General features: G+C 33.1%; 416 protein-coding genes, 7 tRNA genes, 5 rRNA genes, 2 other RNA genes and 15 pseudogenes (2 of these 445 cut by a window edge). 247 read left to right on the forward strand and 198 right to left on the reverse strand.

All coding sequences use genetic code 11. From position 1 onward, the window contains the following. The 3 genes from K5I29_RS00915 to K5I29_RS00925 all read left to right on the forward strand — a co-directional run. Positions 1–2,536: ribosomal RNA gene (locus tag K5I29_RS00915) — 23S ribosomal RNA — on the forward strand; it begins 347 nt to the left of the window's first position. Positions 2,537–2,656: 120 nt separating this feature from the next. Continuing rightward, positions 2,657–2,766 (forward strand): 5S ribosomal RNA (gene rrf, locus K5I29_RS00920). Positions 2,767–2,813: 47 nt separating this feature from the next. Beyond that, positions 2,814–2,888, forward strand: a tRNA-Val gene (locus K5I29_RS00925). A 158-nt stretch (positions 2,889–3,046) separates the two neighbouring features. On the opposite strand, the gene K5I29_RS00930 is transcribed toward K5I29_RS00925, so the two are convergent. From K5I29_RS00930 to K5I29_RS00945, 4 genes are all read right to left on the reverse strand, one after another. Then, a complete protein-coding gene (locus tag K5I29_RS00930) occupies positions 3,047–3,286 on the reverse strand; it encodes a hypothetical protein (protein WP_264434004.1) in 240 nt (79 codons plus the stop codon). Between the two features lie 747 nt (positions 3,287–4,033). Then, positions 4,034–4,546, reverse strand: coding sequence for an ankyrin repeat domain-containing protein (locus tag K5I29_RS00935; protein ID WP_264434005.1), 513 nt, complete (start codon positions 4,544–4,546; stop codon positions 4,034–4,036). 37 nt (positions 4,547–4,583) lie between these two features. After that, positions 4,584–6,116: a catalase gene (locus K5I29_RS00940; RefSeq protein WP_317134287.1), complete on the reverse strand. Its 1,533-nt coding sequence runs from the start codon at positions 6,114–6,116 to the stop codon at positions 4,584–4,586. A gap of 163 nt (positions 6,117–6,279) precedes the next feature. Next, on the reverse strand, positions 6,280–7,458 hold the full coding sequence (locus tag K5I29_RS00945; RefSeq protein WP_264434006.1) for an AIR synthase related protein: 1,179 nt from the start codon (positions 7,456–7,458) through the stop codon (positions 6,280–6,282). Positions 7,459–7,673: 215 nt separating this feature from the next. Between K5I29_RS00945 and K5I29_RS00950 the strand changes: the two genes are divergently transcribed. The 5 genes from K5I29_RS00950 (at position 7,674) to K5I29_RS00970 (ending at position 18,703) form a co-directional block, all read left to right on the forward strand. After that, positions 7,674–8,933, forward strand: coding sequence for a replication-associated recombination protein A (locus K5I29_RS00950; RefSeq protein WP_264434007.1), 1,260 nt, complete (start codon positions 7,674–7,676; stop codon positions 8,931–8,933). Positions 8,934–9,168: 235 nt separating this feature from the next. Then, positions 9,169–12,300 carry a SusC/RagA family TonB-linked outer membrane protein gene (locus K5I29_RS00955; RefSeq protein ID WP_264434008.1) on the forward strand — a complete coding sequence of 1,044 codons (3,132 nt, stop codon included), beginning with the start codon at positions 9,169–9,171 and terminating at the stop codon, positions 12,298–12,300. An 11-nt stretch (positions 12,301–12,311) separates the two neighbouring features. Continuing rightward, entirely contained in the window at positions 12,312–13,826 is a 1,515-nt protein-coding gene (locus K5I29_RS00960) for a RagB/SusD family nutrient uptake outer membrane protein (RefSeq protein WP_264434009.1), read from the forward strand. Between the two features lie 213 nt (positions 13,827–14,039). Further along, positions 14,040–17,126 carry a SusC/RagA family TonB-linked outer membrane protein gene (locus K5I29_RS00965; protein ID WP_264434010.1) on the forward strand — a complete coding sequence of 1,029 codons (3,087 nt, stop codon included), beginning with the start codon at positions 14,040–14,042 and terminating at the stop codon, positions 17,124–17,126. Between the two features lie 11 nt (positions 17,127–17,137). Then, on the forward strand, positions 17,138–18,703 hold the full coding sequence (locus K5I29_RS00970; RefSeq protein ID WP_264434011.1) for a RagB/SusD family nutrient uptake outer membrane protein: 1,566 nt from the start codon (positions 17,138–17,140) through the stop codon (positions 18,701–18,703). Between the two features lie 45 nt (positions 18,704–18,748). Here K5I29_RS00970 and K5I29_RS00975 read toward each other — a convergent pair whose 3' ends face one another. The 6 genes from K5I29_RS00975 to radC are packed head-to-tail and all read right to left on the reverse strand — an operon-like array spanning position 18,749 to position 23,301. Continuing rightward, positions 18,749–19,468: a hypothetical protein gene (locus K5I29_RS00975; protein WP_264434012.1), complete on the reverse strand. Its 720-nt coding sequence runs from the start codon at positions 19,466–19,468 to the stop codon at positions 18,749–18,751. After that, positions 19,468–20,157: a YjjG family noncanonical pyrimidine nucleotidase gene (locus K5I29_RS00980; RefSeq protein ID WP_264434013.1), complete on the reverse strand. Its 690-nt coding sequence runs from the start codon at positions 20,155–20,157 to the stop codon at positions 19,468–19,470. Before K5I29_RS00980 ends, K5I29_RS00975 begins: the two co-directional genes overlap by 1 nt. Beyond that, entirely contained in the window at positions 20,157–20,669 is a 513-nt protein-coding gene (locus tag K5I29_RS00985; protein WP_264434014.1) for a hypothetical protein, read from the reverse strand. Before K5I29_RS00985 ends, K5I29_RS00980 begins: the two co-directional genes overlap by 1 nt. Next, positions 20,662–21,921, reverse strand: a complete 1,260-nt coding sequence (locus K5I29_RS00990) for an ABC transporter permease (RefSeq protein WP_264434015.1) — start codon at positions 21,919–21,921, stop codon at positions 20,662–20,664. The genes K5I29_RS00985 and K5I29_RS00990 overlap by 8 nt, the downstream gene beginning before the upstream one ends. Then, on the reverse strand, positions 21,918–22,547 hold the full coding sequence (locus K5I29_RS00995) for an ABC transporter ATP-binding protein (RefSeq protein WP_264434016.1): 630 nt from the start codon (positions 22,545–22,547) through the stop codon (positions 21,918–21,920). The genes K5I29_RS00990 and K5I29_RS00995 overlap by 4 nt, the downstream gene beginning before the upstream one ends. 58 nt (positions 22,548–22,605) lie before the next feature. Continuing rightward, on the reverse strand, positions 22,606–23,301 hold the full coding sequence (radC, locus tag K5I29_RS01000; RefSeq protein ID WP_264434017.1) for a RadC family protein: 696 nt from the start codon (positions 23,299–23,301) through the stop codon (positions 22,606–22,608). A 147-nt stretch (positions 23,302–23,448) separates the two neighbouring features. On the opposite strand from radC, the gene K5I29_RS01005 reads away from it, so the two are divergent. Together K5I29_RS01005 and K5I29_RS01010 are read left to right on the forward strand one after the other, a co-directional pair. Then, a complete protein-coding gene (locus K5I29_RS01005; protein ID WP_264434018.1) occupies positions 23,449–24,639 on the forward strand; it encodes a PorT family protein in 1,191 nt (396 codons plus the stop codon). A gap of 86 nt (positions 24,640–24,725) precedes the next feature. After that, the gene (locus K5I29_RS01010; protein WP_264434019.1) at positions 24,726–25,751 is read left to right on the forward strand and encodes a glycosyltransferase; all 1,026 of its coding nucleotides are present in this window, start codon (positions 24,726–24,728) and stop codon (positions 25,749–25,751) included. Between the two features lie 36 nt (positions 25,752–25,787). Here K5I29_RS01010 and K5I29_RS01015 read toward each other — a convergent pair whose 3' ends face one another. From K5I29_RS01015 to epsC, 4 genes and pseudogenes are all read right to left on the reverse strand, one after another. Beyond that, the gene (locus K5I29_RS01015; RefSeq protein WP_264434020.1) at positions 25,788–27,143 is read right to left on the reverse strand and encodes a UDP-N-acetylmuramate--L-alanine ligase; all 1,356 of its coding nucleotides are present in this window, start codon (positions 27,141–27,143) and stop codon (positions 25,788–25,790) included. An 8-nt stretch (positions 27,144–27,151) separates the two neighbouring features. Beyond that, positions 27,152–27,844, reverse strand: coding sequence for a tetratricopeptide repeat protein (locus tag K5I29_RS01020; protein ID WP_264434021.1), 693 nt, complete (start codon positions 27,842–27,844; stop codon positions 27,152–27,154). A gap of 132 nt (positions 27,845–27,976) precedes the next feature. Further along, positions 27,977–28,883 (reverse strand): annotated as a pseudogene (gene cysK / locus K5I29_RS01025) (cysteine synthase A). A 13-nt stretch (positions 28,884–28,896) separates the two neighbouring features. Next, positions 28,897–29,691, reverse strand: a complete 795-nt coding sequence (gene epsC, locus K5I29_RS01030; protein WP_264434022.1) for a serine O-acetyltransferase EpsC — start codon at positions 29,689–29,691, stop codon at positions 28,897–28,899. 635 nt (positions 29,692–30,326) lie between these two features. Here epsC and K5I29_RS01035 point away from each other — a divergent pair. The 6 genes from K5I29_RS01035 to K5I29_RS01060 all read left to right on the forward strand — a co-directional run bounded on the left by K5I29_RS01035 (position 30,327) and on the right by K5I29_RS01060 (position 36,021). Further along, a 16S ribosomal RNA gene (locus tag K5I29_RS01035) occupies positions 30,327–31,842 on the forward strand. A 79-nt stretch (positions 31,843–31,921) separates the two neighbouring features. Next, positions 31,922–31,995: transfer RNA gene (locus tag K5I29_RS01040), tRNA-Ile, on the forward strand. An 87-nt stretch (positions 31,996–32,082) separates the two neighbouring features. Continuing rightward, positions 32,083–32,156, forward strand: a tRNA-Ala gene (locus K5I29_RS01045). Positions 32,157–32,281: 125 nt separating this feature from the next. Beyond that, positions 32,282–35,163, forward strand: a 23S ribosomal RNA gene (locus K5I29_RS01050). A gap of 120 nt (positions 35,164–35,283) precedes the next feature. Further along, a 5S ribosomal RNA gene (gene rrf, locus K5I29_RS01055) occupies positions 35,284–35,393 on the forward strand. Together the 16S, 23S and 5S rRNA genes with 2 tRNA genes alongside form the textbook arrangement of a ribosomal RNA operon. A 61-nt stretch (positions 35,394–35,454) precedes the next feature. Then, positions 35,455–36,021, forward strand: a complete 567-nt coding sequence (locus tag K5I29_RS01060) for a pseudouridine synthase (protein WP_264434023.1) — start codon at positions 35,455–35,457, stop codon at positions 36,019–36,021. Between the two features lie 137 nt (positions 36,022–36,158). On the opposite strand, the gene purE is transcribed toward K5I29_RS01060, so the two are convergent. The 3 genes from purE to K5I29_RS01075 are packed head-to-tail and all read right to left on the reverse strand — an operon-like array spanning position 36,159 to position 38,405. Next, positions 36,159–36,641, reverse strand: coding sequence for a 5-(carboxyamino)imidazole ribonucleotide mutase (gene purE, locus K5I29_RS01065; protein ID WP_264434024.1), 483 nt, complete (start codon positions 36,639–36,641; stop codon positions 36,159–36,161). 17 nt (positions 36,642–36,658) lie between these two features. Beyond that, entirely contained in the window at positions 36,659–37,813 is a 1,155-nt protein-coding gene (locus tag K5I29_RS01070; protein WP_264434025.1) for a 5-(carboxyamino)imidazole ribonucleotide synthase, read from the reverse strand. A gap of 43 nt (positions 37,814–37,856) precedes the next feature. Further along, positions 37,857–38,405: a hypothetical protein gene (locus K5I29_RS01075; RefSeq protein ID WP_264434026.1), complete on the reverse strand. Its 549-nt coding sequence runs from the start codon at positions 38,403–38,405 to the stop codon at positions 37,857–37,859. A gap of 174 nt (positions 38,406–38,579) precedes the next feature. On the opposite strand from K5I29_RS01075, the gene hpt reads away from it, so the two are divergent. The 3 genes from hpt to obgE all read left to right on the forward strand — a co-directional run bounded on the left by hpt (position 38,580) and on the right by obgE (position 40,876). After that, entirely contained in the window at positions 38,580–39,110 is a 531-nt protein-coding gene (gene hpt, locus K5I29_RS01080; RefSeq protein ID WP_264434027.1) for a hypoxanthine phosphoribosyltransferase, read from the forward strand. Between the two features lie 27 nt (positions 39,111–39,137). Further along, positions 39,138–39,710 (forward strand): adenylate kinase, encoded by a 573-nt coding sequence (locus tag K5I29_RS01085; protein WP_264434028.1) that lies wholly within the window; start codon positions 39,138–39,140, stop codon positions 39,708–39,710. 164 nt (positions 39,711–39,874) lie between these two features. After that, the gene (gene obgE / locus K5I29_RS01090; protein ID WP_264434029.1) at positions 39,875–40,876 is read left to right on the forward strand and encodes a GTPase ObgE; all 1,002 of its coding nucleotides are present in this window, start codon (positions 39,875–39,877) and stop codon (positions 40,874–40,876) included. 26 nt (positions 40,877–40,902) lie between these two features. Here the strand turns inward: obgE and K5I29_RS13375 are convergent, their stop codons facing one another. Both K5I29_RS13375 and K5I29_RS01095 read right to left on the reverse strand, forming a co-directional pair. Next, positions 40,903–41,034: an LpxL/LpxP family acyltransferase gene (locus K5I29_RS13375; RefSeq protein WP_317134308.1), complete on the reverse strand. Its 132-nt coding sequence runs from the start codon at positions 41,032–41,034 to the stop codon at positions 40,903–40,905. Continuing rightward, a complete protein-coding gene (locus tag K5I29_RS01095) occupies positions 41,027–41,770 on the reverse strand; it encodes a lysophospholipid acyltransferase family protein (RefSeq protein ID WP_317134288.1) in 744 nt (247 codons plus the stop codon). Before K5I29_RS01095 ends, K5I29_RS13375 begins: the two co-directional genes overlap by 8 nt. 81 nt (positions 41,771–41,851) lie before the next feature. Here K5I29_RS01095 and K5I29_RS01100 point away from each other — a divergent pair, with 81 nt between their 5' ends. Then, positions 41,852–42,505, forward strand: a complete 654-nt coding sequence (locus K5I29_RS01100; RefSeq protein WP_264434030.1) for a rhomboid family intramembrane serine protease — start codon at positions 41,852–41,854, stop codon at positions 42,503–42,505. Positions 42,506–42,539: 34 nt separating this feature from the next. Here K5I29_RS01100 and K5I29_RS01105 read toward each other — a convergent pair whose 3' ends face one another. The 5 genes from K5I29_RS01105 to K5I29_RS01125 all read right to left on the reverse strand — a co-directional run bounded on the left by K5I29_RS01105 (position 42,540) and on the right by K5I29_RS01125 (position 47,275). Beyond that, the gene (locus K5I29_RS01105) at positions 42,540–44,567 is read right to left on the reverse strand and encodes a M3 family metallopeptidase (protein WP_264434031.1); all 2,028 of its coding nucleotides are present in this window, start codon (positions 44,565–44,567) and stop codon (positions 42,540–42,542) included. Between the two features lie 340 nt (positions 44,568–44,907). Beyond that, positions 44,908–46,473, reverse strand: a complete 1,566-nt coding sequence (gene rny / locus K5I29_RS01110; RefSeq protein ID WP_264434032.1) for a ribonuclease Y — start codon at positions 46,471–46,473, stop codon at positions 44,908–44,910. 47 nt (positions 46,474–46,520) lie between these two features. Next, positions 46,521–46,624: non-coding RNA, 6S RNA (ssrS, locus tag K5I29_RS01115), on the reverse strand. 66 nt (positions 46,625–46,690) lie between these two features. Further along, entirely contained in the window at positions 46,691–46,981 is a 291-nt protein-coding gene (locus tag K5I29_RS01120) for a cell division protein ZapA (protein WP_264434033.1), read from the reverse strand. A 3-nt stretch (positions 46,982–46,984) separates the two neighbouring features. Continuing rightward, complete coding sequence (locus tag K5I29_RS01125) at positions 46,985–47,275, reverse strand: hypothetical protein (RefSeq protein ID WP_264434034.1); 291 nt, start codon at positions 47,273–47,275, stop codon at positions 46,985–46,987. 234 nt (positions 47,276–47,509) lie between these two features. Here K5I29_RS01125 and K5I29_RS13380 point away from each other — a divergent pair, with 234 nt between their 5' ends. The 3 genes from K5I29_RS13380 to K5I29_RS01140 are packed head-to-tail and all read left to right on the forward strand — an operon-like array spanning position 47,510 to position 52,545. Beyond that, entirely contained in the window at positions 47,510–49,225 is a 1,716-nt protein-coding gene (locus K5I29_RS13380; protein ID WP_317134289.1) for a M23 family metallopeptidase, read from the forward strand. 2 nt (positions 49,226–49,227) lie between these two features. After that, the gene (locus tag K5I29_RS01135) at positions 49,228–51,705 is read left to right on the forward strand and encodes a TonB-dependent receptor (RefSeq protein ID WP_264434035.1); all 2,478 of its coding nucleotides are present in this window, start codon (positions 49,228–49,230) and stop codon (positions 51,703–51,705) included. Positions 51,706–51,738: 33 nt separating this feature from the next. Next, positions 51,739–52,545 (forward strand): hypothetical protein, encoded by an 807-nt coding sequence (locus tag K5I29_RS01140; RefSeq protein WP_264434036.1) that lies wholly within the window; start codon positions 51,739–51,741, stop codon positions 52,543–52,545. 27 nt (positions 52,546–52,572) lie between these two features. Here the strand turns inward: K5I29_RS01140 and K5I29_RS01145 are convergent, their stop codons facing one another. The 8 genes from K5I29_RS01145 to K5I29_RS01180 form a co-directional block, all read right to left on the reverse strand. Beyond that, positions 52,573–53,268: a hypothetical protein gene (locus K5I29_RS01145; protein WP_264434037.1), complete on the reverse strand. Its 696-nt coding sequence runs from the start codon at positions 53,266–53,268 to the stop codon at positions 52,573–52,575. Positions 53,269–53,277: 9 nt separating this feature from the next. Further along, positions 53,278–54,468, reverse strand: a complete 1,191-nt coding sequence (pncB, locus tag K5I29_RS01150) for a nicotinate phosphoribosyltransferase (protein ID WP_264434038.1) — start codon at positions 54,466–54,468, stop codon at positions 53,278–53,280. Positions 54,469–54,549: 81 nt separating this feature from the next. After that, the gene (locus tag K5I29_RS01155; RefSeq protein ID WP_264434039.1) at positions 54,550–54,756 is read right to left on the reverse strand and encodes a helix-turn-helix domain-containing protein; all 207 of its coding nucleotides are present in this window, start codon (positions 54,754–54,756) and stop codon (positions 54,550–54,552) included. A gap of 5 nt (positions 54,757–54,761) precedes the next feature. Further along, entirely contained in the window at positions 54,762–55,310 is a 549-nt protein-coding gene (locus K5I29_RS01160; protein WP_264434040.1) for a DUF2975 domain-containing protein, read from the reverse strand. A gap of 106 nt (positions 55,311–55,416) precedes the next feature. Continuing rightward, positions 55,417–57,252: an ABC transporter ATP-binding protein gene (locus K5I29_RS01165; protein ID WP_264434041.1), complete on the reverse strand. Its 1,836-nt coding sequence runs from the start codon at positions 57,250–57,252 to the stop codon at positions 55,417–55,419. Further along, on the reverse strand, positions 57,252–58,982 hold the full coding sequence (locus K5I29_RS01170; RefSeq protein WP_264434042.1) for a phospho-sugar mutase: 1,731 nt from the start codon (positions 58,980–58,982) through the stop codon (positions 57,252–57,254). Before K5I29_RS01170 ends, K5I29_RS01165 begins: the two co-directional genes overlap by 1 nt. 10 nt (positions 58,983–58,992) lie before the next feature. Then, entirely contained in the window at positions 58,993–59,949 is a 957-nt protein-coding gene (locus K5I29_RS01175) for a glycosyltransferase family 2 protein (protein ID WP_264434043.1), read from the reverse strand. A gap of 8 nt (positions 59,950–59,957) precedes the next feature. Beyond that, the gene (locus tag K5I29_RS01180; RefSeq protein WP_264434044.1) at positions 59,958–60,527 is read right to left on the reverse strand and encodes a DUF4199 family protein; all 570 of its coding nucleotides are present in this window, start codon (positions 60,525–60,527) and stop codon (positions 59,958–59,960) included. A 226-nt stretch (positions 60,528–60,753) separates the two neighbouring features. On the opposite strand from K5I29_RS01180, the gene K5I29_RS01185 reads away from it, so the two are divergent. The 3 genes from K5I29_RS01185 (at position 60,754) to K5I29_RS01195 (ending at position 64,203) form a co-directional block, all read left to right on the forward strand. After that, a complete protein-coding gene (locus K5I29_RS01185; RefSeq protein WP_264434045.1) occupies positions 60,754–61,005 on the forward strand; it encodes a type B 50S ribosomal protein L31 in 252 nt (83 codons plus the stop codon). Between the two features lie 131 nt (positions 61,006–61,136). Next, on the forward strand, positions 61,137–62,309 hold the full coding sequence (locus K5I29_RS01190) for a GlmU family protein (RefSeq protein ID WP_264434046.1): 1,173 nt from the start codon (positions 61,137–61,139) through the stop codon (positions 62,307–62,309). Between the two features lie 58 nt (positions 62,310–62,367). Further along, a complete protein-coding gene (locus K5I29_RS01195; protein ID WP_264434047.1) occupies positions 62,368–64,203 on the forward strand; it encodes an acyltransferase family protein in 1,836 nt (611 codons plus the stop codon). A gap of 17 nt (positions 64,204–64,220) precedes the next feature. Here the strand turns inward: K5I29_RS01195 and K5I29_RS01200 are convergent, their stop codons facing one another. The 3 genes from K5I29_RS01200 to K5I29_RS01210 form a co-directional block, all read right to left on the reverse strand. After that, positions 64,221–66,260, reverse strand: coding sequence for a TonB-dependent receptor (locus K5I29_RS01200; RefSeq protein WP_264434048.1), 2,040 nt, complete (start codon positions 66,258–66,260; stop codon positions 64,221–64,223). 52 nt (positions 66,261–66,312) lie between these two features. Further along, positions 66,313–67,506, reverse strand: a complete 1,194-nt coding sequence (locus tag K5I29_RS01205; protein ID WP_264434049.1) for a PQQ-dependent sugar dehydrogenase — start codon at positions 67,504–67,506, stop codon at positions 66,313–66,315. Positions 67,507–67,823: 317 nt separating this feature from the next. Further along, the gene (locus K5I29_RS01210; RefSeq protein ID WP_264434050.1) at positions 67,824–69,458 is read right to left on the reverse strand and encodes an ABC transporter substrate-binding protein; all 1,635 of its coding nucleotides are present in this window, start codon (positions 69,456–69,458) and stop codon (positions 67,824–67,826) included. 281 nt (positions 69,459–69,739) lie between these two features. On the opposite strand from K5I29_RS01210, the gene mtaB reads away from it, so the two are divergent. Further along, a complete protein-coding gene (gene mtaB / locus K5I29_RS01215) occupies positions 69,740–71,068 on the forward strand; it encodes a tRNA (N(6)-L-threonylcarbamoyladenosine(37)-C(2))-methylthiotransferase MtaB (RefSeq protein WP_264434051.1) in 1,329 nt (442 codons plus the stop codon). A gap of 29 nt (positions 71,069–71,097) precedes the next feature. On the opposite strand, the gene K5I29_RS01220 is transcribed toward mtaB, so the two are convergent. Both K5I29_RS01220 and K5I29_RS01225 read right to left on the reverse strand, forming a co-directional pair. Then, positions 71,098–71,433 (reverse strand): hypothetical protein, encoded by a 336-nt coding sequence (locus tag K5I29_RS01220; protein WP_264434052.1) that lies wholly within the window; start codon positions 71,431–71,433, stop codon positions 71,098–71,100. Between the two features lie 7 nt (positions 71,434–71,440). After that, positions 71,441–71,721 (reverse strand): annotated as a pseudogene (locus K5I29_RS01225) (N-acetyltransferase). Positions 71,722–71,853: 132 nt separating this feature from the next. On the opposite strand from K5I29_RS01225, the gene K5I29_RS13385 reads away from it, so the two are divergent. From K5I29_RS13385 to K5I29_RS01235, 3 genes are read left to right on the forward strand one after another with little or no spacing between them, the layout of a single operon-like run. After that, positions 71,854–71,997 (forward strand): hypothetical protein, encoded by a 144-nt coding sequence (locus K5I29_RS13385; protein WP_317134291.1) that lies wholly within the window; start codon positions 71,854–71,856, stop codon positions 71,995–71,997. Next, entirely contained in the window at positions 71,967–72,539 is a 573-nt protein-coding gene (locus K5I29_RS01230) for an alpha/beta hydrolase (RefSeq protein ID WP_317134292.1), read from the forward strand. The genes K5I29_RS13385 and K5I29_RS01230 overlap by 31 nt, the downstream gene beginning before the upstream one ends. Further along, entirely contained in the window at positions 72,536–73,423 is an 888-nt protein-coding gene (locus K5I29_RS01235; protein ID WP_264434053.1) for a lytic transglycosylase domain-containing protein, read from the forward strand. The genes K5I29_RS01230 and K5I29_RS01235 overlap by 4 nt, the downstream gene beginning before the upstream one ends. A gap of 30 nt (positions 73,424–73,453) precedes the next feature. On the opposite strand, the gene K5I29_RS01240 is transcribed toward K5I29_RS01235, so the two are convergent. Continuing rightward, positions 73,454–73,969 (reverse strand): tetratricopeptide repeat protein, encoded by a 516-nt coding sequence (locus K5I29_RS01240; protein WP_264434054.1) that lies wholly within the window; start codon positions 73,967–73,969, stop codon positions 73,454–73,456. Between the two features lie 255 nt (positions 73,970–74,224). Here K5I29_RS01240 and rpmH point away from each other — a divergent pair, with 255 nt between their 5' ends. The 10 genes from rpmH to K5I29_RS01290 all read left to right on the forward strand — a co-directional run bounded on the left by rpmH (position 74,225) and on the right by K5I29_RS01290 (position 80,201). Beyond that, on the forward strand, positions 74,225–74,386 hold the full coding sequence (rpmH, locus tag K5I29_RS01245) for a 50S ribosomal protein L34 (RefSeq protein WP_035665819.1): 162 nt from the start codon (positions 74,225–74,227) through the stop codon (positions 74,384–74,386). Between the two features lie 105 nt (positions 74,387–74,491). Beyond that, a complete protein-coding gene (carB, locus tag K5I29_RS01250) occupies positions 74,492–77,344 on the forward strand; it encodes a carbamoyl-phosphate synthase large subunit (RefSeq protein ID WP_264434055.1) in 2,853 nt (950 codons plus the stop codon). 127 nt (positions 77,345–77,471) lie between these two features. Beyond that, entirely contained in the window at positions 77,472–77,999 is a 528-nt protein-coding gene (gene idi, locus K5I29_RS01255; protein ID WP_264434056.1) for an isopentenyl-diphosphate Delta-isomerase, read from the forward strand. Position 78,000: 1 nt separating this feature from the next. After that, positions 78,001–78,411, forward strand: a complete 411-nt coding sequence (locus K5I29_RS01260) for a 6-pyruvoyl trahydropterin synthase family protein (protein ID WP_264434057.1) — start codon at positions 78,001–78,003, stop codon at positions 78,409–78,411. 9 nt (positions 78,412–78,420) lie between these two features. After that, the gene (locus K5I29_RS01265; RefSeq protein ID WP_264434058.1) at positions 78,421–79,407 is read left to right on the forward strand and encodes a type I phosphomannose isomerase catalytic subunit; all 987 of its coding nucleotides are present in this window, start codon (positions 78,421–78,423) and stop codon (positions 79,405–79,407) included. 17 nt (positions 79,408–79,424) lie between these two features. Continuing rightward, positions 79,425–79,676, forward strand: a complete 252-nt coding sequence (locus tag K5I29_RS01270) for a hypothetical protein (protein ID WP_264434059.1) — start codon at positions 79,425–79,427, stop codon at positions 79,674–79,676. Positions 79,677–79,759: 83 nt separating this feature from the next. Then, a tRNA-Thr gene (locus K5I29_RS01275) sits at positions 79,760–79,833 on the forward strand. Positions 79,834–79,900: 67 nt separating this feature from the next. After that, positions 79,901–79,974, forward strand: a tRNA-Thr gene (locus tag K5I29_RS01280). A 41-nt stretch (positions 79,975–80,015) separates the two neighbouring features. Next, positions 80,016–80,089: transfer RNA gene (locus K5I29_RS01285), tRNA-Thr, on the forward strand. Between the two features lie 35 nt (positions 80,090–80,124). Continuing rightward, a tRNA-Thr gene (locus tag K5I29_RS01290) sits at positions 80,125–80,201 on the forward strand. A gap of 94 nt (positions 80,202–80,295) precedes the next feature. On the opposite strand, the gene K5I29_RS01295 is transcribed toward K5I29_RS01290, so the two are convergent. The 5 genes and pseudogenes from K5I29_RS01295 to htpG form a co-directional block, all read right to left on the reverse strand. After that, positions 80,296–81,012, reverse strand: a complete 717-nt coding sequence (locus K5I29_RS01295) for a DUF4369 domain-containing protein (RefSeq protein ID WP_264434060.1) — start codon at positions 81,010–81,012, stop codon at positions 80,296–80,298. 79 nt (positions 81,013–81,091) lie between these two features. After that, entirely contained in the window at positions 81,092–82,936 is a 1,845-nt protein-coding gene (locus K5I29_RS01300; RefSeq protein WP_264434061.1) for a M61 family metallopeptidase, read from the reverse strand. A 154-nt stretch (positions 82,937–83,090) separates the two neighbouring features. Further along, entirely contained in the window at positions 83,091–83,372 is a 282-nt protein-coding gene (locus K5I29_RS01305) for a TIGR03643 family protein (protein WP_264434062.1), read from the reverse strand. 248 nt (positions 83,373–83,620) lie between these two features. Beyond that, positions 83,621–84,550, reverse strand: coding sequence for an EamA family transporter (locus tag K5I29_RS01310; protein WP_264434063.1), 930 nt, complete (start codon positions 84,548–84,550; stop codon positions 83,621–83,623). A 73-nt stretch (positions 84,551–84,623) separates the two neighbouring features. Then, a pseudogene (gene htpG / locus K5I29_RS01315) lies at positions 84,624–86,499 on the reverse strand (molecular chaperone HtpG). 132 nt (positions 86,500–86,631) lie between these two features. Between htpG and K5I29_RS01320 the strand changes: the two are divergent. The 4 genes from K5I29_RS01320 to K5I29_RS01335 all read left to right on the forward strand — a co-directional run bounded on the left by K5I29_RS01320 (position 86,632) and on the right by K5I29_RS01335 (position 89,267). Further along, positions 86,632–87,090: a lipocalin family protein gene (locus tag K5I29_RS01320; protein WP_264434064.1), complete on the forward strand. Its 459-nt coding sequence runs from the start codon at positions 86,632–86,634 to the stop codon at positions 87,088–87,090. Positions 87,091–87,098: 8 nt separating this feature from the next. Further along, on the forward strand, positions 87,099–87,794 hold the full coding sequence (locus K5I29_RS01325; protein ID WP_264434065.1) for an OmpA family protein: 696 nt from the start codon (positions 87,099–87,101) through the stop codon (positions 87,792–87,794). A gap of 103 nt (positions 87,795–87,897) precedes the next feature. Beyond that, the gene (locus tag K5I29_RS01330) at positions 87,898–88,851 is read left to right on the forward strand and encodes an ABC transporter ATP-binding protein (RefSeq protein WP_264434066.1); all 954 of its coding nucleotides are present in this window, start codon (positions 87,898–87,900) and stop codon (positions 88,849–88,851) included. Continuing rightward, positions 88,851–89,267: a hypothetical protein gene (locus K5I29_RS01335; protein WP_264434067.1), complete on the forward strand. Its 417-nt coding sequence runs from the start codon at positions 88,851–88,853 to the stop codon at positions 89,265–89,267. The genes K5I29_RS01330 and K5I29_RS01335 overlap by 1 nt, the downstream gene beginning before the upstream one ends. Positions 89,268–89,300: 33 nt before the next feature. Here the strand turns inward: K5I29_RS01335 and K5I29_RS01340 are convergent, their stop codons facing one another. Continuing rightward, complete coding sequence (locus tag K5I29_RS01340) at positions 89,301–91,739, reverse strand: alpha/beta hydrolase family protein (RefSeq protein WP_264434068.1); 2,439 nt, start codon at positions 91,737–91,739, stop codon at positions 89,301–89,303. A 160-nt stretch (positions 91,740–91,899) separates the two neighbouring features. On the opposite strand from K5I29_RS01340, the gene K5I29_RS01345 reads away from it, so the two are divergent. Continuing rightward, a complete protein-coding gene (locus tag K5I29_RS01345) occupies positions 91,900–92,907 on the forward strand; it encodes a 3-oxoacyl-ACP synthase III family protein (protein WP_264434069.1) in 1,008 nt (335 codons plus the stop codon). Positions 92,908–92,985: 78 nt separating this feature from the next. Continuing rightward, positions 92,986–93,651, forward strand: coding sequence for a sterol desaturase family protein (locus tag K5I29_RS01350; RefSeq protein ID WP_264434070.1), 666 nt, complete (start codon positions 92,986–92,988; stop codon positions 93,649–93,651). A 35-nt stretch (positions 93,652–93,686) separates the two neighbouring features. On the opposite strand, the gene K5I29_RS01355 is transcribed toward K5I29_RS01350, so the two are convergent. The 10 genes from K5I29_RS01355 to K5I29_RS01400 all read right to left on the reverse strand — a co-directional run bounded on the left by K5I29_RS01355 (position 93,687) and on the right by K5I29_RS01400 (position 102,823). Beyond that, a complete protein-coding gene (locus K5I29_RS01355; RefSeq protein ID WP_264434071.1) occupies positions 93,687–94,961 on the reverse strand; it encodes an alkaline phosphatase family protein in 1,275 nt (424 codons plus the stop codon). A gap of 75 nt (positions 94,962–95,036) precedes the next feature. Further along, positions 95,037–95,804, reverse strand: coding sequence for a tryptophan synthase subunit alpha (gene trpA, locus K5I29_RS01360; RefSeq protein WP_264434072.1), 768 nt, complete (start codon positions 95,802–95,804; stop codon positions 95,037–95,039). Between the two features lie 10 nt (positions 95,805–95,814). Then, on the reverse strand, positions 95,815–97,002 hold the full coding sequence (trpB, locus tag K5I29_RS01365) for a tryptophan synthase subunit beta (protein ID WP_264434073.1): 1,188 nt from the start codon (positions 97,000–97,002) through the stop codon (positions 95,815–95,817). After that, positions 96,986–97,600, reverse strand: a complete 615-nt coding sequence (locus K5I29_RS01370; protein WP_264434074.1) for a phosphoribosylanthranilate isomerase — start codon at positions 97,598–97,600, stop codon at positions 96,986–96,988. Before K5I29_RS01370 ends, trpB begins: the two co-directional genes overlap by 17 nt. After that, on the reverse strand, positions 97,597–98,391 hold the full coding sequence (gene trpC / locus K5I29_RS01375) for an indole-3-glycerol phosphate synthase TrpC (protein ID WP_264434075.1): 795 nt from the start codon (positions 98,389–98,391) through the stop codon (positions 97,597–97,599). Before trpC ends, K5I29_RS01370 begins: the two co-directional genes overlap by 4 nt. Beyond that, positions 98,382–99,377 carry an anthranilate phosphoribosyltransferase gene (trpD, locus tag K5I29_RS01380; RefSeq protein ID WP_264434076.1) on the reverse strand — a complete coding sequence of 332 codons (996 nt, stop codon included), beginning with the start codon at positions 99,375–99,377 and terminating at the stop codon, positions 98,382–98,384. Before trpD ends, trpC begins: the two co-directional genes overlap by 10 nt. A 2-nt stretch (positions 99,378–99,379) precedes the next feature. Beyond that, complete coding sequence (locus K5I29_RS01385) at positions 99,380–99,952, reverse strand: anthranilate synthase component II (RefSeq protein WP_264434077.1); 573 nt, start codon at positions 99,950–99,952, stop codon at positions 99,380–99,382. Positions 99,953–99,954: 2 nt separating this feature from the next. Beyond that, the gene (locus tag K5I29_RS01390; protein ID WP_264434078.1) at positions 99,955–101,370 is read right to left on the reverse strand and encodes an anthranilate synthase component I family protein; all 1,416 of its coding nucleotides are present in this window, start codon (positions 101,368–101,370) and stop codon (positions 99,955–99,957) included. A 237-nt stretch (positions 101,371–101,607) separates the two neighbouring features. Further along, on the reverse strand, positions 101,608–102,180 hold the full coding sequence (locus K5I29_RS01395) for a YceI family protein (protein ID WP_264434079.1): 573 nt from the start codon (positions 102,178–102,180) through the stop codon (positions 101,608–101,610). Positions 102,181–102,190: 10 nt separating this feature from the next. Next, positions 102,191–102,823 (reverse strand): NAD(P)H-dependent oxidoreductase, encoded by a 633-nt coding sequence (locus K5I29_RS01400; RefSeq protein ID WP_264434080.1) that lies wholly within the window; start codon positions 102,821–102,823, stop codon positions 102,191–102,193. Between the two features lie 159 nt (positions 102,824–102,982). On the opposite strand from K5I29_RS01400, the gene K5I29_RS01405 reads away from it, so the two are divergent. Next, positions 102,983–103,288: a rhodanese-like domain-containing protein gene (locus tag K5I29_RS01405; protein ID WP_264434081.1), complete on the forward strand. Its 306-nt coding sequence runs from the start codon at positions 102,983–102,985 to the stop codon at positions 103,286–103,288. Positions 103,289–103,334: 46 nt separating this feature from the next. Beyond that, a complete protein-coding gene (locus tag K5I29_RS01410) occupies positions 103,335–103,712 on the forward strand; it encodes a group III truncated hemoglobin (RefSeq protein ID WP_264434082.1) in 378 nt (125 codons plus the stop codon). A gap of 140 nt (positions 103,713–103,852) precedes the next feature. Here the strand turns inward: K5I29_RS01410 and K5I29_RS01415 are convergent, their stop codons facing one another. Genes K5I29_RS01415 through K5I29_RS01435 form a run of 5 tightly spaced genes read right to left on the reverse strand, consistent with a single transcriptional unit; the run spans position 103,853 to position 110,688 of the window. Then, entirely contained in the window at positions 103,853–105,007 is a 1,155-nt protein-coding gene (locus tag K5I29_RS01415) for a cytochrome-c peroxidase (RefSeq protein WP_264434083.1), read from the reverse strand. An 11-nt stretch (positions 105,008–105,018) separates the two neighbouring features. After that, the gene (locus tag K5I29_RS01420) at positions 105,019–106,587 is read right to left on the reverse strand and encodes a DUF6850 family outer membrane beta-barrel protein (RefSeq protein ID WP_264434084.1); all 1,569 of its coding nucleotides are present in this window, start codon (positions 106,585–106,587) and stop codon (positions 105,019–105,021) included. Between the two features lie 7 nt (positions 106,588–106,594). Then, positions 106,595–107,950: a DUF4876 domain-containing protein gene (locus tag K5I29_RS01425; RefSeq protein WP_264434085.1), complete on the reverse strand. Its 1,356-nt coding sequence runs from the start codon at positions 107,948–107,950 to the stop codon at positions 106,595–106,597. A gap of 10 nt (positions 107,951–107,960) precedes the next feature. Next, on the reverse strand, positions 107,961–109,706 hold the full coding sequence (locus K5I29_RS01430) for a TonB-dependent receptor (RefSeq protein WP_264434086.1): 1,746 nt from the start codon (positions 109,704–109,706) through the stop codon (positions 107,961–107,963). After that, positions 109,687–110,688 carry a TonB-dependent receptor gene (locus tag K5I29_RS01435; protein ID WP_264434087.1) on the reverse strand — a complete coding sequence of 334 codons (1,002 nt, stop codon included), beginning with the start codon at positions 110,686–110,688 and terminating at the stop codon, positions 109,687–109,689. Before K5I29_RS01435 ends, K5I29_RS01430 begins: the two co-directional genes overlap by 20 nt. A 260-nt stretch (positions 110,689–110,948) precedes the next feature. Here K5I29_RS01435 and ygiD point away from each other — a divergent pair, with 260 nt between their 5' ends. Continuing rightward, positions 110,949–111,782, forward strand: a complete 834-nt coding sequence (ygiD, locus tag K5I29_RS01440) for a 4,5-DOPA-extradiol-dioxygenase (protein WP_264435147.1) — start codon at positions 110,949–110,951, stop codon at positions 111,780–111,782. A gap of 56 nt (positions 111,783–111,838) precedes the next feature. Here ygiD and K5I29_RS01445 read toward each other — a convergent pair whose 3' ends face one another. After that, positions 111,839–113,011, reverse strand: coding sequence for a serine hydrolase domain-containing protein (locus K5I29_RS01445; RefSeq protein ID WP_264434088.1), 1,173 nt, complete (start codon positions 113,009–113,011; stop codon positions 111,839–111,841). Between the two features lie 139 nt (positions 113,012–113,150). On the opposite strand from K5I29_RS01445, the gene K5I29_RS01450 reads away from it, so the two are divergent. The 7 genes from K5I29_RS01450 to K5I29_RS01480 all read left to right on the forward strand — a co-directional run bounded on the left by K5I29_RS01450 (position 113,151) and on the right by K5I29_RS01480 (position 120,635). Next, positions 113,151–113,990, forward strand: coding sequence for a 1,4-dihydroxy-2-naphthoyl-CoA synthase (locus K5I29_RS01450; RefSeq protein ID WP_264434089.1), 840 nt, complete (start codon positions 113,151–113,153; stop codon positions 113,988–113,990). A 60-nt stretch (positions 113,991–114,050) separates the two neighbouring features. Further along, a complete protein-coding gene (locus K5I29_RS01455) occupies positions 114,051–114,572 on the forward strand; it encodes a PH domain-containing protein (protein ID WP_264434090.1) in 522 nt (173 codons plus the stop codon). Continuing rightward, positions 114,565–116,088, forward strand: coding sequence for a PH domain-containing protein (locus K5I29_RS01460; protein ID WP_264434091.1), 1,524 nt, complete (start codon positions 114,565–114,567; stop codon positions 116,086–116,088). Before K5I29_RS01455 ends, K5I29_RS01460 begins: the two co-directional genes overlap by 8 nt. Positions 116,089–116,142: 54 nt before the next feature. Then, complete coding sequence (gene menA / locus K5I29_RS01465) at positions 116,143–117,054, forward strand: 1,4-dihydroxy-2-naphthoate octaprenyltransferase (protein WP_264434092.1); 912 nt, start codon at positions 116,143–116,145, stop codon at positions 117,052–117,054. Positions 117,055–117,067: 13 nt separating this feature from the next. Continuing rightward, complete coding sequence (locus tag K5I29_RS01470) at positions 117,068–117,742, forward strand: metal-dependent hydrolase (RefSeq protein WP_264434093.1); 675 nt, start codon at positions 117,068–117,070, stop codon at positions 117,740–117,742. Positions 117,743–117,781: 39 nt separating this feature from the next. Next, positions 117,782–118,831 carry an o-succinylbenzoate synthase gene (locus tag K5I29_RS01475; RefSeq protein WP_264434094.1) on the forward strand — a complete coding sequence of 350 codons (1,050 nt, stop codon included), beginning with the start codon at positions 117,782–117,784 and terminating at the stop codon, positions 118,829–118,831. A 205-nt stretch (positions 118,832–119,036) separates the two neighbouring features. After that, entirely contained in the window at positions 119,037–120,635 is a 1,599-nt protein-coding gene (locus K5I29_RS01480) for a class I SAM-dependent methyltransferase (protein WP_264434095.1), read from the forward strand. Between the two features lie 12 nt (positions 120,636–120,647). Here K5I29_RS01480 and K5I29_RS01485 read toward each other — a convergent pair whose 3' ends face one another. Further along, positions 120,648–121,373: a DNA alkylation repair protein gene (locus tag K5I29_RS01485; protein WP_264434096.1), complete on the reverse strand. Its 726-nt coding sequence runs from the start codon at positions 121,371–121,373 to the stop codon at positions 120,648–120,650. Continuing rightward, positions 121,345–121,962: an acyl carrier protein phosphodiesterase gene (locus tag K5I29_RS01490; protein WP_264434097.1), complete on the reverse strand. Its 618-nt coding sequence runs from the start codon at positions 121,960–121,962 to the stop codon at positions 121,345–121,347. Before K5I29_RS01490 ends, K5I29_RS01485 begins: the two co-directional genes overlap by 29 nt. Positions 121,963–122,062: 100 nt before the next feature. Between K5I29_RS01490 and glmM the strand changes: the two genes are divergently transcribed. The 6 genes from glmM to K5I29_RS01520 all read left to right on the forward strand — a co-directional run bounded on the left by glmM (position 122,063) and on the right by K5I29_RS01520 (position 126,671). Continuing rightward, entirely contained in the window at positions 122,063–123,451 is a 1,389-nt protein-coding gene (gene glmM, locus K5I29_RS01495; protein ID WP_264434098.1) for a phosphoglucosamine mutase, read from the forward strand. A 103-nt stretch (positions 123,452–123,554) separates the two neighbouring features. Beyond that, on the forward strand, positions 123,555–125,045 hold the full coding sequence (locus K5I29_RS01500; protein ID WP_264434099.1) for an aminotransferase class V-fold PLP-dependent enzyme: 1,491 nt from the start codon (positions 123,555–123,557) through the stop codon (positions 125,043–125,045). A 63-nt stretch (positions 125,046–125,108) separates the two neighbouring features. Next, entirely contained in the window at positions 125,109–125,657 is a 549-nt protein-coding gene (locus K5I29_RS01505) for a hypothetical protein (RefSeq protein ID WP_264434100.1), read from the forward strand. A 92-nt stretch (positions 125,658–125,749) separates the two neighbouring features. Beyond that, positions 125,750–126,166 (forward strand): hypothetical protein, encoded by a 417-nt coding sequence (locus K5I29_RS01510; RefSeq protein ID WP_264434101.1) that lies wholly within the window; start codon positions 125,750–125,752, stop codon positions 126,164–126,166. Then, positions 126,147–126,446 (forward strand): hypothetical protein, encoded by a 300-nt coding sequence (locus tag K5I29_RS01515; protein WP_264434102.1) that lies wholly within the window; start codon positions 126,147–126,149, stop codon positions 126,444–126,446. Before K5I29_RS01510 ends, K5I29_RS01515 begins: the two co-directional genes overlap by 20 nt. 51 nt (positions 126,447–126,497) lie before the next feature. Continuing rightward, positions 126,498–126,671 (forward strand): hypothetical protein, encoded by a 174-nt coding sequence (locus K5I29_RS01520; RefSeq protein ID WP_264434103.1) that lies wholly within the window; start codon positions 126,498–126,500, stop codon positions 126,669–126,671. A 45-nt stretch (positions 126,672–126,716) separates the two neighbouring features. Here the strand turns inward: K5I29_RS01520 and gcvP are convergent, their stop codons facing one another. Beyond that, positions 126,717–129,566, reverse strand: a complete 2,850-nt coding sequence (gcvP, locus tag K5I29_RS01525; RefSeq protein ID WP_264434104.1) for an aminomethyl-transferring glycine dehydrogenase — start codon at positions 129,564–129,566, stop codon at positions 126,717–126,719. A 219-nt stretch (positions 129,567–129,785) separates the two neighbouring features. Between gcvP and K5I29_RS01530 the strand changes: the two genes are divergently transcribed. From K5I29_RS01530 to K5I29_RS01570, 9 genes are all read left to right on the forward strand, one after another. Beyond that, positions 129,786–132,239: a TonB-dependent receptor gene (locus tag K5I29_RS01530; protein WP_264434105.1), complete on the forward strand. Its 2,454-nt coding sequence runs from the start codon at positions 129,786–129,788 to the stop codon at positions 132,237–132,239. Between the two features lie 19 nt (positions 132,240–132,258). Next, the gene (locus K5I29_RS01535) at positions 132,259–133,605 is read left to right on the forward strand and encodes a hypothetical protein (protein WP_264434106.1); all 1,347 of its coding nucleotides are present in this window, start codon (positions 132,259–132,261) and stop codon (positions 133,603–133,605) included. Between the two features lie 68 nt (positions 133,606–133,673). After that, a complete protein-coding gene (locus K5I29_RS01540; protein WP_264434107.1) occupies positions 133,674–134,489 on the forward strand; it encodes a UbiA prenyltransferase family protein in 816 nt (271 codons plus the stop codon). A gap of 6 nt (positions 134,490–134,495) precedes the next feature. After that, positions 134,496–135,095, forward strand: coding sequence for a hypothetical protein (locus K5I29_RS01545; protein WP_264434108.1), 600 nt, complete (start codon positions 134,496–134,498; stop codon positions 135,093–135,095). Between the two features lie 117 nt (positions 135,096–135,212). After that, positions 135,213–135,620 carry a DoxX family protein gene (locus K5I29_RS01550; protein ID WP_264434109.1) on the forward strand — a complete coding sequence of 136 codons (408 nt, stop codon included), beginning with the start codon at positions 135,213–135,215 and terminating at the stop codon, positions 135,618–135,620. Between the two features lie 303 nt (positions 135,621–135,923). Next, positions 135,924–136,751 (forward strand): aldo/keto reductase, encoded by an 828-nt coding sequence (locus tag K5I29_RS01555; RefSeq protein WP_264434110.1) that lies wholly within the window; start codon positions 135,924–135,926, stop codon positions 136,749–136,751. 1 nt (position 136,752) lies between these two features. Next, on the forward strand, positions 136,753–137,385 hold the full coding sequence (locus tag K5I29_RS01560; protein ID WP_264434111.1) for an alpha-ketoglutarate-dependent dioxygenase AlkB family protein: 633 nt from the start codon (positions 136,753–136,755) through the stop codon (positions 137,383–137,385). A 56-nt stretch (positions 137,386–137,441) separates the two neighbouring features. After that, positions 137,442–138,833: a leucyl aminopeptidase family protein gene (locus tag K5I29_RS01565; protein ID WP_264434112.1), complete on the forward strand. Its 1,392-nt coding sequence runs from the start codon at positions 137,442–137,444 to the stop codon at positions 138,831–138,833. 206 nt (positions 138,834–139,039) lie between these two features. Further along, positions 139,040–139,615 carry a YceI family protein gene (locus K5I29_RS01570; RefSeq protein WP_264434113.1) on the forward strand — a complete coding sequence of 192 codons (576 nt, stop codon included), beginning with the start codon at positions 139,040–139,042 and terminating at the stop codon, positions 139,613–139,615. 47 nt (positions 139,616–139,662) lie between these two features. Here the strand turns inward: K5I29_RS01570 and rluF are convergent, their stop codons facing one another. Both rluF and K5I29_RS01580 read right to left on the reverse strand, forming a co-directional pair. Beyond that, positions 139,663–140,583 carry a 23S rRNA pseudouridine(2604) synthase RluF gene (gene rluF, locus K5I29_RS01575; RefSeq protein WP_264434114.1) on the reverse strand — a complete coding sequence of 307 codons (921 nt, stop codon included), beginning with the start codon at positions 140,581–140,583 and terminating at the stop codon, positions 139,663–139,665. Then, on the reverse strand, positions 140,555–141,460 hold the full coding sequence (locus K5I29_RS01580) for an alpha/beta fold hydrolase (RefSeq protein ID WP_264434115.1): 906 nt from the start codon (positions 141,458–141,460) through the stop codon (positions 140,555–140,557). Before K5I29_RS01580 ends, rluF begins: the two co-directional genes overlap by 29 nt. Before the next feature lie 156 nt (positions 141,461–141,616). On the opposite strand from K5I29_RS01580, the gene def reads away from it, so the two are divergent. The 4 genes from def to K5I29_RS01600 all read left to right on the forward strand — a co-directional run bounded on the left by def (position 141,617) and on the right by K5I29_RS01600 (position 144,036). Continuing rightward, positions 141,617–142,204: a peptide deformylase gene (def, locus tag K5I29_RS01585; RefSeq protein ID WP_264434116.1), complete on the forward strand. Its 588-nt coding sequence runs from the start codon at positions 141,617–141,619 to the stop codon at positions 142,202–142,204. Positions 142,205–142,262: 58 nt separating this feature from the next. Further along, on the forward strand, positions 142,263–142,691 hold the full coding sequence (locus K5I29_RS01590) for a DUF5606 family protein (RefSeq protein ID WP_264434117.1): 429 nt from the start codon (positions 142,263–142,265) through the stop codon (positions 142,689–142,691). Positions 142,692–142,756: 65 nt separating this feature from the next. Continuing rightward, positions 142,757–143,536: a nucleoside triphosphate pyrophosphohydrolase gene (gene mazG, locus K5I29_RS01595; protein ID WP_264434118.1), complete on the forward strand. Its 780-nt coding sequence runs from the start codon at positions 142,757–142,759 to the stop codon at positions 143,534–143,536. Further along, on the forward strand, positions 143,536–144,036 hold the full coding sequence (locus K5I29_RS01600; protein WP_264434119.1) for a DUF4265 domain-containing protein: 501 nt from the start codon (positions 143,536–143,538) through the stop codon (positions 144,034–144,036). Before mazG ends, K5I29_RS01600 begins: the two co-directional genes overlap by 1 nt. A gap of 67 nt (positions 144,037–144,103) precedes the next feature. Here the strand turns inward: K5I29_RS01600 and K5I29_RS01605 are convergent, their stop codons facing one another. From K5I29_RS01605 to K5I29_RS01620, 4 genes are all read right to left on the reverse strand, one after another. Continuing rightward, complete coding sequence (locus K5I29_RS01605) at positions 144,104–146,479, reverse strand: hypothetical protein (RefSeq protein WP_264434120.1); 2,376 nt, start codon at positions 146,477–146,479, stop codon at positions 144,104–144,106. A 533-nt stretch (positions 146,480–147,012) separates the two neighbouring features. Continuing rightward, positions 147,013–149,388 (reverse strand): hypothetical protein, encoded by a 2,376-nt coding sequence (locus K5I29_RS01610; protein WP_264434121.1) that lies wholly within the window; start codon positions 149,386–149,388, stop codon positions 147,013–147,015. A gap of 490 nt (positions 149,389–149,878) precedes the next feature. Then, positions 149,879–150,658 (reverse strand): zinc ribbon domain-containing protein, encoded by a 780-nt coding sequence (locus K5I29_RS01615; RefSeq protein WP_264434122.1) that lies wholly within the window; start codon positions 150,656–150,658, stop codon positions 149,879–149,881. 3 nt (positions 150,659–150,661) lie between these two features. Beyond that, positions 150,662–151,756 (reverse strand): Nif3-like dinuclear metal center hexameric protein, encoded by a 1,095-nt coding sequence (locus K5I29_RS01620; RefSeq protein ID WP_264434123.1) that lies wholly within the window; start codon positions 151,754–151,756, stop codon positions 150,662–150,664. A gap of 45 nt (positions 151,757–151,801) precedes the next feature. On the opposite strand from K5I29_RS01620, the gene lpxK reads away from it, so the two are divergent. Beyond that, positions 151,802–152,824, forward strand: coding sequence for a tetraacyldisaccharide 4'-kinase (gene lpxK / locus K5I29_RS01625; protein WP_264434124.1), 1,023 nt, complete (start codon positions 151,802–151,804; stop codon positions 152,822–152,824). Here the strand turns inward: lpxK and K5I29_RS01630 are convergent. From K5I29_RS01630 to lipA, 3 genes are all read right to left on the reverse strand, one after another. After that, a complete protein-coding gene (locus K5I29_RS01630; RefSeq protein ID WP_264434125.1) occupies positions 152,808–154,985 on the reverse strand; it encodes a tetratricopeptide repeat-containing hybrid sensor histidine kinase/response regulator in 2,178 nt (725 codons plus the stop codon). The genes lpxK and K5I29_RS01630 overlap by 17 nt on opposite strands. Positions 154,986–155,090: 105 nt before the next feature. Next, on the reverse strand, positions 155,091–156,095 hold the full coding sequence (gene gap, locus K5I29_RS01635) for a type I glyceraldehyde-3-phosphate dehydrogenase (RefSeq protein ID WP_264434126.1): 1,005 nt from the start codon (positions 156,093–156,095) through the stop codon (positions 155,091–155,093). A 21-nt stretch (positions 156,096–156,116) separates the two neighbouring features. Continuing rightward, complete coding sequence (lipA, locus tag K5I29_RS01640; RefSeq protein WP_264434127.1) at positions 156,117–156,989, reverse strand: lipoyl synthase; 873 nt, start codon at positions 156,987–156,989, stop codon at positions 156,117–156,119. Between the two features lie 134 nt (positions 156,990–157,123). On the opposite strand from lipA, the gene nhaA reads away from it, so the two are divergent. Then, positions 157,124–158,458 carry a Na+/H+ antiporter NhaA gene (gene nhaA / locus K5I29_RS01645; protein WP_264434128.1) on the forward strand — a complete coding sequence of 445 codons (1,335 nt, stop codon included), beginning with the start codon at positions 157,124–157,126 and terminating at the stop codon, positions 158,456–158,458. A gap of 39 nt (positions 158,459–158,497) precedes the next feature. On the opposite strand, the gene K5I29_RS01650 is transcribed toward nhaA, so the two are convergent. From K5I29_RS01650 to recF, 5 genes are all read right to left on the reverse strand, one after another. Continuing rightward, positions 158,498–159,022 carry an RNA polymerase sigma factor gene (locus tag K5I29_RS01650; protein ID WP_394358595.1) on the reverse strand — a complete coding sequence of 175 codons (525 nt, stop codon included), beginning with the start codon at positions 159,020–159,022 and terminating at the stop codon, positions 158,498–158,500. 35 nt (positions 159,023–159,057) lie between these two features. Continuing rightward, positions 159,058–160,167 carry a glycosyltransferase gene (locus tag K5I29_RS01655; protein WP_264434129.1) on the reverse strand — a complete coding sequence of 370 codons (1,110 nt, stop codon included), beginning with the start codon at positions 160,165–160,167 and terminating at the stop codon, positions 159,058–159,060. A 72-nt stretch (positions 160,168–160,239) separates the two neighbouring features. Next, positions 160,240–161,250 carry a UDP-N-acetylmuramate dehydrogenase gene (murB, locus tag K5I29_RS01660; RefSeq protein WP_264434130.1) on the reverse strand — a complete coding sequence of 337 codons (1,011 nt, stop codon included), beginning with the start codon at positions 161,248–161,250 and terminating at the stop codon, positions 160,240–160,242. Between the two features lie 134 nt (positions 161,251–161,384). Further along, positions 161,385–162,092, reverse strand: a complete 708-nt coding sequence (locus K5I29_RS01665) for a thioredoxin domain-containing protein (protein WP_264434131.1) — start codon at positions 162,090–162,092, stop codon at positions 161,385–161,387. Positions 162,093–162,095: 3 nt separating this feature from the next. Continuing rightward, on the reverse strand, positions 162,096–163,175 hold the full coding sequence (recF, locus tag K5I29_RS01670; protein WP_264434132.1) for a DNA replication/repair protein RecF: 1,080 nt from the start codon (positions 163,173–163,175) through the stop codon (positions 162,096–162,098). A 123-nt stretch (positions 163,176–163,298) separates the two neighbouring features. On the opposite strand from recF, the gene K5I29_RS01675 reads away from it, so the two are divergent. Further along, a complete protein-coding gene (locus tag K5I29_RS01675) occupies positions 163,299–164,081 on the forward strand; it encodes a tetratricopeptide repeat protein (protein ID WP_264434133.1) in 783 nt (260 codons plus the stop codon). A 7-nt stretch (positions 164,082–164,088) separates the two neighbouring features. Further along, positions 164,089–164,574 carry a 6,7-dimethyl-8-ribityllumazine synthase gene (gene ribH / locus K5I29_RS01680; protein ID WP_264434134.1) on the forward strand — a complete coding sequence of 162 codons (486 nt, stop codon included), beginning with the start codon at positions 164,089–164,091 and terminating at the stop codon, positions 164,572–164,574. Between the two features lie 104 nt (positions 164,575–164,678). Here the strand turns inward: ribH and K5I29_RS01685 are convergent, their stop codons facing one another. Next, entirely contained in the window at positions 164,679–166,187 is a 1,509-nt protein-coding gene (locus K5I29_RS01685) for a M20/M25/M40 family metallo-hydrolase (RefSeq protein ID WP_264434135.1), read from the reverse strand. 180 nt (positions 166,188–166,367) lie between these two features. On the opposite strand from K5I29_RS01685, the gene K5I29_RS01690 reads away from it, so the two are divergent. Next, a complete protein-coding gene (locus K5I29_RS01690) occupies positions 166,368–168,128 on the forward strand; it encodes an AMP-dependent synthetase/ligase (RefSeq protein ID WP_264434136.1) in 1,761 nt (586 codons plus the stop codon). Positions 168,129–168,164: 36 nt separating this feature from the next. Here K5I29_RS01690 and lgt read toward each other — a convergent pair whose 3' ends face one another. Genes lgt through folE form a run of 4 tightly spaced genes read right to left on the reverse strand, consistent with a single transcriptional unit; the run spans position 168,165 to position 171,549 of the window. After that, complete coding sequence (lgt, locus tag K5I29_RS01695; protein ID WP_264434137.1) at positions 168,165–169,094, reverse strand: prolipoprotein diacylglyceryl transferase; 930 nt, start codon at positions 169,092–169,094, stop codon at positions 168,165–168,167. Between the two features lie 14 nt (positions 169,095–169,108). Beyond that, positions 169,109–169,333 carry a membrane protein insertion efficiency factor YidD gene (yidD, locus tag K5I29_RS01700; RefSeq protein WP_264434138.1) on the reverse strand — a complete coding sequence of 75 codons (225 nt, stop codon included), beginning with the start codon at positions 169,331–169,333 and terminating at the stop codon, positions 169,109–169,111. A gap of 47 nt (positions 169,334–169,380) precedes the next feature. Further along, complete coding sequence (cysS, locus tag K5I29_RS01705) at positions 169,381–170,868, reverse strand: cysteine--tRNA ligase (RefSeq protein WP_264434139.1); 1,488 nt, start codon at positions 170,866–170,868, stop codon at positions 169,381–169,383. A gap of 9 nt (positions 170,869–170,877) precedes the next feature. After that, positions 170,878–171,549: a GTP cyclohydrolase I FolE gene (folE, locus tag K5I29_RS01710; RefSeq protein ID WP_264434140.1), complete on the reverse strand. Its 672-nt coding sequence runs from the start codon at positions 171,547–171,549 to the stop codon at positions 170,878–170,880. Positions 171,550–171,855: 306 nt separating this feature from the next. Here folE and K5I29_RS01715 point away from each other — a divergent pair, with 306 nt between their 5' ends. Next, positions 171,856–172,233 (forward strand): hypothetical protein, encoded by a 378-nt coding sequence (locus K5I29_RS01715; protein WP_264434141.1) that lies wholly within the window; start codon positions 171,856–171,858, stop codon positions 172,231–172,233. Beyond that, on the forward strand, positions 172,230–175,355 hold the full coding sequence (locus tag K5I29_RS01720) for an Ig-like domain-containing protein (RefSeq protein ID WP_264434142.1): 3,126 nt from the start codon (positions 172,230–172,232) through the stop codon (positions 175,353–175,355). The genes K5I29_RS01715 and K5I29_RS01720 overlap by 4 nt, the downstream gene beginning before the upstream one ends. A 66-nt stretch (positions 175,356–175,421) precedes the next feature. Here the strand turns inward: K5I29_RS01720 and K5I29_RS01725 are convergent, their stop codons facing one another. Genes K5I29_RS01725 through K5I29_RS01735 form a run of 3 tightly spaced genes read right to left on the reverse strand, consistent with a single transcriptional unit; the run spans position 175,422 to position 177,419 of the window. Beyond that, complete coding sequence (locus K5I29_RS01725) at positions 175,422–176,279, reverse strand: TraB/GumN family protein (protein ID WP_264434143.1); 858 nt, start codon at positions 176,277–176,279, stop codon at positions 175,422–175,424. Continuing rightward, a complete protein-coding gene (locus tag K5I29_RS01730; RefSeq protein WP_264434144.1) occupies positions 176,276–176,908 on the reverse strand; it encodes a hypothetical protein in 633 nt (210 codons plus the stop codon). The genes K5I29_RS01725 and K5I29_RS01730 overlap by 4 nt, the downstream gene beginning before the upstream one ends. 13 nt (positions 176,909–176,921) lie before the next feature. After that, positions 176,922–177,419 (reverse strand): RNA polymerase sigma factor, encoded by a 498-nt coding sequence (locus K5I29_RS01735; RefSeq protein ID WP_264434145.1) that lies wholly within the window; start codon positions 177,417–177,419, stop codon positions 176,922–176,924. 187 nt (positions 177,420–177,606) lie between these two features. Between K5I29_RS01735 and K5I29_RS01740 the strand changes: the two genes are divergently transcribed. Beyond that, positions 177,607–178,884 (forward strand): NAD(P)/FAD-dependent oxidoreductase, encoded by a 1,278-nt coding sequence (locus K5I29_RS01740; RefSeq protein ID WP_264434146.1) that lies wholly within the window; start codon positions 177,607–177,609, stop codon positions 178,882–178,884. A 17-nt stretch (positions 178,885–178,901) separates the two neighbouring features. Here K5I29_RS01740 and K5I29_RS01745 read toward each other — a convergent pair whose 3' ends face one another. Beyond that, entirely contained in the window at positions 178,902–179,840 is a 939-nt protein-coding gene (locus tag K5I29_RS01745) for a DUF3810 domain-containing protein (RefSeq protein ID WP_264435150.1), read from the reverse strand. A 230-nt stretch (positions 179,841–180,070) separates the two neighbouring features. Here K5I29_RS01745 and K5I29_RS01750 point away from each other — a divergent pair, with 230 nt between their 5' ends. The 3 genes and pseudogenes from K5I29_RS01750 to K5I29_RS01760 all read left to right on the forward strand — a co-directional run bounded on the left by K5I29_RS01750 (position 180,071) and on the right by K5I29_RS01760 (position 184,884). Then, a complete protein-coding gene (locus tag K5I29_RS01750; protein WP_264434147.1) occupies positions 180,071–180,355 on the forward strand; it encodes a (2Fe-2S) ferredoxin domain-containing protein in 285 nt (94 codons plus the stop codon). Between the two features lie 107 nt (positions 180,356–180,462). Continuing rightward, positions 180,463–181,926, forward strand: coding sequence for an aminoacyl-histidine dipeptidase (locus K5I29_RS01755; RefSeq protein WP_264434148.1), 1,464 nt, complete (start codon positions 180,463–180,465; stop codon positions 181,924–181,926). A 397-nt stretch (positions 181,927–182,323) separates the two neighbouring features. Beyond that, a pseudogene (locus K5I29_RS01760) lies at positions 182,324–184,884 on the forward strand (adenosylcobalamin-dependent ribonucleoside-diphosphate reductase). 88 nt (positions 184,885–184,972) lie between these two features. Here K5I29_RS01760 and K5I29_RS01765 read toward each other — a convergent pair. The 9 genes from K5I29_RS01765 to K5I29_RS01805 form a co-directional block, all read right to left on the reverse strand. Next, a complete protein-coding gene (locus K5I29_RS01765; protein ID WP_264434149.1) occupies positions 184,973–185,227 on the reverse strand; it encodes a GlsB/YeaQ/YmgE family stress response membrane protein in 255 nt (84 codons plus the stop codon). Positions 185,228–185,367: 140 nt separating this feature from the next. Further along, positions 185,368–187,026, reverse strand: coding sequence for a BamA/TamA family outer membrane protein (locus tag K5I29_RS01770; protein WP_264434150.1), 1,659 nt, complete (start codon positions 187,024–187,026; stop codon positions 185,368–185,370). Positions 187,027–187,290: 264 nt separating this feature from the next. Continuing rightward, positions 187,291–187,662, reverse strand: a complete 372-nt coding sequence (locus K5I29_RS01775) for a DNA topoisomerase IV (RefSeq protein ID WP_264434151.1) — start codon at positions 187,660–187,662, stop codon at positions 187,291–187,293. A gap of 22 nt (positions 187,663–187,684) precedes the next feature. After that, positions 187,685–188,149: a hypothetical protein gene (locus tag K5I29_RS01780; RefSeq protein WP_264434152.1), complete on the reverse strand. Its 465-nt coding sequence runs from the start codon at positions 188,147–188,149 to the stop codon at positions 187,685–187,687. A gap of 6 nt (positions 188,150–188,155) precedes the next feature. After that, positions 188,156–188,386, reverse strand: a complete 231-nt coding sequence (locus tag K5I29_RS01785) for a DUF6095 family protein (protein WP_264434153.1) — start codon at positions 188,384–188,386, stop codon at positions 188,156–188,158. A gap of 2 nt (positions 188,387–188,388) precedes the next feature. After that, a complete protein-coding gene (locus K5I29_RS01790) occupies positions 188,389–188,859 on the reverse strand; it encodes a hypothetical protein (protein ID WP_264434154.1) in 471 nt (156 codons plus the stop codon). Between the two features lie 12 nt (positions 188,860–188,871). Then, complete coding sequence (gene murQ, locus K5I29_RS01795) at positions 188,872–189,690, reverse strand: N-acetylmuramic acid 6-phosphate etherase (protein WP_264434155.1); 819 nt, start codon at positions 189,688–189,690, stop codon at positions 188,872–188,874. 55 nt (positions 189,691–189,745) lie between these two features. Beyond that, entirely contained in the window at positions 189,746–190,468 is a 723-nt protein-coding gene (locus K5I29_RS01800) for a ZIP family metal transporter (protein ID WP_264434156.1), read from the reverse strand. A gap of 4 nt (positions 190,469–190,472) precedes the next feature. Continuing rightward, complete coding sequence (locus K5I29_RS01805) at positions 190,473–191,204, reverse strand: class I SAM-dependent methyltransferase (protein ID WP_264434157.1); 732 nt, start codon at positions 191,202–191,204, stop codon at positions 190,473–190,475. A 115-nt stretch (positions 191,205–191,319) separates the two neighbouring features. Between K5I29_RS01805 and K5I29_RS01810 the strand changes: the two genes are divergently transcribed. The 4 genes from K5I29_RS01810 to K5I29_RS01825 all read left to right on the forward strand — a co-directional run bounded on the left by K5I29_RS01810 (position 191,320) and on the right by K5I29_RS01825 (position 195,018). Beyond that, positions 191,320–192,474 (forward strand): THUMP domain-containing class I SAM-dependent RNA methyltransferase, encoded by a 1,155-nt coding sequence (locus K5I29_RS01810; RefSeq protein WP_264434158.1) that lies wholly within the window; start codon positions 191,320–191,322, stop codon positions 192,472–192,474. 17 nt (positions 192,475–192,491) lie between these two features. After that, positions 192,492–192,725: a hypothetical protein gene (locus tag K5I29_RS01815; protein ID WP_264434159.1), complete on the forward strand. Its 234-nt coding sequence runs from the start codon at positions 192,492–192,494 to the stop codon at positions 192,723–192,725. Between the two features lie 406 nt (positions 192,726–193,131). Then, the gene (locus K5I29_RS01820; protein ID WP_264434160.1) at positions 193,132–193,701 is read left to right on the forward strand and encodes a porin family protein; all 570 of its coding nucleotides are present in this window, start codon (positions 193,132–193,134) and stop codon (positions 193,699–193,701) included. A 12-nt stretch (positions 193,702–193,713) separates the two neighbouring features. Further along, positions 193,714–195,018 (forward strand): hypothetical protein, encoded by a 1,305-nt coding sequence (locus K5I29_RS01825; RefSeq protein WP_264434161.1) that lies wholly within the window; start codon positions 193,714–193,716, stop codon positions 195,016–195,018. Positions 195,019–195,065: 47 nt separating this feature from the next. On the opposite strand, the gene K5I29_RS01830 is transcribed toward K5I29_RS01825, so the two are convergent. The 3 genes from K5I29_RS01830 to rlmD form a co-directional block, all read right to left on the reverse strand. Further along, positions 195,066–195,767, reverse strand: coding sequence for a DUF6048 family protein (locus K5I29_RS01830; RefSeq protein ID WP_264434162.1), 702 nt, complete (start codon positions 195,765–195,767; stop codon positions 195,066–195,068). Beyond that, the gene (locus K5I29_RS01835) at positions 195,739–196,230 is read right to left on the reverse strand and encodes a DUF6452 family protein (protein WP_264434163.1); all 492 of its coding nucleotides are present in this window, start codon (positions 196,228–196,230) and stop codon (positions 195,739–195,741) included. Before K5I29_RS01835 ends, K5I29_RS01830 begins: the two co-directional genes overlap by 29 nt. Positions 196,231–196,377: 147 nt before the next feature. Then, on the reverse strand, positions 196,378–197,787 hold the full coding sequence (rlmD, locus tag K5I29_RS01840; RefSeq protein ID WP_264434164.1) for a 23S rRNA (uracil(1939)-C(5))-methyltransferase RlmD: 1,410 nt from the start codon (positions 197,785–197,787) through the stop codon (positions 196,378–196,380). Positions 197,788–197,971: 184 nt separating this feature from the next. Between rlmD and rocD the strand changes: the two genes are divergently transcribed. Then, positions 197,972–199,210: an ornithine--oxo-acid transaminase gene (rocD, locus tag K5I29_RS01845; protein ID WP_264434165.1), complete on the forward strand. Its 1,239-nt coding sequence runs from the start codon at positions 197,972–197,974 to the stop codon at positions 199,208–199,210. Positions 199,211–199,247: 37 nt separating this feature from the next. Here rocD and K5I29_RS01850 read toward each other — a convergent pair whose 3' ends face one another. The 4 genes and pseudogenes from K5I29_RS01850 to K5I29_RS01865 form a co-directional block, all read right to left on the reverse strand. After that, complete coding sequence (locus tag K5I29_RS01850) at positions 199,248–200,399, reverse strand: DEAD/DEAH box helicase (protein ID WP_264434166.1); 1,152 nt, start codon at positions 200,397–200,399, stop codon at positions 199,248–199,250. Between the two features lie 125 nt (positions 200,400–200,524). After that, positions 200,525–202,765 (reverse strand): cation:proton antiporter, encoded by a 2,241-nt coding sequence (locus K5I29_RS01855; protein ID WP_264434167.1) that lies wholly within the window; start codon positions 202,763–202,765, stop codon positions 200,525–200,527. Positions 202,766–202,780: 15 nt separating this feature from the next. Continuing rightward, complete coding sequence (gene purB / locus K5I29_RS01860; RefSeq protein WP_264434168.1) at positions 202,781–204,130, reverse strand: adenylosuccinate lyase; 1,350 nt, start codon at positions 204,128–204,130, stop codon at positions 202,781–202,783. Positions 204,131–204,206: 76 nt separating this feature from the next. Beyond that, positions 204,207–204,900: pseudogene (locus K5I29_RS01865) on the reverse strand (SIR2 family NAD-dependent protein deacylase). Between the two features lie 47 nt (positions 204,901–204,947). On the opposite strand from K5I29_RS01865, the gene K5I29_RS01870 reads away from it, so the two are divergent. Beyond that, positions 204,948–205,628 (forward strand): TrmH family RNA methyltransferase, encoded by a 681-nt coding sequence (locus tag K5I29_RS01870; protein ID WP_264434169.1) that lies wholly within the window; start codon positions 204,948–204,950, stop codon positions 205,626–205,628. Here K5I29_RS01870 and K5I29_RS01875 read toward each other — a convergent pair. From K5I29_RS01875 to K5I29_RS01890, 4 genes are all read right to left on the reverse strand, one after another. Next, positions 205,625–206,155, reverse strand: a complete 531-nt coding sequence (locus K5I29_RS01875) for a DUF4269 domain-containing protein (protein WP_264434170.1) — start codon at positions 206,153–206,155, stop codon at positions 205,625–205,627. The genes K5I29_RS01870 and K5I29_RS01875 overlap by 4 nt on opposite strands. Positions 206,156–206,214: 59 nt before the next feature. Further along, entirely contained in the window at positions 206,215–209,304 is a 3,090-nt protein-coding gene (gene secA / locus K5I29_RS01880; RefSeq protein ID WP_264434171.1) for a preprotein translocase subunit SecA, read from the reverse strand. Between the two features lie 81 nt (positions 209,305–209,385). Then, entirely contained in the window at positions 209,386–209,607 is a 222-nt protein-coding gene (locus K5I29_RS01885) for a DUF2795 domain-containing protein (protein WP_002986941.1), read from the reverse strand. Positions 209,608–209,733: 126 nt separating this feature from the next. Further along, entirely contained in the window at positions 209,734–210,303 is a 570-nt protein-coding gene (locus tag K5I29_RS01890; RefSeq protein ID WP_264434172.1) for a cob(I)yrinic acid a,c-diamide adenosyltransferase, read from the reverse strand. Between the two features lie 123 nt (positions 210,304–210,426). Here K5I29_RS01890 and K5I29_RS01895 point away from each other — a divergent pair, with 123 nt between their 5' ends. The 3 genes from K5I29_RS01895 to K5I29_RS01905 all read left to right on the forward strand — a co-directional run bounded on the left by K5I29_RS01895 (position 210,427) and on the right by K5I29_RS01905 (position 214,334). After that, positions 210,427–211,635: a Bcr/CflA family efflux MFS transporter gene (locus K5I29_RS01895; protein WP_264434173.1), complete on the forward strand. Its 1,209-nt coding sequence runs from the start codon at positions 210,427–210,429 to the stop codon at positions 211,633–211,635. 66 nt (positions 211,636–211,701) lie between these two features. Then, on the forward strand, positions 211,702–213,561 hold the full coding sequence (locus K5I29_RS01900; RefSeq protein ID WP_264434174.1) for an ABC-F family ATP-binding cassette domain-containing protein: 1,860 nt from the start codon (positions 211,702–211,704) through the stop codon (positions 213,559–213,561). After that, on the forward strand, positions 213,561–214,334 hold the full coding sequence (locus tag K5I29_RS01905) for an O-methyltransferase (RefSeq protein ID WP_264434175.1): 774 nt from the start codon (positions 213,561–213,563) through the stop codon (positions 214,332–214,334). Before K5I29_RS01900 ends, K5I29_RS01905 begins: the two co-directional genes overlap by 1 nt. A gap of 30 nt (positions 214,335–214,364) precedes the next feature. On the opposite strand, the gene K5I29_RS01910 is transcribed toward K5I29_RS01905, so the two are convergent. Next, complete coding sequence (locus K5I29_RS01910; protein WP_264434176.1) at positions 214,365–215,690, reverse strand: hypothetical protein; 1,326 nt, start codon at positions 215,688–215,690, stop codon at positions 214,365–214,367. A 221-nt stretch (positions 215,691–215,911) separates the two neighbouring features. Here K5I29_RS01910 and K5I29_RS01915 point away from each other — a divergent pair, with 221 nt between their 5' ends. Genes K5I29_RS01915 through K5I29_RS01930 form a run of 4 tightly spaced genes read left to right on the forward strand, consistent with a single transcriptional unit; the run spans position 215,912 to position 222,673 of the window. Further along, positions 215,912–216,967, forward strand: a complete 1,056-nt coding sequence (locus K5I29_RS01915; protein ID WP_264434177.1) for an efflux RND transporter periplasmic adaptor subunit — start codon at positions 215,912–215,914, stop codon at positions 216,965–216,967. A 3-nt stretch (positions 216,968–216,970) separates the two neighbouring features. Continuing rightward, complete coding sequence (locus K5I29_RS01920; RefSeq protein ID WP_264434178.1) at positions 216,971–220,042, forward strand: efflux RND transporter permease subunit; 3,072 nt, start codon at positions 216,971–216,973, stop codon at positions 220,040–220,042. 6 nt (positions 220,043–220,048) lie between these two features. Then, positions 220,049–221,353 carry a TolC family protein gene (locus tag K5I29_RS01925; protein ID WP_264434179.1) on the forward strand — a complete coding sequence of 435 codons (1,305 nt, stop codon included), beginning with the start codon at positions 220,049–220,051 and terminating at the stop codon, positions 221,351–221,353. A gap of 48 nt (positions 221,354–221,401) precedes the next feature. Further along, complete coding sequence (locus tag K5I29_RS01930; protein WP_264434180.1) at positions 221,402–222,673, forward strand: DUF3748 domain-containing protein; 1,272 nt, start codon at positions 221,402–221,404, stop codon at positions 222,671–222,673. Positions 222,674–222,707: 34 nt separating this feature from the next. Here the strand turns inward: K5I29_RS01930 and K5I29_RS01935 are convergent, their stop codons facing one another. Beyond that, positions 222,708–223,691, reverse strand: coding sequence for a Na/Pi cotransporter family protein (locus tag K5I29_RS01935; RefSeq protein WP_264434181.1), 984 nt, complete (start codon positions 223,689–223,691; stop codon positions 222,708–222,710). Between the two features lie 122 nt (positions 223,692–223,813). Here K5I29_RS01935 and K5I29_RS01940 point away from each other — a divergent pair, with 122 nt between their 5' ends. Further along, complete coding sequence (locus tag K5I29_RS01940; protein WP_264434182.1) at positions 223,814–224,911, forward strand: DUF2891 domain-containing protein; 1,098 nt, start codon at positions 223,814–223,816, stop codon at positions 224,909–224,911. A 31-nt stretch (positions 224,912–224,942) separates the two neighbouring features. On the opposite strand, the gene K5I29_RS01945 is transcribed toward K5I29_RS01940, so the two are convergent. Beyond that, a complete protein-coding gene (locus tag K5I29_RS01945; protein WP_264434183.1) occupies positions 224,943–226,808 on the reverse strand; it encodes a TonB-dependent receptor plug domain-containing protein in 1,866 nt (621 codons plus the stop codon). Between the two features lie 68 nt (positions 226,809–226,876). Here K5I29_RS01945 and K5I29_RS01950 point away from each other — a divergent pair, with 68 nt between their 5' ends. Then, positions 226,877–228,367 (forward strand): aminotransferase-like domain-containing protein, encoded by a 1,491-nt coding sequence (locus tag K5I29_RS01950; protein ID WP_264434184.1) that lies wholly within the window; start codon positions 226,877–226,879, stop codon positions 228,365–228,367. Here the strand turns inward: K5I29_RS01950 and K5I29_RS01955 are convergent. Continuing rightward, positions 228,364–228,921: a DUF6642 family protein gene (locus K5I29_RS01955; protein WP_264434185.1), complete on the reverse strand. Its 558-nt coding sequence runs from the start codon at positions 228,919–228,921 to the stop codon at positions 228,364–228,366. The genes K5I29_RS01950 and K5I29_RS01955 overlap by 4 nt on opposite strands. Positions 228,922–229,191: 270 nt before the next feature. Between K5I29_RS01955 and K5I29_RS01960 the strand changes: the two genes are divergently transcribed. Both K5I29_RS01960 and K5I29_RS01965 read left to right on the forward strand, forming a co-directional pair. Further along, a complete protein-coding gene (locus tag K5I29_RS01960; protein WP_264434186.1) occupies positions 229,192–229,932 on the forward strand; it encodes a metallophosphoesterase family protein in 741 nt (246 codons plus the stop codon). A gap of 72 nt (positions 229,933–230,004) precedes the next feature. Then, positions 230,005–230,415, forward strand: coding sequence for a putative periplasmic lipoprotein (locus tag K5I29_RS01965; protein WP_264434187.1), 411 nt, complete (start codon positions 230,005–230,007; stop codon positions 230,413–230,415). 179 nt (positions 230,416–230,594) lie between these two features. On the opposite strand, the gene K5I29_RS01970 is transcribed toward K5I29_RS01965, so the two are convergent. Together K5I29_RS01970 and K5I29_RS01975 are read right to left on the reverse strand one after the other, a co-directional pair. Then, positions 230,595–232,553: a heavy metal translocating P-type ATPase gene (locus K5I29_RS01970; RefSeq protein ID WP_264434188.1), complete on the reverse strand. Its 1,959-nt coding sequence runs from the start codon at positions 232,551–232,553 to the stop codon at positions 230,595–230,597. A 50-nt stretch (positions 232,554–232,603) separates the two neighbouring features. Continuing rightward, positions 232,604–233,011, reverse strand: a complete 408-nt coding sequence (locus K5I29_RS01975) for a Fur family transcriptional regulator (RefSeq protein ID WP_394358575.1) — start codon at positions 233,009–233,011, stop codon at positions 232,604–232,606. A gap of 246 nt (positions 233,012–233,257) precedes the next feature. Here K5I29_RS01975 and K5I29_RS01980 point away from each other — a divergent pair, with 246 nt between their 5' ends. The 7 genes from K5I29_RS01980 to K5I29_RS02010 all read left to right on the forward strand — a co-directional run bounded on the left by K5I29_RS01980 (position 233,258) and on the right by K5I29_RS02010 (position 241,082). Next, positions 233,258–233,962 (forward strand): LytR/AlgR family response regulator transcription factor, encoded by a 705-nt coding sequence (locus K5I29_RS01980; RefSeq protein WP_264434189.1) that lies wholly within the window; start codon positions 233,258–233,260, stop codon positions 233,960–233,962. Continuing rightward, positions 233,962–236,931 (forward strand): sensor histidine kinase, encoded by a 2,970-nt coding sequence (locus K5I29_RS01985; protein ID WP_264434190.1) that lies wholly within the window; start codon positions 233,962–233,964, stop codon positions 236,929–236,931. The genes K5I29_RS01980 and K5I29_RS01985 overlap by 1 nt, the downstream gene beginning before the upstream one ends. Before the next feature lie 117 nt (positions 236,932–237,048). Further along, positions 237,049–238,767, forward strand: a complete 1,719-nt coding sequence (locus tag K5I29_RS01990; protein ID WP_264434191.1) for a nuclease-related domain-containing DEAD/DEAH box helicase — start codon at positions 237,049–237,051, stop codon at positions 238,765–238,767. 60 nt (positions 238,768–238,827) lie between these two features. Beyond that, entirely contained in the window at positions 238,828–239,187 is a 360-nt protein-coding gene (locus tag K5I29_RS13500; protein ID WP_394358576.1) for a YkvA family protein, read from the forward strand. Positions 239,188–239,277: 90 nt separating this feature from the next. Then, positions 239,278–239,520, forward strand: a complete 243-nt coding sequence (locus K5I29_RS02000) for a hypothetical protein (RefSeq protein WP_264434192.1) — start codon at positions 239,278–239,280, stop codon at positions 239,518–239,520. Positions 239,521–239,709: 189 nt separating this feature from the next. Next, positions 239,710–240,336, forward strand: a complete 627-nt coding sequence (locus tag K5I29_RS02005) for a carbonic anhydrase (protein ID WP_264434193.1) — start codon at positions 239,710–239,712, stop codon at positions 240,334–240,336. Between the two features lie 44 nt (positions 240,337–240,380). Beyond that, entirely contained in the window at positions 240,381–241,082 is a 702-nt protein-coding gene (locus tag K5I29_RS02010) for an ABC transporter ATP-binding protein (protein WP_264434194.1), read from the forward strand. Positions 241,083–241,111: 29 nt separating this feature from the next. Here K5I29_RS02010 and K5I29_RS02015 read toward each other — a convergent pair whose 3' ends face one another. The 3 genes from K5I29_RS02015 to K5I29_RS02020 are packed head-to-tail and all read right to left on the reverse strand — an operon-like array spanning position 241,112 to position 242,281. Beyond that, complete coding sequence (locus K5I29_RS02015) at positions 241,112–241,396, reverse strand: hypothetical protein (protein ID WP_264434195.1); 285 nt, start codon at positions 241,394–241,396, stop codon at positions 241,112–241,114. Positions 241,397–241,448: 52 nt separating this feature from the next. Further along, a complete protein-coding gene (locus tag K5I29_RS13505) occupies positions 241,449–241,598 on the reverse strand; it encodes a methylated-DNA--[protein]-cysteine S-methyltransferase (RefSeq protein ID WP_394358596.1) in 150 nt (49 codons plus the stop codon). Between the two features lie 8 nt (positions 241,599–241,606). After that, entirely contained in the window at positions 241,607–242,281 is a 675-nt protein-coding gene (locus K5I29_RS02020; RefSeq protein WP_264434196.1) for a hypothetical protein, read from the reverse strand. Positions 242,282–242,402: 121 nt separating this feature from the next. Between K5I29_RS02020 and K5I29_RS02025 the strand changes: the two genes are divergently transcribed. The 3 genes from K5I29_RS02025 to guaB all read left to right on the forward strand — a co-directional run bounded on the left by K5I29_RS02025 (position 242,403) and on the right by guaB (position 245,881). Continuing rightward, positions 242,403–243,416: a quinone-dependent dihydroorotate dehydrogenase gene (locus K5I29_RS02025; protein WP_264434197.1), complete on the forward strand. Its 1,014-nt coding sequence runs from the start codon at positions 242,403–242,405 to the stop codon at positions 243,414–243,416. 40 nt (positions 243,417–243,456) lie between these two features. Further along, entirely contained in the window at positions 243,457–244,335 is an 879-nt protein-coding gene (locus tag K5I29_RS02030; RefSeq protein ID WP_264434198.1) for a beta/alpha barrel domain-containing protein, read from the forward strand. A 73-nt stretch (positions 244,336–244,408) separates the two neighbouring features. After that, complete coding sequence (gene guaB / locus K5I29_RS02035; protein WP_264434199.1) at positions 244,409–245,881, forward strand: IMP dehydrogenase; 1,473 nt, start codon at positions 244,409–244,411, stop codon at positions 245,879–245,881. A 74-nt stretch (positions 245,882–245,955) separates the two neighbouring features. Here the strand turns inward: guaB and K5I29_RS02040 are convergent, their stop codons facing one another. Continuing rightward, positions 245,956–246,807, reverse strand: coding sequence for a hypothetical protein (locus K5I29_RS02040; protein WP_264434200.1), 852 nt, complete (start codon positions 246,805–246,807; stop codon positions 245,956–245,958). A 241-nt stretch (positions 246,808–247,048) separates the two neighbouring features. Further along, positions 247,049–247,954, reverse strand: coding sequence for an EamA family transporter (locus K5I29_RS02045; protein ID WP_264434201.1), 906 nt, complete (start codon positions 247,952–247,954; stop codon positions 247,049–247,051). A 153-nt stretch (positions 247,955–248,107) separates the two neighbouring features. On the opposite strand from K5I29_RS02045, the gene K5I29_RS02050 reads away from it, so the two are divergent. After that, positions 248,108–248,284 (forward strand): hypothetical protein, encoded by a 177-nt coding sequence (locus tag K5I29_RS02050; RefSeq protein WP_264434202.1) that lies wholly within the window; start codon positions 248,108–248,110, stop codon positions 248,282–248,284. Further along, positions 248,274–248,816, forward strand: a complete 543-nt coding sequence (locus tag K5I29_RS02055; protein WP_264434203.1) for a Smr/MutS family protein — start codon at positions 248,274–248,276, stop codon at positions 248,814–248,816. Before K5I29_RS02050 ends, K5I29_RS02055 begins: the two co-directional genes overlap by 11 nt. 66 nt (positions 248,817–248,882) lie before the next feature. On the opposite strand, the gene K5I29_RS02060 is transcribed toward K5I29_RS02055, so the two are convergent. Both K5I29_RS02060 and K5I29_RS02065 read right to left on the reverse strand, forming a co-directional pair. Further along, positions 248,883–250,577 (reverse strand): hypothetical protein, encoded by a 1,695-nt coding sequence (locus K5I29_RS02060; RefSeq protein ID WP_264434204.1) that lies wholly within the window; start codon positions 250,575–250,577, stop codon positions 248,883–248,885. 289 nt (positions 250,578–250,866) lie between these two features. Then, complete coding sequence (locus tag K5I29_RS02065; protein WP_264434205.1) at positions 250,867–251,397, reverse strand: hypothetical protein; 531 nt, start codon at positions 251,395–251,397, stop codon at positions 250,867–250,869. A 108-nt stretch (positions 251,398–251,505) separates the two neighbouring features. Here K5I29_RS02065 and K5I29_RS02070 point away from each other — a divergent pair, with 108 nt between their 5' ends. The 3 genes from K5I29_RS02070 to K5I29_RS02080 all read left to right on the forward strand — a co-directional run bounded on the left by K5I29_RS02070 (position 251,506) and on the right by K5I29_RS02080 (position 255,381). Next, complete coding sequence (locus K5I29_RS02070) at positions 251,506–253,278, forward strand: MFS transporter (protein ID WP_264434206.1); 1,773 nt, start codon at positions 251,506–251,508, stop codon at positions 253,276–253,278. 214 nt (positions 253,279–253,492) lie between these two features. Then, on the forward strand, positions 253,493–254,248 hold the full coding sequence (locus K5I29_RS02075) for an EamA family transporter (protein ID WP_264435152.1): 756 nt from the start codon (positions 253,493–253,495) through the stop codon (positions 254,246–254,248). 2 nt (positions 254,249–254,250) lie between these two features. Next, entirely contained in the window at positions 254,251–255,381 is a 1,131-nt protein-coding gene (locus K5I29_RS02080) for a cysteine desulfurase family protein (protein WP_264434207.1), read from the forward strand. On the opposite strand, the gene K5I29_RS02085 is transcribed toward K5I29_RS02080, so the two are convergent. The 5 genes and pseudogenes from K5I29_RS02085 to truA all read right to left on the reverse strand — a co-directional run bounded on the left by K5I29_RS02085 (position 255,355) and on the right by truA (position 261,218). After that, entirely contained in the window at positions 255,355–257,172 is a 1,818-nt protein-coding gene (locus K5I29_RS02085) for a mechanosensitive ion channel family protein (protein WP_264434208.1), read from the reverse strand. The two genes, K5I29_RS02080 and K5I29_RS02085, sit on opposite strands and share 27 nt — an antisense overlap. A gap of 111 nt (positions 257,173–257,283) precedes the next feature. Beyond that, positions 257,284–258,675 (reverse strand): dihydrolipoyl dehydrogenase, encoded by a 1,392-nt coding sequence (lpdA, locus tag K5I29_RS02090; RefSeq protein WP_264434209.1) that lies wholly within the window; start codon positions 258,673–258,675, stop codon positions 257,284–257,286. A gap of 59 nt (positions 258,676–258,734) precedes the next feature. Continuing rightward, positions 258,735–259,562, reverse strand: a complete 828-nt coding sequence (locus K5I29_RS13510; protein WP_394358597.1) for an ABC transporter ATP-binding protein — start codon at positions 259,560–259,562, stop codon at positions 258,735–258,737. 93 nt (positions 259,563–259,655) lie between these two features. Continuing rightward, positions 259,656–260,482, reverse strand: a pseudogene (locus K5I29_RS13515) (ABC transporter transmembrane domain-containing protein); the annotation flags it as partial. Continuing rightward, positions 260,469–261,218, reverse strand: coding sequence for a tRNA pseudouridine(38-40) synthase TruA (gene truA, locus K5I29_RS02100; RefSeq protein WP_264434210.1), 750 nt, complete (start codon positions 261,216–261,218; stop codon positions 260,469–260,471). The gene truA and the pseudogene K5I29_RS13515, both read right to left, overlap by 14 nt. A 114-nt stretch (positions 261,219–261,332) precedes the next feature. Between truA and K5I29_RS02105 the strand changes: the two genes are divergently transcribed. Both K5I29_RS02105 and K5I29_RS02110 read left to right on the forward strand, forming a co-directional pair. Next, entirely contained in the window at positions 261,333–262,610 is a 1,278-nt protein-coding gene (locus tag K5I29_RS02105; RefSeq protein WP_264434211.1) for an IgA Peptidase M64, read from the forward strand. A 5-nt stretch (positions 262,611–262,615) separates the two neighbouring features. Further along, entirely contained in the window at positions 262,616–263,110 is a 495-nt protein-coding gene (locus K5I29_RS02110; RefSeq protein ID WP_264434212.1) for a metallophosphoesterase family protein, read from the forward strand. A 69-nt stretch (positions 263,111–263,179) separates the two neighbouring features. Here K5I29_RS02110 and K5I29_RS02115 read toward each other — a convergent pair whose 3' ends face one another. Next, entirely contained in the window at positions 263,180–263,590 is a 411-nt protein-coding gene (locus K5I29_RS02115) for a DUF4293 domain-containing protein (RefSeq protein ID WP_264434213.1), read from the reverse strand. Positions 263,591–263,780: 190 nt separating this feature from the next. Between K5I29_RS02115 and rho the strand changes: the two genes are divergently transcribed. Continuing rightward, positions 263,781–265,508: a transcription termination factor Rho gene (rho, locus tag K5I29_RS02120; protein ID WP_264434214.1), complete on the forward strand. Its 1,728-nt coding sequence runs from the start codon at positions 263,781–263,783 to the stop codon at positions 265,506–265,508. A gap of 41 nt (positions 265,509–265,549) precedes the next feature. On the opposite strand, the gene K5I29_RS02125 is transcribed toward rho, so the two are convergent. The 6 genes from K5I29_RS02125 to K5I29_RS02150 form a co-directional block, all read right to left on the reverse strand. Beyond that, the gene (locus K5I29_RS02125) at positions 265,550–265,987 is read right to left on the reverse strand and encodes a DUF1810 domain-containing protein (RefSeq protein ID WP_264434215.1); all 438 of its coding nucleotides are present in this window, start codon (positions 265,985–265,987) and stop codon (positions 265,550–265,552) included. 181 nt (positions 265,988–266,168) lie between these two features. Continuing rightward, positions 266,169–267,629: a TolC family protein gene (locus tag K5I29_RS02130; protein ID WP_264434216.1), complete on the reverse strand. Its 1,461-nt coding sequence runs from the start codon at positions 267,627–267,629 to the stop codon at positions 266,169–266,171. Positions 267,630–267,631: 2 nt separating this feature from the next. Next, complete coding sequence (locus K5I29_RS02135; protein ID WP_264434217.1) at positions 267,632–270,769, reverse strand: efflux RND transporter permease subunit; 3,138 nt, start codon at positions 270,767–270,769, stop codon at positions 267,632–267,634. A 37-nt stretch (positions 270,770–270,806) separates the two neighbouring features. After that, on the reverse strand, positions 270,807–271,955 hold the full coding sequence (locus K5I29_RS02140) for an efflux RND transporter periplasmic adaptor subunit (RefSeq protein ID WP_264434218.1): 1,149 nt from the start codon (positions 271,953–271,955) through the stop codon (positions 270,807–270,809). A 197-nt stretch (positions 271,956–272,152) separates the two neighbouring features. Then, complete coding sequence (locus K5I29_RS02145) at positions 272,153–272,320, reverse strand: hypothetical protein (protein WP_264434219.1); 168 nt, start codon at positions 272,318–272,320, stop codon at positions 272,153–272,155. After that, a complete protein-coding gene (locus tag K5I29_RS02150; RefSeq protein ID WP_264434220.1) occupies positions 272,311–272,616 on the reverse strand; it encodes a hypothetical protein in 306 nt (101 codons plus the stop codon). The genes K5I29_RS02145 and K5I29_RS02150 overlap by 10 nt, the downstream gene beginning before the upstream one ends. A 250-nt stretch (positions 272,617–272,866) precedes the next feature. Between K5I29_RS02150 and K5I29_RS02155 the strand changes: the two genes are divergently transcribed. Continuing rightward, positions 272,867–273,562 (forward strand): hypothetical protein, encoded by a 696-nt coding sequence (locus K5I29_RS02155; RefSeq protein WP_264434221.1) that lies wholly within the window; start codon positions 272,867–272,869, stop codon positions 273,560–273,562. 73 nt (positions 273,563–273,635) lie between these two features. Then, a complete protein-coding gene (locus K5I29_RS02160) occupies positions 273,636–274,196 on the forward strand; it encodes an HdeD family acid-resistance protein (protein ID WP_264434222.1) in 561 nt (186 codons plus the stop codon). Positions 274,197–274,243: 47 nt separating this feature from the next. Here K5I29_RS02160 and K5I29_RS02165 read toward each other — a convergent pair. From K5I29_RS02165 to K5I29_RS02190, 6 genes and pseudogenes are all read right to left on the reverse strand, one after another. Continuing rightward, positions 274,244–275,437, reverse strand: a pseudogene (locus tag K5I29_RS02165) (pyridoxal phosphate-dependent aminotransferase). Between the two features lie 110 nt (positions 275,438–275,547). Beyond that, positions 275,548–276,912 carry an oxygen-independent coproporphyrinogen III oxidase gene (gene hemN, locus K5I29_RS02170; RefSeq protein ID WP_264434223.1) on the reverse strand — a complete coding sequence of 455 codons (1,365 nt, stop codon included), beginning with the start codon at positions 276,910–276,912 and terminating at the stop codon, positions 275,548–275,550. Positions 276,913–277,136: 224 nt separating this feature from the next. Further along, positions 277,137–277,895, reverse strand: coding sequence for a BspA family leucine-rich repeat surface protein (locus K5I29_RS02175; RefSeq protein WP_264434224.1), 759 nt, complete (start codon positions 277,893–277,895; stop codon positions 277,137–277,139). Between the two features lie 157 nt (positions 277,896–278,052). Beyond that, positions 278,053–279,363 carry a BCCT family transporter gene (locus K5I29_RS02180; protein WP_264434225.1) on the reverse strand — a complete coding sequence of 437 codons (1,311 nt, stop codon included), beginning with the start codon at positions 279,361–279,363 and terminating at the stop codon, positions 278,053–278,055. Then, a complete protein-coding gene (locus tag K5I29_RS02185; protein WP_264434226.1) occupies positions 279,308–280,069 on the reverse strand; it encodes a BCCT family transporter in 762 nt (253 codons plus the stop codon). Before K5I29_RS02185 ends, K5I29_RS02180 begins: the two co-directional genes overlap by 56 nt. Before the next feature lie 231 nt (positions 280,070–280,300). Continuing rightward, on the reverse strand, positions 280,301–280,609 hold the full coding sequence (locus K5I29_RS02190) for a hypothetical protein (RefSeq protein ID WP_264434227.1): 309 nt from the start codon (positions 280,607–280,609) through the stop codon (positions 280,301–280,303). A 581-nt stretch (positions 280,610–281,190) separates the two neighbouring features. On the opposite strand from K5I29_RS02190, the gene K5I29_RS02195 reads away from it, so the two are divergent. The 3 genes from K5I29_RS02195 to K5I29_RS02205 all read left to right on the forward strand — a co-directional run bounded on the left by K5I29_RS02195 (position 281,191) and on the right by K5I29_RS02205 (position 283,278). Beyond that, positions 281,191–281,643, forward strand: coding sequence for a hypothetical protein (locus K5I29_RS02195; protein WP_264434228.1), 453 nt, complete (start codon positions 281,191–281,193; stop codon positions 281,641–281,643). A gap of 313 nt (positions 281,644–281,956) precedes the next feature. Beyond that, entirely contained in the window at positions 281,957–282,493 is a 537-nt protein-coding gene (locus K5I29_RS02200) for a hypothetical protein (protein ID WP_264434229.1), read from the forward strand. A 131-nt stretch (positions 282,494–282,624) separates the two neighbouring features. Continuing rightward, complete coding sequence (locus K5I29_RS02205; RefSeq protein ID WP_264434230.1) at positions 282,625–283,278, forward strand: tyrosine-type recombinase/integrase; 654 nt, start codon at positions 282,625–282,627, stop codon at positions 283,276–283,278. A gap of 144 nt (positions 283,279–283,422) precedes the next feature. Here K5I29_RS02205 and K5I29_RS02210 read toward each other — a convergent pair whose 3' ends face one another. The 5 genes from K5I29_RS02210 to K5I29_RS02230 form a co-directional block, all read right to left on the reverse strand. Further along, positions 283,423–283,983 carry a hypothetical protein gene (locus K5I29_RS02210; protein ID WP_264434231.1) on the reverse strand — a complete coding sequence of 187 codons (561 nt, stop codon included), beginning with the start codon at positions 283,981–283,983 and terminating at the stop codon, positions 283,423–283,425. A gap of 541 nt (positions 283,984–284,524) precedes the next feature. After that, the gene (locus K5I29_RS02215) at positions 284,525–284,740 is read right to left on the reverse strand and encodes a hypothetical protein (protein WP_264434232.1); all 216 of its coding nucleotides are present in this window, start codon (positions 284,738–284,740) and stop codon (positions 284,525–284,527) included. Positions 284,741–284,785: 45 nt separating this feature from the next. Next, positions 284,786–286,288 carry a WG repeat-containing protein gene (locus tag K5I29_RS02220; protein ID WP_264434233.1) on the reverse strand — a complete coding sequence of 501 codons (1,503 nt, stop codon included), beginning with the start codon at positions 286,286–286,288 and terminating at the stop codon, positions 284,786–284,788. Between the two features lie 72 nt (positions 286,289–286,360). Next, positions 286,361–287,344, reverse strand: a complete 984-nt coding sequence (locus K5I29_RS02225; RefSeq protein WP_264434234.1) for a hypothetical protein — start codon at positions 287,342–287,344, stop codon at positions 286,361–286,363. Between the two features lie 20 nt (positions 287,345–287,364). Further along, positions 287,365–288,000 carry a S24 family peptidase gene (locus K5I29_RS02230; protein ID WP_264434235.1) on the reverse strand — a complete coding sequence of 212 codons (636 nt, stop codon included), beginning with the start codon at positions 287,998–288,000 and terminating at the stop codon, positions 287,365–287,367. Between the two features lie 721 nt (positions 288,001–288,721). On the opposite strand from K5I29_RS02230, the gene K5I29_RS02235 reads away from it, so the two are divergent. The 19 genes from K5I29_RS02235 (at position 288,722) to K5I29_RS02325 (ending at position 304,633) form a co-directional block, all read left to right on the forward strand. Further along, positions 288,722–288,919: a hypothetical protein gene (locus K5I29_RS02235; protein ID WP_264434236.1), complete on the forward strand. Its 198-nt coding sequence runs from the start codon at positions 288,722–288,724 to the stop codon at positions 288,917–288,919. 5 nt (positions 288,920–288,924) lie between these two features. Next, positions 288,925–289,068 carry a hypothetical protein gene (locus K5I29_RS02240; protein WP_264434237.1) on the forward strand — a complete coding sequence of 48 codons (144 nt, stop codon included), beginning with the start codon at positions 288,925–288,927 and terminating at the stop codon, positions 289,066–289,068. Beyond that, the gene (locus tag K5I29_RS02245) at positions 289,061–289,372 is read left to right on the forward strand and encodes a hypothetical protein (protein ID WP_264434238.1); all 312 of its coding nucleotides are present in this window, start codon (positions 289,061–289,063) and stop codon (positions 289,370–289,372) included. The genes K5I29_RS02240 and K5I29_RS02245 overlap by 8 nt, the downstream gene beginning before the upstream one ends. Before the next feature lie 2 nt (positions 289,373–289,374). Continuing rightward, positions 289,375–290,301, forward strand: a complete 927-nt coding sequence (locus K5I29_RS02250; RefSeq protein WP_264434239.1) for a recombinase RecT — start codon at positions 289,375–289,377, stop codon at positions 290,299–290,301. Continuing rightward, positions 290,301–291,191 (forward strand): hypothetical protein, encoded by an 891-nt coding sequence (locus tag K5I29_RS02255; protein WP_264434240.1) that lies wholly within the window; start codon positions 290,301–290,303, stop codon positions 291,189–291,191. Before K5I29_RS02250 ends, K5I29_RS02255 begins: the two co-directional genes overlap by 1 nt. A gap of 6 nt (positions 291,192–291,197) precedes the next feature. Next, on the forward strand, positions 291,198–291,482 hold the full coding sequence (locus K5I29_RS02260; RefSeq protein ID WP_264434241.1) for a helix-turn-helix domain-containing protein: 285 nt from the start codon (positions 291,198–291,200) through the stop codon (positions 291,480–291,482). 1 nt (position 291,483) lies between these two features. After that, the gene (locus tag K5I29_RS02265; RefSeq protein WP_264434242.1) at positions 291,484–291,762 is read left to right on the forward strand and encodes a helix-turn-helix domain-containing protein; all 279 of its coding nucleotides are present in this window, start codon (positions 291,484–291,486) and stop codon (positions 291,760–291,762) included. Between the two features lie 22 nt (positions 291,763–291,784). Beyond that, positions 291,785–292,579 carry a DUF6291 domain-containing protein gene (locus K5I29_RS02270; RefSeq protein ID WP_264434243.1) on the forward strand — a complete coding sequence of 265 codons (795 nt, stop codon included), beginning with the start codon at positions 291,785–291,787 and terminating at the stop codon, positions 292,577–292,579. 4 nt (positions 292,580–292,583) lie between these two features. Next, positions 292,584–293,450 carry a hypothetical protein gene (locus tag K5I29_RS02275; protein ID WP_264434244.1) on the forward strand — a complete coding sequence of 289 codons (867 nt, stop codon included), beginning with the start codon at positions 292,584–292,586 and terminating at the stop codon, positions 293,448–293,450. Further along, the gene (locus K5I29_RS02280; RefSeq protein WP_264434245.1) at positions 293,450–293,614 is read left to right on the forward strand and encodes a hypothetical protein; all 165 of its coding nucleotides are present in this window, start codon (positions 293,450–293,452) and stop codon (positions 293,612–293,614) included. The genes K5I29_RS02275 and K5I29_RS02280 overlap by 1 nt, the downstream gene beginning before the upstream one ends. A gap of 17 nt (positions 293,615–293,631) precedes the next feature. Further along, entirely contained in the window at positions 293,632–293,805 is a 174-nt protein-coding gene (locus K5I29_RS02285) for a hypothetical protein (RefSeq protein ID WP_264434246.1), read from the forward strand. A 23-nt stretch (positions 293,806–293,828) separates the two neighbouring features. Then, positions 293,829–294,269 (forward strand): hypothetical protein, encoded by a 441-nt coding sequence (locus tag K5I29_RS02290; RefSeq protein ID WP_264434247.1) that lies wholly within the window; start codon positions 293,829–293,831, stop codon positions 294,267–294,269. Between the two features lie 31 nt (positions 294,270–294,300). Further along, positions 294,301–294,702 (forward strand): PcfK-like family protein, encoded by a 402-nt coding sequence (locus K5I29_RS02295; protein WP_264434248.1) that lies wholly within the window; start codon positions 294,301–294,303, stop codon positions 294,700–294,702. Next, the gene (locus tag K5I29_RS02300) at positions 294,699–295,982 is read left to right on the forward strand and encodes a PcfJ domain-containing protein (protein WP_264434249.1); all 1,284 of its coding nucleotides are present in this window, start codon (positions 294,699–294,701) and stop codon (positions 295,980–295,982) included. The genes K5I29_RS02295 and K5I29_RS02300 overlap by 4 nt, the downstream gene beginning before the upstream one ends. Before the next feature lie 558 nt (positions 295,983–296,540). Further along, complete coding sequence (locus K5I29_RS02305; RefSeq protein ID WP_264434250.1) at positions 296,541–298,088, forward strand: type I restriction-modification system subunit M; 1,548 nt, start codon at positions 296,541–296,543, stop codon at positions 298,086–298,088. Further along, the gene (locus tag K5I29_RS02310; protein ID WP_264434251.1) at positions 298,085–299,317 is read left to right on the forward strand and encodes a restriction endonuclease subunit S; all 1,233 of its coding nucleotides are present in this window, start codon (positions 298,085–298,087) and stop codon (positions 299,315–299,317) included. The genes K5I29_RS02305 and K5I29_RS02310 overlap by 4 nt, the downstream gene beginning before the upstream one ends. Before the next feature lie 22 nt (positions 299,318–299,339). Then, positions 299,340–302,450: a type I restriction endonuclease subunit R gene (locus K5I29_RS02315; RefSeq protein ID WP_264434252.1), complete on the forward strand. Its 3,111-nt coding sequence runs from the start codon at positions 299,340–299,342 to the stop codon at positions 302,448–302,450. 441 nt (positions 302,451–302,891) lie between these two features. Continuing rightward, complete coding sequence (locus tag K5I29_RS02320; RefSeq protein ID WP_264434253.1) at positions 302,892–304,073, forward strand: ImmA/IrrE family metallo-endopeptidase; 1,182 nt, start codon at positions 302,892–302,894, stop codon at positions 304,071–304,073. 11 nt (positions 304,074–304,084) lie between these two features. Further along, positions 304,085–304,633 carry a hypothetical protein gene (locus tag K5I29_RS02325; RefSeq protein ID WP_264434254.1) on the forward strand — a complete coding sequence of 183 codons (549 nt, stop codon included), beginning with the start codon at positions 304,085–304,087 and terminating at the stop codon, positions 304,631–304,633. A 210-nt stretch (positions 304,634–304,843) separates the two neighbouring features. Here K5I29_RS02325 and K5I29_RS02330 read toward each other — a convergent pair whose 3' ends face one another. Continuing rightward, positions 304,844–306,511, reverse strand: coding sequence for a reverse transcriptase family protein (locus K5I29_RS02330; RefSeq protein WP_264434255.1), 1,668 nt, complete (start codon positions 306,509–306,511; stop codon positions 304,844–304,846). 468 nt (positions 306,512–306,979) lie between these two features. On the opposite strand from K5I29_RS02330, the gene K5I29_RS02335 reads away from it, so the two are divergent. The 3 genes from K5I29_RS02335 to K5I29_RS02345 all read left to right on the forward strand — a co-directional run bounded on the left by K5I29_RS02335 (position 306,980) and on the right by K5I29_RS02345 (position 309,368). Then, entirely contained in the window at positions 306,980–308,464 is a 1,485-nt protein-coding gene (locus K5I29_RS02335; protein WP_264434256.1) for a class I SAM-dependent methyltransferase, read from the forward strand. Between the two features lie 219 nt (positions 308,465–308,683). Beyond that, a complete protein-coding gene (locus K5I29_RS02340; protein WP_264434257.1) occupies positions 308,684–308,920 on the forward strand; it encodes a hypothetical protein in 237 nt (78 codons plus the stop codon). A 4-nt stretch (positions 308,921–308,924) separates the two neighbouring features. Then, entirely contained in the window at positions 308,925–309,368 is a 444-nt protein-coding gene (locus K5I29_RS02345; protein ID WP_264434258.1) for a hypothetical protein, read from the forward strand. A 258-nt stretch (positions 309,369–309,626) separates the two neighbouring features. Here K5I29_RS02345 and K5I29_RS02350 read toward each other — a convergent pair whose 3' ends face one another. Continuing rightward, positions 309,627–309,791, reverse strand: a complete 165-nt coding sequence (locus K5I29_RS02350; protein WP_264434259.1) for a hypothetical protein — start codon at positions 309,789–309,791, stop codon at positions 309,627–309,629. 69 nt (positions 309,792–309,860) lie between these two features. Between K5I29_RS02350 and K5I29_RS02355 the strand changes: the two genes are divergently transcribed. From K5I29_RS02355 to K5I29_RS02425, 15 genes are all read left to right on the forward strand, one after another. After that, positions 309,861–310,094: a hypothetical protein gene (locus K5I29_RS02355; RefSeq protein ID WP_264434260.1), complete on the forward strand. Its 234-nt coding sequence runs from the start codon at positions 309,861–309,863 to the stop codon at positions 310,092–310,094. A gap of 1 nt (position 310,095) precedes the next feature. Then, positions 310,096–311,610: a phage terminase large subunit gene (gene terL / locus K5I29_RS02360; protein ID WP_264434261.1), complete on the forward strand. Its 1,515-nt coding sequence runs from the start codon at positions 310,096–310,098 to the stop codon at positions 311,608–311,610. 500 nt (positions 311,611–312,110) lie between these two features. Next, positions 312,111–313,145 carry a phage portal protein gene (locus K5I29_RS02365; protein WP_264435153.1) on the forward strand — a complete coding sequence of 345 codons (1,035 nt, stop codon included), beginning with the start codon at positions 312,111–312,113 and terminating at the stop codon, positions 313,143–313,145. Positions 313,146–313,271: 126 nt separating this feature from the next. After that, positions 313,272–314,129: a hypothetical protein gene (locus K5I29_RS02370; protein WP_264434262.1), complete on the forward strand. Its 858-nt coding sequence runs from the start codon at positions 313,272–313,274 to the stop codon at positions 314,127–314,129. 2 nt (positions 314,130–314,131) lie between these two features. Further along, positions 314,132–315,451: a hypothetical protein gene (locus K5I29_RS02375; RefSeq protein ID WP_264434263.1), complete on the forward strand. Its 1,320-nt coding sequence runs from the start codon at positions 314,132–314,134 to the stop codon at positions 315,449–315,451. 66 nt (positions 315,452–315,517) lie between these two features. Then, on the forward strand, positions 315,518–315,784 hold the full coding sequence (locus K5I29_RS02380; RefSeq protein WP_264434264.1) for a hypothetical protein: 267 nt from the start codon (positions 315,518–315,520) through the stop codon (positions 315,782–315,784). A gap of 54 nt (positions 315,785–315,838) precedes the next feature. Beyond that, the gene (locus tag K5I29_RS02385; RefSeq protein WP_264434265.1) at positions 315,839–316,375 is read left to right on the forward strand and encodes a hypothetical protein; all 537 of its coding nucleotides are present in this window, start codon (positions 315,839–315,841) and stop codon (positions 316,373–316,375) included. 34 nt (positions 316,376–316,409) lie between these two features. Then, positions 316,410–316,883, forward strand: coding sequence for a hypothetical protein (locus K5I29_RS02390; RefSeq protein WP_264434266.1), 474 nt, complete (start codon positions 316,410–316,412; stop codon positions 316,881–316,883). Between the two features lie 17 nt (positions 316,884–316,900). After that, positions 316,901–317,770: a hypothetical protein gene (locus K5I29_RS02395; protein ID WP_264434267.1), complete on the forward strand. Its 870-nt coding sequence runs from the start codon at positions 316,901–316,903 to the stop codon at positions 317,768–317,770. Then, on the forward strand, positions 317,770–318,042 hold the full coding sequence (locus tag K5I29_RS02400; protein ID WP_264434268.1) for a hypothetical protein: 273 nt from the start codon (positions 317,770–317,772) through the stop codon (positions 318,040–318,042). Before K5I29_RS02395 ends, K5I29_RS02400 begins: the two co-directional genes overlap by 1 nt. After that, entirely contained in the window at positions 318,005–318,373 is a 369-nt protein-coding gene (locus K5I29_RS02405; protein WP_264434269.1) for a hypothetical protein, read from the forward strand. The genes K5I29_RS02400 and K5I29_RS02405 overlap by 38 nt, the downstream gene beginning before the upstream one ends. Further along, a complete protein-coding gene (locus K5I29_RS02410; RefSeq protein ID WP_264434270.1) occupies positions 318,370–318,966 on the forward strand; it encodes a hypothetical protein in 597 nt (198 codons plus the stop codon). The genes K5I29_RS02405 and K5I29_RS02410 overlap by 4 nt, the downstream gene beginning before the upstream one ends. Continuing rightward, the gene (locus K5I29_RS02415; RefSeq protein WP_264434271.1) at positions 318,956–322,723 is read left to right on the forward strand and encodes a phage tail tape measure protein; all 3,768 of its coding nucleotides are present in this window, start codon (positions 318,956–318,958) and stop codon (positions 322,721–322,723) included. Before K5I29_RS02410 ends, K5I29_RS02415 begins: the two co-directional genes overlap by 11 nt. A gap of 2 nt (positions 322,724–322,725) precedes the next feature. Beyond that, on the forward strand, positions 322,726–324,981 hold the full coding sequence (locus K5I29_RS02420; protein ID WP_264434272.1) for a hypothetical protein: 2,256 nt from the start codon (positions 322,726–322,728) through the stop codon (positions 324,979–324,981). Next, entirely contained in the window at positions 324,981–327,023 is a 2,043-nt protein-coding gene (locus K5I29_RS02425; RefSeq protein ID WP_264434273.1) for a hypothetical protein, read from the forward strand. The genes K5I29_RS02420 and K5I29_RS02425 overlap by 1 nt, the downstream gene beginning before the upstream one ends. Before the next feature lie 144 nt (positions 327,024–327,167). Here the strand turns inward: K5I29_RS02425 and K5I29_RS02430 are convergent, their stop codons facing one another. The 5 genes from K5I29_RS02430 to K5I29_RS02450 all read right to left on the reverse strand — a co-directional run bounded on the left by K5I29_RS02430 (position 327,168) and on the right by K5I29_RS02450 (position 330,528). Next, positions 327,168–327,782, reverse strand: a complete 615-nt coding sequence (locus K5I29_RS02430; RefSeq protein ID WP_264434274.1) for a hypothetical protein — start codon at positions 327,780–327,782, stop codon at positions 327,168–327,170. Positions 327,783–327,928: 146 nt separating this feature from the next. Beyond that, complete coding sequence (locus K5I29_RS02435) at positions 327,929–328,240, reverse strand: hypothetical protein (protein WP_264434275.1); 312 nt, start codon at positions 328,238–328,240, stop codon at positions 327,929–327,931. A 494-nt stretch (positions 328,241–328,734) separates the two neighbouring features. Continuing rightward, positions 328,735–329,118 (reverse strand): hypothetical protein, encoded by a 384-nt coding sequence (locus K5I29_RS02440; RefSeq protein WP_264434276.1) that lies wholly within the window; start codon positions 329,116–329,118, stop codon positions 328,735–328,737. A gap of 147 nt (positions 329,119–329,265) precedes the next feature. Next, positions 329,266–329,802 carry an STM3941 family protein gene (locus K5I29_RS02445; protein WP_264434277.1) on the reverse strand — a complete coding sequence of 179 codons (537 nt, stop codon included), beginning with the start codon at positions 329,800–329,802 and terminating at the stop codon, positions 329,266–329,268. A gap of 294 nt (positions 329,803–330,096) precedes the next feature. Further along, positions 330,097–330,528: a hypothetical protein gene (locus tag K5I29_RS02450; protein ID WP_264434278.1), complete on the reverse strand. Its 432-nt coding sequence runs from the start codon at positions 330,526–330,528 to the stop codon at positions 330,097–330,099. Positions 330,529–330,919: 391 nt separating this feature from the next. Here K5I29_RS02450 and K5I29_RS02455 point away from each other — a divergent pair, with 391 nt between their 5' ends. Further along, entirely contained in the window at positions 330,920–331,780 is an 861-nt protein-coding gene (locus K5I29_RS02455; RefSeq protein ID WP_258204743.1) for a tyrosine-type recombinase/integrase, read from the forward strand. After that, positions 331,759–332,856, forward strand: a complete 1,098-nt coding sequence (locus K5I29_RS02460) for an IS91 family transposase (protein WP_264434279.1) — start codon at positions 331,759–331,761, stop codon at positions 332,854–332,856. The genes K5I29_RS02455 and K5I29_RS02460 overlap by 22 nt, the downstream gene beginning before the upstream one ends. Positions 332,857–333,090: 234 nt before the next feature. Here the strand turns inward: K5I29_RS02460 and lnu(H) are convergent, their stop codons facing one another. Next, entirely contained in the window at positions 333,091–333,861 is a 771-nt protein-coding gene (gene lnu(H), locus K5I29_RS02465; RefSeq protein WP_018110123.1) for a lincosamide nucleotidyltransferase Lnu(H), read from the reverse strand. A gap of 428 nt (positions 333,862–334,289) precedes the next feature. After that, positions 334,290–334,568, reverse strand: coding sequence for a hypothetical protein (locus K5I29_RS02470; protein ID WP_264434280.1), 279 nt, complete (start codon positions 334,566–334,568; stop codon positions 334,290–334,292). A gap of 96 nt (positions 334,569–334,664) precedes the next feature. On the opposite strand from K5I29_RS02470, the gene K5I29_RS02475 reads away from it, so the two are divergent. Genes K5I29_RS02475 through K5I29_RS02500 form a run of 6 tightly spaced genes read left to right on the forward strand, consistent with a single transcriptional unit; the run spans position 334,665 to position 338,615 of the window. After that, positions 334,665–336,332 carry a hypothetical protein gene (locus K5I29_RS02475; protein WP_264434281.1) on the forward strand — a complete coding sequence of 556 codons (1,668 nt, stop codon included), beginning with the start codon at positions 334,665–334,667 and terminating at the stop codon, positions 336,330–336,332. A 3-nt stretch (positions 336,333–336,335) separates the two neighbouring features. Continuing rightward, complete coding sequence (locus K5I29_RS02480; protein WP_264434282.1) at positions 336,336–336,665, forward strand: hypothetical protein; 330 nt, start codon at positions 336,336–336,338, stop codon at positions 336,663–336,665. A gap of 14 nt (positions 336,666–336,679) precedes the next feature. Further along, positions 336,680–337,063, forward strand: a complete 384-nt coding sequence (locus tag K5I29_RS02485; RefSeq protein WP_264434283.1) for a hypothetical protein — start codon at positions 336,680–336,682, stop codon at positions 337,061–337,063. A 58-nt stretch (positions 337,064–337,121) separates the two neighbouring features. After that, positions 337,122–337,661: a phage holin family protein gene (locus K5I29_RS02490; protein ID WP_264434284.1), complete on the forward strand. Its 540-nt coding sequence runs from the start codon at positions 337,122–337,124 to the stop codon at positions 337,659–337,661. Then, positions 337,654–338,184, forward strand: a complete 531-nt coding sequence (locus tag K5I29_RS02495; RefSeq protein ID WP_264434285.1) for a TIGR02594 family protein — start codon at positions 337,654–337,656, stop codon at positions 338,182–338,184. The genes K5I29_RS02490 and K5I29_RS02495 overlap by 8 nt, the downstream gene beginning before the upstream one ends. After that, a complete protein-coding gene (locus tag K5I29_RS02500) occupies positions 338,181–338,615 on the forward strand; it encodes a hypothetical protein (RefSeq protein ID WP_264434286.1) in 435 nt (144 codons plus the stop codon). Before K5I29_RS02495 ends, K5I29_RS02500 begins: the two co-directional genes overlap by 4 nt. Before the next feature lie 194 nt (positions 338,616–338,809). Here the strand turns inward: K5I29_RS02500 and ssrA are convergent. Then, positions 338,810–339,209, reverse strand: a transfer-messenger RNA (tmRNA) gene (gene ssrA / locus K5I29_RS02505). A 156-nt stretch (positions 339,210–339,365) separates the two neighbouring features. On the opposite strand from ssrA, the gene K5I29_RS02510 reads away from it, so the two are divergent. Next, positions 339,366–340,568 (forward strand): NAD(P)-dependent oxidoreductase, encoded by a 1,203-nt coding sequence (locus tag K5I29_RS02510; RefSeq protein ID WP_264434287.1) that lies wholly within the window; start codon positions 339,366–339,368, stop codon positions 340,566–340,568. Between the two features lie 95 nt (positions 340,569–340,663). Continuing rightward, positions 340,664–341,344 carry a DUF3667 domain-containing protein gene (locus tag K5I29_RS02515; RefSeq protein ID WP_264434288.1) on the forward strand — a complete coding sequence of 227 codons (681 nt, stop codon included), beginning with the start codon at positions 340,664–340,666 and terminating at the stop codon, positions 341,342–341,344. Positions 341,345–341,382: 38 nt separating this feature from the next. Here the strand turns inward: K5I29_RS02515 and K5I29_RS02520 are convergent. The 8 genes and pseudogenes from K5I29_RS02520 to K5I29_RS02555 form a co-directional block, all read right to left on the reverse strand. After that, positions 341,383–342,740 (reverse strand): annotated as a pseudogene (locus tag K5I29_RS02520) (IS3 family transposase). A 48-nt stretch (positions 342,741–342,788) separates the two neighbouring features. Further along, positions 342,789–343,457 (reverse strand): hypothetical protein, encoded by a 669-nt coding sequence (locus K5I29_RS02525; protein WP_264434289.1) that lies wholly within the window; start codon positions 343,455–343,457, stop codon positions 342,789–342,791. After that, on the reverse strand, positions 343,454–344,806 hold the full coding sequence (locus K5I29_RS02530) for a PKD domain-containing protein (protein WP_264434290.1): 1,353 nt from the start codon (positions 344,804–344,806) through the stop codon (positions 343,454–343,456). The genes K5I29_RS02525 and K5I29_RS02530 overlap by 4 nt, the downstream gene beginning before the upstream one ends. A gap of 422 nt (positions 344,807–345,228) precedes the next feature. Further along, the gene (locus K5I29_RS02535; protein ID WP_264434291.1) at positions 345,229–345,900 is read right to left on the reverse strand and encodes a hypothetical protein; all 672 of its coding nucleotides are present in this window, start codon (positions 345,898–345,900) and stop codon (positions 345,229–345,231) included. A 1-nt stretch (position 345,901) separates the two neighbouring features. Then, complete coding sequence (locus K5I29_RS02540; RefSeq protein ID WP_264434292.1) at positions 345,902–346,873, reverse strand: hypothetical protein; 972 nt, start codon at positions 346,871–346,873, stop codon at positions 345,902–345,904. After that, positions 346,864–352,113, reverse strand: a complete 5,250-nt coding sequence (locus K5I29_RS02545) for a fibronectin type III domain-containing protein (protein WP_264434293.1) — start codon at positions 352,111–352,113, stop codon at positions 346,864–346,866. The genes K5I29_RS02540 and K5I29_RS02545 overlap by 10 nt, the downstream gene beginning before the upstream one ends. Positions 352,114–352,123: 10 nt before the next feature. Beyond that, on the reverse strand, positions 352,124–355,456 hold the full coding sequence (locus K5I29_RS02550; protein WP_264434294.1) for a T9SS type A sorting domain-containing protein: 3,333 nt from the start codon (positions 355,454–355,456) through the stop codon (positions 352,124–352,126). A gap of 2 nt (positions 355,457–355,458) precedes the next feature. Then, entirely contained in the window at positions 355,459–355,893 is a 435-nt protein-coding gene (locus K5I29_RS02555; RefSeq protein WP_264434295.1) for a hypothetical protein, read from the reverse strand. Between the two features lie 406 nt (positions 355,894–356,299). Between K5I29_RS02555 and K5I29_RS02560 the strand changes: the two are divergent. Next, a pseudogene (locus K5I29_RS02560) lies at positions 356,300–357,657 on the forward strand (IS3 family transposase). Between the two features lie 38 nt (positions 357,658–357,695). On the opposite strand, the gene K5I29_RS02565 reads toward K5I29_RS02560, so the two are convergent. After that, on the reverse strand, positions 357,696–359,021 hold the full coding sequence (locus K5I29_RS02565; protein WP_264434296.1) for a fibronectin type III domain-containing protein: 1,326 nt from the start codon (positions 359,019–359,021) through the stop codon (positions 357,696–357,698). Positions 359,022–359,093: 72 nt separating this feature from the next. Next, positions 359,094–359,369 carry a lipocalin family protein gene (locus tag K5I29_RS02570; RefSeq protein WP_264434297.1) on the reverse strand — a complete coding sequence of 92 codons (276 nt, stop codon included), beginning with the start codon at positions 359,367–359,369 and terminating at the stop codon, positions 359,094–359,096. A 63-nt stretch (positions 359,370–359,432) separates the two neighbouring features. Between K5I29_RS02570 and K5I29_RS02575 the strand changes: the two are divergent. Continuing rightward, a pseudogene (locus K5I29_RS02575) lies at positions 359,433–360,790 on the forward strand (IS3 family transposase). 163 nt (positions 360,791–360,953) lie between these two features. On the opposite strand, the gene K5I29_RS02580 reads toward K5I29_RS02575, so the two are convergent. From K5I29_RS02580 to K5I29_RS02595, 5 genes and pseudogenes are all read right to left on the reverse strand, one after another. Beyond that, positions 360,954–361,244 (reverse strand): helix-turn-helix transcriptional regulator, encoded by a 291-nt coding sequence (locus K5I29_RS02580; RefSeq protein ID WP_264434298.1) that lies wholly within the window; start codon positions 361,242–361,244, stop codon positions 360,954–360,956. A 107-nt stretch (positions 361,245–361,351) separates the two neighbouring features. Beyond that, the gene (locus K5I29_RS13390) at positions 361,352–361,633 is read right to left on the reverse strand and encodes a tyrosine-type recombinase/integrase (protein ID WP_317134294.1); all 282 of its coding nucleotides are present in this window, start codon (positions 361,631–361,633) and stop codon (positions 361,352–361,354) included. Between the two features lie 11 nt (positions 361,634–361,644). Further along, entirely contained in the window at positions 361,645–362,487 is an 843-nt protein-coding gene (locus tag K5I29_RS02585; RefSeq protein WP_317134295.1) for a site-specific integrase, read from the reverse strand. Between the two features lie 178 nt (positions 362,488–362,665). Continuing rightward, positions 362,666–364,052 (reverse strand): annotated as a pseudogene (mnmE, locus tag K5I29_RS02590) (tRNA uridine-5-carboxymethylaminomethyl(34) synthesis GTPase MnmE). 90 nt (positions 364,053–364,142) lie between these two features. Next, complete coding sequence (locus K5I29_RS02595; protein ID WP_264434299.1) at positions 364,143–364,766, reverse strand: NUDIX hydrolase; 624 nt, start codon at positions 364,764–364,766, stop codon at positions 364,143–364,145. Positions 364,767–364,773: 7 nt separating this feature from the next. On the opposite strand from K5I29_RS02595, the gene pyrE reads away from it, so the two are divergent. Next, the gene (pyrE, locus tag K5I29_RS02600; protein WP_264434300.1) at positions 364,774–365,415 is read left to right on the forward strand and encodes an orotate phosphoribosyltransferase; all 642 of its coding nucleotides are present in this window, start codon (positions 364,774–364,776) and stop codon (positions 365,413–365,415) included. Between the two features lie 28 nt (positions 365,416–365,443). Next, positions 365,444–365,836, forward strand: a complete 393-nt coding sequence (locus K5I29_RS02605; RefSeq protein WP_264434301.1) for an SRPBCC family protein — start codon at positions 365,444–365,446, stop codon at positions 365,834–365,836. A gap of 80 nt (positions 365,837–365,916) precedes the next feature. On the opposite strand, the gene K5I29_RS02610 is transcribed toward K5I29_RS02605, so the two are convergent. After that, entirely contained in the window at positions 365,917–366,315 is a 399-nt protein-coding gene (locus tag K5I29_RS02610; protein ID WP_264434302.1) for a biotin--[acetyl-CoA-carboxylase] ligase, read from the reverse strand. Between the two features lie 16 nt (positions 366,316–366,331). Then, a complete protein-coding gene (locus tag K5I29_RS02615; protein WP_264434303.1) occupies positions 366,332–366,652 on the reverse strand; it encodes a hypothetical protein in 321 nt (106 codons plus the stop codon). 98 nt (positions 366,653–366,750) lie between these two features. On the opposite strand from K5I29_RS02615, the gene rsfS reads away from it, so the two are divergent. The 7 genes from rsfS (at position 366,751) to K5I29_RS02650 (ending at position 372,307) form a co-directional block, all read left to right on the forward strand. Then, positions 366,751–367,125 carry a ribosome silencing factor gene (gene rsfS, locus K5I29_RS02620; protein WP_264434304.1) on the forward strand — a complete coding sequence of 125 codons (375 nt, stop codon included), beginning with the start codon at positions 366,751–366,753 and terminating at the stop codon, positions 367,123–367,125. A 14-nt stretch (positions 367,126–367,139) separates the two neighbouring features. Continuing rightward, positions 367,140–369,077: an ATP-dependent zinc metalloprotease FtsH gene (ftsH, locus tag K5I29_RS02625; RefSeq protein WP_264434305.1), complete on the forward strand. Its 1,938-nt coding sequence runs from the start codon at positions 367,140–367,142 to the stop codon at positions 369,075–369,077. Positions 369,078–369,189: 112 nt separating this feature from the next. Then, positions 369,190–369,798, forward strand: coding sequence for a lactate utilization protein (locus tag K5I29_RS02630; RefSeq protein WP_264434306.1), 609 nt, complete (start codon positions 369,190–369,192; stop codon positions 369,796–369,798). 1 nt (position 369,799) lies between these two features. Next, positions 369,800–370,606 (forward strand): phosphatidate cytidylyltransferase, encoded by an 807-nt coding sequence (locus K5I29_RS02635; protein ID WP_264434307.1) that lies wholly within the window; start codon positions 369,800–369,802, stop codon positions 370,604–370,606. A 3-nt stretch (positions 370,607–370,609) separates the two neighbouring features. Then, positions 370,610–371,266, forward strand: coding sequence for a phosphatidylserine decarboxylase family protein (locus K5I29_RS02640; protein WP_264434308.1), 657 nt, complete (start codon positions 370,610–370,612; stop codon positions 371,264–371,266). Continuing rightward, a complete protein-coding gene (locus K5I29_RS02645) occupies positions 371,266–371,541 on the forward strand; it encodes an acyl-CoA-binding protein (RefSeq protein ID WP_264434309.1) in 276 nt (91 codons plus the stop codon). Before K5I29_RS02640 ends, K5I29_RS02645 begins: the two co-directional genes overlap by 1 nt. 1 nt (position 371,542) lies before the next feature. Then, on the forward strand, positions 371,543–372,307 hold the full coding sequence (locus tag K5I29_RS02650; RefSeq protein ID WP_264434310.1) for a superoxide dismutase: 765 nt from the start codon (positions 371,543–371,545) through the stop codon (positions 372,305–372,307). Between the two features lie 37 nt (positions 372,308–372,344). Here K5I29_RS02650 and coaD read toward each other — a convergent pair whose 3' ends face one another. Both coaD and K5I29_RS02660 read right to left on the reverse strand, forming a co-directional pair. Continuing rightward, positions 372,345–372,803 carry a pantetheine-phosphate adenylyltransferase gene (gene coaD, locus K5I29_RS02655; RefSeq protein WP_264434311.1) on the reverse strand — a complete coding sequence of 153 codons (459 nt, stop codon included), beginning with the start codon at positions 372,801–372,803 and terminating at the stop codon, positions 372,345–372,347. Between the two features lies 1 nt (position 372,804). After that, positions 372,805–373,770: a D-alanine--D-alanine ligase gene (locus K5I29_RS02660; RefSeq protein WP_264434312.1), complete on the reverse strand. Its 966-nt coding sequence runs from the start codon at positions 373,768–373,770 to the stop codon at positions 372,805–372,807. Positions 373,771–373,876: 106 nt separating this feature from the next. Here K5I29_RS02660 and K5I29_RS02665 point away from each other — a divergent pair, with 106 nt between their 5' ends. The 8 genes from K5I29_RS02665 to K5I29_RS02700 all read left to right on the forward strand — a co-directional run bounded on the left by K5I29_RS02665 (position 373,877) and on the right by K5I29_RS02700 (position 380,670). After that, positions 373,877–374,521, forward strand: a complete 645-nt coding sequence (locus tag K5I29_RS02665) for a PASTA domain-containing protein (protein WP_264434313.1) — start codon at positions 373,877–373,879, stop codon at positions 374,519–374,521. 5 nt (positions 374,522–374,526) lie between these two features. After that, positions 374,527–375,564: an RluA family pseudouridine synthase gene (locus tag K5I29_RS02670; protein ID WP_264434314.1), complete on the forward strand. Its 1,038-nt coding sequence runs from the start codon at positions 374,527–374,529 to the stop codon at positions 375,562–375,564. A 131-nt stretch (positions 375,565–375,695) separates the two neighbouring features. Then, a complete protein-coding gene (locus K5I29_RS02675; RefSeq protein ID WP_264434315.1) occupies positions 375,696–377,312 on the forward strand; it encodes an ABC-F family ATP-binding cassette domain-containing protein in 1,617 nt (538 codons plus the stop codon). 132 nt (positions 377,313–377,444) lie between these two features. Beyond that, positions 377,445–377,990, forward strand: a complete 546-nt coding sequence (gene pyrR / locus K5I29_RS02680) for a bifunctional pyr operon transcriptional regulator/uracil phosphoribosyltransferase PyrR (RefSeq protein WP_264434316.1) — start codon at positions 377,445–377,447, stop codon at positions 377,988–377,990. 25 nt (positions 377,991–378,015) lie between these two features. After that, complete coding sequence (locus tag K5I29_RS02685) at positions 378,016–378,942, forward strand: aspartate carbamoyltransferase catalytic subunit (RefSeq protein ID WP_264434317.1); 927 nt, start codon at positions 378,016–378,018, stop codon at positions 378,940–378,942. A gap of 7 nt (positions 378,943–378,949) precedes the next feature. After that, the gene (locus tag K5I29_RS02690) at positions 378,950–379,372 is read left to right on the forward strand and encodes a hypothetical protein (protein ID WP_264434318.1); all 423 of its coding nucleotides are present in this window, start codon (positions 378,950–378,952) and stop codon (positions 379,370–379,372) included. A gap of 36 nt (positions 379,373–379,408) precedes the next feature. Further along, positions 379,409–379,738, forward strand: coding sequence for a ribonuclease Z (locus K5I29_RS02695; protein ID WP_264434319.1), 330 nt, complete (start codon positions 379,409–379,411; stop codon positions 379,736–379,738). A gap of 29 nt (positions 379,739–379,767) precedes the next feature. Continuing rightward, positions 379,768–380,670, forward strand: a complete 903-nt coding sequence (locus tag K5I29_RS02700) for a ribonuclease Z (protein ID WP_264434320.1) — start codon at positions 379,768–379,770, stop codon at positions 380,668–380,670. Positions 380,671–380,826: 156 nt separating this feature from the next. On the opposite strand, the gene K5I29_RS02705 is transcribed toward K5I29_RS02700, so the two are convergent. The 4 genes and pseudogenes from K5I29_RS02705 to K5I29_RS02720 all read right to left on the reverse strand — a co-directional run bounded on the left by K5I29_RS02705 (position 380,827) and on the right by K5I29_RS02720 (position 383,758). Continuing rightward, complete coding sequence (locus K5I29_RS02705) at positions 380,827–381,552, reverse strand: class I SAM-dependent methyltransferase (RefSeq protein WP_264434321.1); 726 nt, start codon at positions 381,550–381,552, stop codon at positions 380,827–380,829. A 28-nt stretch (positions 381,553–381,580) separates the two neighbouring features. Continuing rightward, positions 381,581–382,006, reverse strand: a complete 426-nt coding sequence (locus K5I29_RS02710; protein ID WP_264434322.1) for an NUDIX domain-containing protein — start codon at positions 382,004–382,006, stop codon at positions 381,581–381,583. Positions 382,007–382,149: 143 nt separating this feature from the next. Next, a pseudogene (gene hutI / locus K5I29_RS02715) lies at positions 382,150–383,395 on the reverse strand (imidazolonepropionase). 150 nt (positions 383,396–383,545) lie between these two features. Then, positions 383,546–383,758, reverse strand: coding sequence for a DUF2007 domain-containing protein (locus tag K5I29_RS02720; RefSeq protein WP_264434323.1), 213 nt, complete (start codon positions 383,756–383,758; stop codon positions 383,546–383,548). Positions 383,759–383,910: 152 nt separating this feature from the next. Here K5I29_RS02720 and K5I29_RS02725 point away from each other — a divergent pair, with 152 nt between their 5' ends. Then, on the forward strand, positions 383,911–384,069 hold the full coding sequence (locus K5I29_RS02725; RefSeq protein ID WP_264434324.1) for a hypothetical protein: 159 nt from the start codon (positions 383,911–383,913) through the stop codon (positions 384,067–384,069). 51 nt (positions 384,070–384,120) lie between these two features. Here the strand turns inward: K5I29_RS02725 and K5I29_RS02730 are convergent, their stop codons facing one another. Next, on the reverse strand, positions 384,121–384,444 hold the full coding sequence (locus K5I29_RS02730; RefSeq protein ID WP_264434325.1) for a YbaB/EbfC family nucleoid-associated protein: 324 nt from the start codon (positions 384,442–384,444) through the stop codon (positions 384,121–384,123). A 127-nt stretch (positions 384,445–384,571) separates the two neighbouring features. Between K5I29_RS02730 and K5I29_RS02735 the strand changes: the two genes are divergently transcribed. The 6 genes from K5I29_RS02735 to K5I29_RS02760 all read left to right on the forward strand — a co-directional run bounded on the left by K5I29_RS02735 (position 384,572) and on the right by K5I29_RS02760 (position 391,770). Further along, positions 384,572–386,629 carry a S9 family peptidase gene (locus K5I29_RS02735; protein ID WP_264434326.1) on the forward strand — a complete coding sequence of 686 codons (2,058 nt, stop codon included), beginning with the start codon at positions 384,572–384,574 and terminating at the stop codon, positions 386,627–386,629. A gap of 72 nt (positions 386,630–386,701) precedes the next feature. Further along, positions 386,702–387,742 (forward strand): PLP-dependent cysteine synthase family protein, encoded by a 1,041-nt coding sequence (locus K5I29_RS02740; RefSeq protein ID WP_264434327.1) that lies wholly within the window; start codon positions 386,702–386,704, stop codon positions 387,740–387,742. A 67-nt stretch (positions 387,743–387,809) separates the two neighbouring features. Next, positions 387,810–388,805 (forward strand): glycosyltransferase, encoded by a 996-nt coding sequence (locus K5I29_RS02745; protein WP_264434328.1) that lies wholly within the window; start codon positions 387,810–387,812, stop codon positions 388,803–388,805. Between the two features lie 5 nt (positions 388,806–388,810). Further along, positions 388,811–389,392, forward strand: a complete 582-nt coding sequence (gene coaE / locus K5I29_RS02750; protein ID WP_264434329.1) for a dephospho-CoA kinase — start codon at positions 388,811–388,813, stop codon at positions 389,390–389,392. Between the two features lie 63 nt (positions 389,393–389,455). Beyond that, a complete protein-coding gene (locus K5I29_RS02755) occupies positions 389,456–391,042 on the forward strand; it encodes a sensor histidine kinase (RefSeq protein ID WP_264434330.1) in 1,587 nt (528 codons plus the stop codon). Between the two features lie 11 nt (positions 391,043–391,053). Further along, a complete protein-coding gene (locus K5I29_RS02760; RefSeq protein ID WP_264434331.1) occupies positions 391,054–391,770 on the forward strand; it encodes a response regulator transcription factor in 717 nt (238 codons plus the stop codon). Positions 391,771–391,807: 37 nt separating this feature from the next. On the opposite strand, the gene K5I29_RS02765 is transcribed toward K5I29_RS02760, so the two are convergent. The 8 genes from K5I29_RS02765 to K5I29_RS02800 all read right to left on the reverse strand — a co-directional run bounded on the left by K5I29_RS02765 (position 391,808) and on the right by K5I29_RS02800 (position 399,753). Further along, the gene (locus K5I29_RS02765) at positions 391,808–392,551 is read right to left on the reverse strand and encodes an acyl-[acyl-carrier-protein] thioesterase (protein ID WP_264434332.1); all 744 of its coding nucleotides are present in this window, start codon (positions 392,549–392,551) and stop codon (positions 391,808–391,810) included. Beyond that, on the reverse strand, positions 392,552–393,484 hold the full coding sequence (gene miaA / locus K5I29_RS02770) for a tRNA (adenosine(37)-N6)-dimethylallyltransferase MiaA (protein ID WP_264434333.1): 933 nt from the start codon (positions 393,482–393,484) through the stop codon (positions 392,552–392,554). Positions 393,485–393,486: 2 nt separating this feature from the next. Further along, a complete protein-coding gene (locus tag K5I29_RS02775) occupies positions 393,487–394,323 on the reverse strand; it encodes an ion transporter (RefSeq protein WP_264434334.1) in 837 nt (278 codons plus the stop codon). Between the two features lie 6 nt (positions 394,324–394,329). Next, a complete protein-coding gene (locus K5I29_RS02780; protein ID WP_264434335.1) occupies positions 394,330–395,688 on the reverse strand; it encodes an exonuclease domain-containing protein in 1,359 nt (452 codons plus the stop codon). 11 nt (positions 395,689–395,699) lie between these two features. Then, complete coding sequence (locus tag K5I29_RS02785) at positions 395,700–396,359, reverse strand: YggS family pyridoxal phosphate-dependent enzyme (protein ID WP_264435155.1); 660 nt, start codon at positions 396,357–396,359, stop codon at positions 395,700–395,702. A 98-nt stretch (positions 396,360–396,457) separates the two neighbouring features. Beyond that, positions 396,458–397,678, reverse strand: a complete 1,221-nt coding sequence (locus K5I29_RS02790; RefSeq protein WP_264434336.1) for a DUF1015 domain-containing protein — start codon at positions 397,676–397,678, stop codon at positions 396,458–396,460. Between the two features lie 172 nt (positions 397,679–397,850). Further along, on the reverse strand, positions 397,851–398,741 hold the full coding sequence (locus K5I29_RS02795; RefSeq protein WP_264434337.1) for a 3-hydroxybutyryl-CoA dehydrogenase: 891 nt from the start codon (positions 398,739–398,741) through the stop codon (positions 397,851–397,853). A gap of 46 nt (positions 398,742–398,787) precedes the next feature. Continuing rightward, positions 398,788–399,753 carry a Gfo/Idh/MocA family protein gene (locus K5I29_RS02800; RefSeq protein WP_264434338.1) on the reverse strand — a complete coding sequence of 322 codons (966 nt, stop codon included), beginning with the start codon at positions 399,751–399,753 and terminating at the stop codon, positions 398,788–398,790. A 155-nt stretch (positions 399,754–399,908) separates the two neighbouring features. Between K5I29_RS02800 and K5I29_RS02805 the strand changes: the two genes are divergently transcribed. The 9 genes from K5I29_RS02805 (at position 399,909) to K5I29_RS02845 (ending at position 408,061) form a co-directional block, all read left to right on the forward strand. Beyond that, positions 399,909–400,550: a protein-L-isoaspartate(D-aspartate) O-methyltransferase gene (locus K5I29_RS02805; RefSeq protein ID WP_264434339.1), complete on the forward strand. Its 642-nt coding sequence runs from the start codon at positions 399,909–399,911 to the stop codon at positions 400,548–400,550. A gap of 196 nt (positions 400,551–400,746) precedes the next feature. Continuing rightward, a complete protein-coding gene (lpdA, locus tag K5I29_RS02810) occupies positions 400,747–402,150 on the forward strand; it encodes a dihydrolipoyl dehydrogenase (protein ID WP_264434340.1) in 1,404 nt (467 codons plus the stop codon). A 143-nt stretch (positions 402,151–402,293) separates the two neighbouring features. Continuing rightward, positions 402,294–403,130 carry a DMP19 family protein gene (locus tag K5I29_RS02815; RefSeq protein ID WP_264434341.1) on the forward strand — a complete coding sequence of 279 codons (837 nt, stop codon included), beginning with the start codon at positions 402,294–402,296 and terminating at the stop codon, positions 403,128–403,130. A 206-nt stretch (positions 403,131–403,336) separates the two neighbouring features. Beyond that, on the forward strand, positions 403,337–403,702 hold the full coding sequence (locus tag K5I29_RS02820; protein ID WP_264434342.1) for a hypothetical protein: 366 nt from the start codon (positions 403,337–403,339) through the stop codon (positions 403,700–403,702). Positions 403,703–403,744: 42 nt separating this feature from the next. Beyond that, positions 403,745–404,113 (forward strand): MmcQ/YjbR family DNA-binding protein, encoded by a 369-nt coding sequence (locus tag K5I29_RS02825; protein WP_264434343.1) that lies wholly within the window; start codon positions 403,745–403,747, stop codon positions 404,111–404,113. 1 nt (position 404,114) lies between these two features. After that, the gene (locus tag K5I29_RS02830) at positions 404,115–405,119 is read left to right on the forward strand and encodes a metal-dependent hydrolase (protein WP_264434344.1); all 1,005 of its coding nucleotides are present in this window, start codon (positions 404,115–404,117) and stop codon (positions 405,117–405,119) included. A gap of 47 nt (positions 405,120–405,166) precedes the next feature. Beyond that, a complete protein-coding gene (locus K5I29_RS02835) occupies positions 405,167–406,468 on the forward strand; it encodes a hypothetical protein (protein ID WP_264434345.1) in 1,302 nt (433 codons plus the stop codon). Between the two features lie 39 nt (positions 406,469–406,507). Continuing rightward, the gene (locus K5I29_RS02840; protein ID WP_264434346.1) at positions 406,508–407,038 is read left to right on the forward strand and encodes a hypothetical protein; all 531 of its coding nucleotides are present in this window, start codon (positions 406,508–406,510) and stop codon (positions 407,036–407,038) included. A 66-nt stretch (positions 407,039–407,104) separates the two neighbouring features. Next, a complete protein-coding gene (locus tag K5I29_RS02845; protein ID WP_264434347.1) occupies positions 407,105–408,061 on the forward strand; it encodes a phosphoribosylaminoimidazolesuccinocarboxamide synthase in 957 nt (318 codons plus the stop codon). A 36-nt stretch (positions 408,062–408,097) separates the two neighbouring features. Here K5I29_RS02845 and K5I29_RS02850 read toward each other — a convergent pair whose 3' ends face one another. Continuing rightward, a complete protein-coding gene (locus K5I29_RS02850; protein WP_264434348.1) occupies positions 408,098–408,619 on the reverse strand; it encodes a DUF7935 family protein in 522 nt (173 codons plus the stop codon). A 115-nt stretch (positions 408,620–408,734) separates the two neighbouring features. Here K5I29_RS02850 and K5I29_RS02855 point away from each other — a divergent pair, with 115 nt between their 5' ends. The 4 genes and pseudogenes from K5I29_RS02855 to K5I29_RS02870 all read left to right on the forward strand — a co-directional run bounded on the left by K5I29_RS02855 (position 408,735) and on the right by K5I29_RS02870 (position 413,600). Then, complete coding sequence (locus K5I29_RS02855) at positions 408,735–409,913, forward strand: hypothetical protein (RefSeq protein WP_264434349.1); 1,179 nt, start codon at positions 408,735–408,737, stop codon at positions 409,911–409,913. A gap of 60 nt (positions 409,914–409,973) precedes the next feature. Beyond that, positions 409,974–412,319: pseudogene (locus K5I29_RS02860) on the forward strand (ATP-dependent helicase). 7 nt (positions 412,320–412,326) lie between these two features. Then, positions 412,327–413,028 carry an L-threonylcarbamoyladenylate synthase gene (locus tag K5I29_RS02865; RefSeq protein WP_264434350.1) on the forward strand — a complete coding sequence of 234 codons (702 nt, stop codon included), beginning with the start codon at positions 412,327–412,329 and terminating at the stop codon, positions 413,026–413,028. A 26-nt stretch (positions 413,029–413,054) separates the two neighbouring features. Next, a complete protein-coding gene (locus K5I29_RS02870) occupies positions 413,055–413,600 on the forward strand; it encodes a HutD family protein (protein ID WP_264434351.1) in 546 nt (181 codons plus the stop codon). Here K5I29_RS02870 and K5I29_RS02875 read toward each other — a convergent pair. Further along, positions 413,597–414,295, reverse strand: a complete 699-nt coding sequence (locus K5I29_RS02875; protein ID WP_264434352.1) for a Dph6-related ATP pyrophosphatase — start codon at positions 414,293–414,295, stop codon at positions 413,597–413,599. The two genes, K5I29_RS02870 and K5I29_RS02875, sit on opposite strands and share 4 nt — an antisense overlap. Before the next feature lie 117 nt (positions 414,296–414,412). Beyond that, positions 414,413–414,922 (reverse strand): hypothetical protein, encoded by a 510-nt coding sequence (locus K5I29_RS02880; protein WP_264434353.1) that lies wholly within the window; start codon positions 414,920–414,922, stop codon positions 414,413–414,415. A 335-nt stretch (positions 414,923–415,257) separates the two neighbouring features. On the opposite strand from K5I29_RS02880, the gene K5I29_RS02885 reads away from it, so the two are divergent. From K5I29_RS02885 to K5I29_RS02895, 3 genes and pseudogenes are all read left to right on the forward strand, one after another. Next, complete coding sequence (locus K5I29_RS02885; RefSeq protein WP_264434354.1) at positions 415,258–415,641, forward strand: hypothetical protein; 384 nt, start codon at positions 415,258–415,260, stop codon at positions 415,639–415,641. A 74-nt stretch (positions 415,642–415,715) separates the two neighbouring features. Further along, a pseudogene (locus K5I29_RS02890) lies at positions 415,716–420,063 on the forward strand (CusA/CzcA family heavy metal efflux RND transporter). A gap of 1 nt (position 420,064) precedes the next feature. Continuing rightward, positions 420,065–421,195: an efflux RND transporter periplasmic adaptor subunit gene (locus tag K5I29_RS02895; protein ID WP_264434355.1), complete on the forward strand. Its 1,131-nt coding sequence runs from the start codon at positions 420,065–420,067 to the stop codon at positions 421,193–421,195. A 35-nt stretch (positions 421,196–421,230) separates the two neighbouring features. On the opposite strand, the pseudogene recG reads toward K5I29_RS02895, so the two are convergent. Beyond that, a pseudogene (recG, locus tag K5I29_RS02900) lies at positions 421,231–423,338 on the reverse strand (ATP-dependent DNA helicase RecG). Positions 423,339–423,403: 65 nt separating this feature from the next. Here recG and K5I29_RS02905 point away from each other — a divergent pair. Continuing rightward, positions 423,404–425,503, forward strand: a complete 2,100-nt coding sequence (locus tag K5I29_RS02905; protein WP_264434356.1) for a M1 family metallopeptidase — start codon at positions 423,404–423,406, stop codon at positions 425,501–425,503. Between the two features lie 286 nt (positions 425,504–425,789). Continuing rightward, the gene (gene ychF / locus K5I29_RS02910) at positions 425,790–426,884 is read left to right on the forward strand and encodes a redox-regulated ATPase YchF (RefSeq protein WP_264434357.1); all 1,095 of its coding nucleotides are present in this window, start codon (positions 425,790–425,792) and stop codon (positions 426,882–426,884) included. Between the two features lie 59 nt (positions 426,885–426,943). On the opposite strand, the gene K5I29_RS02915 is transcribed toward ychF, so the two are convergent. The 3 genes from K5I29_RS02915 to K5I29_RS02925 all read right to left on the reverse strand — a co-directional run bounded on the left by K5I29_RS02915 (position 426,944) and on the right by K5I29_RS02925 (position 431,404). Continuing rightward, the gene (locus K5I29_RS02915) at positions 426,944–428,902 is read right to left on the reverse strand and encodes an oleate hydratase (protein ID WP_264434358.1); all 1,959 of its coding nucleotides are present in this window, start codon (positions 428,900–428,902) and stop codon (positions 426,944–426,946) included. A 26-nt stretch (positions 428,903–428,928) separates the two neighbouring features. Continuing rightward, the gene (locus K5I29_RS02920; RefSeq protein ID WP_264434359.1) at positions 428,929–430,410 is read right to left on the reverse strand and encodes an APC family permease; all 1,482 of its coding nucleotides are present in this window, start codon (positions 430,408–430,410) and stop codon (positions 428,929–428,931) included. 142 nt (positions 430,411–430,552) lie between these two features. Continuing rightward, a complete protein-coding gene (locus tag K5I29_RS02925) occupies positions 430,553–431,404 on the reverse strand; it encodes a DUF808 domain-containing protein (protein ID WP_264434360.1) in 852 nt (283 codons plus the stop codon). Between the two features lie 84 nt (positions 431,405–431,488). Here K5I29_RS02925 and K5I29_RS02930 point away from each other — a divergent pair, with 84 nt between their 5' ends. Then, positions 431,489–432,799 (forward strand): DEAD/DEAH box helicase, encoded by a 1,311-nt coding sequence (locus K5I29_RS02930; protein WP_264434361.1) that lies wholly within the window; start codon positions 431,489–431,491, stop codon positions 432,797–432,799. Positions 432,800–432,831: 32 nt separating this feature from the next. Here the strand turns inward: K5I29_RS02930 and K5I29_RS02935 are convergent, their stop codons facing one another. From K5I29_RS02935 to purL, 4 genes are all read right to left on the reverse strand, one after another. Further along, positions 432,832–433,050 carry a (4Fe-4S)-binding protein gene (locus tag K5I29_RS02935; protein WP_264434362.1) on the reverse strand — a complete coding sequence of 73 codons (219 nt, stop codon included), beginning with the start codon at positions 433,048–433,050 and terminating at the stop codon, positions 432,832–432,834. A gap of 110 nt (positions 433,051–433,160) precedes the next feature. After that, the gene (locus K5I29_RS02940) at positions 433,161–433,610 is read right to left on the reverse strand and encodes a TlpA family protein disulfide reductase (RefSeq protein ID WP_264435156.1); all 450 of its coding nucleotides are present in this window, start codon (positions 433,608–433,610) and stop codon (positions 433,161–433,163) included. After that, positions 433,598–433,924, reverse strand: a complete 327-nt coding sequence (locus K5I29_RS02945; protein WP_264434363.1) for a hypothetical protein — start codon at positions 433,922–433,924, stop codon at positions 433,598–433,600. Before K5I29_RS02945 ends, K5I29_RS02940 begins: the two co-directional genes overlap by 13 nt. 89 nt (positions 433,925–434,013) lie before the next feature. Continuing rightward, positions 434,014–437,679 carry a phosphoribosylformylglycinamidine synthase gene (purL, locus tag K5I29_RS02950; protein WP_264434364.1) on the reverse strand — a complete coding sequence of 1,222 codons (3,666 nt, stop codon included), beginning with the start codon at positions 437,677–437,679 and terminating at the stop codon, positions 434,014–434,016. A 337-nt stretch (positions 437,680–438,016) separates the two neighbouring features. Between purL and K5I29_RS02955 the strand changes: the two genes are divergently transcribed. Next, positions 438,017–438,619, forward strand: a complete 603-nt coding sequence (locus K5I29_RS02955) for an FMN-binding negative transcriptional regulator (RefSeq protein WP_264434365.1) — start codon at positions 438,017–438,019, stop codon at positions 438,617–438,619. Between the two features lie 644 nt (positions 438,620–439,263). Here the strand turns inward: K5I29_RS02955 and K5I29_RS02960 are convergent. Then, the gene (locus K5I29_RS02960; protein WP_264434366.1) at positions 439,264–439,416 is read right to left on the reverse strand and encodes a hypothetical protein; all 153 of its coding nucleotides are present in this window, start codon (positions 439,414–439,416) and stop codon (positions 439,264–439,266) included. A 275-nt stretch (positions 439,417–439,691) separates the two neighbouring features. On the opposite strand from K5I29_RS02960, the gene K5I29_RS02965 reads away from it, so the two are divergent. The 23 genes from K5I29_RS02965 (at position 439,692) to K5I29_RS03070 (ending at position 456,666) form a co-directional block, all read left to right on the forward strand. Beyond that, positions 439,692–440,240 (forward strand): DUF5343 domain-containing protein, encoded by a 549-nt coding sequence (locus K5I29_RS02965; protein ID WP_264434367.1) that lies wholly within the window; start codon positions 439,692–439,694, stop codon positions 440,238–440,240. Positions 440,241–440,282: 42 nt separating this feature from the next. Beyond that, complete coding sequence (locus K5I29_RS02970) at positions 440,283–440,990, forward strand: DUF3307 domain-containing protein (protein WP_264434368.1); 708 nt, start codon at positions 440,283–440,285, stop codon at positions 440,988–440,990. Between the two features lie 202 nt (positions 440,991–441,192). After that, positions 441,193–441,414, forward strand: a complete 222-nt coding sequence (locus tag K5I29_RS02975) for a hypothetical protein (RefSeq protein ID WP_264434369.1) — start codon at positions 441,193–441,195, stop codon at positions 441,412–441,414. Between the two features lie 47 nt (positions 441,415–441,461). Beyond that, positions 441,462–442,819 (forward strand): IS3 family transposase gene (locus K5I29_RS02980; protein WP_394358579.1). Its coding sequence is split into 2 segments (ribosomal slippage): positions 441,462–441,777 and positions 441,777–442,819, totalling 1,359 coding nucleotides; the frame shifts between segments, so codons are not numbered across the junction. 143 nt (positions 442,820–442,962) lie between these two features. Next, positions 442,963–443,448 carry a DUF6985 domain-containing protein gene (locus tag K5I29_RS02985; protein WP_264434370.1) on the forward strand — a complete coding sequence of 162 codons (486 nt, stop codon included), beginning with the start codon at positions 442,963–442,965 and terminating at the stop codon, positions 443,446–443,448. 481 nt (positions 443,449–443,929) lie between these two features. After that, positions 443,930–444,079 (forward strand): CPBP family glutamic-type intramembrane protease, encoded by a 150-nt coding sequence (locus K5I29_RS13520; protein WP_394358580.1) that lies wholly within the window; start codon positions 443,930–443,932, stop codon positions 444,077–444,079. A gap of 353 nt (positions 444,080–444,432) precedes the next feature. Then, a complete protein-coding gene (locus K5I29_RS02990) occupies positions 444,433–444,876 on the forward strand; it encodes a GNAT family N-acetyltransferase (RefSeq protein WP_264434371.1) in 444 nt (147 codons plus the stop codon). 48 nt (positions 444,877–444,924) lie between these two features. Then, on the forward strand, positions 444,925–446,094 hold the full coding sequence (locus K5I29_RS02995) for a hypothetical protein (RefSeq protein ID WP_264434372.1): 1,170 nt from the start codon (positions 444,925–444,927) through the stop codon (positions 446,092–446,094). 273 nt (positions 446,095–446,367) lie between these two features. Next, positions 446,368–446,805 carry a DUF6265 family protein gene (locus tag K5I29_RS03000; protein WP_264434373.1) on the forward strand — a complete coding sequence of 146 codons (438 nt, stop codon included), beginning with the start codon at positions 446,368–446,370 and terminating at the stop codon, positions 446,803–446,805. Between the two features lie 22 nt (positions 446,806–446,827). Continuing rightward, on the forward strand, positions 446,828–447,298 hold the full coding sequence (locus K5I29_RS03005; RefSeq protein WP_264434374.1) for an OsmC family protein: 471 nt from the start codon (positions 446,828–446,830) through the stop codon (positions 447,296–447,298). A gap of 23 nt (positions 447,299–447,321) precedes the next feature. Beyond that, positions 447,322–448,320 (forward strand): alpha/beta fold hydrolase, encoded by a 999-nt coding sequence (locus K5I29_RS03010; protein WP_264434375.1) that lies wholly within the window; start codon positions 447,322–447,324, stop codon positions 448,318–448,320. Position 448,321: 1 nt separating this feature from the next. Beyond that, positions 448,322–448,687, forward strand: a complete 366-nt coding sequence (locus K5I29_RS03015; protein WP_264434376.1) for a DUF3703 domain-containing protein — start codon at positions 448,322–448,324, stop codon at positions 448,685–448,687. 138 nt (positions 448,688–448,825) lie between these two features. Beyond that, the gene (locus K5I29_RS03020) at positions 448,826–449,392 is read left to right on the forward strand and encodes a cysteine hydrolase family protein (RefSeq protein ID WP_264434377.1); all 567 of its coding nucleotides are present in this window, start codon (positions 448,826–448,828) and stop codon (positions 449,390–449,392) included. 265 nt (positions 449,393–449,657) lie between these two features. Then, on the forward strand, positions 449,658–450,695 hold the full coding sequence (locus tag K5I29_RS03025; RefSeq protein WP_264434378.1) for an FUSC family protein: 1,038 nt from the start codon (positions 449,658–449,660) through the stop codon (positions 450,693–450,695). A gap of 75 nt (positions 450,696–450,770) precedes the next feature. Then, positions 450,771–450,986 carry a hypothetical protein gene (locus tag K5I29_RS03030; RefSeq protein WP_264434379.1) on the forward strand — a complete coding sequence of 72 codons (216 nt, stop codon included), beginning with the start codon at positions 450,771–450,773 and terminating at the stop codon, positions 450,984–450,986. An 8-nt stretch (positions 450,987–450,994) separates the two neighbouring features. Next, entirely contained in the window at positions 450,995–451,285 is a 291-nt protein-coding gene (locus K5I29_RS03035) for a GNAT family N-acetyltransferase (protein WP_264434380.1), read from the forward strand. Between the two features lie 11 nt (positions 451,286–451,296). After that, positions 451,297–451,971 (forward strand): hypothetical protein, encoded by a 675-nt coding sequence (locus K5I29_RS03040; RefSeq protein ID WP_264434381.1) that lies wholly within the window; start codon positions 451,297–451,299, stop codon positions 451,969–451,971. A gap of 17 nt (positions 451,972–451,988) precedes the next feature. After that, positions 451,989–452,723: a phytanoyl-CoA dioxygenase family protein gene (locus K5I29_RS03045; RefSeq protein ID WP_264434382.1), complete on the forward strand. Its 735-nt coding sequence runs from the start codon at positions 451,989–451,991 to the stop codon at positions 452,721–452,723. 420 nt (positions 452,724–453,143) lie between these two features. Further along, a complete protein-coding gene (locus tag K5I29_RS03050; protein ID WP_264434383.1) occupies positions 453,144–454,154 on the forward strand; it encodes a TQO small subunit DoxD in 1,011 nt (336 codons plus the stop codon). A 64-nt stretch (positions 454,155–454,218) separates the two neighbouring features. After that, positions 454,219–454,656, forward strand: coding sequence for a GNAT family N-acetyltransferase (locus K5I29_RS03055; protein ID WP_264434384.1), 438 nt, complete (start codon positions 454,219–454,221; stop codon positions 454,654–454,656). A 141-nt stretch (positions 454,657–454,797) separates the two neighbouring features. Further along, complete coding sequence (locus K5I29_RS03060; protein ID WP_264434385.1) at positions 454,798–455,391, forward strand: hypothetical protein; 594 nt, start codon at positions 454,798–454,800, stop codon at positions 455,389–455,391. A gap of 64 nt (positions 455,392–455,455) precedes the next feature. After that, positions 455,456–456,127 carry a DUF4919 domain-containing protein gene (locus tag K5I29_RS03065; protein ID WP_264434386.1) on the forward strand — a complete coding sequence of 224 codons (672 nt, stop codon included), beginning with the start codon at positions 455,456–455,458 and terminating at the stop codon, positions 456,125–456,127. 5 nt (positions 456,128–456,132) lie between these two features. Beyond that, positions 456,133–456,666 (forward strand): GNAT family N-acetyltransferase, encoded by a 534-nt coding sequence (locus K5I29_RS03070; RefSeq protein WP_264434387.1) that lies wholly within the window; start codon positions 456,133–456,135, stop codon positions 456,664–456,666. Positions 456,667–456,689: 23 nt separating this feature from the next. On the opposite strand, the gene K5I29_RS03075 is transcribed toward K5I29_RS03070, so the two are convergent. Continuing rightward, positions 456,690–457,592, reverse strand: coding sequence for a LysR family transcriptional regulator (locus K5I29_RS03075; protein ID WP_264434388.1), 903 nt, complete (start codon positions 457,590–457,592; stop codon positions 456,690–456,692). A gap of 95 nt (positions 457,593–457,687) precedes the next feature. Between K5I29_RS03075 and K5I29_RS03080 the strand changes: the two genes are divergently transcribed. Then, positions 457,688–458,290: an NAD(P)H-dependent oxidoreductase gene (locus K5I29_RS03080; RefSeq protein ID WP_264434389.1), complete on the forward strand. Its 603-nt coding sequence runs from the start codon at positions 457,688–457,690 to the stop codon at positions 458,288–458,290. Positions 458,291–458,329: 39 nt separating this feature from the next. On the opposite strand, the gene K5I29_RS03085 is transcribed toward K5I29_RS03080, so the two are convergent. After that, positions 458,330–458,692, reverse strand: coding sequence for a winged helix-turn-helix transcriptional regulator (locus tag K5I29_RS03085; RefSeq protein WP_264434390.1), 363 nt, complete (start codon positions 458,690–458,692; stop codon positions 458,330–458,332). A gap of 164 nt (positions 458,693–458,856) precedes the next feature. On the opposite strand from K5I29_RS03085, the gene K5I29_RS03090 reads away from it, so the two are divergent. The 4 genes from K5I29_RS03090 to K5I29_RS03105 form a co-directional block, all read left to right on the forward strand. Next, positions 458,857–459,534 carry a YceI family protein gene (locus K5I29_RS03090; RefSeq protein ID WP_264434391.1) on the forward strand — a complete coding sequence of 226 codons (678 nt, stop codon included), beginning with the start codon at positions 458,857–458,859 and terminating at the stop codon, positions 459,532–459,534. Between the two features lie 72 nt (positions 459,535–459,606). Next, positions 459,607–460,314, forward strand: a complete 708-nt coding sequence (locus K5I29_RS03095) for a DsbA family oxidoreductase (protein WP_264434392.1) — start codon at positions 459,607–459,609, stop codon at positions 460,312–460,314. A 79-nt stretch (positions 460,315–460,393) separates the two neighbouring features. Then, positions 460,394–460,939 (forward strand): DUF4199 domain-containing protein, encoded by a 546-nt coding sequence (locus tag K5I29_RS03100; protein ID WP_264434393.1) that lies wholly within the window; start codon positions 460,394–460,396, stop codon positions 460,937–460,939. A gap of 26 nt (positions 460,940–460,965) precedes the next feature. Continuing rightward, positions 460,966–461,373: the 5' portion of a VOC family protein gene (locus K5I29_RS03105; protein ID WP_264434394.1), read on the forward strand. It continues 15 nt past the right edge of the window; 408 of the gene's 423 nt are visible here — the first part of the coding sequence; its start codon is at positions 460,966–460,968; its stop codon lies beyond the right edge, outside the window.

Raw genomic sequence — 461,373 nt, forward strand, 5'->3', positions numbered from 1 at the left:
GGTGATAGTCTCGTATAAGTAAGCGATGTAATAGATAGTGGTATCCTGAGTAGGTCGGGGCACGTGAAACCCTGATTGAATTTGCCGGGACCATCCGGTAAGGCTAAATACTCCTGAGAGACCGATAGTGAACCAGTACCGTGAGGGAAAGGTGAAAAGAACCGTGAATAACGGAGTGAAATAGATCCTGAAACCATACGCTTACAAGCGGTCGGAGCCCTTTTATGGGGTGACGGCGTGCCTTTTGCATAATGAGCCTACGAGTTACCGTTGCTGGCAAGGATAAGCACTTTAGGTGTGGATCCGTAGCGAAAGCGAGTCTTAATAGGGCGCTTTAGTCAGTAGTGGTAGACGCGAAACCGTGTGATCTACCCATGGACAGGTTGAAGTTTAGGTAACACTAAATGGAGGACCGAACCCGTTGACGTTGAAAAGTCTTGGGATGATCTGTGGGTAGGGGTGAAAGGCCAATCAAACTCGGAAATAGCTCGTACTCCCCGAAATGCATTTAGGTGCAGCGCTGTTTTAGTTTATTAGAGGTAGAGCTACTGATTGGATGCGGGGGCTTCACCGCCTACCAATTCCTGACAAACTCCGAATGCTAATAAATGTTTTACAGCAGTGAGGGCATGGGTGCTAAGGTCCATGTCCGAGAGGGAAAGAACCCAGACCATCAGCTAAGGTCCCCAAATGTATACTAAGTTGAAAAAACGCGGTTTGTTTGCTTAGACAGCTAGGATGTTGGCTTGGAAGCAGCCATTCATTTAAAGAGTGCGTAACAGCTCACTAGTCGAGCGAACGAGCATGGATAATAATCGGGCATAAGTATACTACCGAAGCTATGGATTTGCGCTAAGCGCAAGTGGTAGGGGAGCATTCTAAACTGGGTTGAAGGTGTACTGTGAGGTATGCTGGACTGTTTAGAAAAGCAAATGTAGGCATAAGTAACGATAAGGAGGGCGAGAAACCCTCCCGCCGTAAGACTAAGGTTTCCTGAGCTATGCTAATCAGCTTAGGGTTAGTCGGGACCTAAGGCACACCCGAAGGGGGGACGTCGATGGCCAACGGGTTAATATTCCCGTACTTCTAATAATTGTGATGGGGTGACGGAGTGATGAAAGCACCGCGGACTGACGGAATAGTTCGTTAAAGTACGTAACTATAGGACTTGTAGTAAAATGCGCAGGTCTTGGTGAAATACGATAGTACACAAAATCTTCGGATGGCGTGATAGTGTGCCTAAGGGCTTCCAAGAAAAACCTCTAAACATAGATTATTAGAACCCGTACCGTAAACCGACACAGGTAGTCGAGGAGAGTATCCTCAGGCGCTCGAGAGATTCATGGCTAAGGAATTAGGCAAAATAGACCTGTAACTTCGGGAGAAAGGTCGCCAGCAGCAATGCTGGCCGCAGTGAAAAGGTCCAGGCGACTGTTTATCAAAAACACAAGGCTTTGCAAAATCGTAAGATGACGTATAAGGTCTGACACCTGCCCGGTGCTGGAAGGTTAAGAGGAGATGTTATTCGCAAGAAGAAGCATTGAATTGAAGCCCCAGTAAACGGCGGCCGTAACTATAACGGTCCTAAGGTAGCGAAATTCCTTGTCGGGTAAGTTCCGACCTGCACGAATGGTGTAACGATCTGGACACTGTCTCAGCCATGAGCTCGGTGAAATTGTAGTAACGGTGAAGATGCCGTTTACCCGCAGTGGGACGAAAAGACCCTGTGCACCTTTACTATAGCTTAGTATTGTTCTTGGATAAGTGATGTGTAGGATAGGTGGGAGACTATGAAGTGGCGTCGCTAGGCGTTGTGGAGTCATTGTTGAAATACCACCCTTTGCTTATCTGAGGTCTAACTCTGCGTTGCAGAGGACATTGCTTGGTGGGTAGTTTGACTGGGGTGGTCGCCTCCAAAAGAGTAACGGAGGCTTCTAAAGGTTCCCTCAGTACGCTTGGTAACCGTGCGTAGAGTGCAATGGCATAAGGGAGCTTGACTGAGAGACATACAGGTCGATCAGGTACGAAAGTAGAGCATAGTGATCCGGTGGTTCCGCATGGAAGGGCCATCGCTCAAAGGATAAAAGGTACGCCGGGGATAACAGGCTGATCTCCCCCAAGAGCTCATATCGACGGGGGGGTTTGGCACCTCGATGTCGGCTCGTCACATCCTGGGGCTGGAGAAGGTCCCAAGGGTTGGGCTGTTCGCCCATTAAAGTGGCACGCGAGCTGGGTTCAGAACGTCGTGAGACAGTTCGGTCTCTATCTACTGTGGGCGTTAGAAATTTGCGTGGATCTGATTCTAGTACGAGAGGACCGAATTGGACTAACCTCTGGTGTATCAGTTGTGCCGCCAGGTGCATCGCTGAGTAGCTACGTTGGGCAGGGATAAGCGCTGAAAGCATATAAGCGCGAAACCCACCACAAGATTAGATTTCTTTAAAGGGTCGTTGTAGATGACAACGTTGATAGGCTATAGATGTAAAGGCAGTAATGTCATAGTCGAGTAGTACTAATAACCCGTAAGCTTATGTATTTGTCTCCTGCTGAAATTAAGTAGGCAGGAGGACTTCTTTCTAATAAAAGTAGAAGAGTTTGTATAGAACAACTATTGTAATAGGGTCAACCATATATTGCTAGATATAGCAAACCGATTTAAGGTGGTTATTGCAACGAGGCTCACCTCTTCCCATCCCGAACAGAGAAGTTAAGCTCGTTAGCGCAGATGGTACTGCATTTATGTGGGAGAGTATGTCGCTGCCTTTTTTTAAAAACCTTAATGTATTTAAAAATAGATTAAGGTTTTTTGTATCGGGCGATTAGCTCAGCTGGTTCAGAGCACCTCGTTTACACCGAGGGGGTCAGGGGTTCGAATCCCTTATCGCCCACCGAGAGAAGAACTCCTCATCAGAAATGATGAGGAGTTCTTGGTTTTTAATAATTGTGAATCTGAGATTATTTAGTGAATGTATTTTGTATATAAATTTATTTTACACATTTCACTTTTAATCTATTATGACTCTAATTGTGGATTGGTTAATGTAAATTATATCTTTTGATATGGATGCTTAAAATCTCTAAAAGAAACTCCATTAATTAAAGGATTACCGCACTGCCATTCCATAGTATAAATAGTGTCTTTTTTTCGTATTTCTACAACAGGAGAATCTTTCTTCTTAACAAGCGTATCTCCTTTTTCACAAAAACTTTCGATAATATCATACCATCTATAATTATATGCTTTAATCAGAGTATCTTTTTGTGTATTTAAATTCTTTCCTACCAAATTATAATACCATGTTCCATGTTCCGTCACCAGCTAAATTCTCAGGTTTTTTACACAAGAGAAGATTATAATCTTCCTCTGAAGTTATTTTAGTCATTTTATCACAATTTTCCTTCTCTAAAAAACAAGAAGATAACAAAATACTAACTAATAAGCTTAAATATATTCGATTCATTAATTATGGTTTGATTGATTTGCATAATTTTAAAGCTGTCTGTTTCTAAAAGGTTTGTTTCGTTATAAATATATTCAATATTTTTTGTTTTTTAATTCTAGGCTGGTATTTATAATCGAGAAGTTTCCTTTCGGTCAACTAGTAGTCTCTCGTGCTGTAATTAGAAGCTTCTCGTTTCGTTTTAATCTGTTTTAATTTATGCTTAGTTATAAGAGATTGAACTCTTGCCTAAGAGTTGTCGAAGTCTTGCTTAAGAGTTGTTGAACTCTTGCCTAAGAGTTGTTGAAGTCTTGCCTAAGAGTTGTTGAAGTCTTGCTTAAGAGTTGATGAACTCTTGCTTAAGAGTTGTCGAACTCTTGCTTAAGAGTTGTTGAAGTCTTGCTTAAGAGTTGATGAACTCTTGCTTAAAAGTTTACTAAAACCAGCGTAGCTTTTGCATTAGGGATTGCAGTGATATCCTTTTATGTAACGGAGTGAAATAATAGATAAAGCGGATAGCCCGACCCGAGCTATCCGCTTTTATGTGTTTGTTGTTTATGTATGGCTAGGGAACTACAAGCGTTTTGTTGGATTTATTTTAGGCTTTTAATTATTTCTTTGTTTTCTTGTAGTATTGCATGATCTAAAGCCGTTTTGCCTCGATTGTCTTTTATTGTTTTATCTGCTCCTGCAGCTAATAAAGTTGTTATTATTTGTTGGTTTCCGAATGTAGCTGCAAATATTAAGGCAGATGCTCCATTAGAATTTACCTGATTTATGTCTGCTCTATTGTCTATTAAAAGATTAATCATCTCTAGGTTGTTTTTAAACACTGCGCCCATTAATGCTGTGTTTCCTGAAGCGTCTTGTGCATCTGGATTTGCTTTGTTTTTTAACAATAGCTTAGCTGCTTCTGAACCGTTGTTGTAAACTGCTAAAATTAAGGGTGTGAAGCCACGTTGGTCTGTTTGATTTAAATCAGTACCATTTTTTATTAAAGTTTCTAATTCTGCTATATTATTGCTTCGTGCTGCATTAAATACGTCTTGTGCTTGTACATTTATTGTTATTATAAATGCAAGTAGTAAGTAAAAAGTTTTATTCATAATATGATTTATAATTTAAAAGGAGCTTGCGCTCCTTTTAATAATTATTTTTTTCAAAGTATTCTTCTATGTCGCTTAACTTCGTGTTTGTAGCTTTTAATAAACGATTACCATATTCTTTGTCTGCTTGATAAAAATGTGCAATCATTTTATTAACAATTACTTTATTTTTAACAGTGTTTAATGCTCCAGATAAATTTTTAATTAAGTTGTCTTTATCTTGTTTAGAGAACGATCTATATAATTCACCAGCTTGTTTAAAGTTGTTTTCTTTGTCAATAACTTGCTGCGTGGTTATTGTTTCAGCCGGAAATACTGATGTAGAATATCTGTACTTGTTATCTTCTTTTACTTCTGGCTTGTTTGTAGATGGTTGATAATTTACATCACCTTCTTGCACTCGCATTGACATATATCCGTCTGAATTGTACGTTGTAACTTTGTTTTTAGGCTGATTGATTGGTAATTGTTGAAAGTTACCAGTTAAACGGTGGCGTTGTGTATCTGCGTACGAAAACAAACGTCCTTGTAACAATTTATCTTCTGATGGCTCTATTCCTGGAATTAAAGTACCTGGTGAGAATGCAGCTTGTTCTACCTGTTGAAAGTAATTTGTTGGGTTTTGATTTAATGTCATTGTACCCACTTTTACTGATTCTACTTGGTTTGCTGGCCAAATTTTAGTTACATCTACAGGATTGAAATCAAATTTATCAAAATCAGATTTTTTAATCATTTGAACATATAAGTCCCATTTTGGATAATTTTTGTTTTCTATTGCATCATATAAATCTACTGTTGCATGCTCTATAGAGGTAGATTGTATTTTATCAGCTTCTGCTTGTGTTAAGTTTTTAACTTCTTGTTGTGGCACCCATTTGTATTTTACATACGTTACTTCTCCTTTATCATTAACCCATTTATAAGCATGAACTCCGTTACCTTCCATTTGTCTATAATTTGCAGGCGTTCCGTAGTCAGAAAATAACCAAGTTAACATGTGTGTAGATTCTGGTAAATTTGAAAAGAAATCGAATACGCGATTTGGATCAGATGCACGGTTAGTAATAGGTGATGGTCTAAATGCATGTACCATGTCTGGGAATTTTATCGCATCACGAATAAAGAATACAGGTAAGTTATTTCCAACTAAATCATAGTTTCCTTGCTCCGTATAAAACTTCACTGCAAATCCACGTGGATCTCGGTATGTTTCTGGCGAACCTTGTTGGTGTGTTACAGTAGAAAAACGCACAAAAACCGGAGTTGTTTTACCTGCTTGAGATAAAAAGTTAGCCATGGTAACTTCAGAAAAATCGGCATCAGCCACAAATTCTCCAAAAGCTCCTGCTCCACGTGCATGCACTACACGTTCTGGGATTCTTTCACGGTCAAAGGCAGCAAGTTTTTCTATTAGATGAATATCTTCTAATAGTACTTGTCCGTTGTTGCCAATTGTTTTCGAATTTTGGTTGTCGCCCACTGGTGCGCCCGTGTTGGTTGTTAATGTTTGTGCAAAGGTTAGCGAAGTTGCTAGGGCCAAAGCCAAGGTTATCCCTTTTTTCATCATAAATCAGTATTTAATGTTTAATATATTTCTTTGATACAAATATATTTTACAATAAATACTTTTTATAAAGATTGCTACTGATTGAATTTATAGCCGTATCAATAAAACTGATTGAAGTTGTTTGTATAAAAAAAACCTATTACATGGTAATAGGTTTTGTATTTTAATATTCGAAGGTTCCGTAAGGAGATTGAATAGTTAATTTTTTTGCTGTTGCACTTTCTACACGACCAACAATTTGTGCATCTACGTTGAAAGATTTAGAAATTGAAATAATATCGTCGGCAATTTCTTGCGGTACATAAATTTCCATTCGATGCCCAGAATTAAAAACTTGGTACATTTCTTTCCAATCTGTTCCTGATTGTTCTTGAATTAATTGAAACAAGGGTGGAACCGGAAACAAGTTGTCTTTAATAACATGCAAGTTTTCAATAAAATGTAAAATTTTAGTTTGTGCACCGCCCGAGCAATGTACCATACCATGAATTTGTTGCGCTGTATATTTGTTTAAAATAGCTTTAATAATTGGCGCGTACGTACGCGTTGGTGATAAAACCAATTTACCAGCATTAACCGGTGCGTTAGCAACTGCATCTGTTAATTTTACGTTGCCCGAATAAATTAATTCTTGTGGTACTGCAGCATCAAAACTTTCAGGATATTTTTCTGCTAAATATTTTGCAAAAACGTCGTGGCGTGCTGATGTTAATCCGTTGCTACCCATACCGCCGTTGTATTCTTTTTCGTAAGATGCTTGACCAAAAGATGCTAAGCCAACAATTACATCGCCCGCTTTAATGTTAGCGTTATCAATTACGTTTTCGCGTTTTATACGAGCGGTAACGGTAGAATCTACAATAATAGTTCGAACCAAATCACCTACATCGGCTGTTTCGCCACCGGTAGAATGAATTTCAACACCAAATTGTTTTAATTCATCAATCAATTCTTCGGTTCCGTTAATAATTGCAGAAATTACTTCGGCAGGAATTACATTTTTATTTCGACCAATAGTTGATGATAACATGATGTTTGAAGTTGCTCCAACACAAAGTAAATCGTCAATATTCATAATTAACGCATCTTGCGCAATGCCTTTCCAAACAGATAAATCACCGGTTTCTTTCCAGTATGTATAAGCTAAAGATGATTTTGTTCCGGCTCCATCAGCATGCATAATTAAGCAATATTCCGGATCGTTAGTTAAATAATCGGGAACAATTTTACAGAAAGCTTTTGGACATAAACCTTTATCAATGTTTTTTATAGCTTTATGTACGTCTTCTTTCTCGGCAGAAACTCCGCGAAGCGCATATCGTTTACTTGTATCAGAACTCATATTTTAGATTGTGTTGTTGTGCTGCAAAGATATCTATTTTGACTGAATACCAAAAATAACGTGTTGCATTTTAAAAGATATTATTCTTGGAGCATGTTGTTTTCGCATCCTTAATATATATAGGTATAAAAAATGAGGTTTAATTTCTACTTTTTATAGATCGGCAATTACAAATTAATGGCTTATTTTTGATATAATATATAAAATGCAATACCATGAATTTTGATGCGCCACTTGCCGAACGTGTTCGACCAAAAAGTTTAGATGCTTATATTAGTCAAGAACATTTAGTTGGTCCGAACGGATCGTTAACTCAACAAATTAAATCCGGATTTATTCCGTCAATAATTTTTTGGGGACCACCGGGAACGGGTAAAACAACTTTGGCCGAAATTATTGCACAAACTTCTGGACGTCCGTTTTATCAATTAAGCGCTATTCATGCAGGAGTGAAAGATGTGCGTGAAATTATTGAAAAGGCCAAGCAAAGCGGTGGTTTGTTTTCTACCAAAAATCCAATTCTATTTATTGATGAGATTCACCGTTTTAATAAATCACAACAAGATTCGTTATTAGCAGCGGTAGAAAAAGGTTGGGTAACCTTAATTGGTGCAACAACTGAAAACCCAAGTTTTGAGGTTGTGCCCGCTTTGCTTTCGCGTTGTCAGGTTTATACCTTGCAAGCCTTTACTAAATCTGATTTAGAAAAAATTTTGCAACGTGCGATGCAAGAAGATGAGTTTATGAAAAGTAAGCAAATTACTATTCTTGAATCTGAAGCGTTGTTGCGTTTATCTGGCGGCGACGCACGCAAACTTTTAAATACGTTTGAGTTGGTTGTAAATGCTATTGGTGGTGATGCAATTGAAATTACTAATGATAAGGTAATGCAGTTGGCGCAAAAAAATACGGTTTTGTATGATAAAACGGGCGAACAACATTATGATATAATTTCTGCTTTTATTAAATCGATTCGTGGTAGTGATCCTGATGGCGCCGTTTATTGGTTAGCCCGTATGATTGAGGGCGGGGAAGATTTAAAGTTTATTGCGCGCCGCTTAATTATTTCGGCTTCTGAAGATATTGGCTTAGCCAACCCAACCGCTTTAATTATGGCGAATAATACGTTTCAGGCCGTTTCGGTAATTGGTTATCCTGAAAGTAGAATTTTATTGAGCCAATGTGCTATTTACCTGGCAACTTCTGCCAAAAGTAATTCCAGCTATTTGGCAATTGGTAAAGCACAACAGGTGGTGAAACAAACAGGCGATTTATCCATTCCGATTCATTTACGCAACGCACCAACTAAATTAATGAAAGAATTAGGTTATGGTGAAGATTATAAATATCCGCACGATTATCCGGGGCATTATGTCGCTCAACAATATTTACCAGATGAATTGCTTGGAACTCATTTTTACGAACCTGCTGTTAACACAAGAGAAAACGAGATTAAGAGCAAATTAAGACGTTAAATAGGAAATTTAACACAATTTATCTGATGTTTTATTCATTTGTAAAATTGATGTATTCTTTATTTTAACAAATATTTTTTATTTATAATTCCTGTTTTTGGTAAATGTCATAATTGAATGCGTTTATTTTAACATATTATTGTAATTTGTTTAATTCGTTTTTTTTTTTTGGTTTTGTTAAATAATGGTTAACTTTCGGGTCTGAATTTAACTATATTAATTAATGAGACAAACTATGAATTTATTGCTAACAACTTTTATGTTGTTGTTAGTACAGGTTGGGTTTGCTCAGCAAAAGCAAATCACAGGGACTGTACAAGAAGCTGATGGTTTTCCTTTGCCTGGAGCAAGTGTTGTAATTAAGGGTACAACAGAAGGAACCAGCACTGATATGGATGGTAATTTCCATTTATCAGCAAAAGCTGGTGATGTTTTAACAATTTCATTTTTAGGGTTCGAAACACAATCGATAACGGTTGGTGCTGCATCAAACTACAAAGTTGTAATGCGCGAAGCTTCTAACCAAATGGATGAAATTATTGTAACAACATATGGTACACAGAAAAAAGAAACTTCATTAGGTTCTAACTCTGTGATTAAAGCTGAAGCTTTAGAGCAACGTCCAATTATTAACGTTGAGAAAGCTTTAGATGGTGCTAGCCCAGGTGTTTTAGTTTCTACAGGTTCTGGACAACCAGGAAGTGGATTAAACGTACAAATTCGTGGAGCATCTTCTGCTAATCTTTCTAATAGCCCATTATATATTGTAGATGGTGCTATTTACACAGGAAGTTTATCTGATATTAACTCAGATGACGTTGAAACAATTAACATTTTAAAAGATGCTGCTTCAACTTCATTATACGGTTCTGCTGCTGCAAACGGTGTTGTTTTAATTACAACTAAAAAAGGTAAAGCTGGACAAAAAGGAAGATTTAACTTCTCTACTTCTACGGGTATTGTTTCTAAAGGAATTCCTGAGTACAACAGAGTGGGTGCTCAAGATTATTATGAAATGAACTGGAACGCATTAAAAAATTATGCTCAATACTATGGTGGTTATACAGTAGCTGATGCAAATGCATATGCTACAAGAAACTTATATGGTGAAGTTGCAAATAACATATACAATGTACCTAACAATCAGATTGTTATTGACGGACAGTTAAATCCTGATGCAGAAATGCTATATAACGATTTTAACTGGGAAAAATATTTACAACGTAAAGGTATTTCTAGAACATATAATTTAAATTATAGTGGTGGAACAGATAAGTCTAATTTCTACGCATCTTTTGGTTACAATAACGAACAAGGTTATGTAATTAAATCTGACTTTGAAAGATATACTGGACGTGTAAGTGCTGATAGCCAAGTAACTGATTGGTTAAAATTAGGTACTAATATGTCTGCATCTTTAACTAACAGTAATCAAGCTGAAGATGGTGGTGGTTCATCTTATGTAAACCCATTCTACTCGGCTCGTTTTATGGGACCAATTTACTCTCCATTTGTTTATAATGCACAAGGTGTTTTACAATATGATGCATTAGGAAATGTAATGTATGAAAATGGTTCTGTAAGAGATCGTGGTACTAGTGCTGGTAGAGGACGTAACGTTTTACAAGAAACCTTATTAAACAACAGAAAAAGAGAAACTAATTCTGTTAATACTAGATATTTTGTAGAAGTTAAACTTTTAGAAGGTTTAAAATTCACATCTAACGTTTCTTACGACGTTCAAAACTACGGTTTTACAAGCTACGGAAACAAAATTATTGGTGATGCACAAGGTACTGGTGCTTTAGCAGTTACGAACCAAAAAACGTCTGCAAATACTTTCAACCAGATTTTAGATTACACGTTTGCATTCGATAAAAATCACTTTAACGTAATTGCTGGTCACGAATCTTTCGAAAGAAACATTGATTACGCTTACACAAGAAAAACAAATGAAGTTGTTGCTGATAACTACATTTTATCAAACTTTATTGTAACTACATCTAATACAGGTTACAAAATTGGATTAAGAAAAGAGTCATACTTCGGACGTGTGAACTACGATTATGATAATAAATATTTAGTTTCTGCATCGATCAGAAGAGATCAATCTTCTCGTTTTGCATCAGATAAAAATAAAGGAACTTTCTGGTCTGCTGCTGCAGGATGGAATATGCACTTAGAAGATTTCTTGGCTGATTCTAACGTAATTAACCAATTAAAATTAAGAGCATCTTATGGTCAAGTTGGTAACGACGGTGGTATTACATCGGCGCCAGGTTACTTTGCTGATTTAACTACATATAACTTAGGTGGTTTTTATAACGGAGCTGAAGCAGGTATTTTCTTAGATTACATTGGTAATCCTGATTTAACTTGGGAGTCAAACAATCAGTTTGACGTAGCAGCTGAGTTTTCATTATTTAACCATAGATTAACTGGTTCGGTAGAATATTTTAACCGTAAAACAGTTGATATGATTTTTGCTTCACCGTTACCTGGTTCGTCTGGTTTTACATCGGTTTACAGAAACGTTGGAGATATGAGCAACCGTGGATTTGAATTAGGTGCAACTGTTGGTATTATCCGTAACGATAACTTCAAATGGGATTTTACTTTAAATGCAACTACATTTAAAAACGAAATGGTTAGAATGCCAGAAGGTCAAGAAGAAATTATTAATGGTACTAAAAAATTATCAAAAGGTCATTCTATTTATGACTATTGGTTAAGAAGATGGTACGGTGTTGATCCATCAGATGGTAAACCTTTATATTACCAAGATCCTGAAACGGCTGATGCATCTACTACAAGATATATTAACGGTGAACGTGTTACAACAAACCAAAGTTTAGCTGAATATGGTTACGAAGGAACTGCTAACCCAGATGTTTACGGTAGTTTTGTTAATAACTTTGAATACAAAGGTTTCTACTTAAATGTATTGGTTACTTACCAATTAGGTGGTAAAACTTACGATTCTAACTACGCAGGTTTAATGTCGCCAAGACCTCAAGGTAACGCATTACATTCAGATATGAAAAATGCTTGGAAACAACCAGGTGATATTACCGATGTTCCTTTAATGACTTTAGATAATACTGCTGCTATTACTGCTGCATCTTCTAGATGGTTAGTTAGTTCAGATTACATTTCTTTACGAAATGCAACTTTTGGATATAACTTCAGTAAAGAATTTGTTAGCAAGTTTAAAGCTAACGGATTACGTGTTTATGCAAGTGCAGAGAACATCTACTCTTGGACAAAAAGAGCAGGTTTAGAGCCAGCACAATCATTTAATGGTACTACAAGTTATAGATATACACCATCTAGAATTGTTAGTTTCGGATTAAATGTTTCATTCTAAAAAAATAAAAGATGAGATTAAAGAATTTATTTTATATAGGTAGTTTATCGGCAGCAATGCTTTTAACAACTACAGCATGTAGTGATGATTATTTAGATATTAGTCCTACTGATGCAATTGCAGAAGAAACGGTTTTTACTTCGCCAGCAAACTTAATGGCTGCTATTAATGGTATGCACCGTAATATGTATGTTAGACAGAATGAAAGCCAAGGAAATAACGGGTACACTGCACAAATGATTATTTATGATGTAATGGGTGAAGATTTAATTTTCCCTACTCAAGGTAACGGATGGTTTGTATCTGAGTTACGTTGGTTACATACAAATAATGAAAACTCGACAGCAACTAGCTACATTTGGAACTTTTGGTACCGCATGATAAAAAATGCTAACAATTTAATTGTTAAAGGTTCTCAAGTTGCAACTGCAAATACTGAAGAGGAAAATATGAAGAAAAGTGCTATTGCACAAGCTTATGCGTATAGAGCATTTGGTTTATTCCAATTGGTTCAAACCTACGGTAAGACATATAATCCTGCTACTTCAAGTACAGATTTAGGAGTTGTTATTCGTTTAGATCCAGACGATAATTCTGCTAAAGCGCGTGCTACTGTACAAGAAGTTTATGACCAAATTAATGCAGATTTAGCTGAGGCACAAACTATTATGTCAGGTGTTAAAGTTGCTAATAAATCTCACATTTCTGAAAATGCAATTAAAGGTATTCAGGCACGTGTTGCTTTAGTTCAAAAAAATTACCCACTTGCTGCTCAAAAAGCAAATGAAGCACGTCAAGGTTTGACTTTAATGAATAATGAAGAATATGTTGCTGGGTTTAACAACTATAATAATCCAGAATGGATGTGGGGTATTCATATAGTTGCTGACCAAACAGATTACTTTGGTAACTTTATGGCTTACTTTTCACGTAACTACAGTTCATCTCAAATTCGTTCTTGTCCTAAAGTAATGAACGTTAATTTATATAATGCTTTACCTGCCGGTGACGTTAGAAAAGTGGTTGTTGATCCAACAGGAAAACATACAGATTTAGGTTTAGGTTCTACTTTTACAAAGGTTGAATATTCATCTCAAAAGTTCTTGGCTGAATCTCAATCGGTTTCATTAGGTGATGTACCTTTTATGCGTGCAGCTGAAATGTATTTAATTGAAGCAGAAGCTTTATATCATTCTGACGAAGCTGCTTCTAAAGCTGTTTTACAAGAATTAGTTTCTAACAGAACAAATAATACCTATACAATCGCTTCTACAGGAGCTGATTATTATAATGAAATTTTGTTACAAAGACGTGCTGAGTTATGGGGTGAAGGATTTAGATTTTTAGACTTAAAACGTTTAAATCAAACTTTAGATCGTTCTACAACTAATGTTCCTAACATCGTACCAACTGTTCTAAGTGGTGGTGTTACTACAGCAGCTCCTTCTGATGCAAGATGGCAATGGTTAATTCCTATTCAGGAAATGAATTCAAACCCATTAATGGTTCAAAATGAATTTAACTAATATTTAGTTCAGTTATATTTCTTTTAAAATCCCGCTTTAAGCGGGATTTTTTTATTTCAAAACAGTGTCTTTAATGAATAGATATTTATGTTTCTATTTTATTTAACTTTTTATTTGTTAAATTTTGCTTTTTTTTAAGATTTTATTTTGTTTGTGTTAAATAATAGTTAACTTTCGAATCGAATTTAACTATATTAATTAATGAGACAAACTATGAATTTATTACTAACATCAGCTTTGCTGTTAGTAGTGCAAATTGGTTTTGCTCAGCAAAAGCAAATCACAGGTGTTGTTAATGAAGCTGATGGTTTTCCTTTGCCTGGAGCAAGTGTTGTAATTAAAGGTACAACGTATGGCACAAGTACCGATATGGAAGGTGGTTTCCAAATTTCGGCAAGTGTTGGAGAAGTTTTAACAATTTCTTTTTTGGGTTATACGCCTAAAGAAGTTACAGTTGGAGCAGCTAACAGTTACAGGGTAACTTTAGAGCCTGCACAAAATCAACTAGACGAATTAGTGGTTGTAGGTTATGGAGTTCAAAAAAAACAAGATGTAACCGGAGCTATTTCTCAAATTAAAGGAGATGCTATTGAAAATTTAGTAACTCCATCTTTTGAACAACAATTAGCAGGTCGTGCATCTGGGGTTCAAGTAACTACAAATGGTGGAGTACTAGGGGAAGCTCCAAGAATTAGAATTAGAGGAATTAACTCTATTAATACTTCAAATTCTCCTCTTATTGTATTAGATGGAGTACCAATGTTAGGAGCAGGATATGAAGCTAACATTTCTACTAACCCATTGTCTGATATCAACCCGAATGATATTGAATCTTTCGAGATTTTAAAAGACGGTTCTGCAACTGCGATTTATGGTTCAAGAGCTGCTAATGGTGTAATTTTAATTACAACTAAAAAAGGTAAGAAAAACTCTTTCAATGTTGACTTTTCAGTTATTACTGGTTTAGGTTCACCAATGAAATACTATGATGTATTGAACGGTGATCAATTTACTATGATTAATCAAGAAAAAACATTAAATGCTGGTGCAGCTGCGGATGCTTGGGCTGTTTATTCAGGAGTTAATACTGATTGGCAAAAACAAGTTTTTAGAAATGCGGCTTCTCAAGCTGACTATAAGTTAGGAGTTTCTGGGGGTACTGATAAAGGTAGATATTATTTGTCTTTAGGTTATTCTGAGCAAGAAGGTGCTGCAATAACGAATAAGCTAAATAAATACAATATTAGAGCTAGCGTTGAGCAAGATTTAAACAAATGGTTAACTGTTGGTGCAGCATTATCTTATAACAGAAATGATTTGTCAGCAATGAACAAAAGTCAAACAGGACTTGGTGGTATTGTAGTAAACTCTGTTAGTCAGTTACCAAACGTACCTGTTTATGATAAAAACAACCCTTCAGGATATAATACTTTTATTAATTCAAATGGGGTGCCTCAAAACTACATTGGCTATGCACCTAATAATGCACCGCAAGTTAATAATGCATACAATTTAGTTTATGCATTAGATATTAATAAATACAATTCTCAAGTTAATAGAACTATTGTTAATACGTTTGCTAACGTGAAACTTTTTAAAGGATTAACATATAGATTCCAATTCGGATATGATAAAAATATAAATACTGAATTTTTATTTTGGAGCCCTAAACACGGTGACGGTTACGGATATAATGGTTTAGCTTCTCAGTATAGCTTACAAGCTGAGTTATATAACGTACAAAATATTTTGAACTATAATGTAACCTTAGCAGAAAAGCATAATATTGGTGCTACTGCAGTTTACGAAGTGCAAAAAAATACATTTAATTATTTTAATGCTTCAGGTAGAGATATGACTTCGGATTACTTCGACAAAAATATTATCTCTAATGCGTTTGCAACTCAATTAATTTCTGGTGGAATGCAGGAAGATGGTATTAAATCATACGTTGGTCGTGTAACATATAACTACAATAGCAAATATTTTTTACAAGGATCTATTCGTCGTGATGGTATTTCTAAATTATCTAAAGACACACGTTGGGAAAACTTGATTGGATACTCTGCAGGTTGGCAAGTTGCTAACGAAGAGTTTTGGGATAATATGCGTGATGTAGTAAATGAATTCAAGATTCGTGGTTCGTATGCCGAAACAGGTAACACAGGTTTTGGTGCCTATGCGTATCAAGGTTTATACAGCTTACAAAATTATGGTAATTTTAACGGTATTGGATATTCTCAATTCGGTAACGACCGTTTAAGATGGGAAACATCTAAAAAATATGACTTAGGAGTAGATTTAGGATTTTTAAGTAACAGAGTTAGATTTACTGTTGACTATTTCCAAAATACATCTAATAATATGATTATGGATAAAATTTTACCATCAAGTTTAGGTATTCCGTTTAACTTAATGACTATTAATGCTGGTAAAATGGTTAACAAAGGGGTTGAGTTTGATTTAACTGCAAACGTAATTAACACTCCTAACTTTAACTGGGATATTAACGCGAACTTAACGTTGCAAAAAAATAGAGTGGATAACTTACCTGACGGTCAGGAGATTGTTTATGCAAATAATATTGTTAGAGAAGGAGAAAGCTTAAATGCTTTATACGGATTAGAGTATTATGGTGTTAATAATACTAATGGTTATCCAGTTTATGTAAAAGGAAACGGAACTTTAGTACAAAAAAATGTACGTACAGGAGCAGTAACTGTTTATGATCCTGCTAATCCTACCGTAACAGGTGCCCCTTCTACTTTGTCTCAAAGTACTGACAGAAAAGTTTTAGGACATGCTACTCCTACATATTACGGAGGTATTACTAACACATTTAAATACAAAAATTTTGATTTAAATTTCTTATTCCGTTTTAGTGGAGGTAATAAAATTTATAACCAAACAAGACAAGAAATGTTAAGTTATCAATTTAAAAACAACTCAACTGAAATTTTAGGAAGATGGCAATCTGTAGATAATCCTGGAGATGGAAAAACTCCTATCCTTATTGCTAACCAACAAGCTAGAGCAAACGAAGCGACTTTAACTTCTAGATTTTTAGAGAAAGGTGATTTCATTTTGCTTGATAACTTACAAATTGGATATTCTTTCGATAAAAATTTATTAGAAAGAATTAATTTACAAAAAGCAAGAGTATTCGTTACAGGACAAAACTTGTGGATGATTACGGACTATAAAGGCATTGATCCAGAAATGATTTCAGCAGGTGGAATTGATTATTATGGAGTTCCAAGAAACAGAATTATCACATTAGGAGTTAATGTAGGATTTTAATAATTAAGTATATGAGAACATTAAAAAAATATATAATTGGTACAGCTTTACTTTCTTTGTCACTTACAGGGTGTTCAGATGATCAAGTATTAGATTTAAACCCAATTTCAAGTATTCCAGAATCTGTAGCTTTTACTACACCAGAGTATGTATTAGCATCAGTTAATGGAATGTACCAAGCGGCCCAAATTGGTTATTACAATGGGGCAGGTGCTCGTGGTTACATATGGGGTGCAGCTTACATTCAGCAAAATGATTTTCGCGGTGAAGATGTTGTAAATACACAAGGCTTTTATGCTATTACGTATGAAAATAACCAAGATCCTAATGCTGCAGCAAACACTATTTATTATTGGGTTGACGGCTATCGTTTAATCAACCGTTGTAACATTGTAATTGAAGGTGTGCAACAAGCTGCTGATAATGGTGTGATTACACAAGCTCAGGCTGATGATTATGCTGGACAAGCTAAGTTTTTACGTGCTATTACACATTTCGAATTGTTAATGTTTTTTGCTAATCCTTATGGAGCAACTAATGGAGAAACTCCAGGAATTCCATACAGAGATTTTGCAATCAATACAGCATCAACTATTGAGCAAGGAATGGCAGAGAATCGTTCTACAGTTAAAGAGAACTACATCAAAATCTTAGCAGATTTAGATGCTGCTGAAGCTACAATTTCTGAAAACTCACTTGTAAAAGCTTCTAAAAATGCTGCAATTGGCTACAAGGCAAAAGTTAAATTACACATGAGAGACTGGGCTGGAGCTTTAACAGAGGTAGCTAAAATTGAAAATGCATACACGCTAACACCAGAACCATGGGGAGTATTTGATAATAATGGATCTAATACTGAATCTATTTTTTCAATTTTAAATACTGCAGCTGTAAATCCTGGAGTTAATGGAGCTATAGCTTCTCAGTACAAGCGCCGTCAATTGGGAGCAATTTCTCCTATTTTATGGAATGATTCAGATTGGAAGGCTGATGATAAGCGTAGAATTTCTACAACTGATGCTAATGACAACGAGAATAATCTTGTTTATGAATTACCAGGAGAATTATACGTTACAAACAAATATCGTGATGGTGTAACGTACACGGATTATACACCAATTTTACGTTTTGCAGATATCATGTTAATTAAAGCAGAAGCTGAAGCACGTAATAGCAATGCTGTTACTACAGCTGCATTAGAAGCTTTAAATGCTGTGCGTGATAGAGCTTTGGTTACATCACCATCTTATACTGCTGCTGACTTTGCATCTGTTGGAGATTTTGTTTCTAAGGTTATAAAAGAGCGCAGAATTGAGTTTGTGATGGAGGGTAAACGTTGGGCTGATATTCATCGTTTACAGCAAGATCCACTTGCAGAAGTTGCAATGGATGGAATCCCTGCCAAATTTAAATCAGGAAGTAATCCGAAAATGTCTAGCTATACTATTGGCACGCCGCCAGCAGCTGTTAACTTGACAATTCAGGCTATTCCTTATTCAGATTACAGATTCTTATGGCCATTACCGTCGTTAGAAACGGTATATAATCCAAATGTGCCACAAAACCCTGGTTACTAGTTTAGTAATTAGTTTATAAAATAAAACACGCCATTGGCGGTTTTTTTATTTAATCTCTTCAATTATTTTTTCTCCGTTTTTGGTAAATTCAAAATACCATTTGTTGTTTTTAGAGTAAATAATACCGTCAACATACGGGTTAGATGCCATGTATAAATTATCAACCGATGTTTTGGTTATTTTATACAAAACCTTTTGGTTTGCATCTTTTAATTCGCCTTGTAAAGCACCGTTTTTAAAATCAAAAACTAAAGCATTGTTAGTAGTTTTGTTTGCTGTTGGTTGTACATTTTCTACCACGGTTTGTTTTACAGGTGCTGGTTTGCTTACAATTAGTTCTGTATCTGTAAATACTATTCTGTTTTTGTTTTGTTGAAAGTTTTTAGCTACGTTTCTAAAAACTTCTCGGTATGCTACGCGGTAATCTTTTTCGCGCGTTTTTCCAAATTCAGATTCGTAAATCAATTTGCCCGTGCAATCTTTAATTGTCATTTTTAAAGCTGTAGTAAATAACGTGCTATCATCTTCATAATTTACATAATACGCATTACAGCGGTTATTTGCCAATTCAGACGGAACATCTTTTTCATCAAAAACTACAAAGCCTTCTTTTTCTAAAAACGATTTGGTGTATTCGTTTAAATTGTATTTGTTGTACGTTTTTAAATCGGCCAAAGTATTTTCTACAACTAAGGTTTTTGTATCGGTTTGCGCGGTAACCCATTGTGCTAAGCCCAATAAAGCTACTAAAGCTATTTTTTTCATTATAAATATTTTTTTAATTCTACTAAGTTATTAATTCTACCTATTTCTAGTTCGGTAAATGCGTTAAATTCGTCAAATAAAATAGCTTGCAAACCTGCTTTTTTAGCACCGTTAAAATCTGCATCAATGCAATCGCCAATCATAACGGCATGTTGCGGTTCGCATTGGGCTTGTTGTAAGGCATAATTGTAAATGGTTGCGCTTGGTTTTTTTGCACCGGTACTTTCTGAATCGGTTATGGTTTTAAAATAATCGGTTAGTTTTGCACTTGTTATTTTACTACGCTGTACCTCGTGCAAACCATTGGTAATAATATGCAAGTTGTATTTAGGTTGTAAATAATCTAAAATAGCTAATGTTCCCTCTATCAAATGATTGCTTTGTGGTAATTCTGTAATATAATCGGTAGCTAGTTGTTCAATTTTATCATCGTTAATTGATACATTAATTGCATCAAAGCTGTCTTTTAATCTGGCGTAACGTAATTGATTGTGTGTAATTTTATTGTTGCGGTACAATTCCCAATATTTGTAATTAATTGCAGGGTATGCCATTAAAAAATCATCAAGTGCATAAAGCAATTGATGATTAGTAAATATGGTTTGAAATGCTACATTCGAATTTTTCTCGAAATCCCATAATGTATGGTCTAAATCAAAAAAAACATCAGTAATATTCTCTAACTTCATTATTTTGCTCCTTTTATAATAACTGCGTTTTCAATGTGGTAAATCCAATCGTCAACATCAGTTTCATTGTATCTAAATGTACCTTCTAACGTTACATATTGGTCGGTTTTAAGTTTTGGTGTTTCGCCTTTAAAAACAATACCCATAATGGTTTCTGGCCCAGCTTGCCCACAAAAAAAGCAAGAAGCAAAAACGTTTTTACTTAATGCATAGCTTTTGTTATCAATCGGTACAATAAACCCGGTCATGGTAATTTTTTTACCTTGTAAAACTTTTAGTTTTGCATTTACAACCGGAAAAGATATTTCGCCATAGCGTGGGTCTTTACGGTTTACATATTTTATATCGCCTAAAATATTCCAGTTTAATTCGGTTGGATTATTTTGTACTATTTCTGTTGTAATAAATCCAGCTTTCTGAACAGGTAAAGCTGATTCTGATTGAGGTAAAAAACAATTCGCTCCAATAATTGCAGCCAATCCTAATCCTAAAATAATTCTTCTTTTAAGCATTTGCTAAAGTTTTTGATATGTTAAGTTTATAAGCTTTTATAGCGGGAATTAAAGCCGAAATAAAACCTACAAACAAAGTTACTACAAATAAAACAATTTCGTTTTGCCAAACAATTTCGAACGGATTAAACGCAATGTTAAATTCGTTTTGAGAAGATAATGAAATGGCGTATAAAGCTAAACGTCCAAAAATTGTTCCAAAAATAAATCCGGTTAAGCATAGTAATACGCTTTCTATAACTACAAGTTTAAGCAACTGAAAGGGTTTTGCCCCCGAAATGCGCAGCAAAGCAAATTCGTATTTTCTTTCTTTTAATCGGTTATATAACGCAATAAAAATACTGATTCCAGATAAAAACATGATCCCGAATGCTAAATATTTTAAGCCATCAATCCCAATGCCAAACATGCTAATTAATCGGTTTACTTCTAATGCAGGTAAAACAGCTTGCATTTTGGTATTTTCAGCAATTAATCGCGGCCACGAAAACAAAGCCATTTTATTTTTAAATGATAACAGAACGGCTGTAATTTGTTTATCTTCTTCGTGTTTGTGTGCATGTTCCTCATGGTCGTGATCATGTTCATGATCTTCGTGTACAACAACATCGGTAGTAACTTCGTCATGATGTTCGTGTTCATGATCGTGTACTTCCCAAACGGTTTCTATATTAGATAGAATAAGATTGTCTAAAATACTTCCGTTTTTTTCTAAAATACCAACTACTGTGTACGGATGTTCATCATGAACATCACCATGTTCGCTAGATCCGTGCGAACCTGCAAACGTATCGCCTAACTTTAGGTTTAAGTTTCTGGCAATTTCTCCTCCAACAACAACTTGTAAAACTTCGGTATAAAGTTCGCCTTGCTCTAATTTACCTTCGTATTTGGTAATATAATCGGGTGTTGTACCCAAAATTTTATAACCTAAATAATTATCTCCAAACGAAAGCGGAATGGCTTGCGCCACAAACGGATTATTCATCCATTTTTGTGCTTCGTTAAAATCTATATTTCCAGTTGGCGCATCAATATGATATACAGAGGATAAAATAACTTGTAATGGCGATCCAGGAGCTCCTAAAACCATATCAATGCCATCTATCGTGCTGTTAAATTTTTTATCAAATTGATTTTGTAGTAAAATCAATAATGTAATAATGGCAACAGAAGCTGTAAGTAAAACCACACTTAAAAAAGTATTTAAGGGTTTAAACCATAAATTTTTCCAAGCTAATTTTCTAATCATTTTAATTCGATTTGGTGGTTAAACTTTTGTTTTAAGCGGGCATCGTGCGTAACAATAACCAAAGCAGTATTGTATTTTTTTGCTAAAGATTGTAATAGGTTCGAAACAATTTCGGTATGATGATCATCTAAGCTTGATGTGGGTTCGTCGGCTAAAATTACTTGAGGTTGCCCCATTAATGCGCGAGCAATAGATACGCGCTGTTGCTGACCAATGCTTAATTGTGTGGTATATTTATTTTCGTGTCCGGCTAAACCTAAAGTTGCTAATAGCTCGGTAGCTAATTGCGTGTTTTTTTTACCAGTTGCTAACCACGATGTCATTTCAAGGTTTTCTAAAACGCTTAAAGCTTCTATAAAATGGGAGTTTTGTAAAATTAAGCCGATGTTTTTACCTCTAAACGAATCTAACTTTGATCCTTTAAGTTGGGTAATATCGGTATCACCAATTTGTATTTTACCCGATTTAGGTTGTTGGATGCCGGCTAATAAATGCAATAAGGTGGTTTTACCTGTTCCAGAATTGCCCGTGATTAATAAAGTTTCCGCAGCATTGCATTCAAAGTTTGGAAAACTAAATAGGGCATTTGTTTGGTAAGAAAAAGTAAGGTCCTTCGTTCGAATCATAATAAACAATTTGCAATTTTATAGTTGCAAGGTAGTAAAAAATGTAGGAGATTACTATTTAAATTAACCCTTCATTAGCAAATGAAAGATAACCGTTGTCGGTATATATTACATGATCTAGTATTGAAATATCTAAGGTTTTGCCAGCTTCAACAATTTTTTGGGTTATTGCTTTATCTGCTTGACTGGCTGTTAATACGCCCGATGGATGGTTGTGAATTAAAATCAGAGCGGTTGCATTATGTTCTAAAGCCAATTTAAATAGAATACGAATGTCAACCAAGCTGGTTGTTATACCGCCTTTAGATAACATAGCTTGATGCAAAATGGTATGTGCATTGTTTAAAAACAAGCACCAAAACTCTTCATGCAACAAATCACTTAAATAAGGTTGCATAAAAAGAACCACATCCTTAGCCGATTTTATTTTAATAATTTTTTCAGAATCTAATTCTCTGCGGCGTTTACCTAGCTCTAATGCAGCAACAATGCTAATGGCTTTTGCTTCGCCAATGCCCTTAAATTGGGTTAGTTGTTTTACGCTTTGTTTACTAACCAAAGCCAAGTTGTTATTAAAATGTTGTAAAATCCGTTTAGCCAGTTCAACAGCAGTTTCTTCTTTCGTTCCGCTCCCAATTAAAATAGCAATTAATTCGGCATCGCTTAAAGTACCTCTTCCTTTTAAAAGTAATTTTTCACGCGGCCTATCATCTTCAGCCCAATTTTTTATCGAAATTTTATTTGGCTTATCCATTTGTTACGTGTTTTTTTGTTATAAGTACTTAATAAATAATATGTTACTTACTAAAAAAAATGAATCTGTACTAATTTATAAACGCAATAATTTTTTTTATAATCTATTTTAAATGTTAAAAATTATGTTAATATTTGTGAAAAAAAGATGAAAAATATACTTACAATATTGTTTTTAAACTTTATTAGTTTTGTTTTTGCTCAAACAAATTTTGAAAGCGGATATTTTATTACGAATAACGGTAATACCGTAGCATGTTTAATAAAGAATGTGGATTGGCTACATTCGCCTGAATCTTTTGAATATAGATTATCTGAGGTAGAAGAAGTAAAAACAGCTTCGATTAATGATGTTCAGCTTTTTGATATTTTAGGTAAAAGTAAATATATCCGAGCACGCGTTGATTTAGACATTTCATCAGACGATATCTCTAATTTAACTTCGAGTAGAAACCCGATTTTTGAACAAAAACAGGTGTTTTTAAAACAGCTTGTTGCTGGGGATGCTAATTTATATAGTTATAGAAATGGTCAAAAAACGTATTTTTTTTATAATCTTTCCGATCAAGAAATTAAACCTTTAGTTTATAAACGATATTTAATAGATGGTTATAAAATTGCATTTAACGTTGATTACAAACAAGAACTTTTAAATAGTTTAAATTGTAATGCAATTACAGAAAATATGATTGTTAAAACTGATTATGACGAAAAAGATTTAATCCGGTTATTTAATAAATATAATTTTTGTAAAAACCCTAATTTTAAACCTAATGAAACAGTCGGTGTTTCTAAAGGAAAATTTAATTTAACAATAAGACCGCGCGTAAATTTTTCAAAATTCAGTTTTACTCGTCAGTCAGTAACGTATGATTTTGAGAATTCAACAAATTTTGGAGCTGGTTTAAATTTTGAATACATTTTGCCATTTAATAACAATAAATGGTCTGTTTTTATAGATCCTAACTATATTGATGTAAGCCAATCAATAAAAATTACTACAACAGATGTAAAGCTGAAATATAATGTAATTGAGATGCCAATTGGAATTAAATATGGAATGTTTTTAAACGAAAACTCAAAAATTTATCTTAGTGCTGCTTATGTAATTGATTTTAATTTAAGTTCTAGCTTTAAAACATTTAGAGGCGATACAGAATATATTAATGTTAATTTAAAATCGCAGCCAAACTATGCGTTTGCTGTTGGATATAGTTATAAAAATAAATATAGCGTTGAGGTAAGAACCACCACGAAAAAAAATGTTACCCAAAATTTAATTTATTGGGACAGTAGTTTATCTAATACATCAATTATATTAGGTTATACAATTTTTTAAAATAAAAAAGGCGATATTTAATATCGCTTTTTTTTATTCATTATTTTTTCGCATTTTACATACATTTGTGACATATAAATACAAATATGGTTCCAATTTATTTTATAACTCCAGACGAGTCAAGACCAACCGGAGGCGTGAAGCAAATTTATAAACAGGTTGAGATTTTAAATGCGAATGGGTTTGATGCTTATGTGGTGCATCAAAATAAAAAATTTAAGATAAATTGGTTTCAACATAATGTACCAACAAAGTACTTTCCGAAAATTTATTTAGACATTGAAAAATATAGAAAGAAAGGAATTTATTATCAAATAAAGTTTTTTTTTAAAAAACTATTTACTTCGTCTAAATTGCCTGATGAAAAGAGTGTTTTAGTTTTGCCAGAAGTTTTGGCCAAAAATTTAAAACCGGATTTGTATCCTAATCAACGGGTAATTTTTAATCAAAATTGCTATTATACCTTTTTAGAAAAAAGAGAAAACAATACGTTTTATGAAATCTATGAAGATGCCTTAACTTTGGCAACTATAGTTGTTTCTGAAAACTCAAAGCAGTATTTACAATTTGCATTTCCGGATATTGATGTGCAGCGTATTCGAATTGGGATTGATAAACCTTTTACATATCATGCCAACAAGCACAAACAAATTGCCTACATGCCAAGAAAGTTAGGAGATGACTTGTTTCAACTCATTCAAATTTTAAAAAATAAACCGGCATTTAAGGAATGGGAATTTGTTGCCATAAACAACAAAACAGAAATAGAAGTAGCACAAATATTACAAAACAGTGCAATTTATTTAAGTACCAATTGGCAAGAAGGGTTTGGTTTGCCTCCTGCAGAAGCCATGCGTTGTGGTTGTTATGTAATTGGATACACAGGAAATGCTGGAACAGAATACTTTAATGATGTTTATAGTATAACGATAGAAAACGGCGCAATTTTAGATTTTGCACAAGCTGTAGAACAAGCCGTAGTTACTTTTAATTCAAATCCTGACTTTATTATTGAAAAAGGAAAAAAAGCTTCTGATTTTATTACTGAAACGTATACAAAAACGCTTGAAGCAAATGATATTATTACATTCTGGACAAAGCTTTTAAAATAAAAAAACTCCTTAATTAATTAAGGAGTTTTTTTATTACTATTTCATCAAAACTTTTATCTCGTCAAAATTCAAACCTCCGTAATTGCCTGAGCTCATTAGCAACAACGTACTGTTTTCTAAATTCAAATTAAAAACATACGATTTAAAATCTTCCGGATTAGTATATATTTTTAAATCTTTTATGTTAAAAGCATTTTCAATTTGTTCGTAGCTTACCTCGTTTAAACGTTTAATTTTAACAGCTTCGGGCGAATAAAAAACAACTGCTTCGTCAGCCGCATTAAGCGCACCTTCGTATTGTTTTAAAAACTCCGCATTTAAGCTGCTGTAGGTGTGCAATTCTAAACAAGCAATTAATTTTCTGTTTGGATATTGATTTTTTACGGCTTGTGTGGTTGCGCTAACTTTACTTGGCGAATGTGCAAAATCTTTATATGCGATTGAAGTTGCTCCTTCGTGAATTTTTTCTAAACGTTTGGATGCTCCTTTAAACGATGCAATGGCTTCGTAAAATTCAGCTTCATCAACGCCCATGTTTTGACAAACCCATTTTGCTCCTGCCAAGTTATTTAGGTTATGAGCCCCAAAAACTTCAATCGGCATGGCGCCTTCTGGCGTTTCTAAATAGGTTATTCCGTTATCAACACTGTATTCTGGCGTTTGGTAAGCAATTTTACGAATCGGATTCGTGCTTTCTTCTGCTACACGTTTTACGTTCGCATCTTCTTCATTATAAATTAAAATACCACCGTTGGTAATTTTATCTACAAAAATTTCAAATTGTTCTACATAATTTTCGAACGTTGGAAATACATTAATATGATCCCAAGCGATGCCCGAAATTAAAGCAATATTTGGTTGATATAAATGAAACTTTGGACGTAAATCGGTTGGTGATGACAAATACTCATCGCCTTCTAAAACAATAAATTCATTATCGTTGGTTAAACGCACCATGGTATCAAAACCTTCTAATTGTGCGCCAACCATATAATCAACATCAATGTCATGATAATGCATTACGTGCAATACCATTGATGTGATGGTTGTTTTGCCATGAGAACCACCAATTACAACACGTGTTTTGCTTTTGGCTTGTTCGTATAAAAATTCAGGATACGAATATACTTTTAATCCCAATTCTTGTGCACGTAAAAGTTCAGGATTATCTGCTTTGGCATGCATGCCTAATATAACAGCATCTAAATCGGAAGTTATTTTTTCAGAAAACCAACCTAATGCATCGGGTAATAAACCCGAATTTTTTAATCGAGATAACGACGGTTCAAAAATTGCATCGTCGCTACCGGTAACTTGATATCCTTTTTTATGTAAAGCTAAAGCTAAGTTGTGCATGGCGCTTCCGCCAATGGCAATAAAATGAGCCTTCATGTATTTTATTATTTGCTGTTAAATTCTACTTGTAATTGTTCTGCTTTTTGTGTGTTTTTAAGCTTGTTCAAATATAAGTCATATAATTTTTTATATGTAGTTTTTGAGTTGCCAATTTTATGTGCTTTTACAAAATGCTTTTCGGCCTCAATATAATTTTTTTCGTATTCATAAATGTAGCCGTAAGCCAAATGCCCATCTACCGGAGAAATAGTAACTAAATTTTTAGCATAACTTTTTGCTTTGTTTAAGCTACCGCCAACAATTCCGGGTAATTCGGTATAATAAGTAACAAAAGCCCAATGCGCATCAATATGTTTTGGGTTTAAAACTAAACTTTCAGAAAACGCGTGTTCTATTGCGTTTAATTTGGTTAAAGCTTTTAGTTTACTCCCGTTTTTTGCTTGCATGGCTAAAGCTGCCCCGTAATAATAATGTAAATCAGCCTGATCGGGTTGCTTGTTTAATAAGTTTTTAAAAGTTTGAGCAGCTAAATCCCATTGGTTTAATTGGCCGTAAACTTTACCTAATAAAATGTTGGCTTGTGAATCGTTGGGTTGTTTTTCTAAATATAGGTTTAGTTGTGTTTTTGCTTTTTCAAATTCTTTATTTGCATAAAGTTGTTCGGCCCATTGTGTGTTGTTTTGAGCAAACAGATGGATCGAGGTACTAAACCAAATCAAAAAATAAATAAATTTCATGTTGTAAAAATAAACAATCAAACAGTTTAGTATATAACTTGAGTTTTTTGATTTAATTTTATATTGGCGTAAATTAAAAAAAGGAAGTTACAAAACCTCCTTTTTTTACTAAACATAACAAATAACAAAACACTAATACAGTCCTTCAATAGATAAGTAACGTTCTCCGGTATCGTAATTTACCGTTAAAACTATTTGGTCTGAAGGAATATTTTTAATTGCTTTTGAAACAGCTGCTAAAGATGCACCGGTAGAAATACCAACAAACAAACCTTCTACGGGCAACTTTTTTAGCAAAATCAAAAGCTTCTTCGTTTTCAATCTGAATTACTTCGTCAATCACTTTTGTATCTAAATTTTTCGGAATAAACCCAGCGCCAATTCCTTGAATGCTGTGAGAACCCGATTCACCACCTGAAATTACAGGTGATTTTGATGGCTCAACTGCATAAACCTGCGTTTTAGGATTTACTTCTTTAAGCGCTTTCCCAATTCCAGATAAATGTCCACCTGTTCCAACACCGGTAATTAAATATGCAACGCCTTTCGGAAAGTCAGCTAAAATTTCTTGAGCTGTTTTTTGGTAATGCACCTCTGGATTTGCCCCATTTTCAAATTGCTGAGGTACCCATGCGTTCGGAATAGTTGATGCTAATTCTTTTGCTTTTGCAATAGCACCCTTCATTCCTAGTTCTTTTGGAGTTAATACAAATTCAGCTCCGTAAGCACCCATTATTTTTCTGCGTTCAATCGACATCGATTCGGGCATGGTAATAATAATTTTATATCCTTTTACAGCGGCAACAAATGCCAAACCAATTCCGGTATTGCCCGATGTAGGTTCAATAATAACTCCGCCCGGTTTTAAAGTGCCGTTTTTCTCAGCTTCTTCAATCATGGCTAAAGCAATTCGATCTTTAATAGATCCGCCCGGATTTTGTTTTTCTAACTTAATATAAACCTGATGATCCGGAAATAAACGTGATAAGCGTACCACCGGCGTATTACCAATGGCTTCTAAAATGGTATTTAAAATCATAATATTTATTTTTTTAGATGACAAAGTCATCGGGATAATTATTTGTTTTTTGTTTTACAATCGGATCTGCGTTTTGGTAAACCACCGAATTTGGAGCAATGCTTTGGGTAATCCATACATTTCCTCCAATAACCGAATTGGCACCAATAACCGTTGTTCCGCCTAAAATTGTTGCGCCTGCGTAAATGGTAACATTGTCTTCAATGGTTGGATGCCTTTTTTGGTCAGCCAAGTTTTTTGCAACATAAAATGCACCTAAAGTTACGCCCTGATATATTTTAACATTATCGCCAATTTTAGTGGTTTCGCCAATTACAATGCCCGTTCCGTGATCAATGTAAAAGTTTTTACCAATGGTAGCACCGGGGTGAATGTCAATTCCTGTTTGTTTGTGTGCAAATTCCGAAAAAAAACGTGGTAATATCGGAGTTTGTAACCTATACAAAACATGAGCTAACCTATGAACGGCAATCGCATAAAACCCAGGATATGAAAATACAATCTCAATTTCCGATTTTGATGCTGGATCTTGTTTATAAAACGTATAAATTAAATCTTCTAATTCATCTTTAATTGCTGGTAATGCTGCAAAAAATAAATTTTGAATTTCTTTTGCCTTATCCTCAAGTACAATTTTGTACAAAAACGTTTCAAATTGTGTTTGTAACGCTTTTAAATCAAATTGTTTGTTGGGTTGATCAAAAATTAAATCATATATCAAATGTTCAACAAATAGTTCAACTGCTTGTTTATTAAAAGGTAAGCTGTATTTACTAACTAATTTCATAGCAACTTCTATAAAGTCCATAAAGTTAGTAGATAATTATTAAAAACAAAAATAAAAAAATAATTATTTATGGCGTGTCCCTTGTATCCTCGGGCCGAGCTTTCCGCTTTATCTTTTCGGGGCAATTTCAAAAAGTATCGCTTTTTATTACCATAAGCTAGCTTCAAAACACAAATTGTTCCCCCATTTTTTACCCCTCAAAGGATGCCGCTTCAATCCCTAGCGCGCGCTGCCAACCAAAAAAGTATTTTTTTTGAGGGCTAACCCTTCACAAAATGAACGTTTTAAAAAATAGTTTTTAAAAAGATGCATTTTTATTTGTTTGCGATAAAAAAAAGGTACTATCTTTGCCATCGCAAACAAGGATATATGCCTTGTTTTTTTATCTCAAGTTCATAAACCTATTGTAATCTTCAAAACGCTTTTAAAATCGGCTAAAACCGGTTAAAAAAGAAAAAAAAATATTTTTCTAAAAAAGTTTTGTAAGATTAAAAATAAGTTTTACTTTTGCACTCGCAACTGTGAAAAACACGGGATGCGTTAAAAAAGAAGTAACGATTACGTTCATTGATATATTGAATTGACAGCAAAAAAGTAAGAGAGTAATCTCGTATTAAAGAAAAAAAGACCTAGCAATCGTACAATAATAAAAATATACGATGAAGAGTTTGATCCTGGCTCAGGATGAACGCTAGCGGCAGGCCTAACACATGCAAGTCGAGGGGTAGAAGCAGCTTGCTGCTTTGAGACCGGCGCACGGGTGCGTAACGCGTATGCAACCTACCTTATACTAAGGAATAGCCCAGAGAAATTTGGATTAACGCCTTATGGTGTTTTAGATTGGCATCAATATAAGACTAAAGATTACGGTATAAGATGGGCATGCGTCCCATTAGTTAGTTGGTAAGGTAACGGCTTACCAAGACGATGATGGGTAGGGGTCCTGAGAGGGAGATCCCCCACACTGGTACTGAGACACGGACCAGACTCCTACGGGAGGCAGCAGTGAGGAATATTGGTCAATGGAGGCAACTCTGAACCAGCCATGCCGCGTGCAGGAATAAGGTCCTATGGATTGTAAACTGCTTTTGTATAGGAAGAAACCATCCCTTGCGAGGGGTCTTGACGGTACTATACGAATAAGGATCGGCTAACTCCGTGCCAGCAGCCGCGGTAATACGGAGGATTCGAGCGTTATCCGGAATCATTGGGTTTAAAGGGTCCGTAGGCGGCCTAGTAAGTCAGTGGTGAAAGTTTGCAGCTTAACTGTAAAATTGCCATTGAAACTGCTGGGCTTGAATTTTTGTGAAGTAACTAGAATATGTAGTGTAGCGGTGAAATGCATAGATATTACATGGAATACCAATTGCGAAGGCAGGTTACTAACAAAGTATTGACGCTGATGGACGAAAGCGTGGGTAGCGAACAGGATTAGATACCCTGGTAGTCCACGCCGTAAACGATGGATACTAGTTGTTCGGTTTTCGGACTGAGTGACTAAGCGAAAGTGATAAGTATCCCACCTGGGGAGTACGAACGCAAGTTTGAAACTCAAAGGAATTGACGGGGGCCCGCACAAGCGGTGGAGCATGTGGTTTAATTCGATGATACGCGAGGAACCTTACCAGGGCTTAAATGTAGATTGACGTATTTGGAAACAGATATTTCTTCGGACAATTTACAAGGTGCTGCATGGTTGTCGTCAGCTCGTGCCGTGAGGTGTCAGGTTAAGTCCTATAACGAGCGCAACCCCTGTCGTTAGTTGCCATCGAGTGATGTCGGGAACTCTAACGAGACTGCCAGTGTAAACTGCGAGGAAGGTGGGGATGACGTCAAATCATCACGGCCCTTACGTCCTGGGCCACACACGTGCTACAATGGCCGGTACAGTGAGCAGCCACTACGCGAGTAGGAGCGAATCTACAAAACCGGTCACAGTTCGGATCGGAGTCTGCAACTCGACTCCGTGAAGCTGGAATCGCTAGTAATCGGATATCAGCCATGATCCGGTGAATACGTTCCCGGGCCTTGTACACACCGCCCGTCAAGCCATGGAAGCTGGGGGTACCTGAAGTCGGTGACCGCAAGGAGCTGCCTAGGGTAAAACTAGTGACTGGGGCTAAGTCGTAACAAGGTAGCCGTACCGGAAGGTGCGGCTGGAACACCTCCTTTCTAGAGAAGTATTGATAGGTTCAACTTTATATTGAAATTACTCTCGCTGTTAGTTCAAAAATTTATAAGTAAAATACAGAGTCTCGTAGCTCAGCTGGTTAGAGTACTACACTGATAATGTAGGGGTCCCCAGTTCGAGTCTGGGCGGGACTACTATTTTGTTTATAGATAAAAAAAGGAAATTCTAGGGTTGGGTGTTGAGATACTATCAACAAGGATTCAACATTCACATAGAAGAATGGGGGATTAGCTCAGCTGGCTAGAGCGCCTGCCTTGCACGCAGGAGGCCATCGGTTCGACTCCGATATTCTCCACGATTTTAGATAAATATCTAAATAACCGTTCATTGACATATTGCAATAGAAAATACAAACAAAAAGTAGAAAGAAAAAAAATAATTTTTTTACAGTAGAACGCAAGTTCTGTGTAGAAAACTCATACATAAGCAAATTAAGGGCGTATGGGGGATGCCTAGGCTCTCAGAGGCGATGAAGGACGTGATAAGCTGCGAAAAGCTACGGGGATTGGCACACACGAATAGATCCGTAGATATCCGAATGGGGCAACCTGTCTAGTTGAAGACTAGTCACATCGAAAGATGAGCAAACCCGCTGAACTGAAACATCTAAGTAGGCGGAGGAGAAGAAAACAAGAGTGATTCCGTAAGTAGTGGCGAGCGAACGCGGAACAGCCCAAACCAATATTGTTACGGCAATATTGGGGTTGTAGGACCACGATATTTTATGCAAAGCGAATTAGAATAACCTGGAAAGGTTAACCGAAGAGGGTGATAGTCTCGTATAAGTAAGCGATGTAATAGATAGTGGTATCCTGAGTAGGTCGGGGCACGTGAAACCCTGATTGAATTTGCCGGGACCATCCGGTAAGGCTAAATACTCCTGAGAGACCGATAGTGAACCAGTACCGTGAGGGAAAGGTGAAAAGAACCGTGAATAACGGAGTGAAATAGATCCTGAAACCATACGCTTACAAGCGGTCGGAGCCCTTTTATGGGGTGACGGCGTGCCTTTTGCATAATGAGCCTACGAGTTACCGTTGCTGGCAAGGATAAGCACTTTAGGTGTGGATCCGTAGCGAAAGCGAGTCTTAATAGGGCGCTTTAGTCAGTAGTGGTAGACGCGAAACCGTGTGATCTACCCATGGACAGGTTGAAGTTTAGGTAACACTAAATGGAGGACCGAACCCGTTGACGTTGAAAAGTCTTGGGATGATCTGTGGGTAGGGGTGAAAGGCCAATCAAACTCGGAAATAGCTCGTACTCCCCGAAATGCATTTAGGTGCAGCGCTGTTTTAGTTTATTAGAGGTAGAGCTACTGATTGGATGCGGGGGCTTCACCGCCTACCAATTCCTGACAAACTCCGAATGCTAATAAATGTTTTACAGCAGTGAGGGCATGGGTGCTAAGGTCCATGTCCGAGAGGGAAAGAACCCAGACCATCAGCTAAGGTCCCCAAATGTATACTAAGTTGAAAAAACGCGGTTTGTTTGCTTAGACAGCTAGGATGTTGGCTTGGAAGCAGCCATTCATTTAAAGAGTGCGTAACAGCTCACTAGTCGAGCGAACGAGCATGGATAATAATCGGGCATAAGTATACTACCGAAGCTATGGATTTGCGCTAAGCGCAAGTGGTAGGGGAGCATTCTAAACTGGGTTGAAGGTGTACTGTGAGGTATGCTGGACTGTTTAGAAAAGCAAATGTAGGCATAAGTAACGATAAGGAGGGCGAGAAACCCTCCCGCCGTAAGACTAAGGTTTCCTGAGCTATGCTAATCAGCTTAGGGTTAGTCGGGACCTAAGGCACACCCGAAGGGGGACGTCGATGGCCAACGGGTTAATATTCCCGTACTTCTAATAATTGTGATGGGGTGACGGAGTGATGAAAGCACCGCGGACTGACGGAATAGTTCGTTAAAGTACGTAACTATAGGACTTGTAGTAAAATGCGCAGGTCTTGGTGAAATACGATAGTACACAAAATCTTCGGATGGCGTGATAGTGTGCCTAAGGGCTTCCAAGAAAAACCTCTAAACATAGATTATTAGAACCCGTACCGTAAACCGACACAGGTAGTCGAGGAGAGTATCCTCAGGCGCTCGAGAGATTCATGGCTAAGGAATTAGGCAAAATAGACCTGTAACTTCGGGAGAAAGGTCGCCAGCAGCAATGCTGGCCGCAGTGAAAAGGTCCAGGCGACTGTTTATCAAAAACACAAGGCTTTGCAAAATCGTAAGATGACGTATAAGGTCTGACACCTGCCCGGTGCTGGAAGGTTAAGAGGAGATGTTATTCGCAAGAAGAAGCATTGAATTGAAGCCCCAGTAAACGGCGGCCGTAACTATAACGGTCCTAAGGTAGCGAAATTCCTTGTCGGGTAAGTTCCGACCTGCACGAATGGTGTAACGATCTGGACACTGTCTCAGCCATGAGCTCGGTGAAATTGTAGTAACGGTGAAGATGCCGTTTACCCGCAGTGGGACGAAAAGACCCTGTGCACCTTTACTATAGCTTAGTATTGTTCTTGGATAAGTGATGTGTAGGATAGGTGGGAGACTATGAAGTGGCGTCGCTAGGCGTTGTGGAGTCATTGTTGAAATACCACCCTTTGCTTATCTGAGGTCTAACTCTGCGTTGCAGAGGACATTGCTTGGTGGGTAGTTTGACTGGGGTGGTCGCCTCCAAAAGAGTAACGGAGGCTTCTAAAGGTTCCCTCAGTACGCTTGGTAACCGTGCGTAGAGTGCAATGGCATAAGGGAGCTTGACTGAGAGACATACAGGTCGATCAGGTACGAAAGTAGAGCATAGTGATCCGGTGGTTCCGCATGGAAGGGCCATCGCTCAAAGGATAAAAGGTACGCCGGGGATAACAGGCTGATCTCCCCCAAGAGCTCATATCGACGGGGGGGTTTGGCACCTCGATGTCGGCTCGTCACATCCTGGGGCTGGAGAAGGTCCCAAGGGTTGGGCTGTTCGCCCATTAAAGTGGCACGCGAGCTGGGTTCAGAACGTCGTGAGACAGTTCGGTCTCTATCTACTGTGGGCGTTAGAAATTTGCGTGGATCTGATTCTAGTACGAGAGGACCGAATTGGACTAACCTCTGGTGTATCAGTTGTGCCGCCAGGTGCATCGCTGAGTAGCTACGTTGGGCAGGGATAAGCGCTGAAAGCATATAAGCGCGAAACCCACCACAAGATTAGATTTCTTTAAAGGGTCGTTGTAGATGACAACGTTGATAGGCTATAGATGTAAAGGCAGTAATGTCATAGTCGAGTAGTACTAATAACCCGTAAGCTTATGTATTTGTCTCCTGCTGAAATTAAGTAGGCAGGAGGACTTCTTTCTAATAAAAGTAGAAGAGTTTGTATAGAACAACTATTGTAATAGGGTCAACCATATATTGCTAGATATAGCAAACCGATTTAAGGTGGTTATTGCAACGAGGCTCACCTCTTCCCATCCCGAACAGAGAAGTTAAGCTCGTTAGCGCAGATGGTACTGCATTTATGTGGGAGAGTATGTCGCTGCCTTTTTTATAAGTCCGAATCAGAAATGGTTCGGACTTTTTTGTTTTATAATTTATTTTATCTGATTATGGATTATCATTTTAAGTTATATAAGCCGAATAATTATTTAAGTCAGTTTATTTACGAAAAAAAGCGACATAAAAACTTGTTAGGAAGTTTGTACAATTTTCCTGGAGGAACAATGGCTATTGGTAGGTTGGATGAAGATACCGAAGGTTTACTTTTTTTGACAACTGATGGGATTGTTAGTGAAATTATAAGGAGTAAAAAAGTTGAGAAAGAATATTTTGTTCAGGTTGATGGAATTATTACCGCATCAGCAATTGCTGAATTAAAATTAGGTGTTGAAATAGGTGTTAAAGGTACTAAATATATCACGAAACCATGTGAAGCAGATTTTTTACCTATTTTACCTGATTGTGTTGGTGCTGGGCATAGAATTAGAGATGGACGTCATGGTCCTACAAGTTGGTTGCGTATTATCATTACTGAGGGTAAGTTTAGACAAGTACGTAAAATGACAGCTAAGGTTGGTTTTCCTACTCTACGATTAATTCGTTATCGGATAGGAAATGAAACGCTTGATGGTTTAAAAATTGGAGATGTTATTGCTGTTACTAGTTTTGATATTTGATAGTTTGCTTTTGCGTTAGGGATAGGAGCGATATCCTTTTATGTAAAGCAATGGAATAAAAGATAAAGCGGATAGCTCGGGTCGGGCTATCCGCTTATTTTATTTTGTTATTTGCTATTTTAGCGAGGGTAACGCCCTTATTTATTTAAATTTTCTGCAGCCTTTAAAACAACTTCTTTCAAGTTCTGCTTGTAATCGATCATTTTATTTAAAAGGGCAGTATTTTGACTTGCTAAAATTTGTACGGCTAATAATCCAGCGTTTTTGGCACCGTTTAGAGCCACGGTTGCTACAGGCACTCCGCCTGGCATTTGTAAGATTGATAATACAGAATCCCAACCATCGATTGAATTTGATGATTTTACCGGAACACCGATTATCGGTAATGGGCTCATAGATGCCACCATTCCTGGTAAATGTGCTGCACCACCTGCACCGGCAATAATAACATTAATTCCGTTTTTATGTGCGTTCGAAGAAAAATCTACTAATTTTTCTGGCGTGCGATGCGCAGATACAATATCAACGTGCGTTTCTACACCAAATTCTTTTAAAATATCTATGGCTTGTTGCATAACGGGCATATCAGAAATGCTGCCCATAACTACGGCTACTTTCATTGTTTTTTTTTTGTGCTTTATTTAGCAATTACTCGAATGGTTTCTTTTACTTGTTGCGCAACTTTACGCGCTTCGTACATGTTTTGGTTTACAATGGTTACGTGGCCCATTTTACGGAAAGGACGGGTTTCTCGTTTACCGTAAATATGCGGTGTAACTCCATCAATAGCCATAATTTGCTCAATGTTTTCGTAAACTACTTGGCCTGTATAACCTTCTTCACCTACTAAATTAACCATAATACCAGCAACTTTACTTTCGGTATTACCTAGCGGTAAATTTAAAATAGCACGAATGTGTTGTTCAAATTGTGAGGTATAACTTGCCTCAATTGAATAATGGCCCGAATTATGCGGACGTGGGGCAACCTCGTTTACCAAAATTTCATCGTTTTGCGTTTGAAACATTTCTACCGCCAATAAACCTACATGGTTGTATGCTTCTGAAACTTGTAAAGCAATTTCGCGTGCTTTGTTTGCAACTGCCTCATCAATACGTGCCGGACAAATTACATATTCTACTTGATTGGCTTCTGGATGAAACTCCATTTCTACCACCGGATATGTTTTAATTTCGCCAGATGCAGAACGTGCAACAATAACTGCTAATTCGTTTTTAAACGGAATCATGTTTTCTGCAATACATTCGGTTTCTGGTAACGCATCTAAATCTTCAATTTTGCGTACAACTTTTACTCCGTTGCCATCATATCCACCTTCGGTTGCTTTCCAAACAAATGGCATTGCAATGCTACCGTTTACAACTTCTGCTTTTAAAGCAAAAAGTGTTAAAAACCGTTGGTACGGCGCTGTTGGAATATTATGTTGGGTATAAAAATCTTTTTGATTGCCTTTGTTTGATATTAGGCGTAAGGTTTTTGGTGAAGGAAAAACTTTTTTACCTTCTTTTTCTAGCGTTTCTAACGCTTCAAGATTTACATTTTCGATTTCGATTGTTAAAACATCTACCTGATTTCCTAAATCTAAAACGGTTTGATAATCGTTTAACGAACCCTGAAAAAATTTTGTAGCTCCGTATTGCGAAGGTGCTTCTGCGCTTGGATCTAAAACATAGGTTTGAATATCGAATTTACGGGTTTCGGTTAGCATCATTTTACCTAATTGTCCGCCACCTAAAATTCCTAATTTAAAATCTGATGAAAAATAGTTCATGTTGTTGTGTTGTGTTTGTGCAAAGATAAAGTTTTAAATGAACTTATTGCTTGGCTTGTTTACGAATTTTATGCAGTATTTTTTTAGATCGGCTAATAAAAGATGGTTCTTGTAAGCTTACTTGTTGCTCTATAATGGCAACTAAATCAGTCGTAATCCAATCGGCTTGATCCCGTAATTCGTATAAAACAGTAATGCAGTTTACCCGTGTTGCAACTAATGAATTGGTAAGCAACCAATCAAAATGCATGGTTACCAATTGTTTTTTTTGTTGCTGGGTAAAAAAATCAGGATGTGTTGCAAGTAAATTTGCAAAAATACGGCTGTTGCATCGCTTACAAGTTTCTATTTTTAGTTGGGTTGCTAAGGTAATAAAAGCATTTAGCTCATCTTTTAAATAACTTGGATTTACATCTACCATATCATCTAAAATACAGGTAAATAAAACCTGATTTCGCGGGGTTGTTTGCGCTATGTAATTTATTAAAATTGAAGCGGTAATGTTTTGTTTTTTAATTATTTGTAATGCTTTTTGCCTACTTTTAATGCTTAGGTTAATTGATAAACTATTTAAGAATTGATGAACCTGCATGATGCTATTATTATAGTATTAAAATAAGTTATTCATTTTTAAAATAAAGAAAAAAATCGTAAATTTAACCTCTTTAAAAGAGAAATGTTTTTTACTTAAATAAATAATTCTTTATTAAAATTGTAAATTTCTACCTATGCAATTGTTATCTTTGTGTTTTAAAGATACTGGCAAATGGAAATTACAATACACGACAAAACTTTTGTGCCGTTTATAGATAGATATCAACTTGATAAAGCGGTGGCTAATATGGTAGCACAAATACAGCGTGATTATGTTGGGAGAACGCCATTATTTATAGGAGTTTTAAATGGTTCTATATTAGTGATGGCTGATATTTTAAAAAAATATCAAGGAAATTGCGAAGTAAGTTTCGTAAAATTATCCTCTTACCAAGGCACGCAATCTACAGAAACTGTAAAAAAATTAATAGGTTTACAAACCGAAATTTATAACCGAGATGTAATTGTTGTAGAAGATATTGTGGATACTGGAAATACTGTTGAAACAATTGAACAGCTTTTAAAAACGCATCAACCCAAATCGGTTAAATATGCAACGTTGTTTTTAAAACCCGAAGCATATCATGGTGCAATTCCTATAGATTATGTAGGTATTGAAATAGAAAACAAATTTATAGTTGGTTATGGTTTAGATTATGACGAATTAGGTCGTAACTTACCCGACGTGTATCAACTGAAGTAAAATTATACTAAACAACAACAGACAAAAATGATTAATATTGTATTATTTGGTAAGCCTGGAGCTGGTAAAGGTACTCAAGCTGAATTTTTAAGAGAAAAGTTTAATTTGGTACACATATCTACAGGTGATATTTTTAGATTTAATATTAAAAATGAAACTGAATTAGGTAAGCAAGCGCAGGTATATATCCACAAAGGAGATTTAGTACCAGATAGTTTAACAATACAAATGTTAGAAAGTGAAGTAAATAAAAATGCTGACGCAAGTGGTTTTTTATTTGACGGGTTTCCGCGTACCGAAGCACAAGCCGTTGCGTTAGATAACTTTTTAGCAACAAAAAACTGGCAAATTACAGCAACAATTGCTTTAGATGCAGACGATAATGTGTTAATTGAACGTATTTTAGAGCGCGGTAAAACATCGGGCAGAGCTGATGATCAGGACGAATCTAAAATTAGAAATCGTTATGAAGAATATAATGAAAAAACTGCTCCTTTAATTGATTTTTATAAGCAACAAAACAAGTTTTATTCTGTAAACGGAATAGGTACTATTGCCGAAGTTACTGAACGTTTAAGCGCAGTGATAGAAAAACTTTAGTTGATTTATTTTACATAATACTAAGGAACCTTATAATTTACACAATTATTCGGTTCCTTTTTTAGTTTATATTATTTCATGCAAAAAACAGTAGTTTTTTTGTAAATTTGTAGCTAAATTACGTTATAGCCGTGAAATGGAAACGGTTATTAAAAAATACAATTATGACAGAAGGAAATTTCGTAGATTACGTAAAAATATATGCTTCATCAGGTAAAGGTGGTAAAGGATCATCTCACTTACACCGTGAAAAATTTATTGATAAAGGTGGACCCGATGGGGGAGATGGTGGCCGTGGTGGACACGTAATTTTACGTGGTAACAAAAACCTTTGGACGCTTTTTCATTTAAAATTTACCAAACACGTTAAAGCTGGTCACGGTGGTGATGGGGGATCTGCACGTTCTACCGGAGCTGATGGCGAAGATAAATACTTAGAAGTTCCTTTAGGAACGGTTGTTAAAGATAAAGAAACTGAAGAGGTTTTGTTTGAAATAACAGAAGACGGTGAAGAAGTTGTTTTAGCGCGCGGAGGTAAAGGTGGATTAGGAAACTGGCATTTTAGAACCGCAACCAACCAAACACCGCGTTATGCACAACCGGGCTTATATGGTGAAGAATTTGATGTTATTTTAGAACTTAAAGTTTTAGCAGATGTTGGTTTAGTTGGTTTTCCAAACGCAGGTAAATCTACCTTATTATCTGTTTTAACATCAGCCAAACCAAAAATTGGCGATTATCCGTTTACAACCTTAAAACCAAACTTAGGAATTGTTGCGTATCGTGATTTTCAGTCGTTTGTAATTGCTGATATTCCTGGAATTATTGAAGGTGCTGCCGAAGGTAAAGGTTTAGGGCATTATTTTTTACGCCACATAGAACGAAATTCAACTTTATTATTCTTGATTCCTGCTGATGCAGAAGATATTATAAAAGAATATGAAATTTTGTTGGATGAATTACGTCGATACAATCCGGAAATGTTAGATAAAGACCGTTTGGTTGTTATTTCTAAATCGGATATGTTAGATGAAGAATTAATAGCTGAAATGAAGCCAGAATTGGATGCCGGTTTGCAAGGCGTTGATTATATGTTTATATCATCTGTTGCTGAACAAGGGCTTACAGAATTAAAAGATAAACTTTGGCAAATGCTTACCAAATAAAAAAATCTCCTTTTAGGAGATTTTTTTTATCGTCTGTGTTTCCAACGTTTATGTGTCCAAAAATAATAGCGCGGATCGGCTTTAATTTGTTCTTCAACAATGGCTAAAAATTTATTGGTAATATAATATTTAGGTACGTTTTGTGCATCATCAGTAATCTCTAAAAATTCGGCTTCGTAATACGCGTTTTACTTTACTAACTTTAGCATACAAAACGTTCATGTTTAATTCTACTGCTAGTTTTTCTGCCCCCATATGAATAGGTGTTTCAACACCTAAAAAGCTATGCCAGTAATTGTTTTTGTTAAGCTTTGGCGTTTGATCGCTAATAAACAAATAGGTTGCATGTATGCCTTTGTCTTGATTTTTTTTAATGGTGCCAGCTGTTTGCTTGGTATCAATTAAATGGGCATTAAATTTAGATCTTATTTTTCGGACTAACTTATCAAAATACGGATTGGCAATTTTTTTATAAATACCATATGCTTCGGTATCTAAATACAATCCTAAAACGCTCATCCATTCCCAGCTTGCGTAATGCGAGCACATTAAAACAATAGATTTTCCTTTCTTTTCATATTCCTTTACCAACTCAATGTTTTTAAACTGAAAACGATTTTCGATTTCTTGTTTAGATATGGTTAAGGTTTTAATCATTTCTAAAAACATATCACACATGTAATGGTAAAATGCTTTTTCTATTTGTAAAACTTGTTTGTCAGTATAAGTCGGGAAAGCTAATTTTATATTGCTGCGAACTGTTTTTTTACGATATCCAATAATTCTATAAACAAGTATATAGATAAAATCAGATAATAAATACAATAATGAAAAAGGTAATATGGAAATACACCATAAAAAGGCGTAAGTTATAATATATAGAAGGTATTTCATGCTTTGCTTAAATTTATACAAATATACTTGATTTGTTTTTTGTTACCGAAAAGCTTTAGTAAATTCGGAAAAAAATATTTTATGGAACAAACCATCCCTGTACTTTTGGTTTTAATTATTGTTACTTGTTTATTTAGTTGGAAAGGTTTTAACGATCCTAGCTTTTTTAATAAATACATGTTTCAGGTTGCTCGCGTAAAAGCAGGTGAACAATACCGCATGTTTACATCGGCTTTATTGCACGGAGATTTGATGCATTTGGCTTTTAATATGTACACCTTATATATGTTTGCACCTATTTTGGTTTATTACTTTGGTTCGATACAATTTTTAATCATTTACATATTTAGCGTAGCATCAGGTTCATTATTGGCTTATGCTATTAATAAAGATAATAATTATTACTCAGCTATTGGTGCTTCTGGTGGGGTAATGGGCATTATTTATAGTGCTATTTTAATTAACCCAGATATGGGCTTGTATTTCTTTTTTATTCCGATTCGAATTCCTGCTTTTGTTTTCGCAATTGGTTATCTGGCTTATTCGGTTTTTGGAGTTAAAAAAGCGATTGGAAATATTGGTCACGAAGCACATATTGGCGGTGCTTTAGGTGGAATTATTATTACAGGAGTTTTAAACTTTGGTTTAATTTTAAACAACCTTTTGCTTTTAGCTTTATTGCTATTACCTATTGTTATTTTGTTTGTGATGCACAAAAATGGAAAATTAAGATAATAAAAAAGCCGAAAACATTGTTTTCGGCTTTTTATTATAACAATCCTGCTCTTTTTAATAAAGCTTCTGGTTTAGGTTCTTGCCCTCTAAACTTTTTATACAATTCCATCGGATGTTCAGTTCCGCCTTTGCTTAAAATATTTTCTTTAAACTTGTTTGCAATTTCTTTATTAAAGATGCCATTTTGTTCAAAATAGTCAAATGCATCGGCATCTAAAACTTCTGCCCATTTGTACGAGTAATATCCTGATGAATATCCGCCGTTGAAAATGTGTGAAAAAGCTGTTGACATGGCATTTTCTGCTACATCCGGATAAAGTTTAGTACTTTCAAATTGTTCGTTTTCAAAAGTTTTTAAATCTGATATGTTTTCTGGATTTTGTCCGTGCCATCCCATATCTAATAAACCAAAGCTTAACTGACGTACGGTTGCCATGCCTTCTAAAAACGAAGCGCTTTCTTTTATTTTAGCTACCAATTCCATCGGAATTACTTCGCCGGTTTCGTAATGTTTGGCAAACAATTCTAAAGCTTCTTTTTCGTAACACCAATTTTCCATAATCTGACTTGGTAATTCTACAAAATCCCAAAAAACAGAAGTTCCAGAAAGGTTAGGATAAATTGTATTGGCTAACATACCGTGTAAAGCATGACCAAATTCATGAAACAAAGTTGTTACTTCATTAAAAGTAAGTAATGAAGGTTTAGTTGCTGTGGGTTTGGTAAAGTTACAAACAATAGAAACGTGCGGACGGTGGTTTTCTCCTTCTTTGATATATTGAGGTTTAAACGAGGTCATCCAAGCGCCGTTTCGTTTTCCTTTTCTCGGAAAGAAATCCGAATAAAAAATGGCTACTAAATTATTTTGTTCGTCTAAAACCTCGAACGTTTGCACATCTTCATGGTATTTTTCAATGGTATTAACTTCTTTAAAAGTTAAACTAAAAAGTTTTTTTGCCACATCAAAAGCACCTTGTTGTACACTTTCTAATTTAAAATACGGTTTTAAAACCTCGTCATCTAAATTAAATTTTTCTTGTTTTAATTTTTCAGAATAATACGGACCATCCCATTTTTCTAACGCGGTAATTCCGTCTAATTTTTGAGCATAAGCACTTAATTCTGCAAATTCTTTGTCGGCAGCAGGTTTTGCTTTTTGTAACAAATCATGTAAAAAAGTTTTTACTTGTTCTGGCGTTTGCGCCATGCGCTCTTCTAAAACAAAATTAGCATGGGTTTTGTAACCTAATAATTGCGCACGTTGATGTCTTAATTTTGCAATTTTTAAAACATTTTCGGTGTTGTTGTATTCGTTATCCTGAAATGCTTTTTTACCTGCAGCAACGGTAATTTCTTTTCTAAGTTCACGATTTTCAGCATACGTAACAAAAGGTAAATAGCTCGGATAATCTAAAGTAAAAATCCATCCCGTTTTGTTTTCTGCTTCAGCAATTTGTTTGGCAGCTTCAATAGCTCCTTCTGGTAAACCTTTTAAATCTTTTTCATCGGTTATATGCAATTGGTAAGCATGCGTTTCTGCCAAAACATTTTCTCCAAACTTTAAGGCTAAAACGGCCAATTCTGTATCTATAGCTCTTAAAGTTTCTTTTTGTTCGTTGTTTAAAAGTGCTCCGTTACGTGCAAAAATTTTGTATGTTTTTTCTAATAATGTTTTTTGTTCGGTTGTTAATTCCAAATTTGAAGCTTGGTCGTAAACCGTTTTTACACGATTAAAAAGTTCTGTGTTTAACGTAATATCGTTTGCAAGCTCAATTAATTTTGGCGCAATTTCTTGTGCATTTTTTTGCATTTCATCATTCGTTTCGGCCGAATGTAAATTGAAAAAGATGTTAGCAATACGATCTAGTTTCATTCCTGAAAATGCCATAGCTTCAATCGTATTCTTAAAGCTTGGGGTTTCTGAATTAGTTACTATCTGATTAATTTCTGCTTTTGCTTCTGCAATTGCCTGTGTAAAACTCGGAATGTAATCGGTAACCTGAATTTGAGCAAATGGAGCCGTATTATATGGAGTTTTAAAAGTTGTATCTAATATTGACATTTTAGTAAAGTTATTTTAATTGTAAATGATTTTTTTTGGCTATTATTTTATTTGATTCTGAACATTAGCAATTATTCTTGTTAAAATATGTTATTTAAAACCAAATAAATAATAAAGTATTAAATTTTAACATTTCATCATATTGATTTTGTCGGTTATTTATGTGCTTTTATCGAGTAATTATTTCCTAATAATTCGTTTTCCCTTTTATCCCCTTTAATTAATCATTACGATTAATTACCAAAAAGAACAAAAGCTCTATTTTTAATAGAGCTTTTTTCGTTTTATAGCAACGAACGTCTAAAAAAAACACCGATAACTAGTTATCGGTGTTTTTATATTATTTAGCTATGTTAACAGCTCTTGTTTCTCTAATAACCGTAATTTTTACTTGACCTGGGTATGTCATTTCGGTTTGAATTTTTTGCGAAATATCGAAAGATAAAGTTGCTACCATTTCGTCAGAAACTTTTTCACTTTCAACAATTACGCGTAATTCTCTACCTGCTTGAATCGCGTAAGCATTTTTAACACCATTAAAGCCGTAAGCAATGTTTTCTAGGTCATTTAAACGTTGAATGTACGAATCTAGTACCTGACGTCTTGCTCCCGGTCTTGCTCCTGAAATAGCATCACAAACCTGAATAATTGGTGAAATTAAAGATGTCATTTCAATTTCGTCGTGGTGCGCTCCAATTGCATTACAAACTTCTGCTTTTTCACCATATTTTTCTGCCCATTGCATACCTAAAATAGCGTGTGGTAAATCAGATTCTGTTTCTGGTACTTTACCTATATCGTGAAGTAAACCTGCACGTTTTGCCATTTTAACGTTTAAGCCAAGTTCTGCAGCCATAATACCACATAATTTAGCAACTTCGCGCGAGTGTTGTAATAAGTTTTGGCCGTATGATGAACGGTATTTCATTCTACCTACCGTTTTAATTAATTCTGGGTGTAAACCATGAATTCCTAATTCTATAACAGTACGCTTACCAACTTCAACAATTTCTTCTTCAATTTGTTTGGTTGTTTTAGAAACAACTTCTTCAATTCTTGCTGGGTGAATACGTCCGTCTGTTACTAATTTATGTAAAGCCAAACGCGCAATTTCACGACGAACCGGATCAAAACATGAAAGAATAATTGCCTCTGGTGTATCATCAACAATAATTTCAACCCCAGTTGCAGCTTCTAAAGCACGAATGTTACGACCTTCACGACCAATAATACGCCCTTTAACATCGTCAGATTCGATATTAAAAACAGAAACACAGTTTTCTACCGCTTCTTCTGTTCCAACTCGCTGAATGGTGTTAATAACAACTTTTTTAGCTTCTTGTTGCGCTGTTAATTTTGCCTCTTCAATCGTATCTTGAATGTACGACATAGCAGAAAGTTTAGCGTCAGCTTTTAAGTTTTCAATTAATTGTTCTTTAGCTTCATCTTGTGATAAGCCCGAAATAGCTTCAAGTTGTTCTACTTGGTGTTTGTGTAACTTTTCTATTTCTTTTTCTTTTTTGTCAATGTGCTCTAAACGATTTTCGTAATCTTCCATTTTTTTAGAAAGTTCATCGTTTAGTTTTTTTGACTTAGCCAACTCGTTAGAAACTTGAGCTTCTTTATCTCTAGTTCTTTTTTCGGCTTCAGCCATTTTTTTATCTTTTGCTAAAATCTCTTTTTCGTGTTCTGATTTTAGTTCTAAAAATTTTTCTTTTGCTTGAAACAATTTTTCTTTTCTAATAGATTCAGCTTCTGCTTTTGCATCTTTAAGAATTGAATTTGCCTCTGAATTTGCGTTTTTCAATAAAGAAGTTGCGGTATTTTTTTCTAAAAACTTTGCAAATCCGAAGCCAATTAGTAAGCAGATTACGGAACAGAAAATTATGATTAAAGTTGTACTCATGTTAATTGTTATATTAATGAAAAAAGCCCACATTAGTTGAATTGCATAAACTCGTGAAAGACAAGTTTTAGGCTAACTCGATGTTCTGGGATCCCGTGAGGGCATGCCATAGTACCGAAGATTCACCCATTTTAATTTGTTAGTGTTGAGTTTATCAAATTGAGAACTAATGCAGGCAGTATTTTTAGTCTTTTTTTGTAAGAACGTTTGGTGCAGATTATAATATCTGATCTAAATCTGAATTCATTTTTTTTAATAAGTTCAGTGTATTATTATAATCTTCGAAATTGGTTTGTACAGATTGTAAATCGCGTGTGGCAAGTTCTAAGGCGCACATAGCTAATAAATCTTGTTTGTCACGAACAGCAAAATTAGCTTCTAATTCTTTAAGCATTCCCTCAATTTTTTTTGCTGCTTTACGTACAGCTTCCTCCTGATCATAAGTAATTGTAAGCGGATAAATACGATCGGCAATTGAGATTTTTATTTTTAAAGTTTCAGGATTCATATGCTATTCAGACAGGTGTTCTATACAATAATCAATTTCTTTAATAATTGAATTTATTTTGAGCTTTGTTTCTCTTTTAAAATCGGCACTGCCTAAAAGACTATTAGCAATACGTAAAGATTCGTTTTGTTTTTGTAAGTTTTCTATTACTTCAATTTGTCTTAAAACTTCATCTTCACTTTGTTGAATTTCAGCAAGCAAACTTTCGTTTATTTCCTCTAAAGCTTTCATTTTACGTAAAAGCAAATTCAGCTTATATTGTACGGCAACGGTTACTTCTGATAATTCTGACATCTTACTAATTACCTTTACTATTACTACAAAGTTAATATTCCATTTTATATCTTACAATAGCTTTTGATAAAATTTATTAATATTTAGCCTTTTTTTTTAACATTTAAGCTTTATTTTTAGTTGTCAATTTTTTGTTTATACTATTTTGATAGAAAACTTGTTTTACTTTGATGCACTTACTTGCTGATTTTGAAGCGAAATTGATTAGTTTTAAAATATGATTAAATTTTGAATATGAAAAAATCCTTCTGTTTTATTATATCTGGCTTTTGTTTGGTTGGATTTGCTCAATCTAAACCCGTATATCCGCAAGATTATTTTTTAAGTCCTTTAAAAATTAGTACCGAAGCTTCAGGCACATTTGGCGAATTGCGTGGCAATCATTTTCATTCAGGATTTGATTTTAAAACCCAACAAAAAGAAGGGCAGGAGGTTGTTGCCGTTGCCGACGGATTTATTTCAAGAATTAAATACAGTGCTTTTGGTTATGGTAAAGCCATTTATGTTACGCATCCTAACGGATTTACAACCGTTTATGGCCATTTGCAAAAAGCCAATCCGGAAATAGAAAAATACGTAGCTGCGTATCAATATAAAAAACAAGCTTTTGAGGTTGAGTTATTTCCTAAAAAGGGAGAATTACCCGTAACTAAAGGCCAATTGTTAGCTTATTCTGGTAATACCGGCGGTTCTGGCGGGCCGCATTTGCATTTTGAATATCGTGATTCTGCCACCGAAGAAATTATTAATCCGTTGCATTTTGGCTTAGCTCAAACTTTAAAAGATACGCAAGCCCCGGTTTTAAAAAGTTTATGGGTTTATCCAATTGCCGATTCTAGCGTGGTTAATCAATCCAACCAAAAAGTAAATTTAGTTTTTAATAAACTAGCACCAAATAGTTTTATTTCTAATAAAGTTTTAGCTAACGGTGCAATTGGTTTTGCAATTAATAGCTACGATTTAATGAACGGGCATTTAAACCACAACGGCCTTTATAGAATAGAAATGTGGATAAACGGCAGTTTGCAATATCAGATAAGTTTTGACCGTTTTAATTTTGCCGAAACGCGTTATATAAATAGTTATATTGATTACGAACATAAAATGAAACGCAAAGAAACTTTACAAAAATTGTTTCGTGGCAATTCTTTTCCGTTATCGTTGTTAGCTGCTAATACGTTTTCTGGTGTTTTAAACGTGCAACCTAATGATAACTACAATGTAATTATAAAACTATTCGATTTTCATGATAATAAAACCGAAGTAACCATTCCGGTAGCATACAGCAATCAACCTGCAGTACATATTAAACCACAGGTAAAAACCGATTATTTGATTAAAGCCGATCGACAAAATATTTATCAACAAGAAAATGTTACCGTTACTGTTCCTAAAAATACATTTGTTGATGATTTTTATATGAATTTTGAAGTGAAAAATGGCGTGTTAAAACTGCACGAAGATGTGGTGCCGGGCTACCAAAACATGACCTTTGAATTTGATATTGAAAATACGCCGTTTGCTGCCGTTCCTGTTAAAAAACTTTTTATTGCAGAAACCAGCGGTAAAACGCCTAATTATTTGTCAACCAATGTAAAAGGCAATAAGCTTTATACACGAAATCGAAACTTAGGTACCTATCAGGTTGCTATTGATACCGTTGCACCAAAAATTTATGGATTAAATTTTAAAGATGGCGATAATTTAGATACAAAATCAATCATAAAAGTTAATATTGCTGATGAGCAATCGGGCATTCAATCGTACAACGGTTATTTAAATAATCAATGGATTTTGATGGAATACGATTACAAAACCAAATCGCTCGTTCATAATTTAAATGATAACGTTTATGTCAACGGTGAAAATGTTTTTAAAATTGAAGTTACCGATAAAGCAGCTAATAAAACGGTCTTAGAAGCCAAGTTTAACAAATCAAAAAACAATTAAATGTGAAAAAAGCAACTTTATTTCTGCTGTTGGTATTGGTTTTTTTTACCTGCGCTGTTTATGGACAAACGGCACAAGTAAAAGGCGTTTTGTTAGATCAGGATCATTTTCCGGTTACTGATGTACAAATTACTGCGTTAACAGATGCAAACCCTATAACTACAACGTCAGATAATTCGGGGTTTTACCTCATAAAAATTCCGGCAAACCAATCGGTTACCTTGTTGTTTTCGCACATTAGCTATAAAAAAGTTTCGGTAAAATTAAACTTAACAGCCAACGAAGATTATGAGTTGAATTTAGAATTGAATGATGTTTACGAGCAATTGGGAGAATTGGTTATTTCTAAAAACGGACTTAAACAATTAAAGGGCATTGCTGTTATTCCGCCACAAATTATTCGAAACATACCGGGGGCAAATGCAGGGGTAGAAAATATTTTAAAAACATTGCCTGGGGTTTATTCTAACAACGAACTTAGTACCTCGTATTCGGTTCGTGGTGGTAATTACGACGAAAATTTGGTTTATGTAAACGAAGTTGAAGTTTATCGCCCGTTTTTAATTCGTTCAGGCCAACAAGAAGGATTAAGCTTTACCAATACCGATATGGTGCAAACGGTAGATTTTTCTGCCGGTGGTTACCAAGCCAAATACGGCGATAAACTATCGTCGGTTTTAGATATTACGTACCGCCGGCCAACTAAATTTCAGGCTATTGTAAATGCTAATTTTTTAGGCGCATCTGCATCGGTAGATTACGCATCAAAAAATCAGAAATGGAGCGGTATTTCGTCCGTTCGATATCGCAACAATTCGCTATTGGTTAATAGCCAAGAAACCGATGCCAATTACAAACCGTTATTTTTAGATATACAGCAAGTTTTAAATTTTGATTATAATGCGCAATGGCAATTTTCGTTTTTAGGTAATATTTCTTCCAATCGCTACCATTACAAACCGCTGCATCGCCAAACTAATTTCGGAACGTTAAACGATCCGATTGCATTGTTAGTGAATTACCAAGGAGAAGAAAAAGATTCTTACTTAACTTATTTTGGTGCATTAAAAGCCACACAAAAAGTAACCGAGAATACCAAGTTAAAATACATTGCTTCTGTTTATCATACCCAAGAACAAGAAAATTTTGATATAGAAGCTCGCTATCGTTTGGGTGAGGTTGATACGAATATCGGATCGAATAATTTTGGCAACGTAATTTATAGCCGTGGAGCCGGATCTCAACTTTCACACGGGCGTAATCATTTAGATGCGTTAATTGCTAATTTTGAGGTAAAAGGTTTTCATGATTTAACCAATGATAATCAGGTAGAATGGGGAGCAAAATATACGTATGAAGATATTCGTGATCGTTTGGTAGAGTGGGAACAAATAGATTCTGCCGGATATAATATTCCCGCTTTAGATTTAGATATCAAAAACAACCAACCTTATCAACCGTATTATGGGCCTTTGGCACCATTTCATTATGTTCGCGCAACTAATTTTGTAAAAATAAATCGCATTTCGGGTTATGCACAATGGAGCAAACGTGGCAATTTAACCCATGCCGATTATTGGATAAATGCAGGGGTTCGCGCACATTACTGGCAAGTTAATGCTCAAGGTTACGAAAGTAAAGGACAAGCAACAATTAGCCCACGCGCACAATTTTCTATAAAACCGTATTGGGTGGCTGATATGGTATTCCGAATCTCGGGCGGTTTATATCATCAACCTCCATTTTATCGCGAATTACGAAAAATGGATGGTACTTTAAATCCAAACTTAAAAGCCCAACAAGCTGTGCATGTGGTTTTAGGTAACGATTATACATTTCAAATGGGTGATCGCCCGTTTACTTTAACCACCGAATTGTATTATAAAAATTTAACCAATGTAAATGTTTATACGTTAGATAACGTGCGCATTCGCTATTTTGGAGATAACGATGCAAAAGCTTTTGTTTACGGAGCCGATGTTAGAATTGCTGGTGAATTTGTACCGGGTGCAGAATCGTGGTTTAGTGTTGGATATTTAAAAACCCAAGAAAACTACCAAAACAAAGGATGGATTGCTCGACCTACCGATCAGCGTTTAAAATTTGCATTACTGTTTCAAGATTATATGCCTGTATTACCACGTTTTAAAATATATTTAAATTTAATTTACAATACCGGTTTACCTGGTGGTTCACCTTCTTACGGTGATCCGTATGCTTACCAAAACCGTTTACGCGATTACCGCCGTGTAGATGCTGGTTTTTCGTATGTGTTTAAAGATGCTAAGCTAAATTCAGACAAAAAATGGCTAGAACCTTTTAAAGAACTTACCGTTGGGATAGAATTGTTTAATATGTTTAATAATCAGAATTCTATTACAAATACATGGGTGCGAGATGTTTATACCAAATATCAATATGCCGTTCCTAATTATATGACTACTCGAGTTTTTAGTTTGAAGTTGAGTGCTCGACTGTAATATTTTTATATATTTGAGTAAATTTATGTTGCGATGAAAAAACTATTTTTATATAGCCTTCCGTTTGCATTACTTGCTGCAGTTAGCAGTTGTGTTAATAATGAAGAGCCTAAACCTAAAGTTGTTTATAAAGAAAAAGAAGTTGTAACAACCGAAGTAAAACGTGATACAACTATTTTAAAAGTTTCGGACTTGCCCGTGCATATGGACGGAAGTAAATATTTAATTTTTCCGATTGGTGATATTCGTATTTACGACGATAGTAAATACGCAAGCTACGGTAGATCTAAAATAAACCCAGCAATTAGCTATGCTATTTCTAACTACAATCGTTATGAAATAACAGGTTTTTTTGAAAATTTAAAATTTCAACACATAGATTCTACTTCGTTTAGAACCTTAACCGATAAAGTTTTACAAATTCAAACAGCAACCTATTTAAACACCATTGCAGCCAAATCAAATAAAAAAATATTGATTTATACCATTACGGACGCAGATACCAATGGTGACCAAAAAGTGAATGCCAACGATATTAAATCGTTATATATTTCGGCGGCTGACGGAACCAAGTTTAAAAAATTATCGCACGATTATCAGGAGTTGATTGATTGGAATATTGTTGAAGCTGCCAACCGTTTGTACTTTAGATCGATTGAAGATATTAATAAAAATGGCGTTTTTGACAGCTTAGATAAATTGCATTATTATTACGTAAATTTATTAGATACTGCTTGGCAAGTACACGAATACGATGCCGTTCAGAACTTATCTGCTGCAGATTTTATGGAACTAAATAAACCTAAAGCTGAAACAGAATCAGCCGAAGAGCAAGAATAAAAAAGCAAACCTTAAGGTTTGCTTTTTTTATAACAATATATCGCTTTCTAAATCTGATTTTGCAATTTCAAACGAGTAACCTAAGCGTAAAACAATGGTTTGTACTAAGTTTTTGTACCAATTTAAAGAGCGTGGGTGAATGTACAAACGTTCTATTAAATGATTCGGATCAATATCAATTTTTAAGCCATCGTTAACCGATTTGTTTAATTGCGTCGCATCACCAATTAAGCGCACTTCGTTTTCGTACTGAAAGCTTTTGCGTTTGTACAAATACGGAAAATATTTGTCGGTAAACGGAATGTATTCTTTTTTATAATCAATATAATTTACCTCTCCAATTTGTAAATCAATAGCTCGGTCTTGGTACTCAACGCTATTTTGAAGTTTTCCGATGGTTGACTGAATAGCTAAACCTTCGTTATTTTTTGTGAAAATTTGCCACATGGCAAAACTTTCGTGTGCATTGGCATGCCAACTGCTAATAACAATATTTTTACGTTGCGCTTTATAATTGCTTAAATAATCGGGTTTGTTTTTTAAAAGCTCTTTAATTTCTTCAAAAGTTGGCTCACTAAAAGTACCTTCGTACTGATCTTCAAACTTATCAGAACGAGATAAAAACATTTTTCTGGAAATAAGTAAATCTAAAAACTTAGATAAATCAAGATATTTCCAGATTATGGTTTCGTTATTTAATGTTTTAATTAAGCGCTGATCCATGGTAAGCAATTAAGCAAAAGGAATTTCTAATAAACGTTTTGATAATTCAATATCGTTAGGTTTACCGGTGTGTTTTTTAGGTTCGTCAGAAAGTTTAACAACGCCCGTCCAATCACCACCTTCAGGTAAAGCTTCGGTCATTTTTAAAACAATGTTCATGCGTTCTAATCCCACATCGTTTGTAAAATCGGTACCAATGCCAAAGCTCATTCCAATTTTTCCACGGCAATAATTCACAATTCGATCTACTTTTTCGTAATCTAATCCGTCAGAAAAAATGATGGTTTTGGTAGTTGGGTTGATGCCCATTTTTTTATAATGTGCAATGGTTTTGTCGGCAAATTCTAACGTATCACCGCTGTCGTGGCGCACGCCATCAAATAATTTGGCAAATTTTTTATCAAATTGTTGAAAGAAAACCTCGGTGGTATACGTATCGGTTAAGGCAATGCCTAAATCGCCGCGGTACGCATCAACCCAATGTTCTAACCCCATATAATTAGCCATTTTAAAACCATATTTTGCTGCATGAAACATAAACCATTCGTGCGCGTGGGTACCAATAGGTTTGGTGTTGTATTTCATGGCTAAATGTACGTTGCTTGTACCAATAAAACATTTTTCACCATAATCTTTCAACGCTTTTACCACTAAATCGTGCACATGAATAGAATGACGGCGACGGGTACCAAATTCGGCTACATTAATGCCCAATTGGTTGTATTTTTCTATTTTATCTTTTGTTCTTTTTATAACCATTTCATCGGCTTCACGAGTAAGACCGGTAGTTATGTAATACAATTCACAAATTAAGGCCATAATAGCAACTTCCCATAAAATGGTTCGGTACCAATAACCTTCTATTTTTACGCTTAATTCAGATCCGTTTTGTTCTACCACAACTTCGTTTGGATCGTAACGATAACCTTGTAAAAAATCTAAATAGGTAGGATCTAGATACGGGCAATTTATGCTTAAAAATACTTTTTCGGCATCCGTTAATTTTAAGTTTGCCATTGCATCAATTGCTTTACGTAAATGATTGGCAAAACCTTCTGGAAATTGGTGTTTGCCACGATTTATAAATTCGTAACGAGCTTTTGCGTAAGGAAAAAGCTTTATTACGGCATGTTGCATTGTGAATTTATAAAAATCGTTATCTAAAAGAGACGGAAGAATATTGTAATTAATTGCGCTCATATATGGTAATTTTGAAACATTAAATTTACTGAATATTTAGCTTGTATTTTAAACTTAATGCTAATTTATGTTTATGTGTTTTTAATCGGGATGATATGCTAAAATATCTGCAGGTTGGCAATCTAAAACTTTGCAAATAGCTTCTAAAGTTGAAAAACGAATGGCTTTTGCTTTTCCTGTTTTTAAAATAGAAAGATTGGTTGTAGTAATTCCAATTTTATCTGCTAATTCTTGCGATTGCATTTTGCGTTTGGCTAACATTACATCAAGATTTATAATTATTGCCATTTTAATTAAATTGTTAATTCGTTTTCTTGTTTCAAGTTTATATTTTCTTGTTTTTGGTAGAAAGCAATTTTAAATACCTTTCCGATAACCAAAAATAAAATTCCTATAATTAAGCCATTAAATGGATTTAATATAAAATCTTCAAATTGAAATGAAAATTTATTAATAGTAGAACTTAAGTCAATAGCCATAAAAATTGTAAATAATTTTACTACTAGAAAGTTACCAATAAATAACCAACCCGATTTTATAAAATAAGATGCATTTTGTAGTGAAAATAGATCCAGCTTTATAAAATTAGTAACGCATTTTCTAATTAAAATAAATCCGTAAATGTTAACTACATAACTAACGATGCAAATTGCAAAATAAATACAAATTAAAAGAAAGTTGTCTTTTACAAGATTTGCTTCGTTAATAAATTTAAAAGCTTGCATATCATTTTTCTCAAATTTTAAAATTGAACTGAATGCAAACATCAACATTGGAATGATTAAAACAAGTTGAATAATGTATAAGGTTAGTAGGGCGTTTAAAATACGTAATGCTTTCATAATAAATTATTTTGTTATTGATAAAGATATAAAAATTATCGAATAACAATAATTAAATTAGAATAAAAAAATCACTTTTAAAGAAAGTGATTTTTTTATTTAGGAATTAAGCTTCTAACGATTGTAAAGAAACTAATTTGCTGTAAGTGCCATTTAAAGCTAAAAGCTGTTCGTGCGTGCCTTGTTCTATAATTTTACCTTTTTGCAAAACTAAAATTAAATCGGCTTTTTGAATGGTTGATAAACGATGGGCAATAACAATTGATGTTCTATTTTGCATCATTTTTTCTAGTGCATCCTGAACCAAACGTTCGCTTTCGGTATCAAGCGCTGAGGTTGCCTCGTCTAAAATCATGATTGGAGGATTTTTTAAAACCGCACGCGCAATAGAAATACGTTGTTTTTGGCCACCCGATATTTTGTTTCCTGCATCACCAATGTTGGTATGCAAACCTTCGGGTAAATCTTGCACAAATTCGTATGCATTAGCAATTTTAAGTGCTTTAATTACTTCTTCATCGGTTGCATCCAATTTACCTAGTTTTACGTTATCGGCAATTGATCCGTTAAACATAACCGAATCTTGCGTTACCAATCCCATTTGATTGCGTAACGAATGCATGGTTACGTTTTTAATATTTTCGCCATCCATTAATATTTCACCTTCGTTCACATCGTAAAAACGCGTTAAAAGGTTTGCAATGGTACTTTTACCAGATCCGGATTGACCAACCAAGGCAACGGTTTTTCCTTTAGGAATGTTTACCGAGAAATTGGTTAAAACCGGTTCGTCATTGTTGTAACCAAATGTTACGTTTTTAATTTCGATGCCTTTTTCAAACCCGGTAATTTGTTTAGCGTTTGGTGCATCTTCAATCGGGTTTTCAACTTCTAAAACTTCAAAAACACGTTCGGCAGCTGCTAAACCATTTTTTACTTGGTACGATGCTTTAGAAATTGCTTTTGCTGGCGTTAATATGTTGTAAGCTAAACCAATGTAAGCAATAAATTGTGCGCCGTTTAACGATTTATCTACTAAAACTAAGTTACCTCCGTAAACCAATAAAATACCAATTACAACAATACCCATAAATTCGCTCATAGGTTGTGCTAAGTTATTTTTCTTGGCAATGGCGTTTGTTAATTTGTATAAACGGTTGATTGAGTTGTAAAATAAATCTGAAAAAAACTTTTCGGCATTGTAACCTTTTACCACTTTTAAGCCCGAAAGCGTTTCTTCGGTAATCGAGATTAAATAACCATTTTCTTGCTGTGCGCGTGTTGATTTGCTTTTAAGGGATTTACCTATTTTGGTGATAATTAACCCAGAAATAGGGATGAAAATAAAAACAAATAAGGTTAGTTTCCAGCTGATAGAAAACATGGCGATTAATGAAAAAGCAATGGTTAACGGTTCTTTTACAATCAATTCTAATATTAAAAAGAATGAGTTTTGAACTTCGTTTACATCGCCTAACATGCGCGCCATTACATCGCCTTTTCGTTTTTCAGAATAGTACGATACCGGTAACGAAACAATTTTTTTAAACATGTTTTCGCGTAAATCGCGTAAAACACCGTTACGTAATTTGGTAATGTTTTGTAAGGCAAAATAGTTACTTAAGTTTTTAAGTAAAAAGGTTACAATTACTAAACCTACGGTTATCATTAATCCGTAATACGCGCCGTATTTTTCTGAATAAATGTTTACGTAATAAAATAAATATTGTTGCCAGTTGGATACCGCATCAACAAAACCGGTATATGCGGGTAATTGTTTTACTTTTTCGCCGTCGCCAAATAAAACTTGCAAAACGGGGAATATAAATACCATTCCGATTGTACTAAAAAGCGCATAAAGAATATTAAAGAAAATGTTTAGCACAACATTTCTTTTATATTTTTTAGCATACGGAACAATTTTTTTTAAATTTTCGTCCATTAATTTAATTGTAAATCGGTAATAATGTTGTTTATTTTTTCAGTTAAATACGCATCGGCTTGTTCAATTTCGTTCACATTCTCGATTGGTAAGTTTACGCTGAAATAGAATTTTATTTTTGGTTCGGTTCCGCTTGGGCGTGCACAAATTTTAGATCCGTCTGCTAAATAGTAAATTAATACGTTAGATTGCGGAATGTGCAACGCTTCAACTTCGCCCGTTAACATGTTTTTTGCGGTAGAATTTTGATAGTCTTCTATAAAAACTACGGTTTCGTTGTTTAGTTCGGTAAACGGATTTTCGCGTAGTTTGGTCATCATCGCTTTAATTTCGTTTGCACCTTCAATTCCTTTTTTGGTGATTGAAATTAAATGTTCTTTGTAATATCCATGATCCACAAATAAGTTTTGTAATTCTTGATATACCGAGCTTCCTGCAGCTTTTGCTAAGGCAGCAATTTCGCAAATTAATAGGGTAGAAGCTACAGCATCTTTATCGCGAACGGCATCGCCCACCATAAAACCAAAGCTTTCTTCGCCACCGCCAATAAATTTTTGTTCAGGGAAATCTTTAATGAATTTTGCAATCCATTTAAAACCGGTTAATCCAACTTTAATATCAACTTCATAAGCTTCGGCTAAAGCCAGCATCATTGGTGTTGAAACGATGGTTGAGCCGATAAAATGTTTTTTACCTTCTAGTTTGTTGGCACGTTTCCATTGTTCTAACAAAAACGCGGTCATTAAAACCATGGTTTGGTTTCCGTTTAATAAAACCATTTCGCCACTATTATCACGAACGGCAACACCTAAACGATCGGAATCCGGATCGGTACCCACCACAATATCTGCATTAATTTTATTGGCTAATGCTAATGCCATGGTTAACGCTTCTGGTTCTTCCGGATTTGGTGATTTTACCGTTGGAAAATCGCCGTTAGGTTCGGCTTGTTCTACCACAATATTCACATCGGTATAACCTGCTTTAGATAAAACGTTTGGAATGGCTTTAATTGAGGTTCCGTGTAACGAGGTAAAAACAATTTTTAAGTTTTCTTTTGCCGCAGCTGGCGTGTTAAACGATGCATTTTCGATGGCTGAAAGTGCAAAAGCTTCGTCAATTTCTGCCCCGATATATGTAATTAATTCTGGATTTGCTTTGAAGTTGATATCAGCATATTGTAGGTTTTCAATCACCTCAATAATTTCTTTATCTTGTGGTGGAACCAATTGGCCGCCATCTTGCCAATAAACTTTGTAACCGTTGTATTCTGGCGGATTATGTGATGCTGTTAATACAATTCCGGCATGGCAGTTTAAGTATTTTACTGCAAAAGATAATTCGGGCGTAGGACGTAATTCTTCAAACAAATAAACCTGAATGCCATTTGCTGAAAAAACATTGGCAACAATTTGTGCTAATGAATCGCTGTTATGACGGCAATCGTATGCAATAGCAACTTTAATTTGCTCGCCAGCGAAGGTTTGTTTTAAATATTGAGATAAACCTTGGGTGTTTTTACCTAACGTATATTTATTAATACGATTAGTACCTACTCCCATTACGCCGCGCATACCGCCGGTTCCGAATTCTAAGTTTTTGTAAAAAGCATCTTGCAATTCTGCCGGATCGCTGGTTAGCATTTCTGTAACGCGTTCTTGGGTTTCGGTATCAAAAGTAGGGGTTAACCATTGGTTAACTTTATCTAGAATTTCTTTTTCGATGTGCATAAAAAATGTATTATACGTGTAACAGTTGCGCAATTTTGTAACGCGCTTCGTTATTTTTTGTTCTTAAAATAATTTCGCCTAAAAAGCCGGCTAAAAATAATTGCGTACCAATAACCATGGTAGTTAATGCAATGTAAAACCACGGATTGTTGGTTACCAGCACTGCAGGTTCGCCAACAGAAAGTTTATATAATTTATAAACTCCAATATAAGCTGCCGCCAAAAGACCGATAGCAAACATTAGCGCGCCTAAAGCACCAAAAAAATGCATAGGGCGTTTGCCAAATTTTGACAGAAACCAAATGGTGATTAAATCTAAAAAGCCATTTATAAATCGTTCCATACCAAATTTAGAACTGCCATACTTACGTGCTTGGTGTTGTACTACTTTTTCGTTAATTTTAGTGAAGCCTGCATTTTTAGCTAATACAGGAATATAGCGGTGCATTTCGCCATATACCTCAATGTTTTTAACTACTTCATTGCTGTATGCTTTTAATCCGCAGTTAAAATCGTGTAAATAAACGCCTGATGTTTTACGTGCTGCCCAATTAAAAAGCTTAGAAGGCATGTTTTTCATTAAAACATTATCGTAACGTTTTTTCTTCCAACCCGAAATTAAATCAAAACCATCGTTTTTAATTAGGTTATAAAGTTCTGGAATTTCGTCGGGGCTGTCTTGCAAATCGGCATCCATGGTAATAACCACATCGCCTTGCGCTTTTTCAAAACCGGCATGTAAGGCTTGCGATTTGCCGTAGTTTTTTAAAAACTTGATACCTTTTACTGCTGGATTTTCTTTCGCTATTGCTTCGATACAATTCCACGAATTGTCGGTGCTGCCGTCATCAATAAAAATAACTTCATACAAATAGTTGTTTTTATCCATCACGGTTTTTATCCAACGATGTAATTCGGGCAAAGATTCAGCTTCGTTTAATAGCGGAATTATAACAGATATATCCATGTATTTCGTTAAATAGTTTGACGGTTTCTAAATATTAAACCTAAAAACGCTCCGTACATAGCATGACCAATAAGTTTTACAGCTAAACCGCTAATATATTCACCAACGGTATATGGGTTTGCACTTCGGGCCTCTATAATCATTGCATCAATTTGTTCTTGTGTTAAATTTAGGCTGTTTGCCATTTTTAAGCTGTATTCTAACGACATTTCTTTTAGCGGGCCTTGAATTTCTGGAGCAACTACGTTAAAAATTATAATGTAAAAAATAACGCTAATTGTACTACCAATGGCACCTGCAATAAAATAAGTAGTAAAGGCATCTTTAAAAATAATAGCATTGCCTAATTTTTGGCGTGTAGTCCAAACTACCATAATACCCAAAATAGCATATATAGCAAGTTCTACAATACCTATATATGGGTTTAAAAATAAACGATAATCAATTAAATAAATACCTAAACAAATTAGTACGCTTATACCACCCATAATAAGGCCGTAAAAAACACCATTTTTTTGCACAATTTGCTTAACTTTAACAGGGTCGTAAATTTCTTGATTATCCATAACAGATTTCATATAATAGTATTAAATTTATATAGCCTACAAATATACTAAAAAACATAGTTTATGAAGTGCTAAAAAAAATAAGATAACTATTTGAAATATCAAATAAAGTAGTAAATTTGCATTCTGAATAAAAAACATTTTTAACAAAAAAGTCCTAACGGGTTTACACCTTTGCCTTAAAAATAAGTAAAGCCTCGAAATTCGTTACGATTAAAAATTTTAAATACAAATAACAATGAAAAAAGGTATTCACCCAGAAAATTACAGATTAGTAGCGTTTAAAGATATGTCTAATGAGGACGTATTCATCACAAAATCAACAGTTGAAACTAAAGAAACTATTGAGGTTGATGGTGTTGAGTATCCAGTATTTAAAATGGAGATTTCTCGTACTTCTCACCCATTCTATACAGGTAAACACAAACTTATCGATACAGCTGGTCGTATTGATAAATTCAAAACTAAATACGCTAAATTCAACAAATAATATTTGTTTTATTTACAATCGAATAAAGCCCTTTCAGATATGGAAGGGCTTTTTTTATGTTTATTCTTATTGGTTTCGTTTACTACCAAGGCATATTTTTTTATCTTTGACTTATAAATCTGAATTTACTTATGAACTATATTTTGTTTGATGGCGCTGTGCGTAATGCCTTATTACCCTTTACATTTACACGACCGGTTGCTGATATTCGTATCGGAATTTTAACCATTCGAGAAAAATGGGAAAATTATTTGGGTACTACAACGACCACCATTACTGAAGAATATTTAGCGGATAAATATCCGATGGTTGAGTTAGAGCAAAACGTAATGATTAATGCAGCGTATTGCCCAAACCCAGAATTGGTTGCCTTAGTACGTGAGCTACAACCTATGCAAGCTGTGGTTCAAGGAGATGATATTATTGCTTTTTATAGTGAAATATCACAAGATGAGGTTGATTTTGAAGCATACGATTTAATTGAATACGAAGGAAACGCTATTACGGTTGAGCATACGTGGGATATTTTTCAGAAAAACGAGCAAGCCATCCGTGAAGATTTCGAATTGTTAACTACCGATCGTGAATCAGAACCCATTCCGAGCACTGTAAATGCAATTGCTCCCGAAAATATTTTTATTGAAGAAGGCGCTAAAATGGCATTTGTAACTTTAAACGCAGCTACCGGACCTATATATATTGGCAAAGATGCCGAAATTATGGAAGGTTCTGTAATTCGTGGGCCGTTTGCTTTAGGCGATCATGCACAAGTAAAACTAGCTACAAAAATATACGGTGCAACAACCGTTGGTCCACATTGCCGTGTTGGGGGCGAAGTGAATAATTCGGTTATGTTTGCATATTCAAACAAAGGGCACGACGGATTTTTAGGTAATTCTGTTTTAGGAGAATGGTGTAATATAGGGGCAGATAGCAACAATTCTAATCTTAAAAACAATTACGAAAATGTAAAGCTTTGGGATTATGAAACCGAACGTTTTGTAAACACGGGTTTACAATTTTGTGGATTGATGATGGCCGATCATGCCAAATGTGGAATTAATACCATGTTTAACACCGGAACCGTTGTTGGCGTATCTGCTAATATTTTTGGAGCAGGATTTCCGCGCAATTACATTCCTAACTTTACCTGGGGCGGAGCACAAGGAACTCAGGTTTACTTAACCAAAAAAGCTTTTGAAACTGCAAAAATAGTTATGGCTCGCCGTGATATTGAATTTACAGAACAAGATGCCGCAATTTTGCAACACGTTTTTAATGAAACTAAAGAATGGCAAAAATAATAACCCAAAAGCAATGATAATATCATTGCTTTTTTAGTTTTATTTAATAATTTTGAATATGCAATTTAGAAATGACATTCAAGGCTTACGTGCTTTAGCTTTTTTATCAGTATTTATTTTCCACTTAAATTTAAACTGGCTCCCAGGTGGATTTTTAGGAGTAGATTTATTTTTTGTTTTATCTGGATATTTAATGACATCAATTACAATATCAGACATTGATAAAGATAGATTTACTTTCGTCAATTTTTACCGTAAACGTATGAAGAGAATATTACCTGCCTATTATATTATGTTATTGGTGGTGTGTTTTTTCGGTATAACTTCACTATTATATATTGATTTAAATGCCTTTTTTAGATCATTAAAATATTCAATGTTATTTGTCTCTAACTTAATATTTTCGGAAGGAAATTCATATTTTGGAGCAAAATTAAGCGAGAATCCATTTCTTCATACTTGGTCTTTGTCTTTAGAAATGCAATTTTATTTTATTTTACCTTTAATTATTTATTTTTTTAAAAGGCAATTAAAAATAATTTTTGTTATTCTAATCTTACTATTTACACTATATAGTTCATATAATATCTATATTTTAGATAATAAATCCCTAATGTACTTTTCATTAGGTGCTAGAATTCCAGAGTTTTTGATAGGTTCATTATATGCAATATTATTTACCAAAAAGCTAGATTTAGGTACCTATAAAAATAATCTTTTTGCTATTTTAAGTTTGCTTATTTTTTTAATATGTATCTTTTTAATGAATGAAGATAGTAACTTTCCTGGAGTACTAGTTTTAATTCCATGCATTGCTATTTCCAATTTATTAGTTTTAAAAGAAAATATTATTTCTAAATTTCTATCTAATAAAGTTCTTGTAGTAGTTGGAACATATTCGTATTCATTATATCTATGGCATTGGCCAATAATGGCATTTATAAGGTATAAAAATAATAGTTATGACTTAAGTGGATTAGAAATTTTTCTGACAGTTTTTCTGACGTTAACTTTATCATGGCTCTCATATAAATTTATAGAAAGTTATGCTAAATCATTTTCAGATTTAAAAACTATATTATGCTTTGGAACATTATTTGTTGGAATTTTTATCATATCGTTTAAATTTAAGGATATCAAAAGTATAAATGTAATTGATAAATTATATTGCGAACCTTATTTTGGAGAAAAATCACATTATAATGGTTTTGTTGAAAAGTTTGGAAATAGTAAGTTAAATGATAAAATTGTTTTATTAGGTGATAGTCATGCTTTAATGTTAAAGCCTTTTTTCGACACCTTAGGTAAACGTAATGGGTTTTCTCTAAAATCTTTAACCAATGATTCTTTTTTAGCATTTCCAAATGTTAAAAAAGAAGACATAATTGATAAAAGTTTATATGGACTTTATGATAAGTCTAGAGCCAATGTTTCCAAGATAGAAACCTTGGTTCAGGATAATGAATTAATAATAATAAATGTAATTGATTTTAAAAGATATCCATCTTATAAAAAGGCAATAGATAGTTTAGCAAATACTATTAGACCTAATCAAAAAATATTATTAATTAACACATTCCCGTTGATTGATAAAAATCCAATCAGAGAAAATAGAGGAATTATAAATAAAGGATTATCTAAAATTAAAAAAATAGAGAATCAAGAAAACTTTGATTTTATTAAAAAGTTAGACGATACACATGATAACTTATATTTTTATGATTTATCAAAAAGTAGTATTTTCATTACTCCTGGCTATATTAATGATACAGTCGCTTATTATGATGATAAACATATAAATACTTACGGATCTTACAAATTAGCTGAAGATTTAGAAACTGATTTTATGCTTTTTTTTAATAAAATCCGAAATAAAGAACCAAAAAAGCAATGATAATATCATTGCTTTTTTTAGTTTATACTGAATTTAGTGCCTATATGAAAGTTAAATATAGCTGCCGGGTTGTAAAACCGATTGCCAAAAGCATTTAAATCATAACCTGCGCTGTATTTGGTATTGTAAATGTTATTTAAGCTTAAATAAACCTGCAACTTGTGTTTATCTATTTTAAATGAACGGTTTGCTTGTAAATTTCCCACCACATAACCTTTTGCTTTTTCGGTATTAGCATCGTTTAAAAACAAAGAAGAATGGTAATAATTGGCATAATTTATTGTAAAATGCGAATTAAACCTAAAGCTTAACAAGCTTTGTACTGACCATTTCGAAATTCCTGGTAAAACCTTACCCGAATAATCCGCCTGATTTATTTGATAATCATCATAACTAAAATCGTAATAATGCCCTGCGAAATAAAATTTAAATTGATTTTGTGCCGATTGGTTCCATGTAAAATAATCCGATTCAATTAAAAATTCAATACCGCGTTGCTTGGTTCCGCCCGAATTAATAAAATAATCATTTCCTTCTGCATCTTGCCTTTTTACAATAGCATCTTTTAACAAATAATCAAAATACGTTGTTTCTAGAAAAAGTGCACCTAATTTTTTTCGAAGTCCAATTTCTTTATTCCAGCCGTATTCAGCCATTAAATTTGTTGCGATTTGTTGGTTGGAAGATCGAACTTCTTCTGAGGTTGGAGCTGAAGTTCCTTTTGCAATTTTAGCACGAATAAACCAAGTTGGATTCAATTTATACGTAGCGCCTAAACTGGGTAAAACCTGATTTTTAAAATGTATTTTACCAGTTTCTTGTTCAGGAAAAGTAGTTTTCCAATCGTATTGCATTGTATTTAAACTAATTCCGGCATCAACAAATAATTGATTTGCAAAAACAACGCGTTGGGTAAAAAAATAATAAGCTGCATGAGTATTTATGGCATCAAACTTTTGTGCATTACCTTTATTTCCGGCTAAATTGTCGTAATTTTTAATGGTTGATGCATTGGTTCCGGCTTCTAAGCCCAAACGCGATTCTAACATTACGTTTTGCAGTTGTTTTTGATATTGAAGGAACAAACGCCCTTGTAAATTTTTTTCGTTCCGAACTTCGTAATTGGATATAAACGGATTTTTAAAATCGGTAAAACTTGATTGTACCAAAGTAAATTGCGACCAATTTTCGTTTATTTTCCATAAATGCGCTAATCCGCCTAAAACGGTTTTATTGTAAATGCTTGCTTTTTGTGTTTCAGCGCTAGGCAATGTTGGCGTTGCTAATCGAGCTTGCCTTCTGTTGGTTTGCATTTGTTGCCAAGTTAATCCGCCGGGCGTTTCGTAAAACAAATCGGTATATAACAAAGTAAGGTTTAGCGTATTTTTGTGGTTGTATTTCCAATCATCTTTAATAAAAAAAGATTTTTTATTTACGGCAGCTTGTTCTCGGTACGAATCGGTATCGTAATACGATTGGGCAATTTGTACAAAATGTTTACCAAGTTGTTTAGAAAGGTTAAAGCGCTGCGCAAACATGTTATAGCTACCGCCAAGTAATTCTAAATTTAGTGCTTCTTTTTTGGTGGTTTGCAGCAACAAAGCTCCACCGCTTTCAGAACCAATTTCTCCGCCTTGTGGTCCTTTTAAAACAGCAATTTCTGCAATTAAATTCGGATCAATTAAATTTAAATAAGAGTTTCCAGAAACGTCGGTTAAAATAAAATCGTCTAAATATATTTTTACATTACGAACTCCAAACGGTGAACGAATGGTACTGCCGCGCATAGAAACGCGGTAACTGCCCGGTGAACGTTCTTCTAACATAACGCCCGGAACCATGTTTACAGCATCTAACAAACGCTCGGGATGATTTAGTTGTAAAATATCAGACGAAATGCGAGCTGCCGAACTTGTACTTTCTAAATACGGAATGTTGCGCTTAAACGAAGTAATAATAACCTGATTTAACGGCTGAATAGAATCGGTAACTTGTGCTACGATCTGATTAAATCCGAATACAGAAATTGCTATTACAGCTATTTTTTTTAAATACATTTTAGATTAAAAAGTAAAAGTGATGCTTTTAGGTCATCACTTTTAAGTTATTTTATTTTTTAGAAATGCGGTATAATTTACCTTGATCACCTACCACATATAAATTACCATCGGCACCGGTAACCATATCACGAATACGATCGTTTTGATCTTTTAACAAATGTTCTTCGCCCACAACTTTATTGTCTTTTATAATTAAACGGCCTAAAAGCTGAGTTTTTAAACCACCAACAAATAAGTTGCCTTGCCATTCTTCAATATTACCGTTATAAAATTCAGCGCCGCTTGGTGCAATAACAGGATCCCAATAATATACAGGTTGTTCTAAACCTTCTTGTTGAGTTATAGCATCACCAATTATTTCGTCAGAATATTCAACGCCATAAGTAATAATAGGCCAACCGTAGTTTGTACCTGGTTTAATAAGATTTAGTTCATCTCCACCTTGTGGTCCATGTTCAATTTCCCAAAGTTGCCCTTTTGCATCGAAAGCTAAACTTTGTGGGTTACGATGTCCTAAAGAATAAATTTCTGGTAATGCGTTTGGTGTATTAGCAAATGGATTACCAGGTGCAGCTTTTCCATCTTTCGTTAAACGTAAAACTTTACCTAAAGGCGAACTTAAATCTTGCGAAAATTTACGCATATCTGCATTAGATCGTTCACCGAAAGAAACGAATAAATAACCATCTTTATCAAAAGCTAAGCGATTGCCATAATGAAGCCCGCTATTGCTAACAGGGAAGGTGCGGTAAATAACTTCAACATTTTCAACCTGAGATTCATCTACTGCTAATTTACCTTTGGCAACTGCTGTACGATCGTTATTTTCCTCGTCATGTAATGGTTCGGCATAGGTCCAATAAATAATTCGGTTATTTTCAAAATCAGGATCTGCAATAACATCTAACATACCGCCTTGCGTGGTAAGGTTAATTTCTGGAAAACCTGTTACTTTTTTTGGGTTATCTGGGTTTGCTAAATCTACTACAAACATTTCTGCTTTTTCTTTATTGGTAATTAGCAGTTTGTTGTTAGGTAGATTAGTAACCGCCCACGCTAAACCAAGATTTTTTGTAATTATATCAACCGCATATGGTGTTTGTGTAGTAACTATTTCGGCACGTGTTTGCCCAGGAAATGCAGGTTGATAGTGAGTGTTTTCTATTACTTTTTGTTCTGTACTTTCATTCTTGCATGAGATTAGAAAAACTAGTGCACTAGCTAATAATATTGTTTTTTTCATGTTGAATCATTTTTTTAAAGATATAAAGTTTTTTTATAAATAAATCTAAATATTTATTTTGATAACTTTCAACGTCCTATCTTGGCTTTGTCAACAGCTATATTTGAGTATTATTTTACATTTAGATGATGCCCAAATGAAGCGTTGTAAAGAAATTCTAGCTCATAATGGACAATTAGATTTAGAGCACAAAACTTTTAGAAGTACTGATTTTGAGTTCAGCATACCGCAATGGGAGAATTTTTACAGGTAAAAGGTTATGTAAATGAATGGTTAGGAGATATTTGTGTTGAATATCAGGATGATCATGGTAAACCTTATAAATTATCGTAATTGTTAGGAATTTTTTTTACATGCTTAAGCGTTAACAAGTTTAAGGGATTCATACCTAATCCCTCAACATTTTTACCTGTAAATCGAACAACCTTATCATAAAATAACGGAATAACAGGTGCATCTTGCATCATTATTTCGTCCATTTGTTGGTAAAGCTTATATCTTTTTTCGGCATCTTGTTCTAAAAAAGATGCCTGATAAAGTGCATCAAACCTTTTGTTTTTATAATGTGTATAATTCGGACCATTTGGTGCAAAATTTGTACTCGAAAATAAAGATAAATAATTTTCTGCATCCGGATAATCAGCAATCCAACTTGCTCTAAAAAACGAAACCTTGCCCGTTGCAATAGCTTGACGTAAGGTAGAAGGAGGCGTAACATCAACTTCACACGTTATACCAATTTTTTGCCACTCGCGTTGCAAATATTCGGCAATATCAACGTACGATGCATTGGTTGAAAGCGAAACTTTAACAGCTTGTTCTCCTTTTTCTTTTTTATAATCAGCAACCAAACTTTTAGCTTTCTCTAAATCATAATTGTATCCCATATTAGGTAAATAACCTGGCAAACCTTCGGGAATAATTCCGCTGTTAGCCGGTGTTCCCATGCCGTTACGTAAATAGGTAATCATTTTTTTACGGTCAAAACCATAATTTAAAGCTTGGCGAATGCGAATGTCGGCTATTGCATTTTCTGTGCTTTCTAGGTTAAAACCTAAATATTCGGTATTTAAATACGGACCCGTAAGCATAGTAACTTTATCTTCGTACTTAGGTTGTAAAGCTCCTGTTTGTGTTAAAATATCATCTTTGTACGATGGGTCTAAACCCGAAACAAAATCTAATTTTCCTTGAATAAACTGTAAAAAGCCCGCTTGTTTGTCGGGTAAAAAAGTTATTGCAATGGCTTCTAAATGTGGTAATTGTTCACCTTGTGCATTAGTTTCGTAATAGGCATTGTTTTTGCGTAAAACTAACTTTACGTTTTCTTCCCAGATTTTAAACTGAAAGGGACCGGTTCCGATTGGATTTGAACGGAAGTTAATATTTGGGTTTTCTACAATTTCTTGCGGAACAATCGATGCATATTTCATGGTTAATAAACCTAAAAAAGCCGGAAAAGGTTTCTGTAAGTTTATTTCTAAAATGCTGTCATTTTTAGCCGTTATATTTGCTACATTTTGTAAAATCCAACCGCCGGGTGATGCAACTTTATCATCTTGCAAGCGGTTTAAGCTATATGCCGCATCGTAAGCGGTAACCTTTCTGGTGCTATCGGGCCCAAAACCGATATGTTTATGAAAATAAACATCGTTACGTAATGTAAATGCATAAGTAAGCCCGTTGGACGAAATATGCCAATTTTTAGCTAAATCTGGAGCAATGGTTAAGCTATCTGTTAATTGTACTAGCCCATTAAAAATTTGATTACAAGCCCAAATATTAGCTTGGTTTTTTGCAAAAGCAGGATCGAGAGAACTGATGTTTGCACTTTCGTTATATCTAAACACCAAATGATCGGCGTTTTGTTTGTTTTTTTGCGAGCAGCTTGTTGCTAAAACGGCAATAAAAACAACAAATACATATTTTATGTTTGGCATGGCTATTTTCATGATTCCAACAAAGCTAACATTTTTTTTAACGCATAAAAGCTGTTTTATGATTCAACTTTTTATTGCTGTATAAATTGAATGGTTTTCAGAAAAAAATAGGTTTTAATTCTAATTATTTGGTTGTAACTTTGCAAACTTGTTAATCCGTAACGGATATTGCGTGAGGGATAGTAGCGATATCCTTTTAAAAACAATAGCGATTAGCTAATTTGTTTTTAAAAGATAAAGCAAATAGCCCGACCTGCCTGATAAGTGCAGGGCACGCCCTAAACATTTTTAGTATGGAAAATAGAAAAAAAGTTGCTTTTTATACCTTAGGTTGTAAACTGAATTTTTCAGAAACATCTACTATTGCACGCAGCTTTCAGAATGAAGGTTTTGATCGTGTTGATTTTGAAGATGAAGCAGATATTTATGTAATTAACACCTGTTCGGTTACCGAAAATGCAGATAAGCAATTTAAACAGATTGTAAAAAAGGCGCTTAAACATAACGATAAAGCTTTTGTGGCTGCTGTTGGATGCTACGCGCAACTAAAACCTGAAGAATTAGCCGCTGTTGATGGCGTTGATTTGGTTTTAGGTGCTACAGAAAAGTTTAAAATTACCGATTATTTAAACGATTTGTCTAAGAACGAAATGGGTGAGGTGCATTCGTGCGAAATCGAAGAAGCTGATTTTTATGTTGGTAGTTATTCGATTGGCGATCGTACACGCGCATTTTTAAAAGTTCAAGACGGTTGTGATTATAAATGTACGTATTGTACCATTCCTTTAGCTCGAGGTATTTCGCGTTCGGATACGATGGAGAATGTATTAAAAAATGCTAAAGAAATTTCGGCGCAAAACATTAAAGAAATTGTTTTAACCGGTGTAAATATTGGCGATTACGGAAAAGGTGAATTTGGTAACAAAAAACACGAACATACGTTTTTAGAATTGGTTCAGAATTTAGATGCGGTTGAAGGCATTGAGCGTTTGCGCATTTCATCAATCGAGCCCAATTTATTAAAAAACGAAACTATTGAATTTGTAGCGCAATCGCGTACGTTTGTTCCACATTTTCATATTCCGTTGCAGTCGGGTTCTAACACCATTTTAAAATTAATGAAACGCCGTTATATGCGTGAATTATACACCGAACGTGTGGCAAAAATTAGAGAAGTTATGCCGCATGCTTGTATTGGTGTTGATGTGATTGTTGGGTTTCCGGGGGAAACTGATGAATTGTTTTTAGAAACGTACAACTTTTTAAATGCTTTAGATATTTCGTACCTACACGTATTTACTTACTCAGAACGTGATAATACCGAAGCAGTTGCTTTTGATGGCGTTGTACCTGCAAACGTTAGAGCAAAACGCAGTAAAATGCTACGCGGTTTATCGGTAAAAAAACGTAGAGCGTTTTACGAAAGTCAAATTGCAACGGTACGTACCGTGCTTTTTGAAGGTGAAAATAAAGAAGGATATATTTACGGCTTTACCGAAAATTACGTAAAAGTTAAAGCACCGTGGAACCCTGAATTGGTTAATACCTTGCACGATGTTGTTTTAACCAAGATTGATGATGATGGCAGTGTGCGCTTTGATTTTGTTCACGCTTTAGCATAAAAAAAATCCCGGAAGTTTTTCCGGGATTTTTATTTTATGGTAAATTTAATTTTTGTTATTCGAAAGGCTACATCGCCGTAAGCTTCAATTATTTCGTAGCTGTGCAAATCAGGCTGTTTAAAGTCAATAATATTTGCTGCCGAAAATTCGTAATACATTTTCTTACCTTCAATAATCAATCGGTCGCCATTTTGCCGAAACGCTGCACGAACAAATGTAAATTCAGATAAATTCCATGTTGTGTTTTTTGCATCAAAACTTGCTGTAAGGGCATATAATCCAGAAGTTATTTCGGTTTTACAACCTTTGTATTGCTGTATGGTATGAAAAAAAGCGAGTAGTTTTTCTTTAACAGAATCGGTCATGTACAGGTTAGATTCTGATACCAGGTGCTAAAAATTCTTTGTACCCCGGATTTTTTTAAAAAACAGAGAAATGTCTGGTTTTGTAGGTACCACGCGCCAGCGTTTTTCTTCTACCACCCTCATAATATCCTTCAGTAAATACTCCACCAAATCTTTGTTATCTTCATTGATGCAGTTAATGCGCGTTAAAAATAACTTTTTCTCTTGGAATGAATACTCAACAGATATTTTTTCTGTTTCTGTTTTTAACTCAAATTGTCTCGAAATTTCATTGTTTTTAATCTCCATAAGCCTAAAAAGTCATTAATTAATTTATTGGTTCGTATAACAATGTTTTTAAAATTATTATAAATTTATAAAAATTAAAGTTAAAACCAAACCTTAAAGCCTTTAACGGCTATTTATTGGTTAAATTGTGTTATGATGCCTAACAATAAAATTCCGGTTTATTTTATGCCTGGTTTAGCGGCCAGTAGTAAAATTTTTGAACATATTCGGTTTGATGCCGAAGTTTATGATTTTTTTTATTTAGAATGGAAGGTACCGCAAAAAACGAATCGTTAACCAGTTATGTAAAACGATTGCTTGTTGATGTGGTTCACGAAAATCCGATTTTGGTAGGCGTTTCGTTTGGTGGAATCATAATTCAGGAAATGAGTAAGTTTATACAGGTGCGTAAATTGGTTGTTGTTTCTAGCGTTTTAAGCGAAAAAGAATTTCCTAAACGCATGGTTTTGGCTCAAAAACTAAAGCTGTATCGTTTGTTTCCGACCGCCTTGTTTTCAAACTTTGATGCCTTGCAGTATTTTATGGTAAGTAAAAATTTACGTAAACGTTTAGAATTATATAAAACCTATTTGTTTATGAATGATAAAAAATACTTAGATTGGGCTATTGCAACCATTTTAAACTGGAAAACTGATTTGCATTTAAATAACACTCAGGTTATTCGAATTCATGGAGAAAACGACGAAGTTTTTCCTTTAAAATATATTAATACCAACCACTGTTACGTTATACCCAAAGCAACACATGCAATGATTGTGTATAAGTACAAATGGTTCAATAAAAATTTACCCTTAATTTTAAACCCAACGAAGCTATGAAACGTGTATTATTTTATTCTTTTTGTGCCAGTATGCTAATAAGCCCAATGCATGCGCACGAATCAGATTCTTTGTATGTTAATTTAATACCATACAAAAACAGCACCAGCATGCCTGTGCCTGCTAAAATGAATTTTAGTGGTGAAAATGTACCACTGCATCTTTTAGATGTTCGCGAGCGTTTAGATCGCGAAATTATTATTAACCGCAACCTGCATAGCAGCACCGAACTTATTTTAAAACGTGCCAATCGTGCTTTTCCGATTATTGAGCCTATTTTAAAAGAATATGGTGTTCCAGATGATTTTAAGTATTTAGCTGTGATTGAGAGTGGTTTAACTAACGCAACATCATCTGCCGGAGCAAAAGGCGTTTGGCAATTTATGCCAGCTACAGCTAAAGAATTTGGTATGGAAGTTAGCGATACGGTTGATGAACGTTATGATATAGAATTATCTACCAGAAATGCTTGTAAATATTTATTAAAAGCGAAAGAAAAGTTTGGTTCTTGGACCTTAGCAGCCGCAGCTTACAATCGCGGTTCGGGCGGTGTTGGTCGTAGTTTAGAACAACAATATGTAACCGATTATTACGATTTGTTGTTGACTGAAGAAACATCACGTTACGTATTTCGTATTTTGGCTTTAAAAGATATTATGGAACGTCCCGAACAATATGGATTTGTGATTCCTGAAAGTGAAAAATATCCTATTATTAAAACAAAAAAAGTTGAGGTAAATGCCAATATTGATGATTTAGCTAAATTTGCTAAAGATAACGGCACCAATTACAAAACATTAAAAATATTAAACCCATGGTTGCGCGATACCAAATTGGTGGTTAAACCCGGAAAAACGTATTATATTGAATTGTTAGAAGAATAAAAAAACGCTCGAAATCTCGAGCGTTTTTTGTTATATTTTTTTCATTTGTGTTTTCATCATTTTTACCTGATCGCGTAACATGCCTTGTTTGTCAAGTTTTTCAGCTTCAGATAAATATTTTTGCGCTTCAATTTTACGACGTTTCGTCATAGAAATTCCTGCTAATTGTAGTTTAGCAAGTGCTAAATCTTGATTCATATTTAAACCTAATTCAATAGCTTTTTTAAAATACTTTTCAGCCAAGTTTAAATTGGTTTGAGAAACCATTATTCCATTTAAATAGTTATAATAACCTTGCTGTTTGCGTACCAAAGCAGTATCTGGGTTCTTAATTTTATCTAAATAACGTTTCGCTCCATCAAAATCTTGTTTACGTAATTTTAAAAACGCAAGTAAAATATACTCGTTTCTAAAATAAAGTAAAATCGGAAACGCACTTAATAGAATTAAGAAGATACCATTACCAATATTTCGGTCAAAAATTTGCCAAACACCTAGTAAAATAAGTGCTGCTGCAATAATTAATTTAATATTTCTATGAAACATGATTTTTTTGTTTATTTTTGCAAATGTAGTAAAATGTATTGAGCTTTTAAACAGGTTTTTTTAAAACCCATAAAAATCAAATTTAATACAATTCTAAATGCTTCATTATCAGTTTAGAGTTTTATTTTAATTAATTTTTTTTAAAAAGCTTTTGCATAGTTTGTATAACTTTGTATATTTGCACTCGGTTTTGAAACGATGGATTTTCAAAGCTGAAGCCAAATTTAAAACAAAAGATTTAAAGATAACAAAGCAATGAGTAAGAGAACGTTTCAACCATCGAAAAGAAAAAGAAGAAACAAACATGGTTTCATGGATAGAATGTCAACTCCTAACGGAAGAAAAGTTTTAGCTAGAAGAAGAGCTAAAGGAAGACATAAATTAACTGTTTCTTGCGAACCAAGACATAAAAAATAATGATTGTACTTTTATGATCATATCAGCGTTACTTTTGAATGGTAACGCTTTTTTTATATATTTTTTTTAACATTTTAGTATTTCACAACAACAACTTACACACTAATGCCTAAAGACAATTCTATTAAATCGGTTTTGATCATTGGTTCAGGACCAATTGTTATCGGTCAGGCTTGTGAATTTGATTACTCAGGTTCTCAGTCGGCTCGCTCTCTACGCGAAGAAGGAATTGAGGTTATTTTAATTAACTCAAATCCAGCGACAATCATGACAGATCCATCTATGGCGGATCATGTTTACTTAAAACCTTTAACAACCAAATCTATTATCGAAATCCTTAAGGCTCATCCGCAAATTGATGCGGTTTTACCAACCATGGGAGGACAAACAGCTTTAAACTTATGTTTAGAAGCTGACGAAAAAGGGATTTGGCAGGATTTTGGTGTGCGGTTAATTGGGGTAGATGTTAATGCTATAAATGTAACAGAAGACCGTGAGCAGTTTAAACAATTGTTACAAACAATTGATATTCCTGCAGCACCTGCTAAAACAGCAACTTCGTTTTTAAAAGGAAAAGAAATTGCGCAAGAATTTGGCTTTCCGCTTGTAATTCGTCCGTCATTTACTTTAGGAGGTACAGGAGCAGCATTTGTTCATACTGCTGAAGAATTTGATGAACTTTTAACCCGTGGTTTAGAAGCATCTCCAATTCATGAAGTTTTAATTGATAAAGCTTTATTGGGCTGGAAAGAATATGAATTGGAGTTATTACGCGATAAAAACGACAACGTAGTTATTATTTGTACTATTGAAAATATGGATCCGATGGGAATTCATACCGGAGATAGTATTACAGTAGCTCCTGCTATGACGCTTTCTGACAGAACTTTTCAGAAAATGCGTGATATGGCTATAAAAATGATGCGTAGCATTGGTAATTTTGCTGGTGGTTGTAACGTGCAGTTTGCAGTTTCGCCAGATGAGAAAGAAGATATTGTGGCAATTGAAATTAACCCACGTGTTTCTCGTTCATCTGCTTTAGCATCAAAAGCAACAGGATATCCTATTGCAAAAATTGCTAGTAAATTAGCTTTAGGTTATACGCTTGATGAATTACAAAATCAAATTACAAAATCTACATCTGCTTTATTCGAGCCAACTTTAGATTATGTAATTGTGAAAATACCACGTTGGAACTTTGATAAGTTTGAAGGAGCTGACCGTACTTTAGGTTTACAAATGAAATCGGTAGGTGAGGTTATGGGTATTGGACGTTCGTTTCAAGAAGCTTTACAAAAAGCAACTCAATCATTAGAAATTAAACGTAACGGAATTGGTGCAGACGGAAAAGGTTATACCAATTACGAACAAATTATAGAAAAATTAAAGTACGCATCTTGGGACCGTGTTTTTGTAATTTATGATGCTATTGCTATGGGAATTACCTTAGAGCGCATTCATGAAATTACAGCAATAGACATGTGGTTCTTAAAGCAATATGAAGAAATGTATGCTTTAGAAAAAGAAATTTCTAAACATGAACTGGCAACCGTTCCGAGAGAATTGCTTTTAGATGCAAAACAAAAAGGTTTTTCAGACCGTCAAATCGCACACATGTTAAAATGTTTAGAAAGCGAAGTTTACAACAAACGTACCGAATTAAACATTAAACGTGTATTTAAATTGGTAGATACGTGTGCGGCTGAATTTGTTGCACAAACGCCGTATTTTTACTCAACGTTTGAACAAAGTATTCAAAAAGCTGACGGAACTGTTTATACAGAAACAGAAAGTAAAGTTTCTGACCGTAAAAAAGTAGTAGTTTTAGGTTCTGGGCCAAACCGAATTGGACAAGGAATTGAATTTGACTATTCTTGTGTTCATGGTGTTTTAGCAGCGTCAGAATGTGGGTACGAAACCATTATGATTAACTGTAATCCAGAAACGGTTTCTACAGATTTTGATACAGCAGATAAATTGTATTTTGAACCTGTAAACTGGGAACATATTTACGATATTATTTTACATGAAAAGCCAGAAGGCGTAATTGTTCAGTTAGGTGGACAAACAGCACTTAAATTGGCAGAAAAATTATCTAAATACGGTATTAAAATTATCGGAACAAGCTTTGAAGCTTTAGATTTGGCTGAAGATCGTGGTCGTTTTTCTGAATTGTTAACAGAGCTTGGTATTCCATTCCCTAGATTTGGAGTTGCAGAAACTGCATCAGAAGCTTCTGCGTTAGCAGATCAATTAGATTTCCCATTATTAGTTCGTCCATCGTACGTACTGGGTGGGCAAGGAATGAAAATTGTAATCAACAAACGTGAGCTTGAAGAGCACGTAATTGAATTAACAAAACAAATTCCAGGGAATAAATTACTTTTAGACCACTATTTAGACGGAGCAATTGAAGCGGAAGCTGATGCGATTTGTGACGGAGAAAATGTGTACATTATTGGTATTATGGAGCATATTGAACCTTGTGGGGTGCACTCAGGAGATTCTAACGCAACATTACCTCCGTTCAACTTAGGTGAATTTGTAATGCAACAAATTAAAGACCATACCAAAAAAATTGCTTTAGCACTTAAAACGGTTGGTTTAATTAACATTCAATTCGCTATTAAAGACGATACGGTGTATATTATCGAAGCAAATCCACGTGCATCTAGAACCGTTCCTTTCATTGCAAAAGCTTATGGTGAACCGTATGTAAATTACGCAACAAAAGTAATGTTAGGGGCTAATAAGGTTACCGATTTTACATTTAACCCACAATTAGAAGGTTATGCCATTAAACAACCGGTTTTCTCATTCTCTAAATTCCATAATGTAAACAAAGCATTAGGTCCAGAAATGAAATCAACCGGAGAAAGCATCTTATTTATTAAAGATTTAAAAGATGATGATTTCTACGAATTATATTCTCGCAGAAAAATGTATTTAAGTAAATAAGCAATACATATTCCATATTAAAAACGCTCAGTACAATCTGAGCGTTTTTTTATTTCTTAAACCAACCTTAAAAAATAGGGATATCTATATAAATTTTATATTTTTGTTGATTAGAATATTTTAAGCTATGATAGAAGAGAAAGTAATTTTGGTAAACGAAAAAGACGAACCAATTGGTTTAATGCCAAAGTTAGAAGCGCACGAAAAAGCTGTATTGCACCGTGCATTTTCTGTTTTTGTTTTGAATGATAAAAACGAGCTAATGTTACAGCAACGTGCAGCCGACAAATATCATTCTCCTTTATTGTGGACTAATACGTGTTGTAGCCACCAACGTGATGGCGAAAGCAACATTCAAGCTGGTAAACGCAGGTTGTTAGAAGAAATGGGTTTTGAAGTTGAGCTGAAAGAGCTTTTCTCGTTTATCTACAAAGCTCCATTTGATAACGGCTTAACCGAACACGAATTAGATCACGTAATGATTGGGTATAGCAACCAAGAACCTAATATAAATTTAGAAGAAGTTGCAAGTTGGAAATGGATGAAAATGGATGCTGTTCAAGCAGATATCAAAGCCAACCCACAAAATTATACGGAATGGTTTAAAATTATTTTCGAAAAATTTTATCATTATTTAGAAGTTAAAACTATTTAATATGCTTGTTACTGTATCTCGAAAAGCACATTTTAATGCGGCACATCGTTTGTACCGTTCAGATTGGGATGATCAAAAAAACAATCAAGTTTTTGGAAAATGCAGTAACCCCAACTTTCATGGGCATAATTACGAGTTAATTGTTTCAGTTACTGGTCCTGTAGATAAAGAAACGGGCTATGTTATAGATATGAAAATATTAGCCGATATTATAGAAGCTCAAGTAGAAGCACATTTAGACCATAAAAATTTAAATTTAGATGTTGACGATTTTAAAGATTTAATTCCAACGGCAGAACATATTGCATTTGTAATCTACAATCGTATTAAACCGCATTTAGCATCAGAACTTAATTTAGAAATTACTCTGTACGAAACCCCTCGAAATTTTGTTACGTACAAAGGGCAGTAAAAATTATTTATGTCGAACAACAATATATTATACCCCTTGCTTTTTAAGCCCATATATAAAGAGCGTATTTGGGGTGGTTGTAAATTAAAAACATATTTAGGTAAAGATATCCCATCAGATTCTATTGGAGAAAGTTGGGAAATTGCAGATTTACCTAACGACACAAACCTTATAGCAAACGGGAACTTAAAGGGAACTTGCTTTAAAACAGCTATAAACCAATATAAAGATGCTATTTTAGGAGGCAAAGTAGTAGAGAAATTTGGATTAAACTTTCCGTTGTTATTTAAGTTTCTTGATGCGAAAGACGATTTATCGATTCAGCTTCATCCCAACGATGAGCTAGCTAAAAAACGACACAATTCGTTTGGTAAAACAGAAATGTGGTACGTAATGCAAGCGGATGAAGATGCCGAAATAATTATTGGATTTAAAGAGAATTGTTCTTCTTCTCAATATCTAAAGCATTTAGAAAATAAAACGTTACCTCAAATCTTAAAACGCATTAAAGTTAAGGCGGGTGATGTTTATTTTTTAGAAACAGGTACAATTCATGCCATTGGTAAAGGAATTGTTATTGCTGAGGTACAACAAACAAGTGATATTACCTATCGCGTTTACGATTGGGATCGAGTTGACGCAAAAGGTAAATCTAGAGAATTGTGTAGAATTGCAGTAGAATTGGCTTTAGATGCTATTAATTACAATTATGTAGATGCCAAACGCGTTTATACCTCGCGTCCAAATCAAAACAACCCTATTGTTTCTAGTAATTATTTTACTACTAATTTTATTCCTTTAACAGCTGAATTAAGTATTGTTAAAAATTCAGATTGTTTTAGGGTATATATTGTAACGCAAGGTTTGGTAAACATTCAGATTGAAAACGAAATTTTTTCATTTCAATTAGGTGATACTATTTTGATACCTGCCAGCATTACAAACTATGTGTTAAAAGGTCAAGCAGATTTGCTTGAAATATATATAGAATATTAATTTAAAAAAAGAATAAAATGGCAAGCGTAAGAAACTTAAAAAAGAATGTTAATTATGTTTTAGGTGACATTATTAGCGAAGTAATTTGGATTGGAAACAACTCAGAAGAAGGTGAAAAAATTGTTCAAGAAGCATTTGTTGCTTACGACGATTTAATTGCTAGAATCAATGCAAAACAAGTTGAAAATAAAAAAGCACATTTTTCTAAAATTAACGAAGATTTTAAAAAGATTGCTAATCAATTAGTTGACAAAGTAAACGCGCTATAGTGCGAAAAATCTCAAAAAAATGTTTCTCAAATCGTTTGTAGATTAGAAAAAACTTATATCTTTGCACCCGAATTGAGAACAACGCCGGTGTAGCTCAGTTGGCTAGAGCAGCTGATTTGTAATCAGCAGGTCGTGGGTTCGAGTCCCTCCATCGGCTCAATTTAAAACACGTTCTTTTATATAGATTGTTAAGTTTCTAAAACTAGAAAAAAAAAAAATATTTTGCCGGTGTAGCTCAGTTGGCTAGAGCAGCTGATTTGTAATCAGCAGGTCGTGGGTTCGAGTCCCTCCATCGGCTCTAAGTTTAGAAACTTTTTTTGATATTTTAAATTATATTTTGCCGGTGTAGCTCAGTTGGCTAGAGCAGCTGATTTGTAATCAGCAGGTCGTGGGTTCGAGTCCCTCCATCGGCTCAAACAATCTATAATAAATAGAGTTATTACACCTTGCCGGTGTAGCTCAGTTGGCTAGAGCAGCTGATTTGTAATCAGCAGGTCGTGGGTTCGAGTCCCTCCATCGGCTCCAAAAAAAGGTCCATCTTTATAGATGGACCTTTTCTATTTTATAAAAGCACAAATGCTTTGTATAAATAAAAAAAGCAGTCCCAAAGGACCGCTTTTTATTCTGTTTCACGAACTTTTAATAAGTTCTGCAACTCTTTGCCATATTTAGAATTATAAACTTCTGTAGGGATGTTTTTTGTAATGCTATCTAATATTGGTTTAGATATGTTTGGGATTTCGTCTACAATTAAAAGAGCAGCAATTTCTTTATCTTGGTTGTTTTTTACAAAATTAGCAACGGCTAAATAACGCTGAACGATTAGTTTGTCTGAAGCTTTCTGAATGCTGTCAATACGCGCGTAATTTTTTTCTTTCTTTGCTAAAATATCTAAGCCAATTAAACGGGTACTTTCGTTTCTGTATCTAGAAACCATGTTACGGTATTGTTCGTACAATTCATGGTTTTTAGAACCTGTAATTTTTGCGTTGTAGTAAAACTGTTGTAAGGTAGTTTCAATATTCATTTCACCCGGTTCAGCAAAAAATACTAAAGAATTATCTATATTGTTTGAGTTGTTACGTTCTATGTTTAAAAACATCAATTCTGGTGAATCAATTTTAAATTTTTTAGTAAATTTAGAATCGCCATCTACAATAACGCTATCAATTGTTACTAAAGCGCTATCAATTTCTTTCTGAAAGTACAACTTACCTTGTTTAAAACCATCTATATTGCCGGTAATGGTTAAATTGTAATCGTTATTTTCTTCTTGTTTATTCGAGCAAGATGCAATTAGGGTAAGCGTAGCAAGCGCAAAAAAAATTTTTTTCATGTTAGTTAAATTTGCCTGCAAAATAAGTAAATATTTTAAAATAAAAAGCGCTTTCTTAGAATAAGAAAGCGCTTTTTTTCTAACCTTTTAACCAAGCATCTTTTAATGCTTTTTTAGCCGAATCTTTAAACATAAAAGCTTCAACTTGTTCTTCTTGTAGTTTTACTTTTCCGTTTATTGTTTGTTCTTTACCGTCTCTAACAATTACTACAGATATGGCATCTCCATTTTTCCACTTTGCTGCATCCGCAATAAAATCATAAATGTTATCTAATCCATATTCTTTTTGATTGATGGATTTGATTACATCTTTAGATTGAATTCCTAAAGTTGTAAAAAAATCAGTAAGCTCAACATTTTCTGGAATAAATATGGTGTTATCTTCCTGATTGATATCAATTATAGGTTGATTTTTTGATAAAAAAGGATGCGATGTAATGGTATCCATTCCGGTACCAACGCCCATTTTATTAAAATACTTTTCGTAATCAATCGGTTCTGTACCTTGAATATGATTATCTATAAAAGCTTTTACATTCGGCCCGGTTAAGCTGCTAATTTTAGCAAATAACTCATCGTCTTTAAAAGGTTTATTACTCCCGTATTCTTTAGAAAGTTGTTTCATTAAATCTAAAATACCTTGTTTACCATTGCTAGCTTCACGCAATTCAATATCCAAGCACATAGCAATTAACGCACCCTTTTGATATACGTTAATGTAGTTGTCTTTATATTCGCCTTCTAAAACGTTTTTAGATAATTTAGTAAACGGCATTGTATCGTCATAACTTTGTGATTCATAAATTTTACGATTCATTCTGTTAAAAAACTCAGCTTCATCTATTAATCCTTGATTTACCTGAAACAAATTGGCAAAATACTCAGTAACGCCTTCGTACAACCATAAATGTTGTGACATTTTTGGATTGTTATAATCAAAATTGTGAATTTCTTCTGAATGAATGCTTAGTGGCGTAACGATATGAAAAAATTCGTGCGAAACAACATCTTTTAGCTGTTCTTCCAACATTTCCTGATTCATAAATTCAGGCATTACAACCGTAGTTGATGTTTGATGTTCTAAAGCACCATATCCGCCAGCATCATCAAACTTACCGTTAGAAAGATAAAGTAATATAACATATTTTTCTGTGCTATTAAAATCGCCTAAAAAGCTTTTTTGCGCTTGCATGGTTGTTTTCATGGCATCTTTTATTGCAGCAGCGCTGTGCATATTATTTGGAGAATAAACACTGATTAAAATATCCATACCATCAACTTTAAAAGATGTTGTATCGGGCACCGTGTACATAATTGGGTTGTCTACCACATCATGATAACGATTGGCCTTAAATACATCGGTAGTATTGGTATTACTTAAGTTTTTTAATGCAGTTGCACCGTACATGTTTTGTGGCTTTTTAATTGTTATTTCGTACGGGCTGTTTTTGTATCCATCAAAATAACCCACAAAGCCATGCATGTTTAGCATAAAATTATCTGTTGCAATGTTTGTACCTGCTGGCGAAAATATTTTTTCTTCGTTTAAATATTCAGTATCATACGTATCGTTTACCCAATATGTAATTTTAGCTAACTTTTTTGCATCGCTAATGGTCCAAGAATTTACATCGTATTTAGCAACAGGTAACTTGTTGCCTTTGGCATCATAAGCATAAAATCGTTCCACGTATTTACCATAATCATCTTCAGAATAGGTTCCTGGGATAATTTTAGGAATGTGATAGGTAATTTCGTCGCTTTTTATTTTTGGAGCTTTAACCGAAACTTCGACCTGATCGTTTTGCACATTTACCAAGTTGATGTTTACTTGATTAACCGCCTGATTTTTTGATGTTATTTTTGTTGTATTACAGCTAATAATAAAGGATGCTGTAATAATGGTAAATAATATTTTTTTCATTAGTAAATATTGTATGTAACAGATTATCTTATAAAGTTAACGAAATATCGTGGTTTTGTTGCGTAGCTTTCTGTTTATTTTAACAGATTAGATGTTTATTTGGTAGTGCTAAAAATGATGAGCAATAAAAAAAGCTCCTTTTAGGAGCTTTTAATTAATCAAATTTATTTTTAAAATAGTATTTACTATCTAAATCGTCATCTTCTAAATCATTAAACTTAAGCGGTTTTAGCTTTTGTTTGGCAGCGGCTGTGCGCTTTTTCCAAGCCTCAAAATCTTCCGAGTTAAGCTTCATTTTCATTAAGCTGGTAACTTCACTTTCGTGCAGACCATAATCTCTTTTTAAAACATCAAATGGTTTTTTATGTTTGTTTGCAATTTCTGCAATAGTTGCTAAAGTTTTAGCATCAAAATCTGAAATTTTTGCTTTTTCCATTAGTTAAAATGAATCAAATAGGATTTTTATTTTTTTTTAGTTAAACATTTATACACCAATATTAATGAAAAAAACAATAGAAAATTGTGTTGTTTGGCTTTTTTTAATTTTTTTTAATAAAAATATTTATAAAAGCTATTTTTTATAAAGAATTATCTGTTTTTTAAAAATATTTGTAATCATTTAAATTAAAATTGAAAAAGTTGTATTTTGTATCAAATAAAAAAAAGTGAGGATAACCTCACTTTTTATTTTTTAAATTGAATATTCATTAGCACTATGGCAAGCAATATGAATAAAATACCAAGCCATTGTGTTCCAATTACAACTTCTGATAACATAAAATACGCAAAAGTTACCGAAACAGGTAATTCTAAGGCTGATACAATACTACCTAATCCAACACCGGTTAACGGGAATCCTTTGTTTAAAAAGATAGGAGGAAGTACCGTACCAAATAAAGAAAGAATAATACCATAGGTAATAAAAATATTAAAATCTATTGGTTTTACCGTTGCAATATCTGAGCTACCTAAAATATTAAAATTTAAATACGTTGGCCCAACTTGGGTAATAAATGCAAAAATTAAAACCATAATTCCACCTCCTAAAAGCATAAACAAGCTGCGTTTAAACGGATGTAAATGCGTTGCAATGCTATTAGATGAATAAATAGTAGTAGAAAACGAACAAGCAGCTAAAACACCAAATAACAAACCAAGAGCGTTAAAACTAACGTTTTCTGCTAATATGTTGGTTGCAAGCGCTGTTCCTATTAAAATAATGATAACCGCTATTATTTTTTGGAATGAAGGGAATCTTTTGGTTTGAACCATTTCTACAACAACACCAATCCAAACCGATTGCATTAATAAAACCACAGCAACCGATGCGTTAATGTATTTTACACATAAATAGTACAAAATACTGGTTAACCCCATGGTTGTACCTGCAAGCATTAAATTTTTCTTGTCTTTTGCTGTAGCAATTGTTGCAGCAGTTTTTTTAGTAAAGTTTACTAATAACGCTACAAAAATAATACCTAAAGCAAATTGAGATAAAGTTACCTCGGCGGTTGTATAGCCGCTTTTATAAGCAAGTTTTACAAAAGATGCTAGCATACCAAAGCTAGATGCACCTAATGCTACGTAAATAATTCCTTTTGTTAATTGATTCATTTTTAAAATATTTAGCAAAAAAAAAGCCGGACTTTTCGAATCCGACTTTTAGGTATGCAAATAACTATATTAATTATATTTTTTCAAAATTTCTTTTCACAAAGTTTGTTAATTCTTCTCCTTTTAATAATCCTTGCGACAATTTTGCTAAATCTAAAGCTTGGTCAATCAATGCTTTTTTATCGGCTGCATCAGCAGTAGCTAAAATTTGATTGGCTAATTTAGAATTGGTATTTACTACTAGATTGTAAGTTTCTGGGAAATTACCCATACCAAACATGCCACCGCCACCGTTTTGGCTCATTTCTTTCATACGGCGCATAAATTCAGGCTGCGTAATAATAAACGGCATTGCATCAGAATCTAAAGCTTCTAACTGCACGGTATATGTTTTTGCTGCAATTGCTGTTTCTAAATTTTCTTTTAAAGTAGTTTGTTCTTCTTCTGTTAATTTAGAAATGGCTGCATCTTCTTTTTTAATTAAGTTATTAATATGATCTGCATCCACACGTACAAATTGTAAATCTTGGTTGTCAGATTCTAACTTTTGAATTAAATGCGAAGCTAACGGAGAATCTAAAACAATAACTTGGTATCCTTTTGCATTTGCAGCCGCAATGTAGGTGTGTTGTTCGTTTTTGTTTGAGGTGTAAAGCACAACAATTTTTCCGTCTTTATCGGTTTGTTGGTCTTTAATTTGCTCTTTTAGCTCCTCAATGGTGTAATATTTACCTTCGGTTGTTGGGTATAATACAAACGAACTTGCTTTTTCATAAAACTTTTCTTCGGTTAACATCCCGTATTCAAAAACGATTTTCATATCGTTCCATTTCGCCTCAAAATCTTCACGGTTTTGATTAAATAACGATTTTAATTTATCGGCAACTTTACGGGTAATGTAATTCGAAATTTTCTTTACATTTCCGTCTGCTTGTAAGTACGAGCGTGAAACGTTTAACGGAATATCTGGCGAATCAATAACCGCGTAACATGGTTAAAAATTCCGGAACAATGCCTTCTACATTATCAGTTACAAAAACTTGGTTTTGGTACAGCTGAATTTTGTCTTTTTGAATTTGTAAATCTTGACTTAATTTAGGGAAAAATAAGATTCCGGTTAAGTTAAATGGATGATCTACATTTAAGTGAATGTGAAATAACGGTTCGTCAAATTGCATTGGGTACAATTCGCGGTAAAAGTTTTTATAATCTTCGTCTGTTAATTCACTTGGTTGTTTGGTCCACGCTGGGGTTGGGTTGTTAATAATATTATCTACAACAACCGTTTCATCTTTTGCATCTTCACCTTCGCCAACTTTAATTGTTTCTGTACGTGTACCAAATTTTATTGGCACCGGCATAAACTTGTTGTATTTGGTTAAAAGCTCGCTAATTTTAGCATCTTCTAAAAATTCTAGCGAATCCTCAGCAACGTGTAAAACAATTTCTGTTCCGCGTGTGGTTTTATCAGCAGTAGTTAATGTAAATTCTGGTGAACCATCGCATGTCCAATGTGCAGCTGGTGCATCTTTATACGATTTTGTAATAATTTCTACTTTATTCGCCACCATAAATGCCGAATAAAAACCTAACCCAAAATGCCCGATAATTCCGGTATCTTTAGCAGAATCTTTGTATTTTTCCAAAAATTCTTCGGCACCAGAAAAGGCAACTTGGTTAATATATTTTTCAACTTCCTCAGCCGTCATTCCAATTCCTTGGTCAATAATGCTTAAGGTTTTGTTTTCTTTATCAATTTTAATTTCGATAACGGGATTTCCGTATTCAACATTTGTTTCTCCAATGCTTGTTAAATGTTTTAGTTTTAATGTTGCATCTGTTGCGTTAGAAACAAGTTCTCTTAAAAAAATTTCGTGATCACTGTACAAAAACTTTTTAATTAAGGGGAAAATGTTTTCTACCGATACGTTAATTTTACCTGTATTCATATTTTTTTTAAAATTTTTATAAAGTTAATACGTTATTGTTGATATAATTTATTTCAAAAGCGATACCAAAGTTGCACAGAATGACATTTTGGCATAATTTTGGAATATTAATATACTACAAAAATAATAACTATGAAAAAATTGGCTTTTATAGCTTTTGGTTCCTTATTGTTAGCGAGCTGTGCTGCTAAGGTTGATACCAAAGCTCAGGTAGGAATTAAAGGAAATTGGCAAGTAAGCAGTGTAAATTATGCGGGCTCAAACATGTTTCCTTTAAAATCATTTCAAATTGCAGATTCTAAATGTTTTGTAGGTAGTACATGGCATTTTGTATCAAACAACAACACCGGAACTATGTCGTTAAATCAGTCAGGTTGCCCTGCGGTTGATGGCGATTTTAAATGGACGGTAACACCGAATCAAGATTTTACTTTAAAATTTGTTGGTGAAGGAGAAAAGGCAAAAAACGTTACAGCAGGTTTCTTTTTAAAGGTGCGTAACCAATCAGCTAATCAATTTCAATTGGTAGATCAAACCAACATTGGTGGCCGCCCAACCGAAGTAGTTTATACATTTAATAGAATTAATTAGAAATACAAATGAAAAAAATTAGCTTATTTGTTTTATCAGGAGCTTTTGTAATGAGCGGACTTTTTACAAGTTGTGACTCAGTTAAAAATGCAAATAACACACAAAAAGGAGCCGGAATTGGTGTTGCTGCAGGTGCTGTTATTGGTGGTATTTTAGGTAATAACTTAGGTAAAGGCGGTAATGGTGCTTTAGGTGCAGTTATTGGCGGTGTTGTTGGTGGTGCTACTGGTGCTGTTATTGGTAAAAAAATGGATAACCAAGCCAATGAAATTAAAGAAGCCGTTCCTGGAGTTGAGGTAGAACGCGTGGGAGAAGGTATTAAACTTGTTTTAGGCGAAAATGCAATTCAATTTGAATTCAATAAATCTACCCTTACAGCAAAAGCCAAACAAAATTTAGATAAATTAACAGAAGTTTTTAAAGAATACCCAGATACAGATATTACCATTTACGGTTATACTGATAATAAAGGTAGCGATGAGGTAAACTTACGTATTTCTAAACAACGTGCAACTGCTGTTAAAGATTATTTAGTAGCACAAGGATTAAAAGCTTCACGTTTTGCAGTAGAAGGTTTAGGAAAAGCAGATCCGATTGCTACAAACGATACTGATGCTGGACGTGCTTTAAACCGCCGTGTAGAATTTTCTATCGTTGCAAACGAGAAAATGCAAGCTGATGCTGAAAGAGAAGCAAACCGATAATTTGCTATAAAACTATAGTACTGAAAACCAATTCTAAACCGATTTAGAATTGGTTTTTTTTATTATTCAAATCTTCCTAAATTGTAAAAAAATAATTTCCCTTATGTTAACGGTTTCAAATCTTAACTTTTCTTATAAAAATAAAGAAGTATTACATCAAATTTCCTTTCAAGTTCCTGCCGGTCATCATTTAGCAATTTTAGGCGAAAGCGGTTGCGGAAAATCAACTTTAATAAAGCTTTTGTACGGATTATTTGATGCCGATTCGGGTAACTTATTTTGGAATGATACGGAAATAACCGGTCCAAAATTTAATTTGGTTCCAGGTATGAAGTTCATGAAATATTTGGCTCAAGATTTTGATTTGATGCCTTATGCAACCGTTTTTGAAAATGTGGGCAAATTTTTATCTAACGTGTACCCGGAGCTTAAAAAAGAACGCGTAAGTCAGTTATTGCAAATTGTAGAAATGACCGAATATAGCAACACCCGTGTACAATATTTAAGCGGTGGCCAAATGCAACGCGTAGCTTTAGCTAAAGCTTTGGCATTGGAGCCAGAAGTTATGTTGCTAGATGAGCCGTTTAGCCATATTGATAATTTTAGAAAAAATAGTTTACGCCGAAACTTATTTGAATATTTAAAAAAGAAAAACATTACTTGTATTGTTGCTACACACGATTGCGTGGATGCACTTTCTTTTGCAGATGAATTATTAATTTTAAAAGATGGTGAAGTTGTTTCGCAAGGCAATCCGTTAGAAGTTTATTACAATCCGCAACAAAAATATGTAGCGAGCTTGTTTGGTGATGTAAATGAAATTGCTTTACAAGATATTGTAGCAGCAGATTTACCGATTTACGATGTAGTTTACAAATATCCAAATCAGCTAATTATTACTGATTCTGGTAAATTAATGGCTGTGGTTACCAATAGCTATTTTGATGGTGGACGTTATATTATAGAAACTATTAACCCGAATAACAACCAATTAATATACGTAGAACATCCAACAGAAATTGCAGTAAATAGCACGGTGTTTATAACATTAAAATAATGAATTTACCAAAAACCTGTATTGTTGTAAAAAATATTCCGGCACAAAACCTAGAACCGCTTTTAAAAAAGCACATTGGTCAGCAAAACTTTTTACAAAACGACCAAGAAATTCAACTTAAAATAAAAAACACACGCACCTTTGTTGTGTTTTTTGCGTTTGATGTAAGCGAAGCTGATTTTAATGAAATTTTAAATGTTTTAAAAACATACCAAAACAATTTGGTTTCTTTGCCAGAGCTTGTGGCTGTTTATAACAATAATGTACTTCCGACAAACACCGCTTTACAATACCAACTTACAACAACCGATGATGTTGTTGCTAAATATAAATTAAACCAAGGAACATTGTTAGATTTGGTTGCCTTTACAAAAAATACAAGTAAACCAAAAAAATGGTTTGAAATATGGAAATAAAAAAACTCGAAGCTTAGCTTCGAGTTTTTTGTTTTATTTTTTATCTGCTTTTAAATGTTTTTCTAAAAACTGATCTTGTTCCCATAATAGGTGTAAAATATTTTCTTTAGCAACGTAGCTGTGGCTTTCTTTAGGTAAAATTACCATTCTTGCTGGTGCACCTAAACCTTTTAAAGCTTGGAAATAACGCTCTGTTTGTAAAGTAAATGTTCCTGGGTTATTATCAGCTTCACCATGAACCAATAACATTGGTGTTTTCATTTTTTCAGCATTCATAAACGGTGACATATCTGTGTAAACATCTTTTGCTTCCCAGTAATTACGTTGTTCACGCTGAAAACCAAATGGCGTTAAAGTACGGTTGTAAGCTCCAGAACGTGCAATACCACAAGCAAATAAATCAGAATGTGTTAATAAGTTTGCTGTCATAAATGCTCCGTACGAATGCCCACCAACTGCAACGCGTTCTCTGTCAATATATCCTAAAGCATCAACCGCATCAATTGCAGCTTCTGCGTTAGCAACTAATTGTTCAACAAATGTATCGTTAGGTTCTGTTTCACCTTCACCAATAATTGGGAAAGCTGCATCGTCTAAAACTGCATAACCTTTAGTTACCCAATAAACAAAAGATCCGTAGTACGGGAATGTAAATTCGTTTGGATTGTGTGAGGTTTGTCCTGCTGAATTTTTGTCTTTATATTCTGCTGGATAAGCCCAAATTAATAAAGGTAATTTTTCGCCTTTTTTCTTTCTGTCGTAACCTGCTGGTAAATATAATGTTCCAGAAAGTTCAACTCCGTCTTTACGTTTGTATTTAATTACTTCTTTATGAACGTTTTTAATGCTTTCAAACGGATTTTCGAAAGTTGTAATTGGCGTTAATCCTTTTTTAGATTTAATGTTGCGGAAATAATAATTCGGGAATTCGTTTTTAGATTGAATTTGAACTAAAACTTCACCTTTTTTCGCATCTTCTAAACTTAAAATACTTTCTTTTTTATCTTTTAAGTTAGATGTGTACATTCTTTTGGTTTTTAAAGTACCAAAATCAAATTCATCAATAAACGGAAACTGGCCATCTTTTGTATATCCTTCGCCAATTAAATAACCTTTGTTGTTATCAATATTTAAAACGTAACGGCCGTATTCGTTCTTTTTCGTTTCAAAGTTTCCTGGATCAGAATAAATATCTTGAGAATTACGATCCCAAATAACTTCTAAACCTTTTTCTGGTTGCGATGGATTGAATAAATATGTTTTTTCGTTACGTGTGTCGTACCAATAATCAGATGCAATAGCAATATCATCGTTACCCCAAATAATACCACGGTAACGTTGTGGCGTTTTTAATAAAGGTTTAGGAGCTTGTGTAAACGGAGCCTTCCATGTAAAAACTTCATCACGAAAATCTACTTTATTTGCCGGATCTCCACCGTCTAAAGCTTCAACAAAAACTAAAGTTGCTGGATCATTTGCTTTCCAGCTCATGTTGCGTTTTCCGGTACGAACAGCCATAAAACCTTTAGCCATAATCTCACTTAAAGGTACTTCGTTAACTTCTTTTACTAAGTCACCCGCAGCATTGTAAACATTTGTTACTTGTGGAAAACGGTTTAATGGAACGATGTACGAAAAAGGTTTTTCTAATGTAGTAACCATTAAATATTCACCATTTGGCGAAAAACTTTCACCTGCGTACATAGCTGGTCCTTTATATAACGTTTGATTTCCGTTTAAATCAACTTTATAAAGTTCAGATGTAACTAAGTTTTCAAAGTTTTGTTCGTCAATCGGATTTTTTAATAAATCTTGATACGTACGATTTTGAGAAACCTGACCTTCGGCATTAGAAATAATTGGGCCAGCAGGTAATGCTTTTTCAGTATTAATTAACGCTGCACGGTTTGCAGGTAATTGTTTTACTAATAAAGATTTGCTATCTCTAAACCAATTTACTGGGTTACCTAAATTTGCGTTTAAGTTATCTGCAGTTAATTTTTTAGCTTCGGCTTTAGCAATTTCTAAAACCCAAAGTTCAACACCTTTGTTGGTTGTGTTGGTAAAAGCAATAAATTTTTCGTCTGGCGAAAAAGATATGTTGGTAATTTTTGGATTTTGTGGTAAACCTTTTACCTGAATTTCTTTTTTATCTTTTACTTTTCTAACCTTTAGGTTGTTAATATAGGTAGCAGTGCTAGATATATTGGTAACTGGGTTAATACGCAATCCGCCAAGGCGCATTTCATCTTGATTTAAATCATCAAGGGTTTTGTACGTGTTTCTGTAAGACAAAAGCATCCATTCTTTGTTAGAATCCATCGAAACCGATGGTGCTCTTTCGTATTCAACCAAATCTAAAATTTCTTGAGATGGTTTTTGATAGCTTAAATTTTCTTGGGCTAACATACTGTTTGAGAAAATTGAAGTAGTTAAAAATAATACTAAGAGTGAATTTCGAATTATTTTCATGAGTTAATAAATGAGTTAGTTAAATAATTATTCGTAGTAAGGTAAAAATATAAGATTATAATGACAAATACTATATAAATGCTAAAAAATAATTAACATGAAGGTATTATTTTAAAGATATAGTATATTTGTTATTCCTTTAATTATAAATCTAAAATTTATGTATCATTCAAAAATTACAGGTTTAGGTTATTATGTACCTAATAATGTGGTAACTAATGATGATTTATCAAAAGTTATGGAAACCACTGATGAGTGGATTCAAGAAAGAACTGGAATTCAGGAAAGACGACATGTTGTAGAAGGAGAAGATACAACAACATCAATGGGAGTAAAAGCTGCACGCGTTGCTATAGAACGTGCCGGATTAGCTCCAGAAGAAATTGATTTTGTTGTGTTTGCTACATTATCACCCGATTACTATTTTCCAGGACCTGGAGTTTTAGTACAAAAAGAATTAGGTTTACGTACCGTTGGTGCTTTAGATGTTAGAAACCAATGTTCAGGTTTTTTATACGCTTTATCGGTAGCCGATCAGTTTATAAAAACCGGCATGTATAAAAATATTTTAGTAATTGGCTCTGAAGTACATTCGCGCGGATTAGATATGAGCACACGCGGTCGTGGTGTTTCGGTTATTTTTGGTGATGGAGCAGGAGCAGCGGTATTATCACGCACTGAAGATTTAACTAAAGGAATTTTATCAACGCATTTGCATGCCGAAGGAGAACATGCTGAAGAATTAGCCTTAATTGCTCCTGGAATGGGCCAACGTTGGGTTACTGATATTTTAAAAGATAACGATCCGAACGATATTTCATACTTTCCTTACATGAATGGGCAATATGTTTTTAAACATGCCGTTTCTCGTTTTGCAGAAGTAATTAATGAAGGCTTGCAAGCAAACAACTTAACGGTTAATGATATTAACTTGTTAGTTCCGCATCAAGCTAATTTGCGTATTTCTCAATTCATTCAACAAAAATTTAAATTAACAGATAACCAGGTTTTTAATAACATTCAAAAATACGGAAATACTACAGCTGCCTCAGTACCAATTGCTTTAACAGAAGCTTGGGAACAAGGAAAAATAAAAGAAGGCGATATTGTGGTATTAGCAGCGTTTGGATCTGGTTTTACTTGGGCGAGTGCCGTTATTAAATGGTAATTATATCGTTTTAAGTCTAAAATATTTCTTATTTTAGTGTTAAATTTAGCATTTAAAAAATACGTTTAAACTTAAATAATGAAAAAGAAAGTAAGAGTAAAAAACACGGGACAAGCCCAGTTGTTTAAAAACCCTTTTTTAGAATCTTTAACTAAAGGACATCCAGCGCTAAGTTGGGGTATTCACGTACCAATTTTTGTATATTGTTTTTATTACGGATATAAAACATATGATATGTCTTTATCATTAATGTTTGGAATTAGCTTTTTTGCTCTGTTTTTCTGGACTTTTTTTGAGTATTTAGCACATCGTTATATTTTTCATTGGATTAGTGATAATGCTAAAATTCAAAAAGTAGCTTATATTTTTCATGGTAATCATCACGAATATCCAAGAGATAAACAGCGTTTATTTATGCCGCCGGTACCAAGTTTATTAATTGCCGGAGCATTATTTGGTATTCAGTATTTAATTTTAGGTAAATATGTATTTGCTTTTTATCCTGGTTTTATTTTAGGATGGTTATCGTATGCATCGATGCATTATTTAATTCACGCTATCGATCCGCCGTTTAAGTTTTTACAACCAGTATGGCGTAACCACCAAATGCATCATTACAGAAATGAACATTTAGGTTTTGGAGTAAGCAATACGTTTTGGGACAAAGTTTTTAAAACAGAGTTTGATTTACTAAAACATAAAGAAGATGCTGATAAAGCTAAAGAATTAAAATTTGATCAATAAATAATAAAAAAGCCCTAATTTAATTAGGGCTTTTTTTATTGTAATATGTTTTCTAAAACTTCTATTTTACCATCTATAGGTTGTTGTACTTCTAAATCTAAAATTTCAGCAATTAACGGATAAACGTTTACATTCTCAAAAGCATCAATTTCAATAGCTGCTTTAAATTCTGGTCCGTTAGCATAAAATATAGCTTTCATTTCTGGTACAGCATATGGGTTATATCCGTGTTTACCCGTAGTTGTTTTTTTAAAGTTTTCTAAAAAAATGTGCGGAGCATCTGGAACTAAAAATATATCACCAATGCGATTAAATACATCATCTTTAGTACTAAAATGTAAATTTTTAGGAAATTTTTTTGCCAAATAAACCTGATAATCTTTTGTTTTATTCTTCTTTAAAGCTTTATAAGTAGCTTTTATATCCTTTTTATCTTTAACATGCACGCGTAATAAAGATTGTGAGTTAATGTATTCGTATTTGTCTTTGTTTAGTAACATGGCAGGAATACGAATAGGTTCATCTTTATTTACTTTTTTCATGCCGTGGTCAGAAACAATCACAAAATTTACATTCGGTAAATGTAAAGCATTTACATTGGTTATTAATTTTCCAATCGCTTGGTCAATTAATTGAACCGCTTGTTCGGTTTGCTCGGAATCAGGACCAAAATGATGCCCAGCCGAATCTACCTCAGGAAAATACAAGCTAATAAAATGTGGACGTTGATCGGCTGGTAGTTTTAACCAATCAACAACTTTATCTACTTTTTGTTCGGGCGTAAATTTTTCATGATATCGGTAATAATATGTTGGGCGATTTCCCCCTGCATCACTCGCCGAACCAACCCATTGTAAAGATGCCGAAACAACGCCTTGCCCTTCTGCTAACGACCATAACGGATTACCACCGTACCAAGTTCCGTCTTCTGCATTATCTGCATTACTCATTTGATACGATTCTTTTCTATCTTCATCAATAAAAAAATTATCTACAATACCGTGATGTGCGGGGTACAAGCCAGTAATAATGCTCCAATGATTTGGAAAAGTTATTGTTGGGTACGACGGAATCATAGCTTTGGCTTTAACTCCTGAATCAGCCATTTGCTTGATGTTTTTAGCCGAATATTTATCGGTATAATCGTAACGATATCCATCAATAGAAATTAAAATAACATACGGTTTTTCTAATGTTTTTTCTGCATTGATGCGATTCGGAATAACAATTTGCGCTGTATCTATTTGCTGTTTTTGCGCAAAAACAGCCGTTGTTACAAGGCAACTAAGTAATAAAATAGTTTTTTTCATGATAAAAGTAAAATACAAAACTACATTTTTTTTGATAGGATTAAAACTTAGCTTGTTTTATGCTTGTATTAAATTTTATTTGCGATTGAATTTAACCACATATTTTTCTAAAGCATCAATTCCGTTTTTCGTAATGTACTTAATAAAATCAGTTCCAATTATGGCGCCTTTTTGATGCTGCGTAGCTTTCTGAAAAGATGCCTGATCGTGAATACCAAATCCTACAATTTGTGGATTAGAAAGCTTGTAATTTGCAATACGTTTAAAATAAGCTTCGGATTGATCAGAAACCGAATGAGTTGATCCGGTAGTGCTGTTGCTGCTTACCATATAAATAAAACCTTTGCTTATGGCATCAATGTATTTAATTCGTTGTTCTGAAGTTTGTGGCGTGATTAAAAAAATGTTGTACAAGCCGTATTTTTCAAATAACGCTTTGTATTCTGTTTCATAAATTTCAACAGGTAAATCCGGAATAATTAAGCCATCAATTCCAATTGCTTGGCATTGCGCACAAAATTTTTCGACTCCGTATTGCAACATTGGGTTAAAATACCCCATAATTAATAACGGAATAGTAACTTTTTCTCGTATGTTTTTTAGTTGAGTAAATAAAACATCAGTGGACATGCCGTTTGCTAAAGCTTGCGTTCCGCTTGCTTGAATTACAGGACCGTCTGCTAACGGATCAGAAAAAGGCAAGCCAATCTCAATCATATCAACCCCGGCATTTTTTAATCCAACAATAATTTTTTCGGTATCGTTTAAATTTGGATATCCGGCAGTAAAATATATAGATAAAAGATTACTTTTATTTTGTAACGCGCTGTCAATTCGATTCATAATCAATTTATTAAAAATTAAAATAATTCATATACGTAGCCAAATCTTTATCGCCACGCCCAGAAAGGTTTACCACAACAATATCGGTTGGATTAAACTTTTTAGTTTCTAAAACGGCTAATGTATGCGCACTTTCTATGGCCGGAATAATACCTTCTAGTTTACAAAGTTGTAAACCAGCTTGCATGGCTTGATCGTCAGTAATAGCAACAAAATTGGCACGTTGGGTGTCAAATAAATGGGCGTGTAAAGGTCCGATTCCTGGATAATCTAAACCAGCAGAAATAGAATATGGCTCAATAATTTGTCCGTCTGGCGTTTGCATTAAAATCGTTTTACTACCATGAATTACGCCTGGGCTTCCGGCTACTGTTGTTGCAGCGGTTTTATTCGTTTCTGCTCCTAAACCAGCAGCTTCTGCAGCAATTAATTGCACGTTGGGTTCATCTAAAAAATGATAAAAAGCACCTGCTGCATTACTACCGCCTCCCACGCAAGCAATAACATAATTTGGGATTGATGTATTTTCTAATTCCTGTAATTGTTGTTTGATTTCTTCAGAAATAATGCTTTGAAATTCAGCTACCATTTCGGGATATGGTGCTGGACCAACCACCGATCCAATAATGTAAAACGTATCTACCGGATTCGAAATCCAATCGCGAATAGCTTCGTTGGTTGCATCTTTTAAAGTTTTAGAACCCGATGTTGCTGGTTTTACTGTTGCACCTAACATTTTCATGCGTGCCACGTTTGGTGCTTGGCGTGTCATATCTATTTCGCCCATGTAAACAATACATTCTAAACCCATTAATGCGCAAACGGTTGCTGTTGCTACGCCGTGTTGTCCGGCACCGGTTTCGGCAATTATTCGGGTTTTGTTTAATTTTTTTGCTAATAGAATTTGACCAATGGTATTGTTTATTTTGTGCGCTCCGGTATGACACAAATCTTCACGTTTTAAATAAATTTTAGTGTTGTATTTTTCTGACAAGCGTTTTGCAAAATACAACGGAGTTGGTCGGCCAACATATTGTTTTAAAAGATCTTTAAATTCAGCTTTAAAGCTTTCGGTTGCTGTTATGGTTTTGTACTGTTCTTTTAATTCTTCAACATTGTTGTATAACATTTCGGGTACAAAAGCACCACCAAATTTGCCGTAAAAGCCTTGCTTATTGGGTTTAAATTGATTGGACATATGTAATAAGTTGTTTGGTTTTGTTGTTGTTTTTTATGCCAATTGCATCTTCGAGCTTGCTGTTTGCATCAATAACAAAAGGTTTGTTTTGTAAATTGTTTATTTGGCTTAATGCCGCTACATCTATTCCGCCAGCTAAAAAATAAGGTTTGTTGCAAGTAATTTGATTTAACATTTCCCAATTAAATACAATGCCATTGCCACCAAAATCTTTTCCTTTAGTATCAAATAAAAAATAATCAACTGCATTTTCGTAATCTTCTATCGCGTCAAAGTCAGCAAGTTGAGCGATTGAAAAAGCTTTAATTATTTTTAGCAGAGGAATTTGTTGTTTTAATGCTAAACAAAAAGCGACCGATTCGGATCCGTGAAGTTGAGCGCCATATAACGAGCAATTTGTTGCAATGTTTACAATTTCTGCAATCGATTGATTTACAAAAACGCCAATTTTTTGCGGATGATTAATTTGCTTTGCTTGTTCAAGAGTTATAAAACGTTTTGATGCCGAGCTAAAAATGCAACCTATAAAATCGGGGTTAAGTTGTGCAATTTCGTTCGCGTTGGTTACGTGCGCTAAACCACAAATTTTCACTTTCATTTTTTTACTGCATTAAAAAATTGAGTGATTTGATCAGAATCAAAATCCATACGCATCAACAATTCACCAATTAAAAAGCCTGAAAAACCTTTTTCGCGAAGTACTAAAATATTTTGTGCTGAGGTAATTCCGCTTTCGGCAATTTTAATTGAATCTTGTGGTAATTGCTGGCTAAGTTTGATTGAATTATGAAAATCTACCGCAAAACTTTTTAAGTTTCGGTTGTTAATGCCATATAAAATATGTGCATCAAATGGAATTTTAGTTAATTCATCTGCATCGTGAATTTCTACCAAAACTTCTAAGTTTAATTGCTTTGCCAACGCACTAAATTGCTGCATTTCTGATTTGCTTAAGCAAGCCGCAATAAGCAAAATTGCATGTGCACCGTAAGCTTTTGCCTGATAAACTTGATATTCGTTTACAATAAAATCTTTACGTAAAATAGGATTGTGATAAACGGTTTGTGCCTGAGCTAAATCGGTTAAACTACCACCAAAAAAGGGCGTGTCGGTTAAAACGGACATTCCGGCGCTTTTGTTTTGTTGATAAACAGCAGCAACTTTTAAAATAGAATCTTGGTAGTTGATTTCTTTTTTGGATGGTGATCTACGCTTAAATTCAGATATAATGCCGTTGTCAGAATTTGTAATGCTCTGAATTAACGATTTGTTTTGATTAATTTTTTGCGCTATTTGCTGTTCTAGCAAAGCAATTGGAAGTACGTTTTGTAAGGCTTGTACTTCTAATTTTTTATGTTGAACAATTTGGTTTAATATATTTACTGACATAGGTTTTGTAATTTTTTTAAACGTACTAATGCATCTAAGTTTTGTAATTTTTCTTTCGCTAACGCAAACGCATCTTCTAACGAACATTTTTTTACCAATCTAATAGCAACAGCGGCATTCATGGCCACAACATTGTTTTCGGCTTCGCTGCCTTTGCCCGAAATAATATCTACAAACAATTGCGCAGCTTCATCTTTGGTGTTTCCGCCATAAATTTGAAAAGGTTCAATTTTTTGAACGCCTTTAAAATCGGTCGGATCAACAACAAATTCGCTATCTCTAGAAATTACTTTGGCTTTGGTGGTTAACGAAACTTCGTCGTACCCATCAATGCTATGTACAATGCTAAAATCGGTTTTGGTTTGTTGCAACAAATAGGTATACATGCGAGCAACTTCAAGATTATAAACCCCAATAACTTGGTAGGTTGGATGGCTCGGATTAATAAGCGGACCTAAAATATTAAAAAACGTTTTTACGCCTAAATCTTTTCTGATTCGCCCAACCGTTTTCATGGCTGGATGGAATAATGGCGCGTGTAAAATGGTAATTCCTGCCTGATCTAAACATTTTTTTATAACTGCCTCGTCAGCACTAAATCGAATCCCTATTTTCTCTAAAACATTACTTGAACCTGAAATAGAAGATAAGCCGTAATTGCCGTGTTTTACCACCGGAATATCGCATGAAGCAACCACAAACGATGCTAAGGTTGATATGTTAAACGTATTTTTTCCGTCGCCACCCGTACCGCACATATCTAAAGTTTTATATTCAGATAAATCTACTGGTACGCATAGTTCTAAAAATGCAGCTCTAAAACCTTCTAATTCCTGAATGGTTATGGGGCGCATCATAAACAAACTGATAAAGCAAACAATTTCTGACGAATTAAATAATCCTTGTGATATGCCCAAAATTACTTCTTTCGCTTGCTGCATGCTTAAGGTTTGTTTTTGAACAAGGAGTTGTATGTGTTTTTTCATAATTAATGATTTATCCAGTTTTGTAACATTGCTTTTCCTTGTGGTGTTAAAATGCTTTCGGGGTGAAATTGTACGCCGCGCACATCATAATCTTTATGGCGCAATGCCATAATTTGGTTGTTTGCATCAACCGCCGTAATTACTAATTGTTCCGGAAAATTGCGATTGGCAACTACCCAAGAATGGTAACGCCCAACTTGTTGTTGAGAATCTAGGTTTTGGAATAAAACTTCAGAATTGTCAAGTACCGTAATTGGCGTTGCAATGCCATGAAAAACTTGGGCTAAGTTTTCTAATTCGCCTCCAAAAACTTCCCCAATAGCTTGCTGACCTAAACAAACGCCTAAAATGCTTTTGGTTTTGTAATATTTCTGAATAACAGCTTTTAATAAGCCGGCTTCGTCAGGAATTCCCGGGCCGGGAGAAAGTAAAATTTTATCAAACTTTTCTAATTCTTCCAATTCAAATTCATCGTTTCGGTAAACAGTTACGGGCTGCCCATTTAATTCTTCTAAATAATGTACCAAATTGTAGGTAAAGCTGTCGTAATTATCTATTACTACTATTTTTTTCATGATTATATATTTTCGGCTAAGTTTAGCGCTTGCGCTAAAGCTTGTAATTTGTTAAATACTTCTTGATTTTCGTTTTCTGGATTCGAACTTTCTACTACGCCAGCACCGGCCTGAAAAGTTAACGTATGATTTTTGGATAAAAAGGAACGAATCATAATGGCATGATTTAAATTGCCGTTAAAATCGATATATCCGATGGCGCCCCCGTAAAACGAGCGGTTGCAATTTTCTATTTCTTGAATAAGCTGAATGGCTTTAAATTTGGGCGCTCCAGATAAGGTTCCTGCCGGAAACGTATCTACAAAAGTTTGTAATGCTTTGTCTTTATTTTTTAAAACGGCAGTAACTTTAGAAACCAAATGAATAACGTGCGAGTAAAAATGAATTTGCTTTAAGGTTTCAACGGTAACTTGCTTTCCGTTACGGCTTAAATCATTTCTTGCTAAATCTACCAACATAATATGTTCGGCATTTTCTTTCGGATCTTCACTTAATTGTTTGGCAAGTAATGCATCTTCTTCATCATTTCCGGTACGTTTAAAAGTTCCTGCAATGGGATGAATTTCAGCTTTGTTGTTTTTAACCACCAACTGAGCTTCGGGTGACGATCCTAAAATTTTAAAATTTCCAAAATCAAAATAAAAAAGATAAGGTGAAGGATTGATGCTGCGCAGCGCACGGTAAACATTAAATTCATCACCAGTGAATTGTTGCTGAAATTGACGAGAAATTACCAACTGAAAAACATCACCTTTTTTACAATGCGCTATGGCTTGATTTACTTTGTTTTTAAACGAATCATCGGTTAAATTTGATGCTATGGCTCCCGATTTTTGAAACGGATATGTTGCAAAGGTTTGCGTTTGAATAATGCTTTCTAAATGTTCTAAACTTACGGCATTAGGAATTTCAAAATCAAAATCATATTTAATTAAATACGCTTCGTTTTTAAAATGATTGATGGCGATGCAACATTCAAAAAATTGATAAAAAATTTCTGGAATTTCTGTATTTTCTTTTTTTACTATTGGTTCAAACTTGTCAAAGTAAGGCAAGGCATCAAATGCAGTATAACCAAACAAACCTTGTGCGGCAAAAGGTAAGTTGTTTTGTTCGGGTTCAAAACAAGCAATAAATTGTTCTAATTGTTGTAAAGCTTGGTTGGGTTGAGTTAAACTTGTTTTTTGAATTTCCTGATTTGGGTAGGTAACCGTTAGTTGCTGGTTGTTAACTTTAAATTGAGAAATGGGATGAATACAAATAAACGAATAGCTGTTTTCTGCCGAATGGTAATCACTGCTTTCTAACAAAATGCTATTCGGAAACTGATCCCTAATTTTTAAATATGTACTTACCGGTGTAATAACATCGGCTACAATTTTTTTAAATGACGCGGTAAATTTAAATTTTGATGTCATGTTTTAGATTTTTTTTGAAAATAAAAAAAGGCCTATCTCAGTGAGATAGGCCTTTACTATATATTATGAATTAGTGTAAAATATACATATAGCAGGTATTGCTCACGACGTTCGACGTAAGTTTAACCACCACCATGCATTGTTTACAAATTGTATCATTTTTCTGTGTTTTGTATTGGCTAAATTATTAAACTTTTTTTGTTACACCAAATAAAAATGTTTTTTTCAATAAAAAAGTTAATAAACCATGGCTACATTAAGCTCAAAACCATCAGAAATTGCCTTGTCAGCAATCATTCCAATACTGGTTGATGCGTATTTAATATCGTACAAGGTTCTGTTTACAACCAAGGTTGCACTGGCTCCAACTTTATTTAGGCGCAATTCAAAGTTTATAGGATGTGTAATGCCTTTAATAGTTAAATCGGCTGTTACAAAATAAGCACCAGGTTCTTCAGACGGTTCCATGTTTCTAAAAACCAAGCTTGATTCTGGATATTGGGTAGCATCAAAAAAATCGTTCGATTTTAAGTGCGTATCTAATTTATCTTTACTTTTTCCTTTTAAATCGGTGGTGTTAATGGTTTGCATATCTACAACAAAATCACCGCCCACGGGAATCTTACCAGAAAAATAAAGAATACCGCTTTTAAAACTAATGGTTCCGTTATGGCTCGTAAATAATTTTTTACCCGTCCATTCAATTTTAGATTTTTTTAAATTTATTTTTTGTTTGCGCTGTGCATTTGCAGTAGCTGTAAAAAAAACTACGACTAAAAAACTAAGCAATAAAGGTTTTAAAAACTTCATTCTATAAAAATTAAATGTGTATAAATAAATCCTGATCCGCTTTTCTAACTTTAGCATCAAATTGCGTCGCATCATCATCGGCTCTAAAACCAACCGGGGCAAGTAATACAGCGTTTAAATTACGATCTTGCAATTGTAAAATTTCATTTACTTTTTCTGCTATAAAACCTTCCATCGGGGTAACATCAATTTTACGTTCTGCAGCTGCATTAATTAAGTTCGTAAGGGCAATATAAGCTTGTTTTGCTGTCCAATCTAAAACTTCTTGTTCGGTTTTAGGATTAAAAATGCCTTTAATAAATGTGCCGTAACCGTTTACTTTTTCAACTTCAATGTTGCGTGTGTTTGCAATATTTGTAATGTAAGCATCAACTTTTGCATCACTTAATTCGGTATAACTTGCAAAAACAAATAAATGTGATGCATCAGTTATTTGAGCTTGATTAAAAGCAACTTCTTTAATTTGTTGACGAACTTCTGGATTCTCAATAATTAAAACTTGATAGGGTTGTAATCCGTACGACGAAACGCTTAAACGAATCGCTTCTTTTAAATACAATAAATCATCGGCTGTTATTTTTTTACTTGCATCGAATTTTTTGGTTGCATAACGCCAATTTTGGTTTTTTATAAAGTTGTTCATTAATTTTAAATTATAAGTTAAAATACTTTAATAAAAGTATTTGTAGCGCTGCAAATTTACGAAGAATCTGTAACATAAAATAACAAACTTTAGTATGCCTTGGTTCTGAAAAGTGATAAATTTTATTTACATTTACTATTGAAATTAAATTTAAAAGATATGAATATTTCTCAAACAGAATGGTGGGAAAAAGCACAAGCTGATGCTGACGGAGTAATTGTTGATGTTAGAACTCCAGACGAATTTGCTTCAGGATTTATTCCGGGTGCTGTAAACGTAAATTTTTACGAACAAGAAGCTTTTTTAAACTTTGTAGAAAGTTTAGACAAAACTAAAAACTATTATGTGTATTGCCGTTCGGGTGCACGTAGCGGAAATTCATGTGCAATTATGAATGAAATGGGGATTGAAAATGCCTACAACCTTTCTGGCGGTATTTTAGAATGGCAAGGCCCTTTAGCATAAAAATGTAAAAGAAGCTTTCGGGCTTCTTTTTTTAATACAAATTACTATGAAAAAAGATATTGAAACACGTGATGATGTTGTTTTGTTGGTGGATGTTTTTTATAATAAGGTTGGATTAAACCCATTAATCGGACCCATTTTTCATGGCATATTAAAAAACGATTGGCAACCGCATTTAAATAAAATGTATAATTTTTGGGAAACCGTTTTGTTCGAAAATACGCATACGTACAACGGTGCACCTTTTCCGCCACATCGTGATTTGCCTTTAGATCAGATTCATTTTGACACTTGGATTACTATTTTTAAAGAAACAGTTGCTGAAAATTTTGATGGTCCCAGAGCCGACGAAGCTTTATGGCGTGCCGGAAAAATGGCAGAAATGTTTTTACATAAAATTAAGTATTTTAGAGGCGAGGCATAAATTAAACCTAAAAGGTTGTTAAGGGAGGTAGTTAAGTTGTTTAAACAATGTAGCTTTGCAGCTCATTACATCTCTTTCTTACAAAAGGTAATTAGTTTACCTTTTGATATAAAAAAACAGAACCTTAAGGTTCTGTTTTTTTATTGTGGTAATTGTTCAGGTTCTGATTCTCTATAAACAGGAGAACTAATGGCACCTAAAAAGGCTTCTAATGCCTTTAATTCTTCTTTATCAAGTTTTAAAACATGTAACAATTCTGAGTTTTTTGGGTAATTCGGATCATTTTCAGCTCCTTTTGGCGGAATTCTGTTTGGCATACCGGCATTGTACATGTTTAAAACACCAGTAAGGTTTGGAAATAAACCGTTATGCATATACGGGGCTGTATGAGCTACATCACGTAGCGATGGGGTTCTAAATTTACCAATATCTTGTACTGCATCTGTTTGGGTATAAAGCCCTAAATCTTCATATTTGCGTTTGTAGTAGGTTAATCCCACATTATGAAATTGATTATCTGAAAAATAATGAGAATTATGACAACTGATGCAACGCGCTTTGGTTCTAAATAAATGTAAACCTTCTATTTCCTGATCGGTTAATTGTTTTGGATCGCCTTCAACAAATTTATCAAACCTACTTTTTCTACTAACCAATGTACGTTCAAACGTAGCAATGGCTTTAAAAATACGATCTTCAGTAACCTTATCATCTCCAAAAGCTTCTTTAAAAAGCGGTTTGTAACCTTTAATTTTTTTAATTGTTTTTACAGCAACATCTACATGATTTGCCATTTCTTTAGGATCAACAATCGGAAAACGTGCCTGATCTTCTAACGTTAATGCTCTACCATCCCAAAACAAAGGCGATGCATACGCCACGTTTAATAAGGATTTAGAATTGCGTATTCCGGTTTGTCTATCTTCACCATGCGAAACCGGTTTAGCATCTCCCCAAGCTAAAGCCGGATCATGGCAAGATGCACAAGCAATTTGTTTGGAATTAGATAATCTAGGGTCAAAAAATAAATTTTTACCTAAATTACGTTTGGCTTCGCTATATGGATTATCTGCCGGAAAAATAGGTTCTTGTAACGGCCCAATATCTTGAAAGTTTACCACATTGCTATCAATAAGCGCTGCAGGCCAAAGCGCAGGATTACCGCTACCGTATAAATTTCGTAAATCGGAAATAGAATAATATACAGGATCGTTGGTATTAAAATATTTTACTGACATTAACCCCAATGCAGCTCCACATAATAAAATAGTACAAATACCTTTTTGTATGTTCATTTTGCTTGTGTTTAATAAATTATTGCTAAACCTACGCTTACTTGCTTGTTGGGTTTATTAAGTAATTGATTGGTGTATTTTTTATATTGTTGTCCGGTTGCTAACAAACTTTGGTAATTGGCAAAAATTCTGATATACGATTTTTTTAATTGAATGTCGTATGTCAAATTTGTACCTGTGGTTAACTTGGTTGTAGCATCATATCCTTGATCATTAAAAATAACTTTTTCTGAAAAAGCTGAGTTTGAACCCGAAGCCAAGTAATCTAACTTGCTTTGTAAAGCGGTGTAAGAAACTACAAAAACTTCGGCATTTAACCTATTTTTTTCATTTTTAAAAACATCGGTATTCGCTTGCAAAGCAACTTCTAAATAATGAATGCGTTTATCTACAACCGTTAATAAATCTTTTATTACATTTCTAGAATATACAGCACCTAAGCCAACAGCATACAATGTTTTGTTGTTTTTAGTTTTAATGATTCCGTTGTCAAAAGTAAATCTATTTTGTACATATCTAAAATTTTGGCCTTGAGAAGTAACATTAAAATTATCATTTTTAGCTAACTGATAACCGGCTTGAGCAAAATAATTAACAGCCGATCCGTTAAAAATGTATTTTGCCTGAATAGCATGATTAATTGCGCGGTATTTATGCGTAATATTTTCTTTTTTTAATAGCAATTGCGAGGTACCAGAACCAGGAATCTTAGCATATAAATTTTCTAATAACTTGCTGTAGCTGTAATTTGCAGCAAACACATGTTTTTCGTTTTTATATTGATATGCAATTCCTGATGATTTGGTTAATCCGCGGTTACTATTTTTATCGTACGAATAATTGTAGCTTGTGTACCCAAAACCGCTGTTAAAACGCACATACGTATCTTCATAAATTGGCGAATTGTAATAATCGTTTACATAAACAATGCTATTAGTTAAGGTATTTTGGCTTAAACCACCGAACAACTGCACCGTATGTTTTTGGTTTAATGTATAACCAACAAAAGCTTTTCCGCCAATGGTATGTTCTACAATTTCTGGTCTTGGATCTATTTTTCTAAAAAGCTTATCTGCTTTGTAATTAAGTACCGTACCAATAGCAACTCCGTTGTTAAAGGCATAATTAATTCCGCCCAAAATGTTGTAACGTTGCGTATCCCAATTACCTGCTTTTGGTACATAATAATAATTAGGATTGAGTACCATTTGATTTTCTGTGCGTTGCGACGAAAGATTAAAACCAACATTTTTTTCTAACGATTTGGTAACCGAAAAATCACCAAAAACACGCAATCTGCTCGAGTAATTGTAAATACCTTGGGTTCTAAACGCAACATTATTTATTTCGCTAGCCGTTTGTTGGCGTTTAAAGTTTAGTTGCTTGTGCTGATATGCGATTGATGTAGCTGTAAAGTCTTTAATTTTAAATTGTGCGTATAAAATAGGATTATTAATTAAATCGGTAAAATAATTGGCATAATACGCATTGGACTTAACAGATACCGTATCCTGAAGTTGTGCAAAAACAGCACAACTTACGCTAAAAAGAATACAAGTAAACGTATGTTTTAAGTTCATGAAAAAATTAGTTTGTAGCAAAACCTTTTGGGTTGGCTTTCATTTCAATAAAATCATTATTCGAGTTGTTGGTATCTTGTAAAATAATACGTCCGTCTGGCGTAGTACTTTTTATTTTACGAATTATAGCACTCGAATTGTACTGATTAGATACACTGATTGATGTAGCATCAATATGTGATGGTAACATTTTTGGACGCGCGCTGCTTGGTCTAAAATGTTGCGCATCAACTCCGTCAATAATTTTATTTACAGGAATCTGAATATAATGTGGCGTGCTGCCGCTAACATTTACCACATTTGGTAACGGAAAAAATTTATACAGAATAAAATCTTCATCTTTAAAAATCACGAACGAATCGGTACCTTGAGGATTTAAAATTAAATCGGTGTTACCAAAATACGCGCCCGGAATTCCCCAAAATGCAATATTTACATTCGGCACTGCTGGGTTTTCAATATCTGATGCAAAAGGTTCTTTACCAATAGATTTTCTAAAATCACCCAAATAAGCTTCAAAATCAGCTTCAGATAAATCTACCGTTAAATCAGGATTATCAATTTTATAATCTTTACCATCATTACTTAAAGGTTGTTTGTGGTTGATTCCTGTTTGTGCAATTACAATTGATTTTCCTGGTTCAATAGGATATTGCGAACCATTACCCGGAATTTGAACTACGTAATCCGCATAAACATAATCGGTATTAGCATCACCACCAATAATTGACATGCCCGAAGATTTAGACCAATCCCATTGCCCCGAACTTAGCGTATATGGCGCATTGGCTGCCGATGGATTCAGGGTTGTTGCGCCGTGTAACAAGGCAATATAAAGGCCATCTGCATATAAAAGTTGATTGGAATTGTTATAAATTTCTATAAACTGATCACGCATTACGGCACCTTTTAAGGCGTCAGATCCGGCATAATAAACTTGTTTAATAACTAAATTGCCGGTTTTAGCTTGTGCTAATTTTATTTTACCAGGGGCAAAATTGGCATTAATCACCGTATTATTTAGGTTGCCGTTAAAGTTAATTTCGTCGTTGGTTTCGGCATACCCAAAAATAGTTTCAAACTGCTCGTTGTTTAGTTTGTTGCTTCCCGAAATGTTGTACGTACCTGGTAAAAGGTTTGCAACATAGGCAAATCCATTTTCGTCTGTAACCAGCTCGTAGCTATCGTTGGTGTTTATGTTAACTAAGGTAATTGAGGCATTTGCTGCCGGAATATTAGGTTCGTAAACGGCAGTTAATGAATAAGGCACGGTGGTTAATCCGCCGGTTGTTGTACCAAAATCATCTTCGGCACAGCCCCAAGCTGCTAATCCTGCTGTAAGTAATAATGCTATTTTTTTCATTTTTAATGGATTAAAATGAGTATTCAATTCGAGTACCGAATGATAATTTTACAAATGGTTCGTAGTTCTGTTCTATAAAAGTTCCGTCGGTTAATTCAATATATTCTGTTGGACGCAGATCTAAAAAGTTGTTGGAATAAAAAGAAAACTTAAAACCGTTTAAAAAATCTTTCGTTAACCTTAAGTGAAAGTTATGATAGGTTTTGGCTAATTTTTTTGGCGTTAATAAGCTGTTTTTATTAATAATATGCCCATACATGTCGGTGTTGTTTCGGTCTGCTACCGGAATTTCGTATCGATTTAAATTGCGGTCTAAATAGGCGTAAGGCGTTTCGATTCGGTTTGATGAACGGCTGTTCATTATAAAATGCTCTGATTTTACCGAAACAATTAAACCAACTTTAGGAATATGGTACGAAAAATCGGTTGTAAACTGCATTTGTTTGTAAAAAACCGGATTTTTTTCGTAAACCCCATAAGCTTCGTTTTTTGTAACATCTTTTGTAAAATAAAATAAATCGGTTTTATCGTAATTGCTTGTTTCTATGTACGACCCCGTAACGTTTATGCTTAAGCCCGGAATTGGTAATTGCCTAAAACTGGCCATTAATTCTAAACCTTTATCGACCGATTTAAACGAATTTTCGTAAAACATTTGCTGAAAATAATAATGGTTGTAATGTGAAATTTGATACGTTGGTTTCTCGGTTCCGTAATAGGTAATATCTAATTCGGCAATATCACGATGCGCCGGGCGGTTTTCGCCAGTAATTCCATCATTTAATGTGTTGTAAAATGCTGTAATACCAATGGTAGAACTTTTGTTTAATTCTACATCAAAACCAACTTCTGCTTTATGTGCTTTTGAAGGTTTTAAATCCGGATTATCGGCTCTGTCAACAAACGTTTGTACAACGCCCATGCTGTAATAACCTGGTAAACGCAAATCGGCTAAAACAACATCGTGATAACGAACCCCGGTATAAATTTGACTTAAAGCGGGTGATTTGGTAGAAATACCGTAACCACCACGAATTTTAAATTTATCAAACGCATAAAAGGCGTTAATACGTGGCGAAAGGTTTGCAATTCCGTATTGATAATCAAAACGTGCACCTAGGTTCATATTTAAAACGCTATTGCCCCAATATCTAATAATATTATCTTCGGCAAATAAGGCAACTTGGTATTCGGTTAAAACATTTTGTCCGTAATTATAAGGTCTGAATCCGCTACCGCCTTTGCCGGCATTAGAACCGAAAAAATTACTTAAAGTTTCAGGTTCGCCTAATTGCCCACGGCCAATGTTATCGCTTATTCTAAAATCGGTACCTAAGGTTATGTTGTTTTCAAATTGCCCGGCGTAAAAAGATTTGTTTACTTCTACCGCTGCAAATCCAGAAATCGGTTTTCCTTCAACTTCCTTGGTTAATAAATAAGATGGAAGGCTGTAAACGCCCTCGTAAACGCCCGGTTCTTTACTTGTACCAACTACGCGACCGCCTACGTTTACATATCTAGATTCGAACGAATATTGGTTGCCGTATCTAAAATTGGCATTCACCATTAAATTGTCAAAAAAGGCATCGTTAAATTTCCAGTTAAAGTTGTTAGATATAGCAATGCTTTTGTTGTCGTTTTTTACAATTTTTTCGTCGGCAGCTTCTTCTTCATAATTCACATCGTCTTTATTAAAGCTGTAATTTACTGAGAAGTTGTTGCGTATGTTTTTTTGTTTATTGGCCCACGACCACATCAGGTTGGTGGTTATGCGGTTGTATTTGGTATATGAAACGGGGTTCTGAGTTTGAATTTAAATAGTTTACCGAAACATTTACATTACCTAAAGTTGGCGATAAACTAAAACCTTTGCTTAACCCAAATTCTGTGGTACCGTCGCGAAGTGAGGTATAAACGCGATATGGCGCCTTACCTGCTTTTTTACGGATGTTGATTAAACCTGAAGTTAAATCGCCGTATTTAGCCGACGGAATACCTTGTACTACCTCAATGCTTTCAATATTATCTAACGGAACTTCTCGCAAATCGGTTCCATAGCCAGCATTATTAAACGTACCATTAAATGTTGAGCTGGCATCTCCAAAATTTAAGGCATTGGCTTCGTAAACGTTTCTAAAATTAGAACCGTAAGTTTGCATGTTTTCGTTGTTTGACATCGGAATGCCGTCAACCACAACCGAAACTCCAAAAGCTTTATTACCAAAAGCTGCATCACGTGCCGATGGTGGCCTAACGGTTCGGAAAGCAATTGGTTTAAATTCATTTAAATTTAAATCGGTAATAGATTGTCCGGGAATTTGTTCTAAAACTTCGTTTAACGAAAAGGCCTGAACTTGGTTTATAGCTTCGGTTCCCATGGTGATTTCGGAGTGGTTTTTTCCTTTTTGAGCCGTAACAATAACCTCGTCTAAACGTAAGTTTTTGTTTTGAAGTTCAATAAGCAACTGCGTGTTTAATTGCTCTTTTTTGTATGAAATGGTACGTTCTTCTTTACCCAATAATTTTACGAATAAGGTAAAGTCGGCATCTAAAACATTTTTAATTTCAAATGATCCATCTTTTTGGGTTAATGCCCATTGTTGCGAAGGTAAATTTGTAATTAAAACAAATTCTAAAGGTTGTTGCGTATCTTTATCTACTACAATTCCTTTTATAGATTTTTGAGCAAATGTTAAAGAACTAACGGTTATAAATAAGAGGCTAACAATATATTTCACGACAAGATTTTAATTTTTGTGGTGCAAATATAGAATTAATATTTATTTAGACCAATGATAAATAGTTGGTTTTTTATTTATTTTTAACTTTTTAAAAACACTGTTTTTTTCTTATTGTTTCTACTTTTAACATAAGTAATGCGATTAATTAATTTAGATTAAGTGCTTTGATATTTTTTTAAAATAAATTTGCTCAAATCTAAATGATATCGATGATGAAAAGACTTCATTTTTTAAAGTTAATAGGAGGAGGATTAATTATGAGTAGCTTACAACCTTTTTACAATTTATATAAAGATTTAAAATACGATGGCAACTTTATGCCTGTATTATTTATAGGACACGGATCACCCATGAATGGGATTGAGAATAACAGTTATTCACAAACTTGGGCAGAACTTGGAAACACAATTCCTACGCCAAAAGCCGTTGTTGTAATTTCTGCGCACTGGTTAACTAAAGGTACGCACATTACAGCAATGAATAATCCAAAAACCATTCATGATTTTGGAGGATTCCCGCAAGCGCTTTTTGATGTACAATATCCGGCACCAGGAAGTTTAGAAATTGCAAACGAAACTAAAAAATTAATTACTAGTACCAATGTTGGTTTAGATCACGATTGGGGCTTAGATCACGGAACTTGGACCGTTGTTCGCCATATGTATCCTAAAGCAGATATTCCTGTTTTACAATTAAGTATTGATTATTACAAACCGGCAGAATACCATTATAACTTAGCTTTACAATTGGCTGAATTGCGTAAAAAAGGTGTTTTAGTGATTGGAAGTGGAAACATGGTACATAACTTACGCGAGATTTCATGGAAGAACATGAACGAAGAATTTGGTTACGATTGGGCAAAAGAAATGAACACCATTTTTAAAGAAAAAATTGCTGATGGTGATCATAAAGCGTTAATTGAATACGAAAAATTAAACAAAGCAGCTTTATTGGCTATTCCTACACCAGATCATTATTATCCAATGATTTATACTTTAGGATTACGTAGTGCTAAAGATCAGGTAACCTTTTTTAATGACTCGTGCGTTGGAGGTTCATTAACCATGACATCGTTTATGTACAACAGCTAATGCTGAAATGAAATATAAAATAAAAAAGGAAATCTACTTGTAGATTTCCTTTTTTATTATTTAAAATTGAACGAAAAATTATCGCTAAATAATTTAGTTAAACGTTTTATTTCGTATGGTTTACGTGTGTATTTGTTAGAAATAGCAATAAACGTAACGTGTTCCTCGCGCAAGGTTACATACATAGACGTATTTCCGCTCCACCAACCGGTATGAAAAATGTAATTTTTACCATTATCAAACTCAAGTAAGCGCACGCCTAAACCGTAATTTCTGGTTCCTTTACGTTCGTAGCTGTAGCCTTTAAACATTTGTTCTTTAATATTGGCTGATAAAAAATTATCTGAATAGGTTGCTTTATCAAACAAAACCAAATCCCGAGCCGTAGTATAAATGTTTTTATCTCCGTAGGTTTGGTCTAAAAAACGCCAATCTAACTTTTTGTAGTTGCCTTTGTACGATTGGCTTACATGTTCTTTCTCATTTAAATCCTTAAAAACAAACGTATTGTGCATTTCTAAAGGGTCAAGAATTAAACTTTTTAGAGCTACGTCAAACGGAGTGCCCGTTATTTTTTCGATAATTAAGGCTAAAATTACGTAGTTGGTGTTGCAATACTGAAAATATTTACCTGGTTGGCGTTCTAAAATATCGTCGTTTTTGGCTAATAAATTTAAAACATCCTGATTGGTAATAGGCTGTTTTTTGTCCCAACTTTTATCGTTTTCAAATAAATACGCGTAGTTTTTTAGTCCCGAACGGTGATTTAATAACATACGCACGGTAGTTTCTTGATTAGGAAAGGTTGGTAAAATACTTTGAACGGATTGTTCTAAATCTATTTCATTACGATCAACCAAACGTAAAATACAAGTTGCAGTTAATACTTTACCAACGCTTGCTACATGCAAAGGCGTATTTTCATCAATTACTTCTCCTTTTTCTTTGTACGCAAAACCAGAATATTTTTCGTAAATAATTTCTCCGTTTTTAGCTACCAAAAAAGAACCGCTGTATTGGTTACCAAAATGTTTGTTATAAAAAAAATCGATATCCTTTTTTGTGTTTTCAACAAATTCAGGATCTAAACTATCAAATTCAACTTCGTAGGGGTTAACAAATGCTGTAGAATCAACAAGTACTTCGTCTGTGTTTTTTTTATCTTGTTTGTTGCAAGAATTTAAAAAAAAGAGCAAAGCAATAAAAAAAATTGGCTTATTAGGTTTCATTACTTAAGGGTTTACTCACAAAAATAAGGAATTGGTTTTAAACCTAGCTCTTAAAAAAAGATTAAATGTTATAATGCATTTTTTAAGTTGTTCGGTACTTAAAATTAAAGTAAATTTACATATCTAAACACAGTAAAAAATGAGTACAATTAATTGGCAAACTGCAATAGAATTTGAAGATATTACGTATAAAAAATTCAATGGTGTTGCGCGCATTGCGTTTAATCGTCCGGAAGTTCGTAATGCTTTTAGACCCAAAACAACCGCAGAATTATTACGTGCTTTTCATGATGCACACGAAGATACATCGATTGGTGTAATTTTACTTTCGTCAGAAGGACCATCGCCAAAAGATGGTGTTTATGCGTTTTGTAGCGGTGGAGATCAGAATGCTCGTGGCCACCAAGGTTACGTAGGTGAAGATGGATACCACCGTTTAAATATATTAGAAGTTCAACGTTTAATTCGTTTTACTCCAAAAGTTGTAATAGCTGTGGTAAACGGCTGGGCTGTTGGTGGCGGACATTCGTTGCACGTAGTTTGTGATTTGACTTTAGCATCAAAAGAACACGCTATTTTTAAACAAACAGATGCAGATGTAACTAGTTTTGATGCTGGATACGGTTCGGCTTATTTGGCTAAATTAGTGGGACAGAAAAAAGCACGTGAAATTTTCTTTTTAGGACGTAATTATTCTGCACAAGAAGCTATGGATATGGGCATGGTTAATGCTGTAATTCCGCATGATGAGTTAGAAGAAACGGCTTATCAATGGGCACAAGAAATTCTTGAAAAATCACCAATTTCTATAAAAATGTTGAAATTTGCCATGAACATGACCGACGACGGTATGGTTGGGCAGCAAGTTTTTGCTGGTGAAGTTACACGTTTGGCTTATATGTCGGACGAAGCGAAAGAAGGGCGTGATGCCTTTTTAGAAAAACGTAAACCTAATTTTGAGAAAAAATATATTCCGTAGTAGGTACGAAACATAGTAAGATTTGATAAAACGTTTGTATATTTATACAAACGTTTTTTTATGTCCGATTTTTACAACCAAACGGTTGATTTTGCTGCTATTCCTGAATATCAGCAAACCCAATTAACCCCATTACATAGTAATTATAAAAAAGTTGTGCTTTGTCACTACCTGCTAATCTTTTTATTTTTTGGCGGTGCATGGGCAGTAAGTTTATATTTTAATTTACTACCAATTTTAGTATTACTTGTAGGTGCTGCATGTTCCGTTTTGTTACTTATATTTTTAGTCGTAATTAATTTAAAAGCGATTAATCAGCGTGGTTTTGCTTTTAGAGCGCACGATATTATTAGCCATAGCGGTTTTTTATTAAAAAGTACAGCCGTGGTTCCTAACAACAGAATTCAGCATATTAGCATCAATCAAGGGCTTTTTTCTAGATGGTTTAATTTGTGCGAATTGCGTATTTATACAGCAAGTACCAATAGTTCTGACATTGTTATTCAAGGAATTTTGTATAAAGATGCCTTACGTTACAAAGCATTTATTTTAAATCAAATTAATGCTTTAGCTAATGATTAATAAACCCCAACGACAAGAACCTATTGGTGTTTTAATAGAAATTAGTATTACCCTTTTTAAATTTTTAAGGGCAATGTGGCCTTTGTTGCTTTATTTTATTTTTAGAAAAACAGAAGCAGAAGGGAGCGAAACCCAATCTTTTTGGTATTTGGGTATTTTTGTTGTGCTTGCTTTATTTATTTCGGTTTTACGCTTTTTAACCTACCGTTTTTATATAGATACCACCAATCAGGAATTTGTATTGCAACGTGGCATTTTAGCTAAAGAAAAATTAATTATTGCTTTAGATAGAATTTTTGAAGTGAATTTAGAGCAAAAATATTTTCATATTTTATTAGGTGTTTATAAAGTAAGGTTAGATACCGCGGGCAGTGATAAAGATGAGGTTGTAATTCAATCGTTATCAAAAAAAGATGCCGATGTTTTGCGCAATTACATCATCAATTATAAAAAAGAAAAAGATTTAGTTGCTGAAATTGAGCCAATACGCAATGAAACGGTTTCTGAAAATAAAGATACAGGAGCAGAAACAAATCAAACAATTCGCATTTCCCTTCTTTCATTATTTAAAAACAGCTTAGTTTCTAACTATTTTAAAACCTTAGGAATTTTATTGTTGTTTTTTAATACCATTTTCGAAAATATTAAAAATTTTAATGAAGAGGTTTTATCAGGCTATTTAGATAATTTTACGGCTATTCAAGCTATATCAAGCTCAATTGCTGTTTCCTTTATTTTATTTGTGCTGTTATTCTTAGGCATTCATATAGCTGTTGGCGTTTTACAATATTTTGGTTATTCCATTACAAAAAACAAGCAGTCGTTGCTTATTCAATACGGCTTGATTCAGAAATTTCAAACCATTGTACAGCCCAGAAAAATTCAATATTACGTTTTTGTTACGTCTAAATTTATGCGTTTACTAAATGTAAACACCTTAAAATTAGCTTTAATAGGTAATCCGTCAGAAAAAAAACAAAAAAGCAGCGTTAAAATTCCTGCCTTGCAACAGTTAGAATTAGAAACTATTAAAAACTTTTTAAATCTTTCTACACAACAAAACGAACAACTTTTAACGATAAAACCTAATGTAAGAATGTTAGTTGCCCCCATGTTTTTAATTACTTTTTTACTTTTACTTTTTTGTGCTTACGTTTATATTTTAGATGATGTATTTTTAACATTAAACTTTTGCGTAGCCATTTTTTGTTTGTGGATTGTAATTTTTGTGGTTCAATATATAAATTTTAAACGTTTTACCATTTCGGTTTTTTCAGATAAAATCATTATTAAACAAGGCACTTTACAAACCAAAATTACGGTTTTAGAAATGAATAAGGTTCAGGCAGTTGTGCAACAACAAGCTTGGTGGCATCAAAAAATAGGATTAACCCGTTTGGAATTAAAAACAGCCGGCGGACCCATTCGGTTACCAATTGCCAACCAATCGGCATATAATAAGGTAATGAATTATGTTTTGTATTATGTAGAAAGTACAAACATTTCGTGGGCTTAATATTTCTAAACCCACAATTTTCTTCGGATATTTGCATTAAAATAAATTACATTCATGAATATAAAAGTATGGATCGAGGCGGCACGTTTACGCACGTTGCCCTTATCGGTTTCCGGAATTATTGTTGGTAGTTTTGCCGCGTACAATCAGGTAGAAAATAAATCTCATTTTTGGATTATTTTTGGATTAGCTTTTTTAACTACTTTATGTTTTCAGGTTTTATCAAACTTTGCTAACGATTATGGCGATGGTGTAAAAGGAACCGATAACGAAAATAGGGTAGGACCGCAACGCGCCATTCAATCAGGAGCTATTACGCAAAAACAAATGAAAACAGGAATCATTATTACCTCCATCGTTTCCTTATTGGTTGCTATTTTATTAATTTACGTTGCCTTTGGTAGTGAAAATTTTTGGTATTCTTTGCTATTTACAGCATTAGGAATTGGTGCAATTGCAGCAGCTATAAAATATACGGTAGGTAAATCAGCATACGGATATCGAGGTTTGGGCGATATTTTTGTATTTGTTTTTTTTGGATTGGTTAGCGTAATTGGTTCTAGCTTTTTATATACCATGCAGTTTGATTATACTACCATTTTTCCTGCTATTACAATTGGCTTATTAAGCGTTGGGGTTTTAAACTTAAACAACATGCGCGATATTGAAAACGATATTGTTTCGGGTAAAAATACCATTGTGGTAAAAATGGGAAGTCAGAAAGCCAAAACCTATCATATTGCTATGGTTTTGTTTGCTTTTATTTGCTTGTTGGTTTTTGATTATTTACGTGGTTTACTCATATTTCCAACGGCAATTGTTTATTTTTTACTTTTTGCTGCGCATTTAAAACGTGTGAACGAAGTTAAGCAACCCAAAGCTTACGATTCGGAATTAAAAGTTGTAGCAATTGGAACCTTTTTATTATCTTTAGTAACCGCAATCGAATTATTTTTTACAAAATAAAATCATCTAAAAAATGAAAATTACATATTTAGGACACGCATCTTTAGCTATAGAAACCAATGGAAAACATTTAATTGTAGATCCGTTTATTACCGGAAACGAATTAGCTAAACATATTGATGTAAATGCATTAAAAGCAGATTATATTTTACTTACTCACGCTCATGGCGATCACGTAGGTGATGTAGAATTAATTGCCAAAAATACCGGAGCAACCATTGTATCTAACGCCGAAATTGCAAGTTATTACCAAACAAAAGGTTTTAATGCACACCCAATGAATCATGGCGGATCTTGGACTTTTGATTTTGGTAAAGTACGTTATGTTAATGCCATTCATTCTTCATCATTTCCTGACGGATCAAACGGTGGGCAACCTGGCGGATTTGTGATTGAGGCAGATAAAAATATTTATATTGCTGGTGATACCGCATTAACGTACGATATGAAATTGATTCCGATGCGCACCGTTTTAGATTTAGCTATTTTACCAATTGGAGATAATTTTACCATGGGCGTAGAAGATGCTGTTATTGCTGCTGATTTTGTTGCGGTAAACAAAGTTTTAGGTTATCATTTTGATACGTTTGGTTTTATTAAAATCGATCATCAAAAAGCAAAAAACATATTCCAAAACAATAAAAAAGAATTACTTTTATTAGAAGTAGGTTCTAATATCGAAATATAACAACAAGCTCCTAATCAGGAGCTTTTTTTTAGCCAATTTATGAAAGCAACATATTACAAACACATTTTACATTTTAAGCGCCCTTCCGGAACTTCTAGAGGCGTTTTAACCGATAAAGAAACTTGGTATTTAGTTATAGAAGATCAAGGAAAAATAGGAATTGGAGAATGCGGAATTTTACGTTCGTTAAGTTTTGATGATGTGCCAGGTTACGAAGCAAAGCTGCAATGGGTTTGCGAAAACATTCATTTAGGCGCATCTAATTTATGGCACCAATTGCGTAGTTTTCCTTCTATTCAATTTGGGGTTGAGCAAGCTTTTTTATCATTACAAAGCCAATCGCCATTTCAGCTTTTTCCTTCCGAGTTTTCTCAAGGCAAACAGCCAATCAACATCAACGGATTAGTTTGGATGGGGGATGCAACGTTTATGAAAGAACAATTGGATGAAAAACTAGCGCAAGGTTTTACTTGTATTAAACTTAAAATTGGCGCAATTGATTTTAATAAAGAATTAGAACTTTTACAGTTTATACGATCGCATTATTCGGCAGAACAAATTGAAATTCGTGTAGATGCAAACGGCGCTTTTACAGCTGATGAAGCTTTACAAAAATTAAATCAATTAGCAGCTTTTAATTTGCATAGCATAGAACAACCCATTAAACAAGGGCAAATTCAGGCTATGCAACAACTTTGTAAACAAACGCCTTTACCAATTGCTTTAGATGAAGAATTAATTGGCGTTACCGAGCTGGCAGATAAACTAACCTTGTTGCAAGCCATAAAACCGCAGTTTATTATTTTAAAACCAAGTTTAATTGGCGGTTTTAAAGGTTCGTTAGAATGGATTCAGTTGGCAGAAATGCTAAATATTGGTTGGTGGATTACATCTGCCCTAGAAGGAAATATTGGCTTAAATGCTATTTCGCAATTTACCTATCAACTACATAATGCAATGCCTCAAGGTTTAGGAACCGGCGCATTATATACCAACAATATTGATTCGCCATTAGAAGTAATAAACGGAAAATTATGGTACAATACCAATAAAAATTGGGCAATTGATTTGCATGATTTAAGCTTTTAAAATTTATTACATTTTAAGTACTGAATTGCTTTTTTTATTAAAACACTACTAGTTTGATAGATGATGTTGTGTTTTGTGAGTTTTTAAAGCCATTTTATTGCGTAATTGATTTATAATCAAGCGTTGTAAAACTGATAAAAGAAACTAAAAAATAATATTTTGGTTTAAAAAAAGAGTATATTTATATCCCAATTTTAATATTTCTATGGATAAAAAATTACTTAGAGAATCTATATTTAGACATTTAGACGGAATTGTTGTTACGCCTGTAGTAAAAAGTTTACAGCAACATGACGTTTTAAAATATATACTAGAAAAAAAGGAAACGAACTTAAACGAATTAACTAATCATTTTAAAGCAAACGACGGATATCTAAATGTTGCTTTACGTGTTTTAGCCGCTCAAGGTTTTTTAAATTACGAAGTAAATAATAAAACGGACGAGGTTTTAGTTGTTGCTAATCAAGCAACTTCTTTTTTATATGAGCATGCACAAATCTATACCGATTTGTTTGCCTTTACCGCAAATCCGTTATTGCTAAATAACAAACAAATTCCTGATGAGTTGTGTAAGCAATGGGTTAAGTTGTTTGAAAAATATCATAGTTTAATTTTTCAGAAAGTTGATCTTTCAACAGAAAGCGGACAATTAACGCATCAAATTCAAAAACATATAGAAGGTGCTTTGTTAGGGCCAATTATTGTGCGTTTGGGTATGAATGGTATGTTTCATAATTACTTTATGCAATCTTCCTTTTCTGCAGACGAATTTCATAAAAATCCGGAATGTTTTGAGCAAGTTCTTCAATTTTTAACGCAATTGGGTTGGTTTACTGTTAACGATGGTAATTTTGAATTTACCGAAACCGGTTTGTTTTTTGCCCGTCGTGCAACAGCATACGGCGTAACCGTTTCTTATTTACCAATGTTTTCTCGTGTGGATGATTTAATTTTTGGTGATCCTAAAAAATTACGTGATATTGCCGAAGGACAAGATGAAATTCATGTGGATCGTGAAATGAATGTTTGGGGAAGCGGCGGAGCGCATACCACATATTTTAAAGTTATTGATCATTTAATAATCGAAATTTTTAACCGCCCAATTGAAGAACAACCTAAAGGAATTTTAGATATGGGTTGTGGTAACGGCGCTTTGTTACAGCATTTGTACGAGGTTATTGAGCGTTTTACTTTACGAGGAAAAATGTTAGAACAATATCCGTTATTTTTGGTTGGAGCAGATTACAATCAAGCAGCGTTAAAAGTTACTCGAGCAAACTTGATTAAAAATGATATTTGGGCTAAAGTAATTTGGGGTGATATTGGTAATCCTGATTTATTAGCAAAAGATTTGCAAGAAAAGTATAAAATTGAATTAAGTGATTTACTTAATATGCGAACCTTTTTAGATCATAATCGTATTTGGGAACCAACCGTTACATCAGCCAACCGATTGTCAACTTCTACTGGTGCTTTTGCTTTTAGAGGAGAACGTTTGTCGAATAATGCGGTTGAAGAAAACCTGAAAAACCATTTACAAAAATGGAGCCCTTATTTACAAAAATTTGGATTGTTGTTAATCGAACTGCATACCATTGCACCAAATTTAACAGCACAAAACATCGGTAAAACCCCAGCAACAGCTTATGATGCAACACATGGTTTTTCAGATCAATATATTTTAGAAATTGATGTTTTTCATAAAGTTTGCAAAGAAGCAGGTTTAAACCCGGTAATGAATATGTTTAAACGCTTTCCAGATTCTGATTTGGCTACTGTAAGTATTAATTTACTTAAACAATAAATAAAAAACCGTCTAAATATAGACGGTTTTTTTTATTTCTAAGCTTTGTACTAACCGCTGTACAATGGTAAGTTCTGTATCAATTTTGCGGTTATATATCAGCAAAAAATCATTTTTCTTTATAAAATTTGCAACTTCTTCTGGGTTAATTTTTTGGTATTCTTTAAGTGCCCAAACCATGGCGCTATGAATCATGTAGTTTTTGGTATCAATAAACTTTAAACAAATTAAAAACAGTAAATTTTTATTTGTTTTTTGTTTGTAATTAACCTGAAACAAAATAATGCTTCTAATTTTCCACTCGTTATTGGAATTGATAAATAAATTTACAAATGTTTGAGTTAGCTCCGGAATGCGTTGTAAGTATTTCCCTAAAATATCTTTCGCATAAATATCAATCGTATCCCAATTTGGTTTTTGCTCAGCCAAATCTTTAATGAATGAAAAATATTCAATTCGGTATAACGCGTCCAAATTCTTTTTAATTAAATCTAAAGCTACGTAATGAAATTCGCGTTCTTGTTTAGCAAATAGGTGAGCAACAATATCTAACAATTCGGTTTCTATTTCGTGTTTAAAATCGGGGTATAAATATTTTACAATTCGTAAACGCAAATGGTTGGGTATCCCAGCAAAAGGATGGGAGTAGTTCATTAATCGATCCATTTTTTCGGCATATACAACATCTTTGTGCATTCGAAACTGGTTTTCAAGGGCTTCTAAAAAACTGATCTTCATGGTTATTGATTTGATTAATTAATGTTCGCGAATAGCTATCTAATTGAACGATGAAATCAAAAAAATCGTATTCCAATGGAGCATAATATTGTGTTAAAGTATTGGAAGCCGTACTCATTTTCGATTTAAATTGAGTTCTAGCATCCATCTGTGTTAAAATATTAGTAATCCCTTTAATGGTTTTGTAAGAATATAACCAATTTTCGTTGACCATAATTGGCAATATATGTTTGGTTTTGTCGGGTAAAAGGGCTTCATTTTTTTGTAAGGTTTTGTAAAATTGTTGCGTAAAACGATACAAATCTAAATCATGAAATTGCTCCCAGTTTTTTGCTAAAAAATGATCGTAAACCACGTCTACAATTACGCCAGAATACAAACCAAATTCGGGCTGAAAATAGCGTTTAGAGTTTCTAAAAACCGGATGTGCATCAGTAAATGTATCTATTTTGCGATGCATAATAATGCCGTTTGCAATAGCATTCGGAAAGCTTTCAAATTTTTTACCTTTTACGTGATCTGCTATAAAATTTCCAATTTCTAAATCAGTATTGTTGTGTGATAAATATATATGGGCTAAAAAATTCATAGCTTAAAATTACGTAAGTTTTATAACTTTTAGTTAATAAAAATAACAGAAAATTACCGTATATATTATTTATATTTGTAGTAAACATAAAACATTTACCATGACATTAATAAAATCTATTTCTGGTATTCGCGGTACAATTGGCGGGCAAATTGGCGATAATTTAACTCCGCTTGATGCTGTTAAATTTGCTTCGGCTTACGGAACTTGGTTAAAAAATTATCATAATAAAAAAAATATAAAAGTTGTTATTGGTCGTGATGCACGTATTTCGGGGCCCATGATTCACAACTTAGTTATGCATACCTTAGTTGGTTTAGGAATAGATGTAATTGATTTAGATTTATCTACAACACCAACTGTTGAAATTGCAGTTCCGTTAGAAAATGCTGATGGCGGAATTATTTTAACAGCATCTCATAATCCAAAACAATGGAATGCGTTAAAACTTTTAAATGAAAAAGGGGAATTTTTAAGCGGAAAAGATGGTGAAGAAATTTTACGTTTAGCTGAAGCAGAAAGTTTTACTTACGCCGAGGTTGATGATTTAGGTACCGTTACAAAAAACGATGCTTATATGGATATGCACGTAGATGAAGTTTTAAATTTACCGTTGGTAGATGCCGAAGCTGTTGCAAAACGTAAGTTTAAAGTTGTTGTAGACGGGGTAAATTCGTCTGGAGGAATCATTATTCCGAAGCTTTTAAAACAAATGGGCGTTGAGGTGGTAGAATTATATTGTACGCCAAATGGCGATTTTCCGCACAATCCAGAACCTTTAAAAGAACATTTAGGAGATATTTGTAAATTAGTTGTTGAGGAGAAAGCTGATTTTGGAATTGTGGTTGATCCTGATGTAGATCGCTTAGCGTTTATTTCTAACGATGGCGAAATGTTTGGTGAAGAATATACATTGGTTGCCGTAGCCGATTATGTTTTAAGCAAAACACCTGGAAATACCGTTTCTAACATGTCATCTTCTCGTGCATTACGTGATATTACAGAAAAACACAACGGAACTTATCAAGCATCTGCCGTAGGTGAAGTAAATGTGGTAGAACTAATGAAAGCAACAAACGCAATTATTGGTGGCGAAGGTAATGGCGGAATTATTTATCCTGAAATTCATTACGGGCGCGATGCCTTAGTTGGCGTAGCTTTGTTTTTAACGCATTTAGCAAATTTAGAAATTAGCGTTGCTGACCTTAGAGCAAGTTATCCGCAATATTTTATGTCTAAAAATAAAATTGAATTAACACCAGCAATTGATGTTGATGAAATTTTAAAACAAATGACAGAGAAATATAAAAACGAACAAATTTCAACCGTTGATGGTGTAAAAATAGATTTTGCTACAAATTGGGTGCATCTTCGTAAATCTAATACCGAACCTATTATTCGTATTTATACCGAAGCACCAACCCAAGCAGAAGCTGATGCATTGGCTCAACAAATTATGAATCAAATAAAAACAATAGCTTCTATATAACAAGTTTTAAAACCTTTTGTTCTTTAACAAAAGGTTTTTTGTTAATTGTTTAAAATCAAGGATTTTGATTTGTATATTTGACTTTTAAAACCCATAATACCAAATGTTACTAACTAATAAAACTACTCAATTAGAAAAGTTTTTTGAACCTTTTCGTAAAAATATTGTCGGCATAGATCAAACCTTTGTTTCACCGTTCGGAGAACAAAAAATTATTTATACCGATTGGACAGCTTCTGGTCGTTTATACCGACCAATCGAAGAAAAAATATTAAATACCTTTGGGCCTTACGTGGCCAATACGCATACCGAAACTACATTTTCGGGTACTGCAATGACCATGTCATACCATCAAGCCCGTAACATAATTAAAAAACATGTTAATGCCTCAGAAGATGATATTTTAATTACAGCAGGTTCAGGAATGACTGGCGTTATTAATAAGTTTCAACGTATTTTAGGATTAAAAGTTCCTGAAAACTTACGTCAGTTTACAACTATTCCTGAAGAAACGCGTCCTGTTATTTTTATTACGCATATGGAACATCATTCTAATCATACATCGTGGTTAGAAACTATTGCAAAGGTTGAAGTTATTCCGAGTACACCAGATGGATTAGTTTGTTTAGAAAGTTTTAGAAAATTGGTAGAATCTTATGCTGATTGTCCATTAAAAATAGCTTCTATTACAGCTTGTTCAAACGTTACAGGTATAAAAACGCCTTACCATGAAATGGCTAAAATTATGCATCAAAACAATGGCGTTTGTTTTGTAGATTTTGCTTGTTCGGCGCCTTACGTTGCTATTGATATGCATCCAGCTAACGATCCTGAAGCGTATTTAGATGCTATTGTATTTTCTCCACATAAATTTTTGGGTGGGCCAGGTACATCTGGAATTTTACTTTTCAATAAAAAATTATACAACAACATGATTCCTGACTGCCCAGGTGGTGGAACGGTTTCTTGGACAAATCCTTGGGGAGAACATAAATATTTAGATAATATTGAAGAGCGTGAAGACGGTGGAACTCCTGGTTTTTTACAATTAATACGTACTGCATTAGCAATCAATTTAAAAGAGCAAATGGGGGTAGATAATATTTTAGCCCGCGAAAAAGAATTGATTGATTATGTTTTTGAACGTTTTTCTAAAATACCAAATCTACATATTTTAGCAGATCAACATAAAAACCGTTTAGGCGTAATATCTTTTTATATTGATGATTTGCATTACAACTTAGGGGTAAAGCTATTAAACGATAAATTCGGAATTCAAACGCGTGGCGGATGCAGTTGTGCCGGAACATACGGACATTATTTGTTGCACGTAGATCAGGAACGATCAAATTATTTAACGCATAAAATTTCTGAAGGCGATTTGTTAGAAAAACCGGGATGGATTAGAATGTCCATTCATCCAACTACTACCACAGAAGAAATTGAATTTGTTTGTGATTGCATCGAACAGCTAGCACAAAACTTTAAAACTTGGGGTAATGATTACCAATTAAAACCTCGTAGTAACGAATTTGTTCATACCAATAACGAAGTTTGCGTTGCCAGTATGGTTAATGATTTTTTTATTCTTTAATATAAAAGCTTACAATTTCGTAAGCTTTTTTTTATATTAGTGAATAATATTAACTCAACTGAAATGAAAAAAATATTTTTGATCTTTGGTTTTTTGGCTATAACTGCTTGTGCATCTAAGAAAAAAGTAACAATTCATGATATTCCACCCAAAAAAGCTGAACTTTATTGCACGGTTGATGATCGTGTGGTTTTGTTTCGAAGTGCATTTAATTATGCAGTTGAGGATAATGAGTTAGATTCTATTTACCGATTTGTAACCAAAAGTTATTATTACAACGTTCGAGAAAAATTCAATCCCTTAAAAAATCATGATTTAGTAAACTTTATTGCAACCCACGATTATATCGGGGTAGATTTACCGGCTATTGCTCTTTGCTTTGAACCCGAAACGTTTCAGGTTAAAGATGATTTAAATATGGAGGTACTAAAATTTAAATACGGCAAATATTATACGCATTTAGATACGTTATCGGTGTTGCTAAAAGATTATCACGATAAAGCAGAAGCACATCAGGTAATTTTACCGCCTTTAGATTTTACATCTATAAACACGGGTTTTGTAAACGACAGCTTAGATTTTAAACTACAAAAGTTTTTTAAAAAAAGCTAAAACACCGTACTATTTTATATTTAGATCCGCTAAACAATTACGTTTCTACACCAATCGGGTTTTTAAAAAATAATGCTTTTACAGATTATGTTTTGGTTGGATATGATTTTAATCCAAATCTTGATGAATCTGAAGAAGATTTTAATTTTGATTATGCTAAATACAATACATCAATTTTAGCTGGTATGTTAGCCGCAGTAACCGAACCTTTGTACAGAAAACATACAAGTAAAAAGTTTGAAAATGATTTAAATGATCCGGCAAAGCATACCAGTAAATATTATCCGGAAGAATTGTTGCATTATGCAGTGATGCGCAAGTTTAAGGAATATTACAAGTACCCTAATCCAGATCCTAAAAGTTATTTGCATCAATACGATTCTACATTTCAAGATGTTTATAATTTGTTTGCCGATTATGATCCAGAAAACACTTCAAATTTTAATACAATTTATGCCAACGCATTCAATCATTTAAAAAATAATTTTTATGCGAACATTGAAAAGTAAATCGTTGTTCTGCCTTTTTTTATTGCCTTTAATAAGTTGGGCGCAATTAGGAAATACTTTGCATTGCGGGTTTGATTTTACTACTTATTTGGTAGTTGATGTAAAAGATGCTGCAACTCAAAATAATGTTACAGGTTTGCGTTTGTCAATTGTTGATGATGTCGGAAACGAAGTGCTAAATACAAACAACCAGCATAGCTTTTTAAATGCCAATGTACCTTTGGTATTTTCTGAAAATTATAAAATAGATAGCCATCGATGGTTTTTTCCGTATGCTTAACAAACATATTTATTAGTATTAGCAAATACATTTGCTGCTGAAGATTTTAAGTTGAAAATAGAAGATGTTGATAGCTCTGCAAACGGAAGCTTTGCAACCCAAATAATAGATTTGTATAATTACAATTTATATGTTTTATGTGCTGCAGAAAATGCTAGAGCAGCCCAATTTGGACGGAAAATAAACAATCAACCCATTGAAGTTTTTTTAACAGCTACAAAATAAAAAAGCCAACTTTTAAAGTTGGCTTTTTATATATAATTTTTAAAATTAAGCTTCCATGTAAGCCTCAATTGGCGCACAAGAACAAACTAAATTTCTATCGCCGTACGCATCATCTACACGACGAACAGAAGGCCAGAATTTGTTTTCAGCCACATATTCTAACGGGTAAGCTGCTTGTTGACGTGAATATGGTAAATCCCAAGTTTCAGCCGTTAACATAGCTAATGTGTGCGGTGAATTTTTTAATACGTTGTTTGCATCTTCAGCAGTTGCTGCTTCAATTTCTTTACGAATAGAAAGCATTGCATCACAAAAACGATCTAATTCAGCTAAATCTTCAGATTCTGTTGGTTCAATCATTAAAGTTCCAGCAACAGGGAAAGAAACCGTTGGAGCGTGGAAACCGTAATCCATTAAACGTTTCGCAATGTCAGTAACTTCAATTCCTTTTGCTTTAAACATACGGCAATCAACAATCATTTCGTGAGCTGCACGTCCTTTTTCACCTGTGTAAAGAATTTCGTAACCTTGCTCTAAACGCGCTTTCATGTAGTTTGCATTTAAAATAGCAGTAGAAGTTGCTCTTTTTAATCCGTCAGCACCTAACATAGAAATATACCCGTAAGAAATTAAGCAAACTAATGCAGAACCGTAAGGTGCAGCAGAAATAGCAGAAATTGCTTTATCTCCACCAACTTTTACAATTGGGTTAGAAGGTAAAAATTCTACTAAATGTTTTGCTACACAAATAGGACCAACACCAGGACCACCACCACCGTGAGGAATAGCAAAAGTTTTATGTAAGTTTAAGTGACAAACGTCTGCACCAATTGTTGCTGGGTTTGTTAAACCAACTTGTGCATTCATGTTTGCACCGTCCATATAAACTTGTCCACCATTTTCGTGAATGATGTTTGTAATTTCGATGATTGATGATTCGTAAACTCCATGCGTAGATGGATACGTAATCATTACACACGATAATTCGTCTTTATATTGTTCTGCTTTTGCTTTTAAATCAGCTACGTCAATATTTCCTTCTTCAGTAGTTTTGGTAACAACAACCTTCATTCCTGCCATTGCAGCAGATGCTGGGTTAGTACCATGAGCAGATGCTGGAATTAATGCAATATGACGGTGCCCTTCACCACGAGATTCGTGATACGCGCGAATAGCCATTAAACCTGCATATTCACCTTGCGCACCCGAGTTAGGTTGTAAAGTTGTACCAGCAAATCCAGTAATTACGTTTAATTGTTGTTCTAACTTGTGTAACATAGTTAGATAACCTTGTGTTTGATCTGCAGGAGCAAACGGGTGAATGTTACCCCAGTTTGGTAATGATAATGGTAACATTTCTGCAGCTGCATTCAACTTCATTGTACAAGAACCTAACGAAATCATAGAATGATTTAATGCTAAATCTTTGCGTTCTAATTTTTTAATATAACGCATTAATTGTGATTCCGATTGGTAGGTATTAAATACGTCGTGTTGTAAAAATTTAGAAGTTCTTTCTAATTTTAACGGAACAACTGTTTCAGGATCTAATTCTGTAACTGTTGGAGCTGGTTTACCAGCAACTTCAGCAAAAATAGATATTACCGTATTTACATCGTTTATGTTAGCAGCTTCGTTTAAAGAAATAGAAATTGTTTCTGCATCTACATAATAAAAGTTAACTTCATTTGCTTCAGCAACTGCTTTTACTTTTGCTGCATCTGCTTTAACTAATAATGTATCGAAAAACGCATCGTTAAGTTGTTTAAAACCTAATTGAGTTAAAGCTTTATCAATAGTTACTGCTTTTGCATGTACTTGGTTTGCAATAAATTGTAAACCTTTAGGTCCGTGATAAACAGCGTACATACCAGCCATAACAGCTAATAATACCTGAGCAGTACAAATGTTAGATGTTGCTTTTTCGCGTTTAATATGTTGCTCACGTGTTTGTAATGCCATACGTAAAGCACGGTTGCCGTTTGTATCTTGAGAAACCCCAATAATACGACCAGGCATAGAACGTTTGTATTCTTCTTTTGTTGCGAAGAAACCTGCGTGAGGACCACCAAATCCTAATGGAATACCAAAACGTTGTGTTGTACCTACAACTACGTCAGCACCCATATCACCTGGAGGAGTTAATTTTACTAACGATAATAAATCTGCTGCTACAGCAACTTTAATATCTTTAGATTTTGCAGTGTTAATGAAGTCAGCATAATCGGTTACCTGACCGTATTTACCTGGATATTGTAAAATTACAGCAAAAAAATCGTCTGTAAATTCAAAAGTTTCGTGGTTACCAATCACTAATTCAACACCAATTGGTGTAGAACGTGTTTGTAAAACAGAAATGGTTTGCGGTAAAACTTCTTCAGAAACAAAAAGTTTGTTTGCGTTGTTTTTTTTCTGATCGCGTGTGCGTACATCAAATAATAAAGCCATTGCTTCAGCAGCAGCTGTAGATTCGTCTAACAACGATGCGTTAGCGATTTCCATACCAGAAAGCTCAATTACGGTCGTCTGGAAGTTTAATAAAGCTTCTAAACGTCCTTGGGCAATTTCAGCTTGATACGGTGTGTAAGCTGTGTACCATCCTGGATTTTCAAAAACATTACGTTGAATAACAGCAGGAACAACTGCTTCGTGGTATCCTAAACCAATAAATGATTTAAATACTTTATTTTGGTTACCTAATGCTGTAATATGGCTTAAATAGTCATATTCTGTCATAGCAGGATCTAACTCAAAATCTTTTTTTAAACGAATTGTATCAGGAAGAGTTTCATGTAATAGCTGATCCATATCCTTAACACCAATTGTGTTAAACATATGTTGCAAATCACTTTGGCGAGGCCCAATGTGTCTTAAAGCAAATGCATTTGTTTTCATCGTGTTGTATAAATAAGTTGTATTTAAACAACAAAAATAAATATAAAAATCGTAATTAAATAATCGTTCACTTTATTTTATACATAATAATTAAAATCTGTAGGTAATCGTTAAAAATTTAATGTTAAATCTCGTTAGATATAAGTTAATGAAAAATAAAATTATTTTTATTTGGACTTTGTCTAAATAAAAATTAGATTTGTCAAAAAAATAATAACAATGCGTACTTACAAACACCTTCTTTTTTTAGGAGGGATTTTAGCTTTTAGTCAAACATTTGCACAGGTAACGGTTTCGGGATATGTAATCGATAACAAAAACAGATTATTGAACAATGCTAAGGTTGTTTTAAAAGGCTCAACAAAGCAAATAGAAGCACATACTAATTATACCGGAAAATATAGCTTTACTGATGTACCAGCTGGTAATTATGAATTAATTTATATACACGACTCGGAGCAAGTAATAGAAATGCTTGCTGTTAAAAATGATGATGTTGAAGTTGATTTAACAGTTGGAAAACAATTGCAAAATTCGGTTTTAGATGGTGTTGTTATAAAAGCACAATCTGTTAAAAATGAAATTGAAAAACGAGGATTTGCTGTTAATGTTATTGAAACTAAAGAAGCTGCGGTACGCAATATACAAACTAACGAACTTTTAGATCGCTCGGTTGGTGTTCGAGTTCGTCAAAACGGTGGGTTAGGAGCCGCTGTTGATTACAATTTAAACGGCATGTCGGGTAATGCAGTAAAAATATTTATTGATGGCATTCCGATTTCTACTTACGGATCGTCTTTCGATTTAAACAGTATTCCACCTGCATTAATAGAACGTATTGAAGTTTATAAAGGCGTTGTTCCGGTTTATTTGTCAGACGATGCTTTAGGAGGAGCTATAAATATTGTTTTAAAACGCGGATTAAACAGTAATGTAAGTGCATCAGTTTCTTATGGTTCTTTCAATACTTTTCAATCTAACTTAAGCTCATTATATAGAGCAGAAAAATCGGGGTTTACTTTAAAAGCTTCTGGTTTTTACAATTACTCAGATAACGATTATGAAATATGGGGCAAATTTGCTAGAAATATTCGCCCTGATGGAACTTATGAATATGTACGTGCCAAGCGATTTAATGATGCGTTTAAATCTAAAGGTGCGCGTGTAGAAGCTGGTTTTACAGATGTTTCTTGGGCAGATAGTTTTTTATTAGGTATGAATCTTTCTGATTCGTACAACGAAATTCAACACGGTTTATATATGACCGTGCCTTATAAAGATAGATATTCTAAAAGTAATGCAAATGTGTTTAGTTTAGATTATCGAAAAAGGAATCTTTTATTAAACGGATTAGATTTTGACTTTAATGGATCGATTAGTAATCGTAAACAATTAATAAGTGATTTAAACCCGTACCGTTACAATTGGTATGGCGAAATTGCTAAAGGTTTGTACGGTGAAGAACTAAAAACGCCAGGCGGAGCACAACAAGGTGCGCCAACATTAAATCATATAGACCGAACCATTGCAACCTTTAGAACAGGATTAAGCTACGAATTTTTACCAAATAATAGATTTTTAGTAAACCACATGTTTTATGATGTAGATCGTAACGACAGAGATGAACTTAAATCCATTCAACAACAAGCATTTAGTGGTAAGCGTAAATTAACTAAAAACATTACTTCGTTGGCTTACGATGCCCGTTTTATTGAAGATAAATTGAAACTAAATGTTTTTTCTAAATTTTATAGACAAGATATTGAAAAAACAGATCCGGTTTTAGAAACCATAAACGGAGTTGCTACCCGTGTTGATAAAAGAACGGCAAGTACAAAAAACGACGTAGGTTACGGAATTGCAACTTCTTACTTAATTAAGCCCGCTGTTGCTATTTTGTTTTCAGCAGAGCGCGCAGTTCGTTTACCTTCAGAGAATGAAGTTTTTGGTAATCCTGGCGAAAACATGACAGAAAATCCTGGTTTACGACCAGAAGTAAGTGATAATTTTAATTTGGGAGGTAAAATAGGACCTTACCAAATCAACAAACATAAAATTTCATTTTCCGTTTCCGGATTTATTCGCGATGCGAAAGATAAAATTGTACGCCAAGTAAACGACCGTTTAAACGATGCACAGCAAGTTGCTCCGTTTGAAAACTTAGGAAAAACGAAGGCTAAAGGTTTTGAAGCCGAAATATTTTACAGTTTTTCGAACCGTTTAAATGTTGGTTTAAACGTGTCTAAATTTAGCTCGGTATTTAATTTAAAAAATGATCCAAATGGTAATGAATATGTGGGTCGTTACAACGTACAAATTCCGAACGAACCGTTTTTTACTTTTAACGGTAACGTACAATATTCCTTTAACGATGTTTTGCTAAAAAAAAGCAAGTTGTTTTTAAATTATGGTTTTGGCTTTGTAGATTCTTTTTATACCATTTGGAATCCGGGAAGCGGTATTACTAATCGTGATGATTTGTTAAGGCAAGCACAAACACCAACACAACTTATTCAAGATATTGGTTTAAGCTACATATTTCCTAACAAACAATTTGTAGTCAGTTTTGATGCTAAAAATATTTTTGACCAACAAGCTTATGACAATTATGCGGTTCAAAAACCCGGGCGTGCATTTTATGTAAAACTTACATATAATTTAAGTAAATTCTAAATATTAATTTAATATTGTTATGAAAAACAAACAATTTAAATCATTCCTTTTAAGTGCCTTAGTAGGTGTTTTTATTGTAGGATGTTCAAGTGATGATTCTTCATCAAACAACAACCCAGAACCACAACCAGAAACTTCTAGATGGATTACAATTGCCGGTTCTAAAATGGGAGAAACCCCAGGTGATGGTAATGGAGGAACAGTATTATTTGCTGTTACTAAAGAGCAAGCTGCCGATCCAAATTATTCTGTTTCATTATTTTCAGAAGAAGCCAATCGTGGTGGATTTGGTGTGAAATCAGCTCGCACTGCAAGATTACAATCTATTGAAAATGGTCGTTATATAGTTAACGTACAATATGGCGGTACAGATGGAGGACAAGTAGACAAGTATTTGGTTCAAGGACAAGGAAATTATACTGTTACAAGCGGAGCAAATATTTCATCACAAGTTGGTTCATCACCGCGTTGGGTAAAATTATTTGATGGTGATAAAACTGGTGTTGCTGTGAACGTAACTGCACCAACAGCAAATAATGCTGGAACTGATGCACCTTATGAATATACGGTAGGTAATGCAACAATTTTAAAATTTGGTTTGCAAAGTTTAGCAATTGAAGGATATAATCAACCGTATCAATTACGACTAGAAGATAAAGAAGAAGAAAAAGAAGGACATCACATTTTCAGATTAGATGCACCGGTGTTAAATAAAGCCGCTGATAAATTATTAATCGGAACTTGGATGCGTAAAACGGATCCGTTAACAGGTACTGTAGCAACAGCAGGAAGTTATTCTCGTTTAGGTTCTAAAACCGTTGTTGTAGATTATCCATCCCTACAAAATCCAAAAGTTATTACATCAACTCAAGGACACGGAGATACATCGGGATACCGTAGTTTTAATTCGTTCTTAGCAGATGATGGTGCTATTTACCAAGCAACGCAGCGTGATGAAAATGGATCTAAAATATTAAGAATTGGTTCGAATAATGAATACGACAATAGCTATGTTTTAAGCTTAGACGATGCATTAGGTGTTCAAAACTCTTATATTGATTCTTGGCGTTATGTAGGTAACGGAATTGCTTATGCGCTTTATACTCACGGAGGTAATTCACAAGGTTATGTAGCACGTTTAGATTTAAATGCTAAAACTGCTGAAAAAGTTGACTTACCTTATGATCCAGCAGTTGATTTTGGTCAGTACCAAGGATTTGTTGTTGACGGGGATAACCTATACATAACTTTTGCACCAGTTGGTAAAAATGGTAACATATATATTATTAACAGCAAAACCAATCAAATAACTAAAGGAGCAACTTTAGTAAACCAAGCAGGTAATAACTTTATTGGTGTTTTCTAATAAATTTTAAGTTAATTGTTTTATATTCATCAGGCCTTAAAGTAGTATTCTTTAAGGCCTGATTTTTTATGAAAACAGTCCTTAAAAATATATTTGATTTTTACATAAACGCCAGCATTCATGTTGGTTTTGCTACGTTAAGCTTGGTGCTTTTAACGTACTATTTTTCGCATTTAAAAATAAGTTATGCGGTTTGTGGCTTGGTTTTTTTTGGTACTATTTTTAGTTATAATTTTATAAAATATTATTCGGTTTTTTATTCGCGCCAAAAACAAAAAAAATCGGTTTATTATATTCTAGCGTTAAGCGTTTTAAGCATGTTATTGGCTGGTTTGTGCTTTTTGTTATTAAATCGTACCACGCAAATAATTGCTTTGTTGTTTGGTGCCTTAACTTTGTTGTATGCCATTCCGGTAGGAAAACTAAAAAAAAACTTACGAAACCTTTCTGGAATTAAAATATATATTGTTTCGTTTTGTTGGGCTGGGGCAACTTTGTTGCTGCCTTTGCTTAATGCTGATTATGTATTAAACACCGACGTTTTAGCCAAGTTTATTCAGCGCTTCATTATAACATTACTTTTAATTTTAATTTTTGAAATAAAGGATTTAGAAGTTGATGATCCAAACCTTAAAACGTTTCCGCAAATTTTTGGCGTACTAAAAACCAAACTTTTTATTGTTTTGTTGTGCATCCCTTTTTATGTGCTCGAATTTTTTAAAACAGGATATTACGCCAATCAATGGTTAGTAAACCTTATTTTAGTAGCAGTTATAATTACTTTTACCTATTTTGTAAATCCCAATCGCAACAAATATTTTACCTTATTTTGGGTAGAAGCAGTTCCTATATTATGGTTGTTTCTTTCCTTAAGTATCAATTAAATAAACATGAAACTCAGTTTAACTCAAATGTCCGAATTAAAAGACGCTATTTTGTCTTTACCCGAAAAAGAAAAAGACAAACTTTTGGTTCGGTTAATCAATAAAGATCAAATGCTAATTAAGCAATTGCATTTTAAATTGTTAGAAAATGAATCCGATTTAGAAGCGCGTTTTTACGAATTACAAAACACCATAACCGAAAGCTTTTTGTATGTAAAAAAACAAGCCAACCGTATGTCCGAACATAAAAAGTACGATGCGGTTAACAATCATGCCCGCCAGCTTAACGGATGGGTAAACGAACATGCATCCATTACAAAAGATAAAGTATCAGAATTTCAACTTCGTTTGTTAATTCTGCATTTGTGCTTTACTAATTTCCCGGATTTTTACCAATTGTATTTTCCGAATAAAAATGCCGACAAACATTTTGATTACCTAACCGGTCGATTAAAAGCTGTTTTAGCACTTTATGATAAATTGCACGAAGATTTGCAATACGATTACAAACCCCAATTGTTAGAAGTTTTAGAATTTGTTTTAAACAGTTCGTTATCAAGCAATGCAGAAGCGAAAGATTTATTGCTAACTCCGTATTTTGATTAAGTTTAAAAAAAGCTTTGTTTTTAGCTTATTTACTGCCTTATAATTTTGTCAGAATAAACAGAAATCTTAATTTAGAAACCAAAATTAACATATTAACTCAGCAAATACATTATGGGATTGCGATCATTTTTAAGAGTTCCGGCTCATAAATCAACATCAATTAACTTTTCACTATTACTGCTTCGCATTGTTGCAGGTGGTTTTATGCTAACACACGGTTTTGGCAAAATGCAAAAACTTTTTCTGGGCGATTTTACTTTTTCTGATCCGTTAGGCATCGGTATGGAACTTTCGTTAATATTAACCGTATTTGCAGAAATTGTTTGTGCCTTATTTATTGTTTTGGGCTTGTTTACCCGTTTTGTAAGTATTCCACTTATGATTACCATGATTGTTGCAGTATTTATTGTACATGCAGGTCATGATTTTGGCCGAAAAGAATTGGGCTTATTTTACTTAGCTTCGTATTTTATATTATTTATTTCGGGACCGGGCAAATATAGCTTAGATGCTAAATTATATTAAACCCAATAAAATAATGCTAAATAATTAGGTTGGTGTATTACAATATTGTATCTTAATTCAAGAATTTTAAAACATTAAAAAATCAGCGTTTACGCTAAATTATAGAATAATATTGGTTGATTAATTTTGAGATAAAAGGGATTTATTTTTTAATCAACAGTTTGGCTACTGCTTACAGTAGCCTTACGCTTTTACACGATTATTAGAATAGTTATATTAATAATAAATTGTTTTTGTTCACTTAAAAAGCTGTAGTTTTACTATAGCTTTTTATTTTTTACGTAACTTGTTTAAAAAAATGATATGAGTTTTATTTTGAATAACAAATTAACCATTCCGGCTATTGGATTTGGTACTTGGCAATTAACCGAAGATGTAGAAAAAGTAATAACCGAAGCTGTAAAAGCAGGTTATAAACATATTGATACCGCAGCTGCTTATGGTAACGAAGCTGCTATTGGTGCAACCTTAAAAAAATTAAACGTAAACCGCGAAACTATTTTTTTAACTTCTAAAGTTTGGAAATCTGATTTAGGTTACGAATCAACCTTAAAAGCTTTTGAACAAAGCTTACATAATTTACAAACCGATTATTTAGATTTATATCTTATTCATTGGCCCGTAAAAAACTCCGAAAGCAATTGGGAGCAAGTAAATGCAGAAACTTGGCGCGCGTTAGAATATCTGTATAAAAACGGTAAAGTAAAAGCTATTGGTGTTTCTAATTTTTTAGTTCATCATTTAGAATCGTTACTAGAAAATAGCACCATTAAACCAATGGTTAATCAAATAGAATATCACCCGGGGTATTTGCAACCCGAAACGGTTACTTATTGTAAAGCTGCCGATATTTTAGTAGAAGCTTGGAGCCCGATTGGTTCTGGTAGGTTATTACAAGATTCAACGTTGGTTAAAATGGCTAAAAAATACAACGTGCAAGTGGCGCAATTATGTATTCAGTTTGCGTTACAAAATAATATTGTACCGTTGCCTAAATCTACCAATTCAAAAAATATTGCAGCAAACATTCAGTTTGAACCTTTTGTAATTGCGCAAGAAGATTTAAACGAAATTTATGACATGAACGAAGTTGGATTTTCAGGTTTATTACCTGATTTAGTTCCGTTTTAATATGCCTTCTTTATTCGATCAAAATCCTACAAACCATAATATATTGCCCTACCAAGGCGAAGCAATATATTATGGTTTTGCTTTTTCTGATGCCGAAGCAACTGCTTATTTTAATTTATTATTTAATCAAATTGAGTGGCAAAACGATCAGGCCCTTATTTTTGGCAAGTTAGTAACCACAAAACGTAAAGTTGCTTGGTACGGTACGCAAGCTTTTTCGTACACGTATTCAAACATTCAAAAAACAGCACTTCCATTTACAGCAGATCTTTTAGCTATAAAAGCCAAAGTAGAGCAAATTTCTGGGGCAACTTACAATTCTTGTCTTTTAAACTTATATCATGATGGAAGCGAAGGAATGGCTTGGCATAGCGATGCCGAAAAACAATTGCAAAAAAATGGCGCTATTGCATCAGTAAGTTTTGGAGCAACTCGTACTTTTTGTTTTAAACATAAAACAACTAAAGAAAAAATAGATGTTATTTTACCGTCTGGTAGCTTATTAGTTATGCAAGGCGAAACACAAACGCATTGGTTGCATCGTTTACCACCAACCAAAAAGGTTATTGCGCCACGCATTAATTTAACTTTTAGAACCATTGTAGAAACACAAAAAAATGATAATATTTTATAAAAACAAGAGTTATCCAAATTGAGTTTTATATTTTTGAATGACAAAAAAGACATAAAATGTTACAACTAACAAATACCTTAACAAACAATCAAAACATTGTTTATTTAGTTCAGCCCAATGCTGCCATAGAAAATAACGTGCCAACGCATATTCAATCTGCATTTAAAAGCTTTGTTGCTAGTGATTTAAATGAAGATTATGTGAAAATAGGAACCGATTTTTTCTTTTTTGTAAAAGAAAATTCAGATTTAGAAAAATTACGCGTTGCCGGATTTAATGTACGTCAAAAACTAGATAAAAATATTGCATCTATTACCTTAGTTGGTAACGGAGAACAAGCTTTGGCTTTGGCCGAAGGAATTGCCTTGTCAAATTATCAGTTTCTAAAATACTTTTCAGATGCCGATGAAAAGGAATATATGTTAGAAACCATTTATATGTTAGGCAATGTAACTGCAGAACAAATTAACGAAATGAACCAAATTATTAAGGCCGTTTTTTGGGGCCGTGATATGGTAAACGAACCTTCGTCGTATTTATCTGCTGTACAATTAGCAAAAGAAATTCAAGAAATTGGAGCCGAAGCACATTTAAATGTTGAGGTACTTAACAAAAAAGCCATTCAAGAACTTAAAATGGGCGGATTGCTTGCTGTTAACTTAGGTTCTATTGAGCCACCAACGTTTACTATTGTAGAATATAAGCCAGAAAAACCGATTAACAAAAAACCAATTGTTTTAGTTGGAAAAGGCGTGGTTTACGATACCGGAGGTTTATCTTTAAAACCAACTGCCGGATCTATGGATTTAATGAAATCGGATATGGGTGGAGCAGCTTGTATGGCAGGTACTATTTATGCTGCAGCTTTAAATAAATTAAACGTACATATTATTACTTTAATTCCTGCAACCGATAACCGACCAGGGCAAAATGCTTATGCGCCTGGCGATGTAATTAAAATGTATGATGGCACAACCGTTGAAGTTTTAAATACGGATGCAGAAGGCCGAATGATTTTAGCCGATGCAATTGCTTACGCCAACCAATTTGAACCGGAATTAATTATTAATGCTGCAACTTTAACCGGAGCTGCATTAGTTGCAGCTGGTACACGCGCAAGTTGTTTAATGAGTAATGCAGATGCTAACCTTACTAAACAAGTACTTGATGCAGGCCAATATGTACACGAACGCATGATTGAATTACCACTGTGGGACGATTATAAAGAACAAATAAAATCGTCAATAGCCGATTTAAAAAATATTGGTGGTCGTGATGCGGGTACAATTACTGCAGGTAAGTTTTTAGAGCATTTTGCAAAACAACCTTTTATGCATATTGATATTGCTGGACCAGCTTTTACCGAACGTTTAGAAAATTATAAAGGAAACGGTGGTACCGGTACAGGAATACGCACATTATATCACTTTTTAAAAAATTTAAAATAGTATTACATGTAAAAGGCTGAGTTTAACTCAGCCTTTTTTTGTTAACAGCAAGTTGTTGTTTTAACGTTTTATTTGATTTTTATTTAGATAAATGCAGTTTACTATTAAAAAATGATTAGAAAACGCCGAACTTAATCTATATTAATTAATTTTTGGTTGTTCTGTTTTATCTTTGTACTACAAATCAATAAAAAATAATATTCGATATGAAAAAAGTATTTCTTGTAATGGCTTTAGCCGTAAGTTCATTAGTTGCAACTGCACAAAACTTTACAAATGATAAAGCGCACTCTAAATTAGGTTTTTCTGTTTCTCACTTAACAATATCTGACGTAGAAGGACAATTTAATGATTTTACTGTTCATTTATCATCTTTTGAAAATCAAAACGTTTTAGGATCAAAATTCCATGTTGTTGCTGAAATTAATTCTATCAACACAGGAATCGAAGCTAGAGATAATCACTTAAAATCGGCAGATTTTTTTGATGCTGCAAAAAATCCAAGATTAGAGTTTCAATCTAAATCAATCAAGAAAGTAAAAGGAAATAACTATAAATTAGTAGGTGATTTAACTTTACACGGGGTAACAAAATCGGTTACTTTAGATTTAATTTATAACGGTAGCGTAGATAACCAAGGTGTGATAACTTACGGATTTACAGTTAAAGGTAAATTAAACAGAAATGATTTTGGTGTAGGTGCAGGTTTCCCAACGGCTGTAGTTGGAGATGAGGTTACTCTTGTTTCTAACTTAGAATTTGCAACTCCAAAAGCAAAATAATTTACAAAAAGTAAAATAAAAAAAGCGAAGTTTTAAACTTCGCTTTTTTATTTATTTCTAGGATTTCTTCGTTCATTACGTAATGGTCTTTCTGCCATTGGTTTTCTATCTAATTCTCGATCGGATTGGTTTGAAGATGAAGTTGCGTTTCTGCGTTCATTTCTTGGCGCTCTTGCTTGTTTTTCACTTTGTTTTTCTCTCGGAAAATTACGTTTTGCTGGTGCAACTTGTGGTCCTTCTTCTGCTGGTATATGTTTATCAGAACTCGAAATAATCTGATTTAATTCTTTCATTTCAGCTGCAGTTAACTTTCTGTGTTCGCCCACTGCAATATCTAAACTAATGTTTAAAACACGAATGCGTTTTAAATGCATCACTTCATAATCAAAATATTCACACATACGTCTAATCTGACGGTTTAGCCCTTGGGTTAAAAATATTCTGAAAATGTTTTTGCTAATCTGTTCTACTCGGCATTTTTTGGTAACGGTATCTAAAATAGGTACACCATTACGCATGCCTTCAATAAAACGTTCGGTTATGGGTTTGTTTACGGTTACTAAATATTCTTTTTCGTGGTTGTTACTACCGCGTAAAATTTTATTAACAATATCCCCATCGTTAGTCATTAAAATTAAACCTTCAGAATCTTTATCTAATCGGCCAATAGGAAAAATGCGTTCGTGATAATTAATATAATCAACAATGTTATTTTTTACTGCAGTATTGGTAGTACATTCAATACCAATTGGTTTGTAAAAAGCAAGGTAAGTAAAGGCATCTTGTTTGGCTTTAATTAATTGTCCGTTAACACGTATTTCATCGTCATCGCTAACGCGCGTGCCCATTTCTGGAACAATGTCGTTAACGGTTACACGTCCTTCTTCAATTAATCGGTCTGCCTCACGGCGTGAGCAAAAACCACTTTCTGATAAAAATTTATTGAGCCTTTTTTTCTGATCTTCCATGGTGCAAAGATACATTTTTTTCTAGTTCATCTTCTTCCCAAATAAATTTCTCTATTACTTTAAAAATGCCGTCATCTTGCAAGGCGTGACCTTTACCAACGGTTTGATAAAGCTTTGAATTTTTCCAAACTTCGGTAATTTTTAAGGCGTTACCAAATGGAACAATTTCATCGTTTAAATCATGAATTACCAATCCTTTCGCCGCGTAATTCTGAATAAAATTAATTTCTTGCGCTGTGTTTTCTTCAAAATTAAATCTGTTTTCTATATAGCGTAAAAAGTTGTGATACGCCTTATCATTCATTCCGATTAAGCGTTTGTAATAGGCAGAAATAGAAGTAAATTGGCTTGGCGCACCCATTACAATTATTTTTTTTACGCAAGCTGATGCATAAATGCTTTGGTGGTACATGGTTACAGCTCCACCCATAGAATGGCCAATAATTACCTCTGGCTGATATTTTTGAATAACTTGTTCTAAAAATTTGGTGTATTCTATTACATTTAATTCATCGCCGCTCGATAAACCTTGGGCTGGGCCATCAACCGAAATAAAGGTATAGTTTTTAAATTTTAAATAGTACAACAACCAGCTCCAACGCATCGAATTACTTTCCCAACCGTGAACTAAAAGCACTTTTTTTGGGCCGTTTCGCCAAATGTAAATTTGATATTTTTGGTCGTCAATTTCAATAAATTCTTTATCAGCAAAAATATGTAACGGATTCAGCTCTTTTAAAGTAAGTTTACCTTCGCTTGGACGAGAAAAAAAACGGTAGGCAAGGGCCGAGGCCATTTTTGGACTAAAGAAATTAATGCTGTTAATTAAAAATCCTAACGATTTGGTTTTTAACTCGTAAAAAAAATTGCCATTCATAAAAATAGAAATGCTTCGGGTAAAATGCTACGTAAATTTAGTCAATTTATTTGTTTTAAACTTTAGTATTTAACATATATATAAGGCAGAATAAAATATTTTATGTAATTTTGCATTCAAATTAGCCTTGCTTAATTTTATTTAAAAAAAGATAAAATGATATTACCAATTATAGGATATGGAGATCCGGTTTTACGTAAAGTTGGAACTGACATAACTAAAGATTACCCTAATTTAAACGAATTGATTGCCAATATGTTTGACACCATGTACAATGCTTATGGCGTTGGTTTGGCTGCCCCACAGATTGGTTTACCTATTCGTATGTTTGTGATAGATTGTGATGCATTTAGCGATTCTGAAGATTTATCACCAGAGCAACAAGCAAAACTTAAAGGACTTAAAAAAACGTTTATAAACGCAAAAATTACTAAAGAAGAAGGTGATGAATGGGCTTTTAACGAAGGTTGTTTATCTATTCCTGATGTGCGTGAAGATGTTTTTAGAAAAGAGCGTATTACGATTGAATATGTTGATGAAAATTTTGTACCTCATACCGATGTTTACGACGGTTTAGCGGCACGCGTAATTCAGCACGAATACGATCATATTGAAGGTGTTTTATTTACCGATAAAATATCATCTTTAAAAAAACGATTAAATACCAAAAAACTAAATAATATCATGGAAGGCAAAGCTTTTCCTGATTATAAAATGAAATTTATTAATAAAAAAGGACGTTAATTTCTTGTTTTTTTAAATAAAACATAGATATTTGCCATCCTTATTTAAATGATGTTATATGAACATAGAAAGAATTTTATCTATTACAGGTAAACCAGGATTATACGAATTAAAGTTACAAACAAGAACAGGATTTGTTGCCGAATCATTAATTGACGGTAAAAAAATAACAGTAGGATTACGTGCTAACGTAAGTTTATTATCTGAAATTTCTATTTATACCCATGAAGGTGAAGTAAAATTAGCAGAAGTTTTTGCTAACATTGCTAAAAAAGAAAATAACGGACCAGCAATTTCTCATAAAGAAGCTAACGACGTTTTAATGAACTATTTTGCTGAAGTTTTACCAAACTACGATGAAGAAAGAGTTTATGTTTCTGACATTAAAAAAGTTTTAAATTGGTATAACTTAATTCAGGCAAAAGGATTCATTACGGAAGAACCTACTGCTGAAACGGTTACTGAAGTAACTACAGAACAAGAATAAGTTTTTACATAAAATATTACATAATAAATCCTACTTTTACGTAGGATTTATTTTTTTATTGGGTTATGAATACAAGAGAACAACAACTAAAAGCGTTTAATGATTTGTTGAACGTGATGGACGATTTGCGTGAAAAATGTCCGTGGGATAAAAAACAAACGTTTGAATCGTTACGTACCAATACTTTAGAAGAAGTTTATGAGCTTACTGATGCCATTGCACAAGGCGATTTAAACGAAATTAAAAAAGAATTGGGCGATGTGTTGTTGCATATTGTTTTTTATTCTAAAATAGCAAGCGAAACCCAAAGTTTTGATATTGGTGATGTTGCTGCAGCTATTACCCAAAAACTAATAGATAGGCACCCTCATATTTACGGAGAAACCGTAGCAGAAAATGAAGAACAGGTTTTACAAAACTGGGAAAAACTTAAATTAAAAGAAGGAAATAAATCGGTGTTGTCTGGCGTTCCTAAAGCGTTACCAACTTTAATAAAAGCTTACCGAATTCAGCAAAAAGTTAGCGGCGTAGGTTTTGACTTTCCGGTTGCTACCGATGCGTTAGCTAAAGTTAATGAAGAAATTAAAGAATTAACAACCGAAGTAGATTCTGGAAATTTGGATAAAGCTGAAGCCGAATTTGGCGATGTTTTATTTAGCTTAATTAATTACGCAAGGTTTTTAAATATAAACCCAGAAACCGCCTTAGAAAGAACCAATACAAAATTTATAAACCGTTTTCAGTACATCGAAACTGTTGCAAAAAATCAAGGTAAAGCTATTACCGATTTAAGCTTGCAAGAAATGGATGTAATTTGGGAACAAGCTAAAAAAGAATTAAAATAATGGAACAAGAAAATTTTAGAGAAGTAATTTTTCAGTACCAAAGTAATATTACTAATGAAGAAGTAAACGAAGCGCTTTGGGCAGAAGTAATAAATGCTGAAGATGGTGTTTTTATGTTGTACAGCATTCCGTTGCACGGATTTTTAATTGCACCTGGCGATATTTTTGTTGCCGTTGAAGAGGAAATTGAGGGTGAAACTCATTTTGTTTTTGATCATGTAACCAATTATTCGGGCAACTCAGTAATTCAAGTTATTATTCCTTACGAAGATAACTCGACCGAGGTTGAACAAACGTTGAATACCTTAACAGAAAAAAATTGTCATATAGAAAAAATTTCTGACAATATTATTTTACTTGCTGTTCCTTTTGAAGTGAATTATCAAGAAGTTAAACAAGTTATTGAAGCTTTAGCTATTTCTGAAATGATTGATTATGCCGAACCAATTATTTCTGACAAGCACCAAGAAGATATAGAAGAAGCACAATTAAATAACTAATTTGTTAATAAAAAAATCCCGAAGGTTAACTTCGGGATTTTTTTATTAACAAATTGAGATTATAGAATTAATTTTTAAAATTTTCATGCACGTATTGGAATATGTAATCCATTGCGTTACCAAAAATAATCCAATTATAAACATCTTGATTGTTTATGTTTCTAATAGCAACGGATGTTCCATCGTAATTATAATACCCATTAAATGTACCGGTTCCTACACTAATAGGGCTTGGGTTACCAAAATATTGGTTGTTTGCATAATTTAAATTCCCCCAGTCAGGATTCATAAAAAATCCTTCACCAAATATCATTGTTTTTCTTTCAGGTTGGCTACCATTTCTAGGTAAATGTATTAATCCGTTTAAACTGCTTGGTAATGTTGCTGGTTCTATTCCAAGCCAAGATGAGTAATCATCTGCTCTTAAAAGCTTACCTTTTGCATTTCCAAACACACCATTCATGAACGGATTATTATCTGGTATGCTGCTATCAAAAACTGATGTGTAAATACTGTATTCATCCTCTGTCGTTGTTACGTTAGCATCATACGTTTGATTTAGTAATTTTTTTATAAAATTTTGATCATCTTGAGATTCAACCCAATAAACAAATCCTTTTTTGTTTTTAATGAAATCTACTAAAACACCTATTATTTCATCATTTGGATTCCAACTCCAACCAATTAATATAACCTGAACTCCTCTATTGTTAATATAATCTCTTAATTGAGTTGCATTTGGAGTTGTATTAAAAATATTTATCGACTCAATTTTTGACTTACCATTTGGACCAAAGTTTTGCGTGTTTCTTAAAGCTGATAAAATTCTGGCACTTGCTGTTCCTGCTACTAAAATTGATTTAGTTGGGATAACAACATTTATGTTTATGTTACAACTAACACCATTAACAGTTACAGTAAATGGTATTCTACCAGCACTTGTAGGCGTTCCTGTACCGTAAACACGTATATTTTGGGTGTTAGCACCTGTAAATGTACCGCTACCAGAAAAACTAAATCCAGGGTTTGTATCACTAGTTATTGTAATGTTATAATTTCCGGCAGATGTGCTTGTAACAGGTATGTCTATATAATGTGTAGCTGTTAATGGGCTGTCTAACCTGTACGTACCAGCAACTACACCCGCATCACAACTAATGTTACCTATTTTCGCATCATTTTCTAAAACATTTACAGTAGCTTCAACAGGGTTATCTATAATTCCCGTACCTGTAATAGGATAATTAAATACTCCGGCTTGTGCAGGAGGATTACCATTTGCAGATAATTTTAATTCAATATTATTTCCAGTTGTTAAATCAGTATCAAATAAACCATAATTTAAACCATTAACTGTTGTAGTTTGGAAGCTAAAATTACCTGGATTAACAACATCAATTAACATTGTAATTGTTTTACCTCTAGAACTTTCACCTCTTACTAGTTCATCTGCATGAATAACACGAATATTTTGGAAACTTACAGATGCAGGTTTAACTTCAACCGTTGCCTTACATGCGATTTCCTCATCGTTTATCGTAATGTTTAAGCTATCTGTACCAGGATTTCTAGGAGTCCCTGTTGCTGGTAATTGTATCAAATAGTTTCCAGCATTAGGGAAACGGCCACTTCTTTCAAAAAAGTAGCCAAGACTTGGATTACTTACTAAAATAGAGTAATCACCAGGTTCAACAACATTTAAAGTAATTTGTAAATAATTCCCTGCATCCATAGCTTTACCTACTTGGTAATCACCATATACTTCTACAGAGTTACAATTAGCAACAATAATTTCAGATGTACCTATGTCTCCACATAAAGAACGCCATCTGTTATTTTTGTAAAAGTTAAAGCAATCGGTATCAGTATTAAAAATTAATAGAGAATTAGGAACATTTGTTATTTCATCACGTTGTTTAGTTGTCATTCTAGGTAATAAAATACCTTTGTCTGCAGAATCAATTTCTAACTGAGCAGCATTATTAATTTGTTTTTGAAAACCAAGTCCAACTTGACCGCCGTGTACAATATTTTCAGAAAATGTTGTTGCGTCAACACCAGTTACATCTGCTTTCCATGGTTCTTCAGGGATTTCAATATTTTGTGTAGAGACAAATAGCTCCCAACTAATTCCGTTAAAGTAATAATATCCATCAGACTCAATGCCGTTGAATTTTGTTTTTGAATGTTCTGGTGCATTTTCAACATCAGAAACATAAATGATTGTTCCTTTTTGTTCTGGTCCGTATAAATCTGATTTAGTAATTAACTCTTGTAAAGTGAGTTTTGGAGCAATGATACCAGGAGCAACTTTTGTATTAGAAAGGTCATGTGCTACTTCTAAAGTAGCCTTTGGATTTGTTGTATTAATACCTACTTGACCATATACAATCCCAGCCTGTATAAAAATGGTAAAGATGATTAATTTTAATATTCTATTCATATTATTTAAAATTAAATTATCGATTGTTTATTACAATAAGTAATAGGAAAAGATATTGTTAAATTATGTTTTTATTGATGATGATTTATGGGTTAATGTTTGAATATTTTAAATAAATAACGATATTAAATTCATATTATTATAAATGTTTTTCTATATTGGAATTGATTTTAAATAAAGAAGCTTTTACTAACTAAGCTTTAGTTATAGAAATATTAGTTATGTGCTATACAAATCTGAAGAGTCTCACTAGAAGTTTATTTAAATATTTAATAGTATAAAAATTGAAATGATAGTAAATAAGAATTCTATGAGTAAATTATATGCTTTTGATAAATTAGTGATTAAACCTAAATAACTTGTTTAAAAAAAGCTAAAAGTAATTAATGATTAATTCTGACATTGCAAAAAGCTTGAGTTAGAGTCTTAACTGTTTCAATTTTATTGACTTTTATTGTTGATAATAATATCAAAATAAAAAAATCCCGAAGTTTACCTTCGGGATTTTTAATTATAAAATTGAGATTATAGAGTTAATTTTTAAAATTTTCATGCACGTATTGGAATATGTAATCCATTGCGTTACCAAAAACAATCCAATTATAAACATCTTGATTGTTAATATTTACAGGGCCAACCGTTGAACCATTATAGCCTATATACCCATTAAATGTACCTGTTCCAACACTAATAGGACTTGGGTTACCAAAATATTGGTTGTTTGCATAGTTCAGATTCCCCCAATCTGGGTTCATAAAGAAACCATTTCCATAAATCATTGTTTTTCTTGCTGGATATCCTCCATTCTGAGGCAATGAAATAAGTCCATTTAAAGAACTTGGTAATGTATTAGGTACAATTCCAATCCAAGATGCAGCATCATCCGCTCTTAAAACTTTTCCTTTTGCATTTCCAAACACCCCATTTAAAAATGGATTATTATCTGGTACCGAATTGTCAAATACGGAAGTGTAAATATTATATGCATCTGGTGTCATGGTTACATTTGCATCAAAAGCACTATCTAAAAGTCTTTTAATATATGTTCCATCACCTTGAGCTTCTACCCAATAAACAAAACCTTTTTTGTTTTTAATGAAGTCAGCTAATATACCTGTGATTTCTGTATTAGGATCCCAACCCCAACCGATTAATATAACCTGAACTCCTCTATTGTTAATATAATCTCTTAATTGAGTTGCATTTGGAGTTGTATTAAAAATATTTATCGACTCAATTTTTGACTTACCATTTGGACCAAAGTTTTGCGTGTTTCTTAAAGCTGATAAAATTCTGGCACTTGCTGTTCCTGCTACTAAAATTGATTTAGTTGGGATAACAACATTTATGTTTATGTTACAACTAACACCATTAACAGTTACAGTAAATGGTATTCTACCAGCACTTGTAGGCGTTCCTGTACCGTAAACACGTATATTTTGGGTGTTAGCACCTGTAAATGTACCGCTACCAGAAAAACTAAATCCAGGGTTTGTATCACTAGTTATTGTAATGTTATAATTTCCGGCAGATGTGCTTGTAACAGGTATGTCTATATAATGTGTAGCTGTTAATGGGCTGTCTAACCTGTACGTACCAGCAACTACACCCGCATCACAACTAATGTTACCTATTTTCGCATCATTTTCTAAAACATTTACAGTAGCTTCAACAGGGTTATCTATAATTCCCGTACCTGTAATAGGATAATTAAATACTCCGGCTTGTGCAGGAGGATTACCATTTGCAGATAATTTTAATTCAATATTATTTCCAGTTGTTAAATCAGTATCAAATAAACCATAATTTAAACCATTAACTGTTGTAGTTTGGAAGCTAAAATTACCTGGATTAACAACATCAATTAACATTGTAATTGTTTTACCTCTAGAACTTTCACCTCTTACTAGTTCATCTGCATGAATAACACGAATATTTTGGAAACTTACAGATGCAGGTTTAACTTCAACCGTTGCCTTACATGCGATTTCCTCATCGTTTATCGTAATGTTTAAGCTATCTGTACCAGGATTTCTAGGAGTCCCTGTTGCTGGTAATTGTATCAAATAGTTTCCAGCATTAGGGAAACGGCCACTTCTTTCAAAAAAGTAGCCAAGACTTGGATTACTTACTAAAATAGAGTAATCACCAGGTTCAACAACATTTAAAGTAATTTGTAAATAATTCCCTGCATCCATAGCTTTACCTACTTGGTAATCACCATATACTTCTACAGAGTTACAATTAGCAACAATAATTTCAGATGTACCTATGTCTCCACATAAAGAACGCCATCTGTTATTTTTGTAAAAGTTAAAGCAATCGGTATCAGTATTAAAAATTAATAGAGAATTAGGAACATTTGTTATTTCATCACGTTGTTTAGTTGTCATTCTAGGTAATAAAATACCTTTGTCTTCCGATGTAATTTCTAGTTGTGCAGATTGGTTAACTTCGGCTCGAAAACCAATGCCTATTTGTCCTCCGTGTACTATGTTTTCGTTAAACGATGTCGCATCTTCACCTGAAATAGCATTTTTCCATGGTTCTTCAGGGATTTCAATATTTTGTGTAGAGACAAATAGCTCCCAACTGATTCCGTTAAAGTAATAATAACCATCAGTTTCAATACCGCTTACGCTATTTTCTAAATTACCTGCTGAATCATGGACATCAGAAACATATAATATTGTTCCTTTTTGTGCATTTCCATACATATTAGTTTTAGCAATTAGCTCATTTATAGTTAATTTTGGAGCCATTATTCCAGGAGCAACTTTACTATTAGTTGCATCAAAAGCTACTTCAAAAGTTGCATTTGGTGTTGTTGTATTAATACCTACTTGTGCATAAATTATATTGACTTGAAGTAGTATAGATAAAACAATTAATTGTAATAGATTTTTCATCTTTTAATTATATTTTAATTATAAAAGTAATTTTGGCGTTATGTATATAATTTAGTTTGAACATTTGATGTGTTATTAACAAGGCAAATGCCAATTTTGTTTTTTACACTTTTTTTAGCGTTGTAATATGATTAAAGTCATGTTTTTACCTTAATGTATTTTTTTTTCATATAATATTCGTTTTATTTTATTTATGTACTCGAATTATGCAAAACAACGCTTTATATTATGAATCATAAAAAAATTAACTTTTAATTCGACAGCTTGTTAATTGTCATCGACAAACGACTCGTATTAATACATGTTTAATATGTTTTTAATATATTTCTAATGTGATTGGTAATTAACTTTGGCTTTTTCTTATAAAATAAAAAAGTCATCACTTTGTATGTGATGACTTTTGATTTTTTTTATATTTGAATAATGCCATTTATAGGAACAAAAAAACCGACTTATTTAAGTCGGTTTTTTGTATATATAAAAGTAATGCTTATAATTTTGCAAAAATGCTTTCCATTTTTTCTCTTTCTTCTTCTGCAAGGACATGGTCAATTAAAATACGACCAGAATGCTCATCAGTAATAATTTTTTTACGAGAAGCAATTTCCATTTGTACTTGCGGTGGAATGGTAAAGAATGAACCTGCAGATGCACCACGTTCAATAGAAACTACAGCTAAACCATTTTTAAAGTTAGAACGAATTCTGTCATAAGCAGCTAATAAACGTACTTCAATAGATTCGCGTAAAATGTTAGATTGGTCAACTAAAAAGTTTTCTTCACGCTCCGTTTCATTCATAATATCGTTTAATTCCGCTTTTTTGTGTTTTAAATGCACTTCACGAGTTTCTAAACGTTCTTTTGTTTGAGCTAAAATATCTTTTTTGTGTTCAATGTTTGCTTTACGTTCTTTAATTTGTTTTTGAGCTAATTCAATTTCAAGTTGTTGAAATTCTACTTCTTTTTCTAAAGCGTTAAATTCTCGGTTGTTACGAACAGAATCTTTTTGCTTTGTGTATTTTTTAATGTTTTCATTATGCTCATCAATTGCAATTTCTTTTTGCTTGATTTCTGCATTAATGTTTTCTAAATCTAGAGTTAGTTTCTCTAAACGAGTGCTTAATCCAGCAACTTCATCTTCTAAATCTTCAACTTCTAAAGGTAATTCTCCTCTAACATTTCTAATTTCATCTATACGAGAATCTACTAGTTGTAAGTCGTAAAGTGCACGTAGTTTTTCTTCTACACTTAGTTCTTTGATGTTTGCCATATATTAAAAATACTTAACTGGATTTGTGTTTTCTTCTGATAAAATAATCGCAAAATTACGTATTTTTTTTGTAATAAACTCATAAATGTAATTTTTTATAAATCTTTCACTTTCAAAATGACCAATATCACACAAAAGCAGTTTATTTTCAGCCTCATAAAACTGATGGTATTTTAAATCTGCTGTTAAAAATGCATCTGCACCTTGCGCTATTGCTGCATTAATTGCAAAACTTCCGCTTCCGCCTAAAACAGCCACGCGCTTTATGGGTTTGTTTATAAATTGAGAATGACGAATGCCTCCGCATTGCATAGTGCTTTTTACATGTTGTAAAAATTCTTGTTCGTTCATTGCCTTATCTAATTCACCAATCTGGCCTAAACCAATATTTTGGTGCGTATTGTCTAAACTTACAATTTGATACGCAACTTCTTCATAAACATGTGCAGAAAACAATGCTTGTAGTATTTTATTTTGAAGATGTTTTTCAAAAACTACTTCAATTTTTACTTCTGCTGTTTCTTCTAAGGTACCTGGAATGCCAACGGTTGGGTTTGATTTTTCATTTCCCATAAAACTACCAATGCCGTTGGAAACAAAACTGCACGAATCGTAATTACCAATTGCTCCAGCACCAGCATTAAACAAAGCTTTTTTAACGGCAATTGCATTTTCTGGCACAGTATACGTTGTAAGTTTTTTAATAAAATTTTCTTTCGGAACTAATATTTTACTATTTCTAATTCCTAACGCATCGCACATAATTTTATTTACCCCGTTTATATGATTGTCTAATGCGGTGTGCACAGCAAAAATTGCAACATCATTTTTTATGGCTTTAATTACTGCACGTTCAACATAATTTTTACCAGTTATTTTTTTTAGGCCTGAAAATAAAATAGGATGAAAACAAACCACCATGTTGCAGTTTTTAGCAAGTGCCTCGTCAATCACGCTTTCAAGCGCATCGTGGCAAATTAAAACACCGGTGCATGTGCGTTGTGCATCCCCAACTAATAAACCAACATTATCAAAATCTTCAGCGTAAGCCAAAGGAGTCATTTCTTCTAAAACCTGAATAATTTCTTTTATCCTCATGTTATAAGCAGTTGTTATTTTTGTAAAAATACTTAATTTCGTAGTATGAAAACAATTCGACGAGTTTTATATCCTTTTTCATTGCTTTATGCTGCAGTTACTGGGGTTAGAAATTTTTTTTACGATAAGGGTATTTTTAAAAGTACTGCCTTTTCGTTGCCTGTTATTGCTGTAGGTAATTTAAGCGTTGGCGGAACGGGTAAAACACCACAGATTGAATATTTAATTCGCTTGTTAAGCAATCATAACCTAAAATTAGCAACAATTTCTCGCGGTTACAAGCGTAAAACTAAAGGAATGGTTGTTGCTACTCCGATGCATACCGCTGCCGATTTGGGTGACGAACCTTTTCAGTTTTATTCTAAATTTAAAGATTTAACCGTAATTGCGAATGGAAATAGGGTAGAAGCCATTCAATATTTACTTGAGCAACCAAAATGCCCGGATGTTGTTTTATTAGATGATGCGATGCAGCATCGTAAAGTTAAAGCCGGTTTTTATGTAATGTTAACCGCTTATCAAGATTTTTTTTATTCTGATTTGGTTTTACCAGCTGGAAATTTACGCGAAAGCAAATGCGGAGCTAAACGTGCAAACTGCATTGTAGTAACCAAATGCCCGAGTGATTTAACTAATATAGAAGCCGAACGTATTAAAAATCGCATTAAAAAATATGCACCACAAATACCGGTTTATTTTTCTGCAATTGCTTACTATACATACATTTATAATCAAAAAGACCAACAATTGTTATCCGATTTAAAAGCAGATTATGTTTTATTGGCTGGAATAGCAAAACCCGAACCTTTTTTTAAACATCTAAAAAAAGAAAATACGTTGCTTTTAAGATATCCGGATCATCATAATTTTACAACGCAAGATATTGAAGATATTAAGCAAAAAGCTTCTGGTAAATTGATTATAACTACAGAAAAAGATTACGTGCGTTTGGTTGGTAAAATACCACAAAATCAATTGTATTATTTACCGATTCAAGCAACTTTTTTATTTGATGAAAGTGAAGCTTTTAATCAGCAAATTTTACGTTATGTTATGCCATCGATTTAAGCGTTAAAACTTGTGAAATGGTTTGATAAAATTTTTCAGACTGAAAAGGTTTTGTAATTACTTCATCCATACCAAAAGCCAATAAAGCTTCTCGGTTTTCGTTTAGCGAAATTGCCGTTAAAGCAATTATAGGTACAGTTGTATTAAATTTTCTAATTTCTTCAGCAGCAATGGTTCCGTTTATTCCCGGTAGGTGAATATCCATTAAAATTAAATCAAACGTGTTTTTTTGAGCAACGGTAATGGCATCATTTCCGTTTTCAACAGTTTCGTAGGTCATTTCTTTTTTAGACAACATTTTTTCGGTAATCATTTGATTAATTTTGTTGTCTTCAACAATTAAAACGTGTTTGTTATGTAAAACAGCTTCGTCATAATCAATTTTAACCGGAACAATTTCGGCTTTGTCACTAATTTGTTGTTCTAATGTTACCGAAAAAGTTGAGCCAACGCCCATTTCGCTTTCTAAACTAATATTTCCACCTAACAATTCAATCAAGCTTTTTACAATGGCTAAACCTAAGCCCGTGCCACCGTATTTACGATTAATTTCGACCGAACCTTGAGTAAAGTTTTCAAAAATAGTTTGTTGCTTTTCTGGCGATATACCAATTCCTGTATCTTTTACCTGCATCAGTAATTTGATGCTATTTTCAGCCTGTTCAATTTGTTTTATGGTTACCAAAACGCTTCCGTTTTTTGCAAACTTCATGGCATTACCAATCAGGTTCATAAAAATTTGAGAAATTTTGGTTGGATCTCCAATAAGCAATGGCGGAATGTTGGCATCAATTTCAAGTTTACAACTAACATCGTTAATACGCGATATTTCTGAAAACGATTCAATTATGTTTTCTAACAATTCACGAATGTTGTAAGTAATTTCTTCAATCTGAACGTTGCCAGATTCTACTCGGTTAATTTCTAAAATATCATTAATAAAACGCAACAAGTAATCACCAGAAAATTCTAAAGATTTTAAATAATGTAGTTGGGTTTCTTTCGGATTTTCCTCCAACAAAATATGGGTAATTCCGTTAATTGCATTTAACGGCGTACGCAGCTCGTGAGAAACGGTTGATAAAAATTCTGAACGCGCTTTGGTAGCTTTTTCGGCATTATTTTTAGCAATTTCTAATTCAGTATTTTTGTTTTGCAACAACAAGTTGATGCGCATTCTTTCCTTATTATTTCGGTATAAGGATAAAGATAATAACGAAAGAACCGATATTAAAGCAATACTCATAATGCTCATTAACTTAATAAATTGCACAGATTGCCCTCCGTTTTTTGTAATTGGTTTTTTACTTATAGAAGATAAGTTTGTGTTGTTTAAAATGGTAAAAGCATTTAAATCAGCAATTTGATTTTGATTTTCTACTTCAATATATTTTTTTAAATATGCTGTAGATTTATCTGAGTTTTTTTGTCGTAAATATAGGTTAGCCAAAGAAAGATAAACCGCTGATTTAATTTTATAATCAATTGTTTCATATTGTTTTTCAATATTTTCAAGGTTTTGTATGGACCAATAAATACTATCTGCAGAAACTAAATTTGATAAATTAACGTAGGCAATTATTGTATTTTTATCGATGCGCTTCAGATCAATAATTTTTTTATATACTGCTTTTGCGTTATCAATTTTACCTAGTTTTTCAAACAAATATGCGCGATCAATTAAAATAGAACTTATGTTTTTTATTCTATGTTCCGGATCAAGCTGTTTGTATATATTACTCGAAATGGAAAAGTTTTCTTCTGCCTTTTCAAAATCATTAAGCTCAGCGTATAAAACGGCAAGTTTATAATATGCTAAAGCTTCAATCTTTTTATTAAATTTTTTAGATATAGAAATACTTCTGCGCAAATTTCTTTCGGCTTCCTTGTACTCATTCTGATTCAGTAAAATTGAGCCAACAGCAAAATACGATTCTGCAATTTGTGGTCTTAAAGAATTGCGAATGGCATATCTTTTTGCTTTTTGTGCGTAAGCAAGCGCTTCGTTGTATTTCTTTTGATTATTTAAGCTATTTGATGCTTCAATATAATAACTAACGCTGTCGTTTTTAACCACATCGGTAGTAGTAAAGGCATGAGCTTTTACTTGCGGGGTTAATAAAAGTAGAAATAAAAAAATACGGAGGATTATATATTTCAAAATTATTTCAGGCTTAGTTTTAGCTAAAAATAGTAATTTTAATTTGAAGTTAAAATATAAAACCCAACAAAAAAGCGAATCTGGTTTTTCAGATTCGCTTTTTTACTATTTTTTATGATGTAAAAATGTAATAAGATCGATTAAACGTGATGAATATCCTATTTCATTATCGTACCAACCTACAACTTTTACCATCTTATCTAAGCACGAAGTAAGTTGTGCATCAAATAAACATGAATGCGTATTTCCTAGCACGTCAACTGAAACAATAGGATCTGTTGTGTAATCTAAAATACCTTTTAATTCGTTTTCAGCCGCTTTTTTAAATGCTGCGTTTATTTCATCCTCAGTAACCTGATTGGTTACATAACAGGTAATATCTGTTAACGATCCGTCAGGAACCGGAACACGAATACCGCCTCCGCCAATTTTACCTTGATATTCCGGAAAAATTTTGGTTAATGCTTTTGCCGCACCTGTTGTTGTCGGAATTATAGATTGTGCCGCACCGCGAGCTCGACGTAAATCTTTGTGCGGTTGGTCATGTAAACTTTGATCGGTGGTATACGAATGCACCGTAGTAACAAACGCTTGTTCTATACCACAAAGCTCCTTAATAATTTTTATCATAGGCGCTGCATTGTTGGTGGTACAACTTGCGTTAGAAACAATAAGCTCACTACCGTCTAAAATAGCTTCGTTTACGCCTAAAACTACGGTTTTTATGCTATCTTCTTCGGGTGGAGCCGATAAAATAACACGTTTAGCACCAGCTTTTATATGCTGGTAAGCCAAATCGTAAGTTTTAAATTTACCTGTACTTTCAACTACAAAATCAATATCTAAAGCTTTCCAATCTAAATGTGTTATTTCACGTTCGTGAAAAAATAAAACGTTTTGATTATCTACTTGAATAGCTTGTTCTGTAAACGAAATTTTGTTTGGTAAAACTCCATGTATGCTATCGTATTTTAACAAATGCGCCATGGTTTTGTTGTCGGCAATATCATTAATTGCTACAACTTGTATTGTTGGGTGGTTGAGTAAAAGTCGAAATAAATTACGGCCAATACGTCCAAATCCATTAATTGCAATTTTAATGTTTTGCATTCTTTACTCTAAAAATTATAATTATAAAATATGTTTTTGTGCGTGGTACGAAGAACGAACCAATGCACCGCTTTCTACATGTCTAAATCCTAAAGCTTTTCCAATTTCTTCGTATTTAGCAAATTGTTCTGGCGTAATAAATTCTTTAACAGGTAAATGTTTTTTACTTGGTTGTAAATATTGCCCAATAGTAACCACATCTACATTTGCGTCGCGTAAATCGTGTAAAGTTTGAATTACTTCATCTTCGGTTTCTCCTAAACCAAGCATAATTCCGGATTTTGTACGACGAATTCCATTTGCTTTTAAGTATTTTAAAACTTCTAAGCTTCGGTCGTATTTTGCCTGAATACGTACTTCGCGTGTTAATCGGCGAACCGTTTCCATGTTGTGCGATACAACTTCTGGGTTTGCTTCAATAATGCGATCAATATTTCTTTCAATTCCTTGAAAATCTGGAATTAAAGTTTCCATCGTAGTTTCAGGATTCATACGGCGAACCGCTTTTACCGTTTCATACCAAATAATAGAACCGCCATCTTTTAAATCATCACGATCTACCGAGGTTAAAACTGCGTGTTTAATTTTCATGATTTTTATAGAACGAGCAACTTTTTCTGGCTCATCCCAATCTACCGTTTCCGGACGACCGGTTTTAACACCACAAAATCCGCACGAACGGGTACAAATGTTACCCAAAATCATAAACGTTGCAGTTCCGTCACCCCAACATTCGCCCATATTAGGACATGATCCTGAAGTACAAATTGTATTTAAGCTATATTTATCTACTAATCCTCTAAGTTCTGTATATTTTTTACCAGTAGGTAGTTTTACGCGCAACCATTTTGGCTTGCCAGTTGCTGGTTTGTTATTTTCTAAAACACTTTCCATAGTATTATTTTTTGCTTTACAAATATACGTAATGTATTTAAGCTAATAAACCTGTTTTGATTTTATATAAAACAATATGTTTAAAAATAAAAAAAATGTATTATTGTAAACTGAACTTTATTAAACATACAATTATGGATTATCCTAAAACACCAGTTGATCGCTGGGTAGTTGAACCAATTAACAAGTTTATAAGCCAATCTACAACCAGCGGAATTGTTTTATTTGTAGCAGCGGTTGTTGCTATATTTTTTGCTAATTCGCCTTGGGCAGAATGGTACCAAAACATATGGCAAAACAAAATAGGTATTAGTTTTAATGACGAATTAGGTTTAAACCTTTCCTTACATCATTGGATTAATGATGGGTTAATGGCTATTTTCTTTTTTGTGGTTGGTTTAGAGCTAAAGCGCGAATTAACCAATGGCGAATTAGCATCACCTAAAAAAGCCATGTTACCTATTTTTGCTGCAATTGGCGGAATGGTAGTGCCAGCTTTGTTTTATGCTTTTTTTAATGCTGGTACAGATGCAGCTCATGGCTGGGGAATACCAATGGCAACTGATATTGCTTTTGCCTTAGGTGTTTTATACATTTTAGGAGATAAAGTACCAACTTCGTTAAAAGTATTTTTAACCGCTTTAGCTATTGTTGATGATTTAGGAGCAGTTGTTGTAATTGCATTATTTTATACCTCGCAAATTTCAATGCTTCATTTAGGAATCGGATTGGCGCTTTTTGGCGTTTTGTTACTTGCTAACCGATTAGGAGTTAAAAATATTTTATTTTATGCCATTATTGGTATTGGCGGTATTTGGGTTGCTTTTTTACTTTCTGGCGTTCATGCAACTATTGCAGCTGTTTTAGCCGCATTTGCAATTCCAACAAACGCAAAGGTTGATGAAAATTATTTTTCAAAGAAAATGACCGCTTTGCGCGATAAATTTGTATCTATTGATCCAGAAAATAAGCAAGAAAAGTTAACCGACGTACAAATTAGTACGATTGAAGATATGGCAACTTTGGCAAAAGATGCTGTTCCGCCATCTCAACGTTTAGAACATGGCTTACATGGTTTTGTTAGTTTTATTGTAATGCCTATTTTTGCTTTAGCAAACGCAGCAATTCCTATTTCATTTGATAGCGGAATTTCTAACGTAACCTTAGGTGTAGCTTTAGGTTTGTTTTTAGGAAAAGTTATTGGTATTGCTGGTTTTACGGTGCTATTAATTAAATTAAAAGTTACTTCTATGCCAAAAGGTATGACATTTATAAACCTTTTAGGAATCGCATTTTTAGCAGCTATTGGTTTTACCATGTCGTTATTTGTAACAGAATTGGCTTTTGATGTACAATTGCATCCTGAATATCCTGGGCAAGCAAAACTTGGTATTTTAATAGCTTCGTTATTAGGCGGAGTAATTGGTTATTTTATTTTGAAGTTAAGCGCAAAAAAACGCGCAGCATAAATACAATAAAAAAAGTCCTTGAAATTTCAAGGACTTTTTTTATTTCTTTTTCTCAATAATTTCTGCCAACAATTTACGAGCACGTAGCAACCTAACTTTTACGTTAGATAACGATTCGTTTAGTTCATCAGCAATTTCCTGATAAGATAATTCCTGAAAATATCGAAGCTGAATTATTTCTTGATAATCGGGTTTTAATTGTTTGATGCAATCTAAAAGCTTTTTTAAGTTTTGTTGCTGAATAATTTCATCTTCAATAGTTGGGGTTGTATCTGCAATGGCGTGCGTGCTAGAAATATTATCTTCATCATCTATTTCAATAAAATTTTGCGTTCTGTTTTTTCTTAAAAAATCAATATGTACATTTTTAGCAATTGCAATAAGCCAAGTATTAAACGCAAACTGATCGTTGTATTGAGCTAATTTATCAAAAGCTTTAGAAAACGTTTCAATAGTAATATCTTCAGCAATGGTTTCGTTTTGCGTGCGTTTTAAAATAAAGTGATAAACTTCATTCCAGTAGGTATGTAATAAATAGGTAAAACCTACCTGATCGCCTTGCATGGCTTTAGATATGTTTAATTTAAGCTTAATAAATTTTATTTCCAATGTACTGGTTTTGAAAATTTGTTATGTATAAAAACAGAAAACTGTGTAAAAATAAGCGTAACTTCTAAAAACGGATACCAATAAACTACATCTTTTTCGTGCAATTTACCGGCACCGCATCCAACAGAAATCCATGTAAATAAGTAGCGAAATGCAATTAAAGCGGTAACCAAAATCCATTGGTGCTGGGTTACCAACAAAACAATAGCTAAAATAAAGAAGCTTATGTTACATGCATAAAAAAGTGCTAATTGCGCTTTGTCAAAAAACTTATAATGTGATGCGGTTGAAACGTGACGGCGTTTTTGTCTGTACCAAGAGTTAAACGTAGTTTTAGGTTCAGAAATTGTAAAGCTTTCTAAACTATAACAAATTTCAGTATTGTTTTTGGTTGCCGCTTGATTAATAAACAAATCATCATCTCCAGATCGGATGCTCATATGATCTATAAAGCCGTTTACTTTATAAAATTCACTTTGGTTGTATGCCAAGTTGCGGCCAACGCCCATATAAGGTTTTCCTTTTTTTGCCCACGAAAAATACTGAATGGCTGTTAACAAGGTTTCGTATCGAATTAATTTGTTTAACAACGAACCTTTAATTTTTTTGTATTTACCGTACCCTAAAACAATTGTTTTTTTCTCGGTAAAATGAGCGGTCATTTCTGCAATCCATTGGTTTGACGGAATAAAACAATCGGCATCAGTAAATAACAAATACGGTTTTTTTGCTGTTTTTATACCTAAAGTTAAAGCGTATTTTTTGTTGCCCCAAAAAGCTTCGTTGTTTTCTACTTTTACCAATCTGATTTTGCTGTGCTGTTTCTCAAATTCTTCAAAAATTTCTAATGTTTCATCGCTTGATGCATCATCAATTAAAATAATTTCGAAATCAGGATAGTTTTGATTGAGTAATTCAGGAATTAAACGCGTTACGTTTTCTGCTTCATTTTTGGCACAAACAATTACAGAAACCGGAACGTGATTCGGATTTTTTTTCTCCGCTTTTTTAAAGCTAAATACCGAAAAAATGCCGATGTAATAAATAAATTGAAGAACAATTATTCCTATAAAAATATATAATAATATATCTAAAAACATATGTGTTTTGCTGAAATTTAGGTTGCAAAAGTAAGTAAGTTTACTTTTGTTTTGAGTTAATTTTAAAGGTTATTAAATAATATTTACTTCGGCCTCAATAGCTACACCAAATTTATTGAAAACTTGTTGCTGTATTTCTTGGGATAATGCTAACAGCTCTTGCCCAGTAGCACCGCCATAATTTACTAAAACCAATGCTTGTTTGTTATGTACGCCAGCATCACCTTTTTTAAAACCTTTATAACCGGTTTGTTCTATTAGCCAACCTGCTGGTATTTTAACCAAGCTTTCATTCACGGTATAAAACGGAACTTCCGGATATTTAGTTTGTATTTGAGTTAAAATAGATTTTTCTACAATTGGATTTTTAAAAAAACTACCTGAATTACCAATAACTTTTGGATCTGGTAACTTACTTTGACGAATTGCAATTACGGCGTCGCTAACATTTTTAATGGTTGGATTGGTAATTTGCATGCTTTGTAGTTGCGCTTCAATTACTCCGTATTGGGTGTGAATTTGATGCTCGTTGTTTGTTAATTGAAAAGCTACCGAAACAATAATGTATTTGTTTTTTAGTTCTTTTTTAAAAATAGATTCTCGGTATTCAAATGCACATTGGGCGTTTGTAAAGGTTACTATTTCACCTGTTGCAACTTCAACGGCTTTGCAATACAATAGGATATCTTTTATTTCTACTCCGTAAGCACCAATGTTTTGAACCGGAGTTGTACCAACGTTTCCAGGAATTAACGAAAGGTTTTCTAACCCGCCTAGGTTTTGGGCTATGGTAAATAAAACAAATTCATGCCAATTTTCTCCCGCATTCGCCTCGATAACCGTATGTTGGTTTGTTGAACTTACGGTGGTAATTCCTTTAATATTAATGTATAAAACTAGGGCATCAATATCTTGAGTTAATAACATATTGCTACCACCGCCTAAAATAAATAGCTTTTCGTTTTTAAATTCTTTTAAAACCGATTGAAGTTGTGAAATGCTTACAATTTCAATAAACATTTTGGCTTTTGCATCAATACCAAAAGTGTTGAAATTTTTTAAAGAAACGTTATATGTAATCATAAATTAGGTTGTGCTGTTTGCTACCAAACGTGGTACTTGCTTACGCAAAAGTAAGTACTTGTTTGCATATTAAAAATACCAAAATTAAAAGATTATGAACAATAAAGCGAAATGATATCATTTCGCTTTATTGTTCATAATTGTTTGTTAAGTAATTCACGCAACTCAGGTTCAGTAACTAAACCTTCGCGTTCAAAAACTAAGGTGCCGTTTTTATAAATTAAAACAATAGGTAGTGCTTGGTAACCAAGCTGGGTAACTAATTGTTTGTTTTGGTCGGCATCAATTTTTAGTACTTTAACCTGATCTTTATAATCAGTTTTAAACTGTTCAATATATGGTGCCATAATTTTACATGGCGCACACCAATCTGCATAAAAATCTACTAAAACTACAGGTGCATCGCTTACCATTTCGGTATATTCAGCTGCTGTAAATTGATCAGGCTGCGTTGCTGGCGTATGGTTTTTATACCAATTCATGTAACCGCCATCTAGCTCAATAACTTGTCTGAAACCAAGAGCAATTAGCTTGTCCGAAGCTTTTTTGCTTCGGCCACCACTAAGGCAGTAAATATAAATGGGTTGATTTTTGTCTAATTTTTCAACTTCTTCTGTAAAGTTTGCATTGTTCCAATCAATGTTAAGAGCATCGGCAATTTTACCTTCGTTGTATTCTTTTGGGGTGCGCACATCAACCAATTGAATGTTGTTGTTTTCTTGAATGGCATTTTCAAAAGTTGCAACATCTACCAAGGCATAATTTTCAGATTTTGTTTGGCTGTTGCACGATGCAACGGTTATTGCTATAACTAAGCTGGCAATTTTTAAAGCTTTTATCATAAATTATAAATTAAATATTTTATAGGTTTGTAAAGTTTTCTTTACAATATCTTCTGTTCTGTCGGCATGCGTGTCCGAAATAAAAAGTTGGCCAAAGGTTTCGTCGTTAACCATTTCAACAATTTTTTCTACGCGTTGCGCATCTAATTTATCAAAAATATCATCGAATAGTAAAATAGGAGCAACGCCCGATTGCTTTTTAATAAAATCAAATTGCGCCAATTTTAAGGCAATAAGTAATGATTTTTGTTGTCCTTGAGAACCAAATTTTTTAATCGGATGATCATGTATTTCAAACAACAAATCATCTTTATGAATGCCAACGCTGGTATATTGTAACGCTCGGTCTTTGGCTAAATTATCGGTAAGTAATTGTTCTAAGTTGTTTTCAAACAATTGCGAATCGTATTTAATTATAACCTTTTCGGCACCATTGGTTATTTTTTCGTGATATGTGTTAAAAATAGGTTCAAATTGCTTGATAAATTCGATGCGTTTGTTGTGAATAATCTGACCTAAACTGCTAAGTTGTTCGTTATAAATTTCTAGCGTTTCGGCATCAAACGTACGATTAATAAAAAAATATTTTAAAAGAGCGTTGCGCTGCTGAATGATTTTTTGATAAGAAATAATTTCTTGCAAATACACCGGATCTAATAATGAAATTACGCTGTCTATAAATTTGCGTCGGGTTTCACTACCATCAACAATTAAATCCTGATCTGAGGGCGAAATAATAACTAACGGAATAAAACCAATATGTTCAGAAAAACGTTCGTACGGTTTGCCATTCTTCTTTAATATTTTCTTTTGTCCGCGTTTTAAACTGCAAACAATTTGATGTTCGCGTTCTTCTTTTTCAATCAAGCCTTCAATAACAAAAAAATCTTGTCCGTGGCGAATATTTTGTACTGCCAACGGGTTAAAGTAGCTTTTGCCGTATGCTAAATTATAAATAGCATCTAAAATGTTAGTTTTACCAATACCGTTTTTACCCACAAAACAATTAATTTTGGCATCAAATTCTAACGATTTCTCTTCAATACTTTTATAATTGAATAATGTAAGCGATTTTAAGTGCAATGAAAGTTTTTTTAATAATTAAGATTTCTATATTTGTAAAAGCAAAATTATGAAAATATAAGTTGTTAGAACTTTTATATATGAATAAAAATTATATTTTTGCGGTCAATAAATTCTTAATAAATGGCAACATACAATAAAAGAGGTTATAAACAACCAAAACCTGAAGACGAAAATACTGAAAACCAAGTAAATCAATTTGATGAGGTAGTAGCTGATGGAAGTGCTACCGCAGAAATTTTTAATACATTAGATGACAAAGCCGGACGCATTGAAGGTTTTGTAGCTAAAAACCAAAAACTTATTTTTGGAGTTGTAGGTGCTTTTGCAGGAATTGCATTGGTTTATGGATTATATTTTAAATTTGTTGCTGAACCGAATGACAAAGAAGCAGCGAACGAAATGTTTCAAGCACAACAATATTTTACACAAGCAGAACAAGGTTTTGTAGCAGATTCTTTATATAACTTAGCTTTAAACGGAGGAGAAGGTAAATACGGATTTTTACGTATTATGCAAGATTACTCGGGTACGGAAGCAGCTAATTTAGCACAATATTATGCTGGTTTAGCGTATTTAAATACTGGTAAATATAAAGAAGCTATTGCACATTTAGAAAAATATAAGGCAAACGATAACATTACCAAACCTTTAGCTTTAGGCGCTATTGGAGATGCGTTTGTTGAAAACGAACAAAAACAAGAAGCTCTAGCTTATTACATTAAAGCTTTTAAAGCAGATAATAACGATTTTACAACGCCTCGTTTTTTATTTAAAGCAGGAACTTTAGCTTTAGATTTAGGTAAAAAAGAGGAAGCGTTAAAATACTTTACCGATATTAAAGAACAATACGCAACTTCTATTGAAGGTGCAAATATTGACGGATATATTGGTTTAGCACTTTAATAATATTATGGCAACAGCTAATACAAACCTATCAAACTACGACAATACACAATTGCCAAACGCTAAAAATTTTAAATTTGGTGTGGTAGTTTCGGAGTGGAATGATAAAATTACAAACGGGCTTTATCAAGGAGTTTTTGAAACTTTAATTGATTGCGGTGCCTTACCAGAAAACATTATTCGTTGGGATGTACCCGGAAGTTTTGAACTTGTTTTTGGAGCCAAAAAAATGCACCAAACCTTACAACTTGATGCCGTAATTACAATTGGTTGCGTAATTAAAGGCGAAACCATGCATTTTGAGTTTGTTTGTGAAGGAGTAACACAAGGAATTAAAGATTTAAATGTAAAATTTGATATTCCAACAATTTTTTGTGTGTTAACAGATAATACCGAACAACAGTCTATTGACAGAAGCGGTGGTTTACATGGCAACAAAGGCGTAGAAGCTGCGGTTGCTGCATTAAAAATGATCGCATTAAATACAAAATAATATTTTAGTATAGAATTTATTAAAAAAACTGCAAAATTACTTTGCAGTTTTTTTTATGAAGTAAAAGTAAAAAAAGGTTGTCGAATTTCGACAACCTTTCTGTATTAATATTCACCTGTTCTGTTTGGTGATTTTGGTGCTGGCCATTCTAATCTTTTTCCTTGATTATCTAATGGCATTACTCGTTTTTCGCGAGAAACTTCATCTTCTTCCTGAGCAGCTTGGTACGTTAAAATTGCTGTCGCAATTACATTTCGTGTAACTTCGTTAAACATAATTTTATCATAGCTGTCGCGGTTTGTGTGCCATGTATATGTACCATAACCCCAACTTTGTGTACCTAAGTTAAAAGCCGGAACGCCATAAGCTAAAAACGCTGCATGATCTGTTCCGCTGCTTGAAGGCATTCCCGGAAAATTGGTGTTAATATGTTTTGTTATATCGGTAGGAACTTGGTTTAACCATTTGCCTAAATATTCGTACGAATCAGCAAAACCTTGTCCGCTAATGTTTGTTATGCGTCCTGTTCCAGAATCTTGATTAAAAGCAACCAATGTTTTCTCCATAATTTCAGGATGATCTTCTGCGTATGCTCTAGATCCGTTTAAACCTTGTTCTTCAGAACCCCAGTGACCAATTACAATTGTACGTTTTGGGTTTGGTAAAACTTCTTTTAAAATGCGTGCAACTTCCATCATTAAAATAGTTCCGGTTCCGTTATCACAAGCTCCTTGTGAACCATCCCACGAATCTAAGTGAGCAGAAAGTAAAACATATTCATCCGCCTTTTCAGTTCCAGGAATAACAGCTACGGTATTAAACGTTTCTGTTTCACCAAAGCTTTTAGAATTTGCAGCAATTTTAATTCTTGGTTTTTTACCGTTTTCTGCTAAACGATATAGTAAACCATAATCTTCTAAAGAAATATCTACCGTAGGAATTTTTTCTGTGCGTGAGCTAAAAATTCTGTTTGCTCCTAATTCTCCCGACCAATACGATAAAACAATTCCGCTTGCTCCGGCTTTTTCTAAAGCTTGCTGAAATTCTTTCGCATTTAATCCGGTTGCTTTCATGCTTGCATTCCATTTTTCATCGGCCTGCTTTTTCTCTTGCATGATAAGTTCGTAATCGCCTGGTAGAGATTGATCTTTTAACTGATGATTTGGACGCCCGTATTTTTGATACATGGATGCTAAAACAATTTTTCCTTTTACCTTCGGTAACCAAGCTTTAAACTCGGCTTCATTTTTAAAGTAGGGAATAGTAATAACCTCTGCTTCAACCGGTTTCTTTAAGTTCGCATTCCAAGCCAACTGTTGGCCTTCTAAGCTTTTAATTCTCGGGTAAGTCATTTCAATGGTTTGTGTACCACGTTGCCATGATTTCCATTTCCCGTACGGCTGATTTTCAGCTTCAATTCCCCATTTTTTATAGGTGTCAATTACCCAGTCGTGCGCTTGTTTCATTTCGGGTGAACCAACCAACCTTGGGCCAATAACGTCAACTAATTCAAAAGCAAGGCTTTCTAGCTGTGATTCGTTGTTCGCTTTGTTAATAATTTGTTGTACATAAGCTGGAGCATTTACATCTGCCTCAACTTGCTGTGCGTTCATGCAAACGCTTGATAAGAAAGCGCTTACAAAAACAGTCGTAGTGATTTTTGAGTGGTTTAACATTTAATTTGGTATTTGTGTTAGTTATAAGTATTAGTTTGCAAAAAATACGATAAATATCATTATAAATTGAAAAAAAGGCGCGAAATTTGTTTCTTATATTTTTTCAAGCTTTCTGACATGAATAAACCCTCAAGATTATTTGATTTACCTTTATACCAATCCCAAACATATCCGGATTTAAAAATTTTTAATTTTAAAAAAGATGGTGTTTGGCAAGGCTATACTGCGTTAGAATTTTTAGATAAAGTAAATGCCGTTTCACGTGGTTTACTAGCTTTAGGTGTTAAACCTAACGATAAGGTTGGGTTGATTTCTGAAAATAGAGTAGAGTGGAACATGTTAGATTTTGCCATTCAACAAATCGGCGCTGTAGTTGTTGCAGTTTACCCTAATATATCTGTAAGCGATTACCTTTTTATTTTTGATGATGCTGAGATTAAAACTTGTTTTGTAAGTAATGAAAATTTATATGATAAAATTAAAACCTTACAAAACGATTTACCTTTATTAAAAAACATTTATACGATTGATGTTTATCCTGGAATTCCGTGTTTAAACGAAGTAATTCATTTAGGTGCAAATACCGATCAAACGCAAGTTGATGCGTTAAAAGCAGCCGTTGATGTAAATAATTTAGCAACTTTAGCTTACACATCTGGAACTACCGGTAATCCAAAAGGCGTAATGTTAAGTCATAAAAATATTATGGCCGATATGTACAGCAGTGAATATTCTTTTCCGGTTGAATCGTACGATCGTGCATTAACTTTTTTACCTGTTTGCCATGCGTACGAGCGTTTGTTTCATTATGTATATATTTACAAAGGCGTTTCTATTTGGTTTGCTCAATCTATGGAAACCATTGGTGAAGATATGAAAGAGGTAAAACCTCATATTTTTTCTGCTGTTCCGCGTGTGTTAGAAAAGGTTTACGAAAAAATTATGGCCAAAGGGCACGAGCTTACCGGTATCAAACGAAAACTTTTTTTCTGGGCTATTGCGCTGGGTAAAAAATACGATTTTGATAACCGTTCGCCTTGGTATAATTTTCAATTGGCCATTGCCAGAAAACTAATTTTCTCTAAATGGCGCGAAGCAATTGGTGGTGAAATAAAAGCCATTTCATCAGGTAGTGCAGCAATTCAGCAAAAACTAATTCGTATTTATACTGCTGCTGGTATTAATATTTACGAAGGCTATGGGTTAACCGAAGCTGCGCCTTGTATTGCTGTAAATTGTTTTAAGCGCGGCATGAAGTTGGGTACCGTTGGTGTTCCGTTAATTAACATTGACGTAAAAATTGCTGATGATGGCGAAATTTTAGTTAAAGGCGATAATGTAATGCAAGGCTATTACAAAAACCAAAAAGCGACTGATGAAGTATTAATTGATGGTTGGTTGCATACTGGTGATATTGGAACTTTTGTTGACGGAAAATATTTAAAAATTACCGATCGTAAAAAAGAAATTTTTAAAACATCGGGCGGTAAATATATTGTACCGCAATATATTGAAAGTAAATTGGTAGAATCGCCATTAATTGAGCAAATTATGGTAGTTGGCGAAGGCGAAAAGTTTCCCGGAGCATTTGTAGTACCTAATTATCCTAATTTATTAGAATGGGCTAAAGCCGAAGCACCAAACTTAGCTATTTTATCTAAAGAAGCTTTTTTAACTGACGCGTTGGTTTTTGCTAAGTTGCAAGATGAAATAACAACTTATAATGTACATTTTGGCAACTGGGAACAAATTAAAAAGTTTGCTGTTATTCCTAATGAATTTACCATTGAAGGTGGTGAATTAACTCCAACCTTAAAGTTTAAACGCAAGTTTATTACAGCGAAATATAAAGAATTTTACGATAAAATATTCAAATAAAAAAAGCGACCATTTGGTCGCTTTTTTTATTTATGCTTATGATATTGTATTTTGTTTATTTGCTCGTATTACCAAGTAAATACCAACTAGTATAAACGGAATACTTAACCATTGTCCGGTTGAAAAAACGCCTAAAACTGATTCAAATCCCCCTTGGCTTTCTTTCACAAATTCTACTATAAAACGTACCGTCCAAAGTAAAATTAAAAACACGCCAAAAATAAGTCCAGATTTTAAACGCGCATCTGTTTTCCAGTACATATAATATACAATAATGAAAACAATTAAATAACCAAAAGCTTCATACAATTGCGTAGGATGTTTTGGTGTTACGCGCTCTAAAAATTCAGAAAATTGCGGATTAGTTGCTATTTGATTGTACGCTTCATTAATGTTGTTGTTTTGTGTAATAGCAAACGCATCTTGTGGTGAATATTTATCGCGTAAAAATCGAATTCCTAATTTAGATGTTGTTTCGTACCCAATAATCTCAGAGTTAAAAAAGTTTCCTAATCTTACAAAAACACCTCCAATTGCTACCGGGATTGCAATACGATCTAAAATCCATAAAACCGGTTTGTGAATTATTTTTTTAGAATAATACAACATTACTAAAATAATTGCAATAGCAGCTCCGTGTGAAGCTAAACCTGCAAAGCCAGTAAATTGAAATTCGGGCTCAAAACGCACAGGTAAAATTATTTCTAGTAAATGATGTTTGTAATAATCCCAATCGTAAAAAAATACATGGCCTAAACGTGCACCTAACAAGGTTGCCACAATCATGTAAATAAATAAGGTATCTAATTTTTCTATTGATTCTTCTTCTCGTACATATATTTTTTTCATTATGTAAAAGCCCAATGCAAATGCAATAACAAACATTAAGCTGTAATAACGAATCATTATAAAACCTAAATCAAATCCTTCCGACGGATTCCATAGCATGTTTAACGTGTAAATCATAAAAATTATTTTAGTTAAGGTACTGGGTCATATCCTTTTCCGCCCCACGGATTACAACTTATTATACGCTTTAATCCTAACCAACTGCCTTTAAAAATACCGTGCTTTTGTAAAGCTTGGTAGGTATATGTGCTGCATGTTGGCGAATACCGACAAGCGCTAGGAAAAAAAGGAGATATGCAAAGTTGATAAAAACGAATTAGGGTTAAAAATGGAAATATAACTATTTTTCTTACCATGGTATAAAGTAAATAAAAAAGATGGAATTAATCCATCTTTTTAAATATTAATTTATTGTAAATGTTGTACCGTCTTTACTGTCTTTTAACTGAATGCCGAGCGCTAAAAGCTTATCTCGAATTTGATCTGACAATGCCCAGTTTTTATCGGCACGTGCCTGATCGCGCATTTCGATTAACATATGCATAACGCCATCTAGTTTTACTGAATTTCCTGATGAAGATTCTTGCTCATCTTGTAAGCCTAAAACATCAAAAACAAAACCTTGTAAGGTTGTAGTTAAATCTGCTAAATCGGATGCAGAAATTGTTTCTTTTCCGTCTTTTACCGAATTGATGAATTTAACCGCTTCAAAAATGGTTGCAATTAAAATCGGACTATTAAAATCGTCATTCATTGCATCGTAACAAGTTTGTTTCCAAACGGCTAAATTAAAAGTGCTTGTTTGGGCTGCTGTAGGTAAGCTTTTTAAGCTACGCATCGCTTCCATCAATCTGTAAAAACCTTTTTCTGAAGCAGAAATAGCTTCGTCAGAAAAATCTAAAATGCTTCTGTAATGTGCTTGTAATATAAAAAAGCGTGCAACCGTTGGTGAAAAAGCTTTTGACAACACGGTATTATCACCCGTAAAAAGCTCACGGGGTAAAATATTATTTCCGGTTGATTTGGCCATTTTTTTACCATTTAAGGTTAACATGTTGGCATGCATCCAATAATTTACTGGTGTATGTCCGCAACTTGCTTCGCTTTGCGCAATTTCACATTCGTGATGCGGAAATTTTAAATCCATTCCGCCACCGTGAATATCAAAGGTTTTGCCTAAATATTTAGTGCTCATGGCTGTACATTCTAAGTGCCAACCCGGAAACCCGTCGCCCCATGGTGAAGGCCAACGCATAATATGTTGCGGTTCAGCTTTTTTCCATAAAGCAAAATCTTGTGCGTTGCGTTTGTCCGACTGTCCGTCTAAATCACGCGTGTTGGCAATCATTTCTTCTAGGTTACGCCCAGAAAGTTTACCATATTCGTGCGATTCGTTAAACTTAACAACATCAAAATAAACCGATCCGTTTACTACGTAAGCAAATCCGTTTTCAATAATTTCGTTTATAATCTGGATTTGTTCAATAATATGTCCCGTTGCAGTTGGTTCTATGCTAGGTTCTAAGTTATTAAACATGGAAAGAATTTGATGAAAATCTACCGTGTAACGTTGTACAACTTCCATCGGTTCAATTTGTTCTAATCTTGCTTTTTTGGCAATTTTATCTTCGCCTTCGTCTGCATCATCTACCATATGGCCTACGTCGGTAATGTTACGTACGTAACGCACTTTGTAGCCTAAGTGTTTTAGGTAACGGTATACTAAATCAAACGAAATAAAAGTTCTACAATTTCCTAAATGCACATTGCTGTACACGGTAGGACCGCATACATACATGCCAACATTTCCTTCTAAAATAGGTTTAAAATCTTCTTTTTGTCCGGTTAACGAATTGTATATTTTTAGTTTTTGATTTTCGTATAAATGCATAATAAATTCTTAGAATTTAGTTTCTAATTTAATGTATTCGATAAATTCTTTTCGAACATTTTCGTCTTTAAATTTACCACCAAATTCGGCAGTAACAGTGCTAGATTCAATATCACGAATGCCTCGTGAATTAACACATAAATGTTTGGCATCAATAATACATGCTACATCTTCTGTATTTAAAACTTGTTGTAATTCTTTAACGATTTGAATGGTTAAACGCTCTTGTACTTGTGGGCGTTTTGCATAAAAATCAACAATGCGGTTCATTTTAGATAAACCTACAACTTTACCGTTAGAAATGTAAGCTACGTGTGCGCGGCCAACAATAGGTAATAAATGGTGTTCGCAGGTTGAGTAAACTACAATGTTTTTCTCTACCAACATTTCACCATATTTATATTTGTTTTCAAAGGTTGAAGCTGAAGCTTTTCTAGCCGGATTTAGTCCGCCAAAAATTTCTTTCACAAACATTTTAGCCACGCGGTTTGGTGTACCTTTTAAGCTATCGTCGGTAAGGTCCATTCCTAAAGTGATTAAAATATTTTCAACATCTTTCTTAATAGATTCAATTTTTTCCTCGTCACTTAATGCAAATGCATCAGCACGTAAAGGCGTATCAGAGCAAGTTCCGATGTGGTTTTCACCCAATTGCTCGTGTAGATCATCATGTTTACACATAAGAATATTTTGTACGGTTAAAAATAAGCCCAAAGATAACTATTTTTAATCGATTAGCGTATATAAAGTTTTCAAAAAACCGACTGGCTTTTTATTTGTTTTGAGTTGTTAAATTATAGGAATAGTATTCTTAAAAACAAAAATTTAACAAGAAAGCTCTTGTTATAACTTATGATTTTGCGTAATTGTTTCAAAACATAGAATTTTTTATAATTTTTTGAACTTTTTGGGCGTTAGTTTTATGTAAGCAGTTTTACTTACAATTTTATAGCCCTTGTCCCACATAAATTATAATTTTTAATGCCTATGTTTTCAAAAAATATCCTCACTTTTTTTATAGCATTTATTGGCTCTTATTATTCAATTGCCCAAAACAAACCCAATCATGTTGTATTGGTTCACGAACAACAAAATGGTGTGAAAATTTATAAAAGTACAGGTGTAGCTGTTTCTGAAATTCCAGTACTAAAAAATAAAATACAAGCTGAAGATTTCAATTCGGTTGCTGTACAAAACAATTCTTCAATACAAGATAAAGATGCTGATGAATTACAAGTTTATTTACAAACCATTTCGCGTAAAGAAGAACAAGAACTTGTAAATCCCAATGCTGCAGATTTAAAGCAATACAACAATGCTAAAGAACAAGTTTCCGAAGTTTTAAAATCAATCACTAAAAAATGAGTAAAAAAGGAATTACAACTTTTGTTTTTCTTTTTTTAATCTGTTTTACAAAACCTATTTATGCGCAAATTATTGGGGTTAATTATGCTAAACAAATAAGCACCAATTATACAGATGGCAAGCCCAATGATGCCATTTACATTTGGAATAGTGATGAATTAGGAAAACAACAAGGTCAGCTAAAAATTACGCCAAAAACTGGTGTAGCACCGTATGTTTTTGATTGGTTTTACCACGACGAAAAAACATTTTCGTGGATGCGTTATAAAACCGAAACCGGTACTTTTTCTGCATTAAATAATTTACCAACAGATGGATACCGCGTGCAGGTTACCGATGCAACCGGAAAACAAATTGAGCACCACGTTGCTTGGGTTTGGAACTTTAATGTAGCAACCCGTGCAAAAGCCGAACTGCTTAGTTGCTCTGAAGTTGCTTATGAAGCATTGGTTGATGCTGAAGTTAATTTTGTATACTACAATTTACCTCCGCCAGAAGCTATAATTACGCCTAAAACTAAAATTACGGTAGAATTTAATGCCAATCATACCTATATATCCGATTTAGCTTTTTATTTAATTGGGCCAGCTGCAGCTGGAAGTCCCAGAATTTTATTATCTCCTAATCCCGGTGCATTAAGCGTTTACCGAGATGTGTGTAATTCGGGTAATGATGTTCGAGATTTAGCTTTCTCAAATTCAGCTACCGCTGCTTTAGATGTTTGTGATGCTGTTGCTCCGTTATCAGGTTTGTATGGCGCTTATGCCCAAATGGGGAAAAAATACGAAATAAATTGGAGTGCTTTACAAGGCGTAAATGCTGCTATTGGTGATTGGGCTGTACAAATTTACGATTGTATTTTGATGGATAAAGGTTTTTTAAAATCTGCCAAAATAACGTTTACTGATTTAGAAAGTAAATTTGGTTCTCCTACAACCATTACATACGATTCGGGCGAAATTCGTTCTCAAATAAACGATATGTCTTGTAGCCCCGAAACAGCATCAATTTTTAATGTACCACCGCATTATTATTATACACAACCTATTGTTATCGAAGCTGATGTTGTTAGCAAATGGTTGTTAAATGATGAGCAATTAGCAGCTGCTAATACAGGAGTTGCTAAACAATTAATGACCGGAACCCATACGTTTACATACGTAACCGAAGCTTTTTTAAATCAAGATTCTGTTTTTAAAAATTTATATACCCAAGCGTTCACTACCGGAAGTTCTATTTCGGTACCAAATCAACAAGTTTTTTGTTATAACGATAAAGCAACGGTAAAAAATTTGGCATCAGAAACCGATCAGTTAAAATGGTTTTTATCTGCAACCGGAACAACAGCTTTAGATGCTGATGCGCTTTTACAAACCGGAACTTATTATGCCGAGCAACTTACGCCAAGTTGTACAGCAGAACGTATTGCCGTTCTGGTTTTTGTTATGCAAGTTGATGCACCCAAAGCCGAAGATCAAATTTTTTGTACCGCAACTGCGACTGTTGGCGACTTAAAAGCAGAAGGTTCTGTGCTGAAATGGTATGAAAATGAAGTTGGAGGAACTGCTTTAGCAACAGATTTACTTTTAACCGAAAGAATTTATTATGTATCGCAAGTACAAAACGGTTGCGAAAGCATTGATAGAACAGCTGTTCAAGTTGTTTTTCAACAAATTCAAGCTCCAGTTTTTTTTGCATCAAACGTTTGTTTTACCGATCAAAATACATTGGCAGATTTAACCGTTGACGGGCAAAACTTACAATTTTATGCCGAATTAACAAGCGTAGATCCGTTACCAATTACCACGAAACTCGAAAAAAAAACGTATTACGTTTCTCAAAAAAATGGAACTTGCGAGAGTGAACGCCTACCAATTTCAATAACTATTTTTCCTGCAATAAACTTATCTGATTATAAGGAACAAGTTATTTGTTCTGGACAAGAATTTCAGCTTGATTTTTCTTTATATGAAACCGAAGGGTTAACTTATAAATGGGAAGTACAAACCGAAAATGTTGTAGGTGCAACTGCAGGAACTGGAAATAACATAAAACAAGTTTTAAAAACCAATCAATTACAAAATGGTAAAGTAATTTATAAGGTTACACCGATTGTTAAACAATGCGAAGGCGAACCTTTTTATATTCCGGTTCAAGTTCATGCAACGGCAAATGTGGTTGCAACGGCAAACACAAATATGATTTGTAGCGGAGAATCGGTAACCATTACTTTGACAAGTAATTTTGCTAATACGGTTTTTGAATGGGAAGTTTTAAATAACGAAGTTTCAGGAGCTAATTCGGGTTCAGGAAACGCCATTAACAATACCTTGTTTACTCAATCTCAAAACGGATTTGTAGTTTATAAAATTACGCCTTACATAAATGGTTGCGCCGGAGAACCTGTTGAAGTTGAGGTTTTTGTTAATCCGTTATCACATTTGCAGTTAGAAAACGGAACGCTTTGTTACGATTCGCAAACCGGAAAAATACTTTCGCCTTATATTTTAAATTCAGGCTTGGCTGAAGCAGATTTTAGTTTTGAGTGGTTTTTTGAAAACGAATTACTTGCGAACGAAAATAAAAGTTCATTAAAGGTTTATAATCCTGGGCAATATAAACTTAAAATAACCAATAAATTGGGATGCGAAAGCGAACAAATTGTTCAAGTTTCGGCCAATCAATCGGTGCAATCGGCAACTTATGCGCTAACCAATTATTTTCAAGATTCGCAAACCATTACCGTAAATGTGCAAGGCAGCGGTAATTATTTATATCAATTAAACAATTTGCCTCCACAAAAAAGTAACGTTTTTAATCGAGTTTTTCCGGGTACGCATCAAGTAATTATTACAGATGAATACGATTGTACTTATATTGTTTTAGATAATATTGTTACCATTCATTATCCTAACTTTTTTACACCAAATGGTGACGGAGTTAATGATTATTGGAACATTTGGTCGTTAAAAGAAAAAAGCAATGCCGAAATTTTTATTTACGACCGTTACGGTAAGTTAATTAAAGTAATTACGCCAGAATCTGAAGGTTGGGACGGATCTTTACGGGGTACAAGCACCATCTACCGATTATTGGTTTGTGGTAAATTATACCGAAGATAATGTAGCAAAAACCTTTAAATCTCATTTTTCGTTAAAAAGATAAAAGTCGGCAATTGCCGACTTTTTTTATTGTACAGGTTTTACTTTATAACCTTGTTTTTGTAGTAACTGAATTACGCCATCTTTTCCTTTTAAATGAGCTGCTCCAACACCAAAGAAAGTAGGTTTTTGGTTGGCTTGTTCTATAATAATCGGAATCCAGTTGTGGTTGCGTTTTATAAGCAATTCTTCTTGAAACTGATTGTTGGTTTGAATTTCTGAACTTGCAATAATGCGCATCAATTCGTCTAAATTTTCGTTTTGATATGCTGCGATTAATTCTTGCAATTCGTTGTTTTCTCCAGCATTAATAGCTTCGATCATGGTAACCGTATCTTCAATCTGATTTTTGTATGCAATTTCATCAAAAATAGCTAATTGCGATTCAATGGTTTCTAATCCTAAAATTTCTTCTTTATCTTCGGTTGCTTTTTTCACCAATTCCATTTCAAAAGATTGCATAGGGCAATCAATCATTTTGGTATAAAGCATGGATTGAATAAAAAAGGGCTTGTACGTATCTAAAGCTTGTAACGGAATACCAAAGTTACTTTCTAAAAACGTATTAATGGTTTTGTATTGTTCTGGCGTTGCAATTTCGCTAATGCGTTGCTCATCTTTCATATTTAAATTAGCCAGCATTTTATTGTTTAATTCCGGATCGTCCATATCAATTTCTAAATAAACCTGATCGGTTTTATCTAAAGCTTTTAAAACTTTTGGTTTTAAAGTTGCATCACATGTTATATGAACGGTACCAAATAAATAGGAAGGTTGTTTTAAGCTTTTACCTGTAATTTCCCATAGTACAGAATTTCCTTTTTGTGCAAAACCTGGTAGGGTAAATAAACCCAGTAAGGTTGCACAGAAAAAGTTTTTAATCATAAATCTAATTTTTTTAGTTCTTCGTAGTTGCGAGTCAATTTTTTAATTAATCGGCCGTATATAAGCTTATAAATAAAATAAAATAAAGCAATTAAAAGGCTAAAGCTTACTGCTAAGCCAAATCCAAATCCTAGATATAAAACCAATTTGTTTTTGGTTGATCCCATTTGCTGAATGGTTGGATCGTACAACATGGCTGCAATGCTATAAATAATAGCCGTTATAGCCATAACAGATAAGTTGTAAATAATGTAATAATTTGTTATTTTTTTTACAAACAGTATGTTGGCCATTAACTTTTTTAAGTTATCGCTTACGTTAATTTTTTTAAAGTTGATGTAAAACGTGTAAACAAAACCTATGATAATGCAATAATGCAAATAGGTAACGCCTTTTAATAAATGATAGACGTGATATTTTAATAAAATAGCATCGTTTTCTGGCGTGTTGTTTATAAAAACATCTAACGAGGTAATAATTATCAATTCTATAATGCTAATAATTAAAATCCACTTTACAATTGAGGTAGATTTTTTATGAAGCATTTTATACAATTCGTCGTCGTTATATTTTGGGTAGTTGTTTTGCGATTGCTTCCAACTGTTTTTTAATAAATCTAATTCATCCATGTTTGCTGTGTTTTTATGGATTTAATATTTTTTTCAACTTGCTTTTCACGCGGTTCATTTTAACTCGGGCGTTTACTTCAGAAATTCCGAGCGTTTCAGAAATTTCACCATAATCTTTTTCTTCTAAATAAAGTAAAATCAATGCTTTTTCAATATCGTTTAACTGATGAATGGCCTGATAAAGTAATTTTAGTTGTTCTTCCTGCTCATAATTGTAATCTAAGCTTTCTAAATAATGGTGCTGATTGGCATCGAATGAATTGGTTTGAATGTTACGCGTACTTTTTCGATACAAGGAAATAGCGGTGTTTAAGCTTACGCGATAAGCCCATGTGGTAAATTTAGATTCTCCTCTAAACTTCGGAAACGCATGCCAAAGTTGAATGGTAATTTCCTGAAACAAATCTTTATGAGAATCCTCGTCTGAGGTATAAATCCTACAAACCTTGTGTATAATGTTTTGATTTTCTTTAAGTTGTTCTATAAACTTTTTTTCCAGATCTCCTTTCATACAACTTATATGTCGTTATTTTTATAAAACTGTTACAATAAGTAAGAATTATTTTATTTTTTTAGCGCTTTTTTGAATAAAACGCGTTTTAAATATTGATTTCTGATTTCTAAAATATATTGTAATATATAAAGTTTTTTTTGTTTTTAATTCGTAAATTTGCCCGTAAAATAAGAAGAATAAGATTATGATGAATATACCAGACTCTAGTAATCCTAGAGTTGTTATTGTGGGTGGTGGATTCGCCGGAATATCTCTTGCTAAAAAACTAAAAGATAGAAAATTCCAGGTTGTTTTATTAGATAAACATAATTATCATAACTTCCAGCCTTTAATGTACCAAGTTGCAACAGGTGGGCTAGAAGCAGGTTCTATTGCTTATCCTTTACGTAAAATTGTTCAAGATCATCAAGAAACATTTTTCCGTATGGCTAATGTTGAATCGGTTGATACAACAAACAAAAAAGTAATAACTGATATTGGTACTATTTATTATGATTATTTAGTATTAGCTACTGGTTCTACCAATAACTTTTTCGGCAATAAAGAAATTGAAGAGAATAGTATGGTAATGAAATCTATTCCTGAAGCTTTAGATATTTTATCATTAATCTTAGAAAATTTCGAATTAGCCTTACAAACCAATGATATTGAAGAGCGTAAAGCGCTTATGAATTTCGTAATTGTAGGGGCAGGACCAACTGGGGTTGAATTAGCAGGTGCTTTAGCAGAAATGAAAAAAGCGGTTTTTCCTAAAGATTATCCGGATTTAGATATTTCTATGATGGAAATTCATTTGGTTCAAGGTACAGATCGCGTTTTAGATGCCATGTCTGTAAAATCATCAGAAGCTGCTGCTAAATTTTTACGCCAATTAGGGGTTAAAATTCATATTGATGTGCGCGTTACCGGATACGATGGTTTAACCGTAACTACAGCAAGCGATTTAACATTAACATCTAAAGCGGTAATTTGGTCGGCTGGTGTTAAAGGTTGCGTGGTAGATGGTGTTGCCGAAGCTGTTGACAGAGCATCACGTATTCGTACTAATGAATTTAACCAAGTAGAAGGATTTACAGATGTTTTTGCTATTGGTGACGTAGCTGCAATTTATGGTGATAAATATAAATTTGGTCACCCAATGATGGCGCAACCAGCTATTCAGCAAGGTGCTTTATTAGCAGAAAACCTAGAAAGATTAGAACGTAAACAACCGTTAAAGCAATTTGTTTATAACGACAAGGGTTCTATGGCAACTATTGGACGTAACAAAGCAGTGGTAGATATGCCTAAATTCCATTTCAATGGTATTTTTGCTTGGTTTGTTTGGATGTTTGTTCACTTAATTTCGTTAATCGGATTTAAAAATAAAGCTTTAGTATTTTGTTCATGGATTTACAATTATTTTGCTTTTGACCGTGAATCACGTGTTATTATTAAAGAATACAAGAAAAAAGAAAATTAATATAAAAAAGGATGCGATTATTCGCATCCTTTTTTATTTAGTTCATGTTGTATAAGCAAATCTAAAAACTTAGAATAACCTGTAATACCAAATTCTTGCTGATTTACTTTTAAAAATTTATCATATATAAATTTAAAAAACGTATCAATAAAACTTTCGTGTGCTTCCCAAAATTCTTTGTTGCGTTGCCAATCTTGTAAAACCCCCGGATTAATATTTTTTAAAAACGCTTTAAAATCTGCTTCGTTTTTAAACGGATATCGGCTTAAGCAATAACGTAAAGCAAAACTTGCTGCAGCATAATCAAAATACGCATTTGTGTTTTTTGTAGCAGCCCAATAACCCACAAAATTAGCTTCGGCTTCAGGGCCAATTCCAACCTGATGTGCAATTTCATGCGAAGCTGTTACAAATAAACTGGTTTTAGGCATGCGATTATTAACTTGCGCTTCGTTAGTAAATGGGTTAATGTAACCACCAAACCCCATATAAGTTAACGGCAAACTAAATAACGAAGATTTTATGCTTGTGTTTTTATAGGTAAACTCAGGAACAGCAAGCGCTAATTCTTGATATCCGTTTGCAGCTTGTTCTATTATTATGTGATCCGGTAAAGAAACATTTATTATTGCCGAATCGTTTTCTGCATATTGGCTATGTAAAGCATTTACTTGGTTTACTAATTTGTGGGTAACCAAAACAAGTTCTTCAGTACTATATGTGTTTTCAATCGCTAACCGTTCGTACAATGGGGTGCGATAATAATTAAATCCCCAACAAATAGTAAAAAGCACAAAAAATAAGGTTAAACCTTTAAATAAATTATTTATTACGCTGGCTTTGTCAGCTTTCCAACTTCTTCTAACAAAATATATTCTATAAAATAAAAAAAGTATTAAAAGTAAATACAACAAATCGCCAACCGAAAACGGAATATTACCTAATAGCCGCGTAATTCAACAGAAACGGGCTTGTAAAATACTTCAAAATACCAAACATTAATAAAATAGGATTGCGAACTTAACCAACCAATTACAAGGTAAACAGCAATAAAAAGTACTAACCAAGTATATTTTCTAAAAAAAATCATTTCTTATTTTTATTAAAAATAAATAAAAAAAACTTGCAGTTTTAATTTCTTAGCCTATATTTGTCTTTAATTAGAATAGATAAAAATAACAAACTCATGCAACAAGAAAAACCTTGTGAAAAGGTAGTGTTTTTTTGTGACGGAAAAAAGTGCTGCCGCTATAACGATGAAGCTAAAAATACCTTATCAGATTTAATTTCTGATTGCGGATTAGCAGAAGTTGTTGTGCTTAAAAAAATGAAATGCCAAGGCATTTGCAAAAAAGCACCTGTTTTTTATTTACCTAATAACGATACGTATAAGAAAGAAGTTTCGAGTAAAAAAGCAAAAAAAATATTCGAAAAATATATCGCTCCAGAAAAAAGAAATAGCGTAGAATAAGTTATTTATAATTACAAGGCCAAGTCATAACTAAATTGCTAGTTATGGCTTTTTTTATTTAATAATCCGTAAATTTGAACTTAGTAACAAAAGTTAACGCGATTACAATGAGTCAAGAAATTAGAAATCTAGAACCCAAAGCGCTTTGGAATAAATTTGCCGATTTAAATGCGGTACCACGCCCTTCTAAAAAAGAAGAACGCGTAATTGCTTTTATGCTAGAATTTGGTAAAAAATTAGGTTTAGAAACCATTAAAGATGAGGTAGGTAACATCATCATTAAAAAACCAGCAACTGCCGGAATGGAAAATCGTAAAACCATTGTTTTACAATCCCATTTAGATATGGTGCATCAAAAAAATAACGATACCGTTTTTGATTTTGATAAACAAGGTATTGATATGTATATTGATGCCGATTGGGTACGAGCTAAAGGAACAACTTTAGGTGCTGATAACGGAATTGGTGTGGCAACCATTATGGCTATTTTAGAAGCTACTGATATTGAACATCCAGCCATCGAAGCTTTATTTACTATTGATGAAGAAACAGGAATGACTGGTGCTTTAGGTTTAAAAGGCGGATTGTTAGAAGGTCAAATTCTTTTAAATTTAGATACCGAAGAAGATGATGAAATTGATATCGGTTGTGCAGGTGGGGTAGATGTTACAGCAACTGCAGAATATGATGAAGAAGATACGCCAACTAATTCAATCGGATATCAAATTACCGTTAAAGGTTTATCTGGTGGGCATTCGGGTATGGATATTCACAAAGGTTTAGGTAACGCAAACAAAATCATGAACCGTTTGTTGTTTAATGGGTTTGATGATTTTGGTTTACAAATTTCAGAAATTAAAGGTGGTTCATTGCGTAACGCAATTCCGCGCGAAAGCGTTGCACAAGTAATTATTTCTGAAATGTACGATGAGGTTTTCGAGTTTGAAATGTCACAAATCATTCAAGAAATTAAAGACGAATTTCATACCACAGAACCTAATTTAGAAGTTGTTTTAGAACGTTTAGAAAATGCACCTAAAAAAGTAATGCCAAGCATGGCTCAGTTTTTCTTTGTACGTTCAATGTACACAGCTCATAACGGGGTTTACCGCATGTCAGCAGATTTTGATGATTTGGTAGAAACATCTAACAACATCGCTAAAGTAACTTTAGGTGCTGGTAAATTGGTAGTACAATGTTTAACTCGTTCGTCAGTAGAAACGTCTAAACTAGATTGTGCAAACTCATTACGTGCAGCTTTTGAATTAATGGGTTGTGAAGTTGAATTTTCAGGATCTTATCCAGGTTGGACACCAAATCCAAATTCTGAAATTTTAGAAGTAGTTAAAGCTATTTACGAAAAACAAAACCAAGCAAAACCAAACGTAGTTGCTTGTCATGCTGGGTTAGAATGTGGTATTTTAGGAACCAATTACCCAGAAATGGATATGATTTCTTTCGGACCAACAATTCGTGGTGCGCATTCTCCTCAAGAACGCGTTTCTATTACCTCGGTAGCAAAATATTGGAAATTGGTTTTAGAAATTTTAAAAAATATTCCAAACAAATAAAACATTAAACCTTCGAAATTTTTCGAAGGTTTTTTTTATACTTTTCTTCATATTCGTCTTTTTGCATTTTACCACATAATGCATTTCAATTTTCAATGTTAAATTTTAAATTGTTAATAAGTTTCTTTTTTTATTGTATTAGCCTGATTTTATTACAAAAGTTTGGTTAATAACTTTTTATGTTAAAAAATACAATATTAAAAAAATGTAAACTTTTTGTGTTTGTTTTTTATTTAATTAGCTGATTGTTAAGTTTTTAATTTATATTTTTTGAAAACTTTTTAATTTGGTTGTTTTATAATAAACAGATTTTTATCTTAGTACAAATAATAAACTACTACAAAAATAAGTTAGCTGTTATTTAAAAAACGAATGGTTTAATTCTAAATGTTTTGGTATGCAAGTAAAAGAAACTTATAAAAATGCGACAACCTATTCGCAAGATGAAGTACTACAAGAAACCTTACAATATTTTAAAGGTGATGATCTAGCAGCTCGTGTTTGGATTAATAAATATGCATTAAAAGATTCTGAAGGTAATTTATACGAGAAATCTCCGGCAGATATGCACAAACGTTTGGCTTCAGAAATTGCTCGCATCGAAGCTAAGTATCCTAATGCACATTCAGAAGCAGAAATTCTAAATCTTATTCAAGATTTTAAATATATTATTCCGCAAGGTTCTCCAATGACCGGAATCGGAAATCCTTTTCAAATCGCATCTTTGTCCAATTGTTTTGTTATTGGCAATAAAGGCGAAAGCGATTCGTACGGTGGGATCATGAAAATTGATCAAGAACAAGTGCAGTTAATGAAACGCCGTGGTGGCGTGGGGCATGATTTGTCACATATTCGTCCAAAAGGTTCAGCTGTAAAAAACTCAGCTTTAACTTCAACCGGATTAGTACCTTTTATGGAACGTTATTCTAATTCTACGCGCGAAGTTGCTCAAGACGGACGCCGCGGAGCTTTAATGCTTTCGGTATCTATCAACCATCCTGACGCTGAAGATTTTATTGACGCAAAATTAGAACAAGGTAAAATTACCGGCGCAAACGTTTCGGTTCGTATTTCTGACGATTTTATGCAAGCTGTAAAAGCAGGACAAGAATACGTACAAAAATATCCAATTTTCTCAGCTAACCCGCAGTTTACTAAAACGGTTAATGCAAACGAAATCTGGAATAAAATTGTGCATAATGCCTGGAAATCTGCCGAACCTGGTATTTTATTTTGGGATACCATTATTCGTGAATCGTTACCTGACTGTTATGCCGATTTAGGTTATAAAACCTTATCAACCAATCCATGTGGTGAAATTCCGTTATGTGCTTATGATTCGTGCCGTTTATTGGCAATCAATTTGTATTCGTACGTAGTAAATCCGTTTACTAAAGATGCGTTTTTTGATATGGAATTGTTTAAAAAACATGTTGCCATTGCACAACGCATGATGGATGATATTATTGATTTAGAATTAGAAAAAATTGATGCTATAATTCAAAAAATTGATGCGGATCCGGAAGATGAAGAAGTAAAACGTATTGAGAAAAACCTTTGGTTTGAAATTCGTAAAAAAGCCGAAGAAGGACGCAGAACCGGTGTTGGAATTACTGCAGAAGGCGATATGTTGGCAGCATTAAATATTCGTTACGGTAGTGACGAAGGAAATGCTTTTGCAGAACAAGTACATAAAAACTTAGCTTTAGCTGCGTACCGTGCTTCGGTTGATATGGCTAAAGAGCGTGGAGCTTTTGGTATTTTTGATGCCCATCGCGAAAAAAACAATCCGTTTTTATTACGTTTAAAAGCAGAAGATCCAGCTTTATATAACGATATGTTAGAATATGGGCGCCGTAACATTGCTTTGTTAACCATTGCACCAACCGGAAGTACGTCATTAATGTCACAAACTACATCGGGTATCGAACCGGTATTTTTACCGGTGTACAAGCGTCGCCGTAAAGTAAATCCGAATGATAAAAACGTGCGTATTGATTATGTTGACGATGTGGGGGATTCGTTCGAAGAATATATTGTTTTCCACCATAAGTTTAAAGATTGGATGGAAATTAATGGTATTGATAGCTCTAAAAACTTTACCGATGCTGAGCTGGATGAGTTGATTGAAAAATCACCTTATTACAAAGCAACATCAAACGATATTGATTGGTTAAACAAAGAGTAAAAATGCAAGGAGCTATTCAAAAATGGGTAGATCATTCTATTTCAGTAACCATCAACATTCCAAACGACGCAACAGAAGAATTGGTAAACAAATTGTACTTAACAGCTTGGGAAGTTGGTTGTAAAGGCGTAACCGTTTACCGAGATGGCTCTCGTTCTGGTGTTTTAGTTTCTAAAGATGATGCTAAAAAAGAAGAACCACAAGTTGGTTTAACCACGCATTTCCCGACAAAACGTCCGGTTATTTTAGATGCCGATGTGGTACGTTTTCAAAATAATAAAGAAAAATGGATTGCATTTATTGGTAAAATAGATGACAAACCTTATGAAATATTCACTGGTTTAGCCGACGACGAAGATGGTATTTTACTACCGCGTTGGGTAAATGACGGCTTTATTATTAAAAATAAAGACGAAAATGGAAATTCACGTTACGATTTTCAGTACGTTAACCAACGTGGCTACAAAACCACGATTGAAGGTTTATCGTACCGATTTGATCCGGAGTTCTGGAATTATGCCAAATTAATTTCAGGAACTTTACGCCATGGTATGGCCATTGACAATGTTATAGATTTAATTAATGGCTTACAATTGGATAAAGAATCTATTAATTCATGGAAAAACGGAGTAGCTCGTGCTTTAAAACGTTTTATTCCTGACGGTACTGATGCTGTTGGGCAAAAATGTAGCAATTGCGGATCAACTCAAATCATGTATCAAGAAGGCTGTTTAACTTGTAAAAATTGCGGATCTTCTAAATGTGGATAAAAACAAAAGCCGGTTACTTAGTAACCGGCTTTTTAGTTTAGCTTTTTTTCGAACTTTTACTTCGTTCGAAAAGAAACCAAACTTTTCATTAACTAATAGATCTTGAAATAATATTCGAGAAGCTTAAAATAGTTAAAGCACTAACAAAGCTTAAAAAACTTGCCGTATAGCCGTCACAAAAAAAGGACAACTGAAATAAAACAGCTAAAATTCCAAAACCAAAAATACTTGCTAGTAAACCAATAATGATGTTAGCAAGAAGCCCCAGACCGCTTTTAATAAAACAATAGTGCGCTAGTAATCCTGAGACTATTCCGATTGTAATTAAATAAATAATATTCATAATACAATGTTTTTAATCTAGGTTAGTGATATGTTATTATAAAAACGTATTTAATTATTTTAAAATTATTTTTTTAACTTTTTTATTGATGTAATGTTTGTTTTAATCGTTAAAATTAAATATAAATGAATTGAAAAGTTTTAAAAGTAAGAAATTATTTCTGGCTTACTAATTTCAAAATTAGGTAAAGCCAAATCAGTATTATTGAAAGAATTTAAATGAATTATATTTTTACCTTGTGTTGGTAAAGTTGGTATATAGATAAATGAAACTTGAAGCTTATCAAATACTAAAAAATCATTAGAAATTTGTATCCCAGCCCCAAAACTCGAATAAACTTTAGAGTTTACCAACTTTTCTCCGGTATTGGCAATGGTTCCAAAATTGGCTGACAAAAATGGATTTAATCTAAACCCATAAAAGTTTTTAGGCGAATAACTTTGTAATTGCAACGACAAAGTTGCTTTTTTGGTTCCACGTTTATAGTTGTTAAAACCAACAATTCCATCTTCTCGTAAGCCTAAAGATGCAACATCATTCCAAACATTAAATCTGTTATTTCCAATGGCTGCTTTAGGCACAATAAATTGCCTAAATTTCCAATCACCAATGGTAAAAATATTGCTCATGTAAAACAAACTTAGTTTAACTAAACTTTGTTCTGTTTTGCCATTATTAAAATAGGTGCCCGCTTCTAAGGTTGTGGCTAAATATCCAAAATTATAATTGCGCCCGTTAGAAAGTTGTCCGCCCAGATAAAAACGACGCCTTTTATTACGGTGTTCATAACCCGTTGTAATAAAAATGTTTTGTCCGGTTTGGTAGTATTCTGTTACGCCCTGATAAAATATATCTTCACTTTTATTAAAAAAACGAGAAGTTAAACCAACCGATGTTAACCATAAATTGGTATCGCTATAAAAATGATACGGATCTTGTGTTTGATCAGGCCTTAATGTATAATTTGTATTTACAAATCGGGTGGTTGTTATTAAATGGGTTGCATTTACAAGTTCTGGAGCATCAAAAATTTTAAACGCATAACCACCCCAAATATCGTATTGGTCGTATTTGTATTTTAGCCTTTCTTTTTCAAGATCTAAATTATAAATCGTATCGTTTTTAAATAAATGTTCGTATTTTATACCACCAACCCATTTGGTAAAGTTCGAAAAAAAATCACGTTTTAATTCGACTGTTCTAACCTTGTTATTATTAAAATCTTTTAAATAATTTATGTTATATTCAATAAAGGTTTGTTTGATGTTCGGAACGCGATATTGTAATTGATATTTGTTGGTTCCTTCAACATAATTGTGTTGGTACGCAGGGGTGAACTGATGGCCTAAACCTGCAAAGTTACGTTGGTTTATCTCAGTTTTTAAAACTTTACTATTCATCGAAGCTTTAAAAATTATACTCCAGGCATCTAAGGAACGCACAACCAAGTCAACCGAATCGGTTGTGGTTGGTATAGGAACTGGAATAATTTTAATTTTTCTGATAAACTTTTGCGTGTATAAAATACGTTCTGACTCAATAATTTTTTCCGGATTTAACGGCTGATTTTCTTTAAAAAGTAAATAGTTTTTTATAGCCCAAGGTTTTGTTTTTAAGTGCAAATCATTCCCTACGTTTTCTAACCAAGTTTTTGGCGTTTTAGTAGAATCATCTACTGAATAACCAAACGGATCATTGGATTCAAAAATGATTTTGCGAATAATTTTACCAGCATAAGGATCATAATCTATAGCTGTATTTTCTGAAGATGCTGCTGTTGTTTTTGGTCTTTTAAACAACCAGCGGTGCATTTGCTTGGTAAATTTGTGCTTATTAGAATAGTTTTCAATATTTTTTAAAAATGCAACAGAATCTTGTTCTTGTTTTTGAGAAAAAAGAATATTAGTACTTAGTAAAAAAGTTGTGAAAAAAAATAAAAATTTGAATCTAAAAAACACCAACAAGTAAATAAAATTAAAGCTTTAAGTTACTTAAAAAAACGTAAAAAAAATAAAAAAGTATGTGCGTAAAAAAAATCCCTACAATTAAGTAGGGATTTTATATTAATTTATTTTAGTGGCATACCCACGTTGTTTTTTACCTTGACCAACAAACGAATATTCAAACGTATAGCCATCTTTATCTGTCATAACAATTTTCATGTTGATGGCTTGCTTTTCTGCCATATTTTTAGGGTTTATTTTTTGTAAAATAAATTCACAATCAGAAACCCAACGTACTGAGGCAGTATCTGTTTTGCCATTAAAAGTTTCAATTTGTAAAGAGTCGTTTCGTTCAAAAATCGAAACATGTTCTACACCATTTACGTCTTGCTTAAATTCAAATTTACCTGTTTTATATTCTGCACAATCATTTTGTTGTTGGTAACAAGATATAAACAATAAGGTAAAAGGGATAATTAAGAATTTATTCATTTAAAAAAAATTAAGTGCGGTATTAGTTAAAACTTATCTGAAAACCCAATCCGCGATTATTAGCTATAATATTAACTTCGTTACTATACTCAGCATTTTTATTCGAAACGCTTTCATTGTATGTACTAATTGCTTTTTTTAATTTCTTTTTTCTTCCTGCTAATACAGGAATAGATCCAACTACTGAAGCCAATCCAACATAAGTTAATGCTCCCGGATAATCGTGTACCGTAGTTAATCCTACTAACAAATCGCCAACAATTAAACCACCACCTATGCCAAGTAAGATACCGCCAAAAGTACTTTTTTGTTTGTAAGACATGTAGTTTTGATAAGCTACAATATCAGTATTCTGAAACTCTTCTTTTACATAGCTTTCGGAAACTCTAGAATTGTTTACAAAAAATTTGTTTTTCTTAAACTCAATTTCTTGAGCATTTAAATTTATTGCTAGTAAGGCAAAGAAAATAAAAAAAATGGTTTTCATAATTGGTTAGTTTTCAGAATCATTAAACAAAGCACTTGTTATTTTGGTAACGCCTTTAAAAAGTAAATAAGCAGAAAAACCAGCAATTGCAATTCCTAAAAGTAAAATAGGGATAAAAAAAGGATGCCCTTGATTTTTAAATGAGGAATGTATAATAACAGGCCCAATAAACATTAATGGAAATGAACCTATGCTGTATTTAACTCCTTTATATAATAAATTTTTGTTTGTTGACATGTTTAAAAATTAATTTGTAATCCTACGCCACGGCTGTTAGAAACAACTCCAACTTCAAAATTACTTTGTGCAGCTTGGTTTGTTTGTTTTTCTACCGCATTGTTATAAGCATCAATTGCCTTATTTAATTTTTTCTTACGGCCTTTTAAAAAAGGATAAGAAGCAACTAATGATGCAGCACCTACGGCTGAAAATGCACTTGGATACGATTCGTCAGAAACTAAGCTTTTTACTGCATCAGCAACTAACATAGCGCAACCAAAACCTAATAAAAAACCACCCCAAGAAGTACGATTTGTGTACGTTTTAAAGTTTTCGTAAGCAACAGCATCTGTTTGTTTCATTTTTTGTTTTAATTGAAACGCAGGAATTTGTTCTCCGTTAATATAGTATTTTTTTTCTATGATTTCAACTTTCTGTGCAGATGCAGCAAAAGAACATAGAACAACGAATAAAAATAGTACCTTTTTCATGATAAGTAAAATTTAGTTATTTAAATAAAAATCAACTGCTTTTCTGACCGAGTTGTTTTGTAATAATAATTCTTTTGCTTTTACGTAATCAACAGGAATTTGTTCCATTATCATTCGTACGCCGCGATCAATAAGTTTATCATTACTTAACTGCATATCAACCATTTTATTTCCTTTTACCTTACCTAATTGTATCATGGTAGCGGTAGAAATCATGTTTAATACCAGTTTTTGTGCTGTTCCGGCTTTCATTCTAGAACTGCCGGTTACAAACTCAGGCCCAACAATAACTTCAATAGGGTACTTTGCTGTTTGTGAAATTGGGGAATTTCGGTTACATGTTATGCTTGCTGTTGTTATTTGGTTTTGGTTGCATTTTTCTAGCCCACCCAAAACATATGGGGTGGTTCCAGAGGCAGCAATACCAAGTACAACATCTAAAGTTGTAATATTATGTTTATTTAAATCTAGCCAAGCTTGGTTTAAATCGTCTTCAGCAAATTCAACAGCTTTTCTAATAGCGGTATCACCACCTGCAATAAGACCAATAACTAAATCTGAAGAAACACCAAAGGTTGGCGGGCATTCTGAGGCATCTACAACTCCTAATCTTCCAGAAGTTCCGGCGCCAATGTAAAATAATCTACCGCCTGCTTTAAGTTGTTTAACAACAATTTCTATTACCTTTTTAATTTCAGGAATAGCTTTTGAAACAGCAACAGGAACAAATTGATCTTCTTGATTAATAGCTTCAAGTAAATCCTGCAGTTCCATGTTTTCTAAATTATCATATTTAGAATCGGATTCGGTAGTTTTTGTAAATCCTTTCATGTTTCTCTTAAATTATTACTAAGTTATAAATTATACTGTTTTTTAATATTAATTTTTACATAAAACTAGCTAAAAGAATTCCTAAAATTATAGAAACCAATTTGGTTAAATTAAATTTATGATCTTCATTACTTTCAAAAATAATGGTTGCCGAAATATGAAATAAAATACCAATAACCACAGCGGTGATTTCTTTGGTATAATCCAATAAGAAGGTTGAATTAGACCAAATTATGGTTCCAAGCGGTGTCATTAAAGCAAAAATAAGCATGTAAATAAATATTTTTGATTTTGAAAGCTGTGCTTGAGCAAAAAATGAAGCTAAAATAATGGCAATAGGTAAGTGATGAATGGCTATTCCTAAAGCCAAATCATGATGTTTTGCTACCGGCATGCCTTCAAGCAAGGCATGTAAGCATAAGCTAATAAATAACGAATACGGAATGTTTTTATCATGTACATGCACGTGCCCGTGTTCGGCTCCTTTCGAAAAAAATTCTAAAACAATTTGTAGTAAAATACCTAACATAATATACAGCCCCAATGTATTGTGCGTATGATTATGTCCGTGGTCATGGTCGTGTTCGTGAGCATGATGTACCAGCTGATCTGCAGTTGGTGTAAAAATTTCTGGAAGTAAATGACAAACCGTTAACGTTAACAAAAAGGCACCGCTAAAAGCAAGTAAAAATTTTAATTTTTTATTTTCAGTTGGTTTTATAAACAACGAAATAAAATAACCAATAATGACAGATGCAAATGGTAAAAAAATATACATGGGCTTATTTAAAAATCATAATTAAACGCGGTGAGCTAGCCGGAGAAAACTTGTTTAGTTTGTAATCTCCAAAAACATCAAGCAAGTAAATGCCTGCCTGATCCATTAAATCTTGAAAATCGTCCAAAGTTAATGCAGAAACTTTTTCTGTAAAAAAGTAAGATTCGTTTTGGTCGGTAAATCTAATTTCTTTAAAAATATGTTTGTCTTTGTAATATCTTTTAATATCAAATGTAATTCCGTCAACCACTTTAGTTTCTTCAGCTACTAAATTCGGTATTACAAAATCAACATTCATAAAATCCATCACTGCAAATCCAAACTCATTTAAACTGTTTTTTATTGCAGTTAAGGTTTTTAAATTATCTTCTGCATCGTTAAAGTAACCAAAACTGGTAAATAAATTAAAAATAGCATCGTATTTTTCTTCAAAAGGTTCACGCATGTCGTGAATTTTAAATTGTAAGGTGCTGTTTTCAAACTTTGATGCAGCTTCGATGCTATTGCTGGATAAATCGGCACCGGTAACATCATACCCCAGTTGATTCAGATAAATAGAATGGCGGCCTTTGCCACAAGCCAAGTCTAAAACTTTAGCTTGTTCGGGTAAATTTAAATATTGGGTAATATTGTCCATAAAAAGTTGTGCTTCTTTATGGTCACGATCTTTATATAAAATATGGTAGTACGGCGTGTCAAACCACGAAGCAAACCAATTCGATTCTACTTTTTGCATATATTGTATTTTAACCAACAAATTTAATGTATTTTTGCATACTCTAATGGATTTAATCAGTCAATTATAGCATCTATTTATAAGTAAAAAATTACAAATCCCTAACGGAAAGGATATGGAAAATTTTAAAATGATTGCGAAAACTTTTTTTGGTTTTGAAGAAATTTTAGCAAAAGAATTGGCACAATTAGGTGCACAACGTGTAGAACAAGGTACACGTATGGTAAGTTTTTATGGAGATAAAGGATTTATGTACAAAGCTAATTTAGCTTTACGTACGGCCTTAAAAATTTTAAAACCCATAAAAATATTTAAAGTTTACGACGAAAAAAGTTTATACCAAGGCATTCAGGCTATAGACTGGTCTGAATATATTAACGAGAATCAAACCTTTGTGGTTGATGTTACTATGTATTCTGAAGTTTTTAATAACTCACAATTTGTAGCTTTAAAAGCAAAAGATGCGATTGTGGATCAGTTTCGTGAAAACACAGGTAAACGTCCAAGCATTGATAAAGATTTTCCGGACCTAAAAATAAATGTACATATTGACCGAGATACATGTTCGGTTGCTTTAGATAGCTCGGGCGAATCTTTACACCACCGTGGCTATCGTACGGCAACAAATATGGCTCCGATTAACGAAGTTTTAGCAGCTGGTATTTTATTGCTTACTGGTTGGGACGGAAAAGGTGATTTTATGGATCCGATGTGCGGTTCTGGAACCATTTTGGTTGAAGCAGCTATGATTGCTTGCAACATTCCGGCAAACGTAAACCGAAAAGAATTTGCTTTTGAACGCTGGAACGATTGGGATAATGAATTGTTTAATAAAATTTTAGATTCGTTATTAAACAAAACCCGTGAATATCATTATAAAATGATTGGTTTCGATAAGGCACCTTCGGCGGTAGCAAAAGCAAAAGATAACATTGCTAATGCGAACTTAAGTGAATATATTGAAGTTTTTAATCAAGATTTTTTTGAAAGCGAAAAAGAAACAGACGGCCCGTTGCATATGGTTTTTAATCCACCTTACGGCGAGCGTTTAGATATTCAGTTAGAACGTTTTTATCGTGAAATTGGCGATACGTTAAAACAGCATTATGCCAATACAAACGCTTGGTTTATTACCGGAAATTTAGAAGCGCTTAAGTTTGTTGGTTTAAAACCATCACGAAAAATTAAATTATTTAATGGTAAATTAGAAACCCGTTTGGTTAAGTACGAAATGTACGCCGGAAGCAAACGTGCCAAATTTCAGCAATAAATTAAATTTTTTATATTATGAATAAAAAAACAAAAGCTTTAGTTTATCAATTTATTAGTTTCGCAGTTATATTTATTATTTTGCGTTATTTAATTGAAAACTACACCGCGGTTACTGGTTTCTGGATTCCTGCCATTGCTGCCGTTGCAAGTACTATTTTGGCTCCTCAGTTTAAGGCTTTACAAACGCCTAACGGATTGAAGTTGTTTGTAAATTGGATTTTTTTTAAAACTCCAAAAGAAATAAAATAAAACAAAAGCGTTTGAATTTTCAAACGCTTTTTTTAATACAATTTGTTATTTTTATTTATAAAAACAATTCGTTTTAATGAGATTATTACTTTTGTTATAAGAAAAAAGAATTTTTTTTTCTTAAATTAATAGAAATAACTTCGATTTTTCACACAATATCTTTATTTATTTTTTTGCGCTTCGCACTTTGCCTTTATTCCTTAATTTTTTTAATTTCTTCAAAATATTCTTCTTCTTTTCTAATTATTTTGTAAAGTAAAATTCTCACAAATAAATGAATATTGTGTAATAAAAAACTTATAATTTAATTTGTTTCATTGTTTTTTTTGTTAAAATATATATGATTTTTTCATAATTTTTCAGTTAATGGTTAATAACAACGAAACTGTTTTTAAAAATATCATTGATGAAAAAGAAATTATTACAATTTGCATTGCTTATAACCTCGTTAAGTTTTGCACAGCAAGCTACCACAAATGAGCTTGAAAAAGCATCAATTGGCTTTAATTTTGGTGGTACAAATAACGGAACTGGTTATAATTTAAATATTCAGCGGGAACTTAATGACAAAGATTGGGGAATTCGAGTAGATTTTAACTATTTAGCTAAACAAACCAACTTAAGCATTATTAACAATAATGTTTCTCAAAAAAATAGAGTGCGCGACCAAATTTATATGGTAGGAGCAGCTGTAAATTATTCTTTTAAAAATGTGATTTCTGATCCTTTTTATTTTTATGCTTACTTAGGAGGGCACTACTCAAATCAAATATTTAATTACAACAAAATGGTTGATTGCGATTGTTACAAAAAGCCAAATCCCGATCATTTTGGTTTTTACGGTGGGGTAGAATTGCAGTATCGTTTTTCTAACCGATTCAGTTTAGTTGCCATGTACCAATTACAACAAAACTTCAATTCGGACATTGAAAAATGGCAATATTTAGCTGGTGGTGGATTAAAGTATAATTTTTAATTTAAAAAGATCATGAATAAACTTAAATATATATTTTTTGTATTAACCACATTATTTATTGTGAGTTGTAATGATGACGAAGGTTATGTATATTCTAATTTATACGATGTAGTTTTCGAAAATCAAACGGTAGATGCTGAAGTTGGAGAAACAATAACCATTCCGTTTGATATTACAAAAAAATCTGGCGCTGATGATTTTTTTGAAATTACCATTGGAGAAACGGCAGATTTTAATGATTTTAAAGTAAATGCTATGCCATTTGTTGCCAACCAATATGTTAAAATAAATGGATTTGATGGCGCAAATACACTAAGCTTTACTGCATTAACAGCAGGAACTTATAAAGTACCGGTTAAAATTAGATTTTGTGGTGTGGTAACTCCGTATCTTTTAGATGTTGTTGTTAAGGATGACGGATCAAATCCACCTGTTCCACCCGCACCTTTAAGATTATTTGCTGATGGAGTAGAAGCTCTACCAAAAAATACGTCAACCCCATTGCTTATTACTACCCGTTTTAATAAAGATGCAAATGCTGCATATTTAAAAATACCAACACTACGTTTAGAAGATGAAAATGAAAATACAACTTGGCAGTTGCATTTAGTTTCAGATTTAGATATTATTGATAAAATAACGTACCGTGGTACAGATTATTTACCAAATGCGTTTTTTGATTTTGATCCTGCTTTTGCTGACGAGCTTTTTATTTATACTAAACAAAATGCTAATTACGGGCCAGAAACCTTTACAATTAAAGCAACTAATAATTTAGGTGCAGAAAGTAATGTAGTAACTTTTGACTTTTTATATTATGCAAATGTTACATTTGACGCAACTAGTCCGTTAGTTAATGGTACATATACAAATCCCGGAGAATATTTTAATATAGCATCTAGTGAAATAACAAATACTGGTGGTGCCCAAGTTTTTTTGCATGAATTACAACAAATAAAAGATTTAACTTTCTTTGGTAATGGAGCAAAGGTTAAGAAAGTAGAAATGTTTTTTAATTTTTATTATTTAGATACCAAAATGGTTTATCCATATGATCCTAATATTCCTGCTTTGCCAGATGAAAATACTTTGGAGCATTTATATGTAGATAATTTTTCTGACTTTGAATATAAAGTTGAAAGTTCATCGGTTTTGCCTCTTAATCAATTAATTTATTATAGACCTGTTTCTGGTCGCGTAATTAATTTAAGATCTACTATTCAATTTATTGTTGAAAATGAATTTGGGGAAATCGCTGATTTTAACTATGCTCACGGAGTTGATGTTGATGGATTACCATATAATTTTGATCTATAAAATATAATTTTAAAATAAAAAAACTCGGACCAAAGGTCCGAGTTTTTTTATTTTTTATATAAAGGAATTAAATAACTAATAGTATAATTAAAACCTACGCCTACATTGCCGCTATATTTTTTGTTATAGCCCGGTATGTATAAGTTTTCAAAATTATCAATTTTTGTATCGCTAACTAAAAAGTTTAATTGAGCCGAAAAACCTAAATATAAATTGTTTAAAACTTCTGCTTTAACACCAGCAACAAATTCAACCCAAGTTGCATTTAAGCCTTTAAATTCCTGACCAGGAAATGTAATCGATTCAAAATAATGATTGGTATCTCTAATTGTGTACGATTCTAAATTTTGCTTAAACGTTGAGTAAGCTAAACGCCCACCAACATAAATCATATTATTCATATCCAACCAATTTTTATAAACATTGTAATCAATACCAAGTTTAATAAATTCACCCGATGTGGTGTAAGTTAACGGATCGGTTTGGTTGTATTTATCTTCCATGCCCAATTCGGCAGCAACATATAAATTCGTATTAATACGGTAATCACCAGTAACAGCAAAACCTTTGTATTTTTCTTCGTATAAATTTTTTGCTAATCGGTTTAAATCTACTCCTAAACGCAAACCATAAGGTTTGGCATAACGCATGGTTTTAGGATCGGTATTTGCATCATTTTCTTGCGCAAAGCTGCCTAAAGTTGTACCAAGTAAAAATAAACTAAAACAGTACTTTAATATGTATTTCATTTGGGTTTACAATGTTAGGATTTATAACTTCTATGGCACTGATCCAGTTGTGCGTGGTGGTTACGCCATCAGTCGGATTTAAAATAAAATTAGCTTTGTAACCACAAGCTTTAGAAACATATTGCTGTTCTACCTCGTAATTAAATGTAACTACATCCGCAATATCATCTGTAGCATTATCATTATTACCATTTAAAACCAAGTTCCAAGTTGTGGTATTGGCATTAACCATTAAAGGTAAAACCAATTTGTTACCTTCTGCAGCAATGGCAATATCTTTACCAGAAACGTAGGCCAATAATTGGTTTGGATTTTTAGCTTTTGTAGGATCGTTTTTATCAAAAAACTCTAAAACAACGGCTTGCGTTGTCGGATCTTCTTCTGCACAAATATCATCTTTTTCGCAGCTCCAAAATAACAAGCAGCTGGTAAGCAGTACAAAATATTTTAAAATGTTTTTCATTTTTAGATTTTAACAAGATTCAAAAATACTAAACATTGCACGAATATTAAATTTTTTAAGATGAATTAACCATGCAATTTAGAAATAAAAAAAATCATCAATAAAACTTGCGCTTTACTAATGATTTTTAATGTATAATGGGTTAGATTATTTCTTTTCTAATAAAACAACGTTTTCTACGTGATGCGTTTGCGGAAACATATCTACCGGTCGAACGCGAATTACTTTGTACATTTCGTCCATTAAAGCCAAATCACGAGCTTGCGTTGCCGAGTTACAACTTACATAAACTACACGTTTTGGCGCAATTTTTAAAATTTGTTCTACCACATCTTTGTGCATACCATCGCGTGGCGGATCGGTAATAATAATATCTGGTTGTCCGTGTTGTGCAATAAATTCGTCGTTAAACACATTTTTCATATCACCAACAAAAAAATCACAGTTGGTAATGTTGTTGCGTTCGGCATTAATTTTGGCATCAGCAATTGCTTCTGGCACAGCTTCAACTCCAATAACTTTTTTAGCTTTTTTAGCAACGAATTGAGCAATGGTCCCGGTTCCGGTATATAAATCGTAAACCAATTCTTCTCCGGTTAAGCCAGCAAAATCACGTGTTATTTTATATAATTCGTACGCTTGTTCTGGATTGGTTTGGTAAAAAGATTTGGCGTTGATGCTAAACTTTAAACCTTCCATTTCTTCAATAATATGATCGCGGCCGTGGTAGCAAATAACTTCCTGATCGTAAATGGTATCGTTTGCTTTGCCGTTAATTAAATATTGTAACGAGGTAACATTCGGGAATTTTTCTAACAAAAAGTTTAATAATAATTCGCGTTTTGCTACATCTTCTTTAAAGAATTGAATTACAATCATTAATTCGCCGGTTGATGCGGTACGAATCATTAACGTACGTAAAAAACCAGATTGTTCGCGTGGGTTAAAAAACTCCATATTATTTGCGGTAGCAAATTCACGAATAGCATTTCGAATTTCGTTAGATGGATCTGGTTGTAAAAAACATTTTTTAATGTCTAAAATTTTATCCCACATTTTTGGAATGTGAAAACCTAAACCATTTTCGCGCACCAATTCGGCATCCGATTTTATTTCGTCATCGGTTAACCAACGAGCATTAGAAAACGAAAATTCCATTTTATTGCGGTAAAAAAACTGCTCTTTAGAACCTAATATTGGTTCAAATTCAGGCAATTCAATTTTACCAATGCGTTTTAAGTTGTTGTAAACTTCTTGGTTTTTGTAAAACAATTGTTTGTCGTAGTTCATGTTTTGCCATTTACAACCACCACAAGCACCAAAATGTTCACAAATTGGTTCTATTCTATCTTCAGATAATTTATGAAAAGCAATGGCTTTACCTTCATAATAAGCTTTACGTTTTTTAAATGTTTGAATGTCGATAACATCACCCGGAACAACGTTCGGAATAAATATTACCTTGCCATCTGGAGCTTTCGCAACAGAAACACCTTTTGCACCCGCATCTAGGACTTCTACGTTTTCGAATACGATTTTGTCAGTTTTTTTTCTCATGCAGCAAAAGTAATAATGTTTCGCAATAATTCATACTGCAATTGTAATTTAGAATCTTTACAAAGTTTTTTAAAAAGATGTTTTTTTCTGACTATTTTTTGTACTTTAGTCTTGTCCGAGTTTCGAAAATAATAACGGAAAGGACTAATTATTAAACAAATAAATAACTAAAATTTTAAAATTTATGACTACAACTAAATTAACTTCAACCGAAGCTATAGGTTTAGAAGACCGTTACGGAGCGCATAATTACCATCCGCTACCTGTGGTTTTAGCAAAAGGAGAAGGAGTTTATGTGTGGGATGTTGAAGGAAAAAAATACTATGATTTTTTATCATCATATTCGGCGGTTAACCAAGGACACTGCCATCCTGCAATTGTTAAAGCGTTAACTGATCAAGCTAAAACTTTAGCACTAACTTCGCGTGCTTTTTACAACGATAAATTAGGATTGTTTGAAGAGAAAATTACCAAGCTTTTTGGTTTTGATAAAATTTTACCAATGAACACCGGGGCTGAAGCTGTTGAAACGGCTATTAAATTAGCTAGAAAATGGGCTTACGAGGTAAAAGGTACACCAGAAAACGAAGCGGTAATTGTGGTTTGTGACAACAATTTTCACGGACGTACAACAACCATTATTTCTTTTTCTAACGATGTAAATGCACGCCGTAGCTACGGACCATATACTGAAGGATTTGTTCGCATTCCGTACAACGATTTAGATGCGTTAAAAGAAGTTTTAACAAATAAAAATGTTGCCGGATTTTTAGTAGAACCTATTCAGGGTGAAGCTGGTGTTTTTGTTCCAGACGAAGGATATTTAGCAAAAGCAAAAGCGCTTTGTGAAGCGAATAATACCTTATTTATTGCTGATGAAGTACAAACCGGAATTGCTAGAACCGGTAAAATGTTAGCTGTTAATCATGAAAATGTACAGCCAGATATTTTAATTTTAGGTAAAGCACTTTCTGGCGGTATGTACCCAGTTTCTGCAGTTTTAGCAAACGATAGCATTATGCATGTTATTAAGCCAGGACAACACGGATCTACCTTTGGAGGTAACCCAATTGCTGCAGCTGTTGCTATGGCAGCTTTAGATGTTGTTTTAGACGAAAAATTAGCAGACAATGCAGAAGCAATGGGACAAATTTTACGTGACGAATTAAATAAATACATTGCAACCTCTAACATATGTACTTTAGTACGTGGTAAAGGTTTGTTAAATGCGATTTTAATTAACGATACCGAAGATTCAGATACTGCTTGGAATATTTGCTTGCGTTTACGTGACAAAGGTTTATTAGCTAAACCAACGCACGGCAACATTATTCGTTTTGCACCGCCATTAGTAATGACAAAAGAACAAATTTTAGATTGTGCTCGTATTATAACTGAAACGTTAGCAGAATTTGAAAGATAAAATAAAAAAGCTCGATTTTAAATCGAGCTTTTTTATTTTAATATCCTTTTAAATCAATTGGATCTGTGGGTTGTAACGCAATTCTGATTTTTGCTTTTTTCTGAATTATTTTAAAATGATGTTCATCTTCTGGCGTAATTAAGCTTATTGCTGTTCCTAACTTACCTGCACGTCCGGTACGGCCAATACGGTGCACATAATCTAAAGGCGAACGTGGTAATTCGTAATTAATAACCACAGGTAAATCTTCAATATCAATTCCGCGTGCAATTAAATCAGTGGCAACTAAAACATCAACCAATCCATCTTTAAAATCTAACAAAGCATTGTTACGCCCGCCTTGCGATTTTTTACCGTGAATAGCAGCAGCTTTAATACCATTTTTATTTAATTTTTCGACCAAATTATCTGCAGTTCTTGATGCCGAAACAAAAACTAAAACTTGTGTGTAGTTTTTAGATTTGATTAAATAGCGTAAAAACGGGCCTTTAATTTCTGGGCTTACTGCATAAGCGCTTTGCTCAATTTGCGCTTCGCCTAATTCGGTTTCGCTTGCTTCAATTTCAATAACTTCCGGATCAATAACCAAACGCGTTTTCATTTCAGAAACTTTGTCGTTTAAGGTTGCCGAAAACAATAGGTTTTGTCTTTTTTTAGGCAGCTTTTCAATAATGCGGTTCATTTCTTCATCAAAACCCATCTGAAACATTTTATCTGCTTCATCTACACCAAAAATAGCAACTTCGCTTAAGCTTAATGCGTTATGATCTAACAAATCTAACAAACGCCCCGGGGTAGCAATTAAAACTTCAACCCCAATCATATCTTTCATTTGTGGGTTTATAGAAATACCTCCGTAAACGGCCATGGTTTTAATTTTTCGGTCTAAATTTTTATTTAAATCTGAAAAAACATCTTGAATTTGAATGGCTAATTCTCGGGTTGGTACTAAAAGTAATACCGCAATATTTCGGTTTCTTACCGTATTTGTTTTTTGTAATTTCTCTAAAATAGGTAAGGCAAAACTTGCTGTTTTTCCTGAACCCGTGCGCGCAATTCCCATAACATCTTTGCCCGATAATATTACCGGAATGGCTTGTTCTTGAATAGGAAATGGGCTTTTATAACCTGCTTGGGTTGCGTTGGAAATTAAGTTTGCTGACAAACCTAAATCGTGAAATGATTTCATTAAAAATAACTATAAATTAATTTACAAAAGTACTTTAAAAATAAGTAGGAAGCACTTTTTTATTTTTTTTTACTTGATTTTAAACCTAAAAAAAGCGTTTAGAACCTTCTAAACGCTTTTTTATGTTATAATTCGAAATATTTATTTAATAATTTGCTTTCTCCAGCAATCCATAACTCATCGTTTTTACGTAAAACAACATCAGATTCTGGATTTAATATTCTGCAATCTGGTCGGTCAATACAAATAACCAAACCTTTGGTTAATTCACGTAAGTTTGAATCACGAATAGATTTATCTATAAAATCAGGATTATACAACGTGTATTTTTGTAAAACTAAATTGTTGTATTCTTCACTCGCTTCTGTTTCATGTTCTTTTAAAAATTGCGTGAACTCAATAACTTGTTCGTCGGTACCAACAATGCTAATTTCATCACCCGGAAAAATACGTTGATCTTTACTCGGAATGTAAATAACTACATCGCCACGTTTAATTTGTACAACGTTTACGCCAATTTTTTCTCTAAACTTAAGTTCTTCTAAGGTTTTACCCACCAAATCTAAATGATTTGAAATGGTAAAGTTGGTTAAATGCCCATCGTAAAAATCTAACTTAATGTTTTGCATTTCTGCATCTTTGTTTGACTGAATTTCGCGGTCGTTAAAGTTAGATAAAAAGTGACTTTCTAAACGTAAATATTGGTTTACGATACGTTTTCTGAATATTGAGACCAAAACAAAAACAGCAAATAAAGCCAATAAAGAAACCAAAGGTGAAAAGAAAATGTTTAGTAAAAATACTAAAAACATGATTACGATTGAAATACGGAATAATCGGGTAATAAAAATAGGTGCCGAATATTTTTTTTCTTTCGATAACGATTCAATCATTTTTTCATTAAACGGTCTGAATCCAATGGCATAACAAAAAGGCATAACCAATACCAAAGTTATTAATCCAGAAATAACGTTTCCGAATTTGTTATCGGCCACCATTGGGCTTAAATAAAACTCAGAAAATAAAATTATCGCAATAATAATTACTGAGTTTAGTAATATTTGCGTGATGTTATTTTTTACAAATTGTTGCCAATTGCTAGTAACTTTAATACTTTGCGAGTTATAGCTATAATTTTCGATAGCTAACTTTAGTTTTGTAGGTAAAATGGCTTCGAGTTTTATATATGCTTTTTCTGATGATTTAATCATAAAAGGCGTTGTAAAAGTTGTTACTGCCGAAACAGCTACTACGATTGGATATAAAAATTCACTGGTTACGCCTAAGGTCATACCTAAGGTTGCAATAATGAATGAGAATTCTCCAATTTGAGCCAAACTCATCCCTGCTTGAACAGATTGTTTTAAAGGTTGTCCTGATAATAAAGCACCTAATCCAGTAAAAAAAGTTTTACCAAAAATAGTAACAATGGTAATAATTAATACCGGAACAGCATATTCTACTAACGTCCCTGGATTGATTAACATACCAACCGACACAAAGAAAACGGCTCCAAATAAATCTTTTACCGGTTTAATTAAATGCTCAATTTTTTCTGCATAGGTTGTTTCTGCAATAATAGAACCCATAATAAAGGCACCCAAAGCAGGAGAAAAACCAGCTTTTGTAGCTAAAATTACCATGCCTAAACACAGTGCAAGCGCTACAATTAGTAAGGTTTCGTCGGTTAATAAATCTTTTGTTTTCTTCAGTAAGGTTGGAATAATGAAAATACCACCTAAAAACCACAGAATTAAAAAGAACACCAATTTAATGGCTGATATTAACAAATCGGTACCTGAAAAATTTTGCGATACAGCAATGGTAGATAATAAAACCATTAATAAAATGGCAACAATATCTTCAATAATCAGAGCTCCAAAAACAATGCTAACAAACTTTTTACCTTTTACATCTTGCTCTTCAAAAGCACGTAAAATAATAGTTGTACTGGACATGGAAAGAATGGCTCCTAAAAATAAGCTATTCATGGTACTCCAACCTAAGGCAATACCACAAATGTAACCTATAAAAATCATGGCTACAATTTGCACTACGGCGGTTATGCTGGAGGCGCCTCCAACTTTCATTAGCTTTTTAAAACTAAACTCGAGTCCTAAACTAAAAAGTAAAATAATAACCCCAATTTCTGCCCAAACATTAATGCTGTCGCTTTCAGAAACGGTAGGGAATAAATCAAAATGATTACCGGCTAAAAAACCTGCAACTAAATATCCCAGTACCAACGGCTGTTTTAATTTTTTAAATATTAAAACGGAAACCCCTGCTGTCATTAAAATTAAACCTAAATCGGCTATTAAAGGGTATAAATGTTGCGTATTGGCGGATAATGTTGCTGTAATCATATAGTGTATTTAAAATTAATCTGTTATTCCTAAATAGTTTGTTGGCGAAATTTGTAACAATTCGTGTTTAACTTCTTCAGAAACGTTTAAGTTCTGAATAAATTCGTGAATTGATGTTTTAGTAATCGCCGCATTGGTGCGTGTTAAATCTTTTAACGCTTCGTATGGATTCGGATAAGCTTCACGACGTAAAATGGTTTGAATTGCTTCTGCAACTACAGCCCAGTTGTGCTCTAAATCTTCTATAAATTTAGCTTCGTTAAGTAATAACTTGTTTAAGCCTTTTAATGTTGCTTCTAAAGCAATAATTATGTGCCCAAACGGAACCCCAACGTTACGTAAAACGGTAGAATCTGTTAAATCGCGTTGTAATCTTGAAATAGGTAATTTAGCCGCTAAATGCTCTAAAATAGCATTAGCAATGCCTAAGTTTCCTTCTGAATTTTCAAAATCAATCGGATTTACTTTATGTGGCATAGCCGAAGATCCAATTTCGCCTGCTTTAATTTTTTGTTTAAAATATTCCATAGAAACGTATGTCCAAATGTCACGATCTAAATCGATTAAAATGGTGTTGATGCGTTTCAATCCATCAAAAAAAGCAGCAAAATGGTCGTAATGTTCAATTTGTGTAGTAGGGAAGGAGTGGTGTAAACCTAAATATTCCTCTACAAACTTGGTTCCAAATGCTTTCCAATCTGTGTTTGGATAAGCAATGGCATGTGCATTGTAGTTACCTGTTGCACCACCAAATTTAGCAGCGAACGGTACGTTGAATAATAAACGAATTTGTTGTTCTAAACGTTCAACAAAAACCAAAAGTTCTTTACCTAAGCGCGTAGGTGATGCTGGTTGCCCGTGTGTACGTGCTAATAAAGGCACATCTTTCCACTCAATAGCTAATTCTTTAAGTTTGCTAATTACCTTAGTTAAGGTTGGCATGTAAACGTTTTGAAAAGCTTCTTTAGTAGAAAGCGGAATAGCCGTATTATTTATATCTTGCGATGTTAGCCCGAAGTGAATAAACTCTTTAAACGGAGCTAAGTTTAAACGATCGAATTCTTTTTTTACAAAATATTCAACCGCTTTTACATCGTGATTGGTCGTTTTTTCTGTTTCTTTAATCCAAAGTGCATCTTCCGTTGTAAAGTTTTTGTAAATAGCTCTTAATTCAGGAAAAATATTTGGATTTACATTAGCTAACTGAGGCAGACCTTGTTCGCAAAGCGCAATAAAATATTCGATTTCTACTAAAACACGATATTTTATTAGTGCTTCTTCTGAAAAGTATGGCGCTAATGATTCTGTCTTGTTTCTGTATCTTCCGTCAATCGGTGAGATAGCAGATAATTCATTTAAATGCATTGTGTTGTTTGTTGTGTTTATGTTTTTTGAAGACCTACAAAGATAGCGATTTTTAGGGATTTATCCTAAAATTATGTTAGTTATTTGCTAATTCTGCTATCAATTTTGGTTTTAATTCCGCTAAGCCAAAGCTTGCTAAATTAGTAATTGTTGTAAGGTTGTATGTTTTATTGGTTACGTTTGCAGGGTTCGCATCAATATAAAAAATCGTACAATTTTTAGGTGCATATTCGTATAAACTTGCTGCCGGATAAACTTGCATTGAGGTACCTACAATAAGTAATACATCGGCTGTTTTTACAATTTCAATGGCTTTGTTTAACATGGGCACTGCTTCGCCAAACCAAACAATGTGTGGACGAAGTTGTACGCCGTTGTGGTTGTTTTGCGTTGTTAAATCGGTTTCCCAATCTAAAATTACAGCATCGTTATTTACTGGGCGAACTTTGTTTAATTCGCCATGCAAATGCAGTACGTTTTTGCTGCCCGCGTTCGTGTAAATTATCAACATTTTGGGTTATAACTGTTACATTAAAGTATTGCTCAAGCTCAACTAAAATTTGATGGGCAGCATTGGGTTGCACGGTTTTAAGTTGTGCCCGACGTGCGTTGTAAAATTGGTTTACTAAATCGGGGTTTTTACGCCAACCTTGCGGCGAGGCAACTTCCATCACATCATGTCCTTCCCACAATCCATTTGCATCTCTAAAGGTTGCAATGCCGCTTTCTGCACTTATTCCGGCACCCGATAAAACAACTAAATTTCTCATTCGTTTAGATTTGGTTATCTTTGTGAAAGATAATTATTTTGAATGAAATGGCATATAATATATTTGAAGATGAAGCGTATTTAGAATACCTGCATGGCTTTATAACTGAAAATAGAAAAAATAATTTTGAACGTGTTTTAGAAAACCGTACCAAACATTTTACCGTTGCGGTAGAAGATGTTTATCAACTACATAATACCAGTGCGGTAATGCGTAGTTGTGAGGTTTTTGGAGTTCAGGATTTGCATGTGGTAGAAGCAAAATATGGCAAACGCATTGATAAAGAAATTGCCATGGGTGCCGAAAAATGGGTAGATATTCATCGATACAATTCCAATCAAGATTGTATTAATACCTTACGTGCGCAAGGTTATCAAATTGTTGCTACAACGCCGCATACCAACGATTCTAATTTAGATGCGTTTGATATTACTAAACCTTCGGCATTGTTTTTTGGGACAGAAAAATTGGGCCTTTCTGAAGAAGTTATGCAACAGGCAGATTGTTTTTTAAAAATTCCGATGGTTGGCTTTACAGAAAGTTTAAACATTTCGGTTTCTGCAGCCATAATAATTCAGCATTTAACCAATGAATTAAGGCAATCGGACATTGCTTGGCATTTAACACCGGCTCAGGTTTTAGAAAAAAAGATTGATTGGGCACGTAAAACCATTAAAGATATTGACTTTGTTACTCAACGCTATTTAGAGCAAAAAGCTTTGGTTTAATTTTTAGAAGGAATTACATACGTAAGCAAGCTTTGATACGGATTACCAGTTAATTTTAAAAGTTGCGCAAAGGCAGGTTCTGTTTTTAAACCTTGTTTTTTAAGCTGAATAACTTGTTGTTTAAAACTTGGCGGCATGGCTTTTAAAATTTCATATTCTTTAACCATGTGTAAATAGCCGTTTTGCTTGGTAGTTGGTATGTTTTGCGAATAAATTTCGATTTCAAAATCCTGATAGGTAAAAGTACAGACCAAAATATGTTGTTCCAGGTTGCTTATTTTTAGTTTAAAATTTGCTTTATGTTGGTATTGTTGGGTAAGTTTTAACGCCAATTCCTGAACGTTGGTTGTAAACAAAATTAAATCTAAATCACTGTTCTGAATATTAATTTCTATAGGAATGGTGCCTACCAACAACGGTTCGTAGTTTTTAAATGTTTCAAAAAAACACAAATCAGTTAAGGTTTTGTATGCCTTTTGTTGCACGGCATTTCCGGTTTTTAAATATGCGATTGATTTGAAATTCATAATGCGGTTACAAAAATGTAAATATAAAAAAAGTCCACCATTTGGTGGACTTTTTTGTTTTATGCTTCAGCTTCTTTCGGAGCTTCAGGTAAATCAGCTTTAAAAATGAATGAGGCTAATTCTTTGTTTAATCCGTCTAACGTACGTTTAAATAAGTTAAAAGCTTCGAATTTGTAAATTAAAAGCGGATCTTTTTGCTCGTGAACAGCTAATTGAACCGATTGTTTTAATTCGTCCATTTTACGAAGGTGTTTTTTCCACGCTTCGTCTAATAAAGCTAAAGTTATGTTTTTCTCGAATTCGTCTGTAACCGAACGGCCCATTGTTTCGAAAGCTTTTTGCAAGTTTGTTACCACGCTTAATGATTTTTGACCGTCTGTAAACGGAATCACGATGCGCTCAAAACGATCACCTTGGTTTTCAAAAACATTTTTAATAACCGGGAATGCATTTTTAGCATTACGTTCGTTTTTCTCTTTGTAAACCTGAGTTAAATTGTGGTACAATTTGTTAGTTAATTCTTGTGCCGACATTTTTTTGAATTCTTCTTCGCTAAATGGCGAACCAATAGCAAAGGTTGTAATCAACTCAAATTCAAAGTTTTTATAATCGTTTGTAGGTTTGTTGTTTTCAGTAATTAATTCTGCTAAATCGTATAACATATTAGCAATATCAACTTTTAAACGCTCTCCGAATAAGGCATGACGACGACGTTTGTAAATTACTTCACGTTGTGCGTTCATTACGTCATCATATTCTAATAAACGTTTACGAACCCCAAAGTTATTTTCTTCTACACGTTTTTGTGCTCTTTCAATAGATTTGGTCATCATAGAATGCTGAATTACTTCACCTTCTTTAATACCCATACGGTCCATTAATTTTGCAACACGCTCTGATCCGAATAAACGCATTAATTGGTCTTCTAACGAAACATAGAATTGTGATGATCCTGGATCTCCTTGACGACCTGCACGACCACGTAACTGACGGTCAACACGACGTGAATCATGACGTTCTGTACCAATAATGGCTAAACCACCAGCAGCTTTTACTTCGTCAGATAATTTAATGTCGGTACCACGACCAGCCATGTTGGTAGCAATGGTTACAATACCTGCTTTACCAGCTTCGGCTACAATTTGCGCTTCTTGCTTATGTAATTTCGCGTTTAATACGTTGTGTTTAATACCTCTAATTTTAAGCATACGGCTTAATAATTCTGACGTATCAACCGATGTTGTACCAATTAATACTGGGCGACCAGCTTCTGATAATTGTACGACATCTTCTATTACAGCGTTAAATTTTTCGCGTGTGGTTTTGTAAATCAAATCTTCTTTATCGTGACGTTGAATTTTACGGTTTGTCGGAATTTCTACCACATCTAATTTATAGATTGACCAAAATTCTCCAGCTTCTGTAACCGCAGTACCTGTCATCCCCGCCAACTTGTTGTACATACGGAAATAGTTTTGTAAGGTTACTGTTGCAAAGGTTTGAGTTGCCGCTTCAATTTTTACGTTTTCTTTCGCTTCGATAGCTTGGTGCAATCCATCAGAATAACGACGCCCGTCCATAATACGTCCGGTTTGCTCGTCAACAATCATAACTTTATTGTCCATTACTACATATTCTGAATCTTTTTCGAATAATGTGTATGCTTTTAAAAGCTGTGTAATGGTGTGAATACGTTCTGATTTTATAGAAAAATCTTGATATAAAGCTTCTTTTTCGGTTGCTTCATCTTCTTTAGATAAATTTTTCTTTTCGATGTTTGCGATTTCGGTACCGATATCTGGTAACACGAAGAAATCGTCAGATGTATTTTTAGATAATTCTTTAATTCCTAAATCTGTAAGATCTACTTGGTTGTTTTTTTCTTCAATTACAAAAAACAAAGCTTTATCTACAATTGGCATATCACGGTTGTTGTCTGCCATGTAGGTGTTTTCTGTTTTTTGAAGAATTTGACGAACACCTTCTTCAGATAAAAACTTAATTAAAGGTTTGTGTTTTGGTAAAGCGCGGTAAGCACGTAAAAGTTGGAATCCTCCTTCTTTAGTATCTCCCGCTTTAATTAAACGTTTAGCTTCTGTTAAACAGTTTGTAGCAACGTTACGTTGTAATTGGTAAATGCTATCAACCTTTGGTTTTAGCTCGTTAAATTCATGACGATCTCCTTGTGGAACCGGACCAGAAATAATTAATGGCGTACGTGCATCATCAATTAAAACCGAGTCAACCTCGTCTACAATAGCATAGTTGTGTTTACGTTGCACCAATTCTTCAACCGAATGAGCCATGTTATCACGTAAATAATCGAAACCAAATTCGTTATTTGTTCCGTAAGTAATATCGGCTTGATATGCAGCACGACGCCCTGGTGAGTTAGGTTGGTGGTTATCAATACAATCTACCGTTAAGCCATGGAATTCGAAAATTGGCGCTTTCCAAGAGCTATCACGTTTTGCTAAATAATCGTTCACGGTTACTACGTGTACTCCGTTTCCGGTTAAAGCATTTAAATATACAGGTAGGGTAGAAACTAAAGTTTTACCTTCACCGGTTTGCATTTCTGCAATTTTACCTTGATGTAAAACGGTACCACCAATAAGCTGAGTATCGTAATGTACCATATCCCACGTTACGGTTTGTCCGGCAGCATCCCATGTGTTTGCCCAGTTTGCTTTATCACCTTCTATGGTAATATAAGGTTTGGTTTGAGCTAATTCTTTATCTTTGTCAGTTGCTGTTACTGTAACAATTGGATTGTCTTTAAAGCGCGCTGCTGTAACTTTCATTACGGCAAATGCTTCTGGTAAAATATCTGTTAATACCTTTTCGCTAATTTCGTAAGCTTCTTTTTCAATCGCATCAATAGAAGCGTAAATGTCTTCGCGTTTGTCAAAATCGTCAGTAGCTTCGATTTCTTGTTTAAGCGATTGTATTTTAGCATCTTTTTCTGCACGTGCTTGTTTAACTAAATCTTGAAAGTAAACGGTTTTAGCACGTAGCTCGTCGTTGTTTAACGACTGAAATTCGTTTTCGTATTTTTTAACTTTTTCGATAATAGGTCGAATGGCTTTTACATCCTTTTCCGATTTATCACCAACAAAAGCCTTTATAATAGCATTTATTAAGCTCATAATAGTTTTTTGTTATTTAAATAGATATGATAAAACAAAAAAAGTCTCGCAGAATGAGACTTTTTTTATTGGTATTTTATATTAATACTCATCCTCGTTCCAAAGATAATCTTCGTCGGTCGGATAGTCAGGCCAAATTTCTTCCATAGACTCATAGATTTCTCCTTCGTCTTCTATTGATTGTAAATTTTCAACAACCTCTAACGGAGCACCAGTTCGAATCGCGTAATCAATAAGCTCGTCTTTAGTTGCAGGCCAAGGAGCATCACTTAAATAAGATGCTAATTCTAATGTCCAATACATTTCTTAATCAATTTTAGTTTTATGCAAAAATAAATTTTATACTGAAAAAAACAAGTAAAAAAAAGTTTTATTTAAAAAAAATTTAAGAACGTTATTTTTACTGCGAGGAATAAAAAAATAATTTAATTATTTTCTTGGTATCCATTTAATTTCGTCAGCTCCTAAATCAAAAGACAACTTTCGTGCCAATACAAATAAATAGTCAGAAAGTCGGTTTAAATACATAATTACCATCGGATCTATTTCTTCTGACTGACTTAATTCGGTCGATAAACGCTCGGCACGACGACAAACGCAACGCGCAATATGACAATATGACACCGTGGTGTGTCCGCCAGGCAAAACAAAATGTGTCATAGGGGGTAAGGCAGCATCCATGGTATCCATTTCATTTTCTAAAAAAGCAACATCTTGTTCCGAAATGCGAGCAATGTTTAAACGCGGTTGTCCGTTTTTTAAAATTTCTTTTTCAACCGGAGTAGCCAAAATAGCCCCAACGGTAAATAAGCGGTCTTGAATTTCGATCAAAACATTTTTATACGCCGGGTTTATGTCTTGATCACGAATTAATCCAATGTAAGAATTTAGTTCATCTGTTGTTCCGTAGCTTTCAATTCGAATATGATTTTTTGGTACGCGTTGCCCACCAAATAAGGCAGTTGTTCCTTTATCTCCTGTTTTTGTATATACCTTCATGTTTATGGCTTTAAGTAAGATAAAAGTATTACTTTTTTTCTGGTTTTAAAATTAATATCAAAATTGCTTGTTATTCTTGGCTTTACTAATTTTTAGTTTTAAAATCTGTATTACATTTGCTGCATGAATGAATTACTTGCTCCGCAACCCAAATTGGGTAAAAAAGGATTACTAACCTTAATCTTTTTTTTGAATATGACTGGCCCAATGTCAATCGATTTGTATTTATCGGGCTTACCGCAAATGATTGTGGATTTTAATACTACCGAATCTGTTTTAAACTACACATTAATTGGTTTTTTTATCAGTTTTGCTATTGGCATGCTTTTTATTGGACCAATTAGTGATAAAGTTGGACGCAAACCCATTTTACTTGGCGGAATTTTAGTTTACGGAATCGCTTCGGTTTTATGTTCGGTTGCCCAACATGTAGAAATGCTTATTTTGTTTCGCATTATTCAAGCATTAGGAGCAGGGGGAATGATTTCAGTTTCTACCGCTATGGTTAAAGACAGTTTTTCGCACGAAGAACGCCCAAAAATTATTGCTTTGCTGCAAATGTTAGGCGTTTTTGCACCCACGGTTGCGCCGTTGGTTGGTGCGCAAATTATTCAATTTTTTTCATGGCATGTAACCTTTACGGTTTTAGCTTTTTTTGCTTTAATTGCCTTTATAATCGCTTTGTTTTTAACCGAAACCTTAACGCCAGAAACCAAATTAAAAGATTCTGTTTTTAGAAGCATTTTATCACTGAAACACATTTTAGTTCATAAACCTTTTATGGTTTTCTTGGTTTCTATGGGTGGTCCGTCTGTAGTTTATATGGCTTTTTTATCGTTAAGTTCTTATATTTATATTGATTGGTTTCAGTTAAACGGAACCGAATACAGCTTGTTTTTTGCAGTAAATTCGTTACTTTTATTAGTTGGGCCAAGGGTTTACTTGGCTGTTCGTCATCAAGTAACCCCTAAACAAATTGTAAAAATTGCTTTTGGTGGTATTGTACTTTCTAGTATTTTATTGTTTACCATTGGTACTTTATCTCCTTATTTATTTTTAATTGCTTTTGCACCCGTAACGTTTAGTAACAGCTTTTTACGCTCGTTCGCTTCAAACGTTTTGTTAGGGCAAGATAATATGAATTCGGGCGGTGCTGCATCCATTATTAATTTTTCAAATACCGGATTGGGCGCAATGGGCATGATGTTGGCTGCCTTGCCATTTGGTACAAACATTCAGCGTTTGGGCTTTGTTATTGTAATTGCCATGGCATTAAGTATTTATTTGTGGTATTATTTTAATAAAAAAGGATATCAATTACGCGGGGTTTAAAGCGTAAATTACAGGAACTTCTAAATGACAAAAAAATAGCCTATTTTTGCTACAAATACTACTATTGTGAATTACTTATCAGTCGAGAATATATCTAAAGCTTATGGCGAACGCGTTTTGTTCGAAAACGTTTCGTTTGGCATCAATAAAGATCAAAAAATTGCTTTTGTAGCAAAAAATGGAAGCGGAAAAACATCTATTTTAAACATTATTACCGGTAAAGATTCGCCCGATTCGGGGCAAGTAGTTACTCGTAAAGATATTAATGTTGCCTTCTTATCGCAAGAACCCGATTTGCAAAACGAATTAACTATTGAAGAAAGTATTTTTGCATCAGATAACGAAATTTTAAAAGTAATTGAACGTTATGAAAAAGCGGTTTTAAATCCGGAAGATGAAAAAACGTTTCAAAGCGCTTTCGATCAAATGGATTTGTACAACGCTTGGGATTTTGAAACCCAGTACAAACAAATTTTATCAAAGCTAAAATTAGACGATTTAAAACTGAAAGTAAAAAATCTTTCTGGTGGTCAAAAAAAGCGTTTGACTTTAGCCATTATTCTAATTAGCCGACCTGATTTGTTAATTTTAGACGAGCCAACCAACCATTTGGATTTAGAAATGATTGAATGGTTAGAAAATTACTTTGCTAAAGAAAACATTACGCTGTTTATGGTAACGCACGACCGTTATTTTTTAGAGCGCGTTTGTAATGAAATTATAGAATTAGATAACGGAATAATTTATCAATATAAAGGGAATTATTCGTACTATTTAGATAAAAAAGAAGAGCGTATTGCTGCCGAACAAGCCTCGGTAGATAAAGCCAAAAACTTATTTACGAAAGAATTAGAATGGATGCGCCGCCAACCAAAAGCGCGAACAACCAAATCTAAATCTCGTCAAGACGATTTTTACATAATTAAAGAAAAAGCCAGCCAACGCCGTATTGAACATCAGGTTGAACTCGAAATCAACATGGAGCGCATGGGTAGTAAAATTGTAGAATTACATAATCTGCACAAAAAATTTAACGACAAAGTTATTTTAAACGGCTTTACCTACAATTTTGGACGTGGTGAACGCATCGGAATTATTGGTAAAAACGGAACTGGTAAATCTACCTTTTTAAATATTTTAACCCAAACCATGCAACCCGATGCAGGTAAAGTTGTGGTTGGTGAAACCATTAAAATTGGCTATTATACCCAAGCCGGAATTAACCCAAAACCCAACCAAAAGGTAATTGATATTATTAAAGAATTTGGCGAATATATTCCGCTTTCTAAAGGTCGATTACTTTCTGCAGGGCAACTTTTAGAACGCTTTTTGTTTGACCGTAAAAAGCAACACGATTATGTTGAAAAATTAAGCGGTGGCGAATTAAAACGTTTATATTTATGTACCGTTTTAATTCAGAATCCAAACTTTTTAATTTTAGACGAGCCAACAAACGATTTAGATATTGTAACCTTAAACGTTTTAGAAAGCTTTTTGTTAGATTATCCAGGGTGTTTACTGGTTGTTTCGCACGACCGTTATTTTATGGATAAAATTGTTGACCATTTATTTGTGTTTCGAGGCGAAGGTGAAGTAGAAGATTTTCCGGGTAATTATTCTGATTTTAGAATTTACGAAGATTCTGCCGAGCCGGTAAAAGATGAGGTTGCTAAAGAAAAAGTAAACAAAAAAGAAAAATCGGTTAAAGCAGGATTAACTTTTAACGAGCAAAAAGAATTTTCTAAAATAGAACGTGAAATTAAAGATTTAGAAGCTAAAAAAACTTTAATTGAACAAGAATTTGCAGACGGAAAAGTTGCCGATGATGCTATTGAAAAAAAATCGATTGAACTTCAAAAAGTAATTGAAAATTTAGAAGAGAAAGAAGAACGTTGGTTTGAACTTTCTGCTAAAATGGAAGCATAATGAAAGCACTTATACAAGGTTATTTTAAGTTTTTAAAACGCTCAACCAACCAACACGGGGTACATTCGCCCTTTGTTTTTAAATTGGTTACGCAATGTTTTTACGACAAGCAAAACAAATCCGCGTATAAGGTTTTACAAGCATATCGCAACCGTTTGTTGCAAAACAAAAATACCATTCATGTAACCGATTTTGGTGCTGGATCGCGTATTTTTAAAACCAACCAGCGCGAAATTGCTAAAATTGCTAAAACTGCTGGCATAACTAAAGCACGTGCCGAACTTTTATATCGGGTAACTGCCTATTTTAAACCCAAGCAGGTGTTAGAAATTGGTACATCTTTAGGTTTAGCAACAGCCGCATTAGCTGCAGGTAATTCGGATGCCGAAATAATAAGTTTAGAAGGTTGCCCAGAAACCGCAGCTACAGCATTAGAAAATTTGCAACATTTTAACTTGCATAATGCAACGGTTAAAATAGGTGAATTTACCCAAAGCTTTAAAGAACTAGAAACTAAAAAGTTTGATTTAATTTATTTTGATGGCAACCACCAAAAAGACGCAACTTTAGCGTATTTTGATGCATTGCTTCCTACAGCACATAACGATTCGGTTTGGATTTTTGATGATATTCATTGGTCTAAACCTATGAATGAAGCTTGGGAAATAATTAAAAATAAACCTGAAGTTTGCGTTACGATTGATACCTTTCAGTGGGGATTTGTATTTTTTAGAACCGAACAAGAAAAAGAACATTTTACCATTCGTACATAAAAAAAATCCAGCTTTTATAGCTGGATTTTTTTATATGTTTATAATAATGTCAAAACGGGTGCGGTTTCCTCCGCGTCTAAAACTCGGGTCCATGCCGTGTAAACCTTTAATTTCTTCCATAAAAAAGGTTCGGTTTCTAAAACTAATTCTATCGTTGTATTTGTATAATAAAACAACTTCATAACCTTTTAAGTTGGTAGATGCCCAACGGGCTAAATCAAATTGTGCATACAAATCTAAAGCTGCATATTTTTCCATGTACATATAAGCACCGCTTAAGGTTAACTTTCTACTAATAAAAGGCAATTCTGATCGTACAGCTACGTAAACACCCGAACGTTGGTTACTAAAATCGGGGGCCGTGCTGGCATCAAAACCTGAATCAAACGATGTTTTTCCGGATGCATCTGTAATTAAAGATGATGGAATTCCGCTTTTATAATTTTTAAAATTATAGTAATAATCTACTTTTAAAGACAAATTATTTAAAGGTTTAATTTTGTATATAAATTCGGTTGCAGAAATGGTATAATCGGGTGCTAAATCGCCATCCCAAAATGCATTTTGTAAATCGCTTTTAAAGCGGTTCATTAACGATTGGCCTTTTATAATTCCTGAGCTAATGCTAAAAATACGGTCATCGTTATTTTGCTCTAAGTTTAGTGAGAAACCATATAAACTTCCTTGATTTTTAAACGATTCGTTATTGCGGTAGCTTTCTATATAAAAAGCTGCTTTTCCGTAAAAATTAAATGCTTTAGGCATTTCTTTTTTGTATTGATAACTTACCCCATCATGGCGCCAAAAATCAAATTGCGTTCCTGATTGATTGGGCCAAATTTCGGATGCATCCTGGCGCCCAACTTTTATGTACTGATTTTCTTTAAAACGAAATTTTAACCAAACTTCATCTAGCAAAATGGCTAATCTCGAATCGGCATCTCCACCATAAGCAAAACCAGGAAAAACCTGCACGCTAAAACGATAATCTAATCGGTCGGTAATTTTTGTGTCTAAATAAACATTAGCCAAAATACGTGACCAAAAACGAGATTGAATGTGTTCTCCCGAATTGGTTTCGGGGTTGTAAACAATTTGGTTCCAATCCAACTCAGCTACTCTGAAAATAGCGAACGAGCTTATTTTTGTTCGATCTATAATATTAGATTTCTGTTTGGTTTTCTGTGTGTTTTGTTCTACTTGTTTTTGTAGTGCAGCAACTTGTTCTTTTAAAAGCTTAAATTCTTCCGCGTAATTTACTTGTGCCGAATCTGTTTTTTGATCCTGAGCCGATGCAAAATAGGGTAGTAAAAGTGCCAAACACAATATTGCGGGGTGCAAAATTTTACATTTCATTTACTTTTATATTTTTTTATTAAGATTAAAACACAATTGTTTGCCTTATCCGTCTCTTTCTGTTAAATTTGACGATATACTATTAACATTTTTTTTCGATTTTTATTTTTAAAATCCGGGAAATACGTAAAATTTAACGTTAAACTGCAATTGCTGGTTATCTGTTTTATTCAAATTTAATATTCACTATATACTACTATAAATACTAACTCACTTATTACATGAAAAAAAAGTCCACATTTTTAATTGTATTATTACTCGTTGCTCTGCTTGCGCTAATTTTTTATCGCATTTCTAAAAATAGTCAAGCTGCGGCTGGAGCCAAAGCTGCTCCTAAAAGCGCTGCAATTAGTGCTATGGTTTTAGAAGCACAAGTTTTTAATGACGAATTAACGGTTAGCGGAACGCTTGAAGCTAATGAAGAAACAACCATTCACAGCGAAGTTTCGGCATTGGTTTCGGCTATTTCTTTTCAAGAAGGAACTCAGGTTGCTAAAGGGCAAGTGCTTGTAAAATTGGTTGATACCGAATTAAAAGCACAAGTTGCTCAGGCAAAAAATAAAATGAAATTGGCTTGGGAAAATTTAAAACGTGCTAAATTATTGCTTGAAAAGGAAGCGATAAGTCGTGAAGAATTTGAGTTTTCTGAAACCGATTTTTTAACGGCAGAAAGTGCTTTAAACATTATTCAGGCGCAATTAGATAAAACAACAATTCGTGCACCATTTTCGGGTACCATTGGTTTACGCAACATTTCGGCTGGTAGTTATATTACGCCAGCAACTGCAATTACCAATTTAGTTAATGCAGATCCGATTAAAATTACATTTTCAATTCCAGAAAAATACGCTGCACAAGTTAAAAATAATACCGAATTAAATTTCACGGTAACGGGGAACCCAAAAGTTTATACAGCTAAAGTTTTTGCTGTAGAACCTTTGATTGATGTAATGACGCGAACTTTAACTATTAAAGCCATTTGTGCCAACCCAAATAACGAACTTATTCCGGGCTCTTTTGCTAATATTAATTTGCCTTTAACTACGTTAAATGATGCGTTGTTGGTTCCGGCAGAAGCTTTAATTCCGGTTCAAAATGGTAAAAAAGTATTTGTTTATTCGCAAGGTAAAGCCAAAGAAGTTATGGTTGAAACCGGAACGCGTACCAACAAAGATGTTTTAGTTATTGAAGGATTAAAAGCAGGCGATACGTTACTTACATCTGGAATTATGATGTTAAGACACGATCAGAACATTTCGGTTAACTTAAATAAATAATACATGAGTCTGTCTACCTTAAGTATAAAACGACCGGTATTTACTATTGTCGTTAACCTGGCCTTAATTTTATTCGGAATTTTAGGATTTACCTTTTTAGGTGTTCGAGAATATCCGTCTATTGACCCGGCTCAAATTAGCGTTCGTACAAATTATGCAGGGGCTAATGCCGATATTATTGAGTCGCAAATTACAGAGCCTTTAGAAAAAGTTATTAACTCGATTGACGGGATTAAAAACCTCTCTTCCACGTCAAACCAAGGGGTTAGTAATATTAATATTGAATTCCATTTAGATAAAAATTTAGAAGAAGCTGCTAACGATGTACGTGACAAAGTTTCGCAAGCGCTACGTAGTTTACCTCAAGATTTAGATACGCCACCGGTAGTTTCTAAAGCCGATGCCGATTCAGAACCTATTATTATCATGACTTTACAAAGTGATGGTAAAAATATTTTAGAATTATCCGATTATGCTGATAACGTTATTGCACAACGCCTACAATCTATATCGGGCGTAAGTTCAGTAAGCATTTGGGGGCAGAAACGTTTTGCTATGCGTTTATGGATTGATGCACCAAAGTTAGCCGCTTACGGCTTAACTATTTTAGATGTTCAGGCCGCGTTACAAGCCCAAAATGTTGAGTTACCTTCTGGTAAATTAACAGGTGCCAAAACCGAAATGGCAATTAAAACCTTAGGAAACTTAGCTACTGAAGATCAGTTTAACGATATCATTATCAAATCTACTGATCAAAAAGTTATTCGATTAAAAGATGTTGGTACTGCACGTTTAGAAGCTGAAAACTTTGAAACCAGTATGACCGAATCCGGCGTACCAATGGTTTCCTTAGCTATTATTCCGCAACCCGGAACCAATTATTTAGATATTGCTAACCAATTCTATAAAGAATTTGATCGTTTGCAAGATGATTTACCTGACGGGTTTAAAATGGAAATTTCCATGGATAATACGTTGTTCGTAAAACGCGCCATTACCGAGGTGGTCGAAACCTTATTTATTTCGGTTGCATTGGTTGTGTTAATTATTTACGCGTTTTTCAGAAACTGGTCGGTTGCTTTCCGCCCGTTGGTAGATATTCCGGTATCGTTAATTGCTACTTTTTTTATTATGTATTTGTGTGGTTTTTCAATCAACGTACTTACCTTATTGGCTATCGTTTTGGCAACCGGTTTGGTGGTAGATGATGGAATTGTAGTAACCGAAAATATTTATAAAAAGGTTGAAGAAGGCATGTCGCCAATTGAAGCTGCAATAAAAGGATCTAACGAAATTTTCTATGCCGTAATTTCCATTTCAGTAACCTTAGCAGCCGTATTTTTACCCGTAATCTTTTTAGAAGGATTTGTGGGCCGATTGTTCCGGGAATTTGGTGTGGTAATTGGAGCCGCCGTTTTAATTTCGGCCTTTGTATCGCTTACGTTAACACCAATGTTAAATGCATATTTGGTAAAAGGTGGCCAGCAAAAACAAACCAAGTTTTACCAACGTACCGAAAAATATTTTGTGCGTATGAACAAATCGTACGCAGGCAGCTTGCAGTTCTTTTTAAATCGCAAATGGTTAAGCGCAGCAGTTATTGTGGTTTGTTTAGGTATGATTGCTTTATTTTTTACCATTTTACCAAAAGAAACTGCACCTTACGACGATCGTAGTAATATTTCTGTTCGTGCAACCGGTCCAGAAGGTGTTTCGTATGATTATATGCAAAAATTCATGAATGAATTAACGGATATGATTAACGATTCTGTTCCAGAAAAAAATGTAAGCTTAGTAATTACATCACCAAGTTACGGATCTGGATCAGCAAACAGCGGGGTAATTCGTTTAGGATTGGTACAGCCGCAAGATCGTGAAAAAACACAAGGCCAAATTGCTAACGATTTAAGCGTTTGGACTCGTAATTTTACCGATGCTAAAGTTTCTATTTCCCAACAACCAACCATTTCGGTTGGGCGCCGTGGTGGGATGCCAATTCAATACATTATTCAGGCAACTAATTTTGAAAAACTAGAAGAAAAAGTTCCGGAATTTATGGATGCGGTTTCACAAAGTCCTGTTTTTTCAAACTTCGATATCAATTTAAAATTTAACAAGCCCGAAGCGTACATTACCATTGCTCGTGATAAGGCCGAAAATTTAGGTGTTTCTATTTTAGATATTGCACGTACCTTACAAATGTCATTATCTGGGCAGCGTTTTGCTTATTATATGATGAACGGAAAACAATACCAAGTAATTGGGCAGTTTAACCGTACCGACCGTTCGGCACCTATGGATTTAGCTGCTATGTATGTAAAAAATAACAAAGGGCAACTAATTCAGATGGATAACTTGGTTACGATTGAAGAAAAAAGTAGCCCACCGCAGTTGTATCACAACAACCGTTATATGTCGGCAACCGTTTCAGCATCTTTAGCACAAGGTCAAAGTTTAGAAGATGGAATTAAAGAAATGGATCGCATTAAAGAACAAGTTTTAGACGATTCTTTTACAACTGATTTAGGTGGTGAAGCGCGTGATTTTATGGAAAGTAGTTCAAATACCTTATTTGCATTTGGTTTAGCTATTGTTTTAATATTCTTAATCTTAGCCGCGCAGTTTGAAAGTTTTATTGATCCAATTATTATTTTAATTACGGTGCCAATGGCTGTAGCTGGAGCTTTATTTTCGCTGTGGTTGTTTGGACAAACCTGGAACATTTTTAGCCAAATCGGAACCATTATGTTAATTGGTTTGGTAACTAAAAACGGAATTTTAATTGTTGAATTTGCGAATCATTTACGCGATCAAGGTCTATCTAAATACGATGCCGTTTTACAAGCGTCAGAATCACGTTTACGCCCAATTTTAATGACCTCGCTAACCATTGCTTTAGGAGCTTTACCAATTGCTTTATCAATCGGTGCTGCATCTATTAGCCGTATGGGAATGGGTGTTGTAATTGTTGGTGGAACCTTGTTTTCATTGGTTCTTACCTTATTCGTAATTCCTACTATTTATTTAATGTTTTCACGCAAGCGCAAGCACAATCCAGAATTAGACAAATATTAGTACCTAATGAAAAAGCTATATATATTTATAACAACGCTTGCTTTGGGTAGCTTTACAAGTTACGCGCAAGAATTGTTAACCATAAAAGATGCCGTAGCAATTGCTTTAAGCCAAAACTACGACATTCAATTATCTCAAAACGACAAAAATATTACTGCCGAAAGCGTGAGCATTGGTGCTGCAGGTTTTTTACCCAATCTAACAGCCAATTTAACGCAAAATAACAGCGTAATGAATTCTGAACAAACGCAATCTAGCGGCGTAGTTCGATCACTTAAAAATGCTAAAAATAACAATTTAAGTTACGGAGTAAGTTTAGGTTGGACCGTTTTTGACGGATTGGACATGTTTAAACGCTATGATATTTTAAAAGAAACCGACAACTTTCAGGAAGCACAATTTAAGCAAGCGGTGCTTGAAACCATTTCGTTGGTTATGGTAAATTATTACAATATTGTTGAGCAAACCAATGTACATAAAGCGTTAGAATCGGTTAAAGAAATATCGCTAGAACGTTATAACATTGCCGAAGCGCGTTTTAAAATTGGTAAAGCTTCTAAGCTTGAAGTTTTAAACGCTCAAGTTAATTTAAACGAAGATGAATCAAATTTAATACGTCAGGTAAATACCATTCAATCATTAAAAATTCAATTAAATAGATTGTTAGCTCGTGAATTAGCTACTAATTTTGAAGTTGAAAAAGAAATGAGCTACGACGAGCTGTTAACCTACACCGATTTGTACGAAACGGCAATGCAGCAAAATCCAGAAATCATGAAGATTGAAATTAGCCGTCGTTTAGCCGAATTAAATTTGCAACAAGTTAAAGCAAAACGTTATCCAACTGTTCGAGTAAATGCCGGATATAATTTTAATGAATCTGAATCGAGCCTTGGGTTTACCACCCACGCCAATTCGCACGGATTTAATTACGGCTTGGCTGTTTCTATGAATTTGTTTGACGGATTAACCCAACATCGTAACGAACGCATTGCTAAAATAAATATTGAAAGCATGGATTTACGAGTTAAAAACCAAAACGAACAGCTTTCTACTTTGTTGTTAACTGCGTTTAATAATTTTCAAACCTTTCAATCTTTGGTTAAAGTTGAAGAAAATAACGTTGGCTTGGCTAAAAATAGTTTAGATATTACCAACGATAAGTTTAAAATCGGAACGGTAAGCTCGGTAGAATTTAGAGATTCACAAGAAAACTACATCAACGCTGTTTCCCGTTACAATGCTGCCTTATTAGATACCAAATTAGCAGAAATTGAACTGAAGCAAATTATGGGTAAATTAGATATTTAATAAAATCGGAGCATTAGCTCCGATTTTTGTTTTTAAAATGCTGTACATTTGATTTTTTTATTTCACAACATGCAAGCACAACAACTTACTTTTGGCTTATATGGGCACACGTTGCATCATACCCAAATTCAATCGCACAACGGACAATATTTGGTTTACGATTCTCGTAATGATGATACGCAGATTGCCAGCACCCAAACCATAGAAGTTTTACAGCTAGAAAGTTTAGCAACCCAAGTAATTTACCGTTGTAATCCGGCTGGTGTTTACGGTCCTGGGGTTGGTGCAGCAACCTTTTCTCCTCAACAATTGCAAACCTTGTTTATACACGGTATAAAAAATGCTTCACCTAGTAATCCGTATAGCATGACGCGCCGTACCGGGGTTAGTATTTTTTTAAATAATCCTGGGCACCCTATTTACATGGATGCACGTAATATTTACGAACCTTTTACAGCTGGTGCTTTACGTGGCGGCACGCATGCGCACGCTTGGCATCCAAATGGAAATTTAATATCGTTTACGTACAATGATTTTGTTTTAGAACATGCAACGCATAGAAATGCTGATCGCGATTTGCGTTCGGTTGGTGTTATGTTTCCTCAATCGGTTTCTGTTTTTAAAGATGAAGAAGGAGAAAATAATTCGGGAGAAATGTTTGCTGTTTTAGTTTCTGAAGTTGTTAATCAGGCGCAACCAAATACTGACGAAATCGAAAAAGCTTTTGACGAATGTTGGTTGGGTAGTTTGCGTAAACTTGCTTTTCAGGGGCATGTTCGTGATGCAAAAGGTAAATTACAATCCGAAATTTTTATTGTTGATTTACCAGATAACTTATCGCAAGCCGGAGCGCATCCTTTACAAGGAACTGCAACCACGCGTTGTGGTGTTCCTTTAGGAACCAAGCAATACCGAATTACGCATACGCCCAACGGAATATCTAATTTTAGACATTGGTTGCGTAGCAATTCATCTGGTACCCTTGTTTATTTTTTAATGGAAGATGATTTAGGATGTACACAATTGTTTCAAGTTGCAATTGCAAGTCAAAAAATAAAGCAATTATCTTTTCATGATTCTGGCATTCATTCGCCTTTTAATGTGCATGTTGATGCTAAAAATGCTGTTTATTTACAGCATCAAAGTTTGGTGTTGTTAGATTTAGAAACCGGGCAAAGCAACGTGCTTTTTGAATCTACTGCCGATATTCAGTTAACTGGGATTCCGCATTTTTGCAACCATTCTAACACCATTTATTTTAATGCTTATGTAAAGTATAATACGGCAAGTTATATTCAAATATTTCGAATAACATATTAAAAAAAGCACTTACTTAAGTAAGTGCTTTTTAGTTTTATATCGCTTCCGGATTTTGGCTGCTTATCTTGTTTTGTTCAATGCTTTGCATCCCATCTTTATACCAGTCTGTTTTTTGTAACAACTTTAAGGTTGGTTTAAAGAATATTAAAAAGAAAACTGAGGTAAAGGTGTTTGACGCCGTAAATGCAGCAGCAACTTGCAACGCATGGCTGTCTGTTAAATATCTTGCAAATTGTTCTAAAACGCCAAAAAATGGTAACATAATTAATACGCCAATAATGTTAAATCCTGTTGCCGAAGCTGCAACTAATTTGGACATGGGCGATAATTTTAAAGAAACCAATAATGCTGTTGAGGTTGTACCAATGTTAGCACCAACAACAATTGCAATAGCAGCATTTAACGGAACTACGCCTTGTGAAACCAAAACAATTACTAAACCAACAACAACCGAACTCGATTGAATGATAATCGTAATAATGATTCCGTAAATGATTCCTAATATCGGATTGGTTGCTTTTTCCATAATTTGCAACAACATCGGATCATTTTTAATTGGTTCCATAGAAATGCTTATTAGGTTTAAAGCAAAAAAGATAAAACCGAAGTAAAAAATAGATTTTCCTGCCACTGCGATTCGGCTCGGTGCCATACTTATTAAGGTACCTAAAACAATTAAGGCTGGACCAAACATATCGGATTGATACGAAACAATCCATCCGGTTGAAGTTGTACCAATGTTGGTTCCTAATAAAATCATTAAGCTATCTCGAAATGAAATAATGCCTGAATCTACTAACGAAACGGTTAATGAAGAAACCAAAGTGCTGGATTGAATAACTGCTGTTACGGCTCCGCCTAAAATAAAACCACCTAACGGTAAGTTTGTCATTTTTTTAATCCATCGTTGTAAGTTTTCAATACCAAAGCTTTCAATTTCTTTACTAAAGCTTTGTAAGCCAAAAATAAATAATGTGATTGCCGAAATAATAATAATTACGGTATGCAAAGTTTGCATAAATAATATAGGTTAAGGTTAATATTAGGAGTTGTAATTAAAAAATTTAAACAGAAATGGCTACTATTTAAATACTTCCGTTTAAAATTTTTATCTTGTACATCAATTCTTATTTAAAAACAATGAATTTTAAAGCTTTTACTTTTATATTTTGTTTGCTTTTATTGTCGTGTAACACCAAGAATGACATGCAAATTAACAATAATTTAGCAAAATACCAACCCCTTGCATTAGGGGAGGAACAAGCTCAAAAAATTATGGCTTTGCCGATGCATTGCCTTTTGGTTGAATACCCAAATAAGTTAGGTCAGGTTTTAAATGAAGCAAGCGAATTAAAATCGCCCAAAGCATTGCGTCCGGTTTTTTACGGATGTTTTGATTGGCATTCATCCGTTCATGGTTATTGGAGCATAATTACGCTTTTAAAACAATTTCCGGAAATGGATGCAGATAGTAAAATAGCTGCTGTTTTAAACCAGCAAATAACGCCTGAAAATGTGCAAGTTGAAATTGATTTTTTTAATCAACCGCATAATAAATCGTTTGAGCGTACTTATGGCTGGGCTTGGTTTTTAAAATTGCAACAAGCATTACAAACCTGGGATAATCCGCAAGCGCAACAATGGCATAAAACTTTACAACCTCTAGAAGAAATTATTGTTACCCGATATACCGATTATTTACAGAAATTGGTTTATCCGATTCGTACAGGTACTCATGATAATTCGGCTTTTAGCTTGGCTTTGTTGCATGAATATGCCACAACTACAAATAACGAAATCTTATTGCAAACCATTAAGGATTTTGCTTTAAAACAATACGGTAATGATGTTAATTGCCCAATTGCTTACGAACCAAGCGGACATGATTTTTTATCACCTTGCTTACAAGAAGCTTGGCTTATGAGCAAAATTTTAGATACGGATGCGTACCGAACTTGGTTAAAGCAGTTTATGTCTAGCTTATTTAATTCGGAATTTGATTTACAAGTTGCACAAGTTGCCGATCGTACCGATGGCCATTTGGTACATTTAGATGGATTGAACTTTAGCCGTGCCACGTGTTTGTTTGAAATTGCAAATAAGTTGCCCGAATTGCAACATTTAAAACCATTAGGAGCCAAGCATTTTAATGCTGCTTTTCCAAATATTTCTGATGATGATTATATGGGCAGCCATTGGTTAGGTACTTTTGCATTGCAAGCTTTGCAAGCACAATAAATAAAAAAAGGAAGCTAAAAGCTTCCTTTTTTTATTTCAATCTATATTTAGCGCCTAAAACAAACCAACGCCCTGGCATTGGAGTTGCAGCAATTTCGCGATATTGTTTATCAAATACATTAGTAAAATCACCATAGATTCCTAGTTTATCTAAATTGTAACCTAAACGGAAGTTTGTAATATCGTATCCGTTTCTTAATTCACGTTTTTGGTATTTGTACGTACCTTGCACATACCAATTTTTATATGAATAATTTACCGTTGCAATGGCTTGATGTTTTAAACTTTCAACCACATATTTAGAGGTAAGTCCATTATTCATCACCATTTCTTCAGGCTTTAAATAATTGTAACTTACGCTGGCTTGAATTTTAGATGCGTTATTAAGAGTAAAAACATTTCGAACCTGAAAATTTACGCCGTGAATTTTGTTTTTCGCCGCGTTAAACGGTTGGTACGGTTCGCTGCTGTCGGTTCTAATCCAATCAATAAAATCAGAAATATTTCGGTAAAAATAACCTGCTTGGGCGTGCCATTGTTTTTTGTTGTAACGAATGTTAGCCTCGTACTGCCATGCTTTTTCGCTATTTAAATTGGGATTTCCAATGTTTCCTGGACGTTGATTTAAATACAAATCAGTAAACGACGGTACGCGTTGACTTGAACCTACGTTAAGCCCCAATTTAAAGTTTGGAAGAAACTGATAAGCTGCATCAACCCCAGGAAAAAATTCCCAGCCATAATCTGAATTGTAATTGGCATATCCACCTGCATTTACAAATAATTTTTCAGCAATAATGGTTTTATATTCTACATAAAAACCGTGGTTGTTGCGTTTGTGAGAACCAATGTTAGAACTGTTTATTTGTTCCCAACGGCTTTCCCATCCTAAACCAAAGGTTCCGAAATTGGTTAAATAGCTTGCGTTAACTTCCGCATTTACAACATTGGTATAATGTAAAGAACGTGCACTTGCTAGATTATGTCTAAAATAGCGGTAATCGTCTTCGTTGTAACGGTTTGAAATTCGAGGTTTAATAAATAATCGATCGTTTATTTTGTAGGTCATACCCACGCTAGCAAACGATGTATTTACAACTTCTTCCGATTCTTTATCACCCGGTGCTGCGTAAAAACCATTTGCACCAAATTTGTTAAAAATTTGACCTAACATAACGTTTAATTCGCTTTTGTCAGAAACGTCAAAATTACCTTGATAAAAACCGCGATAAATTTCGGCTGCCGTATTGTAGCGATGGCCGTTATACTGATCGGTATTTAAAGCAAATAAATGATTGCTTTTTTCGCGAGCTAAAGTTCCGGTAAGTTGCAAGCCACCGCCCCAGTAAATACCATTTCCATCGTTCTCATCTTTCGATTTAAAAGAACTTCCCGAATATATATTGGCATATAAGTTGTTTTCTTTTGCCTTTTTAGTAACAATATTAATAGCTCCGGTTAAGGTATTAATTCCGTAAATACGTGCTGCTGGCCCTTTAAGCACTTCAATACGTTCAATCGCATCTAATGCTACAGGTAAGTTTAAGGAATGGTGTGCCGTTTGTGCATCAGAAACTTTAACACCGTTTAATAAAATTAAGGTTTGTTCAAAACTTCCGCCATCAATGCTCACATCAGCTTGCGTACCAAATGGGCCGCGCTGTCTTAAATCAACTCCGCCAATTAAACCTAAAACTTCGTTTACGCTACGCACCGGAAGTTCGCTAATTTGTTTGGCAGTAATAACCTGAATGTTTCGTGCCGTTTGGCTAAATGGTAATTCTAATCTATTTTCAGAGATAACAATTTCGTCTAAATTGGTTGCCTGATTATTTTGAGCTTGTGCGCCGATATTGTAGGTAGCTAATAAAATAATTCCTGCTTTTTTAAATTTCATAATAATTATATTTTCTGATGCAAACCTCGTAACTTTCCGGTGTATATTTGTAGTCCAGTTTTAATATTATGAGTAGTCCGGTAAAATTAAATTTTAAACAAGTTATTACTTATCAAGTTGGTAGTGCTACGCCTATTTATTTACAACTTGCGCAACAATTTATTAATGCCATTCAGCGTAGTTGGTTAGAACCTGGTGTTAAGTTGCCCGGTTCCAGGATTTTAGCCGAAAACTTAGGCTTGCATCGTAAAACCATTATTGCTGCTTTGCAAGAATTAGAATCGCAAGGTTGGATTTTGGTTAAACCTAATGTCGGAACCTTTGTTATTTTACCACAAGCAACCGAGTTGTTAAAAAATAAAATAACATCTTTTAGTTCGTTATCTGCTTATCCTGAAAAGGCTGGGTTTACATTTAAAACCTCTGATTTACTTGCGTTAGAACCCATTCAGCAGCAACCCAATGATTTAATTTGTACCGATGGCACGCCCGATTTGCGTTTGTCGTATTTTAAAAACCTAACTCAAGGATATAGCGCTACGTTAAAACGAAAATCAACCCCAAATAAATTAGGCGATTTGCATCATGAAAATAAATATTTTAAAAATCAGTTAACCAATTTTTTAAATGGCACGCGCGGTTTACATATTTTACCTGATAATGTACTAATAACCCGAAGTACAGAAATGAGCTTGTTTATATTGGCTCAAACTATTTTACAACCAAACGATGTTGTGGTGGTTGCCCAATTAAGTTATTACAAGGCTAATATGATATTTCAGCAAATAGGAGCCAAGTTACAAACCATTCCGGTTGATGAACAAGGTTTATCTGTTGATGCATTAAAGCAACTACTAAAAAAACAAAAAATTAGAGCGGTTTATATTACCCCGCAACACCATTATCCAACAACAGTTACATTAAGTGCAGATCGTAGGTTGGCCTTATTGTCGTTGGCAGAAACCTACGGGTTTGTAATTATTGAAGATGATTACGATTATGATTTTCAGTATGATAAATCGGCTATGTTACCATTAGCCAGTGCCGATGTTCAGGGCATGGTGGTTTATACCGGAACTTTTGGTAAAGCTTTGTTTCCGAATTTTAGAACCGGATTTATTGTTGCGCCAAAAAATGTAATTCAAGAAGCTCGGAAATATTTACATATTATAGATCCGCAGGGTGATGTGGTTTTAGAAAATGTTTTAGCTGAATTGATTGAAGAAGGGGATATGCACCGATATTTAAAAAAATCGATTAAAGAATACCAAGCCCGACGTGATTTTGTAGTACAATTTATAAACGATCATTTATCAGAATGGATTGCTGTAAACGTGCCTAACGGTGGTTTGGCTTTATGGTTTACATTTAAACAACCAGTGGTTTTGCAGCAATTAACTTCTTTTTTTAAGCAGAAAAAAATTGTTTTACCTCGCTTTGTGCAATATCAAAATCAAAAAATAACAGCTTTGCGTTTTGGCTTTGGACATTTAAATACGGAAGAATTAACTCAGGTTTTAATGGCTTTTGTGCTTTTTTTTGAACAAGAAAAGAATTAGTAATAAAACCTAAAATCGAGCGCTTTGCATAATGTATATTTTTGTTCAAACAAGTTTTCAACCAATGCTACCGGATCGTGGTACGTTTGGCACAAATTAAAATAAAACCCATCTAACGCGGTGCTTAATACCGGGGCTTTAAATCCGTAGCCCGAAAGCCCGAGTGCTCCAGTAATATCTAAAAAATATTGTGCATCTTCTTCATCAATATCTAAAGCAAACGTATTGGCAAAATGTACAATTTTGTCTTGCAGCTTGCCTTCAAAAAGTTCGGCAACTTCTTCAAAGCTGTAAAAGTAATTGTTAATTTCTATTTGATTGTTAGCGCCAGGAACCACAAAATATAGCAGGTTGTATGCCTTGTAATTTTTATCTTCTCGTAATAAAATATGCAAACATGTTTCAAAATCTTCGATATCTTCAAAAGCCTGATAAACATTTGTAATGTTGTAATGCAACGCCATTTGTTCTAGCCAAGGTAAAACCAAGCTATTTTGGTATGCATCGGCTTGTTCTAAAAGTTCAAGACAAAAAACATTTTTAGAAGAATTCATATAAAATACCGGTTGATGTTTACTGTAAAAGTAAAAAAATAAAATACGAAATGGCGCTGTTATTCAAATAACGCTGTATTTTTATTGAAATTAAAAAAACGAACGTATGCAAATTGATTTAATTGGCGATATTCATGGCCATGCTGATGAGCTAAAAGCTTTACTTACAAAATTAGGTTATACAGCGGTTGATGAGGTTTTTTCGCATCCAACCAAAAAGTAATTTTTGTAGGTGATTATATTGACCGCGGACCTAAAATACCCGAAACATTGGCTATTGTAAAAAATATGGTGGATGCCGGCCATGCAATTGCCTTAATGGGAAACCACGAATACAATGCCATTTGTTTTAATACCTTGCATCCGGATGGTGGCTATTTACGAGCGCATGATATAAAAAATATTAGCCAGCATTACCAAACCTTGAATCAATTCAAAAATAATCAAGCGCTGTATGATGAATATATTGCTTGGTTTAAAACGTTACCTTTGTTTTATGAAAATGAAGCGTTTTGCGCCGTTCATGCTTCTTGGGATTTTGATAGCATTGCTTTTTTAAAACAGCATGTAGTACATGCATCTTTAAGTGAAGAACAACTAATAGCTTCTGCACAATTCGAATCTCCGTATTACTTAGCCATAGAAAAAATTTTAAAAGGCTCTGAAATTAAGTTACCCGAAGGTTATGCGTTTCAGGATAAAGATGGCAATGCACGCCAAGTAATAAGAACCAAATGGTGGTTAAATCCGAAAGGATTAACTTATAAAGAATTTAGCGTAATTCCGATGACAAATTTGCCCGAAGTTGCCGTTGCTTACGAAGATGAAGTTTATTACAACGAAAAACATAAACCAGTTTTTTTTGGACATTATTGGTTGCAAGGTACACCAAGTTTAATTCGCGAAAACATTTGTTGTTTAGATTATAGCGTAGCAAAAAAAGGCCATTTGGTAGCTTATACGTACCAAAGCGAACAACAACTTACCCCGAAAAATTTGACTTTTGTTTAGTTTTTTATAAAAAACCACAATTACACCGCAAAAATAATTATATTCGTTACACACAAATAATTTTAAATACGCATGAAAAAACTGTTATTGATTTTTAGTACAGCTTTACTTTTATTCGCTTGTTCTTCTGATGATAATTCAGGTACACAAGTTGCAAACTTAACACCGCCAGATTGGATTTTAGGCGATTGGAGGTATTTGGTTAACGAAGGAAATGGTTCGCAATTAACACAAAATGGATTAAATTTTTTATTTAATGATGTTTGCGAAGTTTATTCAACAAATGTTGTTTGTTTTAAAAGCACGTACGGAAATGAACCTGGATTTTCTTTTACAGAATATCATAAAAACGATTCAGAATATAAGTTTTCATACACAGTAGGAGATCAAACAAAAACGTATTCATTTGTGCGTTTAGATGGTAACAAAATTCGTCAGTCAGAAGGCGTAGATTATGACAATGCAATTTTAGAGAAAATATAAAGAATAGAAAGTTATCCAATTCGGATAACTTTTTTGTATAAAAAAACTACCTTATTATGGTAAGGTAGTTTTTTAAGGGGGGAATAAGGGTAAAATTTAAAAAAACGATTTTTATTTTTATGATACTAACTTAACGATTTTTTTTACTTGTTGTTGTGCTAAAGTATAATTTTAACATTTTAAAATTGCATTTTCTGAATTCGAACCGCATTTAATATTGCCAATAACGCTACGCCAACATCAGCAAAAACAGCTTCCCACATGGTGGCCAATCCGCCTGCTCCTAAAATTAAAACAAGGCCTTTTACAACAAACGCTAAGGTTATGTTTTGCCAAACAATTTTTTTTGTTTGCTTTCCGATGCGAATAGCAATGGGAATTTTACTTGGTTTGTCATCTTGAATTACTACATCTGCAGTTTCAATTGTTGCATCACTGCCTAATCCGCCCATAGCAATACCAACATCGCTTAAGGCAACAACTGGAGCATCGTTTACTCCATCGCCCACAAAGGCAACTGTTTGGTTTTGTGTTTTTAATGCTTTTACAAAGTTTACTTTATCTTCGGGCAATAAATCACCAAATGCATTTTTAATTTGCAATTGTTTTGCAACTTGTTGTACAACGGTTGTTTTATCACCGCTAAGCATGGTTGTTTTAACCCCTAATGTATTTAAATTCTGAATGGTTTGTGCAGCATCTTTTTTTATCTGATCTGCAATGGTTATATAACCTACAAATTCCTGATTATATGCAATTGCTATAACGGTGCTACCAATTTTGTTTATATTTATTGCGTACGGAATAGAAAATTGATCTAACAATTTAAAGTTGCCAACTAACAAATTTTTGCCATAAACGTTAGCACTTAAACCTAAGCCTGGAATTTCCTGAACATTTTTTATTTCAATATCGTTTTTTAAAGAACCAACATATTCATGAATGGCTGTTGCAACGGGATGCGTGCTGTAACTTTCTAGTTTATTAACCCAATGTAATAATTCGGTTTGGTTGTGTTTGTCAATAAAAATAATTTCTTGTACTTTAAAAACACCTTCGGTTAAGGTTCCGGTTTTATCCATTACAACCTGTTCAATTTTGGCTAAAGCATCTAAAAAATTACTACCTTTAAATAAAATGCCGTGTTTGCTTGCTGCTCCAATTCCTCCAAAATATCCTAAAGGAATGCTTATTACTAATGCACAAGGGCAAGAAATAACTAAAAAAACTAAAGCCCGGTATAACCAATCGGTAAATACATAATTGCTAACCGTAAAATACGGAACCAAGCAAATTAAAACTGCTAAAACAACTACAATTGGTGTGTAAATTTTAGCAAACTTTCTGATAAATAATTCTGTTGGTGCTTTTTGTTGGGTTGCGTTTTGTACCAAATCTAATATCCTGCTCAATTTACTATCTTCGTACCTAGTAGTAACTTGAACCAAGGTTACGGCATTATTGTTAATCATTCCTGCTAAAACCGTTTCGTTTTTTTGTTTGGTTTCGGGTTTGCTTTCGCCCGTTAAAGCTGCAGTATTAAAACTTCCTTTTTCAGAAATTAAAATTCCGTCTAAACCCAATTTTTCGCCTGGTTTTAATTCAATAATTTCTCCAATAACAACATTTTTAGCTTGAACTATTTGAGCGATGCCGTTTCTAAGTACCGTAACTTGTTCCGGACGTTGATCTAAAAGTGATTTTATACTCGATTTTGCACGGTTTACAGCCATATCCTGAAAAGCTTCGCCAATGGCATAAAATAGCATAACAGCAACGCCTTCGGGATATTCTTTAATAGCAAATGCTCCTAAAGTTGCTAAGGCCATTAAAAAGAATTCTGAAAAAAAATCTCCATTTCTAAAACTTTTGTAAGCATCAAACAAAACCGGTAAACCAACCGGAAGGTAAGCCGCTAAATACCATATAAAACGCAAGTTTCCAACAAACCAATTTGGATGACTTATTTGTTCTAGATACAAACCAGCAGCTAATATAAATAGCGAAATTACTACCGGCAGCGCAGCTTTTAGGTATTGTTTTGTGTTGCTTTGTGCTGCAGTATTACTCGATTTTTCTGATGAACAACACGAATTTGTTTCGTGAAATTTTTTTTCTGTATGTTGCTTTTGAGTCATAATTTATGTTTTTGTAATACAACAAAGTTAGCGAGCACATGCATGCAATGCTATTGCAAACATTTTTCGCAAATGCCTTTGGCAAAAAATTTTATTTCATCAATTCGATAATCGGTTAAATTGTTCTGAGGTAAAATAAAATCTTCCTTGCAAGTTGTGGTTTTACAAATTTTACAATAAAAATGCAAGTGCCAATCCTGATGCGTTTGTTCATCACAATCATCATCACATAAAATATATTTGGTAGTATTGTTTTCTGGTACGCTGTGTACAAGCCCTTTTTCTTCAAAAGTTTTTAAAGTTCTGTAAATAGTTACTCGATCTGCCTTTTCAAAATAATTTTCTATTTCTGTTAAAGAAACGGCATGCTGTTGCTTGGCCAAATAATCGTAAATAAGCAAGCGCATGCTGGTTGGATTGGTATTTTTATGTAGTAGTTTTTGCTCTATGTTTTTCATGATTTCAAAGTTGATTTTTTTGCACTGATTAAGTTACGATTCTTTCTTTTAAAAACGATATAAACCGCGCTGTAATATTGCAAAATTGGCTTTTTAGAATCATGATTATTGTTTATTATTTTGCTATTTGTTTGCTTTATAATAATATATGGTATTATGTTTATTGCTAAAATTATATTAATTTTAACAACTTAAATTGGGACAAAACTCATTCCCGAAAATGATAACGTTACGCTAAAAATAAAGATGAAAAAATTAGTTATTCTTGTTGTTGAAGATGAAAAATTGGTACGTGAACTTTTAATCTCATATATCAGAGAGATTTTGGGTGATATGCAGGTTGATATTATTACCAGCTCAACCTTTAGCTTGGCTAAACAATTAATACAAACCAATCAACCCGAGCTTGTTTTTTTAGATATTAGATTGCAAGATGCGAACAGTTTTGAACAAATAGAAGAACTAAATATTAAAGATTTTAAATTGGTTTTTACAACGGCTTATTCAGAACATATGGCCGATTCTATTAACAATTTAGGTTGTTTTGGGTATTTGTTAAAACCGATGAGTTTACAAAGCGTAAAAACAATTTTTGATCGTTTTTTTGCCGAACGTGCTTTACCCGAATACAAAAAAATAACCCTAAAAATTGCTAACAAACAAGTTTTAGTTTCAGAAAACGAAATTATTTATTGCCAAGCCGATAATAATTATTGCAACATGTTTTTTAAAGGAGAAAAGCAGCTGTTTACTAAAACCTTAAAAGAATTTGAAAAAACATTATCGCCCGATTTGTTTGTTCGTGCGCACCGATCGTATTTAGTAAATAAAAACTACATTAAAAGTTTTGATGCAGCCAACAATAAAATTCTTGTTGAAGTTGATGATGTTGCACCGATTGAAATTCCTGTTTCTGAATCACACCGTAAAAAAGTTTCCGAATTATTTTAATGCGCCATTTCCTTTCCTTTTTCTTTTTACTTTGTAGCTTTTTAACTTTAGCTCAAGATTTATATACGCGTAACATTCACGTAAATAACGGCCTGTTTTCTAACAATGTTAATAAAACTTTTGTTGACTCTGAAGGGCGTGTTTGGATAGGTTCTAGGGGAGGGCTGGCTCGTAAAATAATGGATAAGTTTGAATTACATCCGGCCGCACAAGAAAAAAAGTTTAATAATATTTTTGATATTACTGAAGACGCCCAAGGCAATATTTGGGCCGGAAGTTATGGTTTAGGCGTACTTTTACTTAGCGAAAGCGAATCGCGTATTTTTAATACCGATACCGGATTAGTTTCAGATTTTGTTCGCAATTTAATTGTATTAAATAACCGCGTTTATGTAGGTACAAAAGATGGATTGTCAGTTATTTCGATAACCGATTTTACGATTCAAAATTTTACACCGCAAAGTAAAGATCAAAAAGATGATCGCAGCTTTGCTATTACATCAGTGTTTGAGCTGAATCAGCAAATTTACGTTTCAACCTTAAACGACGGGCTTTTTAAAATAGAACATAATAAATTGGTTTTGGTTGATGCTTTTGCTGGGCATCGCATCAATTTTTTTAAAACTATAAATCACGAACTTTACTTTAGCTCTTCGCTCGGATTTTATAAGTTAAATCCACAAACATTTAAGCCCTTAAAAAGTTATAATTTACCCGATGTACGCGAAATGATTCCGCTAAACGGTGCTTTTTTATTGTTGCGATCAAGCATGGTCGATTTTACGGGCGGTTTGTATCAACTTAAAAACGAAACGTTAACCAATTTTAATACAAATTTTAATTTAAAATCGTTAGAATACAAATCGTTTGCGTACGATTCTGTTTTTGATAGGCTATATATTGGCAGTAATGAAGATGGTTTATTTATTTCTGAATTAAATAATAGCATTCAGTACAATCGTAATTTTAAAGAAATAGAAGCCATGCTTTTTGCCGCTGATAAAAAGTTTATATTTCATGAAAATGGCTTATCTATTTTAAAAAATAATCAAGAAATAAAAACAATTCCTAATAGCCAATTTTTTTCGTACCAAAAAGCCAATCCATTAAATACAGCAAACAAGCAAAAACTTTTTAAGTTACTACCTTTTTATCCTGAAGTAGAAAATTTTACATTAAAATTTTATAAAGATATTTACTTTAAAGATTCTTTTTTTTGGGTTCCAACCAATATTGGTATTTTTAAAATGGATTTAAATGGGAATTTTGTTGCCTATTTGCCTTTGCATGTGTACCATTTTTATATTCAAAATAATCAGTTGGTTGCACCAATTCCGCATAATGGTACGGTATTAATTTCCAATTTACAAACTTTAGATCATCAATATTTTTCGGATTTCGAAAACGGAAAATCACATCCGTTTACACCATTAAACGTGGTTGATATGGCCGTAACCGATTCGGCTGTATATTTTGCTTCGGCTTTAGAAGGAATTTATCAGTTTAAAAACGGAAAATTTACTTCGTGGCGAACCGAAAAATGGTTTTCTGTTAACAAAATCAAACGCATTACCATTAATTCAAAAGGGCAACTTATTGTTGTTTCTGACTTTAATGATATTTACGTTTTTAATTTAGATGATCCTAAACCAACGCTAATAAAAACAAAAGATTTTAAAAAAATAAAAGGTGCATCTACCCAATTTGTTGAAGAATTAGACGGCGTTTTATACGTAGGTACCAACTTAGGAATTAATGTTTTTTATATTGATGGCAACGAAAAAAAATATTTTTTTATTGACCACGAACAAGGTTTTACCAATAGCGAAAAAAACACGGCAATTTCGCATCAAAACCAAATGTATATTTTAAGTTCTACCGGATATTTTTATATAGATAACAGCTATTTTAAAAACAACCGAAACTTTACTGCTAATGTTATGTTAGCTAAATTTACTATTAACGATACCGATAAAATTGCGCAGATAACAGATGCCGATAACATTCAGCCATTTGCATTAACTCACGATGAAAATAATATATTTATTGAGTTTTTTTTAGATAAGGTTCGTTTTCCTAACAAGCTAAGTTATTATTACCAATTGCATGAAGATGGCGAATGGATAGAAGTGCTGCATGACCGTAAAATTTATTTACCTTACTTGGCTCCGGGCGAATATAAATTGGCTTTAAAAATTATTGATAACGATTCGAGCACCGAAATTACTGAGCCAATTATTCAGTTTAAAATTAAAGAAGCTTTTTATAATACGTTGTGGTTTACCGTAATTTGTTTGTTGGTTGCCGGTGCAATTTCGTACATCAGCTTTAGCTCGTTTAAAAAGAAAAAGAAAAAAGAAATTCAGTTTTTAGAATTAAAACATCAGGTTTTAATTTCACAATTAGATGCTCATTTTTTATTTAATATTTTAAGCGCGATTAAATATTTAAAAAGAACAGCCGATGGCCCTGCTGCCGATGAGGTAATTGATTTATTTTCCGATTTTATTCGAAAAACCTTAGTTTTTACTAATGCTAACAAAATTACTTTAAATCAGGATATTTCATATTTAAAAAATTACGTTGATTTGGTAAATTTAGGCCGTGATGAACCTGTTGAATTTACAACCAAAATTGCAGCTGATATTAATATAGATCAGGTTGAGGTATTGCCAATTTTGATGCAACCTTTTGTAGAAAATTGTATGAAATATGCTTTTCCAGAATCTATTTCACATCCAAAAATCACTTTAATTATTTCGCGTTATCCCCAAGGGTTAAAATTTGAATTGGTAGATAACGGCGTTGGTTTTCAGGTAGAAAAACAAGATGTAAAATCCGAAAAACAATCGCTTGGAATCAGCATTGTTGCCAACCGTTTGCAAATTCATAATAAAATAACCAAACAAGGGCTGCATATTAGTTCAGATTCTACCGGTACAAAAGTTGAAGTTTTTTACGAACAATAATTAAAAGCTGTGCTTACTCAGTTTTTTATGTGGTTCACCAAATATAAAAGTACAACTTCTGGTTTATAAATAATTTTATGCCGTTACAATATTGTAACGGCTTTTTTTATTATACCAATGGCAGTAACTTTTTATCCAGAAGAACAAGCGATTGCGTTTGTTGAAAATCAAATTTATACCCCAGAACAAACCCATTTAAAAGGAGAATGGATGATTTACCGAGAATTAAAACAAGCGTTAAGCAGCAGTAAAGATTCTTGGTACGTGTGGCATAATTATCATTCGGTAATTAAAGAAAATCACGAAGAATTAGGAAAGGTTGAAACCGAAATTGATTTTATTATTTTAAGTAAATACGGGCTTTTAGTTTTAGAAGTTAAAGGAGGCAAAATTGTTATTGCCAACGACAAATTTTATTGCCAAACAGCAAACCAAGAACTATCTGAAATTCAGAATCCGTTTATTCAAGCTCAAAAAAGCAAATATGTGCTTTTAAATCAGTATTTACAGCAATTTAAAAACATTTTGGTAACGTATGCGGTTGCATTTCCATCGCTAGCTGTTGCTTTAAATCATCCAAAATACAACGAAAAGGCAATTTATAGTAAATATACCAAAGATTATACGTTTGCAGATATTGAACAATTTATTGTTTACAACCTCAAACAATCAGCCCAAAATTTACAACAAACCAATCGGTATTTTCCAGAAAACTTGTCGGATGCAGTAATGGCATCGGTAGCCAAAAGGTTTAATGTGAATTTATCTGATGCCAATGTTTTTGAATCTTTTAATGTTGATTTTTGGGCGCATACCGAAAGTTTTAAAATTATTGATGCCTTGCAAGAAAATCCCCGTATCATGGTACAAGGCGATCCCGGAACCGGAAAAACAACTTTAGCTTTGGCTTATGCCGAAAAAAACAAACAATTTTCGGGCTTGTACGTGTGTTGGAATAAATTATTAAAAACCAGCAATGCATTAAAATTTAAAACCCGTGGGTTAGATGTTGATGTGATAAGTTATTACGATTTTCTGCTTCAACATTTACCTAATTTAACAGTTGTTCAAGCCAATACATTTTCTTACGAACAATTTGGGCAAGCTATGCAAAACGCTATAACGAATTATTTAGCCCAACAAGGTAAAACGTACGATTATATTATTGTTGATGAAGCGCAAGATTTGTTTGATCGAAATCTAGATTATTTTATTGATAAAATGTGCGTAACGGGTAAAGGTTTAACCCAAGGTCGATCGTTGCTTTTGTATGATTTAAAACAAGGTTTTGATGCCGAAAAAAGAGAAGTTGATGAATTTGAGTTTCTGTTAAAACAATATTACACCCATTATCAATTAAACGGAAATAAGCGCAGTATTGTAAACGAAGAGTTGCAAAACTTTGCTTTAGATGTAAGTTATCAACCTTTAGATGTTTTAACACCAACTTATTATAACAATAAAAATGCTGTACTATATAAACCAGTAAATGGTGCTAAAGAATTTAAAAAATTAGTGAATTTGTATAAAATGAATGTTTTAAAAGCAGATTCATCCTTGTCTGAAAGCGATATTGTTTTGTTGTTTCAATCATCAATATTAAAAAACTACCCACAAATTGTAAGGGTTTTAAAAGAATTAGAAATTGAAGAATTGACTGAACTTAATTTTGAAACCAAGTATTTAAAATATTCTACTCCAATTAAATTTAAAGGTTTAGAAAAGAAAAATGTTGTTTTGGTTGTTTCTTCACCCAATGCAACAAGTAAGTTTGAATGGTACATGGGCATAACGCGTGCCGTACAAACAATTCATATGGTGCATTTAAATTTTTAAAAAGACACAAATTGTCTTTTGTAATATATAGATTTGCCTTAAACCTAAAAACTTATAAAAATGAAAAATAACGAAAACCAAAAAGCTTTAGAAATGTTTGATCAATTCAAACAAAAAAAAGTAAACGATCAAGACATTCATGATGCCGAAGCAAAAGCTAAAAACTTAGGTAAAATTGTAAAAGATTTTAGATTGCTTATCGCTATGTTTAAAGATGGCATAAGCGGTGTTTATAGCATTTCGGGTTTAACTTTAGCTACGCTTGCAGGTGCAATTTTGTACGTTGTTTCACCAATTGATGCAGTGCCTGATTTTATTCCTTTTGTTGGTTGGTTAGACGATGTTGCTGTAATTACTTTTGTATTAGCTAACTTAAATTCAGAAATCAGTAAATACAAAAAGTTTAAAAAAATAGAATAAGCATTCACTCAAAAAATCAAGGCGTTCACTAAAATGTTAAATTTTTAAGAATGACTTGTTTTACTTTTGCTGTGAAAATTACTAGTAACTATGCCAAATTATTATTGTGAATATTGCGGTGTTCAAGCGTCAAGTATAATTTCTTTAACTTCTGCAAGTTGTTTTAAAAACCCAAACGGAGGGAAACATAAACTTTACGAAGGCACTGAAAAAAACATGTACTATTGCAAGTACTGCGGTATTTCAACCGGTTCAATCTTGCAACTTACTTCATCTTCATGCTTTAAGCATCCAAATGGCAATTTAAAAGGGAAACATGCGCCAGCATTATAACCTTACAAAAATATTAAAGTAAATAGCAGTTATCCTTCTGTTATTTCAAGGGGGAAATAAAAAGGAACATTTGAGGGGAAATGCGCCTAGTTTTTATAAGCTAGGCGTTTTCATTTTATAATTATTGCAAAAAAAAGTTTCGTTTTTTTAAAAATCCCTTAACTTTACCACTCAAATAAACCTCAAAATATGGACTTTGACAAAATATTCGAACACAACAAAAAGTGGATTAACAAGCAATTAGAAAACAATAAAAACTATTTTGGAGAATTAGCCGAAGGGCAATCACCAGAAGTTTTATACATTGGTTGTTCTGATTCACGCGTAACCGCTGAAGAATTAATGGGAGCAAAACCCGGACAAGTTTTTGTACACCGCAACATTGCTAATATGATTCCGAATACCGATTTAAATTCGCAATCGGTAATTAATTACGCAGTAAACTTTTTAGGTGTAAAACACATTGTTGTTTGTGGACATTACGAATGTGGTGGTATAAAATCTGCCATGCAACAATCCGATTTAGGTATTTTAAATCCATGGTTACGTAACATTCGCGACGTGTACCGTTTGCACAATAAAGAATTAACTGCCATTGCTGACGAAAAAAAACGTTACGACCGTTTGGTTGAGCTTAACGTACAAGAACAATGCATTAACGTAATGAAAACAGCCGAAGTACAAAAAGCAATTGTGGAGCGCAATTTAAAAGTTCACGGTTGGATTTTTGATTTGCATACTGGGCAAATTATTGATTTAAATATTGATTTAGAAGCCAAAATGCAGCACATTCAAAGTATTTACAAATTGGTGTAACAAATTTGTAATTTGTACTACTAATAATGTAAATAATATTTTGTATGTCACAACCAATCATTGAAATTAAAGATATTAAACGCAACTTTGCCTTAGGTACAGAAACCGTTTACGTTTTAAAAGGAGTAGATTTAACCATACATAAAGGCGAATATGTTGCTTTAATGGGGCCGTCAGGTTCGGGTAAATCAACTTTAATGAATCTTTTAGGTTGTTTAGATACACCAACATCGGGTAAATATATTTTAAACGGTAAAGATGTGTCTAAAATGAAAGATGATGAATTGGCAGATATTAGAAATAAAGAAATTGGTTTTGTTTTTCAGACCTTTAACTTATTACCCAGAACAACAGCGTTAGATAATGTTGCGTTACCCATGATTTATGCAGGTAAAAATAAAACAGAACGTACCGCACGCGCAACCGAGGTTTTAACTCAAGTTGGATTAGAAACCAGAATGGATCACGAACCCAATCAGCTTTCTGGTGGGCAACGTCAGCGTGTTGCAGTTGCCAGAGCATTGGTTAATTATCCGTCAATTATTTTAGCTGACGAACCTACAGGAAACTTAGACAGTAAAACATCGGTTGAAATTATGCGTCTTTTTGACGAAATTCATGCTAACGGAAATACAGTAATTTTAGTAACGCACGAAGAAGATATTGCCGAACATGCGCATCGCATTATTCGTTTACGTGATGGGATTATTGAAAGTGATGAATTAAATCCAAAACATATAAAATAATAAAAAGCCAGATATTTATCTGGCTTTTTTTATTGTAAATCGGTTTCTGTAAGGTTGTTGTAGTTTATTAGTTCATAAATGGTTTGATCTAATTTATGGCACATATCAACCAATAAAACTACGTTTTGGTTTTCAGAATCTGCAAAATCAGCCAATGTAAATTGCTGATCTTCTTTAAATTCAAACGTATTATCTAATTCTTTAAATTCGGTTGCAATAGTAAACTGAGTAAGCAATTCAAAAATTGATTGGCGTTTGTCTAATAATTCTTTTACAATTTTGCGTATTAATTGCTTGTCGTTTAAATGTTTCATAGTTTATATAATCAATCTTCAATACATAATAAACGAGTTTGTAACCTAAAAATTATTTTTTAGTGCTTAAAATTTCATGAATAAGTAAAGCTTTTTTGCGCGTGGTTCCCCACATAAATTCTCCAATTTTGCCCGAAGCTTGTATAATACGATGGCACGGTATTAAAACAGCAATTGGATTTTTACCAATAGCTGTACCAATGGCGCGTGCTAATTTTTTTCTTGAATTTGTTCAGCTATTTCACCGTAGGTATAAATATTTTTATAAGGTAATAAAACCAATTGTTTCCAAACTTGTTCTTGCAATGGGCTTGCATGCACTAAAACCTGAAGCGGAACATCGTTTTCATGGTTATTAATTTTTTCTAAAGCTTCTAAATGTACATTTTTAGATTTTTGTACAAATTGTGCTTTTTCAAAATAAGTTTTCAAAAGATTTTCGGCCTGATTGTCATCTTCTAAAAAATAAATCAAGCACACGTAATCGCTAATTGAGGCAATTAAAACCTTTCCGAAAAGCGAATGAAAAATGTTGTAATAAATTTCTAAATCGGCATATTTATTTTTAACCGCCTCCGCATTAAAAAAGTTTAATTGTACGCTGGCAATAAAATCGGTTTGATTTAGGTTTTTGCTAAACAAGTTGTTCTGAAACAAATATTTAGGCAACGCATTTTTATTTATGTAGTTTAGTAAAGAAACAAAGTCAGAAAGTTCTATGTTTCCCCATTTTTCTAAATAAAAAGCAAGTTCAGTAAACCTTGTTTTTGCATCTTTTTCGGTAATAAAAAATTTTTTATCGGCTGCAATTTCGTTCGAGTAAAAATCGATAACCTTACTTACATAGGTATAACTTGCATAATTAAGATCTATATTCGTGCCCATTAGCAAAAATTTCGCTTTAAAAGTTGTTTAATACTGCCCTTAAAATTACGTTTTATTTATTTAATAAATTAATTTATATACCCATTTCAAATCATTATTTTTGTCCAACAACACAACTATTATGTACAAATCAGTAATTCGACCGTATTTATTTAAAAAGGATCCCGAACAAGCGCATTATTTAACTTTTAATTGGTTAAAAAAGGTTTCTGCCATTCCTGGCGTTCCGGCTATGTTGCGTGCCAAGTTTTTAGTAGAAGATCCGCGTTTAGAACGCGAAGTTTTTGGTATTAAATTTAAAAATCCGGTAGGTTTAGCTGCAGGATTAGATAAAGATGCCAATGCCTTTCAGGAATTATCTAATTTAGGATTTGGTTTTATTGAAATCGGAACCATAACTCCGAAACCGCAAGACGGAAATCCAAAAAAACGTTTGTTTCGTTTAATAGAAGATTCTGGAATTATTAACCGAATGGGATTTAATAACGGTGGGGTAGAAGCTGCTGTAAAACGTTTACAAAAAAATAAAAATGTATTAATTGGTGGTAATATTGGTAAAAATAAAATTACCCCGAACGAAGATGCCGTAAACGATTATTTAATTTGTTTTGATGCTTTGTTTGATGTGGTTGATTATTTTGTGGTAAACGTAAGTTCGCCAAACACGCCTAATTTGCGTGCTTTACAAGATAAAGAACCTTTGATGCATTTGTTGCAAACCTTGCAAAATAAAAATTTTACAAAAGCAAAAGCCAAACCTATTTTGTTAAAAATTGCGCCCGATTTAACTAACGAACAATTGTTAGATATTATTGATATTGTTGCAACAACTAAAATAGCAGGCGTAATTGCAACCAATACAACCATTTCGCGCGATGGATTAATTTCTAAAAATCAGAGTGAAATAGGTGGTTTATCTGGTAAACCGCTAACCAAACGTGCTACCGAGGTTATTAAATTTTTATCAGATAATAGCAACAAAGCTTTCCCAATTATTGGAGTTGGCGGTATTCATTCGGTTGAAGATGCGTTAGAAAAGTTTGAGGCAGGCGCAAGCTTAATTCAGCTTTATACGGGTTTTATTTACGAAGGACCACAATTAATTAAAGATATCAATCAAGCGTTATTAAAATAACGCTTGAATTTTCTATATTTACAATTCTATTCTATTAAAAATGCTAAATACAGAAAAAAAAGCGGTTAAAATTATTGAATGTCCACGCGATGCCATGCAAGGCATTAAAGCTTTTATTCCTACAGATGCTAAGGTGCGTTACATTCAATCATTACTTCGTTGTGGTTTTGATACGTTAGATTTTGGAAGTTTTGTTTCTCCAAAAGCTATTCCACAAATGCAAGATACGGCTCAAGTTTTAGCACAATTAGATTTATCACAAACCACAACAAAATTGCTGGCTATTATTGCCAATACGCAAGGTGCGATTGCCGCAGCTCAGCACGCGCAAATTCAATATTTAGGTTTTCCGTTTTCAATCTCAGAAAACTTTCAGATGCGTAATACGCACAAAACCATTGCACAATCTATTGTTACCTTACAAGAAATTTTAGAAATTGCTCATAAGGCAGATAAAGAAGTTGTAGCTTATTTATCTATGGGATTCGGAAACCCGTACGGTGATCCGTGGAATGTAGATATTGTAGCAGATTGGACAGCTAAATTAGCGCAAATGGGGGTGAAAATAATTTCTTTATCAGATACCGTTGGAAGCTCAACACCAGAAGTAATAGATTATTTATTTTCAAACTTAATTCCTCAATACCCAAATCTTGAATTTGGAGCCCATTTACATACTACCAAAGATAAATGGTTTGAAAAAGTTGATGCTGCCTATAAAGCTGGTTGTATTCGTTTTGATGGCGCTATAAAAGGTTACGGCGGATGTCCAATGGCTAAAGATGATTTAACCGGAAATATGCCAACCGAAAAAATACTGTCTTATTTTACGGCCGAAAAAGCGCCAACTAATGTAAAATTAATGAGCTTTGAAGCCGCTTACAACGAAGCTTTATTAGTATTTAATCAGTACCATTAATAAAAACCAAATAATATTTTTATTTTAAACAATTTAAGTTTAAATTTGTATGCAATTCAACAACAATTGCAACATGAAAGCACACACAACAAAAATCATCGGAGAAGGTCTAACATACGATGATGTTCTTTTAATTCCAAATTATTCCGAAGTACTTCCACGCGAAGTTTCCACACAAACTAAATTCTCAAAAAACATTACTTTAAACGTTCCTATTGTTTCTGCAGCAATGGATACGGTAACAGAAAGTGCAATGGCAATTGCTATGGCGCAAGAAGGTGGTATTGGTGTTTTACATAAAAATATGACAATTGAGCAGCAAGCTGCAGAAGTTAGAAAAGTAAAACGTGCCGAAGCAGGAATGATTATGGATCCGGTAACTTTAAGTTTACACCATAAAGTAGGTGATGCAAAAAATGCAATGAAAGAACATAGCATCGGCGGAATTCCTGTTGTAGACGAAAATAATATTTTAAAAGGGATCGTTACCAATCGTGATTTACGATTCGAAAAAAATAACGAACGTGCCATAACAGAAGTTATGACTACGCAAAATTTGGTTACTGCGCCACAAGGAACAACTTTAGCGCAAGCCGAAGAAATTCTTCAAAAAAATAAAATCGAAAAATTACCAGTAATTGATGCAAACAACAAATTAGTTGGCTTAATTACGTTTCGTGACATTACTAAAATCACACAAAAACCAAACGCCAACAAAGATTCATTTGGTAGATTACGTGTAGCTGCAGCATTGGGTGTAACAGCTGATGCGGTAGAACGTGCCGAAGCTTTGGTTAACGCTGGTGTTGATGCAGTAATTATTGATACGGCTCACGGACATACAAAAGGCGTGGTAGATGTACTTAAAAAAGTAAAAGCTGCTTTTCCTAGTTTAGATGTGGTGGTTGGTAATATTGCTACGCCAGAAGCTGCCTTGTATTTAGCAGAAAGTGGAGCTGATGCGGTAAAAGTAGGAATAGGACCAGGTTCTATTTGTACTACTCGCGTTGTTGCTGGGGTTGGTTTTCCTCAGTTTTCTGCAGTTTTAGAAGTTGCAGCAGCTTTAAAAGGTACTGGAGTTCCTGTAATTGCTGATGGTGGTGTACGTTATACCGGTGATATTCCTAAAGCGATTGCTGCCGGAGCAGATTCTGTTATGTTAGGATCTATGTTAGCAGGAACAAAAGAATCGCCAGGTGAGACTATTATTTACGAAGGACGTAAATTTAAATCTTATCGCGGGATGGGTTCTGTAGAAGCGATGCAACACGGTTCTAAAGACAGATATTTTCAAGATGTTGAAGATGATGTTAAAAAATTGGTTCCAGAAGGAATTGTTGGTCGCGTAGCATATAAAGGCGAATTAAACGAATCTATGTTACAATTTATAGGTGGTTTACGTGCCGGAATGGGGTATTGCGGTTCTGCATCTATTCAAGAACTACAAGAAAAAGGACGATTTGTTCGCATTACAACAAGTGGAATTAACGAATCTCACCCTCATGATGTTACTATAACAAAAGAAGCACCAAACTATTCAAGATAATAAAAAAGCTACCCAAGGGTAGCTTTTTTTTTCTTTCTTTCTTTCTTTCTTTCTGTTTTTGTATACCTAATAACCTAAATAAATAAATAAATAAATGTATTTGCTGAAAGATACTCATCTTCTGTATTTACACTAATAGGAGTGCCTGAGCCGCCGGTTGAAACAGAAAACGTATGTGTATGAGCTCCAGCGCTATTAATTGTAAATGCAGAGTTAACTAGGCTAGTAGTTGCCCAAGTTTGCCCACCAGATGAAAATCCTGAAGAATTCACAGCTCCAGTAGTATAATTATTGTTAGTTGTAGTGTGTGTATGAGCACCGTTAGAACTTGTAGTACCTGACATGGTAAAATTAGGAATATTTGCTCTGGTTATACTTATAGATTTCGCAGTACTATTGCCTCCTACTGTATTTACTTCTTTACTACTAACTTGTTTAATTACTCTTCCGTTAGCGTTTGGTAAATTAGTTGTAAAACCAAGTAAGTTGGCATTGTTTTTTGATACATTAGTTAAAGTACTTATTTGGCGTCCATCAAGCAAATACCAACCGTCGTGATCTATTTTTAAAGCACTATATTTAATGTCACCTAAATTAAATTTAGAACTTGTTTGTGTTAGTTTTTGCCAAACATTTCCATCAAAAAAATAATAGCCATTTTCGTTAATATGAATTGCTTTTCCTATTTGTTCTCCACTTAGAGCATCAGATACATAAACTAATGTTGATGTACTAATATTTTCCATATTTTGTGCTCTTTCTCTATCTACTCTAGGAATTAAAATACCATCAACTTGACTGCTTGATCCAGTTGGATTTATTGCTTGAATATCTAAAGTTGCTTTTGGGGTTGTAGTTACTATACCCACCTGAGAATACGTTGTTAAACTAAATAAGCAACAACATAAAATAATCATTTTTTTCATAAAATCATTTTTTTATGTACAACGGCATTTCGTTTTTTTTATTATGTTATATGCTGTATTGTTTTTTTAAGTTTTTTTTAAATATTTATTAAATAAATAACGTTTTTTGAATTTTGTTAGGATTACTTTTTTACCAGCTATAAGAAAATGTCCGCATTACAACAAGCGGAATTAAAGAATCTCACCCTCATGATGTTACTATAACAAAAGAAGCACCAAATTATTCAAGATAATAAAAAAGCTACCCAAGGGTAGCTTTTTTTAATTTCTTTCTGTTTTTGTAGGCATCTCCAATTATATTTAAGGTTACACCCAATATAATACAACTAATTCCTAAAGCTAGGTTTAACGAGAAAAATTCATCAAACAACAATACGCTAATGCTAACGGCAACAACCGGCTCAAAAGCCCCTAAAATAGATGTTGCGGTAGAACCAATATATTTAATAGCAAAAACAAGAGCTAAGCTAGAAATTACAGTAGTAACTAAAGCAAATAAAGCCAAGTTTAAACCTAAAGAAAATGTTGGAATTTCAAAGTTTTTATTGCTGTCGGTTAGTAATTTTACGGCATAATATACGCTTGTAAATAAAAAAGAATAAAAGGTTAAAACCAATCCGTTTAAGTTTTTTACGTTTGATTTACTTACCGTAACAATGTACAACGCATAACCTAAAGCGCTTATAAAAATAATAAATAAGCCAATGCCATTTATGGCAAACTTACCATTTTGTAAACTAAGTAAAAGTACGCCAATAAGTGTAAAAACAATGGCAAATATTGAAGTGCTGTTTAATTTTTCTTTAAAAACCAAAGCCATTATTATAGCAACCAATAACGGATAAATAAATAATAAGGTTGATGCAACCCCTGCATTTAAATAATCGTAAGCTAAAAATAACGAATCTGATGATATGCCGTAAAACATACCTAACACAGCCAAAGTTAAAATTTGGTTTCGTTCAATATTAAACGATTTTTGTTTCAATAACAAATAACTTCCTAGTAAAAGTGCAGCAAAAGCAAACCGATAAAATAACGTGGTATCAATACCAAACCCCGCTTTTTTTATAGGTAAAACAAAAAGCGGAATTAATCCGTACGAAACGGAAGATAATAGCCCTAAAAAATAACCTTTAAACCTCATAATAATTCAATTCTAAATCAGGAACGTTTAAATTGCAATTATCATATAACGTTTAACACGATTGCTGCAATTTTTGGCAAAAGTAACTTTTATCTGTTAATAATTCGATAAATATTGATGGGATAAAACCATTCATTTTTCTAACTTTGTGATATGAAAAAATTATATTGGCCTATTTTATTTGTTGTAATGATTTGGGCGCTTATGGACCAAGCTTCAGAAAATCCGAATAAAATTTTACAAATAGTTGTAGTTGTCATATTTTTTTATGCCATGATGAAATTAATGGCTAAAACACCTAATAATAAAAATAAAGAAAATGAATTTTGAAAAAGGAGATAAAGTTGCTGTTTTAGATGATGATATTACGGGCTTTGTAACCGGAATTAAAAAAGATAAAATAGTTGTAAATGTTGATGATTTTGAGTTGGAATTTAATACTTCAGAATTAATTAAAATTGCTGATGAACCTGCGCGTTTTTTTGCTAACGTTTCGGTGCAACAAGTTTTAGCCGAAAAAGCAGATCCAAAAAGAAAACATGTTGTAAAAGATAAAGCATCAAAAAAAGAACCTTTTTCTATTCCTTACGATTTACATATCGAAAAATTAGTTAAAGATTTTTCACGAATGAGCAATCATGATATTTTGACCATACAATTAGATACCGCGCGCCATCATTTAGAACATGCTATTCGAAACAGAATTCCGCGTATTGTTTTAATTCACGGCGTAGGTGAAGGGGTTTTAAAAACCGAGCTTGATTTTATGCTAAGCCGTTATAATAATGTAACTTTTGAAGATGCTAACTATCAGAAATATGGCATCGGAGCAACACAAGTTTACATTAAACAAAATGTATAAATTAAAAAAACACCTCAAAAAATATTTTTTGAGATGTTTTTTATTATAAATAGGAAAAATTTGGGGTTAAATTTTCTGAACAAGTAAATTTGTTCCTGCTTTTAAAATTTTGCCGTTAGAACTTGCATTGTCTAAACGCACATATAAACTATAAACATCGTATATGTTTGTAATGTTTATAATTCTTGATAAAGTGACGGTTTTTATTTCATCTTTAGAAATAGAAGTTTTTACAGAACAATCATCAACTTTGTTTGTATATTTTCCTAAAAAAAACTCTAATCTACCGTTGTTTCCTTTGGTTCCTTCTAATGTAATGGTGTACGTAACTAAGTAATTTCCTGGTGTTTTTACTCTAAATCCATTTTCGAAAGGTTCAATACCAAGGTTTACTTTGTTTGTAAAATTTATTTTATATAAGGATGCATCATTAACTGCAAATTCATCACTTGATAAAGTAAAATCACCTATCGTTTTTTCTAAATTTTGCCATGAAGCTTTTCCGTTTGCATCAGAAGTAAGTACTTTTCCAGCACCTTGCGATCCATCAACTATTTTAATTGTTCCTGCAACATGTAATTTTTCATCCGGTTTACTTGTACCAATTCCAATTTTAGTACTTTCCTTGTTGTTTCCAATAACGATAGCATTGTCTTGATCAGTTGTTGCATTAAAACCAATAGCTGTAGATTGATGATTGTTTGCTTGCGCATTATTTCCAATCGCTAATGAATTTAATGCTTGCGCTTTAGCTTCTTGTCCAATAGCTAATGAATTATCTCCTTTTGCGTAAGCTTTATTTCCTATGGCATATGCTTGATATCCGATTGAATTTGTTTCGTTCCCGATTGCCATACCTGAACTACCTGTTGTGCTAGAATTGTTACCAAAAACCAATGCATTATTTGCTGTAACTTGGTTTTTATTTCCTACAGCAATTGCTTGTTGTCCGCTTGCAGAAGATTCATTACCAAGTGTATAAGCATTATTGTTGCTTGCATTTGAACCTTTACCGATAGCGTACGATTGATAACCACTTGCATTAGCTTGGTTACCAATAGCAAACGTATCGTTGCTTCTAGCTTTGGCTAAGTAGCCAATAGCGTAACTTATATAACCACTTGCTTGCGCTTCTTTACCAATGGCGTAAGATTCATTTGCACTTGTAATTGCTTTATGACCTAAAGCGTAGGAATATTGAGTTTTAGCTTGTGCTTCAGACCCAATAGCAAATGCATGGTTGGTATTTGTTTTGGCCGCATAGCCGATAGCTACAGAATGCATTCCTTCGGTTTGAGATTCAAACCCTAAATTTATAGTGCCGTGTACTCCAAATTTTGCAAATGCTTCATTAGTAACTCTAAAGCTTAAATCTTGCCAATCGGTAGTGCCAATAAAATGTTGATTTCTGTTTGTGTTTGAATTTCCAAAAAGTCCCCAAACGTTTGCATCAGGTGTTCCTGGAGAAGAAGAATTATTGCCTTGTAAAGATTTCCAATTTTTACCATTCCAATAATAAAAACCTTCTTGAAGATTTTTGGCTACATTCGTATTAAATACCAATAAGCCAGTTGCAGGTTTATTAATTCCAGAATCATCACCATCAGTTAATAATTTGATTCTAGGGATTAATATCCCCGAGTTTGTACTAGAAATATCTAATATTGCTGATGCGTGCGGCGTGGTAGTCCCAATTCCCACTTGTGCACGAACCATAGCAACATTACATATTAGTACGAATACTAATACTTTTAAATACATTTTCCCTTATGTTTTTAACAATTTTCCCCCTACAAAAGTATTTTTGATTTTGGATATTTCCAAATTTATTTGTATTTTTATTAATTAAAATCAAGGAAAAATGATTTTTTTTGTAAAAATGTATTTTTTTAACAAATTTAATCGCAAGTGATTTTTTTTCAAACGTAGCGATTATCTTGTTAAATGTATCGATTTGATTTGTAAACGATTTATACTCTTTAACTAAGTTATATCATAAAAAAAAGAGCCAAATTGGCTCTTTTTTTTATGATATAACGTGAAATGTGGTTTAAATTCGAACTACATATTCTCCAAAATTATACATTTCGTACACAAAACTGCTTTGTTCGTTTCGTAATTGTACGTTTCTAAAACGGATAACATGAGAATATCCGCTAACCGTTGTTACGCCTGTTGTTGTATTGGTTGTAAAAACTTCGCTTGTAATAACTTCAATTACACCACCAGGTTGACCAAGCCATTGGTCAGAAACCGTTGGGCTAGCAGGCGGAATAGCACTACAAATAGCAGAGCTGTTAACATTTCCGCTGTATTGTCTGTAAATAATTTCTTGTTTATTTGCTTGTAACGTATACGTTTTAGGGTTTTCTGCTGTAGAAAGCTGATTGCCAAATAAATTTGCGGGCACATCAATCAACAACAATTCTTGTGCATTGGTTTTAAATAACAAACCCGTTGGTGCAGCAACACAAGTGGTAATTTGCGCATTGCCAAAGTTTAAACTTTCAATTACTATATCTCCATCGTCACAGCTAGTCAATAAAGCTATTGAAGCTAACAGGCCTAAAATTTTTTTCATTCTGTAAAATTATTATCTCACAAAAATAACATTTTTAATTAATAAATTAACTTAATATAAAATAGGTTTAGCTTTATTATATTTGAAGCAACAAACAAATAATATATCATGGCTACGTCAACAATTAAAACCAATTATCCTGCTTTATATACCTTAGTCGTTGTTTTTTTCTTTTGGGGATTTATTGCTGCAGGTAATAGTATTTTTATTCCTTTTTGTAAAAGTTACTTCTCTTTAGATCAGTTTCAATCGCAATTGGTTGACTTTGCTTTTTATACCGCTTATTATTTAGGTGCGCTGTTGTTATTTGCTTTCGGAAATTCGAGCAATAAAGATTTAGTAAGTTCTTGGGGGTATAAAAAAAGTATTATTTACGGCTTGTTGTTTTCGGCATTAGGAGCAGGAGCCATGATTGTTGCTGTAGAAGCAAACCTATATATAGGTATGTTAGTTGGGTTATTTATTGTGGCGTTGGGTTTTTCACTGCAACAAACAGCTGCTAATCCGTTTGCAATTTCTTTAGGTGATCCAATTACCGGAGCTGATCGTGTAAATTTAGGAGGCGGAATTAATTCTTTCGGAACAACAATAGGTCCGTTAATTATTGCTTTTGCTCTTTTTGGATCAACTAAAATGGTGACCGAAGAACAAATAAAATTATTATCCTTAAACAAAGTTGTGCTTTTATATGTTTGTGTTGGTGTGCTATTTTTAATTGCAGCAGCCATGTTTTATTTTTCTAAAAAAGTACCCGATGGAAAAGTAATTGAACCAGTAGAAAAATCGAACAAAGCGCTTATCTTATTGCTAATTATGACCTTGTTTTTAGGTGTTTGTTTTGCACCTGTTTTTAATAGCTACCGCACGCAAGAAGCGCAACAATTAGAAACCTTTCAAAACGAATATCAAGTAATTGTTAATCAGTTAAAACAATATACTGCCGAAGAACAGCAAAGTGATTTAATGGCTCAGGTTTTGGTAGAAAATAGGAACAATTTATCTGTAGAAATTAAACCGTTAAAAGATAAATTAGAATTTAGCCGCATGTATTGGTTAATTGGTGCCTTAGCTGTTGTTGTTTTAGGTTTGTTATCTGCTTTATTTTTCTCGAAAAAAAACACCAACGGTTGGGGAGCGATGCAATATCCGCAATTGGTTTTAGGTATGATTGCTATATTTTTATATGTTGGGGTAGAAGTTGGGGTAGGTAGCAACTTAGGTGAGCTTTTAACTTTACCTGATTTTGGCGGATTAGCATCTTCAGAAATAGCTCCTTATATTTCGATGTACTGGGGCAGTTTAATGATTGGGCGTTGGGCCGGAGCAATTAGCGTGTTTAAACTTTCTGATGCTAAAAAGCAATTGTTAATGTTTGTTGTACCTTTAATTGCTTTAGCAGTAATTTATTTGGTAAACTTTATTGCTGGGCAAAATATGAGCAATTTATATTATTATGTAATTTGTGTTTTACTACAAATAGTTGCTTTTAAAGTTAGTAAAAATAAACCTGTAAAAACGTTACTTGTTTTTGCTGTTTTTGGTTTGTTAGCCATGTTTGTTGGTTTATCTACAACAGGAACCGTTGCTATTTATGCCTTTTTATCGGGCGGATTAGCATGTTCTATTATGTGGCCGGCAATATTTAATTTATCTTTATTGGGCTTAGGAAAATATACTTCGCAAGGTTCAGCATTTTTGGTTATGATGATTTTAGGAGGTGGAATTATTCCGCCAATTCAAGGAAAATTATCCGACATTATTGGCATTCATCAATCGTACATTATATCATTTATTTGCTTTGCATATTTATTATTTTTTGCAATTGCTGTTAAAAAAATATTGAAAAAACAAAATATTAATGCTGATGAGGTTGCTGATTAAAAATTTTATAATTTAAAACGTTAAATCTAATCTAAGTTGTAAATTTGCTAAGCCAATTCATCAACTTTTATGGATAATAAAAAATATTATTTAGCTGCATTTACTGCATTTGTTTTGTGGGGTTTTTTAAGCTTAGCTTTAAAACCGTTGCAGCATTATTCGTCTTTAGATATTTTGTTTTTTCGCGTTTGCTTCAGCCATTTTAATTACGTTAATTAATGTAGTTTTCAGAAAAAAGCAAATCAAAAAAAATATTCAAACATTTAAAGCTTTACCTAAAGCACAAAAAAAATCGACCTTAGGTTTAACCATTTTAGGCGGAGCATTGCTAACCTTTAACTGGTTTATTTTTATATACGTAATTAACCACGTTTCTATTCAGGCCGGATCTTTTGGGTATTTAATTTGCCCAATTGTTACTACGGTTTTAGCATTTTTTATTTTAAAAGAACGTTTAAACAAATGGCAACAAGCTTCTATTTTTATCAGCATAATTGCATGTTTAATTTTAGGATTTAATAGCTTAAAAGATGTTTATTTTAGTTTGCTAATTGCTTTAACATATGCCTCGTATTTAATATCGCAACGTAAAAATAAAGTTTTTGACAGCTTTATTTCGTTAAATATTCAGCTTTTGGTTATGGTAGTTATTTTAGCCCCATTTTATCCTGCGTATTCTCAAGCAGTTCCAACCGAAGGCATTTTTTACATTTGTTTGTTCTTTTTGGTGGTTTTATTTACGGTAATTCCGCTTTATTTAAACTTATATTCGTTAACCGGAATAAGTTCCTCAGCCGTAGGAATTTTAATTTACATCAATCCGCTAATTAACTTTATGCTGGCCTTTTTCTATTTTAAAGAACAAGTTAGCAGCACGCAGTTAATTGGTTATTTTATCATATTTTGTTCAGTAATATTGTTTAACAAACAAGTTTTGTTTCCTGACAAAAAATTAAAAGCAATGCAATAATCATGAAAAAAATATATTTAGACAATGCAGCAACAACAGCTGTTTTGCCAGAAGTGGCACAAACCATGTTTGAGGTTTTAACTCATACCTACGGTAATCCATCATCAACCCATTCTTTTGGGCGCGAAGCTAAAGTGCAGGTAGAAACAGCACGTAAAGCCATTGCTAAACATATTCATGCACAAGCAACCGAAATTATTTTTACATCATGCGGAACCGAAGGTGATAACTGGGTTTTGCAAGCTGCAGTAAACGATTTAAAAGTTACTCGCATTGTTACAACTAAGCTCGAGCATCATGCCGTTTTGCACACGTTAGCTGTTTTACAGTTAAAAAATCCGGAGCTTGAGGTGGTTTATTTACCGGTTAATTCGTTAGGAGAAATTGCTTATTCAGATTTAGAAACTGTTTTAAGCAGCAGTTCAGCCAAAACTTTAGTTAGTTTGATGCATGTTAATAACGAAATCGGAACGGTCTTAGATTTGGTTCAGGTTGGAGCAATTTGTAAAGCGTACCAAGCTTATTTTCATTCGGATACCGTTCAGGCAATTGGTAAAACTAATATTGATGTGCAAGCAGCAAATTTAGATTTTTTAGTTGCTAGCGCACATAAATTTCATGGACCAAAAGGTGTTGGTTTTGTTTATGTAAAAAAGAATACCATTATTCAGCCTTTATTACACGGTGGTGAACAAGAAAAAGGATTTAGAGCCGGAACCGAGGCTGTGCATCAAATTGTTGGCATGGCAAAAGCTTTAGACTTGGCTTATGCAAACTTAGGTGCCCAACAACAAGCAGTTACAGCGGTAAAAAATTACGCCATTTCTGCCTTTAAAAAAGCATTTCCGGCCGTTGCATTTAATGGCGGAGAAAACGGATTTTATAATATTTTAAATGTAAGATTGCCTTTATCGGTAGATAAAACTGCAATGATTTTGTTTTATTTAGATATGAAAGGCATTGCTGTTTCTCGCGGTAGTGCTTGTCAATCGGGTAGTATAAAACCTTCTCATGTTTTGGCAGAAATTTTAGATGCTAATGCGTTGCAAGTACCAAGCTTACGTTTATCGTTCAGTCACGAAAATACACCAGAAGATATTGATGCTTTAATCGAAGCTATTCAAAGCATGTAAAAAAATCCGTCTAATTAGACGGATTTTTTTGGTATTGGTTGTAAAATCGGCCACCGATTTAATTTCAAAATAATTGTTAATTGTCATTTCTATTCCGGCAGCTTTTAAACTGTTTTTTACGCGTTTAGTTAATTCAGATTTAACAAGCAATATTTTTTCAGAATGAAACGTATAAGCATTTAATTCGTACGTAGCATACATTTGGTTTAAATCTAAATGCAAAACATATGGCTTAAGATTCTGATCTAAATCTGAATAGTTTGTTGCAGTTTGTAACAATAAGTTTTCTATTTGTTCCGATTCGTAATCGTATTTTGCATGAACCTGAATGCTAATAGCAAAACCTTGTTCTTTACCAATAGATGAATAATTTATGGTATGATCGTTTAAAACGGATGAATTCGGAATGGTAACATCTTCATTATTCGCGGTTTTTAATCGTGTAACCAATAAATTTTTTTCAATAACAATGCCTTTTACATTTTTAGTTTTAATCCAATCTCCCACTTTATACGGGCGCATATAAACAATAACCAAACCCGAAACAATGTTGGTAATTGCTGTTGATGATCCGATTGATAATAAAATACCTAAAAATACCGAAATACCCTGAAAAGCTATAGAATCTGCCCCGGGTAAAAGCGGAAAAATCATAATCAAAATAAAAACGTTTAATACAAAACGAGCGATTGAAAAGGTTGGTGATGCCCATTCGGGATGAAAACCATTAAAAACCAATCTTTTTCTAGAAATCTCGATTGCTATGTAACGTAAAAAACGAATGATTGATTTACCTATAAATACGATTAAAATTATTTTAATTAGTTTGGGTATGTAATTAAAAATTGAATCTTTAATGCTGTTAAATGGTGCACTTACCCATTTGGTTAATTGAAACACATAAATTTCGGTTTGCGGAAACAAGCGCAACATAAAAGGTATGAATATAAATACGGCAAGCAGGTACAAAAAGTATTTAAAAAACCACAAAGCTTTGTCTACAAAGTTTGATAAACGTTCGCGGTCTATAAATTGATAATTATTGATTGAAATGCCCTTAGGAAGCAGGTGTTTATTTTCTCTAAATCGGCGTCCTAAAAATAGGGTTAATTTTTTTATACCGTAAAACAAAGCAAATAGCAATACCAATAAAGCAGTAATCTCTGCAAAACGAATTATTTGTTGGTTTAACGAATTTTTGTCTTTGTATTCCTGAACGGTATCAACAATTGCTTTTAAATAATTTTTAGCTATTTTTTGTTGTGATTCGCCAATCCAAAGCCCGTCTAAATCACTAACCGATGTTATAATACGATCTTCGTACATAATATCCAACAAATCGCCGTTGGCAATAATTTTTAACGAATCGGCATTATAATCGGGTTGTTTGTATAAATATTTTACGGCAGCTGCGTAATGGCTGGCTCTTTCTTGTGCTGTTAAAGGTGGTAAATCATTGTACACATAAAATAACGTATCGCTGTATAAAATAACAGGAATTCCGTTTGTTTTTACGTCGTAACGGTTTATTAAATCAAGCTGTTTTTGTTGACTAATCGAATCTATAATTTGCTTAAAGCGCAAATCATTTTCTTTTTGTTGCGTTTCAGAAACTAAAATAAGTCCTTTAATTTCTTCTAATAATAATTCAATTTTAGTTGAATCTTTAATGCGTAAATTTTTTAATTTATTTACTTCTTCGTGCACTAAAACTGAATCGTTGTTGGTTTGTGCACCAAGTATTTGCATCAAAAATAAAAAGGCAAATAAGAATATTTTTTTTGGGGTCATGTTGGGTTTTACTACTTGTATTTGTAACGCAAAATACAAAATAGGCGTATATGTAAAACAAAAAAAGGAAAGATTTTAATCTTTCCTTTTTTTAAATATTTTAAGCTTGGCTTACAAGTGAATTACTTCACCGTAAGCTGCTGCTACAGCTTCCATAACCGCTTCTGACATCGTAGGGTGAGGGTGAACTGCTTTTAAAATTTCGTGTCCTGTAGTTTCTAGTTTACGTGCTACAACTGCTTCTGCAATCATATCGGTAACACCAGCACCAATCATATGGCAACCTAACCATTCACCGTATTTTGCATCAAAAATAACTTTTACAAATCCGTCTGGTGTACCAGCTGCTTTTGCTTTTCCTGATGCTGAGAATGGAAATTTACCAACTTTAATATCGTAACCAGCTTCAACGGCTTTCTTTTCTGTTAAACCAACTGAAGCAATTTCTGGAGTTGCATACGTACAACCAGGAATGTTACCGTAATCTAAAGGTTCTACATGTAAGCCTGCAATTTTTTCAACACATAAAATACCTTCTGCAGAAGCTACGTGAGCTAATGCTTGACCTGGAACTACGTCACCAATTGCGTAATAACCTGGTACGTTAGTTTGGTAATATTTGTCTACTAAAATTTTATCACGATCGGTAGCAATACCTAATTCTTCTAAACCAATGTTTTCAATATTAGATTTAATACCAACTGCTGATAAAAGCACGTCAGCTTCTAAAACTTCTTCACCTTTAGCTGTTTTAACATAAGCTTTTACGCCTTCACCTGTTGTATCAACTTTTTCAACTGATGAATTGGTCATGATTTTAATTCCAGATTTCTTTAAAGAACGTTCAAATTGTTTAGAAATATCTTCGTCTTCAACCGGAACAATGTTTGGCATAAATTCAACAATAGTTACGTCTGTACCCATTGAATTGTAAAAATGCGCAAATTCTACACCAATTGCTCCAGAACCTACTACAATAAGTTTTTTAGGTTGTTCTGGTAATGTCATTGCTTGACGGTAACCAATTACTTTTTTACCGTCTTGAGGTAAGTTTGGTAATTCACGAGAACGTGCACCAGTTGCAATAATAATATGGTCAGCTGTATAATTTTCTACTTTTCCGTCTGCTAAAGTAACTTCAACCGTTTTGTTAGCTTTTACTTTACCGAATCCGTTAATAATATCAATTTTATTTTTTGACATTAAGAACTGAACACCTTTGCTCATAGATTCTGCAACGTTACGAGATCTTTGAATTACAGCGTTAAAATCTTTATCTACTTCACCAGTAATGGTTAAACCGTAGTCAGAGGCATGTTTTAAATAATCAAAAACTTGAGCTGATTTTAATAGGGCTTTTGTAGGAATACACCCCCAGTTTAAACAAATACCACCTAAGTTTTCTTTTTCAACAATAGCAACTTTAAAACCTAATTGAGAAGCTCGAATTGCAGTTACGTACCCGCCAGGTCCGCTACCTAGAACGATAATATCATACTTCATAAATGCTTTATTTCTGTCTTTATTTATTCGCTAAAATAGTGATAAAATAGTAAATATCACTACAAATTGTTTTTAAATTGTGATTCGTATAATTTTTTGTAATATCCGTTCGGAATAGTAATTAAATCGTAATGATTTCCTTCTTCTATAATCTTTCCTTTATCCATAACAATAATGCGATCGGCATGTTGAATGGTGGCTAAACGATGGGCAATAACGATTGATGTTGAATTTTTCGTTAATCTTTCTATTGCAGTTTGAATAAGTTCTTCGGTGTACGAATCGATAGATGAAGTTGCCTCGTCTAAAATTAAAATATTAGGTTTAGCTACGTAGGCGCGAATAAAAGCGATAAGCTGACGTTGTCCTGACGAAAGCATGCCTCCACGTTCTTTAACATTAAAATCGTACCCGCCGGGTAATTGCATAATAAATTCGTGCGCACCAATTTTTTTGGCTGCTTCTATCACATCTTGTTTTGTAATGTTGGGGTTGTACAAGGCAATGTTGTTGTAAATGCTGTCGGCAAATAAAAAAACATCTTGTAATACAACGGCTATGTTTTTGCGTAAATCTTCAACTTTAAAATCATACAAATCGTGTCCGTCTAATAATATTTCGCCCGAATCGATATCGTAAAAACGATTTAATAAATTGATAATGGTAGATTTTCCTGCACCTGTTGTACCAACAATAGCAATGGTTTCGCCTGCCTTTACTTTTAAATCGATGCCTTTTAAAACTTCTTCTCCGTGTACATAACTAAAACGAACTTGTTTTAATTCAATATCACCTTTTAATCGGTCTAAAGATTTTGTTCCTGTAGGTTGTACATGCTCGGTTGTATCTAAAACTTCAAAAACACGTTCGGCCGATATAATCCCCATTTGCAACACATTAAATTTATCTGCAATATGACGCAAAGGCGTAAATAACAGCTGAATAAAAAGCGTGTACGAGAATAAATCGCCAAAGGTTGTATCACGACTGCCTTCAATAATTTGATGCCCCCCGTACCAAACTACAAGTGCTAAGGTTAATGAAGATAAAATTTCTGAAACCGGAAAAAAATGGAATTGTATAAAATATTTTTTAACCAAGCTTTGTTGTGTGCCATGTTAATTTCTTCAAACTTCTCAAGCTCGTTTTTTTCTTGGGTAAAAAGTTGCACAATTTTCATACCCGATAAACGCTCTAAAACAAAGGTGTTTAAATTACCAACTTGCGTTCTTACTTCCTGAAAGGCAACTTTCATTTTTTGCTGAAAAACGCGTGTGGCATAAACCAAAATTGGCATAACCAGAATAGGAATAATACTTAATTCCCAGTTCATGCTTAACATAAAAAATAGTACAACAACCATTTTTAAAACGTCAGAAAAAATCATGAACAAACCTTGCGAAAAAATACTTGCAATTGATTCGATATCCGAAACGGTTCGCGTTACAATTTTTCCAATAGGTTCGGTATTAAAGTATTTTATTCTAAAGCTGATAATGTGATTAAACAGTTTTTCTCGAATATCTTTCACAATATCCTGTCCAAGCCAACTAGCGAAATAAGTAAAGAAAAACTGAAAAGCTACCTCACAAAGTAAAACAACGCCCATTAAAATAATGTAATAAAACAGGCCGTCTAAATCTTTTAAAGTAATATAAAGGTCAATGGTTTTTTTTAGTAAAAAAGGACGTAAAGCTGCAAATACAGATAATAAAACAGCAAAAACAATAACCCAAATAAATCGGGCTTTGTACGGCTTACCGTGCTTAATTACTTTAATCAGTGAATCTGTATTAATTGTTTTCATTGTTTAAATAAGGATAAATAACTTGGGTTAAATACAAACCGTGTGCCGGTACCGAAAAGCCAGCTTTTTTACGCGATTTACTTTCTATAACTTCCTGAAACCCGGCAATAGAAAGCTTACCAAGGCCCACATTTACTAAAGTACCAACAATAGCACGCACCATGTTACGTAAAAACCGATCGGCTGTAATAGTAAATACCAAATGGTTTTGGTTTTGTGTCCAAAAAGCTTGTTTTATTTGGCAGTTAAATGTGTTTACATCGGTATGTGTTTTAGAAAAACATTCAAAATCTATATAGTTAAAAAGCAATTGGGCAGCTTCGTTCATTTTAGCAACATCTAAAGTTTGATGTTGGTACCAACTGCCTTCGTGAATAAAAGCATCTTTAAAATTATGGATGTGATATTGATAAGTTCTTGAAACGGCATCAAAACGTGCATGTGCCTCATTGTGCATCAAAATAAAATCATAAACAACAATATCTTTAGGTAAAAAAGAATTCATTCTTTTAACCAAAGTTGCTGAATTTAGTATTTGATTGCTGTCAAAATGGGCAAACATTTGTTGGGCATGTACGCCAGCATCGGTTCGGCCAGCGCCAACAACCTCAATGTTTTCACGTAATAAAGTGGATAACGCTTTATTAAAAACTTCTTGTACGCTAATGGCATCTGGCTGCATTTGCCATCCGTGATAATTTTTGCCATTGTAAGCAAATTTAACAAAATATCTCAAAGCTGTTTTCTTTTATTTCGATATGCAAATATACATTATTTATCGCCTAGCTATAAATGATTGCGCAGCCTTTCCTTACATTTTTATATATTTGATGCAGATCAAAATAAAATTATGAAAAAATTTCTACCTTTTTTATGTTTCCTTTTTTGTGTAATAAGCCATGCGCAATCTTTTAACACCAATTTTAAAAATCAATCGTTACGTTTTGATTTTTTATTATCGGGCAATGTACATCAAACTACGGTTGATTTAACTGCTGTTCAAAAAGTAAAAAAATGGAACGGTCGCCGTGTTAATTTAACTACTAATGCGTTACAAGGCGATGCAGAAATTAATGTTTATGATGCGCAAAGCAATAAGTTAATTTACACCCAATCTTTTTCAACTTTATATCAAGAATGGTTAACACAAACTCAAGCGCAAACCGAAGTTTTTACGACAGAACAGGTGCTATACATTCCATCTCCAAAACATGATTTTGTAGTTCAAGTTAACTTTTTTGAGAACAATGTACCGGTACAAGTTTTTAAACAAAGTTTTACTACCAAACAAATAAAAAAGATAAAGCCATTAACAACTACTTATCCTATTGAAGTAAAACAAATAAATAAAGCCAAAGGCACAAAAAGCCCTATAAACTTTACTATTGTTGCCGAAGGATTTACAGCTGATGAAAAAGATGTGTTTTTTGCTGCAGCAAACCGCGCGGTACAAGCTTTATTTGCTTATCCATCTTTTAAAAAATATAAAAATCAATTTGCTATTCAAGCTGTTTTTGTTGCTTCGCAAGATGCTGGCGTTACTATTCCAAGTAAAAATATATTTAAAAATACCATTGCTCAAACTACGTTTGATACGTTTAACTCAGAACGTTATTTAACCACGAACAAAGTTTTTAAAATGCACGATGTGCTGGTTAATAGGCCAACCGATCATCTTTTAATTATTGCAAATTCCAACCAATATGGCGGAGCCGGAATATATAATGCATATACGTTAGTTACCTTGTTTGATAAAACTTTTGATGCTGTTGTTGTGCACGAACTTGGGCATAGCTTTGCTGGCTTGGGCGACGAATATTTTTATGCAAACGATATTTTTTCGGACAATGCTCATAAAAACGAGGTAGAACCTTGGGTTAAAAACAACACAACCTTAGTTGATTTTGAAAGTAAATGGCAAGCTAAACTTGATGCATCAACCCCAGTTCCAACGCCTTACACAGCCGAAAATAAAAATAAAGTTGGTGTTTATGTGGGGATTGAAGGTGGTAAAGTTTACATTCCGCACCAAGATTGCAGAATGCATACCAATACTGCAACCGATTTTTGTAGCGTTTGCATTGATGCCATTGAAGAACTGATTTTACATTATACCCAACAAAACTAATTTTTTTGAAAAAAATATTATTGCTTTCTGACACGCATAGCCATATTGACGAAACGATTTTAAAATACGTAAAACAAGCTGATGAAGTTTGGCATGCAGGCGATATTGGTGATTTAACAGTTACCGATCAAATTCAAAAATTTAAGCCCTTACGTGGGGTTTATGGTAACATTGACGATAACAAAGCACGAGCGGAATTTCCTTTACATAACCGATTTGTTTGCGAAGGTGTTGATGTTTGGATCACTCATATTGGAGGATATCCCGGAAAATACGATGTAAAGGTGCGAGAAGAAATTAAACGTAATCCGCCAAAATTATTTATTTGTGGTCATTCACATATTTTAAAAGTACAGTTTGATCAGCAGCTAAAATGTTTGCATATGAATCCCGGTGCTGTGGGTAAACACGGTTTTCATCAAGTTCGAACCATGTTGCGCTTTGAGGTTGATGCAGGTGAAATTAAAAATTTAGAAGTAATTGAGCTTGATGCTCGATAAATATAAAACAAAAAAACCGAAGGATTTCCTTCGGTTTTTTCTACGCACTAATAAACTAAGATGATAGGTTTATCTTAAGCGATCAACAGATTTTACAAGATCTTCGTCCTTCTTAATGGCACGGTTCGCTAAAACCAAAAATAAGATAGATAGAACAGGAAGAAACATCCCAATACCCTTCTCAGAAATTTCACTTTCTCCGGATAAATTTAGTGATCGAAATACAAATAATCCTAGTAATAAAACGTTTAATATCATATTCAGTCTGTTAACCACAAACTGTTTCATTCGGTTATTGTAGGTAATAATGGCATAAGCAGCTAAAGCAGCAGAAATACCAAATAGGCCAATAAAAATGCCGCTATGTGGTGCGTAAATAAGCTCACCTTTAGCATTGGTCCATAACGGAAACACCAAAGAAAGTACACCGCTTAAAATAAAAACAACTCCCATATAAAGGGTTTGAATTCGTTGTAACATAGGTTTAATTATTGTTGTGTTTAGCAAAAGTACTATAAGTTTTTTTAAAAAACTATTGTAAAAACAATATTTTTTGTATTATTGCATTATAAATAATGTAAGTACTTCACTTTTTGATTGTTAAAATGCCTTTTAATAATCTACCTAAAAAATAATAATTTTATTATTACCCTTAATTTCAAAACATTTTATGTTTGACACATCTGATTTAAAGAAAAAAAGTGTTGCAGATTTAAAAGAAATAGCCAAGGCCCTTGCCGTTGAATTTACTTCTGCTCCTAAAAAAAATGATATTATAGAAGCAATTTTGCTTAAAGTTCAGGCCGATACAAAAACGGAAGAATCTCAAACATCTTCAACCGATGTTTCCGAAGCAAATAAACCCAAACGCGGAAGAACTAAAAAAGTTACTCCAGCTTCTACAGAAAATAGCAGTACTCAACTAGCACTTGAAGTTGTTGCCGAGCCTAATGAAAATGCAACGCCAGCAACAGAAAATAACGGTACTAAGCTCAGAAATAGATTACGTAAACCTGAAGATAGAAAACAACCGAATTCGGAAGCTAAAAAAACAACCCACGAAAGTAAACCGCATAAAGAACGTAAAACACAAGTTTACGAAGCTACAGCAAATACTACTAAAGATGTAGTTCCGACTGAAGTTGAAGAAGGAATTGTTGTTGAAGAAGCGGTTCATGAACCAGCAGAAAACAAACACAACCATCAAACACGCAACAAGTTTAAAGATCCAAATTTTGAATTTGACCCGATTATTGAAGCAGAAGGCGTTTTAGATATTTCTGAAACCGGAAACGGTTTTTTACGTTCTGCCGATTTTAATTACCAACAATCTCCAGATGATATTTATGTTTCACAATCTCAAATCAGAAAATTTGGATTAAAAACCGGAGATACCGTTTGTGGCGAAGTTCGTCCACCAAAAGATCAGGAAAGACATTATCCGTTAATTAAAGTAGTTAAAATTAATGGGTTCGATCCTAAAACCATTCAAGACCGAATTGCTTTCGAGCATTTAACACCAATATTTCCTACCGAAAAATTTAAATTAGACGGAAAAAATTCTACCGAATCAACTCGTATTATTGATTTATTTGCTCCAATCGGAAAAGGACAACGTGCTATGATTGTGGCGCAACCTAAAACGGGTAAAACAACTTTGCTTAAAGAAATTGCTAATGCTATTTCTGCCAATCATCCTGAAGCTTTTTTAATTGTTTTATTAATTGATGAGCGTCCGGAAGAAGTTACAGATATTATGCGCAATGTAGATGCAGAAGTTATTGCATCAACCTTTGATGAACCTGCTAAAAAGCACGTTGATGTAGCAAATATTACATTAGAAAAAGCCAAACGTTTGGTAGAGTGCGGGCATGATGTTGTTATTTTATTAGATTCTATAACGCGTTTAGCTCGTGCTTACAATACCACTCAACCGCCATCGGGCCGTGTATTATCGGGTGGGGTAGATGCCAATGCCTTGCAAAAACCAAAACGTTTTTTTGGTGCTGCACGTAATATTGAAGGCGGTGGATCATTAACCATTATTGCAACAGCTTTAACCGAAACTGGATCTAAAATGGACGAGGTTATTTTTGAAGAATTTAAAGGTACTGGTAATATGGAGGTACAGTTAGATCGTAAAATATCTAACAAACGCATTTACCCAGCTATAGATTTATTAAATTCATCAACACGTCGTGATGATTTATTATTACAAAAAGAATTGGATTTAGGTTTATCAGCTTTCCGTTATTTAGCAATTGATCGTATTTCGGATAAAAATGATAAAAACGATAAAGGAGCAATCGAATCTATTTCTTTCGTTAAAGAAGCGATTAAAAATACGCAAAACAACGAAGAACTTTTACTTACTTTAAAAGATAGAAAACATCATTAAAATAAGAATAACAAAAAAGAGAACCAATTGGTTCTCTTTTTTTATTTTACAAAGGTTTCGTTTAATAATGTAATGGTGTTAAAATCAACTTTACCATCAAAAAAAGTATCTAAAACTTCCTGGAAAATAGGATGCGTTTCTGGTAAGATGCAAAATAATGACATAGATGATTTTAGTTTAGAATCGTCTGGGTAAGTAAATACGTTGCGTATTGATTTGCCTTTATGTTCTAGTACCTTTTCACAAGCTTCTACTAATCTCGGTCCTAAAACCTCGTGTTCTATATATGCTTGTGCTTGTTCGTAATTGTCAATGCCGTAATATTTAGAAGTTTCGGAAAAACCCAAACCTCGCATTTGTGGAAAAATGTACCACATCCATTCGCTTTCAATTTTTCCTAATGAAATTTCCTGAAGCGCGTTATCGAAAGTAAGTTCTTGAACTTTTAAAAAGCGATCTAGTTTTTCTTGGGTTGTCATAAAAGATAAAAATATTTTAATTGGTTGTTTCTAAATTTATAGTGTAAAACTAGTTTAAAAATTACAACTCTAAAATGTACTTAAATAGTATAAATAGGTTATAATATTTATTTAAATATATTGAAAAATCCTTAAAATTAAAAGCTTTTATGCAGAAAAATACAGCACATTTTTACTTTTTTTATTGGTCCCAACCGCCGCCTAAAGCTTTGTATAATTTGATACGAGCGTTTAATTTATTTAGCTTTAATTCGTTATAATCTAGCTCGGTGTTTAAGGCAACACGTTGTGAATTAACAACTTCTAAATACGTGGCATAACCGCTATTAAATAACATGGTAGCTTGTTTGGTACCTAACTGAGCAGTTTCAAGCTGCTCTTTAGCAATTTCAAGCTCTTCATTAAGTTTATTAATGGTTATAATGGCGTCAGAAATTTCATTAACTGCTGTATAAACGGTTTTCTGAAAATCTATTTCGGCTTGTTCTCTTTCTAATAATGCAACTTTGTAAGCCGTTTTTAACTTGCGTTTGTTGAAAATAGGTTGTGTTATACCGCCAACAATTCCGCCCATTAAAGAGCCAGGGATATCAAACCAATTTTTGGTAAATAAGCTATTTACTCCACCAACCAATGATATTTCTATATTCGGATAACGGTTTGCTTGGGTAACGCCAACTTCAGCATTTTTAATGCGTAGTTCTAAATTTGCTGCTTTAACATCAGGACGTAAAGAAACCATTTGTAACGGAATGTTGTTAGATAACAAATCGTTTTCTAACAAATCATCAATCGCAATTGCGTTTACATCTACATCGTCTGGTAAATTACCTACCAAAAGTTGTAAATCGTTTTCCTGAATCATGATTTGGCGTTCTAACCTCGGAATTAAGGCTTTTGCAACCAACATTTGTGATCGCGTTTGCTGAATACCTAAAGCTGTTGTTTTTCCAGATTCGTATTGCAATTCAACAAAACGTAATGTGTTTTTATTTAAATCGTAGTTAGAACGGGCAACTTTTAATTGGGCATTTAGCAATAACAAATTAAAATATCCTTCGGCAATTTTAGATACAACCGTAGTTTGTATTAATTTTTGTGCTTCGTTAGTTTGTAAATACGCTGCTAAACTTGCTGCTTTCTGGCTTTTTATTTTACCCCAAATGTCAATTTCCCAAGATAAGCTTATGTTAGATGCGTTTTGAGCGGTATATAAATAATACGTATCTGGCGCATCTTTGCCTTTTTGGTCGTAATAATTGCCCGACGGATTGCTGTAAAAGTTTTTAGATCGGAATTGGTAATTGGAATTGGCTAAATTAGCATTAATGCTAGGTAACCATTCTTGTTTAGCTTGAGCATATCTTTGATTGGCAATTTCTATATTCTTTAATGATTTTTGAACATCAAAGTTATATACCAAACCTTGTTCTATTAAACCGGTTAGCTTTTCATCTTTAAAAAAATCTTTCCAAGAAACCTTTATTGCTTCTAAGCTATCGTTTTGTGCCGTTAGCGTATCCATACCACGGTAACTTTGTGGCATGTCAAAGGTTTTTATTTTATAATTTTTTTGAGGAACACAAGCCTGAAAAGCAAATGTTGCAACAAATAAACCAATATATAGTACGTTTTTCTTCATGCTTAATTGTTTTTAAACTTAGCTTTAAGCGTTTCGTCAAAGTTTTGGAAAATGCAGAATAACAATGGAATAAAAAATATTCCGGTAAAAACTCCAAAAATCATTCCGCCGGCTGCACTAAAACTAATTGAATGATTTCCTTGTGCAGATGGACCAACGGTCCACATTAACGGAATTAATCCTGCAACGAAAGCAAACGAAGTCATTAAAATAGGACGTAAACGCATTTTAGCACCTTCAATAGCAGCTTCAACAATGCTTGCGCCACCGTGGCGTTTTTGCAAAGCAAATTCTACAATTAATATGGCGTTTTTGGCTAACAAACCAATTAACATAATTAACCCAACTTGCACGTAAATGTTATTTTGTAAACCAACAAAGTTAATGGTCGTATAAACACCAAATAAACCGGTTGGAACAGCTAATAAAATAGCAAAAGGTAACATAAAACTTTCGTATTGTGCCGCTAATAAAAAGAATACAAAAACAATACTTAAGCCAAAAATAACTACGGCTTGGTTGCCTTGATTTTTTTCTTCTAATGTCATTCCGGTATATTCGTACGAATAGTTACCTGGTAATTCTTGCGATAAGCGATCAATAGTTTCGATCACATCACCGGTACTATATCCATCTGCAGGAGTAATTTTTACTGCAATGGCGTTAAATAAGTTGTAACGGTTAACGGTTTCTGGTCCAAAAACTTTACGTAATTTAATTAAAGTATTTGCCGGAAGCATTTCACCATTTTTATTTCTAACAAAAATATTTTTAAAACTTTCCGGATCGTTTCTAAAATCAACATCTGCTTGCATATATACACGATATTGACGACCAAAACGAGAAAAATCTCCTGCCTGAACACGACCAAAATAACTTCTGATGGTGGTCATTAATTCTTTAACATCAACGCCTAATGATTTGGCTTTTACGTAATCAATATCCAACATATATTGTGGGAAATCGGCATTGAAAGAGGTAAATGCATTTTGAATTTCAGGTTGCTGATTTAGTTTTTCAATAAATTCGGTTGCTACTTCATCAAATTGGTCAAATTTACCACCTAAACGATCTTGCAATACCATTTCAACTCCACTAAAATCACCAAAACCTTGTACGGTTGGGCGCGCAAATATTTGAAAGGTTGCTCCGTTTATATTGGCTAAATCGGCATTGAACGATTTAATAATTTCATTAATATCCTGAATATTGCCACGTTCTTTAATTGGTTTTAAGTTGATGTAACCAACGGCAAAAGATGAACTTGCTGTTGCATCAATGGTATTGTACCCCGAAATGTTTGTCATTCCTGCAATTTCTGGACGTAATTTTAAAATACTATCTGCTTGTTCTAAAATTACTTTGGTACGTGCTAACGATGCACCTGGAGGCATAGTCATCGAGTACGTTAAAAAGCTATCATCTTCTGTTGGAATAAAACTTGAAGGCGTTTTTGTCATGGTAAAAATACCTGCCAATGTAATGATGATTAATAAACCTAAGCTAAGCTTTTTATTTACTATGAATTCGTTAACAATAGCTCCGTATTTGTTGGTTAGTTTGTCAAACCAAATATTAAACTTTTCAAAAAATCTATTTTTTCTTGATTGTGGTTTATTTGTTTCAGCCGGACTGTGTGTTTGTTGCTTTAATAGTAAAGCACATAAGGCAGGGGTTAAGGTTAAGGCACATACCGCCGAAATTAAAATTGCAATAGCTAATGTATAAGCAAATTGTTTGTAAAAAATTCCGTTTGGTCCCTCCATAAATCCTACAGGTAAAAACACGGCAGCCATAACCATTGTGATAGAAAAGATGGCTTTTGTAATCTCGTCCATGGTAGCAAAAGTTGCTTCTTTTGCTTTCATACCTGTTGCATGCATTTTTTCGTGAATGGCTTCTACCACAACAATGGCATCGTCTACCACAATACCAATAGCTAAAACCAAGGCAAACATGGTTAAAATGTTTATAGAAAATCCTAAAAGGTAAATAAAGAATAAAGTACCTAATAACGAAATAGGAATGGTAACTACGGGAATAATGGTTGATCTGAAATCTTGTAAAAACAGATAGACAATAATGAATACTAATAAAAAGGCTTCGTAAATGGTAGTTTTAACTTGGTTAATAGATTCGTCAATTTGATCTTTAACCGAATAGGTAATTTCATATTTAATACCATCAGGAAATGATTTAGAAACTTTTTCTAAAACTTCACGTGCCTCAATATCAATATCACGGGCATTAGAACCTGCTGTTTGCGTAATATTTAAAGTTAAACCCGGAAAGCCGTTTACGCTGTTATCACTACCAACGTTAGATGCACCAAATTCAACACGAGCTACATCTTTTAAAAATAAAACAGATCCGTCTTCGTTAGTTTTTACTACTACGTTTTCGTATTCTTCGGGCAAGCTAAAACGCCCGTTGTGACGTAAAGTTGTTTCAAAAACTTCTTCAGATGCTTCACCAAATTTACCAGGAGCAATTTCAAAGTTCTGATCGCGAATGGCTTTAATTAAATCTTGAGGCGTTAAGTTGTAAGCTGCTAATTTTTCTGGATTAATCCAGGTACGCATTGAATAATCACGAGCACCTACACGGCTAACTGCAGCAACACCTGGAACACGTAAAAGTTCTCGGTTAATGTTAATTTGAGAATACGCTTGTAAAAAGGTTTCGTCGTAAATACCTTGCTCATGGTCTGAAAAGATATTAATGGTCATAATATTACCACTTTGACGTGGAGTTACAGAAATACCAGCTTCAATAACTTCGGCAGGAATTTGTGATGACGCTTTAGATACACGAGTTTGTACGTTTACTGCAGCTTGATCTGGATTGGTTCCTGCTTCAAAATATACATTAATTGTACCTGCACCGCTATTACTTGCGCGTGAAGAAATGTAGGTCATTTTATCTACACCATTAATAGCTTCTTCTACCGGTAATAATACCGATTGAGCTACGGTTTCGGCACTGGCTCCGGGATAGGATAAAGCAACCGAAACGCTTGGTGGAGCAATTTCTGGAAAACGGGTAATAGGTAATTTAAAAAGCCCGATTAAACCTAACATGATAAACATAACAGAAATCACGATAGCCAAAATAGGACGACTTATGATAGATTTTAGCATAGTATTTTTTCTTGATTAAAAATTCGGAGCGCGAATTTTATAAAATAGGATTTACAATCGTTTCTTTATTAAACTTATTAAAACCTGTTAGAATGATAACGTCATCAATAGCTAATCCGTCTACAACAATATATTTTTTATTAGCCGTACCATCAACTTTAATTTCTTGAAGTTTTACGGTGTTGTCTTTGTTTAGTAAGTAAACAAAAATTTTGTCTTGAATAGTTGTTGTTGCTTCTTGCGGAACTAAAATTACGCCGTTTTTAGATTCTCTTAATTTTATGGTTCCGGTGTTTCCAGAACGCATAATATCTTGCGAATTCGGGAAAGTTGCTCGTAAAGAAATAGATCCGGTACTTCGGTCAACCTGACCGTTTACAGCATCAACAATACCAGATTTGTTGTATTCTTTACCATCGGCCAAAATTAATTTAGCTTCAGGAATAATACTTCCTAACGAATTTTTAATAGAATCGTTAGCATTGTTTTTTGTAAAATATAAATAATCAGATTCACTCATGCTGAAATAAACATAAACATCACTAACGTCTGTTAAAACGGTTAACGGCACTTTATCACCTTTGGTATTTAAGTTACCCACACGTTTAGGAATACGACCAATATAGCCGCTAATAGGTGCTTTAATTAACGTAAAACCTAAGTTGATTTTTGCTGACGCAACTGCTGCTGAAGCACTTGCTAATGACGCTTTTGCAACTTCGTAATTTGCTATAGCCGATTGCAATTGCACAGGCGCGATTACTTCGTTATCAATTAAAGGTTGTAAACGGTCAATTTCTAATTGCGCATTTTTTAGTTTTGCTTTTTCAACGTTTTCGCTAGCAATAGAATTGTTTAATATTTCTTGGTACGGCAATGGATTAATTTTGAATAAGGCTTGGCCTTTTTCTACATAATCTCCTTCGTCTACATAAATTTCTTCTAAAATTCCTTCTGCAAACGATCTAATTTCTACGTTTAATTTACCTTCAATGGTACCAATATAATCTTTAACCACAAAGGCTGTAGTTGTATCAATTTTTAATGCAGGCAAAGCCAATGCTTTGTTTTTATCTTCGTCATTTTTAGAAGCACCAAAATTACAGCTCTTTAAAGAAAGAGATAATGCTGTAAAACCAAGAATGGTACAAATAATATAAACGGTGTTTTTTGTTGTAAGTTTCATAAACAATAAGAATATCTATATCATATAACGCAATTTAAATGCCAATTTAGATAATCTTTGTTGTTTTTTTGTTAATCAGCCTATTTATTGGGAGTTGGCTTGTTTGATTAAAGAAAAATGATAAGTTTTACGTGTAAACTTTATACATTTTATGTGTAAAAGAGGAAAAGGGGAATAAGGAAAAGAAAGAAGGAAAGTTACAAATACGCTTCGTCAATGTTCATATTATAAACATCGATGCTAAGCGATACGTTTTTAGCTGTTAAAAGCTTTAAAGTTTTGCTAGAAATGTTGTAGCTGTGATTCCACATGTTTGTATATCCTGTAACTTCAATGTACGTTTCGTACTTATCTGTTAAAGGCAACCATACATTATTATCTTTAGGTAAATTTTTAAAAAAAGTTCTAAACCAGCATCTAAATTATCTATTTTAGTAACCGATTTTAAAGACCATTTGCCTGTATCAGCAACTCTGATTTTTTTTGACGAACCAAGTTCTAAAACTTCGTTCGCATTCCACGCAAAAGTTGGTTCTATACCAAGAGCCGTTGTGATTTCATTTTTATTTAATGCATCACTAACAAAAGTTAGTGTAATTTCTATAGAACAATCATCCAAATAATCGTTGGACGTGTTGAACTTTAAATTTTCCAGAAACATTTTATTTTAATGACAATTAATGAGTTATGAATTAGATAGTTTAAGGGGCCTCGAAATTATACAATTTATCTTGAATTACAATGCTTTATTTATCAAAAATAATGCTAATCTAATTTTAAATATTAAATATAACGGTTAACCGAATTAAAAATTATAAAAAAATAAATATTTCTTAAAGTTATTTATAAAATAGATTATCTTTAAAAACGGAACAGCTTTTGATGTATCGTATTACAAACTATAAGTTACAATGAAAAAATTATTGCTTTTGCTTATCTCATGCTGTGGAACCCTTGCAGGATGGGCGCAAAAAGATAATAATGCTACTAGCGTTATTATACCGAAAGCTATGGATCGCGATCAAAATGTAAGTAAATCGCCAGCTATTCGATTTGAAAAAACAGAAACAAAATCTAAATTTAATCCAATAGAATTTGAACCGATTGAAGTTAAGTCACAGTATAAAATTGAAAAACCAAATTCTGGATATTTAATTGGTGATAAAGATAAAAATAAGTTCAACCAAGATGAAAAATTTACCATGCCATACCAATTACAACGTGATATTGTTGTAAAAAGTAATATTAATGAAGATGATAGCAAGGTTTTTAGACGCAATCAATCTTTTGGCGAATTACGAACTACTGCCAATTCGGTTAAACTTATGTTTAAAGATTATGCTGCCGTAGATGGCGACCGGATTAAAATTATGGTAAACGGATTAACCGTTCGTGCGGACGTATCTTTAATTGAAGTTTATCAAACGGTAGAAATTGGTTTAACTCCTGGATTTAATAAGGTAGAGTTTGAAGCCCTAAACCAAGGTTATTCAGGACCAAATACCGCACAATTTAAAATTGTGGACGATACCGGAAAGCAAATGCTAGAAAATAGATGGGATTTGGCTACCGGGTTTAAAGCTTCTATTTTAATTATTAAGGAATAAATCATTTATCTTCTAGTCATACACTAAAAGTTATATTTTTTAGTTTAACTAATATAATTTAAAAACTAAAAAAATGACTTTTACAAAATCAATTAAAAATTCAATCAAACATTGGTGGGTACCTTTGTTAGCAGGTTTACTATTTATTTTTATGGGAGCTTATAGCTTTTATAGCCCGATGACCGCGTACGAAAGTTTAACTATTGTATTTACTATTACTTTTTTGTTTTCTGGTTTGTCAGAAGTTTCATTCGCAATTGCAAATCGTCATGAAATAGATAATTGGGGATGGACTTTGGCTTGGGGATTATTAACTGCCGTAATTGGTTTTATTTTATTTGTACGCCCTTTAGAAAGCATGGAAGTTTTAGCTTATTTTATTGGATTCTGGGTTTTATTCCGCTCGGTTTCTGGAATTAGTTATTCAATTGATTTAAAACATTACGGTACACCAAATTGGGGCAGTTTATTAGCTTTATCTATTTTAGGTGTTTTTGTTGGTTTAATTATGATTTTAAACCCAGTTTTAGCCGGATTTACTGCTGTTATTTGGTTAGGATGTGGTTTAGTAATTGTAGGTGTTTTTGCTATTGCTTTGGCATTTAATTTAAAAGGTTTAAAAGCTAAAAACTAAATACCTTGATATAAAACAAAAAAGTCCGATTTTAAATCGGACTTTTTTTATTTGTTATATTGTGCTAAAGCTGCTTTTAAAATTTGTACAGATTTAATAATATCTTCTTTATTTAAAACGTAAGCAATTCGTACTTCATCCAAACCAACTCCTGGTGTAGAATAAAAACCTGCTGCTGGTGCAACCATAACTGTTTCGTTATTCAACTCAAAACTTTCTAATAACCATTGCGCAAAATCATCAGCGTTTTGTACCGGTAATTTTACAATACAATAAAAAGCACCTTTTGGTTTAGAAACTACAACACCATCAATTTTTTGTAATTCAGTAATTAATGTATCTCTTCTATCTTTATATTCAGCAATAACTTCTTCAAAATATGATTGAGGTGTATCCAATGCAGCCTCTGAAGCAATTTGTGCATAAGTTGGTGGTGATAAACGTGCTTGGGCAAACTTCATGGCAGCAGCCATAACTTCTTTATTCTTAGAAACAATGCAACCAATTCGTGCTCCGCACATGCTGTAACGTTTAGAAACCGAATCAATCATAATAGCATGCTGTTCAATGCCTTTTACGTTCATTACAGAAAAATGTTTTTCTGATGCATCGTAAATAAATTCGCGGTAAACCTCGTCAGCAATTAAAAATAAATCATGTTTAATTACTAGTTCTGCCAATTGATTAATTTCAGCCTTAGAATATAAATATCCGGTTGGATTACCTGGGTTACAAATTAAAATAGCTTTTGTTTTAGGCGTAATTAACTTTTCGAAATCTGCAATTGCAGGTAAAGCAAATCCGTTTTCAATACCAGAAATTACCGGAACAACTTTAACGTCAGACGAAACTGCAAATCCGTTATAATTGGCATAAAATGGTTCAGGAATAATAATTTCATCATCTTTATCCATTGTAGAACCTAAAGCAAATAATAAAGCTTCGAGAACCACCGGTAGTAATAATTAAATCATCTTTAGTTACCTCAATGCCTTGTTCTTGATATTTAGCTGCAAGTTTTGTGCGGTACGAATCAAATCCGGCAGAATGGCTATATTCTAAAACCGTAATGTTAGCATTTTTAACAGCTTGTAAAGCAACTTCTGGGGTTTTTATATCGGGTTGTCCAATGTTTAAATGATAAACTTTATTTCCTCTTTTTTTGATGCTTCTGCGAACGGAACCAATTTTCTAATTGGCGATTCTGGCATCAATTTTCCTTTAGCTGAAATTGTTGGCATAATAAGTAATTTGAGTATTAATTTTAAGCAAATTTGCGTATTTTTTTTAATATTTCCACTTCAATTGTACTAAAATTGTCAGCTAAAATTGGATTGATGAGGATTAAAAATTAAATAGTTAACGAAAAAACCTGGGTTTCGGGTTTGTTTTTTAACAAACGTAAGTCAAAAGCCATGCAAATATTACGAATAAAAGGTTTTCCGATTTCAGTAACGCGCAATTTTTGGTTCTCAATTATAATAAGATTATCAGCAATTAATTCGCGCAAATGCATTTTTATTTGATTTAATTCGGGCAACTGCATAGCTGGTTCTTCCCAATTGGTTTCAAAATGGCACATTATATTTAAAATATGCTGACGTACTATTAAATCTTCTTCCGTTAAATAATGACCTTTTAAAATGGGTAATTCATTTTTATCTAAAGCGGCATAATATTGCTCAATTTCTTTCTCGTTTTGCGCAAAAGCATACCACGAATCGCTAATTGATGAGGTACCTAGCCCAATCATTACTTGGGTTTTAGAATGTGTGTAACCCATAAAATTACGATGTAATTTTTTTGCTATTGCAGATTGATACATGCTATCTGTTTTTAACGCAAAATGATCCATGCCAACTTCCTCATAACCTTTTTCTAAAAGCAGTTTTTTCCCTACCTCGTACAACTCACGTTTAGCGGTATCTTTTGGTACATCTTCATCTTTAAAACCGCGTTGACCGTTTCCTTTAATCCAAGGCACGTGCGCGTAGGAATAAAAAGATAAGCGATCGGGATTTATAGATTTTGTTTTTTCTATGGTATCAATTATATTTTCTAATTTCTGAAAAGGCAAACCAAAAACCAAATCGTGTGAAATTGAGGTGTATCCAACTTCTTTTGCCCATAAACTTACTTTTGCAACGTTATGAAAGGGTTGCATTCTGTTAATAGCTTGTTGTACGTTGGGGGCATAATCTTGTACACCAAAACTTACTCGTCTAAAACCTAAGTTGTATAGCGTTACTAAATGTTTACGTGTGGTATTGTTAGGATGCCCTTCAAAACTAAATTCGTGTTCGGGATGAATTTTAGCGGTGCTAAAAATTCCGGTAAGTAGAATCTCTAAATTTTCTGGCGAAAAAAAAGTTGGAGTTCCGCCGCCTAAATGAATCTCTTTAATAATGGGTTTTTCTGGCAACAAATCGCAATACATTTGCCATTCTTTTAATACGTATTTTATGTACGGATTTTCAACTTCATGACGTTTGGTAATGCGTTTATGACAACCACAAAATGTACATAAGCTTTCGCAAAAAGGTAAGTGAATGTATAAGGAAATTCCTTGTGATTGGTTGGTTGCCTCGAACGATTTTTGCAAACTATCAATCCATTGTTGGGTAGTAAAATGCTCGTGCTCCCAATACGGAACAGTGGGGTAGCTGGTATACCTTGGCCCTGGAACATTGTACTTTTTTATTAAAGAAGAAGTCATAGTTTTGGTTGTTTTAACAAAAATAAACTAGCTTTTATGTTTTAAAAATGATAATTGTCAGCGCCATAAAACAAAAAAACATACAAATTTTTAACAAAAAAAATAATATTGTATACTAAAATGCGTTATCTTTTTATATTGAAAACACATTTAATTGATTATTTTTTTACGTTTTTTTATTTTGAGTTTATCGAATAAAGCACAGCCTTATGCTGTGCTTTTTTTTATGTAAAAAAGTAATAACCTAATAAACCTAAAACTGCAGCAGCTGCAAGAATTATTTTTAAGGTATTTGACATGCCATGGTTTTTTAAATTCTCGGCTCCTAAACAAGTAATGCTTTGTTCTGGCGTATTAAAAATGGCATCTTTATGAATGGCACTGCCTAAATTCCAATTGGTTAAATCTTGATTAAAATTAGTTGCCCCGTAAAACATATGCGAAACTGATATTGTATTAAAAACATCCCAATTGCTTATGTTTTGATTAAAGCTTTTGGCATTGTAAAACATGTACGACATGTCAGTTACCTGATTTACATTCCAATGAGAAATGTTAGAATTAAAATGCGTTGCATTTTTAAACATGCCTTTTAAAGATGTATCTTCAGAAAAATGTGGAGCATCGGTTGCGCTTATTTTAAAATCTTGTAAATCAAAAAATAGAAATGACAACACCGGGTGCCATTTTATATCACCCCATTGTAAAACATCTAAAAATTGATTGTCCGGATCTACATTACCTAAATGCTTCACTTTAAAAATCTGTGTGCTGTAAATTAAAAGTTTATAAATTCCGCTATCAGGAAAAGTAATTTCAGTTTTTCCGTCATTACCTGTTGCTTGGGTAATAATTTCATTGCTGTTTTCTGGCTGAATAACGTAAGCGTAATCATTTTCGGTTTCTAAAACTAATGTTTTTTTGGCACCGATTTTCCATAGCATGATAAACGGCTTATTTTTAGGCGTAGGATGATTTGACATGAGTGTTTTGTTAAGAATATATAACGCTACATTGCGCTATTATAGTTTGTTTTGTTTTTACAATTATGGGTTCAATATAATAAATAACCTTAAAAGGAAGAAACTTTCTTGCCTTTTAAGGTTATTAATTGTAGCAAAATAATTGCGGTTGTATGTATTATTTTAATCTGTGATTGGCATTGCTGCTAATAAACATTTCGTTTTTTTCTTCTGAGATGATTTCTAGAAAACGATCGTAATGTTTTAATACGTCTGAAATTAATTCGTTTTTGGTAAACAATTGAACATCGTAACCTTCACGATCGTCCCCAAAATACGATTTCGGATAATACGTATCGGTTTCTTTAATATCCGGTAAATTTTCTTCGGTTAACAAATAATCAGAAACAATTTTACGTTCGTTTTTAACTCCGTATTTAAAATTGTTAACCATATCGTGCTTAATTTCAATTTCTATACGTTGCTGGTCTTCAAAAGTGTTAATTTTTGCCTCTATGTTATTTTTAGCAAATTCTTGTTCTAATTCTTCAAAAGCAGCTTTTACTTTGGTATTAATAAAGTTGGTTACGGTTTTATCGTCTTTAAACGAAATAATTTGTTTTAAACGTTCTTTCCAAATGGTTCCGGACCACGGTACGGTAGATACCGAAAAATCTTTTTCGTAATAACTGCTATCAATAGAAAGGGCTTTTACTAAGCTTACAATAAACAATAACATGATTACAGCAAATGGTAAGGCTGTAATTAAGGTCATACTTTGTAAAGCATTTAATCCGCCTGCGTTTAATAATAATAAGGCTAAAACGGCTAATAAAATTCCCCAACTTACGGTTTGCCATTTAGGCGAAATACGTGCGTTTTTTGTTGCTATGCTATTCATTACATACAAACCAGAATCGGCTGAGGTAACAAAGAAAATAATGATAATGCTAATGGTTAAATAGTTAGTTATTTGACTAAAAGGTAAAAAATCAAAAAACTCAAACATTAAAGCATCTGGATTGATAGATAACAAACTTAAAGCTCCGTCGGCTACGTTAATATCTAACCAAATGGCTGTGTTACCAAAAACCGACATCCAAATGAAGTTGAATAAAGTTGGTATTAATAATACAGCGGTAATAAATTCACGAATGGTTCGTCCACGAGAAATTTTTGCAATAAATAAACCTACGTAAGGTGCCCAAGAAATCCACCATGCCCAATATAAAATGGTCCAATCGTGAAACCAAGGTTGAATGGTATCGTTATAGGCATGCGTGCTAAATGTTAAATTGAAAAAGTTAGAAATATAGGTTCCTAATCCTTCAGTAAAACTACCAATTAAAAATACGGTTGGTCCGAAAATAAGTACAAAGGCCAATAAAACAACTACGGCAATAATATTTACCGAACTTAATATTTTTACGCCTTTATCTACCCCCGCTAACTGCTGATAAGATTGATAAAGTGACCAAAATAGAAACAATGATTACTTGGCTTATGATGCTGTTTTCTGAAATAATACCTAAGGTATATAACCCTGAACTAATCTGTACTACCCCAAAACCTAAGGTTGTAGTAATACCAAAAAACGTACTACAAAGGGCAAAAACATCAATTGCATTTCCCCATTTCCCTTTAATTTTATCTTTTAAAATAGGGTAAAAGCAGCTTCGTAAAGAAAGTGGTAAGCTGTAACGGTAAGTAAAATAAGCTAAGGCTAAACCAACCACGGCATAAATGGCCCAAGCGTGAATGCCCCAGTGAAAAAACGTATACATTTGGGCATCTTTAGCTCTTTGTATTACATCATTGCCCGAAAAAACTTCGTTAGAAAAATGTTGCATGGGCTCTGCCACACTAAAATACATCAATCCAATTCCCATTCCGGCAGCAAAAAGCATCGAAATCCAGGTAAAATAGGAATAGTCAGGTTTACTGTTGTTTTTACCCAACTTAATATCGCCGTATTTACTAAATACTAAGTAAAACAAAAAGAATATAAAAATGGTTACAGCCCAAACATAAACCCAATTTAGGTTTATGAAGATGAAGTTTTTTATAACGTTAAGTAAGTTTTCGGTAACATTTGGAAAAATTGCTGCAAGCAAGCAAACTCCTATTATAAATATTAAACTGGGTATAATTACCCATTTACTAAACGTTGTTCGAATTCTTGGTAATTTTGGCATGTAAATGTTTTTTTAATGAAATAAATAGTAAAATTCGCTGCAAAATTATAAAAAATGCAAACTTTAGAGAAATAAATAACTTTTTTTTTGAAATTACTATTCAATTTGTATTCTTTATAAATTAACTTTTATACCATTATTAACGTTTAAATGCGTTAATTCTTGTCTTGATTTTAAAATATAATTTCAAAAAAAATTAAGCGTATTGCAAACATTTTTGCTTAAATAAGTTTATTTATTTTTATAGTTGATTAAATAAATGATTGCTGTAAAAAAGCTAAACATTATAAAACCAATGGTCCATAAAACCTTTTTAGAACTTGTTAGTTTAGTTGATTTATTTACAAGGTAAATTCCCATAATTATGTAAGTTATTGATGCAATTATGCCAATTGTAAGAAAAGCAAACGCACTTTCTAGGTGATTCAACTTCATAATAGCACCTAGAACCGAAGAAAAAATAGAAACTGTGAATGCAATTATAAATGTCCTTTTTAAAGCTGCCATTTCTGTTTTTTTATGCAAGTTTAAGTGTTTCATAAAATTAATTTTTGTTTTATAATTGAAAATAGTGCTTTTTTATTGTAAATAAGCTTAAAATTGAATTAATATAATTAATAAACACAACCAAATTTGTTTAATTACTTAAATTGTTGTTTTTTTTTACATTGAATTAATGCATTTGTATTCGTAAATACTTATTTTAACTTAAAATTCAAGTAATGCAATATCATGTGTTTTTATACGTTCCAAAGTTGTACATATTTAAAACATTTAAAACATGATTAAAGTCATTTTAATTTTATTAGCTTTTTTTTTCTTTTAATGAGTTTTTTGCACAAAATGGAGTTGGAATTAATACAATTAAACCGACAGAAAGTTTTCAAGTAAATGGTACATCGAGAATTACGGAGTTACCTAAGCATCTTAAACAAAAATCTATTTCAACATTACCCGATGGTACAGCGTCTGATCAAAAAAATCAAGATTTTATTGCTGTTAATACTGTAGTTGTTGATGCTAATGGTGTTTTAGGAATTGTTGAAGGCTTACCAGAAATAGATATCCCAGAAGTAAAATCAATCGAGTACACAGCTACAACATCAATAATAGACGATAATGTGCGTGAAAATTCATTAACAATAATTGGAAATATTGCTGTTTATTTTGACGCTAAAAAGGGAGATGCTGGAGGAAGACCTGTAAGATTTGCTTTGCTTAATGACGTTAAAGATAATGTAGTTGTAAACCAAATGAAATTAGGATCAGGTGGAGGAACTTATGGAAAGAATGAAAGTTTTTTAAGTGTTCGTCCTAATAACTCAAGCAACATAAAAAACACAATACCAGCATATAACTCTACAGATCAAACGTTTTGGCATATAATTTCTGCAGAGCAGCCACATATTGGTAATCGTGATTACATTCAATATATGATATCATTAATAAATTCTAGAGAAGTATATAGGTTAACAGCAATTGTTAATAATACTATAACTGCTACTGCTGAACATCCTACGGCTAGTGATGCGCTTGTTACTTTTTTTATTGAACGTTTAACGAATAAACAATAGGTAAATTATTTTTTTTAATTTTGCTAATTATAGCACATAATTTGCAGAACAGTCTGCAACTGAAAAGAATAAAAAAACGCAACTTGTTATTTAGTAACGAGTTGCGTTTTTTGTTTGTGGAGCCGCTGAGAGCACAAATATTGAATGTCCTAGAAAATGGTGTAAATTTAAAATCTTCTTAAGTGCTGTAAAATAAGGGTTTTCGTGTTTTTTGTAATGTTTCTAATTTCTGACTTTCTTAGTAGATTTAGTTTTTGTGTGCAAAGTGTGTGCAAATTTGTATTTTTGTTTTATAATACAAAAGCAAGTTAAAATGTCTGCAATATCCTTTTCATTTCGATCTACAAAAGAAATAGCTCCTTTAGAAATACGATTATCATATCGTATCAAAGGAGATAAAAATCCAAAATCTTTTTACACTAGATCGAGAATTGAAGTTGATAAAAAATATTGGGATGAGTTTCATTTCAAATCTGACTTTCCAAACTATAAGGATATTGAAAAGCAAAACTGGGTTAAAGAAATAAAAGCAAAACAACATAGTATTAATGTTGAAATTGAAAATATAAAAACCTATCTACTATCTGCTTTTAATTCAGTTCCACAATCAAAACTTATTGATGTGGTTAATAAAAAATGGCTTGAAGATCAAATTGAGTTATATTATAATCCAGTATCTAATATAGAAGATGAAGTGGGATCTGAAATCCCCAAAGACTTAATTAGCTATATAGATTTTTATATTGATTATCGCAAAAACGAAATGAAGCTAACATCAGTTAAAAAATACAATGTAGTTAAGCATAAGTTGGAGCGTTTCGAAAAAAAAAAAGAAAGAAGAAAATTTTAATCAAGGATATAAACGAAGATTTCAAAAAAGAATGGGTTAAGTTTTTAATTCAAGAAAACTATTCAGCTAATACGATGCAGCGTGAGTTAGTGGCCATAAAGACTTTTTGTAAACACGCTAAATACTTAGGATTGGAAGTAAGCCATCAATTGGATAATTTAAGGCTTGATCGCGTTAGAATCGATAAGATTTATTTAACCTTAGAAGATATTGATAAAATCGAATCCATTGAAGAAACTGAATTGTCTGAAAGTTTACAAAATGCAAAAGACTGGTTAATTATAAGTTGTTTTACCGGGCAACGAGTTTCAGATTTTATGAGATTTAATTCCTCTATGATAAGAATTGAAGATGGTATAAAATATATAGAGTTTACACAACAAAAAACTTCTAAGAAGATGACACTACCGTTACATCCAAAAGTTATCGAAATATTAGATAAAAGAGGAGGTGAGTTTCCTTATAAGATTTCAGACCAAAAGTATAATGATTTTATAAAGGTAGTATGTAAAACTGCAGGTTTGAATCAATCAACTTCTGGTAGTAAAGTTGTAGATGTTGATGGAAAAGGTAAGTACAGAAAACAAGAGGGTGTTTATGAAAAATGGGAGTTAGTAACTTCTCATATCGGCAGAAGATCTTTTGCTACTAATTTCTACGGAACAATACCAACAACGTACTTGATATACGCTACTGGGCATAGTTCCGAAAGTGAATTTTTAAATTACATAGGAAAGAGTAATAAAGATTTAGCAAAAGAATTATTCAATTATTTTAAAATTTAAAAAAAAAATATTATTTTAAAAGCGTGGTAAAACACTCTTTTTCATATTGCATTTAGATTTTGGTAAAAAAATACCCGGAATAAGTCCGGGTATATTTTTTATCATATAAATATATGGCTAAGTCAGCGCATACGTTTTTATACTTTACAAGTTGGGTAATATGTTATTAACTATCTCATTAACTATGTCTTGATCAGTTAACTTTTGGTTAAAATATTTTTTATTTTTTAAAAGTATTATGCTTGTCGTTTTTATAGTTACATAATCAAAATCTTTTGGGTTTAAATACCTATTACAATATCTATAATATATCCTATATTTGATAGTGTTTCTTACAGTATTATCTATATTAATATTATTTGAGTTTAGTTTTATATCTAACTCTTCTTCAGTTGGAGCTCCAAGAAAGCCGAATGAAATATCTCTTTTTTCTTGAAGTAACTCTAAAGAAATTGATAATACAGTGTTTAAGATTTTAAGAAAATTAAAAATGTTGGCTTCTGTAATGCCAACATTCTTAAAATTGAATCTTTTATTTGAAAGTCTGTGTCTTTTTTGATAAAACTTTACTACGTAAACATCGTATTTAAAGATACAGACTTCTACAATATATACTACTTGAAAATTATCTGTGAAACGATAAAATATCTTGTCCTTACTTTTATGTGATCTAACATAATCAAATTTATCAGGTATTTTATTCATCGACTATAAATCTAATACTAAATATTTATAAGCACTAGATCTGTCTTTGATAACTTCTTCTTCCGTTAGAGTAACTATTTTATGAGTTACAGTTTTATTTTGAACAATACTACTGGTAGAAACGTCTAGCTTTCTACTAGTTTTTCTAGGTAATTTCGAGTTGAACATTTTTGTGGAATTTTAGTTAGTCTTTTTCTATAAAACTTTACACATTTATAACTAATAAATAAGTGATTTATTATGTCATAATATGTGTTACATTGTCATATTCTTGACAAATATACTATTAAAAATAATATTTGCAATTGTTAATAACTTTTTTTTATGTATTTAGAAGTGTAATGAATAAAGGACTTTAGATGTTGAAAACTTTTATATAAGGCTGTTTGGCTGCTGTTCGTATATTAGTCTGGTATAGATACACTTAGGGATGAATTATGTTAGATTATATAATAATCATGAAAAATTGTATATAATTTTCTTTAAAAATTGTATTTCTGAATTCACTGATAAAAAAAGGAAGCTAAAACAGCTTCCTTTCTTATTTTTTATAAAACATTTTATCTTCAATCCCAAAAATAAAATTTGCGTTTACTTTGAATAAATCGCAAGTTTTTTGAATTTGTACGGTTGTGAAGTGATTTACCCCTCTGTTAATTTTTCCAATAGTTTCTGGCGACATTTCAATTTTACGACAAAAGTCTGTTTTATTTTTGACAGCTTTCATTGAAATGAGTTCTTCTATTACGGCCATCATTTTTTTATCACATTCGTGCATACAAATTTTATGTAATTTCAGTTTTTAATTAATCGTTGGCTCTGTTTTAGTTACTTCCCCATTTTCATCAATAAAGATTCTTATTATTCTCGGAGAAAGCTCTTTTCTTTTAACTGCAGGGTGTGGATGCGGTACTTCGATATTGATATTCTGAGTTATTTCTATTTGATTTTTTTCATTTCTTTCATTTGTTACTTTTGCTCTTTCTACGTCTTTAATTAGCGCTTTATTATTTAAATAAACACTCAATACGGTAGAATTTGGCAATACGTGATTAACAATTACAAAATCATTACCATTTTCACGTTCAATAACTTTGTATCTAGCCTGAGACAAAAAAGGTGTTAACATTTTTGGTTTTGAATCAATCAGTAAACTAATATGCTTCATCTTTTCTGGCATTGATTGATTGTATTTACCTCCAATTATAATATATTTTTCACCGCCCTCTAAGAATTCAGCAGTTGGAAAATCTATTTTAGGTATGTCACGCATAAGAACTCTATTTGTTCTTAAGTCTAAAACAAATTTATCGCGATTCATTTGAGTACCTACAACCAATGGGTACGAAAACTTTTCTATTGATTTCAGATAGTTTATTTCGCTTGTTAAATCTTTTCCTTGGCTGTATATAAATAATTCGTTTTGTCCTAAATCATTTTTCTGTCTATAAGCTCCTACATAATAAACTCCGTCAACAATTATGAAATCAAAAATGTAAGCAGCATTTATTGAGGTAGGTAGTAATGTTTCTTTTGTTTCAATATTGTATAATTCTGCTACACCATTATTGATTAATACTGCATGATTGTTTTTAATAAGATTTATTGAAGAGTATTTAAAGGGTATAATCTCTTTTTCATTCGCGAAGTCATAATATCCATAATTTACACCGTCTTTACTACCAACAATTTTTTGATCATCAATATTAACATAATTACCGCCAAAGAAGTTTTCGTTATGTTTAAACTTAATACCATACTTTTCCTTTCCTTTAGTATCTATAACAAAATATTCATTGTCTGTATAAGCTATACTTTCAAGGCTTTTATTAAATGGATTTATAAATCTATATTTAAAATCAATAACTATATTTCCATCTTTGTCTATAGCACCAATATAGTTTCCAGATTTAACAAAGTACAGTTCTAAATTTTCTGATTTTTTGGAATAATAGTAATTATAGTTTGGAGTTTGAGTTGTGTTATTTACTAAATCCTCTATCACCAATCCTGATAATTCTGTAGGTACAAAACCACCACCATCATTAAAACCTATTTGTTTTGTAGCATATATTAATTTGCCACTTGATGTTAGGTCTATGAAAAAAGTTTTTTTGTTATCAAAGGATTTTAGTTCTATACCATCACTATCTAGAATTAATTTGTTTTGAGCATTTTTTTTATTAGTTGCTAGATAGTAATTGCTTTTTTTTTCTAAATCATATTTCTTTTCGTATTTATCAATTTGTCCGTAAGATGTTATTGATAGTATAAGTAAAAAAAATGTTGATAGTGTTTTTTTCATAATTTATATAATTTTGTATGCATAGTTATTCTATAATCAAATCTTTATAGCTTATGCTTCCATCTTTCATAATTATTTTGTGTTTTGAAATGAGGTAACTATCCCGTCTTTTAAATAAACATATTGATTAGAATAGACATATTGTTTTCGCTCACCATTAATATTTTCGCTTTCATTAATCCTGTCTGGTTTTCCCCAAGAAAGCAATAATTCTTCTTCTGTAAATCCAATCTTTATATTTGACTCGCAAATTAACTCCCAATTATCATCAATTCCTTTATAGTTGTTTTTAGGATTTTCTATAGACAGATACTTCTCCATATAATCATAAGTCGAATTAATAAAATCAATTGAAGAAACATTTGTTCCACATGTGTAAAAATCTATCTGCTTTGTATTACCTTCTTCGTCTTTGACAACAGCTCTTATGGGTTTTTTTTCACTTCCTGCACCAATTTCAACTACTTTAACCTTTTTAAATTTTTTATCCCCCACAGGGAATTTGGCATAAAGCTCTTTATTTAAATATTTAGTTTTAAAATCATCTATTTCTTTTGCGTAAACAACGTCAGGTAAGCCTCTGTTGCGCCACGTATCGCTATTCCAATCTTCTTTACTGTTTTGTGTCTTGAAACTTAATTTATGTTCAATTACAAAAGAACTATCAATTTGCTTGAGAATTACATACGTATCTTCAAAATAACTTTCCTTCCTGTCTTCAATTTTTATGATTTCAAAAACCTTGCCTGCAACATCCTTGTATTTGATCGATTTTTTTTCAAATCTATTTTTCTTAATTTGGGAAATTGTGTAGTAGTTGTCATACGAGTAGTTGCTTTTTATTTTATACTCATCATTAGGAAAGTAAAATTTCATTCCAGGTTTATAATCATGTAAAGGAATAAAATCGCACCCACCAAGCTTTTCTCTTAAAATTATATCTTCTTCTTTTTTTTCTCTTTTAATATTTTTCTGTTCTTTATTTATGTTCACATCATATTGCGAAAATGCATTAAACGAAAGGAAATATAATCCTATTAAAAACAATTTCTTCATAATATATAGTAGTTTTTGGTTTACATCTCTATTTTCCCAATATATCTAACTTGTAAAATAGCCACAATGCTATCTATAGGCATATCTATTGGTTCATAATCTTTATTTCTACTTTCTAATAAAACATAACCTTCTTTAGGATGCTTCTTTAGATACTTAACCATGCGTTGCTCTTTTGTAATAATTAAGTATTTCATACCATAATTAAAAAAAGACCAGTCTTTTATAAACTTATATGCTACACGGTCGCCATTTGAAATTTCAGGATACATAGAGTGGCCAAACGTTGGAAATGCAACATCTGCATCAACATTTACAGGTATTTGCATATAACCATCTGGAGACTGCCCAGATATAACACCATCATCAAGAAAAGCAGCATCGCCGGCACTAACATTTATGTTATAGAACGGTACTGTTTTGAAAAGAGTGGTTTGTGGTTCATTGTTATCACTTTCGAAATTATTTTCGTTTGATTGTTCGTTTATTTGCTTTGTAAAAGCATCAAGTTCTAGCTTGCTTAATGATTTTCTTTTTAAAGCCATCCTCAGTTGATCTCCATTCATAGAAATGATTTTTCCTAAATCCTCAAATGTCAACTTCTTATCTTTTTTATATTTCTCTATTGTAGAGTATGATTCATCAAATTTATTCATCTTTCTTATTATTTAGAATAAATACAAATTATAGCAAAAACGAAATTATTTTCGTTTAAACTTTGTCAAACGAAAATTTGTTCGCATATTTGTATCAACAACGTAAAACATTTGTAAAGTATTATAACAAATATACTGCTTTTTTATTTCACGCTCATTGACATAATGGTAAAAATAGAAGTCTGGTAAAGCCGAGGGTAGCTATACCTCCTGAGGGTCGGTTGAAAGGATTAAAAATAGTAGCCTTTGCAAAGAAATGATAAACGGTCCAATACCGACAAAGGCACAAAAAGCTAAAAAATTATTAAAAAGTGAATTAAAATGATTAACAAAAAAAAGAGGGTAGTAACCATCAAAGGGTTATGCGAAATTATGGGATGCTCAAGACAAACTTACTATATAAAGTATAAGCATCAATTAGATCCAATTCCTAATAAGTTAGGGCGCATTTTTTATTTAGAAAGTCAGGTTCTTGAACTTAACAAAAGAGAGCAAGAAGCACGAAACGAAGTTCACGTCATATGCTAATTGATTATATCGATATAATTCTAATTGTATGCTCTTTAGGAGTAATGCTTATAGGGTTAATCAATTTATTCAAATGGGTAATAAAGAAGGTTAATTGGTTAAACAGAAAATTTAATCAATAAAAAACCAGCATTGCAGTGCTGGTTTAAAAAAAGAGCTGAGCGGCTCAAATGTATAACACAATAAAAAAATTATGTCACACAGATTTTCTAAAACAAAGGTAACAAACTATTCTTCAAAATTATTATTAGTAAAGATTATTCTTAAGGATATAGATAAACGAATCGCAAAAGGAGAGTCGATTATAAGTCAATTACTAATAGCAAAAACTCTTGAGTTACCAGCCTTTAACCAAATGGTCGAAAAAGTTTTAGAAACTCAAAAAAACTAATGCTTATGAAAACATTTATGATTATTGGCAAGACACAAGGTGTCTATGTTGAGTACACAAAGCAAGCGGTTACAGCAACTGCAGCTAAAGCTTTAGGTAAAACATTGGGATTAACTAAAATCATGGTAAAGGAGGTGAGTAATGATTAAGAATTTTATTAACTATCTGAAAGAGATTGATGTTTTTGAAGATAGAATAGAAGGTTTCGATACTTGGGATACCGAGATATTTTTCAACGATTTATGCTTTCAAATCGATTTCAATTTTAAGATGAATAAAGTTGTTGTATTGGTTTGGCAAAATATAAATGATGATGAAGTTCAAATCGACTTACCTGATGATGATTTGGAAAAGTTAGTCGGGTACTTAGAAACCTTAGAGCCTGATAATGAATGTGAAGTAATACCTAGTTATTACGATTATTACGGAGTTAAACCTGAATATTTTATTTAATTATGAGCAATCAAGTTACCACACAACAACAAAACAAACCTATCACAGTGAAAGGCTTGTTTAACGCTGAAACTACTAAAAAAAGATTTGAAGAACTATTAGGAAAAAAAGCACAAGGCTTTATTTCTAGTGTTATCCAAATAACAAGTAATAACAAACTACTTGCAGCAGCTAACCCAACGTCAATACTGAACTCAGCTGTAATGGCTGCAACATTGGACTTGCCTATTAATCAGAACTTAGGCTTCGCGTGGATTGTACCCTATAAAGGTGAGGCGCAATTTCAAATGGGCTGGAAAGGCTACGTGCAACTAGCTATAAGAACAGGACAGTATAAATCAATAAATGTAATTGAGGTTTATGAAAATCAATATAGAAAATGGAATGCTTTAACCGAAGAATTAGATGCTGATTTCGATATTGATGGAGTAGGAGAGGTAATAGGTTATGTAGCTTATTTTAAGCTAACAACCGGTTTTGAAAAAACGCTGTATTGGAGCAAAGACAAAATTAAAAGACACGCTTCTAAGTATTCACAAACCTACGGTAAGAAAAACAAGCAAGGAAACTTAGTGCACTCACCTTGGAATGATGCTGATCAGTTTGATGAAATGGCCAAGAAAACATTAGTTAAACAACTTATTTCAAAATGGGGTATCATGAGTATTGAATTAAACAAAGCGGTTGAATCTGACCAAGCTGTTATTGAAGATGATGGCAACTTCAAGTATGTTGATAATGAATCAACCATTGATGTTCAGGTAAATGAAGAAGTAACAAGAGCTTTAGAGTTTATGCAAAACGTAAATACGTTGGATGATTTAAAAAGTTTTAAAGAAAGTATTTCAGAAGATTTATTGATTCAAATAGAATCTGATATCAACGAAAAAGAAAATCAACTTTTGTTTAACGAAGCTATCCAGGAGTAATGAATGTATTTGATAACTATTTATTTAGATGTTCAAGTTTGGGTAAGATTATGGTGGGGATAAACCCACCGCTTACTTCAAATCAAGAGGCAGAACTTGCAAGGCTTTCTGAAAAACATAAGTCAGCTAAATTAACCGATAAGCAAATAATCACCTTAGGGGATTTACTGAATAAAAAAAGTAATCCAAGGGATTTGACTATCGGAGTTAAAAACTACTTAGCTGAGCTCCATGTAGAAACTTTGTTTTCACGATCAAAATATATAACAAACAAGTATTGTGAAAAAGGTATAAATGTCGAAGAACAGTCATTGACTTTATATACGGTTACTCAACATAAATTTTTGCAAAAAAATAAAGAAAGATTTAATAATGAGTACATAACAGGTGAGCCGGATAACAAGCAAGGAATTATTCGAGACATTAAATCAAGTTGGGATTTTTCAACCTTTCCATTTCACGACATTGACCTAAAAAACAAAGCTTACTATTGGCAGATGCAGGGCTACATGTGGCTAACGGGCCTAAAAAAAGCAGAAATAGCCTATTGTTTGGTTGATACGCCTTTTAAAAATATTGATGATGAAATTAGAAGGCTTGACTGGAAATTCGAGCTTTTTGATTCAGACGGAAATATTAATGAGGACCGCATAGATTTGGTTGTTGAAACGATTTCAAATTTAATTTACACGCGAAAAGGACTTGAAGAGTATTGCAATCAATCTCCTAATATTCGCATAGAATGGTTTATGAATTTTAAAGAAGTTAATCCTAAGTACAGAGTTAAGATTTTTGAAATTGATTACAACCAAGAGGATATCGAATTAATGAAACTTCAAATTGTAAAATGTAGAGCGTATTTAAACGAATTGCAGAGCTCTATAAATTAAAAAAGAATGAAAAAAATAGATTTTAGTCAGTTAAAACATAACGAAAATACCATAGAAAACCAGAAGCATTTTGATGATAATCAGCCTAAGTTTTCAAACCAATGCAAAATAGTTTATGAAGCCCTTTTACGAGGTGAAAAATTAACAACTGCATACGCTTTAATTCATTACGGAATAGGGGACTTAAGACGCCGTGTCAAAGACTTAAAAGACAACTTTAATGTTCCGGTTGAAAGCAGAAAATTACAAGGAAATTTCAAAGAATATTACTTACCAAAAAACACAAAATAAGATGAACGAAATACGATTTATTCAAGTAACACCAGAACAACTAAAAGAAGTTGTTAGCGAAGCAGTTAAAGTGCAGTTAGAAGATTTTAAAAAATCATTTGAAAAAGCAAAAGATGAAAATTTACTCAATAGTGATGAAGCTGCTGATTTCTTTAAAATAAGTAAAGTTACTCTATGGCGTTGGCGTAAAGATGGTACTGTACCATTTTTAAGAAAAGGAAGTAAAGTTTACTTTAAGCGTTCTGATATTGAGAGCGCAATGGTTGCAATGCAGGAATAATTAATTTTTTAAAAATATCAAAATGGCAGAAAGTAAAAAGTCTTTTGTTCTTTACTCAGATCTTATAACAGTAGTTGAAAAACTGATAATTAAAGATAGAGAAAATAAGACAAACTACTCTGGAGAATTATTTTATCACATTCTACAATACATTAATGACAAGAACCCAATTCCAATTGATTTTATAGTTGAAATGGCGTTTGAGCCAATAAAGATTCAGCTTAAAAGAGACTTGCTAAAATACAGTGAAGTAAGGGAAAAAAGAAAGTTGGCAGGTAAGAAAGGGGGGATGAAAAGTGGTGAAGCAAGAGCAGGTTATGATTCAAAAAAAGAAGCAAATGAAGCAAATGCTTCGTTTGTTCAGCAAACTAAAGCAAACGAAGCTGTTAATGATAATGTTAGTGTTAATGATAATGTTAGTGTTAATGATAATGTTAATGATATATATTCTACTGACGTAGAATATAATGCCGACGACGTTTTTTCAAAAAAAATAAATTCTGAAAATTCTCTTAAAAAATCAGAAATCAAAAAAGAAAGAAAAGTTGCGCCAAAAGAAAGAAACGAAGATTTTGCAAATGCTTTAAAAACACAAAACCCAAGTTGGAAGGAAAGTGTTTGCATGATTTATAAAATTGGCGCTTCCGAAGTTGATCAACTGCTCGATGATTTTGTTTTATTTCTCGTCGCCCAGCAGAAAGTGCATTCTTCCAAAAAAGATTTTGTTGAGCATTTTAACAACTGGTCCAGAATACGGATTCAAACAAAAGTCAAACAACCGAGCCGCGAACCAACGGCTTTTGCAATAAACCGATAAAACTATGGCGCAAAGCATAAAAAACATTTTGCAAAAACCAGTTTCTAAAAAAGAATACGAGTTTTTAAAACGATTTAAAAATTTAACCGAAGAAGAAGAGTCTAAAATAAGGCGTTTTGAGCAAGAAAATAAACCGAAGCAAGTACTTGTTCCAAAAAATAATAAAAAGCGAACTCAGGGCGAATTTCTTACCAAAGAAACGCTGTGGAAAGTATTTCTAAAAGAGTTTTATATTCAAAACAATCGAAATTTCATAAAAACGCACGATTCGGTGGTGAATGTTTCAAGTGTGATGAAGTATTTTTTGAAAGATGAAACGTTTTTTGATTCGGTGAACTTGATAGCCAGTTTTGACGGCAAAAAACTTACTCCGAGTTTTGATAAAGGCTTGCTAATTATTGGCAATTACGGAAACGGAAAATCCTCGATGATGAAGGCTTTTGCTGATGGAATTAACAAAGTTTACACTGAAGCATACAACGAAGGCTGGCAGACTCTTCCAGAATGGCAAAGCATTAGGTTTGGTTTTCATCGAGTTGTTGATGTAGTTACTGAATTTGAGGGAGTTGATAACCCAGAAGCAAAGAATTTATTCTTCAAAAGATACTCTAGATTTAGACACCTGTACGATGACATAAAGAAGGAAAAAATGGCTTCAAATTTTGGTAAAACGAACTTGATGAAAGAGATAATCGAAAAGCGATATGACAACAAATCAAAGACTTTTTTAATCTGTAATTACGATGATAATTTTCCAAATAGTGTCGAAAATGCCTTACTAGAATTCGGTACAATTTACGGTGGCCATATCTTTGATAGGCTGTTTGAAATGTTTAATATCCTTGAGTTTAAAGGTAAATCGTTTAGGTAATGATAGATTTAGAAATAAAAAAACTTGAAAAGAAAGTAATTCATTCGTTTTTAAATCTTGAAGAAAACACAGTTCCTGCTTTAGCTAAAAAATACAAATTACCAGAATCAAGAGTTCATAAAATATTAGACAAGTACTTGAATTCAATAAAAGCTAAGAACTAACAATTAAAAAAAGTAAAATGAGAACTGAAGTTATTGATGCGCTTGTAGGATTGAAATCCCAATTGAAAGACATCTACGATAAAATTTCTGCCTCAAGTAAAAGCATAGAAGAGGCTCAAATTAATTTAAAACCTCTTTGTGGTCTTGAAATAGAAATTGAGAAAGTGATAAAAAAAATAAATAGTAAGTAGCCTACAAAGGGCAAATAAAATGTTTGTTAAAAACAGTATTCATTGGCATTGACCCGGATGTAACCAAATCTGGAGTAGCCTTAAAAAATGGTAAAGAGTTCGAACTATTTAATTTAACCTTCTTTGAGCTGTTCGAGTTCTTAGAACTTCAAAAACAAGAAGCTGAGATTATCAACAAAAAACTAATAGTTGTAATCGAATGTGGCTTCTTAAATAAATCCAACTGGCATAAAAAAGCAAATGCCTCTGCATCTATGAACTCCAAAATAGGTGAGAGAACAGGCGCCAATTTTGAAACTGCCAAGAAAATCTGTGAAATGTGTGAGTACCTGCAAATAGACTTTAGGCAAATAAGGCCAACAAAGTCTAAGGTAAATGCTGCCTTTTTTTCGCAAATAACCGGATATAAAAAACGAAGTAATCAAGAACAACGAGACGCTTATATGCTGATCCACGGATTGTAAAATAGTGGATCAGCTTTTAAAAAACATTCTTATGAAAGGAACAGAAAATTTTAAAAGCATTATCGCAAATCACTTACAAAGTGTAGCCGATAGAGATCCATTATTTGCAAAAAGTTACAGTAAAGAAAGTAAAAACATTGATGAGTGTATTAATTACATTTTATCAGAAGTTCAAAAATCAAAATGTAATGGCTTTGCTGACGATGAAATATTCAACATGGCAATTCATTACTACGATGAAGATGATATTAAAAATATTAAGGCAACAACCGTAAGAGTCGTAGTCAATCATTCATCTGAAACAAATCAAAGCAATTCTGTTGTTGAAAAACAAAAGGAAGTTCCGGTTCGAAAATTGAAACAACAAGTAAAAATTCAACCGGAAGTAAATATTGGAAAACAAGTTTCACTTTTTGACTTTCCAGGCGTATGAAACCAAGAACAAAACTACAGCATAAACTTGTAGAGTATTCGAATTGGCTTACTCCAGGAGTAGAAAAAAAGATTTTGCAATATGCTTATTCTAATTGCAATTCTAAATATGGGTTTAGCACCGGTAAAACGTATTGGTGTGGCCTTTGTGGAGATACACATTCAGCAAAAGAAATTGTAAGTAACGAGGTTACTTGTATTTCATGTGACAGTGAGCTGCATATTATAGAAACTAAAAAGAGAAAGTTTTATGAGAGTTATTACATCGCATTTGCAGAAGATATGTTCGAATATCAAGTAATTAGGTATTTTTATGTTACAACCAATTATCGAAAAGGAGAGTCGTGGAAAACTAATGTTTTAGAATGTATTCAGCAATTTCACACGAATCATGATTTTTATTTAATTGGTCGATTAACACAAGGGCATGGCGATCCATTGTACGGACAAATGGAGTTTCGAAATCCGAGTTATTACAGCCAATTTGCATACAATCCTTGGCCATCAGCTTATCATCCAGACTCTACATTTTTACCAGAATATCAAAAAAAAGGATGCGTGGGTGATTTTGGAAACGTTCGTTTTTATGATTTAAAAAAACATCTAAACTGGGACTGTCCAAAAACCGAAACTTTATTAAAAGCAAAAGCAACAGAATTGCTTAAGGTTGCACTAAGGGATAGTAACAAAATTGCTAGATATTGGGACACGGTTAAAATATGCCTTAGAAATAATTACCAGCCCCATGACGGTGGTATGTACATAGATTATGTTGAACTTCTTGAACGTTTTGGAAAAGATTTAAGGAATTCTAAATATGTATGTCCTGCTAATTTAAAAGAAGAACACGATCGCTATGTAAAAAAGGCAAAGCTTCATCAAAAGAAAATCGACCTTAAAAATCAGATAAGACAAAAAGCAATAGATGACGAAGCATACCAAAAAGCTAAATCAATCTACTTTGATCTAATCTTCAGAAGTAATAATTTAGTAATTGAGCCTTTAAAATCTATTGATGATTTTATTAAAGAATCAGAAGTGCACAAGCATTGCGTGTATTCAAACAAATACTACAACAAACAAAATTCATTGATATTATCTGCCAAGGTAAACAATCAAAGAGTTGAAACTATTGAAATAGATATTGAACAGCTTGAAGTAATTCAATCTAGAGGTTTACAAAATCAAGCCTCAAAGTTCAACAAACAAATTTTAGAGCTATTAAACAACAATCTTCATCAAATAGCTCAAGTAAAAAACAACCTATCACAAACAGCATAATTTATACACTAATATTTTTATACTTATAGTTGTATTAAAAAAGCCAATTTTTTAAAATTGGCTTTTTTTGTTTATAAAATAACTTCACTAGACTTCTGGTTTTAAAAAACAACTAATATTTCATTTTCAATGTTCAGAAATGTTAAATAGTTTAACTAACTTTCACAAGATTTCATTTACTCAAATAAAAGGCCTATTTACTATAAATAGTATTCATAAGGCTTCTTAAAATGTAATTTTAAATATTTTACATTTCAATGTCTTAAAATGGCTTTTTAAAGAGTTAAATTTGATAAAAATCAATTACATCAGATTTCAAGGCATAACGGTTTCTGATATTAATAAAAGATAAGGACTGTTAACATTTACAAAAATGAATTAAAGCTTTAGCAATGATTAAAATTTAATGTTCTATATAAGCAGCAAAAAAAATAGATTATTAAATATCAATGTTTGCTTTTTTTAAAATGGAATTTAAAAACAGCTATTAAACCAATAAGTTTTAATATAACTAACAAATTAAAATTTGTTTCAGTTATGATATAAATAAAAATTAATATGACAAGTCAAGCGCAGAGAGCAGAATTGCAAAATAAGATATGGAAAATAGCCAACGATGTTCGTGGCTCGGTAGATGGGTGGGATTTTAAACACTTTGTTTTAGGAACCCTTTTTTACCGTTTTATTAGTGAAAATTTCACCGATTACATAGAAGCCGGTGACAAATCTGTTAACTATGCAAAATTCAAGGATACTGACATTCCTGAAGAAGTAAAAATTGATGCCATTAAAACTAAAGGATATTTTATTTATCCTTCTCAGTTATTTATAAACGTACAAGCAAACGCTAATAACAACGAAAACTTAAATACCGACTTAAAACAAATTTTTACCGATATTCAAAATTCTGCAAATGGTTATCCTTCAGAGCAAGATATCAAAGGTTTGTTTGATGATTTTGATACTACAAGTTCGCGTTTAGGAAATAGCGTACCCGAAAAAAACCAACGTTTGGCGGCAGTGTTAAACGGTATTGCTGAGTTAAATTTTGGCTCTTTTGAGAAAACAAAGATTGACCTGTTTGGTGATGCATATGAGTTTTTGATTAATAACTATGCAGCCAATGCGGGTAAATCAGGAGGTGAGTTTTTTACGCCACAAGAAGTATCGAATCTTTTAGCGCAAATTGCTTTGCATAAGCAAACCAAAGTAAACAAAATTTACGATCCTGCAGCTGGGTCTGGCTCGCTATTATTGCAAGCGAAAAAACACTTCGATGATCATATTATTGAAGAAGGTTTCTATGGTCAAGAAATTAATCATACTACCTACAACTTAGCCCGTATGAATATGTTTTTACACAATGTAAACTACGATAAATTTCATATTGCTTTAGGTAATACGTTAACGAATCCTCATTTTTTAGACGACAAGCCGTTTGATGCCATTGTATCTAATCCGCCTTACTCTGTAAGTTGGATTGGTAATGACGACCCAACCTTGATTAACGACGAACGTTTTGCTCCAGCAGGTGTGTTAGCGCCCAAATCTAAAGCAGATTTTGCTTTTGTAATGCACGCGTTAAGCTATTTATCGGGTACAGGTCGTGCAGCTATTGTTTGTTTTCCGGGTATTTTCTATCGTGGGGGTGCAGAACAAAAAATCCGTAAATATTTAGTAGATAATAATTTTGTTGAAACGGTAATTTCCTTAGCTCCTAATTTATTTTACGGAACAAGCATTGCGGTAAATATCTTAGTATTATCGAAACATAAAACCGATACCAAAACACAGTTTATTGATGCTAGTGGTGAAGCGTTCTTTAAAAAGGTAACAAATAACAATATGTTAGAAGAAAATCATATTGATAAGATTATGACTATTTTCGATACCAAAGAGAACATAGAACATGTAGCCATTTTAATAGATAATAAACAAATTGCTGAGAATGATTACAACCTATCGGTAAGCTCGTATGTAGAAGCGAAAGATACACGCGAGGTAATTAATATTGAAACGCTGAATAAAGATATCGATCAAACAGTAAAAAACATCAACGAGCTTCGTGCTTCTATTGCTAACATCATTAAAGAGATCGAAGCATGAGTACATTGAAAGAATTATTGAAAGATGTTCCGGTGGAATGGAAAAAATTATGGGAAGTAACAATATGGGATAAAAAATTCAATTCTGTTGAAAAATATAAACAACCAAAAACTATTAAATATAATTACTTATTGGCAAGCGAGATTCAGCTTCTTAAATCAGGTAAAGGAAATATTCGATTGCTATCAACTAATTTAACTAATTGGTGGACTAGTGAAGAAATTGCAGGCGAAATTGTCTCCGAAGGTGAAATTATTGCTATACCATGGGGTGGCAATCCGATTGTTCAATATTATAAAGGAAAGTTTATAACAGGTGATAATAGAATTGCTGTTGTTAATGATCAAAACTATTTATCAACTAAATTTTTATATTATTATTTAAATGAAAATATTTCTTTAATTAGTTCATTTTATAGAGGAAGTGGTATTAAACATCCAAGTATGTATAATGTTTTAGATTTAGATGTGCCAATACCATCATTAAAAATTCAACAAGAAATTGTAAGGTTTTTAGATGGTTTAAGTGAACAAAATAAAGCCTTAACCACTGCTTTAGCCCAAGAAATAGACCAACGTAAAAAACAATACGAGTATTATCGTGAAGAATTGTTCCGCTTTGAGGGTAAGGATGTGGAGTGGAAAACTTTGGGAGATACAAAATATTTTAAAGTTTCATCAGGTGGTACGCCAAGTAAAGCGAAAAATGATTATTGGGAGAATGGTACAATTCCTTGGTTAAGATCAGAGTCTTGTAATAATAGTTCGATTAATAAATCTAATGATTTTATAACTGAAATAGGCTTAAAGAACTCCAGTGCTAAAATATTGGAGCCTTTTTCAACCTTAATAGCATTGGTAGGAGCAACAATTTTCAAAACTGGTTATTTACAGTTTGAGGCATCTACAAATCAAAATATAGCAAGTATTAAATCATTAAATTCTGAATTTGTTAAAGATAAATATTTGTTTATTTATATAACAAGCTTGTACCAAGAACTAAAACTTAAAATGAAAGATTATGGAATGTTAAATTTAACTACACTAAGAAGTTTTAGAATCCCTGTTCCATCCATCCAAGAACAAGAACGCATTGTACATTTATTAGATCAATTCGATGAAGCCACTAAAAACATTGTGGCTGCATTAGAAAAAGAAATAGAACTGCGAAACAAACAGTACGAGTATTATAGAAATTTATTGTTATGTTTTCCAAAAGAAAATAAATAGCTTTTAAAAACCTTTAACCAAAATGCCAAATTACAACACCATAGCCGAAAGCAACAATTTTATAGTATTAGATAAATACGACAAGCATACCTCTGTTAATGAAACCCCAACAGGTTACCAAACAGAGGCCGCTTTAGAACGTGAGTTTATTCAAGATTTAGTAAAGCTGGGGTACGAAAATGCTGCTCATATTACCTCATTAGAACAAATGTTAAACAATGCGCGTACGCAACTACAAGCATTGAATAATATGAGTTTTACAGATAAGGAGTGGGTGCGTTTCTGTGAAGAATACCTAAATAAACCAAGTGATGATTTGGTAGCCAAAACCGAGAAAATTCAAAACAATCATATCTATGATTTTGTGTTTGATGATGGGCATATTCAAAACATTTATTTGGTAGATAAAAAAGAGATCACGCGCAACAAAGTTCAGGTTATTTCTCAGTTCGAGCAAAAAGGAACCCACGCCAACCGTTATGATGTAACCATTTTGGTTAATGGTTTGCCGCTTGTTCAAGTTGAACTAAAAAAACGTGGCGTTGCCATTCGCGAAGCCTTTAATCAAGTACATCGCTACAGCAAAGAAAGCTTAAATGCCGAAAGTTCGTTGTTTAAGTACCTGCAATTGTTTGTTATTTCTAACGGAACAGATACGCGTTACTTTGCCAATACGGTAGAAAGAAATAAAAACAGTTTCGATTTTACGATGAACTGGGCTAAGGCAGATAATAATCTGATTAAAGATTTAAAGGATTTTACAGCTACTTTTTTTCAAAAAAACACCTTGCTAAATGTAATTCTTACCTATTCAGTTTTTGATGTAAGTAATACCCTTTTAGTAATGCGCCCATATCAGATTGCAGCAACCGAACGTATCCTATGGAAAATTAAAAGTTCGTACAATGCAAAGCAATGGGCTTCTACAGAAGGAGGCGGTTTTATATGGCATACTACCGGTTCGGGCAAAACATTAACCAGTTTTAAAGCGGCTCGTTTAGCAACGCAATTAGAATTTATTGATAAAGTGTTTTTTGTGGTCGATCGTAAAGATTTAGACTATCAAACCATGAAAGAATACCAGCGTTTTTCACCAGATAGCGTAAATGGTTCAGACAGTACATTAGGTTTAAAACGCAACATTGATAAAAACGATAATAAAATCATCGTGACAACCATTCAAAAATTAAATAATTTAATGAAGGGGGATAACGATTTAGCCATTTATAACAAACAAGTGGTGTTTATTTTCGACGAATGTCACCGTTCACAATTTGGTGAAGCGCAAAAGAATTTAAAAAAGAAGTTTAAAAAGTTCTACCAATTTGGCTTTACAGGAACTCCAATTTTTGTTCAGAATGCTTTAGGATCAGAAACCACTGCAAGCGTATTTGGTAGAGAATTACATTCGTATGTAATAACAGATGCAATTCGCGACGAAAAAGTATTAAAATTTAAGGTAGATTATAACGATGTTCGTCCACAATTCAAAAGCTTTGAACAAGAACAAGACGAGAAAAAACTAAGTGCTGCCGAAAATAAAAAAGCATTTTTGCATCCTGCACGTATTAAAGAAATTTCGCAATACATCTTGCAAAATTTTAAGATTAAAACGCATCGCAACCAAATTGGAAACAAAGGATTCAATGCCATGTTTGCAGTAAGCAGTGTAGATGCCGCTAAATTGTATTACGAGGCTTTAAATAATTTGCAAAAAGACAGCGAAAAACCTTTACGCATTGCAACCATATTTTCTTTTGCTGCCAATGAAGAGCAAAACGCAATTGGTGATATCCCTGACGAAACGTTTGAACCTACTGCAATGGATGCTACTGCAAAAGAATTTCTAACAAAAGCGATTGGCGATTATAACGCGATGTTTAAAACCAATTATGGAGTAGAAAGCAATGAGTTTCAAAATTATTATCGCGATCTAGCGAATCGAGTTAAGAAAAAAGAAATTGATTTATTGATTGTGGTTGGAATGTTTTTAACCGGATTCGATGCTCCTACATTAAATACCTTATTTGTAGATAAAAATTTGCGTTATCATGGTTTAATGCAGGCTTTTTCTCGTACCAATCGTATTTATGATTCAACAAAAACTTTTGGAAACATTATTACATTTAGAGATTTAGAGCAAGCAACGATTGATGCTATAACTTTATTTGGAGATAAGAATACCAAAAATGTTGTTTTAGAAAAAAGCTATAAAGAATACTTAGAAGGATTTACAGATATACTTACAGGGCAAGCACGTAGAGGGTATAACGATATTGTAGAAGACTTAAATACAAAATTTCCTAATCCAGATGAAATTGTAACGGAAAAGGATAAAAAAGAGTTTTCGAAGTTATTTGGTGAATATTTAAGAGTAGAAAATATTTTACAGAATTACGATGAATTCACAAATTTAAAAGCATTTCAGCTAATTGACAGAAACAATCCAGAAGAAGTTGACTCGTTTAAAGAACAATATTTTGTAACAGATGAAGATATTGCAGTAATGCAAAACATGGAGGTTATCCCTGATAGGTTACAACAAGATTATCGCTCAACGTATAACGACATTCGCGATTGGATTAGAAGAGAGAAAAACGGGAAAGAAGCAGAGGAATCAGAAATCGATTGGAATGACGTTGTTTTTGAAGTTGACTTATTAAAATCGCAAGAAATTAATTTAGATTATATACTTGAACTAATTTTTGAGCAAAATAAGAAAACTAAAAGTAAAACAGAACTTGTAGATGAAGTGCGTCGCTTAATTCGAGCAAGTATTGGAAATAGAGCCAAAGAAAGTTTGGTGGTAGATTACATCAATGAAACCAATTTGGATGACATATCTGATAAACCTGCTATTTTAGATTCGTTTTATGAGTATGCGCAAGAAAAGCAGAAGAAAGAGGTTACTGAACTAATTTCAGAAGAAACCTTAAACGAAGAAGCGGCAAAGCGTTATATTGCTAATTCATTAAAGCGAGAATATGCTACGGATAATGGTACCGAATTGAATTCAATTTTACCAAAAATGAGCCCTCTAAACCCACAATACTTAACCAAAAAACAAAGTGTTTTTCAAAAGATAAGCGCTTTAGTAGAAAAGTTTAAAGGTATAGGTGGAAATATAGAATAAAATGATTCTAAAAAGTTTAAATTAAATCAAAAAACATAATATTATAAATGTTTTAAAAGTAAAAGCAGATCATGTAAATCAAATAGCCTTAGCAAGTAATATGACATATAAAATGCTTAAAGGGACTGATGCTTTGAATGGACATTCTATATAAATAAAATAAAATCCTGCTCTATTAAAGCAGGATTTTTAATTTATAGTTTTTAAAAGTTAAATAAGATAAGAAAGCAGCTAATTGCTGTATGCAAAAAGCTGCTTAAAATTTTATTTTGTGTTGTGAAAAAATACCGGGGTTATTTTTAGAAAGAATCCCTGAAACTTTTGTGTAACTTGTGATGTAGTGTTTTTTTTTTTTTTTTTGAGGGTATTTTCCTTTTTTTTTATATTATTTGAATAAAAGATGTATATTTGCGAGGGAAATTTCCCTTTAATTTTGATTACATGAACATTGAGAGTTTATTAAATTCCATATTTTCAGACACAGATTACAATGTCAAAGATATTTTTGAGCAAAAGTTAAGCGAATATAATTTAAGCAGAACTAAAGCTTTAAAACTGTTGAATATTGATAAAGATGTATTTGATGAAATTGTAAATGGAACAGCAAAACAACCAAATTTAATACATATTGTAAAGATTGCTGAGTTTTTAGGAATAGAGGTTAATAACTTTATAAATATTGTATTAAAAAATCAAAGTGCTGAGAATATTTTAGCAATAGATAATGCAAGAAAAGCTACGTTTCTTGTTAAAAATTTTGATATAAAAGCCTTAACAAAACTTGGCTTTTTTGATTCAAGTTTTACGACTGAAGAGCTTGTAAATAAAGTTTTAGATTATTTTGGATATACTTCAATTAATGATTTTGAAGAACAACTTGAAGAACCTCTATATAGTCGAGTTAAAAAGAATCATTCGGATAAGATGAAAGATTTTTGGATTAAATCAGCTTATCAAACATTTAAGGTTATAAATAATCCTAATGATTATAATAGAGAAAGATTAAAAGATTTAATTGTCAAAATTAAGCCGTATAGTCAAGATGTTAGTAATGGTTTGCTGACAGTTTGTAGAGCATTGTACAATATTGGAGTTACTGTTATCTTTCAAAATTATCTTACAACTACTCAAGTGCGTGGTGCAACCTTTATAACAAATGATAAACCTTGCATTGTTATTACTGATTTCAATAAAGTTTATCCAACACTTTGGTTTACATTATTACATGAACTTAATCACGTGTTGTTTGATTATGATACAATTGAAAAAAGTAGTTACCACTTGTCAGATGATAATGATTTATTTTTGATTGAAGATCAGGCTAACTCTTTTGCCAGGGATTTCTTTCTATCTGAGGAGAAGTTTAATTACATCAAAGGTTACATTAATAATCCATACTTGGTGTCTAAATTTGCGAATGAGATTGAAGTTCATCCTTCAATAGTATATTCTTTTTTTACTTGGTATCAGAAAGAATTGTACGGTAAAAACTATCATGCTGCATTCAGAGAATTTTATCCTGATTATAGCAATGCAATTTCTAAGTTGAATCCAATAACCTGGAATGAATCAAGTATTAAGGAAGCAAGTGAAAAAATTAAATCAGTTTTAGAATTAAATTAAAATAAGATATCATGTCTAAAAAAGAAATAAAAAAACAAGAAGGTATTTCTCAAGCCGATTTAGAAAGATTAGAACTTTTACAAAGAGCTAATGAAAAAGTAGGGAAGCAATTGACTATAAATTCGGAAACAGGTAATTTAGAGGAATTTGACGAATTAAGAGAATTGGTTGGAAAAGAATTCGAAAATCCAGAAGAAAAATATAATTTATATTATGTTGGAATAAGAAGGTTACTTATGGATTATTTACCTAAAGGAAAAGATAACGAGCAATTGAGAAACATTATTTATGATGAAAAAAATGTGTTTTTAAATTTAGGCAAAAAGAAATCAGATAATAATGGAATACGTAAATCTGATGGAAGAATGACTTATCAGCCAATAATGAATGAAATATTAGATATTATAATTAAATGGGTTGGAGAGTCTCAAAACCCTTTTGATTTATATAGAGATTTCTATGAGTTAAATGAAAAAAATGGATACGGTCATGAGAATTATGATGATAGTACTCAAAGTGTAGCAAAAGCAATGCTAGCTTTAAGCAATAATAGAATTTAATAGGATGTTTTAAAAAATTACACTTAACAGGTCGCATATTGGAGATATTGGCGGAATAAAAAGTCTAAATTTTCAATTTTGCACTAAGCTAAGCAACAGCTTTTTATTATTATCTAAATATATGAAAAAGGAAATATAAAAGGCTGTTGCAACAAAAAAAGGAGAAACTTCCAATTTATCCCCTTAACCCGCCATTTCGTATAATCGATGTTACTCGAAGTATTTTTGTATGTTCATAACAAGGTTTTTTAAATCAGTCCTAACCTTATTATAATTTTTTTCCTCTAAAAAAAGTAGAACTTTATAATTTAACTCAATTCTTTCTCTCACTTCTTTCTTTATTTTATTATCTTCTCCTTTTTCCTGAAGATTTTTATATTCATTTTGTATTTTGTCTTTGTCAACATTAATTACACTGCATCTATGGGATTCATCATTTCGTATTTCTCTTAGCATTGTAAGATGTTTATCATAAAAGATACCTTTATCAAAAAAGAAGTCTTTTTCGTAAAGAAATACAAGAACGTTGATGTTAAGTCTATTGATTTGTGAAAAGCTGCTTTTAGCCTTTTCTAAATTATTTTTATATCGTTTGCTAAAATTTGGATTTTTAGTTAGCAATTCAATTAATAAATCATCAAAGTTTTTAAATTTTTTCCAGTAAAGATAATTTATCATGTTTTCAATTTGGTGAAATGCACATGTACAAAATGAAATAAAGTTGTCATCATTATTTCGATTTCCTTCGAAATAAATCATCTCCATTTTTCGATTATCTACTTGAAGGCGCGTTTTAAGTGTCTTTTCTTTTAGGAACTCGTAATTAATAAGGTTATCCAAAAAAAGATATTTTTTACGCAAGTTTTTCGCCATTAAATTATCTTTTCCTTTTATTAGTGTAATGTATGCTAACTGACCACGTAAAACATTTTTAAAATTATAACTTTGACGATTTAAAGGTTGATGTTGTTTAAATACTGAAATTGCAAAATCTAAGCCCCCTTTTTCCCAATTATTTAGCATCGCTCTAGTTTTTTGCAAATAATCTCTTGATACATTAACTTTTCGGTTTACAATTAGACCTGTTACTTCTTGGGATTGAGCTTGATTTCGTATTCTAGTTTTTTCATCATTAAGTTTGAAATTTTCTGAGTTAATAATTTTAGATAATTCTGTAATAAAATCTTCATCCAAAACTGCTCGATTACAAGAAAAGCTAAGATCATCAGCATATCTTGAATATTTTACACCGTTTTGGATACAAAATTTCGAGATTTTTCTGTCTAGGTTTTGAGTTACTATATTTGAAACAATAGGACTAGTTGGTGCTCCTTGTGGTAAACTGTCATTATGTGTTAAAAGATTAGCCATTAAAAAAGCCACCTTTTCACGATGTTCACAAAGACTGAACGGTGAAAGTTCTAAAACTGTTTTCACTCTTCTAAAATTAATTGAAGGAAAAAAATTCTCTATGTCCAAGTTAAGTACAAACTTTTTAGAAACATGTGGTAGAGCATTTCTTTTTATATCTCTCCCTATTATGAAACCATTTGAACAGTAATGTGCAGATTCTTCAAATATTATTTGTAGAACAATATTAATTAAATTCTGTATTCGCATTAAAACCTTGTCAGGAGTTTTAATTTCTCGTAAACCACCATTTTTTTTTGAAATATGAAATTTCAAATAACGAATTTCTTTAGTTTTTGAGATAAAGTATAAGTGTGAAAAAGTTATTGGATATAATTCTTGAGTACTATTAAAAACCTCTTGCTCAACAAAATTTAAAAGTGATGCAAATTCTCGAACATTTTTTAATGCACTAAATTTAATTTTTACAGTTTTTTTGAACTCACTATTATTATAGACACCGGACATAATTCTCTTTTGTAGGACCCCGATTAATTTCTAGGGATATCATAAATCATAAATTTGATAATTAAATATCATCAAATAATAACTAAAACTAATATAATATAATATTTAAAACTTATTCCATAGCAAAAATAAAGATATAAAAATATCCATAATTGATTTGAAACGATCCTTCTTCTATATCCTCACATTAGTTTGAACATTTCGATTTCGCAATGCATAGTCAATTTTTTATCCGGTGTCTTAATAATATGTTGCTTAACATCATTATACACGAAAGTAATCAATTTTAACGAATAGATAATTAAATGTTAAAATATTTCTTATCAATGCTTGTCTGTTGGTTAAATCTGATAACATGTGATTAAGTATTTAACATATTTTGGATTAGTAGAATACTTAAATCAGAAACAGTCATAATATGCCTTGAAATTATTATATTTGTTTCATAATATTTCCAAACAAATAAATATGATGCAAAACAATATTACTTCTAGGGTAATAGAAACAAAATTAATTCCGTGGCGAGAACTTAAGTTCATTCAGCAAGATGATTTCAAAGAATGGATAAATAATGGGGATAAGCGCCTTTTAGAATCCATTAAAAAATATCAGTTTATAGATCCTTTTAAAGTATGGCATAATGAAGGTGTAAACTACTGCTTAGATGGTAAACACAGATATAAGGATTTAGAATTAGCTGTTCAAAATGGTTTAGATGTTCCTGAAATGCTACCTGCGACCTTTGTCGAGTGTTCTGATATAAAAGAAGCTGCAGAATTAGTTTTGGTTTATTCATCTGCTTATGCAAAAATTACCCAACAAGGTTTATATGATTTTGTACAAAATTATAATATTGACTTTCCAGATGTATCAGGGCTAATTAATATTCCGGAGTTTGATGATATCGAGTTTCAAGGGTTGTTAAACAAAATGGATACAACAACGGTTAAAGAGGAAATCATTCCAACATCATTAAAAGAGGTTTTTATCATGCCACCTTTTTCTGTTTTAGATTCTAGGCAAGGAGATTGGCAAAAGCGTAAACGCATATGGACTGAAATCATAAAGAGTCAAGAAACTCGCGAAGAAGTAGAACTTATTGCTAAAAGTGGTCAATCATCAGCTATTTATGAACTTAGAAACAAGATGCGTGATAACTTGGGCCGTGAACCCGATTGGGATGAAATCATCGCCTATGCTAAGAAAAAAGGAATGCACGTCTACGAGGGAGCAAGCATCTTTGATCCTGTTCTTTGTGAATTACTTTATAGATGGTTTTGCTATGAAAATGGGGTAGTGCTAGATCCATTCGCTGGTGGAAGTGTACGAGGAATTATTGCCGATGTATTAGGAAATACTTACCATGGAATTGACATTCGAGAAGATCAAGTAAAAGCAAATGAACGTCAAGCTCTTGAATTAAATTTAAATAAGGTATTTTGGCACACAGGAGATTCTAACCAAGTTTTAGATGATTTAAATCTCGAACCGGTAGATTTTGTTTTTAGTTGCCCTCCTTATGCAGATTTAGAAAAATACTCAGATGATCCGGCTGATTTATCTAATATGGATTATGAGCAATTCAAAGATGTATATTATAGCATCATTAAAAAATCGGTTGCTAAACTAAAAGAAGAACGTTTTGCTTGTTTTGTCGTTGGTGATGTACGGGACAAGAAAGGTTTTTATTACAATTTTGTAAGTGATACCATAGAGGCTTTTAAACAAGCAGGAATGGAATTATACAATGAGATTATTTTGATAAACGTAGCCGGTTCATTAGCTATTAGAGCCAAACGTCAGTTCAATAATGGTCGTAAAGTTGGTAAAATGCATCAGAATGTGTTAGTATTTTACAAAGGAGATCCTAAAAAAATAAAGGAAAATTATCCGGAATTAAACCTTGATTATGACTTGGAAGAGCTAAATAATCAACCCAATATTGCTCTATAAATAGAGCGAAAATGAAATGCATATCAGAATTAAGAATTGGAGAATCAATACAATATCATAAAACAAATAATCTTGGAGAGTTGATAAAACATACTTCTGTTGTAATTTCTAAGTCAGACAAACGAATTCAAACAAGCGCTGGCCATACAATAGATTTATCTTAAATCATTCTTTAAACAATAGTTTAAATTATCTTTACCATCTACTTAAAAACTGAAGATGGAGAGACAAAAAGAATTAGAAATTATGGCAGCTACCGTTCAATCAATCAAAAATCTTTTGGAAAAAAGATTGCGCAACAAATTAGATGCTCTTGATGCTATTTCTACTTCTTCGTTGGATAATATTCCCGAAGTTGTACAAATGAAAAGAGAAGAAGAAGCATCAAAAATAAGAGCCGTTGTTCAAGAACAAAAGGATTTAATTGAAATTATAAACGTGATGTTCCCAGATTAAAACTATGACTAACCAAAGATCTACTAAAATTGAAACCGAAAAACGTGTGTTCACCATTCAAGGGTGGATAATTAACGGTGTTCAAGATTATTTGATTTTAAAAAACATTGAGGACCAATGGGGCGTAGGACGTCGTCAGGCCAAAAACTTATTAAGGAAAGCTTATGAGATTTGGCACGAAGATCAGGAGGCTACCGTTGAACAAAAGCGAGCTTTAAGAATTGCAGAGCTTAAGCAATTGGCTCGTTCACTTAAAGATTCCTATAAAGGTACTCCTAATGGTATTACGGCCCTGATGCAAATTCATAAAGAAATAAATAAACTAGAAGCACTCTATCCACCAAATAGGATTGTTCACGAAGGAAACAAAGATAACCCGGTAGTTATTACTGATACAGAAGAGCGTGATAAGAGGATAAAGGAACTGTTAGAAAAAATGGAAAGGTAAAAGCAGCACTTAATTAGTGCTGTTTTTTGTTACTATAAGTTTGAAATCTAAAAATAAGTATTAAATTTACAGGAATAATATGCCTTAAAAATGATTTTGGAAATAAAGAACGGAAGTGTTTATATAAACGGAGAAATTTGTACTAATCCTGAAAAGATTGGGTTTCATATGTTAGACGTTGCTGAATGTGCAACAAAAGTCTTTACAATAGAAGTCAAAAACAATCAAGTGTTTATATCAAAATAAAAAAGGAAGATATTACTCCTCCTTTTTTATTTTTACCATCGCTTGGCAATAGCTTGCATCTGCATAACAAATACCACCTTGAGGTACGTAGCCTATTGCCATGTACTTTTTTACTTCTTCTTCGAGACCTTTTATACCTTTTCCTAAAATTGACGTTTGTATAATTTTATAATCCATAATCGTTTTTTGTTAATTAGTTACAATATAAAAAAAATAACGTAGGACAAAAAGTCCAAATCAAATGAATTGACTAAAAAATTTATTAGATCTTCAACCGGAACACATTTAAAAGATTCCGATTACAAAGGGGTTAAATGGGACCCAAATTCATTACAATGGTCTGCTACTTTAAAGCATAAAGGAATAGTATATAATTGCGGTTATTTTTCCAATGAGCGTGATGCAGCAAAAGCTCGAGATATAAAGATAATAGCTATTGGGGCCACAAAACCTTTGCAAATATTAAAATCAACGAAATAAGATGGCATTAACTGAGCATGAATTAGCTGAGTTAGAAATGCTTTTGATTCAGCAACGTGCCGATGTTTTGCGTGGTAGTTTGTTCGAATTCATGAAAGAGTTTTGGAATGTACTCTATTCTAATGACTATGAACATAATTGGCACATGGAGTACATTTGTGATGAATACCAGCTTGTAGTTGATAAATATGTTTTAGGCTTTGAAACTCCACGTTTACCATTAGATAAATGGTATAAAGGCTTTGGAAGAAATATTAAGAAAAATCTTGTTTGTAGCATTTCTCCAGGAACCGGAAAAAGTACAGTAATTAGTAGGGCTTCTACCGGTTGGCTATGGAGTAATGATGCCGGAAAGACCGAATTGAATAATACTATTTCAGATAGTAACTCTAATGGATTCAGTAAAGATTCAAAGGACGTGGTAGAGTCTGCCAAATATCAAATGTATTTTCCTGAAGTTAAAATTAGAAAAGACGTATCGGCCAAAACATTCTTCGAAACGAATAAAAAAGGAATTCGATATTCATCAACTACTATGAGTAAGGACAAAACGGGTAAACACGCTGACGTTTTGAAAGATGATGACCAAATGGATTACAATACTGCTCAAAGTCCTGTTGAAGCAAAGCGATGTATTGAAGGATTTAAAGCGATGCAATCACGTAAAAAAGACAAACGAAAAACGCCTTATATTTTATTCATGCAACGGTTATCAATGAATGATACTGTGAAACACGCTTTAAAAGTTTTTGGAGATGATGTTACTTATATCTGTTTGCCAGCTGAAAATAAGCATAATAATGTTATTCCTTCAGAATTAAATAAATATTACATAGATGGACTACTGGACCCAAACAGACTGAGCTTAGAGGTTCTTGACAAAGAAAAGAAAGGATTGAATGATGATACCAAGCCAATGTCTGAAATGGCCTATGAGATTCAATACAATCAATTAGAAGTTTCTGCTGAAGGGTTAATGTATCCAAAACTTAATTTTGTACCAACCTTACCAGATGAAAGAGGTGAAGCGATACGAATGTCTTTTACTGATGTAGCTGATACAGGAGCCGACTATCTGTGTACTTGGTTTATTGAAATCAATCAAGGTAAGATTTATGTTTTTGATTGTATTTATACACAAGCAGGATCCAATGTAACTATTCCTTTGCTTAAAAATAAGATTGAAATCCATGGTTCTATTATCAATAAGGTTGAAGTTAATAATCAAGGCAGTGTCTTCGTTTCTATTTTGAGAAGTCAAGGAGTTAATGTTTCTGGATATAGTAATACAGGAAATAAAGAGGCTCGTATTGAATCATATGCTCAATTTATTGATTTCTTTTATTTCGTTCAGGATAATTCAGATCCGAATTTCAATGCAGCGATAAAACACTTACAAACCTTTCCAAGAATTGGTAAAGCTGAAGATGGCCATGATGATGCTGAAGATGCGCTTACAGAGTCTTTCAGATATTTATATACAAATTATAGGCATTTATTACAAAAATTTGAATAATATTATTTAGAATGATTATAAATAGTAAAAATATTTATATATTTGTTTAACAAATTTACTAGCAATCAATTACCATTATTTATGACGAAAGAAATTCAAGAATTACCCGTAGAGATTAAATGCCCATGCTGCAACAGGCATTTGGATAAATTTAATGTTATCGGTGAGGTTTCTCTTTCAAGAAAATGTAAAAACTGTAAAAACAATATTTACACGTTGATTATAGATAATAAAGTAGTTAAATGCGAAATTCATCACAAAGAAAACGCAAAAGATTTATTAACTCCTCGCAGATTCAGTAACCCAACAAGGGTAAAAGCAAGACCATAGCAAATTTTAGAGATTCATTTAGATGGTTTAAATCACTCAAACTTTTTTCTGTTAAAAATGACTCGGTTGGTCTTGATTCTTATGTTATTTCTGATGATAGAGAAACGAGTTATCCTGATGGAACCAAGTATGTAGCAATTCAAGAAAGAGAGTTTATTGTTAATACAGTCATCAACCAAATCGCTAAGCGCGTTTCAAACGTAAAATTTGAAAGTCTTGATGGCAGATCAAATGAGTTACTTGAAAAAATAAACAATCCCAACAATTATCAAACTAAAGTCGAATTCCTAAAAGAATTCTGCATTTTCCTTTTATCTAGTGGCTATACTGCTATTTGGAAAAAATATAATGCCTTTGGTGTTTTCAGTTCTTTGGAGCTTATAAATATTAATCCTGATACGATAGGTTTTAATCTTAATTCTATAAGCTTCACACATCAAGCAATTAAGCATACAGTTGATTACGAACAAATCATTTTCTTTTACGACATCAGAAAATGTGATACAGATTATGCTATTTCTAGGCTTAAACCCTTAAAGTCGCAAATCGATAATATTCGTAATGCACAAAAAGCAAAAGGTATTCAAATAGACAATTCAGGAACTACGATAGTTTCTCCTAAGGCTTCAACATCTAATAACATTATGGAAGAAGGACTTGACGGTCCAGTTCCTACAAAAGTTATGGGACCTAACGGAATGATTCAGAAAACTCAGAAAGAAGTAATGGAAGAGAAACTGACTTCAAGAGGCTTGAAAAACAGAATCATTGTTTCTTCAAAGGGTATGGATGCTGTTAATCTTTCTGCCCAGCTTAACAATGTAAAGTTTCATGAAATTGTAGAGACAGATGTACTTGCTTTTTGTGATGCCTTTTCATTTCCTCCAGAACTTACACCTTATGGTAAAAGAGCAACTTTTGATAACAAAGAATTGGCTGAAATTGCCCTTATGGAAAGTGAAATTATTCCAATATCAGAAAACTTTGCTAAATCAATGATGAGTGTATTTCCAAAAAGAGGAGAGGTATTTCCAAGTTTCAAGCATATCAATGCCATGTCTTTAATCGAGGAAAGAATTCAAAAAACAAACGGTACAACAATCGATCAGCTAACTGTTTTATTAGAAAAAGAAATAATAAGCAAGGAAGAGTTTCGAAAAATATTACAAACTAAAAAAATCATTGAAAATGGTAAATCTCGATAAAAAATTACCAAAGGATAATATAGAAAAACTTAAAAGGATAGCAGCATCAACTGATAATTTTCAAATGAAAAGGAGCATTGAGGAAAAGCTAAAGCGAATGTCACATGATGACAACCTACTTACAAAATGATTATAAAATATCCTGAATTCAGAAGTGATAAAGAAAAGTTTAACTGGTTAATAAAACACGAAAACTTAATTGTAGATCAATTAAAATCGACTGAGAAAAAGTGTGATGTTTTCTTCGCTATTGTTCCTGAAACAAGCAAAGAGGATGTTAATAAAGAGGAAGGTAAGCCAGAGCCAACAGATAGTAGTAAAATCAAAGTAAAAGTGATTATCAATACTACAGGATTACTTGATTCGCATTCTGATGTACATATTCCAGGTTTATGGAAAAAGCATTTAAAAGAAGCTAAGAAGCATTATTTGGTAAATCAGCATCGTTTCAACTTTGAAGGAATTTTGGCTGATGATGTACAAGCTTATACAGAGGAGTTTTCTTGGAAAGAATTAGGTTACGAATACGAAGGCACAACAGAAGCTCTTGTTTATGAAGCCGTTTTAGATCTTGAGGGGCCATGGATTGATTCACAAGAAAATAAAAAGATATATAACCTATACAAAGCAGGTAAAATCAATAACCATTCAGTAGGAATGCGCTATATAAAAATGTATTTGTGTGTGAATTCAACAGATCCTGAATATGCAGCTAGAAAGGATAATTGGGATAAGTATTTTCCGAACGTAGCCAATAAAGAAGATGTTGAAGCACGTGGCTTTTTTTGGGCCATAACTGAAGCAAAAGCTATTGAAGGTTCCGCAGTAGTACGAGGCTCCAATTGGGTTACAAATACTGTAAGTGTAGAAGAAATAAAAAATGAAGAAGCCGAGGTAATCACTTCTGATACAAATAAAATCGAGCCGTCTCACGACACTCCAATTCAAGAACCAAAAACATTTATTAATCCAAACATTTTTTAAACATGTTTAAGTACAAAACAGAAGCGGAGTTAACTAAGATGACTCCTGAAGAAAGAGATCAGTATTCTACTGACAAACGTGAATTTGAGCAAAAGCAATCTGAAAAAACTATTAAAGAGGCTTTAGATCAGTTCAAAAAGGATTTAGAAACAGAAGCTAAAACAAGCAAAGAAGCTGCTGAACAACAAATCCAATCTTTAAAATCAGATTTAGAAGACCAAGGAAAGCAAATTTCTAAACTGATGGAAAAAGAAGAAGAAGCTGGTGTTAATGAGAGTATCGAAAAAACATTTATTAATGCTCTTAAAAAAGAACGCGATGAGGATTCAGAACTTATAGCAAACAAGCAAGTAAGAATTGCGCTAAAAGATATACCATCAAACTCGGTAATGACTGTAAATACAGTAAGTGCAGCTAACTTCCCTTCAGCGGGTTCAAGTGGTGTAATTACTAGTGGTATGTATGGTATGTGGGCTCGTTTCTTAGGCTTCTTTGGGTTACTATCAAATGAATCTAAGATTATGGATTTGATTGATGTACAGCCTTTAAATGAAGCGCGATTATTTGCTATTAACACAACTATTATTGGTGATGCCGAAGTAACGCCTGAATGTCAGTTAAAACCGATTGTTAGAATGGGCTTTGAAGACCAGACGGTCGATGCAGAACCAATCGCTGATATGTGGTTGACAAATACAAAAGTTCGTAGATTTTTCCCGAACCTGGCAAACTTCTTCAAAACAGCTTTTGGAAACCTAGTTAACAATAAAATCCCGAAAGAAGTTTTAAAGGTTATTCGTGATAATGCCAGCGCTTTTACACCAAATCCATTATTTAATATTGATCCAAATCCTAACAATTATGATGCTTTAGGTGCTGCAATTGCTTCTTTGCAATTAACAGGTAAGGATGCTACTGGAATTGTATTGAGTCCAATTGCATATCGTAACCTAAAACAATCAAAGTTCAATGGGGTTTACAATTTATCTAACGGTAACTCTATCTCTTTAATTGATGGTGGCTTAGATTGGAACGGTGTCAAAATACCGGTGATTATTGATAAGGATTTGGGCCATGATGAGTATATCGTTGCAAACTTTTTTGAAGCAGTTAAAGGTGGGGTGGATAACCAACTGATTTATATGGAAACAGATGGGCGTACAGATTCGAACCAAGACTCTACAACGTCTTTAGCAAAAGGAGTTAGAACTCACGTGTTACAACGTTTTTGTGCTTTTATGATTCCAGATGGAGTTAAATCTTTAATCATTCGTGACACCTTCTCAAACACAAAAACATTGATTACACCAATCGAAGGATAAAATTTAAAAAAGCCTTCTTTACTATAAAGAAGGCTTTTCACTAACAATTATTTTAAAATAAAAGAAATGGCAGATTCAAAAACAAATACAGAAAAAGGAGCAGTAAATGACGCAACAGTTACTACAACAGTTGAGGAAGTTCTAAAAGAAAAAGGCGCTGAATCCCTAAAAAACATTAGAAATGGTAAGGAGTTAGAGAAGGTTTCTTTAACAGATAAAGTTAAAATTGTTTTTACAAAGGATTATGGTTTTATGAAAAAAGACCAGGAAGCAACCGTATCAGCTTTAGCTTTTGAAGTTTATTCTAAAGCAGGAGTTGCTAAAAAGAAATAACTAAATCACTAAATCATGTTTACAAGGCTATCGAATTTTGTTTACGGAAACTATATGATTCCGAATATAACAGAAACCCAAAACTCAAATAAAACAGAAGTTTTAATTCATATTCAAAAGTATGAAAAAGAAATCCTTGAGTTTGTTCTTGGTCCAGTTCTGTATGTTGAGTTATTGGAAAACCTTGAAACAGATGACGAAGGTTATTACAAACTTAAAGATACCGCAGAGGATAAATGGAAGTGGCTTGTTAACGGTCAAATCTATGGCAGCTGTAACAAATTAAGATGGGAGGGGCTTGTGTTTGAAGTAGCGAAAGTAAACAAACAACCATTACTTGAAACAGTTATGGCTCCATACATATTTTATCAGTGGTTATTAAAAGAAAGAAGTGTCTCAACAGGTGTTGGTGAAATAAAAGGAGAGCCACAAGGTGGAGTTTCCGTAACATCAAAACACAAACGCACTGATGCCTGGAATACTTTTGTCGGTCATGCTTATTCACTGAATAGATTTATGCAATTCTATTGCGATTTGTTTCCAAATTTCAAATGTGTCGAATTAAACCCACAAAACTACTATGATCTTTAGCCTGAACACTGCCTTAAAGCTTCCGGCTTCGAAAATGAAAGTTGACGAATGTCCAGTGGCTTTTAGTTATGGGAATTATGATGCATTGATGAAATGGTTGGTTGCTAAAAATAAAAACCAGATCGAGCACTTTCTACCTAATCCAAAAGCTAGCGAAAAAAAGTATCCTTTAATTTGGTTAACTGACGAGTGGCAAGGCAATGAGCATGTTCCCGGATACCGATTTAGCAACGTAACCTTTTACCTTGCTTGTAACTCAAAAATTGAATTATTAAACGAAAACAGGGAAGGTAATTTTGAAGGGCTTTACACCTTAGCGAACCAATTTATAAAAGAATTACGCAAATACGGTAGAATAGAAGGAGAGTCTATTTCTTATCAAGAAAGGGCAAATCTAACTGTAACATCAGGAAAAAAAACAGAAGCGATTGACATTTGGGATGCTTTAATTGTAAAAATGGATTATCTAATATTTACCAACTGTATAAAAAAACTATGTAGCCAATAAATGGCAAAAAAAATTAAATGTCTGTATATGTAGAATGCAAAGGCAACGAAACAGCACTTAAAAACACAGGTGCAAAAGAGCAATGCTTAGAAGGATTATTCATTAAACCATTCTTAGCACATCCGGGCTTTTCTTTTGAAACATTTGAGGATGCAAAAAATAAAGAAAAGTGGGTACAAGCAATTGCTGACAAAAAAATCATTCCGTTATTCGATGTAGAAGAATTAGCATCTGCTAATACGGAAGATACTTTATTTGAAGGCAGAAGAAAACAATATGTAACTGCAAAGGGCAAGAAGGTTTCGACTTTCAGTTCGTTCTTGTCATTATGTTCATTCAACGCATTAAAATCTTACAACGGCAAAGAAATGCAATTGTTTGAGTTTACCGAAGATGGGGCTGTTAAGGCTGTACATACTGACTCGAAAGGCGTTAAAGGACAGTTTGTTGTTCTTAACATTGGTAAAAGATTAGATGCGACTGCTGATAGACCGCCAAGTGTTTTGGTAACAATCAACTACAAGGATTTCAACGAATTTGAGGACCACGGTGTTATTTTATATCCTGATTTTGTTGCAGATGACTTGTTTGGAATCTTTGATGTTCATTTATCGCAAGTTTCAGCAAGTACAACAGAAATTGTTGTAAAAGCTTCAACTGGTTGTGGTAATGGTGGCGCAGCAGTTTCAGATTTAAAACTAGCTGATTTTGTTGTTAAAGATACTTCTGGTCAAGTGCAAACTGTTTCTTTTGCTGAAAACAAAGAAGAGTATGTATTAACCGGAACTGACTTTGCTGATGGCTTTTCCGTATCGTTAAACGACGTTGTTACCATTGAGGATTTGTCTTATGAAGCTGTAGAACCTTTGGTTATTAAACTTACATAATGGCAAATTATAAAGGAATTGAATTTGCAGAGGGCCTTAATGTGCCCTTTGCAAAATTTAAAGAGATGTTTGCATCACATCCGGTCTTTAAAAAAATTCCAACGAAAGAGTTAGATGCAGAATTTAAAAAGGCTTACAAAATAGCAAATCCAAAGCATGGCAACTTTACAAAGTCAGCTGAAAAAAGCAAGGAAACTGACGTATCAGAATCAATCTCAACTGATATTTCAGATAGTGAAACAGATCCAGCAGGACATTCTCAACTTAAATAAAGATCAATTATTTGAAGGTAAGGACATCAACAACAAGCCAATTGGTTTTTACTCTTACGCAACGGAAGTAATTACTAAGGGTAGAAAGAAAAAAGGCGAACCATTTGATGCTAAAGATACCGGAGAATTCTTTAAAGGTTTTTATTTAGAGCTTTTTGAAAATGGTTTTAGATTGTTTTCAACGGATCCCAAAACACATTTAATTCTTGACAGTCACAACTGGCTTTCTGACGAGTTATTTGGGCTTACTGATAAAGATTTAAAGGGTGTAATTGATGAAAAATTACTCCCTTTTTTTATAAAACACAATCGACAATTTTTAGGCATATGATATACGATGAATTAGATGTTTTGCCATTAAAGCTTTACTACAAGATATGCAAAACAAAAGATGTGACTTTGTTATCCACAGAGCCGGAAGATGAAGCAAAACTTCTTGAAATTTGGGAGAAACTAACTGCTGAATACGAGGAATTAGAAAGTTCTGAATCTTCAAAACGAGAGTTTCGGCTAAATAAACAAATAGCACTTTTGGAGTGTGCTTATAATATGGTCAATTTATGTTGCTTAGAGCTTGAGGTGGAGTTTAATAATGAAACAGTTCAATTGTTAAGTGGTTTAGGTTTCCCAATTGATACAACATCTAATGAGTCATATTATTTATCTATCAGTAGAATTAGAAAACGGATTGAGACAAATCAAATAAAAATAGCAGCTTTAAAAAATCAACTTCCTAAAGAAGATATTAAAGGAAATGACAGAAAGCTTAGCCTTGATGAAGTAATGGCTTCTTTTTGCGCAGTTTTAGGTATTGACTTCGACTACAACACTATTTCTGTTACCAAGTTTAACGCTATCAAAAAACAAGTTGATAATAAAATGAAATCTTACGAAAAGATGAACAACAAACTAAATGGCAAATGATGGAATAATCACGCGTAAAGACATAATTCAAGATGAAGCTTTAAGATGGGGTGAGGAATATGCAAAGAATGTTGAAAAAGCAATCAAAGCAAACGACCAAATGGTTCTTCTTACTAAAGAGCTTGGCAGGTTATATAAAGAGTTGGAAAAGGTTCAAAACAAATCTGAGTTAGTTAAAAAGCAAGAGGAGTTTAATAAAGTGATGAAGGAAACTACTCAAGAAGCTAAAAAGATACATGAAGCTGAAATTGCAAATGAGAAAATAAAGCAAGAGAAAATAAAAACCTTGCGTGAAGAAGCAATTGCAGAGCAAAAACTTGCGCAAGAAAAGCAAAAAACAATAGCAGCAACGGTTAGAGCCGAAGAAGTTGAGAGAAAAGCAAATGTAGCTAAAGAAAAAGGCACTAAACTAACGATAGAAGAGCGCGTTCAGAACGAACAAAACAATCGCATTCTTAAACAGCAAGCTATGGAAAAGCTTGGCTTGGTTGGTGCTTATCAAAAATTAAACAAAGAACGTACTGAAGCTAAGCGCAAGGTTATGGACCTTATAGCTTCGGAAAGTGCTTCTACTGCCGAAATAAAAAAAGCTCAAGTAGAATTTGATAAGCTTGATAAAAAAGTACGTAAAGCAGATAAAGCTGTTGGCGATTTTACTAAAAACGTTGGTAACTATCCGTTTAGAAGTATTGCTTCCAATATTCGTGATTTGGTAGGTGCGTTTGGAGTTACTTTAGGAATTGCAGCCTTCGCGAATGCGGTTAAAAATGCTTGGAAAACCGTAAAAGAATTTGACACTGCAATTACTGAATTATCTGCAGTTACAGAAATACCAAAAAAACAATTAGGTTCATTAAAAAACACCATTATTGATGTTTCTAAAACATCGGTTAACTCAGCTACAGATGTTGCAAAGTTAGCTGTTGAATTATCAAAATTGGGAGCTTCAACCACTCAGATTGAAGCTATGATTGAAACCGTTGACCGTTTTTCTGTTGCCATGGAAGCCAGTGGAGAAGATTCTGCAAGATTTCTTTTAGGGGTAATGAATTCTTTTGGTGCAAGCGCAGAAGAATCTGAAAGATACGGAGATGTTATGGCTCAAGCAGCTAACATATCCGCACTTGGATTTGAAGAACTTAAAAACACATTAAAGACATTTGCTCCGGTAGCCAACGCAGCTAATTTATCAATAGAAAGAGCTTCTGCATTAGCTGGGGTATTAGTTGATAATAACATTGAAGCAACAACAGCGGGTACTTCTTTACGTTCAATCTTCATTCGTTTAGCCAGCTCTGGGCTGTCTTATAGTGAAGCAATGGCTAAAATCAATAACTCTACAGATAAACTATCTACAGCTACGCAATTATTTGGTAGAGAATCAGCAACATCGGCACTTATTTTAGCACAAAACAATGAAAAGCTTGCAGAATATGAAGAAAAATTAAATGATTCTACAGGTGCTTTAGAAGCATTGAACGAAACTAAAATGGATTCGCTTGAGAATCAAATAGGTGCTTTAAAATCAGCTTGGACAGGCTTTATATTATCTATCGAAAATGGGGATGGAGCTATTTCAAAGTTTGTTAAAAACTCTATCAAAGGGCTTAATTGGATGATAGATAAATTAACAGAAGCTAATAAGGACTGGGAAACACTGAAAGAAGAAGCATACAAGAAGAGTTTTGAGTCAACGAACGATTATGTAGATGAGCAAATAAAATCTTTAATTGGAATGCGTAAAATGAATGAAATCATTAAAGAAACAGGAATGTCTATTAAAGAAGCAAATATTGCCACTAATGAATACTTTAAAGCAAACAAAAAGGAATTATCCGAATTAATTGCATTAGAAAAGGAAGGGTTCAAAGGCAGCTCTTTGCACACTAGTATACTTAAAGTAGCTGATAAAGATTTTGATTTGCTACAAGAAAAATATTCAAAACAGAGAGCTATTGTTGAGAAAATAAGAGAAGATATCGATAATGGTTCATTATTAGGTAATGTGTTCCTAAAGCGACGAGAAATGCTTGAACTTGAAGAGGAAAAATTGAATAAATTAGAGTACTCAATAAGGGCTCAACAAGGAAAGTTTGAAGCTTTAATTGCTTACGGAAACAAAACAAATCCAGTTGTAATTAATGAAAGTACCCCGGAACAAGCCGAAAACGCGCGCAAAGCTCGTGAGGAAGCAGAAAAAAAACGGTTAGCAATGCTTAAAAAAGCATTTGAGGAAGAACACCAATTAAATATATGGCGTTTAAATCGAACTAAAGAGTTAAACCAGGAGGTGGTAGATGATGAAAATGCTACCATAGACGAGCGTATTGAAGCTTACTTGCGCATTCAGGAATTAGACCAAGCAATTGCCAGAGAAACAGCAGAATATAAATTACGACAGCTTACTGAATTTACGGAGGGAGCAAGAAAGTTAAGTAAATCAGAAATTGATGCCCTATTAGATAATGCATCAACAAGAAAAGATTTAACAGATGCAGAGCAATTAATATTAGATGAGTTGCAGGCAAAGCGTGATGATATTAACAAACGGCAGGAAAAAAATCTTCAAAATTTAATTGATTTAGAAGCCAAACGAATTACCGATGGCGTTGAAAAAGAGCTTAGCGGATTAAAAAATGAAGAAAATAAAGATTTAACTGCTGAAAACAATGCTTATAAACAACAATTAGAACTTTACGGATATACAGAACAAGCGGAAGAAGAACACCAAAAAAGGCTTTTAGAAATTAAAAACAGATACCTAAAACAAGGGCTTCAAGCCGAAATTGATGCCTATGATCAGATTGTAGCTAATGCAGACCTGTCTCAAGATGCTAAAGAAAAAGCAGCAGAAAAATCTTTAGAGCTTAAACGCCAATTATCTGAATTAGAGCTTGAGGTTGTAAGAAGTGCTGGAGAAAAAGAATTACAATTAGAGTTACAAAAAGAGGAATTTATTAAGGAACTAAGAGAGAATGCTAAACAAGCCACTATAGAACTCGTAAACACCATTTTTGAAGCTAAAATTCAAAAGATAGACGACGAGATTAGAAAAAACGAAGAATACTATGCGCGTCAAATTGAATTAGCAGGAGAGGATAAAGTTCAGAGAGAATTACTTGAAGCTGAAGCTGAAAAAAAGCGTCAGGATTTAGAAAAGAAAAAGCGTCAAGAGCAAACCAAACAAGCGATTTTCAACAAAAGTGTGAAGTTAATAGAGATAGGCTGGGCTACTGCACTTGGTATTATGAATGCTGTTTCTTTGTTCCCACTAACAGGTGGTATGCCATGGAGTGCAATTGTTGCTGGTATAGGTGCCGCTCAAGCAGCATCTGTAATTGCTTCTCCCATTCCTAAATATAAGACTGGGCGTAAAGGTGGACCAAAAGAAAAAGCAATTCTTGGTGATGGTGGTGTTCCGGAGGTTCTTGAGCGCAAACGTGGAGGGTTTGAAATTACACCAGCTTATGACACTCTTTATCAATTGGAACAAGGTGATGTGGTTCATAAATCAGTAGATGATTTCTTTAAATCTAAATTGAATCATCTGAATAGAAACCTTTGGGATTCTCAATCTAAAATGGATAAATATCAAGAATCTATTATTTTGAATATTCCGGGAGGAACAGAATTGCTAGATGAAATGAAAAAAAACACAGCTGCTATTAAAAAAAGTAAACCGACTATTGTTCAGTCAGGGAATTTTGACATCAACTACGAATTATGGCGCATGAATCAAATAAAATGGAATAATTAGCTATGGCAAACTATCCACAATATACAGATCGTGTTCAGTACGAACTCTATAATGATTTGACAGGAGCAATTATCATTCAAGAGCCAGAGGGTTGGCAAAATGATGAGAAAGAGTATGCTAGAAATGAAGATTATTTTGGTGTTTTCGGAAAGTTTTCAAACTCATTAAAATTCTACAAAGAGTCAAAAGATATCATTCAACTAATTTATGATGTTCAAGGGATTAATGCTGAAGTACGATTAGTGAAATTTGAGAAACACCCTAAAACAGATGAGTGGAAAGTAATCTACAGCGGTTATTTAGATTTTTCTACTTGGGAGAGCAATGATGACGGTTCTGTTTCATTGAAATTTAATAACGGAGGTTTGGAGAAGCTTTTAAAGAATCGTGAAAAAACGACCGTTGAAATCGATAGAATAGACACTTTAGATGGAAAAGATTTACCACCACTAAAAAACATTCAAGTAATGCTTGATGGTAGAGAAATATTTTTGCATTCAAAGTGGAAAATTTCGGAAACTACCAAAGCAGTGAGTGCAGGTGTAAAGTCTGACACTACTGGAAATAGATATCAAACGTCAGGTATTCCAATATTTTTAGAGGTAAATAGTCATGGCGATTATGCACATAGCATTTTACAAGGTAGTTTAGGAAATGATGAACGAGGATCTTCGGGTATGATGATGTTAGGCCCATTTGATCGTCAAAGAAAAATTACTCTTGAAATTGAAAACTTTAAATTTAAGCCAGTTGTTTACGAGGGAAGTTATAACTGGGCCGTGATGTACATTTGTTTATCAACCTATAAAATGGAGAACTCTGAGTTTAAATTGGTAAAAAGAGAGCCATTATGGAGAGCAAGAGGTGGGGATACTCAGCCTGGAGATACGCCTTTAAGTTTGGTAATAAATAAAGAGAATACTATCTCAGGAATAATTAAAAGCTATGAAGTTGAAGTTGGAACTTGTATTTCACTTGAATTGTTTATAGCTGCAAATTTTAGAGCAAATGGACATAGAAACACCTTTTATGTTGCATTAGAAGATTTAAAAATTGAAAATATCGAAGTAAAAGAAGAATCTCAATTTCCTCAAACTAAGACCAAAGCAATTTTAGCACATGAGTTATTTGATAGGCTTTCACAAATAGCAACTAGTCAAAATAAAGTGTTTTATTCTGAATTTTTTGGGCGTCAGAACATAGGATATTCAAAAAATGGGATAGGGTCAGAAACAGCAGTTACTCATGGTTTTTGGATTCGTGGTTTTGATAAAGAACCTATTCCAAATGAAGGTCCTCCAAAAGTTGAAAACCTTTTCAAACCATTGACGACAAGTTTTAAAGACGCCTTTGATTCGATGTCTGCTATTTGGGGCGTAGGTTTAGGTATTGAATCAATTGGAAGGAGTGAGAGAATTCGAATTGAAGATAAAAAATACTTCTTCAATAATAACGTCACTATTAAACTGCCTAATCAGGTTAAAAAAGTAAAGCGTTCTGTTGCGACGTCTTATTATTACTCAAAGCTGCAGCATGGATTCCAAAAAGGTGGTGCTTATGAAGAGGCCTATGGGCTTGATGAATACAATACAATCTTGGAGCATCAAACGCCAATCACTAGGCTTGAAAAAACGTTTGTAAATACATCATCTTATCGCGCTGATTCATACGGAATGGAATTTTGCCGCAGAAAACAAAGGGAACAGAACGACACTATTGATACCAATTACGATGATAATATTTGGGTAATGGATTTAAAACGTTACAATGATCAGATTTACTTGCAGCGTAAGTGGCAAGATGATTTTGAAGCAGCACCAACAGGAATTTATAGTCCAAATACAGCCACAAATTTAAGGTTTTCACCGGCTAATTCAATGCAAAGGCATTCGTGGTTCTTTAGTAATTGTTTTTGGAAGGATGGAGAAAAGTTTGTAAAATATACATCATCTACTGCTAATAGTGGAATGACTACAAAAATGAAAGGAAAAGGGGCTGTAAAAGAAAACCAAGATTTTCTTAGTATTGATTTTAATAAAAGTCGTTTTGTTCCGGAATGGATAGAGTTTGAGCATATATGTGATTTTGAAATCATGGAACTCATTGAAGGAACAACTACAATAAACGGCTCTGAAGTTCCGAATGTTTATGGGTTGATTGAATTTATAAACGAAGATAATGAATTAGAAAAGGGATATTTATTTTCCTTAAAACCTAATAAAGAGGGCAAATGGAAGCTCTTAAAATCAAGTAGATAATGGCAGTATATAACACTTTAAAAATTCGTTTTTTATCAAGGGCATTATTAAATCAATCGTTTACTTTTAGCTTCCGAGAAGTTGGCGGAGTAAGACGTATTACTTACACTTTGGTTAATCAACGAACAAAGTCTAATCAGGTTACAAAAGGCAATGATGTATCTGGACTGTGGGTTTCTAAAGAAACGACATTAAATTTTATATCGGCTTTTAATGCAGATTATGCTGCTTTAGGATTTAAAACATCGCTTACGCCATTTTACAATCCATTAGATGTTTATGATGTACTAATAAAAGCGCCAACAGAATTTGAGAATCCACACTTCATTTCGTTTATTGATGAGTTTGGTTTAAATCCAAATGATGGAGCAATTGAGTTTGTTCTAGGTTATGAAAAGCCATTAGAAGTAATTCAAATTAGTAATATTTCATATATTTCTGACTCCTCGGATCCCTGTAATAAGATTAAGGCTGTAGTTACTACAAATTATCAAGCTACCGGAATCACAAGTCCTTATAATACGACTGTAAATTCAAATCCTTTTGAGGTTAATTTGTTTAGAAATAGTAATTATGTTATTACTGCAATAAATGAGCAAACAACGGGTAGCGTAGGAATATCAACTCCGCCATTACTAGATATTGCAGCAATTAGCGTAAATATAAATGCAACTCCTTATAGTAATAGTGTTAATATTACTTACGCTGGGTTGTCTGGTTTGTTATTAGAGTTTTCGTTAAATGGACAAGAATGGCAATCTGATAATACTTTTCCAAATTTATTACCAGGGGATTTTACTCTGTATGTTCGTGATCAATATGGATGTCAAAAAAGCAAATGGTTTACTATTGAAAAAAGCCATACTAAAGTATATCTTCCATATTTCTATTATAGTAAATCTAATTCTATTCGATTTGCATATCGTGTAAATTTTGGGGATGCAGCAAACTATAAGAACGATGAAAATTCGTTAAGTCATGAAGCAGATGTTTTGTTACCCTATAAGCAAGAACAGCTATTTCAGAGTGCTGATGTTATTACTACCCAATTTAAATCTAATTATACACTAAATAAGGTTTGGGTGATTGCTGAAAATAATCTTAAAGTTGAAGTTCCTGTTGTAAAAAAAACTTCTAATTTAAATAGAACAGAAGCGCTTGAAGCAAAAATGGTAAATATAGGTAATAGACAAACTGGAGTTTTCTTTATTTCTGGAAATCGTTATGATTACAAAACGAATCAAATAAACGGCAGTTATACTTTGAATGGATTACTACCCAGTTATTGTAAAGTAGGACATTGGATTCAATTAGATGGTATTTATTACGAAATACAGAATATTGTTTACGAGGAAGTATATGGTGCTGATATGTTAGTGCTTAATAAAGTTTATGACGGACCATTAACTTCTGTAATTGTAAAAAGTGAATTTAACTTCGAAGAATTTGAAATTTATGAGTTTACTATTGATATGGTAAATTATATAAATAAAAAAATAAGCATTAAGCTCGAGGTTTCTGATTCAAACTTCCCAACAATTACTTTAGTTTCAGAAATTCTTTCAGTTAAGGTTAAACACGAGGATACTTTAGAAATACGATATTACAATGACATGAATAATGATGTTTTTTACCAAACAGGAATTCAGCATTTGTTGAGGATTCCATTTAAAGATATCCTTGGAAAGGATGAGCAAAATCATGAGAGTTATAAAACCGATACTACTTCTGTTTTGTTACATTCAGAAATTTACGAGAGTAACACTTTTGTTTTTGAGCCATTAACTAAAGAAATATGGAGAAAACTTAAAATAGCCTTGGCAAGTGATAATGTGATTATTGATGGAGTGGGGTATATCAAGAATAATGATTTTGAAACAGAAGGACCGCTAGGCCAAACGAATCTTTATGTGCTGACTGCTGAAATGCTTAAAACCGGAAATGTTCAATCTAATAGGAAGTCAAATTATAGCTTCGATTCTAGTAATATTGAAGTGCCAGGACTAGTTCAGGCGACAAGTGATTATTTAAAGTATAATTAAAAACAAAACCACTCAAAATTGAGTGGTTTTTTTTATAGAATTCAGTATGCTTATTAAAAAATAAACCTCGCTTAAAAAGGCTTAAACGAGGCGCTATTATTTATGTTTTTTTAAAATAATGGAGTTGTGCAACAGTTACCCATGTTAGCGGAAGTCCTTCTTTTTGCCTTTTGAAGAATTTACATGTCTGGGCAATAATTCTAATTCACATTGATAATAGATATACTCAATTTCATTAATCATTTTATCCACATCTATATTATGTAAATTTAAGTTTTCCATAAAAATTTTGTAAGAATCTTGCATTTCAGAAAGGTTAAGAGTATTACGTCCATTTAGTAGTATTTCGGATATTTTTTTTAATTCACAAAGTTGATTTAGGTTTTGATTTATTATGAAATCAAGAGGGGTTTTATGATCTATTGAAATTTCTGATTCGCAATTCTTTTTTAGAATAAAGTTTACTAGTTCAATTCTATTTTTTTGACTCTTAGTTTTGACAAAAAAGCTATCTTTAATTGTTTGTAAATATTCAATTTCTTCAAATTTTGCTATTGAATTATTATCTAATTTAATGTGTATCTTAGTAAGAAGTTCTTTATGCAAAAAATTGATTTTTGAATATGCCTCTTTATTTGTGGAAGCTATTTTTTGATATAACTTAGGTGTATAATAAAATTTTATTGTATTGAATGGTCTATCCCAAGTTTTAATTCTTGAAAGAAATTTTCTTTTTAAATCTTTATGAAAATACTTCATCTTATTCGGATAGGATTTCCGCTAACGTTTTACGTATTTTGTGAAATTGCGGAACAATTTAGAGAAAGTTCAAAGTTGACCGCAAATAAAATAATTTAACTGATTCTTTGCCGAGTACGTTCGCCCGCAATTTAATAAATACGTTGTTATGCACAGGCTTGCTTTTCTTTTTCAAGAAATAACAAGGAAAATACTATTATTCCCAATAGTGGATAAAACAAACTTGAAATACATGCCAATAAAGCATATTTTAGTTTTAATTTATTAAAATCAATTGCTAATAAAATTGTTATTATAATTCTAATACCATAATCTGAAAAAGTTTGAAATTTAATTAAACTTTCAAATGATTTATGCTCAGTAATAATAAAAAAATAGTTCCAAGGAATAAATATGATATAATTTATAATTAGTAATATAATATACTTAGTTAACGGTTTCAGTAATTTGCTTTTCATTTGTAATAGTATTTTTTTTCAAATAAAAGAAAAAAGAAAAAAATTGTTCCAGATAAACTAGAAAAAAATGTCAATATTAAGATTGTTGTTGATTTTATGTTTAGCTTACACATATCCTTATAAATCAACACAATTAAAATTAAATTAAAAAACCATTTCATTATTTGTTGTAGATAACCTATTCCAAAATTAATAGTCATACCATCAGAGAAATTTATATCCAACATATTTGGGGATATTTTCAATAATATAAATGGAAGTAAATATGTCAACGACTTAGTTACAATATTTAATATTAGATATTTTTTAATCAATATATTCATCATTTCTACTTGGTTAAACACTTTATACAGCTTGTGCATAACGTTTAACGTATTTATGTAATTGCGGTTCGATTTTGAATTTATTTTAAATTTAGAAATTATTTCATAAGTCTAAATTAAGATAGCCAGAGTACGTTCTCTCGCAATTATAAAATACGCTGTTGTACGAAGTTATTGATTAATTAGATTCTTAATTCTTTCTAAATCAATATCGTTCTTTACATCTGGCAAATTTCTCTTTTTCCTATTTTTTAACAAAACGAAATAACGAGTTATTCCTAAAAATCGTCTTTCTGTAATTGATTCTATTTCTGAAATCAAAATTCTACTTTTTGAAGTCTTTCTAAATTGATAATCATATAAACCTATCAATGCTAAAAATCCTATGAATATTTGGATATAATTCCACAAATCATTTCGATCATTTAAAAACTGAATTAATGCTATAACCCCTATTATTATCCATAGAATCATTAATAATTTCATTCCGAAATAATGATTCTTTAAATCATCTTTTATTTCTAAACTTTCGTTTATTACATTATAATTTTTCATTAGATTATTTTTTTATTTCGTACAACGTTTTACGTATTTTGTGAAATTGCGGAACAATTTATAGAAAGCTCAATGTTGAGCGCAACTTAAATAATTTGAATTAATTTATTGCTGAGTACGTTCAACCGCAATTTAATAAATACGCTGTTAGGCGTTGTATTTATATTTATTTAAATTTTCATTCAACGTTTTCATTAGTTCATGATGACTAATTTTCATTGAATTTGCAGATAAATTAAATGGAGATCCATAATATTTGAAATTAAAATTCATCACTTTATTTCGAATATTATTTTTTTCCTTTTCAATCCAATATTTTGAATTATCCACTTCAATAATTATAATTTTTTGACTTTGTATTTTTGTTTCTGTAAACCCATTTATATATTTCCATTCAATAAAATCAGTTTTTGATTTTTTAGGATTAACATTGATTCCATTTCTATCAATTATCAAGATTAATTCGTTTTTCAAAAGTTGTTTAATAGAAACATATATTCCTAATCCGAAAAATAGAACGGATGCAGTTCCGATTATAATAATAACAAGCTGATTTCTTACAATATAACTTGTGGGGTTTTCAGCGTTAATAATCATGAAAATTCCTAGAACTACAAAAACTAAGGAACCAATCAATAGTAAAATTGACTTTTCTTTACTTGAGTAAATTTCTATTCTTTCCAATATTAGTTTCTTAATTTGATATTATTATGATTAGGCAACGGACAATATAACGCCTAACGTTTTACAGCTTGGCGAAGTAGCGAACTAAATCCACATAAACTTCAAAAATTGCCAAAACTGAGCAACGCATTTTTATTTTTTAAATTTAACAAATTAAAAAATAAAAATAGCGATTGCGACAAAAAAAGACAAACTTTAAAGTTTGCCTTAACTCGCTATTTTGCCAAACTGGTGTTGTGCGTTCGCTTTTATAAATACGAAAGAAAAATTTATTCTTTATTATAACTTAATTTTTTAAAATATCCAATTACATATTGTTACAAGCCCAACAATAGTAGCAATAGCTAAAATTATTAAAATAAGCCCACAGCCATAAGGTATAAGTTTATCTGCAAAAGTTGTTTTGTAATCATTTTTATCCTTAAGTTTCTGTTTGTCCGTAATTGGTTCTATATACTGAATAAATGTATCACTATTCTCGTCAATCCAATCTTCATTATAGTCAAGTGGAATAATATTTTTCTCTTTATCAGAAAGTATATCTTCAGTATCTCTTGCTGATTTTAAAAGCTGAATTGCAAATAATTCAAGACCTTCTTTGTTCGCTCTTAGAAAACTTTCGTCAGAACCTCCGCCATATTGCGAAATACCAAAGATTCCAAGCTTTTTCAGCTTTTCTTCATCAAATTGATCGATAATATTTTGTAGTTCTTCTTTTGTTAACATTGAATTATTTTTGATCCTTAGTTGTTAACGATTCTTTTTTAAAGTGACGCACAACGTTTCGGGGCTTGACGCAGTGGCGGAAAATCGAAGACGAAGCTTTCGATTTAGACGACACGTAGCAAAAGCCAATTCATTGAATAAATTTAAGAAAAAAAGTCAATGTAATTGGCTTTTGCGACATAGAAAGCCGAAACTTTCAATTAATCACTTAACCCGCCATTGCGACAAACCCTTGTTGAACTAAACCTTCGGTAGCTTTTCCGTTAGAAACCATATATTTAGGGTGTTAAAAAATCAAAATTATGGTAACTAAAAAAAATCTCCGGAGCAGTTAAGAGCAAACAAATACCTGAATCGCGCTTGTAGTGAAATTAATGGTTTCTCTGAACTTTTGCAACGATTCGAACGAAATATTTCTATTTTAGGTCGAAGTAAACGCACGTTCGATAATTATTCACGCCATGTAGCTGCCATGGCACTTCATTTTGGCTGTTTACCTACCGAATTAGATCCCGAACAGGTTAAAGATTATCTTTTTGAACTACAACAACGTTCCAATTCTCCTTCTCAATCGTATTTTAAACACACGGTTTACGGTCTTCGATTCCTTTTAAAAACTGAAAATCTACCGTACGATTATCTTCATTTGCCATCTATTCCTAAAGAGAAAAAACTTCCTGTTATTTTAAGTCGGGAAGAAATTTGGAAGCTGCTTCAACATGCGGATTTACTTAAACATCGCCTTTTAATTGGATTGATTTACAGTTGTGGACTTCGTTGTATGGAAGTTCGAAATATTGAACTCAAACATCTCGATTTCGATAGAAAACTCCTTCATATCGTTCAAAGTAAAGGGAAGAAGGATCGTTATGTTCCACTTTCTGATCATATCATTCGAGGAATTAAAAAATATATTTCAGTTGAACATCCTACTACATTTTTATTTACAGGAAACACTAAAGATTCCAAAGGATTTGATTCGCGTTATAGCCAACGTGGCGTTCAATGGGCGATTCAATCGGTTTGTAAAAAGGCTGGAATTTTAAAAGATGTACACACGCATACCTTGCGCCACAGTTATGCTACCCATTTGTTGGAAGATGGTGTAAATATTCTTCAGGTTCAGAAACTGATGGGGCACGAGCGCATCGAAACTACGATGGAATACTTGCATGTTTGTCAATTGGAGCAACAAAAAGTACACAGTCCGCTTGATACCGTTTTTGCGCTATGCAGCCGCAATGGGAAGTAGCTGATGTGCTGAGAAAAGTTGATTTATCCCATCAAAACTTCACAGTTCATCAAGAGAAAACACTTCGCGCATTAACGCTTTGTCGAACTGCTGCTTTGGGCGGACATGTAGATGCTTGTGATGCTTGCGGAACTATCAGCATCAGTTACAACAGTTGTCGCAATCGGCACTGTCCAAAATGTCAAGGTCATAAACGCGAAGAATGGATTCAAGCTCGCGAACATGATTTATTGCCCTGTTCGTATTATCATGTAGTTTTCACTTTGCCCGATACGCTTAATGGATTAGCGATTCATCAACCACAATTGATTTATAAAATTTTGTTTGAATCGGTTTGGGCAACGCTTTCTCAGTTCGGAAGAACCGAAAATATGTATTTAGGAATGATTGCTATTCTACATACTTGGGGACAAAATTTGAGTTTGCATCCGCATTTACATTGTATTGTTCCTGGTGGTGGAATTGATAGAAATGGAAAATGGAAACGCAAAATAAAAACTGATAAATATTTATTTTGTGTAAAAGCATTGAGCAAGGTTTTTCGAGCCAAATATGTCGCACTGTTGCGTAAAGAAAGGTTAGCTAATCAGCAATTATATGATGAGCTGTTTACTAAAAATTGGGTGGTTTATGCCAAACGTCCTTTTGGTGGACCAAAGCAAGTAATCGAATATTTAGGACGATATACGCACAAAGTGGCAATTAGTAACCATCGTATTAAAAACGTAAGCCAACAAGAAGTTACTATTAGTTACAAAGATTATAAAGATAACAGCAAAACCAAAGAGCTCACACTTAAGAATGAAGAATTTACTCGTCGATTTAGTTTACATATTCTGCCTAAACGCTTTGTTCGAATCAGGCATTACGGCATTTTAAGTAGTAGTTGGAAACGCGGTAAACTACAACAACTACAAGAAGATTTAAATATCATCCGACCGATAGTTGAACCGAAAACCCAACATAGAAAATGTTCTTGTTGCAAGGTCGGCAATCTAGTTACGTTACATGTTTTTGGACAAAGAGGACCGCCAAAAGCGTATCTTATCGGAAATACACTTGCGCCTGTGAATTAACTTTTACGGGTAAGGGAACTTGTGTTTGGTTGAATCGAAAAACAACAAAAAACGATTGAAACAGCACAATTTCAACCACAAAAAAAGCAGTAATCCTAAAATTACTGCTCGTATATCTTAAAGTCATACTTCGACAACTCCATAATACTTTATTAGCTTCCTACGGTTCCGTTCAACGGGCTTTCATCTCGTGCCCTCCGGGCAAGACGAAAGCTTAGTTATTGGCGGTAGTTTTTATCTTATTCTGCTCAGGATTTCTTTCAGTTTGGGTTCAATTTTAAGTTCGTCAAATAGTTTTTTCGATAAATTTAAGGAGTTCTCAAAAGCCAAAACTATGTTTTTAGGATTTAAGTCAGATGTTACTTTTTTATACGCTGAATACCAAATTACATCAATGTCCTTTTCGAGATTTTTAGTCGGACTTTCCCAATGTTGCGTTTTGGTTGTTCTTACTCTTATAAGCCAAAGCAAGTATTTCTGAACATTTGATAAACTGTGATGAGCGTGAGCAAATTCTTCTCTTTTAATCAAGTTGCTTGTTGTCAGTACAACATTCAGTAATGATTGGCTTAACCACAAGATATTTTCATTTGTTATTCTTTCTGGGGATTTTGTTCCGATTTGATTAAGCGTTTTCGTTAAAAGTCCGTCTTTGTCGATTAGATTCATTTGGTCAAAATCGCTAAATTCAACAATTCCGTCCCAGGATTTGATAATTTCAATTTCCTCCGTTTTTAAAAAATGAAATTCTCCTCTGACCATATTGTCGAAAATAGCCACTTCACTTCCATATTCGTTGGTAAAATATAATGCAACCGGATGAATTTGGTTTACCCATTTTTCGGCTGAAAAGTCTTCTTTACTTTTCAAGAAAATATAAAATTCGATGTCGGAATATTGGTCTCCTTCGTTTTTTGTAAATGAACCATACATAAAAACGGCGGAAATATTTTCGTCTTGTTGAGCTAATAATTTTGTTTTGTCAATCATTTGTAACTGTGTCATTTTTCTAATTTTTAAAAATTAATAATAGAAAACTCCATTACTTTTTAAAAGTAATGAAAAAGTTTGAGTTTATTTATTTTGGACAGTTACTTATAGCTTCATCGGATTATATTTTTTTATGTTTAACATTCTGTTTGGTAAAATTACCGCCAACATTATTATACACGAAAGTAATCATTTATTTTCAATTCTCAATAAAATGTTAAAAACATCAAGCTAAGCAGTATAGTATCAACTAATAAGATTATAATAAACATTGCGTATTTTATATAATCGTAAATTCAATATCACGCAAGTATTATACAAAATACGCATATAATTAATTTCTGTAAACTAGATTTTATAAAAAAACTTGGTATAGCAAATAAAAATTTAATATGTAATTGCGGATAACGAGGCAATTAAGTATATATAAAAAGCGAGATATTTCAATTATCTCGCTTTTTATTTTTTAAAATATTATCGTGTGTTTCTTCATCAATAACTGTAATGTTTTTATCAATGTAGGTTACCTTCTTTTCACCGTATTCGTGATTGTGTGTATGATAATGCACTGATCTATCTATATTAAAAAACGGCTTTTTATCTTCTTTATAGTAGTCTTTGCCATAATTTCTTCCAAAGAACAAATCAAAAAGGCCAGTGAATAAGTAATACCCACCAGCTACGCATATTATAAAGAAAACAATTAAATATATAAATGCCATAAATCAAAAATACGAAAAAAAACAAGCATATTATGCGTGTTTTTAATTTAGAATTATTTTAAATAGTGTATATTTGTTAAGTTTTAATATGTGATTATGAATGGTTTAAATAGTAACGATAGAGAGTTGTTAAGACGATTAACTGAGAGGTTAAATCTTATTGAATCAAATGCTAAACGCATTGATGAATTGCCTTATAAAACTATAATTGATAACTCTGATAAAATACATATCTCTGACAATGGCACTTCAAAATATATAACTGTTCAGGAGTTACTTTCTGCAATTAAATCACAAAAATTTGACCATATCATTTTTATCAATGGATTGAATATTAGTGGAACTTTATTAACTGTTGAAAGTGCGAGCTGGTCTATTTCAGAAGTCATAAATAGTTTAGTTAACAAATTTGAAATTGAAATTCCGTACGCCAAAATAGGTCATTCTCGAACTGATATTTTAATAGCAAAGCGCAATAATGAACTTCAGGTTGTTTTTGGTAGTGAGAACGAGGGTATTTCATTTGCACCACCATTGCCTCCAAATACCGTTCTTATAACAACTCTAGACGTAACTGATAATTCTATTAATTCAATGCCTGGTGAAATTGGCATCAATAATTTTATCCCCTTAGCTGGAACTAATAAGATTACCGGTGATTTATTATCAAAAAAAAAAACGTTTACAATTGGAAATAGTGATTTTCAAATTGTTGCTAATTCTGCTGGAGAAGATCCAAGTTTTAGAATAAACGATACAACTAATGGAAACAGTTTACTTACATTAAAAAAAGATAAAGCTGCTTTTAATGTTAATGGTTCATGGTTCACTTTTGAAAATGATCATTTATACATTTGGGATAAGAATAACCGGCAACACGTGATTGGAGGTGGCGAATTTACTTCTCGAGGTAACAAAAAATTTGTTGTACATCAAAATACTAGAATTCATGGTGTCACTTATCAAGAAGATGATAAAACAGCTAATTCTTGGTATGATATAACTATACCAAATTTTGCTAATTATTTTAGCAGACTGCAACTTCCAAACACTAACGGAACAGTTAGGAATCTTCCCACTAATATTAATGGACATTATGCAGATAATACAGGAGCTGTAAATATTAAAGAAACATTTCCGGATAGGGCTAGTAAGGGTGTTTTTAATTATACAGAGTCAGCTGATTTAGCCATAAATATTATTGATATAGATTGTGAAACCATTTTTGTTATTAATGCATCAAAATTAAGTTCTTTAAAATTTCCTGAAGGCTCATTGTATGATGGTAAAGTCATTCGAATTGTAAATATGCGTCCTGGAATTTTGGAGTTAAGACATTTACACAACTCTCCTCAAATCGCATCTAAATTCGAGTTTTTCGATAATACTAATTATACCATGTATCAGTTCGAAACGCTTAGTTTATTTTTTGACAGGGGAGTATTTAAATATTTAGACACTAATAGGCAAAATCAAGGAATTCGTCACGTGAATTCTTCTGTTTATTATGCTCCGGCAAGTGTTCATGGAGCAACTTTATATATCAGTACTAACTGTAATTTATTTATTCCATCTCCATCAGATGCTACTAAAGAATTTAATTTTACTATTATAACAGCATCTGGAGCAACGGCTGTATTAATAACTTCAGGTTGGACTGTGGTTGCTCCGACAGGACTTAAATTAGGACCGAGTAAATCGGGTTTTATTGGTAGAGTTGGTAGTACAAGTACTGTTCTGGTAAAAGGAGAATTTACAAATTAAGATATGAGTGCAATAAGAAACATGATACTTAGCCAGGGAAAAGGCGGAACTGCTTTGGTAATAACATATCAAAGTAGATCGTACGCTTCCCTTGAACTTGGGATGTCAGAAATGATGGAGATATATTATAGAGGAGATGGGCCTTTCTTAGTTACTTGGTATAGAAATGGAGTTATGGTTGAAAGTAGATCCGGTGTATCCACTTTTACTACTTCATTTACTGCTAGGGCTGAATATATGACTAGTGTATCGTATAGAGTAGAAGTCATTGATTTACATGGTGGTAGGGTTTCGACTAATTTTATAATTTCAAATGGAGATATGGATGCTTAATAAAAATTAAAAATATGTATATACTTGAATCGAATCGTGAACTTATTTATGATGCTTTTGATGAAAGAAAGAAAGCAATAATTCAAATAAGAATGTACCCACTAATTAAACTGAATGAGCTTAAAAAGTATCAGATTAATATTGAATATTTTAAAGTTAATATTGATGAAACGGGTTTCAGAACTTATGAACTCTTGAGAGTTCGTGAACCAAAGTTCTTAACTTATTTAGAGGTAGATAATCAAAGAATTGAATTTAAAGGCGGTGAGCAAGTTACAAGTGAAGAAGAAGATTTTCTTTCAGAACAAATTCTAATTAGTGAAAACTCAATTAACCCTCCTTTTTTTAGTTCAGCCTCTGATTGGGAGCTATACAAAAGTGATGTTTTATCAGTTTAAAATTTAAAATTAAAGGCAGTGTTCAGGCTAAATAATACTAACCTTTAATATTTTTTTAATGAAAGATATCGATACCTTTCAGCTGTGTGTACATAAATTTTACACAACCGCAGTATTAGCTTTTACATCTTTACCAGGGATGTATATTACTTCATTTTCAGCCATTTTAGCATACTTTTTATCATTAAAAGTCTTATTTGCTATACTTGGACTTTTGTATGTTTTAGATTTCATAACAGGCTGTGCTGCCGCAATGAAGAAGTATAGAAAAGACTTTGGTGTGTGGTCCTTCAAGTGGTTTAGTTCTGAAATCTTTGCGGGAACTATAATTAAAGGCGTTTTCTATATGCTTTTTATTTTCTTCATTTTTATTATTAACGTATTAATCTATAAAAATCACATTCACATTTCTTTATTAAGTTCAGATCCATTTACCTTGGTTGAGATAGCAATTTTTGTGTGCATGATTCGAGAGATTTGGAGTATTCTATTTGAAAATTTTGAAAAGTTAGGATTTGACTTTCTGGGGCATATTGAAAAGATTGCTTCTAAAAGTTGGAAAATTATTAACAAAGTAAAAGGAAGTGCAAATGAATAAGCTAGAACCTAAGTATCAGTATTTACTAAAAGAATCAGCTCCAGCAATTCTGATTGAGACTTTAAAGGAATATGGTGTTAAAGAGGTTATTGGTTCAAAACATAATCCCAAAGTTCTTGAATATTTTAAGTCAGTGGGTTGGGGGCATATCAAAGACGATGAAACACCTTGGTGTGGAGCTCTTTTAGGGTATGCAGTTATAAAAGCGGGACTTGTGCCTCCGGTTACATGTATTCAAGCATTAAAATGGAATAATTGGGGAGTAAGACAATCTGTTGCTATGTTAGGGGATGTGTTAACTTTTTCAAGAGCAGGAGGTGGCCATGTTGGGCTTTATGTTGGAGAAGATGAAACTTGTTATCATGTTTTAGGAGGAAATCAATCTAATAGTGTTTGTGTTACTCGCATTCAAAAATCGAGGCTATCCCAAATACGAAGAACAAACTGGAAAATAGCACAACCTAAAAATGTACGAGTTATTGAATTAGGAGCTTCGGGTTTAATATCTAAAAATGAATTATGATGAAAAGCTATTTGTTATTGCTCTGTATATTGATTGCATCTTGTAGTTCACTTAGAAAATCCGACATTAAAAAAGATATTGCATTAGAAGAAAATTTCACTGAATATCGAATTAAGCGGGTAGGTGATACGGTTACATATATTGTTCCTAATGTGATTTTAAAAGACACGGTAGTTTATGCTTACAATAAACAGGGGACTACTCTTAAAACGACTTATGATGTTTCGGGTAAAGTTACTCAAGTTGATTGTTTTGCTTCTGCTTTTGAGGAGATGCTGAAGCGTTATGATAAATTAGCGTTAGACCGATCCATTGAAAAAACGGAAACAGAGCAAAATATTTTAAAACAATTTATTCCTTATTTCTTTTGCCTATTATTTTTGATCATCATAATTCTGCTAACTCTAATATATTTTAAAACAAAAAGGTAGTTTGATTTTAGAAGGTAAATTTTAACAAAAATAAAAGTTGAACATTTGTATATTATAATGTTTTTTAATGATATTTACTTTATGTATAATTAATACTTCAGCAGTTTTAAAAATAAGTTTGTGTGCAAATTGTGTGCAAATAAAAACAATAAAAAAACGCAACTTGTTATTTGTTAACGAGTTGCGTTTTTTGTCTGTGGAGCCGCTGAGAATCGAACTCAGGTCCAAACGAGCAATCAAAAAGCTTTCTACATGTTTAGTTTTTTATTTAATTTTCGACTTCGGGCTCGGAAAAAAACATCCACCAAAAGCTTAGCTTTATCAGTGTCAAAACGGATTTAAAGCTTTACCGTTTCTAGATTTACTTTTACGGTTCCTCTTAATCAAGCGCCATAAATCAAGGCTTTTGAGAGAAATCTAGCTTCCCTACCTGGTAGGGACTAGGCAATTCTTACTGTAATTCAGAATTAAGCAGCTAAAGCGTAATTGTTTTCGCCGTTTATAAGTTTAATTCATGATATTTACGAGCTGTGAATCAGCGCTCGACATGCTTACCATTTAATTCCACACCCGCTGTCAAAACCGATCGGCCCCAAACTTAGGTGTGAAAACACTAATGGAATGCGAAAGTACAAAAAAATCTGATTAAAAAAGACAAGCCTTAAAATTTATTTATTTGATTTTTTTGCTGTTTTTTTGTAATTTGAGCCCATGGCGCAAACTTTGCCATGTAACTTGTAATTAGAATCTATGAAATTTGGACTTATAAAAGAACGTAAAACTCCGCCAGATCATCGCGTAGTTTTTTCTCCCGAAGGGTTAAAACGTTTAAAAACAACCTATCCAGCTGTTGGAATTGCGGTTGAAGCTTCTGAGGTTAGAGCATTTTCTGATCAAGAATATCAAGATGCCGGATTTCAGGTAGTAACCAATTTAAACGATTGCGATGTACTTTTTGGTGTTAAAGAAGTTCCTGTTGATGCTTTAATTGCAAATAAAACCTATTTGTTTTTTTCTCATACCATAAAAAAGCAGCCGTACAATCAAAAATTATTACGCGCTTGTTTAGATAAAAACATTACGCTAATCGATCACGAAACGCTTGTTGATGCCGATAATGTGCGTTTAATTGGTTTTGGGCGCTATGCTGGTATGGTTGGCGCGTACAATGCTTTAGCCGCTTTTGGCAAAAAATACGATTTATATAATTTGGTACCTGCCACAAAATTGCATGGTAAAGAGGATTTGATAGAACGTTTAAAACGTCCGTTTATTCCACCAATTAAAATAATTGTAACGGGTAAAGGTAAAGTAGGAAATGGTGTGCACGAAATTTTAAAAGGAATGAAAATGAAAGAAGTTTCGTCTGATGCTTTTTTAAACAAAACCTTTACGCATCCTGTTTTTTGTCAAATTGATGTTTTAGATTACAACATTAGAAAAGACGGTCAAAAAATGGGCGTAACCGATTTTTATAATCATCCTGAAGATTACGTTTCTGACTTTGAAAAATTTACAAAGGTTGCCGATATATTTATTGCTGGTCATTTTTACGGAAACGGAGCGCCAGCTATTTTAACACAAGCCATGTTAAATGCACCCGATTGTAAAATTAAGGTAGTTGGTGATATATCTTGTGATGTTGATGGGCCAATTGCTTGCACTATTCGTTCTTCAACCATTGCCGAGCCATTATATGGTTACAACCCAAGCACCGGAAAAGAAGTTCCTTTTGATCATCCGGCTGCAATAACCGTAATGGCGGTAGATAATTTACCTTGTGAATTACCTAAAGAAGCCAGCGACGGATTTGGAACCATGTTTTTAGATCATGTAATAGAATCTTTTTTTAATGATGATAAAGACGGAGTTTTAGCTCGTGCAGCTATTACTAAAAACGGAAAATTAACCAAACGTTTTGCTTACTTGCAAGATTACGCCGACGGAAAATAAACTAAAAAGAGCTGAAATTTCAGCTCTTTTTTTATGTCATATATTAAAATGTAAGAAATTGCGTTGTATTTAAACAAAATAATAAATACAAAACCATGTCCCACGGAAAAATAAGAGCCGAAAAATCTTGCGAAAACTGCCACGCCTATGTACCAGATCGGTATTGTTCGCATTGTGGTCAAGAAAACGTTACAACCCGACAACCTTTTTACTATTTGTTAGCTCATTTTGTTGAAGATTTTACGCATTACGATAGCGGATTTTGGCAAACCTTAAAAAATATTTTTTGTAACCCCGGCTATTTAACCGTGCAATATTTAGCAGGTAAACGTCAGAGCATGGTAAATCCGGTTAAACTCTATATTTTTGTGAATTTTATTACCTTTTTTATATTAGCTGTCTTACCTAATAAAGAACTTACTTTGCAAAACGACCCCAGCAAACAAGTTGTTAAGTCCGGAAGTTTAAATGTAGTAATTCAGGTAGATAAATCTAGCACACAAACTAAAGAAACGGAATTGGATTACGATAATATTGTTTACGAATCGGATTTTGAAAAAATGGTTTTAGAGCCGTTGTACAACAAAAGTAAAGAACTTAAAAATAAGCACATTTCTACCGACGAATTTTCTGAGAAATTTTCGCACAATATGTTAAGTTTAATACCTAAAGCGTTGTTTTTGTACATGCCATTTTTCGCCTTTTTACTGTGGTTGTTTCACAACAAAAAAAAATGGTGGTATTTTGATCATGGTGTATGTTGTCAAAAGAATTGAGACACTTTGTTTAAAAAAATTAAGAGAGCGTTTTTGTTTTATAAATGTATTATTTTTTCTTTAAAATACAGTTGTTTTCTTTTTGCAAAAGTTTGATTTTTAATTATTTCTCTTTGTTTTAAAATTTGGTCTGATCTACCAAAGTACACATCTGCAGGTGTTAAATTATTTATAGCCTCATGATACCTACTGTTGTTATAATTTTCTACGAACTTTTCTAATGCTTGTATTAATTCTTCAGGATGGTAATAATGATCTAATTTCATAACGTTTTTCATTGTTCTGTGGTATCTTTCAATCTTTCCCTGCGTTTGTGGGTGTAGTGGTTTACCTCGAATATGTTTCATTTTCTGCGTGTTTTTTAAGTAATCACTCAGTTCATTTGATACGTAGCACGGTCCATTGTCAGAAAGCAACTTAGGCTTTTGTTTGGTTTTTAACTTTGCCTTTTCAATAGCCGTTTTGACGGTTCTTTTTACATCTTCAGCCTTCATTGAGCTGCATAACTCCCAATGAATGATATAGCGGCTGTAATCGTCTAAAATTGTACTTAAATAATACCATCCCCAACCAATTATCTTAAAATAAGTAAAGTCAGTCTGCCACATTTGATGAACAAAATTAGTTTTATCTTTAAACTCATTCGCGGCTTCAATTAAAATATGACTAGGGGCTGGTAACAAATCTCTTTGTCTTAAAATGCGATAAACACTCGATTCTGAAATGTAGACGCCCAACTCATCGGTCATTTTAAAAGCTAATTCTCTAGCGGATAACTCTGGATAATCCAAGGCTAGCTCAACTAGTACATCTTTTTGTGATTCAGGAATACTGTTCCATTTTCGATATACGGTCTGATGCTTGGGTTCAAGTCCTTTAAATCCATTTTCCAGGTAACTCGCATACCATTTGTAAAAGGTACTTCTGGCAATACCAAACTCTTGTAGGGTCCGCTTTACGCCAATTTCTGAGCGAGTAACTATTTGGATTATTTCATATTTTTCACTAGCTGTTAATCGCATGTATCTCCCGAATTTATTTTTTAATCCAACGAATCCGAGGTTTTTTTTACAATATCATAACGAACCACTAAGTCAGCTATAATTTCTTTTAAACGCAGGTTTTCTTTACGCAAATCAGAAACTTCATCACTAGTTGCTTCACGTGTAATATCGCCAGATAACCTTTTTTTACCTGCTTCTAAAAACTCTTTATTCCATTTATAGAATTGAGATTGAGAGATGCTATACTTTCGACATAACTCTGATACAGAGATTTCGGCTCGCAAGGCTTCCATAACGATTAAAATCTTTTGTTCTGCTGTAAAGATTCGACGCGTGTTGTTGCGAATATCTTTTACAAACTTTTCTGGAGTTTTCTTTTTAGATGTAGCCATAATTAAAAGTAATGTTTTTCGTTTAAACACTATCTTAACTTTTCTATTTTATGTGTCCACTTTTTGCTGACGATTTACACCAACGTAGTTTAACATGGGTGTAACATCGGTATAATTTTTTATAGAGTTTGCTCGGTCTTTTGCGTAAAAACCAATAGCTTCTACTTTGTATCTTTCTTTATCAAAACCTAGTTTAGTTCCGTAGCCATACCGCTCATAGACCGCAGGTAAGCCTATACTATCATTCGCTTCAACAGCTTTTAGTAAACGACCTCCCATAGCACTATATTTAAAAGCTCCACGTGGTGTTAACTCAACTCCAAATCCTCTAAAAGGATGGCCGTTTAAAGTGTAAGGAGAAAATGTCATGGCGTTATCTCCAATATATGCTTTGATCCATTTGTACTTCGGCGTTAGACTAAACCTATTAAAATCAAAAGGAACCTTATAGTTAAAGGCATCATTTTGATTCGTTATGGTATAGTTAAATGGCATACTAAAGGTTAGCATACTAAAGTTAATACTTCCTGTAAGCATGTAGGTAAAGGGTTCTCTACTTTTATCTGTATTTGAATTGTAATACATGGCGTTAGCATTAACACCTCCATTTACTCTTAACTTCGTATCCTTTGCAATTGCTTCAAAATCTAGATGTTGTGCTTGTATGTGTATTGATAAAAAGGCTAGAAATAGGGCTAATAGACTTTTGTATTTCATGGCTGTTTTTGAACTTTTATATCACATATTAAATAGGACTCATTTAAAGCAGTGCTTACAAATTGTTTAATTTTAATAGCTCCTTTACGTCCGTCTTGAGTTTTAAAAAGTACAATACGTGGCAATTGGTTGTTAAACTGTTGCTGCCCAGCAATAGAGTAGGGAATGTTTAAGTTTTGCAGCGGAGCCTCGGTTGTCATCGCATCAAAATCAGCTTCAGTAAAGTCAAGACCACAGTTGCAAATGTCTTGTGAGTTTATAAACCAAGTGTCTGTGGCATTGGGTATAGGGGCAAAACCATATTGCGCCACTTGAGTGGGCGATATAAATTTATTGTAAGTAAATGCATTGCTTTGTCCTTGATACACAAGGTCTATATACGGAGCTATTTCGCTAGTAATTTCATTCGCTGTAAAACTTCTGCGCAATTTGGTTGAGTAAAAAGCACCAATAGTATTACTATTGTGTGCATAGTTTACGCCTAATTTCACGTTTTCTAATACATATATCCCTGTATTAGCCTGTATGGTAACTTGTTTTTGTAAGCTTTGAACTTTTTTACCGTTAGAGGCATGTAAAGTTATAGTATAAGTTCCTGGTTGGGAATAGGTAACCTCTGGTTGAGCAATTGTAGTACTATTTGCTGTACCACCGGGAAACTCCCATTGGTAGCTAATTGCATTTTCGCTTAGGTTATTTAAAAATAGCTTTACCGGTGCTTGGTAATCATAATCAGTTGGGGCGGTTTCCCAGGCAAAATCAGTACGTATGTTGTCGCGTACGTAAATGGTATCTGTTTTTGTTTCGGTTTCAAAACCATTAAATACCGCTAGGGTTACCACATGAGCTCCCGGATTAGGGAAAACTACAGCAGGCGGATTAAAAGTAGTAGATTCACTAGGTTGCCCACCATCAAAGGTCCATTTATAAGTTAGCCCTTCACCTTGGGTAAGGTTGGTAAATTTTACTGTTACAGGTGGGTAGGTACTGTCTATAATTTCTTTTGTAAAATTAATTGAAATAGCATCTTTTATAACTACACTTTGCTCATAGCTATCCGTTTCCCCATCTATATTAGTTACGGTTAACTTTATTTTATAGGTACCCGGTTGGGTATATAGTATTTCGTCCGGATTTTTTTGTGTGGTTTGCTCTGGTGTGCCGCCCTCAAACTCCCATAAATAGGTTTCGGCTCTTTCAGATAAATTAGTAAGTACTATATACACAGGTACCGACTCGTCTGCATTTTTAAAAGCTGTTGTAAATTTTGCTACTGCTGGTACGTAGGACTCTTGATAGCAACTTTGTAATAAAAAGCACAGTATAAAGGCTTTTAATACTATTTTCATAATTTTTAATATGTTTATTTAGCCGTTGATAGTTATATGTTTTTAATGACTGCCTCGTAAATTCTGTACAAGGCAATTTGGACTGTGATGTTAGATTTTCTATTTAATGTACGGGTTAAAACTCTGTGTAATTGCGTATCTAAAAGATTGCCTTTTAAACAAATAATTTTATAAATAGGTTCTACTGTTTTTAAATGTTCTTTGAGCTTTTCGTAGTATGGAAGCCAATCAATTCTACTTTCAGTACTGAATATTTCGTCACAATACGCTATCTTATTATTATAATTTATATCGTTACATAGTTTTGATATAATTAACCCACGAAATTGCGCATCTAATGAACCTGATTAGATACCATTATCTCTATCTTGCCAAGTTTTACCTTCTGCTCGCAATTCATCCATTTTTTTTAGAATATTGGGTTAATAATTTTGATCTAAATATTCTTTAATTGAAATAAAGGTTTTTAAATAACTAGCTAACTCTGGCATTTCACCACTTAAATATCCTTCTAAACGATCTTTATACATTAAATAAAATGAATCATAACTTGAACTCTTAGAAAGTTTTAAAATAATTAAGGCTTTATAGTAGGTTTGACCAGGTATATAGTCTGCCCATCTCATCCAATCAACTACATTTATTATCTTTTCGTTTACATCTTCTACCGTTTTTATCTGCTCGAAAAAGGGTAACACCCTTTGGCTTATATACGGAAGCAATATATTTTTCACCTCCTCTAAATCTTTTTCACTCTCTATATATTTATGCTTTAATGCCAATAGCTCCTCCTCATATAAATCATAGTCCGGCAAACTATGTACTGTATAATGCTCATTGTTATCGTTTGCTATAAACTTAAATAGTATATCATTTACCTCTTGAAAACTTATTCGATTATACAAAGATGTTCCAACTAAAAATTTATTGTCATTCATTCTATCGTTAGAGCACAAATAGCTTGTTTCATATTTTTTATTATTCATATAAAAATCAATACAACCATTATATGGAAAGGGTTGACCGTCGTCAAAACCTAAATCACAAAAATATTGTTTGATAAAATCATAAAAACTTTCTATTGAATATTTCATACTATAAAACTTTGGCGATATTATCATTTTTATACAGCTTTAAAAAAGATTGTTTATTATTAACAGCTACATTTTTTCCAAAATCTGTCAATTTATTACCTATGATAGGATCAGATGGCACACTCTTCACTTTCCACCCACTCATTTTCTGTGCTGCTGTTTGGTTTTTGGTCCAACCGGTACTAGCAGATAATTTGGCATCTACAATAATGGTTTCTAAATGTTTAATTCCTGTTACTGGATTTTGTACTTCTCTAACTAAAACAAAATCGGGTATCCAATAGTTACCTTGGCTTATACAATCACTTTTTAGGCAAAACTGTACTTGATGATAAATACTATAAGTTTCAAATTCAGGAATATTTCTCGATAATTCTTTATAGGCAGCAGAATTTTGATTTGAAAGTTGTTCTTTCATAAGTTTACCCCATGCATTACCTGCTTCTCGACTTTCTCTAAATGCAGCCATATTTTCACCACGCTTAAGCCATGCTACAACTTTATCATTTGCAATTTCATTTGCTTCTAGCATTTCTGCAAGTATTTCTTTTTCATTAACTGATAATATCCCGTCTTTATGTGCCAAAAAACCTTTTACTTCTAAAATATTTTCAGGATTATTAATGTAGTTTCTAAAATTTATGTCATCGCAATCGTCTAAAAACTTTGTGAGTGTGCTACCAGCTTTGTCGTCTGTAAACGCAACTATATATTTACGTACTTCGGGGGTTAAACCGTCTAAAATTTTTAAATATTTAGGATTAGTTAGTACATATTTACTTCCGTTTTTATATAAATCGTCGTAAATATCAAGCGCATTATCGTTATTGTTTATAAAATTTTTAAACTCGGGTGTGCCTTTATCAAGATCTTGGATTAATGCATCGAGTGTGCAACCTTGTGCATTGAGATTACTTGTAATTAAATGAATAATTACAAGCAATAATAGATGTATATATTTTTTTAGTTGCATAAAATTTTGTTTTTTGTTTTACTATTTTTTCTAAACTTTAGCCATGCATTAAAAATTTCAGAATTTTCTTTATTAAGGTTGTTTAAAATATTTGTACCTCTGTTATTAAAATCTTGTAAAAACATTTTTTTCAATTCTTCTGTTTCTAAAGATTTGAAATGCGGAATGTTTTTTAAATCGTCACTTATGTTTAAGCGACTTTTCACTTTAGAAAAATAACTTTTAACTTCATTTTTAGCTGCAATATTATTTATTCTGTTAATATCATCGTCTAAAGTTGTAATTAAATTATCAACTTTTTTAAATGAGGTTAGTATTTGTGGGGCCGATGCTACTATCGAAAGCATTTGTAGTTTAAAACGGGCATCTGGAGACAAATAGTCTTCATTAATTAATTGACTTGTGATACCCATTGTTGAACCTGCAATATCTGAAATAACAATAGCTTTACGTATATAATTACCTGCAGTAAAAAGTACTTTAACTTCACCAATCCCAATGACAAATGTTGCAACATCAACTGCGGTCCAAATTGATTTTTCTGTTACTATATCATTGTTACTCGAACTTAAAGCAAATGCTTGTATGGCAGGTATTTCTAAAACTTGACCTTGTTTAAAGTTTTGATCGGCAAACGTAAAACTACCAGAAACATAAACAACTACCTTTTGATTATAATCAACTTCATTACCTTCCAATGATAATTTATTTTTACTCGTAAATTTTGCATTCAAATTATCAAATTTTAGCATATCTGACTCCAGTTTTAACATTGAATCACTATCTTTAAGTATACCATCAGATTTAAGTAAGTTTTCTTTTTTAAGCTCTTTCAAATTATTTGTGTAATGAAGTTGTCCACTTAGCCACATAATAATGTTGTAGATAGTTTTATTTGAAAGTTTATCAGAACTTGTTATGTTTTTAAACCCAATAGTTTCTAAAGTTGCTACAATACTCATATCTGTTTTATCAAAACTAGAAAGAAGCTTAATGATAAAATGATCATTATTTGTATAACCTACTGTTTGTAAGCTTGTATTGGAACAACTAAAATAAGTGGTTATGATATTTAATCGTTTGCTTTTCTCAACTTCTTTAAGAGTATTACCATTTTCATTGATGTTAATGTGGTTTACTATTTCACTGATTTTGTTACAGTCTATATTTGAAATTGAATTCCAGAAATTTTCTTTTTGCGACTTTTTAGTTTGAATATAATTTTCAAATTGATTTTTAAAAACTGTTACAAATTCCAATAAATCAGATTGATACTTAGCTTCTGTACTCGGATTGTCTTTAAGATATTTTGACCATTCAAAATATTTATGTAGATCAAATGGCATAAATTCTGTTCGACTTTGATCAGAACAACTTATTGAAAAGCGACCCGGTAAAATCCAAGACCATTTTTCTGCCAAACTTGGCTTATTTACAGAACAAGTCAGATTACCATAACCATAAAAAGTTGCATTTTCATATAATAATTTAATTTTATCACCTTGTGTAAATTGATTGAATAGTTCTTTATTTTGAATTCTTAATTTAGAAATTTCAAAAACTATCTCATAGTTTACCAATGTTTCGCAATCATCGTTTAACATCTCTGTGAACACATCTATATTTGTTGAATTGATTGATTGATCAATAGAAGACAATAGAGTTTCTAAGGCAACTTTTAAATAATTTTCTTGAACATCATCATACTTCCCTTTAATTAAACAATTGGTTACATTCCATTTATTTTGATTACTGTTTATTTTTGACATTTGGAAAGATAAGGTTTCAACAAAGTCATTTAGATTATTGTCACCGAAAATTCCAATTTTTGCATTGCTTATCTTTTTTAATGCACGTTTTAGCTTTGCATTGCCATTTGCAGAAAAGAATTGGTAAATTTTTTCGTAGTTTTGCTCATAAACAGCATTTAATATTTTAACAGTTGCAAATTCTTTATTATTATCAAACAAATTAGATAAGTCTTCAATTAAGATATCCAAAATCCATTCTTGCATTTCGTAATCTAATTGAGCTAAATAGCAATAATCCGTTGTAAGTATTTCGTTAACAATATTATCTAAATTTTTTACATCTTTTAGATTGCTAAATTTAGCTTTAACTTTATCTATTTCAGATACACTCATATTCACACATTTGTTTTTATATCTGAAATTTCCTATCTGGATATTATTAACCTCACAAGGAATATTTCCTACAAGTACTAATTTATTCAATGAAGCTGATTTTGTCGCCTTATTCATTTCAGTTACAAAAGTTTCTTTCATGCTTTTTATTGCTTCCCAAGAAATAGAATAATTTAAATTATATCCACAACCTTGTCCTGTATACCAGTATAAGTAAACAATGTCTGTATCCTTAATATCCTTCTTAATAGGTATATTTAAACTATCATTATCATTATTAATATATTTTTTTAATTTATCGTTCCATTCATAAGTTTTGTTGTCTTTTTCTATTCCATATACAGCTCCATTATATCTTCTTTCAATTTTTAGATCATATGCATAAGTACTTGAACCACTATATAAGAATGGTTCCCAGTCAGGTGTTAAATGAATTTCACTAAACTCCCCATCACTCTGACTTTGGAAGGCATACAATTTAAACGCAGGATCGTTAATTTGTTTCCAATCGGTAAAAAATAACTCCGTGCCCTGTGCATAATCCATTAAATTTTGAGTTGCTCCTTGGTTTACGCCTTTGTTTTTGTATTTTTTAAATGGATGTTCTAACTTAAAGGCTCCGTGTGCTAACTCGTGTGCAATAGTTGTTGGTTGTTGGTCAAACACAAAACCAAACTGTCCGTTTAATTTCATATAGCCACTTTGCCCAGTACTGGATACTTTATCGGTTACAAAAATGTAATAAGCCTCTTCTATATTATTTATAGATTTATAATCGCTAATAATTTTACTTTGTATTGGGCTATATTTAGACAAATCGCCAAACACATCTTCTGTTGGAAGCACTCCTCCAACTAAATAGTTGTTAATGCCAAATTCTGGAACTACCTCAATATCTATATTAATAGCTAATTGGTTGTATATAGCTTTAATTTCATCAATTTGCTTATCTGAAATAGATACTCCCTCTGTAGGGATTAATTTTAAGTTTACCGTTTTAGGTGAAACATGGACTAAATTAAAGACACCAGCAATTTTGTATTTATCACCTTGTTTAATGGTAGCTTGTACCTCTTCGATTGCAAATTTTTGAGCTCCTTCTAAGTTTAATACAAAATCATTACCTATCCTATCGGCTTTAATTTCAACACCATTTTGAGTTTTAAAGAATAAACTATCGGCATTTATTTTACTGTCGGCAATAGTTACTTTTGCTAATAGTTTATCGGTTAATCCGTTTGGTACGGCTTTAAATGGCACAAATGTATCTCCAATTTTTTTATAATCACTGGTTAGCTCTTTGTTATAAGCCACTGGGTCAAAAGCGTATTGCGTATCGTTATTTTTTTCGAAAACTACACGAATTCCTTCGGCGGTATAAGCAATAGCTTGTCCGTTTTTATTTACACCATCGGTATTTTCTGGTGTTGGTTTTCCGCCTTTAGCAGTGTCAAAAGGTCCGGTTACCTTACCATTGGCATCTACATAATAATTTTTATTATCTGAGCCTGTTATAATCGTGTCTTTACCACCTGGAAAGGTTTCGGTTTGCCCATTTGGTCCTGTAACTATAATTTCACCATTTTCAAAATCAATAGATTCTATAGGGAAATTAACTGCAATATCTTGTTGGTTCACATCCCATAAATCATCTATAAAATCAACATTTCCCCAATTAGGATCGTAGGTAGTTTCTACCACGCCATCAAGCATTTGGTAGTCAGCGTTAATACGAATGTTAGTAAAAGTTACTCCAATTCGAGTGTCAGCTAAATATGGGACTTGTATGTATCCTGAGCCAGAAAACATACCATTACCACCTTGAACATCTAAAACCTTAACAGGAAAGTCGCCAGCCATAAACGTTTCGTTAATAACCATAGCTCCTAAAGGTTGCTGATTTCTAATTTCTATTGTGGGTACAATACCACAATTGTATGCTGTTGCTTTTTCGTTTTTATTAATAGTAAAGGTTTGTATACCCGAGTATGTATAACTTTGTGTTATACCATACTGGGTTGGTTCGCATGTAGCACCTACTCTAAATTCATACGTATAACCAGGCTCTAAATCTGTTAGTAAAGTTTGCGTATTTACGGTATAGGTATCAAACCACTGTGCGTTTGGAGTGTTTGCTTTTTTGTATTGAATATGGTAACGTTGTTGGGCATTTATGCCGTCCCACATAATTTTAACTCGGTTGTTGCCTTGTTGTTCACTTAATAAATATTTAGGAGCTTCACAAGTACTAGCATAGGTAAAATAGTTAATTTGGCTGTATCCGTTATTTTTAAATACATTGTTTTCTGCCAAGCCATTAGTTGATATAGCTTTTATGCGCCAAGCGTATCTTTTTCCTGGTATTAGTGTAGGCTTAGAAAGATCGTAAAGAAGGTTTGTTGTTCTAAGGTCTTCCTCTTTATATAATAATCTACTGGTCTCAAAAGCAAAAGCAGGGTCAAGTGTTGCATTTAAAATTTCTTTAATTTCAAAAGTATAAGAAACATTTGTAGCATTTAAGTGGCGTGGTGTCCACGAAAAGTTAATATTGGGAAAAGTAGTACTAGCGATTTGTTCGTTGTTAGCCGGTAGGTTTAGCTGTGGTGGATCGTTTAACATTAAGTACATGGTGGCACAACTGTTTTGTGATAGCCATTTACGTGTTGCTAAATCATAAACCTGAAAGCAAATAGTGTACAAACCATCTGGCAAGGGCTCACTGTACTGTGTTGTACTTAACCCCTGTAAATTTTGAAAACGGAAATAGCTAGATAACTCATTACTGCTTAAATTGTTAATTTCACCGCCATTAATATAGATAGGTAATGTGCCCGATAATAAAGTAGTACTTTGTGCCGTAATTCCGTTACCTTGTATTTTTAAAAAAAGTTGTACTTGTCTGTTTTGTACAGCAAGGTCTGTAGTAATAAGTTGTAAATTAATACGATTAACTAGTGGATTTGAATAATCTGATATTTTATTACTATACGGACTATATACGGTTGGAATTGCTTGTACAGGATATATTTGCGCACAAAGAGTTTGGCACAAGCATACAAATAACAAAACTATAATTTGTTTTATATATCGGGTCATTCTAAAAATATTAGTAGATAATTATTTTTTTAGTTAGTGTTTGAAATGTTGTTTCTAATACTAAAATATAAGTACCAGCACTTAATTGCGTATTGTAGGTAATTAGGTGTTTGGTAGCAGTTACAGATTTTTTTTCAGCTTGTGCCAGTTGTCCTGTGACTGTGAATAAACGTAGTTTAATAGCAGCCTCTCGTTCTAATTCTACTTTTACCTCAAAATTACCATTATTGGGATTTGGTGCTACAATAAACTCTTTAACAAAACTTGCATTGGTGTTATCTGGATTATATGAATTGCTATTCGCTTCTACAATAATTTCTTTATTATAAATCATATAACAATCGCCCTGAGTTTGTCTCAAGGTAATATTGTATGTACCAACTTTACTGAAATTAAGAGTGATATAATCGTTATTTTTATTGACAATTTTAATTTCAGGTGAATTAACCTGCCAATCTGTTGTTTGGCCTTTGGGATTACTCACATTAACCAAAATCACATCTTGATTTACATATGCTTGAGTAGTGAGTAAAAATTCAGCATCAATTTCAACGTCTGAATAGTTAACTTCAATAGAATCTGTAATAACACATCCATTTGGTGTAATGGCAGACACAGTGTATTTATTTGCATAGTTTACTATAAGTTTAGCTGAGTTTGATACTACATAACCAAGACTATTCCTCCATTCATAACTAACATTTTCAGAATTATAAATTGTTGCATCTAATTCAAGGGTCTGACCCAAGCATAATGTTCTGTCTGGCCCTAAATCAATTTTAAGTTTTTCTGGGTTAGCTATTGTATAATTGTATACATAGTTACAACCTTGCCCGTCTGTAATTGTTACTTGATAGGTTCCTGCTTTTAAATTTGTAATATCTTTTGTCGTTTCACCAGTATTCCATAAGTAAGTATACGGACCAATAGAGCCATTAACTTCTAGTTTTATTGAGGCATTTATTGCATCATAACATGTTAAAGGTGTAATAGTTTCTAGTACTGTTAAATCAACAGGTGCTACTATTGTAGTTTTCCCTTGTACCATACAACCTCTGGCATCAGTTATAGTTACAAAATAGTTCATTGGAACAGCATTTGTGATTTCTTCTGAGGTATCACCAGTTGTCCATGAATATGTGTAAGGTGCAGTACCTCCGGTTACAAAAGCTTTTATTTTACCATCATTACCTTTGCAGGTTACTGGTGTGATTTGAAAGTCTACTTGTAATTGTTCTGGTTGTTGTAAATAATAAGTTACATCAGTTGGTGTAACTAAACTATTGTTTTGATATACACCAATTACAACGCCATTGGCATCTTCGACATTCGCAGCATAATTCCCGTCTGAAAGTAATGAAATTGTAGCGTCAGTATTAACTAAGGTTTGCCAAGTACCAGTAGGATTTTGTTTTTTCCATATATATTTATAAGGTTTACCTGAGTTAGCACTTCCAGTAAATGGAGTTCCTCCTGTAACGTTTACTTTTAACACACCATCTTGAGATTCGTCTCGTTGACCATCATATGGATTTAAATCAGTTTCATCACCGTATTCATTTGCGACATGACATGAGATAGGTCTAATAAGTTCAATAGTTGCAACTAAAGGTTCGGGTTGTGTGATTTCAACAAAATCTTCAATTATTGTACAGTTTTCATTCGTAGTTGCATTATCATAGTTTTTATCTCTAATGCTTAAATAATATTTGCCAGCAGGAATATTTTCGAGACTAATATAAAATGAGCTAGAAATATATTGCCCCGTAGCTGGTAAAACTGCTCCTTGTTCGTTTTTCCACTCAAACCAATAAGTATTATCGTTAAAAGGTGTACCTCCATTTACCATGGTGACTATTTTTCCGTTTGTTGCACCATAAAATGTAGGTTTTTGTGTTTGTGTATATGTTAATTCTAAAGGACTTTGCGGGGCATTGATGACTACTTTTGGATCTTTTACATTGCCTAAACTGACGTTGTTGTTTTCAATGTTTTGTACACGAGCTACGCAATGATTGCTATCGCGAACCATGATTTTATATTGTCCTGCGGATAAGTTTTTAATGAGTTGGGTAGAGGTAGAATCATTTGAAAAAGGAATCCAATCACCATCATTAATTCTGTACTCGTAACCTCTTTTAGTTCCACCAGTAGCCGAAACAGTTATTTCTCCATCAGCCCCTCCATAACACCATACGTCAACTTTAGAAATTGTGAAGTCAACAGGATCATGCCTTAAAATTTGAAATTCATATGGGGTAACAGTTGTTTCTGAATAAGTATTTTTATTGTCACCATATTTGCCTATTATTTGCAGTTTATATTCTCCTGTTGAAAGCCCTTCAATTAAAAAGGAATTGTCATTATTTAATGATGAAATATTAGGTATACTAATGTTTGCCGTTGAATTATTTTTATTAATAATACTTAAATTAATAGTCTCATTTATTGAGTTGTTTAGAGGACGGTCAAAAAATACACGAATTTGCCCATCGTTACTATCAAAACATGAGGTATAGCCTTTTTTATCACTATTTGATATTATTTTTGGTGCTGAGGGTAATATGGTATATTCAACAGGTTTAGATAAGACACTGTCTTCTTGACAAGACGAATATTGTCTAATAAAAATACTTTTTCCGATTAAATTTAACATTTTATCACCTAATATATCAAATGCAGATACATTTATAGCAGACAACCCATCATACTGTGGCAATTTGATGTAATCGACACCATTTATACTATACTCCCAATTGTATTCATTTGGTCTAAAATGTGTGTGTGAAACAATATTTGTTTTTACGTCCGTAATTAAAAAATTATTACCTAAACCATTTTCAACTATTTCTAATTTAGGTCTTATAAATAAAGTAAACTCAGAGTTCCATAAACCAGATCTATTACTACTAATATTTCTAAATTCATCAAAATTAAATTTTCTTGTATAACAAGAAGTATTCAAACCAGAATATATAGCTCCTTTGTTGTATGGCCGATCTCCTCTACAACTGCTATTAATTCGTCTTTCTGCAAAAAATATAATTCCAGATATATTAAATTCTGCACTGAAGGTAGATTTTGTTCCTTTGATATTTTTATCATTTTCTTTTCCAAAATATACTATTGGGGAATTTTCTTGATAAGCTTCTTTAAAAATTTTGATTGGGTCTTCTTCTTTACCATTTTTAGATAAAATTAAATCAATTTCAGCATTGCCGCAATGATGCTGTGTATTACCTCTTAGCCATCCTTCTAGGTATATTTCATATTGACCTATAGGTGAATTTTGTGCGTAAATTATATTGTTAATAAAAAAGAAAAGAAATAAAATTTTTTTCATAATTAATAAAGGATATTAACTTTTTCTCCCTTAACAGCCCTATTAGGAGTGATTGTAGGTAAAAAATGGTATTCGTATTCGGTGTTCATTTTTAAATCTTTATCAGTAACTGATACAAACTTAGCATCTAATACCTTCCATAGTGAAGGTTTTTCACCTTTTCTATTTTTATAAATTTGTATCTCCGTTACTTGGTAGTTGGTATTGTAATTCCAATAAAGTGTGGCTGTTTTACTTTCTCTATCAATAATAGTTTCTATATTTTTTAATACAGAAATAGGACTATTATTTACAGCTCTCAGTGTTATTGTTGAATTTTCTGTATTTGAGTATAAGCCTGATAGGTCTTTTGCCTGAATAAGATATTCATAGGTTACATCTGCTTCTGTTTGATTATCTGTGTGTTGGGTATCTTTATTACTTAAAACAGCAAGCACTGTCCAACGATTTTCACCTTTTACCCTACGTTTTAAGTAATATTTATCAACATCGTCACTACTACTAGTTATCCAAAAAAGTGTGTTTTTACCGTTTCTAATTTCGTAGTCTTTAAAAATAGGAGCAGTAGGAGGGAGTTTATCGGGTTTGTCAATAATCAGAATGTCTGAAAAATCAGAGCGATTGTAGCGTAAATCTTCAGCTAAAATTTTATAATATACTTTTTTGTTTGAAATGGAAAAACTTACAGTATCTGTTGTAAAGTTGGTAGTTATAACTTTGTTGAATATATCTACAAACTCTTCATTTTTTGCATTTGCTCTAAGTGTAAATCGTCAGCAAAAAGTGGACACATAAAATAGAAAAGTTAAGATAGTGTTTAAACGAAAAACATTACTTTTAATTATGGCTACATCTAAAAAGAAAACTCCAGAAAAGTTTGTAAAAGATATTCGCAACAACACGCGTCGAATCTTTACAGCAGAACAAAAGATTTTAATCGTTATGGAAGCCTTGCGAGCCGAAATCTCTGTATCAGAGTTATGTCGAAAGTATAGCATCTCTCAATCTCAATTCTATAAATGGAATAAAGAGTTTTTAGAAGCAGGTAAAAAAAGGTTATCTGGCGATATTACACGTGAAGCAACTAGTGATGAAGTTTCTGATTTGCGTAAAGAAAACCTGCGTTTAAAAGAAATTATAGCTGACTTAGTGGTTCGTTATGATATTGTAAAAAAAACCTCGGATTCGTTGGATTAAAAAATAAATTCGGGAGATACATGCGATTAACAGCTAGTGAAAAATATGAAATAATCCAAATAGTTACTCGCTCAGAAATTGGCGTAAAGCGGACCCTACAAGAGTTTGGTATTGCCAGAAGTACCTTTTACAAATGGTATGCGAGTTACCTGGAAAATGGATTTAAAGGACTTGAACCCAAGCATCAGACCGTATATCGAAAATGGAACAGTATTCCTGAATCACAAAAAGATGTACTAGTTGAGCTAGCCTTGGATTATCCAGAGTTATCCGCTAGAGAATTAGCTTTTAAAATGACCGATGAGTTGGGCGTCTACATTTCAGAATCGAGTGTTTATCGCATTTTAAGACAAAGAGATTTGTTACCAGCCCCTAGTCATATTTTAATTGAAGCCGCGAATGAGTTTAAAGATAAAACTAATTTTGTTCATCAAATGTGGCAGACTGACTTTACTTATTTTAAGATAATTGGTTGGGGATGGTATTATTTAAGTACAATTTTAGACGATTACAGCCGCTATATCATTCATTGGGAGTTATGCAGCTCAATGAAGGCTGAAGATGTAAAAAGAACCGTCAAAACGGCTATTGAAAAGGCAAAGTTAAAAACCAAACAAAAGCCTAAGTTGCTTTCTGACAATGGACCGTGCTACGTATCAAATGAACTGAGTGATTACTTAAAAAACACGCAGAAAATGAAACATATTCGAGGTAAACCACTACACCCACAAACGCAGGGAAAGATTGAAAGATACCACAGAACAATGAAAAACGTTATGAAATTAGATCATTATTACCATCCTGAAGAATTAATACAAGCATTAGAAAAGTTCGTAGAAAATTATAACAACAGTAGGTATCATGAGGCTATAAATAATTTAACACCTGCAGATGTGTACTTTGGTAGATCAGACCAAATTTTAAAACAAAGAGAAATAATTAAAAATCAAACTTTTGCAAAAAGAAAACAACTGTATTTTAAAGAAAAAATAATACATTTATAAAACAAAAACGCTCTCTTAATTTTTTTAAACAAAGTGTCTCAATTCTTTTGACAACATACAGCTCTAAGTACTCTATAGCCTGCTAAATCTTTTTCGGTATTAGGTTTCCAATTTAGTTTTACATAACCTAAACTGTCTATTTGTCCTGTTAAAGCTAATGGTTTTGATGGAGGAATAGTGTCTATAGGTTGTACTAAGGTACTTTGTGAAAAAAGTTTATTATTTTGTTGGTCTACTACAGCAACTTTGAAATAATTAGAGGCACTTAATCCTTTATAATGAAATTTTCTGTCAGATTTATTTATATGATGAGCTACGGGTTCGTAGTCTGATAAGTCTTTTTGGGCATAATGCAATTCAAAAGCATTAATATTTTTTTCTTCTTCCACAGGGAATTCCCATTCTAAAACCACTTCGTTAGAGTTTAGAATGGAGTAATCTATAATTCTTGGCGCAACTACTACTGATGCGACTCCTTGGGTTTGTATAATGTCAGAATACGGGCCTTTTTCTCCAAATGAGTTTATACCATATATTCTATAAAAATAGTTTTGATTATTTGCATCTATTTTATTTCCATAAAACATTTGCTTGTTATTTTGTAAATCGGAAGTGTTAATACTTACAATATTAGTTTGTGAAATAGGAATAAAGTCTTTGCCTTCATCCGAACGTTCTATCATATAAGCGCTATACACATTGTTTAAACGCTCAATACCCCAAGACAACATAATTTGTTTGTCATCTGGTATCGCTGTAAAGTCTGTTATTTTGGGTAATTCTTCATGATCTGATAATCCAAGCATGTAAGCTCCTGTATTAATATTTGGAAGATCTATAGCTTCGACCTGATATACATATACTTCATTAAGTTTCACTTCTTCATCTATAAAACCCCAACCTGCTTTCATAGCAGCTTCAAATGATAAATCGGCTGCAAATAAAGCAAATGAAAAACGTTGATTTAACTCATCTGATATGCTAACAATTTTTGTTAGGGTATCTTCATTTTCTTGACCTACTTCGAATGAGTCTCCGTATAAAGCTTGGGCTACAATGGCTGCATAATTATCCTTTTGTATGAATTCGACCCATTGTTCTAAAGGCTCTGCTTTTAAAATAGTTAGTTCTTCTTTTACAGGATTTGCAAGTAAAACACCATCTTTTTTGATGAGCATTTTGTTTAGTTTAAAACCAGTAGTATTTGCTTTTTGCCAATCAATAGGATTATTAACAGCCCATCGTAACATTATTTTGTCTTGCTGAGCACGTGCATTGACCTGAATCGCGCCATGTTGAGCACTTGATAGCGAACAAAAAAATAGTGTAAGAAATAAAACTATAAAAACAGTTTTTTGATGCATATTGAAGAGTTATCTTAAGTAGTATAATAATAAAGATGACGCCATATTCATATGGCGTCATTGTTATGTTAATTATTTCTTTTTAAAGAAAAATTTTAATTGCGTTACATTTAATTCAAATTCACCAGCTTCCCATCTTTTTAGCGGTCTAGTTAATTCTGCAACATCACCATTTATTTTAAGATCAAAAATAGTGTTATCTGGATCTTCTCCAGAAGGAAATATCAAAAGTTGATCATTTTCAATTTTCCACGTAAAGCTATCTTTGTTTTCTTCACAGTTGTTTTGATTGTCATAATAAACAATAAGACCGTTTCCATCCGGAAAATATTTGTAAATCGTCAGCAAAAAGTGGACACATAAAATAGAAAAGTTAAGATAGTGTTTAAACGAAAAACATTACTTTTAATTATGGCTACATCTAAAAAGAAAACTCCAGAAAAGTTTGTAAAAGATATTCGCAACAACACGCGTCGAATCTTTACAGCAGAACAAAAGATTTTAATCGTTATGGAAGCCTTGCGAGCCGAAATCTCTGTATCAGAGTTATGTCGAAAGTATAGCATCTCTCAATCTCAATTCTATAAATGGAATAAAGAGTTTTTAGAAGCAGGTAAAAAAAGGTTATCTGGCGATATTACACGTGAAGCAACTAGTGATGAAGTTTCTGATTTGCGTAAAGAAAACCTGCGTTTAAAAGAAATTATAGCTGACTTAGTGGTTCGTTATGATATTGTAAAAAAAACCTCGGATTCGTTGGATTAAAAAATAAATTCGGGAGATACATGCGATTAACAGCTAGTGAAAAATATGAAATAATCCAAATAGTTACTCGCTCAGAAATTGGCGTAAAGCGGACCCTACAAGAGTTTGGTATTGCCAGAAGTACCTTTTACAAATGTTATGCGAGTTACCTGGAAAATGGATTTAAAGGACTTGAACCCAAGCATCAGACCGTATATCGAAAATGGAACAGTATTCCTGAATCACAAAAAGATGTACTAGTTGAGCTAGCCTTGGATTATCCAGAGTTATCCGCTAGAGAATTAGCTTTTAAAATGACCGATGAGTTGGGCGTCTACATTTCAGAATCGAGTGTTTATCGCATTTTAAGACAAAGAGATTTGTTACCAGCCCCTAGTCATATTTTAATTGAAGCCGCGAATGAGTTTAAAGATAAAACTAATTTTGTTCATCAAATGTGGCAGACTGACTTTACTTATTTTAAGATAATTGGTTGGGGATGGTATTATTTAAGTACAATTTTAGACGATTACAGCCGCTATATCATTCATTGGGAGTTATGCAGCTCAATGAAGGCTGAAGATGTAAAAAGAACCGTCAAAACGGCTATTGAAAAGGCAAAGTTAAAAACCAAACAAAAGCCTAAGTTGCTTTCTGACAATGGACCGTGCTACGTATCAAATGAACTGAGTGATTACTTAAAAAACACGCAGAAAATGAAACATATTCGAGGTAAACCACTACACCCACAAACGCAGGGAAAGATTGAAAGATACCACAGAACAATGAAAAACGTTATGAAATTAGATCATTATTACCATCCTGAAGAATTAATACAAGCATTAGAAAAGTTCGTAGAAAATTATAACAACAGTAGGTATCATGAGGCTATAAATAATTTAACACCTGCAGATGTGTACTTTGGTAGATCAGACCAAATTTTAAAACAAAGAGAAATAATTAAAAATCAAACTTTTGCAAAAAGAAAACAACTGTATTTTAAAGAAAAAATAATACATTTATAAAACAAAAACGCTCTCTTAATTTTTTTAAACAAAGTGTCTCAATTCTTTTGACAACATACATGATTATTAAGTCAAATGCTTTTTTATTTAAAATAACTGTAGATATGCTAGTTTAATTCTTGTCTTTTAAATCTACAATTCAAACGAATTCTGATATATCATATCACACTTTTTTTCTTAATGCATATTTTAACGCATTTTCTTGAATCTGATCATTTGATAAGGATTTGTTTTTAGTAAGCCAGTCATCAATTTCTGATTTTTGAAAAAACAATTGTTTCCCATTTGGTTTAGAATATGGGATCTTATTGTAATGAACTAGTTGATAAATAGATGATTTTTTAAACCCAGTATATTTTTCCAGGTCTGCTACTGATAAAATCTGTTTCTTGTTATTTAGAATTAGTTCCTCTAAATAATCAAGTTTTTCGAGTATTAATTTAGCGTTTTCCATAGTACTTTTTTTTAAGTTTTAGGTAAAGTATATGAAATCAAACTGTACTACAAAAAAATGTTTCTTTTGGAATTGTTTGGCATAAATTAGGTACGTAAAATAGTGATTTACATGTTAAAGTTTAGTTCAGGAATGAGCTCAGAAGCGGCTTTCATTTTACTGTCAATAATTTTGGTATAAATTTGAGTAGTTCTTATTTCTCTGTGACCTAAACGTTTAGATACAGTATATATGTCAGCTCCATTTTCAAGAAGCAAAACAGCATTAGTATGTCTAGCACTGTGAAAGGTTATGTGTTTTAAAATCCCAGCTCTATTACACCATCTTACTATTTCATTATTGTAAATGGCAGAATATTTTAGATTTGTAAATACTCGTTGATTAGGCATTTGCCTTTCTCCTAAAATATCTCTAGCTTGCTTTGATATATATAGGTATTCAACATTGTGTCAGTCTTCTCCTGCCTGTATACGATTCTAAAAACATCATCTTCATCACGTACTTCAGACCAAACCATTGTACTGATATCACTCCATCTGAGCCCTGTTAAACAAGAAAAGAGGAAAGCTCGTTTTAATACATCATACTTGCAGAAAGTTTTTGCAAGGTTTTGAACTTCATTAAAAGTTAAATATTCTCTTTGGCTTTCGGCTTGTTTAAATCCTTTAACTTTTTGCGCGTAGTTTATAGTCAGGTAACCTTCTTCGAAAGCTAGACGTAAAGCAGCTCTAAATTTATTGTGATATGCATATTTTGAATTAAGTGATAAAGGAAGTTTACTTTTTGTGAGCGCTTTATTATCGAAGTATTCTTTAACTTGTTTTAAAAAATAATCATCTACTTCGTCAAAGGTCAAGTTAGGAGATATACATTTTTGTAGGTGTAATAGACTTGCTGCCCAATTACCATAGTTTCTAGATGATTCATATTTCTCTTCTGTCTTTTCATGAAAAAAATCTAAAAAACATCTTTGTCCTTTGTTCTTATTTTTAAAACCATATTTCCCTCTTAAAACTTCACTTTGTCTTATAGCAAGGATATTTTCAGCTAACTGTAAGTTATCTTTGTTTTCTTTACGTTCTTTAGCATTTGAAGGGTTTCCATGTAAAAAGAGCTTAAGATTTTCAAACTCTCTAATATACTTTCTTTTACCTGTTGAACTAATTTCAGTCCCTTTAGAATATTCTATAATAAGACTAATTTTTCCACTTTTGAGTTTTCGTTGTTTTAATGTAATTCTCATAATATCCTATATTTTGTGGTTATACCAATTTTCACAACACTTTCACAACACTTTTTAAAAGTGTTGTGAAAGTGTTGCAACTAATATAGATAATTATGACATTAATGAAAAGAAAATAAAAGTTAAAGTATTGATTTTGAGTGTATTTAAAGAAACTAATTAGGATAAAAAAGACATGCTATTTGCCGATACAAAAATTAGCAAAAATGTTACCTAATAATTCGTCATTGGTAACTTGCCCGGTAATTTCACCAAAATAGTACAACGCTTGTCTAATATCAATAGCCATTAAATCGGCACTAATATTCGCATCCAATCCGTAATGTACTTTTTCAATTTCCTCTAAAGCTTTTAAAAGCGAATCATAATGGCGTGTGTTGGTAACAATTGTTTCGTTATTGCGTAAAGCACCGGTGTTAACTAAATTAAGTAAAGTGCTTTTTAGTGTGTCAATGCCCAATTTGTTTTTAGCCGAAATAAAAATGCAATCATTAATTTCTTGCTCAATAGCTGTTAATTGTTGCTCATTTAATAAATCCATTTTATTAAAAACAGTAATTAAACGCTTTAAGGGATATTGATTTTTAATTTGCGCAATTTCATTTTTCACCAATTCTAAACCGCTATTTGCAAGTTTAGCGCTATCTACTAAGTAAAAAACAACCTGAGCAGCTTCAATTTTTTCAAAAGTTTTCTGAATACCAATATGCTCCACCACATCTTTGGTTTCACGAATACCTGCCGTATCAATAAAACGGAAACCAATGCCATCAATCACCAATTCGTCTTCAATCGTGTCTCGCGTTGTGCCAGCAATGTCCGAAACAATAGCGCGTTCTTCATTTAAAAGAGCATTTAATAAGGTAGATTTCCCAACGTTTGGTTCGCCCACAATAGCAACCGGAATGCCGTTTTTAATCACATTTCCAACCGCGAACGAGTCAATTAAACGACGTAAAACAAACTGAATACGATTAATCAATTCTCTAAACGCAGTTCGATCTGCAAACTCAACATCTTCTTCACTAAAATCAAGTTCCAGTTCAATTAGCGAAGCAAAGTTTAAAAGTTCTTCGCGCAATTTGGCAATTTCGTTGCTAAATCCGCCACGCATTTGTTGCATGGCAATTTGATGCGCAGCTTCGTTATCGCTGGCAATTAAATCGGCAACTGCTTCGGCTTGTGACAAATCCATTTTACCGTTTAAAAACGAACGCATGGTAAATTCGCGCGGTAGCCATTCGGCAACCTTTGCGAAGTAAAAGCTGAATAATTTGTTGTTGAATAAAGGTTGAACCGTGGCATGAAATTTCTACCGTTGGTTCACCGGTGTATGAATTAGATCCTTTAAACAGAGATACCAAAACCTGATCTAACACGCGCGGTCCATCAACAATATGGCCCAAATGCAACGTGTGCGATTTTTGCTTGGTTAAATTCTTGCCTTTAATGGATTCAAAAATAGAATTTACAATTTCTATTGCATCATTTCCAGAAACGCGAATCACGGCAATTGCACCAGCGCCAGCCGCTGTAGCCAAAGCAACAATGGTATCTTTATTCATAACAGGTAATCTAAATTTTTTACAAAGTTACGTAAACCCATTCAAACTCTAAAACACAAAGTTTTGGGTATAACAAATAAAAAAGCGAGCTTATTTTTTGCTCGCTTTTTTCAATAATTTTTTAGCATTCATTTGTAATAATAGGCGAATGTTAGCGTACGAATTTTCGGCCGTTTGAGAAACCTTTTCAATCGGAATCCATTGTACATCTTCAATATCTTCTTCCGTTTGCGGAATCAACTCGCCGCTAAATCCAGAATCCATTTTATACCAAACGGTTTGTTTTAATTTAAAAACACCATTGCGTTTAAAAACGTGATATGTTTTACCAATTTTATAATCAATGCTCAGTTGGTTTACACCAGTTTCTTCCTCAACTTCACGCAAAGCAGCATCTTTTTTATTTTCCTTTTTTTCTATATGTCCTTTTGGTAAATCCCATTTTCCTTGACGTTTAATAAACAAAACATCACCCGCTTTGTTGTAAACTAAACCGCCAGCAGCTTTTACTACCGGAATTTTAGATTTAAAAAGTTTTAAAAGTACTTTTTCATTTGGATGATATAGCACCGGATTTTTAATTTTGTTCTGAAATATTTTAATGAATAATTGATCTAAATCGATGCTTTCTAATAAAAATATTTCAAAATCTGTTTCTTTTACTACTTTATTAGTTAATAAAAGAGGCTTATCATTTATAAAAACTTTATACATTTGTAGTATGATTTTTAACGACAACACAGCACAGAAAACAGCCGAATTGCTTTTACAAATAAACGCAATTAAACTGAAACCTAAAAATCCTTTTACATGGGCTTCAGGTTGGCAATCTCCAATTTATTGCGACAATCGTATAACGCTTTCGTTTCCAGAAGTTCGCGATTTTTTAAGTAATGAATTTGCTACAAATATTGTAGAAAAATTTGGTAAGCCCGATGTAATTGCGGGTGTTGCAACCGGTGCCATTGGTATTGGCATGCTTGTTGCTCAAAAACTTAATTTACCATTTGTTTATGTACGTCCCGAACCTAAAAAACACGGACGACAAAATCAGATTGAAGGTTATTTACAAGCAGGACAAAGCGTTGTAGTGATCGAAGATTTAATTTCAACCGGTAAAAGTAGCTTACAAGCTGTTGCAGCTTTAAAAGACGAAGGTGCCATTGTTAAAGGCATGGCAGCAATTTTTACTTACGGGTTCGATGTGGCAACAACCAACTTTAAAAATCACGAAGTAAACTTATTTACTTTAAGTAATTATCCAACGCTGTTAGAACAAGCAGTAAAAAGTGATTACATTTCTGTTGAAGATTTAAATACATTAAAAGAATGGTCTAAAGCTCCAGAAACTTGGGGCAAATAATATAAATAATCATTAAAATTTATTTACAATGAATTTAGAAAGTCCAAAAGTTACCGTAGCAAAACCGGCAGCCTATATTTTCGAAAGTTTAACTAAAATTGAAAACTTTGAAAAACTAATGCCAGAAAACACTGCAAAGTTTGAAGTTTTAGACGACAAATGTTTTGTTTTTGGGTTGAAAGGTATGCCAGAAATAAAATTAGTATTAAAAGAAGCTACACCAAACTCACAAGTTATTTTAGGGGCTGCTTCAGACAAATTACCGTTTACATTAACGGCTAATTTAAACGAATTAGCTGCAGAAAGCACTGAGGTTCAGTTGTTTTTTACGGGTGAATTTAATGCCATGATGGCCATGATGATTAAAGGACCAATTGGTAAGTTTATTGAAACTTTAGCAAACAACATGAATAAATTATAAAAAAGAGGCTAACGCCTCTTTTTTTATATAATAAAATCTTACAAATATTGTTTGCTATATTTGGTTTGATGTGTTGTAAGTTAATAAACCAATGTAACTTCTTTCAAGCTGCAATAACGCAAGGTTTTGTTTTCTAATTCTAAAACCAATAAGCCGTTTCGGGTAACTTGTTTTACAACAGCCTTAAATTGGTTTTGCGTACGTTCATCAACAAATAAACTTAAGGTGTTTATTCGGTATAAGTGCTCATGAAAATAGGCCCAAAAAGGTTCGGACCCGTTGTTTTTATATTGTGTAAAAGTTTCTGTAATTTCATGCAAAATTTCAGTTAAAAGTTTATCTTTAGCAACAGGTTTGCCTAAAATGTTATAAATTGAGCTGGCTTTGGGTAAAGCGTCAAAATCTTGTTGGTTTACGTTAATGCCAATGCCAACAACCGATTCTATTGCGCCGTTTGATTTGAAAATGTTTTCAATCAATAAGCCGACAATTTTTTTATCGGCTGACAAAATGTCGTTTGGCCATTTGACATGTAAGCGGGGGTAAATTATAAGTTTTTAATACACGCAAAATGGCAGTTGTAAGTAAGCAGTTTAAATCAAAAATGGTTTCAAACGTTTCAATATAATTTTTTATAAAAATACTGAATGTTAGATTTTTACCTTCCTCAACCTTCCAAGTTGTGCCCATTTGTCCTCTGCCATCGGTTTGGTTTTCTGCTACAACGGTAGTAAAATTTTCTGCCTCATGTTTTTTAATATATTCTTTTAAAAAAGAATTAGTAGAACCTATGGCATTAAGTTTGATTATATACATAGATTGATGAGAATTATACTTTTTAAAGGTTTAACTGCTACAAAGTGACAAAATTACTCACAAAAAATGATAACTTTGCAAAAAAGAAATAAATTTAAATGGCAAAAAAGGACAATATTAGTAAAGACGAATTACTAGCATTAATTATTCAAGGCATTGAAAACGTTAAAGGAGAAGATATTACGATATTAGACTTACGTGAAATAGATAATACCGTTTGTGATTATTATGTGATTTGTAACGGAAATTCAAACACGCAAGTAAGTGCAATTTCGGGTTCAGTACAACGCACCGTTTCTAAAGAATTGCATGACAAACCATGGCATGTTGAAGGAGAACAAAGTGCAGAATGGATTTTAATGGATTATGTACATGTGGTAGTTCACGTGTTCCAAAAACAAATCAGAGAATATTATAATATAGAAGATTTATGGGGGGATGCAAAATTCACCTATATTGAAAATAAAAATTAACCTATTAATTTATAATGGCAAAAAACAATAAAAACAATTCTACTAAAGTAAAAATTAGCCCGTGGATTATTTACGTAGCTATTATTTTAGCATTGATAGCTATTAATTTTGCTGGTGGATCATCTTTTCAGGAAACCAAGCCAACAACCATTGCTAAATTTTACCAATATTTAGATCAGGGGGATGTAGATAAAGTAGTTTTCGATAAAAGCACAGCAAAAGTTTATTTAAAAAAGGAAGCCTTAGAATCGGATCGTTTTCCAGAAATCGAGAAAACAAACCTTTTAAATAAAGAAAATGCCGGACCTCATTTTACTTTAGATATCGGAAGTCAAGAAGCTTTTCAAAACAATCTTGAAAAAGCTCGCGAAACAGGTAAGTTAAGCGACTATAAAGTTGAACAAGAAAGCAATTGGGGAGATATATTATTATCGTTTTTGCCTTTTGTTATTTTTATCGGAATCTGGATTTATATGATGCGTCGTATGTCTGGCGGTGGTGCTGGCGGTGGCGGTGGTCAAATTTTCTCAATCGGGAAATCTAAAGCCAAATTATTTGACGAAAAAACAGACGTGAAAATTACTTTTAAAGACGTTGCTGGATTAGAAGGCGCGAAAGAAGAAGTGCAAGAAATTGTTGAGTTTTTACGTAACCCACAAAAATATACTGATTTAGGAGGTAAAATTCCTAAAGGAGCTTTATTAGTTGGTCCTCCAGGAACAGGTAAAACCTTATTAGCAAAAGCAGTTGCTGGTGAAGCGCAAGTGCCTTTCTTTTCAATATCAGGTTCTGATTTCGTAGAAATGTTTGTTGGGGTAGGGGCATCACGTGTTCGAGACTTATTCAAACAAGCTAAAGAAAAATCGCCTGCAATTATTTTTATTGATGAGATTGATGCTGTAGGTAGAGCTCGTGGTAAAAACAACATGTCAGGTTCTAACGACGAACGTGAAAATACATTAAACCAATTGTTAACCGAAATGGATGGTTTTGGTAGTAACCAACATGTAATTGTTTTAGCAGCAACCAACCGTGCAGATGTTTTAGATAAAGCATTAATGCGTGCTGGGCGTTTTGACAGACAGATTTATGTAGATTTACCAGATGTTCGTGAAAGAGAACAAATTTTTCAGGTGCATTTAAAACCACTTAAAAAGGCTGAAGAATTAGATGTTGAGTTTTTAGCGAAACAAACACCAGGATTCTCAGGGGCAGATATTGCAAACGTTTGTAATGAAGCAGCTTTAATTGCTGCACGTAAAGGCAAAACAGCAGTAGATAAACAAGATTTCTTAGATGCAGTTGACCGTATTGTAGGTGGTTTAGAAAAGAAAAATAAAATTATAACACCAGACGAAAAACGTGCTATTGCAATTCACGAAGCAGGACATGCAACCGTAAGTTGGTTATTAGAACATGCAGCGCCATTGGTTAAAGTTACTATTGTTCCACGCGGACAATCTTTAGGTGCAGCATGGTATTTACCAGAAGAAAGACAAATTGTTCGTACCGAACAAATGTTAGACGAAATGTGTGCTACTATGGGCGGACGTGCTGCAGAAAAAGTTACATTTAATAAAATTTCTACAGGCGCATTAAGCGATTTAGAAAAAGTAACCAAACAAGCACGCGCAATGGTAACCGTTTACGGATTAAATGATGCGATAGGTAACGTTACGTATTACGATTCATCAGGGCAAAATGAATACGGGTTTACAAAACCTTATTCTGACGAAACAGCAAAAATTATTGATAAAGAAATTTCAGATTTGATCGAATCACAATACAAACGTGCTATTCAAATTTTAACTGAAAATAAAGACAAGTTATTTGAGCTGGCTGATGTTTTGATTGAAAAAGAAGTTATTTTTAAAGATGATTTAGAAAGAATTTTCGGTGTACGTCCATATGGTGCAACTGAAGATGTTGAAAATCAAGATGTATTAGCATAAAATAAGCGTTAAATAAAAATTAAAAACCCAATTTAAAATCCTGTTTTAAATTGGGTTTTTTTTGTATCTTTGGTTTGATGATTAAAAATCAACTAAAAATGAATTGCTACTAATGAATTTTTTTAAAAGGTTATTTGGTTCTAAAAATGACGATGAATCTGCTGAAAACACTGCAGGTCAGAGTCCGTATTTGCCTGCGCCAAGTTTGCCTATAGATGAGCAGTTTACATTTAATTTTAAAAAAAATGGAGGTAAATTTTTGTACTGTGAAGACATGCATGAAATTTACGAACATTTTGAAAATATTATGCTTGAAAACGATTGGTACGAAACAGAAGTACTGTGTTTTAACCCGGAATTATTTCCTATTTTAGAACACAATAATTTCAATTTCCAAAATATAAAAAAACCAACATTCGTTTTCTCTACTTGCGAAAGCTTAATTGCTGATGAAGGATCTATTCTTTTCAGTTCAAATCAATTTAAAGCATTAAAAATTAACGAGTTGCCAGATAATATGATTGTTTTTGCAACTACAAGTCAACTAAAACCTCAAAAAAGAGAAGGAATGAGCGAGATTAATCGCAAATATCATCCTAATTTTCCATCAAACATTACTACGTTGCGTAATTTTGAAGTTAATTCTCAGGCTCATGCCAATTCACTTCAATACAGCACTGCGCCAAAAAATTTATATTTATTATTGTTAGAAGACCTATAAAATGTCTGAAAATATCACACGTTCCATTTCTGGTATCATATTTATTGTTTTGCTTGTTTTTTGTACTTTGTACTCAGAAACATCTTTTATATTGTTGTTTAGCATTTTTGCATTGTTAGCTGTTTACGAGTTTACCAAATTGGTAAATATTAGTTTAATAGCTTCGTTTATATTAGTTATTGCGTGTATTTTATTGGGCGTTGTTTTTGAAAAGCCTGATCCAACAAATAATTTAATGCTTTGTATTGCAACCTTATTTATTAGCGTTTCTTTGCTGATTAATTTATTTAGAAAAAATGCTACGCAATTGTTCTATAATGATAATTTAGGTAAGTTTTTTCAACTGTTAGGATATGTAATTTTTCCTTTCGTAATAATTATGAAGCTGCCTTATATGTTTTCATCATTTACACCACAAATTGTTATAGGAATTTTTATTTTAATTTGGACAAATGATACTTTTGCATATATCTTTGGTAAATATTTAGGAAAACATAAATTATTTGAGCGTGTTTCGCCTAAAAAAACAATCGAAGGTTTTATTGGTGGTTTAGTAGGCTGCTTAGCTGTAGCTTGTTTACTTAGCCTTTATTTTCAGTTTTTAAGTTTAGGCTTATGGTTATTAACTGGTTTAGTAATGAGTATTATGGGAACCCTTGGCGATTTGGTTGAATCGCGTTACAAACGTTTAGCTGGAGTAAAAGATTCAGGAAAAATTATGCCCGGACATGGCGGTATTTTAGACCGTTTTGATAGTGTTATTTTTGCTACACCATTTTTGTATTTTATTTTATTTTTTTTTCGATAAAAGATGTTTCATAAAGAAGGAGCCAAGATCATATTAGGATCTGTAATTGTAACTGTTGTTTTATTTTTTTTAATAGATCAATTTGTTCATGTAGAGTGGTTACGTACCGTATTACTGCTTGTTGTTTTATTGTTGTTACTAACAGTTTTACAATTTTTTAGAAATCCGAAGCGTTTAATTCATGACGAATTAGACACCATTTTAGCACCCGTAGATGGGAAGGTTGTGGTGATTGAGGAAGTTTATGAACCAGAATATTTTAAAGACAAACGATTAATGGTTTCAATCTTCATGTCGCCTATTAACGTCCACGTTACGCGTTATGCCCTTAATGGAGATGTGATTTATTCGCAATATCACCCAGGTAAATATTTGGTAGCTTGGCATCCCAAAGCAAGTGAAGAAAACGAACGTACAACCATTGTAATAGATAATCCTAATTTTGGACCTGTTATGTACCGCCAAATTGCAGGCGCATTAGCTAAACGCATTGTAAACTATGCAAAGGTTGGCGATTATGCCAAACAAGGACAAGATGCCGGCTTTATTAAATTCGGATCTCGTGTAGATTTATACCTACCTTTAAGTACCGAGGTTTTAGTTAAACTAAATGACAAAGCTGTAGGTAACAGAACTTTAATTGCCAAATACAATAATTAATGACAGAGCAAAATCTAGATATTGAATTTAAAAAATATTTTGATTTGTTAAATACAACCTTAAAGCAGTCGGATGTCCCACAAGACATCCAATTGCTTTTATACGGATTGTATAAACAAGCAACTTTAAATGAAGTTGATGCCGAAGTAAATTTAAATGATGCATATTCTAACTTAATTCATGCTTTTAAGTTAAATGCATGGTTACAAGTTAAACATTTGTCTCCAAGTGAAGCAAAAAATGCGTATATTGAACAAGTAAAAAAATTACTTTAGTATGAAAAAAACAATTTTAACAACATCATTACTTTCTTTATTTTTATTAAGCTGTAATGAAAATAAGAATTTACAAGAAGTAGCCATTGCTGATGCAACCGAGCAAACATCAGAAGTTAAATCTTATCCTGATCCAGCAGAAGTTAAAGCAGATGGTAAATTTCAGATGCAAGGTTTAAAATACGGTTATTCGGATTTAAATAAAGCAATTGATCCAGAAACTGTTTTTATTCACTATAGCAAACACCATTTAGGTTATGCAAACAATTTAAACAAAGCCATTGCTGGTACACCGCAAGAAAATCAAACAATTGAAGAAATTTTAGTTGGTTTAGATGTAAATAACGCAACTTTACGCAACAATGCAGGTGGTTATTACAACCATAATTTATATTGGGATGTACTTTCGCCAACACCACATGAAGCTTCTAAAGAATTTGATGAAGCTGTAAAAGCAACTTTTGGTTCTAAAGATGAATTAGTAAAACAATTAAAAGATGCAGCAGCTAAACAATTTGGTTCAGGTTGGTCTTGGTTGGTTGTAACACCAGAAGGTAAGTTAGCAGTAACTGCAACTGCAAATCAAGACAATCCATTAATGCCAAATGCTGCAGTTAAAGGAACACCAATTTTTGGTATTGATGTGTGGGAACATGCTTATTATTTAAACTACCAAAACAAACGTGCTGATTATTTAGATGAAATTTTCAATATTGTTGATTGGGAAATTGTTAGTGAAAACTATGCAAAAGCATTAACGAAATAATTAAAAATAAAAAAAGGAAAGCTTTGCTTTCCTTTTTTTATTTTTCTACTCTTACCGAATCAGGTACTAAAACCGTATAATCGCCGCCGTTACGTAAAACATCGCGAACAATGCTTGAGCTGATGTACGATGTGCTTGCGGCAGTTAATAAAAATACCGTTTCAATGTTTGATAACCTTCTGTTGGTGTGCGCAATTGCTTTTTCAAACTCAAAATCGGCAGGATTACGTAAACCGCGTAAAATGAATTGCGCATTAATGCGTTCACATAATTCTATGGTTAAACCTTCGTAGGTAATAACCGATATTTTTGGTTCATCTTTAAAAGCTTCTTTAATAAAGTTTAAACGTTGCTCTAACGAAAACATATATTTTTTATCTGCATTTACTCCAATAGCAATTACAATCTCATCAAATAAAGGTAAAGCGCGTTTAATAATATCATAATGTCCTAACGTAATCGGATCAAAAGATCCTGGAAAAAGTGCTTTTCTCATATTATGCTTGTTCTATGGCGTTGGTTAATAAATCGGTCATGCTAATGCCGGCAGCTTTTGCTTGCTGGGGTAAAATACTTTCGTTGGTCATGCCCGGAATGGTATTCATTTCTAACATATAAGGTTCGCCGTTTACAATAATAAATTCAGAACGTGAAAAACCTTTCATTTGTAAGACCTGATAAGCTTTTTTAGCAGCAGCAGCAACTTTCGCATGAATTTCGTCTGATATTCTCGCTGGAGTGATTTCTTGAGATTTGCCTAAATATTTAGCTTCGTAATCAAAAAAATCATTTTCAGACACAATTTCTGTCATCGGTAAAACTATAACTTCACCTTGATAATTAATTACTCCAACCGAAACTTCTGTACCTTCTAAAAAACTTTCAATTATAATTTCATGATCTTCTTTATAAGCCGTTTCAATCGCAGGTAATAATTCGGTAGGATTATGCACTTTTGTAATTCCAAAACTAGAACCCGAACGATTGGGTTTTACAAAACAAGGCAATCCTAATTTATCTATAATTTCTTGTTCAGTAAAAACATCGCCTTTGTTTAAATAAAAAGATTTTGCTGTTTTTATGCCGTATGGTTTTAAAACCGATAGTAAATCGCGTTTGTTAAATGTTAAGGCTGCTTGATAAAAATCGCATGCGGTTTGTTTGATGCCTAATAACTGAAAATAGGCTTGTAGCAAACCATCTTCACCAGGCGTGCCGTGTATTACATTAAATACAACATCAAACTTTAAAATAGATTGGTTGTAATTTACACTAAAATCAGCTCTGTTTATCGGATATTCTTTTTCAGTATCATCAACCAAAACCCATTTATCTTTTAAAAGATACACGCGGTATGCCTCGTACTTAGTTTTATCAATGTTTTGATATACCACATTGCCTGAGGTAATTGAAATTTGATATTCGCTCGAATATCCGCCCATAATAACGGCAACTTTTTTCATGTTAATGCGATTAGCTTAATTATTAGTTTAATTTACAAAATTATCATAAATTGTATATATCAAAAAACACTTTCTATTTTATATATTTGTAAAAAAAAATTTCCTTATGAATTTAATAAAGTTTTTAACCAGTAAAACTTTCTTTATCAACTTAGGTCTTGCTGTGTTGGTTGTGATAATTGGCGTTTTTGGCGTTTTAAAATTTTTAAAAGTAGTTACCCAACACGATATTGTAGTAAAAGTACCTAATTTAATTAATACAAGCTCTTTAGATGCTGCAGAAAAATTGCAGGATTTAGATTTGCATTTGGTTATTTTAGATACCATTCCGTATAACAATACCATTAAACCTTTTGCTATTGTAGAACAAGATCCGCTTCCGGAACAAGATGTTAAAAACGGACGTAAAATTTATGTGCAAATTAATGCCGGAGAATATGAAAATGTGAAATTACCGGTTATTAAAGAAGGAACTTCGTTACGTCAGGCAGAAAACTTATTACGTTCGGCTGGTTTAGAAGTTGGTGAAAAAACTTACAAACGTCACGAATACAAAGATGTAGTTTTAGGATTAATTTCTAAAGGAAAACCAATTACCGCAGGAACTATATTAAAAAAACATTCTAAAGTAGATTTAGTTTTAGGAGATGGCTTTACTAAACCTACAGAAATTGAAGTTACTTTAAATAATACACAAAATTTAATAAATGCCCCAGAAACCGAAGAAATTGAAGGTTTTGAAGAAGAATAAATACAATGAAAGACGATATTAATTTAGAAATTGAAGAAGGAAATTTATTTGAACATTACTCATTCGAGGCTGGTAAAGGGCAAGCGCCCCTGCGTGTAGATAAGTTTTTAATGAATTTAGTTGAAAATGCTACACGTAACAAAATTCAGAAAGCTGCCGAAAACGGAAATATTTTTATAAACGATGTGCCGGTAAAATCAAATGCTAAAGTAAAAGCGAATGATGTGGTTCGTGTACTTATGGAACAGCCGCCTTTTGAAAATATAATTATTCCAGAAAACATACCATTAAACATTGTTTACGAAGACGATCAGCTTTTGGTAATTAACAAACCCGCTGGTTTGGTAGTGCATCCGGGACACGGAAATTATACCGGAACCTTAGTAAACGCATTAGCTTATCATTTTGATAACTTACCTTTAAACTCAAGCGAGCGTCCAGGCTTAGTTCATCGTATTGATAAAGATACATCAGGTTTATTGGTTTGTGCTAAAACAGAATTTGCTATGAGCTATTTAGCCAAGCAGTTTGAAGAAAAAACTTCGGAGCGTGAATATATTGCTATTGTTTGGGGAAATGTGGAAGAAGATGAAGGTACGATTGAAAGTTACATTGGCCGACATTTAAAAGACCGCATGCAAATGGCATCTTTTGATGATGAAGCGCACGGAAAATGGGCCGTAACGCATTATAAAGTTATTGAACGTTTGGGGTATGTAACCGTAGTTTCTTGTAAGTTAGAAACGGGACGTACGCATCAAATTAGAGTGCACATGAAATCAATTGGGCATACCTTATTTAATGACGAACGCTATGGCGGTAATTTAATTTTAAAAGGTACAACCTTTACCAAGTACAAACAATTTATAGATAATTGTTTTAAAACCTTACCAAGACAAGCTTTACATGCTAAAACTTTAGGTTTTGAGCACCCAATAACAAAAGAATTTATGCGATTTGATTCTGACATTCCAGAAGATATGGTAAGCGTTATTGAAAAATGGCGCATCTATGCTAAATCGCAATCCGAATATATCGATTAATACTTAAAAAACTCAACTACAAAAAGTTGGGTTTTTTATTTTACAAGCTTTTATATTACAGCAATTAAAAAATAATAAATGAATTATTTTTCGTAAATTTGCCTCAATTTTTAGTAATTAAACTCAGTACAATGCTTACAGTGTCAAATTTGTCAGTACAATTCGGTAAACGAATTTTATTTGATGAAGTAAACGCAACATTCACACAAGGAAACTGTTATGGTATTATTGGTGCAAATGGTGCAGGAAAATCTACTTTTTTAAAAATAATCGCAGGAGATATTGATCCAACTTCTGGACATGTTATTTTAGAGCCAGGAAAACGTATGTCGGTTTTAAACCAAAACCACAATATGTTTGACGAACATACGGTTCTAGAAACTGTTTTAATGGGAAATAAAACATTATTTGCTATTAAAAAAGAAATGGACGATTTGTATGCCGATTATTCTGATGAAAATGCAGACCGAATTGGAGAATTACAAATTCAGTTTGATGAAATGAACGGTTGGAATGCAGATTCTGATGCCGCATCTTTATTATCAAACTTAGGTATCCCAGAAGATTCACATTACATGTTAATGGCCGATGTTGAAGGGAAAATGAAAGTTCGTGTATTATTAGCACAAGCGTTATTTGGTAATCCAGACGTTTTAATTATGGACGAACCTACCAACGATTTGGACTTTGAAACCATTGGTTGGTTAGAAAATTTTTTAGCACATTACGAAAATACGGTTTTAGTAGTATCTCACGACCGTCACTTTTTAGATGCGGTTTGTACACATATTTCTGATATTGATTTCGGAAAAATTAATCACTATTCAGGAAACTATACTTTCTGGTATGAATCTTCTCAGTTAGCAGCAAAACAACGTGCACAGCAAAACAAAAAAGCAGAAGATAAAAAGGCTGAGTTGGAAGAATTTATTCGTCGTTTCTCTGCCAACGTAGCAAAATCTAAACAAGCAACTTCTCGTAAAAAAATGATCGAAAAGTTAAATGTTAACGATATTAAACCATCTTCTAGAAGATATCCAGCTATTATTTTTGATCAAGAGCGTGAAGCGGGAGATCAAATTTTAAACGTGGTTGATTTAGCTGCATCGGTAGATGGTGAAGTGCTTTTTAAACATGTTGATTTAAACATGAACAAAGGTGATAAAATTGTTGTTTTCTCTAAAGATTCACGTGCTACAACTGCTTTTTATGAAATTTTAAATGGTAAAATGCAAGCGGATGCTGGAACTTTTGATTGGGGAATTACAACTACGCAATCTTATTTACCAACAGATAACCATGCCTTTTTTACCGAAGATTTAACTTTAGTAGATTGGTTACGCCAATGGGCAAAAACCGAAGAAGAACGTGACGAAGTTTATGTACGTGGCTTTTTAGGTAAAATGATTTTCTCGGGCGAAGAAGCACTTAAAAAAGGTTCTGTACTTTCAGGAGGTGAAAAAGTACGTTGTATGATTTCTAGAATGATGATGTTACGCGCTAACGTTTTAATGTTAGATGAGCCAACAAGCCATTTGGATCTAGAATCTATTACAGCATTCAACAACTCGTTAAAAAACTTTAAAGGTTCTGTGTTGTTAACCACGCACGACCACGAATTTGCTCAAACCGTTGGTAACCGTATTGTTGAATTAACTCCTAAAGGAGTAATTGACCGTTACATGACGTTTGATGATTATTTAGATGATCCAAAAATTAAAGAATTACGTCAGCAAATGTATTCTTAATTACATATTTAACCAGTTTCTGTTATACAGAAGCTGGTTTTTTTTGTAAATTTCACAAGTATATTGTTGTTTAATATTTCTAAATTTTAAAAAATATAACGTAATTTTACGTTCCAAACAATACTTCTTACTATGAATCAAAAAGTACTCCTTACTGCTAAAGAAGTTGATATCATCTTACACCGTTTGGCTTGTCAGTTGGTGGAAAAACATCTAGATTTTTCATCAACCGTTTTAATTGGTATTCAACCCCGTGGTAAGTTTTTAGCACAGCGTATAAAATCAATTATAGAACAAGAATATAATATTTCTGATATTACGACAGGATATTTAGATATTACGTTTTTTAGAGACGATTTTCGTCGCAACGATAAACCTTTAGAAGCCAATAAAACACAAATTGATTTTTTAGTAGAAAATAAAAAAGTCATTTTTATTGATGATGTTTTATATACCGGTCGTAGTATTCGTGCAGCTTTAACTGCAATACAATCTTTCGGACGCCCGTCTGCTATAGAACTTTTGGTTTTAATAGATCGTCGTTTTAGTCGTGATTTACCTATTCAGCCCGATTACCGCGGTCGTCAGGTTGATGCCATAAACGATGAAAAAGTACTTGTACATTGGGCCGAAAACAACGGCGCTGACGAAGTATTACTAGTTAACAAAAACAATTAAGCAACAACAACACAACTGCATTATAATGAAAGAGTTAAGTGTAAATCATTTACTTGGCATAAAATACATTAACAAAAGCGATATCGAACTGATTTTTGAAACTGCCGATCAGTTTAAAGAAGTTATTAATCGACCAATTAAAAAAGTACCTTCGTTACGCGATTTTACGATTGCTAATATTTTTTTCGAAAATTCAACACGTACTAAGTTATCTTTTGAGTTGGCTCAAAAACGTTTATCTGCTGATGTAATGAGCTTTTCAGCTGCGCAATCCTCAGTTAAAAAAGGCGAAACGTTAATTGATACGGTAAATAATATTTTAGCAATGAAGGTTGATATGGTGGTTATGCGCCATAGCAATCCCGGAGCAGCCTATTTTTTATCCAAAAATGTAAATGCAAGTATTGTAAATGCTGGCGATGGGGCACATGAGCATCCAACGCAAGCTTTGTTAGATAGTTTTACTATTCGCGAAAAGTTAGGCGAAGTTGCAGGGAAAAAGGTTGTTATTGTGGGCGATGTTTTACATTCTCGCGTAGCGCTTTCTAATATTTATTCTTTACAAATGCAAGGTGCAGAAGTTATGGTTTGTGGACCTAAGACACTAATTCCTCGTTATATTACAGAATTAGACGTAAAATACGAACCTAATTTACGTAAAGCTTTAGAATGGTGTGATGTTGCTAATATGTTGCGTGTTCAAAATGAACGTTTAGATGTAAATTATTTTCCGTCAACACGTGAATATGCACAACAATATGGTGTAGATAAGAATTTGTTAGATTCTTTAAATAAAGAAATTGTAATTATGCACCCAGGCCCAATAAATAGGGGGGTAGAAATAACTTCTGACGTAGCCGATTCTAAACAAGCCGTTATTTTAGATCAGGTAGAAAATGGCGTTGCAGTTCGTATGGCAGTAATTTATTTACTTGCTTCAAAAATTAAATAATAAAATCATGATTAAAGGTTCAAGACCATTTTTTATAATAACATTTTTAATGTCTTTTGGTATGGCATTTTATATAGCCAACCGCGCTTTTCCTATTTTTACATCGGCAGATCCGTATGTAAAACAAGTAGAATTGCAACATAGTAAAGCTTTACCATTTACTGATGATAAGGGTTCTGTTTTAGAACAGCTTATCGGGATTGAACCAAATACCGTGCAATTGGTCTATAAATTACCGAGTTTAGAAGCGTATAAAGTTGATGTCGATTCTTTAACCCAAAGTTTAGAACAGCAGTACAACGTACCAAGCAAGAAAGTGCATGAATTTATTACCGATGCACCACAAAATTTAACTTTAGAATATATTTTTAAAGATAAAAACAACACAAAATTAGTTGGCTTTTCAAAACAATATGTACCAACTAAATAATACAATAGTTATCTTTGCTTTTTCTTTTAATAAAACATGAAAGTACAACCTAACGAAAACGAATATATAATTAGTCCAGAAGCCGAATCTATTTCGCAGTTTTTACAGCAATTAGAAGCAGCTTATAGCGATTTTTTATCTAAAAATATAATTGTTGATTTAACAACAGCACAACCAACGTTGAAAGAAGTTGAATTGTTTCAGTCCATTCACGATCAGCATATCGCCAATCACAAATCTTTTGTTATTGTGGTTGATGGATTTGATTTTAACGAAGCAACCGAAGGTTTAAACCTGGTGCCAACCTTGCAAGAAGCGTACGATGTTATTGAGATTGACGAAATACAACGAGATTTAGGGTTTTAATTTAAAACCCTTTTTTTATTTTTAAAAACATGAAATTACATATTTTAGGTTGCACGGCTGCAACGCCCAGAACCTTAGCCAACCCAACTGCACAAGTTCTAGAAACCAAGCGCCATATGTTTTTAATAGATTGTGGCGAAGGAACACAGGTGCAATTACGCCGTCAAAAATTACGTTTTGCGCGCATCAATCATATTTTTATATCGCATCTTCACGGCGATCATTTTTTTGGCTTAATTGGCTTAATTTCAACTTTTATGCTTTTAGGGCGAACCGAAGATTTACATATTTTTGGTCCAAAAGGCATAAAAGAAATTATTTTATTGCAGTTAAAATTAGGTAATTCGTACACGGCATATAAACTTTATTTTCACGAATTAGAAAGTAAAGAAACTGAAGTTTTGTTTGAAGATGATCGTATTAAAATTTCAACCATTCCTTTAGCTCACCGTATTTATACTAACGGATTTTTATTTCAGGAAAAAGAAACGGAATACAAATTAAATATTCCGGTTTTAGAAGATTTAAAAATTCCGGTGGTTTATTATCCTAAATTAAAACAAGGCGGCGATATTGTGGTTGATGATTTAATTTACCGCAATGCCGATTTAACTTTTGGTCCTTTACCACAAAAATCGTACGCGTTTTGTTCTGATACCAAATATTACGAAGCTATTGTTCCGATAATAGCCAATTGTACTGCCTTATATCACGAGTCAACCTTTTTAGAAAAGGATGCGGCTTTAGCTGCTAAAACGGGCCATTCAACTGCGAAAGAAGCTGCCAAAATTGCTCAATTAGCTAATGCTAAGCAATTAATATTGGGTCATTTTTCTTCTCGTTACAACAATACCGATTGGTTTAAGCAAGAAGCTATTACCATATTTCCGGCGGTTACCATTGCTTATGACGGGTTAACAATTGAATTTTAATGAAAAAGATGCGCAACTAATTAATTAGTTGCGCATCTTTTTTAAAACTCAAAAATATTACTTTATTATTCAAAAAAACAAGTTGATTCAGTTCTTTCTTTTTGATACTCAAAAGTACTATTTGTAAATGATTTAAATGCTAACAATTATCATGTATTAGCTAACTTTCTTTTTTTCTACTATCAGTAAATTGAATCGATATTTTTTGCGCAATATTTTATCCAAATAATTTTCGGTAAACATTTGTTTTAATTCGTTTAAAAGTAATTCTTGTGTTGGTAAATCTTGATGCTGAAACTCAGGAAAGCTTCGTAAAAAAAACTCTAATTTTTCAACAGTATAAAACGATTCACGTTCAAAAAAATCTGAAAAGAGTGTGGTATATAATTCAGAATCAAGCTTAATTTCTGTAGGATTAAAAAACGATTGAATATCTTGATCTGTAAAGTTATAAAGTTTTTTAAAAAATAAATTTTCTAACTTTTGTAAATGCGTAGCTGATTTATCAACCACGGGCTGAACAAAGGTAATTGCCATTTTTGCTCCGGGTTTTAAAAGCTCAAAAACTTTAATTAAAACCGAATCATCTATTGGGTAAAATAAAGATTTGGTTAAAAAAATAAAATCAAAACTGTTTTTTTTAAATGCAGCTTCGTTTAAGGCTACCAAATTGAAGTTTATTTTTTTGGTTTGGCAAATATTAGGAATGGTAGTTTCTAATTCTACAGAATGTACGTGATAACCTTGCAGCAAAAAAGGCAAGGTTGCTAAACTGTTTGAAGTGCCAATTTCTAATATTTTAGCATCTTTTTTAAGTGCAGCAACTTGAAACAAAGTTTCAAAAAGTTCAATAGGATATATTGGGCTTTTTTTGTGATACATAACCCTAAATTAACAGGTGAAAAGTGTTTTATTTTAATAAATTAATTAAATAGCTAAACATTTGCTTGTCAATCGGTAACGATAATTTACAAGGTTCAGATATTTCAATCCAATTTACGTTATTTATATTAGATTCTTGAATTTTTAACGTTTCTAAATTTTTAAGTGTTACTTTAAAATATAATATCACAATTTGCTTGTTGTTATTTACAAACGATTCAAAATATTCTTCTTGAATATAAAACGGTTCTGCTGTTTCAATTTCAAGATTCAATTCTTCTAATAGCTCTCTTTTTAAACAGGCCAACGGTCCTTCTCCAAATTCTAAACCACCACCAGGCAGTTTGGTAATCCATTGGTTGTTAAACATTTCGTTAACCGTTAGTAATTTATTTTCATGCACGCAAACGGCATATACGCGAACATTAAATCCGTCAAGTTGAGTTGTATTCATGTAATGTGAATAAAAACAAGGTTTTAATGAATTAAAACCTTGCGAATTTTTTACAATCGAAAATCGATTATTAATCTAACATAAATTTAACTATACTATATAGTACAAACTTATTTTTTACTTTATTATTGTTGCTAAACGTGTTAAAATTGAATTTTTCCATTTAATAAAACCTTATCTATTAGATTATCGCTAAAACGATACGGTATTTCGTAGTAATTAATTATCTTTTTTGTAATAATTATATTAGCTCTTTTTCCTTTTGTAATACTTCCTACCTGATCTGAAACATCCATTGCAAAAGCTGCATTAATGGTTGCTGCATTAATTGCTTCGTTTGGCGTTAATTTCAATTTTATACATGCTGTTGCAACTACAAAATTCATATTGCCAGATGGGGTTGTTCCTGGGTTATAATCGGATGCAATAGCTAAAGGTAAATTAGCGTTTAATAATTTGCGCGGGCGTATATGGGATTGATATAAAATACGAACAAGTAGGTAAGGCAACCGGCATGGTTTGGCTGTTTTGCAATGCTGCTATATCTTGATCAGTAACAATTTCTAAATGATCGACAGATTTCACCTTGTTTTTTACACACATTTCAATACCATTAATTGCGGTGAATTGATTTACGTGAATTTTTGCTTGTAAATTAAACGTTGCGGCTGCTTGAATTATTCTTTCTGTATCTTCAACAGAAAAATATCCAGTTTCTAAAAAGGCATCAACAAAATCGGCTAATTTTTCGGCCGCAATAGCCGGAATCATTTCGTTGCAAATTAAATCTATATAAGCTTCGTGGTTGTTTTTGTAATTTTCGGGGTAGGCGTGCGCTCCTAAAAAAGTTGCTTTTATAGGAATATCTGGGTAATTACTTGCTAAGCGTTTAATAACGCGTAACATTTTTAATTCAGCCTCGGTTGTTAAACCATAGCCCGATTTAATTTCTATTGCTCCGGTTCCCATTTTAATTACTTCTTGTAAGCGTTGTTCAGATTGGGTGTATAAATCTGCTTCGCTGGTTTCTCGTAGTTTTTTAGCTGAGTTTAAAATACCACCGCCTCGGTTAAAAATTTCTTCATAACTTAATCCGTTAATGCGATCAACAAATTCTTGCACTCGGTTGCCGGCATATACCAAATGCGTATGACTATCTACCCAAGTTGGTAAAACAACTTGATCGGTACAATCTAAAACTTGTTGGGCTTTTAAATGCATTTCTGGCATATTTTGCATCAATCCAAAATCTGTAATTAATCCGTTTTCTATATATAAATAAGCATTTTCTAACACGGGCAAATGGTTCATTTCGGCTCCTTTTAATACGGTTACGTTTTGTTCGCGTACTTGAACTAATTGCTTAATATTTGTTAATAAAGTTTGCATGATATTTTTACTTAAAAGTTTAAAGACAGATACGACATTTTTCTTGTCTTTTTATACGAGCTAAGATAAAAAAAATTAAAGAAGTTTACTATTTAGCTTGGCTTAAAGCAACGCTTGGGCATAAAAAAACGAGCAATTGCTCGTTTTATATTATAGGTTTAAAGATGAAATGATCTCTTTTGCTTTTTCTGCATCGTTAGCTAAAACAAAAATATTGGTTGCTTTGCCTAATGTTCCAAATCCGCTTACAATACCCGAATTAATATCGTCGCGTTCTATAAATTCAATTTTATTATTTTCTAAAGCATTTTTTACAGCTAAAGCACTTACTTCACTACCTGAATAAACTTGTACGTGGTCCATATGTTATTTGTTAAGGTTAAATTTTAATGGGTAATATCGGTATTTAATTTAATACCTGGATAAAAGTAAGCAAAAATAATTTTGTTTTTACATTGTTTAAAAGGTTATTACAATGTATATTTGCTAGGAATTCATAAAATTTCCGGAAAACTATGTTTCAATTTCATCAATTTTTAGGATTCTTAGCATTTTTAACTATTTTAACCATGGGTTTTTGGTTAATGATGTTCTTAATTAACTTTGCTATTTACTGGGCAATCGGTGGAGCAACAGATTTAATTAAAGAAAGAAATGCTCAGAACGAGGAATAAGTAAAAACTTATTACAAAAAAGGCACTTAACTTAGTTAAGTGCCTTTTTGTTTATTTAAACATATCCATTCCAGGTATATTTGGCATGCCGTCTTTAGCAGCTGCGGCAACTTCGGTATCATTAATTTGGCTTGCTCTTTCTATTGCTTTATTTAAAACCAAAATTAAATAATCTTCCAATTGCTCTTTATCTTCTAACAAAGCTTCATCAATTTTAATAGCTTTTATGGTTCTGTTTGCTGTAAGCGTAACTTCTAATAAGTTATCAGAACTTTTTTCATCAATTAAAACGTGGTTTAAACGTTGCTTTGTTTCTTCTACTTTTTTTTGGGCTTCCTGAATTTTACCCATCATACCTATTAAATCTCCAAACATATTATATCGTTTTAAAACAAATTTATTACTTTATCGTTAAATTAAAAAATACTAAGTTATGAATAAACTGTTTATTAGTTTAAGTTGTCTTATTTTTGCATTTGCAAACGCACAAAAAACGAGTACAATGACAAAACAAGTTCAACCACCGGTTGCTAAAATAGTTCCTAAAACTTTAACCAAACATAAAGTAAAACGTGTTGATAATTATTATTGGCTAAACGATCGCGAAGATCAAGAAGTAATTGCTTATTTAGATCAAGAAAACGCGTATTACAACCAAGCTACAGCGCATACCAAAGCTTTTCAGAAGGATCTTTTTGAAGAGATGAAAGCACGAATTAAAGAAGATGATAATTCTGTTCCTTATTTATATAACGGCTATTATTACATAACACGATATGAAAAAGGAAAAGATTATCCGATTTACACCCGTAAAAAAGGAAGTTTAGATGCGCCAGAAGAAATTATGTTTGATTGTAATGAAATGGCTGAAGGACAAAGCTATTTTCAGTTAGGTGGTTTAAATGTTTCAGAAGATAATGTTTGGTGTGCTTTTGCGGTTGATACCGTTTCGCGCAGAGAATATACCATTCAGGTTAAAAATTTACAAACGGGCGAAATTTTACCGTTTAAGTTAGAAAAAACCACCGGAGGTTCAACTTGGGCATCCGATAATAAAACGTTGTTTTATACCCGTAAAGATCCGGTTACGTTACGTTCAAATCAAATTTTTAAACACAAATTAGGAACCGATGTAAATCAGGATCCGTTGGTTTTTTCTGAAGATGACGAAACGTTTACCACTTTTGTTTATAAAGATAAATCTAAAAAATATTTGGTTATTGGTTCTGAATCGACCTTAACGTCAGAATATCAAATATTAGAGGCTAATAATCCTGACGGTAAATTTAGAATTTTTCAGAAACGCAACCGCGGTTTAGAATACAACATTAGTTATTTTGATGGTAAATTTTATATTATTACCAATAAAGACGGCGCTACCAATTTTAAATTAATGGTTGCTGATGAAGGTAAAACCGATAAAAAACACTGGAAAGAATACATTCCGCATCGCGAAGATACGTTGTTAGAAAGCCTTGAAATTTTTAAAGATTACATGGTTATTGAAGAACGTAATAACGGATTAAGTAAAATTTGGATAAAACCGGCGCAGGGCGAAGGTTATTATTTACCTTTTGAGTCTGAAACTTATACGGCTTATGTAGGTACTAATCCTGATTTTAATTCAGAAATTTTAAGATACGGTTATCAATCGTTAACTACGCCATCGTCGGTTATCGATTTTAACATGCGCACGCATGAAAAAGAAGTGAAAAAAGAACAAGAAGTTTTGGGCGGTACGTTTGATAAAAACAATTATGTTGAAGAACGTGTTTGGGCAACTGCTACCGATGGTACTAAAATTCCGATTTCGTTAGTTTATCGTAAAGATGTAAAAAAAGATGGTAAAAATCCATTGCTTCAATATGCATACGGATCATACGGATCTTCATCCGATCCTTACTTTTCTTCTATTCGTTTATCTTTATTAGATCGTGGATTTATTTATGCCATTGCACACATTCGAGGAGGTGAAGAATTAGGTAGAAATTGGTATGAAGACGGAAAATTATTGAAAAAGAAAAATACATTTACTGACTTTGTAGATTGTTCTAAGTTTTTAATTGAAGAAAAATATACCTCGCCAGAACATTTATATGCAGAAGGCGGATCGGCAGGTGGTTTATTAATGGGCGTAATTGTAAATACAAATCCAGAATTGTACAACGGAGTAATTGCTCAGGTACCTTTTGTAGATGTGGTTACAACCATGTTAGACGATTCTATTCCGTTAACTACTGGAGAATATGACGAGTGGGGGAATCCTAATAAAAAAGAATATTTTGATTATATGCTTTCGTACTCGCCAATAGATAATGTTGTTGCTCAAAATTATCCAAATATGTACGTTTCTACTGGGCTGCACGATTCGCAAGTACAATATTGGGAACCTGCAAAATGGGTAGCAAAATTACGCGCGAATAAAACAGATAATAATGTATTATTTTTAGACACAAATATGGATGCAGGCCACGGTGGTGCATCCGGAAGGTTTGAAGCTTTAAAAGAAGTAGCTAAAGAATATAGCTTTTTGTTCGATCTAGAAGGCATAACCGAATAATTTTTGTAAATTTGCACCGTTATTAAGGTGGGTTGCTTAATACAATTTCAGCCTTATTTAATTATATATTTTATGAAAAAAGAAATAAAGGCTTTTGATAATATTCTAGCTCTAATTGGTAATACGCCATTAGTTAAGTTAAGTAAAATTACAAAAGATTTTAAAGGAAGTTTTTACGGAAAAGTTGAGGCATTTAATCCCGGACATTCGTCTAAAGATAGAATTGCACTTCATATTATTGAACAAGCAGAACAAAAAGGGATTTTAAAACCTGGAGATACCATTGTAGAAACTACATCAGGAAATACCGGTTTTGCATTAGCCATGGTGAGCGTTATTAAAGGATATGAATGTATTTTAGCTGTAACTTCCAAATCATCTAAAGATAAAATAGAAATGTTACGTGCTATGGGGGCAAAGGTTTACGTTTGTCCAGCTAATGTAGCAGCAGACGATCCGAGATCGTATTACAGCGTAGCCAAACGTTTACACCAAGAAATTAAAGGATCGGTTTACATCAACCAATATTTTAATGAGTTAAATGCTGATGCGCATTACCAATCTACCGGACCAGAAATTTGGGAACAAACAGCCGGACAAATTACACATTTAGTTGCTTGTTCGGGAACCGGAGGAACTATTTCTGGAACTGCAAAATATTTAAAAGAACAAAATCCGAATATTCGCGTAATTGGCGTTGATGCATACGGATCGGTACTTAAAAAATACCACGAAACTCGAGAATTTGATACCGACGAAATTTATCCGTATCGCATTGAAGGCATGGGGAAAAACTTAATTCCTACGGCAACTAATTTTGATTTGATTGATAAATTTGTAAAAGTTACTGATGAAGATGCTGCGCACAGCGCCAGAAATTTAGCACATACCGAAGGTTTGTTTTTAGGTTATACATCAGGAGCTGCAATTCAGGCAATTAAACAATTAGAACAAGAAGGTGAATTTGATGAAAACAGCATTGTTGTTGTTATTTTTCCAGATCACGGTTCGCGTTATATGGCCAAAATTTATAACGAAGATTGGATGAGTGAACAAGGTTTTTTTGATGCTGTTCATACCGACGAATCTTTAAAAATTGAATATATAAAATAAAAAAATATATCGTACATTTACCAAACTCAATTGCTTGCAATTGAGTTTTTTTATACCCTAAATTACTATGTTTTTTTCTATTATTATTCCAATATATAACAGGCCCGACGAAATTGACGAGCTTTTACAAACATTAACTCAACAAACGTACAATCAACCTTTTGAAATTGTTGTTGTTGAAGATGGATCTAGCATAACTTGTGAGCATATTATTGCCAAATATCAAGATAAATTAAACGTTTCGTATTTTTTTAAACCCAATTCTGGTCCTGGAGATTCTAGGAACTTTGGTATGCAAAAAGCCCAAGGAGATTATTTTATAATTTTTGATTCTGATTGTTTAATTCCTGAGCAATATTTAGCTGAAGTTGATGCTTATTTATCTCAAAATTTTGTGCATTGTTTTGGCGGTCCTGATGCGGCTCATAATAGCTTTTCAGACATTCAAAAAGCAATTAACCATACCATGACATCGTTTTTAACTACCGGTGGCGTTCGTGGCGGTTCTGAAAAAATAGATAAGTTTCAACCTCGTAGCTTTAATATGGGTATTTCTAGACAAGCTTTTGTTGCAACACAAGGTTTTGGTAAAGTACATCCTGGTGAAGATCCGGATTTATCAATCAGATTATGGAATTTAGGCTACGATACGGCATTAATAAGCAATGCTTATGTTTATCACAAACGTCGCATCGATTTTAAAAAGTTTTACAAACAAGTTAATAAATTCGGTAAAGCGCGTCCAATTCTTAATTTTTGGTATCCTAAGTACAAAAAGTTAACGTATTGGTTTCCTGTTTGTTATGTTTTTCAGTTTTTGTTGTCGCTTATTTTAACACTTTTAGGTGTTAAATTATTTTTATATATCAATATATTCTATTTATTTTTAATCGCTTTTCAAGCAACAATTTCTTACAAAAGCTTAAAGATAGGTTTTTTAACTGTTTTAACAACATTAATACAATTTACTGGCTATGCCTTAGGTTTTATAAAAGCTTACTTTAAAATCTTTATTTTAAAAATAGAACCTAAAAAAGCTTTACCAGATATGTTTTTTAAATAATAATTATGGCGAAAATTATTGGAATTACTGGCGGAATAGGCAGTGGTAAGACAACTCTTATAGAATATTTAAAATCTTTAGGATATTTCGTATATGTATCTGATAATGAGGCAAAGAATTTATTAAATTCTAAAGAAATCATTAATAAAGTGCAATTTTTGTTTAAAAAACACGTTTTAATATTAGATGGAGTTTTAGACAGAAAAAAACTAGCCGAAATTGTTTTTGCGGATCCGGAACAATTACAAAAATTAAACAATTTGATTCATCCTTTGGTTAAAGAGCATTTTGACAATTGGACAAAGCAACATGAAAACGAATCGCTTTTGTTTAAAGAATCTGCAATTTTATTCGAATCTGGTGCTTATAAAGCTTGTGATTATACCATTTTAATAACTGCGCCAGAAGCTTTACGAATTGCACGCGTTATGCAACGCGATGGCGTTTCTGAAGAAAATGTAAAAGAAAGAATGAATAACCAATGGTCGGATCAGCAAAAAGCACAATTTTCTGATTATATTATTGAAAACATCGATTTAGAGGCCGCTAAACAAGAAATTATTAATGTAATTAACAAGATTGGTTAAAATTCATTGTTAATTTTTGGTTAATTAGTGAAGTAGATTTATGTTAAAATTGTATTTTTGGTTATGAACAATAAGGTAAGATTCCGTTTTTTAATTGTTTTAATGACAATTTCTATTATAGGAATAATAGGTGTGCAATTATTTTGGATGTATACCTCGTTAGAAAATAATAAAGAACAGTTTAAATATAATGTATTACAAGTTTTAAACGGCGTTGGTAAAACGCTGGAAAATAATGAATTGACTGATTTTTATAAGGAGTATAGTGAAATGGCTAAAAAGTCAACAACGCCTCCTACAAAAAACGTAGCTAGAGAATTTAAATACATTAAAAGAGATTTTAATACCAATCAGGAAATAATTTATTCTAATACTTTATTCCAGGAAGATTATAACGTTAAAAAAAATTATTTTGATAAAGGTTTGGATACAAGTTCTATTTATAGATACTCATCTAAACGAAAAACAGAAATAGTTGATAAAAAGTTTATTGATAACTTTGGTTTTGATGATGGAAAATCTAAAAGTCAGGTTATAGAAAATGAAGGTTATTTAGATGCATATGATATTGCGAATTTTAATGTAAATTACCGCGATATTGTTGCTTTAAAGCCGATTTCTGATCGTATTGATACCGAGGAGTTAGCTGGGATTTTAAAAGAAGAGTTAAAAAAATATGGCCTTTCAACCGATTTTGAATTCTGTGTTTACAGCAAAAATTTACCTACTAAGGTAAAATCTGAAGATTTTCTTTACAATAAAGACAATACGTATGCTGCGCCTATATTTTTTAATAACGACAACCAAACTAATTTTCAGTTACTAGTTAGCTTTCCAGACAAAAATGAATTTTTATTTTCATCTTTATTAGGATTGTCTTTGCTTTCTATATTGTTTACTATGATTATTATAGGTACGTATTATAGTGCAATTACGCAGCTGAAAAATCAAAAAGAAATTTCTGAGATCAAATCAGATTTCATTAACAATATGACACACGAATTTAAAACACCAATTGCAACTATCAATTTGGCTTTAGATTCAATTAAAAATCCGAAAATATTTAGTGATTCCGAAAAAGTTCACCGTTATTTAGGATTAATTAAAGAAGAAAACAAACGCATGTTAGCTCAAGTTAACAATGTGTTGCAGATTTCAAGATTAGAAAAACAAGAAGCGGTTATTGAAAAAGAACCTTTCGATGTTCACGAATTAATACAAGATGGTGTTGACCATGTGAAGTTATTAGTTGAAGATCGTCAAGGAAAAGTGAGTTTGGATTTGCAAGCTTTAGAGTCTGAAGTTAATTTAAATCAAACGCATTTTACGAGCATTATGGTTAACTTGCTTGATAATGCTATTAAATATTCGCCTGAAGCACCAGTAATAAACGTTAAAACGTTTAACGATGCACCCGGAAGTATTACCATACAAGTTAGTGATAAAGGGCAGGGAATGAGCAAAACCGCATTAAAACGTGTTTTTGAACAATTTTATCGTGAACATACAGGGAATTTACACAACGTTAAAGGGCATGGTTTGGGGCTCGCCTATGTAAAACGTATTGTAGAGGACTTGAATGGTCAAATATCTGTAGAGAGTGAAAAAGGTAAAGGCTCTACATTTACAATCAAAATGCCACTAATATAATAAGAAAGAAAATGGATGTAATGAACAAAAAAATTCTATTAGTAGAAGATGATCCAAACTTTGGAGCAGTACTTAAAGATTATTTATTAATAAATGATTTTGACGTTACTTTAGCTAAAAATGGAATGGAAGGCTTCGAAAAATTTAAAAAAGAAACTTTCAATTTATGTATTCTAGATGTGATGATGCCATACAAAGATGGTTACACACTAGCAAAAGAAATTAGAGAAAAAAATAAAGAAATTCCTATTATATTCTTAACTGCAAAATCAATGAAAGAAGATGTTTTGCGTGGGTATAAAGTAGGAGCTGATGATTACTTAAACAAACCGTTTGATTCGGAAGTTTTATTACTTAAAATTCGTGCTATTTTACAACGTAAAGCTACGGAAGTAAAAACAGACAATACGCGTTTTGAGTTTGAAATTGGTAAGTTTCATTTAAATTCTAAGCTACGTTCTTTAACTTTTCCTGGGCAAGAGCCAATTAAATTGTCGCCTAAAGAGAATGAGTTATTAAAAATGTTAGCTTTACATGAAAATGATTTAATGCCGCGTGAATTGGCTTTAACTAAAATTTGGAGAGATGATAACTATTTTACATCTCGAAGCATGGATGTTTATATTGCAAAATTACGTAAGTATTTAAAAGCAGATGAAAACGTTGAAATTATTAACATTCACGGTGAAGGTTTCCGTTTAGTTGATAAAAGTAAAGTTGAAGAATAACAAAAAAGAAAAGGTCAGTTTTTAAAACTGACCTTTTTTATTTTAATTCAACTTCCATACAAAAGCAAACTTTTTTATTTTTCTCGATTGTAAATAAAATATGATTGTTTACTTGTGTTTTTTTAATTTCTACTTGTTCGTTCAAATTTAATTCTCGTAAATAATTTAGGTTTAAAGATTTTATTTGCTCATTAACAATCAAATCAACATCAAAAACATCTAAGCACCATTCTACATATTTTACATTGTTTACGTGGTTTACAATGTCTAAGTCTGATAACCTTACTTGGCGTTGCTCTACCAATTGCGTGGGTTCGGCATAATTAATTCTGCTTGCTTCTTTGCTTGTAGGTTTACGATCTGGATATCGAATTAAATGACCCGAATTAATAGCTAACTGATCGGCTGCTTTACGACGCTCGGTATCTAAAACTACCCATAAACTTGTAGCGCCAGCCAATTTTTTATCGCCCAAATACATTTCAATGGCACGAATAGAACGGCCGTTGTCTAAATATTCAATCCAAGTTGTAATAGTAACTTCATCTCCCCATTTAGGCATTTCAATAACCTCAATATACATGCGGCTTACAACCCAAGCTTGTTTGTTTGCTTGCATATCAGCAAAACTCATTCCGCCAGAATCTGAATGTGCCGAAGCTGTTAGCTGAAACAAATGATTCATGTCGGTATATTTTAGTTTTCCGTTAGCTGCACATTGTGTGAAGTTTATTTCCCAGTTTAATGAAAATATGGATTGAAAATTTGGTGATATAGGCATTTACGATTGAATTATGGAGTTTACGGTATTAATAATTTCATTGTAATCGGTTTTATAATCAAACCAATGGGTATTTTCGGTTCGTTTAAACCAAGTAATTTGACGCTTGGCAAAACGACGTGTATTTTTCTTAATTTCTTCAGTAGCTGTTTCTAAATCTGTATTTCCGTCTAAATAATCAAAAATTTCGCGATAACCTACCGTTTGTAAAGCATTTAAATTTTTATTAGGATATAAGTTTTTAACTTCATCTAGCAATCCGTTTTTTAGCATGATATCAACACGTAAATTAATGCGTTCATACATTTTTTCACGATCGGCAGTTAACCCAATAATTATAGGCGTAAAATTTCGTGTTTGCGTTCTTTTACCTAAATAACTTGAATATGGCTTTTCGCTACCTATGGTAACCTCCAGAAAACGCATCATGCGCTGTGGGTTTTCTAACGTTTGCGGATTGTTTTGCTGTAAAAAAGTGAAATATTCAGGATCTAAAGTTTGTAATTGTTGTTGTAAATATGCTATTCCATTTTTTTCGTACAAAGCAATTAAATTTTGGCGTACGTGCATAGCAACTTCAGGAAATTCATCAAAACCTTTTAAAACTGCATCCACGTACAACCCAGAACCTCCAACAAGAATTTGAACGTTATTGGATTGAAACAGTTCTTCTAACTTAGCTAAAGCTTCAATTTCAAAATCACCTACGGTATAATTTTCAAAAATTGATTTATTTTGAATGAAATGATGTGGAGCTTGTTCTAATTCGGTTTTTGAAGGAACAGCGGTGCCAATTTCCATTTCTTTATAAAATTGACGGCTGTCGCAAGAAATAATGTTGCAATTATAATAATTTGCTAATTGAATTGCCAAGGCCGTTTTACCAATAGCCGTTGGCCCAACTACGGTAAGTAAGTAATTTTTATTGGCCATTTTTAACTTAATTTTTCGCCACAATTATGGCAATAATTTGCATCTTGGTTGTATATAAACGTTGTACAACGCGGGCAAATACGATGTTCTTCTAACTCAGGGTTTTGTTTGTTTGCATTGGCATATTCAGCCGTAACAATTCCGGTTGGTACAGCAATGATTCCGTATCCCATTATCATAATAAATGAAGCAATAGCTTGACCAAGGGCCGTGTGTGGTGAAATATCGCCATAACCAACGGTTGTCATGGTTACAATACACCAATAAATGCTTGTTGGGATATCTTTATAGCCGTGTTCTGGCCCTTCAACCAAATACATTAAAGTACCCAAAACGATAGAAAGTACAATAATGAAATATACAAACACTAAAATTTTATTCCGGCTTGCTTTTAGTGCTAATTTTAAATGATATTGCTGACCTAATACTGGCATTAAATCTAAAATAGCGAATAAGCGTAGTAAACGTAAACTTCTGAAAACAATTAAAACTTTTGAAGTTGGAATAAAGAACGATAAATACATGGGCAACAATGCCAGTAAATCTACAATACCCCAAAAGCTAAAAATATAGTTTAGCGGGCGTTTGTTGCACAAAATCCGTAAAATATATTCAACAGTAAAAAATACAGTTATTACCCATTCTGCAACTACAAAAAAGTGATGATGTAAGCTGTCGTACCTTGGCATTGATTCTAAAGTAATTAGAATTAAGCTAAGTAGAATAACAACTAATAAGGATAAGTCGAATAATTTACCCCAAAACGTATTGGCACCATATATGATGATATAAATTTGCTGACGCAAAAGGTCATATTTGGATTTAATTTTGTTTCTCATAACACCCTAATAAGGAATCATTTTTAACTCTTTTTTACGCACAAAACTTTCTACGATATTAAAGCTTTCGTTGGACTGATCGAGTGGGGTAATAATATTTTTTAAAATATTGAGCTTGTTAATTTGATGGTTCAAATTAAAAAAACAATATCCCAAAACTTTTTTATTTTCCACCCAAATAGCACTTCTTTCTTCAATCGTACGTCCTTTATCTATAACAATAAAATTGGTGTGTTTGGTATTATAAGTTTCAATAAATTGTTCTACACGTGCATTATATGCTTTTTTATTTTCTATTTCTAAACAAGCACCTAAGCATTTTTTATTTGAATAAGCAGTACACGGTTTGTGTTCTGCAACATCTAAATTAACATGTTTACAAAGCTGAAATTTTTCGGTAACGTAATCTAAAAACTTTTCGCCTTCTTGCAGAGTAGCAAAGCAGGTGATTTCTTTACGACGTTTGTCTTTTTTTAAGATGCGAAAGCCATAATATCCATCTTTATTTTTCTGTTTGTAAAGGGCAAACGGAACGGTTGATTTTAATAAAACCTTATTATACTTGGGTTTGTTAATTTCTATTTCGCGAACTTCTTTTAAGCTCGCTAACAATTCGCTTCCTGTTTCTTCGTACGTAATAGTAAAAACTTCTTTTTGGATGCGTAATGCTTTTTTAGAATTTTGCGTAAAATGCTGATTTACCTTACGCTTCATGTTTTTACTTTTTGCAATATAAATAATTGCTCCTTGTTCGTTATGAATGTAATAAATACCTGTTTTAGATGGAACTTTATCTAAAATATCTAACAATTTGGGTGAAATACCGCTGTCAATTTCAGACTTTACTAAACCAGTTAAAATTTCTTTATTGGTGTCTTTTGCTAATAAAACTTTAAAAAGTTTAACGGTTGCCATAGCATCTCCGCTTGCGCGATGACGATCTGCAATAGGAATACCTAAACTGCGTACCAACTTACCTAAAGAATACGAAGCTTGTTCGGGTAATAATTTTTTTGATAAATCTACCGTACAAAGCGTTTCGCGTACAAAATCATAACCTAAACGTTTAAATTCGGTGCGAATAACACGGTAATCAAAACTGGCGTTGTGAGCAACTACGATGCAGCCTTCGGTAATTTCTATAATACGTTTAGCAACCTCATAAAACTTAGGCGCCGAGCGTAACATGGCATTGTTAATGCCGGTAAGTTTAATAACAAACGGTTGTATCGGAATTTCGGGATTTATTAAGCTAATAAACTGATCTACCACCTCGTGGCCATCAAATTTATAAATAGCAATTTCAGTAATTCCTTCTTCGTTAAACTGACCGCCAGTTGTTTCTATGTCTAGAATTGCGTACAATAGCTGTTTTTTTATCGTGAACCAAAAATATTACTACCAATGCGTACCATATTGCTGCCGCAAGCTACAGCTAGCTGGTAATCACCGCTCATTCCCATAGATAGGAAATGAAAATCAATATTAAAGGTTTTTATATTTTTATGTTTATTGAATAATTGGTTTAAAAAATCGAATTCGGCTTTTATTTGTTCCTGATTATCAGTAAAAGATGCCATGCCCATTAAACCTGCTATGTTAATGTTTTTAAGCGTTGCAAGTTCCGGGCTTTCTAAAAGCTCGATTAATTCACTTTCGTTTAAGCCAAATTTAGTTTCTTCTTGCGCAATAAATACCTGAAGTAAGCAATTAATTGTGCGGTTGTTTTTTAAAGCTTGTTTGTTTATTTCTTTCAATAATTTTAAGCTATCTACCCCGTGAATTAAATAAACATACGGTGCCATGTATTTTACCTTGTTGGTTTGTACATGTCCAATCATATGCCATAAAATATCTTGCGGCAACTGCTCAAACTTTTCGGTCATTTCCTGAATTTTGTTTTCACCAAAATGACGCTGTCCAGCTTCATATGCTTGTTGTAAATCGCTTACGGGTTTGGTTTTAGAAACAGCAACTAAAGTTACGTTAGTTGGTAACGTATCTTTTACCTGTTTCAAATTGGTTTGAATTGACATAATCATAAATAATTATTGTAAATACAAATTTAGTTTATATTATTATATTTTAATCGCTTGAAAACTAAAATGTAAACTTTACAAGCGTTGCGTTTTCTTTAAATTTCGTAAATAATTACGCCGTTACAAAATTTAGGTTCAATGTACGTACTTTTTGGCGGCATAATTAAATGATTGTCAGCGATTTGTTTTATTTCGTTAATGTGTACGGGGTACAACATAAAAGCAACTTCAAATTGACCAGAATCTACTTTTTCTTTTAATTGCGTAATTGATTTTGTTCCTGGTAAATATTCAATGCGATCGTCATTACGTAAATCACCAATGCCTAAAATAGGATGCAAAACCGTATCGTATAATATTTGCGCATCTAATTGATTTAAAACGCCTTGCATTTGATACGTTTCCTTTTTTAAAGTTAAGGCATAAAAGGCCCCGTCTAAATACATACCAAACTGAAACTTTTGAGTAGGATTCCAAATTTCTTGTCCTTTTGGGGTTACAATAAAATGTTTTTCTAAAAGGTTTAAAAATTCCTGTTTGCTGTGGTTGTTTAAATCGTGAATTAATCGATTAAATTCGTAAATTTTAACATTATCATCAGCAATTAAAAAACTCATAAAATATTTTAAGTTTTCGTTGTTAGTTTCTTTATCCTGATTGTATAGCATTTCTGCGGATGCCGATCGGTGATGACCATCAGCAATATAAAGGTTTGGAATGGTGCTGAACTTTTGCGTTAACCAAGCAATGTCGGTTGGAGCTGCAATGCGCCAAACAATATGTTTTTCTTTTTTATGAGTCGAAAATTCATAAATGGGTGTATTTTGCTTTTGATCAGCTAACCAGGTATTTAGTTCGGTTTCGTTAGGATAGGTAATAAGTACGGGTTCGGTATTAAAACCGGTTACGTGCAAATAATCTTTAAACATATCTACCCGATATTCTAACGTGTTTTCGTGTTTTTTGATTACGTTGTTTTGATAATCTTCTATGCTAGTTCCGCAAAGAATACCGGTAAAGGTATTTTTGTTGGATTGAATTTCGTAAATGTAAAAAACCGGATCGGTTTCTTGTTTAAAAACAGCATCTTTTTTAAAATCTAGGTATTTGTTGCGCACCATTTTAAATCGCTTTTCGTTGGTGATTTTTTGTTGTAGCGCGTACCCAGGATTAATAATGTGCAAAAAAGAATACGGATTAAAATCTAGTTGCGCGGCTAATTCGGCTGGAGAATAGTCGTCGTAAGTACGTGCGGTAACTAAGCTAACTTTATCTGCTGTGGGTCTGACAGCTTTAAACGGAATAATTTTTGCCACTGATAATAGATTTTATTTACTGTTTTAGCTATTAGCTCCGACTGAGAAAATAGCTTTGAAAATTTAATTTTAAAATTAGAAACGAAAACGGAATCTTGTTTATTAGATATCTGAGCGTTTACTACTTTAAAACCTTAAAAAAACCTGCAAAACGAATTTTGCAGGTTGGGATTTATTTTTTGAAAAAATCGGAAACTTTTTCTGCCTTTTTACTTTGTGCATAGTCGTAAAAACCTTCGCCTGATTTTACGCCTAATTTACCTGCTTGAACCATGTTTACTAACAACGGACATGGTGCGTATTTTGGATTTTTAAAACCGTCGTACATAACGTTTAAAATAGACAGGCAAACATCTAAACCAATAAAATCGGCTAATTGTAACGGTCCCATTGGGTGTGCCATGCCTAGTTTCATTACGGTATCAATTTCTTCAACACCTGCAACGCCATTATATAACGTTTCGATAGATTCGTTAATCATTGGCATTAAAATACGGTTGGCTACAAAGCCCGGATAATCATTAACTTCAACCGGAGTTTTAGCTAATTTTTTAGACAGTTCCATGATAATGTTAGTTACTTCATTCGTGGTGTTGTATCCGCGAATAATTTCTACCAACTTCATAATCGGCACCGGATTCATGAAATGCATACCAATTACACGTTCAGGATGTACTACAACCGAAGCAATTTTGGTTATTGAAATACTTGAGGTGTTTGAAGCTAAGATTACGTTATGATCACAAACTTCGCTTAAGGTTTTAAATATGTTTAATTTTAGGTCAACATTTTCTGTAGCAGCTTCTACCACTAAATCTACTCCAACTACACCGTCTTTAATATCAGTATATGTTATAATGTTACCTATGGTATCAATCTTGTCTTGCTCAGTAATGGTACCTTTTGTTACCATTCGTTCTAGATTGTTGGCAATAGTTTGCATGCCACGCTCAATTGCTTTGTCTGATATGTCAATAAGCTTAACTGTAAATCCAGATTGTGCAAAGGTATGAGCAATTCCGTTGCCCATGGTTCCTGCACCAATTACTGCAATAGTTTTCATGATTTAATTTGTTTTTTAGTTTTGAAATATAACAAATAGTTTTTAATTATTTGGAGTAGGATTCTATAATACGATATGCAATTTCTAATGCTTTTGTACCTTGTTCTAATGTTACCACTGGTTGGGTGTTGTTGTTAATCGCATCAGCAAAGGTTTCTAACTCGTCTAAAATTGCATTGTTAGGTTCTACCGTTGGATTGTCGTAGTAAATTTGTTTTTTAACGCCTTCGGCATTTTGTAAAATTAAATCAAAATCGCCCGGAACTTCTGGCGCATCTTTCATTTTTACTACCTCACAAATTTTATCTAAATAATCAACAGATATATAAGCATCTTTTTGGAAAAAACGAGCTTTACGCATGTTTTTCATTGAGATGCGGCTTGATGTTACGTTAGCTACGCAGCCGTTTTCAAATTCAATGCGGGCGTTACAAATATCTGGAGAATCAGAAATAACTGCCGTTCCTGAAGCATGAATAGATTTTACTTCAGAATCTACCACGCTTAAAATTGCATCAATATCATGAATCATTAAATCTAAAACCACAGGCACGTCGGTACCACGCGGATTAAATTCGGCCAAACGATGCGTTTCAATAAACATAGGATTGTTTATTTTTTCGCGTACGGCTTTAAAAGCTGGATTAAAACGTTCTACGTGCCCAACTTGCCCTTTTACTTGATGTTGTTTTGCTAATGCAATTATATTTTGTGCTTGCTCAATTGTTGTTGCAATTGGTTTTTCTATAAAAATATGTTTACCTGCCGTAATGGCCTGAACTGCACATTCGTAATGGTTTAAGGTTGGGGTTACAATATCAACCACATCAACGGCTGCAATAAGCGCTTCGATAGATGTGAATCGGTGGTAACCAAATTCTTCAGCAACTTTAATTGCATTCGATTCAATAGGATCGTAAAAGCCGACTAAATTATATTTTTCAGATTGATTTAAAAGTCTTAAATGAATTTTTCCTAGGTGACCGGCACCTAAAACGCCAATTTTAAGCATAAAAAAATATTTTGTAAACAAATGTACTATATAAAAAAGGTAGTTACCAAATAAAAAAGCGAAGAATTAATATTTAAAATTCATCTAAAATGGGTTTAAAGTTGCAATATCGCAGGTAAGCGCTTATTTTTGAGCTGAAATTTATTTATTGCATTTTGAGAGATACCACGAAACATTTAGGACGACGCAATCAGTTAGTAAATTTGTTGCAGCAAAAAGGAATTAAAGATTTGCGCGTGTTAGAAGCTATTCGTAGCGTTCCGCGACATTTGTTTTTAAATTCGAGCTTTGAAGATATTGCTTATTTAGACCGTGCTTTTCCTATTGGATCTGGTCAAACCATTTCGCATCCTTATACAGTAGCTTTTCAGTCTGAACTTTTAGAGGTGAAAGATGGAGATAAAATATTAGAAATAGGTACCGGTTCGGGCTACCAAACCGCTATATTATTAAAGTTAGGCGCTCGTGTTTATACGGTTGAACGCCAAAATGAGTTGTATAAAAATACGGCTAAAATTTTTAATCAGTTGCACATTCGTCCAAAAATTTATTCGTTTGGCGATGGTTATAAAGGCATGCCCAACGAAGCACCTTTTGATGGTATTATTGTAACCGCTGGCGCACCTTACGTACCGGAAGCTTTGTTGTTGCAATTAAAAATAGGAGGAAGGTTGGTAATTCCGGTAGGCGATGAAATACAAATCATGACGGTATTGGTTCGCGTAAGTGAATCGCAATTTGAAAAACACGAATTTGGTGATTTTAAATTTGTTCCGTTGTTAGAAAATAAAAATTAGGTTGTCAATCTAGTAAATAAGTAGATTTAAAATTATACAATTTGTTTTTTACAGGCTCTTTTTTTTACGGATTATAAAAACACACGGTTTTACTTCTCCTTAACAAAATAAATAGCATTTATAGTACAATTGGAAAAACAAATGCGTATTTTTGTATCACAAAAAAACAAAGTTACATATCAAAAATAAAAATACTATGAGTTCATTTGACGTAGTTGTTATCGGATCAGGTCCTGGTGGATACGTAGCAGCAATTCGTTGCGCACAATTAGGAATGAATACTGCTATTATTGAAAAATATTCAACTTTAGGCGGTACATGTTTAAACGTAGGATGTATTCCTTCAAAAGCTTTATTAGCTTCATCTCACCACGTAGATGAAATTAAACACTTTGCTGATCATGGAATTGAATTAGCTGGTGATTTTAAAGTTGATTTAGAAAAAATGATTGCTCGTAAGCAAGCAGTTGTAGATCAAACTTGTGGTGGTGTTAAGTTTTTAATGGACAAAAATAAAATTACAGTTTTTGAAGGCGTAGGTTCGTTTGAAAATGCAACTACAATTAATGTAACTAAAAATGACGGTTCTGTTGAGCAAATTACGGCTAAAAATACCATTATTGCTACCGGATCTAAACCATCAACTTTGCCATTTATTACTTTAGATAAAGAACGTGTAATTACATCTACAGAAGCTTTAAAATTAAAAGAAGTTCCAAAACATTTAATCATTATTGGTGGTGGTGTTATTGGTTTAGAGCTTGGTCAAGTTTATTTACGTTTAGGAGCTCAGGTTTCTGTAGTAGAATATGCAGATCGTATTTTACCTACTATGGATGCAGCGGTTTCTAAAGAATTAACAAAAGTGCTTAAAAAAGCAGGTATGAAATTTTATACTTCGCACAAAGTACAAAAAGTAGAACGCCAAGGAGAAACTGTTTTAGTTGAAGCATTAAATGCTAAAGGAGAAGTTGTTTCTTTAGAAGGTGATTATACATTAGTAGCAGTTGGTCGTCGTCCATACACAGACGGATTAAATGCTGAAAAAGCTGGAGTAAAAATTACTGAAAGAGGACAAGTAGAAGTTAACGATCACTTACAAACAACTGCTGCAAACATTTATGCAATTGGTGATGTGGTTCGTGGTGCTATGTTAGCTCATAAAGCTGAAGAAGAAGGTGTTTTAGTTGCTGAATTTTTAGCTGGACAAAAACCTCATATTGATTACAACTTAATTCCTGGTGTAGTTTATACATGGCCAGAAGTTGCTGCTGTTGGTAAAACAGAAGAGCAATTAAAAGCTGAAGGAAAAGAATATAAAGCAGGACAATTCCCATTCAAAGCTTTAGGACGTGCTCGTGCAAGTGCTGATTTAGATGGATTTGTTAAAATTTTAGCTGATAAAAATACTGACGAAGTTTTAGGGATTCACATTGTAGGTGCTCGTGCAGCAGATTTAATTGCTGAAGCTGTAGTTGCTATGGAATACCGTGCATCAGCAGAAGATATTTCTCGTATGTCACACGCGCATCCAACGTTTGCAGAAGCGATTAAGGAAGCTGCTTTGGCTGCAACAGAAAATAGAGCTTTACACGTATAGTTCAATATAAAATAATGATTTGGTCGTTTAGTTCTGCTAAACGACCTTTTTTTATGGTAAAATTTAAAATAATATTTATATTTACTTCTATACCTTTAAGGATTAACCTTATTGCTTATTCCCGTTTTTTTATTTCATAGCCAATGAAAAATGAACTTATTAGTAAAATTGCTGATTGGCACGAACAAGACAATCACATAAATATTATTCAAGCTTTGCTACAAATACCCGTTCAGGATTTGAACTTTGAGCTGAAAGGATATTTAGGTCGCGCATATAATAATATATCCGAGTTTGATAAAGCCTTAAAAGTTTTATTAACCGAAGAAGTTTTAGGTAAAAATGATTCACTTTGGAACTACCGAGTAGGTTTTGCTTATTATTATAAAAATGAATTCGAAATGGCTTTTTATTACTTTAATAAAAGTGCTTTGTTAGGTGATGAAGCAGCCAATACATTTAAGCAATGGTGTTTTAACGAAATTCAATTTAAAAAATGGTATCGCTTAACGGTTGATACGATTGAATTTTTATCACAACATAACGGCGATTGGAATTTGTTGTCTGAAAATAGGCAAGAATTAGTAGCGCTTTATTTGTTAGAAGATGAAGTAACTGCGCTTGGTTTTTTACACTTTTTTAGCAACTGGGGATACAGCTGTTATGTTAATGCTTATAAAGGATTAATCCGTTTAGGATACCCAAAATGTGCGCAAGCCATTAAAAAACAGTTTGAGCTTATTAATGCGATGCAATACAATCGGGATGCAAATACAATTTTAGATATTCCGACTTTGTTAAGCATTTCAGATCAAGATAAAATAAAAGCTTTAGATAAGGTTTATAAAAAAAATAACGAATTTTTACCAGAAAAAGTTATTGCTTATTTTGAAGACGAATTGTTGACTAAAAAAATGTCAGACAAAAAAGAAAAAGTTAATGTTTTGTATCTAAATTTGGACTTAGATACCAAACATTAATTATCATTTTTATTGTTATCTATGAGCGGTAGTAAATTTAGGGTTACAAATCCGATATGAATTACATCGATTGTTTCCAAAGTATTGGTATTTAATTAAGCAGCACGATTTTTTAAAATTTTATGCAAGTTTTATTGCTAACAAAACACCAAAATTAGATAAAAGCTGTATTTTTACATACAATCAACCATTATTTAGTTCATAGTATGAAAAAATTCTTAATTCCTTTGTTTATAGTTATCTTTTTAGCCTTGGCCGGAATTGTATATTATAAATATTATTTTGTTTTTGGAGAAGGTGTTAAATCGGGCTATTTAAATTATGCCGTTAAAAAGGGAAATGTTTTTAAAACTTACGAAGGTATGCTAATTCAAGAAGGATTTGGCGGTACCAAAAAAGGGCAGTTTTCAAGTTACGAATTTGAATTTTCTGTAGTGGATAAAGAAATTTTTGAAGTACTTGAAAAAAATAGCGGTAAAGTTTTTGACTTACGTTACAAAGAATATCACAACGCTATTCCGTGGCGTGGTAATACCGCATATATTGTAGATTCTATTTTAAGCATGAAATAAACAGTAACCCTCAGTTTTATGAGGGTTTTTTTATCAGTAATTATGGATTTAGTTCAATTTATAGATTTGGTTCAAAGTTTTGGTTCGGTAACGTATGATACGCCTTTTGATGAAAATACTTTGGTATTTCGAATAGGGGGTAAAATATTTTTACTTACTGATATTGCACAATGGGATAGTAATGAACCGCGAATGAATATTAAAGCATTACCCGAAAATGTTGAAAAATACTTGGCCAACTATTCTTTTGTTGAACCAGGATATCATATGAATAAAAAACATTGGGTAACGGTAACCGTTAACCAAGTTTCATCGCAGAACTTGTTAAAACAATGGATTCATGATTCGTACAACTTAGTGTTTAACAGCCTTACAAAAAAATTACAAGCCGAATTGTTGGAAAATAAATAAAATGGATTCATTAACACAAATTGCTGTCGGAATTGCTACGGCCGAACTTTGCTTAGGTAAACAACTTAAAAATAAAGCTTTTTTATACGGTGCCGTTATTGCAACCTTGCCCGATTTAGATATTTATTTAGGTAAGCTGTTCGATCCTATTACGGCTATTGCTATGCATCGCAGTTTCAGTCATTCCATATTATTTTTTTTATTAGCATCGGTTCCCATTGGTGCCATTATGTTTAAGCTCGAAAAAGGCCATGTAAAGCTTTTTCAAGCCATAAATGCCAGCTTTTTTATACTATTTACCCATTCGTTGCTTGATGCATTTACAACTTGGGGCACTCAAATATTTTGGCCATTGCCGTATCGTGCAGCCATAAAATCCATTTTTGTGGTCGATTTTTTCTATACCATTCCATGGTTAATTTTTTTGTTTTTAGTTTACAAAAATAGCAATCCAATAAAACGAGCTAAATGGCTTAAAATTGGTTTTGTAATTACTTCTTGCTATTTACTTTTAGGTATTGTATTAAAAATTTACGTTACTCAGCAGGTTAAAAATGCATTGCATGGTCAAAATATTACGTATACCAAAATTATAGTAAAACCAACCTTTAGTAATGTTGTTTTATGGAACATTAATGTAATGACCAACGATGCATTTTTATTAAGTGATTTCTCTGTATTTGATGCCCAACCAATGCCTTTTAAAAGCTATGATCGAAATTTGTATTTGGCAGAACCGTACCAAATGCAGCCGGTTTATAACCAATTGGTAAATATTTCTGAAGGATGGTTTACCTTGCAACAAACAGAGCAAGGCATTTTGTTTAACGATTTGCGTTTTGGCTTACTAAAAGATGATGCCACGAAGCCGCAATTTGCTTTTAGCTATAAATTGATGGAATCTGAGAGTGGATTAACTGCCGAAGAATTGCCTAAAGATAATCGCGATGGTAAAGCTTTACTTCAAAATTTATATAACCGCATTTTTACTTCCGTAACACAATAAAGTAAGAAAATATTAGTTAAAATAGTGTCTGTTTTGATGAATATTTTATGGTTGTTCTTACTCGTGTTGAACAATTACAAGATTGTTTAACCCAATTAAAAAAAGCACTTGCTAAAAATAAAAAATCCGATCCAAGTATTATAAACTTGGGCAATCGGGCTTTATTTCTTTTAGATGAATTGCTGAGCGAGAATCCTTATGATTTTAAGTTGCGTTTGCAACGCGTACAATTAAATTCAGATTGGTTGTTTCATGATTATGAATCGGTTTATAAAGATGCTGAATTTATAGTAAATCAGGCACCTTACAACCAACATAAGTTAGAAGGTTATACGTGGATGCAATGGGTAGTTGCAAAAAAAGCTGCACCTATAAATCTTATTCAATTATTAGAAAATAAGCTTATTGATATTCATTTAATTGCAATGCCTTTGCATCAAAAAGATGCTGTTTTAGCTAGCACTTTTTACGATTTAGCAAAGGCGTATTTAGAAATAAATCAGGAAAGCTACGCTTATCAATTACTTGGATCTTCATTTTTACACGATCCGTATAGCAGCGATCGTAATTTATATTTAGGCTTGTATTTTTTAAAACAGCAAGAATTTAAAACAGCAGAAATGTATTTGTGGTTTCATTTTTTATGGGCCAATCACACATCAAAAACTAAAATTTTAAAATATGGTGTGATATTAAATCAATTGTACGAAAATCAACAAATAAATAATGCACCAAATTTAATTGCTTTGCTTTTTGCTATTATTCGCAACAATAAAACTTCTTTTGGTTGTATTACTTTACCCGATTTTTATAACAAATATGGAGATAAATTAAAATATGAAGCCGCTCGATTTCCATCCAATTCTAAACTTCAGGCTGTTCTTGCTAATACGTATTTTTTAGATTTTCAGAAATATGAAAAAGCCTTTTGTTATTATCAGCAAATGTTGGCGGGTGATGATCCGTATTTTCAATCTTACGTAGTTCGTTATTTTGAATGTGCTAAGCTGTTACATGCCGAGCCTGAAAATTTATTAGGAAATCATATTCCTGAATTAAAACCTCAAAACGCAATCAGCCAGTATTACATTGGGCAACATTTGTATGATTTGTATTTTGAAACTCAGAACGAAGCTTTTTTAAAAAAGGCTGAACTTTATGTAAAAAGCTGTTACGACGTTATGAGCGCGTATTTTAAAAATAACCAAGGTTCGGGTTATTTTAATTCGTTGGTTTATTACGATTGTGTTTGTTATTTGTACGGACAAATTTTAACTACTTATGCACAATTTTCTGAAGATGCAGAACAGCAACAACTTTTACTAATATGTGCTGCATCGGTTTATTAGGACGGATTTTTAATTCAGTACGAAAGTCAAAATTTAGAATTGGCTTTAGCAACCGCAAGTAAAGCTAATAATATAGATTTGTTTTTATTTTATATAAAACAACTAACGCAAATAGAAGCTAACATTACTTTAAAAGCCAATATTTATAAATTAATTTACCTGCAAAGCTTTAGGTTGGTTGAAAAGCAAGATCTCAATCGATTAAAAAAAACGTATAAATTAGTTACAAGCTTAGAACAGCGTTTTGGAATTACTGCGGTAGATGAATTGGAAATTTATGTAAACTTAGCTTTCGATTTTTTTACTTTAGCAATACAGCAGAAGCAATATACAGCCTTTGTTTACAGTGAAAGTCAGCGTTTGCTTAAAAATAAAACCATCAAATCCATCTTTAAAGATATTTATGGCGCGTTACATTATTATTTAGGTTTTTGTGCTGCCGAACAAGGACAAATAGTAACGGCCAAAAAATATTATGAGATTGCCTTAAAAGCCTTAAAAAATAGAACAGACGAGGTTTTTATTACCTTGTACCAACAAGCTTTTATAGCGCATCAGGCATTAAAATAAGCCCAACTAATCTTGTATAAATTCGTAACAAGTTTGTATATTTGATGCTTAAAACACACAACAATTATGCAAACAATAACTACAACCAATTTTACCTTTCCGGGGCAAAAAAACGTGTACCATGGTAAGGTAAGAGAAGTTTATACCATTAACGATGATTTATTGGTTATGATTGCTACCGATCGTTTATCTGCGTTCGATGTGGTTATGCCAAAAGGAATTCCATATAAAGGCCAAATTTTAAACCAAATGGCAACAAAATTTATGCAAGCTACGCAAGATATTGTTCCGAATTGGTTATTAGCTACGCCAGATCCTAACGTTGCTGTTGGGCATTTGTGCGAACCGTTTAAGGTTGAAATGGTTATTCGTGGATATTTATCTGGCCATGCAGCTCGAGAATATGCAGCTGGAAAACGTGAGCTTTGCGGTGTAATTATGCCCGAAGGAATGAAAGCTAACGATAAATTTCCTACTCCAATTATCACCCCATCTACAAAAGCTGATTTAGGCGATCATGATGAAGATATTTCTCGCGAAGAAATTTTGGCTAATGGTATTGTTAGTGAAGCTGATTATTTAGTTTTAGAAAAATATACACGTGATTTGTTTCAGCGTGGTACAGAAATAGCGGCATCTAAAGGATTAATTTTAGTTGATACAAAATACGAATTTGGTAAAACCAAAGAAGGTAAAATTGTTTTGATTGATGAAATTCACACACCAGATTCATCACGTTATTTTTATGCTGATGGGTATCAAGAACGTCAGGAAAAAGGAGAAGATCAGAAACAACTTTCTAAAGAATTTGTTCGCCAATGGTTAATTGCTAACGGATTTCAGGGTAAAGAAGGGCAGCAAGTTCCAGAAATGAACGACGAATATATTGCAAGCGTTTCGGAAAGATATATTGAATTGTACGAAAAAATTATGGGCGAAAAGTTTGTAAAAGCAGACGTAAGCAACATTACAAATCGAATAGAAACGAATGTAAATCAGTTTTTAAATGAATATTACAAATAAAACAAAAGCCTTTAGGAATTCCTAAAGGCTTTTGTTTTATCCAATAAGTTGGCTTACTTCGTTTTTTATATACAACAACGCTAAGTTGGTTGATGTTTCGTTTTCGGTTGCTATGTTGGTTAAAATTAAGGTGCGTAATTCGTCTGCGGTTTCAACCTTTGTGCTTAAATGTCTAAAGTTTGAAATAATAGCATGTTTAGATTTGCTAATTATTTGCCAAGCTTCTGGGCTCATATAAATTTGTTGTGCCAAATTGTGTTCAAATTCATTTTCTATGGTTTGAATTAGCATGTTAGCATAATTGGTCGGATTCTGGTCCATTGGACTAATACGCAAAACTAATTTAGCTGGGTTGGTTCGTTCTAAAAAAATAGTCATACGTTCGTACGCCTGAAGTTTTAAAGGCAACACATCTTTTTGTGTACTTTTTAGTAAATGGTAACGCCTTCTGTTTTCTTCATTATCTACGTGCATTTTAAAAAAGTAATAGGCAACGCCGCCTGTAAGTAAGGCTGGTAAGCAGTACATAATGATTTCTATAATTTTAGAAGTATTCATTGCTTTGTATATTTAGTTTGAAACAAAAATAATATTTAATTTTAGATTTAAAAATAAGTAAATTAACACCAAATATTACCTTTTTTTCTTGTTATATTTAAGTTTTATAAAAGTTATGAAGCATTGTTTAACGCTGTTTTTTTTATTTAGTTTTTTTATCGGATTAAGCCAGAGTTCAGAAACTTATATTTTGGTTAAAAACAGCACGAACGATTTACCTATTGCTAACGTTCAAATTTTAGCTATTGCAAGTAAACGAGCTGGTAAAACCAATGAAGCTGGTGTTTTTAGAGTAGTAAGCCCTAACGCTTTACAGCTTGAGCTTTCGCATCCGGAATTTGTAACAGTGCATTTAAATACAGAGGTTTTAACCGAAACGTTTAATATCATTTATTTAGATCCGTTACCTGCAACACCTTATTTGCCTTTTGTTCCAGCTTTTAGTTCTTACGATGTTTTGTCGCATTTAATTCAAAATTCTAAAAATAAAATTGCTCAATCCAGTTTATTACAAGCTTATGTGTTAGAATTTTTTAAGTTAGATTCAATTTTAACCAGTTTTAATGATGGCGATTTAAATTATTATATTAACCCGAAACGCAAAGGCGTTACAACAGATATTGTTATTAATCAGCATCGTTTTGAAAATGTTTTAAAACAAACGTCAGATCAAGAAATTATGGGGTTTAATTTAAATACGCTGTTAGAAAATGCGTATAATTTTACTTACTTAGAATCTTTTTTAAATAAAAAACACCTAGAAAAATATCAAATTTCGTATTGGCAAGATGCTGTAAACCCGGAACTAAATAAAATAAAATTAGATCCGCTGCCTACAACGGTCGAAGCTTTATTTGCCATCGAAATTATTTACGATGAAAAACACATGTTAATTAAATCTTTTTCCGGACAAATTCCGAAAGATTTAATTGCTTATTCGCAACCCAAAAATCGCAAACGTGAAAAACAACGTTTGTTGCAAACAGCGTTTGATGCCCGTTATGCAGTAGGAGCAAACCTGTATCATTTAACCTTTTTAACTGAAAAAATAAAGGTTCGTAAAAATTTAAAAAACAACGAAAGGCATGATTTTGAAGTGCTTAATTTTTTAGATGTACAATCGGTTAGTTATCCGCAACCTTCGTATTCTAAGTTTCATGAGTTTCGTCAAAAATCATTAAATAAATTACCCTCAAAATTTTATAATTATTATTGGGAAACAAGTAAGCAATTACCTTTAACAACAAAACAAGAGCAATTTATTCAACCTAAATTATTGCCTTTAGAAAGATAAGTAAAAGGCACAGCTTGTTAATTTTTAATATTGTAATTTTGTAAAAAAGAAAGTAAACCAATGCAACATTATATAGATCAGTTGAACGACGCACAACGAGCTCCAACTTTACAAAAAGATGGGCCTATGATTGTTATTGCCGGTGCCGGATCTGGAAAAACAAGGGTTTTAACCATCCGAATTGCTTATTTAATGAGCCAAGGGGTTGATGCCTTTAATATTTTAGCGTTAACCTTTACCAATAAGGCAGCACGCGAAATGAAAAATCGTATTTCTCAAATTGTAGGAGCCAGCGAAGCTAAAAATTTATGGATGGGAACTTTTCACTCTATTTTTGCTAAAATACTACGTATTGAAGCCGATAAATTGGGGTACCCGTCTAACTTCACTATTTATGATTCGCAAGATTCGCAACGCTTAATCGGTCAGATTATTAAAGAAATGCAGTTAGATAAAGATATATACAAACCCAAACAAATTTTAGGGCGTATCTCATCTTACAAAAACAGCTTAATTACGGTAAAAGCATATTATAACAATCCGGAATTAATGGAAGCCGATGCTATGGCAAAACGCCGCGTATGGGCGAAATTTACAACAACTACGTAGAACGTTGTTTTAAATCTGGAGCTATGGATTTTGACGATTTGTTACTTAAAACTAACGAACTGTTAACTCGTTTTCCTGACGTTTTATTAAAATATCAAGATCGCTTTCGTTATATTTTGGTAGATGAGTACCAAGATACCAACCATTCGCAATATTTAATTGTACGTGCGTTATCCGATCGTTTTCAGAACATTTGTGTGGTTGGTGACGATGCACAAAGTATTTACGCCTTTCGTGGTGCCAACATCAACAACATTTTAAATTTTCAAAAAGATTACGACAATGTGCAAATGTACCGTTTAGAGCAAAATTACCGATCTACCAAAAACATTGTAGAAGCTGCCAATTGTATTATAGAAAAAAATACCATTAAGCTAGAAAAAAATGTTTTTACCGATAACGATTTTGGTCCTAAAATTAAAGTACATCGTTCGTTAACCGATTCGGAAGAAGGCCGATTTGTTGCCTCAACTATTTTTGAAGAAAAGATGCAAAACCAGCGTAATAACTCTGATTTTGCCATTTTATATCGTACCAACGCACAATCTCGTGCAATGGAAGATGCGTTGCGTAAACGCGATATTCCGTATCGTATTTACGGCGGATTATCGTTTTATCAACGCAAAGAAATTAAAGATGTCTTAAGCTATTTGCGCTTAATCATCAATCCGAAAGATGAAGAAGCTTTGGTGCGCGTAATTAATTATCCTACGCGGAATTGGCGATACAACTTTAGAAAAATTAAACGTTGCAGCCAATCATTACAAACGTTCTATTTTCGAAATTATGGAACATATTGATAAAATCGATTTAAAACTAGCGTCAAATACACGCACCAAGTTAGCCGATTTTGTTACCATGATTAAAAATTTCCAAGTTATTGCGCAAAATCAAGATGCGTTTTATGTAGCGGAATATGTAACGAAAAAAACAGGATTAATTCAAGAATTTAAAAAAGACGGGACGCCCGAAGGAATTGCTCGTTTAGAAAATATTGAAGAACTTTTAAACGGGATTAAAGATTTTACCGAAGGCCAAAAAGAAATTGATGGCGCAACCGGATCGTTAGGTGAATTTATGGAAGATGTTGCCCTGGCAACCGATTTAGATAATGATACGGGCGATGATGATCGCGTGGCATTAATGACCATTCACTTAGCCAAAGGTTTAGAATTTCCGTTCTGTTTTATTGTAGGAATGGAAGAAGATTTGTTTCCATCAGCCATGTCCATTAATACGCGTTCTGAGCTGGAAGAAGAACGTCGTTTGTTTTACGTAGCGCTAACCCGTGCCGAGCATCAGGCGTACTTAACGTACGCGCAATCGCGTTACCGTTGGGGTAAATTGGTTGATGCAGATCCGTCTCGATTTATTCAGGAAATTGACGAAAGTTATTTGGAGTTTTTAACTCCAACCGAAACCAATTATCGTTATCAACCTAAATTCAACCCTGATATTTTTGGTGATGTAGATAAATCTAAGCTAAGAACAACAAAACCAGTGGCTGGCACACCGCCAAAGTACGTAACCGATCAGGAACAAGAATCGGAGCGAGATATTAGAAAGTTACGTTTGTTATCTAAAACACCACCAACAAATGCTATTGATAAGGTAACTGAAAAAATAGATACCTCGCATTTGGTTGTTGGAGCTAAAATTAATCACGAACGTTTTGGACGTGGTAAAATTTTAAATATTGAAGGTGCTGGAGCTGACAAAAAAGCTGAAATTCAGTTTGAAGTTGGCGGAATAAAAAAGCTTTTATTACGTTTTGCTAAATTAACCGTGTTAGATTAATTGTATTATGGCTCAATTTATTAAAATTTACGAAGATAAACCTAGTGAAGCTGCTATTGATAAAGTAGTTCAGGTTTTAAAAAATGGCGGGTTAATTATTTATCCCACCGATACCGTTTATGGTTTAGGATGCGATATTACCAATACAAAAGCTTTAGAACGCGTGGCTAAAATAAAAGGTATTAAACTAGAAAAAGCTAATTTCTCTTTTGTTTGTAGTGATATTAGCAACATTTCTATGTACGTAAAACAATTAGATACCAGTAGTTTTAAAATTTTAAAACGTGCTTTACCTGGGCCATATACGTTTATTTTAAATAGCGGGAACGATTTACCTAAAGAATTTAAAAAGAAAAAAACAGTCGGAATTCGTGTTCCAGACAATCGCATTGCGCAAATGATTGTACAAAAATTAGGTAACCCTATTGTTTCAACTTCTATTTATGATGAAGATGAGGTTTTGGAATATTCAACTGATCCGGAATTGATTTTTGAAAAATGGCAAAACATTGTGGATATGGTGATTGATGGTGGATACGGATCTAACGTTGCATCAACAATTATTGATTTAACCGGATATGAACCAGAAATTATTCGAGAAGGAAAAGGCGATATTGATATATTTAAAAAAAAGAGCAACTTTGAGGTTGCTTTTTTTTTAGTTTTATATTTTATTCTGCATCATATAACAAGTTTACTTATTTCGTAGTTTTACTTAAAAAAAGCTAACTGCAAATGATTGTTACACATATACGTAAATCAAATCTTATTCCATCGGTCTGGCAAGGCGGAGAAACGTTTGAATATGCTATTTACCCACCAACAAGCACTTATGCTGCGCGTAACTTTTTAGTGCGTTTAAGTTGTGCAACCATAACAAGCATTCCGTCAACGTTTACTCAATTTAGCGGTTACCAACGATTTTTGGTTATGTTAGATAATGAATTGCATATATCGCATAACGGAGTTGCTGAGCAATATAAAAAGCACGAACTATTTACATTTAATTCTAACGCATCAATAACATCAACCAGTTTAGGAAATGATTTTAATTTGATGCTTCGCGAAGATATTTCGGCTCAGGTTACAATTTTTCCTTTTTGCCAAACAAACGTTACCAACAAATTTGCTGTTTTATTTGCTTTACAAGCCGGAATTGTTGTAATAAACGAACAAGAATATGAGTTGAAAGAAACCGATGCTTTATGGATTGAAAATGATTTTAAAACGGAGCTTAACATACAAAGTAATTTTAAAACCGTTTTAGCACTTTGGGATTAACTAAGTTTTGCTTGCCAATAATGAAAGCTTTCTATTTTGCCCGTATCCATTTTAAATTGATGGGTAATTTGTAACGTTTTTTCAATAGTAAATGCTACTGGTTTTTTAAAAAGCGGTCCGTCGTAACTAAAGGTATGATATTCGCCATATTCACCACAAACATCAATGTTTTGGGGTAAATCTTCTAAAAAACTAAAATCGACATCGCGCCCAATAAACGATTGGTTTAATTTATCGGCCTGCGTAACAATAACTTTTGTTTTAATGCCCGATTGTAAAAAATCAGCAAAAACCTGCTCTGATGTTTTACCCCAAAGCGGAAAAATGACCGAAATTCCTAACGGATTTAGTTTGCTTTCGCGGTAGGTTTTAATATCTTCTAAAAAAATATCGCCAAAAATAAAATGCGCAACGCCAAGGTTTTTAAAATGTAAGACAGCTTCTTGCATGCTTTCATCATAAGGTTTTACCTTGTTGTCTAACAAAATAGGATATAACGGAATACCGATGCAATCGGCTTGTTTATGGAGTAAGTTTAACGGAATTGCATGAATGGATGAAGCATTATTACTTGCTTCTACCGTAGTTAGCAAGGCAATTACTTCGTATTCATTTTCTTGTAAAATTTTTTGCAATGCATGCGCAGAATCTTTACCACCGCTCCAATTAAACACGGCCTTTTTTTTGTTTGTCATTTTAATTTAATTGTAAAACAAAGTAAAGTAATTTGCATTAGGTTTACAAAGTTCAGTATGTGGGTTATTAATGGATCTATTTGTAGCAAATAGATTGGTTGGAATAAATAAAAACATTTAGTTATTTTTAAGTTTTTTATAAGCTCTAAGTAAAGTTTTAAGTTGTCGGTTTGAGGTAACATCTAAATCTTTATCAGAAAAATAATGTTTAAATCTAAATTTGCTGTTGTATTTTTTTTGTTGAATTTCCTGATCTATAAGTAAAAGTTCACTTCTTAAAAATTGTTTTTCAGTTTCAAGCGCATCTAATAACGCAAATTTATCTCCAAAATCTCTGCGAAATGTAGTTGTGTTAAACGGAATTGCATTTAAAAGCTGCGTTTGTTTTTTCGATTTAAAATCTAAACTTGTAATCAGTTTAATTGCAAGGGCATCAACTTCGCTTTTTGATAATTCGCTCAAGTTATTAGGAACGATAGATTCAAATTTTTGTTTTTTCTTTTCTTTTTTTGTTGCTGTATTTTTAGGCGCAGCTTTATGATCATCATTTACAGATGCAAATCCACTGCCAAAGCATTTTTTACAAGCAGCATCTAAACCTTGACAAGAGCAAATTTCGGTTTTCATTTATTTGATTTATTAGATATTATTTTTTACGAAAAGAATACAATAGGTTCATAAAAAACAAATCATTCAGTTGTATTTTGAAGTAAAATTTAGGCAAAGGTAATTAACTTATCACGGATTTTTTTATTTAAATGCTATTTATTTGTACGTGTTGTTTTGCTAACTAATCATTTGCTTTCATCTTTTTAAATAAGCATCTTCAGAAAAATTAAGAATCTTAATTAATGCTATTAAATTATTGTTTTGTCTTAATTTAATAAAAACATAACTTTTGTTGGTAATTTTTATATTTTTTCATTGTATATTTGTGATAACATTAAAATGAGGCAATTTAAATGAAAAAATGGCTGGTATATATTTTGCTTAGCAGTTTTATACTTACCAATACGGACCTAATTCAGGTTTTGCGTGTACCTAATCTTATGTCTCATTTTAATGAACATAATAAGCTAGAAACGCTTAGTTTTAGAACTTATTTAGCCGATCATTATTGGGATAAAAACCATGTTGATGATGATGCTGATCGTGATAATTCACTCCCTTTTAAATCTATAATTACTTCGGTTTACTATATTTTTAATTTAGTTACTTTACCAAACATTGCGAAAGTAGAAGTTAAAATTCCAACAACTTATGTTCCGCATAAAATAAGATGCTTTAAAAAGTTTCACTATTTATCTACCTATCTAGCTTCGTGCTGGAACCCTCCAAAAATGTAATTTTTTGAATGCAGAATTAATAGCGCAATATCCACGGTATTGTGCCCATTTTTTGTTTCATTAATTTACAAATCATGTTAAAAAAAATAATTGAGTTTAGTGTAAACAACAAACTCATCATTGCCTTATTTACTTTAGGGCTTATCGTATTTGGTAGCTATCAAGTTACCCAACTTTCTATTGATGCCGTTCCCGATATTACGGACAATCAAGTACAAATTATTACCGTTGCACCAGCTTTAGGCGCAACAGATATTGAGCGTTTGGTTACCTTTCCTATAGAACAAGCTAATAATAATATTGCTGGTATTAAGCAATTACGAAGTTTTTCTCGTTTTGGTTTGTCATTGGTAACTATTGTTTTTGAAGATGATGTTGATTTATATTGGGCGCGCCAACAAGTTGCCGAACGATTAAATCAGGTTCAAAATCAAATTCCAGCTGGAGTGGGCGTTCCTGAACTTGGACCTATTTCTACTGGTTTAGGCGAAATTTATCAATACGTGGTTCGTCCTGAAAAAGGATATGAAAATAAATATTCTTTATCCGATTTACGAACCATTCAAGACTGGGTAATTCGTCAAAATTTATTAGGCGTAAAAGGCGTAGCCGAAGTAAGTAGTTTTGGTGGTGATTTAAAGCAAATTGAAGTTGCAGTAAATCCTAATTTACTAAACGCGCATAATGTTTCTATCGAAGAAGTTTTTGATGCTTTAAACGCAAACAACGAAAATACCGGCGGTGCTTATATAGAGCGGGCCAACAACGTTATATATTCGCTCTGAAGGTTTGGTTGGCTCGTTAGCCGATATCGAACAAATTGTTATTAAATCTCATGTAAACGGATTGCCCTTGTACATTAAAGATGTTGCTAAGGTTCAAGAAGGTAAAGCAGTTCGTTACGGTGCAATGTCCTACAACGGAGAAAAAGAAGTTGCTGGTGCCGTGGTTTTAATGCTGAAAGGCGAAAACAGCAATAAAATTGTAAAAAATGTAAAAGCTAGGGTAGAAGAAATTCAGAAAATGTTGCCCGAAGGTGTTGTAATCGAGCCGTTTTTAGACCGAACAAAAATGGTTAACAATTCCATTCAAACGGTAGAAACAAACTTATTAGAAGGTGCTTTAATCGTACTTTTGGTTTTGGTTTTCTTTTTAGGAAACTTACGTGCTGGTTTTTTGGTTGCTTCAGTAATTCCGTTAGCCATGTTATTCGCCATTTGTATGATGAATCTTTTTGGCGTTTCGGGTAATTTAATGAGTTTAGGTGCTTTAGATTTTGGATTGATTATAGACGGAGCAGTAATTATTGTAGAAAGCGTGCTGCATCATTTGCACTCCAAAAAGCTCTTTAAAAACGGTAATCAATTATCTCAAAGCGAAATGAACGATGAGGTAGTTAACTCGTCATCAACCATGATGAATTCGGCAGTTTTTGGACAAATTATTATTCTAATTGTTTACTTACCTATATTTTCTTTACAAGGTATTGAAGGAAAAATGTTTGTACCAATGGCGCAAACCGTTGCCTTTGCTTTATTAGGTGCTTTTATTTTATCGTTAACTTATGTGCCTATGATGAGCTCATTGGTTTTAAGCAAAAAATACAAAGCAGAACTAAACTTTTCGGATCGCATCATGAAAAAGGTAGAAGCTGTTTATTTTAAAATGCTGAAAAAGGTTTTTAGAAACGGTAAAAAAGTTGTTGTTGGTATTGTAGCGCTATTTGTATTTGCATTATTTATTGCGTCTCAATTAGGTGGTGTATTTATTCCGTCTTTAGAAGAAGGTGATTTTGCTGTAGAAACACGCGTGCTAACCGGTAGTAACTTATCAACTACCTTAGAATATTCTAACAAAGCAGCTAAAATTTTAAAAGAACAATTTCCTGAAGTTAATTCAGTAGTTACTAAAATTGGTTCTGCCGAAGTACCAACCGATCCGATGCCTATGGATGCTGGTGATATGATTGTGAATCTAAAACCCAAAGCAACTTGGACATCGGCTAAAACCTTTGACGAATTGTCAGAAAAAATGTCAGAAGCCATTTCGGTTGTTCCGGGCATCACCACAAGTTTTCAATATCCAGTTCAGATGCGTTTTAACGAATTAATGACGGGGGCGCGCCAAGATATTGTTGTAAAAATATTTGGCGAAAATTTAGATACATTGGCCTTAACAGCATCTAAATTAGGTGATATTATTAACAAGGTTGATGGCGCCACTGATTTGTATGTTGAAGCAATTACGGGCTTACCTCAGGTTGTAATTCAGTACCAACGTGATCAAATTGCTAAATATAATTTATCTGTAGCGCAAATTAACCGTGTGGTAAACACTGCGTTTGCCGGTCAAGCAGCAGGGATGTATTATGAAGGAGAACGCCGATTTGATTTGGTAGTACGTTTAGAAGAAGATAAAAAAGCAACTTTAGACGATATAAAACAGCTATTAATACGTACACCATCTGGTAATCAAATTCCGTTAGCAGAAGTTGCCGATGTGCAAATTGTTATGGGGCCTAACCAAATTCAGCGCGAAAATGCTAAGCGTCGAATTATTGTTGGTTTTAACGTTAAAAACAAAGACGTACAAACTGTAGTAAACGATTTGCAAGCAAAAGTGGCACAAAGTTTAAAAATTCCAACAGGATATTCTATTACTTATGGCGGAAGTTATGAAAACTTAAACCAAGCCGTAGATCGTTTAACGATTGTGGTACCAATTGCTTTAGGTTTAATTTTTCTTTTGCTTTTCTTTGCCTTTCATTCGGTTAAAGAAAGCGTTTTAATTTATACTGCAATTCCGCTGTCAACCATTGGTGGTATTTTATTATTGGCTGCCCGTGGTTTACCTTTTAGTATTAGTGCCGGCGTTGGTTTTATTGCGCTATTTGGTATTGCCGTATTAAATGGTATTGTTTTAATATCTGAGTTTAATAACCTTAAAAAAGGCGGCGTAACCAATGTGTTACATCTTATTTTTAAAGGAACAACAACGCGTTTACGTCCGGTTTTAATGACAGCGTTTGTGGCATCATTTGGTTTTATTCCTATGGCATTAAGTAACGGTTCCGGAGCCGAAGTACAACGTCCGTTAGCTACCGTAGTTATTGGTGGTTTATTTACGGCTACATTTTTAACCTTATTTTTATTACCCTTATTGTATTATATGATGGAAACTCGTCGTAGTAAAAAAATAAAGTTAAGTTCTAAAACTTTATCTGTATTGCTTTTTGCCTTTGTATTTATTGGTAACTCATCACAAATTTTTGCACAAGAAAAAGTTACTTTACAGCAAGCTAAACAGTTAATAGAACAAAATAATTTACAACTTAAAACACAAGAATTTACCATTAAACAAGCGCAACAAGCTGAAAAAAGTATTTTTTCGTTATCGCCAACAACGGTTAATGCAGGTTTAGGGCAATTAAACGGAGCGTATGCTGACAATAGTTTTGGCGTTTCTCAAACGTTTGACTTTCCTACCGTTTATAGTAAGAAGAGAAATTTTTTAGAACAACAAACCGAATTGGCAAATGCAAATAAATTAAGCACCAAAGCGGTACTAAACATGCAAGTTGAATTGTTGTTTTATGCGTATGAAATAGCGGATAAACAACAGCAATTACTTACGTTTTGTGATTCTATTTATGCACAAGCTATGCAACGTCAAGAAAATAGGTTGAAGTACGGAGATATTAATTCTGTTGAACTAGGGATTTTTCAACAACAGCGTTTTTCAATCTACAACCAACTGAATCAAATTGAGGTTGATCAGTATCAAAATCAACTAAACTTACAAACGTTATTAAATCATCAAAACATTTTAGAACCCCAATTGCCTTTGTCAGAATTGCAGGTTTTGGATAAAAATCAAGCTGTTGATACGCATCCTTTAGTGCAAATTAAACAAGCCGAATTGGATGTAGCTGAGTCAAAAATTAAAAATGAAAAAGCACGTTTGTTACCAAGTTTAAATGTTGAATATGCTAACAATAGCTTTAAAGGCAACGGCCCGGACGATCGATATTATACGCGTGATACGCGTTTTCATTCGGTTCAAGCCGGTATAAATATTCCGTTGTTTACCAAAGCACGTAACGAGGCCGAAGTTTTAAAAATAGAACAGCAAGCCAAACAACAAGAATATGACCTGCAAAAATTAGAGGTAGAACAAAATCGCAAGCAGTTAAGTAAGGCAATTGCACAAAAAAAGCAGTTAATTACCTATTACCAAACTAACTTGTTACCAACCGCGGTAATTTTTGAACGTATTGCAGATCAATTTAAACACGGAGAACTAAATTATATTGAATTTGTTACGTTGGTTAACCAAAACATAGAACAACAAAATAACTTTTTACAGCTGCTACGCGATTACAACTCGGCTGTTATTTTATATAACTATTATCACGCAAATTAATATGAAAACCTATTTATATCTAAGTATTTTTAGTGCATTTGCTTTGGTTGCATGTAACAAGCAAGCCGAAGTTAAAACTGAAGTAGAAACCGAACAAACGCACGATGAGGTTGTGCGTTTTACGCCCGAACAATTAAAACAAGTTGAAATTGTAACAACTAGCTTGCAAGAAAAAGAATTATCTAAAACCATTACTGTAAACGGAATAACCAAGTTGAAACCCGAAAACGAAATGGAAGTTTCTAGCTTGATTGATGGACAATTTAAAAATTCTAAATTGCTAGAAGGAATGCTTGTAACCAAAGGGCAAGTTGTAGCACAATTAGATAATCTTGAAATTTTAGATTGGCAAGAACAATATTTAGTTGCTAAAGCAAAACATCAGGTTGCTAAGGCTGATTACGAACGTCAGGCCGAATTAAATAAAACGCAATCGGCAAGTAATAAGGTTTTGCAACAAGCAAAGTTTGAGTACAAGCAACAAGCAATTTTAATTCAAACCTTAGGTTCTAAACTACAAGCTTTAGGAATTAATATTCAAACGTTAAATGAAAATAATATACAGCGTTCGTTACCTATTCGTGCACCATTTACCGGTTATATAGATCAGGTTATGGTTACAAACGGAACTTATATAACCAGCAACACGCCATTGTTTAAAATTATAAATGCAAAGGATTTGTTGTTACAATTAAAAGTTTACGAAGCCGATTTACCTTTTTTAAAAGTAGATCAAAGCATTTTTGCTTCTACTAATAACAATAAAACAGAACGAGAAGGAAAGATAGCTTTTATAAATACGCAATTAACCCCCGAAGGTTATGGCGAAATTATTTGTACCGTTCAAAATCAAACCGATTTAACACCAGGAATGTACGTTACTGCCAAAATAGAATTAGCAAAACATAAAACGTACGCAGTACCTACCGATGCTATTATTAGTTTTGCTGATCGCGATTATGTTTTTGTGCAAGAAAATGAAACTACATTTAAACCTGTTGAAGTACAAATTGGAGTTATAGAAAATGGTTTTACAGCCATACAAAACGCTGCTGATTTACTTGATAAACAAATTGTATATAAAAATGCTTATGCCATTTTGATGCAAGGTAAAAATCTAGATGAAGAATAAAAAAAGCCCCGATTTTTATAAAATCGGGGCTTTTTTTAACTAATATAATTCCAAATTGTTTTTTTATCGTTTAAGCTATTTAAAACTTTTTTAGTAATAGCATATTCTGGGTTTTCAAGATTCGGATCGGCTTTTAGTACTTCAATAGCATAATGACGTGCATATTGCAATATATCTTGATCCTTAACCAAATCGGCTATTTGTAAATTTAAAACGCCGCTTTGCTGTTTTCCCATAATATCGCCTGGGCCACGTAGCTTTAAATCAACTTCAGAAAGCTCAAAACCATCATTGGTACGCACCATGGTTTCCATTCTAACTTTAGAATCGTTAGATAATTTATTACCGGTCATTAAAACGCAATAACTTTGTTCGGCTCCACGGCCCACGCGCCCACGTAACTGATGCAACTGCGATAAGCCAAAACGTTCGGCACTTTCAATAATCATAACTGATGCGTTTGGTACGTTTACACCAACTTCAATCACGGTTGTAGCAATCATTATGTTGGTTTTCCCGGCTGCAAAACGAGCCATTTCTTCGTCTTTATCAGCAGGTTTCATTTGCCCGTGAACAATAGAAACGGTATAATCGGGTAGGGGGAAATCGCGCGATATGCCTTCGTATCCATCCATTAAATTTTTATAATCTAAACTTTCAGATTCTTTAATCAACGGATAAACAATATAAACTTGTCTGCCTTTGGCAATTTCTCGTTTTATAAATCCCCAAACTTGTAAACGTTTGCTTTCAAAAAAATGCATGGTTTCAATGGGTTTACGCCCCGGAGGTAATTCATCAATTACAGAAACATCTAAATCGCCGTACAAGCTCATGGCTAAAGTTCGCGGAATTGGTGTAGCCGTCATGACCAAAATATGCGGCGGCAATTGGTTTTTAGCCCAAAGTTTAGAGCGTTGTTCTACTCCAAATCGGTGTTGTTCGTCAATAATAGCTAAGCCCAAGTTTTTAAATTTAACTTTGTCTTCTAACAAAGCATGGGTTCCGAGTAAAATTTGAATTTCACCCGATTCCAATTGTTCATGAATTTCACGACGTTCTTTGGTTTTGGTTGAGCCTGTTAAAATTCGAATATTAATTCCTAAAGGTTTAGCCATTTCTGATAAACCTATGTAATGCTGATTGGCTAAAATTTCGGTTGGTGCCATTAAGCAAGCCTGAAATCCGTTATCTAATGCCAATAACATGCTCATTAAAGCAACTACGGTTTTACCTGATCCTACGTCGCCTTGCAACAAACGATTCATGTGCGAATGCCCAGCCATATCGCTTCTAATTTCTTTTATTACGCGCTTTTGGGCATTGGTTAAATCAAAAGGTAAATGGTTGGCGTACATGTTATTAAAATAATCGCCAACTTTTTCAAAATGATAGCCTTTAATTTTTTGTTTGCTTACTAAGTTTTTAGTGATAAGTTGTAGTTGAATAAAAAAAGTTCTTCAAACTTCAATCTGAATTGCGCTTTAGCAAGCAATTCCTGATTTTTAGGAAAGTGAATGTTTAACAGCGCCTGTTTTTTGCCTAAAAGTTGCAATTTATCAATAATATGCTGTGGTAAAGTTTCGCTGTACAAGGCATATGTTTCGGTAATAACTTGCTGCATAAGCTTGTTAATTACTTTATTGGTAATGCCTTTGGCACTAAGCTTTTCGGTAGACGGATAAATGGCCTGTAAGCCCGCATTAATTGCTTTTGCTTGATGCTCTTCTAACAATTCCATTTCGGGATGTGGCATCGAAAAAACACCATTAAAAAAGTTTATTTTTCCGAAAATAACGTAAGGTACGTCAAGCTTTACGTTCTCTTGAATCCATTTGGCACCCTGAAACCAAATCAGCTCCATTGTTCCTGTTCCATCAACAAAGGTTCCAACCAAACGTTTGCCGCGTTTTTGTTCTACCGTTTTTAAATGAACCAATTTACCCACCAACTGCAATTCTGACGAAAGGTTGGGGCTAAGCTGATTAATTTTGTAATACGTACTTCTGTCAATATATCGGTTCGGATATAAGTTTATTAAATCTCCGTAGTTATGTATGTTAAGTTCCTTACGAAGAATTTCTCCGCGTTTGGGACCAACACCTTTTAAATATTCAATCGGAGTTTCTAATAAATTTGCCATAGGAAACTTTTATATAGCGAAGATAAGTTTTAATTTAGGAAAATAAAAAAAACAATAGCCCCCAAATGATGATGTTAAAACGAGTAATATGCTTTCTGTTTACGCTCAGTGCCTTAAATAGTACAGCTCAAGGAAAGGGAGTAAATTTTAAGCAAGCACATATTCATATTGCACCAAACTTTTCTGAAAAAATGCTGCAAGGTGAGGTAACTTTTACCTTTGATGCGCAACAAAAAACAGATACCATTTATTTAGATGCGCAAAATTTAGCTATTACTCAAGTAACTTTAAACGAAAAGCCAGTTGCTTTTTGGAATACCAACAAACAACTTAAAATAGCAGGAAAGTACAAAAAGCAAGGAAATATTTTACAAATACAATACCAAACACAACCTAAACAAACAGTTTATTTTATTGAAGATGATGCCAAGGATCAGATCTGGACGCAAGGACAAGGAAAATATACCTCACATTGGGTACCAAGTTTTGATGATGTAAACCAAAAATTAGTATTTAATCTTTCAATTTCATATCCCGAATCGTATCAAGTAATTGCTAATGGAATTTTAAAAAGTACAGCTGTGGTTGATGGTATTAAAACATGGCATTACCAAATGCAAAACCCCATGTCAAGTTATTTACTGATGTTTGCTATTGGTGATTTTGTAAAGCAAGAAGCGGTTTCGGCAAGCGGTATTCCGTTACATTTTTATTTGCAAGCAGAAGATGCTGCTCATTTTGGTACAACCTATAAACACAGCCAACAGCTATTTAATTTTTTAGAAAAACAAATAGGAGTACCTTATCCGTGGGAAGTTTATCAGCAAGTTCCGGCGCAAGATTTTTTATATGGCGGAATGGAAAATACTAGCGCAACTGTTTTTTCTCAAGATTTTGTGGTAGACGCCATTGGTGCTGCCGATAAAACATATTATAACGTTAACGCGCACGAATTGGCGCATCAATGGTTTGGTAATTTAGTTACCGCTGCCAGCAGTGAGCACCATTGGCTGCAAGAAGGTTTTGCTACATATTATGCTTTGTTGGCCGAACAAGATTTGTTTGGAAAAGATTATTTCGATTTTAAATTGTACGAAATGGCCGAACAATTAATTTTGGCTCAACAACGGGATAAAGAACCTATTTTATCGGCTAAAGCTTCGTCTTTAACTTTTTATCAAAAAGGTGCTTGGGCTTTACATTATTTAAAAAATCAGATAGGTGAAAAAGCGTTTAATTTGGCGGTTAAAAACTATTTAACTAAATATCAATTTCAATCGGCAACTACAGATCAGTTTTTGGCTGAGGTAACTTTAGCATCGGGTTATAATACGACTGATTTTAAAAAACGTTGGTTAGCAAGTAATGTATTTCCGACCGAAGATGCCTTTGCTATTTTAACTCAAAACCCAAATATTGTTACGTATTTAGAAATAGGTAATATGTACGATGTGCCGCTAGCAGAAAAAAAAGCGTTTTTTTTACAAGCTTTACAATCGGATTTGTACAGCCTTGCAAGTAAAGAAGAAATTTTATATCAATTAGGAAAAGAAAAACCGGAAGATTTGGTTGATTTTTTTCCGATTATCGAAGCAAGTACAGATGTAAAATTACGTCAGGTATTTGTTCGTAGCTTAGGTAAAGTTTCTGAAGGATATAAGGCATTTTATGAAGGGTTTTTAAACGATCCGTCATATATCACCCAAGAAATTGTTTTACAAAACTTATGGACGGCCTTTCCAAACGATAGAACAAAGCTTTTAAATCAAACCAAAACTTGGCAAGGTTTTCAGGATAAAAATTTACGTATTACTTGGTTAACCTTAGCATTGTTAACTGATGGTTACGAAAATGCATCTAAAATTAAATTTTATAACGAATTACTGGCTTATACAACAAATCAGTACGAAAGCAGTGTACGTCAAAATGCGATTGTTAATTTGCTGTTTTTAAATGCGAATGATACCAATGTGTTAGAAGGATTGGTTTCGGGCTTGCAGCATCATAAATGGCAATTTGTTCAATTTTGTAAGAATACTATTCGAGAGCAGCTAAAATCTCCAAAATATAAAATTTTTTATACGCAATTGGTAGCCAAATTAGCTGAACCAGAAAAAACAAAACTACAACAACTTTTAAATGAAAAAGAACCTAGTGTAAACTAGGTTCTTTTAAAAAAAATATAAAATAAAACTATATTGAAAAAATCACTTCAAAATCTAACCATTGCTTGGTTGCAACAGCTAAACTAATAACCCCATAACTGTTTTTAAAGTATAAAAACCTTTCGCTTTTCGACAAAGGTTAACAATAAGTAGATAAAAAGAACAACAAATACAATATTTAGTAACCAACAGCGTATTTAAATTTCAAAATACAGATATAATCAATATATTTGCCAACCAATAATTTAGTGAATAATTGTCTGATTTAGATATAAAAAATTAATACATGAAAGCAGGTATTGTAGGCTTACCCAACGTTGGAAAATCAACGTTATTTAACTGTTTATCTAATGCTAAAGCGCAAAGTGCTAACTTTCCGTTTTGTACTATCGAACCGAACATTGGCGTGGTAAACGTACCCGATCCAAGAATTAATAAATTAGAAGAATTAGTTAAACCAGAACGCGTACAAATGGCAACAGTTGATATTGTTGATATTGCAGGTTTAGTTAAAGGCGCTAGTAAAGGTGAAGGTTTAGGCAATCAGTTTTTAGGGAATATTAGAGAATGTAATGCTATTATTCATGTTTTACGTTGTTTTGATAACGATAACATTGTTCACGTAGATGGGAATGTAAATCCAATTCGCGATAAAGAAACTATTGATATTGAACTGCAGTTAAAAGATTTAGAAACGGTTGAAAAACGTTTAGAAAAAGTAAAAAAAACTGCAAAAACAGGAAATAAAGAAGCACAAGTTGAAGCTGGTTTGTTAGAGCGCATTCGTACGGTTTTATTAGAAGGTAAATCGGCACGTGTGATTGAAGCACAAAACCAAGATGAAGCAGATTTGTTAGAAGATTTTCAGTTAATTACATCAAAACCGGTTTTATACGTTTGTAACGTGAACGAAGAAGCTGCTGTTACAGGCAATGCTTATGTTGATCAGGTTAAAGAGCTTGTAAAAGATGAAAATGCTGAGGTAATTGTTTTATCTGTTGGAGCAGAGGCGGATATTACTGAATTAGAAAGTTACGAAGAACGCCAAGTGTTTTTAGAAGATATGGGCTTAACAGAACCAGGTTCTGCAGTTTTAATTCGTGCTGCTTATAAACTATTAAAATTACAAACGTATTTTACAGCAGGTGTAAAAGAAGTTCGTGCTTGGACAATTAAGTTAGGCGACACAGCACCAAAAGCTGCCGGGGTAATTCACACTGATTTTGAAAAAGGATTTATTCGTGCTGAGGTTATTGCATACGAAGATTTTGTAAGCTACGGATCAGAAGCTAAAGTAAAAGAAGCAGGTAAATTACGTGTAGAAGGAAAAGAATATATTGTTAAAGATGGTGATGTAATGCACTTCCGTTTTAACGTATAATTTTATCTAGATAAAATAAAAAAAGCAGCTGTAAAGCTGCTTTTTTTATTTTAATATTTTTATTTTTTTCCTCGAACGCCATCCATCCATTCATGAAACTTGTTGAATTGCTCGCTTAAAAACGATTCTTTTTTCTCTTCTTCAACCGCACCAGGATTATGTGGGCCAGGCAATATATGCTCATAATACGTACCTTTTAAAAGTTTGCGTAGTAAACCTTCGCCAACAAACGATTGGTTGTCGTTTAACGCTTTTGTTGCTTTTAGTAAATGACGAATATCGTATTGTGACGGATAAACATCTGGCACTTGTTTGTTTAAATTTAATAGCTGATAAACCGCAACGCGTGCTGTACGTACCGAACTTTCCATTGTAAACACAACATCATTATTGGTTTCTACAAATTGGCCAATTAAACCTAAGTTTTTACAACCATCTGGTACAATTGCCGGACGATCGCCTTTTGCACGTGGCATAAACATTGAGGTAATGTAAGGCATGAATGAAGTACGAACAATTGTGTTTTCAATTACATTATCTAGTTTGTCTTCAATTCCTAAATGATAACAAAGCTCGGCTAAAATTTCGTTTCCAGTACATTCTGGCATGTTTTTCTTTACGTAATTTCCGTCTTTATCCATAAATAAGGCGTAAACCCAAACAACTAAAACATCGTCCGGTTGCGTTGGGAAATGTGGTTGGCGGTTGCACGTAAAGCTCATTAACCAATTCGAATCGGTAATGGTAATAATTCCGCCAGTAACGGTTTTTCCAGAATACGGATCGTTAACCGAATATTCTTTTAACTTATCTACAAACGCAGAAGGACGACAAGTTAATGTTGCCGATTCCCAAGCTGATTTTTCAATATCCGAGCAAAATTTTTCTGGCTTTCCAAAAACCACAGATTTTTTAGCTAAGTTTCTCCAAAGTTTCCAACCTGGGCTGTGTCCGCTCGTGCTGTTATCTACTTTTTTAATCGGTGCTGTTGTATTATTTCCGTACGATGTATCTTCGGTCATAGATCCTGTTGTAACAACTACATAATCGTTTTCAGTAACCGAAATAACAACATCTTTACCGTCTTGTACCGTAATTAATCCTTTTACAACTTTACCTGCATCCGTAATTTCTAAATCAACATCTTTAACCAACGTATTAAGTTGCAGTTGCACACCTTTAGAAGTTAAAAATTTACGTAACGGCGAAATAAACGTATCGTATTGGTTGTATTTAGGAAAAACCAAGGCTGACAAATCGTTTAATCCATCTAAGTCGTGTAAAAAACGGTGCATGTACAATTTAAACTCCAATAAACTATGCCATTCTTCAAAAGCAAACATGGTACGCCAAAAGGTCCAGAAATTACTTGCTAAAAAGGTTGAGCTAAAGTAATCGGTAATGGTTAAATCGTCTAAATCTTCTTTTTTCTTTAATAATAATTTTACTAAAGCCAATTGATCTTTTTTGCTTAAACCGAATTTGCTAAAATCTTTTACTTCACCTTTGTTATGAATTAATCGTGCTTTAGAATAATTTGAATCGTTATCGTTTAATAATCGATATTCATCTAAAACGCTATAAGGTTCTGGTAATTCAACCGCAGGAATATCTTGAAACATATCCCAAAGATTCTCGTAAGTCATATCCATTTCGCGTCCACCACGAATTAAATATCCGTCAGTTGCGTTTCCTGATCCGTCCATAGAACCACCATCAATCGGTAATTGCTCGATAAACGTGATGTTTTTACCAGGAATGCGCGCATCTCTTAAAAAATAATACGCGGCAGATAATCCTGCAATACCACTACCAATAATATATACTTTACTGTTTTCGAAAGATTTTGCTAAAACAGGTTTGTTACGTTGGTAATTGCCGTTTTGGTTGGCGTAGGGCATAGGGCGATCTGGACCGTTACGAACAACGTCTTTATTTGCATCTGGTTGATGATCTACATGATTGTAGTAGGGCGATGCATTTAAAACTTTGTCGAATTTTTTGGTAATGTCTTTCATAATTCAAGTTTTATAGGTTAAATAATTTATGGTTGTTTTTTATCCATGATTTTAGTAATTACAAACGGAATAATAAGGAATAATGTTGTACCTCCGGTTATAAATGCGACGTAAACAGTAGGGCTATTAATAGGAAGTTGTGTTGGCGGAATAAAGCATAAAATAAATGCCAAAGCCACAGCTAAAAATCCGATACCAGCAAACAAACGCAAGCCCAAAAGCCCGCCAGGAATTTTAAACGGACGTGGCATATCTGGTTTTTCTCGACGTAGTTTGATGCATGACAAATACATTAGCATATACATAATTAAATATAAAGCACCTGTTAATGCACTAAGTAAAAAAAATGCAACACTAACATCAGGAATAATAAAATACAAACCACATAATATGGTTACAATAGCTCCTTGTACTAATAAAATATTTTGTTGAATTCCGTTTTTGTTTAATACCGTTAAAAACTTAGGTAATTGTCCGTCACGTGCTGTCCATAATAAAGCTGTACTTGGACCTGAAAGCCAAGAAATAATACAAGAGGAACAACCTAAAACCACTAAAACAGCCATAACATTGGTTAACCAACCTACATTATAATGTTCAAAAACCAAATTAAAGGTTTCCATAACGCCTGCTTGTAAAGTAATTTTTTCGTAAGGTAGAATGATAGATACAGATAAAGCACCTAATGCTAAAATTAAAAATGATAAAACCGAAGCAAACAGCATCGCTTTTGGATATTGCTTTTTGGGGTTATCTAATTGAGATGCATGTACGGCCAATGCTTCAATACCAGAAAAAAGTAATATAATAGTAGATAAAAATACTACGTTACCAATACTGGTAAGTTTAGGAATATAGCGCGGTTCGGTAATACCGTTTACTACTTTAACAATTTCGGTTTGATCGGTGGGAATGCTATTAAAAGCTAATGGGTTGCCGTTTACTGCCCAAACAATAGCAATAACAATTAAAACCAATAAGGGCACAATGGTACCGTATAAGAATCCGCTACTTGATGCTTTAGATATAATAGCTGTTCCTTTTAAATTAACGAATGTACTTAGCCAATATATTAAAATGGCAAAACAACCAATAAACTTACCATCGGTAGCTAATTCGGGTTTATCAATAACATAAGCAACAGCTGCCGCACCAAAAGCTAAAGTTGTAGGATACCAAACAATATTTTGACTCCATTGTAAAAAAACAGCAATAAAACCTACGCGTTTATTAAATGCTTCTTTAACCCAGGTATAAACTCCACCACCTTGTTCGGCGTAAGCAGTACCTAGCTCAGCACTTACCATTGCAGCCGGAATTAAAAAAAATACAGCAGCAAAAATAATATAAACAAACATGGTTAATTCTTCTTGTGACATTAACGGAACGCCACGAAAACTGATAACAACAGCAGTCATCATTAAAGTAAGTTGAACCACTGTTATTTTAGCACTACCTTGTTGGGTGTTGGTTGTACTACTTGAAGTTGATTGATTTGTACTTTGCATTATTTATAGTTAATATAGGTATTTGTTAGATAACGAAACGAATGCATTTTTGGTATGTTTAGGTTACATTTTAATCGTTAAATTATACAGAAAAAAGATACAAAACAAAAAAAAGAACCCTTGTCGGTTCTTTTTCTAATCATTATTTTTTAATTATTGCTTTAAATAGCAAAGTTATTCCTACGGTTAGTAAGCCAATACCCAGGCCGAGTATAAATTCTTTTACAATTGCAGGAATGCTTGGTAAAACATCATGTAAAAAAGTAATATTATGGCTAAAAATGCCACCAGCTACTAAAAGCAAAGCAATGGTTCCTACAACAGCTAAGGTTCTAATAATTATTGGTAAAAGTTTTACCAATATTTTGCCCATTTGAGCTAAAATGCCTTTGTTATTATTTTTTTTAATCAGCTTATAGCCAACATCGTCCATTCTAACAATTACAGCAACAATGCCATAAACACCAAATGTAGCAAGTAAGGCAACCAAAACTACGGCACCAATTTGCGTGGCTAAAGGTTGCGTTAATACAGCTCCTAAAGCAATAATTACAATTTCTATAGATAAAATAAAATCGGTTGTAATGGCTGATTTTATTTTTGTTTTCTCATTTACTGGTTCAGCTGCAGTAAAGTTTTCGGTTGTTTTGGCTTCCTTTTTATGAAAAAAATATTCAACAATTTTTTCGGCACCTTCATAAGCCAAGTACAAACCACCTAAAAGTAAAATAACGGTAATAGCGCTTGGTAAAAGGTAATTAAGTATTAAAACAATCGGAACAATAATAACTTTATTTACTAATGAACCTTTGGTAATGGCCCATAAAACGGGTATTTCGCGAGAGGAAACAAATCCGGTTGCTTTTTCGGCATTAACTGCCAGATCGTCGCCTAAAATTCCGACTGTTTTTTTTGTGGCAACTTTTGCAGCAACTGCAACGTCATCCATTAAAACTGCAATATCATCTAAAACTGCAAAAATTCCTGAAGCCATACAAGCAATATATTTTACGTAAATATATTAATAAAAATGCTTTCAACTTTAAAAATAACACAATACTAAAGTTATCTTTGCTGCATGAAATTAGATCAGGTACTTAGTAAACTCAATATAAAGCAATTAAATGCTATGCAGCAAGAAGCGCTGCAAGCTGCAAAAACAGAAACCAATGTTATTTTACTTTCGCCCACCGGATCGGGTAAAACATTAGCTTTTTTGTTACCAATTTTAAGCAAGTTAAAAGTAAATGTTCCCGGGGTTCAGGCTGTTATTTTAGTTCCTAGTCGGGAATTGGCTTTGCAAATAGAACAAGTTTTTAAAAAGTTAACTACCGAATTTAAAATTAATGCATGTTACGGCGGACATAATACGCGTACCGAAATAAATAACTTAAGTTCTCCGCCTGCCGTTTTGGTTGGAACTCCGGGGCGCGTAGCTTTTCATATCCGCGAAGCATCTTTTAACACCCAAAATGTTACAAGTTATGTAGTTGATGAATTTGATAAAGCTTTAGAAATGGGCTTTCAGCAGGATATGGATTTTATTATCAATACATTCCTCAACATCAATTTTCGCATGTTAACATCGGCAACTGCGTTAAAAAACATCCCAGAGTTTACCGGAATGCAACAACCTAAAATGCTTACGTTTTTAAAGAATTCTGATGCAAAACCCGATTTAACTTTTAAAAAAGTTTATACAAAACCTGAAGAAAAGTTAGAAACCGTTATTCAGTTGCTTGGTAAACTTGGTAAAGAAACGGTTTTAATTTTTTGCAATCACCGCGATGCAGTAGATAGAATAAGCGAAACTTTGCATACAAAAGGTGTTGCAAATACATGTTTTCACGGCGGACTGACGCAAGATGATAGGGAACGTGCTTTGTTAAGATTTAGAAACAAAAGTTCTCGTATTTTAATTACTACCGATTTGGCTGCGCGTGGATTAGATATTCCGGAAATTGGCTGTGTAATTCATTATCAAATTCCAGATAAAGAAGAAACCTTTATTCACCGTAACGGACGTACGGCGCGTATGAAAGCGAAAGGAACCGTTTATGCCTTACTTATGCAAGATGAAAACGTTGCGTTTATAGATTCGCGCTTTGCTACCGAAACCTTAACCGGTAATTATATAATTGATAATAAAACCGATTTTAAAACACTTTATATTAGTGCTGGTAAAAAAGATAAAGTAAATAAGGTTGATATTGTGGGTTTTTTAATTAAGATTGGCGGATTAGCTAAAGAAGATATTGGCTTGATTGAAGTAAAAGATACACAAGCTTTTGTTGCAGTTGTATCAAAAAAAATAAAACCTTTATTAGCAGCTTTAAAAGATAAAAAGTTAAAAAACAAAAAGGTGAAAATTGAAATTGCCCAACAATAAAAAAACGCTTTAGCAAATGCTAAAGCGTTTTTTTAAATTTCCTTATTTTCTATATAGCTTAATGCGCTCGATGGACAAGCATTAATTTGCGCGCGTAAAAGTTCGCTTGGCGTATCGCCTAAATTAATCCAAGGACGTTTACCGGGATTATAAACTTGCGGTAATAGGTTTAAACAAACTGCAGAATGTTGGCAAACATCAGGTTTCCAAATTACTGTTATTTCTCCATTAGAATATTCGTGTTCTTTCATAACCAATCTTAATTTAGTTGTTATATGGAATATAAAACTTGGTACAAAAATAAATATTGTAAATAAAGTTTGAAATAACAATTATCATGTTCGGTTTAAGTTACCGGCTTTTATTCAAGCATTTTTATTAAAATATTTTCAAATGGTTTTATGTTTGTCTTTCTTTCATTTGTTTTTGGATCTATAACAAAAGGTAATCCAGGAAATTGTCGCGCAATTTTTCCATTTTTATCAATAAAAAAGGTTCTTGGATAGCTCTTAATTTCCATCTTATCAATAAAACTTTGCTCGTTAACTATTTGTGTAAAGTTAAACGGATGCTTTGTTAAAAACTCCGTAACTTCTGACTCGTTATTATATGTAATTGCAATAAAATGTGCTTGATCTTTATATTTTGCAGCAAGTTCATTTAAAGCAGGCATTTCTTCAATACAAGGGGCGCATTTAGTAAACCAAAAGTTTAGTACTACGGGTTTACCTTTTAAAGCATTGAATGTGATTTTTTTGCCGTTTAAAGTTTGTAGTTCGGTTTGTTGTAAAACTTTTTCTAAACGTTCCAGTTCCTCTTTCTTTTTTTATTTGCTTCTTCCTGATTTTGATTAGTAATATTACCCGATCTAAAATCTAAAGCCCACAAATAGGTGCTAATAATACTGTCTTTTGTTTGTCTTAAAAGATTAGTTCTTTCATCTAATTTAATGTTGGTATTATTATACTGCTTTTGTATTTTTTGCAAATAGGCATCTTTGTTTTTTTGATAGGTAGCCATATCCTGCATTCCTAAATCTTTAGAATACATGTATTGGGTTTGAGCAAACGTAATACTTGTGCCTACTAAAAATAGGGCTGATAGTATTTTTTTTAATAAATTCATAAGGTAAAGCTTTAATTGGTTGTTTAAATATATGAATTTTTACGGTAGTTTATAAATAAAAAACTCCTGCATTTGCAGGAGTTTTTTTATTATTTATTTGCTTCACACCATTTGCGAGCATTAACAAAAGCTTCTAACCAAGGCGAAACTTCGTCTTTACGTCCGTTCGGATAATTTGCCCAGTTCCATTGGAAGGTAGAACGTTCAATGTGTGGCATCGTTACCAAATGGCGACCGGTTGTATCACATAACATAGCGGTGTTGTAATCTGATCCGTTTGGATTGGCAGGATATTGCTCATAAGCATATTTTGCAACAATGTTGTAAGCAGCTTCTTCTTTAGGTAAGTTGAATTTTCCTTCGCCGTGAGAAATCCAAACACCTAATGTAGACCCTGCTAATGTAGATAACATAATCGAGTTGTTTTCTTGCACTTTTACTGAAATGAAGTTCGATTCGTGCTTACCAGATGTGTTGTGAATCATTTTTCCGTGTACATCGTGCTCCGGATTAATTAATTCTAACTCCATCATTAACTGACAACCGTTACAAATTCCAACCGACATGGTATCTGGACGTTTGTAAAAGTTTTCTAACGCCGCTTTCGCTTTTTCGTTATATAAGAAAGCTCCGGCCCAACCTTTAGCAGATCCTAAAACGTCTGAGTTCGAAAATCCTCCAACAGCTCCAATAAACTGAATATCTTCTAACGTTTCTCTTCCTGAAATTAAATCGGTCATGTGTACATCTTTAACATCAAAACCAGCTAAATACATCGCATTTGCCATTTCGCGTTCTGAGTTCGAACCTTTTTCACGAATAATCGCAGCTTTTGGTCTTGCTCCGTTGTAAACGGGTTTTTTACCATCAAAATGAGATGGGAAAACAAAGTTTAACGGCTGATTTTTATAGTTGTTGTAACGCTCTTGCGCCATTCCGTTTTTAGATTGTTTGCTATCTAATAAGAATGACGTTTTAAACCACGCATCACGTGTTTCCGTAACATTAAATGTAAAGGCATCGTTGTTGTTTTTAAACGTAACTTCGTTACCAGCAACAGCAGTACCAATTTTTACAGCTTCAATTCCAGCTTCAGCAAATGCTTTTTCAAAAGCTGCATCATTTGTAGCTTGTAAAACAACTGCAATATTTTCGTTAAATAACGCTTTAACCGAATCTGCTTCGTTTAATGCAGATAAATCGTAGTTTGCACCTAAGTTAACATCAGCAAAAGTCATTTCTAACAGCGTAGTAATTAAACCGCCTGATCCGATATCGTGACCTGCTTCAATTAAATTGTTGTTGATTGCAGCTTGAATGGTATTGAACGCCTTTTTAAAGTAAGCGCCGTTTTTAATTGTTGGAACTTCGTTTCCAACTTTATTTAAAATTTGAGCGAAAGATGATCCGCCTAATTTAAAGTTATCTTGAGATAAGTTGATGTAGTAAATAGATCCAGCTTCTTTATTTAAAACCGGTTCAACTACTTTATTGATATCTGTACAATTTCCTGCTGCCGAAATAATAACGGTTCCAGGAGCAATTACGTTTTCGCCGTTCGGATATTTTTGTTTCATTGAAAGCGAATCTTTTCCTGTTGGAATGTTGATTCCTAATTCAATTGCAAAATCAGAACAACCTTTAACAGCTTCATACAAACGTGCATCTTCACCTTCGTTATTACACGCCCACATCCAGTTTGCTGATAAAGAAACACCAGCTAATCCGTTATTAATTGGCGCAAAAACAAGGTTCGATAGCGCTTCTGCAATCGCGTTACGAGAACCAGCAACCGGATCAACCAACGCAGCAATAGGCGAGTGGCCCACTGTAGTTGCAATACCTTCAGTCGATTTGTAATCTAACGCCATTACCCCAACATTGTTTAAAGGTAATTGTAAAGGCCCAACGCATTGTTGTTTTGCTACACGTCCGCCAACGCAACGATCTACTTTATTGGTTAACCAATCTTTAGAAGCAACCGCCTCTAATTGTAACATTTGGTTTAAATACGTAGGGATATTTGCTGTGCTGTACGTTAACCCAGCATAATTTCTTTCCACTTTTTTATCTGTCATTACGGTTTTAGGAGATGATCCGAAGAAATCTTCTAAAGCGTAATCCATTGGTTTTTCGCCCGTAGTTTTTGACTCAAAAGTAAAACGGTGATCGCCCGTAACATCACCAACGGTGTACATAGGTGCACGTTCGCGATCTGCAATATCTTGTAATGTTTTAATATCTTTTTCAGCAATAACCAATCCCATGCGTTCCTGAGATTCGTTACCAATAATTTCTTTGGCAGATAACGTTGGATCACCTACTGGTAATGCATCTAAATCAATCAATCCGCCCGTATCTTCAACCAATTCAGACAAACAGTTTAAATGCCCACCTGCTCCGTGATCGTGAATAGAAACAATTGCGTTATGATCAGATTCTACCATACCACGCACGGTATTAGCTGCGCGTTTTTGCATTTCTGGGTTAGAACGTTGAATGGCATTTAACTCAATTCCAGAGCCAAAAGCTCCTGTGTCAGCAGATGAAACCGCTGCACCACCCATACCAATGCGGTAATTTTCGCCACCTAAAATCACAATTTTATCACCAACTTCTGGTTTGTGTTTAATGGCTTGATCTAATTTTCCGTATCCGATTCCACCTGCTTGCATAATTACCTTATCGTAACCAATTTTGCGTGTATCTTCTTCGTGTTCAAAAGTTAAAACCGAACCAACAATTAAGGGTTGACCGAATTTGTTTCCAAAATCTGAAGCTCCGTTAGATGCTTTAATTAAAATATCCATTGGCGTTTGGTACAACCAATCGCGTTCGTTCATTGCTTTTTCCCACGGACGATCTTCGTTTAAACGAGAATACGAGGTCATGTAAATAGCAGTTCCTGCTAATGGCAACGAACCTTGACCACCAGCTAAACGGTCACGAATTTCACCTCCTGCACCGGTAGCAGCACCAGAAAATGGTTCTACCGTAGTAGGGAAGTTGTGCGTTTCTGCTTTTAATGAAATAACCGATTCAAATTCTTTTTCAGCATAAAAATCTGGTTTGTCAGCAGAAAGCGGAGCAAATTGCGTTGCTTTTGGTCCTTTCACAAAAGCAACATTATCTTTATAAGCCGAAACAATTCCGTTCGGATTCGTTTCAGATGTTTTTTTAATTAATTTGAATAATGAAGTTGGTTGTTCAACCCCATCAATAACAAACGTTCCGTTAAAAATTTTATGACGGCAATGTTCTGAATTGGCTTGAGAGAAAGCAAAAACTTCAGAATCGGTTAATTTTCTTCCAATTTTAACCGCCAAGTTGTTTAAATAATCAACTTCTTCAGCGCTTAATGCCAAACCTTCTTGTTGGTTGTACGCCTCAATATCATCAATTTCTAAAATTGGCTCAACATGGATTGCAATGGTAAACATATCTTGCGTTAATGCCGAAAATTTTTGAGAAATCATCGGATCAAAAGCATTAAAATCTTCCGAAACTTTTTCAAATTCTTCAATACGAATAATGCCTTCAATCCCCATATTTTGGGTAATTTCTACCGCATTGGTGCTCCAAGGCGTAACCATAGCTGCGCGCGGTCCTACATAAAAATCTGATAACGTAGTTTGTTCAATTTTAGAAGCGTTGCCAAAAAGCCAATTTAGTTTAGCAACCGTTTCTGTAGATAAATCTTTTTCCGTTTGAACACCGTAAACAGTGCCTTTTTGGTTCACGAAGAAATGAATCATTATGTTTTGTGTTAGTTGTGTGTTGTAAGCTACAAAAATAGCCTTTTGTTTGCATATTTTAAAACATTTTTAAACGAATATTTATCCAATTGCTGTTAAAGATAAATTGCTGTTTTTTGGGCGTTTCGTTATTTGGCTGCGCTTTTGTTGGCGCATCCAAATAACGCCGGCCTATAAGCTGTATCTTTTTAATTGCCATTAAAAAGGATGCCGCTGCTAGGCCTAACGCGTAGCGGTGCAAATACACAGTTTTGTGTTTATATTATTGTCGTTGTTTAAAATAAAACTGACAAAAAAATAATACTTTTACAACAACTTAAAATACCTTTTGTAAACCATGTATTTACCTAAATTATTTAAAACCGACGATTTTAATGTGCTGCGCGATATTGTAACCAATAATGCGTTTGCCAACCTAACCATATTTAACGAGCGTATTTTGGCTACCCGAGCCATGATGTTATTGCACGGTACCGAATCTGATTTTTTTATAGAAACGCATATTGCTAAAGCCAACCCCGTAGCCCGAAAATTGAATTTAGAACAAGAAGTTTTGTGCGATTTTTTGGGCGTTAGCACTTACATAAGTTCTTCTTGGTACGATCACGTAAATGTTTCGACCTGGAATTACGAGCAGGTTCAGATTTATGGTAAAGTTGAAATTATGACTGACAACGAGCTTTTTAATCACTTAAGCCAAGTAACTCAAAAGTTTGAACGCACCCAAAAATGCCCGATGACGGTTGATAAAATGGATAAAGCTTATGTAGAAAGTGAAATGGCTGGCGCAGTGGGCTACCGTATTTATCCGACCGAAGTAAAAATAAAACAAAAACTTTCTCAAAACCGAGATGCAGCGAATATGCAACGCATTATTGAAAATTTAGCCGAATCAGAGCATGAAATGGACCAATTGATGCTGCGTAAATTGAAGAAATAGTTTTGCCCAAATAGGAATAGATAAATTGCAATAAAAAAGGCAAACCATTTGGTTTGCCTTTTTTATTTTAAATAGATAGGTAAAGTAAAACGTTGAGCCAAATTAACAGGTTGGTTTTTTACTTGCGCCAAGTTGTAGCTTATATTTTTATTAAAAATTTGTTGTAAAAATCTTTAGCTTTTGCATCTAAATCTTCGTTCGTAGCACGTTTTTTAACCGAAACAATTTCGATACCCGAATCGGTAAAAGTACCCAAAACGTTTTTATAGCTTTTGGCAATTTTATCGGTTGTTGTTGCAAAATTTTTAGCAATGGTATTCCTAAAATCAGCACTTAAATTAAATTTTTTAAACGATTCTCCTGTTTTCGTTTTTATTTCGGTTAGTAAAAAAATATCTGTCGTTTGGTTGTTTTGGGTTACGGTTGGTAAGGTTTCTACTTCTTCTAAAAAATACTAAGTTGTTTTTGTGAACTTCTGGGCAATAGCTACGAATTAAGTTTTTTGTTGGGGTATTACCAAAGGTATGCGCGCTAAAAAAGTACAAACAAGCATTATTTGCATGATTGGTTTGCACAGCTAATAATCCTAAATATAATTTATAGTCCGGGTTGTAATCTTGTTTATTTAATTCGGTAAAAAGCGCTTAGGCTTCGTCGTAATTTTTAGCATCAAAAGCTGCAGCTGCTTTTTCTTGTTGTTCTTTTAATTGCGTTGGGGTTAGTTGTGTTTTAGGCGTTTCTTTAGCGAAACTTGTTGTTATGCTTAAAAAAGCTGCAACAAATAATTGGTATTTCATATTATTAAGTTTTTTCAAATTTTTTTAAAAAAAAGATGCACAACGTGATATAACTTTATTATTTACAAGTTGTGTTTGTATTGTTTTAGCGCAGCGCGTTAGGGGGCGAGCGGTTGTGAAGCTCTTTTAAACGTGTTAAAACGTTTAAAAAGCGACAAGCGAGCACCCGACAAAAATGTTTCATTTTTGGAACGCCAATAAATTGGTCTAAAAAGAGCTATTTTTAAAAATTGGTTTTTTTAAGCCAATTTTGTATATTCGATAAAAAATTAAGGATGATTGCAGTAATTACGGGTGATATAATAGGATCGAGAAAAGTTGATGCGGGCGTTTGGTTGCCGCAGTTAAAAACTTTTTTTACAGCACATTTGCCTGATGCGAGCCGGTGGGAAATTTATAGGGGAGATAGCTTTCAGTTACAAACTTCGGTTTTTGAAGCTTTATCGCTGGCGCTTTGCATTAAGGCATTGATTAAAACACATGCTTTGTTGGATGTTAGAATGGCCATTGGCATCGGATTGGCGGGTTTTGTTGGTGAGCGAATTACGGAATCGGGTGGAACGGCGTTTGTAAATTCGGGCGACGGGTTTGAATTACTTAAAAACAATACGTTGCAGTTAAAATCGCCTTTCGAAACGTTTGATTCGTATTTTAATCCCATGCTAAAATTGGTTGGTTTTATTGCGGACCAATGGAAGCCGGCTACGGCCGAAGCGCTTTTTTACCGATTGCGTTACCCGGATTTGTTGCAAAAAGATTTGGCTGGTTTGTTGGGTAAAGATAAATCGACCTTAAATAAGGCGCTGAAACGGGGCGTACGATGAAATTTTTGAAGTTATTGAATTATACGATTCTAAATTGCGATTATGTTTGAACTTGGATTAAAAATTACGTTGGTTTATTTATTGGCTTGCTTTGTATTGGTTCCGGCTTCGCGCTTTAAAAAACAAGCTTCTGCAGGTAATTTGGTAAGCAAATTTTGTAGTTCTACCGTTGTGGTTTGGGCTTTGTTGCTTTTGGTTACGCAGTTTAAAAAAAATTACGTTTTTCCTAATTTTTTGTTGGCATTTGTATTTGCTTGCCTTGCGTGTTTTACGCAGTTGGTTTTGCGAGGTAGAATAAAAAATATTTGGGTTTTTGCTCTGTCGGTAAGTTTGCATGTTTTGTGCATGGCGTGCTTTGTATATTATTTTTATCCGTTTCAGCTTGATTTTTCGGTTGTTTTTAGCACTAAAGTTTATTTGCTTTTGGTTGCTTTGCTACTGCTAACTTTGTTTTGCAATGTGCTTATTAAGCGCTTAATGGAATTTTTAAATTATGCCATACCAAAAACAGGAATTACCGATGGTGGTAAATATATTGGCATGTTGGAGCGCTTGTTTGTTTTTTTGTTTGTGGTAATGAATTTTTGGGAAGGTATTGGTTTTTTATTGGCTGCTAAATCGATATTTCGATTTGGTGATTTAAAAGAAAACAAGGATGTTAAACTTACCGAATATATTTTAATTGGCACATTACTGAGTTTTGGTTTGGCCATTTTGTTAGGTAAATTGTATCTTTATTTTAGCGTTTAGTTTATGCGCGTTTTATATAATACTTGCGTAATATAGAATTTACGATTATATAAAATGCGCAATATTTTTTATAACCTCATTTCTTGTTATTGTAATGCTTTGCATGAAATATTTAACATTTTATTGAGATTTGAAAATAATTGATTACTTTCGTGTATAATAATGTTAGCTGCAAGCATAAAAAACTAATCGCAATAAAATCATGTATACAGAAAAACAACTTAATGGATTTTTTGATGCCGTTGAATCTTTAAAAAAATACAGAAGAGCAGATTTAGAAGATGACAGAGGTAGAAATATATTGAAAGAATTGTATACTGATTTATTACCAAATGATTATATTTTAAAAAAATCATTAAAGGAAAATACTACATTCTTAATAGGTCGAAAAGGTGTAAATCGTCAGCAAAAAGTGGACAGTTAATATACTTAAAATAAGATAGTGTTTCTAAAAAAAATGTAATTTTAATTATGGGAACACCAAAGAAAAAATCCGCAGAAAATTTTGTAAAAGACATTCGTAACAATACGCGTCGAATCTTCACTGCCGAACAAAAGATTTTAATTGTTATGGAAGCACTACGAGCAGAAATATCTATTGCTGAACTATGTAGAAAGTACAGTATTAATCAATCTCAATTTTACAAATGGAACAAGGAGTTTCTTGAGGCAGGTAAAAAGCGATTATCTGGTGATGTAACTCGTGAAGCTACTAGTAGCGAAGTAACGGAACTAAAGAAGGAAAATGCTCGATTAAAAGAGATAGTTGCTGATTTAGTTTTACGCTACGATATTGTAAAAAAAAGTTTAGATATGTTAGATTAACTCAGCAGTTTAAACGATATATGAGATTAACCGCTAGTGAGAAATACGAGATAATTCGGCAAGTTACGCGAAGTGAACTCGGTGTAAAACGAACCTTGCAAGAGTACGGAATTGCTCGTAGTACGTTTTACAAATGGTACCAAAGTTACCTTGAAAATGGATTTGATGGTTTAAAGCCAAAGCAACGATTAACAAATCGTCAATGGAATAGTATTCCCGGTACGCAAAAAGATCTTGTTGTTGAATTAGCTTTAGAATATCCTGAGTTATCATCTAGAGAATTGGCTTTTAAAATTACTGATGAACAAGGCATTTATTTATCTGAATCCAGCGTATATCGCATCTTAAAGCAACGCGGATTGATTGCAGCCCCAAATCATATTTTGATAGCTGCTTCCAATGAATTTAAAGATAAAACACAATTTGTTCATCAAATGTGGCAAACTGATTTTACTTATTTTAAAATTATTGGATGGGGTTGGTATTATTTAAGCACCGTTTTAGATGATTACAGCAGGTATATCATTCATTGGGAGTTATGTGATTCCATGAAGGCTGAAGATGTAAAAAGAACCGTGAATACAGCTATTAAGAAGGCTCGGTTAAAAACAAAACAAAAGCCAAAGTTATTATCTGATAATGGGCCTTGTTATGTTTCGAACGAATTAAAAACGTATTTAAAAGATCACTTAAAAATGAAACAAGTTCATGGAAAACCAATGCATCCGCAAACTCAAGGCAAAATTGAACGCTACCACAGAACAATGAAAAATGTGGTTAAACTAAATCATTTTTATCATCCAGAAGAATTAATTCAGTCTTTAAACGAATTTGTAGAAAATTACAATAACAACAGATATCACGAGTCTATAAATAACTTGACACCTGCAGATGTATATTTTGGTAGATCGGATAAAATACTAGAGCAAAGAGCTATTGTTAAACAAAAAACAATTGCCAAAAGAAGGCAATTATATAATCAAGAAAAAATCATAAATTTATAGAATAAACACTATCTTAATTTTTACAAGAAAGTGTCCAAATTAGTTTGAAGACGTACACAACACACTTCTGATAATAAGTTAATTCTAATCATTCTGCAATATTATAAATACAAAATGCGTTGTTAGTAGTTAAAATGTGATAGATGTCGAAAGAAGAAATTTTAAAAAACTGTACTTGGGATAGTTATGATATGGCAACTCTGGATGTAAATATTCCAATACTAAGTACAAATGTAAAAATTGATTTTTTACCTCCATTAAAATCTGGTAGAACATTAACAGATGATATGGTTTTAGCTTTAAATAGTGTTATTAAATTAGATGTTAGTCAATTAGATATAATTAAAAGTTATTTATTCTGGCATTTTAATTTATGTTGTGAAGCAACTTACTATGGATTTGATATTGATTTTGCAGAGGGAGAAAGTAATTCTGATGCTAACAAAAGATATTTTGATATTAAAAATGAAGATGATGCATGGAAAAAAAGTAAGCTTGAATGTTTAATAATTGATGAGCACGAAGGTACAACAGTTACTTTTCAATTTGAAGTACCTTGGGAAGATGAACATGGTTGCGAAATCGAATTTATAAATGGTAAAATAGTTAATTATGAAAATAACAACTAAAATTAATAACAGCTACTAAAATAATAAGTTAAGATATATTTATTGTTGTTTTTACTGTTTTAGCAAATATTAAATCACAGCCCAAGTTGGTGCTAAATAGTATTTCAATTTTATTCTCATCCGATTTCACTAAGCCACGATTCGTGGATTAATTACATAAAAAATGAATGAATTTAAAAAGATAAATTGGATGAAAATTCTAACCTTTTACGGTTTAATTTTATTTACAACTTATTTATCAAGAAAACTTCCTAATCTTATTCAATTGGTAGTATAAAATTGTATTGAAAAATATTTACCTTGGAATTTAAATCATGGATTTGCAGTATTAATTGTTACAATTATTTTTTACAAATTCGATTCAAATAAAAAATCTGAATTTTCATTTTTCGGAACTAATAAGTTTAAAAGTTTACTTTTCCCAATACTATTATTTACAGGATATTCTATTTATGTATTTGAAAACAATCAAGGAATTAATGTGCATTTTTGGGCTTTTCTTTGCTGTTTTTTTACCCTAATTTATGATTTGATGGAAGAATATGCATGGCGTGGTTATTTGATTAAAAATCTCGAGAAATTAAGTTTAGTAATTAAAAGCATCATTTCGGGAACTTTTTGGGCAGTATGACATCTCTTAATATTTAATGATTTTAATCAATATTATGGATTTTCTGTTTTTCTTGTTTTTTGTATTATCTTTTCAGCTTTATTAACTTTTTCAGTTGTAAAAACAAAATCAATTCTTGCTCCTGCGTCAATTCATGCATTAGCAATGAAAACCAATATTATTACATTAATATGTTTAATTATTTTTATGGTAATATTATTTACATGGAATAAAACAACAAATAAAAAGAGAACAAAACTTCAGGAAGCAACAGGTTCATAAATTTTATTTAAAAAAGTTTTGGTAACAAATAATTTCTGACCATTTGCTAAACATAAAAAGGCAAGTAATATTCAATATTTAAATAAGTTGAAATGAATGATGTTGTAATCAGAGAATATAAAACGGAAAATTTTAATAATTTATGTAAATTGTTACAACAAAACATTCCTACATATTTTGCAGTTACAGAATATCAGGATTTTGTGAACTATTTAAATAACGAAATCGAAAACTATTTTGTAGCCCAAATAAATAATACAATTGTTGGTTGTGGCGGAATAAATTATAAAACCAAAGAAAAAACCGCAATGATTTCTTGGGATATTATTCATCCAGAATATCAAGGCAAAGGCATCGGAAAATTACTTTTAAATCACAGAATTAGTTATATCAAACAAAATTATCCAACCTATAAAATTGTAGTTCGAACTTCTCAGCTTGTTCACAAGTTTTATGAAAAACAAGGATTTAAATTGCTTGAAATACATAAAAACTTTTGGGCAGACGGATTTGATATGTACAAAATGGAATTGTAGCCCCATTAAATAGTAATTTACCAGTTCTAATTGTCATAATTATAGCTTATGAAAAATGTTTTTATCTTTTTATTTTGCTTGCAACAAGCGGTTGTTTTAGCACAAACAGATGTAGAAATTTATAAATTTTCAGAAGATACTTTACGAGAAATAGAAAATGATTCTACAAGTTGGAAATATCAAGTTGGTGCAACCAAACTATCTTTTAGCGGCTATTATCCATCCGTTCTTTCCGCTTGGGACCAAAACGGATTTCGCAAACCACAACCTTCCCAAAAAGACAGCCTTTATTTTACCAATAGCAAAAAAGTTAATGCAAAAACGCATATTATAGAGCAAGCAAAAAATGCGCAGCTTGTTATTATTAATGAAGCGCATCATGTTGCCAAACATCGCACATTTATTCAATCTCTTTTAAAAGAATTGTATAAAAATGGATATCGTTATTTAGGGCTTGAAACCTTGACAGATGCAGCAATTAACGAAAGAAAATATGCCGTTACTGAAAGCGGATATTATGTAAAAGAACCCGAATTTGGTAATTTAATTGCCGAAGCTTTACAACTCGGCTTTATTCTTTTTGCTTACGAAGCTTCTGAAGGAAAAAACGGAAAAGAAAGAGAAATAGAACAAGCCCAAAATATTCAAAAATTTATTGAAAATAATCCCGCCGGAAAAGTGCTTATTCATTGTGGTTATGCACATGTTTATGAAAACGATTTTCCGTATTGGGGCAAAGCCATGGCTGGCCGGTTAAAAGATAACATGCAAATAGATCCGTTAACGATAGATCAAACCTTGTTTTTAGAACGGGCAGATAAAACAAACAATCATTTGTTTATGAAGTTAAATAATACAAATGAACCGCTTGTTTTAATTGATGAAAAAAATCAGGTTTTTAACGGTAATGATATAATTAATCAAACCGATATTGTGGTTATTCATCCAGAAACTCAATATATAAACAACCGACCAAATTGGTTGATAAGAAATAAAAAACGCCATAAAATATCTTCTTCTAAAATAAAAAACAACGAATCTTTTTTAGTTCTTGCTTACAGAAATAACGAGCATGAAAACCAAGGAGTTCCTTCCGATATTATTGAAATTACAGATTCAAATCCTAGTAAAGAACTTTTTTTGACAAAAGGTATTTACACCATTGTTGTAAAAAATAGAAATTACGAAATTGTAGATCAGTACAAGGTTAAAATTTAAACAATCAATTCTTAGTAATAAATAAAACTAACTTGTTACAAGCTAAACAACAAAAAGTAGGTTATATGTTAATTATTGATTAGTAATTTTAAAGAAATACTATGTTAAGCTAAAAAACAGTGCTGTAATTATTAGAAATTGATGTTTTATGCAAAGAAGAATTTGAAGCGCTTAAATGTGTAATACCCGTAATTAAGCCTTAACCTTACAATTAATTGTTGTAAGTTTACTTATTCAATTTTAAAAGTAAGGTGTTTTTAAAATCAATTTTTAATGAAAAAAATAGTATTCCTTTTTGCATTCATTTATTCTGCCGTTGTATTTGGGCAACAAAACCTGCCTGATTTTTTGCAAGGCAATTGGAAGGTTGAAAACCAAAACCTGTATGAACATTGGGATTTAGTAAACACAAATCTGCTAAAAGGTTTTGCTTACAAAATTGATGATGAAAAGATTATGGTTACGGAGTATTTAGAAATTGTTGATGCAAATAACAAAATGGTTTATACAGCAACGGTACTAAACCAAAATAACGGGCAACCAATTTCTTTTCGATTAACGAACAATAAAGAAGCTTACGTTTTTTATAACCCCACTCACGATTTTCCAAAACAAATTCGATATCAAAAAATCACAGAAAATCAAGTTTGGGTTCATGTTTCAGATGGAGCTAAAAAAGGTTTTTCTTACAACTTAATCAAACAAAAATAAGCTACAAAAGCTAACCTTTAACATGAGCAAACAACACCATTACAATGCAAACATTTTATGGACAGGAAATAGGGGCGAAGGCACTACAAGTTATAAAGCTTTTGGCCGTGAACATACCATTTCGATAGAAAATAAAACTGCCATTCTAGGATCTTCAGATCCGGCTTTTCGTGGCGATAAAACCAAGCACAATCCTGAAGATTTATTTTTAGCTTCGTTAGCTGCATGCCATATGTTATGGTATTTGCATTTATGTGCCGAAACAGGAATTGTTGTAACAAATTATTCAGATAATGCTACAGCAATAATGGCCGAAATGCCTAACGGCAGCGGTAAATTTATTGCAGCAACTTTAAATCCAAGCGTTACAATTACCAATCCGGATTTGATTGAAAAAGCGAATGCATTGCACAAAAAAGCAAACGAATTTTGCTTTATTGCCAATTCAGTAAATTTTCCTGTACTTCATAACCCAACAACTGTTTCTAATTAATTTATCTTTTATAAAAACACATCATGAAAAAATATATTTATTTACTGCTGTTCTCTTTGTTTAGCTTTGGAGCTATGGCACAAAACAGACCGGTTTTAGATATTATGCTTACCAACTACCAATATCCGTTCGAGGTAAAATATTTTGAGTTTGAAAGTCAAAATCAGCAGCTAAAAATGGCATATATGGATGTTTTACCTAAAAAGGCAAACGGAAAAACGGTGGTTTTAATGCACGGTAAAAACTTTAATGGCGCCTATTGGAAAACTACAATTGATGCCTTAACAAAAAATGGTTATCGTGTTATTGTTCCCGATCAAATAGGTTTCGGAAAATCATCTAAACCAATTGCTTATCAGTTTACCTTTCAGCAGCTAGCATTAAATACCAAAATGTTGTTAGATAAACTTCAAATAGCTAAAATAGATTTAATAGGTCATTCTATGGGCGGCATGCTTGCCACCCGATTTGCTTTAATGTACCCAGAACATGTTGCAAAATTAGTTTTAGAAAATCCAATTGGATTAGAAGATTGGAAGCTTGTTGCTCCTTATACAGCAATCGAAACCAATTACAAACAAGAATTACAAGCCAATTACGAAAGCACTAAAAAATATCAATTAGGTTTTTATTACGACAACCAATGGAAACCGGAATACGACGAATGGGTGTATCTTTTAACGGGTTGGGTAAATCACCCAGAATATGCAATCGTAGCAAAAGTAAATGCCTTAACAACCGATATGATTTTTACGCAACCCGTTGTTTATGAATTTGAACAACTTAACGTTCCTACGCTTTTAATTATTGGTACGCGAGATCGAACTGCAATAGGCAAAAACTTAGTGAAAGATCCTAACATTGCTGCTCAAATGGGGCAATATCAACTATTAGGTAAACAAACCCAACAAAAAATTAAAAATTCAAAATTAGTAGAACTAGATAATGTTGGACATTTACCTCATATTGAAGTTTTTAATCAGTATATTACGCCTTTGTTAGAATTTTTAAATAATTACTGAAATGAAATTCAATACCAAAATAAATAAGCGTTTAGAATCTTTTTATCTCTTAGAATTAGATAGGTATAAAAATGCCTTTGCATCTCAAAATTATGTTTTGGCTTGGCATCATTTAGAACGAGCACATATTATTGCTCAAAAATATCCATATCAACATTCGTATGTACATTTTAGAATGTTACAATTTGGTTTTAAATTAAAAAACAGAAAAGAAGTTTTTGGCCAAATTCCTCGTTTGCTTTTTGGAGGCATAAAATCCTTTGTGGGTAAAATTCCAGTAGGTAATCCCGGAGGGTCAAATGTACCGCCTTTAAAAGCATTTCCAATTGATCCAGAAATTCAAGAAATTTTCAGAATTACATCTTGAAAATAAATCTTTTAAATGATATTCATTTTAAAATTGAAAGGGCTGTATGTATCTAATTTCTATGTCGTAAATTAATAGGAGGATTTTTACAAATGTTACACATTGTTAAAATATTATTTTATAAATAACTTTATTATAATGAGCTTTTTAAATAAAAATCCGGCCTTATTATTAATTGATATACAAAAAGGATTTTTAGACGAATCGTATTGGGGAGGTAACCGCAACAACAAAAATGCAGAAGAAATTAGCGGAAGCATTTTACAAAAATGGCGTGAGTATCATTTGCCGATTTTTCATGTGCAACACCGCTCAACCAATCCAAAATCTAAATTGCATCCATCTAATCCAGGTTTTGCTTTTCAAGATACCGTGCTTCCGTTACCCAACGAGCCCATTATTACCAAGCACGTAAACAGTGCATTTATTGGTACCAATTTAAAACAATTGTTAGATGAGCAGCAAATTTCTACGCTTGTAATTGTTGGGTTAACAACCAATCATTGCGTTTCTACAACTACGCGAATGGCTGGTAATTATGGGTATGAAACTTATATTATTTCTGATGCAACCGCCGCTTTTAATCGAGTAGGAATTGCTGGTGAAAATTATGATTCAACTTTAATTCATTTAACTGCATTGGCAAATTTAAACGATGAATTTGCAACCGTTTGGAATTCACAACAACTTTTTAAACATATCTAACGTGTATCATTTTTTAAGTAAAAGTATAAACTCTATTTTTAGAATAGCATTTTATGTTTTCTCTTTAATTTCGTAATTTTGTGCCTTACAAACAACGTAAATAAAATTAGAATTTGCATGCTTTTTTAGCATACCATTCTACTTGTTTTGTTTCTTTTTCTGTTTTTATAAGGATGCAAAACTAAGCTTGTTCTGTGAGTTTTTTTAAATACAAAAAGCACAACAACTAACATGTATTTATGTTGCTTTTAATATGTAATAATAAATGAAAAAATACATCGCTTTTGATAAAACCACCAGAAAATGGCATTTACCGGTTGTAGCAGGTTTGGCAGTCGGTATTCCGATGATTTTTGGTTGGTATATAGATAATTTTGATGCAGGAAAGCTTGCTTCTTTAGCAGGGCTATCTATTTTATATATTCAATCCGATAAGTTAAGCGAACGCATGATGTTGCTCATGACATGTTGTTTTGGCATAATGTCATCTTACGCCATCGGGTTGTTATTTTCTTTTAATCCATTTTTTGCACCTTTAGCTTTAGGTTTTTTGTCTTTTTTTATACATTATTCCTTGCATAAGTTGCATTTAACGCGTCCACCTGGTAATTTTTTCTTTATCATGCTGGCATCTACAGCCATTTGTACCCCGTTTGATATGGATAGCATTCCAACCAAAATTGGTTACATTGCTTTAGGAACCATTTTTACCTGTTCTTTAGGTTTTGTGTACAGCCTTTTAACGCTTAAAAAACAAGGAGAATCATCTGCAATTCGTGTAAAAGATAGTTATACCAATATTGTAGAATCTATAATTTTTGGAGTTTTTATTTTAATATCATTGGCCATTGCTTTTGGTTTAGAATTAGATAATCCGTATTGGATGCCAATTTCATGTTTGGCTGTTATGCAAGGAAGCAATTCTAAACATACCTGGAAACGCGGTACGCAAAGAATTATCGGAACTTTTATTGGTTTAGGTATTACGTGGTTAATTGCTTACAATAATCCTTCGCCTTTGTTCATGGTAATTAGTATTACGTTATTACAAATGATTGTTGAATTTTTAGTGGTTAGAAATTACGGAATTGCTGTGATTTTTATTACCGTTTTAACCATCTTTTTATCCGAATCGGGTGGGCAATTATCACAAGATACCGATCAGGTATTTTTAGCTCGTTTGTTCGATATTTCTATTGGTAGTATTATTGGTATTATTGGCGGTTGGGCATTATATCACGAAAAAATTCATTATTACGCAACCCAACAATTGCAAAAATTTAAAAATGAAGAAGATTTATAAAAAATAAAAAAAGTAATATGGAAGGTTTCATATTACTTTTTTTATTTTTAAACCCAACCAATCTATTAAAAATTAATGAAAAATATTTTTCACTTCTTGTTTATTGTTTTATTTACGGCATGTTCAGGTACAAACGTTGCAACAAATAAAGTTCCAAAACACGAAACCTTTACAATATATTCAAGCAAAATAGGGGAGCAGCGCACCATTAACGTTTGGACACCGCCAAACTACAATGAAAACTCTGTGGCTTTACCCGTAATTTATATGGCTGATGAGTTATTGGCTTAAAAAACACGTTGCATTTTGTAGGTGTTTTAAATGATAATGATGAATATATTGGCATGGGTCGTGTAGTAGGTGATGGAGGTTGTTTTGCTCAGGTAGTTGATATTTGCATATTGCCCAGTTATCAAGGACAAGGTTTAGGAAAAAAGATAATGCAAGACATTAAAAAGTTTATAAACGAACAGCTGCCAGAAAGTTGTTATGTAAGCTTACTTGCCGACGGACAAGCTAATAAATTATACGAACAATTTGGATTTCAGGATACGATGCCTAAATCTAGAGGAATGTATTTTAAAAAATAAACTGCCGAATTATGAATATATCAACCCGTTTTTTATTAGCATGTTTTACTTTGTTAGTTGTATCTGCTCATGCACAAACAACAGATTCTATTCCTTCCGTTTCTCAAACCACACCAATTCCGATAGAAGCTTTTGTAAGCGATAAAGGTTTATTGACGCAATTGGTAGTAAGTAAAAAATTAGAACCCCAAAGTAAATTTGGCATTTTTGCTTTGACAGAATATTATGGCGATTTTAAAAATGAAGCTAACAAAAATCAGTTTATGGCTCAAACCTATTTAACTTATAATGTTTACAAAGGTTTGTCAGTAGTTGGTGGTGCAATCATTACGCATCAAACCGGATTTAGACCATCAGCCGGTTTACAATATGTTTTTATGAAGAATGACTTTTTTGTGATGTTACAACCCCGAATGGATTTAAGCGAAACACACAATTTAGAAGCTTTTGGTTTTATAGAATATACACCAAAACTTACAGAAAAATTAGGCATTTACTCAAGATTACAAATGATGTATAACCATAACGAGAAATTTAATTTACATGAAGTAAGTTACACACGCGTGCGTTTAGGCGTTTCGTATAAAACATATCAAATGGGATTAGGAGCTAATTTTGCCTCGTACGGGCCTGATAAAGTGAAAGAAGATAGCTACGGCGTTTTTGTTCGAGCTTTGTTGTTTTAAATTTTAGCTTATTATTTATGCCGCATTTATATAAAGAACAAGGTTACGTTTTGTATCCTAATTTTTTTGAAAAAGAAGAATTAACTCATTTACATAAAATCTGCGAAGCATTCCATTCGCAATGGTTGGTAAATAACAACCAAGCTTATACAAACGGTGCGTTAAATAGTAACGGATTAACCGCGTCAACTTATTTAACCACAACCGATCAGTTATTTCTGATTCAATTTATTAGTCAGCCTAAATTAGAAAAAATTGTATCCCAATTGTTTCCTGAAAAAGCTATTTTTTTAAACACGCAATTATTTTTTGATCCGTTTGATGCCAACCAGAAAAATTATTGGCACCGAGATATGCAGTATACGGGCCTTACTATTGAAGAGCAACAAGCTTGTTTAACCACTCAAAATGTAATTCACTTTAGAATACCATTAAAACCTGAATTGGGTTTAGAACTTATTCCAGGAACCCATAAAGCTTGGGATACAGATGAGGTTTTTGAAACGCGAATGGGTAAAAATGGTCGTTTATCAAGTGATGCATTAAATAATTCCGTATCTTTAAAACCTGATGTAGGTGATTTGTTGGTTTTTTCGGCTAACATGGTTCATCGGGGATTGTACGGAAACGATAGATTTGCATTTGATATTATTTTTTGTGATGATTCTGTAGCTTTTAAAGCGTTTATAAACCCAATGCATCAACCAACAAAAGCTTTGCTTTTGCAACTTACCAACAAACATTTATTTTAATATATCTTGATTATCCGCAAACAACATAGCAAATCATTTTGGCACGTACTAGTTATGTGCTTTGTGCTTTTTGCTTTGAGCCCTTGTTTGTTTAAAGGTTCGGTTTTATCCTTTCAAAATACAGCGCTTAGTAAACCACTAAATGTTACTAAAACAACAACAGCAACATATTCTTGTCAATTTGTAACTGCATCGGTCACAAATCAAGCACCAAAACAAGCAGTTCTAAAATCTAAATATTTACGATTATCTTCTAATCAAACAAAATCTACTTTTGTTGTAAAACAGGTTTTTAGTAAAAAAACATTTCTTAGGTATTTACAAACTTCGGTACCTAAATATATTTTATTTAAACGTTTAAAACTGCATCTTTTAAGTTAAAAAACTTATCGCATTACGTTTAATTAAAAGATATAAAATATGAAATATCAAACAGAAGCACCTGCTTCTTACAACATCGTGGGCTTATTTACCTTATCGTTACGTTGGGTAATTGGCTGGACTTATTTTTCGGCTTTTTGGCGCCGTTTGGTGTTAGATAATAAACTAATTCCTGAAGAAGCCGGATATATTGGTGAAAAATTCAATCATTTTTTACCTAATGCTTTAGGCATAAAACCTTTAATTGAATATTTGGTGCTAAACTCAGAATCTTTACAAGTTGCCATGGTTGCTTTTACTATTATAGAAGCAATAGTTGGCTTGTTTTTAATTTTAGGTTTGTTTACCCGTTTAATGAGCATTGGTGTATTTTTTTTAGCCCTTGGTATTTTATTGGGCTCAGGCTGGATTGGTACAACTTGTTTAGACGAATGGCAAATTGGGGTACTTGGTATTGCCAGTGGTTTTACCTTGTTTTTAACCGGCAGTGGTTATTATGCAGTAGATAATTATTTGATTAAAAAATATGCATTTACAAAAAAACAATGGTTTACTTATTTAGGTTCTGGTAATTGGGTTAAACCCATTGCAAAACCATTAATTTTAGGCATTTCAATCGCAATTTTTGGATTAACTTTATTTACCAATCAATATTTTCATGGTGGCGTTTTTGGTACTTTACATAACAAATCGGTAAAACCTAAATTAGAAATTAATCACATTAATTACGATGCTGATCAAATTTCGTTTGAAATTTATCGGGTAGAAGGTGCTGATGTTTACGGATCATTTTTAATTGGAATACATATTTTAGACGAAAATGGAGCGGTTGTTTATGAATTGAATCAGCAAGATTTGGCACAATATCCAACCGATAAAATTAAAAATCATTATGTAGCCAAAATAAAACCAGGCAAACACAGCTTAGTTATTCCTTTAGGTGCCAAAGCAGATTTTGAAATAGCGCTTAACAAAATCCCTTTACAACCCAATTACACACTAAAACTTACCGATATTAGTGGTTTAGAATGGAGTAAAACTTTAAATTAAATAGTAAAAACCTAAAGCAATTTTGCTTTAGGTTTTTTATTTTAGTTCTTTAATATTAATTTTTATGATTACAATACAAACCGCATCTTCCAACAACTATGAGCAACTTGCAGAAATTTGGTTTAAAGCTTCAATCATTGCACATAATTTTATAGCGCAAAGTTATTGGCAACAAAATATATTAGCCATGCAAACTCAATATTTACCGAATGCAGAAGTTTATGTTGCCATTGCCAATAAGCAGCCGGTAGGTTTTATAGCCTTGAAAAACAATTGTTTAGTTGCTATCTTTATAGATCCAAACTTTCAGGGAAAAGGAATTGGTACTCAACTATTACATTACGCCAAGCAATTAAAGAGTGAATTAACTTTGCAAGTTTATCAAAAAAATAAGCAAGCGGTTCAATTTTATTTGCAACAAGGTTTTATTATTGTAAATGAAACCGTTGATGAAACTACACAACAACTTGAATATGTTTTGCGTTGGAATGCACCTTCTTAATCATTCCTTAAACATAGGATAATGTTTAAAATTAACAATTAAAGTTTTTATTATTTATTTTTATATATAAGCCTTTGCAAATAATTAAATAATTATTGCAGTTTATCTATTTAAAATATATTATAAAAGTAATTGTATCGCATGAAGTTTTTCAGATTTATAAAAAAATATAAGTTTCCCTTTTCATTTATTCAAAATATCTTTTCTAACAAGCAAGCAATTGTTGTACAACAACCTGAACTAACTGCTTTAGATTTAGATAATTTGTTGCAAGAATTTGTTTTTTTAACCGAGGCCGACGAATTTAACGAGCCTAAAACCGTGCAAGAATTTATTGCCAACAGCAAATACATAAAAAATAATTTAGATGATTATTTTAAATTATTGATTGAAGAAGGTTGTGCCGATGAGGTTGCTAATTTTAACGAAGCAGCCTATTTTCAGTATGTTTTAAGCAGCTTATTATTTACTTATGAAGATGATTGGAAACAAAATTACCAATCGTTATCAGATTATATAACCAACGAAACCGGACAAGAATTTACAATCTCAGCCCATGAAGTACAAAACGGGCCCGAAACCATTGCCAAAAAATTAGAGCAAGAAACAGATTATACGTTAATGAACGTTGCGGTTACCGAAACCGAAAATTCTTTTTTTATCTGTTTAAAAAATAGAAAAAATAAGATTGTTGCTTTAGCCAAGCAATTAAATTTTCCTATTGTTAATTATTAGTTTTAAACATCAATAAAATATCGTACTTTTTGTACTTTAAAATCCTCTTTTTAAAGCACAAAACATGATAAAATTTTCAGCTTTTATTTTTGCTCTTTTTACTACAAATTTACTAGTTGCGCAATCCGAAATTACAACTAAACCAGAGTTGAAAGCAATTGAAATTCAGGTTAACGCCGTTAATTCTCCTTATTATTATCCTGAACTTTTAAAACGTTTGGCAGCTTATGATAGCACGTTAACTAATGTTGATTATCAAAACATTTATTACGGCTCAGCCTATCAAAAAGTTGTACCTTATCAATCTAAAAAAATAGATACTAAGCAACTTGCCAAAGTTTATGCTGGCGATTTTAATAAAAAAAATTTAGAACAACCCATTTTGAAGCTAAATCAAGCTTTCCTTGATGATCCGTTAGATTTACGTGCACGCAACTTTTTAGCGTATTTATATCATGTAAACGGCGATGTAGAAAAAGCTAAAAACGAAAGCCAAGCTTTTCATGGATTGGTTGGTGCTATTTTATCTAGCGGAGATGGATTAAGTTGTGAATCTGGCATTCATGTTTTGGAAGTTGCTCATGAATATGTGCTGCTAAATTTGTTTAAAATGAACTCCGAATCGCAAGCTTACAACGGTAGTTGCGATGTTTTTACTTTAGAAAAAGGTAAGTTTAAAACGGATGCGCTTTATTTTAAAATTAACAATCAATTTGAATCTTTATTTAAAAACTAAAACTTATGAATTTTAGCATTCGACCGGAGCTTCATATAGATAATATAAGCCTTATTCCGTTACATGAATCAGATTTTGAAGGTTTATATGCTGTAGCTTCAGATCCTAAAGTTTGGGAACAGCATCCCAATAAAAATCGTTGGCAAAAAGATGTTTTTCTGAATTTTTTTACTGGCGCTATACAAAGCCACGGTGCGTTTAAAGTTGTAGATTCTGAAACCAATACCATTTTAGGCAGCACCCGATTTTACGATTACAAACCAACCGATAATAGCATTTTAATTGGTTATACGTTTTACGGTACTGCGTTTTGGGGCAAAGGCATAAATAGCAAAGTAAAAACTGCCATGCTAAACTATATTTTTCAGTTTGTAGATCAGGTTTATTTTCATATTGGAGCTACAAACATTCGCTCTCAAATTGCAATTTCTCGTTTAGGAGCTATTAAAGCAGCAGAGCAGGAGGTAACTTATTTTGGTGAAGAACCTAAGCTAAATTTTGTTTATGTAATTACTAAAACCGATTGGAACACAAAATAAAAAGTCGAATATTTTCGGCTTTTTTAATAGGAATTAAATTCGTTCTGTAAAATTTTTTCCATGTATGTTATTTCTTGCATCAACAAAGATTGCTTGCGTTTGGCTAAAAATAATGTTTTATCTATGGGCGAATAACCTTCCCAGATTTTAGTAATAGCTTTTTTGTTTAGCGCATCTTGACAAATAAAATCGGGCAATACAGCCAAGCCGTTACCTAAACTTAAACAACGAATTATCGAAAATTTATTCGGTACAATATAATTTGGTACAAAATCTGGGCGAGTGCCAAAATTGGTTTCCCAAAATAAATTTAACACATCCATGTCCGCAGCGGTGCTGTACCAAAATTGCTGACGCAGCCAATTTTTAACTTCATCTTTCTCCTTCATATCTAAGCTATAAAACCCAGATAAATCCATGTTTTTTCCGGCAACAACAATTAAACGTTCGGTAGCAAAAGGTTCGTAAACCAAGTTTTTATCTTTGCTTTTTTTGGTTGTTAAAATTAAATCTGCCGCTCCGGTTTCTAATAAATGTACCAAATGATCGTGTTCGCCAAACTGCATAATCAAATTAAAAAACAGATTCGGAATGTGTTTTTCTAAAGCTTGCTGAAACGATTCTACGCACATACCAATGCTTACGGTTGGCCTTTCTACGCCCGATTTTTTCTGAAAACGCCCTTCAATATCTTCTAAGCATTGCATAGAATTTATAATTTGCTGGTAAAGCAATTTTCCTTTTTCGGTCGGAATCATTTTTCGTGCCGTACGTTCGAACAACGGAAAACCGGTGTACGTTTCTAACGCATTTAAATGTAAGCCAATACCCGGTTGCGAAACAAATAATGCTTTTGCAGCTCCGCTCATGGTTCCGGTTTCATAAATAGCACGAAAAGTTCTAAACCATTCTAAATTTGCTTGCATGGTATAATTATTATTAGAGATCGGTATAAATTGTATTATTTTTATTTTGCAAAGTTATGAAATAATTTTGCAGCATCATATTAAAAGAATAGTACATGACAAAAGTATTTATAATAAACGGAGGGCAAAAGTTTGCTCATTCTGGCGGTGCGTTTAATAGCACGTTAACCGCTATTGATAGCCAGTTTTTTACTAAACAAAATGGGTTTGATTTACAAATAACCAACATTAATGAGCCGTATGATTTACAAACTGAAGTAGAAAAGTTTGTTTGGGCTGATGTTATTATTTATCATTTTCCGGTTTGGTGGTTTTCTATGCCTTACAAATTAAAAGAATATTTTGATTTGGTTTTAACAGCTGGGCACCGTAAAGGTTTGTATTATAGCGATGGGCGTAAAAATGACAATCCTGCTATTAATTACGACACCGGCGGAAGTTTAGCTGGTCGTAAATATATGGTTACCACAACTTGGAATGCGCCAGAAACTGCTTTTACTTTACCGAATGAATTTTTTAATGAAACACCGGTTGATGCAGGTATTTTATTCGGTTTTCATCGCATGAACGCCTTTTTATCTTTAGAAAGAATTGATGGCATTCATTTTCATGATCTAGAAAAAAATGTTACTGACGAAAAGATTGCTTTTAATACTAATCGATATGAAGCGCACTTAAAACAAACTTTCTTAAAATAAGGTATAAAAACCGAATCTAAAACATTTAGATTCGGTTTTTTATTTTTTACCAAATAAAGTTTCCCGGTAATTAATGCCCCATTTGGCAATTTCGGTTATTATGGGTTCTAATGTTTTGCCGTAAGTGGTAATTTCGTATTCAACGGTAATGGGTTTGGTGCTTTTTACGGTACGGGTAATTAATTGGTTCATTTCTAAATCTTGCAATTCTTTAGAAAGCATTTTAGAACCAATGCCTTCAACTTCACGTTGCAAATCGGTAAAACGCAAGCTTCCGCCATCGATTAATGTGCCTAAAATATGAAATTTCCACTTGCCAGATAAAATTCCCATCGCATCTGTAATGCCGTTCATTCTAACTTTACAAATTTCTGTGCCATTTAAAAGCAATGTTTTTTTCATTTTTTCGTTATAAATTATTAATTTTAAACATATACAAAGTTATTAAATAAAAATACGTGCTTTAAAAGTTACTTTCCAAAAGGAAACTGATGCATAAAGTATAGTAAATTACTAGTAGCTTTGTGTAACAATTAAAAATAACTTTAATTATTAATTTATTCAAAATGAAAAAAACAATTATTTTATCATTTGCAGTAACTGCATTTTTAATTTCTTGTAAAGGTTCAACAGGTGACAAAACAGTTACTACAGACGCACAAGAAGTTGCAGCACAAACAGGTGCATCTTACAACGTAAACAAAGAACAAAGTGATTTAAAATGGAAAGGTTACCACAAAGGTGGTTTAAACCCAAGATTTGGTACTTTAAAAACAGACGGAACGGTTTCTGTTGATAATGGTGCAGTAACTGGAGGTACATTTACAATTGAAATTAAAACAATTGCTACTGATGAAGCTTCTGTAGATCCTGTAACTTCAGGTGGTAAAACAGCTGCTGATTTAACAGGACATTTATTAAGTGCTGATTTCTTTGAGTCTGATGTTTACCCAACAGCTTCGTTCGAAATTACTAGCGTTGCTCCTTTTGATGCAGCATCTGGTGAAAGCGTTGTTGCTGATGCAAACAGCTTAGTAAGCGGTAACTTAACTATTAAAGACAAAACAGTTAACGTAACATTCCCAGCAAGAATAACAGTTTCTGGTGATAACGTAAACATTTTCTCTCAGTTTGCAATTAACAGACAAGATTGGGGATTAACTTACGGTGCTGAAGGTGATCCAGCAGATTGGATGATTTCTCAAGAAGTTGATATCGAATTAAACGTTAATGCAACGAAATAATTTAATGAACTACTAAATCAGCCTTGATTTAGTAGTTTTTTTTTTACCCCCAATTTAGTTTACAAAAAAGATATGATAGTAGAAATTTGGAGCGATGTAATGTTTCCGTTTTGTTATATAGGAAAACGTAATTTTGAATCTGCTTTACAACAATTTTCAGATACAGATGCCATAGAAGTACACTGGAAAAGTTTTCAGTTAGATCCTAATATTCCTGAAGTTGCTACCGAAAGTTATCAAAATTATTTGGTAACGCGTAAAGGAATGCCTTTGCAACAAGTTCAAGACATGTTGCAAAACGTAACATTATCAGCTAAGCAAGCAGGATTAACCTATAATTTTGATGATGCGGTTATGGTAAACTCTATAAAAGCACATCAATTTATTCAATTTGCTAAAGCCCTACATAAAGATGATGAAGCAGAAGAAGTTTTGTTTCACGCCTTTTTTACCGAAGGTAAAAACATTGCCGATTTACAAACGTTACTAACTTTAGGTACTGCAATTGGTTTAGATGCAAATGCTTTGCAACAAGCTATAGAAAATCAGGAGTTTTTACCAGCTGTTATAGAAGATATTAACCAAGCACGACAAATAGGAGTAACTGGAGTACCTTTTTTTGTGTTTAATAATAAATATGCTGTTTCTGGCGCACAGCCAGCTAGTAGTTTTTTAGAAGTTTTAAATAAATCTTTTGGCGAATGGAAGGCAACCAATACAACACCAAACCTAATTATTTCTAAAGGTTCAAGTTGCGATGTAAAAGGAAATTGCGATTAATTAAATTATAATTTTAATAAAATCAAAGCTATGCTTTGATTTTTTTTGGATATTTTCAAATGTTAATTATTGTTAAAATATGTTTTATTTTGCTACATTAGGCAAAATATTAACCAACCCCAAAATTACTACCATTACAATGAATAAAAATGTTACTACCGAAATTAAATGGGCACTTATTTTTTCTGTAGTTGGCTTAGCCTGGATGGTGCTCGAAAATATAGTAGGTTTGCATGATACATATTTAGATTACCATTTGTATTTAACCAATTTGTTTGCTTTTCCGGCAATTTATATGATGGTTGCAGCTTTAAAGGAAAAACGAACCAAAGCGTACAACGGTACCATAACGTATTTGCAAGGTTTACTTTCTGGAACTATTTTATCTGCCTTTATAGCTTTGTTAAGCCCGTTAACACAATGGATTACCAGTTATGTAATTACGCCAAAATATTTTCCGAATGTAATTGTTCGCTCGGTAGAATTGGGGTATTTTGAATCTACTGCTGCAGCACAAGCGCATTTTAATTATGCAAATTACGCAACCCAAGGCATGCTATTCGCTTTTATAATTGGCGTAATTACTACAGCAATTGCTATGTTATTTATTAAAAACAACAAATAAACTAACTAAATCTAACCAACAACATTATGGCAGCAGTTCATGTTTACCTAAATTTTAATGGTAATTGCGAAGAAGCTTTTACTTTTTATAAAGAAGCCTTTGGAGGTGAATTTTCATACATCGGAAAATTTGGCGATATGCCACCGAATGAAAACCATCCGATTGCAGAAGCAGATAAAAACAAAGTAATGCACGTAAGTTTTCCGATTGGTGAAACCGTTTTAATGGGAAGCGATACCGGCGGAGAATGGGCATCAAATTTAGTAGTGGGTAATAATTTTGCGGTATCTATAAACGCAAATTCTACAGCCGAAGCCGATCATTTATTTACCAAACTTGCTGCAGGCGGAAAGGTAACCATGCCTATGGAAAAAACATTTTGGGGTGCTTACTTTGGAATGTTTACAGACAAATTTGGCATCAATTGGATGGTA

It is taken from the genome of Flavobacterium agricola (genome assembly GCF_025919725.1).
Taxonomy (GTDB): Bacteria; Bacteroidota; Bacteroidia; order Flavobacteriales; family Flavobacteriaceae; genus Flavobacterium; species Flavobacterium agricola.

Coding starts and splice junctions, on each gene's coding strand:
- K5I29_RS00935 (WP_264434005.1), bottom strand. CDS start 4,546: ATGAATAAAACTTTTTACTTACTACTTGCATTTATAATAACAATAAAT.
- K5I29_RS00940 (WP_317134287.1), bottom strand. CDS start 6,116: ATGATGAAAAAAGGGATAACCTTGGCTTTGGCCCTAGCAACTTCGCTA.
- K5I29_RS00945 (WP_264434006.1), bottom strand. CDS start 7,458: ATGAGTTCTGATACAAGTAAACGATATGCGCTTCGCGGAGTTTCTGCC.
- K5I29_RS00950 (WP_264434007.1), top strand. CDS start 7,674: ATGAATTTTGATGCGCCACTTGCCGAACGTGTTCGACCAAAAAGTTTA.
- K5I29_RS00955 (WP_264434008.1), top strand. CDS start 9,169: ATGAATTTATTGCTAACAACTTTTATGTTGTTGTTAGTACAGGTTGGG.
- K5I29_RS00960 (WP_264434009.1), top strand. CDS start 12,312: ATGAGATTAAAGAATTTATTTTATATAGGTAGTTTATCGGCAGCAATG.
- K5I29_RS00965 (WP_264434010.1), top strand. CDS start 14,040: ATGAATTTATTACTAACATCAGCTTTGCTGTTAGTAGTGCAAATTGGT.
- K5I29_RS00970 (WP_264434011.1), top strand. CDS start 17,138: ATGAGAACATTAAAAAAATATATAATTGGTACAGCTTTACTTTCTTTG.
- K5I29_RS00975 (WP_264434012.1), bottom strand. CDS start 19,468: ATGAAAAAAATAGCTTTAGTAGCTTTATTGGGCTTAGCACAATGGGTT.
- K5I29_RS00980 (WP_264434013.1), bottom strand. CDS start 20,157: ATGAAGTTAGAGAATATTACTGATGTTTTTTTTGATTTAGACCATACA.
- K5I29_RS00985 (WP_264434014.1), bottom strand. CDS start 20,669: ATGCTTAAAAGAAGAATTATTTTAGGATTAGGATTGGCTGCAATTATT.
- K5I29_RS00990 (WP_264434015.1), bottom strand. CDS start 21,921: ATGATTAGAAAATTAGCTTGGAAAAATTTATGGTTTAAACCCTTAAAT.
- K5I29_RS00995 (WP_264434016.1), bottom strand. CDS start 22,547: ATGATTCGAACGAAGGACCTTACTTTTTCTTACCAAACAAATGCCCTA.
- radC (WP_264434017.1), bottom strand. CDS start 23,301: ATGGATAAGCCAAATAAAATTTCGATAAAAAATTGGGCTGAAGATGAT.
- K5I29_RS01005 (WP_264434018.1), top strand. CDS start 23,449: ATGAAAAATATACTTACAATATTGTTTTTAAACTTTATTAGTTTTGTT.
- K5I29_RS01010 (WP_264434019.1), top strand. CDS start 24,726: ATGGTTCCAATTTATTTTATAACTCCAGACGAGTCAAGACCAACCGGA.
- K5I29_RS01015 (WP_264434020.1), bottom strand. CDS start 27,143: ATGAAGGCTCATTTTATTGCCATTGGCGGAAGCGCCATGCACAACTTA.
- K5I29_RS01020 (WP_264434021.1), bottom strand. CDS start 27,844: ATGAAATTTATTTATTTTTTGATTTGGTTTAGTACCTCGATCCATCTG.
- epsC (WP_264434022.1), bottom strand. CDS start 29,691: ATGGACTTTATAGAAGTTGCTATGAAATTAGTTAGTAAATACAGCTTA.
- K5I29_RS01060 (WP_264434023.1), top strand. CDS start 35,455: ATGGATTATCATTTTAAGTTATATAAGCCGAATAATTATTTAAGTCAG.
- purE (WP_264434024.1), bottom strand. CDS start 36,641: ATGAAAGTAGCCGTAGTTATGGGCAGCATTTCTGATATGCCCGTTATG.
- K5I29_RS01070 (WP_264434025.1), bottom strand. CDS start 37,813: ATGAACTATTTTTCATCAGATTTTAAATTAGGAATTTTAGGTGGCGGA.
- K5I29_RS01075 (WP_264434026.1), bottom strand. CDS start 38,405: ATGCAGGTTCATCAATTCTTAAATAGTTTATCAATTAACCTAAGCATT.
- hpt (WP_264434027.1), top strand. CDS start 38,580: ATGGAAATTACAATACACGACAAAACTTTTGTGCCGTTTATAGATAGA.
- K5I29_RS01085 (WP_264434028.1), top strand. CDS start 39,138: ATGATTAATATTGTATTATTTGGTAAGCCTGGAGCTGGTAAAGGTACT.
- obgE (WP_264434029.1), top strand. CDS start 39,875: ATGACAGAAGGAAATTTCGTAGATTACGTAAAAATATATGCTTCATCA.
- K5I29_RS01095 (WP_317134288.1), bottom strand. CDS start 41,770: ATGAAATACCTTCTATATATTATAACTTACGCCTTTTTATGGTGTATT.
- K5I29_RS01100 (WP_264434030.1), top strand. CDS start 41,852: ATGGAACAAACCATCCCTGTACTTTTGGTTTTAATTATTGTTACTTGT.
- K5I29_RS01105 (WP_264434031.1), bottom strand. CDS start 44,567: ATGTCAATATTAGATACAACTTTTAAAACTCCATATAATACGGCTCCA.
- rny (WP_264434032.1), bottom strand. CDS start 46,473: ATGAGTACAACTTTAATCATAATTTTCTGTTCCGTAATCTGCTTACTA.
- K5I29_RS01120 (WP_264434033.1), bottom strand. CDS start 46,981: ATGAATCCTGAAACTTTAAAAATAAAAATCTCAATTGCCGATCGTATT.
- K5I29_RS01125 (WP_264434034.1), bottom strand. CDS start 47,275: ATGTCAGAATTATCAGAAGTAACCGTTGCCGTACAATATAAGCTGAAT.
- K5I29_RS13380 (WP_317134289.1), top strand. CDS start 47,510: ATGAAAAAATCCTTCTGTTTTATTATATCTGGCTTTTGTTTGGTTGGA.
- K5I29_RS01140 (WP_264434036.1), top strand. CDS start 51,739: ATGAAAAAACTATTTTTATATAGCCTTCCGTTTGCATTACTTGCTGCA.
- K5I29_RS01145 (WP_264434037.1), bottom strand. CDS start 53,268: ATGGATCAGCGCTTAATTAAAACATTAAATAACGAAACCATAATCTGG.
- pncB (WP_264434038.1), bottom strand. CDS start 54,468: ATGAGCGCAATTAATTACAATATTCTTCCGTCTCTTTTAGATAACGAT.
- K5I29_RS01155 (WP_264434039.1), bottom strand. CDS start 54,756: ATGGCAATAATTATAAATCTTGATGTAATGTTAGCCAAACGCAAAATG.
- K5I29_RS01160 (WP_264434040.1), bottom strand. CDS start 55,310: ATGAAAGCATTACGTATTTTAAACGCCCTACTAACCTTATACATTATT.
- K5I29_RS01165 (WP_264434041.1), bottom strand. CDS start 57,252: ATGGACGAAAATTTAAAAAAAATTGTTCCGTATGCTAAAAAATATAAA.
- K5I29_RS01170 (WP_264434042.1), bottom strand. CDS start 58,982: ATGCACATCGAAAAAGAAATTCTAGATAAAGTTAACCAATGGTTAACC.
- K5I29_RS01175 (WP_264434043.1), bottom strand. CDS start 59,949: ATGGATATATCTGTTATAATTCCGCTATTAAACGAAGCTGAATCTTTG.
- K5I29_RS01180 (WP_264434044.1), bottom strand. CDS start 60,527: ATGAAATCTGTTATGGATAATCAAGAAATTTACGACCCTGTTAAAGTT.
- K5I29_RS01185 (WP_264434045.1), top strand. CDS start 60,754: ATGAAAAAAGGTATTCACCCAGAAAATTACAGATTAGTAGCGTTTAAA.
- K5I29_RS01190 (WP_264434046.1), top strand. CDS start 61,137: ATGAACTATATTTTGTTTGATGGCGCTGTGCGTAATGCCTTATTACCC.
- K5I29_RS01195 (WP_264434047.1), top strand. CDS start 62,368: ATGCAATTTAGAAATGACATTCAAGGCTTACGTGCTTTAGCTTTTTTA.
- K5I29_RS01200 (WP_264434048.1), bottom strand. CDS start 66,260: ATGTATTTAAAAAAAATAGCTGTAATAGCAATTTCTGTATTCGGATTT.
- K5I29_RS01205 (WP_264434049.1), bottom strand. CDS start 67,506: ATGAAAAAAACAATATTATTAGCTAGTGCACTAGTTTTTCTAATCTCA.
- K5I29_RS01210 (WP_264434050.1), bottom strand. CDS start 69,458: ATGAAAATAGCCATGCCAAACATAAAATATGTATTTGTTGTTTTTATT.
- mtaB (WP_264434051.1), top strand. CDS start 69,740: ATGGAAAATAGAAAAAAAGTTGCTTTTTATACCTTAGGTTGTAAACTG.
- K5I29_RS01220 (WP_264434052.1), bottom strand. CDS start 71,433: ATGACCGATTCTGTTAAAGAAAAACTACTCGCTTTTTTTCATACCATA.
- K5I29_RS13385 (WP_317134291.1), top strand. CDS start 71,854: ATGATGCCTAACAATAAAATTCCGGTTTATTTTATGCCTGGTTTAGCG.
- K5I29_RS01230 (WP_317134292.1), top strand. CDS start 71,967: ATGGAAGGTACCGCAAAAAACGAATCGTTAACCAGTTATGTAAAACGA.
- K5I29_RS01235 (WP_264434053.1), top strand. CDS start 72,536: ATGAAACGTGTATTATTTTATTCTTTTTGTGCCAGTATGCTAATAAGC.
- K5I29_RS01240 (WP_264434054.1), bottom strand. CDS start 73,969: ATGTTTCATAGAAATATTAAATTAATTATTGCAGCAGCACTTATTTTA.
- rpmH (WP_035665819.1), top strand. CDS start 74,225: ATGAGTAAGAGAACGTTTCAACCATCGAAAAGAAAAAGAAGAAACAAA.
- carB (WP_264434055.1), top strand. CDS start 74,492: ATGCCTAAAGACAATTCTATTAAATCGGTTTTGATCATTGGTTCAGGA.
- idi (WP_264434056.1), top strand. CDS start 77,472: ATGATAGAAGAGAAAGTAATTTTGGTAAACGAAAAAGACGAACCAATT.
- K5I29_RS01260 (WP_264434057.1), top strand. CDS start 78,001: ATGCTTGTTACTGTATCTCGAAAAGCACATTTTAATGCGGCACATCGT.
- K5I29_RS01265 (WP_264434058.1), top strand. CDS start 78,421: ATGTCGAACAACAATATATTATACCCCTTGCTTTTTAAGCCCATATAT.
- K5I29_RS01270 (WP_264434059.1), top strand. CDS start 79,425: ATGGCAAGCGTAAGAAACTTAAAAAAGAATGTTAATTATGTTTTAGGT.
- K5I29_RS01295 (WP_264434060.1), bottom strand. CDS start 81,012: ATGAAAAAAATTTTTTTTGCGCTTGCTACGCTTACCCTAATTGCATCT.
- K5I29_RS01300 (WP_264434061.1), bottom strand. CDS start 82,936: ATGAAAAAAATATTATTTACCATTATTACAGCATCCTTTATTATTAGC.
- K5I29_RS01305 (WP_264434062.1), bottom strand. CDS start 83,372: ATGGAAAAAGCAAAAATTTCAGATTTTGATGCTAAAACTTTAGCAACT.
- K5I29_RS01310 (WP_264434063.1), bottom strand. CDS start 84,550: ATGAATCAATTAACAAAAGGAATTATTTACGTAGCATTAGGTGCATCT.
- K5I29_RS01320 (WP_264434064.1), top strand. CDS start 86,632: ATGAAAAAATTGGCTTTTATAGCTTTTGGTTCCTTATTGTTAGCGAGC.
- K5I29_RS01325 (WP_264434065.1), top strand. CDS start 87,099: ATGAAAAAAATTAGCTTATTTGTTTTATCAGGAGCTTTTGTAATGAGC.
- K5I29_RS01330 (WP_264434066.1), top strand. CDS start 87,898: ATGTTAACGGTTTCAAATCTTAACTTTTCTTATAAAAATAAAGAAGTA.
- K5I29_RS01335 (WP_264434067.1), top strand. CDS start 88,851: ATGAATTTACCAAAAACCTGTATTGTTGTAAAAAATATTCCGGCACAA.
- K5I29_RS01340 (WP_264434068.1), bottom strand. CDS start 91,739: ATGAAAATAATTCGAAATTCACTCTTAGTATTATTTTTAACTACTTCA.
- K5I29_RS01345 (WP_264434069.1), top strand. CDS start 91,900: ATGTATCATTCAAAAATTACAGGTTTAGGTTATTATGTACCTAATAAT.
- K5I29_RS01350 (WP_264434070.1), top strand. CDS start 92,986: ATGAAAAAGAAAGTAAGAGTAAAAAACACGGGACAAGCCCAGTTGTTT.
- K5I29_RS01355 (WP_264434071.1), bottom strand. CDS start 94,961: ATGAAAAAAACTATTTTATTACTTAGTTGCCTTGTAACAACGGCTGTT.
- trpA (WP_264434072.1), bottom strand. CDS start 95,804: ATGAATCGAATTGACAGCGCGTTACAAAATAAAAGTAATCTTTTATCT.
- trpB (WP_264434073.1), bottom strand. CDS start 97,002: ATGTCCAATCAATTTAAACCCAATAAGCAAGGCTTTTACGGCAAATTT.
- K5I29_RS01370 (WP_264434074.1), bottom strand. CDS start 97,600: ATGAAAGTGAAAATTTGTGGTTTAGCGCACGTAACCAACGCGAACGAA.
- trpC (WP_264434075.1), bottom strand. CDS start 98,391: ATGTCAGTAAATATATTAAACCAAATTGTTCAACATAAAAAATTAGAA.
- trpD (WP_264434076.1), bottom strand. CDS start 99,377: ATGAAAAAACACATACAACTCCTTGTTCAAAAACAAACCTTAAGCATG.
- K5I29_RS01385 (WP_264434077.1), bottom strand. CDS start 99,952: ATGAAAAAAATAGTAGTAATAGATAATTACGACAGCTTTACCTACAAT.
- K5I29_RS01390 (WP_264434078.1), bottom strand. CDS start 101,370: ATGACATCAAAATTTAAATTTACCGCGTCATTTAAAAAAATTGTAGCC.
- K5I29_RS01395 (WP_264434079.1), bottom strand. CDS start 102,180: ATGAAGTTTTTAAAACCTTTATTGCTTAGTTTTTTAGTCGTAGTTTTT.
- K5I29_RS01400 (WP_264434080.1), bottom strand. CDS start 102,823: ATGAACAACTTTATAAAAAACCAAAATTGGCGTTATGCAACCAAAAAA.
- K5I29_RS01405 (WP_264434081.1), top strand. CDS start 102,983: ATGAATATTTCTCAAACAGAATGGTGGGAAAAAGCACAAGCTGATGCT.
- K5I29_RS01410 (WP_264434082.1), top strand. CDS start 103,335: ATGAAAAAAGATATTGAAACACGTGATGATGTTGTTTTGTTGGTGGAT.
- K5I29_RS01415 (WP_264434083.1), bottom strand. CDS start 105,007: ATGAACATACAAAAAGGTATTTGTACTATTTTATTATGTGGAGCTGCA.
- K5I29_RS01420 (WP_264434084.1), bottom strand. CDS start 106,587: ATGAACTTAAAACATACGTTTACTTGTATTCTTTTTAGCGTAAGTTGT.
- K5I29_RS01425 (WP_264434085.1), bottom strand. CDS start 107,950: ATGAAAAAAATAGCATTATTACTTACAGCAGGATTAGCAGCTTGGGGC.
- K5I29_RS01430 (WP_264434086.1), bottom strand. CDS start 109,706: ATGTGGTCGTGGGCCAATAAACAAAAAAACATACGCAACAACTTCTCA.
- ygiD (WP_264435147.1), top strand. CDS start 110,949: ATGAGTAGCTTACAACCTTTTTACAATTTATATAAAGATTTAAAATAC.
- K5I29_RS01445 (WP_264434088.1), bottom strand. CDS start 113,011: ATGAAACCTAATAAGCCAATTTTTTTTATTGCTTTGCTCTTTTTTTTA.
- K5I29_RS01450 (WP_264434089.1), top strand. CDS start 113,151: ATGAGTACAATTAATTGGCAAACTGCAATAGAATTTGAAGATATTACG.
- K5I29_RS01455 (WP_264434090.1), top strand. CDS start 114,051: ATGTCCGATTTTTACAACCAAACGGTTGATTTTGCTGCTATTCCTGAA.
- K5I29_RS01460 (WP_264434091.1), top strand. CDS start 114,565: ATGATTAATAAACCCCAACGACAAGAACCTATTGGTGTTTTAATAGAA.
- menA (WP_264434092.1), top strand. CDS start 116,143: ATGAATATAAAAGTATGGATCGAGGCGGCACGTTTACGCACGTTGCCC.
- K5I29_RS01470 (WP_264434093.1), top strand. CDS start 117,068: ATGAAAATTACATATTTAGGACACGCATCTTTAGCTATAGAAACCAAT.
- K5I29_RS01475 (WP_264434094.1), top strand. CDS start 117,782: ATGAAAGCAACATATTACAAACACATTTTACATTTTAAGCGCCCTTCC.
- K5I29_RS01480 (WP_264434095.1), top strand. CDS start 119,037: ATGGATAAAAAATTACTTAGAGAATCTATATTTAGACATTTAGACGGA.
- K5I29_RS01485 (WP_264434096.1), bottom strand. CDS start 121,373: ATGAAGATCAGTTTTTTAGAAGCCCTTGAAAACCAGTTTCGAATGCAC.
- K5I29_RS01490 (WP_264434097.1), bottom strand. CDS start 121,962: ATGAATTTTTTAGCCCATATATATTTATCACACAACAATACTGATTTA.
- glmM (WP_264434098.1), top strand. CDS start 122,063: ATGACATTAATAAAATCTATTTCTGGTATTCGCGGTACAATTGGCGGG.
- K5I29_RS01500 (WP_264434099.1), top strand. CDS start 123,555: ATGTTACTAACTAATAAAACTACTCAATTAGAAAAGTTTTTTGAACCT.
- K5I29_RS01505 (WP_264434100.1), top strand. CDS start 125,109: ATGAAAAAAATATTTTTGATCTTTGGTTTTTTGGCTATAACTGCTTGT.
- K5I29_RS01515 (WP_264434102.1), top strand. CDS start 126,147: ATGCGAACATTGAAAAGTAAATCGTTGTTCTGCCTTTTTTTATTGCCT.
- gcvP (WP_264434104.1), bottom strand. CDS start 129,566: ATGAAAACAAATGCATTTGCTTTAAGACACATTGGGCCTCGCCAAAGT.
- K5I29_RS01530 (WP_264434105.1), top strand. CDS start 129,786: ATGCGTACTTACAAACACCTTCTTTTTTTAGGAGGGATTTTAGCTTTT.
- K5I29_RS01535 (WP_264434106.1), top strand. CDS start 132,259: ATGAAAAACAAACAATTTAAATCATTCCTTTTAAGTGCCTTAGTAGGT.
- K5I29_RS01540 (WP_264434107.1), top strand. CDS start 133,674: ATGAAAACAGTCCTTAAAAATATATTTGATTTTTACATAAACGCCAGC.
- K5I29_RS01545 (WP_264434108.1), top strand. CDS start 134,496: ATGAAACTCAGTTTAACTCAAATGTCCGAATTAAAAGACGCTATTTTG.
- K5I29_RS01555 (WP_264434110.1), top strand. CDS start 135,924: ATGAGTTTTATTTTGAATAACAAATTAACCATTCCGGCTATTGGATTT.
- K5I29_RS01560 (WP_264434111.1), top strand. CDS start 136,753: ATGCCTTCTTTATTCGATCAAAATCCTACAAACCATAATATATTGCCC.
- K5I29_RS01565 (WP_264434112.1), top strand. CDS start 137,442: ATGTTACAACTAACAAATACCTTAACAAACAATCAAAACATTGTTTAT.
- K5I29_RS01570 (WP_264434113.1), top strand. CDS start 139,040: ATGAAAAAAGTATTTCTTGTAATGGCTTTAGCCGTAAGTTCATTAGTT.
- rluF (WP_264434114.1), bottom strand. CDS start 140,583: ATGGAAGATCAGAAAAAAAGGCTCAATAAATTTTTATCAGAAAGTGGT.
- K5I29_RS01580 (WP_264434115.1), bottom strand. CDS start 141,460: ATGAATGGCAATTTTTTTTACGAGTTAAAAACCAAATCGTTAGGATTT.
- def (WP_264434116.1), top strand. CDS start 141,617: ATGATATTACCAATTATAGGATATGGAGATCCGGTTTTACGTAAAGTT.
- K5I29_RS01590 (WP_264434117.1), top strand. CDS start 142,263: ATGAACATAGAAAGAATTTTATCTATTACAGGTAAACCAGGATTATAC.
- mazG (WP_264434118.1), top strand. CDS start 142,757: ATGAATACAAGAGAACAACAACTAAAAGCGTTTAATGATTTGTTGAAC.
- K5I29_RS01600 (WP_264434119.1), top strand. CDS start 143,536: ATGGAACAAGAAAATTTTAGAGAAGTAATTTTTCAGTACCAAAGTAAT.
- K5I29_RS01605 (WP_264434120.1), bottom strand. CDS start 146,479: ATGAATAGAATATTAAAATTAATCATCTTTACCATTTTTATACAGGCT.
- K5I29_RS01610 (WP_264434121.1), bottom strand. CDS start 149,388: ATGAAAAATCTATTACAATTAATTGTTTTATCTATACTACTTCAAGTC.
- K5I29_RS01615 (WP_264434122.1), bottom strand. CDS start 150,658: ATGGCAAACATCAAAGAACTAAGTGTAGAAGAAAAACTACGTGCACTT.
- K5I29_RS01620 (WP_264434123.1), bottom strand. CDS start 151,756: ATGAGGATAAAAGAAATTATTCAGGTTTTAGAAGAAATGACTCCTTTG.
- lpxK (WP_264434124.1), top strand. CDS start 151,802: ATGAAAACAATTCGACGAGTTTTATATCCTTTTTCATTGCTTTATGCT.
- gap (WP_264434126.1), bottom strand. CDS start 156,095: ATGCAAAACATTAAAATTGCAATTAATGGATTTGGACGTATTGGCCGT.
- lipA (WP_264434127.1), bottom strand. CDS start 156,989: ATGGAAAGTGTTTTAGAAAATAACAAACCAGCAACTGGCAAGCCAAAA.
- nhaA (WP_264434128.1), top strand. CDS start 157,124: ATGGATTATCCTAAAACACCAGTTGATCGCTGGGTAGTTGAACCAATT.
- K5I29_RS01650 (WP_394358595.1), bottom strand. CDS start 159,022: ATGCAAGGCGATCAGGTAGGTTTTACCTATTTATTACATACCTACTGG.
- K5I29_RS01655 (WP_264434129.1), bottom strand. CDS start 160,167: ATGTTTTTAGATATATTATTATATATTTTTATAGGAATAATTGTTCTT.
- murB (WP_264434130.1), bottom strand. CDS start 161,250: ATGATTACATATAACGTTTCTTTAAAAAATTTCAACACTTTTGGTATT.
- K5I29_RS01665 (WP_264434131.1), bottom strand. CDS start 162,092: ATGATAAAAGCTTTAAAAATTGCCAGCTTAGTTATAGCAATAACCGTT.
- K5I29_RS01675 (WP_264434133.1), top strand. CDS start 163,299: ATGGCAACATACAATAAAAGAGGTTATAAACAACCAAAACCTGAAGAC.
- ribH (WP_264434134.1), top strand. CDS start 164,089: ATGGCAACAGCTAATACAAACCTATCAAACTACGACAATACACAATTG.
- K5I29_RS01685 (WP_264434135.1), bottom strand. CDS start 166,187: ATGAACGCACAGCAAGTTGAGGCAGATGTAAATGCTCCAGCTTATGTA.
- K5I29_RS01690 (WP_264434136.1), top strand. CDS start 166,368: ATGAATAAACCCTCAAGATTATTTGATTTACCTTTATACCAATCCCAA.
- lgt (WP_264434137.1), bottom strand. CDS start 169,094: ATGATTTACACGTTAAACATGCTATGGAATCCGTCGGAAGGATTTGAT.
- yidD (WP_264434138.1), bottom strand. CDS start 169,333: ATGGTAAGAAAAATAGTTATATTTCCATTTTTAACCCTAATTCGTTTT.
- cysS (WP_264434139.1), bottom strand. CDS start 170,868: ATGCATTTATACGAAAATCAAAAACTAAAAATATACAATTCGTTAACC.
- folE (WP_264434140.1), bottom strand. CDS start 171,549: ATGTGTAAACATGATGATCTACACGAGCAATTGGGTGAAAACCACATC.
- K5I29_RS01715 (WP_264434141.1), top strand. CDS start 171,856: ATGTTTTCAAAAAATATCCTCACTTTTTTTATAGCATTTATTGGCTCT.
- K5I29_RS01720 (WP_264434142.1), top strand. CDS start 172,230: ATGAGTAAAAAAGGAATTACAACTTTTGTTTTTCTTTTTTTAATCTGT.
- K5I29_RS01725 (WP_264434143.1), bottom strand. CDS start 176,279: ATGATTAAAAACTTTTTCTGTGCAACCTTACTGGGTTTATTTACCCTA.
- K5I29_RS01730 (WP_264434144.1), bottom strand. CDS start 176,908: ATGGATGAATTAGATTTATTAAAAAACAGTTGGAAGCAATCGCAAAAC.
- K5I29_RS01735 (WP_264434145.1), bottom strand. CDS start 177,419: ATGAAAGGAGATCTGGAAAAAAAGTTTATAGAACAACTTAAAGAAAAT.
- K5I29_RS01740 (WP_264434146.1), top strand. CDS start 177,607: ATGATGAATATACCAGACTCTAGTAATCCTAGAGTTGTTATTGTGGGT.
- K5I29_RS01750 (WP_264434147.1), top strand. CDS start 180,071: ATGCAACAAGAAAAACCTTGTGAAAAGGTAGTGTTTTTTTGTGACGGA.
- K5I29_RS01755 (WP_264434148.1), top strand. CDS start 180,463: ATGAGTCAAGAAATTAGAAATCTAGAACCCAAAGCGCTTTGGAATAAA.
- K5I29_RS01765 (WP_264434149.1), bottom strand. CDS start 185,227: ATGAATATTATTTATTTAATTACAATCGGAATAGTCTCAGGATTACTA.
- K5I29_RS01775 (WP_264434151.1), bottom strand. CDS start 187,662: ATGAATAAATTCTTAATTATCCCTTTTACCTTATTGTTTATATCTTGT.
- K5I29_RS01780 (WP_264434152.1), bottom strand. CDS start 188,149: ATGAAAACCATTTTTTTTATTTTCTTTGCCTTACTAGCAATAAATTTA.
- K5I29_RS01785 (WP_264434153.1), bottom strand. CDS start 188,386: ATGTCAACAAACAAAAATTTATTATATAAAGGAGTTAAATACAGCATA.
- K5I29_RS01790 (WP_264434154.1), bottom strand. CDS start 188,859: ATGAAAAAGGTACTATTTTTATTCGTTGTTCTATGTTCTTTTGCTGCA.
- murQ (WP_264434155.1), bottom strand. CDS start 189,690: ATGAAAGGATTTACAAAAACTACCGAATCCGATTCTAAATATGATAAT.
- K5I29_RS01800 (WP_264434156.1), bottom strand. CDS start 190,468: ATGTATATTTTTTTACCATTTGCATCTGTCATTATTGGTTATTTTATT.
- K5I29_RS01805 (WP_264434157.1), bottom strand. CDS start 191,204: ATGCAAAAAGTAGAATCGAATTGGTTTGCTTCGTGGTTTGACACGCCG.
- K5I29_RS01810 (WP_264434158.1), top strand. CDS start 191,320: ATGGAAAATTTTAAAATGATTGCGAAAACTTTTTTTGGTTTTGAAGAA.
- K5I29_RS01815 (WP_264434159.1), top strand. CDS start 192,492: ATGAATAAAAAAACAAAAGCTTTAGTTTATCAATTTATTAGTTTCGCA.
- K5I29_RS01820 (WP_264434160.1), top strand. CDS start 193,132: ATGAAAAAGAAATTATTACAATTTGCATTGCTTATAACCTCGTTAAGT.
- K5I29_RS01825 (WP_264434161.1), top strand. CDS start 193,714: ATGAATAAACTTAAATATATATTTTTTGTATTAACCACATTATTTATT.
- K5I29_RS01830 (WP_264434162.1), bottom strand. CDS start 195,767: ATGAAATACATATTAAAGTACTGTTTTAGTTTATTTTTACTTGGTACA.
- K5I29_RS01835 (WP_264434163.1), bottom strand. CDS start 196,230: ATGAAAAACATTTTAAAATATTTTGTACTGCTTACCAGCTGCTTGTTA.
- rlmD (WP_264434164.1), bottom strand. CDS start 197,787: ATGAGAAAAAAAACTGACAAAATCGTATTCGAAAACGTAGAAGTCCTA.
- rocD (WP_264434165.1), top strand. CDS start 197,972: ATGACTACAACTAAATTAACTTCAACCGAAGCTATAGGTTTAGAAGAC.
- K5I29_RS01850 (WP_264434166.1), bottom strand. CDS start 200,399: ATGAAATCATTTCACGATTTAGGTTTGTCAGCAAACTTAATTTCCAAC.
- K5I29_RS01855 (WP_264434167.1), bottom strand. CDS start 202,765: ATGATTACAGCAACATTATCCGCCAATACGCAACATTTATACCCTTTA.
- purB (WP_264434168.1), bottom strand. CDS start 204,130: ATGCATTTAAATGAATTATCTGCTATCTCACCGATTGACGGAAGATAC.
- K5I29_RS01870 (WP_264434169.1), top strand. CDS start 204,948: ATGGCATATAATATATTTGAAGATGAAGCGTATTTAGAATACCTGCAT.
- K5I29_RS01875 (WP_264434170.1), bottom strand. CDS start 206,155: ATGAATTTCAAATCAATCGCATATTTAAAAACCGGAAATGCCGTGCAA.
- secA (WP_264434171.1), bottom strand. CDS start 209,304: ATGAGCTTAATAAATGCTATTATAAAGGCTTTTGTTGGTGATAAATCG.
- K5I29_RS01885 (WP_002986941.1), bottom strand. CDS start 209,607: ATGTATTGGACATTAGAATTAGCATCTTATTTAAGTGATGCTCCTTGG.
- K5I29_RS01890 (WP_264434172.1), bottom strand. CDS start 210,303: ATGAAGGTATATACAAAAACAGGAGATAAAGGAACAACTGCCTTATTT.
- K5I29_RS01895 (WP_264434173.1), top strand. CDS start 210,427: ATGAATGAATTACTTGCTCCGCAACCCAAATTGGGTAAAAAAGGATTA.
- K5I29_RS01905 (WP_264434175.1), top strand. CDS start 213,561: ATGAAAGCACTTATACAAGGTTATTTTAAGTTTTTAAAACGCTCAACC.
- K5I29_RS01910 (WP_264434176.1), bottom strand. CDS start 215,690: ATGAAATGTAAAATTTTGCACCCCGCAATATTGTGTTTGGCACTTTTA.
- K5I29_RS01915 (WP_264434177.1), top strand. CDS start 215,912: ATGAAAAAAAAGTCCACATTTTTAATTGTATTATTACTCGTTGCTCTG.
- K5I29_RS01920 (WP_264434178.1), top strand. CDS start 216,971: ATGAGTCTGTCTACCTTAAGTATAAAACGACCGGTATTTACTATTGTC.
- K5I29_RS01925 (WP_264434179.1), top strand. CDS start 220,049: ATGAAAAAGCTATATATATTTATAACAACGCTTGCTTTGGGTAGCTTT.
- K5I29_RS01935 (WP_264434181.1), bottom strand. CDS start 223,691: ATGCAAACTTTGCATACCGTAATTATTATTATTTCGGCAATCACATTA.
- K5I29_RS01940 (WP_264434182.1), top strand. CDS start 223,814: ATGAATTTTAAAGCTTTTACTTTTATATTTTGTTTGCTTTTATTGTCG.
- K5I29_RS01945 (WP_264434183.1), bottom strand. CDS start 226,808: ATGAAATTTAAAAAAGCAGGAATTATTTTATTAGCTACCTACAATATC.
- K5I29_RS01950 (WP_264434184.1), top strand. CDS start 226,877: ATGAGTAGTCCGGTAAAATTAAATTTTAAACAAGTTATTACTTATCAA.
- K5I29_RS01955 (WP_264434185.1), bottom strand. CDS start 228,921: ATGAATTCTTCTAAAAATGTTTTTTGTCTTGAACTTTTAGAACAAGCC.
- K5I29_RS01965 (WP_264434187.1), top strand. CDS start 230,005: ATGAAAAAACTGTTATTGATTTTTAGTACAGCTTTACTTTTATTCGCT.
- K5I29_RS01970 (WP_264434188.1), bottom strand. CDS start 232,553: ATGACTCAAAAGCAACATACAGAAAAAAAATTTCACGAAACAAATTCG.
- K5I29_RS01975 (WP_394358575.1), bottom strand. CDS start 233,011: ATGAAAAACATAGAGCAAAAACTACTACATAAAAATACCAATCCAACC.
- K5I29_RS01980 (WP_264434189.1), top strand. CDS start 233,258: ATGAAAAAATTAGTTATTCTTGTTGTTGAAGATGAAAAATTGGTACGT.
- K5I29_RS01985 (WP_264434190.1), top strand. CDS start 233,962: ATGCGCCATTTCCTTTCCTTTTTCTTTTTACTTTGTAGCTTTTTAACT.
- K5I29_RS01990 (WP_264434191.1), top strand. CDS start 237,049: ATGGCAGTAACTTTTTATCCAGAAGAACAAGCGATTGCGTTTGTTGAA.
- K5I29_RS13500 (WP_394358576.1), top strand. CDS start 238,828: ATGAAAAATAACGAAAACCAAAAAGCTTTAGAAATGTTTGATCAATTC.
- K5I29_RS02000 (WP_264434192.1), top strand. CDS start 239,278: ATGCCAAATTATTATTGTGAATATTGCGGTGTTCAAGCGTCAAGTATA.
- K5I29_RS02005 (WP_264434193.1), top strand. CDS start 239,710: ATGGACTTTGACAAAATATTCGAACACAACAAAAAGTGGATTAACAAG.
- K5I29_RS02010 (WP_264434194.1), top strand. CDS start 240,381: ATGTCACAACCAATCATTGAAATTAAAGATATTAAACGCAACTTTGCC.
- K5I29_RS02015 (WP_264434195.1), bottom strand. CDS start 241,396: ATGAAACATTTAAACGACAAGCAATTAATACGCAAAATTGTAAAAGAA.
- K5I29_RS02020 (WP_264434196.1), bottom strand. CDS start 242,281: ATGGGCACGAATATAGATCTTAATTATGCAAGTTATACCTATGTAAGT.
- K5I29_RS02025 (WP_264434197.1), top strand. CDS start 242,403: ATGTACAAATCAGTAATTCGACCGTATTTATTTAAAAAGGATCCCGAA.
- K5I29_RS02030 (WP_264434198.1), top strand. CDS start 243,457: ATGCTAAATACAGAAAAAAAAGCGGTTAAAATTATTGAATGTCCACGC.
- guaB (WP_264434199.1), top strand. CDS start 244,409: ATGAAAGCACACACAACAAAAATCATCGGAGAAGGTCTAACATACGAT.
- K5I29_RS02040 (WP_264434200.1), bottom strand. CDS start 246,807: ATGAAAAAAATGATTATTTTATGTTGTTGCTTATTTAGTTTAACAACG.
- K5I29_RS02045 (WP_264434201.1), bottom strand. CDS start 247,954: ATGAGGTTTAAAGGTTATTTTTTAGGGCTATTATCTTCCGTTTCGTAC.
- K5I29_RS02050 (WP_264434202.1), top strand. CDS start 248,108: ATGAAAAAATTATATTGGCCTATTTTATTTGTTGTAATGATTTGGGCG.
- K5I29_RS02055 (WP_264434203.1), top strand. CDS start 248,274: ATGAATTTTGAAAAAGGAGATAAAGTTGCTGTTTTAGATGATGATATT.
- K5I29_RS02060 (WP_264434204.1), bottom strand. CDS start 250,577: ATGTATTTAAAAGTATTAGTATTCGTACTAATATGTAATGTTGCTATG.
- K5I29_RS02065 (WP_264434205.1), bottom strand. CDS start 251,397: ATGAAAAAAATTTTAGGCCTGTTAGCTTCAATAGCTTTATTGACTAGC.
- K5I29_RS02070 (WP_264434206.1), top strand. CDS start 251,506: ATGGCTACGTCAACAATTAAAACCAATTATCCTGCTTTATATACCTTA.
- K5I29_RS02080 (WP_264434207.1), top strand. CDS start 254,251: ATGAAAAAAATATATTTAGACAATGCAGCAACAACAGCTGTTTTGCCA.
- K5I29_RS02085 (WP_264434208.1), bottom strand. CDS start 257,172: ATGACCCCAAAAAAAATATTCTTATTTGCCTTTTTATTTTTGATGCAA.
- lpdA (WP_264434209.1), bottom strand. CDS start 258,675: ATGAAGTATGATATTATCGTTCTAGGTAGCGGACCTGGCGGGTACGTA.
- K5I29_RS13510 (WP_394358597.1), bottom strand. CDS start 259,562: ATGGGGATTATATCGGCCGAACGTGTTTTTGAAGTTTTAGATACAACC.
- K5I29_RS02105 (WP_264434211.1), top strand. CDS start 261,333: ATGAAAAAATTTCTACCTTTTTTATGTTTCCTTTTTTGTGTAATAAGC.
- K5I29_RS02115 (WP_264434213.1), bottom strand. CDS start 263,590: ATGTTACAACGAATTCAAACCCTTTATATGGGAGTTGTTTTTATTTTA.
- rho (WP_264434214.1), top strand. CDS start 263,781: ATGTTTGACACATCTGATTTAAAGAAAAAAAGTGTTGCAGATTTAAAA.
- K5I29_RS02125 (WP_264434215.1), bottom strand. CDS start 265,987: ATGACAACCCAAGAAAAACTAGATCGCTTTTTAAAAGTTCAAGAACTT.
- K5I29_RS02130 (WP_264434216.1), bottom strand. CDS start 267,629: ATGAAGAAAAACGTACTATATATTGGTTTATTTGTTGCAACATTTGCT.
- K5I29_RS02135 (WP_264434217.1), bottom strand. CDS start 270,769: ATGCTAAAATCTATCATAAGTCGTCCTATTTTGGCTATCGTGATTTCT.
- K5I29_RS02140 (WP_264434218.1), bottom strand. CDS start 271,955: ATGAAACTTACAACAAAAAACACCGTTTATATTATTTGTACCATTCTT.
- K5I29_RS02150 (WP_264434220.1), bottom strand. CDS start 272,616: ATGTTTCTGGAAAATTTAAAGTTCAACACGTCCAACGATTATTTGGAT.
- K5I29_RS02155 (WP_264434221.1), top strand. CDS start 272,867: ATGAAAAAATTATTGCTTTTGCTTATCTCATGCTGTGGAACCCTTGCA.
- K5I29_RS02160 (WP_264434222.1), top strand. CDS start 273,636: ATGACTTTTACAAAATCAATTAAAAATTCAATCAAACATTGGTGGGTA.
- hemN (WP_264434223.1), bottom strand. CDS start 276,912: ATGACTTCTTCTTTAATAAAAAAGTACAATGTTCCAGGGCCAAGGTAT.
- K5I29_RS02175 (WP_264434224.1), bottom strand. CDS start 277,895: ATGTCAAATCATCCTACGCCTAAAAATAAGCCGTTTATCATGCTATGG.
- K5I29_RS02185 (WP_264434226.1), bottom strand. CDS start 280,069: ATGCCAAAATTACCAAGAATTCGAACAACGTTTAGTAAATGGGTAATT.
- K5I29_RS02190 (WP_264434227.1), bottom strand. CDS start 280,609: ATGAAACACTTAAACTTGCATAAAAAAACAGAAATGGCAGCTTTAAAA.
- K5I29_RS02200 (WP_264434229.1), top strand. CDS start 281,957: ATGTCTGCAATATCCTTTTCATTTCGATCTACAAAAGAAATAGCTCCT.
- K5I29_RS02210 (WP_264434231.1), bottom strand. CDS start 283,983: ATGAATAAAATACCTGATAAATTTGATTATGTTAGATCACATAAAAGT.
- K5I29_RS02215 (WP_264434232.1), bottom strand. CDS start 284,740: ATGATGGCCGTAATAGAAGAACTCATTTCAATGAAAGCTGTCAAAAAT.
- K5I29_RS02220 (WP_264434233.1), bottom strand. CDS start 286,288: ATGAAAAAAACACTATCAACATTTTTTTTACTTATACTATCAATAACA.
- K5I29_RS02225 (WP_264434234.1), bottom strand. CDS start 287,344: ATGAAGAAATTGTTTTTAATAGGATTATATTTCCTTTCGTTTAATGCA.
- K5I29_RS02230 (WP_264434235.1), bottom strand. CDS start 288,000: ATGAATAAATTTGATGAATCATACTCTACAATAGAGAAATATAAAAAA.
- K5I29_RS02235 (WP_264434236.1), top strand. CDS start 288,722: ATGTCACACAGATTTTCTAAAACAAAGGTAACAAACTATTCTTCAAAA.
- K5I29_RS02240 (WP_264434237.1), top strand. CDS start 288,925: ATGAAAACATTTATGATTATTGGCAAGACACAAGGTGTCTATGTTGAG.
- K5I29_RS02245 (WP_264434238.1), top strand. CDS start 289,061: ATGATTAAGAATTTTATTAACTATCTGAAAGAGATTGATGTTTTTGAA.
- K5I29_RS02250 (WP_264434239.1), top strand. CDS start 289,375: ATGAGCAATCAAGTTACCACACAACAACAAAACAAACCTATCACAGTG.
- K5I29_RS02255 (WP_264434240.1), top strand. CDS start 290,301: ATGAATGTATTTGATAACTATTTATTTAGATGTTCAAGTTTGGGTAAG.
- K5I29_RS02260 (WP_264434241.1), top strand. CDS start 291,198: ATGAAAAAAATAGATTTTAGTCAGTTAAAACATAACGAAAATACCATA.
- K5I29_RS02265 (WP_264434242.1), top strand. CDS start 291,484: ATGAACGAAATACGATTTATTCAAGTAACACCAGAACAACTAAAAGAA.
- K5I29_RS02270 (WP_264434243.1), top strand. CDS start 291,785: ATGGCAGAAAGTAAAAAGTCTTTTGTTCTTTACTCAGATCTTATAACA.
- K5I29_RS02275 (WP_264434244.1), top strand. CDS start 292,584: ATGGCGCAAAGCATAAAAAACATTTTGCAAAAACCAGTTTCTAAAAAA.
- K5I29_RS02280 (WP_264434245.1), top strand. CDS start 293,450: ATGATAGATTTAGAAATAAAAAAACTTGAAAAGAAAGTAATTCATTCG.
- K5I29_RS02285 (WP_264434246.1), top strand. CDS start 293,632: ATGAGAACTGAAGTTATTGATGCGCTTGTAGGATTGAAATCCCAATTG.
- K5I29_RS02295 (WP_264434248.1), top strand. CDS start 294,301: ATGAAAGGAACAGAAAATTTTAAAAGCATTATCGCAAATCACTTACAA.
- K5I29_RS02300 (WP_264434249.1), top strand. CDS start 294,699: ATGAAACCAAGAACAAAACTACAGCATAAACTTGTAGAGTATTCGAAT.
- K5I29_RS02305 (WP_264434250.1), top strand. CDS start 296,541: ATGACAAGTCAAGCGCAGAGAGCAGAATTGCAAAATAAGATATGGAAA.
- K5I29_RS02310 (WP_264434251.1), top strand. CDS start 298,085: ATGAGTACATTGAAAGAATTATTGAAAGATGTTCCGGTGGAATGGAAA.
- K5I29_RS02315 (WP_264434252.1), top strand. CDS start 299,340: ATGCCAAATTACAACACCATAGCCGAAAGCAACAATTTTATAGTATTA.
- K5I29_RS02320 (WP_264434253.1), top strand. CDS start 302,892: ATGAACATTGAGAGTTTATTAAATTCCATATTTTCAGACACAGATTAC.
- K5I29_RS02325 (WP_264434254.1), top strand. CDS start 304,085: ATGTCTAAAAAAGAAATAAAAAAACAAGAAGGTATTTCTCAAGCCGAT.
- K5I29_RS02330 (WP_264434255.1), bottom strand. CDS start 306,511: ATGTCCGGTGTCTATAATAATAGTGAGTTCAAAAAAACTGTAAAAATT.
- K5I29_RS02335 (WP_264434256.1), top strand. CDS start 306,980: ATGATGCAAAACAATATTACTTCTAGGGTAATAGAAACAAAATTAATT.
- K5I29_RS02340 (WP_264434257.1), top strand. CDS start 308,684: ATGGAGAGACAAAAAGAATTAGAAATTATGGCAGCTACCGTTCAATCA.
- K5I29_RS02345 (WP_264434258.1), top strand. CDS start 308,925: ATGACTAACCAAAGATCTACTAAAATTGAAACCGAAAAACGTGTGTTC.
- K5I29_RS02350 (WP_264434259.1), bottom strand. CDS start 309,791: ATGGATTATAAAATTATACAAACGTCAATTTTAGGAAAAGGTATAAAA.
- terL (WP_264434261.1), top strand. CDS start 310,096: ATGGCATTAACTGAGCATGAATTAGCTGAGTTAGAAATGCTTTTGATT.
- K5I29_RS02370 (WP_264434262.1), top strand. CDS start 313,272: ATGATTATAAAATATCCTGAATTCAGAAGTGATAAAGAAAAGTTTAAC.
- K5I29_RS02375 (WP_264434263.1), top strand. CDS start 314,132: ATGTTTAAGTACAAAACAGAAGCGGAGTTAACTAAGATGACTCCTGAA.
- K5I29_RS02380 (WP_264434264.1), top strand. CDS start 315,518: ATGGCAGATTCAAAAACAAATACAGAAAAAGGAGCAGTAAATGACGCA.
- K5I29_RS02385 (WP_264434265.1), top strand. CDS start 315,839: ATGATTCCGAATATAACAGAAACCCAAAACTCAAATAAAACAGAAGTT.
- K5I29_RS02390 (WP_264434266.1), top strand. CDS start 316,410: ATGAAAGTTGACGAATGTCCAGTGGCTTTTAGTTATGGGAATTATGAT.
- K5I29_RS02395 (WP_264434267.1), top strand. CDS start 316,901: ATGTCTGTATATGTAGAATGCAAAGGCAACGAAACAGCACTTAAAAAC.
- K5I29_RS02400 (WP_264434268.1), top strand. CDS start 317,770: ATGGCAAATTATAAAGGAATTGAATTTGCAGAGGGCCTTAATGTGCCC.
- K5I29_RS02410 (WP_264434270.1), top strand. CDS start 318,370: ATGATATACGATGAATTAGATGTTTTGCCATTAAAGCTTTACTACAAG.
- K5I29_RS02415 (WP_264434271.1), top strand. CDS start 318,956: ATGGCAAATGATGGAATAATCACGCGTAAAGACATAATTCAAGATGAA.
- K5I29_RS02420 (WP_264434272.1), top strand. CDS start 322,726: ATGGCAAACTATCCACAATATACAGATCGTGTTCAGTACGAACTCTAT.
- K5I29_RS02425 (WP_264434273.1), top strand. CDS start 324,981: ATGGCAGTATATAACACTTTAAAAATTCGTTTTTTATCAAGGGCATTA.
- K5I29_RS02430 (WP_264434274.1), bottom strand. CDS start 327,782: ATGAAGTATTTTCATAAAGATTTAAAAAGAAAATTTCTTTCAAGAATT.
- K5I29_RS02435 (WP_264434275.1), bottom strand. CDS start 328,240: ATGAAAAGCAAATTACTGAAACCGTTAACTAAGTATATTATATTACTA.
- K5I29_RS02440 (WP_264434276.1), bottom strand. CDS start 329,118: ATGAAAAATTATAATGTAATAAACGAAAGTTTAGAAATAAAAGATGAT.
- K5I29_RS02450 (WP_264434278.1), bottom strand. CDS start 330,528: ATGTTAACAAAAGAAGAACTACAAAATATTATCGATCAATTTGATGAA.
- K5I29_RS02460 (WP_264434279.1), top strand. CDS start 331,759: ATGCAGCCGCAATGGGAAGTAGCTGATGTGCTGAGAAAAGTTGATTTA.
- K5I29_RS02470 (WP_264434280.1), bottom strand. CDS start 334,568: ATGGCATTTATATATTTAATTGTTTTCTTTATAATATGCGTAGCTGGT.
- K5I29_RS02475 (WP_264434281.1), top strand. CDS start 334,665: ATGAATGGTTTAAATAGTAACGATAGAGAGTTGTTAAGACGATTAACT.
- K5I29_RS02480 (WP_264434282.1), top strand. CDS start 336,336: ATGAGTGCAATAAGAAACATGATACTTAGCCAGGGAAAAGGCGGAACT.
- K5I29_RS02485 (WP_264434283.1), top strand. CDS start 336,680: ATGTATATACTTGAATCGAATCGTGAACTTATTTATGATGCTTTTGAT.
- K5I29_RS02490 (WP_264434284.1), top strand. CDS start 337,122: ATGAAAGATATCGATACCTTTCAGCTGTGTGTACATAAATTTTACACA.
- K5I29_RS02495 (WP_264434285.1), top strand. CDS start 337,654: ATGAATAAGCTAGAACCTAAGTATCAGTATTTACTAAAAGAATCAGCT.
- K5I29_RS02500 (WP_264434286.1), top strand. CDS start 338,181: ATGATGAAAAGCTATTTGTTATTGCTCTGTATATTGATTGCATCTTGT.
- K5I29_RS02510 (WP_264434287.1), top strand. CDS start 339,366: ATGAAATTTGGACTTATAAAAGAACGTAAAACTCCGCCAGATCATCGC.
- K5I29_RS02515 (WP_264434288.1), top strand. CDS start 340,664: ATGTCCCACGGAAAAATAAGAGCCGAAAAATCTTGCGAAAACTGCCAC.
- K5I29_RS02525 (WP_264434289.1), bottom strand. CDS start 343,457: ATGAAATACAAAAGTCTATTAGCCCTATTTCTAGCCTTTTTATCAATA.
- K5I29_RS02530 (WP_264434290.1), bottom strand. CDS start 344,806: ATGAAAATAGTATTAAAAGCCTTTATACTGTGCTTTTTATTACAAAGT.
- K5I29_RS02535 (WP_264434291.1), bottom strand. CDS start 345,900: ATGAAATATTCAATAGAAAGTTTTTATGATTTTATCAAACAATATTTT.
- K5I29_RS02540 (WP_264434292.1), bottom strand. CDS start 346,873: ATGCAACTAAAAAAATATATACATCTATTATTGCTTGTAATTATTCAT.
- K5I29_RS02545 (WP_264434293.1), bottom strand. CDS start 352,113: ATGACCCGATATATAAAACAAATTATAGTTTTGTTATTTGTATGCTTG.
- K5I29_RS02550 (WP_264434294.1), bottom strand. CDS start 355,456: ATGAAAAAAATTTTATTTCTTTTCTTTTTTATTAACAATATAATTTAC.
- K5I29_RS02565 (WP_264434296.1), bottom strand. CDS start 359,021: ATGCATCAAAAAACTGTTTTTATAGTTTTATTTCTTACACTATTTTTT.
- K5I29_RS02580 (WP_264434298.1), bottom strand. CDS start 361,244: ATGGAAAACGCTAAATTAATACTCGAAAAACTTGATTATTTAGAGGAA.
- K5I29_RS13390 (WP_317134294.1), bottom strand. CDS start 361,633: ATGCCTAATCAACGAGTATTTACAAATCTAAAATATTCTGCCATTTAC.
- K5I29_RS02585 (WP_317134295.1), bottom strand. CDS start 362,487: ATGAGAATTACATTAAAACAACGAAAACTCAAAAGTGGAAAAATTAGT.
- K5I29_RS02595 (WP_264434299.1), bottom strand. CDS start 364,766: ATGTATAAAGTTTTTATAAATGATAAGCCTCTTTTATTAACTAATAAA.
- pyrE (WP_264434300.1), top strand. CDS start 364,774: ATGATTTTTAACGACAACACAGCACAGAAAACAGCCGAATTGCTTTTA.
- K5I29_RS02605 (WP_264434301.1), top strand. CDS start 365,444: ATGAATTTAGAAAGTCCAAAAGTTACCGTAGCAAAACCGGCAGCCTAT.
- K5I29_RS02615 (WP_264434303.1), bottom strand. CDS start 366,652: ATGTATATAATCAAACTTAATGCCATAGGTTCTACTAATTCTTTTTTA.
- rsfS (WP_264434304.1), top strand. CDS start 366,751: ATGGCAAAAAAGGACAATATTAGTAAAGACGAATTACTAGCATTAATT.
- ftsH (WP_264434305.1), top strand. CDS start 367,140: ATGGCAAAAAACAATAAAAACAATTCTACTAAAGTAAAAATTAGCCCG.
- K5I29_RS02630 (WP_264434306.1), top strand. CDS start 369,190: ATGAATTTTTTTAAAAGGTTATTTGGTTCTAAAAATGACGATGAATCT.
- K5I29_RS02635 (WP_264434307.1), top strand. CDS start 369,800: ATGTCTGAAAATATCACACGTTCCATTTCTGGTATCATATTTATTGTT.
- K5I29_RS02640 (WP_264434308.1), top strand. CDS start 370,610: ATGTTTCATAAAGAAGGAGCCAAGATCATATTAGGATCTGTAATTGTA.
- K5I29_RS02645 (WP_264434309.1), top strand. CDS start 371,266: ATGACAGAGCAAAATCTAGATATTGAATTTAAAAAATATTTTGATTTG.
- K5I29_RS02650 (WP_264434310.1), top strand. CDS start 371,543: ATGAAAAAAACAATTTTAACAACATCATTACTTTCTTTATTTTTATTA.
- coaD (WP_264434311.1), bottom strand. CDS start 372,803: ATGAGAAAAGCACTTTTTCCAGGATCTTTTGATCCGATTACGTTAGGA.
- K5I29_RS02660 (WP_264434312.1), bottom strand. CDS start 373,770: ATGAAAAAAGTTGCCGTTATTATGGGCGGATATTCGAGCGAATATCAA.
- K5I29_RS02665 (WP_264434313.1), top strand. CDS start 373,877: ATGAATTTAATAAAGTTTTTAACCAGTAAAACTTTCTTTATCAACTTA.
- K5I29_RS02670 (WP_264434314.1), top strand. CDS start 374,527: ATGAAAGACGATATTAATTTAGAAATTGAAGAAGGAAATTTATTTGAA.
- K5I29_RS02675 (WP_264434315.1), top strand. CDS start 375,696: ATGCTTACAGTGTCAAATTTGTCAGTACAATTCGGTAAACGAATTTTA.
- pyrR (WP_264434316.1), top strand. CDS start 377,445: ATGAATCAAAAAGTACTCCTTACTGCTAAAGAAGTTGATATCATCTTA.
- K5I29_RS02685 (WP_264434317.1), top strand. CDS start 378,016: ATGAAAGAGTTAAGTGTAAATCATTTACTTGGCATAAAATACATTAAC.
- K5I29_RS02690 (WP_264434318.1), top strand. CDS start 378,950: ATGATTAAAGGTTCAAGACCATTTTTTATAATAACATTTTTAATGTCT.
- K5I29_RS02695 (WP_264434319.1), top strand. CDS start 379,409: ATGAAAGTACAACCTAACGAAAACGAATATATAATTAGTCCAGAAGCC.
- K5I29_RS02700 (WP_264434320.1), top strand. CDS start 379,768: ATGAAATTACATATTTTAGGTTGCACGGCTGCAACGCCCAGAACCTTA.
- K5I29_RS02705 (WP_264434321.1), bottom strand. CDS start 381,552: ATGTATCACAAAAAAAGCCCAATATATCCTATTGAACTTTTTGAAACT.
- K5I29_RS02710 (WP_264434322.1), bottom strand. CDS start 382,006: ATGAATACAACTCAACTTGACGGATTTAATGTTCGCGTATATGCCGTT.
- K5I29_RS02720 (WP_264434323.1), bottom strand. CDS start 383,758: ATGGACCACGTACAAGTTTATTCAGGTAGTGAAGTAAGTGCTTTAGCT.
- K5I29_RS02725 (WP_264434324.1), top strand. CDS start 383,911: ATGTTTCAATTTCATCAATTTTTAGGATTCTTAGCATTTTTAACTATT.
- K5I29_RS02730 (WP_264434325.1), bottom strand. CDS start 384,444: ATGTTTGGAGATTTAATAGGTATGATGGGTAAAATTCAGGAAGCCCAA.
- K5I29_RS02735 (WP_264434326.1), top strand. CDS start 384,572: ATGACAAAACAAGTTCAACCACCGGTTGCTAAAATAGTTCCTAAAACT.
- K5I29_RS02740 (WP_264434327.1), top strand. CDS start 386,702: ATGAAAAAAGAAATAAAGGCTTTTGATAATATTCTAGCTCTAATTGGT.
- K5I29_RS02745 (WP_264434328.1), top strand. CDS start 387,810: ATGTTTTTTTCTATTATTATTCCAATATATAACAGGCCCGACGAAATT.
- coaE (WP_264434329.1), top strand. CDS start 388,811: ATGGCGAAAATTATTGGAATTACTGGCGGAATAGGCAGTGGTAAGACA.
- K5I29_RS02755 (WP_264434330.1), top strand. CDS start 389,456: ATGAACAATAAGGTAAGATTCCGTTTTTTAATTGTTTTAATGACAATT.
- K5I29_RS02760 (WP_264434331.1), top strand. CDS start 391,054: ATGGATGTAATGAACAAAAAAATTCTATTAGTAGAAGATGATCCAAAC.
- K5I29_RS02765 (WP_264434332.1), bottom strand. CDS start 392,551: ATGCCTATATCACCAAATTTTCAATCCATATTTTCATTAAACTGGGAA.
- miaA (WP_264434333.1), bottom strand. CDS start 393,484: ATGGCCAATAAAAATTACTTACTTACCGTAGTTGGGCCAACGGCTATT.
- K5I29_RS02775 (WP_264434334.1), bottom strand. CDS start 394,323: ATGAGAAACAAAATTAAATCCAAATATGACCTTTTGCGTCAGCAAATT.
- K5I29_RS02785 (WP_264435155.1), bottom strand. CDS start 396,359: ATGTCAATTCAAACCAATTTGAAACAGGTAAAAGATACGTTACCAACT.
- K5I29_RS02795 (WP_264434337.1), bottom strand. CDS start 398,741: ATGAAAACTATTGCAGTAATTGGTGCAGGAACCATGGGCAACGGAATT.
- K5I29_RS02800 (WP_264434338.1), bottom strand. CDS start 399,753: ATGCTTAAAATTGGCGTTTTAGGTGCCGGTCACCTAGGAAAAATTCAT.
- lpdA (WP_264434340.1), top strand. CDS start 400,747: ATGAGTTCATTTGACGTAGTTGTTATCGGATCAGGTCCTGGTGGATAC.
- K5I29_RS02815 (WP_264434341.1), top strand. CDS start 402,294: ATGAAAAATGAACTTATTAGTAAAATTGCTGATTGGCACGAACAAGAC.
- K5I29_RS02820 (WP_264434342.1), top strand. CDS start 403,337: ATGAAAAAATTCTTAATTCCTTTGTTTATAGTTATCTTTTTAGCCTTG.
- K5I29_RS02825 (WP_264434343.1), top strand. CDS start 403,745: ATGGATTTAGTTCAATTTATAGATTTGGTTCAAAGTTTTGGTTCGGTA.
- K5I29_RS02830 (WP_264434344.1), top strand. CDS start 404,115: ATGGATTCATTAACACAAATTGCTGTCGGAATTGCTACGGCCGAACTT.
- K5I29_RS02835 (WP_264434345.1), top strand. CDS start 405,167: ATGGTTGTTCTTACTCGTGTTGAACAATTACAAGATTGTTTAACCCAA.
- K5I29_RS02845 (WP_264434347.1), top strand. CDS start 407,105: ATGCAAACAATAACTACAACCAATTTTACCTTTCCGGGGCAAAAAAAC.
- K5I29_RS02850 (WP_264434348.1), bottom strand. CDS start 408,619: ATGAATACTTCTAAAATTATAGAAATCATTATGTACTGCTTACCAGCC.
- K5I29_RS02855 (WP_264434349.1), top strand. CDS start 408,735: ATGAAGCATTGTTTAACGCTGTTTTTTTTATTTAGTTTTTTTATCGGA.
- K5I29_RS02865 (WP_264434350.1), top strand. CDS start 412,327: ATGGCTCAATTTATTAAAATTTACGAAGATAAACCTAGTGAAGCTGCT.
- K5I29_RS02870 (WP_264434351.1), top strand. CDS start 413,055: ATGATTGTTACACATATACGTAAATCAAATCTTATTCCATCGGTCTGG.
- K5I29_RS02875 (WP_264434352.1), bottom strand. CDS start 414,295: ATGACAAACAAAAAAAAGGCCGTGTTTAATTGGAGCGGTGGTAAAGAT.
- K5I29_RS02880 (WP_264434353.1), bottom strand. CDS start 414,922: ATGAAAACCGAAATTTGCTCTTGTCAAGGTTTAGATGCTGCTTGTAAA.
- K5I29_RS02885 (WP_264434354.1), top strand. CDS start 415,258: ATGAAAAAATGGCTGGTATATATTTTGCTTAGCAGTTTTATACTTACC.
- K5I29_RS02895 (WP_264434355.1), top strand. CDS start 420,065: ATGAAAACCTATTTATATCTAAGTATTTTTAGTGCATTTGCTTTGGTT.
- K5I29_RS02905 (WP_264434356.1), top strand. CDS start 423,404: ATGATGATGTTAAAACGAGTAATATGCTTTCTGTTTACGCTCAGTGCC.
- ychF (WP_264434357.1), top strand. CDS start 425,790: ATGAAAGCAGGTATTGTAGGCTTACCCAACGTTGGAAAATCAACGTTA.
- K5I29_RS02915 (WP_264434358.1), bottom strand. CDS start 428,902: ATGAAAGACATTACCAAAAAATTCGACAAAGTTTTAAATGCATCGCCC.
- K5I29_RS02920 (WP_264434359.1), bottom strand. CDS start 430,410: ATGCAAAGTACAAATCAATCAACTTCAAGTAGTACAACCAACACCCAA.
- K5I29_RS02925 (WP_264434360.1), bottom strand. CDS start 431,404: ATGGCTTCAGGAATTTTTGCAGTTTTAGATGATATTGCAGTTTTAATG.
- K5I29_RS02930 (WP_264434361.1), top strand. CDS start 431,489: ATGAAATTAGATCAGGTACTTAGTAAACTCAATATAAAGCAATTAAAT.
- K5I29_RS02935 (WP_264434362.1), bottom strand. CDS start 433,050: ATGAAAGAACACGAATATTCTAATGGAGAAATAACAGTAATTTGGAAA.
- K5I29_RS02945 (WP_264434363.1), bottom strand. CDS start 433,924: ATGAATTTATTAAAAAAAATACTATCAGCCCTATTTTTAGTAGGCACA.
- purL (WP_264434364.1), bottom strand. CDS start 437,679: ATGATTCATTTCTTCGTGAACCAAAAAGGCACTGTTTACGGTGTTCAA.
- K5I29_RS02955 (WP_264434365.1), top strand. CDS start 438,017: ATGTATTTACCTAAATTATTTAAAACCGACGATTTTAATGTGCTGCGC.
- K5I29_RS02960 (WP_264434366.1), bottom strand. CDS start 439,416: ATGAAATACCAATTATTTGTTGCAGCTTTTTTAAGCATAACAACAAGT.
- K5I29_RS02965 (WP_264434367.1), top strand. CDS start 439,692: ATGATTGCAGTAATTACGGGTGATATAATAGGATCGAGAAAAGTTGAT.
- K5I29_RS02970 (WP_264434368.1), top strand. CDS start 440,283: ATGTTTGAACTTGGATTAAAAATTACGTTGGTTTATTTATTGGCTTGC.
- K5I29_RS02975 (WP_264434369.1), top strand. CDS start 441,193: ATGTATACAGAAAAACAACTTAATGGATTTTTTGATGCCGTTGAATCT.
- K5I29_RS02985 (WP_264434370.1), top strand. CDS start 442,963: ATGTCGAAAGAAGAAATTTTAAAAAACTGTACTTGGGATAGTTATGAT.
- K5I29_RS02990 (WP_264434371.1), top strand. CDS start 444,433: ATGAATGATGTTGTAATCAGAGAATATAAAACGGAAAATTTTAATAAT.
- K5I29_RS02995 (WP_264434372.1), top strand. CDS start 444,925: ATGAAAAATGTTTTTATCTTTTTATTTTGCTTGCAACAAGCGGTTGTT.
- K5I29_RS03000 (WP_264434373.1), top strand. CDS start 446,368: ATGAAAAAAATAGTATTCCTTTTTGCATTCATTTATTCTGCCGTTGTA.
- K5I29_RS03005 (WP_264434374.1), top strand. CDS start 446,828: ATGAGCAAACAACACCATTACAATGCAAACATTTTATGGACAGGAAAT.
- K5I29_RS03010 (WP_264434375.1), top strand. CDS start 447,322: ATGAAAAAATATATTTATTTACTGCTGTTCTCTTTGTTTAGCTTTGGA.
- K5I29_RS03015 (WP_264434376.1), top strand. CDS start 448,322: ATGAAATTCAATACCAAAATAAATAAGCGTTTAGAATCTTTTTATCTC.
- K5I29_RS03020 (WP_264434377.1), top strand. CDS start 448,826: ATGAGCTTTTTAAATAAAAATCCGGCCTTATTATTAATTGATATACAA.
- K5I29_RS03025 (WP_264434378.1), top strand. CDS start 449,658: ATGAAAAAATACATCGCTTTTGATAAAACCACCAGAAAATGGCATTTA.
- K5I29_RS03030 (WP_264434379.1), top strand. CDS start 450,771: ATGAAAAATATTTTTCACTTCTTGTTTATTGTTTTATTTACGGCATGT.
- K5I29_RS03040 (WP_264434381.1), top strand. CDS start 451,297: ATGAATATATCAACCCGTTTTTTATTAGCATGTTTTACTTTGTTAGTT.
- K5I29_RS03045 (WP_264434382.1), top strand. CDS start 451,989: ATGCCGCATTTATATAAAGAACAAGGTTACGTTTTGTATCCTAATTTT.
- K5I29_RS03050 (WP_264434383.1), top strand. CDS start 453,144: ATGAAATATCAAACAGAAGCACCTGCTTCTTACAACATCGTGGGCTTA.
- K5I29_RS03055 (WP_264434384.1), top strand. CDS start 454,219: ATGATTACAATACAAACCGCATCTTCCAACAACTATGAGCAACTTGCA.
- K5I29_RS03060 (WP_264434385.1), top strand. CDS start 454,798: ATGAAGTTTTTCAGATTTATAAAAAAATATAAGTTTCCCTTTTCATTT.
- K5I29_RS03065 (WP_264434386.1), top strand. CDS start 455,456: ATGATAAAATTTTCAGCTTTTATTTTTGCTCTTTTTACTACAAATTTA.
- K5I29_RS03070 (WP_264434387.1), top strand. CDS start 456,133: ATGAATTTTAGCATTCGACCGGAGCTTCATATAGATAATATAAGCCTT.
- K5I29_RS03075 (WP_264434388.1), bottom strand. CDS start 457,592: ATGCAAGCAAATTTAGAATGGTTTAGAACTTTTCGTGCTATTTATGAA.
- K5I29_RS03080 (WP_264434389.1), top strand. CDS start 457,688: ATGACAAAAGTATTTATAATAAACGGAGGGCAAAAGTTTGCTCATTCT.
- K5I29_RS03085 (WP_264434390.1), bottom strand. CDS start 458,692: ATGAAAAAAACATTGCTTTTAAATGGCACAGAAATTTGTAAAGTTAGA.
- K5I29_RS03090 (WP_264434391.1), top strand. CDS start 458,857: ATGAAAAAAACAATTATTTTATCATTTGCAGTAACTGCATTTTTAATT.
- K5I29_RS03095 (WP_264434392.1), top strand. CDS start 459,607: ATGATAGTAGAAATTTGGAGCGATGTAATGTTTCCGTTTTGTTATATA.
- K5I29_RS03100 (WP_264434393.1), top strand. CDS start 460,394: ATGTTTTATTTTGCTACATTAGGCAAAATATTAACCAACCCCAAAATT.